Raw genomic sequence first — 442,722 nt, 5'->3', positions numbered from 1 at the left:
GTGCTTAGGAATTGTGGGCACGGCCCAACGACTGGTTCCGATCCGAAACAAGCCCTCCGGTTGAGCGGTGTGGAAGGTCAGAAATTGGCGCATCCACGTCTGTCAGCGGTCGCCGGGAAGGTCGGCTTTCAGGCAGCGATCAAACCACTCTGAGCGGCCGACTTGGGTGCGCGAAGCTGTCATTCCGCAAGGATTGCAAAGGTCTTTCGGGTCATTCCAAGGAAGACCTTGGAAGTCGCGTTCTCAGACGTGCTTCCTCAAGAAATCAAGGATTCGAAATAAAGCGGATTGCCATGTTCGATTGCAGTAGCATCGGGGCGCAACACCGCAATTCCCTCGGCCAACGCCATGGCTGAAAGGCTGGGAGATGATCCGCGTCCAAGCATTTCTAGGATTGGCCGCCCCACGTCGTCCGTTCCGATCTGTCTGACAGGGACAAACTCGGTCCGGCCCAGCTTTTTTTCGTAGTCGAATCCTGCAACGCCAGGCAGCCAGGTCGGTCCTACATCCGACAACCCTGCAGTTTTCCGGATTGCAGGTAGCGCGATCTGGAGGAAGGTAACCAAAGCCGCATTCGGATTGCCCGGCAACCCAGCGAAGAGCATTTTGTCGATCAAGCCGATTTTTACTGGCTTCCCGGGTCTCATGGCGACCTTCATCACATCCAGCGCGCCGCGATGGTGATTGAGAGCCGACACAACGTGGTCCTCCTCACCTGCCGAGACACCGCCTGTGGTTACAAGCACATCGCAACTCCGAGAGGCCTCCCCAAGTATTTCGACGAGTGCTGCGCGGCTATCAGGCACAATTCCCAAGTCCACAACCTGGGCCCAAGCGAACGTAGCCATCGTGGAGTGGATCATCACGCGATTGGAGTTGTAGATTTGCCCAAAAGAAAGAAATCCACCTGGCTCCTGCAATTCCGAGCCGGTGGAAATCAGGCCAATGCGAACTTTTCGCAAGACCTCGACTTCCGCGAAACCCTGGCCAGCAAGAAGGGCCATCCTTTGCGGGGTCAATTGCGATCCAGCAGACAGAATTGGCGTTCCCCCACGCACGTCCTCGCCCGCGCGTCGGATGTTAGCACCTGATCTTGGACCTTTCACAATGACGACACGGTCACCATCGCGCTCACAATGTTCCTGCATGACGACAGTATCAAAACCTGTCGGCACAGGCGCACCTGTGAATATCCGGACGGCCACGTTCCCCGTTGTCGCGAAACTACTTCCGGAGCTGCCCGCTGCGACGCGACCCGTCAGCTGAAACTCCCACGGGCCCTCGCCCTTCACCTCGCAAGACCTGATCGCATATCCGTCCATCGCGGAGTTGTCGAAAGGCGGAAGATCGATCCGTGCGTTGATATCCCCGGCCAGTACTCTCCCTGCGGCTGCCAGGAGCGGGAGGTGTTCTGTATCCCTGACGGGCGTTGCAATCGAAACCGCCTTCGCGGCGGCGATGTCGACAGGAATGACACTGCTTTTTGCGCCTGCACTGCAGTTGTTTTCAGTCACGGCAAGGACGGGTTGCATGTCAGCCTCTGTTTGGGAGCACTCTAAAGGTAGGCGACGTGGTCCCGGATTTCATCAGGCGTTCGGTTCCGCAAAAGCCATTTTGGATTCGGGACCTCACTCGAGTTGAGCAGACACACCGCCAAACGGTGTCACCCCAGCCGAAAACGGCCGTTCTTCGTCATCATGCCTTGGAGTAGTTGAGCCAGCGCGCGGCTCCTGCGGCACGCCCAACGGCATAATACGATCCCGCCGCGATGTTTCTCGCGGCGGGATTCGGAATGGGAGGCATTCACGTCGCTTGGTATTCCTGCGACTTGAATGACAGGTGCTTCACGCCTTCGGGCGCATCCGAAATTTTCCGGATGTTCGCCCAGGTTTGCTTGTAATTCGGCAGGATCAGTTCGTTCGTGCCGGCGTTAATTACATTGCCCTGCACTCCGGTCGGGAACCCGAACAGCATGAACGTTTCTCCCTTTCTGGCCGTCGGCGTCGGGTAGACCATCGCCTGCGTGGAGCCGCTCTCGTTGTAGACCTCGACGAGGTCACCGTTCTTGACACCAAGTTCGGACATATCGTCGGGACTCATCTCGATGAACGGATAGGGCCACCGATCCATGACGAACTCGCTTTCCTGATCGAGGAAGGCATTTTGCCAGACCTGGTTCGCGCGGCCGTTGTTGATGAGGTACTTGTTGTTCTTTTTCTGCTCCTCCTTGCCCGGGGCTTGGAGGCCGCGCCACAGGGCCTCCATAAAGGTCGCCTTGCCATCCTTGGTCCCGAACTTGCCGTCGGTATAGAGACGTTTGGTTCCGACGATCTTGCCGTCCTCGAAAGCCGTGGCAGGCTCTTGGAAGCCGTTGTTGCCCATGGCGCGGAGGCGCTCGTATGTCACGAACTCACCGCCACCTGCATTCTTGTTGTAGCCATCCATGAAGGCATCTTCTTCGGTCCTCCAATCGTAACCCTTGAACTGGTCCGCATAGGCATTGTCTCCCATTTCGCGGAGGACCTTCTCCATGTGCTGGGCGAGGCCTGCGGCTATCATACAATCGGGCTTCGCATTTCCGGGCGGGTCCATGTAGCGCTCGACCAGACGCATCCGCCTCTCGCCGTTCATGGAGGTCAGGTTCATTTCGCCGGACTCGGCAGCCGGAAGCCAGACGTGGCTCGCCGCCCCGATCTTCGAAGGAATGATGTCGACGTCGACTGAGAACAAGCCACCGGCCTTGATCGCATCGGTAATGGCCTTCACCATTCCCTCGCGATCGCCATAAGGCACGGCATTCATCGCGTCTTTCACGATGTCCGTGCGCTTCTTGTAGACCATGTTGAACTGGTGGGCGTTCAACGTGGTCTTGTAGTGGTCGCAGGCCCAGATGTGATGAACACCACCCTTCCCCTCGATCAGGAGCTTGTCGACATAGGCTGCAGGACGCCCCACGTGGGCATCCGAGGGTCGTACGTATCCCTCCTGGTGGCCGCCCATGCGGACACAGCCGCCACCCTCGCGGCCAACATTCCCCGTGCCCAGGGCAACGTTTACGAGAGCAGCATTCGTACGATAGTTATCGTTGCCCCAGATCAGGCCTTTTTCGTAGGCGAACATGGTGCGCCGCCGCTTGCCCTCCTTGGGTTCGGCGATCCAGGCTGCTGACTGGCGTATCTGATCGACGGTCAGCCCGGTGATCTCGGCTGCCTGTTCCAGAGTTGTCTTGTTGGCGGCGAGCGCCTTGTCGAAGTCCTTTGTCGAGGCTTCGATGAACTCCTTGTCCATCCACCCCTTGTCGGCAATTTCGGTCAGCCAAGCATTGAACAGCACCATGTCGGTTCCGGAGTTGATGGCAAGGTGCATCACGTTATCCTTGCCGGCTTCCGCCTCGGCGGCATTCACCGAAACCGTCCGGCGCGGATCGACGAAGATGATCCGGCCGTTCGCGTGCGGCTCATCCGGAAGCTGCTCCTGCTTCTTCTGCATGGAGGTGCCGCGAAGGTTCGGTACCCAGTGATTCAGAAAGTAGTTCGTCTGGGTTTCCAGGGGATTGTTTCCGACCGAGACGATCGTGTCGGCCAGTTCCGCATCCTCGTAGCAATTGTTCAGTTCGCCAACGCCCATATCGCGGGTGGCATGAACTTCCGAATTGTAGGCAGGCCGATTGTGGATGCGGATGTTCTTGACCTTCATGGATCCGAAATAAAGCTTTCCGGTACCCCAGGTGTTTTCGTATCCGCCGGCTGATCCGCCGTGGTCGAACACCGACACGAACAGGCCATCCTCCCCCTGCTCTTTGACGACCGCCGCGGTCACGCGGGCAACGAGGTCCAACGCATCGTCCCAGGAGGTCGGCTGCATTTGCCCGTAGCGCCAGACCATGGGATCGGTGAGCCTCTGCAACTGCGAATTCCGGGTCGTCGAGTAACGGAGTTCCCCCATGCGAGCGCCACGGACGGATCCGAGGCCGGAATTCACTTCGCACTCATGGTCGGGCTTGATGACGATATGGACGTCCTGGCCGTCCTGCTTCACGACGTTGTACATCGATGGCGCGTACCAGGCGTCCGTCTCGGCGGCCTGCTGTTGTGACAGGTCGACGCCAAAGACATTCGAAGCGGCTTCGGTACCGCCCTGTTTGTTGGCTGGCCAGGTATAGGCGTGATAGCCGCATCCAACGATGCAGTAGTGGCAGGTGACGTTGTGCTTCTTGGCATCTGCCGGAATGATCGGCAGCCGGTCAACGTGACGTTTGTAGGCCATGATCCGATCCTCCCTCAGAGAACATTGCTCAAGCGGCCGTAGAGGAGCTCGTCGACCCCCTCGGCATAGATGTCGCCTTTGTCGTCTATGCGCAGCGCGTACTGCGGAAGATTGGCAGTCGATTGCCCCCATATCTGTTGGCCGCCGGCATCCGCATCAAACCGGGAATAGTGACCCGGGCAGTTGAAGCTGTGGTCGTCGGCATTGTAGGTCAGGGGAAAACCCTTGTGCGGGCACACGGTCGAGAAGCCGACAATGTCGCCGTCGGGGCCGGCACCCCCCTGGACCCGAGTGCCCAGCTTCAGAAGCACGCCCGGAGCGTCATCGTCAGGATAGCCGACGTCGAAGGGCTCATTCGGCTTCAGGTCCGAAACATTGGCCAGCTTGTTGGAAGGGTATTCGACCAGTGCAAGTGCGGACGCGGCCTTGGCCTGCGTCGGCAGGCTGACCGCCGTTGCCACTCCTGCAGCTGCGAATGCGCTCCCTCTGAGGAATTGACGCCTGCCGATATCGACCAGTTTGCTGCACCGTTCCATACGTTCCTCCCGATGATGGTTTTTGACCTCACCAAGAAGACAGCAACCTTCGTGCCAATTTCGCCAGCCATTGATGTTGCGGCATTATTTAAGGATTCAGAGCAAATCGTTTCTACCGCCCGTTCGGATTTCCGCACTTGGTGCAGTGCCGAAGGTTCAGGAATCCGAACGTTCGCGATCAGCCATTCCGAACCGCGTCATCTTCTCCCATAACGTGGTTCGGGAGACTGCAAGCAATCCTGCAGCCTTAGCGATCTGGCCGCCGGTTTGTTCCAGCGCACGCTCGATCTGGCGTTTTTCCGCCGCGTCGCGCACGACCGACAGAGAAAGAAAATCTTCAGCCGTCGATCTTCCGAACTGCTCCGGAAAAAGGTCCCCGGGCATGATCCACTCAGTGGTCGACAGCGCGGCCGCGCGCTCGATGCGGTTTCGCAATTCGCGAACGTTGCCTTTCCAGCCGTGCGAAAGCGCAGCCTCTTCCGCAAGAGCACTGAGGCCGCGAATGCGGTTGTCGGTCCGGGTGCTCGCATCCGCGAGAAAGCGGTCCATAAGCCAGGCAATGTCGTCGGCGCGCTCCCGGAGCGGGGGTATGTCGACGGGTAGGACCGCCAAGCGAAAATAAAGGTCTTCCCGAAAATTCCCGGAGCCGGCTGCGGGAAGGTTGCGATGCGTCGCCGACACGATACGGGCCTTGAAAGGCACAGGTGCTTCACCGCCTACGCGCAGGAAAGTCCCCTCCTCGACGAGGCGAAGGAGCTTGGCCTGCAAGGCAAGGGGCATGTCGCCGATTTCATCCAGAAACAGGGTGCCCCGGCCTGCCCTCTCGGCGTAGCCAAGATGACGCTGGGAGGCGTTCGTGAACGATCCTTTTTCGTGGCCGAACAGCTCACTCTCGAGAAGCTCATGCGGGATCGCGGCGCAGTTCACCGCGATGAACGGGTCTCCGGAGCGCGGGGAAACCTGGTGGAGATAGCGCGCGGCAACTTCCTTGCCGGATCCAGTCTCGCCCATGATGAGGACAGGCAAATCGTGCGGAGCATAGCGCCGCAACATGTCCTCGACCGAATGCATGGAATCCGAGACACCAAGCACATAGTCGTGGGCACGCGTGCCGGTAGGACGGCGGCCGAGTTCTATGCGGCGAAGGAATTCATCCATGGAAAACGGCTTGGTCATGAAATCGACTGCGCCGGACTTCATCAATCGAACCGCCTGATCGATTTCTCCATACCCCGTAACGAACATAAAGGGCGGCGTATTGGGCAGCTTGGCAAGTTCGTTGAATACGGTCTCGCCCGAAACATCCGGAAGACGAACGTCGCAGATGACCAGATCAAGGGATTGCGGCAGCGTACCGATTTCCGAGATCGCCTCCCTCCCCGTCTCCCACCACGTGACCCGCCATCCTTCCAGTTCGAGCCGCTGGACGATCGAGCCGCCCATGACCGGATCGTCTTCGACAAGACCCACTCTCGCCCGCTCAGGCAGCATTGGCTTTCTGATCCTCCCATTCCAGGGGCAGCAGCAGGGTAATCGCCGTGCCTCCCGTGGATTTTTCGCCTATCTTGATCGTTCCGCCCAAATCGTCAATCACGCGACGGACCATCCAGAGACCCAGACCTCGACCAGCCCGTACGGCAGGTCCGGGATCACGATCGAGCAGGATTCCTGCGATATCCGGCGGCATTCCCGGGCCTTCATCTCCAATATCGATGGTCAACATCCGCTCGGTACTTGTTGCCGAAAAGCTCACCTGGCCGCCTTCCGGTGTCGCTGCCGTTGCGTTCAAAAGCAGGTTGAGCAATGCCTGTCTGACCAAACCGCCCCGGATTGGAAGCTCTTTGGATGACCGCCATACGACATCCCATTCGAGACGCTGCATTTTGCGACGCAACTCCGGCCTGATCAGCAGGCCGACGTCCTCCAAATCTTCGGCTGTCAGCGGGTGCTGTGAACGTTCCGGCCTGTACGTGGCCAAAGCAGCCTCCACGACATCCCGAATGCCTGCCAGTCCGCGTTCAATCAGCCGGATCGAGGTCTCCCTGACTCCAGGGGTCTGACCGTGTTCCTTCAGGGTGTCGATGGCATTGAACAGACCGCCAAGGGGATTGTTGATCTCATGCGCCATTCCTGAAGCCAAGCGACCCAAGCTTGCCAACTTTTCTTCCTCGGCAAGTTGCATGGCGAAATTTGCACGCTCGCGCTCGGCATGCACCAACGCGTTGTAGCCGTGGAAAAGGCTGGCGACTTCGCCATCCCCCCGGGGGATTTCGTTCGCTGAAATTGGCTCGGCAACCCCTTGGGCGGCCGATCGCATATGGTTTTCCAGAACGCGGATCGGACCCACCATGCGCCGAACAAGCAGGAAGCCTCCGAAGGCGAACAAGACAGCAACAATTCCGTTCGTGACCAACAAGGTGATCAGAACCTCGCGCCTCTCCGCAAAAAGATGCGACACGTCGAATGTAGCGTGGATCGTACCGATATGCTGGCCCTGGTAAATCAGCTCGCGGTGGGCAAACCCGGTAAGCCTTTGGCCGTCGATCGTTACGTTGCCAGGTCCGTAACGCGCCGAATACTCTGCAGGCAGTACGGAGTAAGTCTCAATCTTTCCCGGGTCGCTTGCCGCAAGAACACGATCGTCCGATCCCGTGACCACCGTTTCGATTGGGGCTAGAGCTTCATAAACGGTCGAGGATCGATCGAGAGCGTCGAATACTTCCCAGACGTCCCCCCGCAAAACGGCTGGCAATATTGAAGACGAAAGGCCATCAAGATACGTGCCCGCCAAGCCGTTGAGATAGCTTTCCTGGATACGGGACAATCGATCGAGAACTCGTTCGGAAATCGCGGCGGTGATGACGACCATCAGGATGGCGACGATCGCCGGCACGCGAAACGAAACAGGAATCGATTGCCAGCGTCGGAACGGGTTCATCCGAATTGCCTCACCGTCTCGACCTTGGCCGCGATCGTGTCGAATAGCGCGGGTGGCGTGACGAGAAAACCATCGAGACGGAGCATTTCGAGCACTTTTCGGCCCTCTCTGTCTCCCGACATGGACACCAGTGCGTCGCGCAGCGCCGCGATCCTTGAATCGGAAGCCAGGGACTTCGCCGAGGCGATCGGCGGAAAGCCCAGCCATTCGGACTTCCTGACAATCATCGTGCGATTCACCAGGGATGGTTCGATTTCTTTCATCACCTCCCAGACGTAACCATCGACGCTTCCCGACTGTGCCAGTCCGGAAGCGACCGCGCGAATGACGTTGCGGTGGCCGTACGTGAAGAAGTTGCGTGAGAAGAACTGATCGGGGAGCATGCGGTTTTCGGCCAGCAATGCGCGCGTGACAAGGAAACCTGAATTGGAATCCGGATCGGAGAAAGCGTGGATATCGCCGTGGAGGCGAGTCCAATCGCCGACGTCCCTGCCTTGGGTGGTTATCAAGTAAGACTGGTAGAGCGGCTTGCCGTGCCAGGACGGTGTCGCGACAAGGTCGAGGTCGGCCTTGTATTGCACATAAGGATATCCGCAGATCCAGGCGGCATGGATTTGTCCCGATACCAGCAGGGCCGTGATTTCCTGATAGGTTCGACGGGACACCAACTCGACAGCCCCTCCCAATCGGGACTCCAGATACGAACGCAAGTGTCTGAGGAGCTCCAAATCATTGGAGAGAAATACAGGGGTAAGGCCGAATTTGAAGGAAGTTTCACCAGCATGACCCAAAACGGGTGTGGCCATGGCCGCCAAACCCGCCGTCACGAACCACCGCCTGTTCAAGTGCCCCTTCCCGCGCACTCGATCCCGACTTGTCGCTCGCAAATTCACCTCCCGTCAGGGGCAACCCTGATGGGCGACATTAGTCCAGATCGGTTTGGAATGCGACGGACTGACGACCCTAAGGGTGGGGCCCGGCTTGAGATTGTACGCGGAGATCGCTCAATCGTCGTAGCGGGTCGGCTTGCCGTTCTTTCTACCGCCGCATCAGGCTGCCTTTTGAAATGCTGACCGAATAGCGATCTCCATCGAGTCGACCAATTCTCTAGCAGTTCCGGTCCCTTTCGAAAGCACAAGCTCGGAATCTCCCAATGGGGGCAGGAAGCCATCACCATCGACCCGCAGATGGGGAGTCATTGAAATCCGCGGCAGCACGCCGACGGCTGTGCCGGCTGCGATGGCCGATCTCACTCCGGCCACGCTTTCGCTTGTGCAGACCACTTGGAAATTCACGCCCGACGCCTCCAAAAGCTCGAGACAACGGCTTCGCCACCAACATGCTTTGTCGAAGAGCGCAATAGGGAGCGGTTTTCGGTCCAAGACATCCGTGAAAGTTGAAGCTGCCCACACGGCTGGCTCTCGGTGGATCACGACATCGACCGGCGATACGATTTCAGGTGAATGGATGGCAAGATCGAGCTGGCCCCGCGAGATCATGTCGGGGAATTCCACGCTGGATCCGCAACGGACCACCACTTGCGCATTCGCCTGAGTGCTCGAGAACGATGCCAGTATCGAGGCCAAAACCCGTTCGCCATATTCATCCGGGATGCCAATCCGGATCTCGCCGCCGGGTTGATTGCCCCTCATCTCGTTGACCGTCTGATCCAGCGTTGAGACCACTCTCCTGGCGATCGGAAGCAATTTCTCGCCTGCGGGCGTCAGCGTCACCCCGCGACCGTGGCGCTGGAACAGCAAGTGTCCGACGGTTTCCTCGAGTTTTTGGACCTGAAGGCTGATTGCTGACTGGGTGCGAAACAATCTGGACGACGCTCGGCTGACGTTGCCTTCCTGGGCAACGACAAGGAAAGTCCGCAGCAAATCGCTATCGAGCGAAGGAATTGTGCCATCGTTCGTGCTCATGGCTGATATATATACTATTCGTTTTTCTCATAAAAGTCGGTGACCTAAGCTGGGTGGCAACCACGAAGGTCACTATGGCCAGTTCTGCAACTCTTCCCTATCCATCGACCCGCATCATCTGGGCATTGACCGTAGCAATTGCTGCCGGTGCCAGTCTGCAGTGGCCTGAAAAGGCAGTGGAAATCGCGCGTTTCGTTGCAGTGAGCTTCCTGGACGTCGCACTGCTCATCGGTGCTGGACTGCTGTTGTCAGCTTGGGTGGCCGCCAGTGGAGCCGGCACCATTACAGCGGAGATTTTCCGGGGCCGCCCGGTCACCACGATTGTCCTCGCATCTTTCGCAGGCACGATCACGCCCGTGTGTGGAGTAACCGTGCTCCCGCTGATGACCGGTCTCCTGGCTTCGGGAGTTCCCCTTGCCCCGGTGATGGCGTTTTGGCTCTCGTCCCCCGTGACCGACCCCGCGATGTTTGCAGCCACCTGGGCAACACTGGGCCTCTCGTTTGCTGTTGCAAAGACAATCAGCGCTCTGGGACTCGGGATTTTCGCAGGGGGCGTTACGGCAGCCCTGGCAACAACGCAGGCAGTGAAAAGACCGCTGCGCCGATCACGTGCATCGAGTGGGGAAACGTGCGGCCACTGCGTTGCCGGATACCGGGCCTGGGTATGGGGAGACCCGGAAAGAAGCCGGATTTTCTGGCTGGGTCTCCTAAAGACCGCCAGACTTGTAGCGGTTTGCCTGACTTTGGCATTCGCGGCGGAGTACCTGTTGAGGGACGCAATGCCCGACCATCTGCTTGGGACTTATGTCGGCACTGACTCGCCTTATGCAATCCCGCTCGCCGTCTCGGTTGGAGCTCCCATGTACCTGGACGGATATGCGGCGCTCCCCATGGTACGAGCGCTTCTGGACCTCGGCATGTCTCCGGGTGCGGCGCTTGCATTCCTGGTGTCGGGAAGTGCCGTCAGCATATGGGGTGTACTCGCAGTAGTTCCCATCCTGCGGACATCCACCCTCATGCTGTTCGTGACTTTGGCCGTCATCGGCTCCGCGGTCGCCGGATATGTCTTTGACTGGGCTTGGAACGTGATCTGATTCCACATGGGCCAAAGGTGGCCCTCCGTCCACTACGTCATAGGAAGAGCTTGCGTAGTTGCTGCGACAGCAGGTCAATCAGCGACACCGTCACCAGCATGATGATTAGCATTGCCGACGCCTGAGGATAGTAAAAGCCGCGGATCGACTCGAACAGCACCTGGCCGATACCGCCGGCACCGATGACCCCGAGGACCGTGGCGGCGCGCACATTCGACTCAAATCGATAAAGCGCATAGGACATCCAGAGCGGCATCACTTGCGGAACGACGCCGAACACGACCTCCTGCAAGCGCGATGCACCTGTGGCTCTGATGGCCTCGACCGGCCGGAAATCGATCGCTTCCACGGCTTCCGAAAACAGCTTGGCCAGGATGCCGGTGGTGTGCACGAACAGCGCCATCACGCCCGCGAAAGGACCAAGGCCGACGGCAACCACAAAAAGTACGGCGAAAACCAGTTCATGAATGGACCTGCAGGCATCCATCAGCCGGCGCACCGGCTGCACGATGTACCAGGGCGCGATGTTGCGGGCGGACAGGATACCGAATGGGACAGCCAGGACTGCCGCGAGGAATGTTCCCCAGAGTGCGATCTGGATCGTGCCGACCATCTCGGCGAGGTAATAGCGCCACTCCGTAAAGTCGGGGCGAGCGAAGCCGCTGGCATAGGTGGCCATATTGCCCGCATCACTGAACAAATAGGTCCAGCGACTCATTTCAGCGGGAGCCCAGCTCCACACAAGCAGCACAGCCAGGATAATCCAGGTCGTCATGTTCCAGATGCTGCGCGACCAGTCGCGCTCGACCTCGGGAGCGGGATTATCGGATGTGGTGACGTTCGCCATGTCTTTCACCGTCAAACAATGTCGGTCGCGCATCAAAATTGCGCGACCGACCTGGGAGGATAAAACCAGCTTCGCTGGTCCAGCCTTAGCTCTGCTGGTTCTTGATCTGCTCTTCGAATGAGGCCTTCTGTGCCTCGAGCTTCTCGACCTGCGCCTTCTTGTCGGTGTCCGAGAGGCTGGCGTCCGCCTGCACCTTTGCGATCGCCTTCGTCAGCTCCATGACGCGGATCGGCAGAAGCTGGTTGTTGTCCGAAGGCTTGAAACCGGCCCATTTCAGACCCGCGAGGATTTCCTTTTCCTTCGCAGCATCGCCCGTCGCCTTGCCGGAACCGTAGCTGAACATGAAATCCTTGATCTTGCCCTTGGTCTCCTCGGGCAGATCTTTGCGCCACACAATCGGATCGGACGCGATCAGAGGCGATTTCCAGATCACCTTGATCTTCTTGAACGCCTCAGGATTGTTCTGTTCGACCAGCGTCATGTTTTCGGTGTTGTTCGCTGCGGCGTCGACCTGACCGTTGGCAACAGCCATCGAGTTGGCTTCATGGTTTGCATTGGTCACGTTCTTGAAGCATGTCTTCGGGTCGACGTTGTTGGCCGCGAACACGAATGTGGATGGCACGAGGAAGCCCGAAGTCGAGTTGGGATCACCGAGGCCGAAGTTCAGCGTCCCGTCGCACTTCAGGAGGTCCTCCACCGACGTCAGCTTGCTGTCGGCGGGCGCGATGATCAATGAATAATAACCGGGCTCGCCGTTGGCGTTGGTCTGCTGTGCAAAGACTTCGCCCTCAGCGCGGTCGACAGCTTCCATGGCCGACTTGTTGCCATACCAAGCCATCTGAACCTTGCCGAAGCGCATGCCCTCGATCACGCCCGAATAGTCGGATGCGAAGAACGGATTTATGGTGAGGCCGGTGGCTTTCTCCATATCTGCCAGAAGCGGCTCCCACTTGGGTTTCAGCTGCTGTTGAGACTCAGTCGAAATGATGCCGAAATTGATCTCCTCGGCGTAGGCCGCACCCGAGAGCAGGACGGAAAAAGCGACCGCAGTCGCTCCCTTGATAAATGCGTTCATGACAAGCTTCCCTTTGGTTGGTTATGCGAAGGCTGGCGCGAGATCCTGCGCCGGCAGCTGCTTCGGTTTCACCGGTTGCGATGGGGCGTCCGGCAAAATGAGTTCCTCGGAATTCGATCCATAGAGTTCGACCAGCATCCGATTGGTCAGTTCCGTGGACGGGCCGTCGAAAACGATCCTTCCGTCCCGCAAGGCAACCGTGCGCGGGCAATAGCGGCGGGCGTACTCAACCTGATGAAGCGAGACCACGCAGGTTATCCCCTCGTCGCGGTTGACTGCCGCAAGTATCTCCATGACGCGTCGCGCCGACGAAGGATCGAGAGAAGCAATTGGCTCGTCAGCCAGCAATATGCTCGATCGTTGAACCAGGGTGCGGGCAATTGCGGCTCGCTGCTGCTGGCCACCGGAAAGCGTCGAAGCGCGCTGCCAAGCTACTTCGGGAATACCGACCCGGGCCAATGCGGCCCGCGCCGCCTTCTTTTCTTCGGCGGAGAAGAGGCCAAGCGTTCCGCGCCAGACCGGGATATGCCCAAGGTTGCCGAGCAGGACATTGGACAGAACGGACAGGCGACCCACGAGATTAAACTGCTGGAAGACCACGCCTATTCCCCGGCGCATTTCACGTGCCTTGGTATCAAGCCGGCCGCCATTCTGGATGGAGCGTCCAAAGATCTCGATGTTGCTGTGCCCGCCCTGTCCGACCTCGAGGCCGCAGATATGCCTCAGCAGTGTGCTTTTGCCCGACCCGGACGCGCCGATCAGCGCAACCATTTCGCTCCGCTGAATATCCAGGCTGATATTGTCCAGCGCCCGCTTCTTGCCGAAGCTTTTCGACAGGTTCCGAACCGAAATTGCAGTCATGACGCCTCGCCGTGATGGCCCTGCACAGCTGATGAAGCGGATCAATAACCAGACCGGCACGATGGCGGCCCGCCTGAATTGAGGAACCACTTGAGAAGGCAGGGTTTCGCGGTACGCCTATCCCCACCACATGACGGCCAGCTGACGGTGGCGTGACAGTTACATGACGATCCACAGCGGCACGCACATATCGGCCAAGAAATACCGTTGCCGAAGGAATGGTTGCCCTTCCAATCCCCTCGCTGCCCATCGTCTGCCTCCAGTCCCGGCCTGGAAGATCGGAACCGACGGGATAGCCATGACTTATCTTATAGAATTCGAAAGGAGCGCTAAAGCTATGAGCGAGTTTGCACGAAGCCTACCAGCAGGACTGACACCCCTATGGATGGCGCATCAGGAGCCGCAGCCAGGCGACGATACCCCATTGCCCACGCCTGGTCGTGAGCCATCTCCAGAGGATGACCCCGAGAAGGTTCTTCCTGCGCCAACGCCAGTACCTCCAACTGATCCCGAACAGGATGAAGGGCCGATTGTGCCGGGTTCCGTGCCTCGAGCACTTCGCCATGTTTAAGAAAATCGGCAACACATCACCAAGGAAAACGCCGAAGAAGGAGACACTTGTTCGCGACAAGAAGCCGCCATTCGAACCCAAGCACGTGGATCCACCACCGCGAGACGTACGAGAGGCACCGACTCCAAATCCAAACGGTGATAAGAAAGCTTCCAATGGTTCGTAACTTTCGACCCACACCGGCCTGAGGCCTCAGTTCTGCCTTGGGGAGAGACAGCACGACGCGCCAGGTCCGCAATACCCTGTCCAGCGCCAGCTATTTTGGAGGCAGCATTTCAATCCAGGAACGGACCGGGAGGACAACAGCACGCCGGGCCTGGGTTCGAGAGGGAGAAATGGAAGTAGATCGAGTGCGGCGGCCGGCTGGAAATACCGGGTTCTGCGAGAGCCCCCCTAGATAGAGCAGGTTGTTTCCACATCCCTCGCATCCGCGACTTCAGGTCGACGCGAACTTCACGCTGAGAGGCTGAGTTTTGAGCTGTCGAAGGGGGTGACCACGAAGTCTGCTCGAAATGAGGAGAATGTGTGCGGGGATTAATCGTATCCTCGATGCATTGACATGCTGATCGCCGCGGCTCGTTTGCCCATGAGTGTAGAAGCGTTGTGGGGTGATCAGATGAAGACCGTCCTTGGCGCGAGTCATGGCCACATAGAGAAGCCGACGTTCTTCATCGATTTCGTTCTTTTCGCCAACGGCAAGGTCGATTGGAATGCATCCGTCGACTGAGTTCAGGACAAATACGTTCTTCCATTCCTGGCCCTTCGCCGAATGGATGGTGGAGAGGATAACATAATCCTCGTCGAGATGTGGTGGACCGGCCTCATCACTTGTTGCACTTGGTGGTGCCAGGGTCAGGTCCGTCAATAAGCGCTCCCGGGAGAGATACGCAGCCGCAATCTGCTCGAGTTGCAGCAAATCGGCGCGCCGGACTGTGGCGTCTTCGTGGAGGCGATCGAGATGTGGCTCGTACCAAATGCGGACTTGCTCCAGGTCGCTTGGCCACTTGCCGGATCCTATTCGCAAGCCGGAAAACATGGCGATGAAGCCCGGCCAGTCGAACCGTCACGACGGCACATTTGCATGTGCAACTTCAGCAGGGAAAATCCCGCCTCTACATCATTGAGAGCAGAACTGCTTGCATATGCTCCCTGAGGTCGAGTTCTCCACGCGCCTCGAGCTGGAGAAGGTATGTCGCCTTGACGCGACGATCGGCATCCCCGACGGCGGGAAACCCGCAAACGGCGAGCAGCGCCTTCTCTTCGGCCTGGTTGCTTGCAGTATGGTTATTCCGAAGGCCATGTGGCTTTCGCATCATCTCCATGAACGTCGCGTAAGAAGCCCTGTGCGCTTCGATTATCATCGCCAGATCGACGGAGGCTTCCTGCTGCCTTGCCATACCTGAACGGACAAGCTTCGTGCCGAGAACGACGCTTCCGATTAACATCTTGCGGCGGCTGATCTGAGACATCATGACCTCCTGGAAGTGTGCCTGAGGCAACGCTACCACCCGTCATGGCCCATTCCTGTCAGGATGGTTCAACCGCATGTCCGGGACCGCAGCAGCCTCGTCGGGGCAACGAAGACGACAGGCGTCAGGTCGATTGTCGACTGCCGAGGCCGGCAGCCCCACCCATCGCCCGTCAGGCGCACCTATGCGGTCAGCATATTCTCGATTTGGATCGGCAATTTCCGCACACGCTTGCCCGTCGCATGAAACACTGCGTTGGCAATTGCAGGAGCAGTCCCCACCAGGGCGATCTCCCCCAGCCCTTTCACACCAAGCGGATTCACATGCGGATCGACCTCGTCAACGAAAAGCGCCTCCAATTCCGGCATGTCGAGATTCACCGGCATGAGGTAGTCGGCCATATGGGCATTAACCGGGCGGCCGTCACGAGCATCCAGAACCGTGCGTTCCATCAACGCCATCCCCATGCCGCCGATCATCCCGCCTGTGCATTGGCTTTTGGCGAGCAGCGGGTTCACCACCCGCCCTATGCCATACGCGCCGACAACACGGCGTACCCTGATCGTGCCGACATCAGGATCGATGGCAACTTCAGCAAAAACCGCGCCGAAGGAATGCATTGAATATTTTTCGGCAATTTCCGGATCGCGCCGGGCGAAACCATCAGCCTCAATCGGATTGCCCGCGCTCGCCAGAATGTCCCGGTAGGAGAGCCCTGGCAAGGTATCTCCTCGCCGACGCAGCCGTCCTTCCGTCCATTCAACACCTTCCCTCGACACTCCAAAGACCGGTGAATTCTGATCGGCTATCGCGCGTTGGGCTGCCTGAGACTGCGCCTCCAGACATGCCGCGCGAATCGCGGATCCGACAGATGCCATAGTCCAGGAGCCGCCGTGAGACGGCGTTGGCGGATAGTCCGTCGTGCCAAGCCTGAACCGTACCTGCTCCAGCTGTAGTCCCAGGTATTCGGCAGCAACCTGTGTCATTGATGTGTAGGTGCCCGGTCCCATGTCGCTGGCGGCCGCTTCGATCTCGGCCGTTCCGTCTGCCAGGAGCCGCACCCTGGCGCTCGAAGGCGCATGGAATGCGGGATATGTGGCGGTCGCAGCACCCATGCCGATCAACAAGCGCCCATCGCGCATGGAATGCGGTTCGGGACTCCTTCGGGCCCAGCCGAAGCGTTCAGCGCCAAGCTCGTAGCACCGCATCAGTGAGCGGCTGGAGAACGGCTTGCCTTCTGCTTCATCGATCTGTGGCTCGTTCCGGCGTCTCAACTCGATCGGATCGATCCCAAGTTTGTAGGACAGCTCGTCCATTGCACTTTCGAGCGCAAAGATGCCGCTTGCCTCACCTGGGCCGCGCATATGGTTGGGCGTGCCTGTGTCGAGTTGCGCCAGGCGATACTGGGTGCGCACGTTCGGGCAGGAGTACAGGTAATCGGTGACGGCGGTCAGGGCCTCCGTGAACTGCTCATAGCGACTTGTCTCTCCCGTGCCTTCATGGACAACGCCTGTAAGCTTGCCATCAGGGGTGGCACCGAGCGCAACCCTCTGGAGCGAGCGCGGCCGATGGCCCGTGGTGAAGAACATCTGTTTGCGGGTGAGTACGAGTTTGACGGGCCGCTGGACGTGCCGCGCAGCAAGTGCAGACAGCGTCACATGTGGCCATGTCCTCAGGCTCGTCCCGAAGGCTCCGCCGATGAAGGGGCAGATGACCTCGACGTTCTCGGTGGGCAGGCCGAACACAGCCGCGATCTCCGCCTGCTCATTCATAAGGAACTGGCTCTTGCTCCATAGCGTCAGCCGATCACCGCTCCAGGCAGCGATCGTCGCGTGCGGCTCCATGGGGTTATGGTTTTCGCGGGCCATGTCGTAGTACTCGTCGACCTTGACGGCCGCCTCTGCAACGGCGGCATCGGCATCGCCCCGCGACCTGTCCGCGCCGCCCGCTTCCGGAACGATTCTGGCGACCTGCTGGTCGGCGTGGTCGACCATCGGCCGCTGAGCGTCATAGCGGATGCGAAGAGCTGCTGCAGCGTGCTCGGCATGGTCGAGCGAGTCCGCCACGACGATAGCGACAGGCTGCCCGTAGAAGCGGACAGTGTCGTCCTGAAGGACATGGAGGCGCTCGCCAACTGCCGGATCGATGACACCCTTGTGCGGCAGGTAGGTCAGCTTTGGAGCGTTCCGATATGTAATCAACGAAACGACACCAGGCATCTCTTCCACTTCGGCGGTTTCTATTTCCCTCACCCGGCCAAGACCGACGGTTGCGCTGACCAGGACAGCATAGAGCTGGTCTGGCTGGTTGAAATCAGCGGCGTAGCGCGCCTTGCCCGCAACCTTGGTGCGCCCGTCGACCCGGGTCAAAGGCTTACCAATGATGTTCATGTTCATGCGACCTCTCCTGCCAATTCCAGAGCGCGGACAATCGTCCTGGGCAGGAGCACGACCTTGAAGGCGTTATGGTGCAATGGCCGGACACCCTCAGTCGCCAGTTCCGCGGCTTCCTCGAACGCCTGTCTGTCCGGCTTTTTTCCAGCGAGCGCGGCCTCACAGGCGCGTAGCCGCCAAGGACGCGTGCCAACTCCGCCGACTGCTAGGCGTGCCTCGCGGATCACCCCATTCTCGATAGCGAGGGCGGCTGCGGCTGATACCAAGGCGAACTCGTAGGAAGCGCGATCTCGAACCTTCAGGTAGCGCGCGTTGCGCGCATATGGTCCGCCTGGCACGCGCAGTTCTACGATTAGCTCGCCCGGCAGCAGTGTGTGTTCGAGGTGCGGTGTGTCGCCTGGGATCCGGAAAAGATCCTCGACCGGGAAGCTGCGCTCGCCTTGCGGACCATGGACCCGCATGGTCGCATCAAGTGCAACCAGCGCTACCGCAACGTCCGACGGATGCGTCGCAACGCAATAATCGCTCGTACCAAGTATCGCATGACCCGCGTTGATCCCCTCGATTGCCGCACAGCCCGACCCGGGAGTGCGCTTGTTGCAGCCGACATCAAGCATGCGGAAGTATGGACACCGCACTCGCTGCAACATGTTTCCGCCCATGGAAGCCATGTTCCGCAATTGTGGTGACGCGCCTTCGATCAGGCTCTCCGCGATCAGCGGCTGCAGGCGCTGGACATTGTTATCCGCGGCGACGTCGGCCATCCGCGCGAGCGCGCCGATCAGCAGATCATCGCCTTCCACACGTATGCCACCTAACGGGAGCCCGTTGATGTCGATGAGCCGTTCCGGGCGTTCCACCTCCTCCCGCATGAGATCAATGAGTGTGGTGCCACCAGCGATGTAACGCGCGCCCGTCGCGGCGGCGGCGATTGCTGCCTCAGCGCTACCTGCTTTTTCCAGCGTGAAGGGAAACATGGGTCAACTCCTTTTCGCCGCATCGGCGACTGCCGCAACGATCCCTGGATAGGCACCGCAACGGCAGATGTTGCCGCTCATCCAGAACTGGATTTCCTCAGGCGATCCGGAATGACCTTCCGCTATGCAGCCTAATCCGGACATGATCTGGCCGGACGTGCAGAAACCGCACTGCAAGCCCTCGTGTGCGACGAAGGCTTCCTGAAGAGGATGAAGCTCACCATCCTTTTCAAGGCCTTCGATCGTTTCGATTTGTGCGTCGTCGTGCATGGATGCCAAGGTCAGGCAAGACACGATACGCCTGCCGTCGACGAGAACCGTGCAGGCCCCACAGGCTCCTTGATTGCAGCCCTTCTTGGTCCCGGGGAGATCAAGTGTTTCGCGCAGGACGTCGAGGAGTGACTGCCTGGGATCGATGTTCAGCTGCTGGCGCTGATCGTTGACGGTGAAACTCACCAGCACGGTGATCGACGCCACAGCGGTCTCGGCCATCGCCGTGCTGTCTAACAGCGTCGGGATGACTGAGACTGAGGCCGTGGCACCTGCGAGAGCAAGAACGTCGCGCCGAGACATGTCGGTTGAAGCAACTGGTCGGGCCGCATGGGCCATATCTGACTTGTCATTCATAGGCGCTCCCTGGGCTGGCTTTACTCGAGGCGGGTAACCCTGCAGCCGATTTTCGTGCTGGTCACATTCACGACGTATCGCGGGCCCAAGCGGTATGTCCGGTTCGGCGTCAACGCCCCGATCCGTTCAGTTGATGGAAATCCGCATGGCAAGCCTCCGAGCTGATGATCCTGATGATCATCGCCGATCGATTGACGAATTTACTTGGCCGGGCCAAGCTTAGTTGTATCCCGTGGGAAATCAAATTCAGAATTCACGCACCCCTATTACCAAACCTTATAGAGAGACCATGAACATCCGTCAGATCGAAGCGCTTAGAGCCATCATGAAATCCGGCTCTGCCTCCCGCGCGGCCGATGCCCTGGGAATTACGCAGCCTGCTGTAAGTCGGTTGGTTTCGGAGCTTGAGAAAACGATTGGTTTTTCTCTCTTCGACAGAACGCATGGGCGGTTGGAACCGACGCCGCAGTGCCATCTGTTTTACACTGATGTTGAGCGCACCTTTGTCGGCCTGGAAGTATTAAAGCACACAGCTTCACAAATCCGTGAACGCGGGCCAGGAATTGTCCGGATCGCAAATATGCCAGGCATCGGTTTGCCTATTGTGTCGCGGGCGATCATTGCGTTCCGTCAGATACATCCTGGTGTCGCCGTCGCTGCTCAGTTGATGTCCACCGCGGAGGTCTGGACGGCTGTGGCAACCTGCCAAGTCGACATTGGCGTAGCTCCCAAGGAAACAGATATTTCAGGGGTCGAGTACCAACCCTTTTCAGGCGACGCCGCGGTGTGCGCAATGTCACCGACACATAGGTTGGCGACCAAGGACGTCATCACTCCTGCCGACCTTCACAACGTCGAGTATATCGCTCATACGCCGGCCGCTCGGATGCGGCGGGCATTGGCAGATCTTATGGAAGCGGGCGGTTACAAATTCAACGTTGTCGCTGAAACGCCAATGTGCATGACCCTCCTGTCCATAATCAGCGCAGGCGCTGGGGTTGGTCTTGTAAATCCAGCGTCCATCGAGGGGTTAGGGAACATTGACCTGGTGCTTCGCCCGTTCACACCAATCATGCCGTGCAATTTCTACCTTGGTTATCGCACCGATGCCCAACGATCGCGATTTGTGCGTACAATGGCGAAGTGCTTGCTGGATGCCAGGTCCCCGACTGACCTCGATTCACCGAGCGATCAATCCGGCGGAGGAGCAATGAGCGCGCGCGTGGCAGCTGCCGCAGCAACTTGAAGTGACACCGGCAATAACTCGCGAAGACGTGACTTGTCTTGGGCGGCCCTGAGCCAACGAGCACGCTGCCCGCGGCATCAATACACATTCGGCGTTGGGGAGTCGAACTCCAACCCGCATCTTCGCGAAAGCGGCTCAAATCACGACATTCGAACCAGACGCGCATGACCGCTCCTGGCGCAGCTGCGATGTCCGGCGTGGTCGCCGGCCAACGTCTGGGCTGGTTCCTGCCCATCCTCATCGGCTTCTACACGACAAGTATCCCTTGCGGGTATACTGGGACGTCATTAGGATTTGGCATTCCGGCACCTGCCATTGATCGCCACGGCGAATGTCAGAACCCTGGTGGCAGCGGCAGGTCGATACTTGTCGCCATTGCTATGGGCGGCCGGGAGCCACGATCCATCATGCGTCTGCTGCCAAATTTGCTTTCCCGTTTTGTAAAGAACGGGCGCTTGACTGTCGTCTTCGAGAACGGTTTTAGGCAAACCTTCGGCAGCGGACAAAATGGACCCGACGTGACGATCCGCCTGACCGACAAGGCGGTGGAACGCGAGATTTTCTTCAATCCGGAGCTAAAGGCGGCCGAGGCCTACATGGATGGCCGTCTGGTGATCGAGAACGGCGGCAAGGTATTTGACCTTTTGTCGCTTTTTTCCGTCAACCGCACCGGGCTCGGCGCGCACCCAGTTCAGAAGACGTTGCGGAAGATCTGGCGCGTGTTGCGGCGACGCCAGCAGAACAACAAGCTCGGCCTCGCCGCCAAGAACGTTCAGCATCACTACGACATTCCGACGAAATTTTATGAGCTTTGGCTCGACGAGACGATGACGTATTCCTGCGCCTATTACAGGTCACCGGAAAATAGTCTGGACCAAGCGCAGATGGACAAGCTTCGCCACATCGCCGCCAAGCTCAAGCTGGAACCGGGCATGCATGTGGCAGAGATCGGCTCGGGCTGGGGCTCGCTCGCCATTTATCTCGCAAAATATTGCGGCGTGAAGGTCACGGCCATTAACGTTTCGACCGAGCAGTTGGCCGCGTCGCGCCTTCAAGCGATCGAGGCCGGGGTGGCCGACCAGATCGACTTTCGCGACGTCGACTATCGCGAGGTCACCGGTCAGTTCGACCGTGTCGTCTCAATCGGCATGATGGAGCACGTCGGCGTGGGACATTTCGACGGGTATTTCACGACCATTCGCGGGTTGCTGAAGGAGGGAGGCTTTGCATTGGTGCATGCGATCGGACGTATGTCACCTCCCGGCACGACGGCACCGTTCATCCGCAAGTATATCTTTCCTGGTGGTTATGCGCCGGCTCTATCCGAGGTGTTTGCATCGCTGGAACGCACAGGCATCTGGTGCGCCGACTGCGAGAATCTGCGGCTGCATTATTACTGGACGATCCGCGATTGGCGACACGGATATGAGGCGAAGCGCGACGAGGCAGTCGCCATGATGGGTGATCGCTTCTGCCGGATGTGGGATTTCTATTTGGCGTCGGCCGAACTCGGCTTCCTGAACGGTTCGAACTTCGTCTTCCAGATGCTGATCTCGACCCGCCGTGACGATGTCCCGGTCATACGAGATTATGTTGCCGATGAAGAGAGGCGCTTGCAGGGCTCAGGTGGGTCAGAGACGTGAATTACCCTTCTCGAACAGACTTGCTGATGCCGGGTCGATTCCGGGCTCCGCGATTAAGCTTTGGGAAAGTGGGACAGCAAATGCATCCGTGAGCCAAGCGACCGGGCAAACGGCATCGGACCAACCTGCGTTGCCATCGGAAGATCAAAGCCGACCTCGCTCAAGGGGACGACATTCGTATCCTTGTCTTCACGCCGATCTCCCGGCTGCACTCCGCTGACTTCGAGATCACCCTGGCCGGAAGCGAACAGGTTATTTCTCGGATCAACCGAACAGCCAACCGTACGGGTGCGGTCCGAGTCGTCGGACGGAACCGCAGATCGCCGCGTGGTTTCAAAGACGCTTTGGGGAAGGCAACACTGCTCAAGGCCGCGTGCTCGACCCTTACAGCATCTTGCTCCTCGCCCCGCAAGTTGCTGCTGGTCATTGTTGACACGGAGGATGCGACCCGATTCCGTGACTTTGGTCGCTTGGATTCCCACATACGCCAAACGGCCGACATCACTCGGTCACGGTTCTCGGCTATGATTCGGAACAATCAGAAAATTTGGAGGCGACCCATGCTGGACGAGCGCGAACCGACGCTTGAGGAAATCCTATCCGAACCGATCATCCGCCACGTCATGCAAGCAGACGGTGTTGTCGCTGCCGATATCCGTCGCCTGTATCGCTCCCTGGAACGCGATGGGGAGAGCCCGCCAGCCTTCATGTGCGCTCGGCTCCTTGAGGCCTGTCGCGCGCAGGCATAGTTCCCCGGTTGGTTTGCAGTTGTCGTTCCGGCCAGAAGCTGGCCCGTTCAATGGGCGGTCTACCACGCCGCCGCCATTAACCGCCGTTCCTTGCCGATGATGATGGCCGACCTCCATTCGTCCATCGGCAGTTTGGCGGTTTAGTTTGCCGTCATTTTTTTGGGCTCATCGTTACTGTTTCTCGTCTTCCGGTGGCGAGCGCACAGACAAGGATCGGTCGGATCGAAGTTGTTGCATCGGATCCACGCGATGCTTGCACGCAGCCTCTCTCTGCGCAACATTGGCTTGCCGTCAGCCCGAACAGCGTCGGCAGGCCGCCTCGTCCACAACTCTCCTCACGAAGAGACGAGGCGGCTAGTGTGCCGTCGCAACAATTCGTCGTTGTTGCCAGCGAACGAGCTGCCCATATGGCACCCGGGCACGGGGCGGCGAACCTTCTTGGGAATCAAGCGGAGTTTAGGCAATGACTGGCGCGCCAGCTACGGACGGACCAGCAACCGTCGTGCCCATGTCGACCGCGATCCTCATTCCTCCGTCAGGTGATCGAAAAGGGCCTTCATGTGCCGCCCAAACTCGGACGCCCGCCCAGGAACAATTCGTGGTTCGCATACAGGTGCTCACCCTGTACGACGTCTTCCGACATCCATCCGCGATCTCTGAGAACTTGCTACCAGCCGACGGCCTGACGGAAGCTAGTTCTGGTTTGCCTTAGCCGTCGCCGCATTTTCACGCAAATCGCGGACTAGCCGATTGTCGGGATCGAGTCGAAGGGCTTCATCGAAATCGGAGATCGCGCGTTCAAAATCACCATTGCTCCCATAAGCGAAGCCGCGGTTTGCGAATGCGTCTGCGAAATTGGGATCAACCTGGAATGTTCCGTCCGACGATTCCCAGTGAAGGTCTTTCCTGAATACGGAATCCGATCCACTCGCGCGGGCTTCCTTGTGAAGCCGGATGGCCTCGCTCATGTCAGCAATGACGCGGTCGAAATCCTTCAACAGGAAATAGGCGTAGCCTCGGTTGTAGTAGGCGGTTGGGTCCGACGGGTTGCGCCGGATGGCTTCAGCGGCATCGTCAACCGCGAGCTGCGCGTCGCCCAACACGCTGTAGGCGAAGCTGCGGTCCTTGTAGCCCCTTGGATTTTCCGGATCGAGGCGGATTGTTTCGTTGAAATCGCGGATTGCACTGTCCCAGTTGTCTTTTTGGGCATGGGCGAGACCGCGAGTATTTAAGGCATCGACCTGGATTGGATCGAGCCGGATCGCCGCGCTACATTCCACGATGGCGCGGTCGGCTTGACCGATCATGAGATAGGCCAGCCCACGATTTGCGAATGCCCTGGCGAAATTCGGGTTATGCGAAACCGCTCTGTCGAAATCAGCGATTGCCATGTTTGCCCTGCCCTCGTGCATATAGGTGAGGCCGCGGACGTCGTAAGCCACGGCGCTCGTGGGGTCGAGCCGGATGGCCTTGTTAACGTCGGACATCGCCCGTTCCAGGTCGCCTTGTGCGATAGGCCTCACCACGGACCGTGTAGGAAAAGGAATCCTTCGGATCGCTTTGGATCACCTCGTCATAGTCGGAGATCGCGCCGTCGAAGTTGCCCTGTCTGTAATAAAGGAATGCCCGCTTCCGGAAGGCTTCTGTTCGCTGGTGCGGGGTGATCTGGTGATTTTTCTCCAGAAGCTGCGAACAGACCTCGATTGTCCGGTCCGTGACGGGTGATTCCGTGCACAACGCAAGCAGCGATTCCTGACCTTGTGCCTGCGCTAATGCGGCGAACATGGCGAGGGCAACTGTCGTGAGGCTAGCTGTTCTCTTCATGAATGGCCGTCATTCACGCAAGGTCGACTATTGCGCGCGCGACACCGATGATGAAGTAACTTTTGACGACAGTGGTTGGGCGACGGACGCCGGAGGCCTCAATATCACTGCCTCGATGTCCTTTCGACACGATGCGACAGGCCGGGAATATCCGCACACTCGGTCAGGGTCAAATCTTGAAGGATGCGCACGGGCCGCCCCGGAAACCGTTTCGACGGGGGCTCGATTTTAAGGGCTCTCCGGACACTCACGTGCCATTGAACATCGCCAACAGCGCCAGCAACAACATGCCATTGCAGAGCACGACGATGCCGTCAAAAATCCTAAGCTGCGGAACGCCGATCAACGCCAGCCCCGTACCGAGCAGCCCGCCGATCAATGCCATGTATGTCAGCTCAATCATGCCGCCTCCTACGCGCAGATCATAGCACGCAGCGCGCCAGCCAAGCAAAGCCTGTCCGCAATGGGACTTGGTTGTGTAAGAACGTTTTCACAGAGCCAGGGTCGCGAGCCGTCGTTGCGGCTACTGGATTGCATGGTCCGCTGCGCGCAACCTTCAGCGCGATCAAGTGCACGAGGTCCCGTCAGTTCTCAAAGTAGATATTCTGGACGAAAGCGATCAGTGCATAATCGTGTCCGGACAACGCGTCGCGAAGCGCCGGGTATGCTCCCATCTTCGGCGCTTGAACCGGTGCTTTCCCCTCTTTGACGGCGATGTTAGCGTCGCGCCGTAGGTCAGCCCGACGCAGCAACAGGATCAACAATGACCAGACGCAGGATCGCCGTCATCGGCATCGGCAAGATTGCCCAGGACCAGCATTTGCCGGTGATCGACAAGGGCAGCGATTTCGAACTGGCCGCAACCGTTTCGACCCGTGGCTTGGCGTATGGCAAGATACCGGCTTTCCGCAGCCCGGCCGACCTCTACCAGGCACTGCCAGAGATCGGCATCGTCGCCATCTGCACACCGCCCGGCGTTCGCCATCGCCTGGTGCGCGAGGCGCTGGATGCCGGCAAGGACGTGCTGATGGAAAAGCCGCCGACGACGACCATTTCGGAATTCGATGACCTCGTCGTCCATGCGCGGGCTAGGAAGCGGGTGCTCTTCCAGACCTGGCACTCGCGCTACAACGATGCCGTCGCCCGTGCCAAGGCGATCCTCAAGCGCGAGGGCGTCGCCTCACTGCGCATCGACTGGCGCGAGAGCGTGCGCAAATGGCATCCCGGCCAGGATTGGGTATGGGAGCCCGGTGGCTTCGGCGTGTTCGACCCCGGCATCAACGCACTTTCGATCTTCACTGAGATCCTGCCCTTTCAGGCCTTCGTTGAAAGTGCCCGCATAGCCTTCCCTTCAAACCGCCAGGCACCGGTGGATGCAGAGCTGACCTTCAGGACGGCGGGCGCGGGCGGACCAAAGATGAGTGCCGGCTTCAATTGGCTCGAGGAGAGTGGCGAGATATGGACCATCGCAATCGAGACGGCGAAAGGCACGCGCCTCAAACTGGAAAAGGGCGGCACGGTTCTGACCGTGAATGGTCTCCTCACGGTCGAGGCACCGTCGGAAGAGTATGAGCGAATCTACGAACACTTCGCCCGACTGCTCGACAAGCGCCGCAGCGAAACCGACGGTTCGCCGCTCAGGCTCGCGGCCGACGCCTTTCTGCTCGGCGCACGCGAAAACGCTGCGCCCTTCGAGTGGTAGCGCGGCGTTACCGGTGAAGCGGATCGGCGAACCGATTATAGCCTGTCGTCTGCTAGCGTTTCTCAGCCAACATCGAGCCAACTCGATTGTTGTGATGGATGTCTCGAACGACGGCAAGGCGCGCACCAATTCCGCTCCCACGCGTCGTGATAAGCCTGCCTGGCACGCGCCCCATCAGGATTCCCCGCGACATGTATGGCTGCGCAGAACGATCGTCGCCGCCGTTGCTGACGTTGGGCGGCATTGATGCCGCCGCCATCCCAGCCCAGCAGCGCGAGAGCTTCGATATGTTTGAAAAATATTGGCGGCCTCGCCGACAGGGGGGGCGCAACCCGACCGTCCACTATCGAGAAGGCATTTGGCAAAACCAGCGTTCCCGGTCCTTGGCGTCCAACGCGATGCGCGTTGGTATGGGCGGTCCGCTGCTCATCGTCATCTAAGGGTAAGGAATGCCCGCGACTTAGAAGATCAATGACGGCGGATGGGCTGGCGCTCGTGGTCTTGAGGCCGGACCGGGTTAAACAATCGATTCGCCTTCGCCCGTGCGTGACTATAGTTTGGGCGTGCTTGGGGGATTCCGCGTTTGAAGATTACCCGTGTCCAAATCGCAAACTGGCGGTCGATCAAATACGTCGACTTCTATCCGGAGGACATTTGTATCCTTGTCGGGGCTAACAACGCTGGCAAAACGAACATCCTATCGGCGATAAATTTTATTCTGGGGGAGCGGTGGCCTATGCCCGCGAACCTCGATGACTCCGACTTCTATGGGCGTATTCGCGACAACAGCGTCTACATTCGGCTCTGCCTAGATCATCCATACGTTTCCGAGATCGAGTTTGACACGTCTAAACCACAATATTCGCTAAACGCTCTCGACAACCAAGGAAGGCCCGTCCGACCCTTCACGAATGCCCACCGGGAGGAGCTGGCCTTCGCCTATGTTGATGCCAGCCGCAACTACGAGCGTCAGTTCTCTACCTCTCGTTGGTCGATCTTTGGTCAGGCGTTGCGCCACCTGCATCAGACTCTGAAGGACAGCGGCGAGCAGCTGACGCAGCTCCGCGAGGCGCTGAACACCGCGCATGGACTGCTGCAGACGGAGCAGTACAAAGCTTTTGAGCAGGAACTAAAAAATGCCTTCGCGGCTCAGCTGAAGACAGCCCGCTACGACGTCTCATTCGAATTCCGCACGCTCGAGGAGACGAACCTCTATCGTAGCCTTTATCCGACGCTGGTTGAACACGGTGTGCCTCGGAGCCCGCTCGAGGTCGGCTCGGGCGTTCGGAACGTGCTAGTGCTTGCGCTCTTCCAAGCATTCGCGAAGTCTTTTCGGGGAGACGCGGTGCTCGGCATCGAGGAGCCCGAGTTGTATTTGCACCCTCATGCGCAGCGCAGCCTGATGAAACAATTCGAGGGGCTGGCAATGGCAGGCAACCAGATCTTCATTTCCACTCATAGCGCGCATTTCCTGGATGTGGCCCGCAGCGACCGCATCGTGCTTGTGGATAGGTGCAAGGACGAAGATGACGAGGTCTGCACACAAGTGCAGATGGCCTCCAGCGAAGACCTGCTGGCAGCGCGAAAGAAGCTGCATCCCTATCGCGACCAGATGACGGTCGACTCGGTACGAGCCTTCATCCGGAACGTCCGCACGGCCGAAATGACGGAGGTGTTCTTTGCGAGCGTTGCTATAGTAGTCGAAGGTCCGTCCGAGCGCGAGGCGATGCCAGTGTTCGCCCGTTCCTGCGGCCTGGACTTCGACGAGTATGGTATTTCCGTTGTGTCCGCGGGCGGCAAGGCCACTATCGATACGCTGGCGCAGCTGTATGAGGTGCATGGCATCCGGACCTACATCGTCTTCGACAATGACGGCGGAAAGCCTTCCGAGAAAGCCGCCAACCGGACGCTGTGTCGCCTACTTGGGCTCCACGAAGCGGACGAGCCTGCCGCCTGCGTAAATGACAACTATGCGATCCTGCAGGGCAACTGGGAACTGCAATGTCGCGCGCATGTGGAGGCGATCCAAGCGGGCCTGTACGACGAGTTGGAGATAAAAGCGCGGATCGAACTCGGCATCTCCAGCGATCGCAACAAGCCCTTGGTAGCCCGGTTCGTCGCCGAGGCCCTAGTCCAGCAGGGCTACATCCCCCAATTTGTGAAAGATATCCTCGCTGCGGTGAAGAAGAAGCTGCCCGAGGTGCCCGGTTCCGAGGGTGTATTCGGCTAAATCACGCGGTCCGCCCTCGTGTGGTCTCCATTCCAAGTCTGTGTGCGTCATGCCCTCAGGAAAGGCCTGCAGCGCGTGTGTAAGCAAGCATATGCTGCCACGATCCGCCGCTGCCTCGGCGGTCGACGCAGCGTTTAGCTAAAATGTGCGGTCTAGGTCCCTCCTATTTCGCCATTGCCTTCGTGAGCAACTCATTCAACGGACCGAGAGCGCCCCACTGCGCTCTCGCGTTGCTGCGTTCGTTCCTCGGCCAGTATCGAGACGAAAAATAGATGGCAGATTGCACGTATGGGGAGAGCGACCCGTAAACAGCGATCAATGCGCGCCGTCTCGCCGCGTCGCCATATCGGCCAACGTAGATCGCTGCCGTCGCCCTCGTCGCGTCGTGCACCGAGCCATCCTTCAGGATTTGGAGTGCCGTCTTAACCGGAGCATCGTCAGGCGGCTCCTTGGTGATCAGTGCGGCCAGAATCCACATTACCTGCCAGTCCACCAGTGACCGGTCTTCAATGCTTCGGCAGAGAAACTGATAGATGGTAATCTGGGGCAGAAATTTCGCCAGATAGGAAACGTAAATCTGAGACATTGACGGCCGTTTCTTGAATGCGTCGAGAACATGATCAACCGCGTAATCGGATGAGGCTTTTGCGAATAGGGGGAGACAGAAGCGCTCGATGGTTTCCTCATGTCCAGGATGGTCGGCGATGGCATCAAATAGTACTTTCGTGGCCTTGAGCTCAAGGTCTTCATCATCGTCTTCACCGTCGTGCTCGGTTTCCGGCTCGTCCTCGTCTTCCCATTCTGACTGGAATCCATAGTCAGCGTCGAAGTCCTCTTCATCGATCTGGTTTGAAATCTCTTCCACAGCCTGTTCAAACAAGGCTTCAAGGTCCGGCTCCTCCGTGTTCAATGCAGTCTTCGGCATGATCGCGGACTTGGCCTCGTTAAGCACCAAATCGTAGCTGCGGAGTTCGGGAATCAATTGCCTCATCAACTGTTCGGACGCGTCGACACTGCTGAGGAATATGTACATGTCGTCGACATACCGCGCGGACGGGATGTCTTGATCAGCAAGGAAGCGGTCGATAGGTTCCATATAGAAATTCCCGAGCAGGTCGGAAGGATAAATACCTTGGATAATGCCCCTCGAACTCCTCTCGCCCGTGTAGGCCGTGAGCAGTGCTTCTAATCGTGTCAGAAACTTAGTGGGATAACCGGCGTCAGCGAGGACGTTGATCAGCGTGTGTTGATTCAGTGATCCGAAGAAGTTCGCGACATCTATCTTCACAACGTACTTGTTTTTCTTGCCGGACGAGTGCCGGCTCAGCGCCTTCTGAAGTTCTGCCCAACACGCCCGCGTCGACTTAAACATGCTGGGTGAACCGCCGTCTTCAAGCTGATGGCTGAACGATCGCGATTGATCAGTTTTCGCTTCGATGATCGGAGCTGCCTTGTCGGCCAAGAGTTGGTAGAATAACCGGTCTTTCGGCAACAGAATGCTGCCGGGCCGGGAATAGGCTGGACCTGGCCTCGGCGGACGAACTCTTACTCGCATGCGGTGCGATTTGGGGACTTCGATCGTAAGCGGCAGGCCTGGCTTGTATTGGCCGTCTTTCAGCTCCCGCTTGACGATCTCGACGAGATCCTGACCGACTTTCCGATAGATGAAGCCGATATGCGGCGCGTAGATGAAGTCCGAACGCAGATCATGGATGACGCGCTGGAGCGACAAGGTCCAGTCCGCGTCGGAAAGCCCAGCGAGGTCCATTCCAAAGGGCTCTCCGAGTTTGATATCTCCCAAGTCGCCCCTCCCAAAGTCTCTGCGCAACACAGCACAGGCACGGCTAAAAACGCAATAAATAAACTCCTAGCTCGGCTGCCACCCGATTCTTCGCCAAAGTGGGCCGCCAACGCGCTCCCCGGCAAGCGTCGAGCCCCCCAACAAACTGCGCACCACGCTCATTTGCCTAGCACCCCAGCACTTTCCAAAATCCGATTGCGTGCTGCCTCGTTTAGTTTGCTCCAGCGAATGGCGACCGCGGGGAAAAAGAGCATCATGATCATCTCCTCGAGCCAGCCGACCGCGGCCTGCTCGTCGGCGAAGTCGACGTAGACCTTCATCGATGACGTAGCGATGCGATTGCCCGGCGGTCGTGCGAAGATAAAACGGCCGCTCTGGTGTTCGGCATACCGCTTCAGTTCGTCATAAAACAGCCGCACCACCTGCTCGCCGTTGGGCTCGACGATCCTGTCGAGCAATGTGGGCTTGAACTCGACATCGATTCCGCTCCCTCGGAAGACGTCTTCTGCGAACATGTACGCGAGACTAAACGTATACGGGTGGAACTTTACTCCAACACGAACACGGTCTTCCGTGGAGCCAATATCGAACTGTCCGCCATGGCCGAAGGCGTAAAGCTTCAGCTTCCTGCGGATTTCGTCGGGCACGTTCACGGCAGACGCTCCGTTTTCGCTCATAGGCCTACGACCTCGCTCCTCTCCAAGAGGCATTGCCGATCTCTTTCGTTGAGGAGCCGCCACGGTAGTGCAGTCGCCTTCAGCCCAAACATCCAGATCGTTTCGGCCAGCCAGTCTCTCGCTGCTTCTTCGCCCACTTCGAAATCGGCGAAGATTTCCAGGCTCGACAGAACCGTCGTCCTATCGAGCCGCGGGCTTACATGAAAACGCCCCCTGTGCTCGCAAGCGTATCGATAGAACTCCAGGAAGACTGAGGCGGCCAGCATTGCCCCGTCTATGGGACGGGCTGGCCCAAGGACAACTGTGACGTTGTTTCGAATGCCCGAAGCCTTGAACAGCCGATCGACGAACCGCATTGCGCCGCAGATCTCGTGGACATGGAAATCAACAGTGACACGCAGAACTTTGCCAGCCTTCGCGACCTCAAAATGGCCGCCGTGTCCGAGCGCGTAGTTGCCAAGCTTCCTCCGGATTCCAACCAGACCGTTCACTGTAACTCTTCCGTGTCGATGACGAGATCCCAGCGAAAGCCGTTGTTGCGCTCGTTGGCGAAAGCCAGGTAGCCGCGCGGGTTGCAGACGATTCTGGTCCTACCGACAGTGACATCGGCGGGATGGTGCGTGTGACCGCACACCCAAAGAGCCGGAGCGGCTTCGGAGTTCAGGATGTCACCGAATAGATGCTCGCTGCAGGCGAACAGGTAATTGGCATCGCCGCGATGACCGCCACGATAGAATTCCGGGGTGCAGTCGGGGTGCGGCAGGTGATGGGTGACGACCACCTTCTTGCCATTAAACGGGATCGACAACTCCCGTTCGATGAAGCCGTAGGTCAAGATGTTGAGGCCCAGCATCACCTGCGGCGACAGCCGCTCCCCGTTACCCTGCCGGATCTGCGAGAAATCGGCGAGTTGGTTCGGTGCAGCTGTCATCCGCCACCGCAGATCAGCCTCTTTCTCGAGACCCATTTTGAAATCCGTCCACAGCGTGCCGCCGATGAAAAGAACACCGTCAATCTCTGCGATGTCGTCATCCAGCAGAATGAGTGGTTGCCGCCAGGATTTTGACGCCTCGGCTGCCTCCTTCATTGCGCGATGATCGGAGGGCTTCGACCGGGCGCTTGAGCCGCCCCAGTAATATTCGTGGTTTCCCGGCACAAAGATCAGAGGCAGATCGTAACGACGCACAATGTCGAAGGCCCGGCGCTCGAGATCGGGCGCATAGCAGAGATCGCCGGCGCAGACGATGACATCCACCCCGTCGGGAGCCTGGGACGGCAGTGGAATGTCTTGCATTTCGAGGTGCAAATCCGACCAGATCCAAAGCCTCATATCGGCCCTCGCAAATTACATCTTGCCTGCATGTCGGACTTCCGATCGGCCCGGTTGCGCAGGCTCTTCCCGTTGGTGCCGCCGCGTTTCGCCGTGGCGTTCCAAATCATGGCGGGTCGGCCACCATCTTCCTGACCTGGGTGACAACCGCATCGAGTTGGGAGCCTTCCAGGGTGTCGTGTATCAACAGCTCGCCCGCCACGAATTCGATGGCTGGCCGACGCCGCACGACCAACTCGCGAGCAGCGTCGCAGGCATTGTCCAGCCGTGCATTCACCCGCGCTGCCAGTTCCCGGTTCTGGAGAAGGATCGTCGTTCGATCTTCGGTGCTGCGATAAAGCAACGGCCAGTCCCGTGCGAAGCCAAGCCTGGTCTCCATGTCGAAGGCAAGTCGGGTCGCGACAGCGAGATCGCTGGTGTCGTCGTCACCGGCACACGCCACGATCGGCCCGAGCAATTCCTGTTCGGCGGCACGTCCGGCCAGTGTGCAAACCAGGATCCCAGTGAGCAGCTCTTCCGTCGGCTCATACGCACTATCGCGGGATCCTGCGACAAAACCACCCTCCGGGGCATCGATCGTGATCATCGTCACCTCACCGAGCTCCAGCCGGATGCGCGCCACGGCGTGCCCAGCCTCGTGGATCGCCATGCGGAAACGCAGATGATCGGGCCTGGCAATTTTTGAGGAGGCAAGGATTGCTTCGATGTCGGCAAAGGTGAGCGGGTGCTTCTCGCTGCGAGCCTTGCGGCGGGCCTCGCGCATCACGCGCTCGATATCCGCCCCGGTCATGCCGTTGGCTCTACGCGCCAGGTAGCGAAGCACGCGGTTGGCGGCAGCGGGGTCAGTTGCGGGAGCGTTCATGATCAGCTCCTCGCCTTCACGGGCGCACTGGCGACAACCACGTCGAGATCATCCTTCAAATGATGACGTATGATGCCTGCCAGCGCATCGGTATCTGGCCGCGGGATTTCAAAGTGGGGCTCCAGCCGCCCTGAACGCAGCAGCGCCTTGTCGATGGCCCCGGGGTTGTTGGCAGCCCCGACAATGATCACGCCAGAGGATTTTACTGCACCGTCGAGCAGTTCCAGCCCCTTGTTGACGAAAGCGTTCCAGTAATCATCGTGGGTCCTGGATCGCCCGCGGCTGCCGAAACCGTCGACCTCGTCGATGAACAGGATCGCCGGACTATGATCCTGCGCCTCGGCAAAGGCTTTCGACATGCGTCTCAGGACGTCGCCGAGATAGCTTGGCTCCAGCCAGGTCGCCACCGATGTGGCGATCAGCGGAATGCCCAGCGTGTTGCACAAGGCCCTGGCGAACTGCGATTTGCCCGTGCCCGGAGGGCCGGAGAGCAACAGCTTCGAGACCATGTCGCTCCACGCAAGGCCACCCGACCGCCATAACTCCAGGTCCTGTTTTAACGCCAACGCCCATTCGGTGACTTCTTCGCCATAACCCGACAGCGTCTCGACACGCAGGATGGACCAGTCCTTGGTCTCGTCTCCCGTCGGCCGCACAGGCTGAATGATTTCGCTGCCTGAGGTACCCTTGCCGCGATCATTCTTTGCCGTGGAATTATGTGCGGGCTTTTTTCCGTCCCACATTTTTCTAGGGGACGTTTCGTCCTCGGCTTTGCCGTCGTCACCAGCCTTCGCTTTTGCCGCAACGATCTCCCGAAGAATAACAATTGCCCGCGACGGCGAGACGCCGGGCCGGATGGCGATCGCCAGATCCGAAAGCCCAAGTCGCGGATAATCGCCGGGCTGCAAGGATTCGCTTGGGGTACCGCCGAGGACGGCTTCTATTGTACCGTTGACGATCTCGGCGCTCAGAGCACCGCAATTCAGATCAAGCATTGCCGCAGCCGCCAGTCCTTTTGGCAGGACGTCGCGCTTTTCGGTGACGCCCACGATAGGAAACCCCATCAGCGCGGCATCACCAATCTCCCAATCCTCATCGGGACGCTGCTTGCCAGCGAAGCAAAAAACTTCCCATTGCGGCTCACCGGTTGTCGAAAAGCCCAATCCTCGCTTCCGGGAAATGTCGTATCCGTTCGCACGTGCGATTTTTCCGGGCAGCACGAGCCCACGCTCAAGCAGGTCAACAAAACTGTCTTCAAAGCCCAGCACATCACAAGAGACCGCGACGATCGGTTGGGGAACGCTCAGTATGCGGAGCGCCTCTTCGAGCGAAATCCGACTTCGAACAAGTCCCTGGGCCACCAGCAGAAGGGTTGCGACGTCCTGCGGGCGCGAGGATTCAGCGGAATGCCGCACCATGCGCAACAGCTCTGCAATCGGTCGAGCGGGCAAGGCTTCACCGACTTGCTCAATCCTTGTCTCAGCCGCGTCACCGTCGTCCCGCTCGGCAGAAAATTCCGCCCCATTGTCCGTTGCGCTTCCCGGAGCAGGCGGCTCCTGGCCAAAAGTGGGCAGGTTGAAGCCATTCTCATCGGAGCCGAATTGCCATTTTTGACGCACGGCCCGGCGGCGGCTTTTTTGCAGAATTCGTTCGATTTCGGATTCGCTCTTGCCCCGAAGCACCACACCGGGTCGGAAGGTTTTGACGCGACGGCCATCGATCAGCGCATATCCGGGTTCAAGGATTCCCGTTTTAATCGCCAGTTTAAGCGCGGCATCCCCGGCGGCATGACTGAGCCTGCGCAGGAAGTGGCGTGCAAGACGGGAATCAAATGTTGACATATCGGCGTTTGAGGTCGGGGACATGTCAATAATCTCCCGCCGCATCATCGAACCGCCGCCCGAGGCGGTACCAGCGCGAAAACGAGCGCGCCCAACCGATTTCCTCCGAGATCAGGAAAATTTCCGAGGTGACAATCGAGCGTCTATCGCCAGGCAATCGCGGATGTCCGGTCGATAGCGCGACCAGGCACGGCGCAGGGCTGAATGCAAATCGCCAGTCATCAAGGATCGGCGCGGTCGGATGGGCTCTCGCAAGCATTTGGTCGAGCGGAAATGGGAGGGTGCCGCTGACGATCTCAAGATCTGCCACAAGCTTTTCCAGGCGGGCGATTTCGGCGCGAATGGCGCAGTAGTCGGTCTCGGCACGTCGGTTCCCAAAACAATACACGGTCCCTCCTCCCTCTACCTGAGCGACGCCCTTGAGCGCCCGATGTTCAAGTCATTGCATGCCGCGACAGCCATCAAGCTCAAGGACGCGTCGACGAATCATTCACTGCCTCCCGTCAACCCATCATCGGCACACGCGGATAATGTGAGAATTATTCCCACGATTCGCTTTTAATGTAAACAATATGGGCAGGGTGCCAAATTGTTGACATTTCGCAGTCCGCTCGTTCGAGATGACGGAATGGAACCCTTTCCGCCGTTGCCGGAGATTGTTGGAGTGCTTAGGGCCGGTAGGGCGCTGCTGGGCTTTCGCCAGGAAGAACTAGCTGCCCGAGCCGGAGTTAGCCGCCAAACCATCGCCCGCATCGAAGCTAGCGGTAAGGGGGTACCCTATGAAACGTTCGAGAAGGTCAAACGGGCGTTGGAGAAAGAAGGGGTTGTTTTCATCGACAGTGAGGCCGAACGAGGTCCTGGCGTTGCGATTCGGCGACCGAGAAAGTCGCAGGCGAAAGTCCAGGGTTTGACTCGAGAATGATGCAGCGGCGCGCGCTCCTTATTTTCGCTTATGGCAGTCCACATTCTGAACGGCAGAATCCGGCATAGCGGCGCTCACACGAGTAGCGAATTTGCGGGCACAGGTTGACGTGACTCGCAGGATGAAGGGTTGTTGGCTCGTCGGAAGTTGAAAAATGATGGCCCTGCCTTGCGCCGCTCCAACCAAAGGGGGCAAAGGTTAGGCTGCTTCCGATCCAATTTGCTTCAGCCAGCGGGGCTTCCGGGCGTAGGTCCACACGACGCCCGCGCGGAACGAGAGGCCAAGTTCACGAAGGTGGGCATCCCAACGGTTGAGAGCATTCCGTTTCTCGGCCAGATATTCATAGATGTCATAGACAGATTGGATCCCGGTCTTTTTGTGCGCAAGAATTAGCTCCGCAACGTCCCTGTCAACGCCCAGCCTTGGGAGATGGGTGCGGATGGTCCTCCTGAAATCATGGAGGACGAAATGATCCATTTCGGTGATGCTGGGCGAAAGGCAGGCAGAGCGCGCTACCGGGATCGCATGGCTGGTCGCTGTGTGTTCCTGCCCAACCACCCTTGCTGTGTCGGAAAGCATGCGCCGAACGATTTCATCAAGACGAACTTTGATCTTGCCAAATCCATTGACCGGCTTCTTCCCGAACGTGGTCGAGAAGATGAAGTCTCCCGTATTCTCTCCACTGAATCGTGGCAGGCTCTGGAGGATGGATATTGCGGTATCGGTCAACGGGACAACGTCGGGTATTTGTCCCTTCATTCTCTTGCCGGGTACGTGCCAAAGTTTGTTTTCGAGGTCAAATTCGCGCCATCTCGCGTTGGCAACCTCGGCCCGCCGCCTTCCCAACAATATAAGCAATAGGAGCAATGGGCCGTACGGATATCCAAGCAGTTGCACTGCCTCCCAAATCACCTTGATCTCTTCATCGGAGTGAAACCTGCTTCTCTTCAGCTTGGGACCGATTATGCGTTTGGGTTTCATCCTGTCGCACGGCGAGCTTTCGATGCCGTATTTGCCTTGGTCAATCGCCCAGTTGATCATCGCTCTCACCATCCCAAGAATCTGGTGCGCAGCGCCCGCAGAGCCTCTCGCGATCGCGTCATCAATGACAGTTTGGATGTCCTTCCTTGAAACGTCGCTTATCGGCTTTGGACCCAAGCCCTTACGCGTCGTTTTGCCTACGACTCTGTCGTTGCAGTATTCGGAATACAGGATTCGCTTCACCTCCTTTGCCGTCCTCAGTTTCGGTTCGAGCTTGTTGGGGCCCTCCACAGCTTTTTCTATGTAATCCTCTAGGACAAGCTCGAACGTATTCTCGCGACGATGTGAATCTTTCCGCTGATCCGCTTCATTTTTTTCATTAGGGTCAACACCTTGTTGGACAAGCTGGGCCCAGTTCCGGGCTGTGTCGCGGGCTTGATCGAGCGTCATTTTTCCGTATACGCCGATTTCGCGCCTCGAAGGATGTTTCCTGGGCGGGTAGCGTGCGATCAAAATGAATGTGCGCTTACCCTTGGCGGACACCCGCACCCCGAAGCCCGGTACCACCGAATCCATCACCTCATACCTCCTTCCGTCGGCGGGAGGTTTGAGGGCTTTCAACAGTCTGTCCGTAACGTTCCGCCTCGGCATGCTCGTCTCTCAATCAGGAAATCAGGGCGTCAATAGGCCGTGGGTCGAATGGCCCAAGGAACATGGATTGTATAGGGAAACGCGATTTGTGTAAAGATATCAATAACTTGCGACGCCATTGGACGTCATTGGTCACGATGCTACCTGATGCGACACCCTTGACGCTCGTCTTCCTGTCGGTGTGGAACCGGAGTAGGAGTGGACCGGCGGTGATGAGGGCGAACCGTCAAAAAGTTGATGAGATTTGCACTGTCGAGCAACCGTCCTCTTTTGAATTGCCGCTGCTCCGGTATTCTTGTGGTGAGTCCTCCTGACCGGACAGTCGAAATCTCGCCGGTTCGATCGTCTTTCTGGGCAACGGTGGGGCAACACGCCTTGTGCGCTTCGGCGCGGCCCGGCGCGACACGATTGCACGGTTGTCCGAGCGCTTTATGAGCAATAACAACCAATTATGGGACGCCGCGTGATGCGATGACGCTCAATGAGACGCTTGAGCAGCTTTCTGTTAACCGGTTGGTCGCTGGTTCGAATCCGGCCCGGGGAGCCACTTCTCGCCGAAAACCCCTTAGAACTCAAGGATTGCAAGGGTTTGAGCTTCCCCGAGGTACCTCATGCGGTACACCGGAAGGTAACACTTGATCCTATGAGAATTGAAGTGCAGCACATCCGGAAGCACGGCACGCCCCTCGGGGCCGGCCAGCACAGTAACTCGGCTGGAGACCCCGCCACGGTCTGGTGCGCTACTGGCAAAGTGCTATAATCCGCTCCTCGGAGGCAGCATGGTTGAGATGATACTGCTGGGATTGATGGGCGGGCTCTTTGGTTCCGGGCTGGCGCTGATCGGCGTTCCTCAGGTAAGGATTTTCGACTGTGTCATAGCTTTCGGCATGCTGCTGTTGCTGTTGGTGTGGGTCGCGAGTTCCTGAATGTGCGATATCTTCCGCGTTGATCTCAGTGTTCACTTAAGCCGCTGAAGCGACCACACCGTAGGCTGGTTCCTGCCCACCTTTATCGGCCTCCACACGCCAACCGTTGGCGGCCGGTCAACGTCCGTCTCCAGCAACTGAACCTTCGCCCCGTAATCGAGGCGTCCGCGAACAGCCCTCTTGCTCATGTCGATGGCCGCAAGGCTGCTGGGCAGGAAGCTGAGGGTGGCCGGCTTTTCCTTTGTTACTCAATGAGATATGCACCTCGCGACTAATCATCGTGCAGACGGGAGAACAATTGGCGCAAACTCATCGAAATCAATCGCTGGATGGCCTTCGCGGAATCGCTTTGCTGATAGTTCTCTTTGCCCACACAAAGCCCCAAGTCTTTCCTGGCGGGAATATCGGCGTGGACCTTTTCTTCGTCCTAAGCGGCTTTCTTATCACCTCGATACTGCTCGCAGAACATGGAAAAACAGGATATATCAGTGTTGGAAATTTCTACGCGCGACGTGCCCTAAGGCTTCTTCCGGCATTGCTACTCGTTGTGAGTGGGGTAATCATCTATACTTGGCTGGTTCAGCCAACGCGGCTCGCGATGACCTTGGATAATGCAAAATGGGTTATCTTTTACTTTTGGAATTGGAAGCTCGCATTTAACTATGAGGCAGGCACCTGGCTCCATCAATGGGGTTTCAGTCACCTCTGGTCGTTGTCGGTCGAAGAACAGTTTTATATAATCTGGCCCTTCGTCCTGATTGTTGCGCTTCCCAAACCCCGACTGCTGATGGGCACTCTGATCGTGGGAATTTGCGCTCCGGCTATTTGTCGGATCCTGGTCTGGGAAAGCGGCCCATCCCTTCACCTCTATTTCCGAACGGACTTGCGCTTTGACAACCTTATGTGGGGGGCTGCCACCGCGTGGCTGTTCTTCAAGCAGAGATCCGTTCGTGTCCCCCCGGCGGTAGGGTGGGGCTCCCTGATTGTGTTCCTCGTACTCGCCCGCTTTAACCTCTTATCCAACGGCTTTTTATATCTCGGTGGCTACACCCTTATCGGCATCCTTGCATCGTTGATCATAGGCGCAGCAGCAAATCCCGGCTCCAACTGGTTCAAGTCGGCCTTGCGATTTGAGCCACTGCGTTGGACAGGGGAAATCTCCTACGGCCTTTACCTTTGGCACGTCCCGATGTTTCTGGCGTGTCACCGACTTCCCTTCGACGATCTGACCCGAAACCTGATTGCCATCGCTGCAACATATGCAATCGCGTCGCTTTCATATTATGGAGTGGAGCGATATTTCCTTAGGCTGAAGGACCGGTTTCCAACCACCCAGCCCGCTCGCCCAATTGAGCTTAGTGGCCTGCCGATCTAGGCAATCGGGAGCCACTACGATTGCCACGCTACCCGGAGAGATAGAGTGGGGGCCTTGGAGAGCTTTGCGTCCGAAACCAGCCCTTGAGCCACGATCAGCCCGTGAGACGCGCACGAAACAACGTGCCGCCGTCCGCCATGCGCGACCTGGAGATGTCCCGGAATCCAGCCTCGGTCATCCACGCGCGATACTGACCTTCAGTGTACGATTCGCCGTGGCGATAAAGGTTCAGGAAGGTGAGATTCAGGAAGACACCCTCGGGCGGGCCGAGGCGGTCGTCATCGACGACGCCCCACCCCGCAATTGCGATCTCGCCTCCGGGTGCGAGGCAACGCGCTGCGTTCAGGATCGAACTGCGCGCCTTGTCCAGCGGGAGGACCTGAACGACGGCCTTCAGAATTGCCAGATCGTGCCGGCCGATCGACGGCGCGACGGTTATGTCGCCTTCCTCGACAACCACGTCGTCGGCGCCGTATTCCGACAGGATCGCCGGCGCGACCGCCGCGACCGTCGGGAGTTCCATCAGCGTCGCCGCAATGTGCGGCCATCGCTCGCGAAGTCCGACGAGAATGGTCCCTGCGCCCCCGCCGATGTCGATCACCGAACCGATCGCAGAGAGGTCGATCTCCCGGGCCAGATTTCGGCCGAAAATCACCCCGCCCGGCGCGAGCATGCGGCTGAAGGCGGCCGCGGATTCCGGCTCCGCTTCGGAAAAGTCGTGCAGCGCGGCCGGCCGCTTCTGTCGCAGCGACTCCGCGGTCAAAAGGTCGGCTCCCCAGAGCTCGCGCAGGAGCGCATGATCGCCGCCGCGATAGGTCGGCTTGGACGCATCGAGGAAGGCCGAGGCTTCGGCACCGTTACGGAATAGACCATCCTCGACTTCGAGAAGGCCGATGCTGGCCAGCGCATAGAGGAGCCGCGACAGACGATCGGGCTCGACTTCGAGCGCGGCCCCAAGGCTGTCGGCAGTCGCCGCGCCGCCACCGAGCCGGGTGAAGATGCCAAGGTCCAGCCCGGCGCGAAGCGCCAGAGCCGGGGGCACGGCTGCGATCAGTTTGTCGATCCGATCAGAATCCACCATGTCACTTCCCCCTTCGCGATCCAGGACCGACTTTGAAGCAGCTAGGAAGATCGGATTCAACGGGGGCGGCACTTTCCTCACCTATCGCAGCGAGGAGCGACCACAGGTTTGTCGTTTGTCACGGAACCGAAGAGCGTTTCAAGTAGCGTGGCCGGACCGGAGTTTAATATCGCTCATCTTCTACGCGAGCGCTGCATTTCGTTCATTGGCCTCCCATGGCGAGAGCGACCGTCGCGACCGCTGGGCTCACGTGTAATCTCATGAGCCCCTCCAACGACCTGGCGGAGGTAACTCAACCTCATCCTCGCCGTACGGTCAATCGGCCCGGCGCCAACTCTTCACGAACACGTAGCGCTGGTCTTCATACGTGACGGAGCGAATCCAAGTTTCGCCGATTTCAAGCGGCTGATAGCGACAAACTGAACCAAAGGAGTTTCAGCCAGTGACCGCTTGTAGATTTGATCAGCCCGTTTCCGTCATCTTGGGCCTCGGCTTTCCGCACACGGTAGAGACGGTCCTAGACGCCTACCATGTGCTACTCGAATGGAACGGCATTCCTGACCTGGACTATCACGCCGCCATCGACCTTTGCGTAAAGGCGCTCCGCGGGGAGGCAACGGCTAGCGAAACGCAGGAGGCATTCAAACGGTTTGCCGACAATCGCGGGATTCTATCCGAGGAAGCCATCGAACGAGCCGCTGAGAAATTTGCTCGGGAATGGGTCGGCATGCAATAGGATACTTTCGCGGCGATTGTAGTGGTTTCGCAGCCAGACTTCCGGCTCGCAGCCGCGAAAGGCAACGCCGCCAACGCACTCCGTTCGTCCGATGAAAGCAGACTTAGCTTGAGAAAACCAAGCACAATCGCCGCTGCATTTCTGCTCTCGGGCTGTACGACGCAGCCGGCGGGCACGACGATCGATTTCGGTGCTCAGGCGCTCACGCAAATCAATTCCTACAGGGCGAGTCGTGGTCTTTCTCCATTGGCCTCCAATGGCACTTTGAAGGCCTTGGCGAGGCAGCACAGCCAATATCAAGCTGCCCGAGGGGCCATCAGCCACAGCGGTTTCCGTGAGAGATCGGCCCAGGCCAAGGCTGCCGGATTGAGCGGCATATGCACCGAAAATGTCGGCTACAACTATCGAAGCGCGCAGCATCTTGTGTCTGGATGGAAGAATTCCGCCGGCCACAATACGAACCTGCTTCGACCCAACATTCGCTATGCAGGAGTTTCGGTGGTCGGGGATTACGCGACGTTCTTCGCTTGCGGGTGACGCCTGCCGCTTTTTCTCGTAGACGAACGGGCCTTCGGCTTGGCGCCCGGGTTCGGTGACGAGAAGCCGGGCGGAAAGCGCAAAGCCCGCCAACCGATGGTGGGCTTTTACCGTTTGCAAGAATGTTTGAACCGCCAGCGGTTGACCTGTCAGCCACGGTCCCGATGATGCTCCCCGAGCGGGCGGCCTCCACAAAGGGACTATAAATGATCCGCAAACTTCCGATTTTCGGTGCGCTCACTCTGATGCTAGCTGCCTTGGCTGCATGCAACCAAACTCAATCAGGAGCATCGCAGACTACGACATCTGCGGAATTGCCGCCCCCGTCCTCCGGCACTACAGCGCCTACAACACCGCCTCCGGCTGGTACTGTCGCGCCCGGCGGTACGCAAACCGCACCAGTTCAATAGCAGCAAAATGGAAGCCCGCATGCCGACCGATTCGGGTCCGATTTGTTGAGCCTTCGCCGGCGCAGCCGCCCGCGCCAGTGTGGCGCGGGTTGGGGCCTCCGCGCGACCTCATGCGCCGCGCCTCAGCGCCGCGACATGAAAGCGACGACCAGCCCGACGACGACCAGCCCGACCACCGCGGCGGTTGCCGGATGATCGCGTGCCGACCTCTCGACGGTGCGGGCGCCCTTTCTGATATGCGGCATGGCGTCGGCAAGTCGGTCGCGGAAGTCATCATAAAGATCCGCGGTCGTGTCCCACGCACCGTCCACTGCGTGGCCGCCGCGGCTGGAGACTGCGCCCTGCAGCGCCGAAACCTGCTTTGCCAGTGCTGCGATCTGCCTGTGCAGGTCGTGATCGAGGTTGCCGCGAAGTTGTGAGAGGGTCGAGAGCATCGGCCGTGTCCTTCCATTCAAGCTTGAGAGGACTGAACGGGATCGATCCGGATTTGTTCCGGATGCCGGGGCAAACCTACGCGGCTCCATTTTGCTTGCCGGCACGGGTATGTTCGTCCGCCGTGCCCGCGGGCTCGATGTCGTTCATGACATTCAGCAGAGAAGCGAGTTTCCTGGCGTCTTCAGCCTCCAAACCTTCCAGAACCTGGCCTTGGTAGATCGCGGGCAGATCGAGGGACCGGTCCCATATCATCCAATTGCCGCACGGATCCAGAAGGCTTTCGAAGCGTCTGGTCATGAATTTCCTCGCATCATTCGCAGGCAGAACGACGCGGGAAAGCGAGGCGACGATCTGTTGCCGGGCACAAAGCACGGAAGCCTCTAACGAAAAGTTTCACGGAAAGGTTGCAGCGAGACGAGTTGTCGGCCGGGATGGCGTCTTGCCGGCATGCAAACGCACTGATACTTTGAGATCAACAAAAAATGATCGGATGAGCACTCGTGGTAATGATCACATCCGCACAGATTCGAGCCGCGCGCAGCCTTGTCGGCCTGTCGCAGAGTCAGGTCGCCGATGCGACGGGACTATCGATTCCTACCATCAAGCGGGCCGAATCGGAAAGCGGACTTCGCGCTTCCGCCGCGGCGGTCGAGGCAATCCGGGCGGCGCTGCAGACGGCCGGCGTCATTTTCCTCGCCGAAGATGGCGAAGGGGTTGGCGTTCGGCTGCGAAAATCCACCGTGGCGGAAGGATTGCGCCCCGATCAACTCAATGCGGCGAACGACGATTGAGACGCAACTCGCGCCGCCTGCTCGTTCAGCGCGAAACGATATCGGCCGAGTAGCGCATTTCACGCAATGGCCTCACCTTCCGGGTCGCTTCGGCGTAAATCGGATGGGATTTGTAGGCGGCGAGCGCTGCCTGGTCAGCGAATTCCGCGTAAACGACCACGTCCACGGCATCGCAAAGCGGGTCTACCTTGGTGTTGAGGGAAACCTCGAAGACGCTGGAATGAGGGATGCTGCCGAGCAGTTGAAGCCCCGATCTGACGGCATCGACATCCTCGTCCGCACGGGCACTGAAAAACACGATGTGGCGGATCAATGCGGCTTCCTTCCATAACGCCATGGCTTCGGTGCGCGAGGACGCGGCGGATATCTGACACCGCGCATCGTGGCTTGCCAAAGCATTGCGATCCGACCCGATGCGCGAGATGAACGACGCGAGTTTTCGATGAGCAGGCAGGCGAGGTCAATGCGTCGAGAAGGCGCGGCCTATTGCGCGGATGCCGCCCCGCCCGGTTTCAGATACCCACCAACCGTGCCAGATTCCGGAGTTCCCGCACCAGCATGTCGAGGTAGTGGCCGTTATTGTAGGCACCATCCCAGATCAGGAAGCCGGTGACGATGCAGACCGCGATGACATAGCGCATCCGCGCCTCCATTTTCGTTGCGGACAGCCGCCCCCAGGTTGGGCCGGCGCTAGACCGCGAACCCTTCACCTATTTCCACCGGGGCCGAATTGAAAGACCCGCCCTGCCCCGCGACTTCCCCGGAACCCTAACAGATTCCGTCGTTAGCCGGAGCAATTTCGAAACATGGCGTTTCAGCATCGAGGCCCCTAACACGCGCCATTGAATGCCGGAATGAAACTTGGTGCGACCTGTCCCGTACCTGTCATCGACAACACGTGCCGCCTCGCGCTCGAAGCATACGACAGGATCAAGGGGAACTCGATGAACATTGCGCCTATCAGCCGAGGCAACATCGGCGGACGGAAAAAGATCGCCGTCGTCGGCGCCGGCATATCGGGAGCCTCCGCCGCCTGGGCGCTCAACCCGACGGCGGACGTGACGCTCTACGAAGCCTCGCCCAGGCCGGGCGGCCACACCGCCACCGTCGACGTCGACTACGACGGCCGAGATGTCGCCGTCGACACCGGCTTCATTGTCTACAACGAACCCAATTATCCCGATCTCACCGCCCTTTTTGCGCATGTCGGCATTGCCACCCATGAGAGCAATATGGGCTTCTCGCTGTCGCTCGACGGCGGACGGCTGGAATGGTGCGGCACGAGCTATCGGTCGATCTTTGCCCAGAAGCGCAATTTCTTCTCGCCCTCGTTCCTTTGGATGCTGCGCGAGATCCTGCGCTTCAACCGGCAGTGCGTCGCCGACCGCGACGCCGGCCTGCTGGGCCACGCCACGATCGGCGAATACCTGCAGGAGCGGCGGTTCTCCGCCGGCTTCCGCGACAATTACCTGATCCCGATGGCAGCCGCGATCTGGTCAACACCACGCGCCAGGATGCTCGACTATCCGGCCGAGACCTTCATCGGCTTCTTCGAGAATCACCGCCTCGTGCATGATGAACGGCCGTGCTGGCGCACAGTCACCGGCGGCGCGAAAAACTATCTGGAGCGGCTGCTTGCACCGCTCAGCGACAGGCTACGCCTGTCCTCGCCGGTGAAAACGATCGTCCGCGATGCGTTCGGCGTCACCGTCTGGGCCGGCGACCGGCCGCCGGAGCGCTTCGACCACATCATCATCGCCGCCCATTCCGACCAGGCGCTGACGATGCTCGGCGACGCGTCGTCGGTGGAAAAGAAAATCCTGTCGGCGATCCATTACCGGCCGAACCGGGTGATCCTGCATCGCGACCCGCGCCTGATGCCGAAACGGCGCGCCGCCTGGTCGGCCTGGAACTATCTGCGCTCGGCCGAGAATGGCGGCGAGGCCGAGGTCTGCGTCACCTACTGGATGAACCGGCTGCAGGGCATCGACGAAAACATGCCGCTTTTCGTCTCGCTCAATCCAACGATCGAGCCGCGCGACGAACTCGTCTTCGGCGAATGGAGTTTTGAACATCCGCAGTTCGATGTCCGCGCGCTTTCCGCGCAGACCCGCCTCGACGAGATCCAGGGCGTGCGACTGACGCACTTTGCCGGCGCGTGGACCGGCCACGGTTTTCACGAGGACGGACTTCGCTCCGGCCTCGATGCTGCGGCAGCGCTCGGCGCGACGGTGCCGTGGCGTGCCGCGAAAGAGGATGAGCCGAAATACGCTCTGGCCGCTGAATAGGATTTCGCCGGAATGGCCCGCGTCGACCGCATAACCACCATGGCCGAGAATGGCCCGCCACCCAAGGCGGCGGCCGTGCTCTATCCCGGCGAGGTCATGCACCACCGGCTGAAGCCGTTCGGCCATCGCTTTGTCTATACTGTGTTTTCGCTGCTGGTCGACATCGACAGGCTGACGGAAGCCGGCTGCATGTCGAGGCTGCTGTCGGTGAACGGCGCCAACCTCGCCTCGTTCTGGGAGAAGGACCATGTCGAGCGCGACGGCGAGACCCTGCGTGCCCATGCCGATCGCTTGCTGGCCGGTGCAGGATTGGAAAAGCCGGCGGCGCGAATCCTGCTGCTCGCCTACCCGCGCATCTTCGGCTACGTCTTCAATCCGATCTCGGTCTACTTCGCCTATGATGAGAACGATGCGCTGATTGCGCTCGTTTACGCCGTGCGCAACACGTTCGGCGAACGTCACACCTATGTGGCGCCAATCTTGGCCGGCGATCTCAGCGATGCCGGCATCCGGCAGGAGCGGACGAAAATCTTCCACGTCTCACCCTTCGTCGAAATGGGGACACGCTATCATTTTCGCATCCTGCCGCCTGGCAGGACTGTCAGGCTGCGTATCCATGAGACCGAAAACGGTGAGCCGCTGCTCGCCGCCACCTTCTGCGGCAACGCCGAAAAGCTTGGCACAGCCGCCCTTTCAGCTTGCCTCTTGAAGTTTCCGTTGATGACGTGGAAAATCATGGTGGGAATTCACTGGGAAGCGTTGAAGCTCTGGTTGAAGGGCGCCCGGTTCCATCGGAGCCCGCCGCCGCCGAAACCGGTCAGCTACCGCGACGAGGGTGCGGTCGAAGCCGATGAATGACCTTGCAAACCTTTCCCGAGGGCAGATGCTTCGGGAGGGGTATTTGCTGTTGAGAGGGGCAAGATCGGGCGGCTTTGCGCCCACAGGGTTGGACGATGGAAAAGGATCGGACTGACGGAATCGCGTGGAGCGCGCCGGTGCGGCTCACCGCGGAAAATCTGGCGGAAATATCGAGGGGACTTCCCGCCAAGGCCAGGATGGTGCTTTCCGCGGGCATGGGCCTGCCGCGCGGCTCGCTCACCATCCGCATGCCGGACGGGCGGTCGGTCATCGTCGGCGGCAATGCCCCCGGCCCCGAAGCCGAACTCATCCTCAACAACTGGAACCTGCCCGGCCGGGCCTTTGCCGGCGGCACGATCGGGGTTGCCGAATCCTACATGGACGGCGACTGGGAAAGCCCGGACGTCACCAGCTTCCTCGAACTCTTCGTCGTCAACAACGAAGCCGGCGAAAGGGTCGCTGGCGGCGCCAACTGGCTGCTGATCACTGTGCAGCGCATCCGCCACTGGCTGAACGAGAACACCAGGCACGGCTCGAAGCGCAACATTTCCGCGCACTACGATCTCGGCAACCAGTTCTACAAACAGTGGCTGGACCCGACGATGACCTATTCGTCGGCGCTGTTTTCGGCGGGCGCCAACGATCTGGAAAGCGCGCAGAACGCCAAGTACCGGGCGTTGGCGCGCGACGTCGGCATCGGGTCCGGCGACCATGTGCTCGAGATCGGCTGCGGCTGGGGCGGTTTCGCCGAATTCGTCGCCCGCGAGATCGGCTGCAAGGTGACCGGGCTCACCATCAGCCGCGAGCAGCACGATTTCGCCCGCGAGCGCATCGCCAAGGCCGGGCTGAACGACAAGGTCGAGATCAAGCTGCAGGATTATCGCGACGAGACAGGCAAATACGACCGCATCGCCTCGATCGAGATGTTCGAGGCGGTCGGCGAAAAATACTGGCCGGTGTTCTTCGGCAAGGTGAAGGAGTGCCTGAGAGCGGGCGGCATGGCCGGGCTGCAGATCATCACCATCAACGAGGCCGCCTACCCGACCTACCGCAAGCGGCCGGACTTCATCCAGCGCTACGTGTTTCCGGGCGGCATGCTACCGACGCCGGCGATCCTGAAATCGCTTGGCGCCGAGCAAGGGCTGTCGTTCCTGCGCGAACGCGCCTTCCCGCAGGATTATGCCCGCACGCTGGCCGAATGGCGCACCCGCTTCTGGGCGTCGTGGGAAAAGATCGTGCCGCTCGGCTTCGACGACCGCTTCAAGAAGCTGTGGGAGTTCTACCTCCACTACTGCGAAGCCGGCTTCCGCGCCGAATACATCGACGTTCGCCAGGTGATCTACAAGGCGTGAGCCGTTTGGCGGTCACCGCGGCAACGCTTCTCCGGTCGGGCGGATGAAATCCTCGGCAGCCAGGCCGTGGCTGGCGCGATACCGCTCCCATGCCTTCCTGACGGCCAGCGAGTAGAGGGCGAGGACGAGAAAAGCCGCCATTGCCAGGAATGCGAACACGAACAGATATTGCACGGCGCCGTGCGAGAGCAGCAATGCGGTCAGCGTGAAAATGCAGGCGAAGCTCAGGGCGAAAAAACCGCCATACGAGAACGTCCTGACGGAAGAATTGTATCCGAAAAATTTTCTTCGGAATTCCGTGTAGGTGATTCTCCTGAAGGTCCTCCCTTCCGACATATCGGCGGCCTGCTCTTTTCTGGACCGGAAAAATGCAAAGAGGAGCAGCGATATGACGCCAGCAAAAACAACCACGGCCCAGGCGATCGAATTCGGCGACCTGTTTATCAGAAGGACGATCGGGACCAGCATTGCCACCAGCAGCATAGCGAAGATGCTCCTCTTGAACTTTTCCGACTGATGCGCCGCGCCGACATACCACAAGGCGCCGTCGCGATAGAAAAGAGGCTTGCCGGTTTCGTCCACCGCATTGCCGTGGCTATCCGAAAAGAACACGGCTTCGCCGGGCGAGCGGTAGAAGTGCCGGCGAACCAGCCTATCCTGGATATCCTCGATCAGTTTCACGACAATATGGACCCGTCCCGCGCCATATCCATCAGCGGCGGTTATGTCCGTCGCGGTCGTCGAACTCCGACATCCCGGTAGTCGGTTCAGTATCCTTTCCAGCCAGCCATTCGCCAAACCGATAGCCAAGCCCATAGCTGAACCCCGGTGATGTCTGCATTTGCGCATAGGGCGCAAAGGCCTCTTCCGCCGCGGTCCAGGAAAATCCGTTCAGCAACGATTCCGTCCCCGTTTTGATCGACTTCTTTGCATCCTGATACCAATCGGACTGGGAAGCCGCCAGATACGTGCCGGCGCCGATCAACCCGCCGATCACACCGCCCGGAAGCGCTCCCACACCGGCGGCCGGTGCCCCTACCGCCGCACCCCACGCCGCACCGGCCGTCACCAGGGCGCCAATGCCCGCGTCGACCGTTTCGGCCGTGAGTGTGCCCGTGGCTTTCAGCGTGCTGCCGGTGGACTGGTATTCGAGCGCCGCCGCGAGGCCGACCAGGGAAATGCTCAAACCGGTCGATATTTTTCCCACCCTTTCGGCAAATTCGGATGCGGTTTGCATCGCGGTTTTGGCCTGCCCGGTCTTGAGGAAGCCCTGGGCCTGATCCACCGTGCTTGCGTTCCAGATCGACCTTATGGTCGCTGAATGAAGGGGCTTGGCCCTGTTCAGAACGGAACTCGCATAGGCAAGCCCGCTCAGTTTGGTGATGTCCGGCACCATGGACAGTCCCGATATCGCGTATGAGATAGGCCCCAATGCTTTCGTCACCGGTTCAACCGCTTCGTTGATGAAATCGGACACCGAATTCGTCACGGTATCGAGCAGACCTTCATTGGTGACCCCGATGGGTTTTCCCGACAGGGTCACCCCGGCCTGGAGCATGGACCTCGCGTATTCCGCGTAGGCGTCGGTTACGCGCGCCCTTTCGACGGATGAAACTGACGGCCTGGAATCGGCGGAATACCCCGGAACCGATCTTCTGTCGGCAGCGCGGGCGGCGGCCATCGAATTGACCGTTGCGTCAAACGACGCCCGATCCCGGCTAGCCTTGCTGTCGCCCGAATAGCCGGCGACCGAAGCGCGGTCCGCGGCACGGCCAGCGGCGATCGAGCCTTCCCCGAACGACCCCGAATCGGAGCGGGAGCTGGAACCGCTGCCCTGCCGGCTGTCGCCAGAATAACCAGCGACCGAGCCGCGATCCGCCGCGCGGCCGGCAGCCATCGAACCTTCCCCGAACGACCCCGAATCGGAGCGGGAGCTGGAACTTTTGGATGAACCGGATGTGCTCGAGGAGGATGTTGACGAGGACCTGGAGGATCCCATGCTCTCGCCTGAATAACCCGCTACCGAGCCACGATCCGCGGCACGACCTGCCGCCATGGAGCCGACTTCCGTCATGTGCACAGTCCTCGTGCATGCCCCAACCCAAGGCAGATCATCGCCAAGTAGCGACGTTCCGTCAACTGCAACCGGTTGGCGAAACAATCCGGCCGGTTTCGATTGCCCCTGGACAACCGTGTCACAGCCGCGAAATCGCCGCATCGATATTTAGGCTGGCGCCCAGATTCCCGTGAGAGGCATTTCATGCGCAAGCGCACCGTCGCACTCCTATCGCTGCTGGCGATCGCCGGTGCCGTCTATCTGAACAACACGTCGCTGCTTTCCAGCCGTCCCGCCGGCAAGCCTGTCATCCTTGCGCATCGCGGCCTGGCGCAGGAATACAGCCGCGAGGGGCTGACCGGCGACACCTGCACCGCCGAACGCATGCTGCCGCCGCGGCACGACTATCTGGAAAACACGATTCGTTCGATGGAAGCGGCGTTCGCCGCGGGCGCCGACGTGCTGGAACTCGATGTGCACCCGACCACCGACGGGAAGTTCGCCGTGTTCCACGACTGGACGCTCGACTGCCGTACCGAAGGCAGCGGCGTCACCCGCGAGCATTCCATGGCCGAGTTGAAGAAGCTGGATGTCGGTTACGGCTACACCGCGGACAGCGGCAAGACATTTCCGTTCCGGGGCAAGGGCGTCGGTCTGATGCCCTCGCTCGACGAGGTTTTTTCGCAATTTCCCGGCCGCGCCTTCCATATCAACGTTAAGAGCAATGATGCCTCCGAGGGCGAGAAGCTTGCCGCCTACCTGACGACGCTGCCACCCGATGAACGCAGGCTGCACACCGTCTATGGCGGCAACACCCCCGTCGACACCGTCAAGGCGGCCCTGCCCGACCAGCGCGTGCTGTCGCGAAAGACGCTGATGCACTGCGTCCTACGTTATGCAGGGCTCGGCTGGAGCGGCTACGTGCCGGAATCCTGCCGGGGAACGTCATTGCTCATCCCGATAAACATCGCGCCGTGGCTGTGGGGCTGGCCGGACCGCTTCCTCGACCGCATGGAGGCAGCGGGCACGCGCGTCTATCTGCTCGGCCCCTATCATGGCGGTGGCTTTTCCGACGGGCTGAACGATCCGGAAACGGTCAGGCAGCTTCCGGCCGGCTATTCTGGCGGCATCTCCACCGACCGGCTGGATCTGATCATGCCGATCATTCGCGGCACCCCGTAGGAGACCAGTTCGCGCCGGACAATGCCTGCCTCAGCCCTCCATGGGCGGTGGCGTGTTGTCGGCAGATCCCCGCAGCGGCTTCTCCGGCATCAGGACCAGCGACACCAGCCCGAGGACCAGCATCAGCGCACAGACGAAATAGATCATCGCAAAACCGTCGCCGGAACCGGCGGCCGCGTGATGGCGCATCGCTTCGCCGGCGAGCGGAATGCCGTAGCCGAGGGCGACCGCGCCCAGCACCGCGACGCCGAGCGCGCTGCCGAGCGAACGCAGGAAGGTGAGCACGCCGGTGGCGACGCCAAGATGGGCGCGGTCGACGGCGTTCTGCACCGAGACGGTGGTGACGGGAAATACCGTGCCCGAACCGATGCCGACGATGGCGAGCAGGACTTCGATCTGCCAGAGCGGCGCACTCGCCGCCACGACAGCGAGCACGATCACCGCGGCGACGCTGATGCAGATGCCGAAGAGAGCGATGCGCTTGTAGTGGACGAGCTTCGCCGTCAGGCGGCCGCTCATAGACGCACCGGCCACGGTGCCGAGCAGCAGCGACAGCAGCCCCAGTCCGGACTCGCCCGCCGTCAATCCTTGCACCGATTCCAGATAGACGGGCAGGTAGACCGCAAGGCCGATGTTGGCGCCCTGAAGCATGAAGACGCCAAGCGTGCCGAACAGCACCACCCGGTTGCCGAGGATTTCGAGCGAGATCAGCGGCTCGGATGCCTTCACAAGGCGGATGCCGAGTGCGGCGAAACCCAGCACGGAGCCGCCAAGCAACCCGAGAATTTCCGGCGATCTCCACGGATAGGTGCTGCCGCCCCAGTTGAGGGCGAGCAGCAGAAGCGAGGTGGCGACGATCAGCAGCGCCGCGCTCCAGCCGTCTATGCTGTGGCGACGGCCGGCGACAGGCAGGCGCTTCAGCGGCCCGTTGATGGTCAGGACCGCGACGACGCCGAGCGGCAGGTTGATCCAGAAGATCAGAGACCAGTGCAGATGCTCGGCGAAAGCGCCGCCAAGCAGCGGCCCGGCGATGCTGGCGACCGCCCACATGCCGGAGATCCAGCCCGCGTAGAGCGCCCGCTCGCGCGGCGGCACCAGATCGCCGATGATCGTCTGCGACATGGTGAAGAGCCCGCCGCCGCCGATGCCCTGAACGGCGCGGCCGATGATCAGCGTCAGCATGTCCGGCGCAATCGCGCTGATGACGGAGCCGGCAAGGAATATCGCGATCGCCACCATGATGGTCGGGCGGCGGCCGTAAATGTCCGAAATCCTCCCATAGAGCGGCGCCAGCGCGGTAGCCGCCAGCAGATAGGCCGTCACGATCCACGGCAGGTACTGGGCATGGCCGAGCGCGCTGCCGATCGTCGGCATGGCGGGAGCCACGATCGTCTGGTCGAGCGCGGCGAGCAGCATGGCAAGAAGCACGCCGCCGATCACGACATTCTTCTGCTGCTGAGACAGAACCAGCTCGGATGCCGGAGGCTTGGTGTTGTCGACCTGCTGATCCATGCTCGTTCCGCCTTCGCGCCCGGCATCTGGCGATCCAGCGGCGGGCACGCGACCGCCGGATGCTTCGGAACGGTTGTGTGTGAAGTCGGCTCGGAGCCTTGCGTGTGACGCGATCACCCGGATGCAGGCCGCTTTCACGGAGATTGCACGGTGTCGTCCCGCAGCGCTTCGAAGCCGCCTTCAGCCAAGCGCTTGCAACCGCCCGTTAGCTCGGCCAGGCGACGACGCTTGTGATGCGTTCAATTACAACTTCTCCCGGCCGCCCTGGTTGGCCGTACCAGTCTCGACCGTTTGGTCGTTGCCTTACGTGGCCCTTGAGGTGCGGGTGGTAGGGCGCACCACAAACCATCAGTTGGCCCTTGCTGCCGTAAGCGGGCTTGCCGGGCATACCGCCGCTTGTAAGGGGGTCTTTGATTGAACCCAGATCAGTTCCGGTTCCCGTCTTTACATAGCGTATTGTCAGCATACCGCCGTCGCCCCCGTCGGTGCCGGGAGTCGCGTCGACGCCTTCCTCGCTCTTGTTCTCCGTGTTCACGGCCAGCCACCAATTCCAGCACGCCGCTCTATGGTCCTCTGGTGGACCGCTGAGCCACCCTGGCCGATCCGGACTACCATTGATCCCGTCCACGCCGTTCTCGCCGCGAACATCCAGGGTAAGGCTCCCATCGAGCGTAAGCACCTGGCACTCGATGTACACTTGGCAACCATGCCTCACCTGCCATGTAGAGTTCGCCAACACCCGGAGTCTGCCAGTTTGGATACGCTCATTGTTTAAAAATTCATGGTCACCGATTGTGAGTTCCGCAAGTAGCTCTTCTGGCATCTTCCCCTCCCTAAAGGTTACCCCAAATGGTCCGCGCCTCTCGAAAGCGACCGGTTTCTAGCAGAGACCGGCCGCCGATGTCGAGCAGATGCAGGCAGCTTCACGCGTTACAAGGTGATCCTGTACTTCGCAAACCCCTCTGCGCCCTCGCCCGCCGCCTCGATCTTCACGCCCTTCACGTCGGCGATGAAATCCTTCGCCTTCGGGCCGGTCTCGAAGATGACACTGGTGCCTTCCAGCGGCACGAACGACCAGTTGGCGTCGGCGGACGGGTTGATGGTGCCCTGGTCGACGATGTAGCGCACGATGACGTCGCGGTTGGTGTCCGGCGCCTCGAAGATGATCTTCGAGCTGTTGATCTCCGGAAAATTGCCGCCGCCGCCGGCACGGTAGTTGTTGGACGCAACGACGAATTTTTGCGCCGGATCGATCGGCTTGCCGTCGAACATCAGGTCGACGATGCGGTTCGACGAAGCGTCGAGCACGACGCCCTTCGAATCGTATTTCGGCGGCTGCGAAAGATCGATCCTGTAGGTCACACCGTCGATGACGTCGAAATTGTAGGACGGGAAATCCGCATTGATGAGCGGCTGGTCGGCCTTGCCCTTCTCGACCTGCCTGAAGATGCCGGCCGACATCTCCAGCCATTCCTTGACCTGGGCGCCGGTGATCTCCACGGCGCGCACGGTGTTCGGATAGAGATAGAGGTCGGCGACGTTCTTGATGGCGATGTCGCCGGCCGGCACGTCGGTGTAATAATCGGCGCCGCCGCGGCCACCCGATTTGAAGGGTGCCGCCGCCGACAACACCGGCAAGTCCTTCCACTCAGTCGCCTTCAGCAGGTCCTTGATGTACCAGGTCTGCGCCTGGGAAACGATCTGCACCGATGGATCGTCGGCGACCAGCGCGAAATAGGAATAGAGCGGCGCCGAGGTTTTTCCCACCGGCCGGCGCACATAAGCGAGCGTCGCCTCGTGATCCTCCTTCAGCGCCTCGACGATCTTCTTGTAGTCCTCGACGGTGGCCTTGTTCTTGTTGTCCACCCGCTCGTAGATCGGCCGCGCCTCCGAGGTGGCCGAGACGACGCGCCATTTGGAGCCGTCGCGCTCCAGCATCAGGTCGACCAGGCCCATATGCGAGCCCCAGAAGCCGCCCATCACCGCGGGCTTGCCCTGCAGCGTGCCTTTTTCCGCATCGACGCCTTCGAGTTCCTGGAAATCCTTCTTGCCCGGGAAGACCAGGTGCTGGTGGCCGGTGAACACCGCGTCGATGCCCTCCACGCCGGCGACGAAGAAGGAGGCGTTCTCCATCATGTCGCCCTGCTTGGTATCGATGCCGGAATGCGAGAGCGCGATCACGATGTCGGCGCCCTCCTCCTTCATCTGCGGCACCCAGGCCTTCGCCGCCTCGACGATGTCGCGGGTCTTAACGTTGCCTTCGAGGTTCTTGGCGTCCCAGATCATGATCTGCGGCGGCACGAAGCCGATGACGCCGACCTTGATCGGATGCTCGGCCCCGGCGCCGTCCTTGATCTTCTTTTCCAGGATCAGGTACGGCTTGAGGTAGAGCTTGTCGTCGCGCGGGTTGGACGCCAGTTCGGTGCCGCGGATCAGGTTGGCGCAGACGAACGGGAAGCTGGCGCCGGCCAGCACCTTGTCGAGGAACGACAGGCCGTAGTTGAACTCGTGGTTGCCGAGCGTCGAAACCTCGTAGCCGAGCAGGTTCATGCCCTTCATCACCGGGTGGACGTCGCCGTCCTTCATGCCCTTCTCGTAGGCGATATAGTCGCCCATCGGATTGCCTTGCAGGAGGTCGCCATTGTCGATCAGCATCGAGTTGGTGGCTTCCTTGCGCACCGCGTCGATCAGCGAAGCCGTGCGCGACAGGCCCATCGTGTCGTTCGGCTTGTCGGCGTAATAATCATAAGGCAGCACGTTCACGTGGATGTCCGTCGTCTCCATGATCCTGAGATGCGCCTGGTTGGCCTGGGCACGCGCCGAAAACGGATGCAGCATCACCAGGGCACCGGCAGCGGCCGTTCCTGCCAGGAAGGAGCGGCGCGAAAGCGGGGTAAGCACTTGGGACATGGTTTTCTCCTGGTTGCCTGAGTTGGAAATCGACGTCGAAACGACAAGTTTCGCGCCGAAATTTTCCCGAGTCCAGCAGGAGTGCGTGACGGCAGCGTGAATGTTCGCCGGCGAACGGATCAGGCCGCGGCGGTCCTGCCGCGCTGGATGAGCGCTTCCTCGAACGGCTGGTTGCCACGAGCGGTTTCGGCCAGCAGATAGGCGGGCACGTCGCCTTCTGGCATCGGCGGGCTGAAGACGTATCCCTGCAGGCTGTTGCAGCCGAGTTCGCGCAGGAACACCGCCTGCTCCACCGTCTCGACGCCTTCCGCTGTCACCTGCAGATCGAGCGCCTTGCCGATGGCGACGATCGAGCGAAGGATGCTCAAGGTGCGCTTCTCCTTGGGACCGCGTCCGATCAGCGACTGATCGATCTTGAGCTTGTCAAACGGCACGTCCTGGAGCGACGAAAGGCTCGAATAACCGGTGCCGAAATCGTCCATCGCGATGGTGATGCCGCGCCCCTGCAGGTCGGCGACGATTTCCCGCACCTGGTCGATGCCGCCGAGATACGCACTTTCGGTGATCTCGAGCTCAAGCCTGTCGGCGGCAAGGCCGTTCTTGTTCAGCGCAGCGGCCACGACTTGCGGCAACTCGTCGAGGTTGAACTGGCGCGGCGAGATGTTGACCGCCACGCGGATCGTTTCCGGCCAGGTAGCGGCATGCCGGCAGGCTTCGTTCAGTGCCCATGCGCCGATTTCCTGAATGCTGCCGGTTTGTTCGGCGATGCCGATGAACTCGCCCGGCGGAATGATGCCGAACTCGCGGTGGTTCCACCGCGCCAGCGCCTCGAACAGGATCGTCTTTCCAGTCCTGGCGTCGACGACCGGCTGAAAGAACAGCGTCAGCGCATCCTCGTCGACGGCCTTGCGCAGATCGATCTCGAGCTGCTTGCGATAGGCATAGGCGGCGGCGTCTTCCGCGCTGGCCAGGCAGACCCTTTCCTTGCCGTCGACCTTGGCATTGTACAGCGCGATATCGGCGAGCTGCATGACCGCGCCGACATCGTCGCCGTCGTCCGGCAGCAATGCGATGCCGGCGCTGGCGCCTACCTTGAACCTGCCTTCGGCAAGCCGCATCGGACGGCTCACGCTGGCAACGACGCGGACTGCGAGATTGCAGACCTCGGCTACATCCTTGTCCCTGGAGAGTTCGATCACCGCGGCGAATTCGTCGCCGCCGATCCGTGCCAGAAAGGCGTTGCGCGGCAGCGTCTTTTCGATGCGCTTGCAGACAGCGCGCAGCACCGCGTCGCCGACAGCGTGGCCGGCGGTGTCGTTGACGGCCTTGAAATCGTCGAGGTCGAACATGATCAGCGCAAAGCGACTGCCCTTCAGCGAACTTGCCTGTTGTATGCGCTCGATCTCGGCGTTGAAGCTCGCCCGGTTGGCGAGGCCCGTCAGCGTGTCGTGGTGGGCGAGAAATTTCATCGCCAGCTGCTGGCTCTTCTGCTCGGTGATCTCGCGGCCGATGCCGCGGTAGCCGATGAACGAGCCGTGGCGGTCGTAACTCGGCGTCCCCGTCACCGACCACCATTGGTACTTGTCGCCGAATTTCAGTTGTATCGAGAGATCGCGAAACGGTTCGCGCGCCTGCATGAGTTCGCGCGAACGCGCCGTCTCACTCTCCCAGTCCGGATTTTCCGGCGAATGGGCTGCGATGAAGCTGTCGAGTTCCATGCCGGACAGTTCCTCGACGCTCACGCCCGATTGCTTGGCAAAGGCGTCCGAAACGCGCGAAATCCGCATTGTGGCGTCGGTCTGCCACAGCCAGTCATCCGAATGCGCCTCGAAGTCGTTGAGCAGCAGTTTCAGGAGATGGTTCTGCTCGTCGACCTTGACCAGCGCCATCGACCGTTCGGCGAACGATGTCGTGTAGCGGTAGAGCGTGAACGGAAAGGCGATGAAGAAGATGCCGATCAGCACGAATTCGAAACGATGCCCTCCCACGTCGTCCATGGCGAAAGCGAGCGCCGAGAGGGCCAGGATCGGCATGGTGAAGGCGTACACCGCCGTCGGTATGTAGGCGAGAACGAACACCGACGAGCAGAGGAAGACAGAGACCAGGACCGTCAGCGCCAGGCGCGCGTCAGGGCCGGATCCGGCATAAAAAAGCGCCATGGCGCAACCCCAGCCGAGACCGTAGAAAAGGCGCATCAGGACGCAGTGCCAATAAAATCCCGGCGCGTTCTCGGCGGTCGGGTGAAAGCCGAAGAAGCGCGGCCCGGTCATCACGTCGATGAGGACGAGAGCGACCATCACCGCGTACCAGGCCGTCAGCAGAGCGCTGCCGGATAAATTGCCGAGGCTGCTCCAGGCGACGAAGGTGCCGAGCAGGTTGGAGGCCACGAGCGTCGGCCGCACCGTGCTGAAGGCTTCGATCTGGCTGATCCTGAAGGTGTTTAGGTCTTCGGGCGTGGTGACGATGTCCGACGCGGTCCCCAGCACGGCATCCGATACCGCCCGGGCAAACCGGCGTATCGAACCTTCCGCTACGGACATGCAACCTCTCCTCCTGACAGGTTGCAGAGAATGGCCAAAATGATGAAACGAAATGCTTCCCGTTTCGCTCAAATTTGAAGCGATATGCCTCGTCAGGCCATTTCGGGCTTCATGCCCATGGCGGTCCGGTCGATCACTTCGCGCAGCGCGAAGGACGAATTGATCTTGGTTACATGCGGCATCGCCGACAGCCATTCCTTGTGGATACGCTCGTAGTCGGCGAGGTCGCGCGCCGCGATGCGCAGGATGTAGTCGTATTCGCCCGACATCAGATGGCACGAGAGGATGTTAGGGCAGCGCTTCACCGCCGCCTCGAAATCCGAAAGGGTCTTTTCGAATTGCCCCGACAGGGATATGTGCACGATCGCCGTCATCTGGTGGCCGAGTGCCGCGTTCGACAGTCGGGCATGGTAGCCGCGCACGACACCGGTCTTCTCCAGATTGTCGAGCCGGCGCGAACACGCTGATTGCGACAGGCCGACCTTCTCGGCAAGTGCGGCGTTGGAGATGCGCCCGTCTTTCTGCAAGGCGTCGAGAATCGCGATATCGATCCTGTCCAGGGACATTCTTCGAACTTCCTTCGAATTTTTTGTTTGTTTGCGCAAGGAATAACGATTCCGGCGGGCAACTTCAACCGCCTTCGCAAACACATGCGAACTCATCCGTGGTTCAATCGTTATCTCAGGGAAATTGGCGGAAAGCCGGAGGAGATCACAATGCGCGTCGGATGCCCGAAAGAAATCAAAAACCATGAATATCGCGTCGGGCTCACCCCGGGTTCGGCGCGTGAATATGTGGCCCATGGCCATGAGGTGCTGATCGAAACCGGCGCCGGCGCCGGCATCGGCGCCGACGACAATGCCTACCGCTCGGCCGGCGCTGCGATCGCCAGGACCGCCGAGGAGGTTTTCGAGAAGTCCGACATGATCGTGAAGGTCAAGGAGCCGCAGCCCAACGAATGGGTGCAACTGCGCTCCGGCCAGATCCTCTACACCTATCTTCACCTGGCGCCGGATCCGGAACAGACCAAGGGCCTGCTTGCCTCGGGCGTCACCGCGGTCGCCTACGAAACCGTCACCGACGACCGCGGCGGGCTGCCGCTTTTGGCGCCGATGTCGGAAGTCGCCGGCCGCCTGTCGATCCAGGCCGGCGCCACCGCGCTGCAGAAGGCCAATGGCGGCCGCGGCGTGCTGCTCGGCGGCGTGCCCGGCGTGCTGCCAGGCAAGGTTACGGTGCTCGGCGGCGGCGTCGTCGGCCTGCATGCGGCCAGGATGGCTGTCGGCCTCGGCGCCGACGTCACCATCATCGACCGCTCGATCCCGCGCCTGCGCCAGCTCGACGACATCTTCAACGGCCGCGTCCATACCCGCTATTCGACGGTCGAAGCGCTGGAGGACGAGTGCTTCTCGGCCGACATCGTGGTCGGCGCCGTGCTCATCCCCGGCGCCGCGGCACCGAAGCTCGTTTCCCGCGAGATGCTGTCGGGCATGAAGAAGGGCTCGGTGCTGGTCGACGTCGCCATCGACCAGGGCGGCTGCTTCGAGACATCGCACGCCACCACCCATGCCGACCCGACCTACGAGGTCGACGGCGTCATCCACTATTGCGTCGCCAACATGCCGGGCGCCGTGCCCGTCACCTCGGCGCACGCGCTCAACAACGCGACGCTGCATTACGGCCTTCAGCTGGCGAACAAGGGCCTGAAGGCGCTGGTCGACGACCACCACCTGCGCAACGGCCTCAACGTCCACAAGGGGCGTATCACCAACAGCGCGGTCGCCGAAGCGCTCGGCTACGAGATGGCGGAGCCGAAGGCGGTTCTCGCCGCCTGATTTTCGTCAAGCGAAACAACCTCCTTCCCTTGGCCCGCCGGATCATTTCGGCGGGCTTTTTGCTGGACCAGAGGCAAATCAGGGCAACAAAAAAGCGGGGTTTTGCCCCGCTTCCTCGTCTGTCGAGATTTTCCGCCGGTTCATCCGCGGTCGGCCAAATCGATCGACACCTGCCTTCTACCGGGTTGATGTAACGGCAGTGCGACAGTTCATGCGATTCTGATTCCCGCTGGTTAAGAAATCGTTAACGCGCGTTCCAGATCAGGCGCGCTCGATGCGGCAGGCGTAGCAGTTGTTCCTGGCCGAGCGCATGTGCAGGTAGGCGATGTCGTCACGTTGCAAGAGTTCGTGCGCCCTTTCGCAGATCTTGTCGGTGGCGACCACCGCGCCGGTGCCATAAACGATGCGGTCGTCATGGCCGTAGCCGCGCACGATGTGGTCGGCGGTCGGCCGGTACATGTCCGGCATGACATCCGATTCCGGCGCCCGCTCGCAGGGTTCGGCATGCAGGAAGATCGGTCCCGTCTCGGCATAAGGCTGCAGTTCGGGAAACGGCCGGTAGGCCAGGATCAGATAATCCTCGCCGGCGCGGATATTGCGCAGGCAGTGGCGGCAAGGCACCCCGTCCCCGTCGGAAACGCGGCGCTCCGGCGTCATCCCATAGGCGTCCTGGCCGCCGGCCTGCAAGGCACGGACGCGGTCGGTCGGCAAGGCGATATAGCGGATCAGCATGGTGAAATCTCCTCGGGTTTCGATGATCCTGAGATACGTCCGCCGCATCGCCGCATCCACCCGATTCCTGCCTTGACCGGCCATGTGCCGGGCACCGCCTCTCGACAGCCACAAAGCTTTGACGTTATGTCGCCGAAATCGCGCCGGAAACCCCATGATCATCCCCAAAATCATCCACCAGACCTGGAAGTCGCGCGATGTCCCGCAGCGCTGGCAAGCCGCGGTCGACAGCGTGCGCCGCTACCATCCCGGCTGGGACTACCGGCTGTGGACCGACACGGAAATGGACGCCCATGTCGAGGCGACGCAGACGCTGCTGTGGCCGGTCTACAAGGGTTTCGAGAAGAACATCATGCGAGCCGACGTGTTCCGCTACGTGGCTATGCACGATTTCGGCGGCCTCTATGCCGATCTCGACTACGAATTCCTGCGGCCCTACGACTATGGAAACGCCGAACTCGTACTTTCCGATGAATTCGCCGTGAGTTACGGCGACAGCCTCGACCAGGTCGCGAACTACATATTCGCGTCGCGGCCCGGCCATCCCTTCTGGGCGGACGTCATTGCCGACCTGGTGAAGAACCCGCCGCGCGTCGGCGTCTACAAGGATGTCATCGACGCCACCGGCCCCGGCTTCCTGAGCCGTGTCTTCTTCGCCAACCGCAGCCGCTATCAAGGCGTCGTCGTCACCGAGAAGCCGGTGTTCAGCCCGACCCGGCTGCACGGACCGCTGGAACGCAAGATCCTGCGCAATTCGGGCGTGAGCCATGGCCTGCATCTCGGCTCGGGCTCATGGAAGGAGCGCTGGACCGCCACCTATCTCAAGACCAAGATCGCCAAGGCGCTTCGGCTCTGAGGCCGTCAGTCGATCAGCGAATCCAGGCCCCGCACCAGCCCCTTTATGTTGACGACATGGCGGATCGCCAGCAGCGTGCCGGCGACATAGGGCGCGGCCGACGAGCCTGCGTCGTGGCGGATGGTCAGGCGCTCGTCCGGCAGTCCGAACAGCGCTTCGCAGGAGAGGATATAGGACGGCAGCCGCAGCGCATGCACCTGCACGCCGGGTGCCGCGCCGACAGCGCCACCGCGCGTTTCCGGAACGCCGGACACCTCGGATTGCAGTTTCGCCGTCGAGGCGCCGCGAATGTCGGCCAGCGCCTCCGCCAGTTCGCGTGCGGTGCCTGACGGCGCATCGGGCTTCTTGGCGCTGGCGTAGTCGATCACCTCGACATCCGGCACATATTTCGCCGCCATCAGCGCGAAGCGCTTCATCAGCGTGGCGGTGATGGAAAAATTGCCGGCGGCAATGACGCCGACGCCATTGGCGCGCGCCGCCGCGTCGATCTCGGCATAGTCGGCAGCACCAAGGCCCGACGTTCCGATCACCACATGACGCCCATTCGACACCGCCGTCAGCGCATGGTCCTTCACGGCGACCGGCTTGGTATAGTCGACGACGACATCGGATTCGGCTTTTTTCAGCGCCTCCTCGAGGGTCGCCCTTACCTCGACGCCGATCGGCGCCGCGCCGATGGCCGAACCGGCATCCCAGCCGGCGGCGCCACGCGCCACCGCACCTGCCAGTTTCAGGTCCGCTTCGGCGACGATCGCCGGGATCAGCGCCTTGCCCACCCAGCCCGTCGCGCCGCTCATCACCACCCGTATCGTCATCTCACGCTCCTCATGTCTCCCGTCATGCGATAAAGCGCGCATGGCAGGAAGACAATGCCGTGAAAGGATGAGAAGGTTGCTTCAGACGGGAGCGCCGCCCGAATGGGTGATGGAGACATGCCGCGCAATCGGGCCATGCACCTCCGGTCGCGCTTATTTCTCTTCTCTGCACTGTGCAATTAAATTTGACGTAGGCGAGCCCATAAACCGCGGTTCGCCCATCACGTTTGCTTGTTGGAACAAGACCGCCGCGAACAGATTGGTCCACAGCCGCCTCGAGCGGTCGTAAACAAAAGGAAACGTCCGATGAACCTCAAGATCCTAGCAGTATCCGCTATCGCGCTCAGCCTGGCCGGTGGCGTAGCGTTGGGTCAATCCAACAACAGTTCTTCTTCGACGGGCGGAGCGAATTCAGATCCGGCTCCCAGCATGATGAACGATTCCGCGAAGATGGCACCGTTCTTCACTGACAGCGGCATGATGAAGATGCGTAGCGACGACGAGATTTCCGCGTCCTTCAAGGCCATGTCGGCAGAGGACCAGGCTGCCATGAAAAAGGAATGCCAGATGGCCGAGAATGGTGCCAAGAACAAGGGATTGTGTGATAAGATCGGCGCCATGTAGTCAATCAAGTCTTTGGGGAGGCGCACCCTTTGCCTCCCCAAAAGTTCGGGTCAGTCATGAACGGCGGCGAAGTCACGGAAGACAAGACACAGCCGTTTGAGATGGGCGTGGCGGCCGCACGCTCCAAGATGAGTCGGGACTCGAACCCGTTCGAGCCGAAAACAGACGCCTACAGCGACTGGAATGCCGGCTACGAAGCCTACAAGGACGCCGATGAGGATGTCCGACCCGGCTCGGGTTGACTGCGCTGCATCGAATAGGCCTGACAGATCCGGCGTCTTTCGAACTTTTGACTTTTCAGAACGGCTCGATGACATCGGTGACGCGGCGCAGCGTCACGCGGCGGTTGCGCCAGTTCTCGTTCTGTGTCGGCACCAGCAGGAACTCCTCGCCGTAGCCGACAGTTTCCAGCGCGCGGCGCGGAATGCCGAACTCGCTCACCAGCACGCGCCGCAGCGACGCCGCACGATTTTCTGAAAGAACCTGGTTCGAGGCGAACGATCCGACCGCGTCGGTGTGGCCCTCGATCAGGAAGACCTCGCGGCGGTTGCGGCGCAGGATGCGTTCCATGGCGGTGGCGATGTTCTCGACCTTGTCGTACTGCGATGACGCCACCTCGGCCGAGCCGAAGGCGAAGTTGATCGACTGGATGTCGATCGACGGCGCGATGCGGCGCATCTCGGGCCGCCGCTTCAGTTCGCGCACGGTCACCCGCTTGTTGCGGGGGACGACGACCCGCGGTGCCGCCTCCAGCTTGCGCTCGATCTGCGCGGCGGACGGCGTCGTCGCCTGCGCGGCGGCAAGGCCCGGAAAGGCGATCGCCGCGACGAGGGCGGCGGCAAAGGTGCGGCGGTTCAGCATGGTGTTGTCTCCCTTCGAGGCCCGGCCGGTCCGGCCGCGATTGATGTGGCTCGAAGATGGCAAATCCAAGCTGAAGCGCCGATGAACGCCCGGTTCAGCAGATGTTGCCGTCGCTATCCACGCATGACGACTGCCGAGCGGTCGGCAAGCGTCATCGGCAGAACCGCTTCCTTCTTCTGGCCGACCGGCGAGAAGCCGAGCCGCTGATAGAGCGGCAGCGCGGCTGGATGGTCGAGCGTGCAGGTCTGGACGGTGACGACATTCGGCCCGTACGACCACGCCGCCTCGATCGCCGCCCCAAGAAACCAGCGGCCGATCCCTTGCCCGATCGCGTGTTCCATCATGCCGAAATAAGCGAGTTCCGCCTCGCCCGGCAGATGCGGCTTGACGTCGAAGAAACCGGCCGGGGCGCCGTCGAGATAAAGCACGCGGATATCGCGCTCCGGAGCATGGATGCTTTGGGCGAGTTCTTCGTCGCTCATGCGCAGGACGTTGACCCAGTGCCATTTGCGGCCGACCCGGTCGATCAGGTAGCGATAGAAATGCAGCTGCATGTTGCGCGTACGCATCAACGCGACCTGCCGGTTATAAGGCAATGGCGGATAGTGAGACGGCGGCGCGCTCATCTCCAGGAACGTCACCGTGACCGGGATCGCCTCGATCTTCTTCTCGGCGCTCATGGTCAGTCCTTGCCTGTCACCACCGGCGTATCCGAGCGCCTGCCCCACTCGCTCCACGAGCCGTCATAAAGTCTGTTGGCGGTGTGGCCGATCGAGCGCAGCGCCAGCGTGATGATCGCGGCGGTGACGCCGGAGCCGCACGAGGTGACGATCGGCTTCGACAGGTCGAGGCCGGCATCTTCCAGTACTTCCTTCAGCCGTTCGGGCGGTAACAGGCTACCGTTCTCCGAGAGGGTCGGCGACGGTACGCTTCTCGCGCCGGGCATGTGGCCGGAGCGCAGTCCCGGCCGCGGCTCGGGATCGGTTCCGGCAAACCTTCCCGCGGGACGCGCATCAGCGATCTGCACGTCGCCGGCGCCGACCAGTTCCTGCATATCGGACAGGGTGGCAAGCTGGGTGGCATCGAAATCGGCGTGGAAGACGTTCGGGGCGACCTTCGTCACCTCCGCCGTCACCGGCCTCCCTGCCGCTTTCCAGCGGTCGAAGCCGCCATCGAGCAGATAGACCTGATAGACGCCCATGACGCGGAACATCCACCAGACGCGCGGCGCCGAATGCACGCCCGGCCCGTCATAGACAATGATGGTGTCGTCGGCGGAAATCCCCATCGAACCGACATGCTGGGCAAAAAGTTCCGGGCTCGGCAAGGTGTGCGGCAGATCCGAATCCGGATCGACGACAAGATCCTGGTCGAAGAAGATGGCGCCAGGAATATGCGCCGCCTTGTATTCGGCGCGCGCATCGCGCTTCTGCGCCGGCAGGTACCAGGACGCATCGACGATCGAGATACCGGGCTCCGTCAAACGTTCCTGCAGCCAGTCGGCATCGACCGTGAAAGGACTTTGATCCGGCATCTTGTCACCACTCCTGGAATGAACGCTCGCGATCATGTTGCATATTCGCAGCCGCTACAAAACAGCAAGCAGCCAACGATGCGCAACTACAATGGCAGCGGCGCAGCGGTCTTGATCGTGCGCAACGCGAAATTGGAGCGGATGCCGGCGACCATCGGCAGCGTCAGCAGCCGGTCGGACAGCAGGCGCTCGTAGGCGGCGAGATCCTTCACCACCACTTCGGCCATGAAATCATCCTCGCCGGACACCATGAAGCAGGACACCACTTCCGGGATCCCGTCGAGCGCCGCTCCCAGCCGGTCGGCGTTTTCGCGCGTGTGCTGATGCACCTTGAAGCCGACAAAGACGGTCAGGCCGAGGTCGACGGCGCGGCGGTCGATCTCCACCCGATAGCCGCGAATGATCCCCTCCTCCTGCATGCGCTTGGTCCGCCGAAGGCATGGCGACGGCGACAGGTTTACCGCCTCGGCGAGTTCGACGTTGGTCAGCCGTCCGTCTTTTTGCAAGGCCTTCAGGATGCGCAGATCGGTCTCGTCTATCGAGTTTTCAGCCATTTTCTGCCCTAAAATCTAAACTGATTGGCATATCATAGCTGAAACCTGATCTCTCCAGCAACAGATAGCAAGGACATGCCTTGCCGGTTCATGCGAGAATCGCGCATGCACTGCGACAAGGACAACACAATGATCAAGCGAATCTGGCACGGCTACACGACACCCGAGAATGCCGAAGCTTATGAACGGCTGCTAGAGACGGAGGTCTTTCCCGGCATCGAGGCCAAGAAGATACCCGGCTACCGCGGCATCGAGCTTTACCGCCGCAAGCTCGGGCAGGAGATCCAGTTCACCACCGTGATGAGCTTCGATTCCCTCGACAACGTCATCGCCTTCCAGGGGGAGGATTACTCCACAGCCTACGTTCCCGCCGCGGCCCAGAAAATCCTCCAGCGATGGGACGTACGGTCGTCACATCACGATGTGAGGATCACCAGGGATTACCATTGACAGTCGCCGGCTCACGGATTTTTAACGCGGTACATCTTGCGCCGGCTGATCTCAGTTACCACCTCGGGGTTGCCTTGCGGGAGGCAGCGAACGAGGGATACTTCGATGATCAGACGGATCTGGCGCGGCTACACCAGGCCGGAGAACGCCGACGCCTACGAACATCTGCTGGATACGCTGATGTTTCCGGCGTTCGAAGGCATGCGCATGCCAGGCTACCGCGGCATGGAATTGCTGCGGCGGCAGACCAATGACGAGGAGATCGAGTTCATCTGGGTGATGAACTTCGATTCGAAAAAGGATTTGAGCCCCTTGCGGGCGGAAGCGAACGATCCGGTATCGGTACCGCATGCGGCGCAGAAGCTGCTGATCCGCTGGGACGAACGCGCCAGTTTCTACGAGATGCGCCAGAGCCGTCCGCGGAACTGAACCGCCGGCGCAGCCTTCACTGCGCCGGCATCGGTCCGAACCGCAGCCGGAAGCGGCGGTTCTCGCGGCCCTTCTTCTCGATCTTGCCGACATGGATTTCGCCGACCTCGCCGGAGGCCTTCACATGGGTGCCGCCGCAAGGCTGGCTGTCGATGGAAGCATCGTCGCCGATGCAGACGAGCCGGATCTTTCCGGTGCCGGCGGGCGGGCGCACGTTCTTCGACTTCACCAGACCGGGATTGGCCGCGAGATCGGCATCGGTGATCAGCCGCGTGAAGACCGGATGATTTGCCGCGACAAGCTGCATCAGCTTCGCCGTCGCGTCCTCCTTGGAAAATCCGGCATCGGGAATGTCGAAATCGATGCGGGATTCGTCCTCGCCGACCGAGGCGCCGGTGATCGGGTACGGGCACACCACGGTCAGCAGGTGGCAGGCCGTGTGCATGCGCATCAGCCGGTAGCGGCGGTCCCAGTCGATGACCAGCTTGAGGCGATCGCCGACCGCCAGCGCCGGCTGTCCTGGCGCGGGCAGATGCAGGATCTCGTCCTTGGTCTCGCCGGTGATGGTGCCAGCAATGACGACCTTCGAGCCATCCGGCTTGACGAAATGGCCGATATCGCCGGGCTGGCCGCCGGACGTGGCATAAAAGATAGTGCCGTCGAGTATGACGCCGCCACGCTCGTTGATGGCGATGATTTCGGCGTCGGTTTCGCTGAGATACGCGTCGTCCCGGAAAATCGCTCGGGTGCCTGCCATCAGGCCACCTGCTCGTAGGGCACGGAGATCTGCGGATCGCTCTCCATCCAGCCCGGTACCGGCAGGTTCTTGGTGCGCAGGAATGCCGGATTGAACAGCTTCGACTGATAGCGCGTGCCGCTGTCGGCGAGAATGGTCACGATGGTGTGGCCCGGGCCGAGGTCGCGCGCCAGCCGGATGGCGCCGGCGATGTTGATGCCGGAGGAGCCGCCGAGGCAGATGCCCTCCTCCTGGATCAGGTCGAAGACGTAGGGCAACGCCTCCTCGTCCGGTATCTGGTAGGAGAAGTCGGGAGCGAAATCCTCCAAGTTGGCGGTGATCCGGCCCTGGCCGATACCTTCGGTGATCGACGAGCCGTCGGCCTTCAGCACGCCTTCGGTGTAGAAGCTGTAGAGCGCCGCGCCCAGCGGGTCGGCCAGCGCGATCTTGACGTCCTTGCTTTTCGCCTTCAGCCCGAAGGCGATGCCGGCCAGCGTACCGCCGCTGCCGACCGCGGAGACGAAGCCGTCGACCTTGCCGCCGGTCTGCGCCCATATCTCCTCCGCCGTCGTGCGGGTATGGCCGTCGCGGTTGGCGACATTGTCGAACTGATTGGCCCAGACGGCCCCGTTCGGATCGCTTTTCGCCAGTTGTTCGGCGAGCCGCCCCGACACTTTGACGTAATTGTTCGGGTTCTTGTAGGCGACCGCCGGAACCTCGATCAGCTCGGCGCCCATAACCCGGAGCGTGTCCTTCTTCTCCTGGCTCTGGGTGTCGGGAATGACGATGACGGTGCGGTAGCCGAGCGCCTTGGCGACCAGCGTAAGCCCGATGCCGGTGTTTCCGGCGGTGCCCTCGACGATGACGCCGCCCGGCCGCAGCAGGCCTTTCTGCTCGGCGTCGCGGATGATGAACAGACCGGCGCGATCCTTCACCGACTGGCCAGGATTCATGAATTCGGCCTTGCCGAGGATTTCGCAGCCGGTTTCTTCCGAAGCGCGCTTCAGCCGAATCAGCGGCGTGTTGCCGATAACGTCGATCACCGAACGGTGCATGGGATATCCTTCATTGAATGCGGACCGACCCTAAAAACCACGACGCGCGCTTTCAAGGCAGGATTTTGCGTGGTCCAGCCGCATTTGTCGAATTGGCCGCACCGGAACATCGGATAGAGGTACGCCCTTTTCATCCGTCGACGTCGCCGCTAGGTATCCATCAACCGGTGCCACCGATAGAAGCAGTCACAATAACGGACGGATACGCAATCAAAATGAGTCTTTATCGAGCGCAGCCCGGGGATGGCGTGGCGTGGGTCACAGGGGCGAGTACGGGCATCGGCCGCTCGCTGGCGCGCGATCTCGTGGCTGAAGGCTACACGGTCGCCGTCACTGCACGCGACGAAGAAAGGCTTGCGACCCTTGTCGACGAGATCGCCGGCTTGCCCGGCCGGATCCTTCTCTTTCCATGCGACGTCACCGACGAAGACGGGATGCTGAAGACCGTCGCCGCCATCGAAGCTGAGGCCGGCCCGATCGTGCTAGCGATCTTCAACGCCGGTGCTTATTTCCCGACGCGCGGCGAGCGGATGGATGTGCAGAACTTCGCCAGAACCTACGAACTGAATATCCTGGGCGCTCTTTACGGTCTCATACCCTTGGTTGCGCGGATGCAGCCACGCGGGCGGGGCCATATCGCACTCATGGGATCGGTCACGGCATATTTCGGCCTCCCTTCCGCCGCCGCCTACGGATCATCGAAGGCTGCCCTCAACAATCTCGCGGAATCCCTGAAGTTCGATTTCGACAAGATGAATATCCGCCTCCAGATCATCAACCCGGGCTTCGTGGAAACGCCGCTCACCGAGAAGAAATCTTTCCCGATGCCCGGAATCATGCCGGCCGACAGGGCGTCGGCACGCATTGCTCGAGGGCTGAGAACAGGCGGTTTCGAGGTCGCATTCCCGCGGCGCTTCACCTTGTTCCTGAAGGTGCTCAAGCTTTTCCCGCATGCTGTCTATTTCTGGTTCATGAACTGGGCGACGGGCTGGCGCAAGCGGCCGCTCGGTCCGATGCGCAAGCTCAGGAAAGATTAAGCACTTCAGCAGCCACCCGTCGTCGCCGTTGCAAGGCTTTTGCCGCGGCGCTACTGCTTGGCGCGCGGTTTTCGCGGGAGACTGGCGATGGGGCGGAAGATGGTGACCGGGATAGTGATCGTCGCCGCTCTTGTCGCCATCGCATTCTTGCTCGGGCCGCGCGTCGCCGTCGACACCACGCTTCGGTTCGATCCGGCCGCGATCGGCAGCGACCCGGAGGCCTATCTCGCCAAGGTCGAGGCCGGCGTTCCCGGCATACGCGACGGGCTGCAGAAAGAAATCATCTGGGCCGACTCGGCGACCAGGGCGAAAACGCCGCTGGCAATCGTCTATATCCACGGCTTTTCCGCTTCGAAAGGCGAAATCCGCCCCCTGCCCGACAAAGTCGCGGCGGCACTCGGCGCCAATCTTTTCTACACGCGCCTGACCGGCCACGGGCAGCCCGGCGCGGCGATGGCCGACGGCTCGATCAACGCCTGGGTCAACGACTATGCAGAGGCCATCGCCATCGGCCGCGCCATCGGAGAGCGCGTCGTGGTAATCGCGACTTCCACCGGTGCGGCGCTCGCCACCTGGGGCGCCACGCAGCCCGAGCTGAGCGACGGCATCGCGACGATGGCGTTCATTTCGCCCAACTACGGCGTTCAGGCTTCCGGCGCCTTCATCCTGACCATGCCGTGGGGCAAGCAGATCGCCGAGCTGATCATCGGCAAGGAGCGGAGCTTTCCCGTCGCCAACGAGTTGCACGCGAAATGGTGGACCAGCCGCTATCCAAGCAGCACGACGGTGCCGATGGCAGCGTTGACTGAGCTGGCCCGCAACGCGGCGGTCGACACGATCGCCATTCCAATGCTGTTCATCTTCTCGGACGGCGACAAGGTGGTGCGGCCCGAACTCACCCGCGACATCGCGGCACGCTGGGGCGCAAAGCATGAGATCCTTGTTGTCGAGCACAATGACGATCCGTCGAGCCACGTCATCGCAGGCGATGCGCTGTCGCCTTCGACGACGGATGCGCTGGCGCGACGAATCATCGATTGGGTGAAGGCGACGGCGCTCTAGGCCTCGCCACGAGACGTCCTAAGACTGGACAGGTCCTGGCGGTTTTCGCTTAATCTTCGAAGCGGAACGAGAGGAGCAGCAGATGCCCAAGATCGACATGGCCAAGGTGCCCGCGCGTAAATGTTCAGGCTATCCGCCGCCGTTCGATGCGCCCTGTGCCGCCCGGACGCGGCGGCGGCTCGGCGACGCCGGCGGGCTTCGCGATTTCGGCGTCAACCTGATGACACTGCCGGCCGGTGGCTGGTCCAGCCAGCGCCACTGGCACAGCCATGAGGACGAGCTCGTCTATGTGCTGGAAGGCGAATTGACGCTCGTCGAGGACGGCGGCGAAACGATCCTGCGCGCCGGCGACTGCGCGACCTTTGCCAAAAACACCGGCAACGGCCATCACATGATCAACCGGTCTTCCGCCACGGCGGTCTATCTGGAAGTGGGCTCGCGCAATCCGGACGACCTCACCACCTGCTCCGATATCGACATGATGAGTGCCAATGCCGACGGCCGGTTCGTGCACAAGGACGGCACGCCCTATCCGACGTCATAGCCGCGCAACCTGTTCGACCGAACTCAATGCCTTTCGGGTTTCGCGTCGCGCGAGAACAGATAGATCGCCAACGTGAAGGCAAGTATCGCGGCATAGAAGGCGAACAGCGCGCTGTAGGCGGCGGCCGGTTCGCCGGGCACCGCGTTCGCCGTCACCACCGCGCCGGTGGCGAATTGCATCGCACCGGTGCCGCCGATCGAGAAGAAGTTCATCAGGGTGACGCCGCGGCCGACAAGATGCGGCGGCATGAAGGCGCGTGCATGCGCCATCAGGAGGCCGTAGCTCATGCCGCAAAGGCCGATCACGACCAACGCCGCGGTAGTCGTCGGGATGCTGGAAACGGTGAACAGCGCGAGGAAGCAGATCGCCAGCAGGTTGAGCGAGACGCCGCTGACGGCAACCCATTTCCTGGTCCGGAGCAAGGTATCGAGCGGCCCATAGACGAACGACCCGACGATCATCGCCAGCGCCATGAACAGCGTGACCTCGCCGATGACGATCGCCGTCGCGGCATGGACCTCGGCGAGATAAGGCCCGGCCCAGAGACCGCGGATACCGGCGGACGGCGCGTAGTTGATCGCGGTCAGCGGAATGATCGGCCACAAAATCCGGATGCGCAAAAGCTCGGCAAATCCAGCGAAGCCGGAGGCGCCGGCGGGCACGCCTTCCGGCCGCGCCGGATCGCGCACCAATGCCAGGACGGCGGCCGCCACGCCCAAGGTGACGAGGCCGAGGCCGATCATCACCGGCCGCCAGCCGAAAGCTTCCGCGGCGCCGGCGAGCGGCGCCGCGCCGATCACGTTGCCCGCCGCGCCGAAGGCGATCAGCCATGACGTTAGCATCGCAAAGCGCGCCGTCGAATAGATGCGCGCGAAAATGAAGAGCGATGCCATCAGCACCGGCGCGCAGCCGATGCCGATCAGCACCATCGCGGCGGTAATCATCCAGGGCTGCTCAGCCGCGGCGAACAGGAAGGCGCCGCCGCCACCACCCACGGCAAGCAGGATCGCCGCCGTGAGTTTCGGGCCATAGCGATCGAGCGAGACGCCGATGGCGAACTGCGACAGAGCGAAGGCGATGAAGAAGGCGCCGGATGCAAGGGAAAGATCGGCTTTGGTCGCGCCGAGTTCGGCGGTCAGCGCGGGTGTGAGCACCGCCATGAAGGAGCGGTAGAACTGCGAAAGCACGTAAGCGACGGCAAGTGCGGCGATACCGGCCATGTCTCTCTCCCGCGAAAACAAGGCGGCCGAAGCATCGCCTCGACCGCCCTAGATATCTTCACCGGAGAAAGCAATGGACCAAGCCCCTGAAGGCTCGGCCCACAGCGTCAGGCGGCGCGTGCCGCCGGACGGCGTCCGCCAAAGCGGCGCTTGTTGCCGCCCTTGAACGGCTTCTGGCCCTGCGGCTTGCCGCCTTCCGGCTTGGCGCCGAAGGCCGGCTTGCCGAAGCCGTTGCCGCCGCGCGGCTTCTGCCCCTGCGGACGGCGCGTTTCGCGTGCACGGTCATTGGCCGCCTCGCGAGCCTGCTCGGCACGCTCGCGCGGATCGCGCTGCGGGTCCGGCTGGCCGGTATGGTCGGCGGCGACCGGCAGCTTCATGCGGATGATGCGCTCAACCTGGCGCAGCTTGCTCGCCTCCGTCGGATCGCACAGCGTGATGGCAATGCCCTCGGCGCCGTTGCGGCCGGTGCGGCCGACCCGGTGGACGTAGCTTTCGGCTTCATCCGGCAGGTCGAAATTCACCACATGGCTGATGCCGGGCACGTCGATGCCGCGCGCCGCGATGTCGGTCGCGACAAGGATGCGGACGGAACCGTCACGGAACCCGTTGAGCGCCTTCTGGCGGGCGTTCTGCGACTTGTTGCCGTGGATGACGGCGGCGTTGAAGCCGTCGCGCTCGAGATCGCGCACGACACGATCGGCGCCATGTTTGGTGCGGGCAAAGACCAGCACCGAGCTCATCGCCTCGTCGGCAAGCATGGTCGACAGGATCTGCCGCTTCTGCTTGGTGCGGGCCATGACCAGGCTCTGCGTGATCTCGGCAGCGGTGGTGCCCTGCGGCGAGACTTCGGCGCGGACCGGGTTCTTCAGCAGGCTCTGCGCCAGCTGTTCGATTTCCTGCGGCATCGTCGCCGAGAAAAGCGCGGTCTGGCGGTCGCGGTGCGTCGCCTTGGCGATGCGCCGTACATCGTTGATGAAGCCCATGTCGAGCATGCGGTCGGCTTCGTCGAGCACCAGCCAGCGGGTTTCGGCAAGGCTGACATCGCCTTCGCGCACCAGATCGGTGAGACGGCCGGGGGTGGCGACAAGAATGTCGACGCCCTGCTGGAGCCTCTTGACCTGGCTGAAGCGGGAGACGCCGCCAAGCACAAGCGCGGTCGAGACATGCAGGCCCTTGGCCAGCACGCGGATGGTGTCCTCGATCTGCACTGCCAGTTCACGGGTCGGCGCCAGGATCAGCGCCCGCGCCGTCTTGGGCAGGCGCTTGGTGCCGAGGCCGACGATCTTGGTCAGGATCGGCAGGCTGAAAGCCGCCGTCTTGCCGGAGCCGGTCTGGGCGACGCCGAGAATATCGCGGCCTTCGAGCTGCGCGGGAATTGCCTGCACCTGGATCGGCTTGGGGTCGACGAAGCCGGCGGCGATCGTCGTCTTCAGCAGCGGGCCGGTAATGCCGAGTTTCGCGAAGCCGTTCTGCTCCGCATTGATTTCATTATTCAATTTGTTCTTCTTTCAAGCGGCCTCTGGCCGCACGCAGTGTCGCGGCAGGGCGCAACCTGCCACCGTTGATGTTTTATGAAACGACAAGGCGGCGGGCTTCTTTTGCCCGCGCGGCTGCGCTGTCGTGCCCGCAAGCTTCATGCCCGCGGGACTATTCCGCCACTTGCCGAAACCGGAAAGGGGAGAAACCAGACGCAACCAGTCCTATTGATCAGGAAGGCCGGTCAAAAACCCGGCCCAAGCGCCTATGCCGCCGCATATGGGGGAATTCGCCCGGAAAAGCAAGGAATTAATGCTGCGCTGCAAAATGGCAATTTGTTTGCGCTGTGCCGATCGTCGCCGAACGTCACGCTGCCGACGCGCTGCGTGGTGGGAGACCTCATCTGCCGGCCGCCTTCGCCAGTTCCAGCAGCTTCAGCACCGTGTTCCAGTTGCGGGCGGTGTTTGGCACGCCGAGGCCTTTATCGAATTTCGCCCCGAGCTTCGACGAACTCAGCCCGCCCGGCGTGTTGAGATAGGCGACGTTGCCGACGACCTCGATCCCCTCGCCCTTCACGGCGAGCGCCCGCAGCGCGTCGAGATTTTCTTTCGCCGGCGCTCTCTCCAGCCATGACGCGTGGAGAAACCGCCCTTCCTCGAACTTGCCCTCGAACGGGTTCTGCTTGATCACCTTCTTCCAGTCGGCGAGCGTTGGCGCGTAGATCGCCTTGGTGAAGCCGAACTGCTTCTCGCAAATCTCAGCCACCGTCTTCAACATCTCGCCGCGGTGCATGTCCGTCTTCAGGTAGGCGTTGCCGCTGTTGATGTAGGTGCCGGCATTTTCGAAGCCGGCCTTGGTCAGCGCCTCGCGCAGCGGCTTGGTCGGCAGCTGCGTGGCGCCACCAACGCCGCGGAACAGAAGAATATAAACAGTCATCGCGCCGGTCCCTTCCGCATCAAATCCGGTTGCTCACTTCGACAAGATTGCCATCCGGATCGTTGAAATAGATCGACAGGATCGGCCCGACGGCCCCTGCCCGCTCGCCCGGTCCGTCGACGATCGCGACCCCCTCGCGCCCGAGCCAGGCGACGATTTCGGCCATCGGCGTCTGTGACAGCAAGCAGAAATTGCCGCTGCCGGGCACCGTATCCCTGGCAATGCTGGGCGCCGCCGCGGCATCCTGCAGGCTGATCTTGTTGGCACCGAAATGCAGCGACCACTTTCCCGGCCGCTCCTGGCGCGCCTCCATGCCGAGCACGCGCCCGTAAAACGCGAGCGTCGCCGTCACATCGCGGACGCAGAGCACTATATGGTCGAGCGCGTCGATCCGGATCATATCACCAGCCCGGCCAGGATCTCGTTGTCGGTGATGTCCTCATAGGCCCAGCCGGCTTCGTGGAAGCGTTTTGCCAGCACGTCGAAATTCTTCCGGTCCTTTGTCTCGATGCCGATCAGCACCGAGCCGAAATTGCGCGCCGACTTCTTCAGATATTCGAAGCGGCTGATGTCGTCGTCGGGACCGAGCAATTGCAGGAAGTCGCGCAGCGCGCCCGGCCGCTGCGGGAAGCGGAAGATGAAGTATTTTTTCAGTCCCTCGAAGCGCAGCGCCCGCTCCTTGACGTCGGGCAGCCGCTCGAAGTCGAAATTGCCGCCGGAAACGACCAGCACGATGGTCTTGCCGCGGATGTCCTTCTTCGGAAAATCCTTGAGCGCGTCGATCGCCAGCGCACCGGCCGGCTCCAGCACGACGCCTTCGACATTCAGCATCTCCACCATCGTGGCGCAGAGCCGGTTTTCCGGGACCAGCCGCACCGCATCGGCCGGAAAATCCTTGAGGTGGCGGAAATTCTCGCGGCCGATCTCGGCGACCGCGGCGCCATCGACGAAGTTGTCGACTCTGGGCAGCTTCACCCGCCTGCCTGCGGCAAGGCTTTCCCTGAGGCTCGGAGCGCCGGCCGGTTCGCAGAAGACGAAGCGCGGCTGCCTGCCCTGCTCGGTGAAATAGCGTGTGACGCCGGCCGACAGGCCGCCGCCGCCGACCGGCAGCACGACGATATCGGGAGTACGGCCGCCCGGCATCTGGTCGGCGATCTCATAGCCGACAGTCGCCTGTCCCTCGATGATGTCCTTGTGGTCGAAGGGCGGCACCATATGGCCGCCGCTCGCCTCGCAGAAATCCAGCGCGGCGCGGTAGCAATCGTCGAAGAAGTCGCCGGTGAGCCGGATCTCGACGAACTCGCCGCCGAACAGCTTCGTCTTGTCGATCTTCTGCTGCGGCGTCGTCACCGGCATGAAGACAACGCCTTTCCTGCCGAAATGCCGGCAGACGAAGGCAAAACCCTGCGCATGGTTGCCGGCCGAGGCGCAGACGAACAGCGACGGCGCCTCGCCGTCGGCGAGTTCCTTGCGGAAGAAGTTGAAGGCGCCGCGGATCTTGTAGGAGCGCACCGGCGTCAGGTCCTCGCGCTTCAACAGGACATGCGCGCCGGTTTTCTTCGACAGGTAATCGTTCTGCTGCAGCGGCGTTTCCGGGAAGAGCGTGCGAATGGCGCTGGCCGCCGACGAAACCCGTTCCGCAAAACCCGTCATCGCGTGCGTCCCTCACTGCATCCCGGCACGGCCAAGACCGACGCCAATTGCGCTATTGCATATCCGGACCGGCGAAACCATTGCAATCGCGGCGCCACGCCATACGTCAAGGTCGAAGCTCCGGAGGTTGTCATGCTGGCTGGCCAACTCGCGCTCACGATAGCGGCGTTCTTCAGCGGCGCCGCGGTCTATGTCCTGGCAGCCGAGCAGCCGGCCCGGCTGGCGCTCGACAACAAGGCGCTGCTCACCCAATGGAAACCGGCCTACAAGCGTGGCGCCGCGATGCAGGCCTCGCTGGCGCTGATCGGCGGCGTTCTGGGCATAGCCGCCTGGTGGCTGAGCGGCGACTGGCGCTGGCTCGCAGGCGCCGTCGCGCTGCTTCTGCCTTGGCCCTACACGCTGCTGGTGATCAAGCCGACCAACGACGCGCTGCTGGCCACCGACACCGCCAACGCAGGCCCGGAAAGCCGTCGCCTGGTCGAAAAATGGGGACAGTTGCACGTCGCCCGCGCCGGCCTTGGCGTTATAGCGACATTGCTGTTCCTGTGGGCGGTAGCCATAGCCTAGGCGTTTCCCCAGTGATGTTTGTCGCATGCGACGTCACGGGTGGACCGGTCATCGCTTTGGCTGTATCTAGCCATCAGTTGGGAAACGCAGGTCAGTCACAATCGTGTCGGTGTCCGGTTCAGTTACTTGCGGTTTCCGCGGGCTTTTCGTTGCAGCCGCCATGGTGCTTGCCGGCTGTGCCGGCCAGCCGTCGCACGAACTGATCGGTGCCACGACCGTCACCGTCCCCGCATCGGCGCTTGCCGGCAGCCACCAGATCTTCGTCGCCACCACCCGCGCGAAATCCAAGGATGCGCGCCAGGTGTTTTCCGGCGAACGCTCCGACCACGTCGCCTACGCCACAGTCGAGATGACGGTGCCCGCCGTTCACAAGATCGGCCAGATCGAGCGCGCCAATCGCGGCGTCGTCGACCCGGCCAAGTATTTCACCGCGACCAGCGTTTCCGGCTATCGCGATGACGCGACCTTTTCCAACGCGCTGCGCGCCGACATCGCAAGGCGTGGCGGGCGAGCGCTGGTCTTCATCCACGGCTACAACACCCAGTTCGACGATGCCGTCTATCGCATTACCCAGATCGCCCATGACGCAAACTACAAGGGCACTCCGGTCCTGTTCACCTGGGCGTCCGCCGGCCGAACCGTCGACTACGTCTACGACAACAACAGCGCCACCGAGGCGCGCGACGCGCTGGAAGAGACGTTGCGGCTCATCGCGGACTCCGGGGCGAAGCGTGTCGATATCGTCGCCCACTCGATGGGCAACTGGGTGACGATGGAGGCGCTGCGCCAGCTCGCCATCACCCACGACCGCGATCTCGACGGCAAGCTCGGCGACGTGGTTCTCGCCTCGCCGGACATCGACGTCGACGTGTTCAAGAGCCAGATGCGGCGCTACGGCAAGCCCGACCGGCCGTTCGTCGTCTTCGCTTCGGCTAATGACCGGGCACTGCAGATTTCCGGCCTCATCGCCGGCCGGCGGCCGCGCCTCGGCGACTACGCCGACAGCCAGGAGATCGCCGACCTCGGCATCGTCGTCGCCGACATTTCGGCGGTCAAGGTGGAGGACCGGCTGAACCACACCAAATTCGCCGACAACCCCTTGCTGGTGCAGATGCTCGGCGAGCGGCTGAACAGTGACGGGACGGCCAACCCCGCTGGCGACGAGATCACCCAGCGGGTCAACACTCTGGCGCAAGGGCTTGGCCAGACCTTCGCTTCGGCCGCCGAGATCATCATCACCACCCCGATCAACGTGGTGAAGGTGGCAGTGGGGCAGTAGCCGGCCTCAGGGTCGCCGCGAGCGTTGCGGCGGCTCGGGTTAACGCGCTTCGGCTCGGACGAAAACTGCCCTCGCCTTGGACGTTCCTTGCGCGTCCGATCGCGCGGCGCTCTATTCGCTGTCGGCTTCGAGGCTTTCGCGGACCTCGTCGATCTTGCCGAAATCGCCTCCGACTCCGAGCACATCCTTCGCCCAGTCCATCATCTCGTCGTCGACGTAGTCGTCGCCATACTGTTCGACGCGGTTCTCGTTGGCAGCGTCGAGCAGCGCCTGCTTCAGCGCTTCGTCATCGGTGCCCACCGCTGCATCATCCGCCGCCTGTTGCGCATCCGCGGCCGCCTCCTCCGCATCGGCCAGAGCGGTGGCCTCGGTGCTTTCAAGCAGGCCTTCCAGCGCATCCACTTCGGCCGCCCAGGCTGCCTCATCCTCCGGCGCGACGGTAACCGAATTCAGATGCTCCAGCCTGTCCTCGAGTTCGGCCAGGGTCGGATCGTCGTAAATTCCGACGGCATCGTCGTAAGGCGTGATTTCGGTGTTCGACAGCAGTGAATCGAACTCCACCTGCGCGGCCGCAACCGTGCTGTTCGCCGCTGCCAGCTCCGCCGTGGCGATGTCCAGTTGCGCCGAATCCATCACAAAGGCGCGGATGCTCGCCATCCGGGGCGCCTGCGAATTCAGATAGGCGTGGTAGTTGCGATTGAGCGAATTGAGACCGGCCAGCTTGGCGCGGAAGTTCTTCTCCTTGACGGGCTTGGCCTCCGGGAGTTCCACTGCGGCTGGAAGTGCTGCGACCTGGGCGCCACGAACACGCTCGGCCTTTGCCGTCTTCACCTTGGAAGAGCTCTTCCTTTCCCTGGATGCAGTGGCACGCGAGCTTGAGCCGGAACGATCTTTCGCGGACGCAGACTTTCCCCGCTCGCCTTTTTCCGCCTTGCCGCCGTTGCCATTACCGCCGCCGTTGCCGCCGCCATTTCCGTTGCCGCCGCCATTGCCATTTCCCCTGGCGTGGGCGGACGACAGATCGAAAGAGCCGAGATTCCCGAAATCGAACTGCATCGGGAGCGCCGTGAGGGCGAATAACGACACCGTTCCGACGAAAAGATTCCTGATGCGCTTCATGGAAGTTTCCTCCACTTCGTTGTGCAGTCAGAAATAGCGGCGCTCATGCCCCTCGCATATGGCGGCGCGGTAAATTTGCGTCTCCAACGAATAACGTCACGTGAACTAATTAAGGCAACGCTAAACGAATAGGTCGACTTTTTTGAATGTCGTCACGTCGATGATACCGACGTCGGAGATCCTGAGTTCGGGGATCACCACCAGCGCCAGCAGCGAGTGCTGCATGTAGGCGTTGTTGAGCGAGCAGCCCATCGCCCGCATCGCCTCCACCAGCTTTTCGGCCTTGGCCGCCACCGTCTCGGCGCGCTCGTCCGACATCAGCCCGGCGATCGGCATTTCGACCAGCGCCAGTTCCTTGCCCTTCGAGACCAGCACGACGCCACCGCCGACCTCGCCAAGCCGGTTGGCGGCCAGCGCCATGTCCTGCTTGTTGGTGCCGACGACGATGATGTGGTGGCTGTCATGCGCAACCGTCGAGGCCATCGCGCAGTCCTGCATGTAGCCGAAACCGGAGACGAAGCCGTTGACCACGCCGCCGGTGCCGCGATGGCGCTCGACCAGCGCGATCTGGCAGACATCGTTGCGGCGGTCCATGGCGACGACGCCGTCCTCGACACCGAGATCGGCCTCGAGCGCGCGCGTCGGCGCCTGATTCTCGATGACGCCGATCACCCGCACGCGCACCTCGTTGGCGCCATGCGGTGCCGCGATGTCGAAATCCGCCGCCGCCAGCTTCTTGCCGAGCTTGACCGTGTTCTTGGCCCGCGCCGGATAGTCGTAGGCCGGAATGTCGATCTCCAGCCTGCCGCCCTTGGCCAGCCGCACGCCGCGCGCGAAAACCTCGTCGATGACAAGCTCGGCGAGGTTGGAGACGATCAGGAAGTCGGCCAGCCGACCCGGAGCGATGGAGCCGATCTCGCGCTCCAGCCGGAAATGCTGGGCGGTGTTGATGGTCGCCATCTGGATCGCCGTTACCGGCTTCAGGCCCTGCGCGATCGCATGACGGACGACGCGGTCCATGTGGCCGTCATTGACCAGCGTGCCGGAATGGCTGTCGTCGGTGCACAGGATGAAATTGCGGGGGTCGATGCCCTGCTCCGTCACCGCCTTGATCTGCGCCGCCACGTCGTACCAGGCCGAGCCGAGCCGCAGCATCGCCTTCATGCCCTGCCGCACCCGCGCTATCGCGTCCTCGGCGCGCGTGCCCTCGTGGTCGTCCTCCGGGCCGCCGGCGACATAGCCGTGGAACGGCAGGCCGAGGTCCGGCGAGGCATAGTGGCCGCCGATGGTCTTGCCCGCCCGCACCGTCGCGGCGATCTCGCCGGCCATCACCGGATCGTTGGCGGCGACGCCGGGAAAATTCATCACCTCGCCGAGGCCGATGATGTTTTCCCACGTCATCGCTTCCTCGACATCGGCGACCGTCAGCGCAGCACCGGCATTCTCCAGCCCCGGCGCCGAGGGCACGCAGGACGGCATCTGCACATGCACGCTGACCGGCATGGCCAGCGCCTCATCATGCATCAGGCGAACGCCATCGAGGCCGAGCACGTTGGCGATCTCGTGCGGGTCGATGAACATGGAGGTGGTGCCGTGCGGAATGACGGCGCGGCAGAACTCGGTCACTGTCACCATGCCGCTTTCGACATGCATGTGCGCGTCGCAAAGGCCCGGAACCAGATAGCGCCCGCCGGCATCGACCACCTTGGTATTCTCGCCGATGGCATGGCTGGCGTCCGGCCCGCAATAGGCGAAGCGTCCGGCGACGATGGCGAGATCGGTTCCGGAAATGATCTCGCCGGAATGCACGTTCACCCAGCGGCCGTTGCGAATGACGAGGTCGGCCGGCTTGCGGCCGGTCGCCACATCGACCAGCAGCGTGGCGCTGTCGGTCCAGGCGGCCGGCTTCTTGAATGGGTTGCGGGCGCTGTTCGGCATCAAAAATCTCCGGTTTCGGGCACTCTGCCAAGCCGCGTTCGATTTGACCAGTTGGCGGATGCCGCTCGAATGAAACTTTCATCGCCTCGGTTTGTCCGCGGCGTTTGATTTGCCTGTCGGCAGTCCCTCATTGTAGTGAGATTGCAGGAGGACGGCGCCATGTGCCCCGTAAGGATTTGACGAAACTGCTGTTCAAACGCCGGCTGGTATGGGCGGTGCTGCTGGTACTCGCGGCGGCAGCGGCGATCGCTGTCTATGGCACCGCCTTCGCCACGCGCGCCTACCTCGACCAGGCCTCGTCGCGCGGGCAGACGACGCTCCGCCTCGCGGTGGCTGTCCTACGCGGCCAGATGAGCCGCTACCAGTCGCTGCCGGCGCTGATCGCCGACCACGACGACATCAAGGAACTGCTCGCCAACCCTGCGGACGAAGGGCTGCGCACCCGCGCCAATGTCTACCTCAAGGAGATCAACGGGCTGCTTGCCTCGTCCGACATCTATGTCATCATGCCGGGCGGCGAGACCATCGCGGCCAGCAACTATGACGGCCCGGCGAGCTTCGTCGGCGAGAACTTCAACTACCGGCCTTATTACCAGGACGCCATCAAGGGTGAGCAAGGCCGCTTCTTCGCGCTCGGCACGACATCGCTGAAGCGCGGCTATTATTTCTCCGCGCCGGTCACCGTGGGCGGCAGAATCAGCGGCGTCGTCGTCTTCAAGGTCGACATCGACGCCATCGAGGCATCGTGGAAAGGCGGCGATTACGAGATCCTGGTGTCCGACCCGGAAGGCATCATCTTCATGACCGGGCGGCCCGAATGGCTCTATGCCGGGCTTTTGCCGCTCACCGCCGACCGCCTTGCCCGCACTGAGACCTCGCGCCGCTACGCCAACGCGACGCTGCGCGAGCTACCGGTGACGCGCAGCAGCTTCGGCGACACGCACCAGCTTATGACGATCGCGTCGCCGGGCGCCGCGCGCGAATATCTGGTGCTGGACGAGCCCATGCCTGAAGCCGGCTGGACGGTGAGCGTGCTGCTCGACACCGGCTCGGCGCATGCGCAGGCGCTGACCAGCGTGGCCGCGGCACTCCTGCTACTCGGCCTGGCTACGCTCGCCGGCGCCATCTTCCTGCAGCGGCGGGCGCGGCTTGCCGAGCGCATGGAGATGCAGGCGAGCGCGCGGGCGGAACTGGAGCACCGGGTCGAGGAGCGCACCGCCGACCTGGCGCTGGTCAACCGGCAGCTGGAAACCGAGGTGACGGAGCGCCGCGCCACTGAAAAACAGCTGCGGCAGACGCAGTCCGACCTGATCCAGGCCGGCAAGCTGGCGGCGCTCGGGCAGATGTCAGCGGCGCTGTCGCATGAATTCAACCAGCCGCTGACGGCGGTGAAAACCTATGCCGACAATGCCGCGATCCTGATCGAACGCAACCGCATCGAGGAAGCCAAGGACAATGTCTCGCGCATTTCCAGCCTCGCCGACCGCATGGCCTCGATCAGCCGGCATCTCCGCAACTTCGCCCGCAAGCCGAACGAAAAGCTCGGTGCCGTGGCGCTCGCCGGCGTCGTCAAGGACACGCTGGAGATCGTCGCGTGGCGGCTGAAGGCGGCCAAGGCGACGGTCGCCGTCGATCTCGGGCCGACGCCGCCCATCGTACGAGGCGGCTCGATCCGCCTGCAGCAGGTGCTGGTCAATCTGATCTCCAATGCCGCCGACGCAATCGAAGGCCTGGCGGACCGCAGCATCGAACTTTCAGCGCGCCGCAAGGGCGGCAAGATCGCGATCACCGTCCGGGACCATGGTCCCGGCATCCCCGCAGCGATCGCCGAGCGTATCTTCGACCCGTTCTTCACCACCAAGGGCGTCGGCAAGGGGTTAGGCCTCGGCCTGTCGATTTCCTACAACATCATCAAGGACTTCGGTGGCGATCTTGCGGTTTCGAATCATCCCGATGGCGGCGCCGAATTCACCATCACGCTCGATGCGGCACGCGTGCCGGTACGCGAGGCCGCCGAATGAAGCAGGCCGTCATCCTGCTTATCGACGACGAGGATGAATTGCGCCGCTCGACGGCGCAGTCGCTCGACCTTGCCGGCTTTACGGTGCGTGATTTTTCCGGCGCGGAGGACGCGCTGGACTTCATTACGCAAGGCTTCAACGGCGTCGTTATCACCGATATCCGCATGCCGGGCATGGACGGTATGACGCTGATGGGCCGGGTGCGCGACATCGATGCCGACATCCCGGTCATCCTCGCCACCGGCCATGGCGACGTGCAGCTTGCCGTCAAGGCGATGCGTGAAGGCGCTTACGATTTCGTCGAAAAGCCGTTCAACGGCCAGACGCTTGCAGATATCGCGGCGCGCGCGATCGACCGCCGCCGGCTGGTGCTGGAAAACCGGCAATTGCGCGCCGTCGCCGGCAAGCGCGACGACATCGAGGCCCGCCTGCCCGGCCGCACCCAGGCGATGATCGACCTGCGTTACCAGTTGCGCGCCGTGGCACCGACCGACGCCGACGTGCTGATCATCGGCGACACCGGCACCGGCAAGGAGGTTGCTGCCCGCGCCCTGCACGACATCAGCGGTCGCGCAACCAAGTCATTCGTGGCGATCAACTGCGCGGCATTGCCGGCGGACCTCATCGAAAGCGAGCTGTTCGGCCACGAAGCCGGCGCCTTTCCTGGCGCCATGCGGGCGCGCTACGGCAAGTTCGAACATGCGCGCGGCGGCACCGTGCTGCTCGACGAGATCGGCTCGATGCCGCTCGACCTCCAGGCAAAGTTTCTGCGGGTCATCCAGGAGCGCGTCATCACCCGGCTTGGCTCCAACGAGGCGGTGCCTCTCGACGTGCGGTTCATCGCGACCAGCAAGGCGGACCTGGAAGCCGAAGTCGCCGCCGGCCGCTTTCGCGCCGACCTGCTCTACCGGCTGAACGTCGTCACGCTCAGGCTGCCAGCGCTTGCGGCGCGGCGCGAGGACGTGCCGCTGCTCTTCCTGCAACTGGTCAACGAAGCCGCCGCGCGTTACCGCCGCGACGATGTCGCGGTGCCGCCGCAGGTCGTCGCCGGCATCGCCCACCGCGACTGGCCGGGCAATGTGCGCGAACTGCGCAATGCCGCCGACCGGTTCGTACTCGGCCTCGGCCTTTCGCCGGCCGAGGCAAGCGAAGACGCCGTACCGGCGCGCCTGGCCGACCGTGTTGCCGAGTTCGAGCGCGGCGTCATCGCCGGTGCGCTGGCCGCCAGTGGCGGCAGCCTGAAACCGGTCTACGAATCGCTCGGCATCTCGCGCAAGACGCTCTACGAAAAGATGCAGAAATACGGCCTCGACCGGCGCGACCTCGGCGATAGCGAGCCTGCCGCCGCGGAAGGGTGATGCCAGACACCCGGCATGTGGGTGGAATGGCACACATGCCTTTTGCCTAATGTTACCGAATCCACCCATTGGACCGCATGAATCCGCCGCGGGGGCAGGAAGACGCGTTCCGGCAATTGCAATCGGCACCTGCGGCTCGTTTAATGCCTCATCCATATCGGCGCGGGGAGGAGCCGCGCGCCGACGGATCCATTTTGCATCCCCGGGAGGAAAACCATGAAAAAGCTTCTTGCAACATTTGCCGCGGCCGCCGCGACCTTTGCCATGGCGACGGTCGCCAGCGCGCAGGGCTATCCCGAACGCACCATCACGGTGGTCGTGCCTTTCGCCGCCGGCGGCCCGACCGACACGGTGACCCGGCTTGTCGCTGAAGCCATGTCGAAGGATCTCGGCCAGCAGGTGATCGTCGAAAACGTCGGCGGCGCCGGCGGCACGCTGGGCGCGGGCCGCGTCGCACAGGCCGATCCGGACGGCTATACGCTGCTCCTCCACCACATCGGCATGGCGACCAGCGCGACGCTCTACCGCAAGCTTGCCTACGACACGCTGAACGCCTTCGAATATGTCGGCCTCGTCACCGAAGTGCCGATGACCATCGTCGGCAAGAAGGATCTCGAAGCGACCGATCTCAAGGGCCTGGTCGAATACGCCAAGGCCAACAAGGACACCGTTACCGTCGCCAACGCCGGCATAGGCGCGGCCTCGCATCTCTGCGGCATGCTGTTCATGACCGCCATCGGCACGCCGCTGGTCACCGTACCCTACAAGGGCACCGGACCGGCGATGACCGACCTGCTCGGCGGCCAGGTCGACATCATGTGCGACCAGACCACCAACACCACCAAGCAGATCCAGGCCGGCACCATCAAGGGCTATGCGGTAACCTCGGCCGCCCGGCTCGACGTGCTGCCCGACCTGCCGACCACCGAAGAGGGCGGCCTGCCCGGCATGCAGGTCGGCATCTGGCACGGCATCTACGCCCCGAAGGGCACGCCAGCGGAGATCACCGAGCGGCTGTCGAAGTCGCTGCAGCTGGCGCTGAAGGACGAAAACGTCGTTGCCCGCTTCGCCGAACTCGGCACCTTGCCGTCGTCGGAAGCCGATGCGACGCCGGCCGCGCTCAAGGCCAAGCTTGAAAGCGAGATCGCGCGCTGGAAGCCGATCATCGAAGCCGCCGGCCAGTACGCCGACTGATCGAAACTGCCGGGCGGGGGCGTTGAGAGGCGCCCTCGCCCCAATGCCCAGCGCGGATTGCCGTATCGGCCGTCCGTGGAACTCCGGCCACCGGCGGTCCCCATGAAAAACCAGTCCTTCGACCCGACCAATGTCATCTGCGGTGCGTTCTTCATCCTGGCGGGCGCGATCTTCGCCTGGCAGTCGCTCTCCGTCGATCTGGGCAGCTGGCTGAAAATTGGCCCTGGCGGCATGCCGCTTGTGCTCTCGATGCTTCTGATCCTGCTCGGCGCCGTCATCCTCATTGGCGCGTTGCGCGAGGTCGGCGAGTCGGTCGGCACGATCGCCTGGCGCGGGATATTCTTCATCACGCTGGCGCCGATCATCTTCGGCCTGACGGTGCGCGGCCTCGGTTTTGTGGGAGCGGTGTTCGTCACCGCGCTGTTCGCCTGCTTCGCCTCGTTCAAGATGAAGCCGCTTTCGGCTCTGGCGCTGGCCGCCGCGCTGACAGCCTTTTCCACGGTCGTGTTCAGCTACGGGCTCAACCTGCCGTTCGAACGTTTCGGCCCCTGGCTGCGCTGAGAGGAACGCGAGATGGATCTCCTCGACAATCTGGCGCTCGGCTTTGCCACCGCCTCCACCCTCACCAATATCGGCTTCTGCCTGATCGGCGTGCTGCTCGGAACGCTGATCGGTGTCCTGCCGGGGATCGGTGCCACCGCGACCATCGCCATGCTCTTGCCGATCACCTTCCAGGTCGGCGACCCGGTCTCGTCACTGATCATGCTGGCCGGCATCTATTACGGCGCCCAGTATGGCGGCTCGACCACCGCCATCCTCATCAACATGCCGGGCGAATCCTCGTCGGCGGTGACCGCCATCGACGGCTACCAGATGGCCCGCAACGGCCGTGCCGGCGTGGCGCTCGCCACCGCGGCGATCGGCTCGTTCGTCGCCGGCACCATCGCCACGGTGCTGATCGCGCTGTTCGCGCCGCCGCTGACGTCAATCGCGCTGAAGTTCGGATCGGCGGAATATTGCTCGCTGATGATCGTCGGCCTCGTCATGTCGGTGGCACTGGCGCACGGCTCGGTGGTCAAGGCGATTGCCATGGTGGTACTCGGCCTGCTTCTCGGCCTGGTCGGACAGGATGTCATTTCCGGCGCGTCGCGCCTCAATTTCGGCTTCACCCAACTTGGCGACCAGCTCAATTTCGTCGCCATCGCGGTGGGCCTGTTCGGCATCGCCGAGATCCTGCGCAACCTTGAGGACGAGCGGACGCGCCAGGTGCTGATGACCAAGGTGACGGGACTGATGCCGACGCGCGACGACTTCCGCCGCATGGCGGCGCCGATCCTACGCGGCACCGCCCTCGGTTCCGCGCTCGGCATCCTGCCCGGCAACGGCGCTGTGCTCGCCGCCTTCGCTTCCTATTCCATCGAAAAGCGCGTCTCCGACAAACCTGAAGAGTTCGGCAAAGGCGCGCTGGCCGGTGTGGCAGGACCGGAATCGGCCAACAATGCCGGTGCCCAGACCTCGTTCATTCCAATGCTGACGCTCGGCATCCCGGCGAACCCGGTGATGGCGCTGATGATCGGCGCGATGATCATCCAGGGCATCGTTCCCGGTCCCAACGTCGCCAGCGAGCAGCCGGCGCTGTTCTGGGGGCTGATCGCCTCGATGTGGATCGGCAACCTTCTGCTGATCGTGCTCAACCTGCCTCTGATCGGACTGTGGGTGAGGCTCTTGAGGGTGCCCTATTACATGCTGTTCCCGACGATCATGGCGTTCTGCTCGATCGGCGTCTACAGCGTCAACTCCAACGTCTGGGACCTCTACGTCGTCGCCTTCTTCGGCGTGCTCGGCTATTTCCTGTTGAAACTGCGCTGCGAACCGGCGCCGCTGCTGCTCGGCTTCGTGCTCGGGCCGCTGCTGGAGGAAAACCTGCGCCGCGCCATGATCCTGGCGCGCGGCGATCCGACGACCTTCGTGACGCGGCCGATCAGCGCCGTGCTGCTTCTGCTCGCCGCCGCGGTGCTGGTGGTGGTCTTCCTGCCGAGCGTCCGCAAGAAGCGCGAAGAGGTGTTCGTCGAGGAGGACTAATGCATGTCGCCCGAAAGTGTCCTCGGTTTCGGGATAACGACATGCATCAAATCAAAGAATCTGAAGCGCGGCCGCCGAATCCTATTCGGCGCGACGCGCTTTAGGCAGAAGAGCCTACTGCACGGCCGCCACGTCCACCTGCACCTTGACGTCGCCATCGAGGATTTTACGCGCGATCCGCTCGACCTCGCCGCCGCCGAAATTGCCGCTCACCAGCAGTTTGCCGCCGGTGATCGGCTCCATGATGCGCGGCGCCATCATCACTGTTCCGTCGATGCTGAGGTTGACCGTCTTGCCGACATTCGCGGTGGTGAATTCGGCAAACGCCTGCCGGCTCTCCGGCGTGAGGTCGAGGCTGAGCGCCATCTGCCCCTCCGGGACGCTGGGGGTCACGTTCACCTGCGCGATACCCAGCACCAGCGGTTCTGCCCTTGCCACCGCAATGGACATGAGGATCGACAGGAGGCCGGCGAAAAGGCCGAATTGAACACGCATGACGAATGCCCTCTCCATGTTCTGCCGGCTCGCTCCGCTCGGAGGCTAAGGCGGCTGGTGCGGACGCCGGGAATCGAACCCGGATAGCCGAAGCTGAGGGATTTTAAGTCCCTTGCGTCTACCAATTCCGCCACGTCCGCGTGCCGCCACTGGTAATGCAGGCGCAAGCCGTTGCAAAGCCCGATCTGCCCGAGACTTTTTCGTTTATCGGTCGGGCGACACCATCCAGGCGCGAAGAAATTTCGCCGTAACCCATTGCATATGCGAATATATCCCATCGATGGGACTATTGACGGCAAGGGCAAGGTAGAGTGAATGTCATGTACCGGGGCCGTGGGGCGACCCTTTACAGGCAGAGAATGGCAAAAGCGAAGATCAATCCGCCCGAAAATTCCCTCACGGACCTCAATTACCAGCGCGATTGCCAGCTGGCCCTGGAACCTTCACTGACAAAATTGCTGGATATGGCAAGAGACGCTGGCTGGGACCTTCATCAGGCCACCTATGCGGTGATGATTCTCGCAGCAGCCAATCTGAGAAATCAGGCTTTGCCAGAGGAAGCTTCCGAAGAACAGGATTCGACGCAGGGCAACTGAGTTCCGGGCAAATAATCCGGGCTTATCGCCGGATCTTTTCACGCGAAACCTTTTTCAAGCCCTGGTCTTTCCCATCCGATTTGCGCGTCCCGTGACTGGTTTCGGTGACCGGTTCGGTCAATCCGTAGCCGCGTTCCGGCGGATGGTCCTTCTGGTCGCCGGTCTCGGTTCCGCCGAGGCTTATGCCGTCCTGCACATTGCCCGCGCCCGGCCGCGCGGGATATTTGCGGGCGCCGGTCTCGCCGTGGTGGATGCTGTCATACGGGATCTTTTCCGGGTTCACGCCTGGCATGGCTTTTCTCCTTCATCGAAGGATAATCGGGCCGCCGTCGATAAGTTCCCGGACGAAGCTATGCCGGCTTGCCGGCGAAGGCGCGGTTGGCGATTCTCTTGACGAAGGCAGCGACCCTGTCGGTCGCCGCGTAATGCGGCATGTGGCCGATGCCATCGAGTATCTCGATCTCGAGACCGGGTATCGCGCCGTCCATCTCGAGCCCGTGGCGGGCGTAATCCAGCACGCGGTCCTCGGTGCCGAACAGGATGCCGGCCGGCATTTTTATCTCACTGTAACGCTTCTCCAGCGCCGGCATATCCTGTTCGATCGCGGTGAAGTCGCTGACGGCGCCGTAAAAGTGGGCTGGCCTCAAGCCCACCCAGCCGCCGCCCTCGATCGGATAGTCCTCGTGCGGCTCCTGCGGCCCGAAGATGAAGGCCAGCGTCTGCGGCGCGTATTTCATCGAGGTGGGGATCGCCAGCGTGTTGGCCATCAGCCAGCGTTTCAGCGGCGAGCGGATGTAGAGCGCCCTGAATTCCGGCGGCACGGTGTCCTGGTAGCGGGTCAGCGGCGCCAGCAATGCAATGCCGGAGATCGCCCGTGGATGGTCGAGTGCCGTCGCCAGCGCGACCATGCCGCCCAGCGAATGGCCGACCAGCAGGGGTTTTTCCAGCCCGAGCGTCTCGATGAAGCGGCGGATCACCCGCGCCTGCTCGGTCAGCCGGGCGCTGGCGCCCCTGGCGCGGACGGAATAGCCCGAACCCGGCCGGTCGAGCGCGATCAGCCGGTAGCCGCCCAGCCTGTCGAACAACGGGTGCCTGAACTGCAGCAATTGCGCGCCGAGCCCATGCACGAAGACGATCGGTGGCCCCTCGCCTTCGTCGACATAGTGGATGCGGTTGCCGTCGATATCGATGAATTTTCCCGCGGCAGGCACCAGCCGTTCCGCCTCGGTCGCGATCCGCCGCGTCGCGTAGGCGAAGTAACCGACGACAAGCGCCGCCGCGACCGCCAATGCGGCCAGCGCCCAGAGAAGAATCGAAAAGACTGTCATTGCCGCTCCGCCGTGCTTCCGGCGCACTCTAGCGGCCTTTGGCATGGCGGCAAGCGGCGGAAGGCTTAGCCCGCCTTACGCCAGGAGCCGGTGCGCTGGGTGAATGGCGAATAGTCGACGAACGTCCAGCGCAATGGGGAAGCCTGGCGGCGGCGCCAGCCGCGCACCGCATGGAACTGCCACGACCGCTCGGCGCCGTCGATCAGTCGGCCGGCGCCGCCGCTCCAGTCGATTTCGGTGGTGCCTTGCAGCTGCAACAAGTCGCCGCGCTCGAAATCGATGAACAGCAGGCCGGCGCGCGGTTCGCCGAGCAGATTGCCCAGCGTGTTGAAGTAGCGGTTGCCGCGAAAGTCGGGGATGGTCAGCGTGTCGCCTTCGACGGCGACGAAGCCGGGCCGGCCGCCGCGATGCGAAATATCCGGACCGCCGGCCTCGCCGCTTTGCGGGCGCGAGCGCGAGGCGACCAAAAACGTGTCGGCGCGGGCGATCATGTTTCGCGCTTCGTCGTCCAGCCCGGCGAGCGGCTCGGCATCGGCAGATATGGATTTGCCCGTATGGGCGATGCGGCCCTGGATGTATTGCGGGCAATTGCCGAAACTCTGGCTTACGGCAACGCTGAAGCCGCTTGCGTCCACCCCTGCGATGCGGCCATTGGCGCGGTTGCGCCGGCGTGTCGAAAAATCGATGCCGAGGATGCCGATTTCCCTGCCTGCGGCGAAGTTTTCCGCCGCGGGGTCGTTTGCGTCCGGCGACACCTCGATGCGCAATGTCACAGGGTCCGGAGAATGGGTAAAACCCGGCGCGCCAGTCAGCATCGTCGCCTGCGGCCAGCCGTCCGGATCAGATGTACCGGCGAACAGGTACGGCAGCAATTCGAAGAAGCCGCGGTGCTGGTCCGGCATGAAATCGCGGATGCCGCCGCCGCCCGAGCCGCCGCCGGCAAGCAGCTGCGCCGCCAGTTCGTCCGGATGGAAGGGCGTATCCCGCTCCATGACGGCCTCACGCGACCTGCGGAATCGGCGAGGCCGGCATCGGCTTGAAATGCGGCAAAGCCTCGACCCTGGCCAGCCAGGCACGCAGCGTCGGGTACGACTCCAACCTGACACCACCTTCCGGCGCATGGGCGACGTAGGAATAACAGGCGAGATCGGCAATCGTCGGATTTTCGGCGGCAAGCCAGTTGCGGCCGGAGAGATGCCCGTCCATGAATTTCAGGACGCGACCAGCGATCGCAGCGCAGGCAGTTGCATCGCCAGGCACTTTGAACTGGGCGATCAGACGGGCATTGCCCGGACCGAAGCGGATTTCTCCGGCGGCGATCGACAACCAGCGCTGCACACGCGCCGCCCCGACGGCGTCCTCGGGAAGCCAGGTACTGCCCGGCGCATACCGCTTCGCCAGATAGACCAGGATCGCGTTGCTGTCGGCAAGCACCAGATCGCCGTCCTCGATCACCGGAATCTGTCCGATCGGATTGAGCTTGCGGAATTCCTCGCTTTGCCGCACGCCGGCGGGAGCGTCGACAAAACGATAGGCAAGGCCAAGCATGCGCAGCAGAAGTTCCACCCGATGCGCGTGACCGGACAGCGCGGTTCCATGAAGCACGATTTCGGTTTTGGCCATGGCGGTTCTCCTTCGACACCGGCCAAGTCTACCCTTGCCGGTTTCCGTGCCAATCTTGTATTCTTGAAAATCATAATTCCGGATTTTGGAATAATCCCGTGGACCGGCTCGACGAACTGACGACCTTCGTGGCGATCATCGACAGCGGCAGCCTGATCGGCGCCGCGCGCAAGCTGCGCCGGTCGCCGCCGCAGGTGACGCGCGCGCTCACCGAGCTCGAAAACCGTGCCGGCGCGCGTCTCGTCGAGCGCACCACCCGCCGCCTGTCGCCGACGGAGGCCGGCAGCGTGCTCGCCGAAAAGGCGCGCACGCTGCTGGGCGATTACGAGCGCATGCTGTCGGGCATTTCGGCCGCACCTTTGCGCGGGCTTCTCAGGGTGACCGCGCCGGTGCAGTTCGGCCGGCGCCACGTCGCGCCCGTGGTCACCAGCTTTCTCGACGCCTTCCCGGAGCTTCAGGTCGAGTTGATCGTTCACGACCGCAATCTCGATCTTCTGGAGGAAGGCATCGATGTCGCGGTGCGCATTGGCCCGCTGTCGGATTCGACGCTTTTGGTGCGCCGGGTTGGCGAGGTGCGGCGGCAGATCGTCGCCAGCCCTTCCTATCTCGAACGGCACGGCATCCCGCAGCGGCCGGCAGACCTTGCAAAACACGACACGATCTTCAATTCGCTGTGGCCCGGGCCGAACGAATGGCGTTTCGGCGGTCGCACGGCGGTGCGTATCTCACCGCGGCTTCTCGTCAACGACGTCGAATCGCAATTGCTGGCCGCGCGTGCCGGGCGCGGCATTGCGCGCGTGCTTTCCTATCAGGTCGCCGAGGATCTCGAGGCCGGCTCGCTGGTCCGCCTGTTGGCGCCGTTCGAACCGCCGCCGCTGCCTGTGCAACTGGTGGCGCGGAGCGGTCCGCACATGCAGCCCAAGGTGCGGGCATTCCTCAACCACGCCGTCGAGGCGTTTCGCGATCTGGACGTCATCCACCAGTAAACAAAACGGGCGGCCGATCGGCCACCCGCTCGCACCCCGCCAGGTCTTCTCGGGTCAGCCGTGCAGTTTCGCGGCGATCTCGGCGACGCGCTTGCCCTGGAATTTCGCACCGTCCAGTTCCTGCGGAGACGGCTGGCGCGAGCCGTCGCCATTGGTGGTCGTGGTCATGCCGTAGGGCGAACCGCCGCGCACCACGTCGTTGCCCATCTGCTCCTGGTAGGCGTAGGACAAGGGCACGATGATCATGCCGTGATGCTGGAGCGAGGCCTGGGTGGAAATGATCGCCAGTTCGGCGCCGCCGTGCTGGGTCGCGGTCGACGACATCACCGACGCCACCTTGTTGACCAGGGCACCCTTGGCCCACAGCGGGCCGGTCTGGTCGAGGAAGTTCTTCAACTGCGCCGCCATGGCGCCGTAGCGCGTCGAGGCGCCGACGATGATGGCGTCGTAATTTTCGAGTTCGAGCGGATCTGCAACTGGCGCCGCCTGGTCGAGCTTGTAGTGCGCTGCCTTGGCGACGGCCTCCGGCACCAGTTCCGGCACCCGCTTGACGGTCACCTCGGCGCCGGCGGAGCGCGCACCTTCGGCGGCGGCGTTCGCCATCTGCTCCATGTGACCCCAGCTCGAATAATAAAGCACCAGTACTTTCGCCATGCCTGTCTCCTTTGGATTTACACGCGGCACCCTGCCACGCGATCTACCGCCGGTTGATCTAGTGGTTCCTTCGTCCAATCAAAGTCGACCAATCGGGGACGCATTGTTCACCAGATCGTCGCTATTGTCGGCTTGACGCGTCCGCGATAGAGCAGGCAGTCACTTTCCGGAGAGTCCCAATGGCCGAAATCGTCACCGCCGCCATGCTCGTCATCGGCGACGAAATCCTGTCCGGCCGCACCAAGGACAAGAACATCGGCCATCTCGCCGACGTCATGACGGCGATCGGCATCGACCTTAAGGAAGTCCGCATCGTACCGGACGAGGAGGACGAGATCGTCGCCGCGGTCAACGCGGTACGCGCCCGCTACACCTATGTGTTCACCACCGGCGGCATCGGTCCGACGCACGACGACATCACCGCCGATTCCATTTCCAGGGCTTTCGGCGTGCCGTGCGAATACGACGCCAGGGCGTATCAAATGCTGGAGGCGAGCTACATCAAGCGCGAGATGGAATTCACCGAAGCGCGCAAGCGCATGGCGCGGATGCCGCGCGGCGCCGAACATATCGACAACCCGGTCTCGCTGGCGCCCGGCTTCCGCATCGGCAACGTGCATGTCATGGCCGGCGTGCCGGCGATCTTCCAGGCGATGCTCGACAATGTCGTGCCAACGCTGAAGACCGGCACGAAGCTCCTCTCCGCCACCGTTCATTGCCCGTTCGGCGAAGGCGTCATCGGCGGGCCGCTGGCGGACATCCAGAAGGCCCATCCCGACACCATCATCGGGTCCTATCCGAAATATCTCGACGGCAAGTTCTGGACCGAACTCGTCGTGCGCGCCCGCACGCAGGAAGCTCTCGATGCGGCGCATGCCGAGGTCGAAGCCATGGTGCTCAGGCTTTCTCCGGGTAACTGACTGCGCTGACGGTAAGCATTATCGCCTACCCCGCCGAACTCCTATATGCTCGGTGGAAGCGTGGGAGGTTTGATGTCCAAGACGGCCAAATTTGACGTGTCTATTTGGTATAATGAAAAGAGCCGCCACATTCACATTGCAGGAGGCGGCTTTCGTTCCACGGTGAACGCCGATCCGGAGAGCAAGCGCTACCACCCCAATTTGTTCAAGAAGCTTGCCCGGGTTCTCCGCGAACAGGGCAAACCAGCGCCAACCGAGAATTAGACGGCCAAAAGCGTTCAGCAAGCTGAGACGCGGTGCGCTGACAAACTCCAGCGCGGAACAATGCCCGATATGATATAGTTTCTCCATCGAAGGCACCGCAGATCGGCGCCGTTCTAGGAGGCTGTCATGACGTTCAAAACGATAGTTGCTGTGGTCCAGGGCGAGAAGGACGAGGACCGGCTGCTCGATTGCGTATTGCCGCTGGCCAACCATTTCAAAAGCCATGTGATCGGCGTCCATGCCGAGGTGATGCCGGTTTCCTACACGACGCCGATGGGCTTTCCCGACGCCGAATTCATCCAGATCAGCAGCGAGCGCAACGTGAAGCGCGCAGCCGAACTCGGCCAGCGCTATTCGGCCCGCTGCCTTGCTGAGGGCGTCTCCGCCGAATGGCGCAGCATGGAGAGCTTTTCGGGCGACAGCGCCCTCTCCTCGCTGTCGAGCGCGCGCAGTGCCGACCTGATCGTGGCCGTCCAATCCAACCCGGACGGCGATTCCATCTCCGGCGCCAACCTCGAAGGCCTGCTTTTCGAGGCCGGCCGGCCAGTTCTCTTCATTCCCTATGCCGCGCCGGTCACCGCGACGTTCCGCAAGGTGCTGATCGCCTGGAACGGCTCGAAGGAGGCCGCGCGCGCCGTCTTCGACGCGCTGCCCTTCATCATGGACGCCGACGAGACGGAAATCCTCGTCGTCGACGCCGAGGAGGACGCCGACGCGGAGAGCGAGGCAGTCGGCACGGAGATCGCCGCAAGCCTTGGCCGCCATGGCGTGCACGCCACCGTCGTCAACGAAAAATCCGCCGGGCTCTCGGTCGGTACCGTGATCGAGAACCATGCCGCGGAAGCGAAACCCGACCTCATCGTGATGGGAGCCTACAGCCATTCCTGGCTGCGCGAATTCCTGTTCGGCGGCACCACCCGCACATTGCTGCAGTCGATGCCGGTGCCGACCTTCATGTCGCGTTGAACAGCTCCGTGCAGCCGCCCGGCGACAAGCGGCGGCGGCACTTGCCAAGTCACCGGCTTTCCGGTTAATTCCGCCCGCATTCCCCGACCTTTCCCGCGCCGCAGGGCGCGCTTCCGGAGTGCGCTGCAATGTCCCTTCCCGAAAAGGCTTTTCCCGTCTCGTGGGACCAGTTCCATCGCGACGCCCGCGCGCTCGCCTGGCGGCTCGCCGGCGTCAACGGCAACTGGAAGGCGATCGTCTGCATCACCCGCGGCGGATTGGTGCCGGCGGCGATCATTTCGCGCGAACTCGGCATCCGCATGATCGAGACGGTGTGCGTGGCCTCCTACCACGAATATGTCGAACAGGGGCAGCTGGAGGTGCTGAAGGAAGTCTCGCCGTCGCTGCTGGTCGACGAAGGCAAGGAAGTGCTGATCGTCGACGACCTCACCGATACCGGCAAGACGGCGGCGATCGTGCGGGCAATGATGCCGCAGGCGCATTTCGCCACCGTCTACGCCAAGCCCAAGGGCCGGCCGCTGGTCGACACCTTCGTAACCGAGGTCAGCCAGGACACCTGGATCTATTTCCCCTGGGACATGGGCTTCACCTACCAGAAGCCGATCGCCGAACATCACGGCGGCTGAACGCGGCTCAAGCACCGAAAGGCAGGTTCAAAGCCAGTGCGACGGCGCTGGTGCGCACCATCAATGTCGAACGTGAATCCGCATTCTCGCCATCGTCGATCCCCTCAAAATGCAGCACAAACGGCTAGTTGTCCTGCCTAAACTTCCCTAGAGGGAAGATGCACCGACGATTTGTTGCGCTCGCGTCAATCAAGCTCTGGATGCGCTTTGTCCACGAAACCTGGCTAGTTGACGGCATCGATCAGAGTGACTGGGTCGATCTGGGCGTTGTCGCCCTGGCCGGCGGTGTTGGCGGCGTCGTCTATTGGATGTTCGCCGGTCGGAATGCCGGTTTCCGGCGTGCCTGACACGGGGTTTGGATCGAGCGTGCCGGCCGGGAGGCGCAGGGTGTCGGTCTTTTCGATCGCCTGCTTCAGCCGTGCGTCGCGGTCGTAGACATCAGGGAAATATTCGACCTTGCCGGACGCATTCGGCCAGGCGGTGAAATAGGCGACATAGACCGGGATCTTGCGGGTAACCTTTTCCGACGAATGGCCCTGGCTGATTTTTTGGGCGACGTAGTCCACGGGCTTGCCGAGAACAGCGGCCGCCATCTCGCGCGGCTGCTGTAGCCGCACGCAGCCATGGCTGAACGCGCGCGAATCGCGATCGAACAGCGCTTTCTGCGGCGTGTCGTGCATGTAGATGGCGTGCTTGTTGGGGAACAGGATCTTCAGTTCGCCGAGTGCGTTGGCTTCGCTCGGCGTCTGCCGCACGCTGTAGGGAACTTTCGATCCGTACTGGCCCCAGGCGATGGCCGATGACGGAATCCGCCTGCCCCTGGAATCGGTCACCTCGTAGCCAGCCCGGTCGAGATAGCCCGGATCGCGGCGCAGCCTCGGCAGCATCTCGTTGACGATGATCGACTGCGGCACGCCCCAATAGGGATTGTAGTCGACCTGCTCGATCTCGTCGTAGAAGAAGCTGGTCTGGTTGGACGGCTTGCCGATGACGGTGCGCATCTTCAGCTTCTCGATGCCGTTCTCGAAATAGGACGCCGTGTAGGCAGGCTGGTTGATGAATACCCGCGTACCGCCAAGATCGTGCGGCAGCCAGCGCATCTGCTCCAGCGCAAACTTCACCTTGTCGAGCCGATCAGCTTTTGAATTGCCGGCAATCGCCGCGACGGTGCGCGGGCCGATGACGCCGTCGCCCTTGAGGCCGGCCTTTTCCTGCGCCGCCTTGATGACCGGAACCAGCTCCGGCATGTAGAGTTCGCTGTTGCCGAGGCGCGCCAGCACCTCGCCATATTCGCCGCCGAACTCGTCATCGACGTTGCGGGCGATGAGCTGCAGTATCTTCGGCAGTTCGGGACTGATTCCGCCGGGTTTCAGCAGTAGCTTGGGATCGACGACGATGTCGTTCTCGGCACTGGCCTCCAGCGCCTCGAGTTCGACGCGCAGCGCCTGGTACTCGGGGCTCTGCGGCTGGCGCGATTCCAGATAGGTGCGGACTTCCTGCGTATGGGCGAGGGTCTTCAGGACAGCGACGAGATCGAGCGGTTTCAGCGGCAGGTCGTGATAACCCGAAAGCCGGTTGGCATCGACGCGGCCGTTCTGCGCGTCGCGCACATAGCGCAGCACACGCGCCGACAGCGTCATCTCGAAGCGGATCAGCTCGCCAAGACGCCCAGCGGTGTCGTCCATCGAGAAGGACGCCTGCGGAATGGCGACGCCATACTCCGCAGGATCGAGCCCATGGCTGCCGGCCTCACCGAGCACGCGCACGGCCTCCTGGGCGCGGCCGTTGGCGGAAAGGCCGGAAACCCAGATGAAATCGGGATTGGCCGCATAGTAGTCGGAGAGCGCCTTGGCGATGTCCTTTTCGGCGAGAAGCTCGAAGTCCTGCAAGCCGGCCAGCGCCTCGCGGAACGTAGCGCCCGTCAACGCGGGTTCGAAGCTGACGGGCTTGGCGGCCGCGGCAAGCGCGGTGAAGCTGGCGGGAACGAGCGCATCGGCCTTGTAGGTGTAGTAGGAAGGGCTGCTGATCTTCGGGGCGGCGCGCTGTTTGGGCCTCCTCGGCGCCGGCGGAAACTCACCGCGCGGCCGGCGGAAATCGCGGCGCTCCCTGGGATACTCATCGCGCGGCGCATATCTGACGCCGCCACCGAACAACCGGTCGAACAGGCCTTGCGCAGACGCCTGGGGTACGCCCAGCCCGAGTGTCATCGCCACGGCGAACACTAAGGAAACTTTTTTGCCCGGATGCATCATGATGACCCTCCGGCTTGTAACCGCCGGTCTCCCCGTTCCACGCCAATCGTGTCGACTTCACCCCGTAGGCCATCCGTTTGCCGCATGGCGGATATGAGGCACCGACTATAGTGATTCATACCCATTTCGTTAAGCTTTTATAAATTTCCGGAACCGGAGGCGAAACCGCGTCACACGCTTTCGTGAGTTATGTGCCTTGCACCGCGAAACGCGGACTGGCCGCCCGGCAACGGAACCGGACGGCCAGGGCTTCGCGCATTCAGGCTGCTCAGCTACTAGCGCCCGGTGCGGTCGCCATCCGGATCGTAGTCGCGGTCGCGGTCCATTGGTGGCTTGCGGCCCGGCTCGTGTTTCATACCGTCTTCATCCCGGCTCCACCCGCCCTGCTGGCGCTTGGGGTCGGTTTCGGCCTGCTGCTGTCCGTCGTCACTGCGCCGGCGGTCCTGATCGCCTTCATCGCCGGCCCAACCGCCCTGCTGGCGGCGCGGATCGGTCTGCGGATCGCTGTCCTGATGCTGCTGGCCGCCGCGGTTGCGGTCGTTCTGCGACCCCTGGTCCCGCCAGGTTTTCTGCTCGTCCGGGCGCTTGTTCTTGTTGGTCATCGTTCTGCTCCTCGTCGTGAGTGCCGATCGAATCCAACGCCGCGCAAGCAGATTTGTTTCAAAAAAATCGGCTATCCGCGCCTCGAGTTTCGGGATGGGCGGTGGCGCACTTATCCGAAACTCGAGGCACCTCGAAGCCTCAGGCGTTGGCGCCGCCATCGATGGTCAACGCCGCGCCGGTGACGAAACGCGATTCCGGGCCGGCCAGCCAGGCGACAAGCCCGGCGATTTCTTCGGCGTCGCCGAAACGCGGCATCGCCATCTTCTGGCGCTGATTTTCGGCGTACGGCCCATCCGCGGGATTCATGTCGGTGTTCGTCGAGCCCGGATGCACGACATTGGCGGTGATGCCGCGGCCGCCGAGGTCGCGCGCCAGCGCCCTGGTCAGGCCGACAAGGGCTGCTTTGCTGGTCGAGTAGGCCGTAAGGCCCTCGTCGGTGACGCGCTCGGCGAGATTGCTGCCGATCGAGATGATGCGGCCGCCCTCGCCCATATGAACCGCCGCCGCCTTGGACGCCACGAACGGCGCGCGCAGATTGACCTCCATGGACTCGTCGAAATCGGCCAGCGACAGACTGTCGATCGGTTCGGCACGCCAGATGCCGGCGCTGTTGACAAGGATGTCGAGCCTGCCAAGCGAAGAAACTGTTTCGGCTACGGATTTTTCGATCGCTACCGCGTCGCGGTTGTCGGCCTGGATGGCGACGGCGCGACCGCCCGCCGCTTCGATCCCGGCGACGATCTGCCGTGCCTTGTCGGGAGAATTCACATAGGTCAGCGCAACGGCAGCACCGTCGGCCGCGAGCTTGCGTGCGATTGCGGCGCCGATGCCACGGCTGCCGCCGGTGACGAGTGCGACTTTGCCGTTCAAACGTGTGTTGGTCATTTCGATTTCCTTTTTTGTAATGATCGATACACAATTCTCTGCCAGCCTTGCGAAAAGACGTCAAGTGAAATATGTATCGATCAATACAGAAAGGTTTTCCATGTCAGCCAGGGGCCGGCCCCGTGCTTTCGACCGCGATGCTGCCCTACGCAGTGCGATGGAGGTTTTCTGGGCCAGGGGATACGAGGGAACATCGCTCACGGATCTGATATCGGCCATGGGCATCAACGCGCCCAGCCTGTACGCCGCCTTCGGCAGCAAGGAGGCGTTGTTTCTCGAAGCGACCGAACTTTACACGCGGGTGGAAGGCACCGGCATCTGGACAGTGCTGGAAACCGCGCCGACGACGCATGCGGCGATCGCAGGTTTCCTCAAGGCGACCGCGGAAGCCTACTCTCAGGACGGCAAGCCGCAAGGCTGCCTGATCGCGCTCGGTGCCCTGCACCATGATACATCGAGCGACATCATCTGCACCGACTTGCGGCGCCGGCGCGCCGAAAATCTCGCCGCCCTGCAACGGAGGTTCGAACGCGGCGTCGCCGAAGGCGAACTGGCGGAAAATTTCGACACGGCAGCGGCCGCGATCTTCTACTCAACCGTGCAGCACGGCATGTCGATCCAGGCACGCGACGGCGCGACCTATGAAGCGCTGATGGATGTGGCGGACGGCGCCATGGCCGCATGGCAGCCATTGATGGCGAAAGCCGGAGCGTGACATACCCTGCCCGCTTTGCTTCAATCCGCAGATTCAAGACGCGAAGGAATGACGATGAAGAAAGGCTACAAGGCGCTGCTTGCTGAAGCGAATACCGAGATCGAAGCGATTTCGCCGGCTGACGCCGCGGCATTGCTTGGCGACGACAGCGTCGTCTTCGTCGATATCCGCGAAGCGGCTGAACTGGAAAACGAAGGGCGGATCGCCGGCGCGAAAAACATGCCGCGCGGCGTGCTGGAATTCTGGATCGATCCGGAAAGCCCTTATCACAAGCCGGTCTTCGCTTCGGGCAAGACCTTCGTGTTCTTCTGCGCCGCCGGCTGGCGCTCGGCGCTGACGACCAAGATGGCGCAGGACATGGGGCTGGCGCCCGTCAAGCACATTGACGGCGGCTTTGCCGCCTGGAAGGCAGCCGGCCTGCCTGTGGAAACGGGGCCGAAGCCGCAACGGACCTGATTGGCGCCAGCTACGCGGAAGCGGCGTGGAAGCGTCGGTGCAGTTCGCGTATTTCGTCCTCGAATTCCGCCACAGGCCCTTCGACGATCACGCCCGGCGCGACCTCCTGTACCGGCAGCGGCCGCACCGGCCCCGGCGGCACGCCGAGTTCGGCCAGCCAGCCGACAAGCTGCTTCGACGACGCCACGTAAACAATGCGGCCGAGCCCGACCCAGGCATGGGCAGCCGAGCACATCGGACAATGTTCTCCGGACGTATAGACCGTCGCCCTGGCCCGCTCCTCAGGAGCCATGTTCATGCCCGCCCAGCGGGCCAGTTCGAACTCGGGATGGCGCGTGCCGTCGCCGCTGGCGACGTGATTGTGATCCTCAGCGAGCACCGTGCCATCACCGGAGACCAGCACCGAGCCGAAGGGCTCGTCACCGACCTCGAGCGCCTTCGCCGCCAGGTCGACACAGCGGCGCAGATGTTTCAGTTCGGTGTCTTGCAGCATGGTCTTCCGCCTTTCGAGTATTCGCAAGGATATGCATCTTACCCCAGGCGATTTCGATATGCCGAATGGAATGCCACAGAAGCCGGCCCGAGCGCGCGGCGAGAATATCCATATTTACGGCGAAAGCGGCCCGGTCTAAGCTGCAAGGATGCCCAAGATCCCTACCGACGTAAGGAAACATCTGGCATCCCGGCGCGCGGTGAAGCATGCGCTCGACCGGCAGAAGGTCGTGATCGTCTCCAAGCGGTTCGGCGAAGGGCACGTGACGACGCGCGTCCTGGTGAGCGGCGAGTACTATGAGGTCGACAACCGTCAGCTCGACCTCCTCGAAATGGGACGCTCGCCGGCGCAACTCGGCATCGAGCCTGTTGCGCATCATTGAGTGGGCGGTGCCAACGCCGCCGTCGCCCTTACAATTCCTCGGCAAGCGCGATCCAAAAATCATTTGGCGGGACGATCTGCAACTCCACGCGCCTGGAGGGCAAGTTCCTCGAAAACTGATGGCGACCGCCGTGCAGTCCAGGCCGACAGCAACCGGGCCGCATAATCCGCAGTCGTCTGCCCTGCAGGAAGCTCAAGATCGTATCGTTGACCCTGATGAACTCGACGAAAATCATCGGCGGCGCTGCCTGTCCGCCGGTCTCCACGAAGTGTTTCCCTTTTGACGAGATCATCAAGGTCGCAGTGTAGCCCCACGAAGAACACGTCAAAGGGTTCGAGCAACAAGGCCAGGTTGGATGTCCATTGCGGTTCCTCAAGGATGTGTTCCAGCAGGAGATTATTGCCAGCCGAGGCATAGGCGACGAGAGAGCGATGGAACCCTTCGAAAAAGCTATCGCGGTATTCCGTCCACTCGAAGTCGCCTTGCCGGAACCTGCCCATCGGCAGCACTCCCGAATCGCGAATATGATCAATGGAAACGTGCCAGAACGGCTCGGTGATTTGTGCTTGAACCGCACGCGCCAAAGTGGTTTTGCCGCTGCTGGACGCACCATGAATGAAGATTATTTTGGCTCGTTCTTTCATCTCTGACTTCAATCTCGCAACGGCTCCTTGCGGTACTGTGTTGCGTCCATTGAAGCAAAACGAGCAGCCAAGTGGCTCCTCATTCCGAGCACATGCGTAGCGGCAACTGTCAGCCTATGGCTTTGAAAATGCTGCCTGAACCTAATGCACCAGTTCCGGCTGCTTTTGCTCGGCGACGAAGCGCACCGATTCGTCGACGACCTCGGGGTCAGCGAGGATGCGCCGGTGGCCGAGGCCGCGCGCCCAGTAAAGGTGCACATGGTCGCCGGCGGCGGCGAACATGCGGGCGCTGTCGGGCGACACTTCGCGATCGTCGGGCGCATGGATAACCAACGTCGGGATCGGCGTCAGCGCCAGTTGCTCCGAGCCGACGAACTGCGACAGCGGCCGGCCGGCGATGCGCTCGACCTGGTCGTTGACGGCAATCTGCGAACGCGGCCCGAGATTGAGGAAGCGGCCGAAGTCCTCGAAGATCGCCGGCATCGAACTGGGCGCCGCGATCAGCACCAGCCGCTCAGCGGCGAGCGGGGGGATGCCTTCCACCGAGCCGACGGCGGCATTGACCGCCACGGCGCCGCCGAAGGAATGGCCGACAACCGCCTTGAACGGGCCGAACCACTCGCCGACGGCGCGCACCGCATCGACGGCCAGCACCATGTTCAGCCGGCGGCCGCTCGAATGACCATGGCCCGGCAGATCGAGCGAAATCACGCGGTGGCCGGCGTCGCGAAACCCTTCGACGACGGTTTTCATGTATTCGGTGCGCGAATGCCAGCCGTGGATGACGAGGACGGTTCCGGCAGTCGGGGCACTGTCCAGCGGACGGAAGTCGAACACCGTCACGGAGCCGGATTTGATCGGCAGGCAGTGGCGGCGCCCCTCGGCCATGAAGCGGGCCGCCTGGTCGATCGCCTTCTGCTCGCGCGGCGACGGCGCGTTGGGATTGGCGGTGCGGCAGAAGATTTCGAACGCCGCGCGCCCGGTGAGGCGTGGCGCCACATGTTCGGCGGCGCCAAATACGCTACGGATGACCTTGCGAGCAAACGATGCCATAGTGGTGATCCTGGAAAAATGGTTCAATCATGAACATATTAGTTCAAGCATGAACAAAAAACAAGACCTGCCCTGGGACAATCCGCGATTCCGCAACTGGATCGCGCTCGTACGCGCCGAGAAGGCCGTCGTCGCCGCGCTGACCAAGGCGCTGCAGCCGCTCGACCTGAAGCTGGCGCAACTCGACATGCTGATGAACCTCTACCGGCACCCCGGAATGTCGCAGCACGACCTGGCGCGTAAGCTTTTGGTCGGCCGCTCGAACATCACGATGCTCTTGCCGCAGATGGAGGCGCGCGGCCTGCTGCGGCGCGAGAGCGACGCGAAGGACAAGCGGGTGATGCGACTGGCTCTCACCGAAGATGGAGAGACGCTGCTGATGGAGGCGCTGCACGTCTACACCGGCCTGATCGAGCGGGTGATGGCGCAGTCGACGCCTTCCGAATGCGACAAGATGGGCGGCATGATGCAGCGCATTTCGGATATGCTGAAGGCAGAGTGAGCGGCCAGTCCGTCCTTCGAGGCTCGCCCGGTAATGTTTAAATCCGGCCCGAAAGCATGCCGCGGGCTCGCACCTCAGGATGAGGAATGTCGGCGCCACGACGCCGGTTCTGCGACGCTCCGGAACCTGGCCAAAACCCTTGTGACGTGGAGAAAGCTTACGCAAGGTGCAGCGTTGGCACCACGGTCCTCATCCTGAGGTGCGAGCCCGCGGGGCCGTTCCCTAGCTGGACATGAACCTCAGCTGGCGAGCCTCGAAGGACGCACCAAAGCCTACCACATCGATTTTTTTGCCCGCTCCGGCCATTCCCTGTCGTAGGTCTCGCCATCGATCGACTGCCGGCTGGTGACGGCAAGGATCCGGCCGGGCGTCGGCAGGCTCTTCGGGTCGACGTGTCTTGCCGGATTCCACAATTCCGAACGGTGGATGGCACGAGCGCACTGGAAATAGACCGAATCGACGGCAACCACCGTCACCGACCGGGCCGGCTTGCCCTCGACCGCGAACGACGCGCAAAGCTCGGGATCGATCGAGATCCGCGCGCGGCCGTTGACCCGCAAGGTGGTGCCGGAACCCGGCACCAGGAACAGCAGCCCGACACGCGGGTCGCGGATGATGTTCTTCAGCGAATCGGCGCGGTTGTTGCCGCGCCGGTCGGGCATCATCAGCGTCCTGTCGTCATGGACGCGCACGAAGCCGGCAAGGTCGCCGCGTGGCGAACAGTCGAGCCCTTCCGGGCCGGCGGTCGCCAGCCCGACGAACGGCGAGGCCTCGATGAAAGCGGCGTATTCCGGAATGATGCGGTCGAGTTCCTTGACCAGCGAGGCTTCGCCGGGAAGGCCGTAAAGCGCTTCGAGCTGTTCGATCGTGGAAATCACATGCATCGGAAACCTCTTATGCCGTGCGCCCGCTCGAAGCAGTCGTTAAAGGCAGAATATCTCAATTTCAAGAAACGGGTGTCGGCAGCCGGGCTGCGATCCTAGTTCCATCGGCCTCAACGCATCGATGGAGCATCGCAATGACCGAAATAATCCGCAGGCGGCGTCCGGCACTCGAACTGCTGAAACACACATGTTCGAAGTGGAGATGCGGCTCATCCAGTCGGATTCCGGTGATGTTGAGCAACTCGCCGAAGCCTTTCATCGCGACGTCGTCATACACGAACCGGCGTCGCTGCCCTACGCCGGAGATTGGAGGGGGCTGGAACAACTCGCGGCACTGTTTCGAAAGATGCGGGAGGTGTGGAGCGACATGAGTTTCGACCAACTGGAGGCGGCGCGCGATGGCGACACCGTATTCATGCGCTGCACCCTTTCAATGACCTGTCGCGCCAACGGCGCCAGGATCGTGCAGCCCTTTGCCGAAGTGCTTCACTTTGACAACGACCTGCTGGTCGACGGCACGCCGTTCTATTTCGATACTGCCGAGATCGTGGCGGCGCTTGAACGTTGAACTTCAGCGGTCCCGGCTGAGCTTCTTCTCAGCAAGTTCATCGAGATAGGCCTGCCAGCGCACGTCCTTTTCGTGGCCGAGCGTATGCAGATAGGTCCAGGTGTAGATGCCGGTGTCGTGGAAATCGTCGAAGACGATGCGCACCGCGTAATTGCCGACCGGCTCGATTTTCGTGATCGTCACGTCCTTCTTGCCGGGCACGGTGACGCGCTGCTCCGGCGAATGGCCCTGCACTTCGGCAGAGGGAGAGACGACGCGCAGGAATTCCGCGGGCAATTCGAGCGGCGCGTGGTTGGGGAACGTCACGGTGAGCAGCTTGCGGTCCTTCGAGACGCGGAGTTCCTTCGGCGCGGTCATTTTTCTTCCCGTTGTTCGACGGCCACCGGTTACGCCGGTTTTGGTTGGAGCGGAAGCGGGAAACGCGATCGTTTGACAACCCCGGCGCTTCCAACCGCATCAAGTAACGACGAAACAAGCCGCTACCTGGTCGCTCATGCCTATCCGTTACAGCGAAATGCACGACTTGAGATGGAGATCGGATTGCCGCACGGGTCATGGGCGTTGGCGAAGACGTAGCCGTTGGCCCGATGCAACGCCCCGAATTTCAACCCGTGGCTTGCGCATTTTGCGGAAAAGACCTCGACATTTTCGATGTCGAAGACCAGTTTTACCGTCGATTGGCCGCCCTTCTGTCCCTTGGCGGCCTGGTGAACCATGATGCAGGCGCCTTCGTCGCCAACCAGTTCAACAATCCGGTCGCCTTCCTGCCTGAAAGCTTTGAAACCAAAATGCTTTTCGTAAAAGCTTACGGTTTCCTCCACATCGCGTGCGTAAAGAAGAATTCTACCCAGCCGCAAACAACCAATCCTTCCCACAGCACATGATACGTCCGGATTATCGAGCCACCCGTCGCCAGGAGCCAGCACTAAATTCGCAAGACGCGAGCCGGCTGCTGGACACCGCGGCCCTCTGTCGGCATAATCCGACCATCCGCAACGCGAGCCGCAAAGGAGACGTTGAATGATTGCCGTCATCTCCCGACCGGCTGGCGAAGCCGGATAGCGGTGGTGTGTTCCTGCCTCAGATCCTGTGGCAGGTTCCTTCCAATTCCCTACCCTTTCTCGACCAGCTGAATTCCCGACGCCTTTGCCGCTTGCGGCGAGGGTTTTCCCGATCGTGTCCGCCTGCGGGCGGCACAAACTGGTACGAGAACAATGACATCCCAGATTTCCCTGCTGGCCGACTTCGGCTGGAACAATTTTTTCGCATCCCAACTCGACCTCGGCGACCCCGGCGTACCGGTGCGCGTGATGGCGGTGCATCGCGACCGCCTGCATGTTGCCGGTCCGGCCATCGATACGTTCACGCCGCCGTTCACCGACACGCCCGGCGACGATGGATCCGCCGCCACGGTCGGCGACTGGCTGCTTCTCGACTTCGAGACGCTGCGGCCGCGCAAGCTTCTGCAGCGCCGGAGCCTGTTCAAGCGCCGCGCCGCCGGCACCGGCCGGAAACTGCAGCTCATCGCCGCCAACGTCGACACGTTGTTCATCGTGTCATCGTGCAACCAGGATTTCAGCCCGGCGCGGCTGGAGCGCTACCTGGCACTGGCACGCGAGGCGGAGGTGACGCCGGTGGTTGTGCTGACCAAGGCCGACCTCGCCGACAATCCGGGCGACTTTGCCCGTGAAGCGGCGAAGCTGCTGCCGGGGCTGCTGGTCGAGGTTCTCGATGCCCGGGAAGCCGACAACGCGGCCTGCCTGCTTCCATGGTGCGGGCGCGGCCAGACGGTCGCGCTGGTCGGCTCCTCCGGCGTCGGCAAGTCGACGCTGGTCAACACGCTGATCGGGATGGATCAGGCCGCCACGCAAGGCATCCGCGCCGACGACGACAAGGGAAGGCACACGACGACCGGCCGCGAACTGCACAGGCTGCCCGCCGGCGGCTGGCTGATGGACACGCCGGGAATGCGCGAGTTGCAGCTCACCGACGCCGGTTCGGGGCTGGACGAGCTGTTTGCCGATGTCATTGCCGCCGCGCGGAATTGCCGTTTCAGCGACTGCCGGCACGAGACCGAGCCCGGCTGCGCCATACAGGCAGCGATCGCAAGCGGAGAGATCGAGGCGGACCGGATCAGGCGCTGGCGCAAGCTCGCCGCCGAAGAGGTCTACAATACCGAGACACTGGCGGAGCGGCATGCACGCAGCCGCGTCTTCGGCAAGATGGCCAGGAACGCGATGGCCGATAAAAGATTCCGCCGGGGAGAATGACGGCGGCCGCGACCTCTCCCGGTTCTCCCCGCATCCGGCAATTCCGGCCAAGTCGGTCAAATCCTGATGCGGGGATCGCCAACTCGGCCAATTCGTGGCCCAAAACGCCGCCATTGCGGCGCCCGCATGCCCAATGTTACCAAAGGACGAGGCGGCAGGCCTTGAATGGCGCGCCGAGTTAAACGACATGAGAGAAGCCGGCTTCGTGACGAACGCCGGACAACGGGACCGAAGCACAGCATGGCATTTCATGATACCAGCATGATCGACCCGTTCGGACGCGCGATCTCCTATCTGCGGGTCTCGGTGACCGATCGTTGCGATTTCCGCTGCACCTACTGCATGGCGGAAGACATGGCGTTCCTGCCGAAGCGGGACCTCTTGTCGCTCGAGGAACTCGACCGGCTGTGCACGGTGTTCATCGAGAAAGGCGTCAGGAAGCTGAGGCTGACCGGCGGCGAGCCGCTGGTGCGCAAGAACATCATGCACCTGGTGCGCGAACTGTCGCGGCACCTGAAAAGCGGCGCGCTGGAAGAACTGACGCTGACCACCAACGGCTCGCAGCTCTCGCGTTTCGCGCAGGAACTCGCCGATTGCGGCGTCAAACGCATCAATGTGTCGCTCGACACGCTGGATGCCGACAAGTTCCACGCGATCACCCGCTGGGGCAATCTTTCCAAGGTCATGGAAGGCATCGATGCGGCACAGGCCGCCGGCCTCAAGATCAAGCTGAACGCGGTTGCGCTCAAGGGCTTCAACGACGCCGAACTGCCGGAAATGCTGCGCTGGGCGCATGGCCGCGGCATGGACCTGACCGTTATCGAGACCATGCCGCTTGGCGAAATCGACGTCGACCGCACCGACCAGTATTTGCCGCTGTCGCTGCTGCGCGCCGATCTCGAGCGGCAGTTCACACTGACCGACATCCCTTACAAGACCGGCGGACCGGCGCGCTATGTCGAGGTTGCCGAGACCGGCGGCCGGCTGGGCTTCATCACGCCGATGACGCATAATTTCTGCGAGAGCTGCAACCGGGTGCGGCTGACCTGCACCGGCACGCTCTACATGTGCCTGGGCCAGGAGGACGCGGCCGATTTGCGCGCACCGCTGCGTGCCTCCGAAGGCAACGAGCTTCTATCCGGCGCCATCGACGAGGCCATCGGTCGCAAGCCGAAAGGCCACGATTTCATCATCGACCGCCGCACCAAGCGCCCGGCGGTCTCGCGCCACATGAGCGTGACTGGTGGCTGACGTCGGGGGCCAAAGGCCTTAAGAAACCGCGCCAAAGCACATGAAAACAATGGTTTTGCCGATTTACCGGCCCAGCGTACCAGAATAATGTCCCACTCGGCGCGAATGACGCGCCGTGGGGGAAAATCATGAAGAAACTTCTGACGTCCGCATTGTTCGGACTGTGCATCGCCGCGCCGGCTTCGGCGCAATCCATCGGTGGCACCTACACGGTCGAGGGTACCAACCTCGACGGTTCGTCTTACAGCGGCACCGCCGAGATCACGCTCACCAGCGACACCACCTGCACCATCCACTGGGTGACCGGCGGCACGACCTCTGACGGCATCTGCTCACGTAACGGCGACGCATTCGCGGCAGCCTATGTGCTCGGCGATGTGTTCGGCCTCGTCGTCTACAAGGCCGACGGCGACGGCACGCTCGACGGCCTATGGACCATCGCCGGGAAAGACGGCAACGGCACCGAGGTGTTGAGCCCCGAATAACTTGACGCGGGGACAGGCGGCGCGCTGACGCGTCACCGTCTGTTCCCTGCGCAACCCGGATCGCGGCTGGCCTGGCCCAGCCGAATAGCATTGCGGTTTCACGACCGGATGCTACATGGCGAAGATTCTCCAAACCCGGAAATGTTCTTTGCCCCTCTCCCCGAACCTGCGCGGCGCCTTGTTCATGGCGGTCTCGATGGCCGCTTTCACGGCCAACGATGCAATCAGCAAGATGATGTCGCTTTCCATGAACATGGGGCAGGTCATGCTGGTGCGCGGACTGTTCGCGACCGCGATGGTCATACTGCTTGCCTGGCATCGGGGGGCATTGAAGCGGCCCTCGCATATCCTGCATCCGTTGATGGCCGTCCGCGTTGCCGGCGAGGTCGGCGCAACCGTGGCTTTCCTGGTCGCGCTCGCCCACCTGCCGCTCGCCAATGTATCGGCGGTGATGCAGGCGCTGCCTCTGGCCGTCACAATGGGCGCGGCGCTGGTATTCGGCGAAAGCGTCGGCTGGCGCCGCTGGGTGGCCATCGCGGTCGGATTCACCGGCGTAATGATTATCATCAGGCCGGGCTTCGAGGGTTTCAGCGCCTATTCGCTGCTGGCGCTTGCCAGCGTCGGCTGCTGCGCCGTACGCGACCTCGCCACCAAGCGAATCCCGTCGCATATCCCGACGCTGCTGGTGTCGACCGTAACGGCATTGTCGGTGACCCTTTGCGGAGCGTTGCTGATCGGGCCGATGGGCGGCTGGACACCGCTCAGCACCGGCGAGACCGGGGCTTTCGCCGTGGCGGCCGCACTGCTGCTTGTCGGCTACCAGTTCATCATCATGGCGATGCGCGAAGGCGAAATTTCCTTCATCGCGCCATTCCGCTACACCGCGCTGCTGTGGGCGCTCCTGCTTGGCTACCTGGTGTTCGGCGACAGACCGGACCAGGCAATGATTATCGGTGCGGTCATCGTCGTCGCCTCCGGCCTCTATGCACTCTACCGCGAGCGCATCCTGGGACGGCGCAAGCCGGCGGCGGAAAGCACCGGGCCGGCGATGGCGCCGGACGGTATGTGATTGCAGCGCTGCAGCCACTGCGCCGGCCGGGCACGGCGCTCAGGTGACACGCGGTAGAAGCTGGCTTAGACCAGCCATGGGATTCGGCGGCGCGAGGAGGTTTGATGGCCGGGACATTTTTCGACCGCAGGAGCGAACCGCACATCCTGACGCTGGTGCTCGCGACAGCCGTCGGCGCGCTGTCGATCAACATATTCCTGCCGTCGATGCCGAACATGGCCCGCTATTTCGACACGGAGTACGCGCTCGTCCAACTGGCCGTTTCACTCTATCTCGCGGCCACCGCCCTGCTCCAGCTCTTCATCGGCCCGGCTTCCGACCGCTTCGGGAGACGGCCGGTTATGCTCGCCTGCATGACGGTCTTTTTGGTCGGTACCCTCGGGGCTATCTATGCGCCGACGATCGAGGCTCTTTTGGCCTGCCGCCTGCTGCAGGCGTTTTCGGCGGCCGGCATCGTGCTCGGGCGGGCCGTCGTGCGCGATACGGTCGACGCCGCCCATGCCGCGAGCAAGATCGGCTACGTCACCATGGGCACGGCGTTGGTGCCCATGATCGGCCCGATGATCGGAGGCTTTCTCGACGAAACCTACGGGTGGCAGTCGACATTCGTGCTGACGCTCGTCTTCGGGCTCGTCGCGATAGCGATCATCTATCTCGACCTGGGTGAAACCAACCACAGCCGTTCGGCAAGCCTCGCATCGCAGTTTCGCACCTATCCGGAACTGCTGCGCTCGCACCGTTTCTGGGGCTATGTGTTCACCGCGGCCTTCACCTCGGGCGCGTTCTTCGCCTTCCTCGGTGGCGGCCCTTACGTCTCATCCGAAATCCTGAAACTGTCACCGTCGCAATACGGCTTCTATTTCGGCATCCTCTCGGTCGGTTACATGCTCGGCAATTTCTGTTCGGGCAGGCTGTCCAGCCGCATCGGCATCAACCGCATGATGCTGACGGGCAACATCATCGCCGCGGCCGGCATGCTCTTGTCCATCGGCCTGTTCACGCTCGGGTACAACCACCCGCTTTGCCTGTTCGGTCCGGCCTGTTTCGTCGGTGTCGGCAACGGCATTACCTTGCCCAACTCCAATGCCGGCATCGTCAGCGTCAAGCCGCATCTTGCCGGTTCCGCCTCCGGCCTTGGCGGCGCCATGCAGATCGGCGGCGGGGCGGCACTTTCCGTCGTCGCGGCGGCGTTGCTTTCGCCCGAAACCGGCCCCTTCCCGCTGCTTTGGGTGATGTTCCTCTCGTCAAGTGCTGCCGTGGTCGCCACATGCTACGTCATGTATATCTCGCGACAGGCGGGTGAGGTGCGATGACCGGCAGGATTCCCGCGGTCATCCTTGCCGGCGGCCGTTCGACCCGGATGGGCGGCGGCGACAAGGTGCTGAAACCACTCACGGGGAAGCCGGTGCTGGCGCATGTAATCGAACGCCTCAGGCCGCAGGCCGGTCCGATCGCCCTCAACGCCAACGGCGATCCTACGCGCTTCGAAAGTTTCGGGCTGCCGGTGATCAGCGACACGGTTGCCGGCTTCGCCGGACCGCTGGCCGGCATCCTGGCCGGAATGGAATGGGCTTCGCAGGCAACCGGCAGCCGGCATTTGCTAAGCGTTGCCGGCGACACGCCGTTCTTTCCGGCCGACCTGGCGGAACGGCTCCTGAATGCCGCCGGCACGCACCAAAAGCTCGTGCTGGCGCATTCCGGCGGCGGGGCGCATCCGGTTTTCGGACTGTGGCCGCTCGATCTTCGCGGCGACCTGCTACGCTTCCTGACTGATGCCAAAACCTTCAAGGTGATGGCGTTTGCCGAGACCAGCGGGTACATGCTCGCGGATTTCCCGATGGCGACGGCGGGCGGCCGCGAAGTCGACCCGTTCTTCAACGTCAATACCGCCGATGAGCTTGCAGCCGCGGAAGCCATCCGCGCGGAATGGGCACCATGACACCGCGCGTCTTCGGCATCACCGGCTGGAAGAATTCCGGCAAGACCACGCTCACAGAGCGCCTGGTCACCGAACTGACGCGGCGCGGCTGGAAGGTTTCGACAGTCAAGCATGCGCACCACGATTTCGATATCGACCAGCAAGGCACCGACAGTTTCCGCCATCGTGCCGCCGGCGCCTCGGAGGTCGCCATCGTGTCCGGCCGGCGCTGGGCGCTGATGCATGAACTGCAAGGCGACACCGAACCGTCGCTCGATGCGATCCTGGCACGGATATCACCTTGCGACATCGTGCTGGTCGAAGGTTACAAGCGCGAAACCCACCAGAAGATCGAGACGCGGCGGCTCGACGCGAAGGATCGCGCGCCGCTTTCGGCAAGCGATCCGCACATCGTCGCCATCGCGGCTGATCATCCGGTCGAGGACGAATCCGTGCCGGTTTTTCCGATCGACGACATCGCTCCCATTGCCGATTTCATCGAGAAGGCGACCGGGCTGACGCCAGCCAAAGCCTAGCCGGCACCTTCCTCTACGTCGCTGTAACGCTGGGGATTTCTTGGCGCAAACGCATGGTTTTGCGATTGCTTTTTACTGAAAAACAGTGGGAATATCGAAATCAGCGGGTGACCGAGGCAAGCGTCATCCCAAGGTTGCGGCTGAACGAGCCGCAGCCGGCACCATAAAAGAGAGGAACATTATGCGTATTACCAAGCGTATCGCTCTGGCCGCTTCGGCTGCCGCGTTCGCCTTGTCGCTGGGTGCTGCCCAAGCGCAGGAGCTGACCCTGAAGATCGGCACGGAAGGCGCCTACCCGCCCTTCAACAATCTGACCCCGGACGGCAAGCTGGAAGGCTTCGACATCGACATCGCCAAGGCGCTCTGCGACGAGATGAAGGCCAAGTGCGAATTCGTCACCCAGGATTGGGACGGCATCATCCCTGCCCTCCAGGCCGGCAAGTTCGACGCCATCATCGCTTCGATGTCGATCACCGACGAGCGCAAGCAGAAGGTGGACTTCACCGACAAGTACTACAACACCCCGTCGGCGATCGTCGCCCCCAAGGACAGCGACCTTAAGGGTGTCACCAAGGAGGATCTCGCCGGCAAGACGATCGGCGTCGCCACCTCGACAACCCACTACAACTACGCCGAAAAGACCTTCACCGACAGCGAGTTGAAGGGCTATCCGTCGAGCCAGGAATACATGCTCGACCTGGCCAATGGCCGTCTCGATGCGGCCGAAGATGACGTTGTGGTGCTCCAGCAATTCCTCGATTCCCCGGAGGGCGCTTGCTGCAAGATGGTCGGCATGCCGTCGCCACAACCTGTTGAAATCTTCGGCCCGGGTGCCGGCGTCGCCGTGCGCAAGGGCGAGACGGACCTCGTCAAAAAATTCAATGCCGCCATCGAGGCGATCCGCGCCAACGGGAAGTACAAGGAAATCAACGACAAGTACTTCAAGTTCGACGTCTACGGCGCCGAGTCCTGAACAATCCGGTCGGCGGTCTACAAGCCGCCGACCGATTTCCCGGGATAGGCAACATGGACGGGTGATTGACGCGTGCAGACACTCTTGAGCTGGGGGGACCAGGGCTGGCTTGACGACATTTTCCGCGGTGTCCTCGTCACCGTTCAATTGGCCCTTGCCACACTGCCGGTCGGTCTTCTCCTGGGCTTTCTTGTCGCGCTGGCAAAACAATCGGCCGAGCCGACATTGCGTATCGCCGGCAGCGTCTACACGACGATTTTCCGTGGACTTCCCGAACTGCTCACGCTTTTTCTCATTTATTTCGGCGTTGCCCTTCCGATCTTCACCTATCTCTTTCCCGGCGCCAGCGACCAGGTGACGAGCTTCATCGCGGGAATGATCGCGCTTAGTCTCGTCTTCTCATCCTATGCAAGCGAGGTCTTTCTCTCCGCATTCCGTGCGATCCCGCGCGGCCAATATGAAGGCGGCTATTCGGTCGGGCTGTCCAATGGCCAGACGATGCGTCTGGTGGTCCTGCCGCAGCTTGTCCGCATCGCCCTTCCCGGCTTGAGCAATCTGTGGCTGATCCTCCTCAAGGATACCGCGCTGGTGTCGGCAATCGGTCTCGCGGACATCCTGCGCCAGACCCAGATCGCCGCCCGCGTCACCAAGGAAGCTTTCCTGTTCTTCGGCTTCGCCTGCCTCGTCTATCTCGTGCTGGCCATCATTTCGTCCTACGGTATCGGACAGATCGAGAAGGCCGTCGGACGCCAGGATATGGCGAAATGAGCACGGTGAGCGAAATCGACGTCGATCGCCCGCCTGTCATCGCGCGACCCTGGACCGGTGCGCGTATAGCCGGCACGATTGCGGTCGGTTGCTGGATCCTGATCGGGATCGGGTTGATCGCGTACCTGGTCAACGCGTGGAACCCGGAGCTCTTCAACCGCTATGCCCCGCTCTACATGAGGGGCCTGTGGGTCACCATTCGTCTGGTCTTTATCTCGATCGTCCTCGGTGCGCTGCTTTCAATACCGATCGCTTATGCGCGCATGTCGGACAATCGTTTACTCGGCGCGATTGCCTACGGCTATGTCTACTTCTTCCGCGGCACGCCGCTTTTGGCGCAGACATTTCTTGTCTACTACGGCCTGGGATCGTTCCGGCCCGAACTCGAGGCTGTCGGGTTGTGGTGGTTCTTCCGAGACGAGTGGTACTGCGCCATTTTTGCTTTTGCACTCAATACCGCGGCTTACCAGGCCGAGATTTTGCGTGGCGCGATCGAAAGCGTGCCGCGCGGCCAGTGGGAGGGCGCGGCCTCGCTTGGGCTGCACAAGTTCCAGACATTGCGCAAGATCATTTTGCCGCAAGCCTTGATCGTGGCGCTCAGACCGTACGGCAACGAGATCATCCTGATGATCAAGGGCTCCGCGATCGTCGCGTTGATCACGGTCTTCGACCTGATGGGCGAAACACGCCGCGCCTATTCACGCAGCTTCGATTTCCAGACCTATATCTGGGCGGCACTGATCTATCTTACCATCGTCGAGGTCCTACGGAATATCGTGGACTGGATCGAGCGCATCATCACCCGGCACCTTATTCGCTGACACAAGCGAAAAACCTGTCAGCGGACGCGCACATCGTCCGCTGCTCCGCTTTGAAAGGAAAAAACCATGGCAACTGTCGCGTTTCTGGGGCTCGGCGTTATGGGCTATCCGATGGCCGGCCACCTGAAGAACAAGGGTGGACACGACGTCACCGTCTATAACCGTACCCAGGCCAAGGCCGAGAAATGGGTCGCCGAACATGGTGGCACCTCTGCAAGGACTCCGGCGGAAGCGGCGAAGGACAAGGATTTCGTGTTTTCGTGCGTCGGCAACGACGACGACCTGCGGCAAGTGACGACCGGCAAGGACGGCGCCTTTGCCGCGATGAAGAAGGGCGCCATCTTCATCGACAACACCACCGCTTCCGCCGAAGTGGCGCGGGAGCTTGCCGCAGCAGCAGCCGAGCGCGGCATCGGCTTTCTCGACGCGCCGGTCTCGGGTGGCCAGGCGGGCGCCGAAAACGGCATCCTGACCGTGATGGTTGGCGGCGACGAGGTAACATTCGACACGGCGAGACCGGTGATCGATGCCTATGCCCGCATGGTCGGATTGATGGGATCGGCGGGTGCGGGCCAGCTCACCAAGATGATCAACCAGATCTGCATCGCCGGCCTGGTGCAGGGCCTCGCCGAGGGTATTCATTTCGGCAAGAAGGCCGGGCTCGACATCGAAAAGGTCATCGAGGTGATCTCCAAGGGCGCAGCCGGTTCATGGCAGATGGAAAACCGCCACAAGACCATGAACGCCGGCAAGTACGATTTCGGCTTTGCCGTCGACTGGATGCGCAAGGACCTCGGCATCTGCCTCGACGAAGCCGACCGCAACGGCGCCAGGCTGCCGGTGACGGCGCTGGTCGACCAGTTCTACAAGGATGTACAGGCCTTGGGCGGCAAGCGCTGGGACACCTCCTCCTTGCTGGCGCGGCTGGAGAAGTAGAACTTTCCATGGCCGAGCTGTCGCCCTCCTCCACCTCCACCGAAATCGTCGCGCATCTGCGCTCGATCGGCTCGGAGGAGAACCGGCAAGGCATGCTCCGCTACGGAATCAAGATCGATCGCGCGCTCGGCATCCCGCACGGCGTGCAGCGCCAGATCGCCAAGCGCATCAAGCGCAACCATGAGCGCGCCTTCGAGCTTTGGGACAGCGGCATCATGGAAGCGCAATTCATCGCTTCGGTGACCGCCGATCCCAAGCGCTTCACCGCGGGGGATGCCTGGCGCTGGGCGGCGAGCTTCGATTCCTGGGATATCGTCGACGGCGTCTCCGACCTGTTCGTCGACACGGATGGCTGGCGCGTACTGATCGAAGAATTTGCCGATGACGAGCGCGAGTTCGTGCGGCGCACCGCTTTCGCGATGATGGCCTGGTCGGTCGTGCACCGGAAGAAGGAGCCGGAGACCACCTTCCACGGCTTCATGCCGCTGATCGAGGCGCATGCCACCGATGAGCGCAATTTCGTGAAGAAGGCCGTCAACTGGGCCTTGCGCTCGATCGGCAAACGCTCAGCGACGCTGCATGCCAGTGCGCTGGCCAGCGCCGAACGGCTGGCTGCGTCCCAGGACAAGACGGCGCGCTGGATCGGCAGGAACGCGGCGAAAGAATTGACCGATCCCAAGCAGCTTGCGCGCCTGGCGAACAAAGCCAAATGAGTGTCTCAGGACAATAACGCGGAAGGCATTCGACGCTCCCGCGCCGATCCGCTCAGGCTGCGCTGGAGGCGCTTTCCTTGTCGAGCACCATATAATCGAGCGGCAGCTCGGTGGTGTATTTGATCTGCTCCATCGCGAAAGCCGAGGACACGTCACGGATCTCGATCTTGGCGATCAGCCGCTTGTAGAAGGCGTCATAGGCCGCGATGTCCGGCACCACGACCCGCAACAGGTAATCGACATCGCCACTCATCCGATAGAATTCAATGACTTCCGGGAATTCCTGAATGACTTCCGAGAAGCGCCGCAGCCATTCGAGGCTATGCGAATTGGTGCGGATCGAGACGAAGACGGTGACGCGGGTGTTTATCCGCACAGGATCGAGGATAGCCACGCGACGCTTGATGACGCCCTCCTCCTCGAGCTTCTGGATGCGCCGCCAGCAGGGCGTGGTCGAAAGACCGACTTTCTTGGCGATGTCGGCCACGGCGAGCGTCGCGTCCTCCTGCAGAAGGCGCAAAATTTTTCGGTCGAGGCGATCCATGGGAAGCTCCAGTAGAATGAAATACTATTCTGACTGGCGTTCCCCTATGCTGCAAGAAAGAAATTCTCTTCGAGCACCCTCATATGGGCATGGTCTTGTCCGCCACGCCCTTCAGGCGATCGCGAATTTCTGTTTTCAGGAAAGGCAGCAATTCCATTTCAAACCAAGGATTGCGCTTGAGCCAGCCGGTGTTGCGCCATGACGGATGCGGCAGCGCGATGACTTTCGGCGCCGACGTCGCGGCATGGACCTGACGCCAGTTCTTCACCGTTTCCGTCAGCGAGGCGCTGCGGGCGGCGCCAATATGCCAAGCCTGCGCATAGAGGCCGATGGTCAGCACCAGGTCGATCTGCGGCATCAGTTTCATCATCGGTTCGCGCCATGCCGGGGCGCATTCGCGGCGGGGCGGCAGATCGCCGCCCTTCGTATCCTGACCCGGAAAACAGAACCCCATCGGGACGATGGCAAAAAAATCCGGATTGTAGAACTCGTCGTTGGTCACGCCCAGCCAATCGCGCAGCCGATCGCCGGACGCATCGGTAAACGGCATGCCGGTGACGTGCACCTTGGTTCCCGGCGCCTGGCTGGCGATCAGGATGCGCGCAGTCGAGGACGGCACCAGGACCGGCCGCGGTTCATGCGGCAAGGGCTTGCCAAGCGGACTGTCACGACAGATGCGGCAGGCGCGTATCCGTGCCGTCAGACGCTCGAGTTGTGGATCCAACGATCCTGCCTCAGGCGTCGGCGCTCGGACGCGCCCGCAGCGCGGCGTGCCAGCGCCTGACATTGGCCAGTTCCTCCGGCACTTGGACACGCGCCGGCTTCATGAAATCGATAGCGATCATGCCGGTGATGTCGGCAATCGAATAGGCATCGCCGGCGGCGAATTCCCTGTCCGCCAGTTCATTGTCGAGCAGATGGAGAAACTCGATCGCCTTCGGCTTGTTCGCCTCGCCCCATTCGGGAATCTGCGGAACCTCCCACTCCTTCATCGCCGGATGAATGTGGCGGAACGCCTGGGCGACGGGAGACATCAGGTTGAGTTCCATGCGGCGCTGCCACATCTCGACCAGAGCCTTGCCCAGAGCGCCGGTGCCGAACAATGCCGGCGCCGGCTGGAGCTCTTCGAAGTAGCGGCAGATGGCGACCGATTCCGTGATGACCGTGCCGTCGTCGAGCTCGAGTAGCGGCAGCCGGCGCAGCGGATTGCGCGACGCGACCTGCTCCTCCCGATGGCCGAACGCGCCCATGTCGACCGGCACCAACGGCACCTCGATGCCTTTTTCTGCAAGGAAGACGCGCACGCGGCGCGGGTTGGGCGCCTTGCCGCCGTCGAAAAGCTTCATCCTTCTCTCTCCCGTTTCAGGCCTGCTCACAGATACCGCACGTCACGAAAAGTGGAAGATCTGTCGCAGCCAGTTCAGCACCTTGCCCTTCAGATCGTGCTCGACCTCCATCATCTCGCCATGGCTGTCGCGCCAGTCGCGCGGACGCTCGAAGGAGCCCGCCCACAGGCCAAGTTTCTTGGCGCGCGCCGCCTCTTCCTCGTCGAGATAATCTCCGTAAGCGATGGCCCAACCGGCCTCCACCTGCGTCCGGTTGAGATCGATACCGGCAGCCATGCAGCTGCCGAGCAGCCGTCCATACCGGTCGCGCTCCCATCCGGTGCAGGAAACGGCCTTGCCGCCGACAAGCCGGACCAATGCCTCGCGCGAGCGCCGGCCGCAAGGATAGGTTGCGTCGCCTTTTCGGCATATCTGGTTGAACTCGGGCGCATCTATGCCGCGCAGACGCACCCGCTCGGCACCCAGCGTCAGCGAGTCGCCGTCGTTCACCACCGCGGCGCCGGTGGTGTGGCGCGTATTCACACGATCAAGCCGCGCCGAAATCAGCACCAGCAGGCCGAGAATCACGATGGTCAAAGCATAGTCGAGAAGTTTGCGGAAAAGGCTGCGTGGCCGCGGCGTATAGCGGCGGCCATATCTTCGCGGCGACGATCGGCTCATCCGCTGAAGGGTCTCTTAATCATTCGCAACTAGCCTGCAAAGCGTATCGATACGCGTGAAAATAGAAAAATCCGGATGCCGTTCCAACGTTCGAACACGGCTGACAAATTCATTGTGGACCGCAGGAAAACGCGTCGCAACAGCGATGTGTCCCGCGCGGTGCGCAAGACGCGCGACCGTCTTTCGCAGCAAGCCGGCAATCCGGCCTTCGAACGCGAATTGTTGAAGCTGCATGCCCGAGCCATCATCAGAAGCGCCATGGCGATCCCGCTGCTGATTTTGCTGATATCGGCCATCGGACTTTACTTCGGCATGAGCGGCGACATCCTGATCTGGGCACTGATCACGGTCGCCTGCTACGCCTGCCTCGCCTTCGTCGCGCAGCGCGTCGACCGTTCGGACGCCTCCACCATCGATCCGGATACGACGCGCAATCACTTCCTGGCCGCTCACTTCCTCAGCGGCATCGGCTGGGCCTATTTCGCCTCGCTCGGCTGCGATGCCTGCGGCGTCGATCAGTTTCCCGTTTTCAAGGCAGTGATCCTGCTGCTTGCGATCGCGGCGACGGCGCTGATCAGCTCGTCGCTCAGAGGCGCGCTGATCGTCACATTCGCCGTTCCGGTCGCAATCTACACGATTGTCGGCGCCCGCTTCTGGATGCCGGTCGAAGCCGTCATGGCCGGTCTGCTGATCCTCGCCTTGCCCTTCTTTGCCCATGTCGCGAGCAACATGAACACCTCGGCGGTCATGCTTTTGTCGTTCCGGCGCGAGGTCGACGGGCTGATCGCCGAACTCGACACGGCGAAATCGATGTCGGACGAGGCGCGCCGGCGTGCCGAGGAGGCGAACCTCGCCAAATCGCGCTTCCTCGCCTCGATGAGTCATGAATTGCGGACACCGCTCAACGCCATCCTTGGCTTTTCCGAAGTGATGGCGAGCGAAGTGCTGGGTTCGATGCATAACCAGACCTATCGCGATTACGCGCGCGACATTCACGGATCCGGTCAGCATCTGCTCGACGTCATCAACGAAATCCTTGACCTGTCGCGTATCGAAGCAGGACGCTACCAGCTCAACGAGGAACCCGTGACGATCCTGCATGTCGTCGAGGAATGCTGCCGCCTGATGGAACTGAAGGCACGCAACAAGGATATCAACATCGTTCAGCAATTCGAAAGCGTGCTGCCCCGGCTCTTTGGCGACGAACGCGCGGTTCGGCAGGTCACGCTCAACCTGTTGTCGAACGCGGTGAAGTTCACCGGCAGCGGCGGCGAAATCCTGGTACGCGTCGGCTGGACCGCCGGCGGCGGCCAGTACATCTCGATCAAGGACAACGGGCCAGGCATCCCGGACGACGAAATCCCGGTGGTGCTGTCGGCTTTCGGCCAGGGGTCGATCGCCATCAAGAGCGCCGAACAGGGAACCGGACTGGGCTTGCCGATCGTCCAGGGCCTGCTTGCCATGCATGGCGGCGAGTTCCAGCTGCATTCGAAACTGCGCGAGGGAACCGAGGCAATCGCCATCTTCCCCCCGTCGCGGGTCATGGAACCGCTGCCGGCAATACCGACAAGGACGGCAGCGCGCGGCGGCCGCAGGTAGGCGGTTATGTGACCGCGGCGGCCATGCCGGACAGCGACAATGCCGCCGCCTTGACGATGCCTGCGGCAAGTGCAGCACCAGTGCCTTCGCCGTGATGCAGCTGGAGATCGAGGATTGGGCGAAGGCCGAGCCTCTCGGCGGCGCGGGCATGGCCGGGCTCGGCCGAAAGATGCGCCAAAACGCAATGGTCGAGCGCCGACGGGTTGGCCGCATGCAGCACGGCCGCGGCGGCGGTTGTGGCAAAACCATCGAGCACCACCGGCAGTTTCTGCATGCGCGCCGCCAGGATGGCCCCGGCAATCGCCGCGAATTCGCGGCCGCCGACGCGGCGCAAGGCTTCGAGTGGATCCTTCAGGTGAGCGCCGTGCAGCGCCAGTGCACGGTCGACCACCTCGGCCTTGCGGTTCATCATCGCATCGCCCGCGCCGGAGCCCGAACCGATCCAATCGGCGCCGTTGCCGCCGAGCAAGGCCGCGAACAGCGCCGCAGCAACCGTCGTGTTGCCGACGCCGAGATCGCCGATGCACAAGAGGTCGATGTTGCCAGCAACCGCCTCCATGCCGAACGCCATCGTCGCTGCACAATTGCGCTCGTCGAGCCCGGCTTCCTCGGTGATGTCGGCGGTGGGCAGGTCGAGCGCCAGGTCGAACACCTTGAGGCCGAGGTCCGAGGCGATGCAGAACTGATTGATCGCCGCTCCGCCGGCTGCCATCAGTTCGACCATCTGCGCGGTCGTCCTGACCGATCTGGGCGAGATGTCGTGCCGGGCTATGCCGTGATTGCCGGCAAAAATCGCCACCAGCGGCCGGCTAACCACCGGGGGCACCCGGCCGCTCCAAGCCGCCAGCCATTCGGAGATATCTTCCAGCCGACCGAGCGAGCCTTTCGGTTTGCCGGTGAGGGCATAGAGCGCGCGTACGCCGGCAGCGGCTTTTTCGTCCGGCCCGTCGAGCCGGGCAAGCAGGTTGCGAAAATCGTCGAATGGGAGGCCGCTTGTCATCTTGCTGTCCACCAGTCCCGGCCCGTCGGTCCGGGAAACTCGAAAAATCGTATTATTGCGCATAGAGCCGCTTGCCGCAGCACACAATCACATAGCGTTGAAAATCGTATGGCGCAGGTGGGGCTTTTCAGGGCGGATTTGAAAGGGCTTGCATTGGCTTTGCCACTGCACCATGTGGGATGAGCGAAACGGGATCGCCATGACGGCCATCGAATCACCCTGCATTCTTGTCTGCTCGATCGACCTGAAAACCGGCTATTGCTTCGGCTGCGGGCGCACGCGCGACGAGATCTCCGGCTGGATCGGCATGACGCCGGAAAAGCGCCGCGAGGTGATGGCGATCCTCCCCGCCCGGCTTGAAACAGTCGAGCGGCGGCCTCGCCGGGAAACGCGCCGTACCCGCATGGCGCGCGAACGCGGTGCGGTTGGCTAGGAGATGAGCCGCTTTTTGTGGATCATTCTTGCGGTCATTGGCGGCGGGCTGATCCTGCTGGTGCTCAACGATTCCAGCGGCGAGACGTTCGGCATCACCAACGACGCATTCGGCCAGACGCTCTATCTCGGCATATGGGGAACCGTGGTCGCTGCCGGCATCCTGGGTTCCGGCATGCGGCTGGGTTATGTCGCCCGAACCCTGGCATTGTGGATGCTGGTCATCCTCGTCCTCATTGCCGGCTACCAGTATCGCTACGAATTGCAGGATTTCGCCAGCCGCGTTACCGCCGGTCTGGTGCCGGGCAGCCCGCTATCGATCACCGACAGCGAAGGCAACCATACCGTCATGCTGGAAAAGCTGGCGAACGGCCATTTCGGCACGACCGCCCTCGTCAACGGCGCCGCCATCAACGTCATGGTCGACACCGGCGCAACCAGCACCGTACTGACCGTCGCCGACGCAGAACGCGCCGGTTTCGACACATCCCGATTGAACTACACCATTACCGTCTCGACGGCGAACGGAATGGCGCGCGCCGCCAGCGTCGTCGCCGAGGAAATCTCCATCGGCGCCATCACCCGTCGCAGGGTGCCTATGCTGGTCGCGGAGGGCAATGGACTCGACCAGACGCTGCTCGGCATGAATTTCATCGGAACGCTGTCGGGTTTCGACGTACGCGGCGACCGGATGATTCTGCGCGACTAGTTTCCGACCTTATCCTGCGCACCCGGGGCCAGCAGGCCCGGCATTCCGCCGGCCGGCAGTGCAAGCGGCGCGTTGATGTCTCTCCGCTCGTAAATATGGTCGACGATGCCCCAGTCGCGCGCCTCCTCGGCGCTCATGAAGTAGTCGCGGTCGAGCACACGCTCGACCTCGGCAAGCGTCTGGCCGCAATGTTTGGCATAAAGCTCGATCATCCGGCGCTTGGTCCTGGCGACGTTGTCGGCATGGCGCGTGATGTCCGATGCCTGGCCCTGAAAGCCGCCTGAGGGCTGGTGCAGCACGACATCCGAGTTCGGCAGGGCAATCCTGAGTCCCGGCGTGCCGGCCATCAGCAAGAATGAACCCATCGAGCGCGCCGTGCCCATGCAGACCGTCGAGATCGGGCTCGAAATGTACTGCATCGTATCATAGATGGCGAAACCGCTAGTCACCACGCCGCCCGGTGAGTTGATATAAAGCGCGATCTCCTTCTTCGGATTGTCCGATTCCAGCGACAGCAACTGGGCGCAGACAAGCGCGGAGACATTGTCGTCGATCGGTCCGTTGACGAAGATGATACGCTCGCGCAGCAGCCGCGAAAAAATGTCGAAGGATCGTTCGCCAAGGCTCGACTGTTCGATCACCATCGGAACCAGATTGTTCATCGGAAAATCTCCTTGCCGGGACCGGTCAGGCGGCGCGCAGCATCATTCGGGGTTGGTTCGCGTTCGCGGCCGACATGACGGTCGACACACGGCTTCCGGCGCGCTGCAAGCCGCTGTGGACGATGCGCAGATGCGTGCCCCCGACCGCGCTGCGCGCCAGTTCGAAGGTCACGGTGGAATCGAGATCGAGGCGACGGGCTTCCTCGTCACGCCAGGAATAGCGGATCAGCCGTTCCGGTTCGATGTCGAGAACTTCGCAGGCGACATCCCCACCCTCTTCCGGCGGACCGTTCAGGGTGAAACGCGCGCCCTGCTCCGGCACGAGGTCGTTGGGCATCAGCCATGCTGCGACCAGTTCCGGCACCGTCAGTGCCCGCCAGACTTTCTCGGGAGCCTGCGGAAGATCGCATTCGAAAGCGATGGTCTCCTCCGTCTCGTCGGCCATCTCCATGACTTTCACCTCGCTCATTGATCCATCCCCTTCAGCACATCCTTCAGTTTCTCGATCTTCGCCGGCCAGAAGGTGCGGTAGCGGTCGATCCAGCCGGCCAAAGGCTGCAGGCCGCTAGGATCGATGGAATAAAACGCGTTGCGCCCCTGGCGCCTTTCGGCCACCAGCCCGGCCTTCTTCAGGGCCGCGAGATGCTGCGACACCGCCGGCTGCGAAATGTCGAAGCCCGACTTGAGTTCGCCGACGCTTTTTTCGCCGCCGGCAAGGCTTTCAAAGACCGCACGGCGCGTCGGATCGGCCAGCGCCCGAAAGATTTCCGATTCCATCATGACCAACATATAAGTGGGTACTTATCGGAATGGCAAGCGCCAATCTCGGGCTGGCCTAATTGGCACAGCTTGCAAAGCCCGATAGTCGGAGAAAGGTCAGGCCGCGGCGGCGACAGTCGGCAATTCGACCGCCGCAAAGGCGGCGTGCATCACGTCCGGCCCGGCGCCCGGCCGCGTCGCATCGGTTGAAAGTATCTGGCGGTAGCGGCGGGCACCCGGCAGGCCGTGGAACAGGCCAACCATATGGCGGGTCACATGGACGAGCCGCCCGCCCTGTTCGATATGACGGGCCGCATAGACAGCCATGGCGTCGATCACGGCGGCAAAATCCACGGCTTCGACAGCTTCGCCGTAAATCCGGGAATCCACCTCGGCCAGGATTGCAGGCGTGTGATAGGCGGCGCGGCCGAACATCGCCCCGTCGGTCGATTGCAGATGCCGTTCGGCTTCATCCAGCGTCTGAATACCGCCGTTGATGCCGATGAATCGATTTTGGTTTTTTGCCTTAAGCCGATAGACGCGGTCATAGTCGAGTGGCGGGATGTCGCGGTTTTCCTTTGGCGACAGCCCCTCCAGCCAGGCCTTGCGGGCATGCACCCAGAGCGCGTCCGCGCCGGCCGCGAAAACCGCGTCGGACAGCACATCGAGCGCAACCTCCGGATCCTGGTCGTCGACGCCGATGCGGCACTTGACGGTGACGGGTATCTTCACGGCCGATTTCATGGCAGCGACGCCGTCGGCGACCAGAGCCGGCGTCTTCATCAGGCAGGCACCAAAGGTGCCGGACTGAACGCGGTCCGACGGGCAGCCGACATTCAGATTGATCTCGTCATAGCCGAACGCCTCGCCGATCCGTGCGGCTTCGGCGAGTTTTGCCGGTTCCGAACCACCGAGTTGCAGCGCCACCGGATGCTCGCAGGCATCGAAACCGAGCAGCCGCTCGCGGGCGCCCTGGATGACGGCGTCGGCCACCACCATCTCCGTGTAGAGCAGCGCGCGACGCGTCAGTTGGCGATGGAGGAACCGGCAATGCCGGTCCGTCCAATCCATCATAGGTGCTATGGCAAATTTCATATATCTTTCAATCGTTTATCAATAATCTTTAAACCACGTCGAGATTGGACAGACTGCCGGCCTCCATGATATGTGACTTATTACATTCTATTTTCAATGGGTAATCCGGTGTCACTCATGGCACATACAATGGTAAGGCCATCATTCCGCTCGATGAGGTCGGTCGCGATTTCTTTTCGCACCTGACGCTTCCGAAGTTTCTTCGCAAGCTCAGTTCAGGCGACATTGCCCTGTCGCTCATGCGAATAGAAACACGTCAGAAATATGCCAAGGATGTCCACTTGCAGAATTTGGCAGACTACCTTGATAGGCACAGACAGGTGCCCACAGGGAGTTTTCCAGATGGGCGGTTGGAACTGAGTGCAGCTGTCGGGCTCAGCATTGTGCAAACGAACAGACGAAACGGCACGTTTGCGTCATCGCTGCGCGCCAAAAGCTGCCGGAGGCTTCGCGAATGGCGGGGTATGTCCCTCTATTTCATCGCAATAGATCGCGCGTGTACTACTCAGCTTGTTTCGCGCGTCGATAAGGTTAGAGGGAGTCCACCATCAAGCTGGCGAACATCTCCGACTGCAGGTAAGTTATACTGCAATGCGCCGAGCTTCCAGCCGCCGGCGTTACTGTCGAAAGCACTGTGATAAATGCCTGGGGCACGGGGTTGACATGGTTCGCACCGACACGGGAGGAGAGAACTCTACGCCGCGCCGTGTTCTCGCACGCTCGAGCATAGTGTCGTCGGGGCTGCGCATGTCGTCCGTTCGCACGCCCCTCATCCGGAACGGTTATGCGCTGATCACCAGTGCCGGCCTGACGTCGGTCCTCGGTCTCGTCTTCTGGTTGCTGGCCGCGCGCCTTCACACCGCCGCGGAACTCGGACGCGGAGCTGCGTTGATCACCACGCTGGTCACGTTGGCAAATCTGGCACAGCTCGGCTTCGGCAATATGCTCAACAAATTTCTGCCGGCGGCGCGTGCAAATGAAGGCAGGCTTGTCTTGACAGCCTACGCGACTGCAGCGGGCGCAGCCGTTCTCATCTCCGTGTGTTTTCTCTGGTATGTGCAACGCTTTTATCCCCCGCTTGCCTTCCTAGTCGGCGATTTGTGGATGGCAGCGTGGTTCGTGTTGTCTACCGCGGCTTGGGCCTTGTTCCTTCTTGAGGACAGCATGCTTTCCGGGATGCGCCGCTCGCTATGGGTGCCGGTCGCCAACACCGTTTACGCTCTGGCGAAAATCGTTGCCCTCATCCTCTTGGCTGGAACAGCTCTAACCAGGCTTGGTCCATACGCGGCGTGGACGCTGCCAGTCTTCGGTATCGTTGCCGGTGTCAATTTCCTGGCCTTCCGCTATCTCCTCGGGAGACGTGGCCAAAATCGCGAGCCACGCACCGCCGTTGATCTCGGCAAATTTCTGGAATTCCTTGGCTGGGATTATGCCGGAACCTTGGCAATGATGGCGGTCCTCGGAATTGTACCGCTCCTCATATTGAACGTGGCAGGCCCAGCGGCGAACGCCAGCTACCATCTCGCATGGACGATCGCCTATTCTCTTTATCTGGTCGGGCGATCGATGAGCATTTCGTTGCTGGCGGAGGGTTCCGCCGACCAACAGCGGCTGTCCGTGCTGGCTGCGGATGCATTTCTGCACACGATGCTGCTCATGGGGGCCGGCGTGGTACTAGTCGTTATTTGCGCCCCCATTATCATGGGACTATTTGGACCGTCCTACGCCGTCGAAGCAACACCCTTGCTGCGGCTGCTCGCGCTCTCCTGCCTTCCATGGGGATGCACGACGATCTATCTCGCAATGGCACGCGCACGCGGGAACATGCGCTCCGTCGCAACGATCCAAACGGCAACGATGTTCACTGTGCTCGGGCTTGGATGGCCGTTACTTGGTCACTTCGGCTCGATCGGAATGGGCATTGCATGGCTTGGGTCGCACACTCTGGTCGCCGCAGGTATCGCAGTTTTCGAGCTCGCCAAGGGTGGGCGAGACGGCCTCATAGGCTGGCTTCTCGAGATTGCGGCTGCCGGCGCGCGCCTCGCCGCGGCGGTTGGCCGGTCCTTCAACAAGCCACATACAGAAACCGACGGCGCCTTTCTGCAGGAATTGCTTGGGAGATCGGGAGAGCAAAAAGCATCGTCTTGGCGTGTGCTAGGGGGCTTACCATCCCGGGGTAGCGTTTCGATCGAGTTTGTCGGGCACGCGACGGGACAGGAGGGCCTGGGTGGAAGTTTCGACACCCCCGAAGGAACATGCGCGGTGTTGAAGATAGGCTTGACCGCGCGAGGCAGCGCTTCGCTTGTGCGGCAGCGCAATGCGTTGGAACAGTTGAAAGTTAGCCCGCAGATAGAGGACTGTTTGTTCAAGTTACCGGAAATATTGGTTTTCAAGCAAGCGCAAGACACGGTCTGGTCAATCGAGCGGAGGGTCCCGGGCAAGGACGGTCGTCAGGTCGTTCAACATCATCCGTCGCGTTCCGCTGCGCTCGCGGCTGCATCCGATGCAATCAATTCTCTCCACCTGCTGTCTGGGCGTTTAGCTACGATCGACGAAACTTGGGTCGACCGCTGGATCGAAGGACCGGCATCGCTGCTGTGCGAACCTGTCCACACGTTGATGTCGCGTGAGCAGAGGCGGCGGGCAATTGACGCATTCACGCAGCGCCAGCGCGAATATTGGCTCGGCCGCGACGCTCGACTCGGCTGGTATCATGGGGATTTCAGTCCTGGAAACGTTCTGTTCAGGACTGATGATGGTCTTTTGCCCCATTCATTCGGGGCCGGCCCGAATCTGGTCGTGGAAGGGATCATTGATTGGGACAGAGCAGGACAGGACGGGCCGACTGGCTTCGACATCTGCCAGCTCGCGCTCACATCGCGACGCGTGTCGACCGGCCAGCAGATTGGTGAAATCGTGCGAAACCTGCATTTGAAGCCTAACTGGAGCGACGAGGAAAAGGCGTGGTTTGGCCGCTGCAAGCAGCCTTTTGGTCCATCGGGGGACTGGACGCGAGAGGCGGAAGCTCTGCGGGCCATGGTAGCGCTGGTTTGGCTGTGGCAGATAATCGCCAACATTGAAAAATCTGAAGACTATCTACGAAACCGCCTTTGGGCCGCAACCAATGTAGAACGTGTCCTGCAGCTCTTCCCGGACAATGCCTCGTAAACGAAGTGATGTTTGTCCACCTGTTTCATCGCACCTACGAGACTTCAGCCAACCAAAGTCAAACTTTAGACGGTCACTAGCCGATGCGATCAAACGTCGGTGTGGCTTTCTCGTGCTCGCCAAGGCCGGTTCAGAACGGAAGATACCAGCGTCTTCACGCGGGCGACGATGGTTTGTATCGCTCGCGATAGAACGAGAGTGCCAAAACGCAGCAACATGACAAGAAAAGGGACTGGATCATCGATCGCAAACCAAGCAAATTCCATGACCTTGCCGAGTTCCTCTGGCTCCCGCAGGGGAGTTGAGAACTGCAAAAGTCGTGATGCCAAGTCGAGATTCTCCACCGTGAATCTGCGGCCGAAGACCTGGGGAGATGCGCTGACAGGCCGTCCAGTCAGGTCGAGATGCTGTGCCCGTACGACATCGATGTCGTTCTCGGTGACAAAAAGCCGAAAATTGGCGCCCAGGCGGGGATTGAAGTCGACCAGTTTATAGCGCCCGTCTCGCCTGTCGAAGCGCCAGTCCATATCGGCAATACCCCGGTAGCCGATGTTCCTGCAAAAACCCGTCGCCAATGCCAGCAACTCTTCGTTGGGAAGCGCCGTGGCCGCGGTTGTGACGCCGGCCTCTGGCGGCCACGACCTGTGCTTGCGTCCGGTGAATGCCGCAAGCGGGATCCCCTCCCGGCCGCAATAAATATGAACAATCCAGTCCTCGGCGACGTCACGTGGCACATATTCCTGAACAACAATTTGTGGCTGGCCCGTCCATTGCTCAATCAGCCGCAAGAGTTCCGCGTGAGTTCTGATGATCGTGGTACTCGTCACAGAAGGTCTTGAAAGGCACGAAAATGGCTCGCTGTTCTTGATGACAATGGGGAACGAAGCGTTCGCCGCGAGGGCCAATGTCTCGCCTATGGAACCTGCGAAAGCCGTCCAAGGTGCAGGAACGTTATGTGCCGTGCACATTTCGTAAAGGTCGCGTTTATTGGCCAGCGCCTGCGGCAATTCGGGCGCCACGGATGGGAGGATGAAGAATGGCTTGATCTCCTGAGCATGCCTGGCGGCGTAAACCGCCGCCGCGTCGTCGGTGGGCATCAGGATTGCAGGTCGCCCGAGTTGCCGCGCGATCCGCTGCAATTGCTCCAGGGCATCGTCCTGATCGAGGTCGACCGGGAAGCTGCGATCCAGATATCTCGAAAATTGGTGAGGGGCCAAACTACTGGTAATCATCGCGTGCGTAGGCACCCCGACGCGCCCCAGCGAACGGATTGCACCAAGGGACCCATACAAAAAAGAGTATCTGCTTACCTGAAACAGCAGAACAGGTACTGAAACGTCTAACGAAGGCCCCCGTACCATGACGCCCGCCCGCAGACCCGATTTCGCCCACTCGAGTAGACCTGAAAAATCTTCTGAAAGCAATCGTCGCGCTTATACCATGATCATAATTCCTTTCCTATACCCCGGGTAATACGCCAAAAATTCTCGGTCAGATTTATAGAGATAATCTATTATATCTTCTTCAGATTAATCTCGACAACATGCGATTTTTAGTGACAAATTCCTGAAAACGTGGCTGAATCCAATTGTGGGAAGTGAGGGATTAACTAGTACTGGGGTAATAGTCATGTCGACGACAGGGGCTCGGAAAACTGAAGTAGTTGTTGTGGGAGCGGGACCATACGGCCTGGCAGCAGCCGCCCATCTCACTAGGGCAGGGATCGACTTCCGGATATTCGGCATTCCGATGGGCGCATGGCGCCACCACATGCCCAAAGGGATGTTCTTGAAGTCTGCACTGACCGCGACATCCATTTCCGCGCCTGCACCAAGCATGTCGCTTATCGATTACTGCACGGCAAACGGAGTCACCGGTGTCGATGACCACAATCCAATACCGATCGATCTGTTCGTGAACTACGGGCTCGAGTTCAAGAACCGCTACGTGCAAAACGTCGAGCAAGACGTGGTGAAACAGGTTGCCGATATGGGAAATGGCTTTCAGGTTTCCCTGGCCAACGGCGAAACTTTTCTCACAAAGAATGTCGTTGTCGCGTCCGGCCACATGCATTTTTCCTACATACCCGAGGCATTGCGTATTCCAGCCGGCCAGGATGGCGCGTCATTGGTTTCGCACACCGGCGCGCATCCGGAGTTTTCCAATTTCGCCGGTCGATCTGTGGCCATTGTTGGTGCTGGTCAGTCTGCACTTGAAAGCGCGGCCCTTCTTCGGGAAGCGGGCGCCGAAGTACACCTTATCGTGCGCGGCCCTCAACTTGCTTGGGGAAAGCCGCCGACAGGAGAACATAGCGGGCTTTTGTTGCGGGCTCTCAAGCCGATGACCCCACTTGGGCCCGGGTGGTCTCACCTGGTGATCACGCGAGCGCCTGAACTGATCTCGCATCTGCCTCCCGCAGCGCGGCTTCGTCTCGTGCGTTTGACATACGGACCGTCTGGGGCATGGTGGCTTCGCCCGCGGGTGGAGGGAAGCATCGAGACGTTGCTCGGTACCGAAGTCGAAGAGGCGCGGGAGGCGAACGGGAGAATCCTGCTCCGGCTTCGTCATGAAAGCGGCAAATCCTCGTCGCTGGCAGCCGACCACGTCCTTGCCGCGACAGGGTACAGGGTCGATGTCAATGCCATTGACTATCTCAGCCCAACGATCAGAACGCGGCTTGCGCGCGTGCCCGGATCGGGATCCCCCGCTTTGTCGGGGTCATGCCAGTCATCCGTTCCCGGCCTCTATTTTGTTGGTCTTTCCTCCGCTGCAACGTTCGGACCTCTCTTGAGGTTCGTCCACGGCACCGACTTCGCGGCCCAAACGGTTTGCCGATCTCTGGTGTCGGCTGCAACGAGGCGTTCGGACTTCAGACAGGCCGCCTAGGATCGTGGCTATGGCCACATTGCGCGAATTGAATATCCTCTTCGAACGGGTTCGCCGCGAAGGCGCAGGCAAGGCGTTGCGATTGACCAGCGGACATGTGGGCTCCCTCGCCCGCTCGCTGATCGAGGACATCAGGCGGGGCGTATCGACCACCCGGGAAGTCAGGGACGAGGAGCTCGGTTTTCGCGACCGGCAAAACCATGCCTATGTCGCTACCGACTACGAGATATTCAGAAAAGCTATCCGCAGCATCGATATTCGTGCGGGGGAGGACGTCTTCGTCGATTTCGGATCGGGTAAGGGCCGACCGGTGTTGCTGGCGGCGGAATATCCATTCCGGCGCGTTATCGGTGTCGAGTACTCAAAACAGCTGCACGATGCCGCTTGCCAAAATTTGCGGCTATCCAAACGGCTTGTTTGCCAGGACGTTGAACTGGTCCATGCCGACGCCGGAGAGTGGGCGATACCCCCCGACGCCACGGTGCTCTTCTTCTTCAACCCCTTTGAAGGCCAAGTACTGGCAAAGGTGTGCGACAATATCCGCGCTTCAATCGCCGCCGCACCGCGCCGCATCACGATCATCTACGTCCGAGCGGACAAATTTTTCGAGCGAGAAATCGATTGGGCCGAATGGCTTGTCAAGGCGCATGATTTTCCCTGCAGCGACGGTCTTGTCGCCATTTATCACAACCGGCCACTCGCTTAGGCGGCTAGTGAAACCAGCGTGGTTGCGACGCAAACGCTCAAGTCTCAAAAAGCGTAGGAAAGGATTTCCGTGCTGTTGCCGCTCATCGGGCCAAGGCTGCAAAAATAGGGGACAGCTGTCTTGCGGCAATGTTGGCGAAGGGCTCGCGACGTTCTACCGTTCAGCTGACCAGTGGGTTTGCCTTGATAGACATCAAGCTCCTTCAGCCGAACCTGGGCGGCAAAAACGAGTAAATTCGGATTGGTCCGCCGGAGATCCCGCACCAAGCGTTGCCGATCAGGTTCGGAGAAGGCGCCCAGCCGCGCATAAAGATCGCCCAGTTTTTGGGTCCGCGTGATGGAAGCATCCATGAGGAACTGCTGGTAGGCCATTTCGGCCTCCGACAACCGGGCCGATAGACCATCGAGGAGTTTACGGGCCTTTACGGAACTCCGCTTGACGAGACGCGATCGACCGTTCGCCTTTCCGTCACGGTATGCCGCGACCATCCTGAGCGCCGCATCGATGTTTCCACGCGCCATCGCCTGGTCGAGGATGCCAACGGCATGAGCCGTGTTCTGGCGGACGCCATACCCGTAAAAATAGCTCTCTGCGATGGCTCCGGCCGCACTGTCCATACCTGCCTTCTCAGCCGCGGCCAGTAGAGTCATCCCTTCGGTGGGAGTGCCGGCCTTGCCTACCCTGCCCTCCACGAGCAGCCTGCCCAAAGCGAGCGTCCCGAAGGGATTTCCGGCCTCCGACGCCATCCGGTAATAGACGGCCGCCTGCTTGCGCTCAGGTCGCGAGAATCGCCCGGCGCGATAGATGTCTCCGAGCCTGATCATCGCGACCGTGTTACCGAGCTTGGCTGCAGCAAGATAAGAACTGATCGCGGCTTCCGGCCTCATCGGGCTCGCCGAGCCCTCCGAATAGAGATCGCCGAGCGCCAGCAATGCCCTTGCGTCTCCGGCTTCGGCTATATCCTGGATGACCTTCAAACCCCGTTCAAGATCCTTCGGAACGCCCTGCCCGCGGGCCAGCATGTCGCCAACCTGCAGTGCCGCCGTATGGCTTCCGGAAAGGGCCGCCTGATTGTACAGGGTGAACGCCCGACCGGGATCGCGAGGGACGGTCCTTCCATTCAAATACATATCCGCAAGACGCATCATTGCTTCGGCTTTGCCGCCCTGAGCCGCCGGCAAAGCCTGGACTGGTATCTCTGTTGCGGGGATGGACTCCTCTGCCGCGTTTGCTGAAGGTCCAAGCAGGATCGCCAAGCTCGACATCGCCCACGCCACCGCAACGGCGATCCATTTGGGGGAATTGTCGCTCATCCAGATCATGGCTTCGACGGCGTGATGTCGGTTCCGGCAGCCATCGAATAGTAGTGAACGGCCCGCTCTCCATCCAACGGCACCGCACGTCCATCCCTAAAAAGGTCACCCAGTGAAAGGAGTGCTTCCGCATTGCCGGCTTTGACAGCCTTTTCATAGGCGGCGACCGCAGCAGCTCCATCTGTCGGCCCGGCATCGCCGCCGCTCAAAAGCTCACCCAGCACCATAAGCGCGGCGACATTGCCGGTTTCTGCGACTTCGGCGACAATGGCGCGACCGCGTGTTGGATCAGGCGCCGTGCCCCTGCCCTGGGCGATCATGCTGCCCATGCTCATCTTGGCCGTTTGGCTGCCAGCGTCGGCGGCTGCGCGGTACAGAGCGAAGGCCCGCGGAAGATCGCGTATCTTCGCGTCGCCATCGGCATACAACGACGCGAGCCGGGTCATACCGTCGACGCTGCCGGCACCAGTCGCCTTTTCATAGTAGCCGATCGCTGCAGCGAGGTCGGGCGTCTGTACGATGCCGTCCCTAGCGATATCGCCGAGCAGAACCAATGCGGCTGGGTCACCGCTGTCGGCTATAGGCCGGAGAAGTGCAACACCTTCGGCCGGATCTCGCGACGGAATCTGCCGGCGGATAATCATCTCAGCCATCCGGAGCGTTCCGGCCAGATTGCCAGCTCGAGCCGCTCGCTCGTAATAAACAAATGCTTTCGCCGGATCGACCGATGTGAGGGTGCCCTGCGAATAGATGTCGCCCAGCCTCAACAGCGAATGGGTGCTGCCGCGCTTGACGGCCTCCTCGAAGCTGGAAATTGCAAGCCCCGGCTGGACGGTCCCTGCCTCGCCACTGGCATAGGTCTCGGCGAGAGCGGAGAAGGCGCTCGGGACGCCGGCGGCCATCGCCTCGCGAATGAGCGCACGGCCCTGCTCGATATTCTGATCTGTCCCTTGGCCGCGGGCGATCATCTCGCCGAGCCGTATTTTTGCGTAGTCGTCTCCTGCCGAGGCCGCCTGTTCGTAGTAGCGAAGCGAGCGGGCGAGTTCCGTCGGCTGCCCAGTGCGAAAGTAAAAATCACCGAGATGCATGAAGGCGGCAGTTGCTCCAAGCTTGGCGGCCCTTTCAAAGGATGCGACGGCAACAGCATTGTCGAGCGTTACCCCCGTTCCGGTCGCGTAAAGCTCCCCGAGTACGAGCAGAGCGTTGGGATTTTCGGCGTCAGCCATTGAGCGGATTATCGCAAGTCCGGCTTCAACGTCGCGATCGGTCCCTTCGCCACGGACCGTCATCTCCCCTACCCTCAGCTTGCCCGTCGCGCTGCCGCCCGCGGCCGCCATACGGTAGTAAGAAATCGCCTTGGACAGATCCTTCTTCACGAGGGCGCCGCTGAAAAAAAGGTCTCCCAAACGCAGCAGGGCGTCGGGGTTCCCGTAGGACGCAGACAACGTGTAAAGTTTGCGCGCACTTGTGCCGTCGACCGCAGCCCCCGGTGAGGTCGGAATCAGGTCGGACGGGTTGATCACTCCGATCACCGATCCGGTCTTGGCTCTTTTTGCGGCGCGTTCATAATATTCGAGCGCTCGCAGACCGTCGTTGGGTTCAACCTGACCGTCCCGATAGAGATCACCAAGCGTCATCAATGCGCGAGCGACAGATGGTTGGGTTCCTTTTGGCTCGGGCGAGGCCTGATCCGTACTTGCGGTACCATCCGCTGCAAGATTTTCGGCCGCGGGCGCGACAAGGCTGCTCAGCATGAGAGAAACTCCAATGCAGACTGTCCTTAGGGCTCGCATCGTCCTGCTCCGTTCACATATTTCCTGTTTCCGCGGCTTCCGCCGTTGGCTCGGCGGTGACGCTGAAATGGCGGCTGATACGCCGCACCACACGCCAGCCCCTTTCGATGGCACGCCCAGCCCGCGGTGCCACAGGCAGCGCCACGCCCGATATCAATCTATGCAAATCTCCAGCACTGATCGCGCTGGTCATCACGATGCGTGAAAGCGCAAACAGGTCTTCCGTATCCGACGCCAATGCGTGTCGAACACGGCATGCCGAACTGAAGCCGGCGCCGCGCACGATGTCCTGGGTTTTGCGATTGAAGTAGCCGTGAGGGTACGCGAACGATGGGACCTCGCAGCCGAGCCCATCCTCCAGTACGCGTTTGCTGCCCGCTATCTCCTGCGAGGCTCTTGCGATCGTCAAGATGTCGAGTTGCGGATGACAGACGGAGTGAGCGCCAATCTCAATGCCGACCTCGGAAATGTTGCGAAGCTCCTGCCAATTCAGCATTGCGCGAGCGCCCTCACCAAGCGGCGTCAGCCAGCGGCTGGTCTTGCCCACGTATCCGGAAACTACATAAAGTGTCGCGGGGAAACCGTAACGCCGAAGCACCGGCAGCGCGCCTGTCCTGAAGTCCGCGAGCCCGTCGTCGAACGTGATTGCGATCGCACGCGGAGGCAGCGGCGCACCCTGCCGCAATCTGGTAGCCAGGTTCGATATGGTCATCGATTGGTAACCGTTGTCCGCCAGCACACCCATATGCGCGTCGAATTCGCTGGGCAGCACCATCCAGCGCCGATACGCGCTGGAACATTCAGTGTCGACGCTATGGTAGACCAGGATCGGAATTGCCTGCTTCATCCGGCCAACTCCTCTCGCGATGCCGCAGGCGCTGTCACCAAACCGGCGTGCCGGCCTCGGCTGCGGAAATAACCTACCGTGCCTGCCAGGATGCCCAGTCTTTCAAGCCATATCAGCGCCGTCGGATAGTCTGCCGGCAGCCGCATGTTCTTCTGCGCCGAAGGACCCACCATATGGGCGAATCCAGCAGGCAACGCGCGCAACAGCCGCACTATCGACCGAGGCTCATCCCTGACGACTTTCGTGAGATAAGCACCCAGCCCCATGCCATATCCAAATGCCTGTCGCCTCATTCCTTCCTCGGAGCGGCGATGATGGTGCCAGATAATTGCCCCTGGCTCGTAGACGAGCTGGAATCCATCGTTCAGCACGGCATAAAAGGAGGCAAGATCATCCCCGCCACGGGCAAGCGTGCCTGCACCCAAGGCCGAATCGAACCCGCCGATGTAACGCAGAGCCGTTTTGCTGAAGGCCATGTTGGCGCCCGATCCGAATTGACCGGCGGCGTAAGGGAACAACGGATCTGGGGGCCGATACTCGGCCAGGTCGTATATCTTGCGGACGAAGCCCTTGCCGAAGCCGCCATGGCGTTCGGTCCAGACCTGCGCACGCGTTTCAAGTTCAGCCGGCAGGATGAGACCGGTAACGCACCCAACTTTGCCGGCGTCGTCAAAGTTCTGCGCGATCGCCTCGACCCAATGGCGGTCTACGATGACGTCGTCATCCGTAAACAGCACGATTTCGCTCGACACCAACCGAAGACCGGCGTTGTGAGCGCGGCCGAGACCGGGAACGTCCTCGCGCAAATATCTGACCCGACCGGTCGCGTGATAACGTCCAGCAATCAAATCAGCCGTTTGCGATGATGAAGGCGCGTTATCGACGACCACGATTTCCCGTGGCTGCAAGGTCTGGTCGAGCAGGGAATCCAGACACCGTGAAAGGCTATGGACACGATCCCTTGTCGCCACGACGACGCTGACAGGCCTGTCGTTGATCGGTCCGTGCGCCGCTGGCTTTGTATCAGGGCTTTCGTCCGCTCCGATCCTCGCAAGGAGTTCCTCGCCCGACAGCGTTTCGCCCCTGAACGGGAACTCGACCACCCTCAAAGGGCGAGCACCGGAACGGACAAGGCAGAACACGCCGCCGTACGCGCCGCTACCCTGATCAGACATCGAAACATCGGGAATGCCGCGCGAAATGTCGACGCTGATGACCTTGATGGGATGGAAGAGGCCGCCTGTCATGCCGGCTTCCACACTTTTGCAACGCGGGCTGCTACATAACCCGCCGTCGTGAAGCCCAGGCCACCGATGATGCTGCCAACTCTGGCGAGACCCCACGCATCGCGCCTGAGCAGCGCGTCCCCGAGATGACGGACCACGCCGCGAGGCAGAGTTCGGGTTACATAGAACTGCTCGCTCGCCAACCCATCAGCGACGCCGACTTCATCCACGACCCTGGTCTTCGAGCGCCCTTCGGCAAGGCAACGCACACGAAAATAGCGCCAGCGCGATCGATCCGGCGTGACCTGGTGGCGCACAACCATGAAGGGGTCGTACAGTATCCTGGAGCCGGGGATGCCCTGTTTTGCGCGTATGCACAATTCCGTCTCCTCGCAGCCGGCGGCATCCGCACCAGTCCGCCCGATACCTTCCCGGAAACCGCCGACGCGATCGAACACCGAGCGCCTGAACGACATGTTGCAGCCGATGGGGTTTCGGACCTGCCGCACGGCGTCCGGCTGTCCACGATAACTGCACCCAACTACCCACAGAAATTCCTCGGGAAACCATCGTGGTCTGCCGCCCTGCCACATCGGAACAACACGGCCTCCCACGCCCACCACAAGTTGATCCGCATAATGCGGCACCATGCTTGTCAGCCAGTCGGGTTCTGCGATGGCGTCATCGTCCAGAAAGGCGATGATATCGTGACGGGCGGTGCGAATGCCCGAATTTCGTGCACCGGACAGGCCGCGAGCGCCACTGTTGGGAACCGTCTTGATCTGCGGGAACGATGCTTCGACGTGCTGAAGCAATGACGGGTTGTGATCGATCACGACGATGATTTCGGCCGGCGACGTCTCCTGCCGCAGAAGCGAAACGACCGCCTGATGAAGGTGTTCTCGCCGCGCGTCGGAATACGCGCAAATAATGACCGATACCGGGGCCAGGGTCGGCATTGGGATCTCTTACGCCCCGTGTTGCCGCATCTTCAAAATCGGGCGATTGACGGGAGCGGCCCTCGTCCTGACCCAGCCAAGGCGGACAATCGATTTCAGCACACGCCAGCCATCCGGGAACGTACGCAGGTTGCTGGTGCCGTGAATGCGTCGCTTTTCCTTGCTCGCGACTTCATTTACGGAAAGATTGGCACGCAACGCTTGAACGTTCATCTCGGTTTCGATCTCGAAACCGGTAGCGTCTTCGATATCGAGGTAGGGCAACACGTCCCGCCAGAATGCATTGTAGCCGTAACAGAGGTCGGTGTACTTGCCGCCAAACCGCAGGCGGACGAGCTGGAGCAATCCCCAATTTCCGAGCTTGCGATACCATTCCATGTCGACGGTTTCGCCACCCTGAAGGAAACGCGACCCCTTGACGAAATCAGCGCCGGCGAGCAGTGCGCCCACGAATGCGGAAATTTCGCCAGGGTCGGCAGAACCATCGGCATCGAGCGTGAGAATTATATCTCCGTGCGACGCATTGAAACCGGTCCGCAATGCCGCCCCCTTGCCCCGGCCCTCCTGTTGCACCACCACAATGCTGGGCAACAGGGCTTTGGCGACAGCAATTGTATCGTCGGTTGAATTGCCATCCACGAGCACAACCTCGTCGACCCAAGCCGGGATTCTCGGCAACACATGCGGAAGATTCTCAGCTTCGTTCATCGCCGGCACGATGACGCTTATACGTGGCACTGCCATCGCAATTTGCGCGTGCACAAATGCTTCTGTTTCTTGATAGGGCGGGAAAGCGGTTCGCGTCATCATACACTCCAAGTCATCACACACACCAAATGGGCCTCAAGTCCCGGCAACTGGCAGTGATCGCTTAGTCTTGGAATTATGCGACAGGCACAGTGTTCACCCCTCCGAGGTAAACACTCGATGACCGTTTCCAGGTCTCCGAACCTAGAATAGCATAACATATACAGCTGTTTCGTAGCCCACTGCCTATTCCAATTTTTACCACTATGTTAACGATTTGTAAATATTCCTGATTCGCTAATGTAACAATTTGATGTCCAAGCTATCTGGTGTTAGTCGGGCCTTTGGAACCTCGAATAGTGCAATATGATAAGTACAGATAGTATCAGCCGGGCTGCTCATTCCCTGACTTGAAAAATCTGTAACTGGCTGTAAACGCTACGGAATGTTCGACGGCGAGTTTTGATACCCGCTTTTGGTATTTTAGAAGCCCGTTTGCGTTTCGGGTTCGATGTTAACAATCTGTCGAGTTTTTGTGAAAGCATCTCTCTCACTGCTGGTTGCATTATCATTCAGAACACGGCGCATTGAAACGAGTTAGCCGGCTATCCAAGGAGATCGAGTAGAGGGGCCTACCGAAGCCGGATAGAGGGACAATCAGCTCTCCCCGCGGCAACGCCGTCCACAGTTTAACTGGTGAAGCCGGCATGCTCCGCAATGACGGACTTTCATACTTGTGCTATCTACAAACGATAAGACAGCAGCAATTGAATAAACGCTCAACAAGCTGCTTCGAAAATGCCGAAATTGAAGCCGTTGGAGGTCGAGGTTGCGAGACCCAGAAAAGGCTGAAACGCAGGATCCTGTAGAAAGCTGGATCCAACTGACGACCGAATGGGACGCAGCCTACGCTCGTTTTGTATTGGCTCGGGACTCCCGTTTGATGGGCGAGAGCCTGATCGATGGGCCTCGCGACGATCTCAGAGCAGCGGAAGGGAACGCCCTGGAGGAGTTGCATTCGCTCAAGGCCCGGATGAATGAATTGATCACGGGGGTGGGTCGAGGCCGCGAGGTCGTCAAGGAAACGATCATCATCGGTTCGTTGCAGACCAGATCCGGTGAGATGCCTGAAAGGCGTGAGCCACCTGCGGTCGTAGATAAGGCCACCAAGCGAAACAAATTTTAGCGGGCAGCTAGATCAGAAGGATTGGCAATCTTTGTACAGCAAGCACCGCGAATGCAAGGATCGTCAACAAACTGACGAGTGATGCCGTCCGAACAACGAACGACGACGCCCCGCCGGCCATAGCAGTCTGGCGCAGTGCCAAGGCAAATAGCGTCAACACGGCAACGGCCAATCCATTTGCTCCCGAATGCGCTAGTTGAGCGATGTCGACGGGTTTTTCGGTCACCTGCACGCGTACAGGCAGAAGCCCCTTTTCATCGAGAGCCTGGTCGGCGCTAACGCGAACGCGAGAGAACAAGCCAAGCTCTTCAAGATTCTGGCGGAGCACGTCAAGTTTTCCACGGTCGTAGGGATCGCGTGGCCCAAACGGAATGAACTGCTGCAAGGTTTGGGTCTTGGTGCGCCTTAGGCCGCTTGTGATGACATTCCCGAACCGGGCCGCAGGACCGCTTTCGATCCTTACAGTGATGTCAGCAAGACCTGTTGACGGTTCCCCCACCACCTGCCGGTCCGCGATCCTTGCGAGCGGGTGTTTCGCGGCGATGCGAAAGATGACGCTTTCCTCAAGCCGCGATAACAAGTCTGTCGTCGCAAACTGGCCAGCAAACGAGGGAACGATTGAACCGATATCGGCAATCATCTCCCGTCCTAACTCTGCTTCGTGGAGACCGACAACTTCGATCGTGCCAACGCGATAGCGCTGGTGCGTAACCGGCAACAGTGTGAGGCGCACCGGTGATTGCTTGCTGTCCACCAAGACTTCGGCGTCGAGATATCCAAGCCCGGTCATAAGCTCGGTCAGGCGAGCCTTCTCGATCTCGATCATCGCCGCCATATCTTCCGCCGGTATCCGTTCTGGGGCGCCCTCCCCTTCGATCCACGCCGGAAGATTGTATGCCGATCTCACAGCCATCGCGACGTCCGCATCGGCGAAATGGCCAACATCGAGACTTGGAACGCGCTCGAAAGCGGAACTCCCAATTGTGGCTATTTGCAAGGCGATGATCGCGACAATGAGTATCGCACCTGGCCGCCGTGTGCGCCAACAAATCCTGACCAACATTGCAGAAGTAGCGAACACAGCATCATCCGATCAGACCGGTGTTACAGTCGCAAAGTTATTCCCGTTGAGCTTAATTATGCAATAGCAATAATCTGCTGCGGATAAGCAATTATCCAATCTCATGTTCTCATCGAAGATGAGTTCGAGGAATCCTAGAGTAGCGTTGGCCGTTAGCTATTTGACGTTGTCGATCCCGCGGGAATGCTTGTCACCATGTTGGTCAGTTGCCAATGACGACGAAACGGATAGCGCGCTGGATGTCGAAGAAATCCTTCGCCGTGAAGCGCAGCGTGCGCGCCGCGGGATGCTCCATCCCCGGGTACCAGCTGCCGCGATAGGCTTCGGTCGGCGTGGTGAATTCGATGACCAGTTCGTATCGGTCGGCCAGCTTGGGCAGGCAGGCCTTCAGATCGCGCGACAGCGCTGCCTCCACGCCTTTGCGGATCGCAGTCACGGCCGCCTGCGGCGATAGCGAGGACGTCGCGGGGCCAAAACCTTCGCTGGTGGCCACCGTGCCAATACCCGGCACCAATGCTTTCGCTTCGGCGCACATGCCGGCGTCGCCGGCCAGAAAAACGGACGGCACGCCATAGCGCGCAGCGCACAGTGCGTTCAGCGTATATTCGGAAGCGACCTCGCCATTGATCAGCAGCCGCGAAACGGTGCCGGTCAGCGTGTGTGCGAGCGGGTTCGTGTCGGTGCCGGCCTTGTTGTGGTAGCCCGTGTAGAGCGCCGCAGCGAAGCTCGAATCGATGCCGAACATCATAAGGTCCGGATGGCCGCTCCAGGCCCGGATGATGCGCACGTAGCTCGGCAGTTTTGCCAGGTTCAGGTTGCGCGCGGAAGCATGTGCATCCTTGACGACGATTTCGGTCGCGCCTGCCGCCTTGGCGCCCTCACAGGCGGCGACCAGCTCGTCGGTCATATATTCGCGGAACTCCGCATAGTCGCGATGCTCCCTGCGGGCCTCGTCCCAATTGGTGATGCCGGCGGTGCCTTCGATATCGGCGCTGATGAAGACCTTCATGATGATCGTTTCCTTGGTTTCACAACAGCTCCGCCATCGACGACAGAAGCCGGTCGATCTGCTCGGGGGAATGTTCGGAAAACACCGCCAGCCGCATCGTCGGCACGTCGGGCGCGTCGGAATAGCCCGATGCCTTGGTCACCTTGACGACGATGTCCCTGGCGTCGAGTCGTTGCCGCAAGCCGTCAAAGTCGACGTCACCGCGCACACTGACGATAGGCACCGGCGTGTCGGCCAGCACAAAACCCAGCTTGCGCAAACCGGCTCGCATATGGCTGACATTGCGGACAAGGTTGGCGCGCATCGCTGGCGTCTCTTTCAGCACACGCAACGAAGCGATGGCGGCGGCCGCGGCCGCCGGCGGCACCGGCGACGCGCCGCGCATGATCATGGCGTTGGCGGCGATCTTGTCGGCAAGCGCCCGGCTCCCCGGAATAATGCCGCCAAGCGCGCCGAAAGCCTTGCTCAAGGTGCCGGCGAGGTAGTTGCCTTCGGCTTCAAGGCCAAAATGCTGCAGCGCGCCGCGACCGCTCGATCCTAGCGCGCCGACCCCGTGCGAATCGTCGATGGCGAGTATGGCGCCGTCATAAGGCGCCATGGCCTGGCGGTAGTCGGCCAGCGGTGCAAGCGCGCCCGAAGATGGGAAGACGCCGTCGGTCACGATGACGGGACGCTTGCCCGGTTTGACATAGCGGGCCAGTTCCTCAGCCAGGCTGCCGGCGTCCAGATGGCGGAAGCTGTGCACGGGCTTGTCAAGCGTCGGTATGGCATCGCGGGCGCTGTAGTGGGTGGCGGCGTCGATCAGGATCAGGTCGAAATCGTCGCGCAGCCCCTGCAACATCGCCATCGGGCTGGAATAGCCAGAGATCAGGCTGACGACATGCTCCGCGCCGAACCACGCCCGCAACTCATCCTGGAGATCGACGTACACCTGCATCTGCGCCAGCGTGCCAGGTCCCATACCGAACTGTCGGGTGGCGGCGCAGGCTGCTTCAATGACTTGAGGATGGCCGTGCAGGCAGAAGTAGCTGGTGCCACAGAAGTAATCGACGTCGCGGCCGTTGATGCGCATGCGCGCACCGAGCGGCGACTGCATGACAGTCGGCGCTGGCATCGGCTTCGCTGGCTGATGCTGGTTCAAGCTGCTGCCTCGGCGGCCGGCTTGCGGCGCTCAAGGAACATCGGCCCGACGCGGATGCCGCGCCGCCCCTGGTCGTCCACGGCATCGAGTTCGAGGATTTCCTCCTCATAGAGCAGGCCGCGCATCCGGAAGCGTCCTGCGTCCACCGGCTCGCACGTATGCGTGCAGAAATACTCGATCAGGCACTTCAATTCGCCGTGGCTGTAAGACAGGTAGGTAATGTTGAAGTCGGGGCCGTATTCGCCGAGATGCGGGGCGATCTCCGGCGGCACCTTTTCGGTCGGCAGCTTGTCTATGCGTGACCAGGTAGCGCCCTTCCAGACAAGACGGTCGGCTTCCGGGAATGAAACATTCATGTGGGCATAGTCGGCGCCGCGCCCGTAGATGCGTCCGTCGATGACGAAATCCGTGCCGGCGACCGGCCTGATCTGCAAAGGCACCCCCTCCCCCATCAGATAGAGTTTGCCGCTCTTGGCCTTGATCTCGACCACTTCGCCCGTGGTTTCATGACGGTAATGGCCGGGCAGCGTATTGAACTGCTCCTCCTGGATGGGCGGCGGGCTTTGCAGCCGCTCCAGCGGCTTGCCCATGCGCCGCTCGGCAAGAGCGATACGCAGCCCGTCGCCGCCGAGCCGAGAAGCGATCTGGTTGGCGAAATCCAGCGTCGCAAACATCAGCACGCCAAGACCTGCCGCCGGTAGCAGGATCATTTGCGAGGCGTAACCGTAGACCGCGCCGCCATGGCCGACCGAGGTCCAGCCATCCACGTCGCCGATACCGAAGCACAGGCCGTAACCGTTCAGGGTCTTGTCATGGCCGGCCGGGCGCTTGCCGATCGGCGTCCACATTTCTCGCAGAGAAGCCGGCGAGACTATGGATTGGCCGTCGGGCGCGAAGCCGCCGCGCAGCAGGCAGCGGGCGTAGCTGGCCATATCGCCGGTGGTCGAAAAGATGTTGCCGGCGGGCGATCCGCCAAGGCTGAACACGGGCGCCGGACTGTCGCCCTCCAGGGTCCACATGTCCGCCGGCGCCAGCCTCTCGCGCACGCCCGGCGCCATGCCTGCCGATGTCTGACCCATGCCCAATGGTTTCAGGATGTTTTCCGAGATGTAGTCGCCATAGCTCTTTTTCGCCATCTTCTCGATGACCATTCCGACGACCGCGATGCCGGCATTGGAATAGTGCATCAGGCCGGCGCTCGGATCCTGTTTCAGCGTCGATGTCGCCAGTTCGGCGACCGTGTCGGCGAGCGGCGGTCGGGTAGCGTCGAGATAATGGCCGCTCTTCGGTTCGCGTACGATGCCAGCGGTGTGGCTCATCAACTTGCGCAGGCTGACATGCGAGCCGTATGGCCCGCTTTCGCGTCCGGCAAAGGGGTTGAGCGGCTGGAAGCCCGGGATGTATTCGGAAACATCCACGTCGAGATCGACGATGCCCTTCTCGACCAGCTGCATGATCGCCATCGAGGTGAATGTCTTGGTGATCGAGCCGATGCGAAAACACGTGTCCTCGAGCATGTCGAAGCCGCGGTCATGGCGTTGGATGTGCCCCTCGCCCAACAGACCGTCACGGTCGACAAGCGCGTAGGAGATGGAGGGGATTTCCTTGTCCTCCACTTCGTGGCGGATCAGGTCCTCAAATTGTTCGAGTGCAGCGGTGGATAGCGAAGTCACGGACGTTACCTCCGGATTGATCAGTGGGCTTGGTGGCGCGGGTCCAACATGTCCCGCAGCGCATCGCCGACGAGGTTCCATGACAGGACGAACAGGAAGATTGCGGCGCCAGGGAACGCCAGCGTGTACCAGTACTGGAAGGGATTGCCTGACTGGCCGATGATCCAGTTGCGCGAATAGGCGATGAACTGGCCCCAGTCGGCATAGCCTTCCTCCGCGCCGACGCCGAGGAAGCTGAGCGCGGAGGCGGTGAGGACCATGGAGCCCGTCGCCATAGTGGCCAGCACCAGCACCGGAAAGATGGCGTTCGGCAAGATATGCAGCACGATCAGCCGGATGTCGCTGGCGCCATAGGCGCGCGCCGCATGGATGTAATCCATCTCGCGCAAACGCAGGATTTCGCTGCGGATGACGCGGGCGTAGGGCATCCAGCCGAATGTGGTCAGCGCAATGAAAACGGGGATGACCCCCTTCCCCATCAGGGCGACCAGCATCATCGCGGCGATGAAGAACGGCACCGCCATGAACACGTCGACGACGCGCATCAGGAACTCGTCGAGCAGCCCGCCGTAGAAGGCGGCGACAGCGCCGATGATCGTGCCGATCAGCAGCGAGATCGAGACGACGCCGAGGCCGATCTTGAACGCCGTGCGTGTGCCCCAGATCACCCCGTAGTAGATATCGTACTGGCCTTCGGTCGTGCCGAAGATCGCTTCCGCCGATGGCGGTTGCGGAGTTGCCAGGAAGCCGGCACGCGGCGTGTCGTAGACCGACATCTGGAATTCCTGCGGCGGCGCCAGGAGCGGCGCAAAGATCGCGATCAGCACGAAGGCCAGCAGAAGCAGGACGCCAAACAGCGAAACAGGGTTTTTCAGGAGGTAGCGAAGCGCCTTCATTTGGTCTTCACCCTCGGATCGAGCAGCGGATAGATCAGGTCGACGATCAGGTTCATCACCACCAGAACCACGACGAAATACAGGCCAAACCCGAGGATGGCCGGGAAATCCAGATTGGCCGCTGCCTTGGCCGAAAACTGCCCCAGCCCCGCATAGTCGAAGATCGTTTCAGTGATGACGACGCCGCCCATCATGGTGGCGAGTTCCATGCCGGCGATGGTAGCGACCGGCAGCAAAGCATTGCGTCGCGCATGGTGCAGTTCGACCACGCGGCGCGGCATGCCCTTGGCGCGCGCGGTGCGCACATAGTCCTGGCGCAGGGTCTCAAGCATCGAGGTGCGCATGATGCGCGTCATGCTGGCGAGGTTGACGTAGATCAGCGAGATGGCCGGCGCGGCCAGGTGGCGAAGCGAATCGAAGAAGACCGGCAGATTGCCGTTCAGCAGCGCGTCGACCGTGTTGGCGCCGGTGTAGCGGACGAACTGGTTCGAGGTGACGACGTCCTGCGCCCACTGGCTCAGGCGTCCCGGCGGAAACCAGTCGAGCACGGAATAGAAGATCAGCAGCATCAATAGGCCGAAGACGTAGACGGGAAAGGACCAGCCTATGATGGTGAAGAAGCGGATCAGGTGGTCGGGCCACTTGTTCAGGTAGATGCCGGCGCGCGAACCCAGATAGATCGACAGAAGCAGGCCCGGTATGAAGGCAAGCAGAACCAGTTCCATCGTCGCGGGAAAGAGCGAGGACAGCGCCGTCGCCACCGGCTGTCGCGCGGTCTCGGACCAGCCGAGATTGCCGTTCAGGATGTTGCCGATCCAGCGCCCGTACTGGACATAGAACGGGTCGTTGAGCCCATACTGCTCGATCATGCGCCGGATGCTTTCCTGGCCGCCCTTCAGATAGTCCGGCGAAGGGGCATAGGCCGCCAGGCGCTGCGTCGGCGTCAACGACATCTGCAAGGCAAATATCATCAGCGACAGGGCAAACATGACGACCGGCAACATCAGCAGCCGTCGCAGGGCATAGTTCAGCACATGAAAATATCCGGTTGAAAAGAATAGCCGGGCGGCAATGCCGCCCGGCTGGAAGCGAGGCGGATCAGTTCGCCTTCTTGATCGGATAGAAGTCCCATGCCCCGTAGAGGATCATGTTGTTGACGAAGCCATCGATATTGTCGCGGGTGACGATGTAGCCGAAATCTTCCCACAGGAACTGTGTGGTGGCGTATTCGTGAGACATCTCCTGCAGCTTGGCGTAGATCGGCTCGCGCACGGCCGGATCGCTCGACGCCCATGCCTCGTCCAGCAGCGGCTTGAACTTCTCCGCCATCAGGTCACGATAGCCTTGTCCGACCATGCCACCGACAAGACCGGTCGGCGACAGATAGTAGGAAGCGGCACCCAGCGGACCGCCCGGATCGGAATAGTCCGGACCCCAGCCCATATAGGTCAGCGGCGAGGCAGGCTTTTCGCGATTGTTCAGCTTGTCCGAGATCGAAGCCCATGGCAGCGACTGGATCTGCATCCTGAACTTGGGATTGATCCGCTGGAGCCCCTGCTGCAGGGCCGAAAGTGCTGCGGACCCCTGCGGCGTGCCTTCCTGGACATAGGCCGTGAAGGTGAAGCCGGTTTCCCACAGCTTGCCGCCGAAGGCTTTCTTGAAATGCTCCGCGGCCTTGGCCGGATCGTAGGTGTAGATCGGTGAATCCGGACGATAGCCCATGATGCCGCGCACGGTCGGTCCGTGCGATTGCACCGTCTTGTCCAGCAGGACCTGCTTCAGCAACGCATCGTAGTTCTGCGCATAGTTGAAGCCCTTGCGTACATCGATATCGGAAAAGAAATCCGCCGGGATGCCCTTGCCGTCCAACTGGCCGCTGCCGAGGGCCGGATTGTCGGCCTCATCGAGCGGCCAGGCGAAAAACAGCCCACGCCCGAAGACCTTCGGCAACCCATCCGTGACCTTGACGCCGGGGGTCTTGCTCAGCTCGTCGAGGAACTCGACCGGCGCGGTGACAAAATCCGCATCGCCCGACAGCAGCTGCAATCGGCGCGTCGTCCATTCCGGAACGGTGCGCATGACCACCCGCTCAAGCGATGCTGGCCCCATGAAGTAGTTTTCGAAACGCTTCATGGTGATGCGGCGATCGGTGCGATCCCACTCTTCCAGCATGAACGGTCCGGTGCCGTTCTCCTTGTCGAACAGTGGGTCGGCGGCGAGTTCCGGCTTGTAGTGCTTGATCCAGTCGTCGCCGGATCCGCCCCATCCGCCGACATCCGTCACCCATTCCTTGTCGACGATCGAAGTGCCGAACGGCAGCGCAATGACGCCCAGCGTCGCCGGGAAGGATTTGGGCAGCGTCAACGTGACCTTGTCGCCATCGATGGTGAACTGCGACGCAAGCTGGTCATAGACCTTGCGCAGGACTTCCGGGCTGGCGTCGGCGATCTTTTCGACCTTGCCCTCGGTTTCAACCCATTTGGCGATGTCGGTATATTTGCCGGCGGTGACCACTTCGGTGATCGCGTTGGACATCCAGGACTGGCCCTGCAGGATGGCGCGCATCAACGAGTAGCGCACATCCTCGGCGGTGATTTCGCCATAGCCCGGCTCGATGGCGGCCTTCTGCTCCTCGGTCAGCTTGTCCAGATATTCCCAGGTGATCTTGCCGTCGGCACCCTTGATGCCGACCTGATGGGCGCGCACGCCCTTGCGGATCGGGAAAGTGTAGCTGACGGAACCGTCGGCACCCTCCTTGATCAAGCCGTTTTCCAGTGACGGCACTTCGGCCGAAATCGCAGGCACGAATTCGGAGATTTCGGAGCCTTTGTAGTTGAGCAGGCGGCTGTAGACGTTCAACACGCCGTATGAGCTCGGCGTGTTGGCGATGTAGGCTGGGTCGAACGACAGGATGTCGTCCGTCCAGAGGAACACGAAGGTTCCAGGGTTCTTGGTTTCGGCGATGGCCGGCGATACAGCGGCGCTGAGGCCGAGGCACAAGGCAAGGGCTAGAATTCGCTTCATTGTTGGTTCCCGGTTGGCGGAGGTTTCTTGCTTTTTGCCGGCAGGCTAGGAGTACACTTGCGCTGCTGTCCAATGTGTAGATAGGATCGGTTATGCAAAATACGCATGAGGCCGATTTGTGGAACTGGCGTGGCTCGAGGACTTTCTGGAAATCGTCGCGACGCGGAACTTCTCGACCGCCGCTTCAGCGCGGAACATCTCCCAGCCGGCATTCAGCCGGCGGATAAAATCGCTCGAAACCTGGGTCGGCGCCAGCCTGGTCGATCGCAGCACATACCCCGTGCGCCTGACCAGCGCGGGCAATATGTTCCTGCCACGCTGCCAGGAGATGGTGCGGGAAATGTACCGGTTGCGAACGGACTGCCGCAATGTCGCCGGTGCCAGCTCGCAGCTCATCACATTCGCTTCGCTGCACACCCTGGCGATCTACTTCTTTCCGACCTGGGTCCACTCGCCCGACATGCCGAACGCGCCGATGCGCACCAGCATGCACACGGCCGACTTCCTGGAATGCATCGAGCATCTGACCTCGGGCCGGTGCGATTTCGTCATCACCTACGATCACCCGGACGGACCGCCCGTGCTGGAGGCCGGGCCCTTCGAATCGCTGCAAATCGGCAAGGACCGGCTGGTCCTCGTCTCCGGTGTCGATTCCTCCGGCCAGCCCCTGTTTACGCTCGACCCGGCCGAAGGCGACGAAGTTCCCTACCTCGCCTATTCCTGGAACGACGGCTACCTCGGCAAGCTGATCTCGTTGATCCGATCGCGTTCGCGCCGACCACTCAATCTGAGCATCGTTTACCAGTCCTCACTCGCCGAGGGACTCAAACACATGGCCGTCGCCGGCCATGGGGTCGCCTGGCTGCCGCAAATCTGTGTCCGCAAGTCCATCGCCCAGGGCGAGCTTGTCCAGATCGGCGGCCAGCAGCTTTCACTCGAAATGGAAATCCGCATCTTTCGCCGCACCGGTTCGGGCAGCCGCGACGCGGAGGCGCTGTGGAAATTTCTTGCCCAGACTTCCGAGCGACGGCTCGACGGCGCGATATCAATCGCCCGCTAAGCCCCGATTTGCATTTCGTATGCCAAAACCGATACGCCAATGCAAAACGCGCATAGTTAGCTCCATGAGCACACCAAATGCCCGCATTTCCGACTGTTTCGTAAAAGGATAGCCGCGACGGGGTGTGCATCATGCGTAATCGTTCGGCTTGATCGTCGCCGCTGAAGGGTGCCTCAGCCACAGCGGCTATTGACAGTTGGGTCGTCGATTGCCTTCGATGCCAGTCAGCAAAGCCAAGCCGCGTGTCATCGAAGGACTTCATTTGTCGACGATCAAAGTTGCCGATCCAACATTGCCGGACGACGTCATTCTGGCGGTCGAGAAACTAGAAGTCGGCTTTGCGTCGCAAGGGCGCCGACCGATCAAGGCGGTGAACGGCATCTCCTTCACGATAGCGCGCGGAGAGACGCTGGTGCTGGTTGGCGAGTCCGGCTCCGGCAAATCGGTCACAGCGATGACCATCATGCGGCTGACTGAACACGACGGCGCCAGGATTACCGGCGGCCGCATCCTGATGCGCCTGAAGGATGGCAAGGTATCGGACCTCACGAAGCTTTCCCTTAAGGGTATCGAGCTGCTGCGCGGCTATGAGATGTCGATCGTCTTCCAGGATCCGATGTCGAGCCTGAACCCGGTTTTCACCATTGGCGACCAAATCGCCGAGGCGATCATCCGCCATCAGGGCAAGACGAAGCGCGAAGCGCGCGACATTGCGCTGGGCGTGTTGAAACTTGTGCGCGTGCCTGACGCGGCGCGGCGGCTCGATCAGTACGCGCATCAGCTGTCCGGCGGCATGCGCCAACGCGTCATGATCGCCATGGCGCTGGCGTGCAGGCCGTCGCTCATGATCCTCGACGAGCCGACGACAGCGCTCGACGTGACGATACAGGCGCAGATCCTCGACCTCGTGCGCGCGCTGCAGCGCGAGATCGGCATGTCGGTGCTTTTCATCACCCACGACATGGGGGTCGTCGCCGAGATCGCGGATCGCGTCTGCGTGATGCTGAAGGGCGATATCGTCGAAACCGGCTCCGTCTACGAGGTCTTCGCAGCGCCCCAGCATCCATACACCCAGGCGCTGATTTCAGCCGTGCCGCGCCTCGGCAGCATGGCCGAGACGGACACGCCGGAGAAATTTCCGCTGGTCGTCTACGAACCCGCGCAAAAGCTCGCGGAGACGATCCCATGACCACCCCCACGCCACGCGATAAAGATGCGCCGCTGATCGAGGTTCGTAACCTGGTGACCCGCTTCGATCTGCGCGGCGGCGTGCTGGGACGCATATCCGGACGCGTCCATGCGGTCGAGAATGTGTCGTTCGATATCTTTCCCGGCGAGACGCTGGCACTGGTCGGCGAGTCCGGCTGCGGCAAGTCGACAGTTGCGCGCAGCCTGATCCAACTCGAGAAACCGCTGTCCGGCTCCATCCGCTATGACGGGATGGAAATGATCGGCGCGCCGCGTCGGGACCTGGCGCGCTTCCGCCGCGACGTTCAGATGATCTTTCAGGATCCGTTCTCGTCGCTCAATCCGCGCATGACGATTGAACAGGCGTTGATGGATCCGATGCGCGTACACCGCATGGGCACGACAAAGACGCGGCGGGACAGCGCAGCCCGGTTGCTCGCCAAGGTCGAACTCCCCGCCGAGCATCTCGAACGCTATCCGCATGCCTTTTCCGGCGGGCAGCGCCAACGCATCTGCATCGCGCGAGCCCTGGCCCTGGACCCGCGGTTGATAATCGCCGACGAAGCCGTCGCGTCGCTCGACGTGACGATCCAGGCGCAGGTCATCAACCTCCTGATGGACCTGCAACACGAAATGCGTATCGCCCTTCTGTTCATCAGCCACGACATGGCTGTGGTCGAGCGCATCGCCCACCGTGTCGCGGTGATGTATCTCGGCGAGATCGTCGAGATCGGCGACCGGCGCTCCGTCTTCGGTAACCCGCAGCATCCCTACACCCGCAAGCTGCTTTCAACCGTGCCCGTGGCCGACCCGACCCAGCGCCCCGAAGGACGTGAACCCATGGCGGACGAAATTCCCAGCGCGGTACGCGACGTCGATTTCGTGCCGGTGGAACGGCCCATGCGAGAGGTGTCGTCGACCCATTTCGTGCGCGAAGCCGCCTGATCCAGTTCAAATCCGCCTGCTCCCTCCGCAGGTCGCCAGGTGCTCTTTGAGTGCGTGCCGGCGACCCGCATATCCCGACATCCGAGTTCCCAATGACCTTTCTTCCCCGCCTGAACCTCGCCCTGCTCGACGGCCTTATTCTCGATCGCTCGACGAAGGGCCTGCCTTTCGACGTGCCGGCGCTGCGCCTCGGCGATGTCGGCGATCAGGGCTGGAACGTGCTGAATGGCGACCTGCCGATGCCGGTCGCCATCATCCGCAGTGATCTCGTCACCGCCAACAGCGCCTGGATGAGCGCCTTCACCAAGGCCAACAACCTGCTGATCGCGCCGCACGGCAAGACGACGATGTCGCCACATCTGTTTGACCTGCAGATTGCGGACGGCGCCTGGGCCATCACCGTCGCGACGATCCAGCAGTTGGAAGTGTGCCGGCGGTTTGGCGTCGCGCGTGTCGTGCTGGCCAACCAGCCGGTCGGCACAATGGCCATCGACGCCTGTTTCAGGGCCTTGCAGGGGGACAGCCGCATCGAGCTCTATTGCCTGGCCGACAGCACCGAAGGCCTTGCGCTGCTTGCGGATGGCGCGCGCCGCACCCCGCCCCCGAAAGGCAACCCCTTGCGGGTGCTGGTGGAGATCGGCTTCGTCGGTGGGCGCACTGGTGTCCGTTCGCCGGAGGAGGCCCTGGATATCGCGCGCGCAGTCGTCGCCACCCCCGGACTTGCGCTTGCCGGGTTTGAATGTTTCGAGGGTCTGCTCCCGACCCCGCTGGAAGCCGACGCATTGATCGACGCCGTCGCCGCCACCGCCGGCATCGCTCTGGCGGAAGGCCTGTTCGATACGGCGGATCAGCCAGCGGATCAAATCGTCATCAGCGCGGGAGGCTCGAGTTTCTTCGACCGCGTCGGCGAGCGATTCGACCGCGCGGCGTTTTCGCGGCCGGTTCTGCGCGTTTTGCGATCCGGCTGCTACCTGACCCACGATTCGATCGGCTACGCCTCGGCATTCAAACGCATCGTGAGCCAAACCACGCTCCAGCTCCCGCCCGGCGGTCTTGCAGCCGCGCTCGAGGTCTGGGCTTACGTGCAATCACGACCGGAGAGCGGCCGCGCCATTCTGACGATGGGGAAACGCGATGTCGGCATCGACACCGGCATGCCCGTGCCGTTGCGCTGGTATCGGCCGGGCGGCGGGATGCCTAACCCGCAGGACATGCCGGCTGGCCACGTTGTCCGGGCGCTAAGCGACCAACATTGTCACCTGGACATACCGTCGGATAGCCCCCTGCAGGTGGGCGACATGGTCGGCTTTGGCAACGGCCATCCCTGCACGACCTTCGACAAATGGTCGATGCTTCTTCTGGTCAACGAAAAGTACCAAGTGTTACAAGCACTTAAGACATTCTTCTGAGATCAGAGAATTCTTCGCGCCGTTCCATCCCGGCACAGTGACCGTGAGGACACGCGGATCGGACGTCAGCGTCTAATTCGCGAACGCTGAATAGCGATACGCTTTTCGGGCGATGCGCTGGCTTCCGGTCCGGCAGTGGTGGAGGGGGTTGGATTCGAACCAACGTAAGCTGAGCTAACGGATTTACAGTCCGTCCCCTTTAACCACTCGGGCACCCCTCCAATCTGCCGACGGAGCCACGCAACGAGGCATTCCCGCGTAACGGGCCAAGCCAGAAAGCCCGCCCTAAATCCGCGAAGCGCCTTATGGCGGCAAGGTCCTGTGGTGTCAACCACAAGTCCCGCCATTTTCGCGCCATATCGACAGCACCATCGACAGGTCGGGCATATCCAACCTGCGATCACACGGCTATAGAAGCTGCCATGAGCGACGACAAAAAATCCGGAAGCCCGAAAGACACCCACTACGCCAAGCTGCGGCGCGCGCACCGCGACCAGAAGGCTGGCGGCCCGGGCCCGCAGTTCCGTCCGAAGAAACCGCTGCCGCCTGGCGAAAATCCACCCGACGGCCAGGTGCGGCTCTACGGCATCCATACGGTGCGCGCGGCGCTCGACAATCCGCGCCGCAAGATCAAGCGGATGCTTGCCACCCGCAACGCACTGGAAAGGCTGGAAATCACCGAGATCGCCGCCCTGCCCTTCGCTGCCGAGATCGTCGAACCGCGCGACATCGACAAATTGACCGGCACCGATGCCGTGCATCAGGGTGTACTTGTCGAGGCGCTGCCGCTGAAGCCCAAGGCGCTCGACGCGCTTGGCGATACCCCTCTGGTGCTGGTGCTCGACCAGGTCACCGATCCGCACAACGTCGGGGCCATCATGCGTTCGGCGGTTGTCTTCGGCGCCGGCGCGCTGATCACCACGCAGCGTCACAGCCCCCATGAATCGGGCGTGCTGGCGAAATCCGCCTCCGGCGCGCTGGAGCACATCGACTTGATCGAGGTGAAGAACCTCGCCGATGCGCTTAACCAGTTGCACGACGCCGGCTTCCAGACGATCGGCCTCGATTCGGATGGGCAGGCGGAACTGGAGAAAACTTTCGCCGGCAAGAAAATCGCGCTCGTGCTGGGTGCCGAGGGAAAAGGCCTCCGCCAGAAAACGCGCGAGACCGTCACCGCGCTTGCCCGGCTCGACATGCCGGGCGCGATCCGCTCGCTCAATGTTTCCAATGCCGCGGCGGTGGCGCTTTATGCGGCGAAGAGTTATCTTTCGCAACCTTGAGTGGCAGTCGAGGAACCGCGCGATGTATTACGCATATCTCCTGCTCGCCCTTATGGCTGCTTTTGCCGTGGGGTTGATCACTGGCACCGCGCGCCATCACGGCGCGAAATGGACGGCGGTGGAGTCGCTAGCTTCCGGCTTCGCGGGAATCGCATCGCTGATCGTCGCCATCGGCCTGGGGCTCTTGTTTCCGAACCTGGGGCGGGCCGTGGAGCGGATTGCCGACAACCGGCAGGGCGAAGATGCAATTATCGCCTCCCTGCTCGTGATCACGATTCTCGGCGCTATCGTTGGCCTGCAGCCGGTGCTACGCCTACGTCGCCGGCGGATGGTTCGTTCCTCCGCTTGAGTTCAGGCCGCCCGCGGCACCCGCGGCTTTGGCCACCTCGTGCCCCGCCATGCGCTCCAGCGCCCGCACCAGCGCCGAGTGATCCTCCTTGGCGCCGCCATTGGCCGCGCAGGAGTTGAAAAGCTGCTGCGTGGTCGAGGTGTTCGGTAGCGCGACGCCAAGCGCTTTTGCCCCCTCCAGCGCGAGATTGAGATCCTTCTGGTGCAGTTCGATGCGGAAGCCGGGAGCAAAGGTGCGCTTGACCATGCGCTCGCCATGCACTTCAAGAATGCGCGAAGCAGCCAGCCCGCCCATCAGCGCCTGCCGGACTTTCGCGGGATCGGCACCGGCCTTCGACGCAAAAACCAGCGCCTCGGCAACCGCTTCGATGGTCAGGGCGACAACGATCTGGTTGGCGACCTTGGTCGTCTGCCCGACGCCGTTGCCGCCGACCAGCGTGATGTTCTTACCCATCTTTTCGAACACAGGTCTGGCGCGTTCGAAGGCTTTCTCCTCGCCGCCGACCATGATGGTCAAGGACGCAGCCTTTGCGCCAACCTCGCCGCCGGATACCGGCGCATCGAGATAATCGCAACCCAAGTCGTTGATCCTCTTGGCAAACTCCTTGGTTTCAATCGGCGAGATCGAGCTCATGTCGATGACCAGCTTGCCTTTTGAAAGGCCGGAAGCGACGCCCTTTTCGCCAAACAGCACCTCCGCCACCTGCGGCGTGTCCGGCACCATGGTGATGATAACGTCGGCCGCCCGCGCCACCGCGTCACTGCCTTTGACGGTTTTCAGGCCCTTGGCGATTAGGTCTTTCGACGGCGCGCTGCGATGATCGCTGGCAATCACTTCGTAGCCGGCATCCAGCAGATGCCCCGCCATCGGCGCGCCCATGATACCCAGTCCAATGAAGCCTATCTTTTCCATTTTATTGTCCCAAGCCATTCAGGCAGCTGCGTTTTTCGTGGTTTTCGAGGCCTCGCGGAACCAGCCCAGGCCGGCTTCGGTCGCAGCCTTTGGCTTGTATTCGGCGCCAACCCAGCCGGTGTAGCCAACACTGTCGAGATGCTCGTAGAGAAACGGATAGTTGATCTCGCCCGTCCCCGGTTCATGACGACCGGGATTGTCCGCGAGCTGGATATGAGCGATGCGGCCGAGATTTGCCTCGATGGTACGGGCGAGATCCCCCTCCATGACCTGCATGTGATAGATGTCGTATTGCAAAAAGAGATTGTTCGAACCGACGCGGTCGATGATTGCCAGCGCCTGTTTCGAATTTGTCAGGAAGAACCCCGGAATATCGCGCGTGTTGATCGGCTCGATCAGCAGGCGGATGCCGGATTCTGCAAGCTTTGCAGCGGCATAACGGAGATTCTCGACAAAAACGCCTTCAAGTTCGTCTGCACCGATACCTTGAGGTGCGATGCCGGCCAGGCAGTTCACCTGGGTGCAGCCCAGCGCCTTTGCGTAGACGATCGCAGTGTCGATGCCGCGCCTGAATTCATCGACGCGGTCCGGCAGCACGGCGATGCCGCGCTCGCCCTTGCCCCAGTCGCCCGGCGGCAGGTTGAACAATGCCTGGGCAAGCCCATTCTTCTTCAAGCGGGCAGCAACGACCTCCGGCGCGTGGTCATACGGACCGACATACTCGACCGCCTTGAACCCGGCGCGGGCAGCCGCATCGAAACGATCAAGGAAGTCGTATTCGGTGAAAAGCATCGACAGATTAGCTGAAAAGCGCGGCATTTCCCTTCCCTTCATTCCGTGCGGTGGCCAGAGGACAGATAACCTGCCTCCGCCGTCTTGTATACACCTACATACAGCCGGTTCACTCAGTCGAGCAGCGCGATTGCCGTCGGTGCGTCCTCATTCTTTTCGGCGAGTTCCTCGAACTCGACGATGGCGTCGATCTCGGTGCCCATCGATATGTTGGTCACCCGTTCCAGGATGAACTCAAGCACGACCGGAACCTGGTGTTCCTTCATCAGCCGCTTCGCTTCGGCAAAACCCTTGGCGAATTCTTCGGGCCGGCGGACACGCACCGCCTTGCAGCCCATGGCTTCGGCAACCGCGACATGGTCGACGCCGTAGCCGACCTCGGCATGGCCAACGGTATTGATGTTCTCGAAGGCGAGACTGACCTCGAAATCCATCGAAAAGCCGCGCTGCGCCTGGCGGATCAGCCCGAGATAGGCGTTGTTCACCACGACGTGGATGTAGGGCAGCTTGTGCTGAGCACCGGCGGCCAGTTCCTCGATCATGAACTGGAAGTCGTAATCGCCTGAAAGTGCTACGATATCGCGGTTCGGATCAGCAGCGCGAACACCGAGGGCGGCCGGCAAGGTCCAACCAAGCGGGCCGGCCTGGCCGCAATTGATCCAGTTGCGCGGCTTGTAGACGTGCAGGAATTGCGCGCCGGCAATCTGGCTGAGGCCGATGGTGGAGACGTAGCAGGTGTCGCGACCGAACGCCTTGTTCATCTCCTCGTAGACGCGCTGCGGCTTCAGCGGCACCTGGTCGAAATGCGTCTTGCGCTTCATTGTCTTCTTGCGCGCCTGGCACTCCTTCGCCCAGCCCGACCAGTCGCGCAGCTTGCCTGCGGTCTTCCACTCGGTGGCGACGTCGAGCAGCATCTTGAGCGCCGCCCCCGCATCCGAAACGATGCCGAAATCCGGTGCGAAGACGCGGCCGATCTGTGTCGGCTCGATGTCGACATGAATGAACTTCTTGCCGGCCATGTATTTTTCGACGGTACCAGTATGGCGGTTGGCCCAACGGTTGCCGATGCCGAAGACGAAGTCCGAGGCAAGCATCGTCGCATTGCCGTAGAGGTGCGAGGTCTGCAACCCGCACATACCGGCCATCAGCCGGTGATCGTCGGGGATCGTGCCCCAACCCATCAACGTCGGGACGACGGGAACGCCGGTGATCTCGGCGAATTCGATCAGCAGATCCGACGCGTCGGCATTGATGATGCCGCCGCCGGCAACGATCAGCGGACGCTCGGCCTCGTTCAGCATGCGGACCGCCTTTTCCGCCTGCGCCCGGGTGATCGCGGGTTTGTAGGCCGGCAGCGGCGCAAAGGTGTCGATGTCGAACTCGATTTCGGCAAGTTGCACATCCACCGGCAGGTCGATGAGCACCGGCCCAGGCCGGCCGGAGCGCATCAAGTGAAACGCCTGCTGGAATGCCATCGGCACCTGATAGGGTTCCATCACGGTGACCGCCCATTTGGTGACCGGCTTGGCGATAGCGGAGATGTCGACCGCCTGGAAATCTTCCTTGGTGAGCCGGGCGCGCGGCGCCTGGCCGGTGACGCAGAGGATCGGGATCGAATCGGCCGAGGCCGAATAAAGCCCGGTGATCATGTCGGTGCCGGCCGGCCCCGATGTGCCGATGCAAAGCCCGATATTGCCTGCCTTGGCACGGGTATAGCCCTCCGCCATATGCGAGGCGGCTTCGACATGGCGCGCCAGGATATGGCGGACGGTGCCGCGCGCCTTCAGCGCCGAATAGAACGGATTGATCGCCGCGCCAGGCACACCGAACGCGCAATCGATCCCTTCCTTCTCGAGAACAAGAACCGCCGCATCAACGGCACGCATCCTGGCCATCTCTTTGTCCTTCCAACGATGAAGTCTGATTGGGCTTGAGAATGCACCCGGCTGACGTATTTTTCAATTTTTCCAGAATTTTTTTTCATTATGATCCAAAAATCGCTAACCATTGATTCTAAAATGTTTTCAGTTTTTCAAATTCGAGGGTATTTCAAATTGCGGAAATATTTTTTATTATTCTGGGCGACACAGTTGAAGGATTCAGCATGGAGACCATCGAGAAGCGGCAGCGCGGACGCCCGCGCTCCTTTCACGGACCGGCGGAAAACAGCTCCGTACAGTCTCTGGACAGGGCGCTGCGCATCCTGGCCATCATCGCCGATGGCGACGGTCTCTCTCTGAGCGAAGTGGCGGCGGCCTCCGGGCTCGCCGCCTCCACCGCCTACCGCATGCTGACGACCATGGAAGGGCATGGCATGGTCGAGTTCGATCGTACCGACCAACTCTGGTCGATCGGCGTCGAGACATACCGCATGGGTTCCGCCTTCCTGCGCCGCCGCAAGCTGGTCGACCGCGCACGCATCGTCATGCAGGACCTGATGGAAAAAACCGGCGAGACCGCCAATCTCGGCGTCGCCGAAGACGATTGCGTGGTGTTCGTCAGCCAGGTCGAGACTCATCAGGCAATCCGCGCCTTCTTCCGTCCGGGCACGCGCAGTTCCTTCCATGCGTCCGGTATCGGCAAGGCCATCCTCGCGCATCTGCCGGGCGAGCGTGTGACAGCGATCGTGCGCAAGGAAGGGCTGGAGACCTACACGCCGAAGACCATCACCGACGCCCCTGCCCTGGCGCGCGACCTGCTGCAGATACGCGAGCGCGGTTTTTCCATCGATGACGAGGAACGGCATCCCGGTATGCGCTGCATCGCCGCTCCCGTGTTCAACGAATTCGGCGAACCGGTTGCCGGAGTTTCGATTTCCGGACCGACGGTGCGCGTCACCCTGGAGCGTGTCGCCGACATCGGACCGCTGGTGCGCGACGCGGCAGCCGAGGTGACGCGGATGATCGGTGGCAAATTTTCACGTGCGGGATGACGCAGCAAACAGAAGGAGCGGCAGCGCCGCTCCTTCCGTCCTTTCTTCGTTGCGTTTCAGTCCACTAGAGCCGACAGCGGTGTTCGTAGCCGTCATAACCGACATAGGTATCGGTACGGTGGTCATAGCTGCGATAACGCGCATAGCAGCGCTGGACATGGCGCTCCCAGGAGTTCCCACCATAATAATCGTGATGGACCGGGCTTCCGCCGCCGGCGATGGCGGCGCCGATGATCAGGCCGGTGATGCCCAAAAGAGCAGCCTTCTCGTTGTGGGAGAGCTTTCCGGCGGCCGATTGCTCGACCGATCCGAGAACGGCGCTTGCAGCAACCGCGGCCGCGACGAGACCCGAGACAAATGTGCGCTTGATCGACATGATGAACTCCTTTGATCGCTGGGCGGTTCCTCCGCTCCATGCCCATCAGTCGCAGGCGCGCGCAAAAAGGTTCATCAGTTTTGCTCGCTGCGGGAGGTGTCATGCATCCGTCTTGACAATCCGTCACGTTTGTTCTATTTTTGTTCTTGCTGACCCGTAGGGCTATTTTTCAGGATATCGCAGGGCGAAACGGTCGGATGGAAACGACAGCCACCATCCTCCATGCCGACCTGGATGCCTTCTATGCCTCGGTTGAGCAGTTGCTCGATCCGTCGCTGCGCGGCAAACCGATCGCAGTCGGTGGTGGCGTGGTGCTTGCCGCGTCGTATGAAGCCAAGGCTTTCGGGGTGCGTGGCGGCATGCCGGGAAGGCGGGCGCGCGAACTTTGTCCGCAACTCATCTTTGTCGGCGGCAATTTCAAGGACTACCAGCGGCTGGGCGACGCGGCCATCGCCGTGCTCAACGATTTCACGCCACTCGTCGAACGGATTTCGATCGACGAAGCTTTTGCAGATGTCGCAGGATGCACACGGCTGTTTGGACCGCCTGCGGAGATCGCCATGGCAATCCGGCACCGAGTGCGGACCGAGCTTGGATTGCCGATTTCGGTCGGCGTGGCGCGTACCAAACATCTGGCGAAAATCGCTTCGCAGGCGGCAAAACCCGACGGATTGGCGGTGGTCGATCCCGAGACCGAGCTGGATTTCCTTCACAACCTGCCCGTTGAACTGATGTGGGGAGTTGGCCCGGTAACCAAAGCGCGGCTCGCCGAAATCGGTGTCGTCACCATCGGGCAATTGGCGCAAACACCGGGCTGGTCGCTCGAAAAACTGCTTGGTCCCGCCGCGGGAGAAAAGCTGGCGGATCTGGCGTGGAACCGCGATCCTCGCGAAATCAGGACGCACCGACGCGCGCAATCGGCGGGGGCACAGTCGGCGCTTGGCAAAAGGCCGGCGCAAGAGCACGTGTTCCGGCCGACGCTGCTGCATCTTGCCGACCGGGTTGCCACCCGGCTGCGGGCCAAATCCAGGCCTGGTCGGACCGTGACCGTTCGCGTCCGCTTCGCCGATCTGCGTGCGGTCACGCGGTCCATAACACTCGACGCACCGATCTCGGCCACCGCAATGCTTGCGGAGATCGCCGAGGAACTGGTGCGCGCCGTGCTTGCCGATCATCCTGACGAGCACACGATCTCGCTGCTGGCAATCTCGGTGTCACATCTCGAGGAACGATCGGGATTGCAGTTGGAGTTGCCGCTCGGACTGAGAGACGAAAAGCGCCGCCCCGGCACCAGGAAAGGCATGACCCGCTGGGTAGCCGACTGCGCCGTCGACGCGATACGCAATCGCTTCGGATGGGATGCGGTCGGCTACGCATCGGTTGCGCTGGGAGTTTCCCGTTCGGTGCCGGATGCATTTCGCGAACTGGCCGAAAAAGAGCTTTGATCGCGAGATGGCCGGCGCAAAATCAGCGCCGAGGTCTCAGCCCATGCCGGTGACGTGACGGAAATAGAACGCCAGCGCCACGAAACCGGCGGCGAAAGCGACACCATTCCAGTCGAGGTCGGCAGCCTTCAAGCGGCGCCAGACGGCACCCAGCACAAGCCAGGCGACAAGGATGAAGATAGCGATAAGGACAAAGCGGATCATCGGCCACCCCAACAGCCCATCAACAGCGGGCTATCCGGTTCGTTTAGCTCAAAGCTTTGGCAGGATTTTGACGACCTTTATTGGCGGTGCCCGTCTACCCGAGAAGATTACGGGCGGTGCGCATGAAGATGCGCGAGCCAACGGCGATCAGATGATCGGGGAAATCATAGTCCGGATTGTGCAGCGAAGGACTGTCGACGCCCGCCCCGAGGAAGAACATCGCCGATTTGGAGGTGTGGCCGAAGAGGCCGAAATCCTCCGAGGCGCGCATCGGCAATTCCTCCTCGTCGTGGGAGATTCCTTCCGCTTCGAGCGCCGTACGCAGGTGCTCCACTGCCTCCGGTGCATTGAGACTGGCGACGAAGATCTCGTGATAATCGATCGTGTGGCGCAAGCCGTCCTTTTCGGCGGCTTCGCGCACCAGTGTCTCGGCCGACGCGCAGAGATCGGCCATGCGCTCGTCGAGCCTGGTACGGAGCGTGGCGAGGATCGTGGCCTGCCCCGGCGCGACGCCGAAAACCGGCTCGCCCATCGATGCATGGGTGACGGTCACCATGGCGAAGTCGTCATCCTGGAAGCTGCCGCCGCCGAGCTTCGCCAGTGCCGGCATCAGCCTGCTGACGGCGAGCATCGGCGAGGTGCCGGTCTCGGGCATCGACGAATGGGCCGTCTTGCCGTCGAGCACGATCCGCATGCCACGCGAGGCGCAGTTGACGACGCCTGGCTTGAGCCGCACATGGCCGAGCGGCGTCCCAGGCAGGTTGTGCAGCGAGAACGCGTAATCCGGGCGGATTTGCTCGTAACGCGGATCGGCCACCACGCCGGCGGCTCCATCGCCCGTTTCCTCCGCCGGCTGGAACATCAGCACGACGCGTCCGCGCATTGGCGGACGACGGCCGAACTGGCGGGCGAGCGCGGCGAGAATGGTAGTGTGGCCGTCGTGGCCGCACATATGCGACTTACCGGGAACGGAGGAGCGGTGGGGGATATCCGGCAGTTCCTCGATCGGCAGCGCATCGAGTTCGCTGCGAAAGAGCACGGTCGGTCCCGGCTCGGCGCCGTCGTAAACCATCGCCACTCCATGGCCGCCGAGACCGGTGAGCACCATGCTCGGACTGGTTTCGCCGAGGAAATTGGTCACGCGCTTTGCCGTCGCCTCCTCTTCGTTGGAAATTTCTGGAAAGCGATGCAATTCGCGTCGGAACGAGATGAGATCGACGATATCCTGATTGGTGAGGCTCATGATATCTCCGATATCGAGATTTTCAGATCGTGGCGACCGAAATTCGGGCCGGATAGAGGAATGGAGAGCGCTCTGAGAATACTCTTCACAGCGTCAATCGCTTCTAAGAGACCTAGGCGTGGAAGTGGTGCCCCCGGCAGGAATCGAACCCGCGACCTTCGGTTTACAAAACCGCTGCTCTACCAGCTGAGCTACAAGGGCACTTTCGGCGCTCCGGTTAGCGAGAATTGGCGTGTCAGTAAAGCGGAATATGGTTTGGGCAACGCGACACGATTATCCTTGCCGGCCATCGAGAACTGACTGAAGTGACGGAGCACTTACCGCTAACGCGCTTCAGCTCTGCCGTTCGATCGTTGTTTCAATGCATTGCATCTCCGGCAACCAGGGCAGCGCCGAAGCGTGCCAGACCTCGGTTCTGGGCACCAATTGGTCCCGCTGGCGCGCCGTGCCGGTGCGCAGCCCATAGATCTTCGGCCCGTCGCCGACTGAAGTGGCATAGAATTGCGTCCCGCAGTCGCCGCAGAAGGCCTGAGCCCGTTTGTTGCCGCTCTCGGCGGTCTTCACGTAGATTTTCGGCTCACCCGAAAGCAGCCGGAAATTTGCCTCGGCGACGGGAATGGTGACCCGGAACGCCGTACCGGTCAGCGTCTGGCAGTCGTGGCAATGGCAGATCGAGACCTGGGCCTGGTCGACCTCCGCCTCGTAAGTAATCTTCCCGCAATGGCAGGCACCGTCGATCTTCATGGCTTCTCCTCCGAGCATTTTCTTGCGGCGGCTTTGGCTTCCAAAGCCGCTTCGCATCCCTTTGCAGCCAGAGTGCCGCGTGCTAACCCGGCATCCATTGTCCGACAATCTCATGCAGCCGGAAAAATGAACAAGACAAAAAGCACCTTCGCGTTCGTTTCTTCCGACGCCGACGACGCCAGGAAGGCGACGGAGCAGCTTTCGGCACGCTACGGCCAAGTCGCCGTCGCCGACGCCGATATCGTTGTGGCGCTCGGCGGCGATGGATTTCTGCTGCAGACCTTGCGCGAGACTATGGGCAGCGGCAAAAAAGTCTACGGGATGAACCGGGGCACGGTCGGCTTTCTGATGAACCAGTACCGCGAGGACGGCCTGGCCGAACGTATCGCGGCCGCTTCGGCGGAGACCATCCGGCCGCTGGAAATGGAAACCCTCACCGCCGACGGGAATACGAACAAGGCATTGGCGATCAACGAGGTCGCATTGTGGCGGCAGTCCTACCAGACAGCGAAGATCCGCATCTCGATCGATGACAAGGTCAGGCTCGAGGAACTCTCCTGCGATGGAGTGATGGTGGCCACGCCGGCCGGCTCAACGGCCTACAACCTGTCTGCGCACGGGCCGATCCTGCCGCTTGATGCGCCTCTGCTGGCACTGACGCCGGTCAGTCCCTTTCGGCCGCGACGCTGGCGCGGCGCGCTCATTCCGGAAAAGGCGACGGTGCGTTTCGATATCCTCGAATGCGAGAAGCGGCCGGTCAACGTCGCTGCCGACCACACCGAATTCAAGTCGGTGGTCTCGGTGACCGTCACCCAGTCGAAGCGCCAGACAGCGACGCTTTTGTTCGACGCCAGCCACTCGTGGAACGAACGCACACTGACCGAGCAGTTTCGCTACTGAGCCGCTTGAAGCCAATACCGGCGCCAATTAAGTATAGGATAATCCTCGACGGTGCATTCACACCGGTTTGTGTTGACAAATCGAAGACTTGCCCGTAACGCGGTGCTCAATATCGCAGGCGCGAGGCGTCTGCCACGGCAAAAATGCGCCGCGCCCCCGAACCAGCCAAAGCAGCCAAGACACTTGTCCTCAGACGAACAGACCGCTCAAGAAGCGTTGACCTTTGCAGACCTCGGCCTTTCGCCCAAGGTCCTCTCCGCAGTCACCGATGCCGGCTACACCGTGCCGACGCCGATCCAGGCCGGCGCCATTCCGCACGCCTTGCAGGGCAAGGACGTGCTCGGCATCGCCCAGACCGGCACGGGCAAGACGGCGGCATTCGTGCTGCCGATGATTACGCGCCTTGAAAAGGGCCGTGCCCGCGCCCGCATGCCGCGCACGCTGATCCTCGAGCCGACGCGCGAACTCGCAGCGCAGGTCGAAGAGAATTTCATCAAATACGGCAAGAACCACAAGCTCAACATCGCGCTTCTGATCGGCGGCGTCTCCTTCGACGAGCAGGACAGGAAGCTGGAGCGCGGCGCCGATGTGCTGATCGCCACGCCCGGTCGATTGCTCGACCATCGCGAGCGCGGCAAACTTCTCCTGAACGGTGTCGAGATCCTCGTCATCGATGAAGCCGACCGCATGCTCGACATGGGCTTCATCCCTGACATTGAGCGCATCTGCGAGATGATCCCGTCATTGACGCGGCAGACCTTGTTCTTCTCGGCAACGATGCCGCCGGAAATCACCAAGCTGACCGAAAAGTTCCTGCACGCGCCGGTGCGCGTGGAGGTCTCCAAGGCGGCGAGCACGGCGACCAACATCGTCCAGCGCCTGGTAAAATCCGGTCCGAAGCCATGGGACAAACGCGCCGCCCTGCGCGACCTGATCAAGGCCGAAGAGGAAGGGCTGAAGAACGCCATCATCTTCTGCAATCGCAAGGTCGAAGTGGCGGAACTGTTCCGCTCACTGGTCAAGTACGATTTCGATGCCGGCGCTCTCCACGGCGACATGGACCAGCGCGCGCGTATGCAGATGCTGGCCAGTTTCCGTGACGGCAAGCTGAAATTGCTGGTGGCTTCCGATGTCGCCGCCCGCGGTCTCGATATCCCCGATGTCAGCCACGTCTTCAACTACGACGTGCCTATCCATGCCGAGGACTACGTCCATCGCATCGGCCGCACCGGCCGCGCGGGGCGCTCCGGCAAATCCTTCACCATCGTCACCAAGTCCGATGCGAAATATCTGGCCGCGATCGAAAAGCTCATCGGCCAGCTGATCGAATGGCACGACGGCGATCTTTCAACGGTTGTCGCCAGCGAAGGCGAGGACGAAGCCCCGCGGCGTGGCCGTGGTGCACCGCGCCGTGCCGGACGCAAGGACGAAGGCGAACGCAAGCGGGGCGGCCGCGACCGCCACGCCGAAAAGCCTGCGCGCGAACCGGAAGCGGCCCAATCCAATGTCGATGCTGCGGATGCGCCGAACGACCGTCGCGACCGCAAGGACGCAATCCGTTCAGACAATGCCGAGCGCAAAGCCAGGCCCGACCGCGCGGAGCAGCCGCGCCGGGACGAACGTCCGCGCCGCGAGGATCGCAACGGCCGCCCGGATCGCACCGAGCAGAACCGACGGCAACGCGAACAGGACGACGACGGCACAGTCGGCTTCGGCGAGGACATGCCCGCATTCATGCGCGTCAGCGCCAAGGTCTAGATTCTTCGCACCGGTGCTTCATCCATCTCGGCAGGGGCAGTAAATCTACTTCCCTGCCCGCAGCCCGGCTTCGTAGGACTTGCGCGCCCAGACGGCCATTTCGTCGGGGTCGTCCATCGCGCTGTCCGGCACCGTCCAGTATGGCATTGCCACCAGCTTGCCATGACGCGAGCCGGTATACGTCCACTGTCTGCAGCCTGCCGCCGCCAGTTCCGGCGCATTTTCGGCATCAGCCTTCAGCATGAGTTCGCCACGGATCTCGATGGCGATAATGACATTGTCGAAGTAAATACCCTTGCCGCCGAACATCCGCCGGATACTGACAGGTCCAAGGCCGGCAAACAGGTCGCCTATCGCCTCATTGTCCATGCTTCCACCCTGCCCTAGGTTCAGGTGCGTCACCGATAAGGCCGTCGCGGCCCGCGGTCTACTGACAAGGTTCGCGGCACCTTCGGGATAATATCGCAGCGCCGAAGGAGAACACCATGCCATTGCTGCTCAAGGGGTCATGTCGCTGCGGTGCGGTCAATTTCGAAATGCAGAGCCACACACCGGTGCCCTTCATGCTGTGCTACTGCTCGATCTGCCGCAAACAGCAGGGCGGAGGCGGTTACGCCATCAACCTCGGTGCCGATTCAGCAACGTTGAAGGTCAAGGGCAAGCGCCATCTGGGCGTCTATCGTGCCGAGATCGAGGACGAGGAGCGCACAGCCTGCGAAGTTTCGACCGGCGAACGCAACTTCTGCAAGGAATGCGGTTCGGCGATGTGGCTCTATGATCCGACCTGGCCGGAACTTATCCATCCCTTCGCGTCAGCGATCGACAGTGAACTGCCGACGGCACCCGAGCGCGTCCACATAATGCTGAAATACAAGGCTTCGTGGGTCGAGCCCAATATCCGCAAGGGCGACGACAAGTTCGATCTCTACCCGCAGGAATCGATCGCCGATTGGCATAAAAAGCGGGGGCTGTGGATGGATTAAGCTTCTGCCCGCGCCTCGGCCAATGCCTTGAGGTCGGCGGGCTTCAATTCCACTGATTCACCGCAGCCGCAGGCTGAACTCTGGTTGGGATTGCGGAAGGTAAAGCCGGTACGCAACGTGGTGCGCTCGAAATCCATCTCAGTGCCGAACAGGAACAATGCCGCTTCCGGTGCCACGTAGACGTGGGCACCGTCGCGCTCGATATGATCGTCCTTCGAATTGGGCTCGGTGACCAGATCGACGGTGTATTCCATGCCGGCACAGCCGCCCTTCTTGATACCCAGGCGGATACCATGAGCATTCTCGCGGGTTGCAACAATCTCGTGCACCCGTTCGGCTGCCTTTTCGGTCATTGTGATGACGGCGAAGCGTCCCATTGTCATTCCTGCTCCATTCCATGCAGGTTCAAGGCCTGCCGGATGCGTTCTCTTAGCCTAAGATGGTGAAGATTCCCACCCCATGCAAGCTCGCGATCAGTCCCACATTCTTCACTTCTGCGGAACCGTTCCGACGGATAGCGGTTATTGCACAGAAGGTGACACATCAAACTCAGGAGGTTGAGATGACTTTACGAAGCACCATTACCGCCTTTGCCCTACTTGCCGGAACCGCTCTCGCAACGGCGCAAACCGTTGTCGTCACACCCGAACAGGAAGTAGTTGTCCGCGAATATGTGAAAACCAACCCGGTCGTTGTCGAGCGTCCGTCCAACTTTGAACTGGTCGTCGGCGCGATCATACCGGACATCCTCAAGCCGGGCGAACTTGCCGACAACACACTGGAGACCAAATATCAATATGTCGTCATCGACGGTCGCACCGCGTTGATCGACCCCGAAACCCGCGCAATCGTACACATCATGGACTGACCTATCAGGGTCTGTTGGGGGCGTCCCGAACCTCGGGGCGCCTCAATACCACCCAACCGCCACCTGCGCCTCTTCCGACATACGGTCGGGAGTCCAGGGCGGGTCGAAAGTCATGTTGACCTCGACGCCGGAAACGCCTTCAACCGCACCGACCGCGTTCTGGACCCAACCCGGCATCTCGCCCGCGACCGGACAGCCGGGCGCCGTCAACGTCATGTCGATCTTGACGGCACGGTCGTCCTCGATGTCGATCTTGTAGATCAGCCCGAGTTCATAGATGTCGGCTGGAATTTCGGGGTCGTAAACGGTCTTCAGGGCCGAAACGATATCGTCGGTGATGCGCGCCAATTCATCCACCGGGATAGTCGATGCAGACACCACGCTGTTGGCAGGCGCTTGGGTCACGGTATCTGTTGTGCTTGCGTCATCCATCATCGTCACCCGAAGAATTTCCGCGCCTTTTCCAGCGCCTCGACCAGGACATCGACTTCGGCGCGCGTGTTGTACATGCCGAAGGATGCCCTGCATGTGGAGGTAACGCCGAACCGTTTCAACAGCGGCTGCGCACAATGGGTGCCGGCACGAACAGCCACGCCCTGCCGGTCTATCACCATCGACACATCATGCGCATGTATCCCCTGCAGCTCGAAGGAGATGATGGCGCCCTTACCCGGCGCATCGCCAAAGATACGCAGCGAGTTGATGGAACGCAGTCGCTCGTGGGCATAGGCTTTGAGATCGGCTTCGTGGGCGGCGATGCGCTCGCGCCCAACCGAGTCCATGTAGTCAAGCGCGGCACCCAGCCCGATCGCCTGGACGATCGGCGGCGTGCCGGCCTCGAAGCGGTGCGGCGGGTCGTTGTAGGTAACGCTGTCCTCGGTCACCTCGAGGATCATTTCGCCGCCACCCTGGAAGGGCCGCATGCGCTCCAGCATCTCTTTCTTGCCATAGAGGACGCCGATTCCGCTTGGCCCATAGACCTTGTGGCCTGTGAAGACGAAGAAATCGCAGTCGAGATCCTGCACGTCTACGGGCATATGGACCGCGCTCTGGCTGCCGTCGACGAGAACAGCAATGCCGCGCTCGTGGGCGATGCGGACGATTTCCTTGATCGGCGTGACGGTGCCCAGCGCGTTGGACATATGTGTGATGGCGACGAGTTTCGTTTTCGGCGTCAGCCGTTTCTCGAATTCCTCGACATGCAGAACGCCGAGGTCGTCGACCGGCACCCAGACGAGCTTGGCGCCTTGCCGCTCGCGGATGAAATGCCACGGCACGATGTTGGAATGATGCTCCATGATGGAGAGCACGATCTCGTCGCCGTCGCCGATATTCGGCATGCCGAAGCCGTAGGCGACGGTGTTGATCGCCGCGGTGGTGTTGGAGGTGAAGACGATCTCGTCGACGCTGCCCGCATTGAGGAACCGCCGCACGGTTTCGCGCGCCTTTTCGTATGCATCGGTCGCGGCGTTCGACAGGAAATGCAGGCCGCGGTGAACGTTGGCGTATTCGCTGCGATAGGCGTAATCAATCGCGTCGAGCACGGCCTGCGGCTTTTGCGCCGAAGCCCCGTTGTCGAGGTAGACGAGCGGCTTGCCGTAGACCTCGCGCGCAAGAATCGGGAAGTCACGGCGGATCGCCTCGACGTCGTAGGGCTGCACGATGCTTGCGGGCGCGTTCATGCTTCTATCCGTGTGTAGCGAACCAGTCTTCGAGCCGCGCTTCCAGCGCCTCGACGATAGGTTCGACTTCCAGTTCCTCGATAACTTCCGCCAAAAAGGCCTTCACAAGAAGGCCGCGTGCGGTCTTTTCGTCGATGCCGCGCGCCATCAGGTAAAACAGATGATTGTGGTCGATTTCCTTCACCGTAGCGCCATGGCCGCATGCCACGTCGTCGGCGAAGATTTCCAGTTCCGGCTTGGTGGAGAACTCGCCGTCATCCGACAAAAGCAGCGTGTTGCAGGCCATCTTGGCGTCGGTCTTCTGGGCGATCTGATGCACATTGATGCGGCCCTGGAAAACGCCCCGGGCCTTGCCGGTCACCACGTTGCGGACCAATTCGCGCGAGCCGGTATTGGGTACCTTGTGGTCGAGCACCATGGTGACATCGGTATGGGTGTCGCCCGACAGGAGATTGATGCCGCGCATCTGGAAATCGGAGCCCTCGCCGGTCGTTGCGACGCGCACTTCCTGACGCACCAGCTTGCAGCCGGCATTCATGAAGAACAGTGTCAGCCGCGAATCCGCGCCGAGTTCAGCGTTGAACTGGCCGAGATAGGTGGCGCTGTCCGGCTGATCCTGGACGATCAGCCAAAGCACCTCGGCGCCCTTGCCTAGCAGAAGATGGCTGATCGAGGTGGACAAGCCCGCGCCCTCCCCGGCCTGGCGTTCGACGATGGTGACCTTGGCGCCGTCGCCGACCCTTACCGGAAACCGGCTGTGAGTCTGGCCGCCGGCCTGGATGTTCTGCAGTTCGATCGGCGCTTCTATCTCGGCACCTGCTGCGATATCGACGAAATAGCCGTCGGCAACGAAAGCAGCATTCAAGGCACCGATCGCGTCGTCGGAACCTTTTACCTCAAGCGCCGGCGCGAAGCTGCCGTCACGCAGCTTTTCATCGAGCCGCTGGAAGGTCACGCCGTCGACGGTCGGCATCTTGTCGGACGACACGCCGTTGAGCACTGGCAGCACCGTCGAACCTTCGAGCAGCGCATCCAGCTTCCTGGCCGATGCAGCGTCATCGTACTGCGGCACTGCCGTCAGCAGCCGGCGCAGGTCTGTATAGTGCCATGCCTCGATGCGCTTGGTCGGCAGCCCGGCCTTCAATACTTCCAGCGCGTCATCGCGCTTGATCGTCACCGTGCCGTCGCCGGGCAGCACCGAAAGCCGGCTGTCGTAGGCCTCCAGCAGCGCCGTTTCGGCACTGGTGCGCTGCGGTTGTGCGTGCATGTTCATCATCGCACCTACGCAGCCTCGCCGATGACGCCGGCATATCCGTTGGCCTCGAGATCGAGCGCGAGCGACTTGTCGCCCGACTTGATGACCTGGCCCCTGTAGAGCACGTGCACGCTGTCGGGCACAATGTATTCGAGCAGCCGCTGGTAGTGGGTGATGACCACGATGGCGCGATCCGGCGAACGCAGCGCATTGACACCGTCGGCGACGATCTTCAGCGCGTCGATGTCGAGGCCGGAATCGGTCTCGTCGAGCACGCAGAGTTTCGGCTCGAGCAGTTTCATCTGCAGGATCTCGGCACGCTTCTTCTCACCGCCGGAGAAACCGACGTTGAGCGGCCGCTTCAGCATCGCCATGTCCATGTTGAGCGTACCCGCCGCTTCCTTCACGCGCTTCAGCAGTTCCGGGATTTTCAACGGCTCCTCACCGCGCGCCTTGCGCTGCGCGTTCATCGCGACCTTGAGGAATTCCATGGTAGCAACCCCCGGTATCTCCATCGGATACTGGAAGGCAAGGAAGATGCCCGCGGCGGCACGCTCGGCCGGGTCCATCTCCAGGATAGACTCGCCGTTGTAGAGGATGTCACCTTCGGTGACTTCGTAATCCTCGCGCCCGGCCAGCACATAGGACAGCGTCGATTTGCCGGAGCCGTTCGGCCCCATGATCGCCGCGACTTCGCCGGCTTTCACCGTGAGGTTCAAGCCGCGAATGATCTCGGTGCCGTCGTCGGCGATACGGGCATGCAGGTTCTTGATCTCAAGCATTCGTCTTATTCCTTTTAGCGTCCGGTCACGGCCATCAGGCCGAAAAAGAGAAGTGGCGGGATCACGCCCAAAGCCATCATCGGAGTTGCGATGCTTACTCCGAATCCAAACAGCACCAGGCAAATGAGCAGGTAAAGGACCCAGGCAATTGCAAGCGTTGCCTTTGCCTTATTGCTCACCCCACGCTCCCCTCGAGGCTGATACCGATCAGCTTCTGCGCCTCGACGGCGAATTCCATCGGCAGTTCCTGGATGACTTCCTTGACGAAGCCGTTGACGATCAGCGCGATCGCCTCTTCCTCGGGGATACCGCGCTGCATGACGTAAAACTTCTGGTCGTCGGAAATCTTCGACGTCGTCGCCTCGTGCTCGAACTGTGCGGAAGAATTCTTCGCCTCGATGTAGGGCACGGTGTGAGCGCCGCAATTGTTGCCGATCAAAAGCGAGTCGCAATTGGTGAAGTTGCGGGCATTCGTCGCCTTGCGGTGCGCCGAGACCTGGCCGCGATAGGTATTTTGGCTGAAGCCGGCGGCGATGCCTTTGGAGATGATGCGGCTCTTCGTGTTCTTGCCGAGATGGATCATCTTGGTGCCGCTGTCGACCTGCTGGTAGCCGTTCGACACGGCGATCGAATAGAACTCGCCTTGGCTGTCGTCGCCGCGCAGGATGCAGGACGGGTATTTCCAGGTGATCGCCGAACCGGTCTCGACCTGCGTCCATGAAATCTTCGAACGGTCGCCACGGCAATCGCCACGCTTGGTCACGAAATTGTAGATGCCGCCCTTGCCCTGCGCGTCGCCGGGATACCAGTTCTGCACCGTCGAATATTTGATCTCGGCATCATCGAGCGCGATCAGTTCGACAACGGCCGCATGAAGCTGGTTCTCGTCGCGCTGCGGCGCCGTACAGCCTTCCAGGTAAGAGACGTAGGCACCCTCTTCAGCGATGATCAATGTGCGTTCGAACTGGCCGGTGTTCTTCTCGTTGATGCGGAAATAGGTCGACAATTCCATCGGGCAACGCACGCCCTTCGGCACGAACACGAACGATCCGTCGGTGAACACGGCGGAATTCAGCGTCGCGTAAAAATTGTCGGTCGTCGGCACCACGGAGCCGAGATACTTCTTCACCAGTTCCGGATGCTCGCGAATTGCTTCCGAGATCGAACAGAAGATGACGCCGGCCTGCGCCAGCTCCTTCTTGAACGTGGTGACGACCGAGACGCTGTCGAAAACCGCGTCGACCGCGACGCGGCCGGACTTGTAGACGTTGTCGTTGGCTTCATCGAGTTCGTCGGCCGGCTGCTTTTGAACACCGGCGAGGATCTCCTGCTCCTTGAGCGGGATGCCGAGCTTTTCGTAGACCCTCAGCAGCTCCGGATCGACCTCATCGAGGGATCGCGGGCCGGACTGGTTTTTCGGCGCTGCGTAGTAATGAATGTCCTGGAAATCGATCTTCGGATAGTCGACGCGCGCCCAGGTCGGCTCCTCGAGCGTCAGCCAGCGGCGGAAGGCGCCCAGCCGCCATTCGAGCATCCATTCGGGCTCGTTCTTCTTGGCCGAGATGAAACGGATGGTGTCTTCGGACAGACCCTTGGGGGCCTTGTCCATCTCGATGATCGTCTCAAAACCGTATTTATACTGGTCCACATCGATCTTGCGGACCTGTTCGATCGTCTCCTGCACAGCAGGCATCAGCGCTCTCCATCCACGCCGGGTTCAAGGCCCGGCAGTTTTCGAACTATGGCACCGCGGTGCGGCGTAAGTTCCATATAGTGTGCTTCGCTCCGGAATTCACCGGTCAGACTGGTAAAACACACTGCTCCACGAGCCTTTCGGCCCAAACTCTCCGGCCAATCAGGCGGCCTGCGACTTTCCGGCACGCCGCTCCATGATCGAGGCAAGCGCCGCAGCAAAAAGCGCGACATCTTCATTCGTCGTGGCACGGCCGATCGAAACCCGCAGCGCGCCTTCATTGTCGCCACGCCCCATCGCCTTCAAGACATGGCTGGGCCCGACCTTGCCCGACGAGCAGGCAGATCCCGCCGAAAGGGCAATGCCCGCGAGATCGAAGGCAATCTGCATCGTCTCGGCCTTCAGACCAGGGATACCGAAAAAGGTCGTGTTCGGGAGACGCTCGGCGCCAACGCCGAAGATTTCCGCATCCGGCGTGCGGGCAAGGATCATTTCTTCAATCCCGTCACGCATACGGCGCACCGCATCCATATCGGCCAGCGCTGTTGATGCCTCGCGCGCGGCGGCACCAAAACCGGCAATGGCAGCAAGGTTTTCGGTACCGGCACGATGGCCCTTTTCCTGACCGCCGCCGTTGACCAGCGGCTTCGGCATCAGGAGGTCGGCCGCGCCAATGATGGCGCCGGCACCCTTTGGCCCGCCGATCTTGTGCGAGGAAACGATCAGAAAGTCGGCGTAACCTTCTGCAATATCGAGCGGAATGCGCCCTGCGGCCTGAACTGCGTCAAGCACCAGTACACCGCCCGCTGCCTTGACTAAGGCGCCGATCTCGCGCACCGGCTGAATGACGCCGGTCTCGTTGTTGGCGAAGTGGACCGCGACCAGCGGCAAACCTTCGCCGCCCTCATGACGCTGCAGGGAGTCACGCAGCGCGGCGAGGTCAACCACGCCATGTCGGTCAACGCCGATCGCTTCGACCTGCTCGGGCCGGAAACGTCCTCCGCCCAGGACACAGGGATGGTCAGCTGCCGAAACGTAGAGCCGCCCCATGCGAACCGCGCTACGACCCATCTGCCAATCCGGCGTCAGCAGCATCGATGCCGCTTCGGTGGCGCCCGAGGTAAAGACCACATGCTCGGGCTTGGCGTTGACGAGTGCGGCGACGCTGCGGCGCGCTTCCTCGATCAGTCGACGGGCAGAACGGCCTTCGCTATGCACCGAAGAGGGATTGGCGTCGGCATCGAGCGCGGCAAGCATCGCCGTACGCGCCACCGGCAACAATGGAGCGCTTGCATTGTAGTCAAGATAGGCGCGACGCCCGGCCATTTCTTCGCGATTTGCCCTGTCAGTTCTCATTTGCGAGCGATCTGGCGTTATTTCCTTGAAATTACAAGGTCAGCCGTCCTATTTACCCGCTTCATCAAAAGGGTGGTCAAACCACTCAGTTTTGAACAATTCTAAAGTAGCTTCTATGGAGCCGACTGCGGCGCGTCAAGGCCGGGGAGACGATTTCCGACACTGGCGATATCGAGCTTCATAGCAACCGGAGTATTTCATGCCAGAGGTCATTTTTGCCGGTCCAGCCGGTCGTCTTGAGGGCCGTTACCAGCCCTCCAAGGAAAAGAACGCACCGATCGCCATCGTGCTTCATCCGCACCCCCAGTTCGGCGGGACGATGAACAACAAGATCGTCTACGACCTGTTCTATATGTTTCAGAAGCGCAATTTTACGACGTTGCGTTTCAACTTTCGCTCGATCGGCCGCAGCCAGGGCGAATTCGACCATGGAACCGGAGAACTGTCGGACGCTGCCGCCGCGCTCGACTGGATCCAGTCGCTGCACCCGGATTCCAAGAGCTGCTGGGTTGCCGGCTACTCGTTCGGCGCCTGGATCGGCATGCAGCTTCTGATGCGCCGCCCCGAGATCGAAGGTTTCATTTCGATCGCGCCGCAGCCCAACACCTATGACTTCTCGTTCCTTGCCCCCTGCCCGTCATCGGGCCTGATCATCCATGGCGACGCCGACAAGGTGGCGCCACCGAAGGATGTGCAGGGATTGGTCGATAAGCTGCACACGCAGAAGGGCATCACGATCACCCAGAAGACCCTGCCTGGCGCCAACCATTTCTTTGCCAACGATTCGGAACTGCTGATCGAGGAATGCTCGGATTATCTCGACCGCAGGCTGGCCGGCGAGTTGTCGGACCCACGACCGAAGCGACTGAGATAAAATCGTAACAGGAACCCGTCAGCGATGTACCAGCCTCCGCATTTCGTCGAGACCCGGCTGGATGTGTTGCACGCACTGATCCGCGCCCACCCGCTCGGGTTGCTGGTTTCGAACGGGACGGATGGTCCGATCGCCAACCCGCTGCCGTTCCTGCTCGATGCCGACGCAGGGCCGCATGGCCGGCTGCGTGCGCATCTCGCCAAGGCTAATCCGCAGTGGCGGACGATCTCGGAAAACACGGAAATACCCGTGCTGGTGGTCTTCCAGGGTGCCGAAAGTTACGTCACGCCGTCGTGGTATCAGACCAAGCGCGAAACCGGTAAAGTTGTGCCCACCTGGAACTATGCGGTTGTGCAGGTGCGCGGCCGCGCCAGGATCGTCGACGACAAGGAATGGCTTGCCGGGCAAATCACTGAATTGACCGCGACGCATGAGGCGCCGCGGGCCGAGCCATGGCAAGTGACCGATGCGCCGGCACCGTTCATCGAGGCACAGATCAAGGGCATCATCGGCCTGGAGATTGAGATCATCGAGATTTCCGGAAAATGGAAGGTCAGCCAGAACCGTCCAATCGCGGACCGTGTCGGCGTCGCAAACGGGCTCCAAGCAGGTGGCGACACACCCGCAGCCGAGATGGCGCATCTCGTGCGACAGTTTGGTAATGTGACCGACGGCTAACCGGATTGCATGAGAGTCAACAAAACGGGCCCCGATCGATGATCGGAGCCCGTTCTTGTTGCGTGCGAATTCAAGCGGCGGAAAGAAGCTTCCGGCTATTTGGCCTGGAGGAACTCGCCGACTTCCAGCATCACGAACTCGTTGTCGTCCGCCTTGTCGAGCGCCCGGCCTGCCGAGAACGGCAGGTTGTTGTCGTCGCCGACGACGATATGGGTCGCGTCCACCACATCGACGTTTTCGATCGTGTTGAACGGCATATCGTAGAACCCTTCCCCGCCGCCCTGGCGCTTCTTGTTGTCCGGGTCGGCGATCTTCATCAGGTCGATGTAGCCGATCTTGCGAGCCGCGTGGCCGGCATTGGCATCGTTCATTTCGATCTTGTAGATGCGCTTGAACTTCGCAGGCGTGGCGAAGCAATCCGGCGTCGGGTTCTTCGCATCGGCGCATGCCTTGTCGACAGTGCCGGCACCTTGATCACGCTCGATGACCAGTGCGGTGGTTGCATCGATCATGTTGAAATCGCCAATTGCGTCGCCGCCTTCGGGCGACAGCGGATAAAGCCAGCTGCGGCCGGACCATTCCTTCTTGGCCACATCGAACTCGATGATGCGGAGCGAACGTTCGCCGTCCTTCTGTTCGGCAGAACGCTCCATGCTGCCATCTTCCTTGAACAACGCACCTTCAAGCAAGCCATAGAGCTTGGTGCCGTCCTTCGACTGGGCAAGCCCCTCATAGCCGCCCGAACGCTTGACGTTAAAGGAAGGCATCGGCAGCGATGGGTTGGCCTGCAAGGTAAGCGTCGGATGATCCGGCGATTTCACTGGCTTTCCATCGACCACGGTGTCGACGACATCGGTCAACCGGCCCTCCAGGTCGAACTTGAGTAGATAGGGCCCGAATTCATCGCCAATCCAGAAGCCGTCGGAAACCGGCTGGATGGCTTCCACGTCGAAATCGCCGCCGGTGAGGAAGCGGGTTTCGCTGCCTTCGAGCACTATTGGAAACGGCGCTTTCTTGTTTGGGTCGGTCAGGAACAATGTCTGCATGCGATCGACCGTGCCTGCATCCCAGTCGAACTTGATATGGTGCAGCATCAACGCCGCGTCGGTCGAGTTCATCTTGTTGCCGAAGCCATTGTCGGAAAGCGACCAGAAGGCGCCGTCACCGACCGACTTGATGCCGGAAAACCCCTGTACGGGCTGGCCGTCGAAAGGCAGCGAAAGGCCGGTGGGCCTGACACCATCCTTGCCGGGCACAGTGCCCAGGCCTCCGGCGCGAAGGCGGTCCGCGGTCGAAAACTTGCCGGATGTCTGAAGATGTTCGGGCGCGTTTTCGGGCGCCCTGATGATCGTGTTCGCGGGCAGGATCGCATGGCCCACAAGCGTGGCCGCAAATTCCTTGTCTTCGGCAAAGCTGGAAGTGGTGGTCAGTGCGATGACGGCAGCAGCCGCAAGAAGGGAGCGTCTCATGACGAGGCAACCGGTTTTGAGGGATCGGACAATCCCGATTAGGGCCGCCAGGTGTCGGTCAGTTGAAGTTTCGGTGAAACTTTGATGAAGCTCACAGGATAGAGGCACCGCGAGGCAAAGCGAGCACCCCGCCGGTCACCGCCTCGCGGCAACCGGTCGTCGTCGGGAAGGTCAGCGGAAGTCCCTTCATCGAGCGGACCGCCAGATAAGCCCAGGCTTCAGCTTCCATGGAATCGCCGTTGAAACCGACGTCTTCGGCGAGGATGACTTCCGCACCGGCTTTTGCCGCCCCGTCGCGAAGGTCGCCGACGATATGCGGGTTCTTGCGGCCACCGCCGCAGACGACCCAGAGCTTCGGCGGCTCGGGCATGTGCTCGGCCGCCTTCAGGATCGCCGCGGCGGAAACTGCGGCAAGCGTGCGGGCGCCGTCGGCCAATTCCATCGCACCGGCGGTTTCCAGGGTGAAGTCGTTGCGGTCCAGAGACTTCGGGCCGGATTTCTCGAAGAACGGCGCGGCGAGATAACGCTCGACGATGGCCTGAACTGTTCCGCCCTCGCTGGCGATGGCGCCGTCTGCATCGTAAGGCACGCCACCTTCCCGCGACACCCATTGGTCGATCAAGGCGTTGCCGGGGCCGCTGTCGAAGGCGATGGGACCGCCCGCGTTCGGCACATATGTAATGTTCGAGATGCCGCCGATGTTGACGAAAACGACCGGAAGCTTTCCTGCATAGGCTGGCGGCAACGAGCGGGCGAGCGCAGCGTGATAGGCAGGCACCAGCGGCGCCCCCTGCCCGCCGTGCAGCATGTCGTTGGCCCGCATGTCATAGACAACGGGCACGCCGGTGAGCTCGGCAAGCAGCGCTCCACCGCCCAGTTGCACGGTTACTGCCTGCTGCGGCCGATGCAGGACCGTCTGGCCATGAAAACCGACAACGCCGGCACTCCCCCAGCTTCCTGCACCGTCTCTAAGAAAAGTCCCGACGGCTTCGGCATGGCGGGTGGTGATATCTCGTTCGAGTGCGCCAAGATCGCCGGGCCTTTCATCGCGGCGGGTGATCGCCTTGGCGGTTTCGAGCCCGGCCTCGATCCGCCTCCGGAAGGCCGCGTCATAAGGCACGAAGAAGGACGGGCCACGCTCGATGAAATCCTCGCCATCCGTGCGCAGCATCGCCAGGTCGATGCCGTCCATCGACGTGCCGCTCATCAGTCCGATCGCGCAAATCGTGGTCATTTTGCCTGCCGTTCTTGTGATTCCATGTTGGCGGATGCTAAAGGCGCGCCTTCACACTTGCCATGGCGGTGATGCAGTCGTCACCAGCCCACCGGGAACTGAAAAATGTCTGCCTTCAAGTCCGATTTCCTGCGCACCCTTTCAGAGCGCGGTTTCATCCACCAGATTTCCGATGAATCCGGTCTGGATGCTCTTTTTGCCAAGGAAATCGTGACGGCCTATATCGGCTTCGACGCCACCGCCAAGAGCCTGCACGCGGGCTCGCTGATCCAGATCATGATGCTGCACTGGATGCAGCAGACCGGCCACAAGCCGGTCGCGCTGATGGGCGGCGGCACCTCGATGATCGGGGACCCGTCCTTCAAGGACGAGGCGCGCAAATTGCTGACGCCCGCCGACATCGAAGACAATCTCGTCGGCATCCGAAAGAATTTCGCGCCATTTCTCAAATTTGGCGATGGAGCGACCGACGCCATCATGGTGAACAACGCCGATTGGCTGATGGAGATCAACTACGTCAATTTCCTTCGCGATGTCGGCCGGCATTTTTCGGTCAATCGCATGCTGGCTTTCGATTCCGTCAAATTGCGGCTCGACCGCGAGCAGTCACTGTCATTCCTCGAATTCAACTACATGATCCTGCAGGCTTACGACTTTGTCGAACTGAGCAAACGTCATGGCGTGCGGCTGCAAATGGGCGGCTCCGACCAATGGGGCAACATCGTCAATGGCATCGATCTTGGCCACCGCATGGGAACGCCGCAGCTTTACGCGCTGACCTCGCCGCTGCTCACCACATCATCGGGGGCGAAGATGGGCAAAAGCGCGTCCGGCGCCATCTGGCTCGATCCAGAAATGCTGAGCCCGTATGATTTCTGGCAATACTGGCGCAACACGGAAGACGCGGATGTCGGGCGCTTCCTGAGGCTCTATACGGCGTTGCCCATGGACGAAGTTGGCCGGCTCGCCGCGCTTGGCGGTGCCGAGATCAACGACGCCAAGAAGATGCTCGCTACCGAGATCACCGCGATGCTGCATGGCCGCGATGCGGCAGAGGCAGCTGCCGAAACCGCGCGCAAAACCTTCGAGGAAGGCGCGCTGGCCGACAGCTTGCCCACCATCGAGGTCGGCAAGGAAGAGTTCGACGCGGGAATTGGGCTTCTGACGTTACTCGTTCGTGCCGGTCTTGCTGCATCAAATGGTGAAGCGCGGCGGCATGTGCAGGGCGGGGCGGTGCGTATCAACGACACGCCGGTCTCGGATGAACGCCTGCTAGTGACACTCACTGACGTAACGCCGGAGGGCGTCGTGAAACTGTCGCTCGGCAAGAAGAAGCACATCCTCGTCCGACCGGTCTGAGCCGCAGGCCTAGCGGTACTCGAAGATCGAGCGGAAGATACCGGGGGCGATCACCGAAAGCGGATTGATCTGCAGGTCCGGCGACTTGGCGTTGCCGGAAAGCTTGTACGTCACACCGATGAGGCCGCGGTCACGACCGTTGCCGAGGATCATCCCGACGAAAGGCAGCTCGCCGAACAGGCGGTTGAGGCCGTAGGCCGGCATGAAGGTGCCGGTCATCGCCATCTTGCCGGAGGTGTCGTAGAGGGCGCCCTGGAAGGTCGTCCCGATGAGCGGCCCGCGCAGAACCCCACGTTCGAGATTGAGGTAGCCATCGCCTTTCTCGATTACGGCAAAGCCGCGCTCGAACTGGACGCGTGACGTGTCGATATCCCGCTTGACCGCCTCGTTGAGACTGCGGTTGTCGCCCTGCGGCGCGGTCGAAACGATCGACGCCAGCTTCGGTTCATTGACAACCCAGAAGTTCGTCGCGTCCACCTGCCCTTTCAACGCTCCATTCGTGCTTCCCGCCAACGACAGCTTGATGGCGCCGCCTTCCATATGCTCGTAGATATCGAGGAAACGCAGGATCGAGCCGGCATCCGCCGACTGCATGGCCATGGAGCGCTGTTTGCCTTCAGTGGCATTCTTCACGCTGACTGCCGCGCCAGACTTCGTCGTGCCGGAGACGGTGAGGCCGAGCACCCTGCTGCCGACGCCGCTGTAGTCGAGCTTGACGTTCGAAAGCCGCTCTCCATGAAAACCGATGAGCGTGCCTATGTCGGCGTCAAGCGACACCGGAACTGCACCGGTCGACCCGGTTGCTTCTTCGACATCGGCTGTAAACTGCTTGACGATGGATCGGGCATCCAACGCATTTCCCTTTATGTCGACCGCATACCCCTTGCCGGATCGCTTGATGGTAAGGCTGACGTCGTCATCGCGGTTCAATTTGACGTCGTCGAACCGGGCGCTTGAAAGCGCACCCTTGGCGAGCTTCACATCGCCTTCGATGGCAAAACTCTTGCCGGATAATCTGAAATCCGAGAGGTCGATCGTATCGCCGGACTTGTCGATGGTGAACTCCACCTTCGCTGCAACACCCGGTCCCTTGCTCCAGCCGGCCCAGGGAATGCTCAACCTGGCGTCAGTCAGATCGGCGACGATGTTCTGCGTATCTCCGGTGCCTGAATTGAAGGAAATCTTCGATGGCCCGGACAACATCGTGCCAAGGCCGGGAATCATTGCATCACGCGCCTTGTCGTCCAACACGATAGCGATGTTGCGTTCGCGCTCCGGCCCGCTTTCTGTAAGCGGTTCAATCAGTGCGATCTCGGCCGGCGCGCCGTTCAACTTGGCCTTGGCTTCGATCACCGCCTTGGCCGGGTCGATGACGATTGTGCCATCGGCTTCGGTGACCAGCTGACCGTCGAACGGTTTCGTCACCGAGAGGTCCTGATAGTTCAGAGACACCAGCCACCCGAGCTTGCTGGCGTCGATGCCGTTCTGAAGCGGGATGTCGGCTTTCACATGGCCCTTGACCCTGCCGGCGGTAAATTCTTCAGGCAACAGGCCTACGCGCCGCATGGCGTTGATCGGCTCGTAGGACGCAAGCTCCGCAATGGCGGCCGCGTCACCCTCCACATCCATGTCGAGATCGCCGATAACCGGTGGGCGATTGGCATTGCGGATCAGCAGCCTGCCATTGCTCGCAGCGACGGTACGGCCGCTTGCCGTGAAAACGCTGCCAGATGACAGGGCGATGTCGAGATCATTGCCGCGGAAATCGATGGTGCCGTCGGCATCGCGCACTGGAGGAATACGGCCCGTTACGTCGAAGCGGGTGTCGTGCACGTTGAATTTGCCGAACACCTCGTCATGGTTGAGGGGAATGCCGTTGCCGATCCGGCCAACGGCGACGCGGTACTGGAAATTGCTGTCGACGACGCGGCCCCCGTAAAGGTTGTTCAGCACCCAGTTCCTGGCGCCGCCGGCCGCAAACCAGGGCCATAATTGCTTGACATGGCTGACCGGCATATCGGGGACTGTCATTGCTAGGAAAATGCCGGGCGCCTTTCCGCCGGCGAATTCGAGGGAGGCTGTGCCGAGCAGTTCTCCCGGTCCAGTTCGAATGCCAAGCTGGTCGGCACTGAGGCGCATCTTGAGGGGATCGTAATTGCCGGAAATTCTTGCCACGAACTCAAGTGCGGGTTCCGGCGAGTCGCCGGGAGAAAGCGTCGAGCCATCGCTTACCAGTTCGTAGCGATAGGTTCCGCCGCCGCGTCCATCCTCCGTTTTCGGTGCCGGACCGATGGCGCCATGAAAATTGAAGCGTGAGCGACCGGTAGCGAAATGCAGCCTCTCGATCTCGACCTTGGCTGAGCCCTTCTGAAGGAGCGCAGCGATGTCGAGATCACCTGCGATCTCGCCGCGCGGATCGAGATCGAGAACCGCCTGGGCCAACCTGATTTTTGCCGACAATCGTGAAACCTCGTCTCCGAGGCCTTCAGCGCCGGTCACCGAGGCTTCGACCGGACCGACCCTGTGCCCGGTCGCTTGCGTCTGCGCGGCCGGCTGCGTCTCGTTCCCGTCGGAAACAGCCGGCGCCGTGATCCGCAAATCGACATTGGAGATTCGTCTCGATACGGTATCCCGCGAGGCAGTGCCCTCGACGGAAACCGCGCGTCCGTCAATCGCGGCATCCACCGTGATTGAAAGCTCGCCATTCGTCTCCTGGTCGAGTTCGGCGCTGGAAATCAGCACGCTGCGCATCCGGCCGCCTTCCGGAAGCAGTATCTCTACGTTTTCGAGTTCGATATGGCGGGTCGATCCGAGTTCCATCGTGTCGAACGCACGATGGAGGCTGCCAAACAGGAGTTCGACCACGCGATCCGGGTCGATCAACCCCTGGTCGTTGGCCAGTGCCGCCTTCCAGTTCGGTCCGTCGCGCGATGGCAAGGCACCGGTAATGATCCGCGCATCGCTGACAGTCGCGCTGCCAAGCCGCACCTGACCCGACATCAACGGCCAGAACCGTACCCCGAAGCGTACCAACCCGGCGTCAAGCATGCTTTTATTGTCAGTCGCCGTTGCGAATTTCACATCGCGCACTTCGAGCGCGATAAATCGGGAAGGATCGAGCGAGAGATTCGCCGGACCAATGCTTGCCGTCACGTCGACGCCGGCAAACCGTTGGATCGCAACCTCCGCCTCCTGGCGCAGCTGGCCACTGCCAAGCCCCGTGATGGCGACAAAAAGAATCCCACAAACGATCAGAAGCAGCAAACCGCCGACAGCGGTCGCGCCGACAACACAGCCACGTAGGACGCGCGACGGTATGGAGCGCCTACCCAGAAGATGGTCCTGGCCTTCCGCCGAAGGAAATTTGGTCAGAGACGTGATATCTTCCCGCCGGAACCGAATTTTCTCGTGCTTATGAACCTCTTGGTTCAACCGGGTTCCCACCGCTCAAATCGTTTCTGGACGAATCCGGGGACAGCATATATCCCGGTCCTGGCTTGCGTAACCATAAACAAGGCATCGACATGGCCGAGATTCAGGTAGGGCAAATTGCGCCCAACGTCGAACTTCCCACCGACAATGGCAGCCATTTGAACCTCAGGGAACTCGCGGGCAAACCCGTCGTCCTCTACTTCTATCCTCAGGACGACACCGAGACCTGCACAGCCGAGGCCATCGAATTCTCCCGGCTGAAGCCGGACTTCAGCAAAGCTGGAGCAGTCGTCATCGGCATTTCGCCTGATAGCATCAAGAAGCATGGCAAATTCAGGGCCAAATACAAACTTACCGTCGATCTGGCTGCCGACGAGGAACGTGCGGCGATCGAAGCCTATGGAGTCTGGACGGAGAAACTCATGTTCGGTCGCAAATATATGGGCGTTGAACGATCGACATTCCTGATCGGACCGGATGGCAAGATAGCGAAAATCTGGCGAAAGGTGCGGATCAAAGGGCACGCCGACGCCGTGCTGGCGGCTGTACTGGCCCTTTGACGACCCTGATCAAAGGGCTGGAACTCTTTTTGACAGGCTGCGTTTCCTCCTCACAACAAATAGAGGAGAAATCGAATGCTTCGCGGAGTTCTGCTTTGGCTGCTGGGTATTCCCATCCCAATCATCATTTTGCTTTGGCTTTTTCTTGATTGATTTTGACCGGCTGTAATCCGAAATCATGACCGCTGTTGTGCCCGCCTTCCGGCGGGCATTTTTGCAGGTCGTGATGCTCTGATGCCTTCCCGCAATTTATGTGCCAACTCAAGCCTTTGTTAACCCTAACAATGTGTAATCAGCCATGTCGGTATCCTGCATGGAAGCATTCGTCCCGTGGCACATTCCAGTCGCTCAACAGTATTTGGCAGACGCAAGGAGCCTCATACCGTCATCATCGCCCGAGGCGACCAGATACGGCACTTCACCGTTCGCCCCTGGATTGCCACGTTCGCGGGATCGGCTCTGGCGGCCGTCGCAGTAGGTTATCTTTTGGCGACATCGTACCTAGTCCTGCGCGACGACCTGCTCGGCGCCACGGCAGCCCGTCAGGCGCGGATGCAGCAGGCCTATGAAGATCGCATTTCCTCCCTGCGCGCACAGGTCGACCGCATCACCAGCCGTCAGTTGCTCGACCAGCAGCTTATGGAAAGCAAGGTGAGCGAATTGCTCGCGCGGCAATCCCAACTCTCGCAGCGGCATGGCCGTATCGGACCGATGCTCGATCGAGCCGAAGCGGCCGGCAAGACGCTGCCCGCCGCTGCTCCGGTGCCGGAAGAGAAGCCGGCGGACGTGCGCGCGATGTTGCCGGCTGCTGGTACACTGACTGCGGCCTACTCCTCAGCCTCCAGCATCAGGACAACGGACGCCGCTCCTTTCTCGTTCTGGTCGCCTCGCGCGGCGATCTCCAGCGAATCGACGGCGGACCATGCCGACAAGCTTTTTGTTGCCATCAATCAGTCGCTGCGAACCATCGAGAATGAACAGCTCGTACGCATCAACTCGCTCGCCGAAAACGCATATCAGACCGCCGATACCATCAAGGAAGCGCTTGAGTCCGCCGGGCTCTCTGTCGATCTCGACTACGGCAAGGACGCAACCGGCGGTCCTCTGATCGCCGTCGACAACGCGACGATGTTCGAAACCAAGGTCAAGGAACTCGACGAAGCTCTCGACGCATTAGACGCAGTAAAAAGCAGAGCCCGCACGCTGCCGATCGCCAATCCTGCCCCAGGGCTCGCTATCACGAGCACGTTCGGCGTCCGCCGCGACCCTATCCTGGGTACGCCTGCGCTTCACAGCGGCATGGATTTCCGTGCCCCTACCGGAACAAAAGTGCATGCAACGGCACCTGGAGTCGTGACAAGAGCCGGCCGTAATGGCGGCTATGGACGAATGGTCGAGGTCGACCATGGTAACGGATTGTCGACGCGCTATGCGCATATGAGCCGCATCCGCGTGAAGGTGGGCCAGGAAATCCGCACAGGCGATGTCGTCGGCGAATCTGGCAGCACAGGACGGTCTACCGGCCCTCACCTTCATTACGAAGTGCGCCGCAATGGCGACGCGATCGATCCTCTTCGGTTCATCAAGGCGGGTAAGGAAGTCGCGCAGTTCCTGTAGTGAAACCAAAATTCTTCACTCGACCGTCCCGGAACCGAATCCGCCATCGCGAACACCCTGCCGCGAAAGCGACGTAGCGGTTTTCCACGCAAGCAGCGCCACGATGACGCCTCCGAGTGAATCGGCAAGATGATGGCCGCCGTCGATCGGCGTGGCCAGGATCACCGCGGTATTGAGCAGCAGAACAGGCCAGAACCATCGCCCCATTCCGTAGAATGCGATCACGATTAGCGCCGACAACGTGCAGTGATATGACGGAAAGGCAATCAATCCACGCAACGATTCCAACGATATGAAGCGCTCTGCACCGCTGCGCAGATCGAAGAATGTCTGCTTGTAGTCGAGATCGACAACCGGTTGGTTAGCCGCGGCAAACTCCGCCGAAGGTCGTAGTGTAGCAAGGGCGCCCGCCGAGGGCAGCACTGCCGAAATAAAGATACACAGCAACGCACCAAGCATCACCGCCGTTACGAACCGTCGTGCCCGATCGACATCGCCAAGCACGCCGAAGAGAACCACCACGAGTGCCACTTGGGCGAGCGTCGTCACGTAGACAGCCGATGAAACGGTACCAAGCCAGGGCCTTTCATTGACGAAGTCCACATAGGCGATCCAGTCGAATCCCAACGCGGCATCGACTGCCAGCAATTGAGTGTCGATCAGCGGCATATCCAGTGATGCCACCAGGTAGCTGAGGACAGCAGCGGCGGCGGAAAAGGCAAGGAGCAGTGCCGTCTCCGTGCAGAGTATCTCGAATTTTCGTATCGGTCGCCGCACACGGTAGAACCAGGCAGTCATCATGAGAAACGCAACGATCGCAGCCGGCTTGCCGATGCTCATGATGTCGAAACGGAAATCCGTAGCGATAATCCAAAGCCAATCCACGGCAATAATCGCGGCCACCACAAAAACCTTGGCGATCGTCTGGCGTTCAGTCGCGCCGCCAATCGAGGAAAAGGCCGTTCCCGCCGAATGAACTTCCGTCATGATATGCACCCCAGCCCGACACACTGTAAGGCATTCGCCGTTAAGCGGCCATGAATCAGCTTGTTCGAATGCCTCCAGAGTTCAGAAACCCAGAAGAATCCCCATGATAAGCAAGAGTTCCGCGACCACTATGCCGACGATGACCTTCTTGCCCAATCCGAGATACGCAAGAAAGCCTACTCCGGCCGCGGCCAACCTGAGGACGAGAGAGGTGTCGGCAAGCGCTCCGCTCGGAAAGACGATAAGATTGCCGATGACGGCAGCGACAAGTGCGGTTGCGATTGTACGCACCAGGACGAGAATATCGGAATTTTCCGAGATGCGGCCGCCGAGATAGACGCCAAGGAACCGCCAGGCGTCCGTCGCCAGCCACCCGGCGACGAGGATGAACAGGAATGGCCACCACCAGGTGTCGATCGCATCGAAGGTCATCTAAGCCCTTCCCCGCCGTAACCGGTGGAAGCCATAGGCGGCAAAACCGCCGACAAGGCCGGCAGCAAGCAGGTCGAATCCCGGAATGATTGCATGGAATGCCGGGCCGAGAACGATGCCGATAAGCATGGCCACGTGCCCTGCCTGTTCGCGTGCAGATCCCCAGAGCGAGGTAAGGAAATACATCGGGGTGAGCAGCAGCAAAGCCGCCGAAGCGGCAGGCGGCAAGCTGCCGGCGATGAGGAATACGATGGCGACGACCACCATGTTGGTCAGAACCAGGGTCGAACCCAGCCCCGCATAGTAGCTGGTGCGCATCTCGCGCGGCACATGGCGGAGGTTCTCCATGGCGAGCACCCATGAGGTGACAGCCACGAAATGCGACAACGCATAGAGCACCCATCGCGGCGTGCGCGATCCGCGCATCTCCGGTACGAGCGCCACGACCATCGGCATCAGCCGCACCGACGAAAGCGCGACGGCGAAGGCGGCGGCAGCCAGCGAGCTTCCAGACAGAATGGCGCCGACCAGCACGACGTTTGCTGGCAGTGCCCAGACAACGCCGGTCATGAACACGGCTTCGGCAAGGGTCAGCCCAGCTTCCCGGGCGAGACCGGCGAAGCCGACAAAGGCGCTGGTCAGGATGAAACCGGGAATCGAAAATGTGGCGCGCACGCCGCGCAGATACCAGGCGCGGCGGCTGGCGGGCTCCGGATCAGTATCGGCGGCATCGTCAGTCATGCGACTTGCCGCCTAGCATAGGCCCCCTGGCGAAGCGACCCCGAACACAACGTTCTTCGACCATTGGACCAAACAAAAAAAGGCGCGCCGCTTTGGAGCCGCGCGCCTCGATAAACGCCTGTGGTTCCGTCAGTTCTTGCGCGGCAGCTGCGGCACCAGACTGCGTTTGCCACCGTCCTTTCCGGACGAGGTATTCTTCGGCTTCGCGGCAGTCACCTTTTTCGCAACCACTTTCTTCGCCGAGGGTTTCCTGGGAGCCGGATCCTTTTTCGGCTCCTCCTTCTTGGGCTTCACCGGCACCTCGTCGGCGAGCGATTCGAGCTTCAGGCCGGTCTCGCCGGTTTCCTTCTTCTCGACCGTCACACGAACGGTGCCGCCCTTCTTAAGCTTGCCGAACAGGACTTCCTCGGCCAGCGGCTTCTTGATGTGCTCCTGGATAACGCGACCGAGCGGACGCGCACCCATGCGTTCGTCATAGCCCTTGTCGGCGAGCCACGCGATCGCTTCCGGCGACAGGTCGAAGGTCACGCCACGCTCGGAAAGCTGAGCCTCCAGCTGCATGACGAACTTCTGCACCACCTGATGCACCACCGGAACCGGCAGCGAGCCGAACGGGATGATCGCATCGAGACGGTTGCGGAATTCCGGCGTGAACAAGCGATTGATCGCTTCGACATCGTCGCCTTCGCGCTTGGTCGAGCCGAAGCCGATCGCCGCACGCTGTGCATCCGAAGCGCCAGCGTTGGTGGTCATGATCAGGATCACGTTGCGGAAGTCGATCTGCTTGCCGTTGTGATCGGTCAGCTTGCCGTGATCCATGACCTGCAACAGGATATTGAACAGGTCGGGATGTGCCTTTTCCACCTCATCGAGCAGCAGCACGCAATGCGGGTGCTGGTCGACGCCGTCGGTCAGCAGTCCGCCCTGGTCGAAGCCGACATAACCCGGAGGCGCACCGATCAGGCGGCTGACGGTGTGGCGTTCCATGTATTCCGACATATCGAAGCGCAGCAGTTCGACGCCGAGCGAAGCGGCGAGTTGCTTTGCAACTTCGGTCTTGCCGACACCGGTAGGCCCGGAGAACAGGTAGGAGCCGATCGGCTTTTCCGGTTCGCGCAAGCCGGCACGCGCCAGCTTAATCGCCGAGGACAGAGCGGTGATCGCCGTATCCTGGCCGTAGACGACACGCTTCAGTTCGACTTCGAGACCGGCAAGCACCTTCTCGTCATCGGCGGAGACCGTCTTCGGCGGGATGCGCGCCATGGTGGCGACCGTCGCTTCGATCTCCTTGACGCTGATCGTCTTCTTGCGCTTCGGCTCGGGCAACAGCATCTGTGAGGCGCCGGTCTCGTCGATCACGTCGATCGCCTTGTCCGGCAGCTTGCGATCATTGATGTAGCGGGCCGAGAGCTCCACCGCCGCCTTGATGGCGTCGTTGGTGTAGCGCACCTTGTGGAACTCCTCGAAGTAGGGCTTCAGCCCCTTCATGATGGCGATCGCGTCATCCACCGTCGGTTCGTTCACGTCGATCTTCTGGAACCGGCGGACAAGCGCGCGATCCTTCTCGAAGAACTGGCGGAACTCCTTGTAAGTGGTTGATCCTATGCAGCGGATCAAACCTGACGACAGCGCCGGCTTGAGCAGGTTCGATGCGTCCATGGCGCCGCCGGAGGTTGCACCGGCGCCAATGACGGTATGGATCTCGTCAATGAAGAGGATGGCGCCCGGATAATCCTCGAGTTCCTTGACGACCTGCTTCAGCCGCTCCTCGAAATCGCCGCGGTAGCGCGTGCCGGCGAGCAACGTGCCCATGTCGAGCGCAAAAATGGTGGCGTTCGCCAGCACTTCCGGCACCTCGCCGTCTACGATGCGCTTGGCGAGACCCTCTGCAATCGCAGTCTTGCCGACGCCGGGGTCGCCGACATAGAGGGGGTTGTTCTTGGAACGGCGGCAGAGAACCTGGATGGTCCTGTTGATCTCGGGCTCGCGGCCGATCAGCGGATCGATGCGGCCTGCCTTCGCCTTCTTGTTGAGATCGACGCAATAGGCCGTCAGCGCATCCTGCTGCTGCTTCTTCTTGCCGCCCCCCTCTTCGGAAGAGTCGCCACCGGGCGCACCGGGCTGGTCATCTTCGGCCCCGCGAGGCGCGCGCGCCTCGCTGGCGCCAGGACGCTTGGCGATGCCATGCGATATGTAATTGACCGCGTCGTAACGCGTCATCTGCTGTTCCTGCAGGAAATAGGCGGCATGGCTCTCGCGCTCGGCGAAGATCGCCACAAGCACGTTGGCGCCGGACACTTCCTCGCGGCCGGAAGACTGGACATGGATCACCGCACGCTGGATGACGCGCTGGAAACCGGCGGTCGGCTTGGAATCCTCGTCATAACCAGTGACCAGATTGTCGAGTTCGGTGTCGATATAGGTGAGCACAGTCTGCTTCAGATCATCGAGATCGACATTGCAGGCACGCATGACGGCAGCGGCGTCGCTGTCGTCTATCAGCGCCAAAAGCAGATGTTCAAGCGTCGCGTATTCATGGTGACGCTCATTGGCAAGAGTCAGCGCCTGATGAAGCGCCTTTTCAAGACCTTGCGAGAAAGCCGGCATTTTACCTCACTTCTTCTCCATCACGCATTGCAGCGGATGCTGGTGCTGACGGGCGAAATCCATGACCTGGGACACCTTGGTCTCGGCCACTTCGAATGTATAGACCCCGCATTCGCCCACACCGTGATTGTGGACATGAAGCATGATGCGGGTCGCCGCCTCGCGGTCCTTCTGGAAAAACCGTTCCAGTACGTGAACCACGAACTCCATCGGCGTGTAGTCGTCGTTGAGGATGAGAACGCGATAAAGGCTTGGTTTCTTGGTCTTCGGTTTGGTGCGTGTGATGACAGCCGTGCCACGGCCGGGACCGTTGCCGCCTTCATCACCATTCTGCATTCGTGCCGCGCGCCTGCGCATGGCATCCCCACCGATGGTCAAGCGTTTCCTTCCTCTCGTCACAACCTCATGAGGTGCGACATGTAGGTACTTACCGGGAGATTTTAAGGCCATTCTTTGCGCTGACAATATGGCCTGAGGTGCAAAGCCTTGTGTTTTGGCGCAATCGTGAACAAGACCCCGTTTCTGGATACAAAAAACCCGGCTGCGAGACGCAGCCGGGCTCGACCGCGGGTCAAACGACCCGCTCCTCGCCAATTTCAGGCAGATTATTTCGCCTTGGCCACAATCGATTCGTAAGGCTTGTAGGCATCCTTGGCGACTTCCGCATACAGCTCGCCGAGCTTAGTCGCCTGGGCAACGAAGCCCTCATACGCCTGCTTGGCATAATCGGTCTGGATCTCGATCGCCTTTTCGAGCGATTTCGCGGCGACCAGTTTCTCGATAGCGGCGCTGCCGGTCTCGAACGACTTCTTCGAATATTCGGTCGCCTCAGTGGCGATAGCCTGGAAGCCCTTCGAGAGGGAGGCGAAGCTCTTCAGGCCGGTGTCCATGAATTCCTTGCCGAACTTGCCGGCATCTTCGAACGTCTGTGTCATGTGCATGTCCCTTTCAAGATGGGATGGTCAGCACGTCATTGTGCGATGCAAATCGTGTATTGTGCAACGCACAAAAAGTCAATGCCGGAAGACCGGCCCTCTCCCAACGGAAACCCAGGCCCCGCGCATGCGGTCTGGCCAGATTTGAATCAACTGAAAATCAAGCCCGACTGAAATTATGAACGTCGCAGTTACCATAAACGGATTGGTAACGCTGATCGCCTAGGGTCATTCGATGCGAGGCAGGAAACCTTTGCCGCCTCTTGGGTGCAGTACCTTCAAAGGAAATAACAGTGCGTCAGGCGTGGGCTAGATTTTCATCCGTTTCGGTCTCTCCCTTCAGAACCGTTTTTGTCGGCATCGTCGCGATGGCCATGACGCTTGGCGCGGTTGGGGGCACTTCGGCGGCTTCGTCGAAATATGCAGCGATCGTCGTCGATGCGAACACCGGCAAGACACTGTTTTCGGCAAACGCCGACGCGCCGCGCTACCCGGCTTCGCTGACCAAGATGATGACCCTCTACATGCTGTTCGAGGCCCTCGACGGCGGCAGGCTCTCATTGTCGAGCCGCGTTCCGTTCTCCGCCCAGGCCGCGGCTGAACCGCCGACGAAGCTTGGTGTCAAGGCCGGCAACTCGATCACCGTCGAAACCGCGATTTATTCGATGGTGACGAAGTCGGCCAATGACTCGGCAACCGCCGTCGCCGAGTTGCTCGGCGGCTCCCAGCAGAAATTCGCGCGCATGATGACCGCCAAGGCACGCCGCCTCGGCATGAGCGGCACAACGTTCCAGAATGCGCACGGCCTGCCGGACAGTGCTCAAAAGACGACCGCGCGCGACATGGCGGTGCTTGGCATTGCTCTCAGGGAACACTTTCCGCGCTACTACAAATATTTTTCGGCGCGTTCATTCCAGTATGGACGCCAGCGCATCAACGGCCACAACCGCCTGCTCGGACGCATCAAGGGCGTCGACGGCATCAAGACCGGTTACACAAGGGCATCCGGCTTCAATCTGGCTTCGTCCGTGTCGGATGGAAATCGCAGCATCGTCGCGGTCGTGATGGGCGGCCAATCCGGCCGGTCGCGCGATGCGCAAATGGCGGAACTGATCAAGAAATACCTGCCGAAGGCTTCGACCCGCGACAGCGGCCCGTTGATCGCCATGCGCGGAGAGTCGCCGATCGCGGCGATTGCGTCGGCCATCCTGCCCAAGCGCAAGGCGCCGACGCCTGATCCACGTCCCGACGTGATCGTCGCGCTCAGCGAGGAAGAAGTTCTCGAAGCGGAAAGGCAGCAGATGGCCGAGCAGGAAACAGTGGTGGAAGAGACCACTGCGCCGATCGTGCAGGCCTATGCGGAGCCTGCGCCACGGCCGAAATCTGCGCCGCGTCCCAAGGCAGATGTCGACCCGATCCGTACCTCGTCCACCGCACCCGAAGGTTGGGCCGTTCAGGTCGCTTCCTCGCCGAGCGCGGCCGAAGCGGAAGGTTTCCTTGCCAAGACAACGAAGCGGGCTCCCAAAGCCGTCGCCTCGGCCTCGCCTTTCACGGTGCCTTTCGTGAAGGACGGCACCACCTATTACCGCGCCCGCTTCGGCGGTTTTGGATCGAAGACCGCTGCGTGGGACGCATGCGCCGCGCTGAAGAAAAAGAAGATCTCGTGCTACGCGGTCCAGCAATAAGCCAGGCCGTCCCGATCAATCTCCCGGAAATGTGACTGTGTCGAAGGAGAGCTAGTGGTGTTTGGAGAGAAGGACGTCCTTGGCTTCGTTGATACGCGTCGCCAGGAAAGAGGAGCCGCCGAGATCGGGGTGCAGGCGCTGCATCAGGCGGCGGTGCGCCTTGCGGACCTCCGCCGCAGTGGCACCCGCTTCAAGACCAAGGACCTTGTAGGCCTCCTCCTTAGTCATGGCGCCCGTACCTGGCGCAACACCTTGCCGGTCGCCGTCATCCGCCTTCGCGTTTTCTCGCCAGACGGGAAACCGGCCGTCAAGATAGGTCTCAAGTAGGCGCAGGCTCTCGGGATCCGAGGACAACTCGCCCAGCAATTCCAGCAATTCGTCCTGGGACATCGTGCTCAGCGCGCGACCCTCATGACTGCCGGCCAACACCAGGCCTTCCAACCCGCCGCTGTCGTGATCGAGCTCCATTTCAAGCGCCGCCGTCCTGACTGTCGAGCGCTTGCCGGGCGTCTTTCGAGCACGGCGCGTCGCCCTGCCCGACGCATACCACGCTAATGCACCCGACAGCAGCATGCCGCCAACCCCTGCCCGGCCTGTGATAACCAGCAAACCGCCGACAATCGCCAGAATTATCGGCCCACTGATGCGCAACGCTTCGGCAAGACGCGCGGGATTGGTGCGCAGAAAGCCCATGGCAATCAGCGTGATCGCGAGAAGGCTGATCAGGCTGTAGAAGACAACCGTCATCCTGCCTTGCCGCTCTTCAAGTGCTCGATCATCAATTGGTCTTCGGGGCGGCCCCGGGCTTCGAGCGCCTTGAGCCCACCGGTGGCGAACACAGCGACAGCGGAGAGCAGCTTTGCAAGCGCGGCGGCTGAATTGCGGTCGAAGCGGAACCAGGCGCCTTTCGACAGGCGTGCAAATTCCTTGAACGCGTGTTCGACGAGCGCATCGCGGCCTTCCTGGAAGAGGAAGACGGGAACCCCATGCAGCCCGAGACTGCCGGCTTTTTCCGCCAGATCGTCGATAGCTTCCTCCATTGCGTCGCCGATGAAGACGACTGCATCGACCTTTTCCCGCTCCGTCTCCCGGAGAGCATGGGAAAATACCTTGCCGATCTGGGTGTTGCCGCCGCGGCAGTCGATGCCGACCATCAGATTTTTCAGCGTCGTGGTGTCGCCGACAAATTTCGAACTGCGGCACTCGCCGAGTCCGCGAAAGTAAACGAGTTGAACCTTCAACGCCGAGGCCTTGGCGACCGCGTCGAACATCTCAGCCTGCAGCCTGCAGGCCAGATCCCAGGTTGGTTGCCGGCTCATCGTTGCATCGAGTGCGAGTATCAGCCGGCCCGAGCCGGTTGGCCGCGAAGCAGCCAGTGCTCGGGCTTGGCGCACAAACGCGTCGATTTCACTGGCGCCTGACCGAAGCTCGGCAGGCGGCTTGTCGGTGTGGAGGGGCACGGGCGGCTTTTTGTCGCTCATCGGGATCAACATGTGGCGTCTTATGGATGCTTGCAAGGCCGCCGACGCCGCAAGCCGAATTCAGCCAGCCTGCTTTTGGCTACAAAAGCCCGAGTTCCGAGAGTTCCTGACGCAACTTCGGCGGCATCTCGGCCCAGCCGGTCCTGCCGGCGCCGAGATCGGACGGCGCTTCGTTCGGCTTCAGGTAACGCCAGCCCTGAAAGGCACGACGCGGCTGCCATTCGGTGCGGACAACTGTGGGGTCGAGCATCAGGTAGCAGCGGCCGATGCCGTCCTTGTCGGTGAATGGCCGGATCTCTGTAATCAACTGGCGGCATTGCACGCTGCCCTTGATCACCCAGTAGAGCGAGCCGCCATCGGTCACCTCGCTGCCGCGCGTCGGAACCATGCGCGTCGTGTGGAAATGCTCGACCGGCTCGCCGGCGCGCCGACGTTCGTCCAGGCGGAAAGCAATCCACTCTTCCAGATCCTCGACGCTATCGCAGCCGACGCAGAGCTTTATCAGGTTCAGTGACATGGCAAGAGCATTAGCGCGGCAAACGCCGGGGTCAACCGCGAACCGGCTTCTCCACAGGCGCGGATCAAATCCGGATCAACATTCGACGACATTCACCGCAAGGCCGCCCTGGCTGGTTTCCTTGTATTTTTCGCTCATGTCGAGGCCGGTCTGGCGCATCGTCTCGATCGCCGCGTCGAGCGGCACGAAATGAACGCCGTCTCCCTTGATGGCGAGCGAAGCGGCCGTCACCGCCTTCACGGCGCCCAATGCGTTGCGCTCGATGCAGGGCACCTGCACCAGGCCGCCTACGGGATCGCAGGTCATGCCGAGATGATGTTCGAGCGCGATCTCGGCGGCGTTTTCCACCTGCTCGGGGGTGCCACCCATGACGGCGCAAAGTCCTGCCGCCGCCATCGCCGACGCCGAGCCGACCTCGCCCTGGCAGCCGACCTCCGCGCCGGAAATCGATGCGTTGGACTTGATGATGCCGCCGACCGCAGCCGCCGTCAGCAGGAAGTCGCGTATGCTGGCCTGGTCGGCCTCGGGATGAAAATGCAGCCAGTAGCGCAGCACCGCGGGCAGCGTGCCGGCGGCGCCATTGGTCGGCGCGGTGACGACGCGGCCGCCGGCGGCGTTTTCTTCGTTCACCGCCATCGCATAGATCGACAGCCAGTCATTGGCGAGCAGCGGGTTCGGCCGGTTCTGGCGCCACTCCTCCTGCAGTTTGTCGTGCAACTGGCGTGCGCGGCGGCGAACCTTCAATCCGCCCGGCATGATGCCGTCCTGCGACAGGCCGCGCTCGATGCAGCCCCGCATGGCGGTCCAGATGTTGTCGAGACCTTCATCGAGCTCTTCGCGCGACATGTGGGTTTCTTCGTTGACGCGCTTCATCTCCGCGATGGACAGGCCGCTTTTGCCAGCCATTCCAAGCATCTCGACGGCGTTCTTGAATGGATAAGGCACTTTGCTGCCTTCGGTCGTCACCGACCCGCGCGATTTCATGCGCTGCAGTTCCTCATCGGAAACGACGAAGCCGCCGCCAATCGAATAATAGATGCGCTTCAGGAGCAATCGGCCAGCGGCATCGTAAGCATAGAACGCCATGCCATTGGCGTGTCCGAGCAGCGGTGTCTTCCTGTCGAGAACAAGGTCGGTGGCCGGATCGAAATTGTAGCCTGGATGACCGGGTGGCGAGACGCGCTTTTCGGTCTTGACCTTCTCGACCTGGGCGTCCGCCGTGTCCGGATCGACGGTCAGCGGCGTTTCGCCCGTCAGGCCGAGGATCACGGCCCGATCGGTTCCATGGCCGACACCCGTATAGGCAAGCGACCCGTGCAGGCTGGCGCCAAGCCGGTCCACGACCGCGCCAGCCGGCCGCGGCCAGTCGTCGCCGGCGACTTCGGCGAGAAACCGCACAGCCGCCGTCATCGGTCCCATCGTGTGGGAACTCGACGGCCCGATGCCGATTTTGAACAGATCGAAGACCGAGAGGAACACGCGCCAGAAACTCCAGACCGTGGGTTCGCGCACGGCATCGCGTTGCAAACGATATTTCCGCCTTTTCCAGGCCGTCGGCTTCGCGGGCGCCGACTTCCGGTGCGCTGCAAACGACATGACCGCAGTGGGAAGTCAAAGGAAATCCGACCGGGTGAAAGTCATTATATGGGAGCGAACGGCATGGACTGCATTTTCTGGTGAGGCCCCAGGACCGGCGCGACCATCAACTCACCACGTATGTTAGAATCGGCGCATGGGCGATTCTTTCATTCTTTCCGGCAATGATTTCGCGGCGCTCGCTTTGTACCTGCTGGTCTGGACGTTCTTCGCACTCGCCGCCGACGGGAAGCTGTTCAGCCGCATATCCCTCTCCACCGCCATGAACGCACAGCGGGAAGCCTGGATGCGGACGATGGCGCGGCGCGAACTCAGGATGATCGACACCTCCATCATGATCGGCCTGCAGCAAGGCACCGCGTTTTTCGCTTCCAGCTCGATCTTCGCGATCGGCGGTTGCTTTGCACTGCTCGGCGCTACCGAACAGGTGCTCTCGGTGCTTTCCGACCTGCCCTATGTCGCCTCGCCCTCGCGCGGCCTGTTCGAAACGAAGGTGTTCGGCCTCGTCATCCTCCTCGCCTACGCATTCTTCAAGTTCGGCTGGTCCTACAGGCTCTTCAATTACTGCTCGATCCTGATCGGAGCAGTTCCTGTGATGCGCGACGAAGCGGCATACAGCGCCGAGACGGAAGCGGCGGTCATCCGTGCAGCCAAGATGAACATACTGGCCGGCAAGCATTTCAATGCCGGCCTGCGCGGCATCTTCTTTTCGATCGGTTATCTCGGCTGGTTCGTGAACGCCGGGGTGTTCGCGATGACCACGCTGCTTCTGCTTGCAGTGCTGATCCGCCGCCAGTTCTTCTCAGCGGCCCGCGCCGCGGTGCTGGCCGAAGCGCCCGTTCAGGGCGGACCGGGCAGCACCGTATCAATGCGGCCCGACAGCCAGTAGGCCAAAAGCCCGATCCACTCGCGCACCGCCACGGTGGTGTTCTGTAAGGCATCTATCTCGTTGTCGGCGAAGAGGCTGACGCCTTCTCGGCCCGATGTGCGATAATCGGCCGGCCAAGGTACAACCGCGAAATCGACCTTGCGGAACAACCCCACCGAGCGCGGCATATGGAATGCCGAGGTGACCAGCAGCCATGTCTCACCGGGTTGCGGATTGACGAGTTCCTTCGAGAACTCTGCGTTCTCGGCGGTGTTGCGGGACTTGTTCTCCAGAATGAGCCGTTCGGGCGCTACTCCAAGCGCAACGAGCAGCCGAGGCGCTGTATCGGCATCCCCTTCTCCGTCGAGCAGGATCGCCCCGGTACCGCCTGAGACCAGGACCCTAGCATTCGGGAAGCGCCTCGCCAGCACCGCCGTCTCGACAAAGCGGTCACCGCCGCTGTTCAGTTCGTAGCCGCCACGGGCAAGGTTGATGGCCCCCTCGAAACCGCCGCCGAGCACGACAATACCGTCGACCTTTTCCGGCAAGCTGGCCGGCCGCTGGAAGCGCTCTTCCAAAGGATTGAGCATCAGCGCACCAAGCGATGTCCAAGCCGAAAGGGCCAGGACCAAGAATGCCGCCGATGCACCACCGACCGCCAGGCGGCGACGGCCAAGGAATATCGCCAGCAGGCCAGCAAAGGCCAGGAAAATCGACAGGTTCAGCGGCTGGATGAAAAACCAGAATATCTTTGAGAGGTAGAAGAACACGGCCTGCCCCTCAAAATTCTAGTGCGGCACTACCACCACTTCTGCGGCTCGAAACGGCCGGCGGCCTGTTCGATGACGTGGCCGGCCCGGTACAGGGTTTCCTCGTCGAACGGCCGTCCGATGAGCTGAAGCCCGAGCGGCAGCCCATTTTCGTCAAGACCGGCCGGCACTGCGATGCCAGGCAGGCCGGCCATGTTCACCGTCACCGTAAAGATGTCGTTGAGGTACATCTTAACCGGGTCGGCTGCCATGTCCTCGTCGGCAACACCGAAGGCGGCGGAAGGCGTGGCCGGCGTCAGGATCGTGTCTATGCCGTCGGCAAAGACCTTTTCGAAATCGCGCTTGATCAAGGTGCGTACCTTCTGCGCCTGCAGGTAATAGGCATCGTAATAGCCGGCCGAGAGCACATAAGTGCCGATCATGATGCGGCGCTTGACCTCGCGGCCGAAACCGGCGGCGCGCGTCTTTTCATACATGTCAACGATATCCTTGCCCGGCACCCGCAAGCCGTAGCGGACCCCGTCGTAGCGGGCGAGATTGGACGAGGCCTCGGCCGGCGCCACGATGTAATAGGCCGGCAAAGCGTATTTGGTGTGCGGCAGCGAGATGTCGACGATTTCGGCCCCGGCATCCTTCAGCCAGTCTATGCCCTTCTGCCAAAGCGCCTCGATGTCCTGCGGCATGCCATCGACGCGGTATTCCTTCGGAATGCCGATCTTCATGCCTCGGATCGACTGGCCGAGTGCGGCTTCATAGTCCGGGACCGGCCGGTCGACGGAGGTGGTGTCCTTGGTATCGACCGAAGCCATCGATTTCAGCATGATGGCGGAGTCGCGCACGTCGCGGGTGATCGGTCCCGCCTGGTCGAGCGACGAGGCGAACGCGACGACACCCCAGCGCGAACAACGGCCGTAGGTGGGCTTGATACCAACCGTGCCGGTAAAGGCAGCCGGCTGGCGGATCGAACCACCAGTATCGGTGGCGGTGGCACCGGCGCACAGGAAAGCCGAGACCGCCGAAGCCGAGCCACCGGACGACCCACCGGGTACGAGCTGCATATTGTCCAACGAACGCTCGGTACGAACTCCGCCATCCGAAACGAAACCGCCGTCGCCCATATGGGTTGTAGGGCGGACGACTGTAGAGGCGCGAGACCGGCGCCAGGGGTTGATGACGGGACCGTAGTAGGAGGTTTCGTTGGATGAGCCCATGGCGAACTCGTCCATATTGAGCTTGCCCAGCATGACGGCGCCGTCCGCCCACAGATTGGCCGTCACGGTTGACTCATAGCGCGGCTTGAAACCGTCCAGGACATGGCTGCAGGCCTGCGTGTGCACGCCCTCGGTGCCGAACAGATCCTTGATGCCGAGCGGAATGCCTTCCAGCGCCCCGCCGGAATTGTTGGCGAGACGCTCGTCGGAAGCCTTGGCCATGGCACGGGCCTTGTCGTGCGTCACCGCGACATAGGCGTTCAGTGTCTCGTTGGCGCTATCAATTGCACCGAGGTAGGCGTCGGTGATTTCCGTCGCGGTGATTTCCCGCGCCCGCAGTTTCTTGCGGGCTTCGGAGATCGTCAATTTGGTGAGGTCGGTCATCAGGCGAGTTTCTTTTCGTAAAAACGGGAATGGCCGGAATCGGGGTAGTCGAGCACCGCGCCGCAAACCTGGAACCCGCCGCGCTCATAGACACGGTAGGCGGGCTCGAAGCCCGGCGCCTCACCCGTTTCCAGAACCAGCCGCGTGACGCCCGTGCCGCGCGCGAGCGTCTCGATCGACTGCAAGAGCTGGGACCCGACGCGCTGGCCGCGCACCTCGGGCAAGGTGAACATGCGCTTGACCTCGCCAAGACCGCCGCCGTGATCCTTCAGCGCGCCCATGCCGACAGGACGCCGATCCGGATCACGCGCCACGAACAAGGTCACCGCAGGCTCGGCCATCTGCTCGACGGTGAGCTGGAACTGGAACTCGCGCGGTGTCAACGGGATCATATGCGCATTCAACGCCGCGACCATCAGGCGCACGTCGTCCTGCAAGGGATTTTCAATTGCGATCTCGATAGCCACCGCGCCCTACTCCACGACTTTCGGCACGAGGAAGAAGTTTTCCTGTGTTGCCGGCGCATTGGCGACGATATCCGTTGCCTTGTCGCCATCGGTCACGGCGTCCTGGCGCTTCTTCATCTCCATGGGGATCACCGACGTCATCGGCTCGACGCCGGAAACGTCGACTTCGTTCAACTGCTCCACGAACCCCAGGATGACGTTCAGCTCGCCGGTCATGCGCTCCGCGTCCTCATCGGAGACCGCGATGCGGGCAAGGTGCGCGACGCGCTTGACGGTGGCGATATCGACGGACATGGAATTGCTCCGGAATGAAGACCTCGCGCTATACCGGCGCGACAGCCGCAGTGCAACATGGATGACGGTGGCGCCGGGTCAGGGCAGTTCGACGCCTTCGCAAAAATAATAGCTGCCGGCGTTGCCGCCCACTTCACCCTCTGCCGGCGCCGGCTTGACCGAAACCAGATCGATTTGCGTCGGCGACATTTGCGTCACCGAAAGCACGTCGGGAAACAGATAGCCCGGTTCCTGGCAAATGGCTGTGACCGCCCAGGCCGGCGAACGTTCCGCCTTGATGACCTGCACGAACTCGCAATTGTATTCGACGCTTTCCAGCCCGCGCGCCGAAAGCATCGTATTGCCGGCGTCGGTAACGGTTTCGATGCCGTCCTTCCTGGCCTGCGCGCAAAGTTCCTCCGTCTCGAGATAGACGCCCTTGATGAAATCGTCGGCAGCCACTGCCGGAACTGCCGAGAAAATCGTCGAAACCGCGACAAAAAACCGCTTCAAGTCCATGAAACCTCCCATTTTTCCGCCGTTATAGAGTGACGCTGTCTCCGATTTGAGGCACTTTGACATCGACGCCGGAACCTTCCATGCCGGTGATGAACTTGTCCGGCGTCTGGTCGAGCAGGCCGAAGGTCTTGTAGTGGCACGGTATGACCGTCTCGAAATTGAAGAAGCGCCGGCATGCAAGCGCAGCAACAGCGCCGCCCATGGTGAAACGGTCGCCGATTGGCACCAGGCCGATCTTCGGCTCGTGAAGTTCGTTGATCAGCGCCATGTCGGAGAAGATGTCGGTGTCGCCCATATGGTAGAGCGTCTTGTCGTCGGGGAAATGCAGCACCAGCCCCAACGGGTTTCCCATGTAGATACCGTCGGCATAGGACGATGAATGCAGGGCCTGCACGAAAGTGGTGGTGAAACCGCCACAATCGACGGTTCCACCGGTATTGCCCTGGTTGATTTTAGCCTGGTCGACGCCCTTGCCGCCGAAATAACCGCAAATCTCGGGGTTGGCGACCAGCATGGCGCCGGTTTTCTTCAGGATGTCCAGCGAATCGCCGACATGGTCGCCGTGGCCATGGGTGAGCAGCACATGGGTCACGCCTTCGGCCGGCCCTTCCCAGCCCTTCTTCCAGAGTGGATTGTGGCTGAGAAACGGGTCGATCAGGATGCTTGCGCCCGCTGCCTCGATCTTGAAGGCGGACTGTCCGTACCAGGTGAGCTTCATTTCAGGCTGTCTCCTCGATTTTCGCTTTGCGGGAGGATAGAACGCCAGCAGCCTTAGTCAAAGGAAAGCCTCAGCATTTTGGCAGTCATCTCAATCCAGGAGCTTCCGGATCATTTGCGTGGCGGCAAGACGCTGGCCGGGCTCGATCTCGGCGACAAGACGATCGGCGTGGCGGTTTCCGACCGTGGCCTGTCCTTCGCGCATCCGCGGCCAGTGATCATCCGCAGGAAGTTCTCGCTCGACGCGGCCGCGCTGCTCTCGCTGCTGGCGAAGGACAACGCCGGTGCGGTGGCGATCGGCCTGCCGATCAACATGGACGGTAGTGAAGGCCCACGCGCTCAGGCTTCGCGTGCCTTTGTCCGCAACATCGCCAGGATGAGCGATCTGCCGTTCCTGTTCTGGGACGAACGTTTATCGACGGTGGCCGCCGAGCGCACGCTGATCGAAATGGATTTCTCCCGCAGGAAGCGCGCCGGAAAGATCGATTCCGCCGCGGCTGCGTTCATCCTGCAAGGGGTGCTGGACCGGCTTCAGATACTTGGTGCCGAGCGTTCTCCGAAATAGCGGCCGTGCCGCGCACGGTACCAGGCGACGATCGCCTTGCGCTTTCGGAAGGCGATCAGGCCCGCGACCAGGAAGCTGTCGAAGACGCAAGCTCGCGCCAGCAACCCCGGTATCGTGGTGGGATCGATGCCGAGCATTTCGCCATAAAGCTGGAAAAGCAGGTCATGCAGGCGACGGCTGAGTATCACGTAGCCGAAATTGATGTCGTTGAGCGACAGAAAGTACCAGCCCCAGAACAGCACCAGCGGCGAAACCCACAAAGCGATCAGGTAACGCATCAGCGGTCCTCACCGAAATTGCCGCCCGGACGGCCGGAAAAGCGCGACAACATGGAATTGTAAGCTGCTCCAGCGGCCATCAGCTTGGCGGCGTCACGGATATCGTCACGACTGGGTAGGGTCGAGATGAGGCCGGACCAGCGCTCTGCGAAAACGGCGAGGTAGGAAGCCAGAAGTGCTGCGACAAGCGCTGCTATTTCCGTGAAGAACGGGGCAGCCGGTTCGGCCGCCCGCATGAGAAGCAAAAGCGTCAACGAGCCGATCGCCGCGCCAAAGGCAAATCGTGCGATCTCCTCGGTGTCTTCCGAGACGGTGCCATCGCCAAATGACGCGGTGATGAAAACCCACAGGAAAAGCACCGCCACGACGCAGAAGCCGATCGAAAAGATCGCGGACGTCCACATTGCCGGGAAAAAGGTTTCCCCGGTCGCGGGATTGCCGGCGAGGTCGAAAAATATCGCGGGCATGCTACCCTCGACGCCAAATGCGGATACCCCCGCCAGAAGCGCGAAAATCGCCATCCAGTGAAAAGCCAGGAAAGACGTGAGGATGTGGCGCATGGAATCCCTTGTCGCGAGAAAAGACATTGGGGCGTTGGCATCGTTCCGGCAAATGAAACCATTTGTTAAGGTTAATTTTCCCGGCCGCTAATGTGGAAAACCGCCCGCTGGGTCGACCGATCAGGATTTGTGGCGGTTTACAGCCACGGATCGGCGCACTACCGGTCGCGCACCATCGAAACGGTCCGAGAACCGATGCTCGCCATCTTCGAAAGCATACTGCCCGTGTTCCTGCTGATCCTGGCGGGCAATCTTCTGCGCCGGACGCCGCTGATCAACCAGACCGCGTGGCCCGGTCTCGACCAGTTGGGCTACTGGGTCCTTTATCCGGCGCTGCTGTTCATCACCATCGTCAATGCCGATTTTACCGGGCTCCAGCTCGACGCGATGATGGCGGCGCTACTGGTCTCCATCGCTGTGATATGCAGCTTCACCTACGCATCGTGGCCAGTTCTGGCGCGGACAGGCCTTGTGCTGGAAAGCGAATTCTCCTCGGTTTTCCAGACCACGGCGCGCTGGAATAGCTTTATCGCGCTGGCAGTGGCGCAGAAAATCTTCCTGCCGGCGGGAATGGCCGTGGTTGCGCTGGTGATGCTTGTGATCATCATCCCGCTCAACATCGCCTCGACGTTCGTCGTCACCCGCTTTGCCGACCGCACCGCAAACTGGCGAAGGGTGGCCTGGAACATCGCGACCAACCCGCTGATCCTGGCGATGCTCGCGGGTATCGTGATGCGGGCGATGCCGTTTCGCCTCTACGCGCCGCTCGATGAAACGATCGACCTTGCCGGCCGGGCGGCACTCGGCATGGGATTGATTGCCATCGGCGCCAGCCTCAGGCCCGGCGACCTGATGCAACTGCGCTTTGCTATGTGGCTGCCGACCGTTCTCAAGCTGGTGCTGTTTCCGGCGCTGCTTGTCGCCACTGCCATGGCTTTCGGCGTCAGCGGGGTGCAATTGAGCTACCTCGCGCTGTGCGGCGCCGTGCCGACAGCCTTGAACGGTTATCTTCTGGCGCGGCAACTCGGCGGTGACGCCGAACTCTACGCGGCGATTGCCACGCTTCAGACCGGCATTTCCTTTCTCACAATCCCGGCGGTGCTCGCCGTCACGGCTCAGTTGAGCGCGGGATAGAGCGTATCGACGATCAGCCGCGCGTCGTGGCGCGCGTCGAGCATGCCATAGGTGCCGCGCCACTGTCCGGCGAGACGGGTCTCGATGAAGGCGTCTGCGATGCGCCCTGCCCCGAGCCGCCGCAGTTCGGCCGCGGCCGCCGACAGCGCCAGTTGCTCGGTCAGGATGCGGGCGGAACCCTCGTCGGACGATGCCACCTGCATGGCGGCACGCAGGACGCTGATCGTGCCGTGTCCCGCCGGGCCGAGATCGCGCTCGATGCCAGCCAGCACCTCGTCGAAAAGGGCCGGCGCGCGGCCGAGCACACGCAGCACGTCGAGCGCCATCACGTTGCCGGAACCTTCCCAGATCGCATTGACAGGCGCCTCGCGATAGTAGCGGGCGAGAGGCCCCTCTTCGACATAGCCATTGCCGCCCAGGCACTCCATCGCCTCGTAGAGCAGCGGTGGGGCGATCTTGCAGACCCAGTATTTCACCACCGCCGTCATGGCACGGGCAAAGGCCGCTTCGCCGCGGCTGACGGCCGCTTCATCGAAGGATCGGGCCAGCCGAAAGGACAAGGCCGTTGCCGCAGCCACGTCCAGCGCCATGTCGGCCAGCACGCGCTGCATGAGCGGCTGCTCGATCAGCGGAGAACCAAATACCTGGCGATAGCGCGCGTGGTTGACCGCTTCGGCAAGGCCGGCGCGCATGATGCCCGAGGAAGCGACCGCGCAATCGAGTCGGGTCAGCGTAACCATATCCATGATGGTCTTCACGCCAGCGCCAGGTTCGCCGACCATTTCGCCGATCGCGTTTACGAATTCGACTTCCGACGACGCGTTGGAACGGTTGCCGAGCTTATCCTTCAGGCGCTGGAAACGGAAACCGTTGACGGAACTGTCGCCGAGGATGCGCGGGACGAGAAAGCACGAAAGGCCTTCCGGTGTTTGCGCAAGCACCAGAAAGGCGTCCGACATCGGCGCCGACATGAACCATTTGTGGCCCGTCAGGCGATGGAAGCCATTGCCGGCGCGCTCGGCACGCGTCGAATTGGCACGAACGTCGGTGCCGCCCTGCTTCTCGGTCATTCCCATGCCGAGCGTCAGACCGGCCTTCTCCACCGGAGGCTTCTGCGACTGGTCGTACTTTCGGGTCGTGACACGCGGCGCCCATTCACGGAAAAGTTTCGGGCTCGCCATCAGCGCGGCAAGCGAAGCGCTGGTCATCGTGATCGGGCAGAGATGCCCGCATTCGAGCTCGGCGGTCAGGTAGAAGCGCGCGGCACGTGCCTGGTGGCGGCGATTGGTTTCGGCGGCGCCATTCTCCCACACGGAAGAATGCAGGCCGTTGGCGACAGAGCGGCGCAACAAGGCGTGATAGGCAGGATGAAACTCGACGAGATCGATGCGGCGACCCTGCCTGTCGTGTGTCTTGAGTTTAGGTGTGTCGGTGTTGGCTAGGCGCGCCAGTTCCTGGGCTTCATTGCTCATCACGAAGCGGCCGAGCGCATCCAGTTCCTTGCGGACCGGCTCGGAAAAGTCTTCGGCGAGCTGGATCAGCAACGGGTCGCCGCGCCAGGCATTGGTGCCGACAAGCAGCGGCGGCTGATTGGTAACCTCGTGCGTCACGCCTATTCCTTGTTGTCTACCGAAGGCGCGATTCCGAACGCCACGGCGGGCTTTATAGCGCAGGGCACGCAAAAAGCGCGACGAAAGAATTGTGGCTTTCCAAAGCCGCTGCTTGCCGTGGCATGACGTGCAGCCTATAGCAGCGCCTTGAGATGACAGACGCCGCATCCCTGCCGCTTTTCCCCCACCGCCACCTGCTTGGCATCGGGGAGCTTTTCCCCGTCGACATCGAACTGCTTCTGGACCGCGCCGACGCCGCGGTGTCGATCTCGCGCCAGCCCGAGAAGAAAACCTCGGCACTGCGCGGCCGCACGCAGATCAACCTTTTCTATGAAGCGTCGACCAGGACGCAATCGTCGTTCGAGCTCGCCGGAAAAAGGCTCGGCGCCGATGTGATGAACATGTCAGTGGCGAGTTCGTCCGTGAAGAAGGGCGAAACGCTGATCGACACCGCGATGACGCTGAATGCCATGCGGCCGGATATCCTGATCATCCGCCACCAATCTGCGGGAGCCGCGGCACTGCTCGCCCAAAAAGTCGGCTGTTCCGTGGTCAATGCAGGCGATGGAGCCCATGAGCACCCGACCCAGGCGCTGCTCGATGCGCTGACCATCCGCCGAGCCAAAGGCCCCCTGTCGAAGCTGATCGTGGCGATCTGCGGCGATATCCTGCATTCGCGCGTCGCGCGCTCCAACATCCTGTTGCTCAATGCGCTCGGCGCCCAGGTCCGGGTGGTCGCGCCCTCGACTTTGCTGCCTGCCGGCATCGAGAAGATGGGCGTGATCGTTGCACGATCGATGGCCGAAGGGCTCAAAGACGCCGATGTGGTGATGATGCTGCGGCTCCAGCGGGAGCGCATGGCCGGCGCGTTCGTGCCGTCGGTCCGCGAATACTTCCGCTATTTCGGCCTCGACGCGGAAAAACTGAAGGCCGCCAAGGACGACGCGCTGGTCATGCATCCCGGACCGATGAACCGCGGCGTGGAGATCGCCTCGGAGATCGCCGACGGACCACAAAGCGTTATCCAGGAACAGGTCGAGATGGGCGTCGCCGTACGCATGGCGGTGATGGAGGCGCTGCTCGATCCGCGCCGCAATGCGGGCAGTAGGCCATGAGCGTAACGGTTTTCCAGAACGCCCGCATTGTCGACCCCTCGCGCGGCATCGACGAAACAGGCGCCGTCATCGTCGACGGCAAGAAGATTCTCGCCTCTGGCGCCGCAGCGCAAAATCAGGGCAAGCCCGAAGGCGCAACAGTTATCGATTGCGCCGGCAAGGCGATCATTCCAGGCTTGGTCGATGGCCGCGTCTTCATCGGCGAACCTGGTGCGGAACATCGCGAGACGATCGCTTCGGCAAGCCTTGCCGCGGCGGCCGGCGGCGTCACCTCGATTGTCATGATGCCCGACACGGATCCGGTGATCGATGACATCGCTCTCGTCGAATTCGTGATGCGCACAGCGCGCGAGACTGCCTCGGTCCATGTCTTTCCGGCCGCGGCCATCACAAGGCGGCTGGGCGGTCAGGAGATGACGGAGTTCGGCCTCTTGCGCCAGGCCGGTGCTGTTGCCTTCACCGACGGCCGCCACACCATCGGCAACGCATTGGTGATGCGCCGGGCGCTGACATATGCGCGCGATTTCGGCGCGTTGATCGTCCATGAGACGGAGGACGCCGACCTCGCGTCCTCCGGTGTCATGAACGAAGGGCTCTATGCGAGCTGGCTGGGCCTGCCGGGCATCCCGCGCGAGGCTGAGACGATCCCGCTCGAGCGCGACCTGATGCTGGCGCGGCTGACCGGCGGCAACTATCACGCGGCCAAAATCTCGACGGCTCTGTCCGCGTCTGCAATCTCCCGAGCCAAGGATGACAAAGCCAACGTCACTGCCGGCGTTTCGATCAACAACCTGTCGCTCAACGAAAACGATGTCGGCGAATACCGTACCTTCTTCCGGCTTACCCCGCCGTTGCGGACCGAGGACGACCGCCTGGCGATGATCGAGGCGCTGCGGGACGGCACCATCGACATCATCGTGTCGTCGCACGATCCGCAGGACGTCGACACCAAGCGGCTGCCCTTCGCCGACGCCGCCGCCGGCGCCATCGGGCTCGAAACGTTGCTCGGGGCTGCCCTGCGGCTTTACCACAATGGCGACCTGCCGTTGCTACGTGTGATCGAAGTTCTTTCGACGGCACCGGCAAGATTGTTTGGCCTGTCCGGCGGAACGCTGAAGCCCGGGGCACCCGCGGATCTTGTTCTGGTCGATCTCGACGAGCCATGGGTGGTGGAGGAGAAGACGATCCGCTCGCGCTCCAAGAATACCTGCTTCGAAAGCGCGAAGCTGCAAGGCAAGGTCTTGCAAACAATGGTTGCGGGCCGCACAGTATTCTCCACTTGAGGGGGGAATGATGAACTACCTGTTGGCCGCGCTGTTCGGCTATCTGCTCGGATCGATCCCGTTCGGCCTGCTGATAACGCGCGCAGCCGGTCTTGGCGACGTGCGCAAGATCGGCTCCGGCAACATCGGCGCCACCAACGTGCTCAGGACCGGCAACAAGGGCCTTGCCGCGTTGACGCTGCTGCTCGACGGGCTGAAAGGAACGATCGCCGTTCTGATTGCCGGCCTTTACGGCGCGGACTTTGCGATCATCGCGGGCTTCTTTGCTTTCATCGGTCACCTCTTCCCGGTCTGGCTCGGCTTCAAGGGCGGCAAAGGCGTCGCCACCTATATTGGCGTGCTGGCCGGCCTGATGTGGAAAGTGGCGCTTGTCTTCGCCGCGGTCTGGATCGCGGTAGCGCTGCTTCTGCGCTATTCATCGCTCGCAGCACTCATCGCGGCCGTCGTCGTGCCGCTGACCCTGCTCATCATGGGCTACCAGGATTTCGCCGTCGTCTTCGCGCTGATGAGCGTGATCGTATTCATAAAGCATCGGGCGAATATCTCCCGCCTGATGGCCGGTACCGAATCGCGGATCGGTTCAAAGGGATGAACGACAGCCCGGCCGCAGGCGCGCCCCGCCTCAGCGACCGGCAACGGATCAACTGGCTGCGGCTGATCCGGACGGAAAATGTCGGGCCGGCGACATTTCGCGACCTGATCAACCGCTTCGGTTCCGCCGAAATCGCGATCGAGATGCTGCCTGAGCTTATGATGTCGGGCGGCGCATCGCGGGTGATCCGGATTCCGACAGTCGCGCAGGCGGAAGCTGAACTGGAAGCGGCCCGCAAGCACGGCTCGCGCTTTATAGCGATCGGTGAGGCCGATTATCCGCAGTATTTGCGGCGCATGGATCACCCGCCACCGCTGGTCGCAGTGAAGGGCACCCCCGCAGTGTTCCTGTTGCCGCCGATCGCGATTGTCGGAGCACGCAACGCTTCGCTGGCCGGCATCAAGATGGCAAGGACCCTCGCCGCTGACCTCGGGCGCGACGGCTACTCCATTGTCTCGGGCCTGGCGCGCGGCATAGACACCGCTGCCCACCAGGGCGCGATCGCCACCGGCACGGTCGCCGTCCTTGCAGGTGGCCTCGATCAGCCCTACCCGCCGGAAAACATAGAGCTGTGCAACGAAATCGCCGGGCGTGGTGGCGCGGTGATTTCGGAAATGCCGTTCGGCTGGGAGCCCCGCGCCAAGGATTTTCCACGCCGCAACCGGATCGTCGCCGGTCTGGCGCTCGGGCTCGTCGTGGTCGAGGCTGCTCAGCGCTCCGGGTCGTTGATCAGCGCCAGGCTCGCCGGCGAGATGGGACGGCTGGTGTTTGCCGTTCCTGGCTCGCCGCTCGATCCCCGCGCGGCAGGCACCAACGGCCTGCTGAAGGACGGCGCCATCCTGGTGACGGAAGCGCGCGACGTCGCCGAGCAGATCGCCCCGCTGATCGGCCAGCCGCTGCCACCGCCCGTTTCGCTTGAGGAACCACCGGACTTCTCGGCAACACCGCCGCCGGCGGACGACGACCGCTCCCGTGTGATCGAGGCGCTAGGCCCGGTTCCGGTCGGTATCGACGAGATTATCCGCCACACCGGTCTTCACCCGGCGCAAGTGTTCATGATCCTTCTGGAACTAGACCTTGCGGGTCGCCTGGAGCGGCACTCGGGCGGCTCGGTCTCGCTGCTCACCGTGGACCCGTGACGGTCGCTGGCCGCGAATGATGTCGCTGGCCTCGATGTACGCCATCTCGATCAGATAGGCGAGCATGTCGCAGCGCTCGGCCTCGGCCATCGCGCGCAGTTCGCCGAGCATCTGCTGGAGATATTCCAGCGTATCGGTACGCCGCTTCACTATTTCTGGGCGCATGGGTAATTTCTCCTCGACGCAGCGCCGTCTGGCACTGTCGGGCATCTCAACTTGGTGCGCTTGAATCAATCGGTGGTAGAGTCAGTATATGTATTTAATTTAAAGTTGCAAGGAATTTTTACCTATCCCGTAGGTTGCAATGAGTGGCAAGAAAGCTGATTTACGGTCTTGCCCTTGACCGGAAGGAAAACGACAGCCATGTCACGGGCGAATTGCTGAACGTCGTTGCGCGGTATTGCCTTCCACGCGCGTCACAACAAAATGAGTACTCATGGACGTCGTCGTCGTCGAATCGCCGGCAAAAGCGAAAACCATCAACAAATATCTGGGCAAGAACTACAAGGTTCTGGCGTCGTTCGGCCATGTCCGCGATCTGCCGGCCAAGGATGGTTCGGTCAAGCCGGATGATGATTTCGCGATGTCCTGGACCGTGGACACGGCTTCGGCGAAACGGCTCACCGAAATCGCCAAGTCGGTCAAGGACGCCGACGGGCTCATCCTGGCGACCGACCCGGATCGCGAGGGAGAAGCGATCTCCTGGCACGTGCTGGAGATCCTGAAGCAGAAGCGTGTCCTGAAGGACAAGAAGATCAGCCGCGTCGTCTTCAACGCCATCACCAAGCAATCGGTGCTGGAAGCGATGGCGAATCCGCGCGAGATCGACGGACCGCTGGTCGACGCCTACCTCGCCCGCCGGGCGCTGGACTATTTGGTCGGCTTCACGCTGTCGCCGGTACTCTGGCGCAAACTGCCGGGCGCCCGTTCCGCCGGCCGGGTCCAGTCGGTGGCGCTGCGGCTGGTTTGCGACCGCGAGTCCGAGATCGAGCGTTTCATCCGCGAGGACTACTGGCTGATCGCAGCCATTCTCGATACGCCGCGCCATGAGAAGTTCGAAGCAAGGCTGACCGGCTTCGAGGGAAAGCGGCTGCAAAAGCTCGACATTTCGAGCCAGGCGCAGGCCGACGACATCAAGGCAATGCTCGATGGCGCCAGCTTCAAGGCACTGTCGGTGGAAGCCAAGCCCACCAAGCGCAATCCAGGCCCTCCCTTTACCACCTCGACGTTGCAGCAGGCGGCATCGTCGCGGCTCGGCTTTGCCGCCGTACGCACCATGCAGGTTGCCCAGCGGCTTTATGAAGGCATCGAAATCGGCGGCGAAACGGCCGGCCTGATCACCTACATGCGTACCGACGGCGTGCAGATGGCACCGGAAGCGATTGAAGCCGCCCGCGCTTCGATCGCCCACGAATTCGGTGAAAAATACGTTCCGGAAAAGCCGCGCTACTATTCGACGAAGGCGAAAAACGCCCAGGAAGCGCACGAGGCGATCCGCCCGACGGACTTTTCGCGCACCCCGACCGAAATGCGCAAATATCTCGATGCCGACCAGGCGCGGCTCTACGAGATGATCTGGAAACGCGCCATCGCCAGCCAGATGCAGCCGGCCGAGATCGAGCGCACCACGGTTGAGATCGAAGCGGTAAATGGCGGTCGCACCGCGGCGTTGCGCGCCGTCGGCTCTGTGATCCGCTTCGACGGCTTCCTGGCCGCCTATGCCGAGCAGAAGGACGAGGATTCCGAAGACGAGGAAGACAAGCGCCTGCCGGAAATCCGCGCCGGCGAACAGGTCGACCGCGACAAGATCAACGTCACCGCTCATACGACCGAGCCGCCTCCCCGCTATTCGGAAGCGACGTTGATCAAGAAGATGGAAGAGTTGGGCATCGGCCGACCGTCCACCTACACCGCTACGCTGAAAACACTCGAAGACCGAGAGTACGTCACGGTCGACAAACGCAAGCTGATCCCCGAAGCAAAGGGCCGGCTGCTCTCGGCGTTCCTCGAAAGCTTCTTCGAGCGTTATGTCGAATATGACTTCACCGCCGACCTGGAAGAGAAGCTCGACCAGATCTCCGACGGCAAGCTTTCCTGGAAAGAGGTGCTGCGCGATTTCTGGAGGGATTTTTCCGGCGCCGTCGATGACATCAAGGAACTGCGCGTCACTGACGTGCTCGACGCGCTCAACGAAGAATTGGCGCCGCTTGTTTTCCCGCCGCGCGAGGACGGCTCCAATCCGCGCATCTGCCCGAAATGCGGTTCAGGCAACCTGTCGCTGAAACTCGGCAAGTTCGGCGCCTTCGTCGGCTGCTCGAACTATCCCGAATGCAGCTTCACCCGCCAGTTGGGTGATGCTGCCAACCCGAACGGCGAAGCGGGCGAAGGCGAAAACGGCGACAAGGTGCTCGGCAAGGACCCCTACACGGCCGAGGAGATCGTTCTGAAGAGCGGCCGCTTCGGCCCGTATGTCCAGCGCGGCGACGGCAAGGAAGCCAAACGCGCCAGCCTGCCGAAAGGCTGGGCCGCCGATGCGATGGATCACGAAAAGGCGCTGGCGCTGCTTTCGCTGCCGCGCGATGTCGGCCAGCACCCCGAAAGCGGCAAGATGATCTCGGCCGGCATCGGCCGTTATGGTCCGTTCGTGCTGCATGACGGCACCTACGCCAATCTGGAAAGCGTCGAGGACGTCTTCACCATCGGCCTCAACCGTGCCGTTTCGGTGATCGCCGAGAAGCAGTCGAAGGGCAAGGGTGGCCGCAACGGCGGCACCCCTGCCGCGTTGAAAGACCTCGGTGCTCACCCGGACGGCGGTTCGGTGACCGTGCGCGACGGCAAGTACGGGCCTTACGTCAACTGGGGTAAAGTCAATGCGACGTTGCCGAAAGGCAAGGACCCGATGGCGGTAAGCCTTGAAGAGGCGCTGACGCTGGTCGCCGAAAAGGCGGCGAAGGGCGGTGGCGGCAAAAAACCGTTCCGCGGCAAGAAAAAAGGTTAGGACAACTTGGCACGGCGCATTTCCGGACGGAACACCAAAGGTGGCGAACGATCCGGCGACACGCGCCATCTGCCTGAACTTGCCGAGGGCCAAAAACCGTCGCGTGACGACATCCTGCGTTTTGTTTCGGAAAATCCTGACCGCTCGGGCAAGCGCGATATCGCGCGTGCCTTCTCGCTGAAGGGCGACGACCGCGTCTGGCTCAAGGATACGCTGCGCGAACTGGAGGATGAAGGCCTGCTGGAAAAGAGCCGCAAGCGGCTGATCCGGCCCGGCGCCCTGCCCCATGTCGTCGTGCTCGACATTTTCTCCCGCGATCCCGACGGCGGCTTGCTGGCACGCCCTTCGGAACGGTCGAGCGACAATAGCGAGCAGAATCCGCTTGTTGCGGTGAAACTTTCACGCGGCACGAAAGGGCCGACGCCAGGTGTCGGCGACCGCGTGCTGGCCAAGGTGTTTCCGACCAACCAACCGACCGGCCCCGCCTACACCGCGCGCGTGATGAAGATCTTCGACAAGCGCAGCGAAGCCGTTCTCGGCGTGTTTCGCGTCGCCCACGATGGAACCTTCCGCATCGAACCGGTCGAACGGCGGCAGCCGGAACTGGTCATCGACACGGAGTTCCGCAATGGCGCCGAGCCTGGCGACCTGGTTGAGGTCGAGCCATCGCGTCATGGGCGTTACGGGTTGCCGAAGGGCAAGGTGCTCAACGTTGTCGGCTCGCTGACCAGCGAAAAGGCGGTCTCGATGATCGCCATCCATGCACATGACATCCCGCACATCTTTCCGCGCGACGTCATCGATGAAGCCGAGGCTGCCAAGCCGGCGACGATGGCGGGACGGGAGGACTGGCGTTCCCTGCCGCTTGTCACCATCGACCCCGCCGATGCAAAAGACCATGACGACGCGGTGCACGCCGAACCCGATGCCGACGAGAAGAACCCGGGCGGCGTGATTGTCACCGTCGCCATCGCGGATGTTGCCGCCTATATCCGTCCGGGATCGGCGCTCGACCGCGAAGCGCTGCGCCGCGGCAATTCCGTCTATTTCCCGGATCGCGTCGTACCGATGCTGCCAGAGCGCATCTCCAACGATCTCTGCTCGCTGAAGGAAAAAGTCGAACGCCCGGCCCTCGCCGTGCGGATGACTTTTTCGGCGGAAGGCCGGAAAATCCGCCACAGTTTTCATCGCGTCATGATGCGTTCGGCGGCACGCCTCGCCTATCCACAGGCGCAGGCGGCAATCGACGGTTCTCCAGACGATGCCACGGGGCCGATTCTCGACGGCGTGCTGAAGCCGCTGTGGGCGGCCTACGAAGTGTTGAAGCGCGGACGCAATGCGCGCGAACCGCTGGAACTGGACCTGCCCGAGCGCAAAATCCTGCTGAAGCCGGATGGAACGGTCGACCGGGTCATTGTTCCCGACCGCCTCGACGCCCACAAGCTCATCGAAGAATTCATGATACAGGCGAATGTCGCTGCCGCGGAGACGCTGGAGGCAAAACGCCAGAAGCTGGTCTATCGCATTCATGACGGACCGTCGCTCGCCAAGCAGGAATCGCTGAGGGAATTCCTGGCAACGCTAGGCCTGTCGCTTGCGCGTGGCGCGCAGATGCGGCCGAGCCAATTCAACGCCATCCTGGACAGGGTGCGCGGCGCCGAGCAGGAGCAACTGGTCAACGAAGTGGTGCTGCGCTCGCAGAGCCAGGCCGAGTATTCGCCGGACAATATCGGCCATTTCGGCCTCAATCTTCGCCGCTACGCGCACTTTACCTCGCCGATTCGGCGCTATGCGGATCTGATCGTCCACCGGGCGCTGGTCAGCGCACTCGGGTTGGGGTCGGACGGGCTGACGCGTGGCGAGGAAGACCGGCTCGAGGAAACCTCGGCGCTCATCTCCGCGTCCGAACGTCGCGCCATGGCGGCGGAACGCGACACGGTCGACCGGCTGATTGCCGGCTATCTAGCTGAACGCATTGAAGAAACTTTCGATGCGCGCATCTCTGGTGTCGTCAAGGCAGGACTATTTGTCCAGTTGCCACAATATGGCGCGGACGGCTTCATACCGGTGTCATCCTTGGATGGCGATTACTATATCTACGATGAAACCGCCCGCGCGCTTTTTGGAGAACGTACCGGCAAGGGTTATCAACTCGCCGACCGTGTCGAGGTCCGCCTGATCGAGGTCGCACCGCTCGCTGGTGCCATGCGCTTCGAGATGCTGACCGAGCCACGGCCACTGCCGGGCTCGAAACGGTCATTCCATAAGGCGAAAGGGCAAAAATCGCGAGCTCGCGCGGCGCAACCGCGCCGCAGCAGCAGGAGACGGTGATGGAACAACAGGTTTTCGGCGGTGAGAATCACTCCCGCCGGCCGGCACGCCCATTGATGAACGCCATGTTGCGCGGCTTCCTCGGCCGATGCCCGCACTGCGGTGAAGGCAAGCTTTTTGCCTCTTTCGTAAAAACCGTCGACCGCTGCGGACACTGCGGCGAGGAAATGCACCATCACCGCGCCGACGACCTGCCAGCCTACCTGGTGGTGGTTATCGTCGGGCATATCGTCGTCGGTGCCTTCATGAGCGTCGAGGCGACCAGCACGCTGTCGACCTGGCAGCACCTGGCGATCTGGATACCGCTGACGATCGGCTCGGCGCTGGCTCTGCTGCGTCCGATCAAAGGTGCGGTTGTCGGGTTGCAATGGGCGCTTTACATGCACGGCTTCAGCGGCGAAGACGATTTGATCGAGGCACATCCGGAGGCCTGAGCGCCACCTGGGGGTATTGATGGACGGGATGACGAGAGCGCAGGTCGACAAGGCTGAATCCAAGGATTTCGCGCTAGGCGGCAAACCCATGCGTCCACGCGATGCCGCGACCCTCATCCTGCTTGACCGGCAAGGCCGCGACATCCGCGTACTGATGGGCCGTCGTCATGCCAAACACGCTTTCATGCCCGGAAAATTCGTGTTTCCCGGCGGTCGCACCGATCCAGCCGACAGCCGCATTCCGGTTATCGCGAACCTGCATCCCGACGAGGAAGCAAAACTCGTCGGCAGCAATGCGCGCGCTTCGAAGGCGCGGGCTCGGGCTATCGCCCTGTCGGCGATCCGCGAAACCTATGAAGAGGCCGGACTGCTGATCGGCCACAAGGGTTCCTTCTCGACCAACAAGGCCGATTGGCAAGGCTTCGTAGAACATGGCGTGCATCCTTCGCTGGAAACGCTGCGCTTCATCGCGCGCGCCATCACGCCGCCCGGACGCGTCCGCCGTTTCGACACGCGCTTCCTGGCCGCCTGGCGAAGCGACGTTGCCGTTGCCCTGGAAGGCGGGGGCCCCACCAACGAGTTGGAAGAACTGGTCTGGTTGCCGCTCGGAGAGGCCAAAAAAGCCGACATTCCGGCCATTACCAAGACGGTCCTCGAGCAGCTCGAGAAGCGGATCGAAAGTGATCCGCAGCTAACGCCGGGCGGCGACGTGCCCTTCTATCGCATGATCCGCAATCGCTTCATCCGCGAACTCCTCTAGGCATCCCATGAACGGCAGTTTTGCACCTGACGGCACAGCGCCGACCGAGATGCGCTGGCTGTCGATCTCGGCCGCCATCGCCTCGATCAGCGTCGTCGGCATCGCCATCGGCCTCGGCGTGCCGCTGCTCAGCATCATTCTGGAATCGCGCGGCCATTCGGCATCGATGATCGGGTTGAACACGGCCGTGGCCGGCCTCGCGTCGATCGCCGCGGCGCCGATAGCGACACCGCTGGCGGCGCGTTTCGGCGTTGTCTGGACGATGCTCGTGATGATCTTCGCCGGCGCGCTCGCCTTTGTCGGCTTCTATTTCGCGCCGTCCTTCTGGATGTGGTTTCCGCTGCGCATCGTGCTGCACATCGCGCTGACCGTGCTTTTCATCCTCTCCGAATTCTGGATCAGCGCATCGGCGCCGCCTCATCGCCGCGGCTTCGTGCTGGGTATCTACGCGACGGTGCTGTCATTGGGTTTCGCGTTCGGACCCTGGCTGTTCGCGCAGATGGGCAGCGCGGGGTTCCTGCCGTTCGGCGTGACCTTCGTGCTCGTCATCCTGGCTGCCCTGCCGGTGCTCGCCGCACGCAACGAAAGCCCGGCGATCCACAGCGAAGAGGGCGAAGCGGGCAGCTTCGTCAGCTACATCTGGCTGGTGCCGACCGCCACCGCCGCCGTCCTGGTCTTCGGCGCCGTCGAAACCGGGGGGTTTGCGCTGTTCCCGATCTATGGCAACCGGATCGGCTATAGCGAGGCCGATACGGCACTGCTGTTGACCATGATCGGCCTCGGCAACGTCATCCTGCAAATTCCGCTCGGTATCATCAGCGACAGGATCAGCGACCGGCGGATTTTGCTGGCCATTTGTGCGGCGATCGGTCTTGCCGGCATGATCGCACTGCCCTTCCTCGCCGACAACTGGCATCTGACCGCGGCCATGCTTTTCCTCTGGGGGGGCGTGGTCGCCGGGCTCTACACGATCGGGCTTGCGCATCTCGGTTCTCGCTTGACCGGGCGCGACCTGGCATCGGCCAACGCCGCGTTCGTGTTCTGCTACGGGTTTGGCATGCTGGTCGGGCCGCAGGCGATCGGCATTGGCATGGATCTATTCGGACCACCCGGATTCAGCTACGCGCTCGCGCTCTTTTTCATCGCATACCTCGTTCTCGTGGCGTTGCGTGTCAGCGCAAAACGGTTGCGGACTTGACTTTCAGCGCGCGATCTTTATGTGTCGCGCCAAGTTTTCCGCGCCCGGGCATTCACCCCGTGATCCTGCGGGTTGAAACCAGCCAACATACGGACGAGAACAATGGCCAAAGCCGCAAACATCAAGATCAAGCTTCTGTCGACCGCCGACACCGGCTTCTTCTACGTGACCAGCAAGAACAGCCGTACGAAGACCGACAAGCTGTCGTTCCGCAAGTACGACCCGGTTGCGAAGAAGCATGTCGAGTTCAAGGAAACCAAGATCAAGTAAGATCTTTTCGGGGTTTCCTGAAATACCAACGCCGCCTCCAGGGCGGCGTTTTTTATTGGGCGTGAAAACGGAAGCGAATCCAGCGCTTTCGCGCGGCAACATGAACGTATGCGGGAAGAATTGGGGGCCGGTCGGCGGATGGCAGCGGTACGAGGAGGCCACTATGTGCCAGCGCCGGCCGGCCGACCCCACGGACCCAGGAGATGCGGCGGACCTGAGCATCATGGGGTATCATACAGACGGCTGCGGCTGTTTCCCTCGTCTCCGCACCCGTCTTTGTTCTGTAAATCGACAGTCGCGCAAGAGCACTTGAAAATCAATAGTTTCTTAACCAACGCTCCCGAATCGCTCGGAACAAGGTAAATTTCCGGGGAATACATCCGGCGCCCGGATTGACAGACAACGCGTGGGTTTCCGCCTCAGGCGGCCTTGGCGACAACCCGGTTGCGTCCGCCGGACTTGGCTTCATAGAGCGCCACGTCGGCCCGTTTCATCAGCGCCTCGACCGTATCGGTCCCGCGACGCAGCGACGACACGCCGACGCTCACCGTGACCTCGACGGTTTGCCCGTCATGGCCGACGGCGAACGGCGCCCGGGCGATTTCGGCGCGAATGCGCTCGGCGACCTTTTCGGCGACCTGCGCTTCGGTATCCGGCATGACCACGACAAACTCCTCGCCGCCGAAACGGCAGGCGAGATCGATGCCGCGCACGTTCTTCCTCAGTCGCTGGGCGAACTCACGCAGCACGTCGTCGCCGCCGTCGTGGCCGAACGTGTCGTTGATCGACTTGAAACGGTCGAGGTCGGTGATCATGACCGACAACGGACGGCGGCGGCCAACGGCACGGTCGAACAACGTCTGCAGGTGGCTGTCGAGATAACGCCGGTTGTGCAGGCCGGTGAGGCCGTCGGTCACCGCCATCTCGATGGTCTGGGTGACACTGGCGCGAAGCTGGTCGTTGTAGCGCTTGCGCTTGACCTGGGTGCGTAGCCGCGCGGTCAGCTCATGCGGGTCGATCGGCCGGGTCAGATAGTCGTTGATGCCCAGTTCGAGGCCGCGGATGACGCGCTCTTCCTCGCCTATCTCCGCCAGAAGGATGATCGGCAGGAAGCGCGTGCGGTCGAGCGAACGCAACTGCGAGCAGAGCCGCAGCGGATCGTAGTCGGCAAAGCCCGTCGACACGATGACGCATTCGTACGGCGCTTCGGCGGCCTGGAAGAACCCGGCATGCGGGTCCGCGGCGACATCGAGGTCTGCGGCGTGGCGCAGCATCTTGCGTATGCGTTCGGAGGATTGCGTGCGTTCGTCGATCAGCAGCACCTTCGGCGTCGGCTCCTCGGCCGGCTGACGGCGGCTCAAAAGTTCCTCGATGCCGATGTTGCGCGTCGTCGACGCGCGAAGCCGCAATTCGTCGGTGAGCATCTTCAACCGGACCAGGCTCTTCACCCGGGTCATCAGTTGCAGGTCATTGACCGGTTTGGTCAGGAAATCGTCGGCGCCGGCCTCGAGGCCGCGCACCCGGTCGGATACCTGGTCGAGCGCGGTGATCATGACGACCGGAATGTGCGAGGTCGCCGGATCGCTCTTCAACCGCCTGCAAACCTCGAACCCGTCCATGTCCGGCATCATGACGTCGAGAAGCACCACGTCGACTTTGCCATTTTCGCATGTCTCGATGGCGTCCGGCCCATTCGTTGCGGTCAGCACATCGAAATACTCGGCAAGCAGCCTCACCTCGAGCAGCTTGACGTTGGCCGGGACGTCGTCGACGACGAGAATGCGCGCGGTCATTGTTGGCTTAACTCCAGGCGGGATGCGGGCATCAGGCATCCCCCAGATAGGATTTGATCGTCTCGATGAAGCGTGGAACCGAAATGGGTTTCGAAATATAGGCCTCGCAGCCGCCCTGGCGGATGCGCTCCTCGTCGCCCTTCATGGCAAAGGCTGTTACGGCGATGACCGGGATGACATGAAGATCGTCGTCCTCCTTCAGCCACTTCGTCACTTCGAGCCCGGAAACCTCCGGCAACTGGATGTCCATGAGGATGAGGTCCGGACGGTGCAGCCGGGCGAGATCCAGCGCCTCGAGCCCATTGCGGGTGCGCACGGTCTCATAGCCGCTCGCCTCGATAAGGTCGCGAAAGAGCTTCATGTTGAGCTCGTTGTCTTCGACGATCATCACTTTCTTAGGCATCAGTTCCCGTCCCGGCCGAGCATGGCGTCAGATGAAAGCGCCATGCGCGCCTGCCCCAAGCGCGAATCCCGACGCAAAGGATAAGGATAGATGATTGATGAAATGGAAATCGAGCCCGTCATTTTGGGAATATACCCTTGTTTTCAAATCGGAATGCGAAATAACCCGGACTTGTGGAGCAGCAGCATAGCGGATAACCCGGACCGGAAGGTCAAGGAAGGGCGCGGATGGTAAAGGAAACGACAGGGCGCAGCGACGCCGAGGCGATCGCGATTTCCGCGCTCGGCTTCGTCGCTTCGGAACCGGAACTGCTGCAGCGCTTCCTGGCGATCACCGGCATCGAGGCCTCCGCGATCCGCCGCGCCGCGAGCGAGCCCGGCTTTCTGGCCGGGGTACTGCAATTCATCGTGGCGCATGAGCCGACGCTGCTGCGATTTGCCGAGGCAACCGGCACACCGCCGGGCGCGGTGTTGTCGGCGCAACGCGCGCTGCCGCAAGGCGACGACAACTACGAAGGGTCGACGTGAGTCGGCTGAAACATCCTTGCAGAAAGCATCCCTTGCATGAGTGACGATCCCGAAACAGCGCGTCAGATCGCCGAACTGGCGGCCGACGACCGCCCGCTCCTGGTGCTCGATGTCGACGATGTCGTGCTCGAATTCATCCGGCCGTTCCCGCGCTTCCTGGAGAAACGCGGCTTCAACCTGACATTCAATTCGTTCCGCCTCACCGGAAACATCGCCGAGCGAGCCAGCGGCCGGCTGGTCGAGCAGCCGGAGGTGACGGCGCTGCTTGACGAATTCTTCCACGGCCAGGCGGACTGGCAGACCATCACCGACGGCGCGTCGGAAGCCCTGGCGATGCTGGGCGACCGCGTCGAGATCGTCATGTTGACGGCGATGCCGCACCGGCACCGCGCCACCCGCCGCGCACATCTCGACGCGCTTGGGCTGCGCTACCCGTTGCTGACGACGGAAATGCACAAAGGCCCCGCATTGGCCAGGCTTCGCGGCAAGAAACGGCGCCCGGTCGCCTTTGTCGACGACCAGCCGCGCAACCTCATGTCGGCGCGGGAAGCGGTCGCCGACACGCATCTCTTCCACTTGATGGCCGACAATTCGCTGCGTGAATTCCTGCCGCCGATCGAAGACGGCATCGTCGTGGTCGAGGATTGGCGGGAGGCCGCGCCGAAGATCGCAGCGGCACTTGGCGTCGCGGCCGAGGCGGCTCACAACACGTAGCGCATCAGCGGCCGGCCGGGCTTGCGGGTCGCGACGGCGGAGAAGCCGGCCCTCTCGAACACCCGGGTCGAGCCGACGAACAGCCCGAGCGACCATGAATCGTTCGATTGGTCGATCGGGCATGCCTCGATTTGCCTGGCGCCGCTTTCGCGGGCGAAATCGATGCCGCCGGCGACCAGGCGATGCGTCACGCCCCTGCCCCGCGCCGCTTTCCGCACAAAGAAACAGGAAATCGCCCAGACCGCCGGATCCCTGGCATCCTGCGGCTCGACCGGCGCCGACACCCTGCGCCTGTTGTTCCACTCGGGCACGTCGCCGCGCGGTCCGATCTGCATCCAGCCGATCGCCCGTTCGTGCTCGAAGGCGAGCAGGCCGGGAGGCGGTCCAGCATCGATATGCGCCTTGATCTGGTCCTTGTTGCGCTGGCGGTCGTTTTCGCGCCGCACCGCCGGCGGGTTGCGGAAATGCATGCACCAGCAGCCGTAGCAAGCGCCCTGCTTGCCGAACAGATCCTCGAAGGCCGGCCACAGGTCCGGCGTCAAGCGTGCGATCGTGATGGCCATGGCCCTCTCCCCGGGTCGCCTTGTTCGACTCGGCCGCGTAGAATATCATTCTGATGTTCTCATTATGTTCGCAGCGATGCCCGCTCCTGTCAACGATCCGAACCATGGTTTCTGCCGCGACTGCCTGACCCAGCAGCGTGACCTGGCGAAGCGTTGCATCCAGTGCGGCAGCCCGCGGCTGGCGCGCCACCCGGAACTCTACCGCCTGCACCTTGCCCACATCGACTGCGATGCCTTCTATGCGGCGGTCGAGAAGCGCGACAATCCGGAACTGAAGGACAAGCCGCTGATCATCGGCGGTGGCAAGCGCGGCGTCGTCTCGACCGCCTGCTACATCGCCCGCATCAACGGCGTGCGCTCGGCGATGCCGATGTTCAAGGCGCTGGAAGCCTGTCCGGACGCGGTCGTCATTTCGCCGAACATGGAAAAATACGTTAAGGTCGGGCGCGAGGTGCGCGCCATGATGCAGGCGCTGACGCCGCTAGTCGAGCCGCTCTCCATCGACGAGGCATTTCTGGACCTCTCCGGCACCGAGCGGCTGCATGGCCTGCCGCCAGCACTGGTGCTGGCGCGCTTCGCGCTGGCTGTCGAGAAGGAGATCGGCATTACCGTGTCGGCCGGGCTTTCCTATTGCAAATTCCTCGCCAAGGTGGCGTCCGATTTCCGCAAGCCGCGCGGCTTCTCGGTGATCGGCGAGGCGGAAGCTGTCGGTTTCCTCGCCGAGCAGCCGGTGACGTTGATCTGGGGGGTCGGCAAAGCCTTCGCCGCGGTGCTGGAGCGCGACGGCATCCGCATGATCGGCCAGTTGCAGACGCTGGAGCGCAATGAACTTATGCGGCGCTATGGCACCATGGGCGACCGGCTTTTTCATCTGTCGCGCGGCATGGACCAGCGCGTCGTCCTTCCCGACCAGGATGCGAAAAGCGTCTCGGCCGAAACGACCTTCGATACCGACCTCGCTTCCGCCGCCGACCTCGTGCCGATCCTGCGAGCGCTGTCGGAAAAGGTCTCGGCGCGGCTGAAGAAAGCCGGCATCGCCGGCCGCACGGTGGTGTTGAAGCTGAAGACGCAGGACTTCAAGATCCGCACCCGCAACCGGCAGCTCGGCGATCCGACAAGGCTCGCCGACCGCATCTTCCAGACCGGCCTGCAACTCCTGAGCAAGGAAACCGACGGCACCAAGTTCCGCCTGCTCGGCATCGGGGTGAGCGACCTCTCCGACGACGCAAGGGCCGATCCGCCCGACCTCGTCGACGTGCAGGCGCGCAAACGCGCCATGGCAGAGGGTGCGATTGACACGCTGCGCGATAAATTCGGCCGCCACGCCGTCGAGACGGGATACACGTTCGGCAAGGGCCGCAGCGTGCATCCGCCGGAGCCGCTGGACGATTGAGGCACAAGCCTCCGTCGCCACGCCCTGCAAAAGCAGTCTGGCCATTGGGAGGCTGTGTGCCTCCCAATGAAAGATGTGGGGGAGGCGGTGCGCGCCTGCCGGACGGACCGACAGCGCTGTTTTAGTCTAACGATGCCCGAAAGGCGCGCACCGCCGGCGTTGCTGCTCCGTCCGGCTCGCCCTGTGCCCGAAGGCCGTAGGCTCACCGTACCACGTGAGCCGGAACCGTGGAGCCCGATCCGGCAACACCTTCGTGCCGCCTGACCGTCCCCGACCTCGCACCCGGAGCGAGGCCAGTCCCGACGCCGCTGTTCTCCCTGGTCAACCCGGTGGCCACCCAAGCCCCCACAAAGAACAACACGCTCATTATGCGGGAGGCGCGAGGGGATGTGGATGGACGAATTTTGCACAAATCGTATAAGCCATTGAAATTGCACGAAAGAATCTTCTATTCGGAGCCAAAAAGGCCCGAAATTGGGAAATTCTTTCCACGCCCCGCGCTTTGCCGGCGCTCCGCCAGCAAGGCATCGAACAGCGCTTGCTCGGCATCGCTGAGCACGACGGAACGCGGATAGGCAGGTGCCGACCGATCGGCGTGGACCGGCGTCTCGAAACCATGCGTCTCGGCGAGGAAGCGGCGGACGCCAGCTTCGCCGTGAATGGCGAGAAATCCCTGCAGGACGGCATCGAGATAGGACTGCAGGATTTTCGGCGGCTCCGGATGCGGCGGCACCGTGGTCTCGGCCTCATACACATAGACCGGACAGCCGGCTGGCAGCGCCGACGAAATTTCGAGTTCGTGCGTGGCGACCGGCAACCGCCGGTAGCGCGCCTCACGCAGATCGACGGCCGCAAGGTTTTCCAGCCTGTCGACGACCACGAGGCCGTCGCAGACGGCACCTTCCTCGCGCCGAACGGTCAGAAGCGCGGCCGGGAAGCCTGGCATGTCCGGACGCGGCCGCCAGCAACGCCGCCAACCGAGAAGCCTTGCCGGAAAAGCATCAACGATTTCCGTGCGATGCGTGGCCTTGTTCACAAGCGAGCCATAGCCGAAATAGGCGACCAGGCCGGAACCAGCAGTGGATCGGACGTTTTCCGGTATTGCCGTCAAGACATGGTCCCTTATGTTAATGGCGATACCTAGCTCAAGAGGGGTCGAAGGAAAACCTGCTGGTGTAGCGTTGATTGCCGCGGGAACGCCCTGGACACGCTTTTGCGTTCACTCCAACGGGATGGCCGCTATCGGCGCGCCGATCCGCAAGGGCACCAAAGCATGGCGAAGGTCGTAAGCATCAAACCGGAACTTTTGGCAGCGGACGCCGACACACGGCTCGCCGCCATTGTCGATTCTTCATTCGACGCAATCATCAGCAAGGACCTCAACAGCATTGTCACCAGTTGGAACAAGGCGGCGGAGGGATTGTTCGGTTACACTGCCGACGAAATGGTGGGGCAGTCGATCGTGCGGCTGATACCGGACCATCTGCATAATGAAGAGACCGAAATCATCGAGAGAGTGGGCAGCGGCGAGCGGCTGGCCAGCTACGAAACGATACGCCGCCGCAAGGATGGTATGCTCGTTTCCGTGTCGCTGACGATATCGCCGATCCGCAACCCCAACGGTGAAATCGTCGGCGCATCCAAGATTGCCCGCGACATCACCGCCGCGAAAGAAAGCGAGCGCAAGATCAAGTTGCTGATGCGGGAGGTCAACCACCGCGTCAAGAACCAGTTCGCCGTGATCCTGTCGATTATCCGCGAAACAAGCAAACGTTCGACGGATCCGCAGGAATTCGAGGAACGGGTCCGCGACCGGATCATGGCGCTTTCCCGTTCCCACGATCTGCTGGTCACCTCCGACTGGTCGGGGGCAAGCCTTTTCGAACTGATCCAGGAGCATCTCATGCCCTTCGGGCACGAGCAGCAGATCACGCTCTCTGGCCCGCTCATCACGCTGCAGGCCAACGCGGTTCAGCATCTGGGCATGGCGTTTCACGAGCTTGGGACAAACTCGTCCAAGTATGGCGCGCTGGCGAGCGATGTCGGCAAGGTGGTGGTCACCTGGCAGGTGACGACCACGGTGGCGGGCAAGCGCGAGATCGAACTTATTTGGGATGAAACGTCGGTGCCTTACGTTGCGGAGCAAGACGATGATTCCCGCCGCGGCTTCGGCAGTGTGGTGCTCAAGCGTGTGACACCGCTGGCGCTCGGCGGATCGGCAGTCCTGGAACGGTCGCCGGGACATGTCAGGTGGGCGCTCTCGGCGCCGCTGGAAGCAATCGTGGTGCCTCATATCGCCGAGGAAGAGCAGGTCAGCCCGATCGGCGATCCCAGTTTCGGGCTGTAGGTTCGCGGCGGCACAGTCGGCACCGCGAAATCCACAGACGACCACCGCAGCGGGAACACTCATGCGTCACCCTCCGTTGTGATGGATCAAAGGAGTAACGCTGATGAAAACCGCGAAAAAGTCCGAGAACCGAAAGTCTTCGACCGGCGACAAGGACCGCAAGGCGCTGCGGCTGGCGGAGACTACCGATTTGTCGCCCAAGCAGGCAAAGGACCTGATTGACAAGCACGGCAAGGACAGCGCGAAGATCGAAAAGGAAGCGCGAAACTTCAAGGCGGAAGGCTAGAGCGCCGTGCGTCCAATCGGACGCACAAAGGACGCTCTAAAACATTGAATCTGCTGCATCGTGCTTTCCGAAAACCGATTCCGGTTTTCGGGCCGATGCAGGAGGCGTCGAGCTTCAACGATACCAGTCTGACAGGTCCTCAAGCACATCCATAGACAGGCTGGTTCATCGCATATGCGCGCGGGCCGTCTTGGCCACGTCGAGCAGCGTTGCCGCAACCGAGCGGCCGTCATGCTGGCCGCGGTTCCAGGCATCCTCGAAATCGCTGGAGATACGCGTGATGGCATTTGCCTCGCACAGCCGGTCCAGGGCGCCGCTGCGCAGATAGCGGAATTTCCCGACAGTCTTTTCGAATGGAAAAAGCTCGCGGTTGTCGACAACGTGGGTGAGCGGCGCAGCATCGCCGACTTTCTGTTTCCAGACGGCCAGGAAGACGTCCACCAGGCCGGCCAGGTCGGCACCGATTGTCTCGGTGCATTCGAGGATGTTGCCGACGAAGGTTTTGGGCGCATCGCGGTTTTGCGCGATCGCCTCGCCAACCCCTTCGACCAGCAGGTGCGGCAGGATGCTGGTGTAGAAGCTGCCGGGGCCGAAGACGATGGCATCGGCGCCGGCGATGGCCGGAATGATCGCGTCGTTGGCAAGAACCGCGCCGCCGCCGGTGGCGGAGAGTTCGATCCGGCCGATGCCGGCGGCCGCATCCTCGTCGGACAGCGACGTCACCAGATGCTGGCCGGCGATCTCGCGGCCGTTTCGCAAGGCGGCGCCGAGCTGGATATCGTTGCCGACCGACACCGGCCAGACGAAACCGTCGATCGAGCAGAGCTCGCGGAACACGAACACCGCGTTGTTGATGTCGGATTGGTGGGCGATGAAGGCGCCGGCGAGGATGAAATTGCCGATGGAGCCGTTGCGGAAGTCGAAATCCTCCGGGATATGGCGCCTGAACAGCTCCAGATAATCGAGGATCGCGCCGCGCAGGCCGGCTTCCATCCGCTGCAGCAGCGGGTGCTCGCCGCGCACATAGTAGTCGAATTCCGACCGGGCATCGGCATTGCGGAGCGTACTCGATAGCCGGGCGTTGCAGATCTTCACGACATCGCCGGCCCTGCCCTCGCCATGCGCCATGGTCATCAGGGCCTGGCGGATATCGCCGACCGGCAGCATGCCGAAGGCTTCGCGGATGACCTTCGAACTGCCGCCGCTGTCCCAGGCGGGAACGATGCGGGTGATCTCGACCGGGGACTTGCAGAGCGCGATGTTTATGTTGCGGCAGGCAGTGCCGCCGGAAAAGAGCACGATGCGGAGCGGGCCTTTTTCCACGTCAGCCGATTGAAGCATGTTTCACCCTGGAGACACCGCGCATTGGGCGGCCGTTTCGCCTTGCATGTCCCGCGGGAGACGCCGCTGTCAACCGGCCAACGAACCGACGCTAGTTTCTGGCCACTCGAGCATTACGAGCTTCCAGCCGAGATAGGTCCCATACAGCCCACAACCCAAGATAAAGGAACCGAGAATAGTGAAGGCGTGAGCATCCATGCCTTGCTTCACCCGGTCTGCTGATGTCGGCCAGCCCGCATAGATGAGCCAACAACCCAAAACCACAACACCGACCGCAAGAGCAAGGAGGAACGAGGCTACAATATGAGGGTGCGTCTGATGAAGGAGCACCCCGCCAAACACCATGATGGGTGGCATGATCCAACGCATGAAAAAGTAAAACTTGCCCTGCCCCATCAACTACTCCGCAAACTACCAACCCTCACAATAGCTGCATAAAATAAACGATGGGCCGCTTGAAATCGTTCAAGTCTAAACGATAACCCTTGACTTTGACGTTAACGTCAATGGTAACCTCTGCTCCAGACCGGAGGAGAAGATGCCTAGCCGAGACAACGCCGCCGTTGAGGACGCGCAATCCAGCGACCAAGAAAGCCTGGTCTCGCCAGCTTTCGCCGTCGTCCAGCGCGATATCTCCATCCCGACCCCGGACGGCTTTCCGTTGGCCGGCACGCTGTTTGAGGGTACCGGCGACAAGCCCCTGGTGCTGATTTCGTCGGCCACCGCGGTGCCGCGCGGCCTCTACGCCGCCTTCGCCAGGGCTTCGGTAGAGAAAGGCGCACGCGCAGCACTTATCTACGATTATCGCGGAACCGGAGGCTCGGCACGGCCGAACGGCTGGAAGAAGCGCATCAGCATGAAGGACTGGGCGCTGTTCGACCTGCCTGCGGCGGTCGCCACCCTCGACGCAGTGGCACCCGGCCATGAAATGGTGGGCGTCGGCCAGTCCTTCGGCGGCCAGGCGCTTGGCCTGTGCGGCATTGCCGGCCGCTTCAAGCGCTACGGCATGGTGGCGACGATGTCCGGCTATCTGAAGGATTTGAACGATCCGTGGGCTGGACCGCGCATGACGCTGGTCGGCGTGCCTGTATCCTTTCTCTTCACCGACATGCCGCGCTGGATGGGGCTGGGCGAGCCGATCCCGGCGAGCGTCTTCCGCGACTGGGCACGCTGGTGCCGGCACCCGGACTATTTCTTCGGCGATGCGTCGCTTGCCGAGACGGCCCGCTACAGGGACGTGAAAACGCCGATCCTGGCGCTCGGCCTGACCGACGACATCTGGGGCACGCCGAAAGCCGTGGCGGCGCTGATGAAACGCTACGAGAATGCGCCGGTCGAGGAACGCTGGATTTCGCCCGACGACGCGGGCGGCCGGAAGATCGGCCACCTCGGTTTCTTCCGCTCGCGCTTCGCCGATGTGTTGTGGCCGGAATTGATCGGCTGGCTGTTTGACGGAACGGCGGTTACGCTCGGCGAGCGACGGGTCGGCTAGGTATTGAGCGCTGAAGTGCCTAGCCCCCTCCACCGCCTTCGGCGGTCCCCCTCCCCCGTAAACGGGGGAGGATCCAGGTCAATCTAGATATCGCGCGCACCGTTCCTGACACGGTAGCTCGGCGTATACATGGTGACCAGTTCTTCCGCCGCGGTCGGATGCACCGCCATGGTGTGGTCGAAATCGTCCTTGGTGAGGCCGGCCTTGAGCGAGATGCCGAGCAACTGCGCCATCTCGCCGGCGTCGGGGCCGAGAATGTGGGCGCCAAGCACGAGACGGGTGTCGGTGTCGACGATCAGCTTCACCAGCATCTTTTCCTCACGCCCCGACAGCGTGTGCCGCATCGGCCGGAACACGGCCCGGTATACTTCGATGTCGTCGAAACGGCTCGATGCCTCGTCTTCGGAGAGGCCGACAGTGCCGATCTCCGGCTGCGAGAACACCGCCGTCGGCACCGTCTTGTGATCGGGCTTGGTCGGGTTGTCGCGGAACGCCGTATCGACGAAGCACATCGCCTCGTGAATCGCGACCGGAGTGAGTTGGACCCGGTTGGTGACATCGCCGATCGCCCAGATGTTCTTCACACTGGTGCGCGAGAATTTGTCGACATTGATCTCGCCGACCTTGCCGAGTTCGACGCCCGCAGCCTCGAGCCCGAGATTTTCCGTATTGGGAATGCGGCCAAGCGCCAGCATGACCTGGTCGGCGGTGATCACCTCGCCGCCGGAGAGATGTGCGTCGAGGCGGCCGTCCGGGCGCTTGTCGATCGCCGTGAAGATTTCCTGGCAGAGGATGCGGATGCCCTTCTTCTCCATGGTCTCGTGCAGCATGCGCCGCAAATCCATGTCGAATCGCTGCAGGATCTCCATGCCGCGATAGACCAGGGTCGTCTCGACGCCGAGACCGTGGAAGATGTTGGCGAACTCGACGGCGATGTAGCCGCCGCCAGCAATGACGATCGCCTTCGGCAGTTCGGGCAGGTCGAACGCCTCGTTGGAGAAGATGCAGTGTTCGTGGCCGGGAAGCGCTGCGTGCGGGTTGGGCCGGCCTCCGGTGGCGATCAGGATCTGGTCGGCGGTGACCGTGCGGTCCTCGCTTTCGATGCGCACCGTGTGGGCATCGACCAGCACGGCGCGCGAATGAAAGGCCTCGCCACCGGCCTTTTCGACGCCATTTTGGTACAGGCCCTCGAGGCGCGAGATTTCGCGCTCCTTGTTGGCGACAAGGGTGCGCCAGTCGAACTTCGCCTTCGGCACGCTCCAGCCGTAACCCGCGGCATCGGCGAAATGCTCGGGAAACTGCGAGGCGTAGACATAGAGCTTCTTCGGCACGCAACCGCGAATGACGCAGGTGCCGCCGTAGCGGAACTCCTCGGCGATGGCGACCCGCTTGCCGAGCCCAGCCGTCACGCGCGCGGCGCGAACGCCGCCCGAGCCGCCGCCGATGACGAAAAGATCGTAGTCATAGCTGGCCATGCCCTGCCCTTCCAATTCATGCTGCAGCGCCACAGGTAGAGGTCCGCCGCGAAAAAGAAAAGCCCGGCGCGGCGGCCGGGCTTTGCGTTTCATCGAAGTCGAAATCAGCCGAATTGATCGATCAATTCGCCGCCGGCGCGGCAGGGGCCTCAGGGACCGGCACCTGCGTGCCCGGAGCAGCGCCATCGACAGGCGGCACTGCCTGGCTGCCATCCTGGGCCGGAAGTTCGAGCGGCGGCATATCCTTCAGCGTCGTGGCAAGCGCCTGGCCAACCGCCTGTGCGAGATCGCGGGCGACGCCGTTCTGCCAGATATTTGCCGCTTTCATCAGTTCGCGGGTGACGATCGGGCCGTCGGCAAGCAGCTTGAGACCGGTTTCCGACTGGTAGAATGCGGCGATCTCGCTGCACTGCTTCTCGTTGAAGACGCGCGCATAGGCCGTCCCGGCTTCGCGCTCGAGGTCGCCGCGCCGCGAAACCATCTTGATGGTCTCCTCGTCCACCGTCTTGATGACCACTTCCTGCAGGTCGGGATTCTTCTGGATGAGCTGGGTCTTCAGCGCCTGCGCGGCGGTCGGCAGGATGCCGTCGTAAGAATCGGTCGCGTTGATCGCATCAACGGCCGCACGGCACGCCTTGAGATGGCTTTCGGAAATGTCCTGGGCGAATGCCGCGCCGGAAAGACTCGCGACTGCCGCAAGGCCGAGGGTGATGCGGCGGGCGCGTTTGGCAAAAGTCATGGCAGATCGAACTCCTGTTTAGCGGGTCGCTTGCAAGGTCTGGATGCCGGCGGGGTCCGCAAGAATGACCGCGGTCGCCAGCCCCAGAAACAGACCATGCTCGACGACGCCGGGAATGGCGTGCAGAGCCTCGGACAGCGCTCTTGTATCCGGAATGCGGCCAAAAGATGCATCGAGGATCAAATGTCCGCCGTCTGTAACAAAAGCTTCGCCGTTCGTCATCCTCAATGTCAGGGGGCCGTCCAGGCCGAGTTTTCCAGCCGCGCGCGCGATCGCCAGTTCGGTTGCCCGGAGGCCGAAACGGTTGACCTCGATCGGCAGCGGAAACCGGCCGAGCGTTTCGACCAGCTTGGATTGGTCGGCAATGACGATCATGCGGGTGGACGCGGCCGCGACGATCTTTTCGCGCAGCAGCGCGCCGCCGCCGCCCTTGATCAGCGCAAGCCGGGGATCGACCTCGTCGGCGCCGTCGACGGTCAGGTCGAGTTCGGGCATCTCGTCCAGCGTGGCGAGCGGGACACCGAGTTCCCGGCAAAGCGCGGCGGTGCGCTCGGACGTGGGGACGCCGGTGACCGCCATGCCGGCCGAGACCTTTTCAGCAAGCAGGCGGACGAATTCCTCCGCCGTCGAGCCGGTGCCGATGCCGAGCCGCATGCCGCTTTCGACGTGGGTGAGTGCTGCCCGCGCGGCTTCGATCTTCAGCGCTTTTGCATCCATGAGAGAACTATCCGCCCCCTTCCAAACGTGGCCGCTCCTAGCATCTTTGCGAGGCGTGGCAAAGGTTTTCACGGCATTTCGTGCCATGCAAACGCTTGCCTATCGAGATTGCGCGGGCTATCCGGCGAACCCGGCCAGCACAGTCGGGCGGAGCGATAAACAATGAACAAGCCAATCGTGGTGTTCGATCTCGACGGGACGCTGGTCGATACCGCGCCCGACCTGCTCGACAGCCTCAACCACAGCCTCGGCACCGCCAGCATGACGCCGACCGAAGCAGCCTGGTTCCGCACCTACGCCGGGCATGGCGCGCGGGTCATGATCGAGCGGGCGTTCGCGGCACAGCAGAAAGCCCTCGCGGTCGAGGAACACGACCGGCTCTACACGCTGTTCCTGGACCACTATGGCGCCAACATGCCCGGCAAATCGCTGCCCTACCCCGGCGTGATCGACGCCATCCGGCGCTTCGAGAAAGCCGGTTTCCTGATGGCGATCTGCACCAACAAGACCGAGGGTTTTGCCAGGAAGCTGGTCGAGGCGCTCGGCATGAGCGGCCATTTCGCTGCGATCTGCGGCCAGGACACGTTCGCCTTCCGCAAGCCCGATCCGCGTCATCTGACCGAAACCATCGCAATGGCCAGCGGCGATCCGGAGCAGGCCTTGATGGTGGGCGATTCGCGGACCGACATCGATACGGCAAAGGCAGCCGGAATCCCGGTCGTTGCCGTGGATTTCGGCTACACCGACCGCCATGTGCGCGAATTCGAGCCGTCGCGCGTCATCTCGCATTTCGATGAACTGACCGTGCCGCTGGCCAAAGACTTGATCGCGGCCGCGCGGGCCTAGCCTCGAACCTCGAAACGCGGCGACGACCGCTCCAATATTCCCGTCTTCGCCGTCACCGACCAGATCGCGCCGAGTTCGCCGGCGAGCGCCGCCACGAGCTTGCGGACATCGGCCGCCGCCGATGCATGCATGGCCTCGGCGACGATCAGCACGCTACTGGTACTGGCATTGACGGCCGAATGGCCGCTCTGCCGGTTCGTCCACCGCCGCGCGTGAGCCCGGCTCTCGGCATCGGCGAAAATCACCTCGCGGGCGCCGGGGTTTTCGATCTCGCCCGAAAAGGTCTGGTAGGTTTCGGCGCCGGTTGCGTAGCGCACCTGCAGGTCGCCGGCGATTTTCGCAACGTCGAATATCGCGACCGGGATGGCGAAGGCGAGCGACACCGCGTTGCAGAGATCGACCAGCGGATGCAAACGAGGCAGTGATCCTTCCTGCCGGAAACGGCGCAGCAGCGCTTCCGACGCGCAGCGGTATTGCGTCGGCTTGAGACCCATGTGCGAAAAGGTTCGACGCCATGCCTGGATCTCCGGCAGTTCGCCTTCCGGGCCTGCCGCAAGCCTGGTTGCGGCGATCGCGTTGAATTTTACGACCGCCGCGTCGATGGACGCGTTGCCACCGATCCCCTCGGCAAACAGCACGCCGGCAACGAGCTCGGGAAAATCCTGCCAGATTTCCGTCGAATGGCTGAACTGCATGGGGCTACCTTTCCGGGACGAGATTTGCAGAAGCGATCGCGGAATCGGATTTGCGCGTCAAACCGAGGCCGACCACCGCGACGAGAACGCAGCCTATCCCGAATATCTGGGCGGCACTTACCGGTTCACCCAGCAGGACAACCGCGAAAAATACCGCCGAAACCGGGGCAAGTGCTGTAAACAGCGACGCCTCCGCGCCGCTGACCCGCGCCGACCCTGCATACCAGAGCACGAAACCGCCGACCGTCGGCACCAGCGCGTAGTAGCCGACGGCTGCCAGCGCCGCACCGCCGGCCTCGATTGTCCACGGTGCTTCGAAGAGAAGCGCAGGCATTATGGAGACCGTCAAGCCCAGGCCGGTCATCAGCGCCGACAGGGCGAGCGGCGCGACATCGACATGCAGGCGCTTGTTGAGCAGGATGAACAGGCCTTCGCAGACGACCGCCGCGAAGATCAGGGCATTGCCGAGCAACGAGTGGCCGCCGCCGGACTGGAAGGTGATGGACAGCACGCCGACGGTGGCGAGCGCAATCGCCATCAGCAGGAACCGGTGCGGCCGCTCGCCAAGAACAAGGATGGCGATCGCGGCGGAAACCACCGGCAGGGTGCCGATGATGAGGCCGGCACTGGCCGCCGATGTCAGCCGCAGCCCGGAAATCAGCAGTGTCGTGTAGCCGACGCTGCCCGCACCCGCCTGCAGGATGAGCAAAACCCAATCCCGGCGACCGGGCTTCGGCCATGGAGTTCCCGCCAGCCGCATCAGGGCGAGAAAGAACGGCAGCGCGATCGCAAACCGCAGTGCAGTGGCCGTGAACGGCGGCAGGCCGGACGCGATCAGCTTGCTGGCAATCACCGTGCTGCCGACCATCACCATGGCGGCCGCCAGATAAAGATATCCCTGAACCTGTCTCGACATTCCTTGCTCTTCCGTCCCGTTGCAGGGCGGAAGAAGAGCCGAGCGGCTGAAAATGATCTTGAACGAAATTGCAGGCGCCGCGAAAAACCGTCAAGCCATCGCGCCGGCGTAGACGCCGGGAGAGACGCCGTATTTGCGCACGAAGGTGCGCGTCATGTGGCTCTGGTCAGCGAAGCCGCTGGCAAGCGCGGCTTCCGCCAGCGTCGCGCCGCCGGCGATCAGCCGGCGCGCCGTGTCGATGCGGCGCTGCACGAGATAGGCGTGCGGCGTGAGGCCGGTGGCCTTTGCGAACGCCCGCACCATCTGGAAGCGGCTGAGGCCGCTTTCGCGCGCCAGGTCGGCCAGCGTGAGGGGTGCAGCCGGGTCGTCGTCGATGAGCATCCTGGCGCGCGAAACCGCCTGCGGCACGGCACGGCCGCCGCCGCCCTGTCCGCCGACAACCCTGGCAAGCAGCAGCAATAGCGCTTCCTCTTGGCCGGCCTCGGTGGCGCGATCGGCCGTGAGAGCACCGAAAAGCCTTGCGAAACCGGCGGCCACGCCGGCATCGCGGATGACCGGCAGGGAGAACTCGAATTCCGCCGTTTTGCCGTCGCTGATGTCCAGGCTCGCCGCGGCGATCAGCGCGGGGTCGAGATAGAGCATGCGCCACGCGCGGCCCGCGTTGCCGATCGGCGCACCGTCATGCACCTCGCCGGGATTGACGGTGATGACGTCGCCGGCCCCGGCCTCCACCATGCCACGCCCGCTCAGCGATTTCTGCGCGCCGCGGTGGATGACACCGATGCCGAAATTTTCGTGCGTGTGGCGCTGGAAGACGTGGCGCGTCTCGGCCTCCACCGCGTCGATGCCGGCAATTGCGCACCGTAAAATCCTGAACTGGCGTTTTTGCATCCTGAGCTTGGCCGGGCTTTGTGAACTGTGGCTAACCACCATGTAGCCCAGCTGGCCCCTCAAGGGAATTCGGCCCGAGGTGCGGCCGGATACCCCTCGTTGACGGGCGCATCGCGCACGTTGCATGTGTGCAACTGACAGGGATCATCCTGTCAGTACTGGTTGAGGGGCGGGATGATCGCAGAAGACGAAATCGACTTTTCAAGTGGCATGTACGGTCTGCCGCCTGGCGGCCTGAGGCTCGACGGCAAAACAGCTGTCGTCACCGGTGCCAGCAGCAATATCGGCCTGTCGATCGCGCTCGGCATGGCGCAGGCGGGCGCCGACGTCATCATGGTTGCGCGCGGCGCCGAGCGTCTTGCCAAAGCGGCCGAGGCGGTGCGTGGAGCCGAACCGAAGCGGAGGATTGTCGCCTGTCCGGCCGACGTCAGCACTGTCGAGGGCGTCACGGCAGTGGCCGGTGCGGTTGAGGCCGAGTTCGGCATGGCCGATGCTCTGGTCAATTGTGCTTTCGCCAGCGGCAAGGCCGGCATTCCGGCGGACCTGAAGATCCTCGAAATTCCGGACGAGATGTTCAATGAAACCTATCAGACCAACGTGCTCGGCACCTACCGGCTGATCAAGGCACTGTTCCACGGCCATGTCGACGCGGAGCGGCCGGCCTCGATCGTCAACGTCGTCTCAGGCTCCGGCCTCCTGCCGGTGCCGGTGATCCACAACACCGCCTACGGCGCCAGCAAGGCGGCGTTGTGGATGATGACGCGCTACCTCGCCGTGAACCTCGCACCGCTTATCCGCGTCAACGCACTCTGTCCCGGCAACGTCAGCGCGACCGGTCAGCCGCACACCGAAACGGCGCGCAAGATGATGTCGCAAATTCCAATGGGCCGGGTCGGCAAGCCGGGTGAGATGGCGGGAGCCGCCGTCTACCTGGCGTCCGATGCATCGTCCTTTACCACGGGTGCGATGCTGGTCTGCAATGGTGGGCGTGACTGGTAGCCATTCGATGTCAGGGAGAATGGTGGGCGATGCAGGGATTGAACCTGCGACCCCACCCGTGTGAAGGGTGTGCTCTCCCGCTGAGCTAATCGCCCGTCCGGCACCAATAGGCCAGAACAGGCGGCGATATAGGGGACGCATTGTACCGAAGTCAAGGACGGTTCTCGGACATTCGCCCGGAGTGCTGATCGACGACCACCTCACCGATACCGGCAAGACGGCGGCGATCGTGCGGGCAATGATGCCGCAGGCGCATTTCGCCACCGCCTACGCCAAGCCAAAGGGCCGTCCGCTGGTCGACACCTTCGTCACCGAGGTCAGCCAGGACACCTGGATCTATTTCCCCTGGGACATGGGCTTCACCTACCAGAAGCCGATCGCCGAACATCACGGCGGCTGAACGCGGCTCAAGCGCGAAAATGCGAAACCCCTTCGCCCTTGTGGGAGAAGGTGGATTGGCGCGAAGCGCCAAGACGGATGAGGGGGTGCTGGACGACGCGCGATGGACGCGTAATCTGGCGCCATGCCGCACCAGCCCGTGCTCCCAGCCAAGCGCCAGTTTGCCCGCCAGCTTCGCCGTGACATGACGGAGGCCGAGGACAGGCTGTGGCGCGAACTGCGCAGCCGCCGGCTCGACAAGATAAAATTCCGCCGGCAGGTACCGATCGGGCGCTACGTGGCCGATTTCGCCTGTCTCGAAGCGAAGCTGATCGTCGAGATCGACGGCAGCCAGCACGCGGAGTCGGTGCGAGATGCTGTTCGCGATGCGGAACTGAAGGTACGTGGCTTCCGCGTGCTGCGTTTCTGGAACGACGATGTGCTGAAAGACATCGACGGCGTCTGCGACACGATCATTGCTTATGTGCGGGATGCGAGGCTCGAGCCGTGGCGGTGACGTCTTCCCTTCTCCCCTTGTGGGAGAAGGTGGCCGAGCGTAGCGAGGTCGGATGAGGGGTGTTCCAGCCTGGCGCTCCGTCCAACACCCCTCATCCGTCGCCTTTTCGCCCGCTCACTGCGTTCGCTGGCGGGCGACACCTTCTCCCACAAGGGGAGAAGGGGAGATTTCGCGCCTGCGCCTCTCCAATCTCCGACGTTGGGCATTTGGCGATGCCGTGATGGTCGCCCCCTTCTCCCCTTGTGGGAGAAGGTGTCGCCGAAGGCGACGGATGAGGGGTATTTCTGAGACGTCGGCGCGTGCTCGCTCGCGGCATCGAGCCGCTTCGCTCGCCACCCCTCATCCGACCTCACCTGCCGGCTCGGCCACCTTCTCCCACAAGGGGAGAAGGTGAGCTTGGCAGTTGCGTATTGGCGGCGAGGCGGATGCTATCTCTTCATCCAAACTGAAAGCGAGGAAAATCCTTCCAATGCGGCTTTTCGCGGATTGCTTGCTTTGCGAAGGCAAAGTCTTTTCTACGAGCGCCGACGAAACGATAGGCAGATTGGAGTTGCAGTGAATTTAAGAACAGTAGGTTTTCCTTTGAAATAGGAACGAGTCTTTTCTCAAAAAGCATCGAATAATAGTGGCGCGCCCGTTGGAGGTCTTCCTCAACCTCTTTGAGATGATCAAGTTGGGCCTGAATTGAGCCTTGCGGGTTTCGAAACGCTGCAAGGTGGAGATCATTGAGACTCTTTGATGCCTCTGCCTGTGCTTTCTTCAAGCGAAGACCGATTGTTGGGCAAAGGAGACCCAGCACCAAATCTGGGGAAATCGGATGATAAATTTCGATCCCTGGTACGCCGAGGCCGATATTGCCGTACGGGCCGAATTCCTGTTGGTTGTGCAGCAGCAGCGGGTTGTCGGATATATAGATTTGTCCGGCGCAATTGAGCTTTAAGAGAACCATGACCTTCGAAACAAGTGGAGCTGCGAGATCGGCTAGTTTCTCGGTCGCAAACTTCAGAAATATGAACTTGTCGTACTCTTGATCGCTGAAAAATTCCGGCAAATCATTCGTTTTCACATCTGGGAAGCGCCTGCGTAATTCATTTCCTAAGTCCGACATTCGCTCCCGCGAGGCCTTGGAACGCGCATGTTGGATGGCGAAGAAACAGCAGATCGTGGCGGTAGTTTCCGGAGTCAAAATGGAAAGGTTTTGAGCTTTTATGATATCTTCAAATACCGGCTTTGCTAAATTCTCAATATGTGTGAAACGCAATTCAAAATCGATGTAGTAGCTGTCTTTTAAAGCGACTACATTGTAGTCCGATTCACCCATGACATTTCTTGGGTTACTGTAGAACTCGCGACCGGTCTTCTTGTCGAAAATATGCAATTTTCCTTCTGCGCAAAAATTGCGCAGAAGGAACTGTGGTACATAATGTTGATTTTCGCGAGGCACCGCCGCTCAGCTACACCCTGACGTCGCCCCGCACGTATCGCACTTCTCGCACGTGCCGTTCCGCACCATCGTAAAATTCTGGCACTCCGAGCACATGTTGCCGGTGTAGCCCTGCATCACCGCCTTGGCGCGGCGTTCGGCGGCCAGCGCCTTGGCGGCGGAGGCGTCGGCCTGGGCCTTGTCGGAGAACAGCGCGGTGGTGGGCGATTCTTCCTCCTCCTCGAAGAGGTCCGGATGGTTGTCCTCGGCGATTTCCTCCGCCAGTTCCTTCGCCCGCTCTTCGTAGTCGCGCTTGTAGGCGGTGGCGTCCTCGCGGTGCTCCGCGGTCAGCGGCTTCAGCGCCGTCACCGTGGCACCCGTCGAAATGGCGCGCACATTGGAGCCGCCGGCGGCGGTAGGCGCGGCGCGGGAGGCGGAACCGCCGGCCTGGCCTTTCGGCTCTCCGCCCGAGGCGTTGGACACCAGTTTCACCGGCGAGGCGCCGCGTGTCAGGCCCTTGGAGAAGGGCGTGGCCTTGCCTTCGTTGATGCCCTTGCCGAGCGCGGTCTTGTCGAAGTCCGATGTGTCGACATGGGCAAGATCGTTGCGGCCGGCGTAGGAAATGGCCAGTTCGCGGAACACATAGTCGAGGATCGACGTGGCGCTCTTGATCGCGTCATTGCCGACGACCATGCCGGCCGGCTCGAATTTTACGAAGGTGAAGGCGTCGACATATTCCTCCAGCGGCACGCCGTATTGCAGGCCGATCGAGATCGCGATGGCGAAGTTGTTCATCATGGCGCCGAAGGCCGCACCTTCCTTGTGCATGTCGATGAATATCTCGCCGAGGCGGCCGTCGTCGAACTCGCCGGTGCGCAGATAGACCTTGTGCCCGCCGACGATCGCCTTCTGGGTGTAGCCCTTACGGCGGTTCGGCAGCTTTTCGCGGTCGCGGTAGAGCCGCTCGATCACGCGCTCGACGATCTTCTCGGTGACGATCGCCGCCTTGGCGGCGGTAGGGGCGGCCGCGATCTCGTCGATGATGTCGTCCTCGTCGTCGTCATCGGCGAGCAGCGAGGCATTGAGCGGCTGCGAGAGCTTGGAGCCGTCGCGGTAGAGCGCGTTGGCCTTCAGCGCCAGCTTCCACGACAGCATGTAGGCTTCCTTGCAATCCTCGACCGTCGCCTCGTTGGGCATGTTGATTGTCTTGGAGATGGCGCCCGAGATGAAGGGCTGCGCGGCGGCCATCATGCGGATGTGGCTTTCCGCCGAGAGATAGCGCTTGCCGATCTTGCCGCACGGCGTGGCGCAGTCGAACACGGGCAGGTGCTCGTCCTTCAGGAAGGGCGCGCCTTCCAGCGTCATCGCACCGCAGACATGGATGTTGGCGGCCTCGATGTCCTTCCTGGAAAAGCCGAGCGCCGGCAGGATCTCGAACGAGAAGTCGGAAAGCTGCTCGTCGGTGAAGCCGAACGTCTCCTTCACCCAGTCGGCGCCGAGCGTCCACTGGTTGAACACGAACTTGATGTCGAAGGCGCTCTTGAGCGCCGCGTTGACGGCGGCGATCTTCTCGTCGGTAAAACCCTTGGCCTTCAGCGAGCCGGGGTTGATGCCGGGCGCCTGGTTGAGGTTGCCGTGGCCGACCGCGTAGGCGTCGATCTCGGCGATCTGCGATTCCGAGTAGCCGAGCGAGCGCAGCGCCTCGGGAACCGCCGCGTTGATGATCTTGAAGTAGCCGCCGCCGGCGAGCTTCTTGAACTTCACCAGCGCGAAGTCTGGCTCGATGCCGGTGGTGTCGCAGTCCATGACTAGGCCGATGGTACCGGTCGGCGCGATCACGGTTGCCTGTGCATTGCGGTAGCCGTGCTCCTCGCCAAGTTCGATGGCGCGGTCCCAGGCGGCCCTGGCATGGTCGCCCAGTGCGGCCTGCCTGAGGTCGGAGGCGACCAGCGGCACCGGGTTGACGGCAAGCTTCTCGTAGCCGTCGCGGTCGCCATAGGCGGCGCGGCGGTGGTTGCGCATGACGCGCAGCATGTTCACGGCATTGCGGTCGTAATCCGGGAAGGCGCCGAGCTCGCCGGCCATCTCGGCTGACGTGGCGTAGGCGATGCCGGTCATGATCGAGGTGAGTGCGGCGCAGATGGCGCGGCCTTCGGCGCTATCGTAGGGAATGCCGGAGGTCATCAGGAGGCCGCCGATGTTGGCGTAGCCGAGGCCCAGCGTGCGGTATTCGTAGGAAAGCTTGGCGATCTCCTTCGACGGGAACTGCGCCATCATCACCGAAATCTCGAGCACGATCGTCCACAGGCGAACCGTGTGCTCGTAGCGCTCGATGTCGATGGCGCCGTCGGCGTTGCGGTAGGTCAGAAGGTTGATCGAGGCGAGGTTGCAGGCCGTGTCGTCGAGGAACATGTATTCCGAGCACGGGTTCGACGCGCGGATCGGGCCTGCGGCCGGCGAGGTGTGCCAGTCGTTCATCGTGGTGTTGAAGTGCAGGCCGGGATCGGCCGAGGCCCAGGCCGCGTACCCGATCTTCTCCCACAGGTCGCGGGCCTTCAGCGTCTTCAGCGTCCTGCCGTCCTTGCGGGCGGTCAGGTGCCAGTCGGCGTCCTGCTCGACGGCGCGCAGGAAGTCGTCCTTCAGCGAGACCGAGTTGTTGGAGTTCTGGCCGGAAACGGTGAGGTAGGCCTCGGAATCCCAGTCGGTGTCGTAAGTCTTGAACTCGATGTCCTTGTAGCCCTGCCGGGCGAACTGGATGATGCGGTAGATGTAGTTCTCCGGCACCGAATTCTTCTTCGCCGCCTTGATCTCGCGCTTCAGCGCCGGGTTCTTCAGCGGGTCGTAGCAATCGCCTTCCGGCCCGTCGCAATTGACGCAGGCCTTCAGGATGGCGGTCAGGTGCTGGCGCACGATCTTCGAGCCGGTGACCAGCGAGGCCACCTTCTGCTCTTCCTTCACCTTCCAGTCGATATAGGCCTCGATGTCGGGATGGTCGGCGTCGACCACCACCATCTTGGCGGCGCGGCGCGTCGTGCCGCCCGACTTGATGGCGCCCGCCGCGCGGTCGCCGATCTTCAGGAAGCTCATCAGGCCGGACGAGCGGCCGCCGCCGGACAGTTTTTCGCCTTCGCCGCGCAGCATGGAGAAGTTGGAGCCGGTGCCGGAGCCGTATTTGAACAGGCGCGCCTCGCGCACCCACAGGTCCATGATGCCGCCCTCGTTGACGAGGTCGTCCTGCACGCCCTGGATGAAGCAGGCATGCGGCTGCGGATGCTCATAGGCCGACTTCGACTTGGTCAGCTTGCCGGTGAAGGGGTCGACGTAGAAATGGCCCTGGCCGGGACCGTCGATGCCGTAGGCCCAGTGCAGGCCGGTGTTGAACCATTGCGGCGAGTTCGGCGCGACGCGCTGTGTGGCCAGCATGTAGCAAAGCTCGTCCATGAAGGCGCGGGCGTCGTCCTCCGACTTGAAGTAGCCGCCCTTCCAGCCCCAGTAGGTCCAGGTGCCGGCAAGGCGCGTGAACACCTGGCGGGCGTCGGTCTCGGAGCCGTAGCGCTCGCTCTCGGGCAGCTTGGCGAGTTCGGCCTCGTCGGCGACGGAGCGCCACAGGAAGGACGGAACCGAGGTTTCCTCGATTTTCTTCAGCCGCACCGGCACGCCGGCCTTGCGGAAATATTTCTGGGCAAGCACGTCGGTGGCGACCTGGGAGAACTGCGCCGGCACGTCGATGCCGTCGAGGCGGAACACCACGGACCCATCCGGGTTCTTGATCTCGGAAAGCGCCTTGCGGAATTCGATCTCCGCATAGGCCGATTGACCGTCCTTGGTGAAACGCCGTTCGATGCGCATTTTCTTGGTCCTCAGTCCCTATATATAGCACCTTTCCACAAGAAACCGCAGTCTCCCCGGAAGGCACAAATGTCCACCGCATCCGGTCCGCCCTCGAAGACGGCCGGCTCTCCTCTTGCAGTTTCCCGCGGAAACGCCGGACGCCCCGCATTTCGGGGCCGTTTGCTGGCATTTCGCGGGACCCTGCGGTCCCTTGTCTGACGCCTGATTGTGATTCCCCTCGTCGAGGGAGGTTCACATTATCTGGTGTCACATGTTGCCTGCAAACACTAAATATAGTGTTAACAACATATTTATTCCAGACCGAAACCCCGCTTTTCGACCCCCAATCGGCACGCGAAAACCCACCGTTTCCGCCTGCCTCGCAACCCGGGCGGAAAGCTGGAACTTCACACAAAATCTGGAAAAAGACCGGCCCGAGAACCTCTCCGGCCACGCTCTCAACAGGAGCGCATGACCAATAAAAGGCGACTCGTTTCCGCGCGTCAAGGATTCGTTTTTGTAAGAATTGTGACCCCAATATCTTGTGTGTCACTAATGTGGATAACGGGGAGAAGAAAGCCCGGAAAATCCCGCCTTCGAGACGAGTGCGGTGGGAGCGCGGGAGAAATTGTCTTTCCCATGCGGCTTCACCGGTGCCGGGAATCAGGCCGCCGGCCAGCGAATCGCCATCGCTCCCGCATTGCTCGCGGCGGCTACGAAACCTTAACGCAGCACCTCTTATATTAAAGAAGGCTGATGGGACTGGGTTGATGCCGCTGGGAAGCGCACGTTTCGGCACGTTCATGAAGGTGATGCTGATCTTCGCCATCGTCCTGGCGGGTGTCGAAGGTATTGTCGTGGCCTACTATTGGCAGTTCGGCGTCGAGCGGCTGACGTTCGAACTGCTGATATCGGGGGCGATTGCGACCGCGGTCGGCATTCCGGCGACCGCGCATGTCGTCTTGCAGTATGAAAAGCTGGAGCGGTTGACCAAACAGCTCCAGTATCTGGCGACCATCGACCAGATGACGGGCCTGCTCAACCGGCAGAGTTTCCTGGCACGGCTCGACGCCCTGCTTTCCGCCACGTCGAAGACCGCAAGCGCCGGCGTCTTCGCCTACATCGACGCCGACCATTTCAAGGCGCTGAACGACCGTTTCGGACACGCCACCGGCGACCGGGTGATCGTGCTTCTGGCCCGTCACATAAGGGAAGCCACGCGAGACGGCGATCTCTGCGCCCGTCTCGGCGGCGAGGAGTTCGCGCTGTTCCTGCGCGGCGCCAATGTGACCCGCGCCACCATCGTGGCCGACCGGCTGAGGCGCGATATCGAACTTTCCGGAATCAGGCTTGGCGTGCCCGGCATGGCGCTCTCGGTTTCCATCGGGCTTGCGGCACACAAACCGGGTGCCGGCGCGCTCGCCACCATGCAGGAAGCGGATCGCTCCATGTATGCGGCAAAGGATGGCGGCCGCAATGTCGTGGTCACCGAATTGAAACGCAACCGAGTGGCGTAACTCCAGCCGCGGCGACGCTCTTCAAACCGTCTTCGTCGCCACCCAACCCAAATACCGCTTGCCATCAGCGATCCGTCTCCCTTACCAACGGTGCGGCTGGGACTGACGAACGATGGCGGGATAACGCAAAAAATGATTGCAAGGCTGCGCAAGGCAATGCGCATGCAGCTTATGCCGCTGCTGCTCGGCTTTTTGGTGCTGGCGGCCATCGTCGGCACGCGGTCGTGGATGATCGAAAGCCAGCGGGAAGACAATCGCGAGGCGCGGCAGAGCTTCGATATCGAAAGTCGGCTGCTTGTCATGCTGTCGACGGTGCAGGACGCGGAAACGGGTCAGCGCGGGTTTCTGCTGACCGGCGAAGACGCGTATCTGCAACCATACAGTTCGGCGCTCAAATCGCTCCCGACCGAGGTCAATCTCTTGCGTGACGCTTTCGGTGCCGAGTCCGAAAGCCTCGCGCAGATCGAACAGCTTCAAGTCGCGATAAGCGACAAGTTCTCCGAACTCGGGGAAGTCATCGAACTCTACCGAAACGGCAAACTGGACGAGGTACGCGCGGCGATCCAGACGAACCGCGGCAAGATCGCCATGGATCGCATTCGGGAAATCATCGCCGACGTGCGTCAGACCGAAAATGTCAAGCTGCAGCAGAGTCTCGCCGATGCCGCCGCAATCGACGGGAAGTTGCGGTTGGCATCCATCGTCACGCTTCTTGGCGTGCTGCTGCTCGGCATCTACGGCATCTTCGATGCCCGTCGGCGCATGCAGGCCATCGAGGAAGCGCACAGCAACCTTGTCGAGACGAACAAGATGCTCGAGGACGAGATCGAGACCCGGCAAAAGGCCGAGGATCAGGTCCGCCAGATGCAGAAGCTCGAGGCGATCGGCCAGTTGACCGGCGGCATCGCCCACGACTTCAACAACATGCTTGCCGTCATCATGAGTGCGATGAACCTTATCCAGCGCAAGCTGGCGCGCGGCGAGACCGACATCGGCAAGCTGGTCGATGGAGCGGCCGATGCGGCCAGCCGGGCCGCCAGCCTCACGCAGCGTCTCCTGGCATTTGCCCGCCAGCAGCCGCTGGCGCCGCAACTGGTCGACGCCAACCGCATGGTCTCGGGCATGTCCGACATGCTGCGGCGGACGCTCGGCGAAACCATCCAGATCGAAACGGTGCTTGCCGGCGGCCTTTGGCGCTGCCACGCCGATTCCAGCCAGCTCGAAAATTCCATCATCAATCTGGCCGTCAACGCCCGCGACGCGATGCCCGAAGGCGGCAAGCTCACCATCGAAACGGCGAATTGTCATCTCGACGACAGCTATGCCGCTTCCCACGCCGAAGTCCCGGCGGGCCAGTATGTGCTGATCGCCGTTACCGATACCGGCACCGGCATGCCGCGCGAGGTGATCGCCAAGGCGTTCGAGCCGTTCTTCACCACCAAGCCGGTAAGCAAGGGCACGGGGCTCGGCCTGAGCCAGGTCTTCGGTTTCGTCAAGCAGTCCAACGGTCACGTGAAGATCTATTCCGAGCCGGATGAGGGTACGACGGTCAAGATCTACCTGCCGCGCTATTTCGGCGACGAGCAGGCCGATGCCGTGACCGCGACGCGGCCGGCGTCGGTTGCGCCGACCGAACTGGTGCTGGTGGTCGAGGACGACGAGCGGGTGCGCGTCGGCAGCGTCGAATCGCTGCGCGAGCTGGGCTACCGGGTGATCCACGCGGATGGCGGCGAGGCGGCACTCGCCTTGCTCGAAAAGCATGGAGACGTATCCTTGCTTTTCACCGACATCGTCATGCCGGGCATGAGCGGCCGCAAGCTGGCCGAGGAAGCGGCGGCGCGCCGTCCGCAGCTCAAGGTTCTCTACACGACCGGGTTCACCCGCAACGCGGTGGTGCACAACGGCAAGCTCGATCCGGGCGTGAACTTCCTCGCCAAGCCGTTCACGCTCGATCAGCTTGCGGCGAAGGTGCGCGATGTCCTGGACCAGGAGGACGCAGCCCCAACGGAAAAGGCCTGACGCAGGCAATCCGGATCAGGTGCCGCCAGGGCGCGTCGGGCTCCGGCGTGTCTGGCGGTCGGCCTGCCACTGGTCCTCCCACAACTTCATCAGCGCGACGCGGCGCTTGCCGAAGCGTTCGTCGCCCGGCCGCGCCGAGCGGACGCGGTCGATGCGGAAATTGCGAAGCGCCTGGCGCATGACGCACCACGCCGCGATGATGTGCTTTTCCTCGTAATAGGCGATCGCGATCGGCCAGATCGGCCGCTCGGTGACGCTGCCGTTCTCGTCGGCGTAAGAAATGTGCAGCGTCTTTTCCAGCCGCATCGCCTCGCGCACGACGCCGAGCAGCGGCTCGTTTGTCGGGCGCGCGGCGGCACGCGCCGGCCACAGGCCGGTGGCGCCGATCTTGTCGCGCAGGTCTTCGGGCGTGGCGGTGGCGATCTTGCCGATCGCTCGCGCCGCGGCCGTGGCCAGGCTCTCGTCCGGGCGTCCCTCGACCCAGCGGGCGCCCAGCACCAGCGCTTCCAGTTCCTCCGGGGAAAACATCAGCGGCGGCAGGAAGAAGCCCGGCCGCAGGAGGTAGCCGACGCCGGCCTCGCCGTCGATCGGCGCACCGAGGCCGATCAGCGTCTGCACGTCGCGGTAGAGCGTGCGCACCGATACGGAAAACTCGTCCGCCAGCCGCTCGGCGGTGACCGGATGGCGATGGCGGCGCAGCGAATCCATGATGGCGAAAAGCCGCTGTGTCTTGTCCATGAACCTGCTGCCTTGGATTTCGGGGCCTGGCGGCGCGATCAGAGCATGCCCGCGCGAACGGAGGCAAGCCGCGCCGGCATCACGAGGCGCTGCGCAGCAGGTAGAAAAACAGCGCCGCGAGCACGGCGGAAGCAGGCACGGTGGTCACCCAGGCGGCGACGATCGTCCTGACATGAGCGCGGCGCACCAGCCGCCGGCGGATGATTTCCTGCTGCGAGCCTTTCTTGCCGCCGGCGAGCAGGTTCGTGGTCGGTGGAGGCGCCACCGGCTCGGCCTCGATCGTTGCCGGTGACAGGATTTCCTGCTTCCGCTGTAGATAGGCGCGCCGCCGGATGGAGCGTATGGCCGCCCATTCGCGATAGAAGCCGACGCCGAACACGGAACCGACGGCGATGTGGGTGGTGCTGACCGGCATTCCGAGCCAGGAAGCGACGATGACGGTAAGCGCGGTCGACAGCGCGATGCAGAAGGCGCGCACCGGGTTGAGCTTGGTGATCTCGGCGCCGACGATGCGGATGAGCCGCGGCCCGAACAGCAGCAGGCCGACCGAGATGCCGAGCGCTCCGATCAGCATGACCCAGAACGGCACCGCGGCCTCCGCGGCGACTTCGCCCGTGCCGGCCGCATAAACGATCGCCGCCAGCGGCCCGACGGCATTGGCGACATCGTTGGCGCCGTGCGCGAAGGAGAGCAGCCCAGCGGAAATGATGAGCGGGATGACGAACAGGTGGCGCAGCGACTGGTTGCGGTTTTCCAGGCCTCGCGACTGCCGCCCGACGATGCGGTGGAACGCCACCCAGGCCGCAAGGAAGCAGCCTATGCCGATGGCCGCGACCGTGGAGTTTGCCAGCGTCACCACCTTGCCGATGCCAAGGGTGGCAAGATAGGCGGCGAACGCGCCCGCCATCGTTGCGATCAGCAACGGCACCCAGCGCCGCGCCGCGGCGATCTTGTCGTCCTGGTAGATGACCATGCTCTCGACGAAGGCAAGGAGAGCAGCGGCTATGGCGCCGCCGAGCAATGGCGACAGCATCCAGCTCGCGGTGATCGCGCCCATCGACAGCCAGTTGACGGCCGACAGCCCGGCCGCCGCCGCCCCGGCGCCGACCACGGCGCCGACGATCGCGTGAGTGGTCGAGACAGGCGCGCGCAACCAGGTCGACAGATGGATCCACAAGGCCGAAGCAATCAGCGCCGCCACCATCAGCCGGATGAAGACATTCGGGTCGGCGACGGCATCGGGAAAAATGATGCCGTTGGCGATCGTTTCGACGACCTCTCCGCCGGCAAGCAGGGCGCCGGCTGTTTCGGCGACCGCCGCCATGACCAGCGCGCCGCCCATTGTGATCGCCCGTGCGCCGACGGCCGGCCCGACATTGTTGGCGACGTCGTTGGCGCCGATGTTGAGGGCCATGTAGCCGGCGATCGCAGCGGCGGCGATGACGATCGTCGCGCGCGGCTCGCCGAAGACGTAAAGCGAGGCAAAAATGCCAGCGGAAGCCAGAAACAGCAGCGCCAGCCCCGGCGCGATCAGGCTGCGCGACAGGAATCCCGCCGCTTCCTCGACATTGGCGAACTTGTCGAGATCCTTGTCGAGTATGCGTTTGGGGATCTTGGCGTCGCTCATGTCCGAATCCGCAGCCCCCTGCGCAGATTACGGACGCGGTGCTGCAGTTTCATGTCGTTGGGGGGAAGCGGGCCGGCACGGCGAGGTTTCGCTGTGCTCAGGCGTAAAGCCGTGGTTTCTCCGCAAAGCGCGCGATCAGTTCACCAAGGTCCGATTCCTTGACAAGCTTGGCCGCTTCGGCGGGCGAGAACCATTTGCGGTTGCGTTCCTTCTTCTCGGGCCAGGCGGTTGCAATCTGGTCGACCTCCAGCGGAAAGACCAGAACTTCGCAGCGCCGCTCCATGCCCGAAGGAAGCACCTTGCCGTAGAAATAGCTGCCGATCTCGAGATGCGCGATGGCGCCGCCGAGGCCGGCCTCTTCCGCGGCTTCGCGCGCGGCGGTGTCGAACAGCTGCTCGCGGCCTTCCGGCCAGCCCTTGGGCAGTACCCAGCGGCCGGAGTCACGGCTGGTGATCAGCATCACTTCCACGCCCTTCCCGGTCTTGCGCCACGGCAAGGCAGCAACCTGCAGCCGGCACGGCTTGCCTCCGAAGAGACGCCGGACCCGCTCGGTAATGCGGTTGCGTGCGGTGTGACTGACCATGGCCTGAGAGTGGCTTTCGTTGTCCTGATTCGTTTGCCGTCTCATGATTATCGATGTTAATTATGTGTTTTAAAAGTAAAAACAACATGTAGAACGCTCAAAAAAGAGCCTGCCCGACCCCGGTGCTCTTCAACGCGGAATAACAGCCAAGGTGATCTTGCGGCCTCGCGCCGCCGGCACAGTGTCAGGGCTGTCAGCTCCGCAATTTCCCTCGCCAGGACGCCACAACGCGATGAATGCACCGCCACACCGTGCCGGCCCATCCATCGCGTTTCGTTCAGGCGTCTTATACCACATTTGCCGCAAGCGGTTGTGGTTCATCTCGCGGCGTGCCTGCAATTATTCGGCGCAGGCGTCGTCCTCGGCGGTCGCCGCGGCGGTCTTGTCGCCCTTCTGCTGCGCCTCGATATCCTGCTGCGAAGTGGCGAGATCCTTGTTGCCGCCGCCTTCCTGGGTTGCCAGCGGCATGCTCTTGCCGTCCTTCATGGCAGGATCGCTTTTCGCGGCATCCGATTCCATCGGCGCATGCGTGCCGTCCTTGGCCATGCCGGTGCTGGCCTTGTCATTGATCGAGGCCGTCGTGTCGGTGTCGGGGCAAGCGGCAAAGGCCGGCGCGGCGGCGAAACCAACGACTGCGGCGAATGCGAAGAGTGTCGAGCGGATATGCTTCATTTTATCCTCCGATTGTTGGCGATGTAGAAGGCCAACAGCCGGAGGCGGCAAAGGTTCCCGCAAAAAGCCGATTCCTCGTAGCGCCGCCACCCTCTCCTCGTTGTCGAGAGCGAGGTCGAATGAGGAGCGCGCTGGACGGAGCGCCCCTTCCCTTTCGTCATCCTCGGGCGGAGCAGGCCGAAGGCCGTCGCGAAAACCTAGGGTCCATTCCGGCAACGCGTAAACGGCAGGCGAAGGGTGCGTCTTTCTGCACCGTCAGCGTCGTCCTCAACCTCGCGGCATGGATCCTCGGCTCAAGGCCGAGGATGACGAAGGTGGAGGCGCGCCTACCCCTCCTCCGCCAGGCACGGATCGAGCATCACCTGTTTCTCGCCGACGCGCGCGTAGCCGCCGGCGAACAGCACCTCGTCGCCGGCTTTCATGCCGTTGGTCTGGTAGGTCACGCACATCACCTGCATGCCGCCTTCCTCGCACATGATGAGATAGGCCAGCGCGCCGTCGCTCTGCACATGCACGAGTTTGCCGCGGACGGTCAGCGTGATGCGGGCGTCGACTGCCGGCGCGCGTTCCACCCAGTTCCCGATCGTCGCGCAGGTCGCCGGCGTCTCGGCATAGCCTTCCCCCGGCCGGAACGGCCCGGCGGGATCGCAGCATTCTTGCGCGCCCGCCGCGCCTGCGGCTGCAAACAACAGTGAAAGCGCAAGCGCCAGCACATGGCGGGCGTGGAAAAATGGGAACACCAACAAAACTCCTCGCGCGAAACAGGCCGCCCCACCGGACGGGCCGGCACTGTCTGCATGCGCGGCATGGCAATCGCAAGGCAGATTCCCTCGCGAATGATTGCCGTGGCGAGCTTCGAAGGGGGCTGGATAAGACGTGTTGCCACGCTTCAGGTTGGAGCCCTTCACTAGCGGAAACACAGCCGTCCCCGGTCCCGCTGCCCCCGGCCTACTCCCATCCCGGCAGCCGGCCCAGCCGCGCCACATGCCTCAATTCATTGCGAGTAATGCCGATATCGGCGAGCAATCGGTCGTCGAGTGCAGAAAGGCAGCGGACATTATGCCGGGTTAGCCGCATGCGGCGAAGCCAGGCGAGAAAACTGTCGGCATTGCTGCCGCCCTTCGCCGGCACCTTGGCCGGCGCGAAAAATTGCCGGGGGAAAACCGCGGTAATCATGCTTGGTCTCCTTTCCATCGCAAGGTGGTCGGTCGACCGGCAAGCTTCAGATGCTGCCTGTACGAGCGGCCAAATGGTTGCGCATTGATCGAGGCAAAGGTCGATATCGGGTTGAGAGTACCCCGTGATGGCGGTATCGTGTTATCGCCATATCGCCTAATTATGTTTGCGAGACGCCAAATGGTTCATCCGGACAATCTGATCCATCCCGATCTCAGCCTCGGCGAAGCGGAGGACTATCCGGCCGCCATTGTCGCCTATGCAGGCGACGTGGAGAAAGACCAACATTACGGCGTGCACAGTCATCGGCGGGCGCAGTTGTTCCACATCGTCTCGGGCGCGGTGACGGTGGAGACTGGGCGCGGCACCTTCGTGGTGCCGCCAGAACGAGCCGTCTGGATCCCACCAGGCGTCACCCATGCGGTTACCTACCTGCAGGACACCGCGCAGCGCTTCCTCTTCTTCCGGCCGGAGGCGGTGCGGCACCTGCCGCGCGGACCAGCGGTTATCCGGCTGTCACCGCTGCTGCGCGAACTGGCGCTTACCTTCATGGGCTATGCGCGCGACGAGCAGATCGATGGCCCGGCAGGGCGGATCGCTCACGTCATACTCGATCAGTTGGCAACCGTCCCTATCGCGCCGCTGCATCTGCCGATGCCTGGCTCGGAGCGCCTGCGGGGCGCGGTGAGCGAGCTTGCGGCAGATCCCGGACGGCCCGACAGTCTCGCCGCGGTGGCGCGGCGGGCGGCATTTTCGGAGCGCTCCTTCGAGCGGCATTTCCGCACCGAGACCGGCCTCAGCTTCCGCGCCTGGCGGCGGCAGGCGCGGCTGATGAAAGCAGTGGAATGGCTATCGCTCGGTGTGCCGATCGGCCAGATTTCTGATCGGCTCGGCTACGAGCAGCCCAGCGCCTTCGTCGCCGGCTTTCGCAGGGCGTTCGGCGTGACGCCCGGACACTACTTCGACGACAGTCGTTGAGCGACGGGAAGCGTCAATTCACGGTTGCAATTGCTGGCCGTCTGTTCGAAAAAAGCGATGGCGGGTGGCGTTCGAAGCGAGGTTCAGGATGAAGCTCAGAACGCTTTCGATGGCAGCGACGGCTCTTCTGGCGGTGGGGAGCCTGCAGATATCCGATCTCGGCGTCAGGCCTGCCGTCGCCATGGACTGGCTGACGCCAAATCTCGAATCGCAGCGCCACAACAACATCAGGCGGCATCAGCAGCGCCAGCGGGCGCAGCACCGGACGGCGCAGCCGCGCTACGCCGCCCCCCGGCAGTCCGCGCCCGGCATCTCGGCGGCGCGGCGCCAGCAGCTCATGCGGCAGATCGAGCCGGAATATTACCGGCGGGTGCGGGCGCACGGCAAAGCCAGCGCGGACCGCTGGCTGAAAAAGACTGCCTGGGAGATGGGTGTGGCCGAGGGCCGCAAGGCGCGCCGGCAGCAGAAAAGCAACTGACTTTCGGGTTTATCTTCCGGCATGCGCGATCCGCGCTGGGCAAAGGCCCGGCGCGGCGCGCTTTTTAGCGATGCCTAGAGGCACAGCTTCTGCGTCCAGCAGCTCTTGTCGACGACATGCGCCGGCGGCAGCAGCGGCTGCCTGGAACGGTCGCGCGCACGCTTGAAATGCAGCCGCACCTCGTCGGGTTTCACGCGGTCGCGCGCCATCACCAGCTGAACCATGGGATCGTTCAGAAGCTCGTCCAGTGTGTTGATGCGTTCGTTCATCATGCGACCTCCTCGAAACCCCGCCCAACCCCATACATAGTGATCAATCATGACCTGCCAATGATGGTTCAGCGGCTAAGTCGTGGCGCGGATGACATAATTTCGTCCCACCCGTCTCTGGCATGACGGTTCCGGCGGGACCGGAACCCGTCATGCAAGGTGTCAGAGCGTCTTGGCGAGTTGCTCGAGCTGGTTCGCGCAGATGCCCCAGCCTTCGTGAAAGCCCATCTTCTCGTGCGCTTCGCGATCCTCGACGCTCCAATGTTTCGCCACGGCGGTGTATTTGGTCTTGCCGTCGCCGGCGTCCTCGAAGGTCAGCACGACCGTCATGAACGGTTTTCCGGAAGGCTCCCAGGCGCTGGTGTAGGCATCGGTGAAGACGAGCTTCTCGTTGGGCACGACTTCCAGGTAGATGCCGGGGTTCGGGTACTCATTGCCGTCCTCGTCGGCCATGACGACCATGCTGGAGCCGCCCGCACGCACGTCGAGTTCGGCGCGCGGCGTGCTCCACGGCTTCGGGGCAAACCAGTGCGGCAGCAAGGCGGCGTCCGTCCAGCAGCGGTAGACCTTCTCGCGCGGCGCATCGATGATGCGGGTCAGGACGAGATCGCGGCTGGCGGCGGTGTCGGTCTTGGTCATTGTGGTGTCCATCTCTTTTATCCTCGATTTGGCAGTTCCGACCCTAGAACGAACGGGCGCTGCGCCATCCGACATTTTTCTCACAAATTTTTTTCGGATCTGGAATCAGCCGCCGGCAGTCTCCACGTCGCGCGGAAACAGCCAAGCGGAAAATGCGGCGATTTCAAAAGATGGCAATCCGGGTCCGGGCTCACCACAAGTTCTTGCCGTCGATCTCGAAAACCGGAATGCCGCCGACATCGAAATCATCGAAAAGGCGCGCGTTGAGGACGATCTGCGGATTGTCGAAATTCGGCTCGCCGGTGGAGAAGTCCGGCGTCTCATTGTAGGTGGAGCAGCCGCAGACCCGGCAGAAGTTGAGCTTGCAGATCTTCGAGCTCCACTGGTATGTCTCCTTGGCGTCGTCCGAGATGAAGCGCACATCGGCCGGCTTGTAATAGGCCCAGAGCCCGCCGCGCTTCGAACAGATCGAACAGGTGCACCTGGTCACCGTCTCCGGCACGTATGCCGCCTCGAACTGTGTCGCCTTGCAGTGGCAGCTTCCCTTGATGATCATCTTTTTCTCCTGGCATTTGTCGATGCCGGAGAGAAGCACGGTCCTGCTGACAGCCTGCGTCAGCAGGGTTTGCTCAGGGGCAAGGATTGCCGGTGCGCTGGTGGATCGCGTCGACCGCCTGCTGCATCTCGTCGGTCCATGTCACGTCGGCCGAATCGAGCGCCATGGCAAGCTGCGCCAGTGTGGTCGCGCCGATGATGTTGGAAGCCACGAACGGGCGGCTGACGACGAAGGCATTGGCAAACAGCGCCGGCTCCATGCCGAAGCCGCGCGCAAGCTCATTGTATTCGAGCTGCACCTCCGCAGCGTTCGGCGTCTCGTAGCGCTGGCCGCGGCCGAAGAGCTGCGAGCGCGAACCCTGCGGCCGCGCGCCGTGGTCGTACTTGCCGGTGAGGTAGCCTTGCGCCAACGGCGAATAGGGCAGCAGGCTCACCCCTTCACGGTCGCAGACCTCGGCAAGGTTCACCTCGAAGGCGCGGTTGACCAGATTGTAGGCGTTCTGCACCGACACGGCCCTCGGTCCCGTCCCCTTCTCGCTCTCGAACAGGAAGCGCATGACGCCCCACGAGCTTTCGTTCGACAGACCGAAATGGCGGATCTTTCCCGCCTTCACCAGTTCGTCGAACACGGCGATCGTCTCGGCGATCGGCGTCTCGTCGGCATCGCGGGGCGCCGGCCAGTTGCCGACGCGGTTCGGATTCGAACCCCACGGCACCTGCCGTTCCGGGAAATGGATCTGGTAGAGGTCGATATAGTCGGTCCGCAGCCGCTTCAGCGACTTTTCCATCGCGTCGAAGATGTCCGTGCGTGCCAGCCTGGAGGGACGCCCGTCGCGAAACCAGTCATTGGCCGTGCGGCCGACCACTTTCGAGGCGACGATGACCTTGTCGCGGTTTTTCCGCGCCTGCATCCAGTTGCCGATGTAGGCTTCCGTTCGCCCTTGCGTATCGGGCTTCGGCGGGATGGGATACAGTTCCGCCGTATCGAGGAAATTCACGCCGCGTGCAAAGGCGCTGTCGAGCTGCTGATGCGCATCTTCCTCGGTATTCTGCTGGCCCCATGTCATCGTGCCCAGGCAGATTGCCGAGACAGACAGGTCGGTGCGGCCAAGGCGGCGCTGCTGCATGGCGGAACTCTCCGGAACGGGAAAAGGTTGGGAATCTGGGCGGCCGGGAGCCGCCGGATGCTCAGGTTACCAGGGCAACGATCGAGGCGATGGCAAAGACCGCGGCGACCATGATCAGGCCGCCATAGACGCGGGGGCGGTCGAACAGCACCGCATGGCCGCCAATCCAGGCGAAGAATGCGCCGCCAAGCGCCCACAAAAAGGCTGGACGGTCGTCCATCGACAACCCCGCCGCCATCAAGCCGCCGATAATCATCGCGCCGAAGACAATGATTACCGCGACGGCGTATTTTTCGTAATTGTCTTCCATGTCTTCCTTCTCACGGCAGAGCCGCCCCGCCGACACTGCGCGCGCCTCCGCCACGACGGCGACATGCAATGCCCGTTCTCAGCGCGAATAGAAAGAGGTTTGCCGCCAGAGTCAATTTTATGCCGGCCGAACTGGCATCGTTTCAGCACAATCGGCGGCATCGTTGCGCGGAACACACACTCGCCAAACTCCGCTCGCCGCTCCGCTGCCCACGGCTACGATTGCCCGGGCGGGCTCGCTATGCCGGCATTGAAACGACGGCTTCAGTACGAGCGCGGCGGCACAAACAGGCAGATGGTCTTGCCGTCGTTTTTCCCTTCCACCGAACACCAGTGATACTCGCCATCAGGGGAATCGCGCAGCCGCCTGTCCTGATAGCCGACGACCTCGCCGGTGCCCGCGATGACAAAGCCTTCCGGCCTCTCGCTGATCGATGTCGCCTTCACTGCGCGACAGTCATAGCCGGAACAGCAGGCATAGGGGTAAGACCATCCCTTCGGCGCGTCGTGCGCGCGGGAAGGCATTGTACCTAAAACGACAAGTAAGGCTGCTGATGCCAGGGCCGCTGCTCGGCCGGGGGAAAAGATTCCTGCGCAGAACATGGTGTGTTCTCCAAGGTTTCCTCCCTGACGTTCAAATCTGCTCCCGCGTGGTTAACGAAAGGTAAAATTCTCCCGCGGAGCTCCACCAGCGATAAACGATTCTCCGGCTTTTTTGCTCCGTACTTTGGTGCAAATGCCCGTTCGACTTTGGATCAATCCGGACGGGACACGGTCTTCGCCACGGATTGACAGCGTGCCGCCGCGGGTGTCCGCTGGACAAATCCGGAGATGGCAATGAGTACAGAAGCCGCAGCCAGCGATCCTTACAACGGTTTGCTTCAGGTCGAGCCCACGCTGCCTTCGCATGTCTATTGGTCAGCAGACGATTATCAGCGGGATCTCGCTGCAATCTGGTACCGAAACTGGGTGCTGGCCTGCCGCGCCGCCGACGTCGCACAACCGCTTGCCTGGCGCACCGTTCGCATCGGCACACAGGACATCGTCGTGCTGCGGGACGAGACCGGCGCGCTGCAAGCGTTCCACAACACCTGCCGTCACCGCGGCTCGCAGCTCTGCCAGGGAGAGGCAGGACGGCTGAAGGCCCGGCTGATCACCTGCCCCTATCACTCATGGTCCTATTCGCTGCGCGGCGATCTTGTCCGCGTGCCGTCGAAAAGCCTGCCGGAAGGTTTCTCGAAGGCAGACTATCCGCTCTACCGCGTGGCAATCGCCGAATGGCGCGGCTTCATCTTCGTCAACCTTGCCGACGCGCCCGCGCCGATCGAGGAGGCTTTCGACCCAGCTTCCAGCGACCTCTCCAACTGGCCGCTCGAGAGCCTGGTCAGCGGTCATGTGTTCAGGAAAACCATGGCCTGCAACTGGAAGATCTTCTGGGAGAACTTCAACGAATGCCTGCATTGCCCGAACGTACATCCGCATCTGTCGAAGCTGGTGCCTATCTACGGGCGCGGCCTGATGGCGCGGCATGACGATCCGGACTGGGCGCGCCACGCCGACAATGACGCACCGGAGTTTTCGGGAAAGCTGCGCGACGGCGCCGAGACCTGGTCGGAAGACGGCCGCGCCCATGGGCCGGTGTTCGAAGGCCTGACCGAGCGGGAACGCGCCGCCGGCCAGACCTACGCCGTCAGCCTGCCGTCGATGTTCGTCGTCGGCCATGTCGACTATGTCCGTGTCGTGCGGCTCGTCCCGCTCGGGCCGGAAGAGACCGAGCTGACCGCCGAATGGCTGTTCCCGCCGCAAGCGCTGCAGGAGGACAATACCGATATCGGCAACATCGTCGCCTTCGGCGTTCGCGTCATGGAGGAGGACGCCGCAGTGTGCGAGATCAACCAGCGCGGGCTGAAATCAATCCGCCACGAGGCCGGCGTGCTGATGCCGGAAGAGTACGACCTTCACCGGTTCCACAACTGGGTGCGCGCGCAGCACGGGAATTCGCCTGCGCCACGGTGAGCTTCGATCGCTCACATGGATTTCGGGAGATAGCGCCAGGTGAAGAAGCCGCAGATGCAACAGAAGACGCCAAGCGTGGCGAACACCGAACCCAATCCGAAGAATGCCAGCACGACCGAATAGACCAGCGGCGGCAACAGTTCGGAAAGATCGAGATAGGTGCGATAGACGGCGGTCATCTGTGGCCGCTCGAAGGCCCTGACGGCGCGCATGAAGGCGGTGGAGCCCAGCGCGTCGAGCCCGATGCAGAAAAACGCGCAGACCAGCAGGAATCCCGCGGTGACCAGCGGCATCGCCTCGCCCGCGAAGCCTGCCACGAAAAGCGCCGCCGTCATCGCAAAGAAGCAGATCGCCATGGTGTTGCGCGCGCCGAAGCGCTTGCCGGCCCAGCCCCAGATGAGCGCGGAAAACAGAAGGGCGTTTCCCGCCGAAACAAGCAGGCCGCCGGCCAGCTTGCCCTGCCCGGTCGCCACCATGAGGATCGGCCCGTAGACAAAGAAGGTGGTCCAGAAGCACGATCGTCCGAAGGCGATCACCCAGGCGAGCCGCAGCCTTGGCTGCTTGACGAAGCGCCCGACGCTGGCGATCGGGTTGGTTGCGCGGGTTTTGCCCGGGCGGATCAGCTGGTTGTCGCTCAGCCGGAAATACCAGAACAGCGCCAGCAGCAGCAGCGAGAAAAGCGCGACCACGCCATGCGCGGCGGCGATGCCGAATTCCGTATAGAGAAACACGCCAAGCGTCGGGCCGCCGGTCCAGGCGAGTGTCGACCAGGCCATGCGCAGCGATTCCGACTGGATGAAATCCGCCTTCCTGATGTGATCCATGATGTAGAGGTTGAGGGTGATCGACAGCGCGCTGGCGCCCATGACGCGGGCGAGCATGCCAGCCATCTGTCCCGGCAGCGATTGCGTCAGGAAGCAGGCCGAGCCGATGACCAGCCCGCAGACGCCCATCGTGTAGATCCAGCGCCGCGAGAACCGCTCGATCAACAGCGGCATGAACAGCGTTGCCGAAAGCCCGATCAGCGCCACGATCGTATAAAGCAGCGATACGGCCTGCTCGCTTTGCAGGATTTCGTAGGCCTGGATCGGAATGACGCTGGCCACCGAAGCCCGCGCGAACGATTCCAGGGCATAGAGGCTGGCGAAGGTGCGCGCTCCCGCCGGCCGCACGGCCGGTAGCCATATTGGATGCCGGACCTGCGTTGCCACTGCCACCCCGAAGTTCGAGTCGGACGCCAGCCTGGCCCGGCAAGTAGCAGTGCGTTAACAGGAAACCGACGCTGTCAGGCCGAAATGCGAAGCGTCAACCTATCGCCGATGCGTGGCCTAATCCCATCCCTCGCCCGGCGAGAAATCGTGCTCGCAGATGCGGCTGTTGGCTTTCGTCAGCGCGTTGATTTCCGTCATCTCGGCATCGGATAGCTGGAAATCGAAGATCGCGGCGTTTTCGACGAGGCGCTCCTTCCTGGTGGTGCGCGGTATGGCAACGACGCCTTCCTGCTGCACATGCCAGCGCAACACGACCTGTCCCGGCGTCTTGCCGAGGCGGGATGCCGCCGAACGGATCGCCTCTTCCTCCAGCAACCCGCCGCCGCGATAGAGCGGGCAATAAGAAACCATGGCCATTCCGGCTGCGCGGCATGCGGCATGGACCTTGGTCTGGTCGAGATAGGGGTGGTATTCGACCTGGTTGGCGACCAGCGGCGCATCCGAGAGCGCGATCGCCTCGCCGAGCAGCCTGGTCGGGAAGTTCGCGACACCGATGTGCCGGGTGAGGCCCCTCTCCCGCATCCTGTTCAGCGCCTTGATGGTGCCTTCGAGCGGTATGCGCGCATTCGGCCAGTGGATCAGCAACAGATCGACATGGTCGAGCCCTAGCCGTTTCAGGCTGCCTTCGGTGGATCGCTCCAGATCGGCCGGCGCTAGATCGGTCCACCACACCTTGGTGGTCAGGAAGATATCGTCGCGCGGCACCGAGGAAGCCTTGATGCCGGCGCCGACGGCAGCCTCGTTGTCATACATCTTCGCGGTATCGACATGCCGGTATCCGACTGCCAGCGCGTGGCTTACGAGGTCGCTGCACTGGTCGTCTTTCAATGTCCAGGTGCCAAGCCCGATCGCCGGAATCCTGGCGCCGTTCGCCGCTACTTCATGCATGCCAGTCTCCAGTCTCGGATATTCCGTTCACCGCGGGATTTCGTGCGGCGCTTGCGCTTGGCGGCAAACCGCTGCAACAGGAAGGCATGGATTCCAAACCAGCGTCAATGCCGCCCAGGGGGCGTATTCCGATAATCGACCTCGCCCGCGGCGCCGCGCTGGTGGCGATGGCGATCTATCATTTCACCTGGGACCTCGAGTTTTTCGGCTACGCCGATCCAGGCTACACCGCAGTCGGCGGCTGGCGACTGTTCGCCCGCTGCATCGCCTCCAGCTTCCTGTTCCTGGTCGGCGTCAGCCTGTTCCTCGGGCACGCCAGGGGCATCCGCTGGCCAGGTTTCCTGCGCCGCCTCGCCATGGTCGGCGGGGCCGCGCTCGCCATCTCGCTGGTCACCTGGCTGGCAGTGCCGGGCGGCTTCATCTTTTTCGGCATTCTCCACCAGATCGCCCTGGCAAGCCTGCTCGGGCTGCTGTTCCTGCGTCTGCCGGCAATCGCCACGTTTGCGGTGGCCGTTGCGGTCATCATCGCGCCCAATTACCTGCGCTCGCCCTTTTTCGATCATCCGGCCTGGTGGTGGGTCGGGCTGTCGAGCAGCAACCCGCGCTCGAACGACTACGTGCCGTTGTTTCCATGGTTCGGCGCCGTGCTTCTGGGCATCGCCGCGGCCAGGATTGCCGAAACCACCGGGCTGTTTGCCCGGCTGGCCGGCATTGTTCCCGGCCGATGGTCCTGGCCCCTCGCCTTTGCCGGCCGCCACAGCCTTGCCTTCTACCTTGTCCACCAGCCGGTGCTGATCGGCTGCGTCTGGCTGTTCTCGCAAATTTCGCCGCCGCAGAGCGTCACGCCGCAGGTGGAGTTCCGCAATGCTTGCGAAAGAACCTGCAGCGCGGATCGCGACGAAGAGTTCTGTGCCTTCTATTGCGTCTGCATGCTCGACGGGCTGGAACGCGAAAAGGCGCTCGACAGCCTGTTCGCCGGCGAGCAAAGTGATGCGCTGACGAGCCAGGTCCAGGGCTTGGCCGCGGCGTGCACGGCCGAAACGGACGAGAAGATGTCACGGGGGGCGATCCAATGACCGAGATTCAGGCGCGGCCCAACCGCTTGCCCTGGCCGCCATTGATCTACCTCGCGGCAATCGCGGCGAGCATCGTGCTCCACTTGGCCTATCCGCTGCCGTTCATCGGGCCGCCGCTCTCCGACATCCTGTTTGCCGGCGGCGGGCTGCTGATCATCGGCGTGGTCGCCATCGATGTTTCGGCGATCCGCACCTTGCAGCGGGCGAAAACCACGGTGATGCCGCACCGCGGCTCGGAACATCTGGTGACGAACGGAGCGTTCTCCTTCAGCCGCAACCCCATCTATCTCGCCAACACGATGCTGATGTTCGGCGCAGGGCTGATGTCGCAGATCGTCTGGTTCTTTCCGCTGGGCCTCATCGCCGCGTTCCTGACGCAAAAGCTGGCGATCGAACGCGAGGAACGGCATCTCGAAATACGATTCGGGAAAAGGTACCGCGACTACGCCAAGCGCGTGCGCCGCTGGATCTAGCGGTCAGGTGTTGACGCCCAATTCCACCAGCCGTTCGACGCAGGATTCCTCGGCCTGATCGAGTTCGGCCAGCGTCTCCTCGAGATCGCGGCGCTTCTGCCGAAGATCCTCGCGCTTCTCCTCGATGCGCTTGATCATCAGCTTGAGCTGGCCGACCTCGCCGGGAGGCTCACGATACATCTGGATGATTTCGCGGATCTCGTTGATCGAGAAGCCGAGCCGCTTGCCGCGCATGATCTGCTTGACCAGATGGCGGTCTGAAGGCCGGAACAGGCGGGTGCGGCCGCGCCGCACCGGTTGCACCAGCCCCTCGTCTTCATAGAAGCGGAGCGTGCGCGTCGAAATGTCGAATTCGCGGGTCAGCTCGGTGATCGAATAGTATTCCCGCATCGCCTGCCTTGCCGTTCGAGTCGCGAAAAGCTTCGCACGGCATTTACGTAAAAGTCAATTGTTGGGCGGACGGCCTAGCTTTGGCTGAGACTGGGGTTCAATCCGAAGCGGCCTCGGTCGAGCGTCTTCCTCAGCGAATCCGCAAATTCCGGTTTCGGTGATTCCGGAACGCATAAGTCACATCGTCGCGCAGGATACCCACGTCGTCGAGCATCGCATCTGGCGATTTGCTCATCTCTTCGGTTGCTATCAGCATCGCCTTGCGCCTGGCACGAAGACGATACCAACCGCGAATGTAGTCTGGCACTGCCGGAAAAAACTTCGCTGACATCGAGATGACCCTTTCATCCTTTGCATGCGAATTGGTGCAGACAAACTACGAGAGGGCGAAACCGCGGTCTGTGTGTTTTGTCACAACAGCGGGATTTCCGCTTCAGCCAAGCCGCAGCCACCAGGTGGCGAGGCCGAGAAAGACGACAAACCCGGTGACGTCCGTCACCATGGTGGTGAAGATCGACGACGAAATCGCCGGGTCGGCGCCGTAGCGGTCGAGCACCAGCGGGATCAGGATGCCAGCAAGTGCTGCGGCCAGCATGTTGATGACCATCGCCGAGGCGATGACGATGCCGAGATCGGTGTTGTGGAACCATGCCCCGGCGATCAGGCCGAGAATCACGGCAATGACGACCCCGTTGAGCAGCCCGACCATCACCTCGCGTCTGATGACGCGGCCGGCATTGTAGATGTCGAGGTCCTTGGTCGCCAGCGCACGCACGGTGACCGTCATCGTCTGGGTGCCGGCATTGCCGCCGAGCGAGGCGACGATGGGCATCAGCGCGGCCAGCGCCACCATCTGCTCGATGGTTGCGCCGAACAGGCTGATCACGGTTGCCGACAGAAACGCCGTTGCGAGGTTGACGAGCAGCCACGGCACTCGCGAACGCGACGTGTCGAGCACCGTGTCGGAAAGCTCTTCATCGCCGACGCCGCCCATGCGCAGCAGATCCTCTTCAGCTTCCTGCTGGATGACGTCGACGACGTCGTCGATGGTCAAAACGCCGACCAGCCGCTCGTTCTCGTCGACGACGGCGGCGGACAGGAGGTCGTACTGTTCGAACTCGCGCGCTGCCTCCTCCTGGTCCATGGTGGCCGGTATGGCGTGGCGGGTCTCATGCATGACCTCCTCGATCTTGATCGTCCGCTTGGTGCGCAGAATCTGGTCGAGGTCGACGGCGCCGAGGAGCTTGAAGGTCGGATCGATGACGAAGATCTGGCTGAAATGATCAGGCAGATTCTGATCCTCGCGCATATAGTCGATGGTCTGGCCGACGGTCCAGAACGGCGGCACCGCGACGAACTCGGTCTGCATCCGTCGACCGGCCGTCTCCTCCGGATAGTCGAGCGCACGACGCAGCCTGACCCGCTCGGTGAACGGGAGTTGGGCGAGGATTTCTTCCTGGTCCTCCTCGTCGAGGTCCTCGAGGATGTAGACAGCATCGTCGGAATCGAGGTCCTGGACAGCCTGGGCGATCTGGTCGTTGGGCAGGCTGTCGACGATGTCGAGACGGATCGCGTCGTCGACTTCCGTCAGCGAGGAAAAGTCGAAATCCGAGCCCATCAGTTCGACCAGCGCGCGCCGCTGCTCCGGCAGCAAGGCTTCGAGCAGGTCGCCAAGCTCGGACTGGTGCAGGTCGATGACGTCCCGTTTCAGGGTGAGCGTGTCGCGGTCGGCGATCGCGGCGCCGATATGGGCGAGGAACGAAGCGCGGATCGCCCCGTCTTCGCCGTAGATGTCGGCGGGGATAGCGTCGGGTGCTTCGGCGCCTAGCGCCTGCTCTTCCTGGCCTTTCAACGGCTTCTCCCGTCCGGTTCCAGTGCGTGCCCCAGGATCACGCAGATTCAAAGTGTTAGAGCAGCTTCTGCAAGTCGGCTCGGACGCGCGGCGTTGCCCGACGAATCCACACCACTCCTATCGCGCGGCGTCGCGGAATACAAAAGCAAATGCGTCCGCCGCACGGTGAAGGCGACCGTCGCAAAATCCTGGCTGTTGAGGAAGGTGATGGTGCGGTCGAGAAGACTCGAACTTCCACGGGTTGCCCCACAGCGACCTCAACGCTGCGCGTCTACCAATTCCGCCACGACCGCACGTCACGAAAGAACCGGCTCGCACCGGCCCGCGGCATGTAGCAAATCGTTTCCAGCGAAACAAGTGCGCCGCACGCATTAATTCCCGCGGGTTTGCCGGGAAAAGGCCGGGGCATGAGGCGGTGGCCCGAAACCTCAAACTGGACGTTTGCGCGCTTTGCCGCCATATGTGGGAAAAGCGGAAATCAGCATGCCCGGACGCGACCAGATCACCGCATCATTCCTGCCCCTGCCCGGCTCGGCGCCCGTCGAATGGCGGATCGAAGACGGGCTCGTTCCCTATCCGCGCGCACTTGCCGTGATGGAGGCGCGCGCCGCGGCCATCCGCGACGGAACAGCGCCGGAAATGGTCTGGCTGATCGAGCATCCGCCGCTTTATACCGCCGGAACCAGCGCCCGCCCCGCCGACCTGATCGATCCGGACCGGTTTCCCGTCTTCGACGCCGGACGCGGCGGCGAATACACCTATCATGGCCCCGGCCAGCGCGTGGCCTACGTGATGCTCGACCTCAAGCGGAGGCGCGAAGACGTGCGCGCCTTCGTCGCCGCGCTGGAAGGCTGGATCATCCGCACGCTCGAAAGCTTCAACGTGAAGGGCGAGCGGCGCGAGGACCGGGTCGGCGTCTGGGTGGTCAGGCCCGACCGGCCGCCGCTGCCGGATGGGTCGCCGGCCGAGGACAAGATCGCCGCCATAGGCATTCGTCTGCGGCGTTGGGTGTCTTTCCACGGCATCGCCATCAATGTCGAACCGGACCTGTCGCATTTCGGCGGCATCGTGCCGTGCGGCGTCGCCGACCATGGGGTGACGAGCCTGGTCGATCTCGGTCTGCCCGTAACGCTGGCCGATGTCGATATGGCCTTGAAGTCGTCGTTCGAGGAGATCTTCGGGCCGGCGGAACAAATTCTGGAACTGGGGGGCACAACCTTACCCGAGCGGAGGAGTGCCTGAAATGATATCACCGACAAGATGGGCCGCGGCTTTGTCGATCGCCGCGGCGGCGGCGCTATGGACAAATGCCTCGTTTGCCCAGCAGGCGACCGACACCGTTGCGCCGGAAGCCGCCAGCGGCGTCGCCGCCAAACAGTTGGTGCACGCCAAGCGCCAGATGGTGGTCAGCGCCAACCCGATCGCGACGCAGGCCGGGCTCGATGTTTTGCGGGCAGGTGGAAATGCGGCGGACGCCCTTATCGCGGTGCAGACGATGCTCGGGCTTGTCGAGCCGCAATCCTCGGGCATGGGCGGCGGCGCCTTCCTCGTCTGGTATGACGCCGACAGCCAGAAGATCACCACCTTCGACGGACGCGAAGCCGCTCCGGCCACGGCGACCCCCGCGCTCTTCCTCGGCAAGGACGGCAAACCGCTCGAATTCTTCGACGCAGTTGTCGGTGGTCGCTCCGTCGGCGTGCCCGGCGTGCCGCGGCTCCTCGAAACCGTTCACCGGCGCTACGGCACACGGCCATGGCAGTCGCTTTTCGAGCCGGCGATCAGCCTCGCCGACGCGGGTTTTGCCGTCTCCCCTCGCCTGGCGGCGCTGCTTGCCGATGAAGGCGAAAGGCTCAACGAGGATCCCGGCGCCCGCGCCTATTTCTTCGCGCCGGACGGCTCGCCCTTGCCCGCCGGGCATAATCTACGCAATCCGGACTACGCCGCGACGCTGAGGACCGTCGCGTCGGAAGGAGCCGATGCATTTTATGAAGGCCCTATCGCGGCAAAAATCGTCGAGACGGTGCGTTCTCACCCGACCAATCCCGGCTTGCTGACTCTCGACGACATGGCTGTCTACAAGGTCAAGGAGCGCCCGGCCGTCTGCGCGCCCTATCGCGGCTACGAGGTCTGCGGCATGGGGCCGCCGTCTTCCGGAGCCGTGGCCATCGGGCAGATTCTCGGCCTGCTCGAACCTTTCGACATCGCACCTCTCGGTCCGGACGATCCGGAGGCCTGGCGGCTGATCGGTGATGCCACCCGCCTCGCCTTCGCCGACCGGGGGCGCTACGTCGCCGACAGCGATTTCGTCTCCCTGCCGGAGGGGCTGCTCGACGCCGAGTACCTGAAGGCGCGCTCCGCCCTGCTTCGCCGCCCGACGGCGCTCGGTGAGGATGATGCGAGCGCAGGCGACCCACCCTGGCAAAAAGCCGAACTGCGCATCGACAGCGCCGCGTTCGAAATGCCTTCGACATCGCATTTCGTGATCGTCGATGAGAAAGGCAACATCGCCTCGATGACCACGACGATCGAGAATGGATTCGGCTCGCGGTTGATGACAGGCGGCTTCCTGCTCAACAACGAACTCACCGACTTCTCCTTCTCGCCAGTCGAGGATGGCGAGGCTGTCGCCAACCGGGTGGAGCCCGGCAAAAGGCCGCGCTCATCGATGGCGCCGACCATCGTGCTCAAGGATGGCAAGGCGGTCTTCGCGCTCGGCTCGCCGGGCGGCAGCAACATCATCTCCTACGTCGCGAACACGCTGATCGGCCTGATCGACTGGAAGATGGACATGCAGGCCGCGATCTCGATGCCGCATTTCGTCAACAGGTTCGGTCCCTACGACCTCGAAAAGGGGACGAGCGCCGAAAAACTCGCCAAGGACCTCGAGGCTCTGGGCTTCAAAGTCGCGGTGAAGGACCTGAATTCCGGCCTGCACGGCGTGGCGATCACCCCGGAGGGGCTGGAAGGTGGCGCCGATCCGCGCCGGGAGGGAGTAGCTCTCGGCGATTGAGCCCCGCTGCGCTGTGGTGGTCAAGCGGCGCGACAGACCCGCTCGGATGACGGAAGGGGCGGCGGCTGTGCCGCCCACTTCTCCGCGGCCCATAAAAGGCCGGAACCGTGGACGACAAAAACCGCCACCAGTGCGGCGGCGATGCCCGCCTTCTCGGCCGTCCGGATCGGCTTCAGCGCGCGGCGCGGCTTGACGCCGCTGCCGGTGGTTATCAGGCTCAGGACCACGAAAATGGCTGCGCCGGCGACGAGCATGCCACCGGAAAAGCCCGCGGCGAAGGCAACGCCAAGGAAAGCCGCCAGCATAACGAAGGACGCGACCGCGAGACCGATCTGGCTGGAGAAAAGCTGCCGCAGCACCTGTCCGCCATCGAATTTCCACACCGGCACGAGATTGGCGATGTTGAACAGCGCGGCGCAGCCGGCGAATACCGCGAGAAGTGTGGCAGCCGGGCGATAATCGGCGGCGGCCGCGTAATCACTCAGCATGATGGCGAGTGGCACCAGGAAAGCGGAAAAGCCTGCCCCCATCAGCGCCACGAAAGCCACTTCGAAACGGCTGTCATAAGGGCGTCCGCCGATTGCGATACCGCCGAGAAGCGGGATGAAGATCATGCGAACGTTGCGGTGGCCCATCAGGCGGAACGCCGCCAGATGTCCCAGTTCATGCAATGCAACGACCGCGGTCAGGCATGCCGCTATCGCAAATCCACCGGCGGTGAGCCCGAACAGCGGCCAGATCAGGAATGTCGACAGCGCCGCCAGCGCGATCTGGGTTGTCGGGCGTTCGAACGCGCCGCCCTTGCGGTATTCTCCGGTTTCCATCCAGATCTTGAGCTTCGCCGCCTTGCGACGGAGCGCGAAGAACCTGAAGACCAGAAACGCCAGGCCGCGATAATGGTCGGTCTGCGTCAGCGTGATTTCCGTCCCGCCGTCGCGGTCCACCAGCGTCGCGCTTTCGCGATAGTGCCGCCAGAATGCCGGGTCGAGCGAACTGTCATCGACGATGCGCATCGAAAAACGCTCGCCCTCGACGATGTCTTCCAGCTCTACCAGTCGTTCGATCGGCAGGCCTTCCCGGTCATCCCAACCGATCTTCAGCCGGGCCTGGGAAGGCTCACGGTCCACCGGCTCAGCCGCAACCACCTCGGCTGACCAGCCTGCATCCCGCCCGAATGGCCAAAGCGCCTGCCAGGCGCGTTCGCGCGGTGCATTGGCAACGACCGCGCTGCGAACCGTGCGGATGCCAAGCGGCGCCGCGAGGGCCAGAAAGATCAGGCCGAGATTGACGGCGATCAGCGCTGCGATCGCAATCTGAGACATCCGCTCGGTTCCTCCATGACGGAGGAACCGTAACAAAACTGTCGAAAGAAGCCCTTAACGGGAGAACCTGAAATCGGTGGCGCTCAGCCTCCGGCGATCATTGCCGGAGCGTTTCGTCCCTCAGAGTGCGCCAATCCACAAGGCGGTGGAAATGAGGAATGCGCTCATGCAAACCATCGAAACAACGTCCTGAACCAGATCGGTCATTTGTCTCTCCTGTACCTTTAATGTTTATATTTTGTTCTAATTTTGTTCACGCGTCAAGCTGCAAAGCCGCAGCTTGATCCAGTAGGCCCGGAGGCTGGCGCGAGGGTTAAGAAGAGGTTAGCGGAGCCACCACGATAGGGCGGGCATCAACGCGGTCGACCCGGCGCCGGGCGACCGTGCCCCAGTCCGTTGCTGCCGGGGTCAGCCCGAACGTCGGCTACAGCGTAATGACTTTTCCTTCGCCCAGCGTGACGCGGCGGTCCATGCGGCTGGCAAGGTCATGATTGTGGGTGGCAATCAGCGCTGAAAGGCCGGACTGGCGCACCAGCGCCTCCAGCGCCTCGAAGACGTAGGACGCGGTCACCGGGTCAAGGTTGCCGGTCGGCTCGTCGGCAAGAAGCACCAGCGGCGCGTTGGCGACGGCGCGCGCGATGGCAACCCGCTGCTGTTCGCCTCCGGACAATTCGGACGGCCGATGCTGCGCCCGCTTGCCGATCTTCATGTAGTCGAGGAGTTGGGCTGCCCGTCCCTGCGCCTCGGCGACGCTGAGGCCGCGCACCAGCTGCGGCATCATGATGTTTTCGAGCGCGGTAAATTCGGGCAGCAGGTGGTGGAACTGATAGACGAAGCCGATGTCGTTGCGGCGGATCGCGGTGCGTTCGTCGTCGGAGAGCCGGCCGCAGGCCCTGCCCGCCAGGATGACATCACCCGCATCGGGCTTTTCCAGCAGGCCAGCGGTGTGCAGCAGCGTCGACTTGCCGACACCCGACGGCGCCACCAGCGCCACCATCTCGCCGCGCTTCAGCGAGAAGTCGGCGCCGTTCAGGATCGTCAGCTTGCGCGCGCCCTGAACGTAATGGCGTTCGACGCTTTTCAGTTCGATGATCACGTCGGTCACGTCACTCGTACCTCAGTGCTTCGACCGGATCGAGCTTGGCGGCACGCCAGGCAGGGAAAAGAGTGGCGAGGAACGACAGCACCAGTGCCATCAGGATCACTGAAAACGTCTCGCGGAAATCCATGATCGCCGGCAGCTGGCTGAGGAAATAGAGCTCCGGATTGAAGATCGTCGTGCCAGACAGCCACGAGAAGAACTGCCGGATCGATTCGACGTTGAGGCAGATGACCACACCGAGCAGCACGCCCGCCAATGTGCCGGTGACGCCGATGGCGGCGCCCGTCATCAGGAATATCCGCATCACCGCGCCGCTCGACGCACCCATCGTGCGCAGGATCGCGATGTCGCCGCCCTTGTCCTTCACCAGCATGATCAGGCCGGAAATGATATTGAGCGACGCGACCAGGACGATCAGCGTGAGGATCATGAACATGACGTTGCGCTCGACCTGCAGCGCCGAGAAGAAGGTCTGGTTGCGCTGGCGCCAATCGGCCAGATAGAGCTGGCGCTGCGCCGCCGCCTCGACCGCCGGCTTGAGCGCGTCGATGTTGTCGGGGTTTTGCGCGTAGATCTCGATGGTCTGCGCGCGGCCTTCCATGTTGAAGAAAAGCTGCGCCTCGGCGAGCGGCATGAAGATGATCGAAGCGTCATATTCCGACATGCCGATCTCGAAGATCGCCACCACCGGATAGGCTTTCACCCGCGGCGTGGTGCCGAGCGGCGTGATGTCGCCATCCGGCGAGATGAGCGAGATGGAATCGCCGAGCGACAGGCCGAGATTTTCGGCCATGCGGGTGCCGATCGCCACGCCCTCGCTGGTGTCGAAGCCGACGATCGACCCCTGCTTCACGTTCTTGGCGACCAGTTCGATCTTGCCGAGATCGTCGCCGCGGATGCCCTTGACCAGCGCACCAGTGCCGGGGCCGATCTGCCCGCTGGCGAAAATCTGGCCCTCGATCAGCGGCATGGCGAGTTTCACGCCGGGAACGCCGGCGATACGCGTCGCCACTGCGTCATAATCGTCGAGCGGCGTGTCGATCGGCTGCATGATCAGATGGCCGTTGATGCCGAGGATGCGGGTCAGAAGTTCGGCCCGGAACCCGTTCATCACGGCCATCACGATGATCAGCGTGGCGACGCCAAGCATGATGCCGATGAAGGAGATCGAGGCGATGACGGAGATCACCGTCTCCTTGCGCTTGGAACGCAAATAGCGCCAGGCGACCATGCGCTCGAAATACGAAAACGGTCCCGCTCCCTTGGCGCTTTTGGCCTGCGCCACCGCGGTTCCTGCGGACGCCGCGCTCATGGCTTCGGGCCGAGCGACGCCAGCAGCGTCTCGATTTTCTTGGTGTCGCGCTCCCCGGTTGCGCGGCGCTTGACCTCGATCTCGCCAGCCGCGACACCACGCGGTCCGACGATCACCTGCCACGGAATGCCGATCAGGTCGGCCCTGGCGAATTTTGCGCCGGCGCGCTCGTCGGTGTCGTCCAGGAGCACGTCCAGCCCCGCGGCCTGATGCGCGGCATAAAGATGCTCGCTGACGCGGTCGCAATCGGCATCGCCCGGCTTCATGTTGATGATGACGACGTCGAATGGCGCCACCGATTCCGGCCAGATGATGCCGTTGTCGTCATGGCTCGCCTCAATGATCGCCGCGATGAGGCGGGTCGGGCCAATGCCGTAAGAGCCCATCGAAACAAAATGTTCCTTGCCGTCCGGTCCCTGCACCTTGGCGCCCATCGGCTTGGAATACTTCTCGCCGAAGTGGAAAATATGTCCGACCTCGATGCCGCGCGCCGAGAGCTTCTCGTCGTCTGATATCTGCGTCCAGGCCGCCTCGTCGTGCATCTCGTCGGTCGCCGCGTAAGGCGTCGTCCATTGCTTGACGATGCCGGCGATCTGGCCGTCGTCCTCGAAGTCGGTCGCCTCGCCCGGCACCGGCAGTTCCAGATAGTCCTTGTGGCAATAGACCTGGCTTTCACCGGTATCCGCCAGGATGATGAACTCGTGGGAAAGATCGCCGCCGATCGGGCCGGTGTCGGCGCGCATCGGTATCGCCTTGAGACCCATGCGGGTGAAGGTGCGCAGATAGGAGACGAACATGCGGTTGTAGGCCGCCTTGGCGCCCTCGAAATTCAGATCGAAGGAATACGCATCCTTCATCAGGAATTCACGGCCGCGCATGACGCCGAAGCGCGGGCGCACCTCGTCGCGGAACTTCCACTGGATGTGGTAGAGGTTGAGCGGCAAATCCTTGTAGGACTTCACGTAGGAGCGGAAGATTTCCGTCACCATCTCCTCGTTGGTCGGGCCGTAGAGCAATGCGCGATCCTGGCGGTCCTTGATGCGCAGCATCTCCTTGCCATAGTCGTTGTAGCGGCCGCTTTCGATCCACAGTTCGGCCGACTGGATCGTCGGCATCAGGATTTCCAGCGCCCCGGCGCGGTTCTGTTCCTCGCGAATGATCTGGCAGACCTTGTCGAGGACGCGCTTGCCGAGCGGCAGCATCGAGAAGGAGCCCTGCCCTTGCTGGCGGATCATGCCGGCGCGCAACATCAGCCGATGCGAGACGATCTCCGCCTCGCGCGGGTTCTCTTTCAGAATAGGCAGGAAATAGCGCGAAAGCCGCATGAGGAATTCCGTCGAAAGTGGGATAAAACCGCCGGAATCGGCGGTATCATGTCAGAACATGAATGCAAGCGCTTCATAGCCATTTCGTGGCGGAATTGAAACCCGATCGCTCGAATTGCGCCCGCGGCCCAAAGCGCAAGCAATATCTGCCAATCCATTGTGCATTGCAGCACATGATTGCCCGTTTCGAAGCAAAATTCTGCGTGACATTTCGTTTCACGTTAGGCTAATGTGCCCCGATAACTGAGAGGGCAGGAATAAATCTGCTCTCCTGCGCGGTCAAAGTCTTGGGAGGATGCGATCCTGGCGCGGTCACTCGCAGCCGCCGGGTAAACTGGAAATCGGATCGGACGCGTTTAATTGCAAGGCCTTGTGCCTTGCATTTTTTTTTGCGCAATTCATCGAGTTGCCGGGTTTTATTCATGTTCCGGCTTAGAAAGCTGCGGAATACTGACGCAGCCGGCTAATCGAATTTCGGCACAAATCTCGGGATGTCGTCGAAGCTGTAGCCCAGCCCTTTGGTGATCCCGTAGAAGATCGCGACGATCAGCACCGAAACGACCGTCGTGCGGATCACCGTCTTGAGCATGTGCGCGCCGCGCGGCGCACTCGAAACGGTGCCGAGCGTCACGTCCTTGTCATCGTCCTGCGTGCGCAAGCCGAACGGCAGCATCGCGAACAGCACCGTCCACCAGATGATGAAGAAGACCGCGAAAAGCGATATCCAGGTCATGAGCCGGCCCTTATCCGTTGCGCGCCGTTCATCGTCATGCCTGCTCCAGCTCGACGAGCGTTCCCATGAAGTCCTTGGGGTGCAGGAAGAGCACCGGTTTGCCATGCGCGCCGGTCTTAGGGGTACCATCGCCGAGAACGCGTGCGCCCGACGCCTTCAGATGGTCGCGGGCGGCGAGGATGTCGTCGACCTCGTAGCAGACATGGTGCATGCCGCCCGACGGATTCTTCTCCAGGAACGCGGCGATCGGCGATCCTTCGCCGAGCGGTTCCAGCAGTTCGATCTTGGTGTTGCCCACATCGATGAAGACGATGGTCACGCCGTGCTCGGGCAATGCCTGCGGCGCCGTCACCCTGGCGCCCAGAGTCTCGCGATAAACCGCGCTGGCGGCCGCAAGGTCGGGCACCGCGATGGCGACATGATTGAGGCGTCCGAGCATTGTTGGTCCTGACTTCGCCATTTGATTCAGTGCGTCCTTCGAGGCTCGCTTCGTTCGCACCTCAGGATGAGGAGGTTGGCACAACCCCGTCGCCTCCGAAAGCAGCATGCCGGTACGGTCCTCATCCTGAGGTGCGAGCACCACTGGCGACGGAAAGCTTGGCGCCGCGTTCGCCTGCGAGCCTCGAAGGACGCGAAATCACCTCGTCACGAACACCGTCACCACCGGCTTCTTGCCCCAGGCTTCGTTGGCGGCACCGCGCACCGCGCGCCGCACCGCTTCCGAAACAAGGTCCAGGTCTTTTCGGCGCTGGCGCGGGATCGAGTCCACCGCGCCGATTGCCGCATCGAGCATCAAATCCTCCATGTCGTCGCCACGGGCATCGACCTGCGCGACACCGATGGCAACCAGATCCGGGTCGCCGGCGAGTTCGTATTTCTCGTCGAGCACGACATTGACCGCGACATGTCCGGCAAATGACAGCTTGCGGCGGTCGCGAATGCCGACCGCCTCGTCACTGCCGATCAGCTTGCCATCCTTGTAGATGCGCCCGAACGGCACCTGGTCGATGATCTCGGCCGGTCCGGGCGCCAGCCGCAGCATGTCGCCATTGCGCACCTGCGCGACCTCCGGAATGCCCGACATCGACATCAGCGACCCCTGCGCCACCAGATGGGCTGCTTCGCCATGCACCGGCACGCCGATCTTCGGCCGCGTCCATTCATACATGCGCTTCAGTTCGTTGCGGCGCGGATGGCCCGACACATGCACCAGCGCGTCGCTGTCCTCGATGATCTTGACGCCCTGGTCGATCAGGCCGTTCTTGATCTCCAGGATCGCCTTCTCGTTGCCCGGAATGGTTCGCGACGAAAACACAACCGTATCGCCGGGCGCCAGCGCCACGGTCTTCATCTCGTCACGCGCCAGCTTGGCAAGTGCCGCGCGCGGCTCGCCCTGGCTGCCGGTGCAGATGATGACCAGGTTTTCACGAGGAATGAAACCGTAGTCCTCCTCGGCGATGAATTCCGGCAGCCCATCCATGTAGCCGAGCTCGTCGGACACGCTGATCACGCGCTTCAGCGAACGGCCAAGTATCAGAACTTGCCGCCCACAATCACGCGCTGCTTCGGCGATCGACCGGATGCGCCCGACATTGGACGAGAAGGTGGTGACGGCGACGCGGCCCTTGGCTTCCTCGATGACCTTGCGCAGGCCTTTGCCGACCTCCTGCTCCGCCGGTGAATCGCCTTCGCGCATGGCGTTGGTGGAATCGCAGATCAGAGCCAGCACGCCCTTGTCGCCGAGCGCGCGGAAGCGCGCCTCGTCTGTCATCGGGCCGATCTCGGGACCCGGATCGATCTTCCAGTCGCCCGTGTGGATAACGGTGCCGGCCGGCGTGGTGATGGCCAGCGACACCGGCTCGGGGATCGAATGGGTGACGGCGACTGCTTCGATCTGGAACGGGCCGACGGTGAACGTTTCACCGGCCCGATAGATGTTCACCGGTATTTTCGGCGCACCGCTTTCAGACTGCCGCTTGGCCTCGAGCAGCCCGGCCGTGAACGGCGTCATCCAGCACTGAGCCTTCAACTTGGGCCACAGATCGAGCAGCGCGCCGTAATGGTCCTCGTGCGCATGGGTGATGACGATGCCCTTGAGACTACCGAGTTGCTCTTCGATGTAGCGGATATCGGGCAGCACCAAGTCGACGCCCGGCAGTTCCGGCCCAGGGAAGGTCACGCCGACATCGACGATGATCCATTCGCGTTTCGATGCCGGCCCGTAGCCGTAAAGCGCGAAATTCATGCCGATCTCGCCGACGCCGCCCAGCGGGACAAAGACCAGTTCGTTGTTGTTGCCGTTCGCCATATCTTTCAGCCTTTCAATCCGCACGCGCGGAGGCGACTGCTCCGAAATGGACGTCGCCAGCGGCAATCCTGAATTCGGCGCCCTGCCCGTCGCGGATCACGAAACGGCAGTCGCCATCGATCGTTTCGAAAATGCCGCGGACAACCTTGCCGTCGAGTTTCACCGCCACTTCGCTGCCGAGCCCGGCCGCCTGTGCCAGCCAGCGCCGCCTGATCTCGTCGAGCCCGCGGCCATCCGCCCAGCGCGCGCTGTTGTCCACCCAGGCATCCGACAGAGCCAGGAACAATGTTTCGGCGTCGCAATCCGATCCCAGCGCCCGAAGCGAGGTCGCCGGGTACGGCACATCCTCGGGATAGCCGACGACATTGACCCCGATGCCAACCGCCACCGCAAAACGGCCGTCGGCCAGCACCACCGATTCCAGCAGGATGCCCGAGAGCTTGGCGCCATGCGCCAGAACGTCGTTCGGCCATTTCAGCTCGAAACGATTCCTGCCGGCACGATCGCCGCCGCCATCGACGCCGACCGACAGTTTCACATCGGGCACCACTGCGTTGAGTGCGTCGGCAAGCGCCAGGCCGGCGACAAAGCCGAGCGTCGCCGCCACTTTCGGGTCAAAGCGCGCCACCAGCAGAAGCGTCGCGGCGAGATTGCCTTCCGGCGTCTGCCAGGGACGGCCGCGCCGGCCCCTGCCGGCTTCCTGCTTTTTCGAGACGATCCACAGCCTGCCGGCATCACCCGCCTGTGCGCGCTGCAGGGCGACCGCGTTGGTGGAACCGATGGTGTCGAACGCTTCGAGGCGGAAGCCGAGTGTAGTCGCCGAGGGCGCCAGCGAAAATGCCATCGCCTCAGAAGAACGTCTTGGCAGCTGCTGCCGCCATGGTGCCGATGGGACCGCCGATCAGCACGTAGAAAAGAACGAAGGCGCCGGAAAGACCGAGCACCAGCCGCAATTCGCCCGCCATCGGCTGGAACGCGCCCTTCGGCTCGTCGAACCACATGATCTTGATGATGCGCAGATAATAATAGGCGCCCACCACCGAGGTCAGCACGCCGATCACCGCCAGGGCGTAGAGATTGGCGTTGATGGCGGCGAGGAACACGTACCATTTCGCCCAGAAACCGGCGAGCGGCGGGATGCCGGCAAGCGAGAACATCAGGATGGTGAGGATCGTTGCCATGACCGGATTGGTCGCCGAAAGGCCGGCCAGTTCGTCGATCTGTTCGACATTCCTGTCGTTGCGGCGCATGGCGAGGATGAAGGCGAAGGTACCGAGCGTCATCGCCAGGTAGATCAGCATGTAGATGGCGACGCCGCGCACACCGGCCTCGGAGTTCGAAGCGAGGCCAACCAGCGCGAAGCCGATATGTCCGATCGACGAATAGGCCATCAGCCGCTTGATGTTGGTCTGGCCGATCGCGGCGAAGGAGCCGAGCGCCATCGAGGCGATCGAAATGAAGACGATGATCTGCTGCCAGTCGGCGGCGATCGGCTCGAAGGCGCCCATTGTGGCGCGCACCGTCAGGGCCATCGCCGCCATCTTGGGTGCTGCCGCCATGAAGGCGGTTACCGGCGTCGGTGCGCCCTCATAGACGTCGGGCGTCCACATGTGGAACGGCACCGCGGAAATCTTGAAGGCCAGGCCGGCAAGCACGAACACCAGGCCGAAGACCAGGCCGAGCTGCCGCTCGGCGCCGGTCAGCGCGGTCGCGATCGCATCGAAGCCCGTGTTGCCGGTGTAGCCGTAGACGAGGCTGATGCCGTAGAGCAGCATGCCCGAGGACAGGGCACCGAGGACGAAATACTTCAGGCCCGCCTCGGTCGAGCGCAGGCTGTCGCGATTGATGGCGGCAAGCACGTAGATCGCCAGCGACTGCAATTCGAGGCCGAGATAGAGCGTCAGCATGTCGTTCGCCGAAATCATCAGCATCATACCGAGCGTCGACAGAAGGATGAGCACCGGGAACTCGAACTTGTCGAATTTTTCCTGCTTGGCGAAGGAGAGCGACATGATCAGCGTCACCGCCGAGCCGATCAGCGCCAGCAGCTTCATGAAACGCGAGAACGGATCGCTGACAAAAGCTTTGCCAAAGGCTTCTCCGTCAGCCGGATAGACAAGAATCCAGCCGGCGGCGACCAGCAGCAGCACCGCCGCGAGCACGCTGATCGTCCTGTTGAGGCGTTCGCTTGAATAGACGCCCACCATCAGCAGCACCATCGCGCCGATTGCGATGATCAGTTCCGGTGTCGCCAGCGAAAGGCTCGTCGAGAGGTCCATGGTTCCGCCTTGTCAGTGCGCCGTCGCGGTCTGCGCGCCGAGCGATACGGTTACGTTGTTGACCAGCGACTTGACCGATTCCGCAGTCGCGTCGAACACCGGCGCCGGATAGACGCCGAAGAAGATGACCAGGATCGCCAGCGGATAGATGATCGTCTTTTCGCGCGGCGACAGGTCGAGCAGGCCCTTGAGGCTTTCCTTCGTCAGCGCGCCGAAGATCACCTTGCGGTAGAGCCAGAGCGCGTAGGCCGCCGACAGGATGACGCCGGTGGTGGCGAACAGCGCTACCCAGGTGTTGACCTTGAAGACGCCGAGCAGCGTCAGGAATTCGCCGATGAAGCCGCTGGTGCCCGGCAGACCGACATTGGCCATGGTGAAGATCAGGAACACCACCGCGTATTTCGGCATGTTGTTGACCAGCCCGCCATAGGCGGCGATCTCGCGGGTGTGCATGCGGTCGTAAACGACGCCGACGCAGAGGAACAGCGCGCCCGAGACGAGGCCGTGCGACAGCATCTGGAAGATCGACCCCTGGATGCCCTCCTGGTTCATCGCGAAGATGCCCATCGTCACGTAGCCCATGTGGGCGACCGAGGAATAGGCGATCAGCTTCTTCATGTCCTCCTGCATCAGCGCCACCAGCGAGGTGTAGATGATGGCGACGACCGAGAGCGTGAACACGAAGGGCGCGAAATATTCAGAGGCGAGCGGGAACATCGGCAGCGAGAAGCGGAGGAAGCCGTAGCCGCCCATCTTCAGCAGGATCGCGGCCAGGATGACGGAGCCCGCCGTCGGCGCCTCGACGTGCGCGTCCGGCAGCCAGGTGTGCACCGGCCACATCGGCATCTTCACCGCGAAGGACGCGAAGAAGGCCAGCCATAGCCACGTCTGCATGTTGGCCGGGAAATCGTGCGCCAAGAGCGTCGGGATGTCGGTGGTGCCGGCCTGCCAGAACATCGCCATGATGGCGAGCAACATCAGCACCGAACCGAGCAGCGTGTAGAGGAAGAATTTGAAGCTGGCATAGACGCGCCGCTTGCCGCCCCAGACACCGATGATGATGAACATCGGGATGAGGCCGGCCTCGAAGAACACGTAGAACAGCACGATATCCAGCGCGCAGAACACGCCGATCATCAGCGTTTCCAGGATCAGGAAGGCGATCATGTATTCCTTGACGCGCTTCTCCACCGATTCCCAGCTGGCCAGGATGCAGAACGGCATCAGGAACGTCGTCAGGATGACGAACAGCATCGAAATGCCGTCGACGCCCATGTGATAGGAAATGCCCGAATCCAGCCATCCCGTCTTCTCGACGAACTGGAAACCGGGATCGGAATTGTCGAAGCCCGTCCAGATGAAGACCGACAGCACGAACGTGATGACGGTCGTCCACAGCGCGATCATGCGCACGTTGCGGCGCGCGCTTTCGTTGTCGTCGCGCACGAACAGGATCAGGAGCACGCCGACCAGCGGCAGGAAGGTGACCGCGGAAAGAATGGGCCAGTCGGTCATGATCTAGAACGAGCTCCCGAGCATCATCCAGGTGACCAGCGCCGCGACCCCGATCAGCATTGCGAAGGCGTAGTGGTAGAGATAGCCGCTCTGCAGCTTCACCACCCGGTTGGTGACGTCGACGACCCGCGCGGAAATGCCGTCAGGACCGAGGCCGTCGATGACCGCACCGTCACCCTTCTTCCACAGGAAAGTGCCGAGGCGCTTGGCCGGATTGACGAACAGGAAATCGTAGAGTTCGTCGAAATACCACTTGTTGAGCAGGAAGGCGTAGAGCCCGCGATGCTGTGCGGCCAGTTGCTTCGGCGTTTCCGGCGAGCGGATGTAGAACTGGTAGGCGACGAAGAAGCCGGCGAGCATGGCGACGAACGGCGCCAGCTTCACCCAGAACGGCACATCGTGGAAATCGTGCAGGATGTGGTTGTCCGGCAGCGTGAACAGCGCGGTCCGCCAGAAATCCTCGTAACCTTCGCCGATGAACGGCCCGTGGAAGATGACGCCGGCAAACAGAGCGCCGGCGGCGAGGATGACCAGCGGCACCAGCATCACCGGCGGCGATTCATGCACATGGTGCATGACGTCGTGGCTGGCCCGCGGCTCACCATGGAAGGTCATGAAAATCAGGCGCCAAGAATAGAAGCTGGTGAAGCAGGCGGCGATCGTCAGCATGATGAAGGCGAAGCCGGCCATCGGATTGTGGGCGATGAAGGACGATTCGATGATGGCGTCCTTGGAGAAGAAGCCGGCGGTGCCGATGATGGTGAACGGGATGCCGACGCCGGTCAGCGCCAGCGTGCCGATGATCATCATCCAGTAGGTGTACGGGATGAGCTTCCGCAGGCCGCCCATATTACGCATGTCCTGCTCGTCTGAAACCGCGTGGATGACGGAACCGGAGCCGAGGAACAGCAGCGCCTTGAAGAAGGCGTGGGTGAACAGGTGAAAGATCGCCGCCGAATAGAAGCCGAGGCCGAGCGCCACGAACATGTAACCGAGCTGCGAGCAGGTCGAATAGGCGATGACGCGCTTGATGTCGTTCTGCACCAGGCCGACGGTCGCCGCGAAGAAGGCGGTAAAGGCACCGACGAAGGTGACCACGATCAGCGCCGTGTGCGACAGTTCGAACAGCGGCGACAGGCGGGCCAGCATGAAGACGCCGGCGGTGACCATGGTGGCGGCATGGATCAGCGCCGACACCGGCGTCGGGCCTTCCATGGCGTCGGGCAGCCAGGTGTGGAGCGGCACCTGCGCCGACTTGCCCATGGCGCCCATGAACAGCAGCAGGCAGACGACGGTGAGGGCTGCCTGCTTGTCGAGCGCGTAGCCGAGGAAATTGAGTACCGTCTCGCCATGCTCGGCGGTTGCCGCAGCACCAGCCTCGGCGCCGTGTGCCGCAGCCGGAATGAACGACGCCGCATTGGCGAAGATGGTGTCGAGATTGACCGAGCCGAACAGCACGAACACGCCGAAGATGCCGAGCGCGAAGCCGAAATCGCCAACGCGATTGACGACGAAAGCCTTGATCGCCGCGGCGTTGGCCGATGGCTTCTTGTACCAGAAGCCGATCAGCAGATAGGAGGCGAGACCGACGCCTTCCCAGCCGAAGAACATCTGCACCAGGTTGCCGGAGGTCACCAGCATCAGCATGGCAAAGGTGAACAGCGACAGATAGGCGAAGAAGCGCGGCCGGTGCGGATCGTGGTGCATGTAGCCGATGGAGTAGATGTGCACCAACGCCGAGACGGTGTTGACCACCACCAGCATGACGACGGTCAGCGTGTCGATCCTCAGCGCCCAGTCGGCCTCGAGCGAGCCCGACTGGATGAAGCGCAGCACCGGCACGGTGAACGTCTCCGTCTCGGAGAAGCCGACCGAGAAGAAGGCGACCCATGACAACACCGCCGACACCACCAGGAAACCCGAGGTGATGTATTCGGACGCCTTGGCGCCGATCTGATTGCCGAGCAGGCCGGCGATCAGAAAACCGAGAAGCGGCAGGAAGACGATGACGTTGTAAAGCATCTTGGTCCCGTCAGCCCTTCATCATGTTGACGTCTTCGACCGCGATCGAGCCGCGGTTGCGGAAGAAGACGACGAGAATGGCAAGCCCGATCGCCGCTTCGGCGGCGGCCACCGTCAGCACGAACAGCGCGAAAACCTGGCCGACGAGATCGCCGAGCGCTGCCGAAAACGCCACGAAGTTGATGTTGACGGCAAGCAGGATGAGTTCGATCGACATCAGGATGATGATGATGTTCTTGCGGTTCAGGAAAATGCCGAACACGCCAAGCGTGAACAGGATCGCCGAGAGGGTCAGATAGTGTGAGATGCCGACTACCATCGTCAAAGCCCCTTGCCCGTCTCGACTTTTTTGATCTCGATCGCCGTGGCCGGCGTGCGCGCCACCTGCGCCGGGATCGACTGCCGCTTGACCCCTTCCTTGTGGCGCAGCGTCAGCACGATGGCGCCGATCATGGCGACCAGGAGAACGAGGCCGGCGATCTGGAAGAAGAAGATGTAGTCTGTGTAGAGCACGTCGCCGAGTGCCGCCGTGTTGTGCGTCGTGGCGATATCCGGGATCGGCTTGGCGATGCCGCCGGCAAGCTGCGGCGTAAAGGCATAGCCGCCGAGCACAGCGATCAGTTCGGCCGCGAGGATCAGCCCGACCAGCGCCCCGACCGGCGCATATTGCAGGGCGCCGCTCTTCAGTTCGGCAAAGTCGACGTCGAGCATCATGACGACGAACAGGAACAGGACGGCGACGGCGCCGACATAGACGACGAGCAGGATCATCGCCAGGAATTCGGCGCCGGTTAGCAGGAACAGCCCAGCCGCGTTGAAGAAGGTCAGGATCAGGTAGAGCACCGAGTGCACGGGATTGCGCGCGGAGATGACCATGAAGGCCGCTCCGATCGCAATAAAGGCGAAGAGGTAGAAAAATGCCGCCTCTAATCCGTTAAGCATGGGTATCCCGATCTTCCTGGCAAGAATGCCGAAGCACCCTGCCCCTCTCTGGCCAGCGCCCGCCTCCGGTCCGCAAGCCGCGTGTTCCTTAGACGACCGGCACGCGGTCGTCCATCATTCAAACCTCACCGATACGGCGCATCCAAAGCGATGTTGCGCGCGATCTCGCGCTCCCACCGGTCGCCGTTGGCCAGGAGCTTGTCCTTGTCGTAATAAAGCTCCTCGCGCGTCTCGGTCGCGAACTCGAAATTCGGCCCCTCCACGATGGCGTCGACCGGGCAGGCCTCCTGGCAGAAGCCGCAATAGATGCACTTCACCATGTCGATGTCGTAGCGCACGGTACGCCGCGTGCCATCGTTGCGGCGCGGGCCGGCCTCGATGGTGATCGCCTGCGCCGGGCAGATCGCCTCGCAGAGCTTGCAGGCGATGCAGCGTTCCTCGCCATTGGGATAGCGGCGCAGCGCGTGCTCACCGCGGAAGCGCGGCGAGATCGGCCCCTTTTCGTGCGGATAGTTCAGCGTCGCCTTGGGCGCGAAGAACTGCCGCATCGACAGGAAGAAGGCGCCGACGAAATCCTTCAGAAGCAGCGACTTGGCGGCTTGGGCTAGCGCTGACATGAACTTAATCTCCAGTGATCAGCCCGCCGGCGAAAGCGCCGAGGACTGGAAGCAGTGCGAGGTCGACGATGGACGCCAGCTTGAGGACTGTTTTGGTCTCGGGCAGTTCGACGCGACTCGCGAGCGCCCGCATTGCGACGAACCCGACAATGCCCAGGGCCAGGCCGATCAGTGCGCCGCTCCACATGCCTGACATCACGCCATCCCCGTCAGTTTGAGGACGGCCGCGGTGATCACCACCATTGCCAGCGAGATCGGCAGGAACACCTTCCAGCCCAGCCGCATCAGCTGGTCGTAGCGGTAGCGCGGCACGAACGCCTTCACCATGGCGAACATGAAGAACACCATGCACACCTTCAGCACGAACCAGATGACGCCCGGCACCCAGGTGAACGGCGCGAAGTCGAAGGGTGGCAGCCAGCCGCCGAGGAACAGGATCGTGGTGAGCGCGCACATCAGCACGATCGCGACGTATTCGCCGAGGAAGAACAGCAGGAACGGCGTCGACGAGTATTCGATCATGTGGCCGGCGACGAGTTCCGATTCGGCCTCGACCAGGTCGAAGGGCGGCCGGTTCGTCTCGGCGAGCGCCGAGATGAAGAACACGATGAACATCGGGAACAGCGCCAGCCAGTGCCAGTCGAGGAAGCTGTTGGGCAAGCCGAGGCGGGTGCCGATGCCGTCGCCCTGCGACATCACGATGTCGGTGAGGTTCAGGGAACCGACGCAGAGCAGCACCGTGATGATGACGAAGCCGATCGACACTTCGTACGACACCATCTGCGCTGCCGAGCGCAGCGCGCCGAGGAACGGATATTTCGAGTTCGACGCCCAGCCACCCATGATGACGCCGTAGACTTCCAGCGACGAGATGGCGAAGACGTAGAGGATGCCGACATTGACGTTGGCGATCGCCCAGCCGTCGGCGACGGGAATGACCGCCCAGGCGGCAAGCGCCAGCACCGCCGACACCAGCGGCGCGAGAAGAAAAACGCCCTTGTTGGCGCCGGAGGGGATGACCGGCTCCTTGAATACGAACTTCAAGAGATCGGCAAAAGCTTGCAGCAGCCCCCACGGCCCGACCACGTTTGGCCCGCGGCGAAGCTGCACGGCAGCCCAGATCTTGCGGTCGGCATAAAGGATGTAGGCGACGAAAATCAGAAGCACGACGATCAGCACGACCGACTTCAGAAGCACGATCAGCGCCGGCAGCACGTAGAAGGAGAAAAATGTGTCTTCCATGCCCCGCCCTTACTCGGCTGCCTGCTTGAAGCCGCCCTTCGCCAGGGCCGAACATTCGGCCATGACGGCGGAGGCCCGCGCGATCGGGTTCGTCAGATAGAAGTCTTTGACCGGCGAGGCAAATGCAGCCTTGCCGAGGCGTCCGCCGAGCTTGGCCGCGGCCGAGATCGCACCAGCATCCGCCGGGCCCACATGGTCGATCGCGGCGAAATGCGGGAATTCGGCGTGCAGCCTGGCGCGCAGTTGCGGAAGCGAATCGAACGGCAGTTTTTTGCCGAGCACGTCGGACAGCGCACGCAGGATCGCCCAATCTTCCTTTGCTTCGCCCGGCGCGAAGCCGGCACGATTGGTCTGCTGCACGCGGCCTTCGGTGTTGACGTAGGTGCCCGACTTCTCGGTATAGGCAGCACCCGGCAGCACCACATCCGCACGGTGTGCGCCGGCATCGCCATGGCTGCCGATATAGACGACAAAAGCCTCACCGGCGCTCTTCAGGTCGAGTTCGTCGGCACCGAGCAGGAACAGCACGTCGGACGAGCCGAGCATTTCGGCGACGTCCTTGCCGCCCTTGCCCGGCACGAAGCCGACATCGAGGCCGCCGACGCGCGCGGCAGCCGTGTGCAGCACCGCAAAGCCGTTCCATTCCGGCGTCACCGCACCGACCGCTCCGGCGAGTTTCGCCGCAAGACCGAGCACCGGCTTGCCGTCGGCACGCGCCAACGCGCCCTGCCCGACGATGATCAGCGGGCGCGATGCTTTCTTGAGTACCTGGAAGAATTTGCCGTTGCCGTCCGCCAGTTCCTTCAGCGTGTCCGGACCCGCGCCCAGCATCTCGTAGTCGTATCTGAGGTCGCCGACATCGCCGATGACGCCGACCGGCAGGTTGCCGGCGCGCCAGCGCTTGCGGATGCGCGCATTGAGGACGGAAGCCTCCCAACGCGGATTGGCGCCGATGATCAGCACGGCATCGGCCTTCTCGATGCCTTCGATGGTGGGGTTGAACAGATAGCTGGCACGGCCGAGTGCCGGATCGAGCGCCGTGCCGTCCTGGCGGCAATCGGTATTCGCCGAGCCGAGCGACAGCATCAAAAGCTTCAGCGCATACATCTCCTCGACGGTTGCGAGATCGCCGGCAATCGCGCCGATTTTCTCGCCGCTGGTCTTGTCGACGGCCTTCTTCACCGCCGCAAAGGCTTCCGGCCAGGTCGCCGGCTTCAGCTTGCCGCCCGAGCGCACATACGGCCTGTCGAGGCGCTGGGTGCGCAAGCCGTCCCAGATGAAGCGGGTCTTGTCCGAGATCCACTCCTCGTTCACCTCTTCGTTGACGCGCGGCATGATGCGCATCACTTCACGGCCTCTGGAATCGACGCGGATCGCAGAGCCGACCGCGTCCATCACGTCGATCGATTCGGTCTTGGTCAGTTCCCACGGCCGCGCCTGGAAAGCGTAGGGCTTCGAGGTCAGCGCGCCGACCGGGCAGAGGTCGATGACGTTGCCCTGCAGTTCCGAGGTCATGGCGCTTTCGAGATAGGTGGTGATCTCGGCGTCCTCGCCGCGGCCGATCAGGCCGAGCTCGGAAATGCCCGCCACCTCGGTAGTGAAGCGGACGCACCGCGTGCAATGGATGCAGCGGTTCATGATCGTCTTGACCAGCGGGCCGATGTACTTGTCTTCGACGGCGCGCTTGTTCTCGTGATAGCGCGAGGCATCGACGCCGAACGCCATCGCCTGGTCCTGCAGGTCGCATTCGCCGCCCTGGTCGCAGATCGGGCAGTCGAGCGGATGGTTGATCAGCAGGAATTCCATGACGCCCTCGCGGGCCTTCTTCACCATCGGCGTATTGGTGAAGATCTCCGGCGCTTCGCCATTCGGTCCGGGGCGCAGATCGCGCACGCCCATGGCGCAGGAGGCCGCCGGCTTCGGCGGTCCGCCCTTCACCTCGACCAGGCACATGCGGCAATTGCCGGCGATCGACAGCCGCTCATGGAAGCAGAAACGCGGCACTTCCGCGCCGGCCTCTTCCGCCGCCTGCAGCAGCGTGTAGTGGTCGGGTACCTCGATCTCTTTGCCGTCGACCTTGAGCTTAGCCATGCTGGACGTTCCGTAGATTTGGATTGAGCCGACCGATCAGCTCGCTGATTTCAGGCGTCACGTTCCGGTAGTATCCGGAACTTTCATAGTGCTTCGATGCGAAATATTGCTGGTGGTAGCGCAGTTGCTCTTGCAGTGTGTGGCCCCAGTCGCTCCGTTTCGACAGCGCGAAGATCTCTTCCGCCATGGTTTCCATGTAGCTGACGAACCACTCGTATTTCTCGAATTTCAGCCGGTCGCCGTCGAAGGTGAGCGCATCGTAGTCGACGTTCGCCAGCGACGGATTGGCCATCTCGGGATTTTCGAAGGCGAGTGTCTGGTATTCCGCATAGAGCTGTTTGGCGGATGACTCGTGGTCTATCTGGATGGATTTGAAATACTGCCAGATGCCCAGAACGACCACAAAGATGGTCAGCATGAAACCGCTGGCGGTTCCCAACTCCGAAAGCTTCTGAGAGTTTTCCCACGCCCACATCGCTAGCTTTCGCGTCCCTCGGCCAGCTTCAACGCCTGCCCGATCCAGCCGTCACGGCCGATACGGCCCTTGAAGCCGAAATAATCCTCAAGCCAGGCGATCTCCTCGCGGCCGAGTTCGGCGATCTGCGCGTAGGTCCAGACGCCCAGACCATTCAGAACCGTCTCCAGTTTCGGGCCGACACCGGAAATCAGCTTCAGGTCATCAGGTTTCTTCGGCTTCGCAATCGCCTTCGGCTGGCGGAAATCCTCCGGCATCAGGTCGGCGGCGGTTTCGACGGCCGCAGGCGTGACAAGTTTTTCGTTCGCTTTTTCAAAAGCTTCCGGAACCTGGTTCACGGCCTTTTTGACAATTTCGGCTTTAGGTTTCTCGACCGGCGCCGGCTTGGCCTTGATGACAGGCTCGACGGCTTTCGCAACGACCTTCGCGGTCTCGCGCGCCACAGTCTGCGCGTCGGCAATCAGCGTATCTGCCGCAGCCCGGGCGCGTTTGACCGGCGTGTTCGTCCTGTCGCGGAAATCGTCGAGCTTCGCTTCGTCGAAGAATGGCGTGAACATGCGCTGCGACATCTCGGCCGCACCGGCGACGGCGCCCATCCAGATGCCGAAGGCATGGCTGGCGGCGCCAAGCCCGAGCGCGGAAACAGCAGCGACGCCGGCCACCGGATGCACCATCAGATTGACGGCGCCGGTAAACTCCTTCGGCATCAGTGCGGACAGTTCCTTGCTCATCTCTTCCAGTTTCTTCGCGTCAGGCAACAATTCATCGGGGATTGGAAACATCGACATTGGCAGATCTCCTTGCCGTTCTTCCTAGTACCCTCTTTCCTGCCGTTTCCTTCGGACCTTGTGGCCCGCACTTTCGAAAGTTCGTCCTATTCCGCCGCCACCAGCACCGGCTCCGCGCGGTGCGCGTTGCGCGAAAACTCGTCGATGCGCCGCTCCACTTCGCCGCGGAAATGCCGCATCAGGCCCTGGATCGGCCACGCGGCCGCGTCGCCCAGCGCGCAGATCGTGTGGCCTTCCACCTGCTTGGTCACGTCGAGCAGCATGTCGATCTCACGCTTCTGCGCTTCGCCGCGCACCAGGCGCTCCATGACCCGCCACATCCAACCGGTGCCTTCGCGGCACGGCGTGCACTGGCCGCAGCTCTCATGCTTGTAGAAATAGCTGAGCCGGGCAATCGCCTTCACGATGTCGGTCGACTTGTCCATGACGATCACCGCCGCCGTGCCGAGGCCCGACTTAAGATCGCGCAGCGCGTCGAAATCCATCGGCACGTCGATGATCTGCTCGGCCGGCACCAGCGGCACCGAGGCGCCGCCCGGAATGACCGCCAGAAGATTGTCCCAGCCCCCGCGAATGCCGCCACAATGCGTCTCGATCAGTTCGCGGAACGGGATCGACATGGCTTCTTCGACCGTGCACGGATTGTTCACGTGCCCGGAGATGCAGAACAGCTTGGTGCCGACATTGTTCGGCCGGCCGAAGGACGAGAACCATGAAGCGCCGCGGCGCAGGATGGTCGGCGCAACAGCGATCGACTCGACATTGTTGACCGTGGTCGGGCAGCCGTAGAGGCCGACATTGGCCGGGAAAGGCGGCTTCAGGCGCGGCTGGCCCTTCTTGCCTTCCAGGCTTTCAAGCAGCGCGGTTTCCTCGCCGCAGATATAAGCGCCGGCGCCGTGATGGACGTAGATGTCGAAATCGTAGCCCGAGGTGTTGCCCTTGCCGATCAGCTTGGCGGCATAAGCCTCGTCGATGGCGCGCTGCAGCGCCTCGCGCTCGCGGATGAACTCGCCGCGCACATAGATATAAGCGGCAATCGCACCCATGGCGAAGCCGGCGACCAGGCAGCCCTCGACCAGCGTATGCGGGTCATGGCGCAAGATATCGCGGTCCTTGCAGGTGCCCGGCTCGGACTCGTCGGCGTTGACGACGAGATAGCTCGGACGCCCGTCGCTCTGCTTGGGCATGAACGACCATTTCAGGCCGGTCGGGAAGCCGGCGCCGCCACGGCCGCGCAGGCCCGACGCCTTCATCTCGTTGACGATCCATTCGCGGCCCTTGGCGATCAGCCCCGGGGTATTGTCCCAGTGGCCGCGCGCCTGCGCGCCGGCCAGCGACTTGTCGAACTGGCCGTAGATGTTGTTGAAGATGCGGTCCTTGTCCTGAAGCATGTTTCGTCCCTCAGACCGGCTTCTTGCCGAAGACGCGGATGTATTCGGCGACCCCGCCCTTGGCGAGCGCCTTGGCCTGTTTCACCCAGTCGTCGCGCTCGATGCGGCCCTTGAAGTTCAGATAACCGTCAACCCAGTCGCGCTCGGCCTTCTTCCACGAAGCGACCTGCGCGAAGGTGAAGATGCCGAGATCATGCAGGACGACCTCGATCTTCGGGCCGACGCCGGAGATCAGCTTGAGATCATCGACGGCGGCAGGCTTCTTGACGGCAGCCGGGCGGTTCTTGTCGGTCAGCGACGGTTTTGACTGCTTGGCCGCCACCTTCTTGCCACCCGCGCCGATCGGCTCGCCCTTGAGCATTTCCGGCGCCTGGTAGGCGCCTTCGGCGGGCTTGAGCGGGATCGGCCGGGTGCGCTTCTTGTCCTTCACCGCTTCGACGGCAGGTTCGGCCTTGTCAGCCTGCGCAGCGCTGAATTTCGGCGCCGGCGACGGTGTTTCGGCTGCCGGTGCGGGTTTCTTGGCGGCCTTTGCAGGCGCCTTCAGCGTCGGGTTCGTCTCCGATGCTTCCGTCTTGGGCTTGGCTGCATTCGACGGTGGCACGACGGCGGCGGCCTTGGCTGCCTCCTTGGCTTCCTCGGCACGCGCCGCCTTGAGGATCGGCTTTTCGCTCCGCAGCGAGGTCAGGCCGGATTCCGGCGCCGAGTAGATCCGCTTGACCTGCGGTCCCACCGGTACCTTGGCACCCTTGCCCGCCTCGAACTCGTCGATGATCTCGCCAAGCCGCTCCGGCGTCAGGTCCTCGAAAGTATCCTTGAAAATCATCACCATCGGCGCGTTCACGCAGGCGCCGAGGCATTCGACCTCCTCCCACGAGAGCGTGCCGGCGTCGTTGGTGTGGAACTGCTCGTGATGGATTTTCGAGCGGCAGACATCCATCAGCGCTTCCGAGCCGCGCAGCATGCACGGGGTCGTGCCGCACACCTGAACGTGGGCACGCGTGCCGACCGGCTTCAACTGGAACTGCGTGTAGAACGTCGCCACTTCCAGCGCGCGGATGTAGGGCATTTCCAGCAAATCGGCGATCGATTCGATTGCCGATTTGGTGACCCAGCCTTCCTGCTCCTGCGCCAGCATCAAAAGCGGAATGACCGCCGATTGCTCACGCCCCTTCGGATATTTGTTGATCCACTGTTTTGCCGATGCCGCATTCGCCTTGTTGAAGGCGAAGCTGGCTGGCTGGACGGCTGGCTCTGCAAGTCTGCGGACGGACATTTTACACTTCTTCTTCGCTGCGGCTGTCTTTGGCGAGCAAATCTTCAACTCGAACCTCCAAGCCTGGAGGATCGAGAGTGATGGAACCCGAGCGATGGATATTCGTCACAATGCTGGATGAGCCCACGGTCCGGCTATGCTGGATGACTGCCCGGCTGGCCGGGTCAATGATCAAGTAGTGCAGGATGCTCGGCACCCGGAAATATTCCGCAACCTTGGCGCCGGTATCGCTTCGTGAACTTGACGGTGAAACCACTTCAACGACAACAATGGGCTGATCGAGCAGCAAGGAATCCGGATCGGCTGGTGCACATTGAACGGACACGTCAGGTTCGCGCACCGTCGTTTCGTTGATCTTCACCCCCGCCCCATCACCGTAGGCAGTGCAGCCAATACCCGCTTTCGAGATGGCGTTCCTTAGAGCCAGCCAAGCCTCATTCTTGATTTGAACATGGCGCACCGTTTCCGGGGACATCATAACGACCTCACCGCCAACCAGCTCAAAACGACCGTCGTCCTGCGCTTGCGACCAACGCAGATACTCACTCGCATTCATTTTCGCTTTCGGCAGTGCCACCATCATCGGTCGACCTCGCCAAACACGATGTCGAGGGAGCCGAGAACGGCTGAGATGTCAGCCAGCATGTGGCCCCGGCACAGGAAATCCATCGCCTGCAGGTGCGCAAAGCCCGGCGCCCGCAACTTGCAGCGGTAAGGCTTGTTGGTACCGTCGGAAACCAGATAGACGCCGAACTCGCCCTTCGGCGCCTCGACGGCAGCATAGACCTCGCCGGCTGGCACGCGATAGCCTTCGGTGTAGAGCTTGAAGTGATGGATCAGCGCCTCCATCGAGCGCTTCATCGCCGGACGCTTCGGCGGCACCACCTTGCCATCCATGTTCGAAACCGGCCCGACCTTTTCCTTGCCGAGCAGCAAGTCAACGCACTGGCGCATGATTTTCGCCGACTGGCGCATTTCCTCCATGCGGATCAGGTAGCGGTCGTAGCAATCGCCGTTCTTGCCGATCGGGATGTCGAATTCCATTTCCGGGTAGCATTCATAGGGCTGCGACTTGCGCAGGTCCCATGCAGCACCGGAACCGCGTACCATGACGCCGGAAAAGCCCCACGCCCAGGCATCGTCGAGTGACACCACACCGATATCGACGTTGCGCTGCTTGAAGATGCGGTTGGGCGTCAGCAGATCGTCGAGGTTCTTCACCGTCTGCAGGAACGGATCGATCCACTTGCCGATGTCCTCGACCAGTTTCTCGGGCAGATCCTGGTGCACACCGCCCGGCCGAAAATAGGCCGCATGCATGCGCGCGCCGCAGGCCCGCTCGTAGAACACCATCAGCTTCTCGCGTTCCTCGAAGCCCCACAGCGGCGGCGTCAGCGCACCGACGTCCATCGCCTGCGTGGTGACGTTGAGGAGATGCGAGAGGATGCGGCCTATCTCGGAATAGAGCACGCGGATGATCTGGCCGCGTTTTGGCACGTCGATGCCGAGCAACCGTTCGACGGCCAGCGAAAAGGCGTGCTCCTGGTTCATCGGCGCGACATAGTCGAGGCGGTCGAAATACGGAATCGCCTGCAGATAGGTCTTCGCCTCGATCAGCTTTTCGGTGCCGCGGTGCAGGAGGCCGATATGCGGATCGACACGGTCGACGACCTCGCCGTCAAGCTCGAGCACGAGACGCAGGACGCCGTGCGCGGCCGGGTGCTGAGGGCCGAAATTGATGTTGAAGTTGCGGACCTGCGTCTCAGCCATGACCGGCTTCCTGTTTGGCCGCGTAGGCCGCAATGACCTCCGCTCCCGTCATCTTGCGTGTCTGGTTCGCGAACGAATAGGTCGCGGGTTTCTCGTCGATGAATATCTCTTCCGCGAAGCTGAACCGGCTGGCGTCGTCGAACGCCTGCATGGAGACGGCAACATGGCCATCGGCAATGCCGCGCCAGAACAGCGACGACCCGCAGTTGCGGCAGAAACCGCGCTCAGCCCATTCCGACGACCGGTAGAGGCCGAGCTGATCCTGACCCTTGACGATTTCCAGAGTGCCGCCGCAGCTGGTGGACATGAACACGCCACCCGACCACTGCTGGCACATGCTGCAATGGCAGACATCCATCTCGGCCTTCAACGGCGTCGCGGCAAAACGCACCGCGCCGCACAGGCACCCACCAGTCAATTTACCGCCTTCTTCCATGTCGGCGCCTCAATTGGCCTTGGCTTTTTCGTCGCCCGGCAGGACGTAGTCCGTCCCTTCCCAGGGCGACAGAAAATCGAAATTGCGGAATTCCTGCTTCAACTCCACCGGCTCGTAGACCACGCGCTTCATCTCGTCGTCGTAACGCACCTCGACGAAGCCGGTCAGCGGAAAATCCTTGCGCAGGGGATGCCCTTCGAAGCCGTAGTCAGTGAGCAGCCGCCGCAGATCCGGATGGCCCGAGAACAGGATGCCGTAAAGATCGTAAGCCTCGCGCTCGAACCAGTCGGCGCCCGGATAGACGCCGGTGACCGAAGGAACCATCGTTACCTCGTCGGTCGTCACCTTGACGCGGATGCGCAGGTTCTGTTTCGGCGACAGCAGGTGGTAGACGACGTCGAAGCGGTTCGGCCGCGACGGATAGTCGGCACCGCTGATGTCGATGAACGAAACGAATTGGCATTGCCGGTCGTCGCGCAGGAAAGTCAGCACGCCGGCGATTTCGGCCGCCTCAACCGAGAGCGTCAGTTCGCCATAGGCCATCACCGCATCGCGGATCTTGCCGTCCAGCTTTGCCTTGAGGTGCGTCGCAAGGGTTTCGAGGGCTTCGCTCATGATGAAGTTCTACCGCTCGATCGTGCCGGTGCGGCGGATCTTCTTCTGCAGCATCAGGATGCCGTAGAGCAGCGCCTCCGCGGTGGGCGGGCAGCCGGGCACGTAGATGTCGACCGGAACGACCCGGTCGCAGCCGCGCACCACCGAATAGGAATAGTGATAGTAGCCGCCGCCATTGGCGCAGGAGCCCATGGAAATGACATAGCGCGGCTCGGGCATCTGGTCGTAGACCTTGCGCAGCGCCGGCGCCATCTTGTTGGTCAACGTGCCGGCGACGATCATCACGTCCGACTGGCGCGGAGAGGCGCGCGGCGCGATGCCGAATCGCTCGGCGTCGTAGCGCGGCATCGAGATGTGCATCATCTCCACCGCACAGCAGGCCAGCCCGAAGGTCATCCACATCAGCGAACCGGTGCGCGCCCAGGTGATCAGCGCCTCGGACGAGGTGACGATGAAACCCTTGTCGGAAAGCTCATTGTTCAGTTCGCCGAAAAAGCGATCATCCGAACCGACCGGCTTGCCGGTGTTCGGATCGATGATGCCTTTCGGCTTCGGTGCGACAAGCGTGCCGGAAGCGTCGTTCAATCCCATTCCAACGCTCCCTTTTTCCACTCGTAGATGAATCCGATGGTCAGCACGCCGAGGAAGACCATCATCGACCAGAAACCGAGCATGCCGATCTTGCCGAACGATACCGCCCACGGAAACAGGAAGGCCACTTCGAGGTCGAAGATGATGAAGAGAATCGACACCAGGTAGAAGCGGATGTCGAATTTCATGCGCGCGTCGTCGAAGGCGTTGAAGCCGCATTCATAAGCCGAAAGCTTCTCCGGATCCGGATTGCGGTAGGCGACCAGGAAGGGAGCCACGATCAGCGCCAAGCCCACCGCGAGGGCCACGCCGATGAAGATCACAATGGGCAGATATGAACTCAGGAGAGCGTTCATGGTCCGACTTTCCGTTGGCGGGCGATCCACCTTAACTATAGCATTGAACCGGAATGTGAAACCGCGACAGTTTGGCTGTTCGAGCCTCGCGCAACGGTCATGCTGCAGCGCGGCGAGGGTTAGCGCAGGCCGCATGGTAGCGCAAGTCCAACCAGCGCAAAACCATGGTCCACGCGGCCTGAAAATTGGATAGCCGCCGATGCGCCATCGCGGTCTACAAAGAGACCGGCGGTGCCGAGACGCTAAGCGACCCTGCGGGTCTAAAGGCTATTGGTGGCATCGCGATAGGGCCGGCTTGACCTGGGGATGGCGCACTGCCTCCCCCGCGGAACTGACACAGGAAAAGCCGGCTTGAGGGGGAGCCGGCCTTTCCAACGTCGTCAGGGTACTAGCCGGCGAATGGAGAGGGTTGGGGCTGGTCGATGCCGGCAATGAAATCAACGCCGTCGTCCGCTAACCAGTACCATCACGCCGCTGGATCAAAGACGCTCCGGTCGGACCAAGTACTCTCACGACCGGAGCATCTTGGTGCCTACGGGGGTGGCGGGATGAAGGCACTGCCTACCATGACGCCTGCGACGAAGTGCTTGCAATACGACCGGAGACATAGATGGCCGAGCGCCGCGAGATCGCGCGAACCTGCATCATCTGCGCGAGATCGTTTGCTGCTGTCGTGCATGGCGGCAGGACGCCCGGCAGCGTGTGTTCCGAACAGGAGCTTCGCGGCGCTGAATGAAAACCTATGCCCGCAGGTGTATTGCCAAGCACGTGCCATGGCCCCAAGGGTAAGGCTGTGCCTCGACCCCCGAAGTCCGTAGGCAACAAAAGATGCTCTGGTCGGACAGCACCGGCCGGAGCATCCCGTCAGCCACATGGCAAGCCCGACTGCGACACCGGCGCGGTCGAGGCGAACGACAGCGTCGAGGCGATTTTAGCCAAGATGGGCAATTCGATAGACCAGAACGAAACGCTTCAGCGGACATACGTGCCGGCCGTGCGTGAAGCCGATGCTGCGCGCCTCCGGAGGCGAAAACCTCTCGGCGAGGAACGCAACAAGCACGAAAAGTTGAAACTCGGCGGAGGCGGAAGTTGAAACCGCAAAATCCAGACACAGCTAAGCTATTGAAAGGAAATGGCGCGAGTGACGGGGCTCGAACCCGCGACCTCCGGCGTGACAGGCCGGCACTCTAACCGACTGAGCTACACCCGCGCACTAACGCCGACAACAAGGCGTTGCGTCGTTGCGCGGTGGATTAAGGGGTTCAGCGGGGAGTGTCAAGCAGGCCCGACACGCTTTCCGGTATCTCTCGCGTGCTTTTTCGATAAGTCGGCAAAGCCTGCCCCAATGGCCGCTGCGGCAAGGCGATTTGGCCTTGCGGTCACGGTCGGAACCGCTTAAACGTCCGCCCGGATCGGGCGATTAGCTCAGTTGGTAGAGCGCTTCGTTTACACCGAAGATGTCGGCAGTTCGAGCCTGTCATCGCCCACCATCGCCACCGACCGGCCTTCTCCAACGCCGAAGACATATCCGAAGCCGACCGGTTCGAGCGGCACCCAACATACTGGAGGGTGCCCGGCGGAAATTCCCAGCGCCTGCTCGCCGGTCATAACCGGCTGCGATGGTCATCGATTCCCGGACAGGCAGCACCCGTGTCGGGAATAAAACGCAACGCAATGCCGTTTTTAGAGGCAGGCCAGCCGTCACCGTGTCATGATGTGCCGGTCACGCAGTGCATTTCTCAACCCGCAGGGAGGACCATGATGTTACGCTCCATTTCACTTGCACTCCTGCTGACCCTCGCCCCCGCAACCGCATTCGCCAATTCCTGCCCGACCCAAATGGCCGCAATCGACGCGGCTCTGCCGACCGCTTCGCTTTCGGAGGCCGACATGACCAAGGTCAAGGAATTGCGCAAGCAGGGCGAAGACCTTCACGCGGCCGGCGATCACGCCGGCTCCGAAGCGGCTCTCGGCGAAGCAAAGAAAATGCTCGGAATCTAGCCGACAACGCCCGCTGAAAACTGAAGACGGCAGGCCCGGAACTATTCAGTTGCGTTCCCGCCGGCGGAGAATTCCGCCGCGGGGGTGCATGATTTGGTGTCGTCCCGGAACAATTCATCCCCTCCGCGTGTTCTTCGCAAGAGACACGGAGACGCCAAATCATGTTCACAAGGATTTTATCCGCCCTCACCTGGTTCCTGGCGGCCTGTCCGGCCGAGACGGCGGACTTCCGGCCGATAGTCCGGAGGAGGAAGTCATGATCAGACTGCTCATCGGCGCGGCCCTCGGATACGCCGCCTACCGCATCGTCCGGGAAACAGTTGCCAGCGTTCCGGCCGAATTCGAGCCGATGCCCGAACCGCCCAGCGAACCGCAACGCGGCGCAGTGGATCGGCCCTCCGTAGAGCCCGTCTATTCGACACGCCGGTAAACCCGGGCGGCACCCCAAAAAAAAGCCGGGTTTTTGGCCCGGCCTTTCACAATAACAAATTCCGCGGAGCTTAGTTGACAGCGTCCTTGAGGCCCTTGCCGGCCGAGAACTTCGGTACGGTACGGGCCGGGATCTTTACTTCGGCGCCGGTCTGCGGATTGCGGCCGGTCGTGGCCGCCCGCTTCGACACCGAGAAATTGCCGAAGCCAACGAGCCGGACATCCCCACCCTTCTTCAACTCTCCGGTGATGGCGGAAAACACCGCATCGACCGCAGCCTGCGCGTCGCCCTTGGAAATTTTCGCCGTTTCGGCGACGGCGGATGCAAGTTCGTTCTTGTTCATAAAAAAATCCTTCCATGTGAAGACCGGACTAAACGACTCGACCGGCAGGAAACGAACTCTAGAAAGAGTTGTTCCGCGAACCAAGATGGAAATGTCGGAAAAATCGTAAAATTGCCCGGAATTCCGGGCTTTTTTCACAGAAAAGCCGGGCTGAGAGCCCGGCTTCGCTTCTGTGGTCGGTAGAAGGGCGATCAGTGCGCGAAAGTTCCGGCGCCCGTGTCGTCCGCAATATCGGCCTTGGTGCCCGGCGTCACCACCGGCTCGACCCATTCGATCGGCTCCGGCATCCGCACCAGCGCATGCCGCAAGACCTCGCCGACCCGCGATACCGGGATGATTTCCATCCCGCTTTTCACGTTGTCCGGTATCTCGGCCAGATCCTTGGCGTTGTCTTCCGGGATCAGCACCTTCTTGATGCCGCCGCGCAGTGCGGCAAGCAGCTTCTCCTTGAGACCGCCGATCGGCAGCACCCTGCCGCGCAGCGTGATCTCGCCGGTCATCGCGACATCTGCCCTGACCGGGATGCCGGTCAGCACGGAGACGATCGCCGTTGCCATGCCGACGCCGGCCGACGGGCCATCCTTGGGCGTAGCACCCTCCGGCACGTGGACGTGGATGTCACGCTTGTCGAACAGCGGCGGCTCGACGCCGAAATCGATGGCCCTGGAGCGGACATAGGATGCCGCCGCCGAGATCGATTCCTTCATCACCTCTTTCAGGTTGCCGGTCACCGTCATGCGGCCCTTGCCGGGCATCATCACGCCTTCGATCGTCAGCAGTTCGCCGCCGACCTCGGTCCACGCCAACCCGGTCACCACGCCGACCTGATCCTCTGCCTCGACCTCGCCGAAGCGGAAGCGCGGCACGCCGAGGTAGTCGGACAGGTTTTCCGCCGAAATCGTCACCGACTTCTTCTTCGTCTTGATGATCTCGGTCACCGCCTTGCGCCCGAGCTTCATCAGCTCGCGCTCCAGGCTGCGTACGCCGGCTTCCCGCGTGTAGGTCTGGATGATGCCGCGGATCGCGTCCTCGCCGACGGAAAACTCCTTCGGCTGCAGGGCGTGATCTCGCACCACCTTGGGCATCAGGTGCCGCTTGGCAATCTCGACCTTCTCGTCCTCGGTGTAACCGGCGATACGGATGATCTCCATGCGATCCATCAGGGGCGCCGGGATGTTCAGCGTATTGGCGGTCGTCACGAACATCACGCTCGACAGGTCGTATTCGACCTCGAGATAATGGTCCATGAACGTCGAGTTCTGTTCCGGATCGAGCACCTCGAGCAGCGCCGACGACGGATCGCCACGGAAATCCTGGCCCATCTTGTCGATCTCGTCGAGCAGGAAGAGCGGGTTGGACTTCTTCGCCTTCTTCATCGACTGGATGACCTTGCCGGGCATCGAGCCGATGTAGGTGCGGCGGTGACCGCGGATCTCGGCCTCGTCACGCACGCCGCCGAGCGCCATGCGGATGAATTCGCGGCCGGTCGCCTTGGCGATCGACTTGCCGAGCGAGGTCTTGCCGACGCCGGGAGGGCCAACGAGGCACAGGATCGGGCCTTTCAGCTTCTTCTGGCGGCTCTGCACAGCGAGGTATTCGACGATGCGGTCCTTGACCTTGTCGAGGCCGAAATGGTCGGTATCGAGCACGTCCTGGGCGAAGTTCAGGTCCTGCTTGACCTTGGAGTTCTTGCCCCACGGGATCGACAGCAGCCAGTCGAGGTAGTTGCGCACAACCGTCGATTCGGCCGACATCGGCGACATCGTACGAAGCTTCTTCAGCTCGGCCTCGGCCTTTTCGCGGGCTTCCTTGGAAAGCTTGGTCTTCTTGATGCGCTCTTCGAGCTCGGCTGCCTCGTCGCGGCCGTCCTCGCCCTCGCCGAGTTCCTTCTGGATCGCCTTCATCTGCTCGTTGAGGTAGTATTCGCGCTGCGTCTTCTCCATCTGGCGCTTGACGCGCGAGCGGATGCGCTTCTCGACCTGCAGGACGGAGATTTCGGCTTCCATGAAGCCCATCGCCTTCTCGAGACGCTCCTTGACGGACAGCGTGCCGAGCATTTCCTGCTTCTCGGGAATCTTGATCGCCAGATGCGATGCAACGGTATCGGCGAGCTTGGAATAATCGTCGATCTGGCTGGCGGCGCCAACCACTTCCGGCGAGATCTTCTTGTTCAGCTTGACGTAGTTCTCGAAATCCGAGACCACCGAACGTGCCAGCGCCTCGACCTCGACCTCTTCCTCCTCGGGCTCGGCGAGAACAACCGCCTTTGCCTCATGGAAATCGGCCCGGTCGGTGAACGACGCGATCCTGGCGCGCGAAGACCCTTCGACCAGCACCTTCACGGTGCCGTCCGGGAGCTTCAGCAACTGCAATACGTTGGCGAGCGTGCCGATGTCGTAGATGGCGTCGGACGCCGGATCGTCATCGGCAGCGTTCATCTGGGTGGCGAGCAGGATCTGCTTCTCCTGACCCATGACTTCTTCCAGCGCCTTGATTGACTTCTCGCGCCCTACGAAGAGCGGCACGATCATGTGCGGGAATACGACGATGTCACGCAGTGGGAGGACTGCAAAGACGCCGTCACTGGGCGACCTGGATATCTTGGCCATTGCCTTACCTTTCATTTCGCGGCCGCGCACGGCCAACCGCGAATCTCATCTTAACGGCCGCGAGCCGTTCCGCCTACTAACCGTTCGAACAACGGGGAGTTTTAGCACGGAGTTCAGCCCCAACCTCATGATGTTAGTTGGCGTCGGAGTTGAGAAAGATCAAGGGCAAACACAAAACCGTGCAGCCTGATCGCATCCCGTGCTTTCGCAGCCCGTTCGGGAACGAAAACGGCGCCCGTGGGCGCCGTATCGACAAATCGCGCCGGTTTCACGCTCACGCGCTGACCGAGCCCTTTTCCTTCTCGGAATAGATGTAAAGCGGCCGGGCGCTGCCCGAGACCACCTCTTCCGAGATAACCACTTCCTGGACCCCGTCGAGCGCCGGAAGTTCGAACATCGTGTCGAGCAGGATCGCTTCCATGATCGACCGCAGGCCGCGCGCGCCGGTCTTCCTCTCGATAGCGCGCTTGGCGATCGCCGACAGCGCGTTCTCGTGGAAGGTCAGCTCGACGTTCTCCATCTCGAACAGCCGCTGATACTGCTTGACCAGCGCGTTCTTCGGCTCGGTCAGGATCGAGATCAGCGCCGGCTCGTCGAGATCCTCCAGCGTCGCCAGCACCGGCAGGCGGCCGACGAATTCCGGGATCAGGCCGAACTTGAGCAAATCCTCCGGCTCGACCAGGCGGAAAACCTCGCCACTGCGCCGATCCTCGGGCGAAGCAACGGTTGCGCCGAAGCCGATCGAGGTTTTTCTGCCGCGATCCGAGATGATCTTGTCGAGGCCGGCAAAGGCGCCGCCGCAGATGAACAGGATGTTGGCGGTGTCGACCTGCAGGAATTCCTGCTGCGGGTGCTTCCTGCCGCCCTGCGGCGGCACCGAGGCGACCGTGCCTTCCATGATCTTCAGCAGCGCCTGCTGGACGCCCTCGCCCGACACGTCGCGGGTGATCGAGGGATTGTCGGACTTGCGCGAAATCTTGTCGATCTCGTCGATATAGACGATGCCGCGCTGCGCCCGCTCGACATTGTAGTCGGCGGACTGCAAGAGCTTCAGGATGATGTTCTCGACGTCCTCGCCGACATAGCCGGCCTCGGTCAGCGTCGTCGCATCGGCCATTGTGAACGGCACGTCGATGATGCGGGCCAGCGTCTGCGCCAGCAGCGTCTTGCCGCAGCCGGTCGGGCCGATCAGCAAGATGTTCGACTTCGCCAGTTCGACATCGTTGTTCTTGCCGGCGTGCGCCAGGCGCTTGTAGTGGTTGTGGACGGCGACCGACAGCACGCGCTTGGCGTAGGGCTGGCCGATCACGTAATCGTCGAGAACCTTCAGGATCTCTTGCGGTGTCGGCACGCCCTCGCGCGACTTCACCATCGAGGTCTTGTTCTCCTCGCGGATGATGTCCATGCACAGTTCGACGCATTCGTCGCAGATGAACACCGTCGGGCCGGCGATCAGCTTGCGCACCTCGTGCTGGCTCTTGCCGCAGAACGAGCAGTAAAGCGTGTTCTTGGAGTCACCGCCGCTGTTGCTGACCTTGCTCATTTTCCCAGTCCTTTCAGTGCCGCGGTCCGATCGACTGGCTGCGGCTTGAAGTGCAATCTATGGCGGGAATCCGCCGCCGCCAACCCAAAGTTGGCCTCATGCAGCGCATTTCCGTACCAAACACAATTCAGAAAACGCGGCAATGATTCGCGGCTGCCCCGTTTGAAAGCTAAGCCGTCGAAGCTCAACATAGGCTTAACGTAGGATGCCGCTTGCGTCGAGGGAACAGCCTTTTGTGACAGAAATGACGCATATACGTCAAAAATGCGTCATCTCTACCGGGACCGCCCGCATTTCCGAGCCTATTTGGCCGCCGCGGCCTCCATCGTTTCGCGCGACGTGATCACCTTGTCGATCAGCCCGAAGTCCTTGGCCTCGTCGGCGGTCATGAAGTGGTCGCGGTCGAGCGTTTTCTCGATCTCTTCGTAGCTCTTGCCGGTATGCTTGACGTAGACCTCGTTGAGGCGGCGCTTCAGCTTGATGATGTCCTGGGCATGCCGCTCGATGTCGGATGCCTGGCCCTGGAAGCCGCCGGAGGGCTGATGCACCATGATGCGCGCATTCGGCGTGGCGAAGCGCATGTCCTTGGCCCCGGCGCACAGCAGCAGCGACCCCATCGAGGCGGCCTGACCGACGCAAAGCGTCGCCACAGGCGGCTTGATGAACTGCATGGTGTCGTAGATGGCCATGCCCGAGGTCACCACACCGCCCGGCGAGTTGATGTAGAGATTGATCTCTTTCTTCGGATTCTCGGCCTCAAGGAACAGCAACTGGGCGCAGACCAGCGTTGCCATGCCGTCCTCGACCGGACCGGTGATGAAGATGATGCGTTCCTTCAGCAGCCGCGAAAAGATGTCGAAAGCCCGCTCGCCGCGATTGGTCTGCTCGACGACCATCGGCACGAGATTCATGTAGGTGTCGGCGGGGTGCTTCATAAAGACTGCCTTTTCAGGAGGAGAGTTCAGCGCCAGGCGGGCTGAATCGGTTGTTCCGGATTTCTTTCTAAATAGGACGCCCGCACCCTTTCGCGCAAGGCCAGCCATTTTGGCAGGTCGCGTTAGCGTTACCGCCATTCCTGGGGTTGTGGAGAACAGGCGGTTGCCCTGCACTGCCGCCGAACAGGCGCGACGGGCTTTTTCTTTTGTTAACCTCGTTGCTTAACGAATTTTCATCATTTCGTTTCCACCGCGCATCCAGTTCTTTATTGTACGCATAAGTTGCGGTGCTGTGTTCTCTTGGGGTGCGTCATGAAATTCAGATTTGTTTCTACAGTAACGGCGGGTGTCGTACTTCTGGGTACTGTCGCCGAAACGGTCGCCGGAGGCCGGCCGGTCGAATGTTTCGAGCCGTACCGCACCGCACCGGTCTACGACACCGTCTACGAAAACGTGCTGGTCAACCCGGGCAGCCGGCGCGTCGGGTACGTTCCACCGATCTACGGAACCCGCAAGCGCGCCGTCGTGGTCTCACCGGCACGCGAGAGTTATGAAATCATCCCGGCCGTTACCCGCACCGAATATCGAACGGTGAAGGTCAGCGAAGGGGGCTACTCCTGGGAACGGCGCTGGATCAACGGGCGCAAGGTTCTGTGCAAGATCAAGCACAAGGCGCGCTACGAGCAGATCGCCAAGACCGTGGTGGTGCAGCCGGCGTACAAGAGGCGCGTCGTCATTCCCGCCGAATACGGCTACGAACAGGAACAGGTTCTGATCCAGCCGGAGCAGCAGCGGGTCATCGAGACGCCGCCGTCGTACGAGACGGTGGCGCGCCAGGTCATGGTCAGCGAAGGCTCGTCCGGCTGGAAGCGGGTCCGGATCCGCAATCACTGCGCCAATTGAAACCTCACAGCGTTTCCGCCCGCAGCCAGCGTTTGAGGCCGCCAACATCGCCGTCGCCAATGGCCTGCGCCACGCGCCGCCCGACCGCCGCGCCGAATTTGTAGCCATGGCCGGAGCAGGCCGAGACGATCAGGCACTTTCCGGTTTCGTGCGCCAGGAATTTCTCGTCGGCGGTGAACGTGTAGGCGCAGGTCACCACTTCGGTGACCTTGTATTCCTCGATCCGCGCGATCGGCGGCGAGAACAGGTTGCGGATCGCCTCGCCCTCGCCTTCCACCGGCTGTCGGTTCCAGTCGGCGTCGCTCGTCGGCACCTTGTGCAGGCCGGAGCCGAATTTCATGCCGGCGCCGCCACTTGGCGGGATCATGTAGCCGTCGGTCTTGCCGCCTACGTCGAGGATGACCGGTGCTGCCTCCCACACCGCCTTCAGGTCGGCCGGCGGCTCGACGTAGGCGAGCGCCGTGCGGTAGGTCTTCAACTCGCCACCGAGTTCCGGGAACAGTTTTAGCACCCAGGCGCCGGCGGTCACCACGACGCGGTCGGCCTGCATCGTCTCGCCGTTTGCCAGCGTGACGACGCCTGCCTCGGCGTCGACCGCGACGACCTTGCTGTCTTCGTAGACGTTGGCGCCATTATCCCGCAGCCATTTAGCCAGTCCCGTCGCTATCTTGCGGCAATGCAGCGCGCCGCCGTCCGGCGAAAAATAGGCATAGCGGAAGCTACCGGTCTCGAGGAAAGGCCAGCGGGCGACGGCAGCCTCCGGTTCCAGCAACTCGATCGGCCAGCCGCCCTCCTCCATGCCCGCGCGATATTCCTCAGCCTCGTCGCCTTCCTCGCGCGAAACGCAGAGAAAACCACGCGGGTCGAGATGGCTCTCGCCAAGATCGGTCCACATCTCGTCCCAAGCTTCGTAGGCCTCGGTGATCAAACGGCCATACCCCGCCGCCTTGCCGTAGGCGCGGCGGATGATGCGGTGATGGTCGCCAGAGGCTGCCAGCGGGTTGGGGATCGGTCCCTGCTCGACGATGCTGACGCTGTGGCCACGCTTGACCAGCGACCAGGCTGTCGAGAGACCGGCAATGCCGGCGCCGACGACGATAATGTTCATGCACATCCTTTCAAGCGTCCGGTTGAGACACGGTTTGAGAGGTAATGCTCGATCTTTGCCCATCGTGGCAAGCTGAACACCCTCTTGGGCCAGACGATTGCCCCGCACACCCTCCCACCGGGGAACTTCGCGAAAAGCTCTCCGTTGCGCGATCCGTCGCGAAATACTTTTATTCACCCCCTCCGAACCGGCCCCATACTAGCGTTCGAACTCGCAGGGAGCGGCATGGACCGGAACAGAACCACCGACAGGGAAGCCCTCCGCCGCGTCGTGGCGGTGCTGCTTGCGCTCGCCGATCTCGCGGAACGCGCAGGCGGCCGGTCGCTCGCCGTGCGCAGCCTGGTGCTGCGGCTCCTGCGTCCCGGCGAGGTTCTGGCGTGGGACTATCTTGCGAGGCTGACGCGGCATGCGGCTGTGTCGAGTGAATCGCTCCCGTTCACCCACGACAGCGTCACCGAGGCCATCCGCCTCGCGACCAGCTTTCGTACCCTTGCCGCGGCCCTCACGGCTCTCGCGGCTGAATTTACATCGTCGCAGCAACCCATCGCAGCTCGGTACGTCAATCCGGTCGCGGTTGGCCTGCTTGCCGTGCTCCGTTATCCGGTACCGGCAGTCGGACGCCGCGACAGTTCCTAGACGCCGTGGCGATGGAGAAAACTTGATCTTTTATCCCCGCGCAACCCTGCACGGGCACGTCTTGCTACGCGAAAAAGCAAGCGATCCCGGCACTTATGCCGTCGCCCACGAAGATGACGTTCATGGACTCTCCCACTGGCACAAAGGACGACGCGAGCGAGCGCGCGTTGCGGACTGGCCTCGCCTTGGCAAGACGGGCTAATGAACCAGCATGACCGAAACCATACTGCCACCCTATCTGACATTCGAAGCCAGCTCCCGCCGGCTGCGTCTCGACCCGCACGAGCCGGAGTTTTACCAGAACCCTTACGAAGCCTATGCCTGCCTGCATGCGCAGGGTGGCGTCTTTTTCTGGAAAGAGTTCGGCCGCTGGTGTTTCGGCAACTACGACGACGTCAGCCGCCTGTTGCGCGACCGGCGCTTCGGTCGGCAGAACCCGGCCGGCATTCCCGACAGCCTCGGTGTCGGACAGGACCGGTCGCATCTCGCCGCCTTCGACGCGGTCGAGGCGAATTCGATGCTGGAACTCGAACCGCCGGTCCACACGCGGCTGCGCACTCTGGTCAACCGCGCTTTCGTCTCACGCCAGGTGGAAAAGCTGAGGCCACGCGTCGAGGCGCTCGCCAACGAACTGATCGACCGCTTCGAGCCGGGCCGGCCGATTGATCTGCTGCCGGCCTTTGCCGCGCCGCTGCCGATCACAATCATCGCCGAGATGCTCGGCGTACCGGTGGACATGGGACCGCAACTGCTCGACTGGTCGCATCGGATGGTCGCGATGTATACGCTCGGCCGCAGCCGCGAGACCGAGGAGACCGCCAACCGGGCCGCGCGGGAGTTTTCCGATTTCCTGCGCGCCTACGCTGCCGAGCGCCGAAAAAATCCCGGCGACGATCTTCTGTCCCTGCTGCTCTCCGCCCAGGAAGACGGCCAGAAACTCAACGAAGACGAACTCGTCTCCTCGACCATTCTGCTACTCAACGCCGGCCATGAGGCGACGGTTCACCAGACCGGCAACGCGGTGCGCTCCCTGCTTGCCCAGGGCGGCGATCCGCGCCGTTTCTTTGCGACGCCCGACGCCATCCCGGCAACCGTTGAGGAATGCCTGCGCTTCGACGCGCCGCTGCACATGTTCATGCGCTATGCCTACGAGGAGATAGAGCTTGCCGACGGCGTCATTGTGAAGCCCGGCGAGCAGGTCGGGCTCCTGCTCGGCATGGCCAACCACGACCCGGCGGCCTTTACCGAACCGGGCAAATTCATGCCGGAGCGACCCGACCAGAAGAACGTCTCCTTCGGTGCCGGCATCCATTTCTGCATCGGTGCGCCGCTGGCCAGGCTCGAACTTCAGGTGGCGCTGAAGGTGTTGTTCGACCGTCTGCCCGACCTGGTACTCGCCGAAGAACCGCGCGTCCGCGACACTTGGCATTTCCATGGGCTGGAAGAACTAAAGGTGAGGTTCTGACGCCAGCGTTACAATGGACGCGGTCGGCGCGGCTCGCCCGGAGCGCATTCGAGCGACTGCCGGTCCCAGCCGCCAAGATCGGCCGCGGCCCGGTAGGTCGATTCCAGGAAAGCCATTAGCGTCGCTTCGGGATCGCTCGCGTCCCGCACGGCATCATAGGGAAGCAGAAACTCCCCAAGGGTCTTGTCGAAATAGGCGGCTTCCGGTTCGACATGCGCATCGGCAAATCCATCCGGCGCCGGATAGGCATAAGAATAGAATGCCGGGAAGTCGATCGGCCCGCCGCCCGGCCAGAAGCCGGCGGAAGAGACCTCGTGGCTGTAGGCTTCCCGCGTCACGTTGTCCGGCAGGGCAGGAATGCCGCCGGGATGCACAGGGGCCGGCCGCCCCGAAAAGCGGGTTACCGCGATATCAAAACTTCCCCAGAACAGATGCACCGGGCTGACTTTTCCGAGAAAGGCAGTGCGAAACCGCTTCAGCACCCGATCGACAGCGACGCTCGCCTGGAAGAAACGCGTCACGGCGTCTGAATCGTAGGGGCGTTCCGCACGATCATCCTCGAACCGTACCGGATTTGGTATCTCGTTTGGAGAGCCATCAAATTCGGCCACACCGCCCAATTTTTCTATCATGTCGGCGAACCGAGCGTGAAAGGTCGCGACCGACATTGGACCGAGGGCAAATTGCGCGGTCCGGCCGTCGGTCGCGGTCCCAACGACCACATGCTCGATAAGATCGAAAGCGATCTCGATGCCGCCCGGCCCATCGGGAACAATCGATGTCGTGAAGCCCCGAGCATCGAGGTAGAAGGTGGCATGCCAGGAATGGTTGACCCACGGCGTGCGGGCAAGCCGGTATTTCCCGACAATCTGCGTGTAGAGATGCAGCGCCGAACAGGTTTCGCGCCAAGGTTCGTAGGGAATGTCCGGCCACTGAATCTTCAAACTTCCCTCCGGCCTACAGCCTGATCACATATTCCTTGCGCGTGGTTTCGAGCACTTCCCAGCTTCCCTTGAAGCCGGGCCTCAACACGAAACTGTCGCCGGCCTTCACCGTGTGCGCCTCGCCACCCTCCTCGGTTATCACCGAGACGCCGGCGAGGATGTGACAAAACTCCCACTCGTCATATTCGATGCGCCATTTGCCGGGCGTGGCCTCCCAGATGCCGGCGTATAGGCCGCCCTCGGCTTCCTCGGCATTCCAGGTGCGGAACTTCGGCGCACCGGAAATCACCCGGTCAGGCGCCGGAGCGCCCTCCTCCGGCTCGACACGGGTCTCGATGCTGACGAAATGCGCCGGCATAGCTCAGGCTCCGGAGAGAGCCTGTTCGAGGTCGGCGATGATGTCCTCGAAGTTCTCGATGCCCACCGAAATACGCACCACGTCGGGGCCGGCTCCCGCCGCGATCTTCTGTTCGTCGGAAAGCTGGCGGTGCGTGGTCGACGCAGGATGGATGATCAGCGATTTGGTATCGCCCAGATTGGCCAGGTGCGAAAAAAGCTCGACCCCTTCGACCAGTTTGACGCCGGCGTCGTAACCGCCCTTGAGGCCGAAGGTGAACACCGAACCGGCGCCGAGCGGCGAATACTTCTTCTGCAGGGCGTGGTTCTTGTCGGTGGGCAGGCCCGGGTATGAAACCCAGGCAATCTTGTCATTGCCGGAGAGCCATTCGGCGACTTTCAGCGCGTTGTCCGAATGGCGCTGCATGCGAAGCGGAAGCGTCTCCAGCCCGGTCAGGATCAGGAAGGCGTTGAACGGCGAGATGGCCGGGCCGAAATCGCGCAGGCCGAGCACACGGCAGGCGATGGCGAAGGCGAAATTGCCGAAGGTCTCGTGCAGCACCACGCCGCCATACTCGGGACGCGGCTCGGACAGCATCGGATAGTTGCCGGATTTCGACCAGTCGAAGGTGCCGCCGTCGACGATGGCGCCGCCCATCGAGTTGCCGTGGCCGCCGATGAACTTGGTCAGCGAATGCACGACGATGTCGGCGCCGTGCTCGAACGGCCGCAGCAGGTAGGGGCTGGCCAGCGTGTTGTCGACGATCAGCGGCAGGCCGTGCTTGCGGGCGACATTGCCGATCGCCTCGATATCGACGAATTCGCCGCCGGGGTTGGCCAGGCTTTCGATGAAGATACCGCGCGTCTTGTCGTCGATCTGCTTTTCGAAGCTCGACGGATCGGCGACATCAGCCCAGCGCACTTCCCAACCGAAATTCTTGAAAGCGTGGCCGAACTGGTTGATCGAACCGCCGTAAAGCTTTCTGGCGGCTATGAAATTTTCACCAGGCCGCAGGATGGTGTGGAAGATCAGCAACTGCGCGCCGTGACCGGACGAGGTCGCCAACGCAGCGGTGCCGCCCTCGAGCGCGGCCAGCCGTTCCTCCAGCACCGCCTGGGTCGGGTTCATGATGCGCGTGTAGATATTGCCGAAAGCCTTCAGCCCGAACAGCGAGGCAGCGTGGTCGACATCGTCGAAAACGTAGGCCGTGGTCTGGTAGATCGGCGTCGCCCGCGCGCCGGTTGCCGGATCGGGCTTGGCTCCTGCATGAACGGCAAGCGTGTTGAAGCCCGGTGTGCGCTGAGACATTCTTTTCTCCCGATAACCCTGACAGAACGGTCGCGCATTCTTGGCGAAGCTTGGCGCCGATTGCAAAGAAGAAAATACTCCGCCGACGGCTTTCTTGGCCGTGCCGCCGCCTCGATCGAGGCCTCTCAGGGAACAAAATTACTTTTGGCGGATGCCGAAACTCTGGAAACCTTGCCGCATGGTCGGCTTTTTCGACGAAATCACGCCGGAATTGACGCCATTCCAGCCGATTTCGCCGGACAGCCGGCCATATTCGATCTTCGGGCAGCGGTTCATCACCACCTTGACCCCGGCGGCTTCGGCCTTGGCCGCCGCTTCATCATGGCGCACGGTCAATTGCATCCAGATCACCTTGGGCAGCGGGCGAAGCGCCAGCGCCTCGTCGACAATCGGCAGCACCGCGCTCGACGCCCGGAAGATGTCGACCATGTCGATCGGCTCCGGCACGTCCGCCAGCCTGGCGTAGACGGGGCGCCCCAACAGATCCTTGCCGGCCTGTCCGGGATTGATCGGAAAAACGGTAAAACCCTTGTCGATCAGGTATTTGGTGACGAAGAAACTCGGCCGCACATCATTGGCCGACGCGCCGACGATGGCGATCGTCTTCACCGAGTTGAGGATGCCGGAGATGTAGGCGTTGTCGTAGGAATCGTGGTTCATGCCTCGCCCTCATACAGCGCTTCGGCAAGAAAACCATCCGGATCGTCGCAGAAATCGCGGATCATGCGGAAATGATCGGTATCGCGAAAATCGGTGGGGTCGAGGCCGAAGCGGCTGATGCGCAGGAGCCGCGCATCCGGGCAAGCCATCAGCAATGGCGAATGCGTCGCCATGATCACCTGCGCGATGCCGGACCGGTCCATCCGCCTCAGAAGCTTCAGCAATTCGATCTGCCGCGACGGCGACAGCGCACTTTCGGGCTCGTCGAGTATGTATAAGCCTTGGCGGCCACAGCGCTCCTCAAAAAAGCGCATGAAACCTTCGCCGTGCGACCAGGACAGGAAGTCGGGCGGAGGCCCGCCCAAGGGTTCCTGCGCCGCTTCGTCGAGATAGCGCGCCACCGAATAGAAGGACTCGGCTCGAAAGAACCAGCCGGCAGTGACTTTTGGCAACCAGTGCGCCCGCAGCGCTCTGGCCAGCGCCGCGCCGCTCTTGTCGATGGCGCGCGAGTGATCGACCGGCATGTAGCCCTTGCCGCCACCGGCCTCGTCATAGCCGGCGAGCGCACCGATCGCCTCCAGAAGCGTGGATTTGCCGGTGCCGTTCTCGCCTACGATGATGGTTATCGGGGTGGTGAATTCGAGTTCGAAATCGTCTTTCTGGAAAAGCGGCATGTTCCAGGGATAATTATCCCGATTAGCCACCTTTTCGGGTTCAAGCAGGATGCGCCTGAGATATGGCGCCTTCAGCCGCGTCAGTTGCTTGCGCCGCGCCATTGGAAAATTTTAGCCCGGCAGCGCAATCGTGCCGTCTTCCGCGATCGGGAAGTCCGGATTGTGAGCGACTTCCCATAAATTGGCCTCGGGGTCGGAGAAATAGCCGTACCAGCCGCCCCAGAAGGCGCGCTGCGCCGGCTTGACGATTTTCCCGCCGGCCTTTTCGGCAGTAGCCAGCACCTCGCCGACCTCAGCCTCGCTACGCGTATTGTAGGCGAGATAGACCCGCGAAACTCCTTCGCCAAAACGGAGACCGGAATCTTCCTCGGCGCTGGGCCGGTTGAAAAGACCCAGGATCGCGCCGCCCATCTGGAAAAACGCCACGCTGTCGGTGATGCCTTGGTGCCGTTTCAGGCCCATGGCCCGGTAGAAACCGGTCATCCGATCGAGATCTTCGACGGCGATGGTGATGATGGAGATCCGGGGTTCCAACGCTACTCCCCCGACCATTCCGGCTTACGCTTGGCGATGAAGGCGCCGATGCCCTCCTCGGCGTCGCGCGCCAGCATGTTCTCCACCATCACGCGGGAGGCGTATTCGTAGGCCTCGGCCAGCCCCATCTCGGCCTGCCTGTAAAACGCCTCCTTGCCGATCTTGAGGGTGGAAGGTGATTTGGAAGCAATGATTTGCGCGTACTTCATCACAACCTGATTCAGGTATTCGCGCGGCACCACGCGATTGACCAGGCCGAACTCGCGCGCCGTCGTGGCGTCGACCATCTCGCCGGTCAGCAGCATCTCCATCGCATGCTTCGGCTTCAGGCCGCGTGCCAGCGCCACGCCCGGCGTGGTGCAGAAAAGGCCGACATCGATGCCATTGACACCGAACGTCGCCTGGTCCGAGGCGATCGCCAGGTCGCAGCTCGCGACAAGCTGGCAGCCAGCGGCCGTTGCTATTCCGTCGACCTCGGCGATGACAGGTTTGGGATGCCGGACGATCGACTGCATGAGCCCGGCGCAGATGGCGAAGGTCTGCTCGAAGAACGCCTTGCCGCCGTCGGAATCAGTACGGTGCGCGTTCATCTGCTTGAGATCATGTCCGCCGCTGAACAGCTTGCCGGTCGCCGCGAGCACGATCACGCGCACCGACTTGTCGTCGCGGGCTCGGTTCAATTCGGCCTGCATCCCCTCCATGACGGCGATCGACAAGGCGTTCGCCGGAGGATTTGCCAAGGCGAGACGAAGCACCGCGCCATGCTGTTCCACATGCAACGGACCGGGTGTCTCGACGCGCTTCAGAGCCAGAACCTCAGCCATCAGTGCCTCCTGCAGAGCTTCGCATGGATCGGCAGCGACCTGCCGGTACCTCAGGGAAGAAGTAGCACGCAGAGGCTTGAAGAACAGCCTCGAAATGTGGCTTGTTGCCTTCCGTTTACGCAAACGGAAACGCTGCGGCGCCAGCAACGGGACGCCAGATCCCGGCACAGAGACAGGAAACGACAGGATGCCAGCACAGGCCGGACTGACACCGCTGATGAATACGAGCGAGGTCAATCAACTCTTGAAGAAGGTCTACCCCCAGCTCAACGACCAGTTCGACTTCTACCACGCGGTCGATGTTTTTGCGGGCGGCTGCACGGTGCGGCTCAACGCCGACGAGAGGCATCTGCGGCCCGGCGGCACGGTTTCTGGCCCTTCCCTCTTCACGCTGGCCGACATCGGCGGCTATGTCTGCGTGCTGACCCATGCCGGACCGGACGCGCTGTCGGTCACCACCAACCTCAACATCAACTTCGTGCGCAAGGCCGAAGCCGGGCCGATCGACGGCCATTGCCGCATCCTGAAGCTCGGAAAGAGCCTGATGGTGTTCGACATCGACATCGTCGCCGGACCGGACGGGCAGACGGTTGCGCACGCGACGGGAACGTATTCGATCCCGCCAAAGCGCCCAATCGATACGGTAAAATAATACCTCTTTCTTACCTGATTGTTTTTGTTTAATTTTCTACCTTATCATAGATTTTCCGTCGCTTGACGCATCACCTGCCCTCCCCTATAAGCCCGATCCAGACAGCGGCCCGCAAAGGCCGCCGTTTTATTTTGGTCGTTGGTGCGAACCGCCGGCCAAATGCAAGCAACAAGAAACGCCTTTCCCTTTCATGTGGGCTGGGAAGGTCCGAACAGAAAGCCTGAAACCATGACAACCTTTTCGCAGAAGCCTGCGGACGTGGTGAAGAAGTGGGTGCTGATCGACGCCGAAGGTCTCGTCGTCGGTCGTCTCGCCACCGTCGTCGCCAACCGTCTCCGCGGCAAGCACAAAGCCACCTTCACCCCGCATGTCGATGATGGCGACAACGTCATCGTGATCAACGCCGACAAGGTGGTGTTCACCGGCAAGAAATTCACCGACAAGGTCTACTACTGGCACACCGGCCATCCGGGCGGCGTCAAGGAACGCACCGCGCGCCAGTTGCTCGAAGGCCGCTTTCCCGAGCGTGTCGTCGAAAAGGCCGTCGAACGCATGATCCCGCGCGGCCCGCTCGGCCGTCGCCAGATGAAGAACCTGCGCGTCTATGCAGGCACCGACCATCCGCACGTCGCCCAGCAGCCGGAGACGCTCGACGTCGGCGCGCTGAACGCCAAGAACAAGAGGGCTTGAAAAAATGGCTGAGCTGAATTCGCTCGCAGAACTCGGTACCGCTGCCGCCGTCGCGCAGCCCGCCGCTCCCGTGCACGTCCAGAAGCTCGACAAGTCGGGCCGCGCCTATGCCACCGGCAAGCGCAAGGACGCCATCGCGCGCGTCTGGGTCAAGCCCGGCTCCGGCAAGATCATCGTCAACGACAAGGAATTCGCGGCTTATTTCGCGCGTCCGGTTCTGCAGATGATCCTGAAGCAGCCGATCGTCGCGACCAACCGCGACGGCCAGTTCGACATCATCGCGACTGTCATCGGCGGCGGGCTTTCCGGCCAGGCCGGTGCCGTGCGTCACGGTATCTCTAAGGCGCTGACCTATTACGAGCCCGGCCTGCGCGCCGTGCTCAAGAAGGGCGGCTTCCTCACCCGCGACAGCCGTACCGTCGAGCGCAAGAAGTACGGCAAGGCGAAGGCCCGCCGTTCGTTCCAGTTCTCCAAGCGCTAAGGCGTTTCGGGAATACGTTTCGAAAGGCCGCCTTCGGGCGGCCTTTTTCATGCCCGCTCGCCGCTGCGGCGCCGGGGTAATTCTCAGGCTGGCACCCGGCGATCGCGTCGGACGAAGACAAGGTCCGACCAGTGGCGGAACAGAGCCTGCCCCGGCTTCTCGACAAACCGCCAGGTCAGATAGCTGAAGGCGATGGTCAAGCCGAGCATCACCACCATCAGCAGATCGCCGACGAACAGATTGCCCGGATCGATGCCGATGCCATAGCGTTCGGTCGGACCGACCTGGCTCAGAAAGCCGGTGTCGAAGGCGCTGTCGGACAGCCGGGCGATGTTGGTCATCCTCAACTGTATGAAAATGTGCGTCATGTAGATGGAGTAGGACAGTGTGCCGATGAACAGCGGCAGCGGCTTTTTCAGGAGATCGCTGACGATGCCTCGCTCGATGGCGAATATCGGAACCATCGCCGCGAAGGCGAGCGGCGCAGCGTAAGCAAGCGGCGTGCCCTTGGCATGAATGATCAGCCCGAATGCCAGCATTACGGCGGCGATCTCTATGACGCTCCACCCCAGCCAGCCACGACCGGATCGCAGCGCCCTGGTAGCGTGTATCCATTTGCCCAGCACGATATAAGCGAGCGCGCCGGCGGCAAAACCGTAGATCGCCCGCATCGCACCCACCCGGTAGGTGGCGTTCATTCCGCTTTCGGAGAAGAAATGGATCGCGAGCGGTGCCAGCACCAGCGCGACCGCCAGCAGATACGGCAATTGTCGGCGAGCCAGGAGCACGGCAAGCGCAAACAGCACATAGGCGATGAATTCGGCCGATATGCTCCAGGACGGCGTATTCCAGCTCAGCGTGTCGAACGGCCAGACCGCATGGGCGAGAAACAGGTTGCTGATCAGGAACTGCGGCTCGTTGGTGCCGGAAAATGCCGGGTCGACAGGGTTGGTTGGAAACGGCAGCGAGGATTTGGCGATCTCGAACAGCAGGAACAATCCGAGCATGAAAAGATGCAGCGGATAGAGACGGCCAAGCCGCAGGAAAAGGAATTTTGTCACGCTGCCGCCGTCGGTGAGACGCGGAAGATAGGCGTGCACGATTACGAAACCCGACAGCACGAAAAAGAAGTCGACGGCGATCTCCGCCAGCCGGATGATTTCCAACTGGTGGATGTTGCTGACGATCTGGGCGTGGAAAAGCACGATCAGAATGGCCGCGATGCCGCGCCAGCTGTCGAGCGCTGCAAACCGCACGGGTGCCGGTCGCGACATGACCTGACGCGACGGCGTTCCCCTGGTGTGGTCGTGCATGTTCATCAACGGGGCGCCTTCCTGCCGGCAGTGCACCGGAATCGAACATCCCGTTTCTCGCACCGGCCTTACGCAGGATAGAGAGCAAGAAGCATGCCGAGGCGGGTATTTCGGTTCGCCTGGACACGGAGTCTGTCGCGCATGGTTTCCGGTTCCTTACCGGCGAACGCCTAGTATGAGCAGTTGGATCCGCGCCTGCGGTCAGTTGGTCAGGTCGTAGGGGATGCGATAGCCGTTGGCCGTGAGCCATTCGATCGCCGCCCTGGGTTCGTCGGTCTGGATAATTGTCGCGCCGCGGTCGACCCAGAAGCCGAATGCCTCGCCGGGCACGTCGGCCAGCACCGCCAGCTTGTCGCCGCGACCGCCGGAAAGATAGCCGCCGGCCTTGTTGACGATCGAATAGGTGTTAACCCACAGGTGCCAGTCGCCCCTGGCCGCAACCGCCCGGGCCCGCGTGCTGAACAACGCGCCGCCGGTATCCGTCATCGCCTCGCCGGCCTTGTGCCAGTTGATCATTTCGACTGCATCGGCCGAAAAGCTCTTGCTCGCCGTTTCCAGGAAACGCGTATCGGTTACGGCGTCGTCGGCAATGATCGGCATGAATTTCACGCCGTCGCCGATGGTCGCAACGGTGCCCTTCATCTCGGCGATCTTTTCGGCGTTCCAGAGGTTATGCTTGATCACCACCTGGCCTTCCATGCCCATGTCGCGCGCCACCGCGACCATGCCGGCGAGGTCTTCGACATCCAGCTTGTTATCGATGTTGACCAGCACCTTGTCCCTGGTGAAAGCGAGCATCTCGGCGAGTGTCGGCACCGTTTCTTCGGTCACCCGGCCGGTCCCCTCGACGACGAGCCGGCATTGCTTCAGTTCGGCTACGGTGCGCAGTTCCACCTCGCCCTTGCAGTTCGTCGTGCGGTCGAGCCAGGAGTCGTGCATCACGACATATTCGCCGTCCTTCGATTTGCGGACGTCGATCTCCACCATCTCGACGCCAAGCTCGACGGCGCTTGTTATGCCTTCGAACGAATTTTCGGGATGGACGATCGCCCCGCGTTCCATCCAGCCGCCCCGGTGCGCGACAATCATCACATGGTCACGCCACTGATTGGCATGTTCGAAGCGCGCCAGTATCTGGTCGACGCGCGTGGTCTCGGCAAAAGCGGGCATCGTCGCAAGGCCGATCGCGACCGCAAGGATTACACCCAGACGATTCATCCGCATACGAATCGCTCCGTCGAAAATTTTCGGACGCGAGAGGCGGTAGACGCCGCCGATGACAGGGGGATGAATCAACGTGACAGGATGATGAATGGCGAGGTCGCCAAACCCTGACAAAAAAGGTCGCATTTCGCCACGGAATGTCCAATAAGGGCCGTTCCGAAGATGTCAGAAGGGACCCCATATGCCATCGACTTCGATCGACCACGCCTTCACGGCACGCAAGACTACGGGCGCGGCAAGCGATCCGACCTATGCCGGCGCGCTGTCTTTCATGCGGCGGAAATTCACCAAGGACGTGAAGGGCGCCGATGCGGTGGTCTGGGGCATTCCGTTCGACGCAGCCGTTTCCAACCGGCCAGGCGCGCGATTCGGACCGCAGGCGATCCGTCGCGCTTCGGCGCTTTTCGACAATGACCCGCAATATCCGTTCAGCCGCGACCTGTTCGAGGCAATGAGCGTTGTCGACTACGGCGACTGTCTGCTCGACTATGGCAACCACCAGAAGACCCCGGCAACGATCGAGCGCGAGGCCTCCAAGATCCTCAAGGCCGGCGGGTTCCTGCTGTCGCTCGGCGGCGACCATTTCGTGACCTGGCCGCTGTTGAAGGCGCATGCGGCTATCCACGGGCCGCTCGCGCTCGTTCATTTCGACGCTCACCAGGACACATGGTTCGACGACAACAAGCGCATCGACCATGGCTCGTTCGTTGCCCGTGCCGTGCGCGACGGCATCATCGACCCAGACCGCTCCATCCAGATCGGCATTCGCACCCATGCGCCGGAGGATTTCGGCATAAAAATCCTCTACGGCTACGAGGTCGAAGACATGCGGCCAGCCGACATAGCCTATGCGATCGCCGAGCGGACAGGCGGCAGGAAGACCTATCTCTCCTTCGACATCGACTGCCTCGACCCGGCATTTGCGCCAGGAACCGGCACGCCGGTGTCGGGTGGACCTTCGCCGGCAAAAATCCTGTCGGTGCTGCGCCAGCTAGGCCATGTCGACATTGTCGGCGCCGATGTCGTCGAGGTTGCACCGGCGTATGACCATGCCGATATTACGGCGATAGCCGGCGCCACCGTCGCGATGCATTTTCTCGGTCTGCTTGCCGAGCAGAAGGCACGCAGCGCGGCGTTGACGGATTGAATCAGCAAGCTACGGGATTGAATCCGGAAACGGAACCATCCCATTGAAATCGAACGGAATGCGGGCAATGAAACCGAAAGTCTTCATCGACGGCGAACATGGCACCACCGGCCTGCAGATCCGCTCGCGCCTGGCCAACCGCAACGATCTCGCCGTGCTGTCGATCCCCGAAGCCGAACGCCGCAACACGAATATGCGCGCCGACCTGCTGAAGGAGGCCGACATCGCGATCCTCTGCCTGCCGGATGAAGCTTCCCGGGAAGCGGTCGCCATCCTCGACGGCCACAATTCGACGCGGGTGATCGACACCTCGACGGCCTACCGTGTTCATTCCGACTGGGCCTATGGCTTTGCCGAAATGGACAAGGCGCAAGGCGGTAAGATCGCCGAAGCACGGTTGGTGGCCAATCCCGGCTGCTATCCGACCGGAGCGATCTCGCTGATCCGGCCTCTTGTGGAGGCCGGCATCCTGCCGGCCGACTACCCCGTGACGATCAACGCCGTTTCCGGATACACAGGCGGCGGCAAGCAGATGATCGCGCAGATGGAAGACGAGGCGCGCGAGGACCATATCCAGGCGCCGCATTTTCTCTACGGCCTCACGCTGGCGCACAAGCACGTTCCCGAGATGAAACAGCACGGTCTGCTGGAGCGTCGGCCGATCTTTTCGCCGAGCGTCGGGCGGTTTCCGCAAGGCATGCTGGTCCAGGTGCCGCTTTACCTCGCCGACCTCGACGGCGCGCCTTCACTCGCCGATATCCAGGCCGCGCTTGCCGCACATTATGATGGACAGGAGATCGTCCAGGTTGTTCCGCTCGCCGAAAGCGCCAAAATCGCGCGCGTCGATCCGACGGAACTCGCGGGAACCGACCTGATGAAGCTCTACGTGTTCGGAACAGACGGCCAGGGCCAGGTCAACCTGGTGGCTTCGCTCGACAATCTGGGAAAAGGCGCATCCGGCGCCGCAGTCCAGAACATGGACCTGATGCTTGGGCTGAAGCACTAACGCAATTTTCAGCACATGGATCTGCCAGTCTTCCCAAGCCGCTGGAACGTCAGCGACCCGGTTCTCGTCGCGGAAACCTTTTCGAGCCGCATCTGGAAGGTACGGCTTGAAGACGGCGGCATTGCCGTGGTCAAGGACCTCAAGGTCTTCGACGACGTTTGGGATGAATTGCGCGGTGCCTACTATCTGTCCTGGCGCGACGGCGCAGGGTCGGTTCGGCTGCTCGGTCTCGAGGGGCAGCGCATGCTGCTCGAATATGCCGGCGAAAGGATGCTCGCGCACGATCTTGCCCAGCACGGCGACCGGCAGGCGACCGAAATCGCCGCGGAGGTGATGGCGGAACTGCTTTCGTCCTCGAAGCGCCCTCTCCCGCCCGAATTGCAGCCGCTGCGGGAGCGCTTCACCAGCCTATTCAAGAAAGCCAAAACCGATCGCGACGCCGGCCAACCGAGCCTTTACGTCGAGGCCGCCGGGCTCGCGCAGCATCTGCTCGACAATCCGCATGAGGTGCGCGCGCTGCATGGCGACCTGCATCACGACAACATCATGCGTGGACCGCGCGGTTGGCTGGCGATCGATCCCAAGGGCATTTTGGGAGATCCCGGCTTCGACGCGGCCAACTTTTTCTACAATCCGCTGGAGCGCGACGACCTGTGCCTCGACCCGGAACGGATCGCCGACATGGCGACGGTATTCGCCAGGACAGTGGGTCAGAACCCGCGCGCCATCCTCGACCATGGCGTTGCCTGGGGCTGCCTGTCGGCCTCCTGGCACGCGGAAGACGGGAACGACAAGGACGAAAACCGCGAACTGGCGGTTGCCGCCGCTATCCGCGCGGTTCGGACTAAATTCTGACGGCTGCCTCGTCCGGCAGCGGATAAGCACCCTTGGTGCCGCGCCAGTGGGCCGTGGCAAAGATCAGCACGACAATGGCGAATGCCTGGTGCAGCAGCGCCCAGTGCATGTGCGCCTGCGCGAGCAAGGTGCCGACCCCGATCGCCGCCTGCCCCAGCACCAGAAGCGCCAGAACCCAGGCACGGCGTGCATGCGTGCTGCCGGGAAGCGCGCGCGCCATGGCAAAAGCATGCCAGAGCGCGGCCGCAAGCACCGTATAGGCGGCCATCCGGTGCACGAACTGCACCGTCTTGGGATTCTCGAAGAAATTGCGCCAGGCCGGCTCGATGATCAGCAGATCACCGGGCACGATCGCGCCATCCATCAAGGGCCAGGTGTTGTAGCTGAGGCCGGCATGCAGCCCGGCAACCAATCCGCCGAGATAGATCTGCACCAGCACCAGCAGCACCAGGATGCCGGCGAAGCGCTGGACGCCGCGCAGTGCCGGCGCTTGCGAATAGATCGCCAGCCCACGCGCGATATAGGTCGTCGCGGCGATGATGATACATGCCAGCGTCAGATGGGTCGCCAGCCGGTACTGGCTGACGGAAACACGTTCGGCGAGCCCGGAAGCGACCATCCACCAGCCAATAAACCCTTGCAGGCCACCGAGCGCCAGCAGCCCGACCAGCGGCCACCTCAGGCTGCGTTCGAGGCGCCCTGTCCACCAGAAAAAGACAAGCGGCAAGGCCACCAGAAACCCGACACCGCGGGCCAGGATGCGATGCGCCCATTCCCACCAGAAGATGCCCTTGAACTCGTCGAGCGTCATGCCCTTGTTGAGCTGCTCGTATTGCGGGATCTGCTGGTATTTTTCGAACTCTTCCTGCCATTCGGCCTGGTTGAGCGGCGGAATGACGCCGTGGATCGGCTTCCATTCGGTGATCGACAGGCCGGAACCGGTCATGCGCGTGGCGCCACCGACCATGACGATCGCGACCAGCACGACAAGCACGGCATAGAGCCAGACGCGCACCATCCTGCGATTGCGTTGAATGTGCCCCGGCGTTGCCGGCGCGCCTATGTCGGTGGTCGAGGCCATGTCGTCTTTTCGGCTCCCTATGCGGCGGATAGGTGAACCATCGGTGCGCTACTGGCAAGGGAAACGGTCACGCGACATGCCGTCGCGCCGCCGGTCATGCCGGCGACCGGTGTTGCCTTAAACCGCCCGACGCCTTACGACGCCTGCATGCCCATTCGCCTCAGAAAGCTCATCGGAACGATCCTGCTTGTCGCGCTGGTGATCATTTATGCGCTGGTCGCGACGATCATTGCGGTCGCGCAGCTTTCCGAATCCGGCCCGCTGGTTCATCTGGCCTTCTTTCTGCTCAGCGGCCTGCTCTGGATCCTGCCGGCGATGCTCATCATCAAGTGGATGCTCAAGGCGCCCAAGCCGAGTTCCTGACAGGCCGAATGCCGTTCAGACGGTGACGACAACCTTGCCGCTGTTGGCGAGCGGCGTCGTGATGCCGGAAAGCATGGTGCGCAGATGCCCGATGTGCTGGTAGCGGCCGTTCAGTGAAATTCGCGGCAGCGCATGCAGGTGACCGGCATGTTCCGGGCGCAGTATGCCGTGACGCGTGGTGACAGCTGAAGTATAGCCGGCCTCCCTGGCGATGCCGACCTCGCGCGGACCGACCGCCGCGGTGTAGCCGTAGGGATAGGCAAAGTGCCGCGGCGCCGTGCCAAGCTCGTCCTTCAGCATCCGAGCGCCATCCACCATCTCCTGGCGCACCTTGTCGGCCGGTAGGCGCCGCTGGTTGTAATGATGCACCGTATGCGCGCCAATCGTCGCCAGCGGATGGCCGGCAATGGTCCGGATCTCGTTCCAGTCCATCAGCGTCTCGCGTCGCGGCAGATCGAAATCGACGCCCGCCTGCCGCGCCAGGTCGCGAAGAACCACGCGTTGTTCTTCTTCGGGAACTTCACCCGTCAGATAGTTTTCCAGCCGCTGGTTTGCTTCGATTTTCCTTGCCGGAGTGGAAGCATCGATGACGGTTTTCCCGTTCGGCGTCAGCAGGTCGATCCGGTCGCGGGCACCGACAACATCTTCGAGCACGTCCCACCACAGGTCCGTGGCGCCATCGATCAGTCCCGGCGCGACGTAGATGGTGAACGGCGCGCCGTGCTTTTCGAAGACCGGCAAAGCCTCCGTCAGATTGTCCCGGTAGGCATCGTCCGCGGTGATGGTGGCAAATTGTTCGTCCGCGTGGCCCGAACGAATTCGATCTATCGTTTCGTCCATCGAAACAAACTGATAGCCCCGGCTTTTCATGTCCTCGATCGCCTGGTCGAGAAACTCCGGCGTGATGCTCAGGTGCCGGTTGATACCAAGCGGCTTGGCCGGTGCGGCGGTGACCCGATGCAGCATCAGAATGGCGCCGATACCGCCGACCAGGGGTTTTGCGAGCGCAGCCAGCCCGGAATATCTGGACACGTTGAGCGCCAGTTTCCGGAAGACCTCGCCCCTGTCGAACATTCATTCACCTTTTGCGGCTAAAGTCTTTCGGCATGAAATGCGAAGAGACCATACCGCCTGCGTCGGATGATTACGCATGAAGGATTGAAGTATGGTTGACGCGGCCGCATCGCCTGAAGCCGGGAGCCGAACGGCCGCTTCGGTGCGCGCCGAGTCTGGAAGCACTGCCCTGAAAGCCGCCGTCTATCTCGATACCGATGAAGCCATGCGCGTCTACGAAGCTGCATGCAACGGCGCAACGGTCTCGCCGGCGCAAAGCTTCGCCTGGGTCAGCGCCTGGATCGCCCATACGCGGCCGGATTTCCTGGTCGCCACGCTGGCGTCGGACCACCGGCCGCTATTTGCGATCGCGCTGGAGGTCACGCGATCCGGGTCTTGCCTGGTGGCCCGCTTCATGAGCGGACGGCACGCGAACGGCAATTTCCCGCCGCTGACGGGACAAGGGCACCCTCCCTTGACGAGAGATGATCTCCAGGAAATCGCGGCGGCAATCAGAAAGGCCAGGCCCGACATCGATATTCTGGCGTTCGAACGGATGGCCGATCGAATGGACGGCGTGGAAAACCCGCTGCTCGCCCTGCCCCATTCGCCGAGCGCCAACCTGTCGCTCGCCGCCGATCTGACCGGTGGCTTCGAGGTGCTGCTCGACCGCGTCAGCGGCAAGCGCAAACGCAAGAAACATCGTTCGCAGGCACGGAAGTTCGAAGCGGCCGGCGGATTTCGGCGGATCGAAGCAAAGACCGCGGCCGAAACGAACGCACTGCTCGACGCGTTCTTCGTCATGAAGGAAGAACGCTTCCGCAAAATGGGCATTGCCAATGTGTTCGGTGAGCCGAACGTGCAGTCGTTCTTCCGCGCGTTGTTCGCCGACGCGCTGAAGGCGAAGCAGCCTCGTTTCGTCCTTCATGGCCTGGAAGTCGGTGGCAAGATACGCGCGGTGACCGGCTCCAGCCGGGCGGGGCACCGCCTCGTCTGCGAATTCGGATCGATCGCCGAGGACGATCTCAGCCACACCAGCCCGGGCGATTTCCTGTTCTTCGAAAACATCCGGGAGGCCTGTGAAAATGGCTTCGAGGTTTATGATTTCAGCGTCGGCGACGAACCCTACAAGCGGCTCTGGTGCGATCTGGAAATCACGCAGTTCGACGTCCTGGTGCCGCTAACCTTCAAGGGCCGGGTGCTGGCCAGCGGCATGCGCACGGCCAGCCGACTGAAATCGATGGTCAAGAACAGCCCGGCGGTCTGGCGTATCGCCAAGGCCTTGCGCCGGCGCGGCGGCGCACCGATTTCCCCGCAGGATTAAGCTGCCGACCGGTCGGGCATCGGCGAAACCGGTGGTTCGTGACCCGACGGCGACACCAGGGTCAGTTTTTTGTAACCACCCGCCGCAAGATCGGCAGCCGTCTCGGCAACCGCCACGTCGCTGGTCTCGATCACGCTCACCAGTATTTCGGTTCCATCGGAAACCAGCCGGCGAATTCCCTCCGCATCCGCCGGTCCGCACTCAACGACGACGACATCATAGGCAGTGGTCAGGGAATTCATGATGATCGGCAGGCGATCGGCGGCCCGCATGGCCCGCTCGGGATCGGCGGTGCCGAGCGGAATGACGTGGCAGTCCGAATAGAGGTCGGCATGGATCACGTCCGAGAACTGCGCTTCGGAAGCCAAGAGGTTGGTAATGCCTGGATAGACCGCGCTCTCCAGCATCGGCAGCGAGGCGGCGCCATTGGAGGTCAGGTCGAGCAGGAGCACACGCAGGCCGGCATCGGCGACTTCACGTGCCACCATCACCGCCGCCGCCGCCGCCTCGTCACCCTCGGGCGAAACGAAGATGGCCCGCGCCGCGCCACCGGCGATCAGCTTTTCGGCAGCCGTCTCGACTGTCACTTCACCGAGGCTCGACGCCTTGGAATCCTCTTTGGCAACCGCCCGCTGTTGCGCGGCGGCAACCGCAACCGCCTCACGCGTCGGGGAAGCCTTTTCGGCAATCACCGGCTCAACAATCGGTTCGGGCATTGAAACCTGTTCGATAGGCTGCGGGCGGCTGCCGGCGGCGGGCCGCATCGCACGCCCGCTGAAGAGTTCCTGCAACAGCGTCACGATTGCCATGATGAGCAGCGAAGCGGCAAATGCCGCGCCGACGATCGGCACCGTCTTGGGGAAATACGGTTCGGAGGGAACGATGGCGCGCGAGAATACCCGCGCATCGACCGGCAGGTAGTTGCGCTCCTTGCGCGATGACGCCTCGCGGTAACGCGTCAGGTAGGATTCGAGCAATTCGCGCTGCGCGGCGGCCTCGCGCTCGAGCGCCCGCAATTCGACTTCCTCTTCGCCGGCCCGCGACGATTCGGCCTTGAGAGTGTTGAGGCTGGCGATCAACTGGTTCTCGCGCAGCAAGGCCGTCTTGGCTTCCGTCTCGAGTCCTTTCAGCACCTTCTCGGCCTCGTTGCGGATCTGGCTGTCGAGATCCGCCAGTTGCGAGTTCAGCGCGCGGATGCGCGGATGCCCGTCAAGCAGGGTCGTGGAAAGATCGGCGATATCAGCCTTCAGCTGCACCTGACGCTCGCGCAGCCGCTGGATCAGGCCCGACGACAGCACCTCCGGCAGGGCATCGAGCGAAGCTCCGCTTTCCAGCGTGGCGCGCACGCCCTGCGCATTGGCCTGGGCGGCGGCGCGGTTCGCACGGACGCGCGAGAGTTCGGTCGACAGTTCGGACAGTTGCTGGGTCGCCAGCACCGAATTGTTCTGCCCGACCAGCAGGTCGGATTTCGAGCGGAATGCCGCCACTTTCGATTCGGCTTCCTTCACCCGTTCCCGCAGATCGGCGATCTCGGGTTCCAGCCATTCGGTGGCGTCGGAATTCGACTGCAATTTGGCATCCCGCTGTACGGCGAGATAGGTGTCTGCCAGCACATTCGGGACTTCCGCGGCGAGCTTCGGATCCTCGGACGAGAATTCGATGACGATGACACGCGATTTCTCCACCCGGTAGACGCTTAGTCTTTCGCGGAACGCCTTCAGCACACGTTCTTCCGGCGGTATTTCATTCGGATCGGACTTCAGTCCGGCCATGATGAGCAACCGGCCAAGCATCGACATGTCGGCGGTTTCGTCGAACTCCGGCAGGCTGGAAAGATTGAGCTTCTCGGCGACCCGCTTGAGGATATCCGTCGAGCCGATCACTTCCACCTGGCTGATCACCCCCTCCTCGTCGAAGGCCGGGCTGTTGTCGCTGGAATTGTTGGTGTCGGGACGGGTGAAGACCGATTCCCGCGTCTCGATCAGGAGCCGCGTCTCGCCCATATAGCGCGGCGTGGCGATCCAGGCGAAAACCAGCGCCAGCCCGGTGATCACCAGGGAAACGACAAGAATGCGAAACCAATGCTTGGCGAGGCTCGAGAAGAGCCTGCCGAGATCGACGTCGACATCATTGGCCGTATTATGAACGCCTGACATGCATTCCGACTCCGGTACCGGGAGCCTGCAACGTAAACAACTATGGTAACTCAGGAGTTAAGGACCCGGTAACCTGCCGTTCGCATTGCTTGACAAGGCGTAAACATCGCCCGCCTTCAATACCGGTGCAGGACCTCAAATGCCGGGTCATCGCCTCGCGGCTTTACCGACCATTAACCCTAACAGGACGATAACAGGCCGGTCCGAAGTGCGCCGGTGGGTATCCGGCAGCCGCTCAAAGGTAAATGCCCAGTCATGAGATGTGTTCGTTTCCTTGTTCATGCCACGCTGGCGATGCTGGTGCTGACTGGCTGCTCCAGCTACCGTCCCGCGCCTGCCGCGTTTCATGAGGTCCTCGAACAGCCCTACCGCCTGGGCGCCGGCGACCGGATTCGGGTCACCGTATTCGAACAGGAAGGTCTCACCAACACCTACAGCGTCGATCAATCCGGCTATATCGCCTTTCCCCTGGTCGGCGCGGTTGCCGCCCGCGGGCATTCCGCACAGGAAATCGAAGGACAACTCGCCGCCAAATTGCGCCAGGGCTACCTGCGCGATCCGGATGTCTCCGTCGAGATCGACCGCTACCGCCCGATCTTCGTCATGGGCGAAGTCGGATCGGCGGGCCAATATTCCTATGTCCCCGGCATGACCGTGCAGAAGGCAATCGCGGTAGCCGGAGGTTTTTCGGCACGCGCCAACCAGGCAAATGTCGATATTACGCGCAACATCAACGGAAAGGTCATGACTGGCCGGGTATTTACTTCCGATCCGCTCCTACCCGGCGACACGATCTATGTCCGCGAACGATTGTTCTGACACTGCCCGCCACATTCAGGTTCCGCGCCCGTGATGTCGAAGCTGCGCATCGTGCATTGCTTCCGGTCGCCAGTGGGAGGCATTTTCCGGCATGTGCGCGATCTGACCGAAGCGCAGGTCGCGGCCGGTCACGCGGTCGGCATCGTCTGCGACTCCACGACCGGCGGCGAATTCGAGGAACGTCTTTTCCGCGACATGGAAGGCATGCTGGCGCTCGGCGTTCACCGCACGCCGATGCAACGGCATGTCGGGCCGGGCGATATCGCCTCGGCGTGGAGAACATACAAGCTTATCAAAGGATTGCAGCCGGATGTTCTACACGGGCATGGCGCCAAGGGTGGCGTCTACGCGCGTGTCTTCGGCTCGCTTCTGCGGGTTTCAAGGTCACGCGTCGCCCGCCTTTATTCGCCGCACGGCGGCAGCCTCCACTACGACGAGACAACCACGACGGGGAAGTTCTTCTTCGGACTCGAGCGCCTGATGGAACGGTTCACCGACCACCTGCTTCTGGTCTCCGACTACGAACGCCGTGCCTTCCAGCGCAAGATCGGCGGCCCGCACGCGCCCAACAGTCTCGTTTACAACGGCCTGCGCGAAGCGGAATTCGAACCGGTTCCGGCCGCGCCCGACGCCGCCGACCTCCTCTATATCGGCATGATGCGCGACCTCAAGGGTCCGGACATCTTCATCGATGCACTCGCGCTGGCTGAACAACAGCTTGGGCGGCCGGTCGCCGCCGTGATGGTGGGCGATGGCGACGACCTGCCGCGCTACCGGGCGCAGGTCGAACGCCTCGGGCTTTCCGACCGCGTGCGCTTCCTGCCGCCGATGCCTGCCCGCGATGCATTCGCACTGGCCCGCATCGTCGTGGTGCCGTCGCGAGCCGAGGCGATGCCCTACATCGTGCTCGAGGCGCTCGGCGCCGGAAAGCCGATGATCGCCAGCGCCGTTGGCGGCATTCCGGAAATCTTCGGTGAGGGGTCGGCCGCCCTTGTGCTGCCGGTGCAGACGGAACTCGCCTCGCGCATGGCGGCGGCATTGGAGAACGTCGCAGCCTATTCGGCGTTGATGCCGCCACTGCCCGAACTCAAGGCGCGATTCGGTGCCGGCGTGATGGCAGAGCAGATCGAGCAGATCTATTTCTCGTCGCTCGGCCGGCGCTGATCTTCCCCAGGGCAAGCCGCTAAAATGCAATGCAACCTGCAAGGGTTTCTTAGCCCCTTTTTGATATTCACGCGAATATCCCTGCGGGACCGGCGATGAACGAAATTGATCCCTCCAAGCGCTTTTCGCTGAACGCCGTGCGTCAGTTCGACGACGGCACCGATTACAAGAACGTGCCGAACCATCTTAACGACGTCGCGCGCCAGGTGGCCTCGCAATACCGGCGCGATACGATGTCGCCGGTGATGGTGAGCGGTGTCCTGCGGCTAATCGAATTCGCCGTGCTCGTCCTTTCGGGTATTCTGCTCTACGCATACTATATCGGCTTCGCGACGCATCTGTTCTGGCACTACCTCGCCATCATCTTCGGAACCTCCCTGCTGACGGTCGTCATGCTCGACGTCACCGATTGCTATCAGGTGCAGGCGCTTTTTCGCCCATGGGCGAATTTCGGACGCATCCTGCTGGTCTGGTCGGGCACGTTCGCGCTTCTGGCGCTCGCCGGCTTCTTCCTGAAAGTGTCGGCGGATTTCTCGCGGTTCTGGTTCGGGACGTGGTTCGCAACCGGATTCGTGCTGCTCTTCGTCCTGAGGCTGGTTCTGTCCGGCATGATCAGGCGCTGGGCACGCAACGGGATGATGGAGCGCCGCGCCGTCATCGTTGGCGGCGGCAAGGCGGCGGAGTCGCTGATCCGCTCGGTCGAGCAGCAACCTTACAACGACATCCGCATCTGCGGCATCTTTGACGACCGCGACGACCGCCGGTCGCCCCCCATGGTCGCCGGTTATCCCAAGCTCGGCAATGTCACCGAGCTGATCGAATTCGCCCGCATCGCGCGCATCGACATGCTGATCGTATCGCTGCCGCTGACCGCCGAGTCGCGCGTCCTGTCGCTTCTGAAGAAACTCTGGGTACTGCCGGTCGATATCCGGCTGTCGGCGCATTCGAACCAGCTGCGGTTCCGGCCGCGTTCCTATTCCTTCATCGGCTCGGTGCCGATGCTCGATATCTTCGACAAGCCGATCAACGACTGGGATTCGGTCGCCAAGCGCGCCTTCGATATCGTCTTTTCCCTGCTCGGCATCATCGTGTTCTCGCCGATCATGCTGGTCACGGCCATCGCCATCAAGCTCGACAGCAAAGGCCCGGTGATCTTCCGGCAGAAACGGCACGGCTTCAACAACGAGATCATCGACGTCTATAAATTCCGCTCGATGTTCACCGACCAGTCCGATCCGACCGCGAGGAAGGCGGTCACCAAGAAGGATCCGCGGGTCACCCGCGTCGGCCGCTTCATCCGCAAGACCTCGATCGACGAACTACCGCAATTCTTCAACGCATTGCTCGGCAGCCTTTCGCTGGTCGGTCCGCGTCCGCACGCCATCTCGGCGCAGTCGCACAACAAGCTCTACCACGAGGTGGTCGACGGTTACTTCGCCCGCCACCGCGTCAAGCCGGGCGTCACCGGCTGGGCACAGATCAACGGCTGGCGCGGCGAGATCGACAATGACGAGAAGATCAAGATGCGGACGGAGTACGACCTCTACTACATCGAGAACTGGTCGCTCTGGTTCGATCTCAAGATCCTGTTTTTGACGCCGATCCGGCTGCTCAATACGGAAAACGCCTATTGAGCGCGATCAGCCATGAACTGTCGCCGCAGGCGATCAACGCCAAGCTGATTTCGTTGATTTCCGCTGGCGCCGTGTCGCTTGGCGTCTTGCTTTCGGGCTTCGTCATCAACGAGCCGGCCCCATACGAACTCTACATGGCCGGTCTGATCGCCGTCTGGGCGCTGTTCGGCCTGCGCATTTCGAAGCCGATCGTGCCGCTGATCGTGCTTCTCGTCCTTTTCAATATAGGCGGCATGATCTCGATGACGCAGATGGCAGAACTGAAGAACACGCCGCTCTACCTTGCCGTCTCGCTGTTCCTCGCCCTCACTGCCATCTTCTTTGCCGCCGTCACCGAGGCGCAGCCCGGCCTGTTCCGGCTGATCTTCGGCGCCTGGCTGGCGACAGCCCTCGTCACCGCGGCGCTCGGCATTCTCGGTTATTTCCACGCCTTTCCGGGCGCCGAGATCTTCACCCGCTTCGAACGCGCATCCGGCGCATTCGAGGACCCGAACGTCTTCGGCCCGTTCCTCACGCTGCCCGGCATCTATCTCCTGCAACGGCTGTTGACCGGCAGCCCGCTGAAGATGCCGCTTTACGCGATCCCGCTGCTTGTCATCGTCGGCGGCATCTTCCTGTCGTTTTCGCGCGGCGCCTGGGGATTGTTCGGAGCGTCCGCCATCCTTTTGATCGCCGGGCTGTTCCTGCAAAGCGCCAGCGGCGCCTTCCGCCTGCGAATCGCCGTGATGACCATAGTCGCGGTGCTGTTGCTCGCCGTCGCCGTCATGGTTGCGCTGCAGATCCCTGCGGTCGCCGAACTCTTTTCCACCCGCGCCCAGCTGGCGCAGGACTATGACAGCGCCCGCTTCGGCCGCTTCGCCCGCTACGGCATCGGCTTCCTGATGGCGATGGAGCATCCGCTCGGCATCGGTCCCCTGGTGTTCGGCCAGATCTACGGCGAGGACACCCACGACATCTGGCTGAAGGCGCTGCTCGACTATGGCTGGCTCGGCTTCGCGTCCTACGCGATCCTCATCGGCTGGACGCTGGCAGCCGGCTTCCGCATCCTGTTCCGCGACCGGCCGTGGCAACCTTACCTGCTGTGCGCCTATGTCGTCTTCATCGGCCATATCGCGCTCGGCACCGTCATCGACACCGATCACTGGCGGCATTTCTACTTGCTGCTCGGCCTGATCTGGGGCGCGATCGCACTCGAATACCGCCACCAGCGCCGGCACCGTCCCGGTTATGCGGCGACGGCGTCGGCCTAGCTCTGGTTCCCACCAACGGCCAGCCGTTTTTCCAGCTGCGCCAGCTTCAGCCGCACTGGTTCGCCGCTCTCCGCCAAACACAAACTGGTGCGCTCGGCAGGACTCGAACCTGCATTGCCTGAGATTTACTGGCTACTCTGTCCAGTTGAGCTACGAGCGCGTTCGGATGGAGTGTAAGGGAAAAAATGGCCGGGACACAGGGGGCTTGGACCCTCCGCATGTTCCAGGAAGGCCCGGCGCCATTGCGGGCCTTTATTCTTCAAGCAGCATCGCGCCGGCGCTTGCGCCGAGCGCCACGCCGATCGCGATCCCTGGCGCAATTCCGCCAACCAGCAATTGGCCTATGGCCGCGCCGATTGCGACGCCAATGGCCATACCGATTGCTATGCGGAAGTATGGATCGTGAGACATGCATCTATAGCGCGCAACAACCCGAAAGGTTCCCGGCTATCCCACTTTCCCGGTTTTCACTGACCCTGCTGCTGGGGCACCTGCTGCGGTTCTGCGGGAGGTGGGCTCGGAGCCTGCGGCGCGGGTTCCGTCGGCGTGGGTTCCGTCGGAGGTGCAGGTTCCGCAGGAGGGCTTTCAGGTGGAGGCTGGGCTGGTTCCTCGTTGGTCAAGACTTCCTCTGTCTTGGCCTTTATTTCCTCAGCCGTCTGCGGGCTGATAAGCCCATAACTGACGGCGAACCCAACAACCAGGGCGATAGCGGCTGCGACGATTGCAGCTTTCAATTTCTTCGACATCCGTAGGGGCCTTGTTCATGACGCCCCTCCAGCCCTCGATCAAAGGGTGCCGCAACGCTGGCGAACGGTCAATCCTCTGGATGGAAGCTCTTTGTCGTGCACAGATTTCGGTGGGCTTTTTCGTAGCCAACCTTGCAGGTGCCTAGTTGCATTCGACGGTGCTGTTCGGCGTCACGACACACCTTTGCGCTGCCTGGCAACCTGTGAGGACGGCCAATAGGAGAAATGCGGTTAGGGTTTTCTGCATCGCCTTCAACATGCAGCCTGCTTCGGCGAGCCTTATGCAGCAGGCTGCATGTGGCAATTTCTGCGTAAGGAGCTTCCGGTTTTGGCTAAGTCTTCAGATTGATTGGTCGGAGCGGCGGGATTCGAACCCACGACCCCTTGACCCCCAGTCAAGTGCGCTACCGGGCTGCGCTACGCTCCGAACCGGAAAGAGCCCTATATTCTCAGGGTTTGCGACGCAAGGGCTAAAAGCCGGCGGGGCTCGGAAAAGGAAAGAAACGTATCCGGTGTGGCTTTTGTGGCTGAAATCCACACCCGACGATCTTGTTTGTTCCGCGATACACAGGCGATCGCTACCACGGCTTGGACGGCTGCTTTGCGCCCATCCTCGAACGTGCCACCGCCGATCAGGGACGCAAGCGAATGAAGCGCTCGAAATCCTTGTCGAGCGGCCAGAGCGGGCGCGGCGCGCGAATGTAGCGCCGCCGCTCCGCCCGCGGTGTCGCCAGCGCGCCCGCATCGCAGACGATGACCTTGCCCGCTATCGGCTCGAAGGCGGCGCGGAAATGCTGCATCGACTTCAGGACCAAGACGCGACGAGCCGTCGGTTCTATCCCGAAGGCGCGCAACTGCTGCAGGTCGACCATCTGCTGCGCCTCCGAAACGACCATGACTTCGATCCCGTCGACATCGATGACGGCGGTGGATCCGAAACTATGGGCGAGCCCACCCTGAATCGGCCCATCGCCCACATAGGTTCCATCCGATAGCTTGCGGAGCACGCCCGTCACCGTCAACGGACCGCCGCCGAAACGCGCGTCGCCCTTGCCACCGATGGTCACTGTGACGGTTTCGCCTTCCTTGTGCTGGTGTAGTTCCGCTGACGCCTCGGGATCGACCATCGGCGCGAATACAGCGCCTTCGGCGCCCACATCGAGCAGGCCCTTCAGTAGCGCGGTCGAGTCGCCGTAGGAGCCGGCACCGGGATTGTCGGCATAATCGGCGATGACAAGCGGCTTGTCGCCGCGCCAGGCAAGCGCCTCGGCGGCAGCCTCATCGACCTCGATGAACACATTGCGCTTGCTTGTCCGCCCCTGCCAGATACTGTCAGCGAGTTCCTCGGTTACATGCCTGGCGGCGGCTTCGGCGTTGGGATCGCGGCTGTCGTACGTCGCGAGCACCGTAGGGCCGACACAGGACACATCGGCTCCCGTGAAGGCCGCATTGACGGAAACCGCAAGCAATCCCGCAGCCTCCGCTTCGCGGGCACGATCGTAAAGCGCCAGTGTCTCGGGGATGTCGGTGCGGCCTGAGTTCGCCTCGTCCAGCATCGGCACATGCGCCCTCACGGTACGCGGCGCGATTTCGCCCCTCATCGCACGATCAAGGATGCGGGCGGCATGCGCGCCGATCTCCCGCATGTCCACATGCGGATAGGTCTTGTAGGAAACGAAGATCTGCGCATGCCGGACCATGTCCTCGGACACCATAGCATGGAGGTCTAGCGTCACCGCAACAGGAATGTCCGCCCCCAGTTCGGCCCGCAGAAGGCCGAGCAGATAGCCTTCCCCGTCCTGGCAGAACTCAGGCACCATCGAGCCGTGAAGACCGAGAAGCACTCCGTCGAGCCGGCTCCTGTTCGAACGCGCCGCCTGCAGAATAATACCGGCGATGTGATCGTAGGCCGCCTTCGTCACCTGCCCGCCGGGCACGGCATGAGCCGAAATCGCGTGGATTACGCTCCAGCCCGCCGGTTCCGCTACATCCATGAATCCGGCAAGCTCGGTATTCGCATTGCGCCGGGCACGCATAGCCTCGTCGCCATAGAGCAATGTATCCACCTGAAACTGCGGCAAGTCGGTGCGGAAGCGCGAGAACGTGTTGCTCTCGTGCATGAATTCGGCGGTAAGGACAGTGAACGTCATTGGCGTTCTCTATTGTGCGAGGCGGACGCGGTGGCTACGACCGATCTCGACGAGTTCGCTTGGCTCGGGTTCTTCGTCAGGCTTCGGACGGCGCGATATGTCGGGCGAGAAGCGCGCGGTTTCGGGAACGGGGGCGGCATTCGGCAATGTGCGTGTGCCGCTCAGGATTACGTCGGGATCAGGAACCGAACCGATCAGACGACGTGTATAGGGGTGCGTCGGACGGCTGAAAATCGAATGCCAGTCGCCCTCCTCGACCACACGACCGAAATACATGACGGCGACCTTGTCGCTGACATGCTCGACCACGCTCAGATCGTGGGAGATCATGATGTAGCTCAGGCCGAGCGTCTCCTGCAGGTCCATCAAGAGGTTGATGATCTGCGCCTGGATGGACACGTCCAACGCCGACACCGGCTCGTCGAGCACCAGGATCTTCGGGTCAAGCATCAACGCCCGCGCGATGCCGATCCGCTGGCGCTGCCCGCCCGAGAATTCATGCGGGTAACGGTCGGCGTGATCCGCTGTCAGGCCAACGCGGACCAGCATGTCGGCAACGCGGTGGCTGGCCTCGCTTCCCTTGGCGATTCCATGCAGAGAAAGCTGCGAGGACAGCATGCGGCCGATGGTCTGGCGCGGATTCAGCGACGCGTATGGGTCCTGGAACACCATCTGGGCGATGCGCGCGCGATCCTTGCGGGCGGGAGCGCCGGGGCCTGTCAACGGCTTGCCCTGAAACAGGACCTCTCCTGAGGTCGGCCCCTGCAGGCCCATCACGGTCAGCGCGGTGGTGGATTTTCCGCAGCCGGACTCACCGACAATGGACAGGCACTCCCCTTCGTTCAGGGTCAGGCTCACGCCCTGAACGGCGCGGAGCGTCCGCTTCGGCCCCAATAGCGATTGGCGCGGCAGCGGGAAATGGACGTTGAGATCGCGGATTTCCAGAAGCGGCGTGCTCATGCGCTCGCCTCCAGACCAAAGCCGCGCGGCGTGGTCAGCGTCGGCGCGTCGCGCCCGCGTTCCTCGGCGGTCACGACCTGGTCGAGTTCGGTCAGACGGCCGCGTCTGGCGAGCGTTCGCGAACCCAGGCGCGGGCGCGCAGCGAGAAGGCCTCTTGTATAGGGATGCAGCGGATTTTCGAAGAGAGCCCTGGTGTCCTGCTCCTCGACGAGCCGCCCCCGGTCCATGACCCCGACGCGCCGGCACATATTGGCGATGACGCCCAGGTCGTGGCTGACGAGCAGCACGGCTGTTCCTTCAGCCGTGCAAAGCTCGGCAATCAATTCCAGGACGCCCGCCTGAACCGTCACATCGAGTGCGGTGGTCGGCTCGTCCGCAATCAGCAGGTCGGGACGGCAGGCCAGCGCAATGGCAACCATAACGCGCTGGCGCATCCCGCCGGAAAGCTGATGCGGATAGGACCGCACGCGTTCCTCTGGCGACGGCACGCGAACGCTTTCCAGCGCCTCGACGGCCTTCCTGCGCGCATCCGACCACCCCATGCCCCTGTGGATGACGAACATTTCCGCGATCTGCCGGCCAATTGTCGCCAGCGGGTTGAGGGCTGTCATCGGCTCCTGGAACACCATGGCCATGCGGTCGCCGCGCAGACGGCGCCTGGCGCGGCTGCCGAGCTTCAACACGTCTTGGCCGCGAAAAAAGACAGAGCCGCCGGTCACTTCCAGCGGGCGTTTCAGCAGCCCCATCACCGACAGGCCGGTGATGCTTTTGCCCGAGCCGGATTCCCCGACAAGCCCGTAGGTTTCCCCGGGCAGGATGTCGAAAGACACGTCATGAAGGATTTCGTTCTGCTTGCCGAGGCCGATGCGCAGGTCGCGGACGGACAGGACAGGATCGGGAAGGATGTCGCTCATGCCCTCCGGGTCCTCATATGCGGATCCAGCATATCGCGCAGCCCGTCACCCAGCAGATTGAAGCCAAGGACAGTGGTGAAAATTGCGAGACCGGGGAACACCGAGGCCCAGGGGGCGGTACGGATCAGTTCGCGCGCATCGGTCAACATGTTGCCCCAGCTCGGCTGCGGCGGTCGGATGCCGACGCCGAGGAAAGACAGTGCAGCTTCCGCCAGAACCGCGCCGCCGATGCCAAGCGTGGCGATGACCAGGACCGGACCAAGGATATTCGGCAATATCTGGGTGCGCATGATGTTGGCGTCGCTGAAGCCCGCCGCCCTGGCGGCCTGCACGAACCCCTGGTTCTTGAGCGACAAGGTGGAACTGCGGGCGATGCGGCAGGTCCAGGACCAGTTGGTCAGGCCGAGCGCGATCAGGAGACTTGGCAGGCCAGGCCCCAGCACGGCCATGATGGCGAGCGCGAAAACCAGGGACGGGATCGCCAGCATGACGTTCGTCAGCCCATTCACCAGATCATCCCACCAGCCACCGAAATAGCCGGCCGAAACGCCGAGCGCCGTGCCGATGAGCGAGTTAATCAACTGCGAGACAAGCCCCACTGTCAGGGACACCCTCGCGCCGTAAAGGACGCGGGAAAGGACGTCGCGGCCCTGCCCGTCCGTGCCCAGAAGATGCTCCCAGCTCGGGGGCATTTCAGAATTCATCAGGTCCGCGTCGAATATCGGATCATACGGCGCAATCCAGGCAGCGCTGACCGCCGCGACGACCACGACCAGCACCAGCGTCAACCCAAAGGCAAGATTGAAGCGCAGCCGCATGAATCAATTCACCTTGATGCGCGGGTCGATTGCGGCATATGCGACATCGACCAACATGTTGATGATAAGGAACCACAACACGATCACGATAACCGTGCCTTGAACCACGGGTATGTCGCGCACCGACACGCTGTCGACCAGCAGCGATCCGATCCCCGGCCACGAAAAAAGCTTCTCGATCACGATCGCCTGCCCCATGAGCGAGCCGATCTGAAGACCAAGCGTGGTCAGGATCAGCACCAACACGTTTCTGGTGATGTGACTGCGTACCAGACGCGGCTCAGTCAGCCCTTTGGCGCGCGCCGTACGCACGAAATCGGCATTCATCACGTCCAGGACACCTGCGCGAGTCGTTCGCGCCAGCAGCGCCATCGGAGATACCCCGAGCGCAATCGCAGGCAAGATGATGTGCTGGATGCTGTCGGCCTGGTACCCGAAGCTGGGCAGCCAGCCAAGCTGCAGAGCAAAGAAATACATCAGGAGCAGGCCCAGCCAGAATTCAGGAACCGACAGGCCGGAGATCGCCAGTACCATCGTGCTGGTATCGAACAAGCTGCCCGGCTTCAGTGCCGCGATGAATCCGAGGGGAATGCCGACCACTGCGGCAAAACCCATGGCTGCCAGCGCGAGCTTGATCGACGGCCACAGCCGCGGCTCGATCACGTCCCACACCGGCGAGCGGGTCCGGTACGAAATTCCAAGGTCGAAATGCAACAGTCCCCACAGATAGTCCCACAAGCGGACCGGCAGGGGTTTGTCCAGTCCGAACTGTGCATTCAGGTGCGCCATGACATCTGCGTTCGTGGCGTTGCGCCCCTCCGCCATCAGGCTTGATATGAAGCTGCCTGGAACGACGCTGAATATCACGAAGATGATCAGGACGACCGCCAGCAAGGTCGGAATCATCTGCAGCGTGCGGCGAAAGATGAAGCGCAACATCCGCGGGTTCTGCCTTTCAATGGGCGGTCGCTATGGCTGGCGGGACCGCATATGTGGTTCCGCCAGCCACTCAAGACCCGCTATTTGCGCGATGCGGGCGCGCTGTCGTCGACCCAGATATCCTCGTAGTCCTGGATCGCCAGTTCCATGGCGTTCGGCTTCAGCCCATGAACCCAAGGCTGGTAGGCCATGACAGCCTTGTTGTAGTTGAAGAACCAGACCGGCGCCTCTTCCTGCAGCAGGTTGTTCGCCTGCCTGAGAAGATCGTTCTGCTTGGCCGGATCAGTTTCGTTGCCAGCCTGATCGATCAACTTGTCGAACTCGGCATTGGAGAACTTGACGTAGTTGCAGGCGGTCTGAGAGGTCTTCGAATAGAAGCAGGTCAGATATTTCAGCGGATCCGGGCCGGACGAGTTCGACCAGATATAGGCGTCGAAATTGTCCGACAGGATCTTGTCCGACAGGACCGAGCCTTCCACCGGATCGGTCGTGACTTCGACGCCCACCTTGGCCAGCATCGGAATGACCGCCTCGACGATCGGCACGCCCCAGCTTTCGTTCGGGGTGGCGGTAACCGAGAACTTCAGGCCGGTTTCATACCCCGCCTCCTTCAGCAGTTCCTTGGCCTTTTCCGGATCATAGGGATAGGGCTTGGCGTCCTTGTCGAAGGCCGGAGACGAAATCGGCAGCCAGGAAACCGCGGGATAGGCCTTGTTCTTCAGCAGCTTCTCGACGATCAGGTCCTTGTTGATCGCATAGTTGATCGCCTGCCGGACGCGCTTGTCCTTGAACGCCTCGATCTTCGTGTTGAAGCCGATATTGCGGGTGTAGACTTCAGCCACCTCGAGGATGTGGTCCTTCAGCGCCGGATCCTGGCCGTAGGCTTCGTATTGCACGGGACCGAGGACGTTGGCGTCGATTTCACCGTTGCGGAAGGCGACGTCGCGGGCCGCGGCTTCGCCCATCAGCATGATGTCGAGCTTGTCGAGATGCGGCTTGCCCTCCTCATAGTAGTCGTCGAACTTCACCAATTCGACCTTCGAGCCCGGTACATAGTTCGCCAGCTTGAACGGGCCGAGGCCGTTCGGCTTGGAGGCGAGCTGATCTTCCGGATAGTCCTTGGAATAGATCGGTGCATAGTTCGACATCAGGTTCCAGCCTGGATCGGCCAGGTTGATGAGGGTGATCTGGACAGTCCTGTCGTCGATCTTCTTCAGCCCGGAGATGTGGTCGGCCTTGCCTGCCTGGAATTCGGCCACGCCGGCGATCTGCAGCATCTGCTCGGCGCCCGGCAAAGCCTTCTTGGGATCGGCCAATCGGTTGTAGGACCAGATCAAGTCATCGGCGTCGAGCTTGTCGCCATTGTGAAAGGTCGCCTCCCTGAGCTTGTAGGTATAGGTTTTGCCGTCGTCCGACGTCTCGACCGATTCCGCGAGATCGAGTTCGGGTTTGCCGCTCTCCGAATTCCATTTGTAGAGCGAGCGGTTGATCGCCTTGGCGACGATCTCGTCCTGGGTGTGCGGCGTCGCCGTGATGTCGAGCGACGTGATGGAGCCGCCGTAGGGCGCGGTGAACACAAATTTCCCGCCATCCTTTGGAGTCGCGTCCTGCGCGAGCGCGGCAGTCGCCGTGCCAAGCGCAAGCGCCGCCATCAGGCCAAGTCTGGTCAACATGTTAATTTTCCTCCCTGTGTGGTTCGTTGCTCATTCCTATGGAGTCGGGCCAGCCCAGGTGCCCGCCTCAACTTCTGTCATGGACGATGCGCCCATCCAGAATCGTCATCTCACAGTGCGTTTCATGCAGAATTTTCTCGGGCTCGGCAGTCAGGAGATCGTTCGAGAACACGGCGATGTCCGCCAGCATCCCAGGCTCCAGCCGGCCTTTCACCTTCTCCGCGCCCTGGGAATAGGCGCCATGTTCGGTATAGGTGCGCAAGGCCTGTTGTGGCGTCAATATCTCGGAAGCGTCCATCACCGTGCCCTTGTGCGTCTTGCGCGTCAGCATGGCGTAAAGATCCGGGAACGGATTGGGCGAACAGACCGGCGAGTCGCTGCCGGTCGACGGCTTCATCCCCAAACGGTCCCAGGTGGCGATCGGATAGGAAGAGAGCCCGCGCTCGGGCCCTAGAACCGAGACATAGGCATCGCCGAAATCGTAGATGAACGCCTGCTGCGGCGCAGGCAGGATACCCGCCTTGAGCATCCGCTGGTTGATTGTATCGTCGACATAACCGCAATGCTCGATCCGGTGACGGTGCTGGTGTTCCGGATTGGCGGCGCGCACCCGTTCATAGGCGCGGACGAGTTGGTCGATTGCGGCGTCGCCTATGCCGTGGCAGACCATGGTGTAGCCCATTGTCGTGTAGCGATCGACCAACTCGAACAACTGAGCGTCTGGCAGCATTCGGACACCGAAATTGTCAGGCTGGCCGATATACGGCCGGCTCATCCAGGCCGTGCGGCCGCCGGCCGAGCCGTCAGTGAATACCTTGACGCCGCCGATGCGGAACATGTCGCTGCCGACGCCGGTGACGAGGCCCGCGGCATGGCAGGGCTCGACGATGGACGACCCGGGATCGCCCAGAAGTGTTGCCCAGACCCGTACCGGCAGCCGGCCGCTGCGCTCGGCCTGCTGGTAAGCCTCGATTTCGCTCATTCCGTCGACCTGGCCAGTGGCCGCATCCATGCAGGAGGTTATGCCGAACTGCAGCAGGTGCCGGCCGCCCGCCTCGATGGCGTCGATGATCTCTGCGAGAGAGGGTGTCGGCTGGACATCATAGACAAGGTTCTGGGCGTTCTCCGCCAGCATTCCGGTCAGTTGTCCGTTCTCCCGCCCGATAAGGCCGCCATCCGGATCGGGCGTGTCGATGTCGATCCCCGCCAGCGCCAGCGCCAGCGAATTCACGACCGTGACATGGCCGCAGGCGCGCGTGACCGAGACCGGGTGATCGGGCAAGGCAGCATCCAATTCCCTTGCCGTGGGCATCAATCCGTCGGGATAGCGGGTCTGGTCGAATCCGCGCGCCGTTATCCATCCGCCTTTTGGCGTTGCGGCGGCGCGCGCCTGCAATGCGGCAAGCAGGGCTGCGCGTGTCGGCGCGGAATTTGGCGTTGCATCAACCTTGCCGCGCAGGAGCCCTGTCGAGATCAGATGCAAATGCGCATCGTTCAGGCCAGGCATTGCAAAACGCCCCGCCAGGTCGACAACCTTGGTCTTCGACCCGATCAGCGCTTTCATGTCGGTGTTTGAACCGCTGGCCAGCACCTTGTTACCAAGAATCGCAATCGCCTCTGCGGCCGGATTTCCGTAGCCGGTCCAGATTTTGCCGCCGTGCAGAACGAAATCGGCCTGGTTCGTGGAGTTCATGTGCCTTTTCTTATCCCCCAGCGTTCCAAGCGTCGCCAAATGCCGCTCTGCCGTATTCGATAGGCTGCGCAGCAGTTCCTTTGCGTCTGCGACTAATCCGGCGGATCGACGCAAGAATTCGAGATTGTTGCCCTCCGAACGCCGGCTTCGGCTGCCGGCTTGTTCGTTTTGCCTAGGTTGCGGTGTCCGTCGCCGCATGGCCAATTCGGTTTTGGCAATCGCGCATGCAAAATTTGCATAGCTTTGCAACCACAATGAAATATGTTGCCAATCGTGGCTTCGATCGACGGTCGACCGCATCGGAGAGAGGCCGCGTGGAAATCAAATGGCTTGAGGATTTTGTGACGCTTGCGGAAACGTCGAGCTTTTCGCGGGCAGCCGAAATCCGCAACGTGACGCAACCCGCCTTCAGCCGGCGCATCAAGCAGCTTGAAGCATGGATCGGGGCAACGCTCATCGACCGCGCCACCCTGCCGGCCGAACTGACGCCGGCCGGCCGCAATTTTCTTCCGATGGCGCAGGATTCGATCAGGATGTTCTATTCTGTGCGCGAATCGCTGCGCCCGCCTGCGGAGCAGGGACTCGTACGCTTTGCCGCCCTCCACACATTGACCATCACATTCTTTCCGGTCTGGCTGCGGGAGTTGCAGCGGAATACCCGCAAGTTCGGCACATCCTTCATAGCCGACAGGGGCGGCATCGAGGCGAATCTGGCCGCACTGACCGACGGCGAAGCCGACTTTTTCCTGACCTATGCGCATCGTGAGGTGCCGTTTCACCTCGACCGCGACAAATTCCCCTATCTGGCGATCGGGTCGGACCGGCTCATCCCCGTCGCTGCGCCCGAATTGCGCCTCGACCAGTTGCCTGTGCCTGCTGCGGACATCCTGGACAATCCGGGCACGGCGGATCTCGCCCTTCCCTATCTGAGCTACGGTTACAGCTCTTTCTTTGGCGTTGCCCTCGGAAGCCTTTTCTCGAAGCACTCGCCATTCCGACGCCAGACGGTGCATGAAAGCACAATCAGTGCAGGCCTCAAGGAATTGGCGCTGACAGGCGCGGGCATCTGCTGGCTACCGGAAAGTCTGGTCGAGCAAGACATTTCCAATGGCAGTCTTGTAGCCTGCTCAAATGACCGCACCTGGACGCTTGATCTCGAGATCCGGTTGTACCGCAGCTCGGAAAAGACGAGCAGCGCCATGGTGGAAGCGCTCTGGCAGTCCTCCAGGGCACTGTCGGCGACCTAGCCTTTCCACCGTCTCCCGCGGGCCTACGCGTAGCGGTCGTGGCGGCGCACCCACTCCATTCCCTCGGCTTCGTTACGCCCCTTCGGCATGAGGTCGAGCATGGCGTAGGTGCCCATCATCACCTCTACACCGCGGCCGAAGGTGGAATAGGTGTGAAAGACATCACCAGCTTCATCCTTGCAGAAGGCGCTCAGGCCAGGCCATTCCTCGCCGGTTTCCCGCCATTCGCCAAAGTTGTAGTCGATGTGGCCGGAGGCGACCTCCTCGGGCGTGAAACTGACCCGGAAATCGTAGTTGAATGGATTGCCGTTCGAGGACACCCATCTGAACTGCCAGCCCATACGTCTGCGATAGCGCTCAATCTCGGCGAGCGGCGCGCGCGAGATGGCGATCATGGTAACGTCGTGATGCGCCAGATGCTTGTTCATACCGTCGGTGTGATCGGCCATAAAAGAGCAACTCGGGCAGCCTTCCTTCCATCCCGGCGCCAACATGAAGTGTTGCACGAGAAGTTGCGAGCGGCCGTCGAAGAGATCGGCCAGAGCGCGTGGACCATCCGGCGTATCAAACAAATATTCCTTGTCGATACGCACCCATGGCAGGGCGAGCCGGTCGCGCGTGACCTTGTCGCGAAGACGGGTGAGTTCCTTCTCCGCTTGCAGGAAGTCCCGGCGGACGGTCAGCCAGTCATCGCGTGAAACAACAGCGTGTTGCATCGTCAGTCTCCTTCGGTTTGGGTGACGGAAGTGTTGCGGTGCTGCGAACGGGCGGAAAAGAGCTTCAGCCACGGCGATGCGTGAAAGAGGCTCATCAGCAGGTACATCAGGGCCATGTCGTTGATCGGCATGAAAGCCGGGGCGGCGGAGCACATGGCCATGTCCGCCGAGCCGACGGCAGAAATCCAGGCCATCAGTGCAAAGGTCGGGGCGGCGGCGAGCCCGAGCAACGAAGCGGCTTTTTCTTTTCCTGCAAACATCGTCATTTCCAGTCCTGCGGTCGAATTCGCCGTTCCCACGGTTTCGATACGAAGACGCTATCTCGGGCAGAGAGGGAGATGAGAGTTACAAATGTGACGGGATTCAATCGGTGGACCGCAGGCGAACCTGCGGCAATAGCAAGTACTTATCGGTAAGCAGCAGCCATTCGCGGCCGCCCCGTGCGGTCGAAAGGCTTCCTCTGGACTTCGGCATTTCGGCGATCTACAGTCGCGCCTCTGCGAGCCTGAAATTTTCTTCAGGTCTCAGCCCTTCGCACCGCCTGCCGCAACTGTTGCGGTTCGGGCCTGCGCCTCAGCCCTCAATCCAACGCAATCTCACCCCGCAGCGGGAGGAGTTTCCATGGCCAATGCCCGATGCGCCTGTGGCGCGCTTAGCCTGACACTTAACGAACCACCACAATTGACTGCGCTGTGTCACTGTCTCGCCTGCCAGCTGAGAACTGGTGCGCCGTTCAGCGCCAATGCGTTCTACTCGATTGACTGTGTCGAAATTTCCGGAACGTCGACAGAATTCATTCGTACTGCCGAGAGCGGTCGCAAGGTCCGAATGCATTTTTGTCCAACTTGCGGCTCGACCGTCTATTGGAAGGCCGATGCTTCGCCGTCCTGGATCGGGGTGGCGGTGGGTTCATTTGCCGACCCGGCCTTCGGGCCACCGGCCATATCGGTATTCGAGCAATCGAAACACAGGTGGGTGCAGCGTGACGAAACGGTAGAACATTTCCAGGGCCTTCCGGCCGCTGAACCCACGTCACATGCTTAGCTCATACCGCAGGTTCCAATCGCTGCTGGGAGAAAACAGAGGGCAGTCATAGCGTGACATCACACACCGCGTCTTAATAAGCTAGACAAGGCGAAGATTCCGATATCATTATTGGCGAAGGTGAAGGGGTCGGCAGGCACGCGCGAGCGATGCCTGTTGGTAGTTGGCAAAAGCAACCGTACAGCCGTGATTACCCACGGTTGTAAGACAGGGAACCCCAACGATGCCCAATCCAAGCCAGACTAGCAACCAATGGTGGGTCAACGACCAGACCCCGGACAACCCTTACGGCAAGAGCGACGACTACGAGGGCTTTCTCGATTACCTTGGTGCGCTGGGTCGCAGCATCACGCCCGAGATCGCGGCGGGAACGCTGAGGATCAATGTCTCTGAGCTCAATGACCATCCCGATTACAAGGCTGCCGCGATCGGCGCCCTGCAGATGTGGGCATCCGTCACCCCACTGCAATTTGAAATTGTCGACGACGCGCCATTCGATCCCGCAACGGACTGGATGGAGGTTGTCAGCCCTGAGCTGGGCGAGCAGGACGATGGCAGCGCCTATTCAGCCAACCGCTACGTCAGCATCGGTCAGCGTTTCCACGACACGGAGCCCAACAAGACGGATATCGGCGGCTATGTCTTCGATTCCTTCATCCATGAATTCGGCCATGAGTTCGGCCTGAACCATCCCGGCCTCTACAATTACAGCGGTCCCGGCGGCGTGCAGATCAACTATCTGAACAATGCGACCTGGATCTATGATCGTCAGCAATACAGCGTCATGTCCTATTTCGATGGGATCGATGTCGGCGAAGCCAGCCGCTGGTCGGCGTCAACGCCGCTCATGGCCGATATTGAAGCCGTCATCCGCCGCTTCTTCTCGACCGTCGACGAGAACGGGGTGCGCACCTATCAGCATATCGACCTAAACACGGGCGACAACGTCTACGGCTTCGGCAGCACTCAGTATGGCTACCAGCTCACCGCCTCGGGAATGCAGCACGACATCGGTTTTGTGATCCATGACACCGGTGGAACCGACACGGTGGACTTCTCAGGCTCCACGGCGGGCACGATCCTTGACTTGCGCGCCGGACAGTTCTCCAGCGTCAACGGCCATAGCAACAATGTGTCGATCTTTGACGGGCATAACGCCGATGGAACCGACTATTACATCGAGAATGGCATCGGTAGCCGGTTTGATGACGTCCTGATCGGCAATGACGGAGCCAACACTCTGGACGGCCGCGGCGGCGGCGACCAAATGGCTGGTTATGGCGGCGACGATATCTACTTCGTCGATTCCCTCGATGATCTCGTGCGCGAGGAAGCAAATGGCGGGAACGACACCGTCATCCTGCTGTCCAGGGACTTGAGAATCGGGAGAATCGCCAACGTCGAAAACATCATCTACGCTGATGGGTCGACGCCCCAACCGGGAGATGGCGGAGGCGAAACCGCGCCCAGCATCGGCGACAACACGCTGACCTCGATCATCTTCGGCGACAACGGAAACAACACGCTTGACGGCGAAGGCGGCGACGACACGATCTTCGGTCAGGGTGGCGATGACCTCATCATCGGCGGCCGCGACTCGCTCGCCAGCCGCGATATCAACAATACGATCGATGTCGAGGACCTTGAAGACCAGACCGAGAGCGACGACGGCAACGACACGCTCTATGGCGGTGGCGGCAACGACACCATCCTCGGCGGTCAGGGTAACGATATTCTCGATGGCGGCGACGGCGACGATACGCTGAGTGGCCAGGACGGTATCGATATATTCAGGGGTGGTGCCGGCGTCGACACGGTCGACTACAGCAGGGAGAGCCCCTTCCAGCTGCTCGTCAACCTCGCCACGAACGTTGCCAGCGGCGGTACCGCCTCGGGCGACACCTTCTACAGCATCGAGAACCTGATCGGGTCCGATGACCGCATCGACCGTTTCATCGGCACGTCCGCGGCCAATCATTTCTGGGGCCAGGGCGGCGGCGATTATTTCAACGGCGGCGGCGGCAACGACATACTGGATGGCGGCAATGACGGTGACATCATCTACGGTGAAGCCGGCAACGACACCATCATCGGCGGCGCCGGCCAGGACTATCTGGATGGCGGCGCCGGCATCGATACGGTCGTCTACGAGGGCAGCTCCGCGGGTGTGACGATCGATCTCGCCAATGGCACGGCCAACGGCGGCGACGGTGACGGCCCGGTGCAGATCGTCGGGCGCGGCACCACTATCCGCCACGACATCCTGGTTGGCTTCGAAAACGCCGTCGGTTCATTTTTCGATGACCATCTTATCGGCGACGCCCGGGCCAACGAACTGTCCGGCGGCGCGGGCGACGACACGCTGACTGGCGGAGGCGGCGCCGACATATTGAAAGGCGGCGCCGGCAGCGACACGGCGGACTACGCTGATGCAACGAGCGGCGTGAGGCTTTCACTCGCTGGAGGCAGATCCGGCGGAGATCGATACGTCTCCATCGAAAATCTCGCCGGTTCGGGCTTCAACGATCGGCTGACCGGTGACGGCTCGGTCAATGTGCTGACCGGCCAGGGCGGCGCGGACAGGATCGACGGCGGCGGCGGCGATGACACCCTGCTCGGCGATTTCGCCTATCAGGGCGACGCTCCACCCCGCCCGGGCATGGGCACCGGCTACGCCACGCTCGGGCCGGATGCGACGAACAACTCGGTCGCAACCGCCTTCGACATCTCCAACAACTTCTCGCTGGCCGAGGATCCGGACATCTTCGATTCGACGACCGTCCTTCACACCACCGTCAACGCCACCGGAAATGGCCAAGGCGGATATTACAAGGTCAACCTGGCGGCCGGCACGATCATCACGATCGACATCGATGGAATTGCCGATCCCGATGTCCATGACAGCTGGGTCAGGCTGCTGGACAGCGATGGCAATATCGTCGCCCAGAACGATGATGGCGGCGGCGACCCCGGCTCCACCAGCAACCGGGATTCGAGCACGGTCTTCGTCGTTCAGGAAACCGGAACCTATTATATTCTGGAAGGCAGCTGGTCGCCTGATACGCCGGGCGATGGCTGGACGGAAGCCGTGCCGGAAGGCTCGGAATATGAGGTGAACGTATCGGTCGAATTCCCGCCGGCACCGGCTCAGCCGGGCGTTTCGGGTGCCGACACGCTCAACGGCGGAGCCGGCAGCGATCTCCTGGATGGCGGGCTGGCGGCCGACACACTGACCGGAGGCGCGGGTGAGGATTCCTTCCGCTTCTCGACAGAGCTTGGGAGTGGCAACGTCGACTGGATCAAGGACTTCAATGTCCTCGAAGACTTGATCCTGCTGGACAGCCTCATCTTCGAGGACGCGGGCGGTGACGGCGCTCTCGCCTTGGGCGCGTTCCACAAGAGTGCATCGGGTGTTGCTCATGATGCCGACGACCGCATGATCTACGACACCGACGATGGAACGTTGTCTTACGACGCCGATGGCTCCGGAGACGGTGTGGCCATTCAGATTGCGCAACTGAGCACAAATCTGAATCTTTCGGCAGCAGACTTCATTATCACCTAGCTCGTTACCAGGAGGGGCGCTTAGAGTGCCCCTCCTGTCCGGCGCTGGTCACTTGAGCATCGGCGTAGGCACCAAACGACAAGGGAGAGTGTGCGATGAAGCGCCCCACCGACCGCCGTACCATATTAATGGCCGCCGGAGCGGCGGCTGTCGCTGCGGCCGCCGGCACAGTCGCGGCTGCGCAATCGACGGATATTCGCGGCGCAGTCACGTTCGAGGGTGGCGCGGTTGTCCCGAAGGGGCATCTTGAGATTTATCTCGAGGACCCGGCCATTCAGGATAGTGCGCGGCGTCGGGCCGCGAAGACGCGCATCGAAAGCGCCGGCAAGTCGGAAGCGATAGAATTTTCGCTGTCCCCGCCCGCAAGCTCGGCTGCTTCGCCGACACTGCGGATCGTCGCGCGCCTTGAGCGCGCGGATGGCTGGCTGCTCGCACGTGGCAGCGCACAGGTCGAAACGGGTTCGCCCGTTTCGGTCACACTCAACACGGTCATGTATTGAAGAGGCTAAGGCCAATGGCCGAGGCTGTTCAAAATTGAGGCGAAATAGGTAGTGAAGGCAGCAATTCGACTTCCGGGGAGAGGCGATATCCTGGCGAAACCCTTCAAGACCGACAGTCGAAAGCTGTTTAACCTTTGCTCTGTTGAGCATATTCTATCAAAATCAAGTTTTCACGAATCTACGGCTTCCCGCCGGCAGCCTTTTTCGGATATGACTTCGCAGGGTGGCAGCGGATTTCTGCCCAATGGAGCCGCGTCGGACATAACTGCTTCCGGTATCAAGACGCCCTATCCTGATTGCGAGCTTGCATGAAGTCGAAGCCATCGCCGCAGATTACGCTGGCCGGAATTCTGTCGTCGTTCCGACGTGCTTTTTCGGGCATTGTCTTGATGAGCGGGGTCGTGAACGTGCTGGCCCTGACCGGTTCGCTCTTCATGCTGCTGGTCTATGACCGGGTCGTCCCGGGCCGCAGCGTGCCGACGCTGGTCGGCTTGGCGGTGTTTGCCGCGATGCTGTTTACCTTTCAGGGCGTGCTGGAGTTGATCCGCTCTCGCCTCATGGTGCGGCTGGGTCAGGGGCTGGATGCAAAGCTGAGCCCGTCGGTCTATTCCGCGCTCATGCGCTTGCCGCTGCGCGCCAAACTTCCCGGCGACGGACTGCAACCCTTGCGGGATCTGGACCAAGTCCGCTCCTTCATCGGCAGTGCCGGACCGACCGCGCTGTTCGACCTACCATGGGTGCCGCTCTATATCGGCATCTGTTTCATTTTTCATTTCTGGATTGGCGTTACCGCGCTTGCCGGCGCCGTTGTGCTGTTCGCACTGACGCTCCTGGCCGAATTCCGGACCAGCGGTCCGACAAAGATCGCCGGACAGCATGCGGCCGTCCGCAGCACGATGGCGGAAGCGACAAGGCGCAATGCCGAAGTCATGCAGGCCATGGGTTTTGGCGGGCGTATCGCCGAGCGGTGGTATACCGTCAACGCCGACTACCTGAACGCCCATGCGGCAGCGAGCGACGTTGCGGGAACGCTTGGCACTATTTCCAAGATACTGCGGCTGATGCTGCAATCAGGAATCCTGGCGATCGGCGCTTATCTGGTCATCCAGCAGGAGGCGACCGGGGGCATCATGATCGCAAGCTCGATCATGATGGGCAGGGCGCTGGCTCCGATCGAACTGGCGATAGCGCATTGGAAGGGTTTTATCTCGGCGCGGCAAAGCTGGGCGCGCCTGAAGCAACTGTTGTCTGCGCTGCCGGAAGAGGTAACCAGCGTAACCCTGCCCGCGCCTGTCAGCGCATTGGCGGTAGAGACTATCAGTGTCGCGCCGCCGGGCGAACGGACGCCGGTGGTTTGGGATGCAAATTTTACGCTGGCCAAGGGATCGGGCCTGGGGGTCATCGGCCCGAGCGCTTCCGGCAAATCGTCACTGGCGCGCGCGCTTGCGGGTGTCTGGCTGCCGGCGCGGGGCGCCGTACGGCTCGACGGCGCGACGCTTGACCAATGGCCGACCGACGAGTTGGGCAAACATATCGGCTATCTGCCGCAGGATGTGCAGCTGTTTGACGGAACGATTGCGCAGAACATCGCCCGCTTCGATCCGGATGCGTCATCCGATATGGTTCTGGCGGCATCCAAGGCCGCCGGCGTGCATGATCTCGTCGTGCATCTGGCCGACGGGTACGACACAAGGATTGGCGAGGCTGGCGCCACACTGTCGGCGGGGCAACGGCAGCGTATAGCCCTTGCGCGCGCGCTCTATGGTGATCCGTTCCTGGTTATCCTCGACGAGCCCAATTCCAATCTCGACGCCGAGGGTGAAACGGCCCTCTCCGCCGCCATCCAGGGCGTCAGAGACCGCGGCGGCATCGTCGTCGTCGTCGCACATCGACCCAGTGCCCTGGCCAATGTTGATACGGTGTTGATGATGGCCAATGGGCGCGTGCAGGCCTTCGGTCCGAAGGATGAGGTGCTGAACAAGGTTCTCCGGGCAGCAGCACCGCTGAAGGTCGTTGCCGCCACGGATAGAGCTGGCCCGGCATGAGCAGCAAGGACAAAACCACCTCGCATTATAGGCAGGTCCGCCGCTATCTAGTGGCCGGGGTTGCTACCTGTCTGCTGCTTGTCGGAGGTGTTGGCGGCCTGGCGGCAATGACCAAGATGTCGGGTGCCGTGATCGCTTCCGGCCGGCTGGTGGTCGATTCCAATGTGAAGAAGGTTCAGCATCCGACAGGCGGCGTGGTCGGCGAGATCAGGGTGCGTGAAGGCGACCGGGTCAAGGCGGGTGATATTCTGGTGCGCCTGGATGAGACGACAACGCGCGCCAGCTTGGCGATCGTCTCAAAAGGTCTTGATCAGTTCTATGCACGGCTGGCGCGCCTGGAGGCGGAGCGCGACGGCAAGGACAAGATCAGCTTTCCGGACGTTTTGACAACGCGACGCGGCGAAGCCGGTGTCGCCGCATCGATGGCAGGAGAACAGTCGCTGTTCGATTTCCGGCACCAGGCGCGATCTGGCCAGCGATCGCAATTGCGCGAACGGATCGCCCAGTTGACGGAGGAGACTGCCGGACTGACAGAGCAGCGGCAGGCGAAACGCCGCGAGATCGAGCTGATCCAGGTCGAGCTGGAAGGCGTGCGGGACTTGTGGAATCGCAAGCTGGTGTCGATCGACCGCATGACGGAGCTGGAACGGGACGCGGTGCGGCTTGAAGGCGAGCACGGGCAGTTGACGGCAGGAATTGCGCAGGTGAAAGGCCGTGCGGCGGAGATAGAGCTGCAGATTATCCAGATCGACCAGGATCTTCGCAGCGAGGTTGCGACCGAGTTGCGCGAAACGCAGGCAAAGATCTCCGAGTTCGTCGAACGCGAGGTTGCTGCGAAGGACCAGTTGAAGCGCATCGACCTGCGCAGTCCGCAGGATGGCGTGGTGCTTCAGCTGGCCGTGCATACGGTCGGCGGGGTAATCACGCCCGGCGAGCAGGTGATGCTGATCGTACCGATAACAGACGACCTGACCGTCGAGGCGCATGTCGCACCGCAAGATATCGACCAGGTGACGGTGGGCCAGAATGCGATTTTACGCCTGTCGGCGTTCAATCAGCAAACCACGCCGGAACTGACCGGGACGCTGTCGCGGATCTCGGCGGACCTCACGACCGACGAGCGCACCGGAACAAGCTTCTATATTGCGAGGGTGAAGCTGCCGAAAACGGAGGTCGCCAAGCTGCGCGGGCTGGCGCTGGCGCCAGGCATGCCGGCTGAGGTGTTCTTTCCGACGGGCGACCGAACGATGCTTTCCTACCTGGTGAAGCCGCTGTCGGATCAGATCCAGAAAGCATTCCGGGAAGAATGAAGCCTGGCCCTGCGAGCGAGCCGCAGGGGTTTTGCCATTCCGCTGATGTACTCCAAGCACCGCATCGTCATTCAGCCGCAACAGTAGCGGGATATCGTCAGCAAGGCCCCACACTTGGATTCGCTTTGTGAACCCCACCGCGACAAGGCTCATTGACGCCTGCGAGCAGCTTCTGTGCAAGATCGGCAGCATCGAGGAATTGACGGCGCGGCGCGTCGCCATGGTCGCCGGCACGACCCCGTCGTCGGTGAGCTATCATTTCGGCTCTCAGGAGCAACTCGTCATCGCCGCCGCCGAGCGCGTCTACAAGCGGCTCAACGCGGAGCGGCTGTCGCTGCTGAACTCGGCTGCCCAGCGCGCATCGCCCAATCCGCCGGCGTTGGAAGATATCATCGCCGCGCTGATCGGCCCCTCGGTACGCTGGAGCTTGGAACCCGGCTCGAAATATCCGGTGCTCTCGCATTTCACCTCGATGGCACAGCGCAGCCGCGATCCCGAGCTTTACCGCTCGATCATCGAGGGCATCGAGCACCATCGCGTCTTTATTCCCTATTTCCGCCTGCTGGCGCCTTGGCTGAATGAGGCGGAGATCGGCTGGCGCATAAGCTGTGCGCTAGGCATCAGGTCTCAAGTCACGCGCAGCCGGCTGCGCAACGAGGTCTTGGCCAACCACGCGATCGATTTTTCCGACGCCGAGGAGGTGATCGCGCATATCGTCGATGTCGTCGCGCCGATGTTCCGCAAGGCTTCGTGACCGTCAGATGCTTGGACACCTGATGAATATCCACAGGTTCGAACACCGTTCGACTACCGTCATCCAAACGATATAGCCGGTAGATATTCAACCGCCATCGCTGAACCGAAACGGGATCAGGCAATGGCATCGATCGAGATCCGCTCCGTTCGCAAACTCTACGGCAAGACCCCCGCCGTGCGTGGCGTGGACCTTTCCGTGGAAGACGGCGAATTCGTTGTCGTCCTGGGTCCCTCCGGCTGCGGGAAGTCGACCCTGCTGCGCATGATCGCGGGACTCGAAGATGTCAGCGCCGGCGAGATCGCCATCGACGGGCGCATCGTCAACGACGTTGAGCCGGCCCATCGGGGCTGCGCCATGGTGTTTCAGAACTATGCTCTCTATCCGCATATGACAGTCGCGCAGAATATCGGTTATGCGCTCAAGGTTTCGGGCGTCTCGCGCCAACAGCGCGAGCAGCGGGTGGAACGCATCGCCGCCACGCTCGGCCTTGAAAATCTCCTGGCCCGCAAGCCGTCGGAACTGTCGGGCGGGCAGCGGCAGCGTGTCGCCATGGGTCGCGCCATGGTCCGATCGCCGGGTATCTTCCTGTTCGACGAGCCGCTCTCCAACCTCGACGCCAAGCTGCGTATCCAGATGCGCATCGAGATCAAGCGGCTGCATCGCGAGCTGCGCACCACCAGCGTTTTCGTCACGCATGACCAGGTGGAGGCGATGACGCTCGCCGACAAACTCATTGTCATGAACGACGGGCTGATCGAGCAGGCCGGTAGCCCCTCTCAGGTCTTCCGGCAGCCCCAGAGCCGCTTTGTCGCCAATTTCCTGGGTTCGCCGCCGATGAACTTCCTCCCCGCCATCGTCGATGGCAACGGCCGTGCGCGGGTCGCGGGCGATCTGGTACCCTGGTCGCGCCTCGTCTGGGATTTGCCGGCCGGCACAAAGCTCGACCTCGCCTTCCGTCCTGCGGCAGCCCAATTGGCGTCCGGGCCGATACAGCCGGGCATGCTGCCGTTCGCCGTCGAGATGGTCGAGGACCTCGGCAGCGAGTTCCACTTCCATGGAACGACCGCCGGCACTTCGATCGCGGTCGCAACGCCTGTAACCACCGAACTGCCGCCCGAGCCCTTCGCCATCACAGTTCCAGGTGAAGCCGTGCATGCCTTCCTCGCCAGTGATGGCAGCCGGGTGGAGCCCCGACCGATCAGCATCAAAGTCACTGAAACCTCCGGAGCAGACGCATGTCCCGAGAAGTCACTTTCGTTCATCTGACCGATCTTCACATTGGCGATCCGGCCGTCGACGACCATCTGTTCAGCAATACGCAGGAGACGCTGAAGCAGGTTCTGGCGCTCGTCGCCACGATAGAACCCAGGCCGAGTTTCCTTGTCGCAAGCGGCGATCTCGCCAATCGCGGCGATGCTGAAAGTTATGCGATCCTCAGGCAGATCATGCAGGCGACCGACCTGCCGGTCGTCTACGCGATCGGCAACCACGACACCCGCGAAGGCTTTTATGCCGGCATGGGTATCGAGACCATGGCGACCGATGCGCCCTATTTCCACGACCGGGTCATAGACGGCATCCACATCGTCACGCTGGACTCCAGCACGCCGGGTTACATCGGCGGCACGATCGAAGAGGAGCAATTCGACTGGCTGGCCGGCGTGCTCGACACGCATCCCGACCTGCCGAAGCTGATCGTCTCGCACCATCCGCCGGCACTTGACGAGGAACCGGACGTCGCCCACTGGCGCCACATCGCCTGCGAGCATTCCGTCCGCCTCGGAGAATTGCTTGAAGGCCGCGATATCGTCGGCATCCTGAGCGGCCACATCCACCACGACCGGGTCTCGGTCTGGAACGGTGTGCCGGTGGTCGTGGGCATGGGCCAGCACGTTGCGACCGACATCCTGCGCAACGACGTACTGCGCATGGTGCGCGGTTCCTCCTTCGCGATCGGCACCATTCGCAAGAGCGGTTTGTCGGTAGCCTTCGTGCCGCTGCCGACCGACCGTGCCGAACTCAACGTCTATCCACTGGAACTGCTGCGCCAGCGCGCGGCGGCGGTTCCCGTCGCCGCCGAATAAGCCCATCCACTCCTGAGAGGACACTTTCCCATGATCCGCAGACAATTCGTCGCGCTCGCCGTCTCGACCTGCCTGTTCGTGGCCGGCAACATCGGCATCGTCCGCGCGCAGATGGCAGACAGCGTCACCGAGCCCGTGACCATCTCGTTCTACAACTACAATCTCGCCAGCGCCGGCCTCGGTCGCGACGCGACGCTCGAACTCATCGCCGCCTTCGAGAAGGCCAATCCGATGATCAAGGTCGAGCCGATCGGCGTCCCGTCGAACGAGGTGCTGAGCCGCGTTCAGGCCGATATGGTCGCCGGTCAGGAGGTCGACGTCGCGCAGCTTGTCTTCCGCGACCTGATCTATGCGGCCGAGCAGCTCGGCGCTCAACCGCTTGAGGATATCGCCGGCGGGGAACTGGCCGCCCATGCCGAAGGTTTCATTCCTTCCGGCCTCGCGCTTGGCGAAGTCGACGGCAAGACCTACGGCCTGGCCTACGTCTTCTCGACCCCGATCATGTTCATCAATCGCAACCTTTTCCAGCAGGCCGGCCTCGATCCGGACCAGCCGCCGCGCACGTGGGAAGAGGTCAAGGCCGCAGGCAAGGCGATTGCCGAGAAGACCGGCAAGCACGGGTTCTTCCCCGGCGCCTACGGCCCGGCCGACGGCACCTTCGTCTACCAGTCGATCGTGATGTCCAACGGCGGCAAGGTCCGCGAGGGCGACACGCTCACCTTCGCCGAGAAGAACCAGGCCGATGCCGTGGCCATGCTGCGCGACCTGGTCGATTCCGGCGCTCACGCACGCATCGACGCCGCCGCACCCGTCGACACGTTCCAGTCCGGTAATCTCGGCATGCTCCTCTACACCACCGCCGTGCTCAGCAGGCTTGAAACCGCGGCGGCGGGTAATTTCGAGCTCGGCCTTTCCCCGATGCCGGCCTTCGGCGAAAAACCAACGGCGCCGACCAATTCGGGATCGGCGGTCTTCATGTTCTCGCAGGATCCGGTGAAGCAGCGCGCGGCCTGGGAACTGATGAAGTTCCTGACCTCCGACGAGGCCTACACGGTGATTACCAGCAAGATCGGCTATCTGCCGTTGCGTCCGGGCATCGTCGACGACGAGCGCTACCTCAAGGGCTGGATCGAGGCCAACCCGAAGTACCGCGCCAATCTGGAGCAGCTTGGCCGATTGACGCCCAACGTCGCCTTCGGCGGACCCAACTACCGCCAGGTCGAGAACATGATGAAGGACGCAGTTACCGAGGCCGTGTTCGGCAGCGGCGACCCGCGCGAGGTGCTGCGTGCCGCCCAGCAGCAGGCGCAGCCGCTGATGACCACCAACTGATCGTCCGAGGCCCGTGCCGGGGCAGCATGTCCCGGCACCAACCTTGCTGATTGCAATGACCGACGCAGCCCTCTCCGCCAGCTCCATTTCCGCTCGAAGCCTGCCACGGGTCAGGCTCCGCGTTGCCGAGCCATGGCTCTATCTCGCGCCGGCGCTCGCGGTTCTCGTCATATGGACCTATGTGCCGCTGCTGCAGGCTTTCGAGCTGTCCTTCTACCAGTGGAACATGCTGCCGCGGTCGCAGCCGCGTTATGTCGGGCTCGACAATTACATCAACCTTCTAACGCTGCCGGACATGCAGCAGGCCGCGATCAACACGGTTCTCTACACGATCGGCCTGCTGCCGCTGTCGGTCGGCCTGCCGCTTGTGGTCGCCCTGCTCACTGCCCGGCTGCGCGGCCCGCTGCGCAATCTCTACCGCGCGCTGATCTTCGTGCCGATGATCGTCGCGCCCATTGTGGCGGCTATCGTCTGGCGCTGGCTCCTCAACGAGGACCACGGCCTTGTGAACGCCTGGCTCGACGGGATGGGTATCGGCACGGTCGGTTTCCTGCGTGACCCCGACGTGGCATTGTGGACGCTGGTCTGGATCACGGGCTGGAAACTGCTCGGCTTCTCGACACTGCTGTTTGCGGCAGCCGACAGCGCCATCAATCCCAGCTACATCGAGGCGGCACGCATGGATGGCGCAAGCCCCTGGCAGATCGTCCGCGACATCCGCCTCCCCTTGCTTTCGCCCACGATTTTGCTTCTGACCATGATGACGATCCTGTTCGGCGCCCAATGGAGCTTCGTCTACATCAACGCGTTGACCGGCGGCGGACCGCTGCGCTCCACCTCCAATGTCTATTTCGTGATGTGGGAATATGGCTTCAAGACCATGGCGGCCGGCTGGAGCACCGCTGCCGGCGTGCTGGTGTTTGCCGTCTTCGGGCTCATTGCGATCGCCTGTCTGGCGCTGATGAAGAGGCTCGCCGTCTATGACGAATAATGCGCGCATCGGGCGCGCCGGTGCCCACGCTGTGATGATCGGCCTGTCGGTTCTCGCCATCTTCCCGGTCTACTGGATGTTCCAGACGTCGTTTCGCCCGCAGAACGAGATCTTCTCCACCAGCCTTTGGCCCGCGGCACCGACGCTCGACAACTATCGTGACGTGATGACGGCGATGCCGATCTTCGCGATCCTCTGGAACACTTTCAAGATGGCCGCCGCCACCACCGTCGCGCAGATCGCCACCGGCCTGCTCGCGGCATGGGCGCTGGTGCGGTGGCGCTTTCCTGGTGGTCGGCTCGCCCATTCGCTCATCGCGCTTTCCTGGCTGGTGCCGTTCCAGGTGGTGATGATCCCGAACTATGTGCTCGCCACTAGGCTCGGGCTGCTCGACAGCATCACAGGGCTTGTCATCCCGAATGCGGCGGCGGCGTTTGCGGTGATCGTCCTCTACAATGCGATGCGCGGATTTCCGCGCGAAGTGATGGAGGCCGCGCGCATGGATGGAGCCGGCAGCTTCCGTACTTTGATCGAGGTGGTTATCCCAAACCTGCGCGCGCCGATCGCGTCGATCTCGATCCTCTGCTTCATCTCGGCCTGGAACGACTATTTCTGGCCGCTGCTGCTCATCCGCAAGATCGAGAACTCCGTGGTCCAGATCGGGCTGCAGTTCTTCATGACGCAGGAGGGCAACGACTGGGGCCTCCTCATGGCTGCCGCAACGCTGGCCTCGCTGCCGATCCTTCTCATCTATCTTGTCCTGCAAAGACAGGTCGTCGACTCCTTCATGAAATCCGGTATCCGCTGATGACTTCCCCGTACGAGCGCCACATCCGCCTGACCGGCGCCCACAACGTCCGCGACCTTGGCGGCTATGCCACAGTTACGGGGGGCACGACCCGCTGGCGATCCTTCCTTCGGGCCGATGCTCTGCACGATCTCACCGCCGACGACGTGGAGGCGTTGCTGACGCTCGGCCTGCGCACCGTCATCGACCTGCGCAGCGACGCAGAGATCGCGCGCCAACCCAGTGCCTTCGCCGGCCATGAGACGGTGCGCTATCACCACATCCCGTTGTTTGATGATCTCGCTCCCGTCGACGCCATGATGCTCGAAAAGGATTCGTTCGACCTCTCCTCCCGCTATGTCGACGCAGCCGACCGTTGCCGGCCGGCAATCGCAAGAGTGGCAGCCACCATCGCCACGGCAGGGACAGGCGTGGTGCTTTTCAACTGCACGGCGGGCAAGGATCGCACCGGCATCGTCGCCGCGATGCTCCTGTCACTGGCCGGCGTCGACAGTGAGAAGATTGCGGCCGACTACGCGTTGACGGCGAGCATTGCCGGCACACTGATGGAGAAGCTCAAGACGCATGCCATGGCGCGAGGTCTCGATGAGTTTGTGTCGAGCCGGCTTCTTTCCAGCGAGCCTGCGGCGATGCTGACCTTCCTGCGTCACATGGAAGACCACTATGGCGGCTTCCAGAATTATCTGGCCGATGGAACTGCCGAGACGGACATCGTCCATTTGATCGAAAAACGGATACTGGCAGAGCAGCTTATGTCCCAACCGGTCGTCAACAATTCCTGAGATGGCCCGCGTTCTTTATCGTCGATGGTTCTGTAGTGGCTTTCTCGCCTACTCGATCACGCCAGATACGACCGCAGGGAGCCAAAGGCTGGCGGACGTGGAAAGGATGCCCGACTGTGACGCCGGGCATCCCTCACTGTTTATGCGGTCTTACTTTTCGAAATACGTTGGCTTTCCGTCTTCGCCCTTCTTCCATTCATAGATGACGTAGTCAGGGCGAGTGATATCGCCCTTGGCGTCGTAGCTGATGTCCCCGATCGCAGTATTCCAGGGGCCGCCCGCCTTGATGGTTTCCGCGACCTTCTGTGCATCGTCGGCGGAACCGGCTTTGTTGATGGCTGCCGCGACCACCTGAACTGCTGCGTAGGAGTAGAGCGTATAAGCTTCGGGCTCGAAGCCCGACGCGCGGAACTTCTCGACGAGTTCCTTGGCTGCCGGGTTCTTGCGCGGGTCAGGAGAGAACGTGTTCAGGGTGCCGACCACCGCGTCGCCGGCAATGGAGGCCAACTCGTTCGATACCATGCCGTCGCCCGAGAAAAGGATCGCTTTCAGGCCCTGATCGGCCGACTGGCGCATGATCAGACCGGCCTCGGTGTGGAGGCCGCCGAAATAGATCAGCGAAACGCCGCCCGCCTTCATCTTTGCGATCAACGCCGAGAAGTCCTTGTCACCGACATTGATGCCTTCGTACATGGCCTCGGTGATACCTGCGCCGTTAAGCACCTTCTTCGTCTCGTCGGCAAGGCCCACGCCATAAGGGGTCTTGTCATGGATGACGGCGATCTTTGCGTCCTTGAAGTTCGCAACCAGATAGTCGCCGGCAACCTTGCCCTGCTGGTCGTCGCGACCGCAGGTTCGGAAGGTATTCCACATGCCGCGTTCGGTGAATTGCGGGTTCGTCGACGCCGGCGTCATTTCGAGCACGCCATTTTCGGCATAAACTTCCGATGCCGGAATCGAGACGCCGGAGTTGAAGTGGCCGACCACGTATTTGACACCGTCGGCGACGAACTTGTTGGCGACGGAGATGCCCTGTTTCGGGTCGGAAACGTCGTCTCCGATCTCGATCTTGATTTTCTGCCCGAGAACGCCGCCAGCGGCATTGATGTCCTCGGCCGCCTGTTCAGCCCCCTTCTGGAACTGAGCCCCGAAGGCGGCGTTTGGACCGGTTATCGGGCCGGCAACACCGATCAGGATGTCCGCCCATGCACCGCCGCCGAACGCAAGCAACGCGGTCACGGCAACCGCGGAAAAAAGTGACTTCTTCATATAACGACTCCCATTGTTGCGGGCCTTGGTTAATGCCTGGTGCGACGCCCACCCTTGGCGCACGAGGCCGACCTGTTGAGATCAGGTCCTAGTGAGCTTGCCTGCCGAAGCCCTGGGCCTTCTCAGTCCAGGATCGCGTGGATGGCCTTGTCGACGACGGGGTGGAGGCCGCTCGCCTGGAAGGACAGGCGGTTGCCGGAGCCGACATTGCTGGTCATGGCAATCGTCAGCCCGCTTTCCGGGTCGTGTTGTATGACGCAGACGTAGCCCGGAATGCTGCCCTGGTGCCCGTAGAACGCGCGGTCGCCGTAGCTGCTCTGAAACAGGCCGGCGCCGGTCTCGCGCATGCGGGTGCCGGGGAAGGAAGCCGGCGCCCGCGCGCCGAACATCTCCTCGAACCAGCGCGGCGAAATCACCTCGCCTGCAAACAGGTTGCGCATGAACGCAACGAGATCGCTGGGCGTCGAGACCATGTCGCCGCAGGCATAAGCCGCCGAATAGGGAAAGGCGTCGGACGAATCCTGCAACGCGTCGGAATAAGGCAGCACTCCATCCATCCGCCACATCTCTCCGCCCGAAGCGATGTCGGTGGGCGCGCCGGCAGCGGGCGGCGGGCGGTGAAAGTAGCCGCGCACCAGCTGCCCGGCTGGAAATGCCTCGGTGGCGGGAGACCACGTGTCGCGCAGCCCGAGCGGTTCGAGGACCACCTGCCGGACATAGCCGCCCAGCGGCTGGCCGGTGACCTCCTCGATCAGCATTCCGGCAAGCACGTAACCGGTGTTGTTGTAGACGGCGGGGCCGCCCGAACGCTTCTGCCCGCCGGCCTTGAAGGCGACGTCGACCAGCTCCAAGGGTTTCCACACCCGGCTCGGGTCCATCGGAATATAATATTCGAACTCCGGCAGGCCGTTGCGGTGATTGACCAGTTGCCGGACGGATATCCCTTCTGCTCCGGGCAGATCCGGAAACCAGTGCGAGACGGGTGCACCGAGATCGATCGTTCCGTCCTGCGCGAGGCGGACGAGAGCGGCGACGACGAAAGTCTTGGTGCAACTCCCGATCTTGAAGAGCCTGTCGGGCGTGACGGGGGTGCCGTCGCTCCGATCCGCCAGGCCGGCGGTTATGGCTTCCGCCGGCGCTCCCGCCAAGGCGAAGGTGAGCGATGCGCCCACCGCGCCCTGGTCGATATAGTCCGCCAGCAAGCCGCTGATCGCATTTGTTGTGCTTGTCATCCCGGCGGCCCCTACTCGGCTATGTCGACGCGAGCGAAATTCTGACGGGCAAGCGGATCGAGCACATAGTTCAGCACGTTCTTGCGCACGGGGATCGAGACGACCGAATGCGCGATCGGTGCGCCGGGCGCCTCGGTCTTCACGATCGCCTGGGCCTGGCGGTAAATCTCCGCGCGCTTGTCCGGATCGGAGGTTTCGCGACCTTCCTTCAGAAGCTTGTCGAAGTCCTGGTCGCACCATCGCGAGCGGTTGGAGCCGCCGGCCACGCCTTCGCACGACAGCATGTAGCTGAGCAGGTTGTCGGGGTCGCCATTGTCGCTGCTGCCGCCGAGCAGGAAGACGTCGTGCTCGCCTGCGGCCGTGCGCTGGAGATATTCGGCCCATTCATAGACAACGGTCTCGGATTTTACGCCGATCGCCGCCCAGTCGGACTGGATAAGCTCCGCCATGCGGCGTGCGTTCGGATTGTAGGGTCGCGAGACTGGCATCGCCCACAGCTTGAGCGACAGGTCGTCGGCATGGCCGGCTTCCGCCAGCAGCTTCTTCGCCCCCTCCGGATCGTAGTCGATGCCGGCATCTTTGACCGCGCCGAGCTGCGTCGGAGGCACCACGCTGCCCGCCAGCCTCCCGGCGCCCTGGTAGACGGCTTCGACGATCGCCTGCCGGTTGATCGCCTTGGCAAGGGCGACGCGCACCCTCACGTCATCCAGCGGCTTGTGCTCCACGTTGAAGCCGAGGAAGCCGATGTTTTGCCCCTCGAGCTGGAGGACGTTGATGTCGGGATGACTTTTCAGGTCTTCCACGGCGGATGGCGGCGGCAGCGCGGCGACCTGGCATTCGTTGGCTTTGATCCGTTCGACCCTGATCATCGGCTCGGGCGTGATGGCGAAGACGAGCGTGTCGATCTTTGGCGCACCGCCCCAATAGTCCTTGTTGGCCGTGTAGCGGATCTGGCTGTCCATCATATATGCCTGGAGCACGAAGGGACCTGTGCCGACCGGCTCGCTGTCGATCAGCTGCGGCGTGCCCGCGGCGACCATCTGTTCGGTCTGCTCCAGCGACATGATCGACATGTAGTCGAGCGCGATGCCGGACAGGAATGTCACGTTGGCGGCCTTCAAGGTGAAGCGCACGGTGTGGTCGTCCACCTTCTCGATCTTGTCGATCATCGAGCCGAGGCCGAGCGCGGCGAACATCTCGTAGGAACCGCTGCCGAGCTTGTGGTAGGGATTGTTCGCGTCCCACTGGCGGTTGAAGGTGTGGAGAACGTCGTCCGCGTTGAATTCCCGCGTCGGGGTGAAATGGGCGCTGGTATGAAACTTGACGCCGTGGCGCAGGTGAAAGGTGTAGACCTTGCCGTCCGGCGACACGTCCCAGCTTTCCGCCAGCGCGGGCCCGACCTCGGTGGAGCCCGGCTTGAACTCGACCAGCCGGTTGAAGATCGTCTTGGCGGCTGCGTCCATGGTGGAATCGGACGTGCTCAGCATCGGCGTGAAGACTTCGGGGCTGGCCTCCGAGCAGTAGACCAGGGTCTTGGCCGACGCCTGTCCTGCCATGAGGACGGAGGACGCGAGGATGGCGGCACGCAAGAGGAGCAGGGACTTCATCTCGGAAACTCTCCTTATTTGGGTACGGGTTACTGTTGGGACGGCACGGCCTGTCGCTAGCGCTGCCCCCGGTCAAAGGTGGCTTCGCTTACGCCTCTTTGCCTCAAGGCGTTTCTGGCGACTTTTTCTGTTGGAGTTCTTGGGAGCGGCGCATCGGTGATCTCGATGTAGCGCGGCACCATGTGGCGAGGTGCGCACTGCCTGAAATGATCGATCAGGTCCGCTGGCCCTATCGACGACCCGGCCCTGCGCATGGCGACGACCATGATGTCTTCTTCGGTGAACTCCGATGGAACGCCGAATGCGGCGCTTTCAACGATGTCGGGATGTTTCTCGGCGACGGTTTCCACCTCGAAGGCGGAAATGTTCTCGCCCCGGCGCCGGATTGCTTCGTTCAGCCGATGCTTGAAATACAGCCAGCCATCTTCATCCATGAAGCCGGCGTCGCCGGAATGGTACCAAAGGTTCCTGAGCGTCTTCACCGTCTTTGCATCGGCGCGGTAGTAGCCGGAAAACATGCTCCAGCTTCTATTTGGACGCGACACGATCTCGCCCACGGCGCCGGGCGGGAGAGGCTGGTCCCTTTCATCCACGATCGCCACGTCCCAGTCCGGATGGGGACGGCCGCAGGAACCGGGTCTCGTCTCGCCGACCGTATCCAAGGTCACGAAGCCGGTCTCTGTCTGTCCGTATCCCGTTACGAGCTGCATACCGAAACGGCGTTCGAATTCCTCCTTGTCGGGAACCATGGGAATGCACTGGCATATCCTGACGGGATTTTCGGCGTCGTTCTCCGACGGTGGCGCGCGCGTGAGGATGACGGCCATGGCGCCTAGCAGGTTCGTCGCCGTAGCGCCGCTCGCCCGCAACTGGTCCCAGAACCTTGATGCGCTGAAGCCGTCGACCAGCGTTGTCTGGGTGCCGTAGATCAGCGGCAGGTAGACGCCGAACATCTGGGCGTCGGTGTGAAAGAGCGGCAGGGCCGAAAAATAACTGTCGCGCGCCGTGTACCCCAGGTTGAGCGCCATCGCCCTTGCCCAGGAATGGCAATGGTGATGCGACATCAACACGCCCTTGGCAGGACCGGTCGTCCCGGACGTGTAGAGGATCGCCATCGGGTCGGAATAGTGGATGTCCGCCAGATCGAAATCCGGCCGCGGCGCCATGCACTCCTCGAAACCGACGATCCGGCCGATCCTGATGCCAGCCGCCCGCGCCTCTTTCGGGTCGGCCCCTACGAGGATCAGTGTGCGAAGGTTGGGCAGGTTGTCCTGGACCTTCGCGAGCTCCGCAAGCGCATTTGCATCCGCGACAAGCACCTCCGCTCCACAATTGTTGAGGTTATGGCAGAGGAGATCTCCTTTCAGGCCGGGATTGTTCGGCACCTCGATCGCGCCGAGGTTCGAGATCGCGAACCACATCGCGACGAGTTCGAAGCAATTGGGCAGCAGCATCGCCACGCGATCGGACTTGTTCACGCCGAGCTTGCGCAGGCCGCCCGCCAGCCGGTTGGAAATATGCAGCATTTCCTCGAAACTCGCGGAGCGCCCGCACACCTCGATGAATTTCCTGCTGCCGAGCTGTTCGGCCTGCCTCAGCAGGATCCTCGGCAATACCCTGTTTTCAGAGTCACCCTCTTGTTCCGGGATGTGAAAGGGGGTTGAGGCTTCGAGCATTGTCATCGACGCGATCAAAACTCTTTTGCTCGGGCCTGTGCCTCCGGAGACAGGAAGCCGCTTACGGTGGCCTTGGTCTCGAGCGCCATTGCGCCTTCAAGTGATGAGTGGAAACCCTCATTGATGGCGTGCTTGATATCGGACACGGCGCCGGCCGGACGCTCTGCGATCGCGAGAGCCAGCTTCCTTGCTTCGTCGAGCAATTCGGCTTCCGCAAAGAGTTTCCACGCGATCCCGACTTCGATCGCCTTTCTGGCGTCGTGCCGCTCGCCGAGGATCATCAGTTCCTTGGCAACCTGCGGCCCGACCTGCTTTGTCAACAGCGCCGTCACGCCGCCGGTCACGAAAAGCCCGTAACTGACTTCAGGAAAGAACCAGCGGGTGTTGTCGGCAAACAGCCGGAAATCGCAGTTGATCGCCCATTCGAGGGCACCGCCCACGCACCAGCCGTGCACCGCCGCGATCACGATCTTCTTCGATCGCATGATCTGCAGGGTTATGCCTTGAATGGCCTCCACCCAGTCTTGCGTCGCGGCCTCCGATACGGTTTGCGCGTCGAGATCCTTGAGATCGTCGCCGGAACAGAAAGCCCGCCCTCCGCCGTGGAGGATGATGACACGGGTCGCTTCATCCGCTTCGGCCTTGGCAAGCGCCTCGGCCAGCTCATCGACGAGCTGCCGGTTCATGGCGTTCAGCCGCTCCGGCCGGTTCAGCTTGACCCAGGCGATCACCCCGTCCTGTCTGGAAATGACTGCAGCCGTCATTGTATCCCCCTCAGACGATCATCGGTTCGGTGTAAGAGCCCCAGACATCCCGCAGCGCACCGCAGATTTCGCCCAGCGTGGCCCTGGCCTTCACCAGCTCCATGGTTTTCGGCAAAAGGTTGATGTCGTCGGACCGCGCTTGCTGGACGAGTTCTTCCATCAGACGGCGAACGCGCTCGTTGTCCCGGTTCGCCCGCACCGCGTTCAGGCGATCTATCTGCAGCTGGGTGCAGTCGTCGTCATACGGATGGATGTGCACCTCAGCGGAACCGCTCGTCTCATCCACATACCGATTGACGCCGACGGAAACTTTCTCACCGGTATCGATCTTCTTGAAGGTCGCATATGCCGAGTCGGCGAGCTTCTGCTGGAACCACCCCTCCTCGACCAGCTTGATCGCACCGCCGCGCTCATCCACTTCGTCGAGCATCTTCCAGATTTCGTTTTCCATGTCCCGGGTCAGGCTCTCCACGAAGTAAGAACCGCCGAGGGGATCGATCACCGAGGTGACGTTGATTTCCTCGCGGATGATCTGCTGGGTCCGGATGGCGAGTTTCATTGCCTCTTCGGTCGGGATGGCGAAGGCTTCATCGAGGCCGTTCGTATGCATGCTCTGGCAGCCGCCAAGCACCGCACCGAGTGCCTGGATCGCCGTCCGCATGAGATTGTTGTGGTGCTCGACCTTCGTCAGGCTCATCGCGGCGGTCTGCACATGCACCCGCAGCCGCATCGATTCCGCCTTTTTGGCACTGAACCGCTCGGACATGATCTTGGCGTAGACGCGTCGGGCCGCCCTGAACTTGCAGATCTGTTCGAAGAAGTCCTGGTGGCTGATAAAGAAGAACGACAGCCTGGGCGCGAAGTCGTCGATGTCCATGCCGGCATCGATCACCTCCTCGCAATAGGCGATCGTGAAGGCCATGATGAACGCGATCTCCTGCAGCGCGTTCCCGCCGACATCCGACAGGTGATAGCCGCTGAGGCTGATCGGGTTGATCTTTGGCGTCGCCTTGGAGCTGTGCATGATCAGGTCGCGCAACAGCCGGACGGCGGGCCGGACCGGGTAGATCCATTCCTTCTGGGCGACGTATTCCTTCAGCGGATCGGCCTGCAGCGTCCCGGTCAACTTGCCGAGGTCGCAACCGCGCTGTTCGGCGACCGCGACGAACATCGCGTAGATCACCCAGGCCGACGGGTTGATGGTCAGCGAAACCGAAATCTTCTCGAGGTCGATGCCATCGAACAGCCGGTCCACATCATCCACCGTGTCGATGGCGACGCCAACGCGCCCCACTTCGCCGAATGCCATGGGATCGTCCGAATCGAGGCCAAGCAGCGTTGGAAGATCGAAATCGGTGGAGAGCCCTGTCTGCCCGGTCTGGATCATGTATTTGTAACGCTGGTTCGTGGCTTCGGGATTGCCGAAGCCTGCAACCTGCCGGATCGTCCAGGGCCGGCCACGATACATGGTGGGATAGGCGCCCCGCGTGAACGGGTAGGCTCCCGGAAAACCCAGTTCGCTTGCCGGGATGTCGGCGACGTCGGCGGCGGTGTAGATCCGCTTCAGCGGGATTCCGCTTTCCGTCTCATATGCCGGTTTTTCCTCGGGCCTGCTGTTCAAGGCGGCCGCAAGTTCCTTTTGTTCCCACTCGGCCTGCTTTTCCCGGATCTCTTCGATCGCCCGCCCCGAGAACAGATTCATGTGATCCGCCCTTCATGGTCCCAGCCCAGCAACATGTGAGCGGCGACTAAAGGATCGATGTCCCTGTTCACCACCGCCTGGATGTATTTTTCGAGCCCGCCGGCCTTCTCATCGAACTTCTGCTGGAAGAGGTGCCTGGCTGTTCCGAGGATCCGCGTCCTGCAAATGCTGCGCTGACGGGTGGCCAGTTCGCCGCTTTCCCGCAAATGCACCCAGTGCCGGCCGATCGCGTCTTTCAGTTCGCCGATGCGCTCGCCCGAAACCGAACTGACCGGAAGAACCGGAGGGCTCCAGTTTGAGCCTGTCCTGTAGGTTCCCAGGGCCATCATGCCTTTCAGAGCCGAGACGGTCGCTGGCGCCTCCGGTTTGTCGCTTTTGCTCACCGCGTGTATGTCGGCGATTTCCAGGATTCCCGCCTTGATCGCCTGTATGTCGTCGCCGAGGCCCGGAGCCGAGAGAACCACGATGGTGTGAGCCGCCGTCACGACCTCCACCTCGTCCTGGCCGACGCCGACGGTCTCTATGATGATCGGCGAATATCCGGCCGCATCGAGAATATCGACAGCCTGAAGGGTTGAACGGGCCAGGCCGCCAAGATGGCCGCGTGTCGCCATGCTGCGGACGAAGGCGCGGCACGACTCGGCCGCATCGCTCATCCGCACCCGGTCGCCCAGAATCGCGCCGCCGGAAAAAGGGCTGCTCGGGTCGACGGCAATCACCCCCACCTTGTATCCGTCCGAGGCGAGCGCCCTGATAAGCGACGACACAAGGGTGGATTTGCCCGCCCCCGGCACGCCGGTGATGCCGACGATATGCGCCTTTCCGGTGTGCTTGTAGATCTCCGCCAGGGCTGCGGACGCTTCTGGATACCCGGCCTCGGCGCGGGTAATCATCCGGGCAATGCCTGGAACGCTCCCTGCAATGACGCCGGGCACAAGCTCCATCGAGGGTATGTAGGTCGTACGCTTTACCGGTCTCGACGGGGCAAACGTGGTCATATGCGGCCACGGGCGGCAATAAGATTTCTGATCGTCGTGACGATCAGATCGGCTCGAGCCTCCTGCGGAACGATCGCATCGACACCGCTATCCAGCAAGGCGGCATAGTCTTGCTCGGGTATCACACCGCCCGCGACAACGAAAATGTGCTCGGCCTTTAGCTGCCGCTGGCAGCGTCCCAGTTCGCGGAACAGCGGAACGTGAGACCCGGATAGTAGACTCACTCCGATGACATCCACGTCTTCCTGTATCGCTGCGTTCACGACCTCGTTCGGCGACTTGTAGAGGCCCGTATAGATAACCTCCATGCCGGCATCCCGCAGGATGCGGGCGACGATCTTGGCGCCCCGGTCGTGGCCGTCGAGCCCGAGCTTGGCGACCAGCACCCGAATGGTGCCGGGCGATTGAACCTCGCTATCGGCCGTGGCACCGGAGTCTTGGCCTGTTATGGTCGTGTCGGTCATCGGTTCGATGCGCCCTTCACTCCGCGGCCAGGCCGGGAAGGTCCGCCGTCGCGGCAAGCGCGGATTCGATCGAGTCGGAGATTATCTTCAGGCCAAGGTCGATCTCCTCTTCGGAAATCGTCAGTGGCGGAGCTATGCGGAACACGCCGCCCATTCCGGGAAGCTTGACGATGTTCATGCTCAGGCCGCGCCCGAACGCTTCCGCGGCAATTCTTGCACCGAACTCGTGGTCGGGCTCTTTTCCCTGACCGCCCTTTACGATCTCGACCCCAAGCATCAGCCCGCGGCCGCGCACGTCGCCGACGCATTCGAAGCGCTGCTTCAGTCTCGACAGTCCGTCGAACAGCTTTTCACCGAGGTGCCGTGCCCGTTCGACGAGATTTTCTTCCTCGACGACATCCAGCACCGCGATGCCCACGGCCGCAGGCAGCGGATCGGAAACGTGCGTGGTGTAGAACAGGAAGCCCTTGTCATGCGCCGCCTCTTCTATTTCGGCCGTCGTCATCACGGCCGCCAGGGGCAGCCCTGCGCCGATGGTCTTGGAGAGGGTAAGGATGTCCGGTGTGACGCCGTCCCGCTGGAAGGCGAACATGGTGCCCGTGCGGCCGATGCCGGTCTGCGCCTCGTCGAGGATCAGCAGCATCCCGCGTTCGCGGCATTTCTGTTTCAGCGCCGCGAGATATCCGAGCGGCAGTTCGAGCATGCCGCCGCTGGACAGGATCGGCTCGGCGATGAAGGCGGCCAGGCTTCCCGTCGACTGGCTGTCGACCAGCGCGAACGCATCGTCCAGTTCGGTAAGCCAATCCAGCGATCCATCAGGATTCTTGAAGCGTGGACGGAAGGTATTGGGCGCCGGAATTGCAAGGGATCCGACCGCTGCCGGTCCATACCCCTTGCGGCCGGCGCTATAGGTCGCGGACGCCGCAACCCCGGTCATTCCATGCCAGCTTTTCGAAAAAGCAACGATCTCGTGCCTGCCCGTCACCAGCTTCGCCATCCGGATGGCCGCTTCGTTCGACTCCGCGCCGGTCGAGAGCAAAAGCGCCTTGTCGAGGCCAGGCGCCAATCCCGCCAGGCGCTCCGCAAGTTCCACCACGGGACGGGAGAGCATGCCGCTGAAGAGGTGCGCGACTTCTTCGACTTGCCTGCTGACTGTCGAAACGATCTTGGGGTGGCCGTGTCCGAGCAGCGCGCTCATCTGCCCCGAGGTGAAGTCGAGGATCGGCCTGGAGTCCGCATCGTAGACGAATGAGCCTGCGGCGTGCTCGATGATGGCGGGTTCGAATGTGCCGCCATACCGTATGAGGTGCTTCTCGGCCGTGGCCCAGAACCCGCGATCCAAGTTTTTTGACATCTTCACAGCCTCGCCAGAGCACCGGCGGAAAATTAGCGGCTGGCATGGATCCAGTAAAATTGATAATTGTCGGATTCAGCTATCAACGGAATTGATATGCACGGACCACTTGATCTCAGGCTACTGGCAACGTTCGTCCGTGCTTCCCACGCGGGAACCCTTAGTGCGACCGCCATACAGGTCGGACGCACGCAATCGGCGGTGACGATGCAGATACAGCGGCTCGAGGAGGCTCTCGGCCAAAGTCTGTTTCATAGAAACGGCAGCGGGGTCCGTCTCACCGGAAGTGGAGAGCGCTTCCTGGCTTATGCCGAGCGCATTCTCAGAATCCACGACGAAGCGGTTCTAGCACTCTCGGCGAAGGGCTTGCACGGTTCGATAATCTTCGGCTCTCCCGAAGATTATCTGATCGCCTTCTTCCCGACGCTCCTGAAAAGCTTCGGAACCCTGTACCCCGATGTCGAGATCAAGGTCGTTTCCGCACCGACGGTTGAACTGCGGACACTCCTGAATTCGCGCCAGATAGATCTGGCGCTTGTTTCAACTCCGGATGCGACCGATGAGTCGATGGATATCGTGCGGACGGAGCCGCTCGTATGGGTGGGCAGCAGGCCGACCCTGGACCTCCACGATTTTGGCGACACCGTGCCACTGGCTCTGCCGGCGTCGAACGCCATGGATCATAGAGCCGCCTGTGATGCCATGGCCCGTGCCGGGCTGCGCTATAAGATATCCTATGCCAGCAACAGCATTGCCGGATTGATTGCCGTTGCCCGGTCCGGCCTGGCGATAAGTGTGATGACCAAGGAGGCGGTTCCATCCGACCTCTTTGTTCTCAACACGCCCCTGCCCCAGCTATCCCGCCTTGGGGTTCTGATCGCTTTTGCCGAATCCGAACGATCGCCGGCGATCGAGGCATTTGCCGATCACATCCGCAGCGTCCTTCCGACACTCTAGAGTCTGCTTCATTTAGTTTGAAGCGTATCCGGCATTGCGGATGTAGTTTGCGCATTCACCCGAAGCAGCGTTACCGCACCTGATCAAGCAGACGCTTGCACTCCAGAAGGTCGAACAATGCCTCCTGCAGCAGCGCGCGGTTGTCGCGTGACAGCTTTCCCGATCCCGGCGGCACCGGCCCCTCGTCATCGGCCTTGCCGAGACCGAAGAAGCGGCGGTTGGGCTTGGCCTTTGCCTCGCCGACCAGCATCTCGTCGTCAGGACCGCGCGGGTGGGCGGGGCTTGCGGGCGCCGGAGCGGCCTCGGCCTGCTTGCGCTGCGTGATCGCCTCGATCGCCGTCACGTCGCCGCTGCCGATCGCCACCAGGAAATGGTTACCGTTTTCGCGCAGCAGCTTCTGCACGCCCTTGATGGTGTAGCCCTGGTCATAGAGCATGTGGCGGATGCCCTTGATCAGTTCGACGTCCTGCGGCCGGTAATAGCGCCGCCCGCCGCCGCGTTTCATCGGTTTGATCTGGTTGAACCGCGTTTCCCAGAAGCGCAGCACATGCTGCGGCAGGTCGAGATCTTCGGCGACTTCGCTGATCGTGCGGAATGCGTCGGGGCTCTTGTCCATGGAAATCACCCGCTGGCTTGACCGATTCGCCGGTATTTCAGCGGTTTGTGCGCCAACATTCAAGCCCGGCGTCAGTCTCGCCGGGTCCACAAACGCCAGATTTGCCGAGAGATGCGGCGTACGGCCTATTTGCCGGACTTGCCCTTGTTCGACTGGTGCGACCGAAGAATACGGTTTTTCAAGACGTTAGACGCCTTGAAGGTCATCACCCTGCGCGGCAGGATCGGCACTTCCTCGCCGGTTTTCGGATTGCGGCCGACCCGTTCATTCTTGCCGCGAACATGGAAGGTGGCAAACGAAGACAGCTTCACCGTCTCGCCGCGCACGATTGCTTCGCAGATTTCATCGAGAACCGTTTCGACCAGTTCGGCGGATTCCGTGCGGGAAAGCCCGACCTTGCGGTAAACCGCTTCAGCGAGGTCGGCGCGCGTAAGTGTCTTTGCCCCCATGCGACCGTCTCACCATCCTAAAAAAACACAATTGAAACAAGCGGCGACGTTAGAAAATTGGCTCGGCAAGGTCAAGGACCGAGCCTGAAACAAGTCCCGAATAGCGAATCACCAGCGCAGCAGCACCGCGCCCCAGGTGAAACCGCCGCCCATCGCCTCCAGAAGCACCAGGTCGCCCTTCTTGATGCGGCCGTCCTTGACCGCCACGGCCAGTGCCAGCGGCACCGAAGCGGCCGATGTGTTGCCGTGCTTGTCGACGGTGATGACGACCTTCTGCTCAGCGATGCCGAGCTTCTTGGCCGAAGCGTCGATGATGCGCTTGTTGGCCTGATGCGGCACGAACCAGTCGAGATCCTCGGCGGTGATGCCGGCCTGCGAGAAGGTCGCCTCGATCACGTCGGTGATCATGCCGACGGCGTGTTTGAAGACTTCGCGGCCTTCCATGCGCAGATGCCCCACGGTGCCTGTCGTCGACGGGCCGCCGTCGACGTAAAGCTTGTCCTTGTGGGTGCCGTCGGAACGCAGGCTGGTGGCGAGAACGCCATGGTCGGCGATGTTCCCCTCGCCCTGCCCCGCCTCCAGTATCAGCGCGCCGGCGCCGTCACCGAACAGAACGCACGTGGAACGGTCGCTCCAGTCGAGAATGCGCGAGAAGGTCTCCGAACCGATCACCAGGACACGCTTGGCAAGCCCGCCTCGGATATAGAGATCGGCCGTGGTCACCGCATAGACGAAACCCGAACACACCGCCTGCATGTCGAAGGCGAAACCGTGGCGCATGCCGAGACGGTTCTGGATCTCGACGGCGGTGGCGGGAAAGGTGTTGTTGGGTGTGGAGGTGGCCAGCACGATCAGGTCGAGATCGTCCGGCGTCAGCCCGGCATTCGCCAGGGCCTCGCGCGCCGCGGCCTCGCCCAGCGACGCGGTCGTCTCGTCGTCCGCCGCGATATGCCGCTGGCGGATGCCGGTCCGCTGGGCGATCCATTCGTCCGACGTCTCGACCATGCCCTCGAAATCGGCGTTCTTCATGATGCGGCGGGGCAGCGCCGAGCCGATGCCGCGCACGACTGATCTGATCATTGCAAGTCCTATTCGTCGCCGTCGCCGGCTGTGGCGGGCTTGCCCACCTGCAGCTGCGGCTGACGTGTATGAAACGTGTCGAGATCGCTCTTGATCCGTTCGATCAGGCGATTGCGCACCATGTCGTAACCGAGTTCGATTGCGGCGGCGAAGCCTTCCTCGTCGGCGCCGCCGTGGCTCTTCACCACGATGCCGTTCAGGCCGAGAAAGACGCCGCCATTGACCTTGCGGACATCCATCTTTTCGCGGAGACGATCGAACGCGCCCTTGGCGAAAATATAGCCGATCCGCGCCATCAGCGTCCGGCTCATGGCGGCACGCAGATATTCGCCGATCTGCTTTGCGGTGCCTTCGGCGGTCTTCAGCGCGATGTTGCCGGCAAAACCTTCCGTCACCACCACGTCGACGGTGCCCCTGCCGATATCGTCGCCCTCGACGAAACCGTGATAGTCCATCGATTTGAGGTTGGCCTCGCGCAGCAGCAGTCCGGCCTCCTTGACCTCCTCCTGGCCCTTGATTTCCTCGACGCCGACATTGAGCAGGCCGACGGTCGGTCGGTCGACGGCAAGCAGGGCGCGCGCCATCGCCGCTCCCAGGATGGCGAAATCGATCAGCTGGTGCGCGTCGGCGCCGATGGTGGCGCCGACGTCGAGCACGATGCTTTCGCCGCGCACCGTCGGCCAGAGTGCCGCTATCGCCGGCCGGTCGATATTGGCCATGGTGCGCAGGCAGAATTTCGACATCGCCATCAGCGCGCCGGTGTTGCCGGCGGAAATGCAGACGTCTGCATGGCCGTTCTTGACTGCCTCGACGGCCTTCCACATCGATGATTTCCAGCGGCCGTGGCGCAAGGCCTGGCTTGGCTTGTCGTCCATCCGCACAGCCACCTCGCAGTGGACGAACTCGCTGACGCCGGCAAGCCGCGGCAACTGATCGAGGACGGGCCGCACGGCATCGTCGCGGCCGAAGATCAGGAACCTCACGTCAGGGCGGCGCTCGATCACCTTCACGAGGGCCGGCAGGATCACGGTAGGGCCGTGATCACCGCCCATGGCGTCAATGGAGATACGTATCACGCGGCAATCATCTCACAGGTTCCCGGCAATCGGGGTTTCGAAAGCTGGGCGAAAATAGCGGTTTTGAGCCACGGCACAACATTCATTTCGCGTTGCGGCGGCGGAATTCAAGCGAATCGTGTTCCCATTCTTCCCGTCCGCCCGTCAAGCTAGCATGTTTTTCCATGCGTGCGCCGAGCCGGCTGTTTCTGCGCACGCGACTGCATGGCGCATGTGCGAATATTCACCGCCGCCGAACAGCGGTGAATACGCTGATTACTGCGGTTTCTTCAGCGCCGCCAGCCTTGCAAACGGCGAATCGGACCGGTCCTCGTCTTCTATCGTTTCAATGTCCGCGCCCTGTTTGCGTGGATAAGGGTCAATCGCCAGTTCGAAAAACTCTTCGGCCAGCGCGCCGACGTCGATCGTCTCGCCGGAGAAGGTCTCCGGAGCGTCCGGACCGTCCGCGTCGAGCAGGATCTCGCCGCCGGCATGGAAGCCTTCCCGGCCGAGTTTCGAATCTTCCGGCAGAAACAGCCCCGACACCTCCGCGGAGATGCTGCTTTCGATCGGCTCGAGCGTGACGACACATTCCTGGACGATATCCGCCTCGACGGTGCCGCTGACTTTCACGCCATGGCGCTTCCACGACGTGACCAGAAGTTCGGCCCGGTAGCGGCCGACGGAAACGAGCCCATGCTGCTTGGCGAGTTCGGCACGCTGCTTGGTATCCGCCTCGATCCTGACCGGCAGGCCCTTTTGCGGCAGCCGCGCCACATTGGCCAGGAAGGAGACCGGAGTTTCGGTGTTTTCCTTCATATCGAGCCTCCTGTTGATGTCCCGGGTTCCGGATAGCGAAGCACTCCCCCGAGAATGCCGTCGGTTGCCTGCCCTGCGAGTTGCCGGTCGGCGGCAACCACGTAGCCTGCCAGCGCGTCCGCCTGCGGCCATTCGGCGGTGTCCGGGCGGATGTTCCTGGCAAGTGCCGCCGCCAGCGCCGGCTGGTCGCCGCGTTCCAGCGCGTCGGCATAGGCCGTGGTGCGGCCATAAAACATGCGGGCGAGCTTCTTCATGCGCTTCGGTACGCCCATGTCGCCGATGCCGAGTTCGCGCAGCGAATGCTCGACGTCGCTGAAGAACTGGTCGGTCAGTATCTGCGCCACCTCACGCGCCGGGCCGGTCTCGCCGCGCATCCGGTGCAAGAACAAGAAAACATGCAGCGACAGCATCTCGAAGCGGCCGAGCGGCGTATCGGGCACGTTCCAGTCGGAATAAAACGCAGGTTGCCGCGCCGCTGCCACGATTTCGTTGTAGAGCGCGTCCGTGATCGTCTGGTTGGCGTGGCGCTGACGGCCGAACAGGCGTTTGAACATGAGGCGGCCTCCGGGCCTGTTTCATTTTGTGGCCTTGTTGCATCGGCGCGCAAGCTGGTTTACCGGTTTTGCGGCCTCGCGCAAGCGGGCTGGGACACGCATTATGGAGTTGTTGTTGGGCTCGCCAAAATTCAAGACGGGATCTTTATCGAACCCTGCAATCGCCGTTTCGCTTGCTGCCGCGGTCGCCGCGCTGGCCGGCTGCAATTCCCCTACCACCCAATCGCTGGGGTTGAACCCGAGTGAGACCCTCACCCAGGGCTACGTGATCGACCAGCAGCAGATCGACCTGGTTCCGGTCGGCTCAAGCCGCGAGCAGGTCATTCTGGCGCTGGGCAGCCCGTCGACCACGGCGACCTTCGACAACGAGGTGTTTTATTACATCTCGCAGACCCGCAAGCGCCCCGTCGCCTTCATGAACCCCCACATCGTCGACCAGCGGGTGCTCGCCGTCTATTTCGGCGAGGACGGCCGCGTCACCAACATCGCCAACTACGGCAAGAAGGACGGCAAGGTGTTCGACTTTATCTCGCGCACGACGCCGACCGGCGGCAAGGACCAGAACTTCATCGGCCAGCTCATCGCCGGCGCCAGCGCCATGCCGCAGAGCCTGCCGGGCATGCCGCAACAGTAAAGACCGCCGGCCCGCTCCGCGCGGAGCCTGCATCCAAACAAAAACCCGCGGGATCGCTCCCGCGGGTTTTTGTTGAGCAGCCGATGCCGCGGATCAGGCGCTGTGCGCCAGAACCGCCAGCAGCAGCAGCGCCACTATGTTGGTGATCTTGATCGCCGGGTTGACGGCCGGACCGGCGGTGTCCTTGTAGGGATCGCCGACCGTGTCGCCGGTCACCGAGGCCTTGTGCGCCTCGGAGCCCTTGAGGTGCTTGACGCCGTCCTTGTCGGTGAAGCCGTCTTCGAACGACTTCTTGGCGTTGTCCCAGGCGCCGCCGCCGGAGGTCATCGAGATGGCGACGAAGAGACCGTTGACGATGACGCCGAGCAGCGAGGCACCCAGTGCGGCAAAGGCCGAAGCCTTGGAGCCGGAGATCAACAGCACGCCGAAGTAGACGACCAGCGGCGCGAGCACCGGCAGCAGTGACGGGATGATCATCTCCTTGATCGCGGCCTTGGTCAGAAGATCGACGGCGCGGGCGTAGTTGGGCTTCGACGTGCCCTTCATGATGCCCGGATCCTCGCGGAACTGACGGCGTACCTCCTCGACGATCGAGCCCGCCGCGCGGCCGACGGCCGTCATGGCGATGCCGCCGAACAGGTACGGGATGAGGCCGCCGAAGATCAGGCCGGCGACGACATACGGGTTCGACAGGTCGAAGGAGACCGTGCCTAGGTCAGCGAAGTACGGGTACTGCGCGGCATTGGCTGCGAAGTACTGCAAATCGTAGCTGTAGGCCGCGAACAGCACCAGCGCGCCGAGGCCGGCCGAGCCGATCGCGTAGCCCTTGGTCACCGCCTTGGTGGTGTTGCCGACCGCGTCGAGCGCGTCGGTCGACTGACGCACTTCCTTGGGCAGGCCTGCCATTTCGGCAATGCCGCCGGCATTGTCGGTAACCGGACCGAAGGCGTCGAGCGCCACGATCATGCCAGCCAGGCCGAGCATGGTGGTCACCGCGATCGCGGTCCCGAACAGGCCGGCGAGTTGGAAGGTCGCGATGATGCCGCCAACGATGACGATGGCAGGCAACGCCGTCGATTCCAGCGACACCGCAAGGCCCTGGATGACGTTGGTGCCGTGGCCGGTCACCGAAGCCTGCGCGATCGAGTTGACCGGGCGCTTGTTGGTGCCGGTGTAGTACTCGGTGATGACGACGATCAGCCCCGTCACCACGAGGCCGAGCAGGCCGCAGATGAACAGGTTCCGGCCGGTGATCACGACACCGCCGCCGGTGCCGATTTCGCCCCAGCCGACGGTCATCGACGTCGCCGCCCACAGGCCGACGATCGACAGCAGGCCGGTGACGATCAAGCCCTTGTAGAGAGCGCCCATGATCGAGCCGTTGGAGCCGAGCTTGACGAAGAAGGTGCCGATGATCGAGGTGATGATGCAGGCGCCGCAGATGGCGAGCGGATAGAGCATGACGGAGCCGAGCACCGCCGTGCCGCCGAAGAAGATCGCGCCGAGCACCATGGTGGCGACCACGGTCACCGCATAGGTCTCGAACAGGTCGGCCGCCATGCCGGCGCAGTCGCCGACATTGTCGCCCACGTTGTCGGCGATCGTCGCCGGATTGCGCGGATCGTCTTCCGGGATACCGGCTTCAACCTTGCCGACCAGATCGCCGCCGACGTCCGCACCCTTGGTGAAGATGCCGCCGCCGAGACGCGCGAAGATCGAGATCAGGGAAGCGCCGAAGCCGAGCGAAACCAACGCGTCGATGACGGTGCGGTTGTCGGGCGCGAGGCCCATCGGACCGGTCAGTATCCAGTAGTAGACGGAGACGCCGAGCAGCGCCAGACCGGCGACCAGCATGCCGGTGATGGCGCCCGACTTGAAGGCGATGTCGAGGCCGGCCGCCAGGCTGTTGGAAGCGGCCTGCGCGGTGCGCACATTGGCGCGGACCGACACATGCATGCCGATGAAGCCCGCGGCGCCCGACAGGACGGCGCCGATCAGGAAGCCGATCGCGGCCGTTGCCGAGAGCAACCACCAGGCGAGCAGCAGGACTACGACGCCGACAATGGCGATGGTGGTGTACTGGCGGGCGAGATAGGCCTGCGCACCCTCGCGGATGGCGCCGGCGATTTCCTGCATGCGTGCATTACCCTGATCGGAAGCCAGGACCGAGCGCGTCGCCCAGATGGCATAGACGACTGACAGCACGCCGCACAGAATGACAACGGAAAGCATGGTCATTTGCGGATTGTTCCTCGATTGATCGCCCGGAAAAACCCCTCCCCGGGCCGTTGAGCGAGACCGGGTTTCTGCGCGCAGAATCCGGCCTATCGCAGCGGCTTATGCGAAACAGGTTGTCGAACGTCAAGATATTGTTCGGTTTTTGCCCTGATTTCGCCGCTAATCGATTTTTAGCGACTGGAGAGCCTGCCCGCGTGTTCAGGCGGAAGCCGGACTTTTCCTTTTGATCATGAAAAGAGCGCCAAGCGCGCCGAGGCAGACCAGCGTTACCGGGAACACGACCCAGTTCAGCATTTCCCAGCCCCAGGCATTGTAGACGGCGCCCGAGGTCAACGAACCAAACGCCACGCTGCCGAACAGGATGAAATCGTGCACGCCCTGGACCTTGCCCTTCTCGGAATTCCGGTAGCTGCCGGCGACCATGGCGGTGGCGCCGATGAAGGCGAAGTTCCAGCCGAGCCCAAGCAGGATCAGCGCCGTCCAGAACTGCCAGAGCTGGATTCCTGAAAGCGCGACGATCGCACAGGCGATCAGCAGGACCAGCCCGGTCGCGACAATCGTCTCCTTGCCGAAGCGCGTGATCAGCGCGCCGGTGAAGAAGCTCGGCCCGAACATCGCCATCACATGCCACGAAATGCCTATCGCCGCCTCGTCGGGCGAGAAGCCGCAGCCGACCATGGCAAGCGGCGCGCCTGTCATCACGAAACTCATCAGCGCATAGGATCCGACCGCGCAGAGCAACCCGACGGCGAACTGCGGCTGCAGGACGATTTCCGAAAGCCCGCGTGCCGGCTCGTCCACATGCTCGTCGTGGGCGGGAACGCGGTCCCGCACGCGCAGGAACGAGAGAAATACGGCGCCAGCCGCCGCCAAACCGAGGATCGCGGCGAACGCTCCCGCGAACATCACCGGCGCAAGCAGGTCGCGCGTGAAGATGACGATCTGCGGACCGATGATGGCGGTGAAGACGCCGCCCGCGAGCACGAAGGATATGGCGCGCGCCTTGAACTCCGGCGGCGCGTTGTCCGCGGCCGCGAAACGGAACTGCTGCACGAACGCGCCACCGACACCAAGCACCAGGAGGCCTGCGACAAACAGCCAGAAACTCGCCTGCATGAGCGCCAATGTCGCGATCAATCCGCCAAGCGCGGTAATGGCGGTTCCCATCTGGAACCCGTTGCGCTGGCCGAGCATGCGAAGGAGCGCGGCGGCGGGGATGGCCCCGATAGCCACGCCGACGTTGAAACCGGTGACCGGCGCGGTCGCCAGCGATTTGTCGGCGCCGAGCAGATAATGGCCGGCCAGCCCGCCAAGCGAAATCGCAACCACGGCGGCGGAACCAACGATCGCCTGCGCGGCGGCGAGGATGACCGCGGTGCGTCGCGCCTCTTGCTCGGCAGGCGTCGCTGTCACAAAGCGTCCTTGCCGCGCCCTTCGCCGCGCACGCGGCGGGAGACGCGGTCGAGTACGGCATTCACCAGCTTGGGTTCGTCCTCTTCGTAGAACGCCTTGGCGATGTCGACATATTCCGAAACGATCACCGCGACCGGCACGTCGGCGCGTTCGCTGAGTTCGTAGACTCCGGCGCGCAGGATGGCGCGCAGTGTCGAATCGAGCCGCGACAGCGGCCAGTCTTCGGTCAGCGATTGGCGGATCACCGGATCGATCGTCTTCTGGTTCTCGACGACACCGGCGAGGATAGCGCGGAACCATTGTGCGTCGGCCTCGCGATAGACCGCGCCGTCGACTTCCTTGCCGAGGCGGAAAGCCTCGTATTCGGCGGTGATTTCGAGAAGTCCGGCGCCGGCGACATCCATCTGGTAAAGCGCCTGCACGGCGGCAAGCCTTGCCGCGCCTCGCTTGTTGGCTTGGCGCACGGGCGGCGATCCGTCCTTGCCGGCTGGCTGCGTCACGGCGTCAGGCTCCCAGCCGCTCGCGGACGGCGATCATGGTGAGCGCTGCGCGCGCCGCGAAGCCACCCTTGTCGCCCTCGCTCTTCCTGGCACGGACCCAGGCCTGGGCGTCGTTCTCGACGGTCAGGATTCCGTTGCCGATCGCCAGCGATTCCTCGACCGCCAGATCCATCAGCGCCCGGCTCGATTCGTTCGCCACAATGTCGAAATGATAGGTATCGCCGCGGATGATCGTTCCCAGCGCGACGAACCCGTCATAGTCGGTTCCATTGTCATCCGCCGCGTCCAGCGCAAACGAAATCACCGCAGGAATTTCCAGTGCGCCGGGAACCGTCACCACGTCATAGGTGGCGCCGGCGTCGTCGAGAGCCGCCTTCGCGCCATCGAGCAATGCATCGGCAAGATCGTCGTGGAAACGCGCCTCGACGATCAGCACATGCGCCTTGTCGGGGCGAATGAACGCTTTGCCGTGTTGTGAAGTGCCTGCCATTCTCGGTCTCTCCGGGTCGCCGGTGACTTAGGCCGAACCGGGCGGCTTCGCAAGCGAAGTGTGATTGTCAGGGCGACTATTTGGGGCGCCAGACGAGAACTACCGCCGGGCGGAATGAACCGTCATCTCGACGGACACTAGATCGTCGGCCGTCACGCTGATCTTCCGCCTGACATTCACCTTCAGCGGCAAAAGATAAGTCCCGTCCTTGGGAAAGAGCGATGTGGAGAAGGCGACGCCCCCGATCACCGCTTCCACGGGTATCATTCCCCATCCATAGGTTACGAATTTCGATATCTGCCTGATTTCTTCACTATGCTGCAAAGGTATCGGCACGAAGAAGAACGGGGATGGGCCTCTCCAATAGATTACCCTCGCCTCGAATCGGAACTGGGTCACACGGGTCGCTCCTGGCGTGTACGTTTCGTCCTCCAGAGGCGGCTGATCCACCGTCAAAGATCCGAGATTGCATGCCCAGGCCCGCACTGTCTCATGATCAACTACTCGAACGGCACGCACATCCGCCAACGCTTCGAGCGTCAACTTGTGCCTTTCCGCCTCGGTCGGAAAATTCTCGTCGTCCCGGCTCAAAGCCCCTCCTTCGCCGCCTCCGCCAGCCGCGCCGCATAGCGTGCCATCGTATCGATCTCCAGGTTGACGCGGTCACCGACCTGCCGGTCGCCCCAGGTCGTCACTTCCAGCGAATGATGGATCAAGAGCACGTCGAAACGCGTGCCTTCGACCCTGTTCACCGTCAGCGAGGTGCCGTCGAGCGCCACCGAACCCTTCGGCGCGATGAATTTTGCCAGGTCGCGCGGCGCCTCGAGCGTGAAGCGCACCGCTCCGCCCTCCTCTTCGCGCGCGACGATCTCGGCCATGCCATCGACATGGCCGGAGACGATATGGCCGCCGAGTTCGTCGCCGATCTTCAGCGCGCGCTCCAGGTTGATCGGCGTGCCGGCAACCCATTTCGAAGCGGTCGTCAGCCGCAGTGCTTCCTCCCAGGCCTCCACCTCGAACCAGCGCCGGTTCGAGCCTTCGTTCGGCAGGCTGGTCACCGTCAGGCAGACGCCGGCGCAGGCGATCGAGGCGCCGATGGGAATGGTCGCCGGGTCGTATTTCGTCTCGATGCGCAAACGGATGCCTTCTTCCAGTTCGGAAACTTCGGCGACCTTCCCCACATCGGTGACAATTCCGGTAAACATCAGAGCGCCTTCGTCCATTCCGCGTAGGTGTCGTCGCCGAACCGTGCTTCGCGGATAAGCCGGAAGCCGTCCGGTATATGATCGTGGTCGACCGGCGAAACAATGCCGCCCTCCCCGATGCTGGCCGGGCCACAGAAAAGCACGATGCGGTCGACCAGATCCTCGTCGAGAAACGCCTTGGCCGTGTTGGCGCCCCCCTCGACCATCAGGCTCGACATGCCTTGCGCGGCGAGATCCTCCAGCAATTCCGGTAGCGCGACGCGGCCGTCATATGTTTCCGTGGCGAGAAAGCGCACGCCCAAGGCTTCAAGCGCGGCTTTCTTCGCCGCGGCAACGTCGGCGCCGGCGGCGATGAGCACCGGGGTTTCGCGCGCGGTAAAGGCGAGCTTGGACAGTGGCGGCAGCCGCGCCTGCCTGTCGAGCACGATGCGCGCCGGCGAACGGCCTTCCAGCCCAGGCAGACGTACTGTCAATTCCGGATCGTCGGCCTGCGCGGTGCCGACACCGACGAGGATCGCATCGCAGGCCGCGCGCATCATATGCACCTGGCGGCGGGCAACCGGACCGGTGATCGCCACCTGGCCTTCACCCTGGCGGCCGATCATGCCATCGCGCGAAACCGCAATTTTCAGAGTCACTTCCGGACGTTTCTTCAGGGATCGAATCAGGTAGCCGGCCATCCTGTCGGCCGCTTCTTCGGCGAGCACCCGCTCGATCACCTCGACGCCCGCCGCGCGAAGGATCTCGTAACCCTTTCCTGAGACCCGCGGATCCGGATCGCTGGCCGCGCCGACCACCCGCCTGATCCCGGCGGCAGCCAACGCATTGGCGCAAGGCGGGGTACGGCCGTGGTGCGCGCAAGGCTCCAGCGTGACATAGGCGGTAGCGCCCCGCGCCAGTTCGCCGGCCTCGGCAAGCGCTTCGGTCTCGGCATGCGGCCTGCCGCCGATGGCGGTAACCCCGCTGCCGACGATCATCGGACCAGGACCTTCGTCGCGGACGATCAGCGTTGCGACCGAGGGATTCGTCGAGGTGCGGCCCGAATGTCTCTGCGACAGCCGGATGGCGGCTGCCATGAACTGGCGGTCGAGCGCGTTCTGTTCGGCGCTGGCCTTCTTCCTGGCCATCGCCTACTCGGCGTCCTCGTCGCCCTTGAGCTCGCCCAGGACGTCATGAAAATCCTTGGCCTCGCGGAAATTGCGGTACACCGAGGCGAAGCGTACGTAGGCGACGTCGTCGAGCGCCTTCAGTGCCTCCATGACCAGCCGGCCGACCTCTCCGGTGGTGACTTCGGTCTCGCCCGAGCTTTCGAGCTGGCGCACGATACCGGTCACGGCGCGGTCGATGCGCTCGGGATCGACGTTGCGCTTGCGCACCGCGATTTCCATCGAGCGCAGCAGCTTGTCGCGGCTGAACGGTACCTTGCGGCCGGACTTCTTGACCACCACCAGATCACGCAATTGCACCCGCTCGAAGGTGGTGAAGCGGCCGCCGCAGTCCGGGCAGACGCGCCGCCTGCGGATCGCCGCCCCGTCTTCGGCGGGGCGCGAATCCTTCACCTGTGTGTCTTCGGACTGGCAGTAAGGACAGCGCATGGATTGGCCCTGGTTCGCGATTCCGTTTCGCGAAAGGCTTAGAACCTTTCTGCGCGTTGTAAAGCCGATTTCAAGTTGCGGCGACACAAGCACTTGTGTGGCCGCAGACCGACCTACCCCAGATACGGATACAGCGGGAAACGGTCCGTCAGCGTGACGACCTTCTGCTTCACGGCGGCTTCCACCGAGGCGTTGCCCTCATCGGAGTTGGCGACCTTCAGCCCGTCGAGCACTTCGGTGATCAGGTTGCCGATCTCACGGAATTCCGCCTGGCCGAAACCGCGCGTCGTGCCGGCCGGGGTGCCGAGACGCACGCCCGAGGTGACGAACGGCTTCTCGGGATCGAACGGGATGCCGTTCTTGTTGCAGGTGATGTTGGCGCGGCCCAGGGCAGCTTCCGCCCGTTTTCCCGTGGCGTTCTTCGGGCGCAGGTCGACCAGCATCAAATGGTTGTCGGTGCCGCCCGAAACGATGTCGAGGCCTGCTTCCTTTAGGCTGGACGCCAGCGCCTTGGCGTTGGCGACGACATCATGCGCATAGGCCTTGAATTCGGGGCGCAGCGCCTCGCCGAAGGCAACCGCCTTGGCGGCGATGACATGCATCAGCGGACCGCCCTGCAGGCCCGGAAACACCGCGGAATTCATTTTCTTGGCGATGTCCTCGTCATTGGTGAGGATCATGCCGCCGCGTGGGCCGCGCAGCGATTTGTGGGTGGTCGTGGTCACCACATGCGCATGCGGCAGCGGCGAGGGATGCACGCCGCCGGCGACGAGACCGGCGATATGCGCCATGTCGACCATCAGGTAGGCGCCGACCGCGTCGGCGATCTCGCGAAAACGCTTCCAGTCCCAGATGCGCGAATAGGCGGTGCCGCCGGCGAGGATCAGCTTCGGCTTGGTTTCATGCGCCTGCTTTTCGATCGCATCCATGTCGAGCAGGTGGTCATCCTTGCGCACGCCGTACGAGACGACCTTGAACCATTTGCCGCTCATGTTGACCGGCGAGCCATGGGTCAGGTGCCCGCCGGAATTCAGGTCGAGCCCCATGAAGGTGTCACCCGGCTGCAGCAGGGCCAGGAACACCGCCTGGTTCATCTGGCTGCCGGAGTTCGGCTGGACGTTGGCGAAATTGCATGAAAACAGCTTCTTGGCGCGCTCGATCGCCAGTTCCTCGGCGATGTCGACGAACTGGCAGCCGCCGTAATAACGCTTGCCCGGATAACCTTCCGCGTATTTGTTGGTCATGATAGAGCCCTGCGCCTCGAGCACGGCCCTGCTGACGATGTTTTCCGAGGCGATCAGTTCGATTTCGTGCCGCTGGCGACCGAGTTCTGAGCGTATGGCGCCGAAAATCTCGGGATCCACTTCCGAAAGCGGCGTGTTGAAGAAGGACTCGAAATCTTTCGAGGCGGCCGTTGCAATTGCCATGGCGATGATCCTTTTCCGGGGAGCGGCTTGTGGCGCCATTAACACAATTGATCCGCACCCGCCACGTTTGCCCGACGAAATTTGATAGTCGCTTTGCGCCGCGGACATGAAAAAAGCCGCCCTTACGGGGCGGCTTTTTTATGAAGCGGAAATGCTTTCCGAAAATCAGAGCGTCGTCGACGAAATCTGCAGTTCGTCCACCCCGTCGCGGCCATAGATGTCGTCGCGGAAATGGACGACACGGTCGCCGGTCGACCAGGCGGAGATGTAGGTGAAATACACCGGCACCGGATTGGTGACGGCCACCGGAATGTTCTCGCCGCTCTTGATCGCCTGCTCGAAGTGCTGGCGGTCCCAGCCGGGGGTGTCGCGCAGGATCCAGGTGACCAGGTCGCGCACGTTCTGCACGCGCACGCAGCCCGACGAATCGAAGCGCATCAGCTTCGAGAACAGGCTCTGCTGCGGGGTGTCGTGCATGTAGACACCGTCCGGGCTCGGGAAGTTGATCTTGACCGACGACATGGCGTTGCCGGCACCCGGATCCTGACGCAGGCGGAATTTCGCCGCGTCCTCGGTGTTCCAGTCGATCGTGGTCGGATCGATTTCGCCTTCCGGTCCGAGGATGCGGATGTTGTTCTTGGCAAGGTATGTCGGATCCTTGCGCATCAGCGGAATGATGTCCTTGCGGACGATGGATTCCGGCGCGTTCCAGTAAGGATTGACGATGATCTCGTTGATCTTCGAGTTGAGGATCGGCGTCTGGCGGTCGATCTTGCCGACGATCGCGGTATGGCGCAGCACGACGCGATCGTTCTCGACGGCTTCGATCTGCGCGGCTGGGACATTGACCATAACATAACGCTGGCCTAGCTCTCCCGACATCGAGCGCAGGCGCACCAGATTGGTTTCGAGCTGGCCGAGGCGGACCGGCGCCGAGACGTTCATCGCGGCAAACGTGTATTTGCCGAGCACGCCGTCCGAAGGCAGGCCGTGACGGGACTGAAAGCGCTTCACCGCGCCATCGACATAGGTGTCGAAAGACTCGGAGATGCCGGCGCTCTGCGACAGGTCTCCCGAAATCATCAGCCGCTTGCGCAGCGGCACCACGTCCGGGTCGACGACCCCGAGCTTGAGCTTCTTGGTTGCCGGCACGGTCTCCCAGCCGCCCTGCGCGACGATGTTCGAATACTGCCCGATCGCCTGCTCGACATAACCGACGGTCTGCTGGCTGAAGATCGGCAGGTTGGAGGCAACCTTGCCGCCCTGACTGGCGCGGGCATCGAACTGATCGTCCCAATTGCCGCGGCGTGGCGAATTCAGGATATCCCCGATCACGTCCTGGGCGCTGGCTGCGCCGGAAAACGCGGCGGCGGCGATTGCGCCTGCACCGGTGATGAAAAGGCGGCGGTTTGTTTTCATGGACATTCCAGACATCTACACTCTACCATTGCCGACAGGAATTGACACTTCGTCCAAACTAGTTGGCCACTCTTAACAATTCGCCAACCATAAGGAAGAGCACTCACCCGTCGCTGCAACGCGAGAATGTGGGCTTAGTTCCTCCACCGTCGCTGAACCAGCAAACGGCAACGTTATCCAGCATCGGGTAAGTCACTGGAAATATGGCGGCAACGTGACCATTGCGGACACGAGCTTGTGAAAGTGTCGAAAAGCACGGCTCCCGTCGGAAGTGTGGCACCGGTTTGCAACATATACGCAGTCGGCGCGGCCATCGGATGGCTGAACGGTTGCGGGCCGTCGTCGACGTCCTGCCGACCTTCGGCTTGCTGGTGAAGGGATGCTTGTCTAGTTTCGGCACCCGGAAAATGCAGGTGGCGTCGTGATTTATATCGTCTTGAGCGCAGTGTGCGGTGTCGTTGGCGTGTTCGTCGCCAGGAGCAAAAACCTGAATCCGGTGCTATGGGGAGCCATCTGCTTTTTCACCGGGATCATCGGTTTGCTGATCCTCACATTCTGGCGTTCAAAAGCCTCCCCAATTGCATTGGACGATGCAAGGGCAGGAGATGCCGATGAATTGCTCCCGGATCAGGGAAAATCCACGACAGCGAATTCGCCCGACAAGACGACGGACCTATAAACGCGGCCCGTCAAAAGGCCGGCGCATTTCTGCACCGGCCTGGCTAGGAGTTTGACCCCACAGGTTCTTTTGCGGTGCCGCGTCCCCTGGATTGGGGACGTTCCGCTTACATGCGGTAGGCGATGGTGTCGTTCCAGAAGCGGTCCAGGCGCTGCAGGGCGCGGTTCATCTGGCGAAATTCTTCCGGATTGATGCCGCCGACCTGCTCGATGGAGCCGATGTGCCGCTCGTAGAGCCCGCCGACGACTTCAGCGACTTCATTGCCCTTTTCCGTCAGGCTGACGCGGACCGAACGGCGGTCGATGCGCGACCGCTGATGATTGATGAAGCCGAGATCGACCAGCTTCTTCAGGTTGTAGGAAACGTTCGAGCCGAGATAATAGCCACGCGAGCGCAGCTCGCCGGCGGTCAGTTCGGCATTGCCGATATTGAAGAGCAGCAAGGCCTGGATAGCATTGATGTCGCTACGGCCGTTGCGGTCGAATTCATCCTTGATGACGTCGAGCAGACGGCGGTGCAGACGCTCCACGAGCTGCAGCGATTCCATGTAAAGGGAGCGGATCGCTTCACGGCGATCGTCGGATACATTGGCGGGCTTCGCCGCCTGACGCGAATTGATCATTTTCTTTGCCTCTCGTTTGTCGCCCGGTGATTGTTTTGTTTTTTCTCACCTTGCCGCGACCCTATCGAATACCTCTAAAATTCGACTTAAAGGCCAAGGCTAACAAGAGCTTACCGTATAGAGGTTTCGAAAGAGGCTTAACAAAGTCTTGCACGAGGCCAATTTGTTAACCAATTGGCTTAGCCATCGGACGGAAACCGACCGAATCGGCTCGAACGTTCAGTCCGGCTAGCGGGCGTCGGCGCGCTTCTGGAAAAAGATCACCAGGCGGAATGCCGCGTAGAGCAGCGCCACGCAGACATGCGAGATGACGATCAGCAGCTTGTCGCCGAAAAGTTCGGGATAGCCGGCATACATGACGGCTTCGATCGCCGCGCAGATGAACCAGATCACCGGCCCCCACGACGCCATCATCCACAGGCCGATCGCGGCGAAGGGGAAAAACACCGCCAGCGTCACGCTGGTGACCTGCCAGTGCACCGGCATCAGGTCGAACCGCCACGTCGGGCCATCGTAGATGCCGATCAGCCGCACCCAGTAAAGCACGCCGAACATCAGGCAATAGGCTGCGATCACCCGGTGGAACCAGTAGAACGACAGTTCCGCCGCCGACGGCTCGAGACTGCGCTGCCTGGTCGCGTCGTCGTTCAAAGCACCAGTTCCTTCCCCAGCGGCGCGAAATAGGCGTCGACGACGGCCGGATCGACCTCGTCGAGCGTCGCCGGCCGCCAGACAGGCTTCGAACCCTTGTCGATGATCGCGGCGCGGATGCCCTCGTAAAAATCGTGGCCGACAAGCATCCGGTTGAGAATGCGGAATTCCATGCGCATGCAATCGTCCATGGACAGCGTCAGCCCAGCGGAAATCGCGCGGAAGGCCACGGCAAGACTGGTGGGCGACTTGGACCGCATCGTCGAAAGCGTGGCGGCGGCGAATTCGTCCGCCTTCGCGGCCTGTTCGAGACTTGCAAGAATGTCGTCCAGCGAACCCAGCGAAAAATGTCGCGCGATCGCAGCCAGGGTCGCGCCATCCGTCTTGCGCGGCGCTGCCCTGAACACCTCCCGCAATTCGGATCCGGGATCGCCGCCTTCCGCAAGCCCGTCGAGCAGACCCGGCAGGTAGGACGCCTCCACCGTATGGGTTGCCAGCCCCGACCACAGCGCGTCGCCGTTGCCGATCCGGTTGCCCGTCAGGCCGAGATACATGCCGAAGCTGCCGCCGAGATCGGGCAGCAGGTGGCTGCCGCCGACGTCGGGAAAAAATCCGATCCCCACTTCGGGCATCGCGAACTGGGCGTTCTCGGTCATCACCCGGTGCGAACCGTGGAAGGAGACACCGACGCCGCCGCCCATAACGATGCCGTCGATCAGCGCCACATAGGGTTTCTTGAATCGCGCGATCTGGGCATTCAGTCGGTATTCGTCGGCGAAGAACGCGATGGCGCTCTCGCCGCCCCGCTCGCCTTCATAGATGTCGAGGATATCGCCGCCGGCCGAAAACGCCCTTCCCTCGGCCTTGATGACGACCGTCGCGATGTCGCGGTCGCGCTCCCAGGCCGTCAACGCGCGCGACAGCGCCTTGACCATGCGGTGGGTAACGGCATTCAGCGCTTTCGGACGGGTGAGCGTGACGACGCCCGCGCTGCCCTTCCGTTCGAACCGGATTTCGTCACCGCCGCCAAAATCCACATGCACATCCTTCTGTCCGGCCCCGCAGGAGAGTGCAGTGCTAATGGACGCCGCACGCCTGCGTCAATGCCGCCGCCGCGGTGTGTCCTGGTTGAGTTTTGGCTGCGGGTGGAGTGCTGTCGTTCGTCTCGTCCATCGGAACGTACCCGTTTTGCACGTTCGGCCGAGCCTTAATCCGGGTTTCCCGTGCCCAGGCTGTCGAGCGCCTTTTTTGCTTCTTCATTGCCTGGTTCGAGTTCGAGCGTCTTTTGCAGGTCTTCGCGTGCCCTGCCTTGGTCGCCGGCTTGCAGATGGAGCAAACCCCGGCCGAGGTAATATTCGCCATTCTGCGGGCTGAGCTGAATCAAGACGTTCATGTCCCGTATGGCTTGGTTGAACTGTCCCGCTTTCTCGAAGGCCTTGCTGCGCCAGAGATACGCGTCGGCCGTGAGGTGGTTCCGGCGTATCGCCTCGCCGAAATCGGCAATCGCCATCTGCGTGTTGCCGATTTCGAGATAGGTGACGCCGCGATGGAGCAAGGCATCGAGATAATCCCGTTTCACCGCCTCGTCGAAATCCCTGATGGCCAGCCGCTGCTCGCCGAGTTGGCTGTAAACGTAGCCGCGGTTGCTGTAGGCCTGACCGTTCTCCGGATTTTGACCCAGGGCTTTGTCAAACGCGGCCAGGGCTTTCCCGTAATCCTCTTTCTGCGTGAAAACGACGCCCCGGTTGTTGTGCGCCATCAGGTGATTTGGATTGAGCTCGAGGGCCCTGTCGAAATCGGCGAGCGCCTTGTCGGGATCGCCCTTGAGCATGTAGGCATATCCGCGCTCGCCATATCCCGAGGCGTCGTCGGGTTGCCTGGTGATGACCATGTCGAAAATCGCTATCGCCGGGTCGAGTTCGCCCTTCGCCAACAGCACGACGCCCCTGTTGTAGATGGTGTCGGTGTCCTGCGGATTTATCGCCAGCGCCGCGTCGAAGTCCGCCATCGCCGCATCGGGCTGATTCTTCAGGAGCCATGCCTTGCCGCGGTCCTTCAAGGCCTCGATGTCCTTCGGGTTGCCGCGTATCGCCTTGTTCAGGTCGGTTATCGCCAGTTCAGGCTCGCTCTTCCGGAGATAAGCCGAGCCGCGGCCTGCATAGGCCCGGAGGTTGTCGGGGTCGGCCTTTACCGCCTGGTCGAAGAGTTCGAAAGCCTCGCTGTGGTCGGCAGGCGAGCGGGATTTCAGCAGCGTGAATCCCTGCTCCAACCGGGCGTCGGGCGACGTTTCGCCGGCTTGTATCAACAGGACTGGTGGCAGATGCGGTGCGGTGCCCGCCGGCAAACCGGCCGAACCGCCGTGCAGGACTGCCAGGATTCCGGCAAGGGGTGCGAGAACTTGCAACGATCGTTCCTCCGCGCATGTGGCCGAACGACCCCCCGCGCGGAACCTATCAAGACCGGGTGTTCCCGGTCAAACCGCCGCCGGACCGAAACGCTGGCAAGGGCCGGCCTGCACTGCTAGGTTGTCCCGCAATGCGTCGGCACACAGGAGGACGCCAATGGGCATCGTCACGCTTCCATGCGACGTCGGGCGGCATCGTGCCGTTTCCTTCGATGTGATCGAAGTTGACAGCGACCGGGTTTTTCTCGTCGATCTGTGCGCCGACTGGAACGGCTACGCATCGGTGATCGACGCTGCCCGGGAAGTTTTCCAGTACTGCAACGCCACCTACGGGACCCGGCGCATCATCTGCGACGATGCGAAGCTGGAATGGCAGGAAATCACACGCGAAAACGACGCGATGTCGAATGAACCCTACCCCGAGAGCGTCCCGTTCAAGGTCGTCTGCAAGCTTTTCGTGGCGCAGGGGCAAAGGAACTTCCCCGTCGGGGGCATCTGATTCAGCCCAACGCGGGACGATCCCGGTGGAATATCCTGGGGCGCCGGCCGTTCATCGTCGGTTCAGGCCGAATGGCTCATGATCCAAGTCGCAAAGGAGAAAGCGATGCGAATCGAATTCATCCTGTTTGCCGCCGCGGCCCTGTTTGCCGGTTCCGCCCTGGCAGGGAACCAATCGTCGAATACGAGCACGAACAGATCGTCCGACAACGGCGTGGTGCGTGAGCAGACCGTCGAGACTTACTGCGAGGACGGCTATTGCCAGCGCTACGTCAAGCGCCGGGTCTATATCGAGGATTGGAACGACGATTATAAGCGCGAGCGCAGGCGGGATCGCTACCGTGACCGCTCCGACGATGATGACGATGACAATGATTGATGCCGTTGCTCAACTCACTCCGAGATACGAACGAGTTGGATGCTAGCTGACGGACTGCAACGGTCGTAAGCGGGGAATCAACTGCGACATCGCCGCCGCCGGCCCGGGGTTGGTCTCGAAACCGGCTGCGTGTTAAAAAGCCGCCGGTCCGGAGTAGCGCCATGAACAAGATCAGCCGCCTGAAAGCCGCGGGAAGCCGCAGCGTCGACGAAATCACCGGCGGCCGCCGGCTGCGGCGCATGCGCAAGGCCGACTGGTCGCGCCGTCTGGTGCAGGAAAACCACCTGACCGTCGACGACCTGATCTGGCCGATCTTCATCATCGAGGGCAGGAACACCCGCGAGCCGATCGCCGCGATGCCCGGCGTGTTCCGGCTGACGCCGGACCTCGCCGTCAAGGAGGCCGAGCGCGCAGCCAGGCTGGGCATTCCGGCGATAGCGACCTTCCCGAATGTCGACATGAAATTCCGCGACCAGACCGGGTCGCACATTCTCGACGCCGACAACATCATCAACCGGGTCACCCGCGCCATCAAGGACGCCGTGCCCGAGATCGGCATCATCACGGATGCGGCGCTCGACCCGTTCACCAGCCACGGCCATGACGGCATCTTGCGCGACGGCATCATCGTCAACGACGAGACGGTCGAGCAGGTCGCGGCGGCGGCCGTGCTGCAGGCGGCCGCCGGCGCCGACATCATCGCGCCGTCGGACATGATGGACGGCCGCATCGGCGCCATCCGCGACGCGCTCGACGCCAACGGGTTTTCGGACGTGGCGATCATGTCCTACGCGACGAAATTCGCCTCCGCCTTCTATGGCCCCTATCGCGAGGCGATCGGCACCAGCGGGCTCCTGAAGGGTGACAAGAAGACCTATTACATCGACCATGCCAATTCGGACGAGGCGGTGCGGGAGGCCGAGCAGGACCTTGCCGAGGGCACCGACATGCTGATGGTGAAGCCCGGCCTGCCCTATCTCGACATCATCCGGCGGCTGAAGGACGAGTTCCAGATGCCGACCTTCGCCTACCAGGTGTCGGGCGAATATTCGATGATCAAGGCAGCCAGCGCCAATGGCTGGATCGATGGTGACAAGGTCATGATGGAAAGCCTGCTCGCCTTCAAGCGCGCCGGCTGCGACGGCATCCTCACCTATTTCGCGCCGCAGGTGGCCGAGATGCTGAAGGGCCGGTGAGCCAACCGCCGGGATCCGACATGAACAGCGATCGCATCTTTGTCGCGGCGGGCGGACTTTGCGGTGCCGCCGGAGTTGCGCTCTCCGCGGCGGCTGCGCATGCCGGCGGCGGCAATGTCGGAACGGCCGCGTCGTTCCTGCTCATGCACGCGCCAGTGTTCCTCGCCGCGGGGCTGGTCGGCGGCAACCGGCTGCTTCACGGCGGCTGCGGCATATTGCTGGCCGGGCTGCTTGTTTTCGCCGGCGATCTGTTGATGCGCGACTATGCCGGAACACGGCTCTTCCCGATGGCGGCACCGGCCGGCGGCATCTTGCTGATCGGCGGCTGGCTGGTCGTCGCCGCCTCCGCCTTCGGCCGCGTGACCAGGGCGAAATAGCCGCCTGCGTCGGCAAATGATCGGCGATCTTCTGGATACAGCCGCCGCAAACACTGTTGTCTTTGCCGCGCAATAGCCCTACGCAGGCACAAGCCCAACAGAGAAAGGGAGCGGCCATGGCGCGAACACCGAACTACAATTACGAGCGCCAGGAGCGTGACCGCCAGAAGGCGGCAAAGAAAGCCGAGAAGCTGGCGGCCAAGGCTGCGGCAAAGGAAGAGCGGACGAAATCCGAGACGGATACCGAAACGGAAACCGAGGAGTAGCGTCCGGTCCGCGCACTGCGCGCCAGCCCGGCTACAGGGCGATGGCGCCTTACGCCGGTGCCTTGTCGCTGATGAAGACGTTGACCTCGCGCGCCGCGGCGATGAAGGCGCGGCGCGCGTTCATCGCAGGCTTGTCGCCGGCGATCGCGTCGTGGCAGGCCTGCAGCGCCGCGCGATGCTTGGGGCTCTTCTTGCCCGGCCAGCTGTTCATCAGATAATCCGAGGTTTCGCGGACGGTGCGCAGCAGCTGGCTGTCGCCGGTGTCGCCGGCCTTGACGGTGACGGGTGTGTCGAAACGGTTGTTTTCCATCGCCGCTCTTACGCCAACGGCGCTGGCGAAGCGAGCCGGAAAAGCGCCGGCTGCCCCAGAATCGGCAGAAAGCGGGCCTCGCGCCCGCCCGGAAAGCCGATGATCCCGGCGAATCGTCGAAAACTAGCTCTGCCCCATGCGGTTCCAGGCGTCGAGCCCGGCGATCTTGTAGGCTTCGGCCAGCGTCGGATAATTGAATGTGTTGTTGACGAAGAAGTCGACGGTGCCGCCGAGGTTGATCACCGCCTGGCCGATGTGGATCAGTTCGGTGGCGCCCTCGCCGACGATGTGGGCGCCGAGCAGCCGCCGCGTATCGAGCGCGAAGATCAGCTTCAGGAAGCCGGTGTTGACGCCCATGATGTGGCCGCGCGACGTCTCCCGGAACCGCGCCACGCCGACCTCGTAGGCGACGCCGCTCTCGCGCACCTGCTCCTCCGACTGGCCGACGGTGGAAATCTCCGGCACGGCGTAGATGCCGTATGGAAACGTCTCGGGCGGCGGCGGCAGGGTTACGCCGAAGGCATGGCAGGCGGCGACGCGCCCCTGCTCCATCGACGTGGAGGCAAGGCTCGGGAAGCCGATGACGTCGCCGGCGGCATAGATGTTCGGCACGCTGGTCTGGAACGTCTGCGGATCGACGCTGATGCGGCCGCGCGCGTCGGCCTCGATGCCGACCGTATCGAGGCCGAGGCTGGCGACATTGCCCGTGCGGCCGGCCGCATAAAGCACGATTTCGGAGCGGATCGAGCGGCCGTCGGCCAGCGTCACCTCGGCCCAGTCTGGCTTCGAGGCGATCTCCTTCACCGCGCTGCCCAGCCTGATGATCATGCCGCGGTCGCGCATCTGATGGATGAAATCGTCGACGATCTCGCGGTCGACGAAGTCGAGGATCGAGTTGCGCGGCTCGATCAGCGTCACCGGCACGTCGAGCGCCGAGAAGATCGTCGCATATTCGACGCCGATGACCCCGCCGCCGATCACCGTCAGCGTGCGCGGCAGATGATCGAGTTCGAGCATCTCGTCACTGTCGAAGACACGTCTTTTGTCGAAAGGAACGTTCTCTGGCCGATGTGGCCTCGTGCCGACCGAGATCAGCGCGTTGGCGAAACGCACCTCGGAACGCTCGCCGCTCTCGGCCAGCAGGCTGACGGCGTTCGGGCTGATGAAGCGTGCTTCGGCCTGCAGGCTCTTCACCGTGTTGCGCATGAACTGGTGCTGCAGAACCTCGACCTCGTGGTCGAGCGTCTTGTGCAGCCGCTGCACCAGGTCGCCGATCGAGATATCCTGCTTCACCCGGTAGCCGCGGCCATAGAAGCCGCGCTCGCGCCAGCCGGACAGGTTCAGCACGGTTTCGCGCAGCGTCTTCGAAGGGATAGTGCCGGTGTGGACGGAAACGCCGCCAAGCCGCCTGCCCTTGTCGATCACCAGCACGGTCTTGCCGAGCTTGGCCGACTGCACCGCGGCGCGGCGGCCGGAAGGTCCGCTGCCGATGACGACCATGTCGAATTCTTGCATCAGCCGCCCCGTCCCCACGCGCCTGCTTGTTGCAGCGCACACAGACTAGCGCGTTCCGGCCGTCACATTCAACCGATTGAAGCAGCGCCGGCCCGGATTCGGATTTCATGGCCGGTGGCACGTCCATCTTGAATCGGTGGCGCAATTTCACCATCTGCGGCATGCAAGGTGATGTCCGGCATTTCCGGTCCCATCACGAGGAAGGAACGATGAACAGCACCATTCTCGAAGGCGAGATCATGAACAGCAGGCTCGACGACGCCCGCGCCTATGACGGCGTCAGGACGCGGCGCATCCTCGCCTTCTGCATCGACTACCTGATCGTCGGGCTGCTTCTGATCCCGTTCGCCATCCTGGTTTTCCTGATCGGAATCCTGACGCTTGGCCTCGGCTGGATGCTGTTCGGTATTCTCGGGCCGGCGGTGGCGCTCGCCTATATCTGGAACACGCTCGGCGGGCCGAAGCAGGCCACGACCGGCATGCAGATCATGGGCATCCGCCTCGACCGTCTCGACGGCAAACCCGTCGACGGAATGCTGGCGGTGGTGCATTCGGTGCTGTTCTGGGCGGGCAATGTGGTGCTGACGCCGCTGATCCTGCTCGCCACGCTGTTCCTCGACCGCAAGCGCACCCTGCACGATTTGCTGCTTGGCACCGTGGTGACACGCAGCGACACGGCGATGTCCGATCGCTAGGGACGATCGCCTCAGGCGCGCTGAAAGCGGAGCGGTTTTCACCGGGTCCGGCGCTGATTTTGGTAAACTGTCGCGGGATGCTGACGGCGGCATGCAATATTTTTGAACGCCGCACAGCCGCGAGGCTTCATTCTTCTGTTGAATTTTTCGCAACTGCCGCCAAGGTATTGTGATTCGAGGACTTCAACCATCGATCGATGACGCAGCACCCGACCCAGTCGCCCCAGTTCTTCCTGACCGCACCCTCGCCGTGCCCTTACATCGAAGGTCAGTTCGAGCGGAAGGTGTTCACCCATCTGGTCGGCGACAAGGCTCCCGAGCTCAACGATCTCCTCACCCAGGGCGGCTTCCGCCGCTCGCAGAACATCGCCTACCGGCCGGCTTGCGAAAATTGCCGGGCCTGCATCTCGGTGCGCATACTGGCGGGCGAATTCAAGCCGACCCGGAATATGAAGCGCGTCATGCAGCGCAATTCCGATCTCGTCGGCGCCATGCATGACGCCGAGCCGACCACCGAGCAATATTCGCTGTTCCGTTCCTATCTCGACTCGCGCCACCGCAAGGGCGGCATGTCGGACATGACCGTGCTCGACTATGCGATGATGGTCGAGGACACCCATGTGACGACCAAAATCGTCGAATACCGCCGGCGCGGACCCGACACCTTCATCACCGGCAAGGGCGTCGGCGAACTGATCGCCGTGGCGCTGACCGACCAGATGTCGGACGGGCTGTCGATGGTCTATTCCTATTTCAGCCCCGAACTGGAAGACCGCTCGCTCGGAACCTTCATGATCCTCGATCACATCGCGCGCGCCCGCGCCGCCGGCCTGCCCCACGTCTATCTGGGCTACTGGGTCAACGGCTCGCGCAAGATGAACTATAAGGTCCGCTTCACGCCACAGGAACATCTCGGTCCGAAAGGCTGGGAACGCTACGCACACGAGGCCGTCTGACCGGCGCAGGCTCTCGTGTTCGACCGCTTCCCGTTTCCGCAATTCGGAGCATTCCCGTGTCCGCCTCTCCTTCCAATCACGCGAAAGGTCTCGCGCTGACCGCGTTCGGCGGTCTGACGCTGACAGTCGATATTCCGCTGATCCGGCTTGCCGACGGCGATCACTGGACCATCCTTTTGCTGCGCAGTTCGACCACCCTAGTCGCCACGCTGCTCATCTGGCTCGCCTGGCGCTGGCTTCGCGGCGACGCGCCGAGGCTGGTGCCCGGTCGCAGCGGCGTCGTGGTCGCCGCGCTCTATGGTCTGGCCTCCATCACCTTCATCTCGGCGGTATACAACACCTCCACCGCCAATCTGGTGTTCATCCTCGCGTTCAACACCATGTTCGCCGCGCTGCTGTCCTGGATTTTCCTGAAGGAACGGCCGCGGCCGGTGACGCTCGTCGCCATGGCTGCAATGCTTGTCGGGGTGCTGGTCATCGTTTTCGACGGCATCGGCACCGGCAATTTTGTCGGCGACATGCTGGCGGTGAGCTCGGCATTCCTGCTCGCCTGCGCCATCACCATCACGCGCGCAAGCGGCAAGGACATGGGCTTCACGGCGCTGGTGGCGGTGGTCCTGCCGCTCATCGTTGCCGTCGTCATGGTCCAGAAGACCGGCTTCCAGGTCGCGGCGCCATGGTGGATCATCTTCAACGGCGCCGTCATCATGCCGATCTCGTTCTTCTGCCTCGCCACCGGACCGCGCTACATTTCGGGACCCGAGGTGGCGATGTTCTATCTGCTCGAAACCATCCTGGCGCCGGTCTGGATCTGGATGATCTTCACGGAAACGCCCTCCCGCAACAGCATGATCGGCGGCGTCATCCTGATCGCGACGCTGGTCCTGCATTCCCTGTGGCAGTTGAACGAGGGCCGCAGGCGCCGCGCCGCGGCGGCAGTCCGCCACCCGGCCTGAACGGCGGCGTGTTCGACAAGAAAAAGGCGCCGGGCTGAGCCTGGCGCCTGCTTTCATCGATCCATCCGGATCAGTGCGGCCGGTCGGACTCGTTCGTCGGCCTCGGCCCGTTGCTGCGGGATTGGGGGTTCGAAATCGCCGCGCTGCCGGTATAGTCGGTGGATGGGGCCTTTACCACGACGTTCGGCGGAGCCGCATCGCCATAGCGATCATTGTAAAACGGGTGCGCGTTTGCCCTCGTGTCGTACTGCAGATTTCCGCTGTAGTCGTTGGCAAGGGCGACGCCGGAGGTCATCAAAACGGCGGCAACGGCAAGTATCGTCTTTTTCATTTCAGTCTCCATTCGGAAAATTCAGCCTTCAAGCCTGAATTCCCTTTCAATTCTCGATCACGAAGATCCGGAAATGTCGCCGTTTGCTTCCCGCTTTCATTCAAAACACGGGAATTCCGCGGCGCAGCCGGTTGCCTTCCTGATTTTCTCCATCGGAATATTATGCTTCCGATGCGTCTCAGGTAGGAGCGGCGCCGAGGGCGTTCAAATCAACTGCACGCGACAGACGGGCGGTCCGATTCACATATTCGTGTGAGGCCTTGAACGCCGTAGGCCGGTCGGCATCAGCCGTCGAACCAGGCGATTGGGCTCGGGTTGCGCTATGCTGCTGGCCGCCTGCCGTGCGCGGCGCGTTCGGTCAGTCTCTGCAGCGCGGTCATGACGGTTGCGGTTTCGTCGTCGGTCAGCACGCGCATGTCGAGCAGTTTCATGCTCTGCAGCCCTTCGAGCACCAGATAGACGATCAGCATCGCGGTATCGTCCTCGGCATCGGCTTTCAGCCGGTCGAGCAAGCGCCGGTGAAAAGCCTTGATCGGTTTCAGGAAATCGGGATCCTCGGCGATTGCCGCCAGCAGCCCGACCCCTTCAGACTCGGTCTCGTCGTATTTGGCTGAAAAAAGGCGAACATACGCCGAGACGAGTTCGCCTCGGTCGCCATGCGAATGTTCATCGAGTTCGGTTTCGAAGTCCGCGATGAAATCCTCGACGAGTGCGCGCATGAGCGCCGCCTTGGTCGGAAAATTGTAAAGCAATCCCCCCTTGGAGACGCCTGCCCGCGCGGCGATCGCGTCCAGGGAGAGATTGCCGAAGCCGGAATCGCGAGCCACGGCCTTGACGGCATGGAGAATCTTCTCCCGCGAGTTCTGCTTCTTTGCGGCCATCGTCACTCCTTGCTGTCCTGTAGCTTAAAGGAGATTGACATTACCGTCCAGACGGTACAGTTATCTCGAAAATCCGGTTGCCGACACCTATATAGGGCCATTGCAAAATTTTGGCCCGTCGCCGTTGGGCGTGGTTGGCGACGATCAACATCGACGAGGTCACTTTGATCAAGCGCTTCATCATCGCCGCGATCCTGCTCATTATTGTGGTCGGGGTCATCGTCGGTCGGCAATTGTTCGTCGACTATATGACGGCCCAGTATTTTGCCACCATGCAGCCTCCGGCCGCCACGGTGTCGACCGTCGTCGTCAAGCCGACGAGCTGGACGCCCGGCATCGAGGCGATCGGCACCGTGCGGGCGGTGCGCGGCGTCAACCTGAACGTCGAAATCGCCGGTATCGTCAAGGATATCCTGTTTCAGGCCAACCAGAAGGTGAAGGCGGGTGACGTGCTCGTCCAGCTCGACGACGCGATCCAGCGGGCGGATCTTGCGGCGGCAACGGCACAGGCTGCACTGGACAAGACGACGCTCGACCGCGCGGTCGAGCTGCAGCGGCGCCGCGTCGGCTCGGACGTCAACGTGGATTCGGCCCGCGCGGCGGCCGAGGCGTCCCAGTCGCGGGTCGCCAGCCTGCAGGCCGCGGTCAACCAGAAGCAGCTGACGGCGCCGTTCGACGGAACCGTCGGTATTTCCAGGATCGATCTCGGGCAGTATCTCGCGCCCGGCACCACCGTCGTCACGCTGCAGGATCTCGACACGATGCGTGTCGACTTCACGGTTCCCGAACAGCAATTCGCCGATCTGAAGATCGGCCAGTCGGTGCGGCTCGGCACCGGTGGTGTGGGCGGCGAGATGCCGTTCACCGGTACGATCCGGGGCATCGACCCCAAGATCGATTCGGCGTCGCGGCTGGCGGCGGTGCGCGCAGAAGTCGCCAACCCGGAAGGCAGGCTCACACCCGGCCAGTTCGTTCAGGTGCGTGTCGAACTGCCCAAGGAGGACGATGTCATCGCGCTGCCGCAGACGGCGCTGACCACCAGCCTCTACGGCGACTACGTTTTCGTGGTGCGCCCGGCCAAGGCCGCCGAGGGCGGCGCGGCCCCGGCGACAAAACCGGAAGAAAAGCCTGCTGCCGGGGAAGCCGCGACGCCCGCCGAGCAGAAAGCCGCCGCGGAGCAATCCAGCCCTGCTGAGGCGGAAAAGCCGGCCGATTCAGCCAAGCCGGCCGATCCCGCCAAGTCGGCCGAAACGGCCGCGCCAACCGGCCAGGCAGCGCCTGCTGCCGAAGGGGAGAAGCCGCAGCTGCAGCTCGCCCAGGTTTTCGTCAAGGTCGGCCGCCGTTATGGCGGCGTGGTGGAAATAACTGAAGGGGTGTCGGCCGGCGACGAAGTCGTCACCGCCGGCCAGAACCGGCTCTTCAACGGCATGTCCGTCGTCGTCGACAACACGATCGACCCGTCGAAGCCGGTTGACCAGCAGGCGGCACAGCAATGAGTTTCTCCGACATCTTCATCCGTCGCCCGGTCCTTTCGACCGTCCTCGGTGCCCTGATCCTGCTGCTCGGCTTCCAGGGCATCTTCAACCTGCAGATCCGCCAGTATCCGGAGGTCGAGGAGACGGCGATCACCGTCACCACCGCCTATCCGGGCGCCAGCGCCGACCTGATCCAGGGGTTCATCTCGGCGCCGATTGCGCGCGCCGTCGCCTCGACCGAGAACATCGACTACGTCACCTCGTCCAGCCGGCCGTCGTCGAGCACGGTGACGGTGCAGATGAAACTCGGCTCCAACCCCGACGTGGCGCTGACCGAGGTGCTGTCCAAGGTGCAGGGCGTGCGGGGGCTGCTGCCCCAGGAGGCCAAGGACCCGGTCATCGTCAAGGGCACCGGCCAGGATTTCGCGATGATGTACATCGCGATGCAGAACCCGAACATGACGAACGAACAGCTCACCGAATACATCGAGCGCGTCATTCGTCCACGCATGTCGACGGTCGAGGGCGTCGCCGACGTGCAGATCTTCGGCGCCGCCGAATATTCGATGCGCGTCTGGATCGATCCGATCAAGCTCGCGGCGCGCGGCGTCACCGCCGCCGAGGTGCTGGCCGCGATCAACAACTCGAACTTCCTGTCCGCGCCGGGCAAGACCGAGAACGAATATGTCGTCTCCTCGATCACCGTGCGTTCGACGCTGCAGACGCCGGAAGCCTTCGCGGCGTTGCCGCTGAGGTCGGAAAACGGTGATGTCGTGCGATTGCGCGACGTTGCCCACGTCGAACTTGCCGCCGAGAGCACCGACGCCCGCATCACCTTCAACGGCAAGTCGGGCACCTTCCTGGCCGTGTTCCCCACCCCGGCCGCCAACCCGCTGACCACGGCGGAAGCACTCCAGAAACTCGTCCCGGTGATCCAGGACACGCTGCCTGTCGGCATGACGATCGAGGTGGTCTACGATTCGACGGAGCAGATCAGCGCCTCGATCGAGGAGGTGTTCAAGACCATCGCTGAAGCGGTCGCCATCGTCGTCGTCGTCATCCTTCTGTTCCTCGGCTCGTTCCGTTCGGTGCTGATGCCGATCATGACCATTCCGCTGTCGCTGATCGGCGTCTGCTTCGTGCTCTTCCTCATGGGCTATTCGATCAACCTCCTGTCGCTGCTGGCGATGGTGCTGGCGATCGGCCTCGTCGTCGACGACGCCATCGTGGTGGTGGAGAACATCCACCGCCACATGGAGGAGGACCACATGTCGCCGATGCAGGCGGCGTTCAACTCGATGCGCGAAATCTCCTCGGCCGTCGTCGCCATGACGATCACGCTGGCCGCCGTGTTCGCGCCGCTCGCCTTCACCGGCGGCCTCACCGGCGCGCTGTTCCGCGAATTCGCGGTGACGCTTGCCGCGTCGGTCGTCATTTCCGGCATCGTCGCGCTGACCATCACCCCGATGATGTCGGCGCGCCTCCTGAAGGCCGGCCAGCACAGCCGCTTCCAGCGCATTGTCGACGGCACCTTCGAGCGGGTCGAGCGCGTCTACGAGCGGTGGGTTTCCGGTTCGCTGAAGTACCGGCCGGTGACGCTGATGGTCGTCATCGCTCTCGTCGCGGTGACCGGCTTCATGTTCATGAAGACTTCGAGCGAACTCGCGCCCGAAGAGGACCAGGGCTTCCTGATGGCGCTGGTGACGGCGCCCCGCTACGCCACCTCGGACTATACCAGCCGTTACGTCGACCAGTTGCTCGGGGCGGTGCAGGACCTGCCTGAAACGCGGGCGGTGTTCTCGGCCGTCGCATTCGGCGGGGCGACCAATTCCGCCTTCGTCGGCTTCGCCTTCAAGGACTGGGCGGAGCGCGACCGTAGTTCCAAGCAGATCCAGGAGGACATCCAGGGCCGCATCGGCAAGCTGACCGGCGTCGAGGCGTTCGTCTTCGCGCCGCCGACGCTGCCGGGCTCCGGCGGCGGCCTGCCGATCTCGATGGTGATACGTTCCATCGGCGAAGCCTCGCAGGTCTACGAAGTGGCGGAGGAGATCAAGAACAAGGCGCAGGCATCCGGCCGCTTCATCGTGGTGCAGAACTCGATGTCGTACGACGCGCCGCAGGTGACGGTGACGATCGACCGCGACCGCGCAGCCTCGCTCAACATCCCGGTCGCCGACATCGGGCGGACGCTGACCCTTTTGGTCGGCGGCGGCGAGGTCGCACAATTCGACCGCGATTCCAACAGCTACGACATCATCATGCAGGTGCCGAGGGAGTACCGCGACAACCCGCAGAGACTCGGCGAGTTCTTCGTGCGCAGCGCCACCGGCGAGATGGTGCCGCTGTCATCGGTGGTGTCGATCTCGACCAACGCGTCGCCCGCCGCGATCGAACAGTTCAACCAGCTGAACTCGGCGACCATCTCCGCCCTGCCGCTGCCCGGCGTCACCACCGGCGACGGCCTCGCCGAAATCGAGAGCATCGCCAGGCAGGTGCTGCCCGACACCTTCTTCATCGACTATTCCGGCCAGTCGCGCCAAGAGAAGGAACAGGGCAACACCATCCTGATCGCCTTCGTGCTTGCCGTGATCGTCATCTACCTCGTGCTGGCGGCGCAGTTCGAAAGCTTCCGCGACCCGCTCATCATCATGATGTCGGTGCCGCTGTCGATCTTCGGCGCCATGTTGCCGCTGAATCTCGGGCTCGGCACGCTCAACATCTACACCCAGGTCGGGCTGATCACGCTGATAGGGTTGATCACCAAGCACGGCATCCTTCTGGTCGAGTTCGCCAACCAGCAGCGCGAAGTCCACGGCATGCGGCGGCGCGACGCCATCATCGCTTCGGCCAAGGTGCGCCTGCGGCCGATCCTGATGACGACGGCTGCGATGGCGCTCGGCGTCGTGCCGCTGATCGTCGCGCAGGGTGCTGGTGCGGCCGCGCGCTACTCGATGGGCCTGGTCATCTTCACCGGCATCCTGGTCGGAACCATGTTCACGCTGTTCGTCGTGCCGATGTTCTATTCCTACATCGCCAGCAAGGATTTGCCGCACCATGCCGAGAAGCCGGACCCGAACCTGATGCCGGTGCCGCACGACTGACGCAACGGGTCCTTGGTGGAGCACCAAATTCAGCATTCGTGGACGCTGCATTGCCGTCCGCGATACGCTATCTAGGTCAGGAACACGCCCGGCGGAGTTTCCTCACCGATGCCCCTTCTTTGTCTCAATCCCGAGGGGATCGCCGCCCCCGAGACTTATTCGCACGTCGTGGTGGCCAGGGGCACGAAGCTTGTCTTCGTCTCCGGCCAGGTTGCCGAGGATCGCGGCGAACTGGTCGGCCCCGGCGACATGATGCTGCAGGCACGCCAGGCGTTCGACAATCTGGGGAGAGCGCTTGCCGCAGCCGGCGCTCGTCCGGATCAAGTCACCAAGCTTGGAATTTTCGTTGCCGGCTTCAAGCGCGAGCATCTCGACATGATCGAACAGGGGCGCGTCGCACTGTTCGGCACACACAAGCCCGCCGATACGCTGGTCGGCGTGGCGACGCTCACCCGGCCTGAATACATGATCGAGGTCGACGCCATCGCCGTCATCGACGACGCATAAGCGATTTCAGGAGGCCGCGTGACACGCTTGGCAAGGATCGCACTCGGGATCGGCGGCATCGCTGTGCTGGGTATCGCTGCGGCCGCCGCCTTCATCGCTGTCAACCAGTTCTCGCCGCCGCAGGATTCGCGCGACTGGCCGGACATCAGGCCGGTTCCAGCCGCCGACGACCTCTCCTGGACCGCCTATGGCGGCGATCCCGGCCAGACGCGCCACTCCACCATCGGCCAGATCAGCCGAGACAATGTCGGCCGTCTCGCTGTCGCGTGGACCTACAAGACGGGCGAACTCGAGCGCCGGGGACAGCGCGCCCGCTTCGGCAAATTCCAGGCAACCCCCATCCTGGCCGCCGGCAATCTCGTCTTCTGCACCCCGTTCAGCCGGGTGATCGCGCTCGATCCGGTCACCGGAGCGGAGCGCTGGGCTTACGAGCCGGACACCCCGCTCGAAGGCAGGGTGCCCGGCGAAAAGTACAATTGCCGCGGCGTCGTGCAATGGCGCGACAACCAAGCCGTCGCCGGCGCGCCGTGCGCGGAGCGGCTGTTCGTGCCGACCACCGACCGCCGGCTGATCGCCATCGATGCCCGCGACGGCAAGGCCTGCGCCGGCTTCGGCGCCAACGGCACGGTGCGGACCGAGCTTGAGCGGCCTGAGCTTCGCGACGAGGAGTTGCAGTTCACCTCCGCGCCGGCGGTGGTGGGCGATGTAGTCGTCATCGGCTCGGCCAGCGGCGACAACGGCCGCGCCTTCGCGCCGGCCGGCACCGTGCATGCCTACGACGCCCGCAGCGGCGCCGAGCGCTGGCGGTTCGATCCGATCCCGCGCACCGCCGATCCCATCGCCAGCCCGACCTGGGAAGGCGGCAGCGCCCAGACGACCGGCCAGGCCAATGTCTGGGGTTCGATCACCGTCGACCCGGAGCGCGACCTGGTCTTCCTGCCGACCTCCAGCCCGAGCCCCGACTTCTTCGGCGGCCAGCGCAAGGGCGCCAATCTCTATGCCAACAGCATGGTGGCGCTGCGCGGCGGCACCGGCGAGGTGGCCTGGCATTTCCAGACCGTGCATCACGATCTGTGGGACTACGACGTGCCCGCAGGCCCGAGCCTAGTCGACTTCAGGCGCGACGGCGGCGCGGTCCCTGCCCTGGTGTTCGCCACCAAGAGCGGCTTCCTGTTCGTGCTGCACCGCGAAACCGGCGAGCCTTTGACCAGGGTCGAGGAGCGCCCGGTGCCGGCCAGCGACGTGCCGGGCGAATGGACATCGCCGACGCAACCCTTCTCGACCGGGCAGCCGATCCTGGCGCCGCAGAAGGTGACCGGGGACGATGCCTTCGGCCTGCTCGTCTTCGACAGGATGGCCTGCCGCGACGCCATTGCCTCGGCCGGGCGCAATGAAGGCCTGTTCACGCCGCCCAGCACCGCCGGCACGCTGATCGTGCCGTTCAGCGGCGGCGGCGCCAACTGGGGTGGCGTTTCGGTCGACCCGGCGCGCAACCGCGTCTTCGTCAACACCAGCCGCGCCATCAGCCATGTGACGCTGCTGTCGCCGGAAGAGACGGTGCGCCGCGACGCCGCCGAACCGGACAAGGAAATCACGCTGATGCGCGGCTCGCCCTACGGCATCATCCGCGAGACGATGTTCTCGCCGCTCGGCATGCCGTGCAACCGGCCGCCATGGGGCGCGCTTGCGGCAGTCGACATCGAGACCGGCGAGATGGCGTGGGAAGTTACCCTCGGCAACACCAGGAAACTGGCGCCGCTCGGCATGGCGTTCGAGTTCGGCACGCCGAATTTCGGCGGCTCGCTGGCCACCGCCGGCGGCCTCGTCTTCATCGCAGCTACCATGGACAACCTGATCCGCGCCTTCGACGCCGACACCGGCGAGGAATTGTGGGCCGGCGACCTGCCCCATGGCGGTCAGGCAACCCCGATGACCTATGCGGTCGGCGGCAGGCAATACATCGTCATCGCCGCCGGCGGACACCCGAACCTCGGCAACGAGATCGGCGAAACCCTGGTGGCATTCGCGCTACCGGAGTGAGGCTTGTGGCTCCAGGCCCGTGCTCCACGGCGCCCCCCTCTGGCCTGCCGGCCATCTCCCCCACAGGTGGGGAGATTAGTAGCGTCGCCGGGTTCGCTCAAATTCCAAACGTTTAAGGGCGGGCGCCGCCGTCTATGGCAGCCAATCTCCCCACCTGTGGGGGAGATGGCCGGCGGGCCAGAGGGGGGCGCGAAGGAATGCGGGCTCTCCGCAGACTGCTTCGCCTTCGCGATTAGCAGCGCTGTCACCATCTGTCAGGATTTTTTCTCTCCTTTTATCCACCCCCCTCCAGCCGCCCCGCATAATCCTTCTCGCAATCTGGAAGGAACGGCGATGGACTGGAACCTGGCAATCGAGCGGAACACGGAGGCGCTGAAGCGCATCCTGGCCGCGCTCGTCGCCATGGCGGAACTCGGGGGACAGTTTACTTTCTTTCCGCAGAAAAGCGCGCTGCCTCACGGTTCGGCGCTGGCGGAAAAAAGTAAACTGTCCCCGGCATCCACCCTTCCGCGCCATCTCCACACCGCCGTGCTCCGCCTGCTGCGGCCGGCTGAGGCCGCCGTACGGCGGCTGATCATCGTGGCGGCGCGTAGCGTTGTCGTCCCGCCCCCTCCACCACGCTCCGCGTGGTCCCCCTCCCCCGCTTCGCAGGGGAGGATCAGCGGCACCGCCGGCACGACCTGGATCCTCCCCCGTTCACGGGGGAGGGGGACCGCCGCAGGCGGTGGAGGGGGCATCGCGGAACCGCACGCCACCACCCGCCCGCTCACCCTGCCGCTTTTCGACCGGCTTCCGCGCTGGGAAAGCCGCCCCCGCCGTCCCATCCCCAACAGCGTGCCGCGCATCTCGGTGCCCGGCTACACCACACTGTCTCGCATCGTGCCCCGCCGCCTGCCATCGCCCGACGATCCGGTCGACGCCACCCGCCTTGGCCGCCGGTTCGCAACCCTCGCCGCGGCCCTCGACGACCTGCCGCGCCAGGCAAAACGCTTCGCCCGCTGGCGGGCGCGCCGCGATGCGATCAACGCTCAGGACAGAAACCCCGATGCCGCCGCGCCAACCGGAGAAACCCGCCGCAGCCGCCCACACCGCATCTGGCCGCTGCACCCCGGCAGGCCGCCCGGCCAGCACCCGAGGCAGGGTCGGAAAAAATCCCGGCACGAGGTCCACGAAATCCTGAAAGACCTGCACGGCCTCGCCTTCGACGTCCTGGAGGAGCGCCGCGACACGTCCTGACCGGTGGTCACGCGGCGAAATAAGGCGCTCCTGATCTCCCCTCTTGTGGGGGAGAAAGCGTTTTCCTTGCGCTTGCGAGCGGGCTTGTCCCCGAGCAAGTGCTTGCAAAACGCAAGAGAGGGGCTTTGAAGCGCTGTGATTGAACGGCAAACTCGCCGCCTCCAGCGGCTGCCTACCCCCTCCCCTCAAGGGGGAGGGAAAAGCCCTACCCGAACTTGCCGCTGCGCGGAAAGCCTTTCGGCACCATGCGGCCGGCCGAGGCGCGGGCGCCGGTCCATTCGGCAAGCTCGTCGCGGCCGCGGGTGAACACACGCTCGGCCGAATCCTGCCAGGAAAGCCCGCTTTCCATGGCGAAGGTCTTTAGGTCGAGCACGCCGCCATCCTTGTACTTCTGCAGGCGCACGCCCTTGCCGCGGCCCATTTCCGGGATTTCGGCGAGCGGGAATACCAGCATCTTGCGGTTCTCGCCGACGATCGCCAAATGATCCCCCGCCACAGCCACGCAGCGCGTCGCCTCGTCCGGCGCCTTGACGTTCATCACCTGCTTGCCCTTGCGGGTGTTGGCGACGACTTCGGCCTCGGGCACGACGAAGCCGTTGCCCTGATGCGAAACCAGCAGCAATCGGCGCGCCGCGTTGTGGACAAAGGCGGTGACGATGTCCTGGTCGTTGTCCATGTCGACGATGATACGGATCGGCTCGCCATGACCGCGCCCGCCCGGCAGCCGGTCGGCGCCGATGGTGTAGAATTTTCCCCCGGTAGTGAAGACGAGGATCTTGTCGGTCGTCTGCGCCGGGAAGGCGAGCTTCAGCGAATCGCCTTCCTTGAAGGCCAGCGTCGAGAAATCCGACATGTGGCCCTTCATGGCGCGCAGCCAGCCCTTTTCGGAGACGACGACGGTCACCGGCTCCTTCTCGATCATCGCGTGATGGATGTCGGCGACATCGTGCTCGGGCGCGTCGGCAAACGTGGTGCGGCGCTTGCCGAGCTCGGTATCCGCGCCGAATTTGTCGCGGATCTGTTTTACCTGCCACTTGATCAGGTGCCATTGCTTGGCATCCGAGCCGAGCAGCGCCTCGATCTGTTTCTTCTCCTCGGACAGCGCATCGAATTCCTTGCGGATCTCGATCTCCTCGAGCTTGCGCAACTGGCGCAGCCTGAGGTTCAGCACCGCTTCGGCCTGGACGTCCGTCAGCGCCCATTTCGCCATCATCACCTGCTTGGGCTCATCCTCCTCGCGGATGATGCGGATGACCTCGTCGATGTTCAAATAGGCGATCAGGTAGCCGCCGAGCACTTCCAGCCGCCGCTCGATCTCGGCCAGCCGATGCTTCGACCGGCGCACCAGCACGTCCTTGCGGTGCTCCAGCCATTCCTTGAGCACGTCCTTCAGCGACAGGACGTTGGGCACCTTGCCGCGCGACAGCACGTTCATGTTGAGGGGAAAGCGCGTTTCGAGCTCGGTCAGCTTGAACAGCGATTCCATCAGCAGCCCGGGATCGACGGTGCGGCTCTTCGGCACCAGCACGAGGCGGATGTCTTCCGCGCTTTCGTCGCGCACGTCCTCCAGCAGCGGCAACCGGCGGGCCATGAGAAGCTCGGCCATCTTCTCGATCAGCCGCGCCTTCTGCACCTGGTAGGGGATCTCGGTGACGACGATGTTCCAGGTGCCCCTGCCCTGGTCTTCCTGATGCCAGCGCGAGCGGACACGGAAACCGCCGCGGCCGGTCTCGTAAGCCTCCATGATCGAGGCGTGGTCGTCGACGACGATGCCGCCTGTCGGGAAGTCCGGACCTTGCACCAGCCCGTCCTCGGGCCCCTTGCTCATCAGGGCCTCGACCGATGCCGACGGATTCTCGATCAGGTGAAGGGCGGCCGTGCAAAGCTCGGCTGCGTTGTGCGGGGGGATGGAGGTCGCCATGCCGACGGCGATACCGGAGGAGCCATTGGCGAGGATGTTCGGGAAGGCGCCGGGCAGCACCACCGGCTCCTCGTCCTCCTCGTTGTAGGTCGGGCGGAAATCGACCGCATCCTCGGTGATGCCCGAAAGCAGCTCGGTCGCTACCTCGGTCATGCGGGCTTCGGTGTAGCGCATGGCGGCGGCGTTATCGCCGTCGATGTTGCCGAAGTTGCCCTGCCCGTCGACCAGCGGGTAGCGCACCGCGAAGTCCTGGGCGAGGCGCACCAGCGCATCGTAGATTGACTGGTCGCCATGCGGATGGAACTTGCCCATCACCTCGCCGACGATGCGCGCGCATTTGGCAAAACCCTGGTCGGGATTGAGGCGCAGCAGCCGCATGGCGTGCATGATGCGGCGGTGCACCGGCTTCAGGCCGTCGCGCACGTCCGGCAACGCCCGGTGCATGATGGTCGACAGCGCGTAAGCGAGATAGCGCTCTTCCAGCGCCTTCTTCAGGTCAACCGGCTCGACATGATCGCCGCCGTCGGAACCCGGCGGAATAAGGCTTTTTCCCATGGTTTTGAACTATCCGAGCCACTGATTCGCGGCAAGGGTCGTCGCATCGATAAGACCGGCTTCAACGCCCGCTCGAGGTTCGCTATCTTTTCGATTTGCCTTTTTTCGAAAATTTCGACCAATGTCTTCGACGCGCCATTTTCCAGTCCAGTTCTTCCGCGACAGGTTAGCGCGCTACAGTTTCATTATGTCTCAGGGACCGTGTCATGACTATTCATCATCCTTTGCTAAAAAAGCTTGCGCTGACCACTATTCTTTTCACATTGCCGCTGTCGGCTGCCGATGCATTGGAAGCCAGCAAGGTCGGCGACCGCCTCAAGGCCGCTATGGCCGGACAAGGCATGGAGATCAGTTGGACCAATCTCTCCGAAAACGGATCGCAGATCGTGCTCGAGGGCGCGACGGTGAAAGTTCCCAGCGCGCCGGCGGCGGCGACCATCGGCAACGTCACGCTCGACGAGGTCACCGAGGTCAACGGCGGCTACCGGATCGGCAAGGTCACCTTCCCGACCTACGCGCTCGCCCAGGACGGCCTGAACGTCGATATTTCCGGTGCCGAGTTGACGGGCTTGGCACTGCCGCCGGAAGGTTCGACCGACCCGCTCGCTTCCATCATGATGTACGAGACTGCGGATCTGGCGACCGTTTCGGTAAAGCGAGCCGACAAGCAGCTGTTTTCGATGGACAATCTGCATGTCGAGGCCACCCCGCCCAAGGATGGTGCCGCGCTGGAGTTTTCGGGCGCCGCCGAAAAGTTCACGGCCGACCTCACCGGCGTCGAGGACCCGGAGGCAAAGAAGGTCATCGAGGCGCTCGGCTACAACACCATCAACGGCGATTTCGCGATGGAGGGATCGTGGCAGCCCAGCGACGGCCGCATGGGGCTTACCCAGTATGACATTTCGGTCGAAAACGCCGGTACGCTGGGCATGACCTTCGATCTCGGCGGCTATACGCCGGACTTCCTCAAGGCCATCCAGGACCTGCAGAAGAAGATGGCCGAGCAGCCCGCGGGCAGCGACAATTCGGCCCAGGGCCTTGCCATGCTCGGCTTGCTTCAGCAGCTTACCTTCCACGGCGCCACCATCCGCTTCGACGACGATTCGCTGACCGGCAAGGTGCTCGAATATGTCGCCAAGCAGCAGGGCCAGAAGCCGGAAGACATCGCCAACCAAGCGAAGGCGATCGTGCCGTTCCTGATGGCGCAGCTCAACAACCCCGACCTGACCAAGAACGTCACCGAAGCGCTCAACGCCTATCTCGACGACCCGCAGTCGCTGGAAATCGAGGCCGCGCCCGCTTCTCCGGTGCCGTTCGCGCTGGTCATGGCCGGCGCCATGTCGACGCCACAGGAACTGCCGAAGACGCTCGGCGTCACGGTCACGGCAAACGAAGAGTCCGAATAAGCGGCTCCTATCACTGAAACAAAAAAGCCCGGCAGCGATGCCGGGCTTTTTTTGGACATAACGCGAGGATCGCCGCGCCGGATGTGTCCGCCTGCGTCAGGCGTCCTTCTTTTGCTGCACCACCCGCAACGACAGCTCGCGCAACTGCGTCGGCGTCACTTCCGACGGCGCGTTCATCAAAAGGTCCAGCGCCTGCTGGTTCATCGGGAACATGGTGATCTCGCGCAAATTCTTGGCTCCGACCAGAAGCATCACGATGCGGTCGATGCCGGCCGCCATGCCGCCATGCGGCGGCGCGCCATACTGGAATGCCCGGTAGAGGCCGCCGAAATTCTCTTCGACCGTCTCGCGGCTGAGCCCGACGATCTCGAATGCCTTGACCATCGTCTCCGGCAGGTGGTTGCGGATGCCGCCGGAGGCAAGTTCGAAGCCGTTGCAGACAAGGTCGTACTGGAACGCCTTGATGGTTAGCGGGTCCTGGCCGGCCAGCGCGTCGATGCCACCTTGCGGCATCGAGAACGGGTTGTGGCCGAAATCAACGCGCTTCTCGTCTTCGTTCCACTCGTAGAATGGAAAATCGATGATCCAGGCAAGTTCGAAACGGTCGCGGTCGACAAGGTTCAATTCCTCGCCCGCCCGGGTACGCGCCGCGCCGGCGAACGAGACGAACTTCTTCGGATCGCCGGCGACGAAGAACGCCGCGTCGCCGTCGGCAAGGCCAAGCTGCTGGCGGACCGCCTCTGTACGCTCCTCGCCGATGTTCTTGGCGATTGGGCCGGCGCCTTCGAGCTTATCGCCCTCCTTGCGCCAGAAGATGTAGCCGAGACCCGGCTGCCCTTCGCCCTGTGCCCATGAATTCATGCGGTCGCAGAAGGCCCTGCTGCCGCCGGTCTTGGCGGGAATCGCCCAGACCTCGGCCTTCGGATCGTTGGCGAGAATGTTGGTGAACACCTTGAAGCCGGAATCGCGGAAATGTTCCGAGACATCCTGCATCTCGATCGGGTTGCGCAAGTCCGGCTTATCGGAGCCATATTTGCGCATCGCCTCGTCATGCGGGATACGCCGGAATTTCTGCGTCACCGGCTTGCCGTTGGCGAAGGCCTCGAATACGCCGCGCATCACCGGTTCCATGGTCTGGAACACGTCCTCCTGCTCGACAAAGCTCATTTCAAGGTCGATCTGGTAGAATTCCCCGGGCAGACGGTCGGCGCGCGGATCTTCGTCGCGGAAGCAGGGCGCGATCTGGAAATAGCGGTCGAAGCCCGACACCATGATCAACTGCTTGTAAACCTGCGGCGCCTGCGGCAGCGCGTAGAACTTTCCCGAATGGATGCGCGACGGCACCAGGAAGTCGCGCGCCCCTTCGGGCGAGGAAGCTGTCAAGATAGGCGTCGAGAACTCGGTGAAGCCGATTTCCGTCATCCGCCTGCGTATCTCGGCGATGATCTTGGTGCGCGCGACGATGTTCTTGTGCAGCGTGTCGCGGCGCAGGTCGAGGAACCGGTACTTCAGCCGGATATCCTCCGGATAATCCGGTTCGCCGAACACCGGCAGCGGCAATTCCTTCGCCGCCGACAACACTTCGATCTCGCCCGCGAAAACCTCGATCTCGCCGGTCGGCAGGTTGGGGTTGACCGCATCGGCCAGTCGCGCCTTGACCTCGCCGTCGACGCGTATCACCCATTCGCCGCGTACCGTCTCGGCCGCCTTGAAGGCCGGCGAATCCGGATCGGCGACGATCTGGGTCAGGCCGTAATGGTCGCGCAAATCGATGAACAGCAGGCCGCCGTGATCGCGCACGCGATGCACCCAGCCGGAGAGGCGGACGGTCGAGCCGACATCGGATTTTTTCAGTTCGGCGCAGGTATGGCTGCGATAACGGTGCATGGGACTGGTATTCCGGTTTTTAAGGATTGAAATTCGACCGGGCGGCGCAGCCTGCGCCAGGCCCGAAAATTGGCGGGAAAAGCGCATGGGTGCCGGCTTTTGTCAAGGTAACGGTCGCGAAGCGGTTCACAGCACCTTTTTCAGCCAGACCATGGCATGGCCTGGCGGGAAATCCTCGATCCGCCCGACCTCCTGATAACCAAGCCGCTTGTAGAAGCCGGGCGCCTGGAAGGTAGCGGTTTCAAGGTAAACGCCAAGACAACCGCGCTCGCGGGCTATTTCCTCAGCCTTGCCCAGCAATTCAGTGCCGAGGCCCGTGCCGCGGCGTCCCGGATCGACCCACAGCCAGTCGACGAACAGCCAGGAATATTCGCTTTTTGCCTTCAGCCCCGCCTCGACCGCGCCGACATCATCGCGGGCGACGATCCACAGATCCTCGGTGTTGTAGGGACCGGCCTTGCCGACATTGTATTCGTCCAGCCCGTTGCCGATCACATCCTGGATTTCGTTCTCGATGTCGGTGCTGACAGTCAACGTTGCCATTCTTGCCTCGCAAGGTCGCTTCCGCCTTCAAACACTGTGACGGTCGCGAGCACAATGCCGATTGGCGCAGCATCGCCAAATGCATCGCTCCAGCCGAACCAAGGTCGCATTGCCGGCCTGTTGGGACTATAGAGAAACATGCCCGCTTGCCATTTCGCCTGAATGTCCTCCATCCGCCCGCTGATTCCGCTCCTGATAGCCGCCGGCATCCTGCTCGGCGGCAACGGGATGCAAGGCACGCTGATTGCGTTGCGCGGCGCGCAAGAGGGCTTTTCACCGGCGGTCATCGGCTTCATGGGAACGTCCTATTTCGGCGGCTTCCTGCTTGGCTGCCTTGCGATTTCGCGCATCATGAAGTCGGTCGGCCATGTACGCTCGTTCTCGGCCCTTGCCGCGATCGCCTCCGCCGGCACCTTGCTGCTGGTGCTGCTCATCGATCCGATCGCCTGGTCGCTGATCCGCTTCGCCAGCGGCTTCTGTTTCGCCGGATTGTTCACGATCATGGAAAGCTGGCTGAACTCAGGCGTATCCAACAACGACCGTGCACGAGTGCTGGCGCTCTACCGCATCGTCGACATCGGCTCGGTCACCGGAGCGCAATTCGTCATCCCGATCTTCGGCTCCGAGGGTTTCACCATCTTCGCGATCATGTCGATCATGATCACGCTGTCGCTGGTGCCGGTTTCGCTGGGGGATCGCTCCAACCCGACGGCGCCGGAGGACGTCAAGCTGGACCTCGGGCGCGTCTGGCGCATCTCGCCGCTCGGCTGTATCGGCTGCATCGCGGTCGGCGTCACCAACAGCGCCTTCCGCACCCTATCGCCGGTCTATGCCGAGGAAATCGGCATGTCGGTGGCCGATATCGTGACCTTCGTCGCGGTCGGCATCATCGGCGGCGCGATCATCCAGTATCCGCTCGGCTACCTGTCCGACCTGTGGGACAGGCGCATGGTCCTACTGCTCAGCACCGTCGGCGCCCTGCTTTCGGCCCTTGCGATCGTCTTTCTCGCCGGAACGGACCCCTTGGCGAACCTGGTTCTCGTCTTCATCTTCGGCTCCTTCGCCATGCCGCTGTTCTCGCTGTCGGCAGCGCACGCCAACGACCGCGCCGGCAAGGGCGAGTTCGTGCTCGTCAACGCGGCACTGATGCTGTTCTACTCCTTCGGCGCGATCGGTGGGCCATTCGCGGCGTCCTGGTTCATGGAGCAATTCGGCCCGCAATCGCTGTTCAGCTTCACGGCAACGGTCTATGCGATCTTCATTCTCATCATCTTCTATCGCATGGGGGCCCGTGGCGGCGTACCGGCGGGCCAGCGCGGCCGGTTTATGAGCCTGCTGAGGACATCGACGGTGTTTTCCCGGCTGGCCAAACGAAACGGCGACAGCGACAAGCGACCGAAGGAAAATCGAACAGAATAGTGGATGGCTTGACGAAATTGCCGGTCAGGCAAGACAAAACCGCTTTCGTCGCCTAAAGAGACCTCGATGAATCTGATAAAAACGCAAAATGAGCTGGATTCGGTGATCCGCGAACTCGCGAAATCCGAATTTGTTACAGTCGACACCGAATTCATCCGCGAGACGACGTTCTGGCCGGAACTCTGCCTGATCCAGATGGCGGCGCCCGGCGTAACGGCGCTGGTCGACCCGTTGGCGGCGGGTATCGACCTGAAGTCGTTCTTCGAACTGATGGCCAACGAGGCGGTGACAAAAGTCTTCCACGCCGCCCGCCAGGACATCGAAATCATCTTCCACCTCGGCGGGCTGATCCCGCACCCGGTCTTCGACACCCAGGTCGCCGCCATGGTGTGCGGCTTCGGCGACAGCGTTTCCTACGACCAACTCGTGCAGAAGATCACCGGCGTGCGCCTCGACAAATCGTCGCGTTTCACCGATTGGCGCCACCGGCCGCTTTCGGACAAGCAGCTCGAATATGCGATCGCCGACGTCACGCACCTGATCGACGTCTACAACCATCTGAAGGCCGAACTGGAACGCGAGAACCGCGCCCATTGGCTGAACGAGGAAATGGAAGTCCTGACCTCGCGCCAGACCTACGATCCGCACCCCGAAGACGCCTGGAAGCGCCTCAAGATGCGGCTGCGCAAGCCGCAGGAACTGGCCGTGGTCCAGGCGGTGGCGGCGTGGCGCGAACGCGAGGCGCGCGAACGCAATGTTCCGCGCGGACGGGTGCTGAAGGACGACGCGATCTACGAGGTCGCGCAGCAGGCGCCGCGCGATGCGACGGCGCTCGGTCGGCTGCGCACCACGCCGAAAGGCTGGGAGCGCTCCTCCACCGCGACAGCGTTGCTGGCGGTGGTGAACGCGGCGCTCGGCATGTCCAAGGACGAGATGCCCCGGTTGCCGAAGCTCCCGCAATCGCAGGAAGGCTCGAGTGCCGCCGCCGAACTGCTGAAGGTATTGCTGCGCATGGTCGCTGAAGCCGAAGGCGTCGCCGCAAAGGTGCTTGCCTCAAGCGACGACATTGACCGCCTGGCCGCCGAGGGCGAGGATGCCGACGTCGCTGCCCTGCATGGCTGGCGGCGGGAAGTGTTCGGCGAGAAGGCGCTGCAATTGGTTCGCGGCGAGATCGCGTTGAAGTTCGAGCGGCGCAAGATCGCCGTGTTCGAAACGCAAAAGCAGCGCGTCGACGCCTGAGGCGATTCACCGAGGCAGCTACTCTGCCTCTTACGAACCAACCACCAGTTCGAGGCTGCGGCCGGTGACCCTGGCAAGCTGAGCCAGGCGGCCGGTCGGCCGTTCGCCGTCGAGTCCGGCATGCGAGGCCGGAATGACCAGCGCCAGGCCGCCATTCGGCTGCGGCTGCCACCTGAGCTTCGGGATAACGCCCGGCATTGAGGCCGAGAGCAGATAGACGACGCGCAGCAGCGCGCCGAGCAGGCGTGCGCGTTCCAGATAGCGCGGCGTCGCCAGCGTCCGCATTTCCGGCGCGACGGAATCGTCGAAGACGCCCTCGTGGCGGAACAGGTTTGCCAGCGCGATGAAGGCCCGGCCCGGATGGTCGACACCGATGAACGAAGCATGCGCGATGATGTTCAGCGACTGCATGCCGCGATATTCCGGATGGGCGCGCCAGCCGATGTCGGCGAGCAGACAGGCGGCTTCGCGATAGCGCGCCTCGTCCTCGGTCTCGTCGATGTTGAAGGCGGCGAGCGATTCGCCTGTCCATTTGGCAAGCTCATGGGCGTGGGCAACGGAGCGCGCCCGCAAAACAGCCAGTTCCTCGGCCGCCGAAATCAACGGGTCGGCGCCACGCTCCTCCGGCGGCAGCAGGGAGTATAGAAAACCTTCGCGCACGCCGAGTGCCGAAACAACGATCTTCGACGGCTTCATCACCGCTATGATCTCCTGCAGCACGACCGCACCGTAGGGCAGCAGCGCACGACGGCTTTTGGAGATCCGCTCGATGCCCTTGATCTTGTCGATCTCGCCCCTGGCGACCTGACGCAGGAACGCCGCCGAGCTTTCGACGCCGAACTCGTAGTGGTGCATGACGCTGAGCGGATAGCCGATCGCGTTCATGTGCAGCCGGGCAAGGTTTCGCCAGGTACCGCCGACGCAATAGAACACCCTGCCCTCTCCGCCTTTCAGCAGTTTTGCGCGGGCGAGTTCCCTCTTCGCGATTTTTGCTGCTTCGACCGGCGAACCCTTGGCCATGTCCTGCAGGCGCAGGCCGCCGAGCGGCAAGGTGATGCCGTCGCCGATGTGCTCACCGTCGACATCGACCAGTTCCAGGCTGCCGCCGCCAAGGTCTCCTGCGATTCCGTTGGCCGGGTGGAACCCGGAAATCACGCCAAGCGCCGAATAATGCGCTTCCTCGCGCCCGGAAAGCACGCGGATCTTGGTGCCCAGTATCTCCTCCGCCCGATGGATGAAATCCGGTCCGTTCTCCGCCTCGCGCGCGGCAGCGGTGGCTATGACGTATAGCTCCTGCGCACCGGCCTGGTCCGACAGGGCCCGGAAACGCCGGAACTCATCGACCGCCCGCTTTACGGCGTCGGGATCGAGCCTGCCTGTCGAAACAATGCCGCGGCCAAGGCCGGCCAGCATCTTTTCGTTGAACAGAACCGTCGGCGAACGCGCTATGCCCTCATAGACGACAAGGCGGATCGAGTTGGACCCGATGTCGATGATGGACAGTGGCCGGCGATCCTGTAGCCGGCCCTGCGAATTTGCAATCATGCGCCCTGCGCTGCGTTGGCTTTTCGCTGGCGCTTGAACTGCGCGATGCGTTTCGGCGCGTGCGATTTGAGTGCGTCGCCCCGTCCGGACAGGCTCGGATTGGTCATGAAGTATTCCTGCGCGTTGAACGGTTCCTCTCCCTCGTCCGGCGCCATGCGCCTCGAGGTACCGTCAGCCAATACTTCGAAACTTTGCTGGTTGTCCATTATGTTTCCGAGCATGATCTGGCCGAGCACCTGTTCATGCACAGTCGGGTTGGTGATCGGCACCATCGTCTCTACGCGGCGATCGAGATTGCGCGGCATCATGTCGGCGGAGCTGATGTAGACCAGCGCCCCGTCGGACGGCAGGCCGTGGCCATTGCCGAAGCAGAAGATGCGGCTGTGCTCGAGAAAGCGTCCGATGATCGACTTGACGCGGATATTCTCGGAAAGCCCCGGCACCTGCGGCCTCAGGCAGCAGATGCCGCGGATGACGAGGTCGATCTCGACGCCGGCCCGGCTTGCATCGTAAAGCGCATCGATGATGATCGGATCGACCAGCGCGTTCATCTTCATCCAGATTCGGGCCGGACGACCGGCCCGGAAATGCGCGATTTCAGCGGCGATGTGGTCGAGGATGCGGTTCCTCAGCGTGAATGGCGAGATGGCAAGCCGCATCTCCTGGGCAGGCTCGGCATAACCGGTGATGAAATTGAACACCTGCGCGACATCGCGTGCGATGCCCGGATCCGTGGTGAAGTAAGACAGATCGGTATAGATGCGCGCGGTGATCGGATGATAGTTGCCGGTGCCGAGGTGGACGTAATTGCGCAGCTTGCCGTCTTCCCGGCGCACCACCAGCGACATCTTGGAGTGCGTCTTCAGCTCGATGAAGCCGAACACCACCTGAACGCCGGCGCGTTCGAGATCGCGGGCCCAGCGGATGTTGGCCTCCTCGTCGAAGCGCGCCTTCAGTTCGACCAGCGCGGTAACCGACTTGCCGGCTTCGGCGGCATCGATCAAGGCACGCACGATCGGGCTGTCGTTGGAGGTGCGGTAAAGCGTCTGCTTGATCGCCACGACTTCCGGATCGGCCGCCGCCTGGCGCAGGAACTGGACGACCACGTCGAACGATTCATAAGGGTGGTGAACGACGATATCCTTTTCGCGCACCGCCGCGAAACAGTCGCCGCCATGATCCCGGATTCGCTCGGGAAAGCGCGGGTTGTAAGGCGGGAATTTCAGGTCGTCGCGGGCTATCGCCACGATCTCCGAAATCTGGTTGACCGCGAGCGGTCCCTTCAGAACGCTGATGCGGGACGAGGAAACTCCGAGTTCACCCGATACGAAATCGCGCAGTGCCTCGGGAATCTCACTGTCGAATTCGATACGAATCACCGATCCGCGGCGGCGGCGCTTCAACGCGGTCTCGAACAGGCGCACCAGGTCCTCGGCCTCTTCCTCGACCTCGATATCGCTGTCGCGGATGATGCGGAACGTGCCCGAACCGTTGACCTCGTAGCCGGGGAAGAGCTTTCCTATGAACAGCCCGACCGTATCCTCCAGCCTGATGAAGCGGATGCTGGTTTTCCGGTCGGGCAGCCGGATGAAACGGCGCAGCGCCACCGGCAAACGGAGCAGCGCCGTCATTTCCTCGCCATTCTTCAGATGGCGAAGCTGCAGCGCCATCGAGAAGCCGAGGTTGGGGATGAACGGGAACGGGTGCGCCGGGTCGATTGAAAGCGGCGTGAGCACCGGGAATACCGATTCCAGGAAATGCTCTTCCAGCCAGGCTTTTTCGTCGCGGTTCAGCGCGTCGGGGCGGACATTTTCTATGCCTTCCTTCTTCAGAAGATCGGCCAGGCCCGACAGGCTGTTCTGCTGGTCCGCCTGCAGGCGCTCGACTTCGACCAGCAACTGCTCGAGCTGCTGTTCGGGTGTGCGGCCGTCCGGGCTCTTGATGGCGATGCCTTCGCGAACCTGGCCGGCGAGGCCGGCAACACGGACCATGAAAAACTCGTCGAGATTGCCTGCCGAGATCGACAGGAACCGGACCCGCTCAAGCAGAGGGTGACGCGAGTTCTGCGATTCTTCGAGGACGCGGCGATTGAACTGGAGCCAGGAGAACTCCCGGTTGACGAAACGGTCCGGGTTGCCTGCCGCGGCTTCCGCCACGGACTTGCCGACAAATTCGCTTTTCACCGGCTTCAATTCGTTCATTTCTCGCTCTTTCGTGACGACGGCATGACATTAAGCGGGAATTCCCCGTCATTTTATCTCCTGACAGGGTTTTGCGACAGTTTGATATCACACAGCTTGCAAACACGTCCTTTATGTTACAAACGCTTGCGCAGAACTCGGCTCCGCTACGGCGCCCTATCGACGGGAGAATAAAATGGCGGGCAGCTCCATTCCGCATTTCCAGAACGACGCCGGGCACGCGGCGATCGAGATCGGCGTCAGGGAGTTCATGTGCGTGGGCGCCAATGCGCCTTTCGACCATCCGCATGTCTTCCTCGACATGGGCAGCGACAGTGAAAAGGTCTGCCCCTATTGCTCGACGCTCTACCGCTACAATGCGGCGCTGAAAGCCAGCGAAACCCGGCCGGACGGCTGCCTCTATCTCGACCGCGCCGCCTGATCCTTTCGGTCCGGACGGACCATGACGCAAAAAGACATCATCGTCGCCGGTGCCGGCATCGCCGGCCTGACCGCAGCGATTGCGTTTGCCGCGAGAGGTTTCTCCTGCAGCATCTTCGAGCGAAGCGAAAAGCTCGAGGAAGTCGGTGCCGGGCTGCAGCTTTCGCCCAATGCGACGCGCCTGCTCGATCGCCTCGGCGTACTCGACTTGCTCAGGCCTCATGCGGTGCAGCCGGAAGCCGTGCTTCTTCGCAAGGCCGGCACGCTCGGGCGGCTTGCCCGCGTGCCGCTTGGAGAGAATGCCGAGCGCCGCTGGAGCGCGCCCTATCTGGTCATCCACCGTGCGGACCTTCAGAGCGCGCTGCTCGAAAAGGTGGCGCGGGAGCCAAACATCCGGCTCACCACCGGCGCGGAAATTCGGGCTGCCACCCCGATCGAGACGGGTGTGCAGGTTTCGATCGACGTGGGCGGTGCTTCGAGGACGCTGGACGGCCTGCTGCTGATCGGCGCCGACGGCGTCTGGTCGAAAACCAGGGCGCTTGTCGCGCCGTCCGCAAAGAGCCGCTTCGCCGGCGAGGTTGCCTGGCGCACGACGATAGCGAGCGACAGCCCGGGCGGCAGGATGCTTTGCGAAATTGGTGCCAACGCGGTCGTCACCGCGTTCCTGCATCCCGGCGCGCATCTGATCGTCTACCCCGTGCGCGCCGGAACGGCGTTCAATCTGGTCGCGTTCACCCCCGGCGAACGCATCGCGGACGGCTGGTCCGGCAACGCCGATATCGCAATTCTTCTCAAGGCCTTGCGCGGTGTCGCTGCGGAATTGAATCAACTCGTTCCGGCTGCCGGACCTTGGACAGTGTGGCCCATTCATACCATCGATCCCGCTAGCCAATGGACCCGCGACGGAGCTGTCGCGCTGATCGGCGATGCCGCCCATGCAATGACACCGTTTGCCGCGCAAGGCGCCGCGATGGCGATCGAGGATTCGGTGACGCTCGCCGCCCTCGTGGCGGAAACGCCCGCGAACATGGCGGCAGCGCTGGCGCAATGGGAGGCAAAGCGTCGCCCGCGCGTGCAGCGCGTGGCGCGGCGCGGTGCGCTCAACCGCTTTGCCTGGCATGCCGGCGGCCCGGCCGCGCTGGCCCGCGACCTGTTCCTGAAAACCCGTTCGCCGGAGGGGCTCGCCGCGGACATGGACTGGCTGTACGGTTGGCAGCCTGGAGCCTAGTTCCTCAATTGTGAAGCGCCAGCGACCACGCCAGCGTCGCCGGCAATGGGTTCCACCAGCCGGTCTGCAGTCCGGCTTCGCGCAATCCCCTCGCGGTCCAGGTGTTGCAGCCAAGCAGGGCGGTGAACCAGCCGTTGGCTTCGAAAAACCCGTCATCGGGACCGTAAGCGGTTCCGGGAATGAAGACCGGGCCATCCGGCCCTTGCTGGAAACCCGCCTCGATGAAATCGATCAGCCTGCCGAATTCCGTCTCGCCGATCTCATAGGTGGTGACCGACGGATGCGACGGATCGAGATCGCCGGCGATCGAAACGTGCATGACCGAGCGGTCGACTGTCATTGCCGCCAGCGCCGGACCGGGCTTCAGCTGGTCCCAAGTCGGCGTCTTGATGTAAAAGGCGCGGCTGCCCCAGCCGAAAACCAGCCAACGTGCTTGCGGATGTTTCGCCGGCAGTCCGGCCTCGGCCAGAAATCCAAAACGCTGCAGCGTCCCGGCATCGACCGGAATGGCGATGTCGGTGTGGATCGGGTTGGTGAGCACGAGGATTCTTCGCGTCGACTCACCGGTGCTGGCCGGTGCGTCAAACAGCGGGCGCGGCACGGTGGTTCCGAGAACCAATGCCAGGACGATGGCAAGCACGGCCGCCGCGCACCATCGCAAGAGGCGCTTCATGTGCGGCAACCATGCTGCGACCGGCTCATGGCTTCAGGCAGATCTTTGGCGCCTGACATGCAAGCGGCGCCGCTTTTGTTCGCGACGCCGTTTTCCATCACCGGGCCAAGTGCCTAGTGCAATATCTGGCTGAGGAACAGCTTGGTGCGCTCGTGCTGAGGATGGTCGAAGAACTCGCTCGGCGTGTTCTGCTCGACGATCTGGCCCTGGTCCATGAAGATGACCCGGTTGGCCACCTTGCGCGCAAAGCCCATTTCGTGGGTCACGCAGAGCATTGTCATGCCTTCCTCGGCCAGGCCGACCATGGTTTCCAGCACTTCCTTGATCATTTCCGGATCGAGCGCCGAGGTCGGCTCGTCGAACAGCATGATGCGCGGGTTCATGCAGAGCGAGCGGGCGATCGCCACGCGCTGCTGCTGGCCGCCCGAAAGCTGACCCGGATATTTGAGGGCCTGCTCGGGGATCTTCACCCGCGTCAGGAAATGCATGGCGATTTCCTCGGCCTGCTTCTTCGGCGTCTTGCGCACCCAGATCGGCGCCAGCGTGCAGTTTTCGAGGATGGTCAGATGCGGGAACAGGTTGAAGTGCTGGAACACCATGCCGACTTCGCGGCGCACTTCGTCGATCTTCTTCAAATCGTTGGTCAGTTCCTTGCCGTCGACGACGATCCTGCCCTTCTGGTGCTCCTCGAGCCGGTTGATGCAGCGGATCATGGTCGACTTGCCGGAGCCTGATGGTCCGCAAATCACGATGCGCTCGCCGCGCATGACGCGCAGGTTGATGTCCTTCAGCACATGGAAATCGCCATACCATTTGTGCATGGCGACGATATCGATCGCGACGTCGGTGTCGGAGACGTGCATCTTCTTGACATCGACCTTGATCTCTTCGGCGCTGACTGCGTTTTCAATAGCCATCGAGTATTCCCCTTTTCGTGGCCTTATTTTCGGTGCCCGGTGTCGAGCCTGCGTTCCATGTAGATGGAATAGCGCGACATGCTGAAGCAGAATATCCAGAACACGGCGGCGGCGAACACATAGCCGGTCTTGGCCGTCTGTGGCGTTGCCCATGTGGGATCGCCCGAAATCGACTGCTTCACCGTGCCCAGCAGGTCGAACAGCGAGATGATCAACACCAGCGTCGTATCCTTGAACAGACCGATGAAGGTGTTGACGATACCGGGAATCACCAGCTTCAGCGCCTGGGGCATGACGATCAACCCCATCTTCTGCCAGTAGCCCAGACCGAGCGAATCGGCGCCCTCGTACTGGCCCTTGGGAATCGCCTGCAGGCCGCCGCGTATCACCTCCGCCATATAGGCCGACGAGAACAGCGCCACGCCGATCAGCGCCCGCAGCAGCTTGTCGAAGGTCATGCCCGGCGGCACGAACAGCGGCAGCATGAAGCTCGCCATGAACAGCACAGCGACCAGCGGCACGCCGCGCACCGTCTCGATGAATATCACCGAGAGCAGCTTGACGATCGGCATTTTGGAGCGCCGCCCGAGCGCCAGAAGAATGCCGAGCGGCAGCGAGGTGACGATGCCGACGTAGGAGATCACCAGCGTGACCATCAGGCCGCCCCATAGCGGCGTCTCGACATAGGGCAGGCCGAAATAGCCGCCGAGCAGCAGGAAGAAGGCAATGAACGGGAACACCGCGAAGAACAGGATGGCGTTCAGCCTCTTGAACGGCGCGCGCGGGGTGAGCAGCGGAACCAGCAGCGCCAGGAAGATGGCGCCGCACAGAATGACGCGCCAACGTTCGTCCACGGGATAGCGGCCGAATGTGAAGTAGCCGAGGCGCGCGTCGATGAAAGGCCAGCATGCGCCTGTCCACCCGGCCGGCAAGAACCCGCCCTGTTCCGTCGTCAGGCAGGCGGTGCGGTCGGCGCCGCTCCACACCGCGTTGAAGAACGCCCAGTTCAGCATCTGCGGCAGCGCCCAGGCGAGCGCCAGCGCCGCGATTATCGTCAGTGCCGAATCGACGGGCGTTGCGAAGAGGCTCTTGCGGGCCCACGCCAGCGGTCCGACCTCCGATCGGGGCGCCGCTTGTGCGAGCGCCATTTCGGTACGCACCCAGGAGAGATCATGTTCCTGCATGGATCATCTCTCCTTCAGCGCCATCTTGTTGTTGAACCAGTTCATGAAACCGGACGTCACGAGGCTGATCGACAGGTAAACAACCATGAAAATCACCACCACCTCGATCGCCTGGCCGGTCTGGTTCAGGGTCGTGCCGCCGACAGAATAGAGTTCAGGGTAGCCGATCGCCACGCCGAGCGTCGAGTTCTTGGTCAGGTTGAGATACTGGCTGGTCAGCGGCGGAATGATGATGCGCAGCGCCTGCGGAACAACCACCAGCCGCAGCCCCGTGCCGGGTCGCAGCCCCAGCGCCGAATAGGCCTCGGTCTGCCCTTTCGGCACGCCCAGGATTCCGGCGCGCACGATTTCGGCGATGAACGAGGCCGTATAGAAGGACAGCGCCAGGAACAGCGAGAGGAATTCCGGCTTGATGTTGAAGCCGCCGGTCAGGTTGAAATTGCCCTTCTGCGGATAGTCGACGGTGGCCGGCATGCCGCTCAGCAAATAGGCGAGCAGAGGCATGCCAACGATCAGCGCGAGGCTCACCCACAACACCGGAAAAGAATGGCCCGTGGCCATCTGGCGCGCATAGGCCCGGCGGGCCACATACCAGCTCAAGAGCACGCCAATCGCCAATCCGCCCAGCACCATCAAACCACTGCCGTTCCATACGACCGCCGGCAGGTAGAAGCCGCGCACGTTGAGGAACGAGGTGAACGGCAGTGCTATGCTCTCGCGCACCTGTGGCAACACCGCCAGCACGCCTTGGTACCAGAACAGGATGACCAGCAGCGGCGGGATGTTGCGGAAGACCTCGACATAGACCGTGCAAATCTTGCGGATCAGCCAGTTGTTGGAGAGGCGGCCGATGCCGACCATAAAGCCGACGATCGTCGCGAGAACGATGCCGGCGATCGCGACCTTGAGGGTGTTGAGCACGCCGACGACAAGCGCGCGGAAGAAGGTCGAGTCGGACGAATAATCGATCAACCTGTCGGAGATGTCGAAGCCGGCGCGGCCCCGCAGGAAAGCCCAGCCGGTCGTGATGTTGGAGCGACGCAGGTTCTCGATCGTGTTGTCGACGATCCACCAGCCGCCCAGGATCAACAAAAAAATGAGCACCGCCTGGAACACCAGGCTACGGACTTTTGGATCGTAGAGGAGCGAAGCCTTGGCGGGCTCGCTCGCGCGGATCGCTTCTTGTGACGCCATGGGGCTCCCCTTCCCTGACTGAAACGGCCGGAGGACATTTCGCCCTCCGGCCGTCTATCGATCAGCGGATCGGCATGCCGTATTGCAGGCCGCCCTTGGTCCACAGCGCGTTGATGCCGCGCGCGATCTTCAGCGGGCTGCCCGAGCCCACGTTGCGTTCGAAGATCTCGCCATAGTTACCGGTCGCCTTGATGATGTTGACGACCCAGGCGTTGTCGAGGCCAAGGTCAGTACCGATCTTGGTTTCCGCCTCGACGCCTAGAATGCGCTTGATGTCGGGGTTTTCGGAATTCTTCATTTCCTCGACATTGGCCTGCGTGATGCCGGCCTCCTCCGCATTGAGAAGCGCGTAATAGGTCCACTTGGCGATATCGAGCCACTTGTCGTCGCCCTGGCGCACGGCCGGTCCAAGCGGTTCCTTGGAGATGATCTCGGGCAGAACGACATGATCGTCCGGCGCGCTCATCTGCAGGCGAACGGCATAGAGGCCGGACTGGTCGGTGGTGTAGGCATCGCAACGGCCGGCGTCGTAGGCGGCGTTGGCCTCCTCGAACTTCTCGAAGACCACCGGATTGTATTCCATCTTGTTGGCCTTGAAGTAGTCGGCGAGGTTCAGTTCGGTCGTGGTGCCGGCCTGTACGCAGACCGCCGCGCCCGAAAGCTGCAGCGCCGAGTTCACGCCGGGCAGCTTCTTGGCATTGATCATGAAGCCCTGGCCGTCGAAATAGGTGACGCCGGCGAAGTTCAGGCCGAGCGCGGTGTCGCGGTTGACGGTCCATGTCGTATTGCGCGACAGGACGTCGATTTCACCGGACTGCAGCGCCGTGAAGCGGTCCTTGGCGCTCAGGCCGGTAAACTTGACCTTGGTGCCATCGCCGAAGATGGCGGCAGCCATGGCGCGACAGAAGTCGACGTCGAGACCCGTCCACTCGCCCTTGTCGTTTGGCGCCGAGAACCCGGCCAGGCCGGTGTTGACGCCACACTGGATAAAGCCCTTCGCCTTCACGTCGCTCAACGTGTCGGCCGACGCTACCGACGCCGTAAACGCCAGCGCGGTCACGCCCAGAGCAACTGTCAGAACGTTTTTCATACCCACAAACCCTTTTCTGTTATTCAGGAACCATCCCTGAGTGATCCCGTGCGGAAGCCAGTTTCCCGTTCCGGCCCGTGCCCGGAACGCCGCATCTTATACGACGCGTGTGCTCCGTCTCCCATTCACGTGCCCCATCGAAGGCGATTATTGGGTGGCGGTCAAGGGCGAATGACCTAAACCGACCCGGTTTGGAAAGTACTTCCATCAATTTGCCGCGCAAGGAAGCGGAAGCCGGCGAAACAGGCAGGTCAAGCCGAATTGTCGGGCACACAGGCGAATCGAGCGACCAGCGCATTTTGGTCCAATCGGTCTCCGGCCCGTGCAGTTGCACCGCCCCTTCCGACACCTTATGCGTAGCCAACCTCACCCAACCACGACAGGATCCCCATGGCCAAGCGCGATTATTCGAACACCGGCGTCAACACGCGGCTTGCTCATATCGGCAATGATCCCCATGACTTCCACGGTTTCGTTAATCCGCCGGTCGTCCACGCCTCCACGGTTCTCTTTCCCAATGCCGAAACCGCTCTGGGACGTGTCGTGAAGGCCAAATATGTCTACGGCACCCACGGGACGCCGACAACAGAGGCGCTGGGTAATGCGATCGACGCATTGGAAGGCTCGGCGGGAACCATCTTGGTGCCATCCGGGCTTGCCGCGGTCACCGTGCCGCTGCTCGGCTTCCTGTCGGCTGGGGATCACATTCTGATCGTCGATTCCGTCTACGGCCCGACGCGGCGCTTCGCCGATACGATGCTGACCCGCCTCGGCATCGAGGTTCAATATTACGACCCGCTAGTCGGCGGCGGCATCGCTAAACTGATGAAGCCCAACACCAAGGTGGTATTCACCGAATCGCCAGGCTCCGTCACTTTCGAAATTCAGGATATCCCGGCCATCGTCGAGGCGGCGCATGCAGGCGGCGCCATTGTGATGATGGACAACACCTGGGCGACACCGCTCTATTTCAAGGCCCTCGACCATGGCGTCGACGTCACCATCCACGCAGCCACCAAATATCCGGGGGGCCATTCCGATGTATTGCTCGGCACGGTCTCGGCCAATGCGGCCTGCTGGGAACGGCTGCACCAGGCCTATCTTACGCTCGGCGTTTGCGCCGGCCCGGAACAGGTCTACCAGGTGTTGCGCGGGCTGCGCACCATGGGCGTCAGGCTGGAGCGTCATCAAAAAAGCGCGCTCGACATCGCGCGCTGGCTGGAAAAGCAGCCCGGCGTGGCACGCGTCCTGCATCCCGGCCTCGAGAGCCATCCGGGACACGCGATCTTCAAGCGCGACTTTTCAGGTTCCAGCGGTATCTTTTCGATCGTGCTCGCCGGCGGTGGTCAGACCCAAGCGAATGCATTTCTGAACGCATTGGAGATTTTTGGTATCGGTTACTCGTGGGGCGGCTTCGAAAGCCTCGCAGTGCCCGTCGTCCTCACCGACCGTACGGTCGCCAAGGGCCCCTACGAAGGTGCGGTTATCCGCCTCCAGATCGGGCTGGAAGATGTCGAGGACCTCAAGGCGGACATCTCCAGAGGGCTGGCCGCGGCACGCGGCTGAGCCGTAGCACCCGCGAGCGGGCGTACGCGAGCAAGCGGACGAGGTTGGGTGGGATACCGGAAAAGCCTACAAAAAGCCCCGCCGTCCTGGGCCTTGTCGGACGGCGGGAGAGTTTGTGAGGCTGGACTTCTGCCAAGCTGACCGGACTTCTGATAGTCGGCATATGCCGACTGTCCGGTGCATTTTGCCGTTTATGCCTTCCTGGCCTTCGACGCACGGAGCCGATCCGGCATTCCGTCATGGCCGCCAACGGGCTGATCCATGCAGCGGCGAAAAATCAACGCCGGCGAAACCCGCCGGAATTGACGCTGTCGCCGCAAAGACCGGCGTTTTCCGCCCGCCACTTGCAATAACCCACATATTCCGGCGGCCTCGACTGGCAGCCGGCAAGAATTGCGGAAGCAGAAAGGATGGCAACTACAAGCAGTTGCCGCATCGGTGTACTCCGTTTCGGGAATCGCAGGCCGTTTTCAAACTTGGCGATCCCGACAGGATTCGAACCTGTGACCATCGGCTTAGAAGGCCGGTGCTCTATCCAGCTGAGCTACGGGACCGTCGGTGCCGGAACGGCTCCGGCAATGCCTGACCGCTCAATGCGTCCAGGGTATCTTGCGGTCATAGCGGAAATTTTCCGCATAGGAAATCTGCCGGCGCTTGGCTTCCTTGGGCTCCTCGACACGGAACACGATGCCGTGCTTCTCGGCATAAGCGACCGCTTCTTCCCTGGTGGGAAAGGCCAGCCGGATCTGGCTCTTCATGTCGCCGGATGTCGTATAGCCCATCAGCGGATCGATCTTGCGCGGCTGTTCCGGATCGAACTCGAGCAGCCAGTGGCCGGTCTTGGCCTTGCCGGACTGCATCGCTGTCTTGGCGGGGCTGAAAATACGGGCGGACATGCACATCACCTCAATTCTGATGCCTGGGCAAACAGGCTCCCCGAGCCAAGGCTCGACGGGCGAAAGCAGTTGGTCGGAGCGGCAGGATTCGAACCTGCGACCCTCTGGTCCCAAACCAGATGCGCTACCAGACTGCGCTACGCTCCGTGCCTTACTTCGGCGTTGCAGTGCCTAGTGTTTTCGGCTTGGCCGCGCAAGCCCTCATTTTTCGGGAAGGCCTCGATGGTCTCTATAATTCCGCGGTCGGGCGGAAAACGAGGCGAAAACCAAGATGCGAGACAGAGGTATCGACCGGCTGCGCCATTCGCGCCGCCGGTCGATACCTCTGGCAATAATTCGACGCGCACAGGTGCGAGCCCCCCTTGGTTACCTTGCGGGGAATTCCGGTGGGATCGCCCGGATCACGGCTCGTCTCACGATCGCCACCCCGCGGATTGGAGACAGTGCAGCACGGGCTGTCGATTGCGCCATGTTCCTGATACCAGTCTGCGGTCCATTGCCAGACATTGCCTGCCATGTCGTGGAGGCCGTAGCCGTTTGCAGGAAAGGAGCCGACGGGTGCGGTGTATTCGAAGCCGTCGTCGAGCGTGTTGCGATAGGGGAATTCACCCTGCCAGGTATTGGCCATGTGGGCGCCGCCCGGTGTCAATTCGTCGCCCCAGACAAAGTCCGCACCTTCCAGCCCGCCGCGGGCTGCAAACTCCCACTCCGCTTCGGTCGGCAGTTGCATGCCGACCCATAGCGCGTAGGCCTCCGCGTCCTGATAGGCAATGTGCACCACCGGATGATCCTTGAGCTTGGCGATCGAACTGGCCGGCCCACGCGGATGACGCCAGTTCGCGCCGGGCACGTAAGTCCACCAATTGTATGGATTGCGGATATCGACCGGACCGGCAGGCTTGCGGAAGACGGTCGAGGATGGCGAGAGCATTTCCGGAAGCGCGCCCGGATAGTCTTCTGGATCGACCGGCTTCTCGGCCAAGGTGACATATCCGGTTTCCGACACGAACTTCTCGAAATCCCGGTTGGTTACCGTGAAGCGGTCGATCCAGAAGCCATCGACTTTCACGCGGTGCGCTGGTGCCTCCTCCGGATAGTGGCGGTTGGAGCCAATCAAAAACTCTCCGCCCGGCAGCCACACCATGTCCCTTCCCGGCGGTGCGTCACCGGAAGTCCGGGGATTGGTCGCTATGTTCATTTGGCACCTGCGCGGATCTGCTGGCTTGGTTCGATGGCAGCGACTCTGTCGAGGCCTTTGGCCCGGCTCCCCACATGGCCGGCGGCGACGGCGACGAATAGATGAGGACACGATAACGCCGTTGCCGACATGGGTCCAGAATGTCGCGCTCGTGCTTTCAGCCTTGCCGCGCAAGCCCTCATTTTCGGTGAATATCAAACGGGTCGTGGCGCCTGGCCACTGAAGGCTGCTGTTACCCGAGAGAGTCGCCGCCGGCCCGGACAGGTGCCGGATTCGAACCAGATTGGCCGAGGATGACCGGCCGAAGCCCCTCGAGGGTCGTCCGGTAATGCTCCGCCAGCAACTGGCAGGCACGGCTGGTATCGTGTTCAAGCACGGCATCGAGGATCGCCTGGTGCTCGGCCGCGGCACCTTCGCGTCGAAGCCGGCTCGGGTTGGTGTTCATCGACAGGTTCCGGTAACGGACCGCCTGGTCCATCAGCGTGGAACAGAACCCGAGCAACCAGCTCGATCCGCAACGGTCGAGCAGGAGCAAGTGAAACGCCTTGTGCCGGACCTCCCATTCCTCGGAAATCTCGCGCCCGGCATCGGCGGGCAGCAGGCGGTGCGTGCGCGCGAGGCGATGGTAGCTGACCACGAGCGCCTCCTCCCATGCCTCGTCCACATTCTGCATGGAATGCGTGAGTGCGAGCGTCTCCAGCCAGATGCGCGTCTTCACCAGTTCCTCCAGGTCCGCCATCGAGATGGTGGCGACGAAGAAACCACGGTGGCTCTTCCTTTCGACAAGCCCCTCGGAGGAAAGACGGTTCAGCGCCTCGCGCACCGGCACGGCGCCAATCCCGTAGCGTTCGGAGATCGCGTCTATCTGGAGCTTTTCGTCAGGAAACAATTCGCCATACAGAATGTCGTGGCGAATCCGGTCGTAGGCCTGCTCCGACAGGTTCCTGACTTCCGCCACGCCAACGCCGACACCGCTCATCAGCCAATCGCCCCCAACCGGTCCGACTTGTTCCAGAAAACAAGTCTACGCTGCATCCAGGCGATACTGAAATAGAGCGCCAGACCGAGAAGGCTGAGATAAAGAATGAGCGCAAACACGCGCGGCGTGTTCATCTGGCTGGCCGACTGCCGTATCAGCGCCCCGAATCCCTTGCCGCCGCCCAGGAACTCTCCCGTGATCGCGCCGGCCATCACACCGACGGACGCAATCTTGAGGCCGGTGAAGATGTAAGGCAATCCGGTCGGCAGCTTGAGCCGGATCAGCGTCTGCATTCGCGACGCGCCCATCGACTTGAACAGCATCCGTTCGTTTTCGCTCGCGGCATACAATCCCGCCGCCGTCGCCACCACGATCGCGAATGTGGCGATGAAAGCGGCAAGCGCCACCTTCGAGGAGATATCGAAGCCGAGCCACGCAATGAAGAGCGGCGCGAAGGCGATTTTCGGCATCGTGTCGATCGCAACCAGGTAAGGCATCACCGCGCGTTCGCCGAACTTCGTCTCGCCGACCAGCACGCCAAGCGAGAACCCGATCACGGTGGCGATCAGGAACCCATAGATGACGGTCAGCGTCGTCGTCCATAGGGCTCCCAGCATGTAGTCGCCGGTGACCAGATTGCGCCCGACGAAGATCAGGTCGTCCAGCGTCTCCTTCGGACTGGGCAGTATGATCGGAGACACCCATCCCATCCGCGTGACGAAGTCCCAGACTCCGACCGCGATGACGAACAGGATCGTCATGGCCAGCCAACGCGGGATCCTGTCGATCAGTGCGTCCCGTTCGACCCAGACAGTATCCGCACCTGCCGTGTTCGAAGCCTTGGTCATGCGAAAGCCTCCCGCCCCAAGAGGTTGCGAATATACGCCACGATCTCGCCGAAGCGCGGCGTGTTGATCATTTCCAGTGTGCGCGGACGCGAAAGATCGATGGGCACATCTTCAACGATCCGGCCCGGACGCGGCTGCATGACGAGTATCCGATCGGACAGGATCACCGCCTCCGCGATTGAATGGGTGACGAGGAACGCCGTCGCCTGGCGCTCCATGCAGATGCGCTGCAGCTCCATGTTCATGAAGTCCCGCGTCAGTTCGTCGAGCGCGGAAAACGGTTCGTCGAGCAGCAGCACTGCTGGATCGGCGATCAGCATGCGGCAGATGGCGGCGCGCTGCGCCATGCCGCCCGAAAGTTCGCCCGGGTAGACGTTGCCGAACTCGCCCAGTCCGACGAGCTGCAGCAATTCCCGCGCGCGGCCCGCAGCAGCCTTCGCGGCGGCGCGGCCGCTGTGGATCTCGATCGGCAGCAGGATGTTCTCGACCGTCGTCTTCCACGGCAGCAGCGTCGCCTGCTGGAACATCATGCCGATATCGGGCCGAGGCCCCATCACCGGCTGCCCTTCGAGCACGACCCGTCCCTTGGTCGGCGGCAGGAGCCCCGCCATGATCTTCAGCAGCGTCGACTTCCCGCAACCCGACGAACCGATCACCGACACGAACTCGCCCTTGCGAAGGGTCAGGTTCACGTCCGTCAGCGCGGTCAGGCTGTTGCGGGCATAGGTCTTCGTCAGCCGCTCGATCTCATAGACCGGCCGCACCGGAGGTGCAGCCGGCTCGGAGCGCAACGGGCGAGGCTCCACCATCGTCATCAGGCGTTCCAGCCTGCCACGAACTCGTTCGTGTAAACCGCCGCCAGATCGTCGAGCGGCTTTTCGAGCGCCCCCGATGCTACGGCGGAGTCGTGGATCTCCTGCCAATGCTCGGCCGGCTGGAAGCCATAGCCCTGAGCGATGAAGGCGTCGGTCGGGGTCATCCGATGGATCACGCCCGTCAGCAGCGATGCGGCGAAATCCTTGTCTTCGCCTTCCTGCGGGTTGCCGACGGCGCAATGCGCGAGCGCCTTGTCCTTGTTGGCGGGATCGATCGAGAACTTGGTGCCACGCACGAGCGCCTTGCCGAACTTCGGCGCCAGGTCCGGCGTCGCTGCCATCTGGCTTTCCAGCATCGCTATCCCGTTGCCGAAAAACCCCAGATAGGCCTCCGGCGTGATCTCGCGCAGCTTCAAGCCACGTGCTCCAAGGATTGCGGCATCCGACACCGCCCCGGCGTAACATGAGACTTCATCGCGCAGGAAGGCCACTGCCGCCGTCCCGCCGTCGCCCACTGGAAGGAAGGTATAGTCCGTGCCTTCCTTCATGCCGAGATCGGTCATGATGGCGCGGGTGAACGAGACTTCGGCACCGTCCGCGGTGCCGACGCCGATCACCTTTCCCTTCAGGTCCGCGGGCTGCTTGAACTCGCTCTCTTCCTTCACCAGGAGACCGAACACCGATTTCGGGTAGAGGTTGTAGATGAATTTGACGTCGACGCCACGGGCGCGGGCGCCGAGCACCGGGCCGGGTCCGGGCGCGCCGATCTGGGCCTGGCCGGCTGACATGGCCTGCAGCACGGCGGAAGAACCGTCGATCGCCTCCAGCGTTGGTTTCAGTCCTTCCTCCTCAAAGTAACCTTCGCCAACGGCGACCCAATAGGGCAGCCAGGTCAGGGCCGAAGGGTTCGGCACGGCGAAGGTGATTGCGGTCTGCGCGCGCACAATCGCCGGCGCTCCCACGAATGCGGCGGTCACGCCGGCGGCCGCCAGCTTTCCGAAGGTTCGGCGCGATATCTGGGTGTCAAGCGTCATGAGTTTGTTCCTCCCACTCATCGTTGTTGGAACGCCGCCAGACCACTGCCGTCGCCCCACAATCAAGGTATACGAACTGCCGTGTTTTGCAAAATAATATATGAAACGTTCGAAAAATGCATTTCATATCTTGAATTGGCTGCTGATCTGGGAAATCCTGTTGTGGGCCCGCGCCGCGGAGACGGCTGTCCGGAGACGCCACAATCACTGATTAAAGGAGTACGTCCGTTGGTTTCTTACGCCGTTTTGGCACCGCCCCAGGCTCAACTGGATATCACCGGCTCGGACGAGAAGTTCCCGGTCCGGCGCATCTATTGCATCGGCAAGAACTACGTCGCCCACATCCGCGAGATGAATGCCGACGAGCGTGATCCACCGGTCATCTTCATGAAGCCGGCGGATGCCGTCGTGAAGAATGGCGGCGAAATCCCCTATCCGGTGTTCACCAACAACTTCCACTACGAGTGCGAGTTGATCGTCGCCTTGAAGTCGGGCGGCTACAACATTTCCGAGGCGGACGCGTCGAAGCACATTTTCGGTTATGCTGTCGGGCTCGACATGACCCGGCGCGACCACCAGGCCGAGGCTCTCGCCAAGGGGCTGCCGTGGGAAGTGACCAAAGCTTTCGACCTTTCCGCCCCGGTCGGCCCGATCACGCGCGTGGAGGACAGCGGCGTGCTCGCTACCGGCCATGTGCGTCTCAAGGTCAACGGCGACGTGCGCCAGGATGCCGACATCTCGCTGATGATCTGGAAGATCGACGAGATCATCGCGAAGCTTTCCGAGCAGCACCGCCTGATGCCCGGCGACATCATCATGACCGGCACGCCGGCGGGTGTCGGTGCCGTCGTCACTGGAGACGTGCTCGATTGTTCCGTCGACGGACTGGCGCCCATGCAGGTGCGCATTGGAGCTTCTGTCGGGTGAGCCTCGCCGCGCCGGGGAAACGACGTCGCAGATCCTCGGACTGACCGAGGGAGAATGGCCATGAGTATGATCGGAATCGCCGGGACCGGCCGCATGGGCACCGCTTTCGCGCGCCGCCTTATCGAGACGGGGCACCAGGTGACGGTCTGGAACCGGACTCCCGAACGCACCGCCCAGGCCGCCGATGCCGGCGCGGGAACTGCGACCGATCTCGCCGCGCTTGCGTCGTGCGACGTCATCCTGATCTCGCTGACCGATGCTGCGGCTGTCGAGGCCCTGGCGGAAGGGCTCGTCGCCGCCGGAATCGACGGACGCCTCGTGGTCGACATGTCGACCATCCTGCCCGACGAGAGCCGTGCCGTTGCAGCCCGGATAGCGGCGGCCGGCGGCGACTTTGTCGATTGTCCGGTCGGCGGCACGGTTGCGCCCGCCCTGAAGGGACAACTTCTCGGGATGGCAGGCGGTACCGACGCCGCCTTCGCGCGGGCCAAACCGATCCTCGAGCAGCTCTGCCGCCGGGTCGAGCATCTCGGCCCCGCAGGCAGCGGCGCGCAGATGAAGCTCGCCATCAACCTGCCGCTTGCGATCTACTGGCAGACGCTGGCGGAGGCGATGACACTCCTCCAAGGAACTGGAATCCCGACCGAGAAGGCGGTCAGCCTGATCGCCGACAGCTCGGCCGGGCCGACCGTTCTCAAGAACCGCGCGCAGGTCTTGGTGGATACGCTCACAGGCACCGATCAACCGGGCACCTTCGATATAGCGGGGCTCGCCAAGGACCTCGATCTGGCACTTCGGTTCGCAGCCACGGGCGGCAACCGGCTGCCACTGTCCGAGGCTGCCAAGACCAGCTACGACCGCGCGCGCGCCGAAGGACTTGGGCGCTTCGACGGTGCCACCCTCACGCGCATGCTGCTGGGCTAGCGCCTTGGAGGCACTTGCCGACCCCCAGACGCTCCTGACACTGGTCGCAGCACTCCTGGTGGCCGGGGCGGCGACCGGCTTCCTCGCCGGCCTGTTCGGCGTCGGCGGCGGCGCCATCTCGGTGCCTGTCTTCTACGAGATATTCGGCGTTCTTGGATACAAGCCCGAGGTCGCGATGCCGCTCGCGGTCGGAACGTCGCTCGCAGTCATCGTACCCACCTCGATCATGTCAGCGCGGGCTCATTATGCCAAGGGCACGGTGGATCTGGCGCTCCTGCATCTTTGGGCGCTGCCGATCCTGGCGGGCGTGATGATCGGCGCGGTCATTGCGCGCTATGCCGATCCAGTCGTGTTCCAAGTGGTCTTCATCGGCGTCGCGACGGTGAACGCGGCAAAACTGATCACCGGCGGAAAGGGCTGGCGGGTGCGAGAGGAACCCTCGTCAAAAGGCATCATGCGCCTCTATGGCGCCGCGATCGGCCTTGCCTCCTCGCTGATGGGAATCGGCGGCGGGGCCTTGACGAACCTCGTGATGACATTGCACGGCGAGCCGATCCATCGCGCGGTGTCTACCGCCGCTGGCGTCGGCGTCCTTATCGCCATCCCGGGGACACTGGGCTACATGGCCGCCGGCTACGGTCGCCCAGACCTGCCTCCGGATGCGATCGGCTTCGTATCGCTGGCCGCCTTTGCCCTGACGATCCCGACATCGCTTCTGACCGCCCGCCTCGGCGTCGCGCTTGCGCATGCGCTGCCGCGCCGGACGCTCGAAACGTCATTCGGGATATTTCTGCTTCTGGTGTGCGCCCGGTTCATATGGGACATCGTGAGCTAGCCTCGACCGCCTGATGCGTCCCATCGAACATCAGGTCCAGAGATAGCGGACCAGATGGAAAAACACCGGCGCCGCGAAGATCAGGCTGTCGGCCCGGTCGAGCATGCCGCCATGGCCCTCGATCATGTTGCCCCAATCCTTGACGCCGCGATCCCGCTTTATCGCCGAGGCGACGAGCCCGCCGAAAAAACCCATCAGGCAGCTGAGCGCGGCGATGGCCGCCGCCTCCAGCGCGGAAAACGGCGTCAGCCAATGCAGCATGCCGCCAAGCAGGGTGGCGCTGGCCATGCCCCCGACCAGGCCTTCCCAGGTCTTCGACGGCGACACGCTCGCCGATATCACATGCCTGCCCATCAACTTGCCGAAGATGTACTGCAGCACGTCGCTGCCCTGCACGGTAATGATGAGGAAGGCGATGAGCAGCAGGCCGCGGCCTTCGAAGCCGGGGATCGGCAGCGTCATCAGCGCCGGCACGTGGCTGATGCAATAGACCGCAAGCATGATGCCCCATTGCTGTTCGGCGACGCGATCGAGAAAGCGCTCGGTGTCGCCGCGCAGCGCTGTCAGCGCCGGCATCACCAGAAAGCAGTAGACCGGGATGAACACCGAAAACAGCCCGTACCATTCGCTCCAGACGAGCAAATACTGCACGGGAATGACGATGCCGAACATGCCGAGCAGCACCCGGTGATCGCTTCGTCGCGAATAGGTCAGCGTCACATATTCGCGCAGCGCCGCGAACGAGACGAAGGCGAAGAGAACGATCACGCCGGCCTTGCCGCAGATGAATGCGCCGGAGATCAGCAGCACCATCAGCCACCACGCCTTGATGCGCTGGTTGAGGTTCTGAAGCGCCGGGCTGAGCGTCGCGCCGGCGCGGAAAGACAGAATGGCGGCCACCGCGCTCGCCGACGACAGAACGCCGATCAGGCCGCCCATCAGCAGTGCCGTTTCGCGGATCAAGATTTCTCTCCCTTGGATTTCGGATCGAGCGCAAGCAGTGCGCCACGGGCGCGGGCAAGGAATGCATATTTCTCCTCGCCAGGGCTGGGGATGACGGGCGCGCCGAAGATGGCGCGGCAAAGCAGCGGCACGGGCAGGAACTCGCCCTTCGGCAGGACACGCGACATGTTCTCCAGCCAGCAAGGGATCAGTTCGACATCCGGTCTTGCGGTGGCGAGGCTATAAAGCCCGCTGCGGAAGCGCAGCAGCGGTTCCTCGCCCATATTGCGGGTGCCTTCGGGAAACATGATCAGCGTATCGCCCCGGTCCAGCGCCTCGATCAGCACGGCAAGAGGATCGGCCTTTCGCTCGACCCAGTTGCGCTCGACGAGAACGGCGCCGAGCAGCACCTCGGAGATCAGCCGGCGAAATCGCGTCCTGCCCCAATAATCGGCCGCCGCGACCCCGCGCGTTTTCGCGCGCTGGTCGGGCGGCAGGCATGACGACAGGAGGATGAAATCGACATGGCTGCCATGGTTGGCGAAATAGATGCGCTGCTTCCGCGAGGGCTGGCAGCCTTGCCAGATCGGACGCACACCGGTGATCAGCCGCGCCAGCATGGCAAGTGCCGAAGCGGTCAGTGAACGCAGGACGGGCTTGAGATCGATCGATAGCCACCATGCCTGGCTGCGCGTGTCTTCCCTGACGATTGCCACTGTCAGACCCTCTCCGCCAGCGAGACGGTGAAGATGCCCCACTCGTCGATCCGCTGGTCGATCTTGCGAAAGCCTGCAGCCTCGACGAGCTGGTCCATCTCGCCCTGCGTCCGCCGCCGCATCACCCAGGCATTGCCGCCCCGATGCGAGGTCAGGCTGCGGGCGATCATTTCGAGTTGCGGATGCCAGGGCTGGTTCGTGTAGATCAGCAGCCCTCCGCGCGGCATGGCGCGCGCAAGCCCGTCGAGCGAACGCGCGACCAATGTGTTGTCGGAGAAGAGTTCGTAGAGCCCCGAAACGATCGCCAGGTTGGGCCTTGGCTCGATCGCCGCAATCGCATCGCCATCGAAGGCATCGCCAAGATGGAACGAGGCAAGGCCTTCAAGACCGCGCTCGCGGATTGCCTTGCGGCCAGCCTCGACATTCGCCGTCGAATAATCCTGCAGCCGGATGCTGGCGGGTTTTCCGGCAGCCGCCACCGCATCCAGCACATAGCGGCCATGGCCGGCGGCAATGTCGAGGACGGCGGCCGGCTGCTTTTCAGCGGCCAAACGGGATAGCGCATCGGCTATGGAAGCTTCGATATGCTGCTTCCGGCAGCGGATCCCGCGCCAGCCGATGGCCTCCAGGAACATCCGGTCGATCAGCCGCCCGAGGGGGCCGAAACCCTTTTCCTCGTTCCTGTAGACATAGTCCAGCGTCGAGCCGGAATCGAAACCGGTCGCAACGCCGGTGGCTATGCCATCCGAAAACCGCGCGGCGATCCTGATCGAAAGGCGGTTCATCGCCCAATAAAGGCCTGCCGGGGAAAACCGCGCCAACGGCGTCGCCAGATGGTCGCTCTCGTCACGCGTATGGCCCGCCTTGTCGGCCTGCAGCAGATCGACGGGCGCGGCAGGCCGTGCGAAGCGGGCATCAAGGAAGCCGCGTATCAGCCCGAACGCCTGGGCGCGGTCCTTTTCGCCCAGCGTGTCGTGATAAAAACCCGGCAGCACACGGCGTTCCTTGATCGCACTGCCGAGATTGACGAAGAACGCGTGCTGCGGTTCCTGGCGGACGACGAAATCGCTGCCGGAGATCAGCAACTGGGTCGGAACGGTGATGGCGCGCGCATCCTTCACGACACGCGACGCCTGCTCGTAAAGCTCGAGCAGGATGTTGGAAGCGATCGGCCTCGTGATCAGCGGATCGGCTTCGAAGGAAGCGATGCGCCTCGCATCGTGCGTCAGGAAGCGTGCCTTGACGTAGGAATTGACGAAGAACGTTCCCTTGAGCTTTTGCCACAGACTAATGCCCGCCCTGGCGAAAGGCACATAGAGCCGCACGTCGAATGCCGGCGCGGCAAGCACGAGCGCGCGGATTTTGGGCGCATAGTCATGGACCCATGTCGCGGCCAGTACCGCGCCCACCGACTGGGCGACGACCGCGATGTCTTCGATGGCAAAGCCGTCGATTTCCTGCACATGTTTGACGAAACGGTCGACGTCACGCACCGACGCAGAGAAGGAAGCAGAATAGCCTCTCAGCCCCGGCGACCGGCCGTGGCTGCGCGCATCCCAGGCATAAAAGGCGAAGCCGTCGAGCCCAAGTTCGTCCGGAATGTGCGCCATGCGGCCGCCATGTTCGTGGCCGCGGTGGAAGAGGAGAATGGCACCCTTGGCTTTCCCGGTGAGGGCCGGCCACTTGCGATAGAAAAGTTCGGTCCCGTCATGGCTGGCGAATGTGTGTTCCTCGACCGGGCGCGCCTTCAGCGGCATCTCGCTTCGAACAATGAGCGTTTCAGGAGCGACGTTGAGCATTTTTTTGTTCCCTGGTTTCGGTGCAATGCAGCGATGCTGACTGGCGTTGACTGACGGTTACGGGTTGGTCGCCGAGGGGCGCAGGCCGGAACGCACCCGGTTCACCATGGTGACAAGCGCAAGCAGCGCCATGGCTGGGAAAAGCCACTCCGGCGCCACTGGAAGAGAGATACCCGACGCGACGATGGCCGCGAGAAGCGCCAATGCGAGTGCCCGGTCGCTCTTGCCGAACGGTCCGTCATAAGCCCGGATGCCACCGGTCGCCTGCCCCAGCACGCCGGCGAGTTCGGCAAGGATCGCGGTAATCGCGAAGGCCATCACGCCCCAGATGCCGAAAGGAGCGACAAAAACGAAAGGCAGGATCAGCGCGGTATCGGAAACCACATCGGCAAGCTCGTTCAGATAGGCGCCGAGCTTGGAGGCCTGCCCGAACTCGCGCGCCAGCATTCCGTCAAGTGCGTTCAGCGCCATGCGGACGAGAAGAACCAGCGGCAACAGCCAGAAGATCGCGGGATGTGCCGACCACCATGAAAGCGTTATGCCGGTTGAGACCGAGATGACGGCGCCTGCGATGGTCACCTGGTTTGCCGTCACGCCGGATGCCGCAAGTCCCCTGCAAATAGGACGCAGCCTCCTCTGGAATCCTGGTTTGAGCGCGTAAAGCGTTGTCATGCCATCCCCCATTCGTCCATTCGCCCCTTGACATCGGACGACTGCGCGCCACATCGTGCCTAAGTTCGTGAACGCTGTTCAATAATTTCCGTGAACAATGTTCAAATTGTGGCATAGAAAGCTGGAATCCCTGCCTTGGCATCAAAAACAGAAGAGCGGCGGGCCGCACTGCGTGTCACGCTCGTGGAGATCGCCGAGCGATCAATCGCGGCAAACGGCTATCCCGCACTGACGGCACGCGAACTCGCGCGTGAAGCAGGTTGCGCGCTGGGCGCGATCTACACGATCTTTCCGGACATGGATGCGCTCGTTGCCGAAGTGAATTCGCGAACGGTCGCAAGGCTGGAGGCAGCCGTTGCCACGGCATTCGCCGCAGCGAAAGCCAACGATCCCAAGGCCGCATTATCGCTGCTCGGGCAGACCTATTTCCAATTCGTTCTCGCCAACCAGAAACTCTGGTCGGCGATCTTCGAAGTCGGTCTCGGCTCGACGAAGGAATTGCCGCAATGGCAGATCAACGAACATGTCCGCCTGATCGGCCACATCGTGAAGCCGCTGAGGCTGCTGTTCCCCAACGAGAGCGACGAGCGCCGCGTCCTTCTGGCGAAGTCGCTGTTCTCGGCGGTTCACGGGATCGTCGGCCTCGGGCTGCAGCGCCGTTTCGTCGCCGTCCCACCGGAAGAGATTTCAGGGCAGATCAAATTCATCGTCGAAGCGTTCTGCGATGGGATCAGGTCGCGCGAAGCGCCAACGGCAAAGATTTCCGAGGAGCCGCCAGGCCCCGATCGCTAAGCCATTCGAGGGCGGCTTTCGTTCACCGCGCTCTCGACAGGTGGCGTCGGACCTGCACAATGCGGAACCGCTTTGGGGGAGCAAGCCTTGTCTTTTGTCGATATCTATCTCGCGCAGTTGGTCGACCCGTTTCGCGTCGGACTGCTGGTCGCGCTTCTGTTTACCGCCGCCAACACCCAGGCAACGCTGAACCGGTGGATACCGATCGCGCTCGGCCTGGTGTTCGTCGCGGTGCTCATCCCGACCACCATTGGCAGCAGCGCGGGTGCCGATGTTTTCCAGCACATTCTGGTCGGCCTGTTCTCCAACCTCACCATACTGGCAGTGCTTCTCGCAGCAAAAGCCGCCTACCTGCGGCTATCGTCGTAACTCTGGACGGGCCGCGCGATTGAGATTGCAGATTACAGGTCGAATTCGCGCTGCCCCTCGTCCAGCGCGCTGACGGCTTCGATCGCCAGCGCCCGCGTGATGCGCGATTTTTGCTCGAGCCCCGCGCGATCAAGCCTGTCGACGACGCGGATGGCGGTCGACAGTGACCGTTCGATGCGGCGCACCAGATATTGCACGACATGCGGTTCGACCTCGACCTGCCGGTCGGCGAAGAGTTTGGTGATGACGCCGGCCAGCAGCAGGTCATCCGGCTCGCCGATCTCGACCGTGGTCGCCGCCTTGAGCCGCGAGGCTAGGTCCGGAAGTCTTACGCCCCAGGCGGCCGGGAAACGGCGTGCCGTCAATAGAAGGTGCGTGCCGGCGCCGCGCACCGCGTTGATCAGGTGAAACAGGCCCTGTTCGTCGAGCCCGGCCACGTCCGCGTCGTCGATGAGCACCGGCCCGGCTTCCGCCGCCTTCAGCGTGCTTTCGCCGATGGCGCCCGCATTATGCGCCGTGGCTGACGATATCTCCTGCCAGATGGCGCCGAGATGGGTTTTACCCGATCCCGCCGGACCGGCAAGGACAACGACAGGTGCCGGCCAGTCCGGCCAGCGATCGATCAGCGCAGCGGCATCGGCATTGGCCGGCGAAACGACCAGGTCGTCACGCGAGAAGCCGGCGGAATGCCGCAAGTCGAGCGGCAATTGACGCGGCTTTTGCAATTCGGCCATCGGATCAGACGCCCGCCTTGCCGCTCCGCGCCGCCTTCACCGCAGGCTCTTCCTTGTGGCCCTTGTAAAGCGGCGATTCCAGATAACGCGAGATGGCGAAACGCACGAGTACGGCGACGGCCGCCGCCGCTGGTACCGCGATCAGCAGACCGACGAAGCCGAACAGCGCGCCGAAAGCAAACAGCGCGAACATCAGCCAGACCGGATGCAGGCCGACGCTCTTGCCGACCAGCCGTGGCTGCAGGATGTTGCCTTCGATGAACTGACCGATGAAGAACACACCCGCCACGGCGGCGATCCATGGCCAATCCGGCCAGAACTGGACGAACGCCACTCCAATCGACAGCACCAGGCCGACGAGCGAGCCGACATATGGAATGAAGCTGATCAGCCCGGCGAACATGCCGATCAGGATGCCGAAATTCAGCCCGACGACGGTCAGGCCTACCGCGTAAAGGAAGCCCAGCACCAGACACAGCGTACCCTGCCCGCGCACGAAGCCCGCGGTCGCCTTGTTGATGTCCACGGCGATCTGGCGCACCGTTTCGACGTAATCGCGCGGCACCCAGCTGTCGACCGTGGCGATCATGCGATCCCAATCGAGCAGCATGTAGAAGGCGACGACAGGGGTTACGACGAACAGGCCGGCAATGTTGAAAATTGCCACGCCGGATGCCCAGATCGACTCGAACACCGTCGATATGAAGCTGACCCCGGAGGTCAGCAGGGAATTCAGGCCTTCCTT

Annotated in this window: 442 protein-coding genes, 10 tRNA genes and 5 pseudogenes (1 of these 457 cut by a window edge); 175 read left to right on the top strand and 282 right to left on the bottom strand. The window is 62.1% G+C overall.

Features of this window, described 5'->3' with window-relative positions; genetic code table 11:
- Nucleotides 1-257: 257 nt before the first annotated feature.
- The 7 genes from glp to OHD58_RS12175 form a co-directional block, all read right to left on the bottom strand.
- Nucleotides 258-1,532 (bottom strand): gephyrin-like molybdotransferase Glp, encoded by a 1,275-nt coding sequence (gene glp / locus OHD58_RS12205; protein ID WP_263803569.1) that lies wholly within the window; start codon nucleotides 1,530-1,532, stop codon nucleotides 258-260.
- A 271-nt stretch (nucleotides 1,533-1,803) separates the two neighbouring features.
- On the bottom strand, nucleotides 1,804-4,266 hold the full coding sequence (locus tag OHD58_RS12200; RefSeq protein ID WP_263803568.1) for an arsenate reductase (azurin) large subunit: 2,463 nt from the start codon (nucleotides 4,264-4,266) through the stop codon (nucleotides 1,804-1,806).
- 14 nt (nucleotides 4,267-4,280) lie between these two features.
- Complete coding sequence (locus OHD58_RS12195; RefSeq protein WP_263803567.1) at nucleotides 4,281-4,802, bottom strand: arsenate reductase (azurin) small subunit; 522 nt, start codon at nucleotides 4,800-4,802, stop codon at nucleotides 4,281-4,283.
- 156 nt (nucleotides 4,803-4,958) lie between these two features.
- Nucleotides 4,959-6,293: a sigma-54-dependent transcriptional regulator gene (locus OHD58_RS12190; protein WP_263803566.1), complete on the bottom strand. Its 1,335-nt coding sequence runs from the start codon at nucleotides 6,291-6,293 to the stop codon at nucleotides 4,959-4,961.
- On the bottom strand, nucleotides 6,283-7,740 hold the full coding sequence (locus tag OHD58_RS12185) for a sensor histidine kinase (protein ID WP_263803565.1): 1,458 nt from the start codon (nucleotides 7,738-7,740) through the stop codon (nucleotides 6,283-6,285). Before OHD58_RS12185 ends, OHD58_RS12190 begins: the two co-directional genes overlap by 11 nt.
- Nucleotides 7,737-8,585 carry a PhnD/SsuA/transferrin family substrate-binding protein gene (locus tag OHD58_RS12180; RefSeq protein WP_412177199.1) on the bottom strand — a complete coding sequence of 283 codons (849 nt, stop codon included), beginning with the start codon at nucleotides 8,583-8,585 and terminating at the stop codon, nucleotides 7,737-7,739. Before OHD58_RS12180 ends, OHD58_RS12185 begins: the two co-directional genes overlap by 4 nt.
- A gap of 204 nt (nucleotides 8,586-8,789) precedes the next feature.
- Nucleotides 8,790-9,665 carry a LysR substrate-binding domain-containing protein gene (locus OHD58_RS12175; RefSeq protein ID WP_263803564.1) on the bottom strand — a complete coding sequence of 292 codons (876 nt, stop codon included), beginning with the start codon at nucleotides 9,663-9,665 and terminating at the stop codon, nucleotides 8,790-8,792.
- 74 nt (nucleotides 9,666-9,739) lie between these two features.
- On the opposite strand from OHD58_RS12175, the gene OHD58_RS12170 reads away from it, so the two are divergent.
- Complete coding sequence (locus OHD58_RS12170) at nucleotides 9,740-10,759, top strand: permease (protein ID WP_263803562.1); 1,020 nt, start codon at nucleotides 9,740-9,742, stop codon at nucleotides 10,757-10,759.
- Between the two features lie 37 nt (nucleotides 10,760-10,796).
- Here OHD58_RS12170 and phnE read toward each other — a convergent pair whose 3' ends face one another.
- From phnE to OHD58_RS12130, 8 genes and pseudogenes are all read right to left on the bottom strand, one after another.
- Nucleotides 10,797-11,606 carry a phosphonate ABC transporter, permease protein PhnE gene (phnE, locus tag OHD58_RS12165; RefSeq protein ID WP_263803560.1) on the bottom strand — a complete coding sequence of 270 codons (810 nt, stop codon included), beginning with the start codon at nucleotides 11,604-11,606 and terminating at the stop codon, nucleotides 10,797-10,799.
- 85 nt (nucleotides 11,607-11,691) lie between these two features.
- A complete protein-coding gene (phnD, locus tag OHD58_RS12160; RefSeq protein WP_263803559.1) occupies nucleotides 11,692-12,681 on the bottom strand; it encodes a phosphonate ABC transporter substrate-binding protein in 990 nt (329 codons plus the stop codon).
- A gap of 21 nt (nucleotides 12,682-12,702) precedes the next feature.
- The gene (gene phnC / locus OHD58_RS12155) at nucleotides 12,703-13,602 is read right to left on the bottom strand and encodes a phosphonate ABC transporter ATP-binding protein (protein WP_263803558.1); all 900 of its coding nucleotides are present in this window, start codon (nucleotides 13,600-13,602) and stop codon (nucleotides 12,703-12,705) included.
- Between the two features lie 921 nt (nucleotides 13,603-14,523).
- Nucleotides 14,524-15,170 (bottom strand): annotated as a pseudogene (locus tag OHD58_RS12150) (3'-5' exonuclease); the annotation flags it as partial.
- 55 nt (nucleotides 15,171-15,225) lie between these two features.
- Nucleotides 15,226-15,582: a hypothetical protein gene (locus OHD58_RS12145; RefSeq protein WP_263803556.1), complete on the bottom strand. Its 357-nt coding sequence runs from the start codon at nucleotides 15,580-15,582 to the stop codon at nucleotides 15,226-15,228.
- 182 nt (nucleotides 15,583-15,764) lie between these two features.
- The gene (locus OHD58_RS12140) at nucleotides 15,765-17,978 is read right to left on the bottom strand and encodes a xanthine dehydrogenase family protein molybdopterin-binding subunit (RefSeq protein ID WP_263803555.1); all 2,214 of its coding nucleotides are present in this window, start codon (nucleotides 17,976-17,978) and stop codon (nucleotides 15,765-15,767) included.
- Nucleotides 17,975-18,952 carry an FAD binding domain-containing protein gene (locus OHD58_RS12135; RefSeq protein WP_263803554.1) on the bottom strand — a complete coding sequence of 326 codons (978 nt, stop codon included), beginning with the start codon at nucleotides 18,950-18,952 and terminating at the stop codon, nucleotides 17,975-17,977. The genes OHD58_RS12140 and OHD58_RS12135 overlap by 4 nt, the downstream gene beginning before the upstream one ends.
- Nucleotides 18,953-18,955: 3 nt before the next feature.
- Nucleotides 18,956-19,444: a (2Fe-2S)-binding protein gene (locus OHD58_RS12130; protein ID WP_412177206.1), complete on the bottom strand. Its 489-nt coding sequence runs from the start codon at nucleotides 19,442-19,444 to the stop codon at nucleotides 18,956-18,958.
- Between the two features lie 424 nt (nucleotides 19,445-19,868).
- On the opposite strand from OHD58_RS12130, the gene OHD58_RS12125 reads away from it, so the two are divergent.
- The 3 genes from OHD58_RS12125 to OHD58_RS12115 all read left to right on the top strand — a co-directional run bounded on the left by OHD58_RS12125 (nucleotide 19,869) and on the right by OHD58_RS12115 (nucleotide 23,217).
- On the top strand, nucleotides 19,869-20,825 hold the full coding sequence (locus OHD58_RS12125) for a LysR family transcriptional regulator (protein ID WP_263803552.1): 957 nt from the start codon (nucleotides 19,869-19,871) through the stop codon (nucleotides 20,823-20,825).
- 407 nt (nucleotides 20,826-21,232) lie between these two features.
- A complete protein-coding gene (locus OHD58_RS12120; RefSeq protein ID WP_263803611.1) occupies nucleotides 21,233-22,468 on the top strand; it encodes an SAM-dependent methyltransferase in 1,236 nt (411 codons plus the stop codon).
- A 560-nt stretch (nucleotides 22,469-23,028) separates the two neighbouring features.
- Nucleotides 23,029-23,217, top strand: a complete 189-nt coding sequence (locus OHD58_RS12115) for a hypothetical protein (protein ID WP_263803549.1) — start codon at nucleotides 23,029-23,031, stop codon at nucleotides 23,215-23,217.
- Between the two features lie 692 nt (nucleotides 23,218-23,909).
- Here the strand turns inward: OHD58_RS12115 and OHD58_RS12110 are convergent.
- From OHD58_RS12110 to OHD58_RS12100, 3 genes are all read right to left on the bottom strand, one after another.
- Complete coding sequence (locus OHD58_RS12110; RefSeq protein ID WP_263803547.1) at nucleotides 23,910-24,704, bottom strand: tetratricopeptide repeat protein; 795 nt, start codon at nucleotides 24,702-24,704, stop codon at nucleotides 23,910-23,912.
- Nucleotides 24,691-25,041 carry a tetratricopeptide repeat protein gene (locus OHD58_RS12105; RefSeq protein ID WP_263803546.1) on the bottom strand — a complete coding sequence of 117 codons (351 nt, stop codon included), beginning with the start codon at nucleotides 25,039-25,041 and terminating at the stop codon, nucleotides 24,691-24,693. Before OHD58_RS12105 ends, OHD58_RS12110 begins: the two co-directional genes overlap by 14 nt.
- A gap of 247 nt (nucleotides 25,042-25,288) precedes the next feature.
- Entirely contained in the window at nucleotides 25,289-25,444 is a 156-nt protein-coding gene (locus tag OHD58_RS12100; RefSeq protein ID WP_263803545.1) for a hypothetical protein, read from the bottom strand.
- Between the two features lie 360 nt (nucleotides 25,445-25,804).
- Here OHD58_RS12100 and OHD58_RS12095 point away from each other — a divergent pair, with 360 nt between their 5' ends.
- The 4 genes and pseudogenes from OHD58_RS12095 (at nucleotide 25,805) to OHD58_RS12085 (ending at nucleotide 28,973) form a co-directional block, all read left to right on the top strand.
- Nucleotides 25,805-26,743, top strand: coding sequence for a Gfo/Idh/MocA family protein (locus OHD58_RS12095; protein WP_263803543.1), 939 nt, complete (start codon nucleotides 25,805-25,807; stop codon nucleotides 26,741-26,743).
- 134 nt (nucleotides 26,744-26,877) lie between these two features.
- Nucleotides 26,878-26,990 (top strand): annotated as a pseudogene (locus tag OHD58_RS30580) (LysR family transcriptional regulator); the annotation flags it as partial.
- Nucleotides 26,935-27,183 (top strand): hypothetical protein, encoded by a 249-nt coding sequence (locus tag OHD58_RS12090; protein ID WP_263803542.1) that lies wholly within the window; start codon nucleotides 26,935-26,937, stop codon nucleotides 27,181-27,183. The pseudogene OHD58_RS30580 and the gene OHD58_RS12090, both read left to right, overlap by 56 nt.
- Before the next feature lie 143 nt (nucleotides 27,184-27,326).
- On the top strand, nucleotides 27,327-28,973 hold the full coding sequence (locus tag OHD58_RS12085; protein ID WP_263803541.1) for an ATP-dependent nuclease: 1,647 nt from the start codon (nucleotides 27,327-27,329) through the stop codon (nucleotides 28,971-28,973).
- Nucleotides 28,974-29,136: 163 nt separating this feature from the next.
- On the opposite strand, the gene OHD58_RS12080 is transcribed toward OHD58_RS12085, so the two are convergent.
- The 7 genes from OHD58_RS12080 to OHD58_RS30705 all read right to left on the bottom strand — a co-directional run bounded on the left by OHD58_RS12080 (nucleotide 29,137) and on the right by OHD58_RS30705 (nucleotide 35,743).
- Entirely contained in the window at nucleotides 29,137-30,774 is a 1,638-nt protein-coding gene (locus OHD58_RS12080) for an RNA-directed DNA polymerase (RefSeq protein WP_263803540.1), read from the bottom strand.
- 158 nt (nucleotides 30,775-30,932) lie between these two features.
- Nucleotides 30,933-31,427, bottom strand: coding sequence for a hypothetical protein (locus OHD58_RS12075; protein ID WP_263803539.1), 495 nt, complete (start codon nucleotides 31,425-31,427; stop codon nucleotides 30,933-30,935).
- Nucleotides 31,428-31,447: 20 nt separating this feature from the next.
- The gene (locus OHD58_RS12070; protein WP_263803537.1) at nucleotides 31,448-31,942 is read right to left on the bottom strand and encodes a hypothetical protein; all 495 of its coding nucleotides are present in this window, start codon (nucleotides 31,940-31,942) and stop codon (nucleotides 31,448-31,450) included.
- A complete protein-coding gene (locus OHD58_RS12065) occupies nucleotides 31,939-32,781 on the bottom strand; it encodes a metallophosphoesterase (protein WP_263803536.1) in 843 nt (280 codons plus the stop codon). Before OHD58_RS12065 ends, OHD58_RS12070 begins: the two co-directional genes overlap by 4 nt.
- 106 nt (nucleotides 32,782-32,887) lie before the next feature.
- Nucleotides 32,888-33,643: an ATP-dependent Zn protease gene (locus OHD58_RS12060; protein ID WP_263803534.1), complete on the bottom strand. Its 756-nt coding sequence runs from the start codon at nucleotides 33,641-33,643 to the stop codon at nucleotides 32,888-32,890.
- 2 nt (nucleotides 33,644-33,645) lie between these two features.
- On the bottom strand, nucleotides 33,646-35,508 hold the full coding sequence (locus tag OHD58_RS12055; protein ID WP_263803532.1) for an ATP-binding protein: 1,863 nt from the start codon (nucleotides 35,506-35,508) through the stop codon (nucleotides 33,646-33,648).
- Nucleotide 35,509: 1 nt separating this feature from the next.
- On the bottom strand, nucleotides 35,510-35,743 hold the full coding sequence (locus OHD58_RS30705) for a DUF6634 family protein (RefSeq protein WP_412177205.1): 234 nt from the start codon (nucleotides 35,741-35,743) through the stop codon (nucleotides 35,510-35,512).
- Here OHD58_RS30705 and OHD58_RS12050 point away from each other — a divergent pair.
- Together OHD58_RS12050 and OHD58_RS12045 are read left to right on the top strand one after the other, a co-directional pair.
- Nucleotides 35,726-36,046 carry a hypothetical protein gene (locus OHD58_RS12050; protein WP_263803531.1) on the top strand — a complete coding sequence of 107 codons (321 nt, stop codon included), beginning with the start codon at nucleotides 35,726-35,728 and terminating at the stop codon, nucleotides 36,044-36,046. The two genes, OHD58_RS30705 and OHD58_RS12050, sit on opposite strands and share 18 nt — an antisense overlap.
- A 66-nt stretch (nucleotides 36,047-36,112) precedes the next feature.
- Nucleotides 36,113-36,406 carry a helix-turn-helix transcriptional regulator gene (locus OHD58_RS12045; protein ID WP_263803529.1) on the top strand — a complete coding sequence of 98 codons (294 nt, stop codon included), beginning with the start codon at nucleotides 36,113-36,115 and terminating at the stop codon, nucleotides 36,404-36,406.
- A 198-nt stretch (nucleotides 36,407-36,604) separates the two neighbouring features.
- On the opposite strand, the gene OHD58_RS12040 is transcribed toward OHD58_RS12045, so the two are convergent.
- Nucleotides 36,605-38,008, bottom strand: coding sequence for a tyrosine-type recombinase/integrase (locus tag OHD58_RS12040; RefSeq protein WP_263803528.1), 1,404 nt, complete (start codon nucleotides 38,006-38,008; stop codon nucleotides 36,605-36,607).
- Nucleotides 38,009-38,817: 809 nt separating this feature from the next.
- On the opposite strand from OHD58_RS12040, the gene OHD58_RS12035 reads away from it, so the two are divergent.
- Nucleotides 38,818-38,964 (top strand): hypothetical protein, encoded by a 147-nt coding sequence (locus tag OHD58_RS12035; RefSeq protein ID WP_263803527.1) that lies wholly within the window; start codon nucleotides 38,818-38,820, stop codon nucleotides 38,962-38,964.
- Between the two features lie 298 nt (nucleotides 38,965-39,262).
- Nucleotides 39,263-40,339, top strand: coding sequence for an acyltransferase family protein (locus tag OHD58_RS12030; RefSeq protein WP_263803525.1), 1,077 nt, complete (start codon nucleotides 39,263-39,265; stop codon nucleotides 40,337-40,339).
- A gap of 94 nt (nucleotides 40,340-40,433) precedes the next feature.
- Here OHD58_RS12030 and OHD58_RS12025 read toward each other — a convergent pair whose 3' ends face one another.
- Nucleotides 40,434-41,480 (bottom strand): acetylserotonin O-methyltransferase, encoded by a 1,047-nt coding sequence (locus OHD58_RS12025; RefSeq protein ID WP_263803524.1) that lies wholly within the window; start codon nucleotides 41,478-41,480, stop codon nucleotides 40,434-40,436.
- Nucleotides 41,481-41,862: 382 nt separating this feature from the next.
- On the opposite strand from OHD58_RS12025, the gene OHD58_RS30700 reads away from it, so the two are divergent.
- Together OHD58_RS30700 and OHD58_RS12020 are read left to right on the top strand one after the other, a co-directional pair.
- Nucleotides 41,863-42,156 (top strand): DUF982 domain-containing protein, encoded by a 294-nt coding sequence (locus OHD58_RS30700; RefSeq protein ID WP_412177198.1) that lies wholly within the window; start codon nucleotides 41,863-41,865, stop codon nucleotides 42,154-42,156.
- A 21-nt stretch (nucleotides 42,157-42,177) separates the two neighbouring features.
- Complete coding sequence (locus OHD58_RS12020; RefSeq protein ID WP_263803523.1) at nucleotides 42,178-42,693, top strand: CAP domain-containing protein; 516 nt, start codon at nucleotides 42,178-42,180, stop codon at nucleotides 42,691-42,693.
- Between the two features lie 532 nt (nucleotides 42,694-43,225).
- On the opposite strand, the gene OHD58_RS12015 is transcribed toward OHD58_RS12020, so the two are convergent.
- Both OHD58_RS12015 and OHD58_RS12010 read right to left on the bottom strand, forming a co-directional pair.
- The gene (locus OHD58_RS12015) at nucleotides 43,226-43,537 is read right to left on the bottom strand and encodes a hypothetical protein (RefSeq protein ID WP_263803522.1); all 312 of its coding nucleotides are present in this window, start codon (nucleotides 43,535-43,537) and stop codon (nucleotides 43,226-43,228) included.
- A 76-nt stretch (nucleotides 43,538-43,613) separates the two neighbouring features.
- Entirely contained in the window at nucleotides 43,614-43,835 is a 222-nt protein-coding gene (locus tag OHD58_RS12010) for a hypothetical protein (protein WP_263803521.1), read from the bottom strand.
- A 209-nt stretch (nucleotides 43,836-44,044) separates the two neighbouring features.
- On the opposite strand from OHD58_RS12010, the gene OHD58_RS12005 reads away from it, so the two are divergent.
- Nucleotides 44,045-44,329: a helix-turn-helix domain-containing protein gene (locus OHD58_RS12005; protein ID WP_263803520.1), complete on the top strand. Its 285-nt coding sequence runs from the start codon at nucleotides 44,045-44,047 to the stop codon at nucleotides 44,327-44,329.
- A 25-nt stretch (nucleotides 44,330-44,354) separates the two neighbouring features.
- Here OHD58_RS12005 and OHD58_RS12000 read toward each other — a convergent pair whose 3' ends face one another.
- Complete coding sequence (locus tag OHD58_RS12000) at nucleotides 44,355-44,642, bottom strand: Dabb family protein (RefSeq protein WP_263803519.1); 288 nt, start codon at nucleotides 44,640-44,642, stop codon at nucleotides 44,355-44,357.
- A 199-nt stretch (nucleotides 44,643-44,841) separates the two neighbouring features.
- Nucleotides 44,842-44,970: a hypothetical protein gene (locus OHD58_RS11995; RefSeq protein WP_263803518.1), complete on the bottom strand. Its 129-nt coding sequence runs from the start codon at nucleotides 44,968-44,970 to the stop codon at nucleotides 44,842-44,844.
- A 303-nt stretch (nucleotides 44,971-45,273) separates the two neighbouring features.
- Here OHD58_RS11995 and OHD58_RS11990 point away from each other — a divergent pair, with 303 nt between their 5' ends.
- From OHD58_RS11990 to OHD58_RS11980, 3 genes are all read left to right on the top strand, one after another.
- Nucleotides 45,274-46,617, top strand: a complete 1,344-nt coding sequence (locus OHD58_RS11990; RefSeq protein WP_263803517.1) for an NAD(P)/FAD-dependent oxidoreductase — start codon at nucleotides 45,274-45,276, stop codon at nucleotides 46,615-46,617.
- A gap of 12 nt (nucleotides 46,618-46,629) precedes the next feature.
- On the top strand, nucleotides 46,630-47,475 hold the full coding sequence (locus OHD58_RS11985) for a DUF1365 domain-containing protein (protein ID WP_263803515.1): 846 nt from the start codon (nucleotides 46,630-46,632) through the stop codon (nucleotides 47,473-47,475).
- Nucleotides 47,476-47,570: 95 nt separating this feature from the next.
- Nucleotides 47,571-48,827 (top strand): SAM-dependent methyltransferase, encoded by a 1,257-nt coding sequence (locus OHD58_RS11980; protein ID WP_263803513.1) that lies wholly within the window; start codon nucleotides 47,571-47,573, stop codon nucleotides 48,825-48,827.
- Nucleotides 48,828-48,839: 12 nt separating this feature from the next.
- Here OHD58_RS11980 and OHD58_RS11975 read toward each other — a convergent pair whose 3' ends face one another.
- Nucleotides 48,840-49,508, bottom strand: coding sequence for a hypothetical protein (locus OHD58_RS11975; protein WP_263803512.1), 669 nt, complete (start codon nucleotides 49,506-49,508; stop codon nucleotides 48,840-48,842).
- A gap of 31 nt (nucleotides 49,509-49,539) precedes the next feature.
- On the bottom strand, nucleotides 49,540-50,385 hold the full coding sequence (locus OHD58_RS11970; RefSeq protein WP_263803511.1) for a hypothetical protein: 846 nt from the start codon (nucleotides 50,383-50,385) through the stop codon (nucleotides 49,540-49,542).
- 702 nt (nucleotides 50,386-51,087) lie between these two features.
- Here OHD58_RS11970 and OHD58_RS11965 point away from each other — a divergent pair.
- Complete coding sequence (locus tag OHD58_RS11965) at nucleotides 51,088-52,065, top strand: glycerophosphodiester phosphodiesterase family protein (protein WP_263803510.1); 978 nt, start codon at nucleotides 51,088-51,090, stop codon at nucleotides 52,063-52,065.
- A gap of 30 nt (nucleotides 52,066-52,095) precedes the next feature.
- On the opposite strand, the gene OHD58_RS11960 is transcribed toward OHD58_RS11965, so the two are convergent.
- The 4 genes from OHD58_RS11960 to OHD58_RS11945 all read right to left on the bottom strand — a co-directional run bounded on the left by OHD58_RS11960 (nucleotide 52,096) and on the right by OHD58_RS11945 (nucleotide 59,593).
- Nucleotides 52,096-53,577, bottom strand: coding sequence for an MDR family MFS transporter (locus OHD58_RS11960; protein ID WP_263803508.1), 1,482 nt, complete (start codon nucleotides 53,575-53,577; stop codon nucleotides 52,096-52,098).
- A 930-nt stretch (nucleotides 53,578-54,507) separates the two neighbouring features.
- Nucleotides 54,508-56,487, bottom strand: coding sequence for a bifunctional 2',3'-cyclic-nucleotide 2'-phosphodiesterase/3'-nucleotidase (locus tag OHD58_RS11955; RefSeq protein ID WP_263803507.1), 1,980 nt, complete (start codon nucleotides 56,485-56,487; stop codon nucleotides 54,508-54,510).
- Nucleotides 56,488-56,606: 119 nt separating this feature from the next.
- Nucleotides 56,607-59,027 (bottom strand): putative bifunctional diguanylate cyclase/phosphodiesterase, encoded by a 2,421-nt coding sequence (locus OHD58_RS11950; protein WP_263803506.1) that lies wholly within the window; start codon nucleotides 59,025-59,027, stop codon nucleotides 56,607-56,609.
- Nucleotides 59,028-59,119: 92 nt separating this feature from the next.
- On the bottom strand, nucleotides 59,120-59,593 hold the full coding sequence (locus OHD58_RS11945; RefSeq protein WP_263803505.1) for an Lrp/AsnC family transcriptional regulator: 474 nt from the start codon (nucleotides 59,591-59,593) through the stop codon (nucleotides 59,120-59,122).
- A 150-nt stretch (nucleotides 59,594-59,743) separates the two neighbouring features.
- On the opposite strand from OHD58_RS11945, the gene ald reads away from it, so the two are divergent.
- A complete protein-coding gene (ald, locus tag OHD58_RS11940) occupies nucleotides 59,744-60,859 on the top strand; it encodes an alanine dehydrogenase (RefSeq protein WP_263803504.1) in 1,116 nt (371 codons plus the stop codon).
- A 261-nt stretch (nucleotides 60,860-61,120) separates the two neighbouring features.
- On the opposite strand, the gene OHD58_RS11935 is transcribed toward ald, so the two are convergent.
- Complete coding sequence (locus OHD58_RS11935; protein WP_263803502.1) at nucleotides 61,121-61,591, bottom strand: DUF1203 domain-containing protein; 471 nt, start codon at nucleotides 61,589-61,591, stop codon at nucleotides 61,121-61,123.
- A gap of 154 nt (nucleotides 61,592-61,745) precedes the next feature.
- Here OHD58_RS11935 and OHD58_RS11930 point away from each other — a divergent pair, with 154 nt between their 5' ends.
- Nucleotides 61,746-62,447: a glycosyltransferase family 32 protein gene (locus OHD58_RS11930; RefSeq protein WP_263803501.1), complete on the top strand. Its 702-nt coding sequence runs from the start codon at nucleotides 61,746-61,748 to the stop codon at nucleotides 62,445-62,447.
- A 5-nt stretch (nucleotides 62,448-62,452) separates the two neighbouring features.
- On the opposite strand, the gene dapB is transcribed toward OHD58_RS11930, so the two are convergent.
- The gene (gene dapB, locus OHD58_RS11925) at nucleotides 62,453-63,262 is read right to left on the bottom strand and encodes a 4-hydroxy-tetrahydrodipicolinate reductase (protein WP_263803500.1); all 810 of its coding nucleotides are present in this window, start codon (nucleotides 63,260-63,262) and stop codon (nucleotides 62,453-62,455) included.
- Between the two features lie 306 nt (nucleotides 63,263-63,568).
- Between dapB and OHD58_RS11920 the strand changes: the two genes are divergently transcribed.
- Both OHD58_RS11920 and OHD58_RS11915 read left to right on the top strand, forming a co-directional pair.
- The gene (locus OHD58_RS11920; RefSeq protein WP_263803499.1) at nucleotides 63,569-63,886 is read left to right on the top strand and encodes a hypothetical protein; all 318 of its coding nucleotides are present in this window, start codon (nucleotides 63,569-63,571) and stop codon (nucleotides 63,884-63,886) included.
- A 56-nt stretch (nucleotides 63,887-63,942) separates the two neighbouring features.
- Nucleotides 63,943-64,128: a hypothetical protein gene (locus tag OHD58_RS11915; RefSeq protein ID WP_263803498.1), complete on the top strand. Its 186-nt coding sequence runs from the start codon at nucleotides 63,943-63,945 to the stop codon at nucleotides 64,126-64,128.
- A gap of 55 nt (nucleotides 64,129-64,183) precedes the next feature.
- Here the strand turns inward: OHD58_RS11915 and OHD58_RS11910 are convergent, their stop codons facing one another.
- The 4 genes from OHD58_RS11910 to OHD58_RS11895 form a co-directional block, all read right to left on the bottom strand.
- Complete coding sequence (locus OHD58_RS11910) at nucleotides 64,184-64,747, bottom strand: OmpA family protein (protein ID WP_263803497.1); 564 nt, start codon at nucleotides 64,745-64,747, stop codon at nucleotides 64,184-64,186.
- Nucleotides 64,748-64,860: 113 nt separating this feature from the next.
- Nucleotides 64,861-65,427 carry a GNAT family N-acetyltransferase gene (locus OHD58_RS11905; protein WP_263803495.1) on the bottom strand — a complete coding sequence of 189 codons (567 nt, stop codon included), beginning with the start codon at nucleotides 65,425-65,427 and terminating at the stop codon, nucleotides 64,861-64,863.
- Nucleotides 65,428-65,429: 2 nt separating this feature from the next.
- Complete coding sequence (gene sseA, locus OHD58_RS11900; RefSeq protein WP_263803494.1) at nucleotides 65,430-66,281, bottom strand: 3-mercaptopyruvate sulfurtransferase; 852 nt, start codon at nucleotides 66,279-66,281, stop codon at nucleotides 65,430-65,432.
- Between the two features lie 86 nt (nucleotides 66,282-66,367).
- The gene (locus OHD58_RS11895) at nucleotides 66,368-66,835 is read right to left on the bottom strand and encodes an Lrp/AsnC family transcriptional regulator (RefSeq protein WP_263803493.1); all 468 of its coding nucleotides are present in this window, start codon (nucleotides 66,833-66,835) and stop codon (nucleotides 66,368-66,370) included.
- 129 nt (nucleotides 66,836-66,964) lie between these two features.
- On the opposite strand from OHD58_RS11895, the gene OHD58_RS11890 reads away from it, so the two are divergent.
- Both OHD58_RS11890 and OHD58_RS11885 read left to right on the top strand, forming a co-directional pair.
- The gene (locus tag OHD58_RS11890; protein WP_263803491.1) at nucleotides 66,965-67,285 is read left to right on the top strand and encodes an antibiotic biosynthesis monooxygenase; all 321 of its coding nucleotides are present in this window, start codon (nucleotides 66,965-66,967) and stop codon (nucleotides 67,283-67,285) included.
- 105 nt (nucleotides 67,286-67,390) lie between these two features.
- Complete coding sequence (locus tag OHD58_RS11885) at nucleotides 67,391-67,714, top strand: antibiotic biosynthesis monooxygenase family protein (protein ID WP_263803490.1); 324 nt, start codon at nucleotides 67,391-67,393, stop codon at nucleotides 67,712-67,714.
- 16 nt (nucleotides 67,715-67,730) lie between these two features.
- Here the strand turns inward: OHD58_RS11885 and OHD58_RS11880 are convergent, their stop codons facing one another.
- Nucleotides 67,731-68,471 (bottom strand): alanyl-tRNA editing protein, encoded by a 741-nt coding sequence (locus tag OHD58_RS11880; RefSeq protein ID WP_412177197.1) that lies wholly within the window; start codon nucleotides 68,469-68,471, stop codon nucleotides 67,731-67,733.
- Complete coding sequence (locus OHD58_RS11875; RefSeq protein WP_263803489.1) at nucleotides 68,471-69,505, bottom strand: cysteine synthase A; 1,035 nt, start codon at nucleotides 69,503-69,505, stop codon at nucleotides 68,471-68,473. The genes OHD58_RS11880 and OHD58_RS11875 overlap by 1 nt, the downstream gene beginning before the upstream one ends.
- A gap of 215 nt (nucleotides 69,506-69,720) precedes the next feature.
- Between OHD58_RS11875 and OHD58_RS11870 the strand changes: the two genes are divergently transcribed.
- The 3 genes from OHD58_RS11870 to OHD58_RS11860 all read left to right on the top strand — a co-directional run bounded on the left by OHD58_RS11870 (nucleotide 69,721) and on the right by OHD58_RS11860 (nucleotide 72,148).
- The gene (locus tag OHD58_RS11870; protein ID WP_263803488.1) at nucleotides 69,721-70,542 is read left to right on the top strand and encodes an SDR family NAD(P)-dependent oxidoreductase; all 822 of its coding nucleotides are present in this window, start codon (nucleotides 69,721-69,723) and stop codon (nucleotides 70,540-70,542) included.
- An 87-nt stretch (nucleotides 70,543-70,629) separates the two neighbouring features.
- A complete protein-coding gene (locus tag OHD58_RS11865) occupies nucleotides 70,630-71,604 on the top strand; it encodes an alpha/beta hydrolase (RefSeq protein WP_263803487.1) in 975 nt (324 codons plus the stop codon).
- 82 nt (nucleotides 71,605-71,686) lie between these two features.
- The gene (locus OHD58_RS11860) at nucleotides 71,687-72,148 is read left to right on the top strand and encodes a cupin domain-containing protein (RefSeq protein ID WP_263803486.1); all 462 of its coding nucleotides are present in this window, start codon (nucleotides 71,687-71,689) and stop codon (nucleotides 72,146-72,148) included.
- Between the two features lie 23 nt (nucleotides 72,149-72,171).
- On the opposite strand, the gene OHD58_RS11855 is transcribed toward OHD58_RS11860, so the two are convergent.
- The 5 genes from OHD58_RS11855 to ilvA form a co-directional block, all read right to left on the bottom strand.
- Nucleotides 72,172-73,368 carry an MFS transporter gene (locus OHD58_RS11855; RefSeq protein WP_263803485.1) on the bottom strand — a complete coding sequence of 399 codons (1,197 nt, stop codon included), beginning with the start codon at nucleotides 73,366-73,368 and terminating at the stop codon, nucleotides 72,172-72,174.
- A 107-nt stretch (nucleotides 73,369-73,475) separates the two neighbouring features.
- Nucleotides 73,476-74,864 (bottom strand): DEAD/DEAH box helicase, encoded by a 1,389-nt coding sequence (locus OHD58_RS11850; RefSeq protein ID WP_263803484.1) that lies wholly within the window; start codon nucleotides 74,862-74,864, stop codon nucleotides 73,476-73,478.
- A 379-nt stretch (nucleotides 74,865-75,243) separates the two neighbouring features.
- Nucleotides 75,244-75,780 carry a DUF1697 domain-containing protein gene (locus tag OHD58_RS11845; RefSeq protein WP_263803483.1) on the bottom strand — a complete coding sequence of 179 codons (537 nt, stop codon included), beginning with the start codon at nucleotides 75,778-75,780 and terminating at the stop codon, nucleotides 75,244-75,246.
- Nucleotides 75,781-75,799: 19 nt separating this feature from the next.
- Complete coding sequence (locus tag OHD58_RS11840) at nucleotides 75,800-76,180, bottom strand: VOC family protein (protein WP_263803482.1); 381 nt, start codon at nucleotides 76,178-76,180, stop codon at nucleotides 75,800-75,802.
- The gene (ilvA, locus tag OHD58_RS11835) at nucleotides 76,177-77,433 is read right to left on the bottom strand and encodes a threonine ammonia-lyase IlvA (RefSeq protein WP_263803481.1); all 1,257 of its coding nucleotides are present in this window, start codon (nucleotides 77,431-77,433) and stop codon (nucleotides 76,177-76,179) included. The genes OHD58_RS11840 and ilvA overlap by 4 nt, the downstream gene beginning before the upstream one ends.
- A gap of 132 nt (nucleotides 77,434-77,565) precedes the next feature.
- Here ilvA and OHD58_RS11830 point away from each other — a divergent pair, with 132 nt between their 5' ends.
- Together OHD58_RS11830 and OHD58_RS11825 are read left to right on the top strand one after the other, a co-directional pair.
- Nucleotides 77,566-78,000, top strand: coding sequence for a DUF1772 domain-containing protein (locus OHD58_RS11830; protein ID WP_263803480.1), 435 nt, complete (start codon nucleotides 77,566-77,568; stop codon nucleotides 77,998-78,000).
- 160 nt (nucleotides 78,001-78,160) lie between these two features.
- On the top strand, nucleotides 78,161-79,279 hold the full coding sequence (locus OHD58_RS11825; RefSeq protein ID WP_263803609.1) for an alpha/beta hydrolase: 1,119 nt from the start codon (nucleotides 78,161-78,163) through the stop codon (nucleotides 79,277-79,279).
- Nucleotides 79,280-79,390: 111 nt separating this feature from the next.
- Here OHD58_RS11825 and OHD58_RS11820 read toward each other — a convergent pair whose 3' ends face one another.
- Nucleotides 79,391-80,398 (bottom strand): hypothetical protein, encoded by a 1,008-nt coding sequence (locus tag OHD58_RS11820; protein ID WP_263803479.1) that lies wholly within the window; start codon nucleotides 80,396-80,398, stop codon nucleotides 79,391-79,393.
- 120 nt (nucleotides 80,399-80,518) lie between these two features.
- On the bottom strand, nucleotides 80,519-82,336 hold the full coding sequence (ade, locus tag OHD58_RS11815) for an adenine deaminase (RefSeq protein WP_263803478.1): 1,818 nt from the start codon (nucleotides 82,334-82,336) through the stop codon (nucleotides 80,519-80,521).
- Nucleotides 82,337-82,497: 161 nt separating this feature from the next.
- On the opposite strand from ade, the gene OHD58_RS11810 reads away from it, so the two are divergent.
- From OHD58_RS11810 to OHD58_RS11790, 5 genes are all read left to right on the top strand, one after another.
- Complete coding sequence (locus OHD58_RS11810; protein WP_412177196.1) at nucleotides 82,498-84,357, top strand: sensor histidine kinase; 1,860 nt, start codon at nucleotides 82,498-82,500, stop codon at nucleotides 84,355-84,357.
- Complete coding sequence (locus tag OHD58_RS11805) at nucleotides 84,354-85,715, top strand: sigma-54-dependent transcriptional regulator (protein ID WP_263803476.1); 1,362 nt, start codon at nucleotides 84,354-84,356, stop codon at nucleotides 85,713-85,715. The genes OHD58_RS11810 and OHD58_RS11805 overlap by 4 nt, the downstream gene beginning before the upstream one ends.
- 216 nt (nucleotides 85,716-85,931) lie before the next feature.
- The gene (locus OHD58_RS11800; protein ID WP_263803475.1) at nucleotides 85,932-86,909 is read left to right on the top strand and encodes a tripartite tricarboxylate transporter substrate-binding protein; all 978 of its coding nucleotides are present in this window, start codon (nucleotides 85,932-85,934) and stop codon (nucleotides 86,907-86,909) included.
- Between the two features lie 102 nt (nucleotides 86,910-87,011).
- Nucleotides 87,012-87,470, top strand: a complete 459-nt coding sequence (locus OHD58_RS11795) for a tripartite tricarboxylate transporter TctB family protein (RefSeq protein WP_263803474.1) — start codon at nucleotides 87,012-87,014, stop codon at nucleotides 87,468-87,470.
- Between the two features lie 12 nt (nucleotides 87,471-87,482).
- Complete coding sequence (locus OHD58_RS11790) at nucleotides 87,483-88,991, top strand: tripartite tricarboxylate transporter permease (protein ID WP_263803472.1); 1,509 nt, start codon at nucleotides 87,483-87,485, stop codon at nucleotides 88,989-88,991.
- A 114-nt stretch (nucleotides 88,992-89,105) separates the two neighbouring features.
- Here the strand turns inward: OHD58_RS11790 and OHD58_RS11785 are convergent, their stop codons facing one another.
- The gene (locus OHD58_RS11785; RefSeq protein ID WP_263803471.1) at nucleotides 89,106-89,486 is read right to left on the bottom strand and encodes a SecDF P1 head subdomain-containing protein; all 381 of its coding nucleotides are present in this window, start codon (nucleotides 89,484-89,486) and stop codon (nucleotides 89,106-89,108) included.
- A gap of 55 nt (nucleotides 89,487-89,541) precedes the next feature.
- A tRNA-Leu gene (locus OHD58_RS11780) sits at nucleotides 89,542-89,626 on the bottom strand.
- A gap of 219 nt (nucleotides 89,627-89,845) precedes the next feature.
- Here OHD58_RS11780 and OHD58_RS11775 point away from each other — a divergent pair.
- Complete coding sequence (locus tag OHD58_RS11775; protein WP_263803469.1) at nucleotides 89,846-90,082, top strand: hypothetical protein; 237 nt, start codon at nucleotides 89,846-89,848, stop codon at nucleotides 90,080-90,082.
- Nucleotides 90,083-90,104: 22 nt separating this feature from the next.
- Here OHD58_RS11775 and OHD58_RS11770 read toward each other — a convergent pair whose 3' ends face one another.
- The 4 genes from OHD58_RS11770 to OHD58_RS11755 form a co-directional block, all read right to left on the bottom strand.
- Nucleotides 90,105-90,374 (bottom strand): hypothetical protein, encoded by a 270-nt coding sequence (locus OHD58_RS11770; protein WP_263803468.1) that lies wholly within the window; start codon nucleotides 90,372-90,374, stop codon nucleotides 90,105-90,107.
- Between the two features lie 58 nt (nucleotides 90,375-90,432).
- Complete coding sequence (locus OHD58_RS11765) at nucleotides 90,433-91,410, bottom strand: alpha/beta fold hydrolase (RefSeq protein ID WP_263803467.1); 978 nt, start codon at nucleotides 91,408-91,410, stop codon at nucleotides 90,433-90,435.
- Between the two features lie 65 nt (nucleotides 91,411-91,475).
- Nucleotides 91,476-92,402, bottom strand: coding sequence for a pyridoxamine 5'-phosphate oxidase family protein (locus tag OHD58_RS11760; protein WP_263803466.1), 927 nt, complete (start codon nucleotides 92,400-92,402; stop codon nucleotides 91,476-91,478).
- A gap of 7 nt (nucleotides 92,403-92,409) precedes the next feature.
- Nucleotides 92,410-93,033: a glutathione S-transferase family protein gene (locus OHD58_RS11755; protein ID WP_263803465.1), complete on the bottom strand. Its 624-nt coding sequence runs from the start codon at nucleotides 93,031-93,033 to the stop codon at nucleotides 92,410-92,412.
- Between the two features lie 98 nt (nucleotides 93,034-93,131).
- Here OHD58_RS11755 and OHD58_RS11750 point away from each other — a divergent pair, with 98 nt between their 5' ends.
- A complete protein-coding gene (locus OHD58_RS11750; RefSeq protein ID WP_263803464.1) occupies nucleotides 93,132-94,019 on the top strand; it encodes a LysR family transcriptional regulator in 888 nt (295 codons plus the stop codon).
- Between the two features lie 54 nt (nucleotides 94,020-94,073).
- Here OHD58_RS11750 and wrbA read toward each other — a convergent pair whose 3' ends face one another.
- Entirely contained in the window at nucleotides 94,074-94,673 is a 600-nt protein-coding gene (wrbA, locus tag OHD58_RS11745) for an NAD(P)H:quinone oxidoreductase type IV (RefSeq protein ID WP_263803463.1), read from the bottom strand.
- A gap of 179 nt (nucleotides 94,674-94,852) precedes the next feature.
- Here wrbA and OHD58_RS11740 point away from each other — a divergent pair, with 179 nt between their 5' ends.
- The 4 genes from OHD58_RS11740 to gpt all read left to right on the top strand — a co-directional run bounded on the left by OHD58_RS11740 (nucleotide 94,853) and on the right by gpt (nucleotide 97,449).
- Nucleotides 94,853-95,593, top strand: a complete 741-nt coding sequence (locus tag OHD58_RS11740) for a competence/damage-inducible protein A (RefSeq protein ID WP_263803462.1) — start codon at nucleotides 94,853-94,855, stop codon at nucleotides 95,591-95,593.
- A gap of 72 nt (nucleotides 95,594-95,665) precedes the next feature.
- On the top strand, nucleotides 95,666-95,857 hold the full coding sequence (locus tag OHD58_RS11735; protein ID WP_263803461.1) for a hypothetical protein: 192 nt from the start codon (nucleotides 95,666-95,668) through the stop codon (nucleotides 95,855-95,857).
- A gap of 126 nt (nucleotides 95,858-95,983) precedes the next feature.
- Nucleotides 95,984-96,823, top strand: coding sequence for a universal stress protein (locus OHD58_RS11730; RefSeq protein WP_263803460.1), 840 nt, complete (start codon nucleotides 95,984-95,986; stop codon nucleotides 96,821-96,823).
- Between the two features lie 128 nt (nucleotides 96,824-96,951).
- The gene (gene gpt, locus OHD58_RS11725) at nucleotides 96,952-97,449 is read left to right on the top strand and encodes a xanthine phosphoribosyltransferase (RefSeq protein WP_263803459.1); all 498 of its coding nucleotides are present in this window, start codon (nucleotides 96,952-96,954) and stop codon (nucleotides 97,447-97,449) included.
- Nucleotides 97,450-97,673: 224 nt separating this feature from the next.
- On the opposite strand, the gene OHD58_RS11720 is transcribed toward gpt, so the two are convergent.
- The 3 genes from OHD58_RS11720 to OHD58_RS11710 all read right to left on the bottom strand — a co-directional run bounded on the left by OHD58_RS11720 (nucleotide 97,674) and on the right by OHD58_RS11710 (nucleotide 101,189).
- A complete protein-coding gene (locus OHD58_RS11720) occupies nucleotides 97,674-99,701 on the bottom strand; it encodes a L,D-transpeptidase family protein (RefSeq protein WP_263803458.1) in 2,028 nt (675 codons plus the stop codon).
- A 275-nt stretch (nucleotides 99,702-99,976) separates the two neighbouring features.
- Nucleotides 99,977-100,303 carry a hypothetical protein gene (locus tag OHD58_RS11715; protein WP_263803456.1) on the bottom strand — a complete coding sequence of 109 codons (327 nt, stop codon included), beginning with the start codon at nucleotides 100,301-100,303 and terminating at the stop codon, nucleotides 99,977-99,979.
- A gap of 139 nt (nucleotides 100,304-100,442) precedes the next feature.
- Nucleotides 100,443-101,189, bottom strand: coding sequence for a 3-oxoacyl-ACP reductase family protein (locus OHD58_RS11710; RefSeq protein WP_263803455.1), 747 nt, complete (start codon nucleotides 101,187-101,189; stop codon nucleotides 100,443-100,445).
- 100 nt (nucleotides 101,190-101,289) lie between these two features.
- Here OHD58_RS11710 and OHD58_RS11705 point away from each other — a divergent pair, with 100 nt between their 5' ends.
- Together OHD58_RS11705 and OHD58_RS11700 are read left to right on the top strand one after the other, a co-directional pair.
- Nucleotides 101,290-101,904, top strand: coding sequence for a TetR/AcrR family transcriptional regulator (locus tag OHD58_RS11705; RefSeq protein WP_263803453.1), 615 nt, complete (start codon nucleotides 101,290-101,292; stop codon nucleotides 101,902-101,904).
- A gap of 54 nt (nucleotides 101,905-101,958) precedes the next feature.
- A complete protein-coding gene (locus OHD58_RS11700) occupies nucleotides 101,959-102,360 on the top strand; it encodes a rhodanese-like domain-containing protein (protein WP_263803451.1) in 402 nt (133 codons plus the stop codon).
- 10 nt (nucleotides 102,361-102,370) lie between these two features.
- Here the strand turns inward: OHD58_RS11700 and OHD58_RS11695 are convergent, their stop codons facing one another.
- Nucleotides 102,371-102,853, bottom strand: a complete 483-nt coding sequence (locus tag OHD58_RS11695) for a nucleoside deaminase (RefSeq protein ID WP_263803450.1) — start codon at nucleotides 102,851-102,853, stop codon at nucleotides 102,371-102,373.
- A gap of 148 nt (nucleotides 102,854-103,001) precedes the next feature.
- On the opposite strand from OHD58_RS11695, the gene OHD58_RS11690 reads away from it, so the two are divergent.
- On the top strand, nucleotides 103,002-103,235 hold the full coding sequence (locus OHD58_RS11690; protein ID WP_263803449.1) for a hypothetical protein: 234 nt from the start codon (nucleotides 103,002-103,004) through the stop codon (nucleotides 103,233-103,235).
- A 59-nt stretch (nucleotides 103,236-103,294) separates the two neighbouring features.
- Here OHD58_RS11690 and OHD58_RS11685 read toward each other — a convergent pair whose 3' ends face one another.
- Nucleotides 103,295-103,879 carry a chloramphenicol phosphotransferase CPT family protein gene (locus OHD58_RS11685; RefSeq protein WP_263803448.1) on the bottom strand — a complete coding sequence of 195 codons (585 nt, stop codon included), beginning with the start codon at nucleotides 103,877-103,879 and terminating at the stop codon, nucleotides 103,295-103,297.
- 141 nt (nucleotides 103,880-104,020) lie between these two features.
- Nucleotides 104,021-104,932: an alpha/beta hydrolase gene (locus tag OHD58_RS11680; protein ID WP_263803447.1), complete on the bottom strand. Its 912-nt coding sequence runs from the start codon at nucleotides 104,930-104,932 to the stop codon at nucleotides 104,021-104,023.
- A 49-nt stretch (nucleotides 104,933-104,981) separates the two neighbouring features.
- Here OHD58_RS11680 and OHD58_RS11675 point away from each other — a divergent pair, with 49 nt between their 5' ends.
- Nucleotides 104,982-105,434, top strand: a complete 453-nt coding sequence (locus OHD58_RS11675) for a MarR family winged helix-turn-helix transcriptional regulator (RefSeq protein WP_263803445.1) — start codon at nucleotides 104,982-104,984, stop codon at nucleotides 105,432-105,434.
- 272 nt (nucleotides 105,435-105,706) lie between these two features.
- On the opposite strand, the gene OHD58_RS11670 is transcribed toward OHD58_RS11675, so the two are convergent.
- The gene (locus OHD58_RS11670; RefSeq protein ID WP_263803444.1) at nucleotides 105,707-106,318 is read right to left on the bottom strand and encodes a pyridoxamine 5'-phosphate oxidase family protein; all 612 of its coding nucleotides are present in this window, start codon (nucleotides 106,316-106,318) and stop codon (nucleotides 105,707-105,709) included.
- Nucleotides 106,319-106,505: 187 nt separating this feature from the next.
- Between OHD58_RS11670 and OHD58_RS11665 the strand changes: the two genes are divergently transcribed.
- Complete coding sequence (locus OHD58_RS11665) at nucleotides 106,506-106,886, top strand: nuclear transport factor 2 family protein (protein ID WP_263803443.1); 381 nt, start codon at nucleotides 106,506-106,508, stop codon at nucleotides 106,884-106,886.
- Between the two features lie 3 nt (nucleotides 106,887-106,889).
- On the opposite strand, the gene OHD58_RS11660 is transcribed toward OHD58_RS11665, so the two are convergent.
- Nucleotides 106,890-107,243, bottom strand: coding sequence for a DUF971 domain-containing protein (locus OHD58_RS11660; RefSeq protein WP_263803442.1), 354 nt, complete (start codon nucleotides 107,241-107,243; stop codon nucleotides 106,890-106,892).
- 140 nt (nucleotides 107,244-107,383) lie between these two features.
- Nucleotides 107,384-107,743, bottom strand: coding sequence for a VOC family protein (locus tag OHD58_RS11655; RefSeq protein ID WP_263803607.1), 360 nt, complete (start codon nucleotides 107,741-107,743; stop codon nucleotides 107,384-107,386).
- Nucleotides 107,744-108,100: 357 nt separating this feature from the next.
- Between OHD58_RS11655 and rsgA the strand changes: the two genes are divergently transcribed.
- The 12 genes from rsgA to OHD58_RS11595 all read left to right on the top strand — a co-directional run bounded on the left by rsgA (nucleotide 108,101) and on the right by OHD58_RS11595 (nucleotide 118,626).
- Complete coding sequence (gene rsgA, locus OHD58_RS11650; RefSeq protein ID WP_263803441.1) at nucleotides 108,101-109,156, top strand: ribosome small subunit-dependent GTPase A; 1,056 nt, start codon at nucleotides 108,101-108,103, stop codon at nucleotides 109,154-109,156.
- 240 nt (nucleotides 109,157-109,396) lie between these two features.
- Nucleotides 109,397-110,407, top strand: coding sequence for a GTP 3',8-cyclase MoaA (gene moaA, locus OHD58_RS11645; RefSeq protein ID WP_263803440.1), 1,011 nt, complete (start codon nucleotides 109,397-109,399; stop codon nucleotides 110,405-110,407).
- Nucleotides 110,408-110,535: 128 nt separating this feature from the next.
- Nucleotides 110,536-110,892 carry a hypothetical protein gene (locus OHD58_RS11640; RefSeq protein WP_263803438.1) on the top strand — a complete coding sequence of 119 codons (357 nt, stop codon included), beginning with the start codon at nucleotides 110,536-110,538 and terminating at the stop codon, nucleotides 110,890-110,892.
- Nucleotides 110,893-111,040: 148 nt separating this feature from the next.
- Entirely contained in the window at nucleotides 111,041-111,961 is a 921-nt protein-coding gene (locus tag OHD58_RS11635; RefSeq protein ID WP_263803437.1) for a DMT family transporter, read from the top strand.
- Nucleotides 111,962-112,065: 104 nt separating this feature from the next.
- Nucleotides 112,066-113,274 (top strand): multidrug effflux MFS transporter, encoded by a 1,209-nt coding sequence (locus OHD58_RS11630; RefSeq protein ID WP_263803436.1) that lies wholly within the window; start codon nucleotides 112,066-112,068, stop codon nucleotides 113,272-113,274.
- Entirely contained in the window at nucleotides 113,271-113,900 is a 630-nt protein-coding gene (gene mobA, locus OHD58_RS11625; RefSeq protein WP_263803434.1) for a molybdenum cofactor guanylyltransferase MobA, read from the top strand. The genes OHD58_RS11630 and mobA overlap by 4 nt, the downstream gene beginning before the upstream one ends.
- On the top strand, nucleotides 113,897-114,415 hold the full coding sequence (mobB, locus tag OHD58_RS11620) for a molybdopterin-guanine dinucleotide biosynthesis protein B (RefSeq protein WP_263803432.1): 519 nt from the start codon (nucleotides 113,897-113,899) through the stop codon (nucleotides 114,413-114,415). Before mobA ends, mobB begins: the two co-directional genes overlap by 4 nt.
- Nucleotides 114,416-114,596: 181 nt before the next feature.
- Complete coding sequence (locus OHD58_RS11615; protein ID WP_263803430.1) at nucleotides 114,597-115,388, top strand: ABC transporter substrate-binding protein; 792 nt, start codon at nucleotides 114,597-114,599, stop codon at nucleotides 115,386-115,388.
- A 72-nt stretch (nucleotides 115,389-115,460) separates the two neighbouring features.
- Nucleotides 115,461-116,156 carry an ABC transporter permease gene (locus OHD58_RS11610; RefSeq protein ID WP_263803429.1) on the top strand — a complete coding sequence of 232 codons (696 nt, stop codon included), beginning with the start codon at nucleotides 115,461-115,463 and terminating at the stop codon, nucleotides 116,154-116,156.
- Nucleotides 116,153-116,977 (top strand): ABC transporter permease, encoded by an 825-nt coding sequence (locus tag OHD58_RS11605; protein WP_263803428.1) that lies wholly within the window; start codon nucleotides 116,153-116,155, stop codon nucleotides 116,975-116,977. The genes OHD58_RS11610 and OHD58_RS11605 overlap by 4 nt, the downstream gene beginning before the upstream one ends.
- Before the next feature lie 66 nt (nucleotides 116,978-117,043).
- The gene (locus OHD58_RS11600) at nucleotides 117,044-117,913 is read left to right on the top strand and encodes an NAD(P)-dependent oxidoreductase (RefSeq protein WP_263803426.1); all 870 of its coding nucleotides are present in this window, start codon (nucleotides 117,044-117,046) and stop codon (nucleotides 117,911-117,913) included.
- Between the two features lie 8 nt (nucleotides 117,914-117,921).
- A complete protein-coding gene (locus tag OHD58_RS11595) occupies nucleotides 117,922-118,626 on the top strand; it encodes a DNA alkylation repair protein (protein ID WP_263803425.1) in 705 nt (234 codons plus the stop codon).
- Between the two features lie 52 nt (nucleotides 118,627-118,678).
- Here OHD58_RS11595 and OHD58_RS11590 read toward each other — a convergent pair whose 3' ends face one another.
- The 4 genes from OHD58_RS11590 to OHD58_RS11575 form a co-directional block, all read right to left on the bottom strand.
- The gene (locus OHD58_RS11590; protein ID WP_263803424.1) at nucleotides 118,679-119,170 is read right to left on the bottom strand and encodes an Lrp/AsnC family transcriptional regulator; all 492 of its coding nucleotides are present in this window, start codon (nucleotides 119,168-119,170) and stop codon (nucleotides 118,679-118,681) included.
- Nucleotides 119,171-119,249: 79 nt separating this feature from the next.
- Complete coding sequence (locus tag OHD58_RS11585; protein ID WP_263803422.1) at nucleotides 119,250-119,894, bottom strand: uracil-DNA glycosylase family protein; 645 nt, start codon at nucleotides 119,892-119,894, stop codon at nucleotides 119,250-119,252.
- Between the two features lie 10 nt (nucleotides 119,895-119,904).
- The gene (locus OHD58_RS11580) at nucleotides 119,905-120,516 is read right to left on the bottom strand and encodes a glutathione S-transferase (protein WP_263803421.1); all 612 of its coding nucleotides are present in this window, start codon (nucleotides 120,514-120,516) and stop codon (nucleotides 119,905-119,907) included.
- A 42-nt stretch (nucleotides 120,517-120,558) separates the two neighbouring features.
- Nucleotides 120,559-121,176, bottom strand: a complete 618-nt coding sequence (locus OHD58_RS11575) for a thermonuclease family protein (RefSeq protein ID WP_263803420.1) — start codon at nucleotides 121,174-121,176, stop codon at nucleotides 120,559-120,561.
- A gap of 75 nt (nucleotides 121,177-121,251) precedes the next feature.
- On the opposite strand from OHD58_RS11575, the gene OHD58_RS11570 reads away from it, so the two are divergent.
- Nucleotides 121,252-122,775, top strand: coding sequence for a sensor histidine kinase (locus OHD58_RS11570; RefSeq protein WP_263803418.1), 1,524 nt, complete (start codon nucleotides 121,252-121,254; stop codon nucleotides 122,773-122,775).
- 4 nt (nucleotides 122,776-122,779) lie between these two features.
- On the opposite strand, the gene OHD58_RS11565 is transcribed toward OHD58_RS11570, so the two are convergent.
- On the bottom strand, nucleotides 122,780-123,775 hold the full coding sequence (locus tag OHD58_RS11565; RefSeq protein ID WP_263803416.1) for a nicotinate-nucleotide--dimethylbenzimidazole phosphoribosyltransferase: 996 nt from the start codon (nucleotides 123,773-123,775) through the stop codon (nucleotides 122,780-122,782).
- Nucleotides 123,776-123,974: 199 nt separating this feature from the next.
- Between OHD58_RS11565 and OHD58_RS11560 the strand changes: the two genes are divergently transcribed.
- Together OHD58_RS11560 and OHD58_RS11555 are read left to right on the top strand one after the other, a co-directional pair.
- On the top strand, nucleotides 123,975-124,208 hold the full coding sequence (locus OHD58_RS11560; protein ID WP_263803415.1) for a DUF1289 domain-containing protein: 234 nt from the start codon (nucleotides 123,975-123,977) through the stop codon (nucleotides 124,206-124,208).
- A gap of 3 nt (nucleotides 124,209-124,211) precedes the next feature.
- A complete protein-coding gene (locus OHD58_RS11555) occupies nucleotides 124,212-124,916 on the top strand; it encodes a TIGR02281 family clan AA aspartic protease (RefSeq protein ID WP_263803414.1) in 705 nt (234 codons plus the stop codon).
- Here OHD58_RS11555 and OHD58_RS11550 read toward each other — a convergent pair.
- From OHD58_RS11550 to dusA, 4 genes are all read right to left on the bottom strand, one after another.
- Nucleotides 124,913-125,578 carry an ATP-dependent Clp protease proteolytic subunit gene (locus OHD58_RS11550; protein ID WP_263803412.1) on the bottom strand — a complete coding sequence of 222 codons (666 nt, stop codon included), beginning with the start codon at nucleotides 125,576-125,578 and terminating at the stop codon, nucleotides 124,913-124,915. The two genes, OHD58_RS11555 and OHD58_RS11550, sit on opposite strands and share 4 nt — an antisense overlap.
- Before the next feature lie 25 nt (nucleotides 125,579-125,603).
- A complete protein-coding gene (locus OHD58_RS11545; RefSeq protein WP_263803411.1) occupies nucleotides 125,604-126,047 on the bottom strand; it encodes an SRPBCC family protein in 444 nt (147 codons plus the stop codon).
- Nucleotides 126,044-126,358, bottom strand: a complete 315-nt coding sequence (locus tag OHD58_RS11540) for an ArsR/SmtB family transcription factor (protein ID WP_263803606.1) — start codon at nucleotides 126,356-126,358, stop codon at nucleotides 126,044-126,046. The genes OHD58_RS11545 and OHD58_RS11540 overlap by 4 nt, the downstream gene beginning before the upstream one ends.
- Before the next feature lie 96 nt (nucleotides 126,359-126,454).
- On the bottom strand, nucleotides 126,455-127,432 hold the full coding sequence (gene dusA, locus OHD58_RS11535) for a tRNA dihydrouridine(20/20a) synthase DusA (protein ID WP_263803410.1): 978 nt from the start codon (nucleotides 127,430-127,432) through the stop codon (nucleotides 126,455-126,457).
- A 140-nt stretch (nucleotides 127,433-127,572) separates the two neighbouring features.
- Between dusA and OHD58_RS11530 the strand changes: the two genes are divergently transcribed.
- A complete protein-coding gene (locus OHD58_RS11530; RefSeq protein WP_318528252.1) occupies nucleotides 127,573-128,070 on the top strand; it encodes a pyocin activator PrtN family protein in 498 nt (165 codons plus the stop codon).
- Between the two features lie 25 nt (nucleotides 128,071-128,095).
- Nucleotides 128,096-130,600: a phosphotransferase gene (locus OHD58_RS11525; protein ID WP_263803409.1), complete on the top strand. Its 2,505-nt coding sequence runs from the start codon at nucleotides 128,096-128,098 to the stop codon at nucleotides 130,598-130,600.
- A gap of 89 nt (nucleotides 130,601-130,689) precedes the next feature.
- Here the strand turns inward: OHD58_RS11525 and OHD58_RS11520 are convergent, their stop codons facing one another.
- A complete protein-coding gene (locus OHD58_RS11520) occupies nucleotides 130,690-131,832 on the bottom strand; it encodes a hypothetical protein (protein WP_263803408.1) in 1,143 nt (380 codons plus the stop codon).
- 397 nt (nucleotides 131,833-132,229) lie between these two features.
- On the opposite strand from OHD58_RS11520, the gene OHD58_RS11515 reads away from it, so the two are divergent.
- Nucleotides 132,230-133,486, top strand: coding sequence for an NAD(P)-binding domain-containing protein (locus OHD58_RS11515; protein ID WP_263803407.1), 1,257 nt, complete (start codon nucleotides 132,230-132,232; stop codon nucleotides 133,484-133,486).
- A 10-nt stretch (nucleotides 133,487-133,496) separates the two neighbouring features.
- On the top strand, nucleotides 133,497-134,192 hold the full coding sequence (locus OHD58_RS11510; RefSeq protein ID WP_263803405.1) for a class I SAM-dependent methyltransferase: 696 nt from the start codon (nucleotides 133,497-133,499) through the stop codon (nucleotides 134,190-134,192).
- A gap of 44 nt (nucleotides 134,193-134,236) precedes the next feature.
- On the opposite strand, the gene OHD58_RS11505 is transcribed toward OHD58_RS11510, so the two are convergent.
- The 6 genes from OHD58_RS11505 to OHD58_RS11480 all read right to left on the bottom strand — a co-directional run bounded on the left by OHD58_RS11505 (nucleotide 134,237) and on the right by OHD58_RS11480 (nucleotide 141,137).
- Entirely contained in the window at nucleotides 134,237-135,505 is a 1,269-nt protein-coding gene (locus tag OHD58_RS11505; protein ID WP_263803404.1) for a tetratricopeptide repeat protein, read from the bottom strand.
- 5 nt (nucleotides 135,506-135,510) lie between these two features.
- Nucleotides 135,511-137,142, bottom strand: a complete 1,632-nt coding sequence (locus OHD58_RS11500) for a tetratricopeptide repeat protein (RefSeq protein ID WP_263803403.1) — start codon at nucleotides 137,140-137,142, stop codon at nucleotides 135,511-135,513.
- Nucleotides 137,143-137,311: 169 nt separating this feature from the next.
- A complete protein-coding gene (locus tag OHD58_RS11495; RefSeq protein WP_263803402.1) occupies nucleotides 137,312-138,145 on the bottom strand; it encodes a polysaccharide deacetylase family protein in 834 nt (277 codons plus the stop codon).
- Nucleotides 138,142-139,404, bottom strand: a complete 1,263-nt coding sequence (locus tag OHD58_RS11490; protein WP_263803401.1) for a glycosyltransferase family 2 protein — start codon at nucleotides 139,402-139,404, stop codon at nucleotides 138,142-138,144. The genes OHD58_RS11495 and OHD58_RS11490 overlap by 4 nt, the downstream gene beginning before the upstream one ends.
- Nucleotides 139,389-140,330, bottom strand: a complete 942-nt coding sequence (locus OHD58_RS11485) for a glycosyltransferase family 2 protein (protein WP_263803400.1) — start codon at nucleotides 140,328-140,330, stop codon at nucleotides 139,389-139,391. Before OHD58_RS11485 ends, OHD58_RS11490 begins: the two co-directional genes overlap by 16 nt.
- Before the next feature lie 9 nt (nucleotides 140,331-140,339).
- The gene (locus OHD58_RS11480) at nucleotides 140,340-141,137 is read right to left on the bottom strand and encodes a glycosyltransferase family 2 protein (protein WP_263803399.1); all 798 of its coding nucleotides are present in this window, start codon (nucleotides 141,135-141,137) and stop codon (nucleotides 140,340-140,342) included.
- A 769-nt stretch (nucleotides 141,138-141,906) separates the two neighbouring features.
- On the opposite strand from OHD58_RS11480, the gene OHD58_RS11475 reads away from it, so the two are divergent.
- Nucleotides 141,907-142,263, top strand: coding sequence for a hypothetical protein (locus OHD58_RS11475; RefSeq protein WP_263803398.1), 357 nt, complete (start codon nucleotides 141,907-141,909; stop codon nucleotides 142,261-142,263).
- Nucleotides 142,264-142,270: 7 nt separating this feature from the next.
- On the opposite strand, the gene OHD58_RS11470 is transcribed toward OHD58_RS11475, so the two are convergent.
- The 7 genes from OHD58_RS11470 to OHD58_RS11440 form a co-directional block, all read right to left on the bottom strand.
- Nucleotides 142,271-143,344 carry a POTRA domain-containing protein gene (locus OHD58_RS11470; RefSeq protein ID WP_263803397.1) on the bottom strand — a complete coding sequence of 358 codons (1,074 nt, stop codon included), beginning with the start codon at nucleotides 143,342-143,344 and terminating at the stop codon, nucleotides 142,271-142,273.
- 202 nt (nucleotides 143,345-143,546) lie between these two features.
- Entirely contained in the window at nucleotides 143,547-144,353 is an 807-nt protein-coding gene (locus OHD58_RS11465; RefSeq protein WP_263803396.1) for a M55 family metallopeptidase, read from the bottom strand.
- A 19-nt stretch (nucleotides 144,354-144,372) separates the two neighbouring features.
- The gene (locus OHD58_RS11460; protein WP_263803395.1) at nucleotides 144,373-145,467 is read right to left on the bottom strand and encodes an aminotransferase class I/II-fold pyridoxal phosphate-dependent enzyme; all 1,095 of its coding nucleotides are present in this window, start codon (nucleotides 145,465-145,467) and stop codon (nucleotides 144,373-144,375) included.
- Between the two features lie 23 nt (nucleotides 145,468-145,490).
- Nucleotides 145,491-147,167, bottom strand: a complete 1,677-nt coding sequence (locus OHD58_RS11455; protein WP_263803392.1) for a serine hydrolase domain-containing protein — start codon at nucleotides 147,165-147,167, stop codon at nucleotides 145,491-145,493.
- A gap of 20 nt (nucleotides 147,168-147,187) precedes the next feature.
- Nucleotides 147,188-148,063, bottom strand: a complete 876-nt coding sequence (locus OHD58_RS11450) for an ABC transporter permease (RefSeq protein ID WP_263803391.1) — start codon at nucleotides 148,061-148,063, stop codon at nucleotides 147,188-147,190.
- Nucleotides 148,060-149,097 carry an ABC transporter permease gene (locus tag OHD58_RS11445; RefSeq protein ID WP_263803390.1) on the bottom strand — a complete coding sequence of 346 codons (1,038 nt, stop codon included), beginning with the start codon at nucleotides 149,095-149,097 and terminating at the stop codon, nucleotides 148,060-148,062. Before OHD58_RS11445 ends, OHD58_RS11450 begins: the two co-directional genes overlap by 4 nt.
- 64 nt (nucleotides 149,098-149,161) lie before the next feature.
- Nucleotides 149,162-151,087 (bottom strand): ABC transporter substrate-binding protein, encoded by a 1,926-nt coding sequence (locus OHD58_RS11440; RefSeq protein WP_263803389.1) that lies wholly within the window; start codon nucleotides 151,085-151,087, stop codon nucleotides 149,162-149,164.
- A gap of 118 nt (nucleotides 151,088-151,205) precedes the next feature.
- Between OHD58_RS11440 and OHD58_RS11435 the strand changes: the two genes are divergently transcribed.
- The 4 genes from OHD58_RS11435 to OHD58_RS11420 all read left to right on the top strand — a co-directional run bounded on the left by OHD58_RS11435 (nucleotide 151,206) and on the right by OHD58_RS11420 (nucleotide 155,689).
- A complete protein-coding gene (locus tag OHD58_RS11435) occupies nucleotides 151,206-152,147 on the top strand; it encodes a LysR substrate-binding domain-containing protein (protein ID WP_263803388.1) in 942 nt (313 codons plus the stop codon).
- A 217-nt stretch (nucleotides 152,148-152,364) separates the two neighbouring features.
- The gene (locus tag OHD58_RS11430; protein WP_263803387.1) at nucleotides 152,365-153,336 is read left to right on the top strand and encodes an ABC transporter ATP-binding protein; all 972 of its coding nucleotides are present in this window, start codon (nucleotides 152,365-152,367) and stop codon (nucleotides 153,334-153,336) included.
- Entirely contained in the window at nucleotides 153,333-154,280 is a 948-nt protein-coding gene (locus OHD58_RS11425; RefSeq protein ID WP_263803386.1) for an ABC transporter ATP-binding protein, read from the top strand. The genes OHD58_RS11430 and OHD58_RS11425 overlap by 4 nt, the downstream gene beginning before the upstream one ends.
- 92 nt (nucleotides 154,281-154,372) lie before the next feature.
- Nucleotides 154,373-155,689, top strand: coding sequence for an alanine racemase (locus OHD58_RS11420; protein ID WP_263803385.1), 1,317 nt, complete (start codon nucleotides 154,373-154,375; stop codon nucleotides 155,687-155,689).
- A gap of 136 nt (nucleotides 155,690-155,825) precedes the next feature.
- On the opposite strand, the gene OHD58_RS11415 is transcribed toward OHD58_RS11420, so the two are convergent.
- A tRNA-Tyr gene (locus tag OHD58_RS11415) sits at nucleotides 155,826-155,910 on the bottom strand.
- A gap of 201 nt (nucleotides 155,911-156,111) precedes the next feature.
- Between OHD58_RS11415 and rlmB the strand changes: the two genes are divergently transcribed.
- The gene (rlmB, locus tag OHD58_RS11410) at nucleotides 156,112-156,969 is read left to right on the top strand and encodes a 23S rRNA (guanosine(2251)-2'-O)-methyltransferase RlmB (protein WP_263803384.1); all 858 of its coding nucleotides are present in this window, start codon (nucleotides 156,112-156,114) and stop codon (nucleotides 156,967-156,969) included.
- Between the two features lie 22 nt (nucleotides 156,970-156,991).
- Nucleotides 156,992-157,318 (top strand): hypothetical protein, encoded by a 327-nt coding sequence (locus OHD58_RS11405; RefSeq protein ID WP_263803383.1) that lies wholly within the window; start codon nucleotides 156,992-156,994, stop codon nucleotides 157,316-157,318.
- Here OHD58_RS11405 and OHD58_RS11400 read toward each other — a convergent pair.
- The 3 genes from OHD58_RS11400 to gcl all read right to left on the bottom strand — a co-directional run bounded on the left by OHD58_RS11400 (nucleotide 157,283) and on the right by gcl (nucleotide 160,917).
- Nucleotides 157,283-158,230, bottom strand: a complete 948-nt coding sequence (locus OHD58_RS11400) for a 2-hydroxy-3-oxopropionate reductase (protein WP_263803382.1) — start codon at nucleotides 158,228-158,230, stop codon at nucleotides 157,283-157,285. The genes OHD58_RS11405 and OHD58_RS11400 overlap by 36 nt on opposite strands.
- Before the next feature lie 18 nt (nucleotides 158,231-158,248).
- Complete coding sequence (gene otnI / locus OHD58_RS11395; protein WP_263803381.1) at nucleotides 158,249-159,049, bottom strand: 2-oxo-tetronate isomerase; 801 nt, start codon at nucleotides 159,047-159,049, stop codon at nucleotides 158,249-158,251.
- 86 nt (nucleotides 159,050-159,135) lie between these two features.
- Nucleotides 159,136-160,917, bottom strand: a complete 1,782-nt coding sequence (gene gcl / locus OHD58_RS11390; protein ID WP_263803380.1) for a glyoxylate carboligase — start codon at nucleotides 160,915-160,917, stop codon at nucleotides 159,136-159,138.
- Nucleotides 160,918-161,126: 209 nt separating this feature from the next.
- Between gcl and bhcR the strand changes: the two genes are divergently transcribed.
- Nucleotides 161,127-161,954: an HTH-type transcriptional regulator BhcR gene (bhcR, locus tag OHD58_RS11385; RefSeq protein ID WP_263803379.1), complete on the top strand. Its 828-nt coding sequence runs from the start codon at nucleotides 161,127-161,129 to the stop codon at nucleotides 161,952-161,954.
- Between the two features lie 64 nt (nucleotides 161,955-162,018).
- Here bhcR and OHD58_RS11380 read toward each other — a convergent pair whose 3' ends face one another.
- Complete coding sequence (locus OHD58_RS11380) at nucleotides 162,019-162,330, bottom strand: BA14K family protein (protein WP_263803377.1); 312 nt, start codon at nucleotides 162,328-162,330, stop codon at nucleotides 162,019-162,021.
- 197 nt (nucleotides 162,331-162,527) lie between these two features.
- On the opposite strand from OHD58_RS11380, the gene dinB reads away from it, so the two are divergent.
- Nucleotides 162,528-163,775, top strand: a complete 1,248-nt coding sequence (gene dinB, locus OHD58_RS11375) for a DNA polymerase IV (protein WP_263803376.1) — start codon at nucleotides 162,528-162,530, stop codon at nucleotides 163,773-163,775.
- Nucleotides 163,776-163,811: 36 nt separating this feature from the next.
- On the opposite strand, the gene OHD58_RS11370 is transcribed toward dinB, so the two are convergent.
- The 4 genes from OHD58_RS11370 to OHD58_RS11355 form a co-directional block, all read right to left on the bottom strand.
- Nucleotides 163,812-163,979 (bottom strand): hypothetical protein, encoded by a 168-nt coding sequence (locus OHD58_RS11370; RefSeq protein WP_263803374.1) that lies wholly within the window; start codon nucleotides 163,977-163,979, stop codon nucleotides 163,812-163,814.
- A gap of 94 nt (nucleotides 163,980-164,073) precedes the next feature.
- Nucleotides 164,074-165,222 carry an amidohydrolase gene (locus OHD58_RS11365; protein ID WP_263803373.1) on the bottom strand — a complete coding sequence of 383 codons (1,149 nt, stop codon included), beginning with the start codon at nucleotides 165,220-165,222 and terminating at the stop codon, nucleotides 164,074-164,076.
- A gap of 125 nt (nucleotides 165,223-165,347) precedes the next feature.
- Nucleotides 165,348-165,423, bottom strand: a tRNA-Thr gene (locus OHD58_RS11360).
- Nucleotides 165,424-165,555: 132 nt separating this feature from the next.
- Entirely contained in the window at nucleotides 165,556-165,966 is a 411-nt protein-coding gene (locus OHD58_RS11355; protein WP_263803372.1) for a GFA family protein, read from the bottom strand.
- A gap of 126 nt (nucleotides 165,967-166,092) precedes the next feature.
- Here OHD58_RS11355 and OHD58_RS11350 point away from each other — a divergent pair, with 126 nt between their 5' ends.
- Together OHD58_RS11350 and OHD58_RS11345 are read left to right on the top strand one after the other, a co-directional pair.
- Entirely contained in the window at nucleotides 166,093-166,866 is a 774-nt protein-coding gene (locus OHD58_RS11350) for an NAD kinase (RefSeq protein WP_412177195.1), read from the top strand.
- A 183-nt stretch (nucleotides 166,867-167,049) separates the two neighbouring features.
- Nucleotides 167,050-168,624 carry a DEAD/DEAH box helicase gene (locus tag OHD58_RS11345; protein WP_263803370.1) on the top strand — a complete coding sequence of 525 codons (1,575 nt, stop codon included), beginning with the start codon at nucleotides 167,050-167,052 and terminating at the stop codon, nucleotides 168,622-168,624.
- A 45-nt stretch (nucleotides 168,625-168,669) separates the two neighbouring features.
- On the opposite strand, the gene OHD58_RS11340 is transcribed toward OHD58_RS11345, so the two are convergent.
- A complete protein-coding gene (locus OHD58_RS11340; protein ID WP_263803369.1) occupies nucleotides 168,670-168,993 on the bottom strand; it encodes a TfoX/Sxy family protein in 324 nt (107 codons plus the stop codon).
- Between the two features lie 116 nt (nucleotides 168,994-169,109).
- Here OHD58_RS11340 and OHD58_RS11335 point away from each other — a divergent pair, with 116 nt between their 5' ends.
- Entirely contained in the window at nucleotides 169,110-169,607 is a 498-nt protein-coding gene (locus OHD58_RS11335) for a GFA family protein (RefSeq protein ID WP_263803368.1), read from the top strand.
- Here the strand turns inward: OHD58_RS11335 and sufA are convergent.
- Complete coding sequence (sufA, locus tag OHD58_RS11330) at nucleotides 169,604-169,984, bottom strand: Fe-S cluster assembly scaffold SufA (RefSeq protein ID WP_263803603.1); 381 nt, start codon at nucleotides 169,982-169,984, stop codon at nucleotides 169,604-169,606. The two genes, OHD58_RS11335 and sufA, sit on opposite strands and share 4 nt — an antisense overlap.
- A 185-nt stretch (nucleotides 169,985-170,169) precedes the next feature.
- Between sufA and OHD58_RS11325 the strand changes: the two genes are divergently transcribed.
- Nucleotides 170,170-170,475, top strand: coding sequence for a DUF1236 domain-containing protein (locus OHD58_RS11325; protein WP_263803367.1), 306 nt, complete (start codon nucleotides 170,170-170,172; stop codon nucleotides 170,473-170,475).
- 42 nt (nucleotides 170,476-170,517) lie between these two features.
- On the opposite strand, the gene OHD58_RS11320 is transcribed toward OHD58_RS11325, so the two are convergent.
- The 7 genes from OHD58_RS11320 to OHD58_RS11290 form a co-directional block, all read right to left on the bottom strand.
- A complete protein-coding gene (locus OHD58_RS11320; RefSeq protein WP_263803366.1) occupies nucleotides 170,518-170,907 on the bottom strand; it encodes an SUF system Fe-S cluster assembly protein in 390 nt (129 codons plus the stop codon).
- 5 nt (nucleotides 170,908-170,912) lie between these two features.
- Nucleotides 170,913-172,157: a cysteine desulfurase gene (locus tag OHD58_RS11315; protein ID WP_263803364.1), complete on the bottom strand. Its 1,245-nt coding sequence runs from the start codon at nucleotides 172,155-172,157 to the stop codon at nucleotides 170,913-170,915.
- Nucleotides 172,158-172,161: 4 nt separating this feature from the next.
- Nucleotides 172,162-173,430: a Fe-S cluster assembly protein SufD gene (gene sufD / locus OHD58_RS11310; RefSeq protein ID WP_263803363.1), complete on the bottom strand. Its 1,269-nt coding sequence runs from the start codon at nucleotides 173,428-173,430 to the stop codon at nucleotides 172,162-172,164.
- An 8-nt stretch (nucleotides 173,431-173,438) separates the two neighbouring features.
- Entirely contained in the window at nucleotides 173,439-174,194 is a 756-nt protein-coding gene (gene sufC, locus OHD58_RS11305) for a Fe-S cluster assembly ATPase SufC (RefSeq protein WP_263803361.1), read from the bottom strand.
- A gap of 14 nt (nucleotides 174,195-174,208) precedes the next feature.
- Nucleotides 174,209-174,373, bottom strand: a complete 165-nt coding sequence (locus OHD58_RS11300) for a hypothetical protein (RefSeq protein ID WP_263803360.1) — start codon at nucleotides 174,371-174,373, stop codon at nucleotides 174,209-174,211.
- Nucleotides 174,370-175,887 (bottom strand): Fe-S cluster assembly protein SufB, encoded by a 1,518-nt coding sequence (gene sufB, locus OHD58_RS11295; RefSeq protein ID WP_263803359.1) that lies wholly within the window; start codon nucleotides 175,885-175,887, stop codon nucleotides 174,370-174,372. Before sufB ends, OHD58_RS11300 begins: the two co-directional genes overlap by 4 nt.
- A 162-nt stretch (nucleotides 175,888-176,049) precedes the next feature.
- Nucleotides 176,050-177,213 (bottom strand): cysteine desulfurase family protein, encoded by a 1,164-nt coding sequence (locus OHD58_RS11290; RefSeq protein ID WP_263803601.1) that lies wholly within the window; start codon nucleotides 177,211-177,213, stop codon nucleotides 176,050-176,052.
- Between the two features lie 229 nt (nucleotides 177,214-177,442).
- Between OHD58_RS11290 and OHD58_RS11285 the strand changes: the two genes are divergently transcribed.
- Together OHD58_RS11285 and OHD58_RS11280 are read left to right on the top strand one after the other, a co-directional pair.
- On the top strand, nucleotides 177,443-178,117 hold the full coding sequence (locus OHD58_RS11285; RefSeq protein WP_263803358.1) for an alpha/beta hydrolase: 675 nt from the start codon (nucleotides 177,443-177,445) through the stop codon (nucleotides 178,115-178,117).
- A gap of 24 nt (nucleotides 178,118-178,141) precedes the next feature.
- Nucleotides 178,142-178,795, top strand: a complete 654-nt coding sequence (locus OHD58_RS11280; RefSeq protein ID WP_263803357.1) for an FMN-binding negative transcriptional regulator — start codon at nucleotides 178,142-178,144, stop codon at nucleotides 178,793-178,795.
- Between the two features lie 95 nt (nucleotides 178,796-178,890).
- Here the strand turns inward: OHD58_RS11280 and OHD58_RS11275 are convergent, their stop codons facing one another.
- Together OHD58_RS11275 and OHD58_RS11270 are read right to left on the bottom strand one after the other, a co-directional pair.
- Complete coding sequence (locus OHD58_RS11275) at nucleotides 178,891-180,264, bottom strand: esterase-like activity of phytase family protein (protein WP_263803355.1); 1,374 nt, start codon at nucleotides 180,262-180,264, stop codon at nucleotides 178,891-178,893.
- 91 nt (nucleotides 180,265-180,355) lie between these two features.
- The gene (locus tag OHD58_RS11270) at nucleotides 180,356-181,498 is read right to left on the bottom strand and encodes an anhydro-N-acetylmuramic acid kinase (protein WP_263803354.1); all 1,143 of its coding nucleotides are present in this window, start codon (nucleotides 181,496-181,498) and stop codon (nucleotides 180,356-180,358) included.
- Between the two features lie 105 nt (nucleotides 181,499-181,603).
- On the opposite strand from OHD58_RS11270, the gene tyrS reads away from it, so the two are divergent.
- Nucleotides 181,604-182,857, top strand: coding sequence for a tyrosine--tRNA ligase (gene tyrS / locus OHD58_RS11265; protein ID WP_263803353.1), 1,254 nt, complete (start codon nucleotides 181,604-181,606; stop codon nucleotides 182,855-182,857).
- 9 nt (nucleotides 182,858-182,866) lie between these two features.
- On the opposite strand, the gene OHD58_RS11260 is transcribed toward tyrS, so the two are convergent.
- Complete coding sequence (locus OHD58_RS11260; protein WP_263803352.1) at nucleotides 182,867-186,289, bottom strand: DUF3971 domain-containing protein; 3,423 nt, start codon at nucleotides 186,287-186,289, stop codon at nucleotides 182,867-182,869.
- Nucleotides 186,290-186,381: 92 nt separating this feature from the next.
- On the opposite strand from OHD58_RS11260, the gene OHD58_RS11255 reads away from it, so the two are divergent.
- On the top strand, nucleotides 186,382-186,849 hold the full coding sequence (locus OHD58_RS11255) for a peroxiredoxin (RefSeq protein ID WP_263803350.1): 468 nt from the start codon (nucleotides 186,382-186,384) through the stop codon (nucleotides 186,847-186,849).
- A 330-nt stretch (nucleotides 186,850-187,179) separates the two neighbouring features.
- On the top strand, nucleotides 187,180-188,466 hold the full coding sequence (locus OHD58_RS11250; RefSeq protein WP_263803349.1) for a M23 family metallopeptidase: 1,287 nt from the start codon (nucleotides 187,180-187,182) through the stop codon (nucleotides 188,464-188,466).
- A gap of 15 nt (nucleotides 188,467-188,481) precedes the next feature.
- Here the strand turns inward: OHD58_RS11250 and OHD58_RS11245 are convergent, their stop codons facing one another.
- The 6 genes from OHD58_RS11245 to OHD58_RS11220 form a co-directional block, all read right to left on the bottom strand.
- A complete protein-coding gene (locus tag OHD58_RS11245) occupies nucleotides 188,482-189,453 on the bottom strand; it encodes a phosphatase PAP2 family protein (protein WP_263803600.1) in 972 nt (323 codons plus the stop codon).
- An 81-nt stretch (nucleotides 189,454-189,534) separates the two neighbouring features.
- Nucleotides 189,535-189,885, bottom strand: coding sequence for an AzlD domain-containing protein (locus tag OHD58_RS11240; RefSeq protein ID WP_263803348.1), 351 nt, complete (start codon nucleotides 189,883-189,885; stop codon nucleotides 189,535-189,537).
- Nucleotides 189,886-190,626: an AzlC family ABC transporter permease gene (locus OHD58_RS11235; RefSeq protein ID WP_263803347.1), complete on the bottom strand. Its 741-nt coding sequence runs from the start codon at nucleotides 190,624-190,626 to the stop codon at nucleotides 189,886-189,888. It lies immediately after the preceding gene.
- A 129-nt stretch (nucleotides 190,627-190,755) separates the two neighbouring features.
- Complete coding sequence (gene clpA, locus OHD58_RS11230; RefSeq protein ID WP_263803346.1) at nucleotides 190,756-193,233, bottom strand: ATP-dependent Clp protease ATP-binding subunit ClpA; 2,478 nt, start codon at nucleotides 193,231-193,233, stop codon at nucleotides 190,756-190,758.
- A 6-nt stretch (nucleotides 193,234-193,239) separates the two neighbouring features.
- On the bottom strand, nucleotides 193,240-193,590 hold the full coding sequence (gene clpS / locus OHD58_RS11225) for an ATP-dependent Clp protease adapter ClpS (RefSeq protein ID WP_318528251.1): 351 nt from the start codon (nucleotides 193,588-193,590) through the stop codon (nucleotides 193,240-193,242).
- 248 nt (nucleotides 193,591-193,838) lie between these two features.
- Nucleotides 193,839-194,168 carry a phasin family protein gene (locus OHD58_RS11220; RefSeq protein ID WP_263803345.1) on the bottom strand — a complete coding sequence of 110 codons (330 nt, stop codon included), beginning with the start codon at nucleotides 194,166-194,168 and terminating at the stop codon, nucleotides 193,839-193,841.
- Nucleotides 194,169-194,461: 293 nt separating this feature from the next.
- Here OHD58_RS11220 and OHD58_RS11215 point away from each other — a divergent pair, with 293 nt between their 5' ends.
- A complete protein-coding gene (locus tag OHD58_RS11215) occupies nucleotides 194,462-195,853 on the top strand; it encodes an SPOR domain-containing protein (protein ID WP_412177194.1) in 1,392 nt (463 codons plus the stop codon).
- 51 nt (nucleotides 195,854-195,904) lie between these two features.
- Here OHD58_RS11215 and OHD58_RS11210 read toward each other — a convergent pair whose 3' ends face one another.
- The 4 genes from OHD58_RS11210 to OHD58_RS11195 all read right to left on the bottom strand — a co-directional run bounded on the left by OHD58_RS11210 (nucleotide 195,905) and on the right by OHD58_RS11195 (nucleotide 199,330).
- Nucleotides 195,905-196,600, bottom strand: coding sequence for a DnaJ domain-containing protein (locus OHD58_RS11210; RefSeq protein WP_263803343.1), 696 nt, complete (start codon nucleotides 196,598-196,600; stop codon nucleotides 195,905-195,907).
- Entirely contained in the window at nucleotides 196,597-197,334 is a 738-nt protein-coding gene (locus tag OHD58_RS11205) for a VWA domain-containing protein (protein ID WP_263803342.1), read from the bottom strand. Before OHD58_RS11205 ends, OHD58_RS11210 begins: the two co-directional genes overlap by 4 nt.
- 79 nt (nucleotides 197,335-197,413) lie before the next feature.
- On the bottom strand, nucleotides 197,414-197,851 hold the full coding sequence (locus tag OHD58_RS11200) for a DUF1489 family protein (protein WP_263803341.1): 438 nt from the start codon (nucleotides 197,849-197,851) through the stop codon (nucleotides 197,414-197,416).
- 75 nt (nucleotides 197,852-197,926) lie between these two features.
- Entirely contained in the window at nucleotides 197,927-199,330 is a 1,404-nt protein-coding gene (locus OHD58_RS11195; RefSeq protein ID WP_263803597.1) for an L-serine ammonia-lyase, read from the bottom strand.
- A gap of 253 nt (nucleotides 199,331-199,583) precedes the next feature.
- On the opposite strand from OHD58_RS11195, the gene OHD58_RS11190 reads away from it, so the two are divergent.
- The gene (locus OHD58_RS11190) at nucleotides 199,584-200,336 is read left to right on the top strand and encodes a DUF599 domain-containing protein (protein WP_263803340.1); all 753 of its coding nucleotides are present in this window, start codon (nucleotides 199,584-199,586) and stop codon (nucleotides 200,334-200,336) included.
- Here OHD58_RS11190 and OHD58_RS11185 read toward each other — a convergent pair.
- The 6 genes from OHD58_RS11185 to OHD58_RS11160 all read right to left on the bottom strand — a co-directional run bounded on the left by OHD58_RS11185 (nucleotide 200,288) and on the right by OHD58_RS11160 (nucleotide 204,657).
- The gene (locus tag OHD58_RS11185) at nucleotides 200,288-201,085 is read right to left on the bottom strand and encodes a YdcF family protein (RefSeq protein WP_263803339.1); all 798 of its coding nucleotides are present in this window, start codon (nucleotides 201,083-201,085) and stop codon (nucleotides 200,288-200,290) included. The genes OHD58_RS11190 and OHD58_RS11185 overlap by 49 nt on opposite strands.
- 29 nt (nucleotides 201,086-201,114) lie before the next feature.
- On the bottom strand, nucleotides 201,115-202,680 hold the full coding sequence (locus tag OHD58_RS11180) for an amidase (protein ID WP_263803337.1): 1,566 nt from the start codon (nucleotides 202,678-202,680) through the stop codon (nucleotides 201,115-201,117).
- Complete coding sequence (locus OHD58_RS11175) at nucleotides 202,680-203,147, bottom strand: GNAT family N-acetyltransferase (protein ID WP_263803336.1); 468 nt, start codon at nucleotides 203,145-203,147, stop codon at nucleotides 202,680-202,682. The genes OHD58_RS11180 and OHD58_RS11175 overlap by 1 nt, the downstream gene beginning before the upstream one ends.
- A 6-nt stretch (nucleotides 203,148-203,153) precedes the next feature.
- Complete coding sequence (gene gatC, locus OHD58_RS11170) at nucleotides 203,154-203,441, bottom strand: Asp-tRNA(Asn)/Glu-tRNA(Gln) amidotransferase subunit GatC (RefSeq protein WP_263803335.1); 288 nt, start codon at nucleotides 203,439-203,441, stop codon at nucleotides 203,154-203,156.
- A 78-nt stretch (nucleotides 203,442-203,519) separates the two neighbouring features.
- A complete protein-coding gene (locus OHD58_RS11165; RefSeq protein WP_263803334.1) occupies nucleotides 203,520-203,939 on the bottom strand; it encodes a hypothetical protein in 420 nt (139 codons plus the stop codon).
- 22 nt (nucleotides 203,940-203,961) lie between these two features.
- Nucleotides 203,962-204,657, bottom strand: a complete 696-nt coding sequence (locus OHD58_RS11160; RefSeq protein ID WP_263803333.1) for a metal-dependent hydrolase — start codon at nucleotides 204,655-204,657, stop codon at nucleotides 203,962-203,964.
- A gap of 78 nt (nucleotides 204,658-204,735) precedes the next feature.
- Here OHD58_RS11160 and ruvX point away from each other — a divergent pair, with 78 nt between their 5' ends.
- The gene (gene ruvX / locus OHD58_RS11155; protein WP_263803332.1) at nucleotides 204,736-205,221 is read left to right on the top strand and encodes a Holliday junction resolvase RuvX; all 486 of its coding nucleotides are present in this window, start codon (nucleotides 204,736-204,738) and stop codon (nucleotides 205,219-205,221) included.
- Here ruvX and OHD58_RS11150 read toward each other — a convergent pair.
- Nucleotides 205,188-205,499, bottom strand: a complete 312-nt coding sequence (locus tag OHD58_RS11150; protein ID WP_263803331.1) for a DUF6105 family protein — start codon at nucleotides 205,497-205,499, stop codon at nucleotides 205,188-205,190. The genes ruvX and OHD58_RS11150 overlap by 34 nt on opposite strands.
- On the bottom strand, nucleotides 205,499-205,966 hold the full coding sequence (locus tag OHD58_RS11145; protein WP_263803330.1) for a hypothetical protein: 468 nt from the start codon (nucleotides 205,964-205,966) through the stop codon (nucleotides 205,499-205,501). Before OHD58_RS11145 ends, OHD58_RS11150 begins: the two co-directional genes overlap by 1 nt.
- A gap of 288 nt (nucleotides 205,967-206,254) precedes the next feature.
- Between OHD58_RS11145 and OHD58_RS11140 the strand changes: the two genes are divergently transcribed.
- Complete coding sequence (locus OHD58_RS11140; RefSeq protein ID WP_263803329.1) at nucleotides 206,255-207,193, top strand: AEC family transporter; 939 nt, start codon at nucleotides 206,255-206,257, stop codon at nucleotides 207,191-207,193.
- On the opposite strand, the gene OHD58_RS11135 is transcribed toward OHD58_RS11140, so the two are convergent.
- On the bottom strand, nucleotides 207,175-208,803 hold the full coding sequence (locus OHD58_RS11135) for an acyl-CoA dehydrogenase family protein (RefSeq protein WP_263803327.1): 1,629 nt from the start codon (nucleotides 208,801-208,803) through the stop codon (nucleotides 207,175-207,177). The genes OHD58_RS11140 and OHD58_RS11135 overlap by 19 nt on opposite strands.
- A 152-nt stretch (nucleotides 208,804-208,955) precedes the next feature.
- On the opposite strand from OHD58_RS11135, the gene OHD58_RS11130 reads away from it, so the two are divergent.
- The 4 genes from OHD58_RS11130 to dprA are packed head-to-tail and all read left to right on the top strand — an operon-like array spanning nucleotide 208,956 to nucleotide 212,932.
- Nucleotides 208,956-209,918 (top strand): aspartate carbamoyltransferase catalytic subunit, encoded by a 963-nt coding sequence (locus OHD58_RS11130; RefSeq protein ID WP_263803325.1) that lies wholly within the window; start codon nucleotides 208,956-208,958, stop codon nucleotides 209,916-209,918.
- Complete coding sequence (locus OHD58_RS11125; protein WP_263803324.1) at nucleotides 209,915-211,201, top strand: dihydroorotase; 1,287 nt, start codon at nucleotides 209,915-209,917, stop codon at nucleotides 211,199-211,201. The genes OHD58_RS11130 and OHD58_RS11125 overlap by 4 nt, the downstream gene beginning before the upstream one ends.
- Nucleotides 211,202-211,211: 10 nt before the next feature.
- A complete protein-coding gene (gene plsY, locus OHD58_RS11120) occupies nucleotides 211,212-211,793 on the top strand; it encodes a glycerol-3-phosphate 1-O-acyltransferase PlsY (RefSeq protein WP_263803322.1) in 582 nt (193 codons plus the stop codon).
- A complete protein-coding gene (gene dprA, locus OHD58_RS11115) occupies nucleotides 211,790-212,932 on the top strand; it encodes a DNA-processing protein DprA (protein WP_263803321.1) in 1,143 nt (380 codons plus the stop codon). Before plsY ends, dprA begins: the two co-directional genes overlap by 4 nt.
- Here the strand turns inward: dprA and OHD58_RS11110 are convergent.
- Entirely contained in the window at nucleotides 212,864-213,097 is a 234-nt protein-coding gene (locus tag OHD58_RS11110; RefSeq protein WP_263803319.1) for a hypothetical protein, read from the bottom strand. The genes dprA and OHD58_RS11110 overlap by 69 nt on opposite strands.
- 271 nt (nucleotides 213,098-213,368) lie before the next feature.
- On the opposite strand from OHD58_RS11110, the gene topA reads away from it, so the two are divergent.
- The 6 genes from topA to rpmG all read left to right on the top strand — a co-directional run bounded on the left by topA (nucleotide 213,369) and on the right by rpmG (nucleotide 220,923).
- On the top strand, nucleotides 213,369-215,930 hold the full coding sequence (topA, locus tag OHD58_RS11105; protein ID WP_263803318.1) for a type I DNA topoisomerase: 2,562 nt from the start codon (nucleotides 213,369-213,371) through the stop codon (nucleotides 215,928-215,930).
- 6 nt (nucleotides 215,931-215,936) lie between these two features.
- Nucleotides 215,937-218,261 carry a ribonuclease R gene (gene rnr, locus OHD58_RS11100; protein ID WP_412177193.1) on the top strand — a complete coding sequence of 775 codons (2,325 nt, stop codon included), beginning with the start codon at nucleotides 215,937-215,939 and terminating at the stop codon, nucleotides 218,259-218,261.
- Nucleotides 218,261-218,695: a DUF983 domain-containing protein gene (locus OHD58_RS11095; protein WP_263803316.1), complete on the top strand. Its 435-nt coding sequence runs from the start codon at nucleotides 218,261-218,263 to the stop codon at nucleotides 218,693-218,695. The genes rnr and OHD58_RS11095 overlap by 1 nt, the downstream gene beginning before the upstream one ends.
- Nucleotides 218,696-218,714: 19 nt before the next feature.
- Complete coding sequence (locus OHD58_RS11090) at nucleotides 218,715-219,455, top strand: NUDIX hydrolase (RefSeq protein WP_263803314.1); 741 nt, start codon at nucleotides 218,715-218,717, stop codon at nucleotides 219,453-219,455.
- A 7-nt stretch (nucleotides 219,456-219,462) separates the two neighbouring features.
- Complete coding sequence (locus tag OHD58_RS11085; RefSeq protein ID WP_412177192.1) at nucleotides 219,463-220,653, top strand: MFS transporter; 1,191 nt, start codon at nucleotides 219,463-219,465, stop codon at nucleotides 220,651-220,653.
- 102 nt (nucleotides 220,654-220,755) lie between these two features.
- Complete coding sequence (gene rpmG / locus OHD58_RS11080; RefSeq protein WP_006201775.1) at nucleotides 220,756-220,923, top strand: 50S ribosomal protein L33; 168 nt, start codon at nucleotides 220,756-220,758, stop codon at nucleotides 220,921-220,923.
- Nucleotides 220,924-221,342: 419 nt separating this feature from the next.
- Here the strand turns inward: rpmG and OHD58_RS11075 are convergent, their stop codons facing one another.
- Together OHD58_RS11075 and OHD58_RS11070 are read right to left on the bottom strand one after the other, a co-directional pair.
- Entirely contained in the window at nucleotides 221,343-222,716 is a 1,374-nt protein-coding gene (locus OHD58_RS11075) for a PleD family two-component system response regulator (RefSeq protein WP_263803312.1), read from the bottom strand.
- A 31-nt stretch (nucleotides 222,717-222,747) separates the two neighbouring features.
- On the bottom strand, nucleotides 222,748-223,104 hold the full coding sequence (locus OHD58_RS11070; protein ID WP_281035461.1) for a response regulator: 357 nt from the start codon (nucleotides 223,102-223,104) through the stop codon (nucleotides 222,748-222,750).
- Between the two features lie 242 nt (nucleotides 223,105-223,346).
- Here OHD58_RS11070 and OHD58_RS11065 point away from each other — a divergent pair, with 242 nt between their 5' ends.
- A complete protein-coding gene (locus OHD58_RS11065) occupies nucleotides 223,347-223,646 on the top strand; it encodes a DUF3572 domain-containing protein (RefSeq protein WP_263803308.1) in 300 nt (99 codons plus the stop codon).
- 36 nt (nucleotides 223,647-223,682) lie between these two features.
- A complete protein-coding gene (locus tag OHD58_RS11060) occupies nucleotides 223,683-224,360 on the top strand; it encodes a DUF2608 domain-containing protein (protein ID WP_263803307.1) in 678 nt (225 codons plus the stop codon).
- Here the strand turns inward: OHD58_RS11060 and OHD58_RS11055 are convergent.
- The gene (locus OHD58_RS11055) at nucleotides 224,348-224,923 is read right to left on the bottom strand and encodes a GNAT family N-acetyltransferase (protein ID WP_263803306.1); all 576 of its coding nucleotides are present in this window, start codon (nucleotides 224,921-224,923) and stop codon (nucleotides 224,348-224,350) included. The two genes, OHD58_RS11060 and OHD58_RS11055, sit on opposite strands and share 13 nt — an antisense overlap.
- Before the next feature lie 64 nt (nucleotides 224,924-224,987).
- Here OHD58_RS11055 and OHD58_RS11050 point away from each other — a divergent pair, with 64 nt between their 5' ends.
- Complete coding sequence (locus OHD58_RS11050; protein ID WP_263803305.1) at nucleotides 224,988-226,316, top strand: DNA polymerase IV; 1,329 nt, start codon at nucleotides 224,988-224,990, stop codon at nucleotides 226,314-226,316.
- A gap of 448 nt (nucleotides 226,317-226,764) precedes the next feature.
- Here the strand turns inward: OHD58_RS11050 and OHD58_RS11045 are convergent, their stop codons facing one another.
- Nucleotides 226,765-227,427 carry a gamma-glutamylcyclotransferase family protein gene (locus OHD58_RS11045; RefSeq protein WP_263803304.1) on the bottom strand — a complete coding sequence of 221 codons (663 nt, stop codon included), beginning with the start codon at nucleotides 227,425-227,427 and terminating at the stop codon, nucleotides 226,765-226,767.
- A gap of 162 nt (nucleotides 227,428-227,589) precedes the next feature.
- Here OHD58_RS11045 and OHD58_RS11040 point away from each other — a divergent pair, with 162 nt between their 5' ends.
- Nucleotides 227,590-228,663, top strand: coding sequence for a sensor histidine kinase (locus OHD58_RS11040; protein ID WP_263803302.1), 1,074 nt, complete (start codon nucleotides 227,590-227,592; stop codon nucleotides 228,661-228,663).
- A gap of 103 nt (nucleotides 228,664-228,766) precedes the next feature.
- Complete coding sequence (locus OHD58_RS11035; protein ID WP_263803300.1) at nucleotides 228,767-228,949, top strand: hypothetical protein; 183 nt, start codon at nucleotides 228,767-228,769, stop codon at nucleotides 228,947-228,949.
- 165 nt (nucleotides 228,950-229,114) lie between these two features.
- On the opposite strand, the gene OHD58_RS11030 is transcribed toward OHD58_RS11035, so the two are convergent.
- Both OHD58_RS11030 and OHD58_RS11025 read right to left on the bottom strand, forming a co-directional pair.
- Entirely contained in the window at nucleotides 229,115-230,290 is a 1,176-nt protein-coding gene (locus OHD58_RS11030) for a gluconeogenesis factor YvcK family protein (RefSeq protein WP_263803299.1), read from the bottom strand.
- A 69-nt stretch (nucleotides 230,291-230,359) separates the two neighbouring features.
- Nucleotides 230,360-230,686 (bottom strand): hypothetical protein, encoded by a 327-nt coding sequence (locus OHD58_RS11025; RefSeq protein WP_263803298.1) that lies wholly within the window; start codon nucleotides 230,684-230,686, stop codon nucleotides 230,360-230,362.
- A 235-nt stretch (nucleotides 230,687-230,921) separates the two neighbouring features.
- Between OHD58_RS11025 and OHD58_RS11020 the strand changes: the two genes are divergently transcribed.
- A complete protein-coding gene (locus OHD58_RS11020; protein ID WP_412177204.1) occupies nucleotides 230,922-231,782 on the top strand; it encodes an alpha/beta fold hydrolase in 861 nt (286 codons plus the stop codon).
- A gap of 83 nt (nucleotides 231,783-231,865) precedes the next feature.
- Here OHD58_RS11020 and gor read toward each other — a convergent pair whose 3' ends face one another.
- The 3 genes from gor to rpiA form a co-directional block, all read right to left on the bottom strand.
- Nucleotides 231,866-233,257: a glutathione-disulfide reductase gene (gene gor, locus OHD58_RS11015; RefSeq protein WP_263803296.1), complete on the bottom strand. Its 1,392-nt coding sequence runs from the start codon at nucleotides 233,255-233,257 to the stop codon at nucleotides 231,866-231,868.
- 121 nt (nucleotides 233,258-233,378) lie between these two features.
- On the bottom strand, nucleotides 233,379-233,996 hold the full coding sequence (locus OHD58_RS11010) for a DUF2059 domain-containing protein (protein ID WP_263803295.1): 618 nt from the start codon (nucleotides 233,994-233,996) through the stop codon (nucleotides 233,379-233,381).
- An 18-nt stretch (nucleotides 233,997-234,014) separates the two neighbouring features.
- Entirely contained in the window at nucleotides 234,015-234,713 is a 699-nt protein-coding gene (gene rpiA, locus OHD58_RS11005; RefSeq protein ID WP_263803294.1) for a ribose-5-phosphate isomerase RpiA, read from the bottom strand.
- Between the two features lie 162 nt (nucleotides 234,714-234,875).
- Here rpiA and OHD58_RS11000 point away from each other — a divergent pair, with 162 nt between their 5' ends.
- Complete coding sequence (locus OHD58_RS11000; RefSeq protein ID WP_263803293.1) at nucleotides 234,876-235,559, top strand: HAD family hydrolase; 684 nt, start codon at nucleotides 234,876-234,878, stop codon at nucleotides 235,557-235,559.
- On the opposite strand, the gene OHD58_RS10995 is transcribed toward OHD58_RS11000, so the two are convergent.
- The 3 genes from OHD58_RS10995 to OHD58_RS10985 all read right to left on the bottom strand — a co-directional run bounded on the left by OHD58_RS10995 (nucleotide 235,556) and on the right by OHD58_RS10985 (nucleotide 238,061).
- On the bottom strand, nucleotides 235,556-236,254 hold the full coding sequence (locus OHD58_RS10995) for a B3/4 domain-containing protein (protein WP_263803292.1): 699 nt from the start codon (nucleotides 236,252-236,254) through the stop codon (nucleotides 235,556-235,558). The genes OHD58_RS11000 and OHD58_RS10995 overlap by 4 nt on opposite strands.
- A gap of 4 nt (nucleotides 236,255-236,258) precedes the next feature.
- Entirely contained in the window at nucleotides 236,259-237,170 is a 912-nt protein-coding gene (locus OHD58_RS10990; protein WP_263803290.1) for a DMT family transporter, read from the bottom strand.
- Nucleotides 237,171-237,260: 90 nt separating this feature from the next.
- Nucleotides 237,261-238,061 carry an AraC family transcriptional regulator gene (locus tag OHD58_RS10985; protein ID WP_263803289.1) on the bottom strand — a complete coding sequence of 267 codons (801 nt, stop codon included), beginning with the start codon at nucleotides 238,059-238,061 and terminating at the stop codon, nucleotides 237,261-237,263.
- A gap of 174 nt (nucleotides 238,062-238,235) precedes the next feature.
- On the opposite strand from OHD58_RS10985, the gene OHD58_RS10980 reads away from it, so the two are divergent.
- Entirely contained in the window at nucleotides 238,236-239,060 is an 825-nt protein-coding gene (locus OHD58_RS10980; RefSeq protein WP_263803288.1) for an SDR family NAD(P)-dependent oxidoreductase, read from the top strand.
- Between the two features lie 20 nt (nucleotides 239,061-239,080).
- On the opposite strand, the gene OHD58_RS10975 is transcribed toward OHD58_RS10980, so the two are convergent.
- Nucleotides 239,081-239,155 (bottom strand) — tRNA-Val (locus OHD58_RS10975).
- Between the two features lie 83 nt (nucleotides 239,156-239,238).
- Here OHD58_RS10975 and OHD58_RS10970 point away from each other — a divergent pair.
- Together OHD58_RS10970 and OHD58_RS10965 are read left to right on the top strand one after the other, a co-directional pair.
- Nucleotides 239,239-239,460, top strand: a pseudogene (locus OHD58_RS10970) (xanthine phosphoribosyltransferase); the annotation flags it as partial.
- A gap of 123 nt (nucleotides 239,461-239,583) precedes the next feature.
- Nucleotides 239,584-239,955: an endonuclease domain-containing protein gene (locus OHD58_RS10965; protein ID WP_263803287.1), complete on the top strand. Its 372-nt coding sequence runs from the start codon at nucleotides 239,584-239,586 to the stop codon at nucleotides 239,953-239,955.
- Between the two features lie 436 nt (nucleotides 239,956-240,391).
- Here the strand turns inward: OHD58_RS10965 and OHD58_RS10960 are convergent, their stop codons facing one another.
- Both OHD58_RS10960 and OHD58_RS10955 read right to left on the bottom strand, forming a co-directional pair.
- Nucleotides 240,392-241,399, bottom strand: a complete 1,008-nt coding sequence (locus tag OHD58_RS10960) for a DUF4238 domain-containing protein (RefSeq protein WP_263803286.1) — start codon at nucleotides 241,397-241,399, stop codon at nucleotides 240,392-240,394.
- Between the two features lie 6 nt (nucleotides 241,400-241,405).
- Nucleotides 241,406-245,227 (bottom strand): vitamin B12-dependent ribonucleotide reductase, encoded by a 3,822-nt coding sequence (locus OHD58_RS10955; protein WP_263803284.1) that lies wholly within the window; start codon nucleotides 245,225-245,227, stop codon nucleotides 241,406-241,408.
- Between the two features lie 752 nt (nucleotides 245,228-245,979).
- On the opposite strand from OHD58_RS10955, the gene OHD58_RS10950 reads away from it, so the two are divergent.
- Together OHD58_RS10950 and OHD58_RS10945 are read left to right on the top strand one after the other, a co-directional pair.
- Nucleotides 245,980-246,726 carry a GGDEF domain-containing protein gene (locus OHD58_RS10950; RefSeq protein ID WP_263803282.1) on the top strand — a complete coding sequence of 249 codons (747 nt, stop codon included), beginning with the start codon at nucleotides 245,980-245,982 and terminating at the stop codon, nucleotides 246,724-246,726.
- Between the two features lie 132 nt (nucleotides 246,727-246,858).
- Nucleotides 246,859-248,745, top strand: coding sequence for a CHASE3 domain-containing protein (locus OHD58_RS10945; RefSeq protein ID WP_263803280.1), 1,887 nt, complete (start codon nucleotides 246,859-246,861; stop codon nucleotides 248,743-248,745).
- 15 nt (nucleotides 248,746-248,760) lie between these two features.
- On the opposite strand, the gene OHD58_RS10940 is transcribed toward OHD58_RS10945, so the two are convergent.
- The 6 genes from OHD58_RS10940 to OHD58_RS10915 form a co-directional block, all read right to left on the bottom strand.
- On the bottom strand, nucleotides 248,761-249,483 hold the full coding sequence (locus OHD58_RS10940; RefSeq protein ID WP_263803279.1) for a helix-turn-helix transcriptional regulator: 723 nt from the start codon (nucleotides 249,481-249,483) through the stop codon (nucleotides 248,761-248,763).
- Between the two features lie 79 nt (nucleotides 249,484-249,562).
- Nucleotides 249,563-251,110: an inorganic phosphate transporter gene (locus OHD58_RS10935; RefSeq protein ID WP_263803278.1), complete on the bottom strand. Its 1,548-nt coding sequence runs from the start codon at nucleotides 251,108-251,110 to the stop codon at nucleotides 249,563-249,565.
- 97 nt (nucleotides 251,111-251,207) lie between these two features.
- Nucleotides 251,208-251,693 (bottom strand): NUDIX hydrolase, encoded by a 486-nt coding sequence (locus tag OHD58_RS10930; RefSeq protein WP_263803276.1) that lies wholly within the window; start codon nucleotides 251,691-251,693, stop codon nucleotides 251,208-251,210.
- 339 nt (nucleotides 251,694-252,032) lie between these two features.
- The gene (locus OHD58_RS10925; RefSeq protein ID WP_263803275.1) at nucleotides 252,033-252,365 is read right to left on the bottom strand and encodes a hypothetical protein; all 333 of its coding nucleotides are present in this window, start codon (nucleotides 252,363-252,365) and stop codon (nucleotides 252,033-252,035) included.
- 326 nt (nucleotides 252,366-252,691) lie between these two features.
- Nucleotides 252,692-253,105 (bottom strand): hypothetical protein, encoded by a 414-nt coding sequence (locus OHD58_RS10920; RefSeq protein WP_263803274.1) that lies wholly within the window; start codon nucleotides 253,103-253,105, stop codon nucleotides 252,692-252,694.
- 208 nt (nucleotides 253,106-253,313) lie between these two features.
- Nucleotides 253,314-253,541, bottom strand: a complete 228-nt coding sequence (locus OHD58_RS10915) for a DUF1127 domain-containing protein (RefSeq protein WP_263803273.1) — start codon at nucleotides 253,539-253,541, stop codon at nucleotides 253,314-253,316.
- A gap of 180 nt (nucleotides 253,542-253,721) precedes the next feature.
- On the opposite strand from OHD58_RS10915, the gene OHD58_RS10910 reads away from it, so the two are divergent.
- Together OHD58_RS10910 and OHD58_RS10905 are read left to right on the top strand one after the other, a co-directional pair.
- Nucleotides 253,722-254,519, top strand: a complete 798-nt coding sequence (locus OHD58_RS10910; protein WP_263803272.1) for an AraC family transcriptional regulator — start codon at nucleotides 253,722-253,724, stop codon at nucleotides 254,517-254,519.
- An 88-nt stretch (nucleotides 254,520-254,607) separates the two neighbouring features.
- Nucleotides 254,608-254,997 carry a hypothetical protein gene (locus OHD58_RS10905; RefSeq protein WP_263803271.1) on the top strand — a complete coding sequence of 130 codons (390 nt, stop codon included), beginning with the start codon at nucleotides 254,608-254,610 and terminating at the stop codon, nucleotides 254,995-254,997.
- 74 nt (nucleotides 254,998-255,071) lie between these two features.
- Here the strand turns inward: OHD58_RS10905 and OHD58_RS10900 are convergent, their stop codons facing one another.
- From OHD58_RS10900 to OHD58_RS10875, 6 genes are all read right to left on the bottom strand, one after another.
- Complete coding sequence (locus OHD58_RS10900) at nucleotides 255,072-255,266, bottom strand: hypothetical protein (RefSeq protein ID WP_263803270.1); 195 nt, start codon at nucleotides 255,264-255,266, stop codon at nucleotides 255,072-255,074.
- 162 nt (nucleotides 255,267-255,428) lie between these two features.
- The gene (locus tag OHD58_RS10895; RefSeq protein WP_263803269.1) at nucleotides 255,429-255,917 is read right to left on the bottom strand and encodes an SRPBCC family protein; all 489 of its coding nucleotides are present in this window, start codon (nucleotides 255,915-255,917) and stop codon (nucleotides 255,429-255,431) included.
- Nucleotides 255,918-256,095: 178 nt separating this feature from the next.
- On the bottom strand, nucleotides 256,096-256,461 hold the full coding sequence (locus OHD58_RS10890; protein WP_263803268.1) for a GFA family protein: 366 nt from the start codon (nucleotides 256,459-256,461) through the stop codon (nucleotides 256,096-256,098).
- Nucleotides 256,462-256,534: 73 nt separating this feature from the next.
- Complete coding sequence (locus OHD58_RS10885) at nucleotides 256,535-257,587, bottom strand: aldo/keto reductase (protein WP_263803267.1); 1,053 nt, start codon at nucleotides 257,585-257,587, stop codon at nucleotides 256,535-256,537.
- A 61-nt stretch (nucleotides 257,588-257,648) separates the two neighbouring features.
- Complete coding sequence (locus OHD58_RS10880; protein ID WP_263803594.1) at nucleotides 257,649-257,897, bottom strand: hypothetical protein; 249 nt, start codon at nucleotides 257,895-257,897, stop codon at nucleotides 257,649-257,651.
- Between the two features lie 263 nt (nucleotides 257,898-258,160).
- Entirely contained in the window at nucleotides 258,161-258,499 is a 339-nt protein-coding gene (locus OHD58_RS10875) for a hypothetical protein (protein WP_412177191.1), read from the bottom strand.
- A gap of 234 nt (nucleotides 258,500-258,733) precedes the next feature.
- Here OHD58_RS10875 and OHD58_RS10870 point away from each other — a divergent pair, with 234 nt between their 5' ends.
- Nucleotides 258,734-259,912 carry an aromatic ring-hydroxylating oxygenase subunit alpha gene (locus OHD58_RS10870; RefSeq protein ID WP_263803265.1) on the top strand — a complete coding sequence of 393 codons (1,179 nt, stop codon included), beginning with the start codon at nucleotides 258,734-258,736 and terminating at the stop codon, nucleotides 259,910-259,912.
- Nucleotides 259,913-259,923: 11 nt separating this feature from the next.
- Here OHD58_RS10870 and OHD58_RS10865 read toward each other — a convergent pair whose 3' ends face one another.
- Nucleotides 259,924-261,123, bottom strand: a complete 1,200-nt coding sequence (locus OHD58_RS10865) for an MFS transporter (protein WP_412177190.1) — start codon at nucleotides 261,121-261,123, stop codon at nucleotides 259,924-259,926.
- Nucleotides 261,124-261,240: 117 nt separating this feature from the next.
- Entirely contained in the window at nucleotides 261,241-262,071 is an 831-nt protein-coding gene (locus tag OHD58_RS10860; RefSeq protein WP_263803263.1) for an aldo/keto reductase, read from the bottom strand.
- Nucleotides 262,072-262,157: 86 nt separating this feature from the next.
- Between OHD58_RS10860 and OHD58_RS10855 the strand changes: the two genes are divergently transcribed.
- Both OHD58_RS10855 and OHD58_RS10850 read left to right on the top strand, forming a co-directional pair.
- Nucleotides 262,158-263,147 (top strand): DUF1624 domain-containing protein, encoded by a 990-nt coding sequence (locus OHD58_RS10855; RefSeq protein WP_263803262.1) that lies wholly within the window; start codon nucleotides 262,158-262,160, stop codon nucleotides 263,145-263,147.
- Complete coding sequence (locus OHD58_RS10850) at nucleotides 263,144-263,620, top strand: methyltransferase family protein (RefSeq protein WP_263803261.1); 477 nt, start codon at nucleotides 263,144-263,146, stop codon at nucleotides 263,618-263,620. Before OHD58_RS10855 ends, OHD58_RS10850 begins: the two co-directional genes overlap by 4 nt.
- Nucleotides 263,621-263,623: 3 nt before the next feature.
- Here the strand turns inward: OHD58_RS10850 and OHD58_RS10845 are convergent, their stop codons facing one another.
- The 4 genes from OHD58_RS10845 to OHD58_RS10830 all read right to left on the bottom strand — a co-directional run bounded on the left by OHD58_RS10845 (nucleotide 263,624) and on the right by OHD58_RS10830 (nucleotide 266,155).
- Nucleotides 263,624-264,010, bottom strand: coding sequence for a MerR family transcriptional regulator (locus OHD58_RS10845; RefSeq protein WP_263803260.1), 387 nt, complete (start codon nucleotides 264,008-264,010; stop codon nucleotides 263,624-263,626).
- Nucleotides 264,011-264,140: 130 nt separating this feature from the next.
- Complete coding sequence (locus tag OHD58_RS10840; protein WP_263803259.1) at nucleotides 264,141-264,341, bottom strand: hypothetical protein; 201 nt, start codon at nucleotides 264,339-264,341, stop codon at nucleotides 264,141-264,143.
- A gap of 102 nt (nucleotides 264,342-264,443) precedes the next feature.
- Nucleotides 264,444-265,862 (bottom strand): magnesium transporter, encoded by a 1,419-nt coding sequence (gene mgtE, locus OHD58_RS10835; RefSeq protein WP_263803258.1) that lies wholly within the window; start codon nucleotides 265,860-265,862, stop codon nucleotides 264,444-264,446.
- 208 nt (nucleotides 265,863-266,070) lie between these two features.
- Nucleotides 266,071-266,155: transfer RNA gene (locus OHD58_RS10830), tRNA-Leu, on the bottom strand.
- 190 nt (nucleotides 266,156-266,345) lie between these two features.
- On the opposite strand from OHD58_RS10830, the gene lipB reads away from it, so the two are divergent.
- The gene (lipB, locus tag OHD58_RS10825) at nucleotides 266,346-267,104 is read left to right on the top strand and encodes a lipoyl(octanoyl) transferase LipB (protein ID WP_263803257.1); all 759 of its coding nucleotides are present in this window, start codon (nucleotides 266,346-266,348) and stop codon (nucleotides 267,102-267,104) included.
- Between the two features lies 1 nt (nucleotide 267,105).
- Entirely contained in the window at nucleotides 267,106-268,872 is a 1,767-nt protein-coding gene (gene ggt, locus OHD58_RS10820; RefSeq protein ID WP_263803256.1) for a gamma-glutamyltransferase, read from the top strand.
- Between the two features lie 20 nt (nucleotides 268,873-268,892).
- Here ggt and OHD58_RS10815 read toward each other — a convergent pair whose 3' ends face one another.
- From OHD58_RS10815 to OHD58_RS10685, 27 genes are all read right to left on the bottom strand, one after another.
- Nucleotides 268,893-270,194, bottom strand: a complete 1,302-nt coding sequence (locus OHD58_RS10815; RefSeq protein WP_263803255.1) for a site-2 protease family protein — start codon at nucleotides 270,192-270,194, stop codon at nucleotides 268,893-268,895.
- Between the two features lie 424 nt (nucleotides 270,195-270,618).
- Nucleotides 270,619-271,299 carry an ABC transporter ATP-binding protein gene (locus OHD58_RS10810; RefSeq protein ID WP_263803254.1) on the bottom strand — a complete coding sequence of 227 codons (681 nt, stop codon included), beginning with the start codon at nucleotides 271,297-271,299 and terminating at the stop codon, nucleotides 270,619-270,621.
- Nucleotide 271,300: 1 nt separating this feature from the next.
- Nucleotides 271,301-272,608 carry a lipoprotein-releasing ABC transporter permease subunit gene (locus OHD58_RS10805; protein WP_263803252.1) on the bottom strand — a complete coding sequence of 436 codons (1,308 nt, stop codon included), beginning with the start codon at nucleotides 272,606-272,608 and terminating at the stop codon, nucleotides 271,301-271,303.
- Nucleotides 272,605-273,933, bottom strand: a complete 1,329-nt coding sequence (gene proS, locus OHD58_RS10800; RefSeq protein ID WP_263803251.1) for a proline--tRNA ligase — start codon at nucleotides 273,931-273,933, stop codon at nucleotides 272,605-272,607. The genes OHD58_RS10805 and proS overlap by 4 nt, the downstream gene beginning before the upstream one ends.
- A 463-nt stretch (nucleotides 273,934-274,396) precedes the next feature.
- Nucleotides 274,397-274,666 (bottom strand): DUF1467 family protein, encoded by a 270-nt coding sequence (locus OHD58_RS10795; RefSeq protein WP_263803250.1) that lies wholly within the window; start codon nucleotides 274,664-274,666, stop codon nucleotides 274,397-274,399.
- 34 nt (nucleotides 274,667-274,700) lie between these two features.
- Nucleotides 274,701-275,105, bottom strand: coding sequence for a methylmalonyl-CoA epimerase (gene mce, locus OHD58_RS10790; protein ID WP_263803249.1), 405 nt, complete (start codon nucleotides 275,103-275,105; stop codon nucleotides 274,701-274,703).
- Between the two features lie 198 nt (nucleotides 275,106-275,303).
- Nucleotides 275,304-276,974, bottom strand: a complete 1,671-nt coding sequence (locus OHD58_RS10785) for a ribonuclease J (RefSeq protein WP_263803248.1) — start codon at nucleotides 276,972-276,974, stop codon at nucleotides 275,304-275,306.
- A gap of 13 nt (nucleotides 276,975-276,987) precedes the next feature.
- Nucleotides 276,988-277,818: a biotin--[acetyl-CoA-carboxylase] ligase gene (locus tag OHD58_RS10780; protein ID WP_263803246.1), complete on the bottom strand. Its 831-nt coding sequence runs from the start codon at nucleotides 277,816-277,818 to the stop codon at nucleotides 276,988-276,990.
- Nucleotides 277,819-277,822: 4 nt separating this feature from the next.
- Complete coding sequence (gene nuoN, locus OHD58_RS10775; protein WP_263803245.1) at nucleotides 277,823-279,253, bottom strand: NADH-quinone oxidoreductase subunit NuoN; 1,431 nt, start codon at nucleotides 279,251-279,253, stop codon at nucleotides 277,823-277,825.
- A 12-nt stretch (nucleotides 279,254-279,265) separates the two neighbouring features.
- Complete coding sequence (locus OHD58_RS10770) at nucleotides 279,266-280,768, bottom strand: NADH-quinone oxidoreductase subunit M (protein ID WP_263803244.1); 1,503 nt, start codon at nucleotides 280,766-280,768, stop codon at nucleotides 279,266-279,268.
- Nucleotides 280,769-280,771: 3 nt separating this feature from the next.
- On the bottom strand, nucleotides 280,772-282,790 hold the full coding sequence (gene nuoL / locus OHD58_RS10765) for an NADH-quinone oxidoreductase subunit L (RefSeq protein WP_263803243.1): 2,019 nt from the start codon (nucleotides 282,788-282,790) through the stop codon (nucleotides 280,772-280,774).
- Between the two features lie 10 nt (nucleotides 282,791-282,800).
- Nucleotides 282,801-283,109, bottom strand: coding sequence for an NADH-quinone oxidoreductase subunit NuoK (nuoK, locus tag OHD58_RS10760; protein WP_263803242.1), 309 nt, complete (start codon nucleotides 283,107-283,109; stop codon nucleotides 282,801-282,803).
- Nucleotides 283,110-283,111: 2 nt separating this feature from the next.
- A complete protein-coding gene (locus OHD58_RS10755; protein WP_263803241.1) occupies nucleotides 283,112-283,732 on the bottom strand; it encodes an NADH-quinone oxidoreductase subunit J in 621 nt (206 codons plus the stop codon).
- 125 nt (nucleotides 283,733-283,857) lie between these two features.
- Nucleotides 283,858-284,349: an NADH-quinone oxidoreductase subunit NuoI gene (nuoI, locus tag OHD58_RS10750; RefSeq protein ID WP_149757084.1), complete on the bottom strand. Its 492-nt coding sequence runs from the start codon at nucleotides 284,347-284,349 to the stop codon at nucleotides 283,858-283,860.
- A 4-nt stretch (nucleotides 284,350-284,353) separates the two neighbouring features.
- The gene (locus tag OHD58_RS10745) at nucleotides 284,354-284,545 is read right to left on the bottom strand and encodes a hypothetical protein (protein ID WP_263803239.1); all 192 of its coding nucleotides are present in this window, start codon (nucleotides 284,543-284,545) and stop codon (nucleotides 284,354-284,356) included.
- Nucleotides 284,545-285,591: an NADH-quinone oxidoreductase subunit NuoH gene (gene nuoH / locus OHD58_RS10740; RefSeq protein WP_263803238.1), complete on the bottom strand. Its 1,047-nt coding sequence runs from the start codon at nucleotides 285,589-285,591 to the stop codon at nucleotides 284,545-284,547. Before nuoH ends, OHD58_RS10745 begins: the two co-directional genes overlap by 1 nt.
- Nucleotides 285,592-285,600: 9 nt before the next feature.
- Nucleotides 285,601-287,682 (bottom strand): NADH-quinone oxidoreductase subunit NuoG, encoded by a 2,082-nt coding sequence (gene nuoG, locus OHD58_RS10735; protein ID WP_263803237.1) that lies wholly within the window; start codon nucleotides 287,680-287,682, stop codon nucleotides 285,601-285,603.
- Nucleotides 287,675-288,100, bottom strand: a complete 426-nt coding sequence (locus OHD58_RS10730; protein ID WP_263803236.1) for a hypothetical protein — start codon at nucleotides 288,098-288,100, stop codon at nucleotides 287,675-287,677. Before OHD58_RS10730 ends, nuoG begins: the two co-directional genes overlap by 8 nt.
- Nucleotides 288,101-288,159: 59 nt before the next feature.
- A complete protein-coding gene (locus OHD58_RS10725) occupies nucleotides 288,160-288,945 on the bottom strand; it encodes an NADH-ubiquinone dehydrogenase (protein WP_263803235.1) in 786 nt (261 codons plus the stop codon).
- An 86-nt stretch (nucleotides 288,946-289,031) separates the two neighbouring features.
- Nucleotides 289,032-290,336 carry an NADH-quinone oxidoreductase subunit NuoF gene (gene nuoF, locus OHD58_RS10720; RefSeq protein WP_263803234.1) on the bottom strand — a complete coding sequence of 435 codons (1,305 nt, stop codon included), beginning with the start codon at nucleotides 290,334-290,336 and terminating at the stop codon, nucleotides 289,032-289,034.
- Nucleotides 290,337-290,346: 10 nt separating this feature from the next.
- Nucleotides 290,347-291,609, bottom strand: coding sequence for an NADH-quinone oxidoreductase subunit E (locus OHD58_RS10715; RefSeq protein ID WP_263803233.1), 1,263 nt, complete (start codon nucleotides 291,607-291,609; stop codon nucleotides 290,347-290,349).
- A 1-nt stretch (nucleotide 291,610) separates the two neighbouring features.
- Nucleotides 291,611-292,192 (bottom strand): Uma2 family endonuclease, encoded by a 582-nt coding sequence (locus tag OHD58_RS10710; protein WP_263803232.1) that lies wholly within the window; start codon nucleotides 292,190-292,192, stop codon nucleotides 291,611-291,613.
- Entirely contained in the window at nucleotides 292,189-293,379 is a 1,191-nt protein-coding gene (locus OHD58_RS10705) for an NADH-quinone oxidoreductase subunit D (RefSeq protein WP_263803231.1), read from the bottom strand. The genes OHD58_RS10710 and OHD58_RS10705 overlap by 4 nt, the downstream gene beginning before the upstream one ends.
- A complete protein-coding gene (locus OHD58_RS10700; RefSeq protein WP_263803230.1) occupies nucleotides 293,372-293,815 on the bottom strand; it encodes a GFA family protein in 444 nt (147 codons plus the stop codon). Before OHD58_RS10700 ends, OHD58_RS10705 begins: the two co-directional genes overlap by 8 nt.
- A 9-nt stretch (nucleotides 293,816-293,824) precedes the next feature.
- Nucleotides 293,825-294,430, bottom strand: a complete 606-nt coding sequence (locus tag OHD58_RS10695) for an NADH-quinone oxidoreductase subunit C (protein ID WP_263803229.1) — start codon at nucleotides 294,428-294,430, stop codon at nucleotides 293,825-293,827.
- Nucleotides 294,431-294,439: 9 nt separating this feature from the next.
- On the bottom strand, nucleotides 294,440-295,021 hold the full coding sequence (locus OHD58_RS10690; protein WP_263803228.1) for a NuoB/complex I 20 kDa subunit family protein: 582 nt from the start codon (nucleotides 295,019-295,021) through the stop codon (nucleotides 294,440-294,442).
- Nucleotides 295,012-295,377 carry an NADH-quinone oxidoreductase subunit A gene (locus tag OHD58_RS10685; RefSeq protein WP_263803226.1) on the bottom strand — a complete coding sequence of 122 codons (366 nt, stop codon included), beginning with the start codon at nucleotides 295,375-295,377 and terminating at the stop codon, nucleotides 295,012-295,014. The genes OHD58_RS10690 and OHD58_RS10685 overlap by 10 nt, the downstream gene beginning before the upstream one ends.
- Nucleotides 295,378-295,987: 610 nt before the next feature.
- On the opposite strand from OHD58_RS10685, the gene OHD58_RS10680 reads away from it, so the two are divergent.
- A complete protein-coding gene (locus OHD58_RS10680; protein WP_263803224.1) occupies nucleotides 295,988-296,113 on the top strand; it encodes a hypothetical protein in 126 nt (41 codons plus the stop codon).
- Between the two features lie 397 nt (nucleotides 296,114-296,510).
- Here OHD58_RS10680 and OHD58_RS10675 read toward each other — a convergent pair.
- Nucleotides 296,511-296,587: transfer RNA gene (locus tag OHD58_RS10675), tRNA-Asp, on the bottom strand.
- Nucleotides 296,588-296,791: 204 nt separating this feature from the next.
- On the opposite strand from OHD58_RS10675, the gene OHD58_RS10670 reads away from it, so the two are divergent.
- From OHD58_RS10670 to OHD58_RS10660, 3 genes are all read left to right on the top strand, one after another.
- A tRNA-Val gene (locus tag OHD58_RS10670) sits at nucleotides 296,792-296,867 on the top strand.
- 271 nt (nucleotides 296,868-297,138) lie between these two features.
- On the top strand, nucleotides 297,139-297,378 hold the full coding sequence (locus OHD58_RS10665; RefSeq protein ID WP_263803223.1) for a hypothetical protein: 240 nt from the start codon (nucleotides 297,139-297,141) through the stop codon (nucleotides 297,376-297,378).
- A 256-nt stretch (nucleotides 297,379-297,634) separates the two neighbouring features.
- Entirely contained in the window at nucleotides 297,635-297,808 is a 174-nt protein-coding gene (locus tag OHD58_RS10660; protein WP_263803222.1) for a hypothetical protein, read from the top strand.
- Nucleotides 297,809-297,878: 70 nt separating this feature from the next.
- Here OHD58_RS10660 and OHD58_RS10655 read toward each other — a convergent pair whose 3' ends face one another.
- The 4 genes from OHD58_RS10655 to clpP all read right to left on the bottom strand — a co-directional run bounded on the left by OHD58_RS10655 (nucleotide 297,879) and on the right by clpP (nucleotide 303,238).
- Complete coding sequence (locus tag OHD58_RS10655; RefSeq protein ID WP_263803220.1) at nucleotides 297,879-298,151, bottom strand: HU family DNA-binding protein; 273 nt, start codon at nucleotides 298,149-298,151, stop codon at nucleotides 297,879-297,881.
- A 191-nt stretch (nucleotides 298,152-298,342) separates the two neighbouring features.
- Nucleotides 298,343-300,760, bottom strand: coding sequence for an endopeptidase La (gene lon, locus OHD58_RS10650; RefSeq protein WP_263803219.1), 2,418 nt, complete (start codon nucleotides 300,758-300,760; stop codon nucleotides 298,343-298,345).
- A 274-nt stretch (nucleotides 300,761-301,034) separates the two neighbouring features.
- Complete coding sequence (clpX, locus tag OHD58_RS10645; RefSeq protein ID WP_263803218.1) at nucleotides 301,035-302,303, bottom strand: ATP-dependent Clp protease ATP-binding subunit ClpX; 1,269 nt, start codon at nucleotides 302,301-302,303, stop codon at nucleotides 301,035-301,037.
- Nucleotides 302,304-302,605: 302 nt separating this feature from the next.
- Nucleotides 302,606-303,238 carry an ATP-dependent Clp endopeptidase proteolytic subunit ClpP gene (gene clpP / locus OHD58_RS10640; RefSeq protein ID WP_263803217.1) on the bottom strand — a complete coding sequence of 211 codons (633 nt, stop codon included), beginning with the start codon at nucleotides 303,236-303,238 and terminating at the stop codon, nucleotides 302,606-302,608.
- Between the two features lie 312 nt (nucleotides 303,239-303,550).
- Here clpP and OHD58_RS10635 point away from each other — a divergent pair, with 312 nt between their 5' ends.
- On the top strand, nucleotides 303,551-304,141 hold the full coding sequence (locus OHD58_RS10635; protein ID WP_263803216.1) for a hypothetical protein: 591 nt from the start codon (nucleotides 303,551-303,553) through the stop codon (nucleotides 304,139-304,141).
- A 4-nt stretch (nucleotides 304,142-304,145) separates the two neighbouring features.
- On the opposite strand, the gene OHD58_RS10630 is transcribed toward OHD58_RS10635, so the two are convergent.
- Entirely contained in the window at nucleotides 304,146-305,249 is a 1,104-nt protein-coding gene (locus OHD58_RS10630) for an NAD(P)/FAD-dependent oxidoreductase (RefSeq protein ID WP_263803215.1), read from the bottom strand.
- 225 nt (nucleotides 305,250-305,474) lie between these two features.
- On the opposite strand from OHD58_RS10630, the gene OHD58_RS10625 reads away from it, so the two are divergent.
- Nucleotides 305,475-305,885 carry a hypothetical protein gene (locus tag OHD58_RS10625; protein ID WP_263803214.1) on the top strand — a complete coding sequence of 137 codons (411 nt, stop codon included), beginning with the start codon at nucleotides 305,475-305,477 and terminating at the stop codon, nucleotides 305,883-305,885.
- A gap of 211 nt (nucleotides 305,886-306,096) precedes the next feature.
- Complete coding sequence (locus tag OHD58_RS10620; RefSeq protein ID WP_263803213.1) at nucleotides 306,097-307,350, top strand: cytochrome P450; 1,254 nt, start codon at nucleotides 306,097-306,099, stop codon at nucleotides 307,348-307,350.
- 8 nt (nucleotides 307,351-307,358) lie between these two features.
- Here the strand turns inward: OHD58_RS10620 and OHD58_RS10615 are convergent, their stop codons facing one another.
- The 7 genes from OHD58_RS10615 to OHD58_RS10585 form a co-directional block, all read right to left on the bottom strand.
- Nucleotides 307,359-308,294, bottom strand: a complete 936-nt coding sequence (locus OHD58_RS10615; RefSeq protein WP_263803212.1) for a DUF5996 family protein — start codon at nucleotides 308,292-308,294, stop codon at nucleotides 307,359-307,361.
- A 13-nt stretch (nucleotides 308,295-308,307) separates the two neighbouring features.
- Complete coding sequence (locus OHD58_RS10610) at nucleotides 308,308-308,652, bottom strand: cupin domain-containing protein (RefSeq protein ID WP_263803211.1); 345 nt, start codon at nucleotides 308,650-308,652, stop codon at nucleotides 308,308-308,310.
- A 3-nt stretch (nucleotides 308,653-308,655) separates the two neighbouring features.
- A complete protein-coding gene (locus OHD58_RS10605; RefSeq protein ID WP_263803209.1) occupies nucleotides 308,656-309,939 on the bottom strand; it encodes an O-acetylhomoserine aminocarboxypropyltransferase in 1,284 nt (427 codons plus the stop codon).
- Between the two features lie 138 nt (nucleotides 309,940-310,077).
- Entirely contained in the window at nucleotides 310,078-310,599 is a 522-nt protein-coding gene (locus OHD58_RS10600; RefSeq protein ID WP_263803208.1) for a CoA-binding protein, read from the bottom strand.
- A complete protein-coding gene (locus OHD58_RS10595; RefSeq protein ID WP_263803207.1) occupies nucleotides 310,596-311,375 on the bottom strand; it encodes an AAA family ATPase in 780 nt (259 codons plus the stop codon). Before OHD58_RS10595 ends, OHD58_RS10600 begins: the two co-directional genes overlap by 4 nt.
- 9 nt (nucleotides 311,376-311,384) lie before the next feature.
- Nucleotides 311,385-311,807: a VOC family protein gene (locus tag OHD58_RS10590; RefSeq protein WP_263803206.1), complete on the bottom strand. Its 423-nt coding sequence runs from the start codon at nucleotides 311,805-311,807 to the stop codon at nucleotides 311,385-311,387.
- A 2-nt stretch (nucleotides 311,808-311,809) separates the two neighbouring features.
- The gene (locus OHD58_RS10585; RefSeq protein WP_263803205.1) at nucleotides 311,810-312,631 is read right to left on the bottom strand and encodes an enoyl-CoA hydratase; all 822 of its coding nucleotides are present in this window, start codon (nucleotides 312,629-312,631) and stop codon (nucleotides 311,810-311,812) included.
- 187 nt (nucleotides 312,632-312,818) lie between these two features.
- On the opposite strand from OHD58_RS10585, the gene OHD58_RS10580 reads away from it, so the two are divergent.
- The 3 genes from OHD58_RS10580 (at nucleotide 312,819) to rpsI (ending at nucleotide 314,454) form a co-directional block, all read left to right on the top strand.
- Nucleotides 312,819-313,283, top strand: a complete 465-nt coding sequence (locus OHD58_RS10580; protein WP_263803204.1) for a PaaI family thioesterase — start codon at nucleotides 312,819-312,821, stop codon at nucleotides 313,281-313,283.
- Between the two features lie 228 nt (nucleotides 313,284-313,511).
- A complete protein-coding gene (rplM, locus tag OHD58_RS10575) occupies nucleotides 313,512-313,973 on the top strand; it encodes a 50S ribosomal protein L13 (RefSeq protein ID WP_263803203.1) in 462 nt (153 codons plus the stop codon).
- A gap of 4 nt (nucleotides 313,974-313,977) precedes the next feature.
- Nucleotides 313,978-314,454 (top strand): 30S ribosomal protein S9, encoded by a 477-nt coding sequence (gene rpsI / locus OHD58_RS10570; RefSeq protein ID WP_263803202.1) that lies wholly within the window; start codon nucleotides 313,978-313,980, stop codon nucleotides 314,452-314,454.
- Nucleotides 314,455-314,537: 83 nt separating this feature from the next.
- On the opposite strand, the gene OHD58_RS10565 is transcribed toward rpsI, so the two are convergent.
- Nucleotides 314,538-315,773: an acyltransferase family protein gene (locus OHD58_RS10565; protein WP_263803201.1), complete on the bottom strand. Its 1,236-nt coding sequence runs from the start codon at nucleotides 315,771-315,773 to the stop codon at nucleotides 314,538-314,540.
- Between the two features lie 195 nt (nucleotides 315,774-315,968).
- The gene (locus OHD58_RS10560; protein ID WP_263803200.1) at nucleotides 315,969-316,991 is read right to left on the bottom strand and encodes a glycerophosphodiester phosphodiesterase family protein; all 1,023 of its coding nucleotides are present in this window, start codon (nucleotides 316,989-316,991) and stop codon (nucleotides 315,969-315,971) included.
- Between the two features lie 181 nt (nucleotides 316,992-317,172).
- Between OHD58_RS10560 and speB the strand changes: the two genes are divergently transcribed.
- From speB to OHD58_RS10545, 3 genes are all read left to right on the top strand, one after another.
- Nucleotides 317,173-318,138 (top strand): agmatinase, encoded by a 966-nt coding sequence (speB, locus tag OHD58_RS10555; protein WP_263803199.1) that lies wholly within the window; start codon nucleotides 317,173-317,175, stop codon nucleotides 318,136-318,138.
- A 67-nt stretch (nucleotides 318,139-318,205) separates the two neighbouring features.
- On the top strand, nucleotides 318,206-319,144 hold the full coding sequence (gene argC / locus OHD58_RS10550; RefSeq protein ID WP_263803198.1) for an N-acetyl-gamma-glutamyl-phosphate reductase: 939 nt from the start codon (nucleotides 318,206-318,208) through the stop codon (nucleotides 319,142-319,144).
- A gap of 15 nt (nucleotides 319,145-319,159) precedes the next feature.
- Nucleotides 319,160-319,999: an aminoglycoside phosphotransferase family protein gene (locus OHD58_RS10545; protein WP_263803197.1), complete on the top strand. Its 840-nt coding sequence runs from the start codon at nucleotides 319,160-319,162 to the stop codon at nucleotides 319,997-319,999.
- On the opposite strand, the gene OHD58_RS10540 is transcribed toward OHD58_RS10545, so the two are convergent.
- Nucleotides 319,989-321,080: a COX15/CtaA family protein gene (locus OHD58_RS10540; RefSeq protein WP_263803196.1), complete on the bottom strand. Its 1,092-nt coding sequence runs from the start codon at nucleotides 321,078-321,080 to the stop codon at nucleotides 319,989-319,991. The genes OHD58_RS10545 and OHD58_RS10540 overlap by 11 nt on opposite strands.
- Before the next feature lie 147 nt (nucleotides 321,081-321,227).
- Here OHD58_RS10540 and OHD58_RS10535 point away from each other — a divergent pair, with 147 nt between their 5' ends.
- Nucleotides 321,228-321,443, top strand: coding sequence for a DUF2842 domain-containing protein (locus tag OHD58_RS10535; RefSeq protein WP_263803195.1), 216 nt, complete (start codon nucleotides 321,228-321,230; stop codon nucleotides 321,441-321,443).
- A gap of 15 nt (nucleotides 321,444-321,458) precedes the next feature.
- Here the strand turns inward: OHD58_RS10535 and OHD58_RS10530 are convergent, their stop codons facing one another.
- The gene (locus OHD58_RS10530; protein ID WP_263803194.1) at nucleotides 321,459-322,517 is read right to left on the bottom strand and encodes a polysaccharide deacetylase family protein; all 1,059 of its coding nucleotides are present in this window, start codon (nucleotides 322,515-322,517) and stop codon (nucleotides 321,459-321,461) included.
- 91 nt (nucleotides 322,518-322,608) lie between these two features.
- Here OHD58_RS10530 and OHD58_RS10525 point away from each other — a divergent pair, with 91 nt between their 5' ends.
- Entirely contained in the window at nucleotides 322,609-323,820 is a 1,212-nt protein-coding gene (locus OHD58_RS10525) for a GNAT family N-acetyltransferase (protein WP_263803193.1), read from the top strand.
- On the opposite strand, the gene OHD58_RS10520 is transcribed toward OHD58_RS10525, so the two are convergent.
- Nucleotides 323,817-325,976, bottom strand: coding sequence for a GumC family protein (locus OHD58_RS10520; RefSeq protein ID WP_263803192.1), 2,160 nt, complete (start codon nucleotides 325,974-325,976; stop codon nucleotides 323,817-323,819). The genes OHD58_RS10525 and OHD58_RS10520 overlap by 4 nt on opposite strands.
- A 255-nt stretch (nucleotides 325,977-326,231) precedes the next feature.
- On the opposite strand from OHD58_RS10520, the gene OHD58_RS10515 reads away from it, so the two are divergent.
- The 4 genes from OHD58_RS10515 to OHD58_RS10500 all read left to right on the top strand — a co-directional run bounded on the left by OHD58_RS10515 (nucleotide 326,232) and on the right by OHD58_RS10500 (nucleotide 330,843).
- Nucleotides 326,232-326,795: a polysaccharide biosynthesis/export family protein gene (locus OHD58_RS10515; protein WP_263803191.1), complete on the top strand. Its 564-nt coding sequence runs from the start codon at nucleotides 326,232-326,234 to the stop codon at nucleotides 326,793-326,795.
- Between the two features lie 30 nt (nucleotides 326,796-326,825).
- Nucleotides 326,826-327,959: a glycosyltransferase family 4 protein gene (locus OHD58_RS10510; RefSeq protein ID WP_318528248.1), complete on the top strand. Its 1,134-nt coding sequence runs from the start codon at nucleotides 326,826-326,828 to the stop codon at nucleotides 327,957-327,959.
- Nucleotides 327,960-328,054: 95 nt separating this feature from the next.
- On the top strand, nucleotides 328,055-329,593 hold the full coding sequence (locus OHD58_RS10505; protein ID WP_263803189.1) for an undecaprenyl-phosphate glucose phosphotransferase: 1,539 nt from the start codon (nucleotides 328,055-328,057) through the stop codon (nucleotides 329,591-329,593).
- Entirely contained in the window at nucleotides 329,590-330,843 is a 1,254-nt protein-coding gene (locus tag OHD58_RS10500) for an O-antigen ligase family protein (protein WP_263803187.1), read from the top strand. The genes OHD58_RS10505 and OHD58_RS10500 overlap by 4 nt, the downstream gene beginning before the upstream one ends.
- Nucleotides 330,844-330,928: 85 nt before the next feature.
- On the opposite strand, the pseudogene OHD58_RS10495 reads toward OHD58_RS10500, so the two are convergent.
- The 11 genes and pseudogenes from OHD58_RS10495 to OHD58_RS10450 all read right to left on the bottom strand — a co-directional run bounded on the left by OHD58_RS10495 (nucleotide 330,929) and on the right by OHD58_RS10450 (nucleotide 340,736).
- Nucleotides 330,929-331,003 (bottom strand): annotated as a pseudogene (locus OHD58_RS10495).
- Between the two features lie 92 nt (nucleotides 331,004-331,095).
- Nucleotides 331,096-331,218: a hypothetical protein gene (locus OHD58_RS10490; RefSeq protein ID WP_263803186.1), complete on the bottom strand. Its 123-nt coding sequence runs from the start codon at nucleotides 331,216-331,218 to the stop codon at nucleotides 331,096-331,098.
- 513 nt (nucleotides 331,219-331,731) lie between these two features.
- Complete coding sequence (locus OHD58_RS30695) at nucleotides 331,732-331,836, bottom strand: lipoprotein (protein ID WP_412177203.1); 105 nt, start codon at nucleotides 331,834-331,836, stop codon at nucleotides 331,732-331,734.
- A 103-nt stretch (nucleotides 331,837-331,939) separates the two neighbouring features.
- Nucleotides 331,940-332,016: transfer RNA gene (locus OHD58_RS10485), tRNA-Pro, on the bottom strand.
- A gap of 205 nt (nucleotides 332,017-332,221) precedes the next feature.
- A complete protein-coding gene (locus OHD58_RS10480; protein WP_263803185.1) occupies nucleotides 332,222-333,739 on the bottom strand; it encodes a M81 family metallopeptidase in 1,518 nt (505 codons plus the stop codon).
- A 9-nt stretch (nucleotides 333,740-333,748) separates the two neighbouring features.
- A complete protein-coding gene (locus OHD58_RS10475; RefSeq protein ID WP_263803184.1) occupies nucleotides 333,749-334,699 on the bottom strand; it encodes an ABC transporter ATP-binding protein in 951 nt (316 codons plus the stop codon).
- Nucleotides 334,696-335,604, bottom strand: a complete 909-nt coding sequence (locus tag OHD58_RS10470) for an ABC transporter ATP-binding protein (protein WP_412177202.1) — start codon at nucleotides 335,602-335,604, stop codon at nucleotides 334,696-334,698. The genes OHD58_RS10475 and OHD58_RS10470 overlap by 4 nt, the downstream gene beginning before the upstream one ends.
- Nucleotides 335,605-335,609: 5 nt before the next feature.
- Entirely contained in the window at nucleotides 335,610-336,431 is an 822-nt protein-coding gene (locus OHD58_RS10465; RefSeq protein WP_263803182.1) for an ABC transporter permease, read from the bottom strand.
- Between the two features lie 3 nt (nucleotides 336,432-336,434).
- Nucleotides 336,435-337,370, bottom strand: a complete 936-nt coding sequence (locus OHD58_RS10460) for an ABC transporter permease (RefSeq protein ID WP_263803181.1) — start codon at nucleotides 337,368-337,370, stop codon at nucleotides 336,435-336,437.
- Nucleotides 337,371-337,450: 80 nt separating this feature from the next.
- The gene (locus OHD58_RS10455) at nucleotides 337,451-339,043 is read right to left on the bottom strand and encodes an ABC transporter substrate-binding protein (RefSeq protein WP_263803180.1); all 1,593 of its coding nucleotides are present in this window, start codon (nucleotides 339,041-339,043) and stop codon (nucleotides 337,451-337,453) included.
- 67 nt (nucleotides 339,044-339,110) lie between these two features.
- On the bottom strand, nucleotides 339,111-340,736 hold the full coding sequence (locus tag OHD58_RS10450; protein WP_263803178.1) for an amidohydrolase: 1,626 nt from the start codon (nucleotides 340,734-340,736) through the stop codon (nucleotides 339,111-339,113).
- A 314-nt stretch (nucleotides 340,737-341,050) separates the two neighbouring features.
- Between OHD58_RS10450 and OHD58_RS10445 the strand changes: the two genes are divergently transcribed.
- Nucleotides 341,051-341,983 (top strand): LysR family transcriptional regulator, encoded by a 933-nt coding sequence (locus OHD58_RS10445; RefSeq protein WP_263803177.1) that lies wholly within the window; start codon nucleotides 341,051-341,053, stop codon nucleotides 341,981-341,983.
- A gap of 23 nt (nucleotides 341,984-342,006) precedes the next feature.
- On the opposite strand, the gene OHD58_RS10440 is transcribed toward OHD58_RS10445, so the two are convergent.
- Nucleotides 342,007-342,699 carry a DUF899 domain-containing protein gene (locus OHD58_RS10440; protein ID WP_263803176.1) on the bottom strand — a complete coding sequence of 231 codons (693 nt, stop codon included), beginning with the start codon at nucleotides 342,697-342,699 and terminating at the stop codon, nucleotides 342,007-342,009.
- Nucleotides 342,700-342,701: 2 nt separating this feature from the next.
- Complete coding sequence (locus OHD58_RS10435; RefSeq protein ID WP_263803175.1) at nucleotides 342,702-342,965, bottom strand: hypothetical protein; 264 nt, start codon at nucleotides 342,963-342,965, stop codon at nucleotides 342,702-342,704.
- Nucleotides 342,966-343,320: 355 nt separating this feature from the next.
- On the opposite strand from OHD58_RS10435, the gene OHD58_RS10430 reads away from it, so the two are divergent.
- The 12 genes from OHD58_RS10430 (at nucleotide 343,321) to OHD58_RS10375 (ending at nucleotide 357,917) form a co-directional block, all read left to right on the top strand.
- The gene (locus OHD58_RS10430; RefSeq protein ID WP_263803174.1) at nucleotides 343,321-343,743 is read left to right on the top strand and encodes a GFA family protein; all 423 of its coding nucleotides are present in this window, start codon (nucleotides 343,321-343,323) and stop codon (nucleotides 343,741-343,743) included.
- A 223-nt stretch (nucleotides 343,744-343,966) separates the two neighbouring features.
- Entirely contained in the window at nucleotides 343,967-347,308 is a 3,342-nt protein-coding gene (locus tag OHD58_RS10425; protein ID WP_263803172.1) for a M10 family metallopeptidase C-terminal domain-containing protein, read from the top strand.
- 95 nt (nucleotides 347,309-347,403) lie between these two features.
- Nucleotides 347,404-347,808: a hypothetical protein gene (locus OHD58_RS10420; protein WP_263803171.1), complete on the top strand. Its 405-nt coding sequence runs from the start codon at nucleotides 347,404-347,406 to the stop codon at nucleotides 347,806-347,808.
- 308 nt (nucleotides 347,809-348,116) lie between these two features.
- Entirely contained in the window at nucleotides 348,117-349,853 is a 1,737-nt protein-coding gene (locus tag OHD58_RS10415; protein WP_263803170.1) for a type I secretion system permease/ATPase, read from the top strand.
- Nucleotides 349,850-351,163: an HlyD family type I secretion periplasmic adaptor subunit gene (locus tag OHD58_RS10410; protein ID WP_263803168.1), complete on the top strand. Its 1,314-nt coding sequence runs from the start codon at nucleotides 349,850-349,852 to the stop codon at nucleotides 351,161-351,163. The genes OHD58_RS10415 and OHD58_RS10410 overlap by 4 nt, the downstream gene beginning before the upstream one ends.
- A 127-nt stretch (nucleotides 351,164-351,290) precedes the next feature.
- Nucleotides 351,291-351,917 (top strand): TetR family transcriptional regulator, encoded by a 627-nt coding sequence (locus OHD58_RS10405; RefSeq protein ID WP_263803167.1) that lies wholly within the window; start codon nucleotides 351,291-351,293, stop codon nucleotides 351,915-351,917.
- Nucleotides 351,918-352,040: 123 nt separating this feature from the next.
- Entirely contained in the window at nucleotides 352,041-353,186 is a 1,146-nt protein-coding gene (locus OHD58_RS10400) for an ABC transporter ATP-binding protein (RefSeq protein WP_263803166.1), read from the top strand.
- A complete protein-coding gene (locus tag OHD58_RS10395) occupies nucleotides 353,156-354,004 on the top strand; it encodes a metallophosphoesterase (RefSeq protein WP_263803165.1) in 849 nt (282 codons plus the stop codon). Before OHD58_RS10400 ends, OHD58_RS10395 begins: the two co-directional genes overlap by 31 nt.
- A gap of 30 nt (nucleotides 354,005-354,034) precedes the next feature.
- Nucleotides 354,035-355,336, top strand: coding sequence for an ABC transporter substrate-binding protein (locus OHD58_RS10390; RefSeq protein ID WP_263803164.1), 1,302 nt, complete (start codon nucleotides 354,035-354,037; stop codon nucleotides 355,334-355,336).
- A 55-nt stretch (nucleotides 355,337-355,391) separates the two neighbouring features.
- Entirely contained in the window at nucleotides 355,392-356,327 is a 936-nt protein-coding gene (locus tag OHD58_RS10385) for a carbohydrate ABC transporter permease (protein WP_263803162.1), read from the top strand.
- Nucleotides 356,317-357,135 (top strand): carbohydrate ABC transporter permease, encoded by an 819-nt coding sequence (locus OHD58_RS10380; RefSeq protein ID WP_263803160.1) that lies wholly within the window; start codon nucleotides 356,317-356,319, stop codon nucleotides 357,133-357,135. Before OHD58_RS10385 ends, OHD58_RS10380 begins: the two co-directional genes overlap by 11 nt.
- Nucleotides 357,135-357,917 carry a tyrosine-protein phosphatase gene (locus OHD58_RS10375; RefSeq protein ID WP_263803159.1) on the top strand — a complete coding sequence of 261 codons (783 nt, stop codon included), beginning with the start codon at nucleotides 357,135-357,137 and terminating at the stop codon, nucleotides 357,915-357,917. Before OHD58_RS10380 ends, OHD58_RS10375 begins: the two co-directional genes overlap by 1 nt.
- Nucleotides 357,918-358,067: 150 nt before the next feature.
- Here the strand turns inward: OHD58_RS10375 and OHD58_RS10370 are convergent, their stop codons facing one another.
- From OHD58_RS10370 to OHD58_RS10330, 9 genes are all read right to left on the bottom strand, one after another.
- A complete protein-coding gene (locus OHD58_RS10370; protein ID WP_263803158.1) occupies nucleotides 358,068-359,186 on the bottom strand; it encodes a branched-chain amino acid ABC transporter substrate-binding protein in 1,119 nt (372 codons plus the stop codon).
- Between the two features lie 122 nt (nucleotides 359,187-359,308).
- Nucleotides 359,309-360,418, bottom strand: a complete 1,110-nt coding sequence (locus OHD58_RS10365) for a serine hydrolase domain-containing protein (protein ID WP_263803157.1) — start codon at nucleotides 360,416-360,418, stop codon at nucleotides 359,309-359,311.
- Nucleotides 360,419-360,429: 11 nt separating this feature from the next.
- Nucleotides 360,430-362,025 carry an ABC transporter substrate-binding protein gene (locus tag OHD58_RS10360; protein WP_263803156.1) on the bottom strand — a complete coding sequence of 532 codons (1,596 nt, stop codon included), beginning with the start codon at nucleotides 362,023-362,025 and terminating at the stop codon, nucleotides 360,430-360,432.
- 56 nt (nucleotides 362,026-362,081) lie between these two features.
- On the bottom strand, nucleotides 362,082-363,638 hold the full coding sequence (locus OHD58_RS10355) for an AMP-binding protein (protein WP_263803155.1): 1,557 nt from the start codon (nucleotides 363,636-363,638) through the stop codon (nucleotides 362,082-362,084).
- 77 nt (nucleotides 363,639-363,715) lie between these two features.
- Nucleotides 363,716-364,465 (bottom strand): enoyl-CoA hydratase/isomerase family protein, encoded by a 750-nt coding sequence (locus tag OHD58_RS10350; RefSeq protein ID WP_263803154.1) that lies wholly within the window; start codon nucleotides 364,463-364,465, stop codon nucleotides 363,716-363,718.
- 10 nt (nucleotides 364,466-364,475) lie between these two features.
- Nucleotides 364,476-366,167 (bottom strand): methylmalonyl-CoA mutase family protein, encoded by a 1,692-nt coding sequence (locus OHD58_RS10345; RefSeq protein WP_263803153.1) that lies wholly within the window; start codon nucleotides 366,165-366,167, stop codon nucleotides 364,476-364,478.
- A complete protein-coding gene (meaB, locus tag OHD58_RS10340) occupies nucleotides 366,164-367,060 on the bottom strand; it encodes a methylmalonyl Co-A mutase-associated GTPase MeaB (RefSeq protein ID WP_263803152.1) in 897 nt (298 codons plus the stop codon). The genes OHD58_RS10345 and meaB overlap by 4 nt, the downstream gene beginning before the upstream one ends.
- A 101-nt stretch (nucleotides 367,061-367,161) precedes the next feature.
- Nucleotides 367,162-367,629, bottom strand: a complete 468-nt coding sequence (locus tag OHD58_RS10335; protein WP_263803151.1) for a cobalamin B12-binding domain-containing protein — start codon at nucleotides 367,627-367,629, stop codon at nucleotides 367,162-367,164.
- Nucleotides 367,630-367,645: 16 nt separating this feature from the next.
- Nucleotides 367,646-368,983, bottom strand: a complete 1,338-nt coding sequence (locus OHD58_RS10330) for an aspartate aminotransferase family protein (protein WP_263803150.1) — start codon at nucleotides 368,981-368,983, stop codon at nucleotides 367,646-367,648.
- A gap of 96 nt (nucleotides 368,984-369,079) precedes the next feature.
- Between OHD58_RS10330 and OHD58_RS10325 the strand changes: the two genes are divergently transcribed.
- Complete coding sequence (locus OHD58_RS10325; protein WP_263803149.1) at nucleotides 369,080-369,940, top strand: LysR family transcriptional regulator; 861 nt, start codon at nucleotides 369,080-369,082, stop codon at nucleotides 369,938-369,940.
- A gap of 70 nt (nucleotides 369,941-370,010) precedes the next feature.
- Here OHD58_RS10325 and OHD58_RS10320 read toward each other — a convergent pair whose 3' ends face one another.
- The 6 genes from OHD58_RS10320 to OHD58_RS10295 form a co-directional block, all read right to left on the bottom strand.
- Entirely contained in the window at nucleotides 370,011-370,556 is a 546-nt protein-coding gene (locus tag OHD58_RS10320; protein ID WP_263803148.1) for a MerR family transcriptional regulator, read from the bottom strand.
- A gap of 125 nt (nucleotides 370,557-370,681) precedes the next feature.
- Nucleotides 370,682-371,005, bottom strand: a complete 324-nt coding sequence (locus OHD58_RS10315; protein WP_263803146.1) for an integration host factor subunit alpha — start codon at nucleotides 371,003-371,005, stop codon at nucleotides 370,682-370,684.
- A 108-nt stretch (nucleotides 371,006-371,113) separates the two neighbouring features.
- On the bottom strand, nucleotides 371,114-372,085 hold the full coding sequence (locus OHD58_RS10310; RefSeq protein ID WP_263803145.1) for a beta-ketoacyl-ACP synthase III: 972 nt from the start codon (nucleotides 372,083-372,085) through the stop codon (nucleotides 371,114-371,116).
- Between the two features lie 8 nt (nucleotides 372,086-372,093).
- Nucleotides 372,094-373,161: a phosphate acyltransferase PlsX gene (gene plsX, locus OHD58_RS10305; protein WP_263803144.1), complete on the bottom strand. Its 1,068-nt coding sequence runs from the start codon at nucleotides 373,159-373,161 to the stop codon at nucleotides 372,094-372,096.
- 255 nt (nucleotides 373,162-373,416) lie between these two features.
- Nucleotides 373,417-373,959, bottom strand: a complete 543-nt coding sequence (locus tag OHD58_RS10300) for a YceD family protein (protein WP_263803142.1) — start codon at nucleotides 373,957-373,959, stop codon at nucleotides 373,417-373,419.
- The gene (locus tag OHD58_RS10295) at nucleotides 373,956-374,513 is read right to left on the bottom strand and encodes a ubiquinol-cytochrome C chaperone family protein (protein WP_263803141.1); all 558 of its coding nucleotides are present in this window, start codon (nucleotides 374,511-374,513) and stop codon (nucleotides 373,956-373,958) included. Before OHD58_RS10295 ends, OHD58_RS10300 begins: the two co-directional genes overlap by 4 nt.
- 115 nt (nucleotides 374,514-374,628) lie before the next feature.
- Between OHD58_RS10295 and OHD58_RS10290 the strand changes: the two genes are divergently transcribed.
- Nucleotides 374,629-375,147 carry an outer membrane protein assembly factor BamE gene (locus OHD58_RS10290; protein ID WP_263803140.1) on the top strand — a complete coding sequence of 173 codons (519 nt, stop codon included), beginning with the start codon at nucleotides 374,629-374,631 and terminating at the stop codon, nucleotides 375,145-375,147.
- A gap of 93 nt (nucleotides 375,148-375,240) precedes the next feature.
- Here the strand turns inward: OHD58_RS10290 and OHD58_RS10285 are convergent, their stop codons facing one another.
- From OHD58_RS10285 to OHD58_RS10235, 11 genes and pseudogenes are all read right to left on the bottom strand, one after another.
- On the bottom strand, nucleotides 375,241-377,385 hold the full coding sequence (locus OHD58_RS10285) for a sodium-translocating pyrophosphatase (RefSeq protein WP_263803139.1): 2,145 nt from the start codon (nucleotides 377,383-377,385) through the stop codon (nucleotides 375,241-375,243).
- Between the two features lie 198 nt (nucleotides 377,386-377,583).
- Entirely contained in the window at nucleotides 377,584-378,798 is a 1,215-nt protein-coding gene (locus tag OHD58_RS10280; RefSeq protein ID WP_263803138.1) for an MFS transporter, read from the bottom strand.
- Nucleotides 378,795-379,298 (bottom strand): transcription antitermination factor NusB, encoded by a 504-nt coding sequence (gene nusB / locus OHD58_RS10275; protein WP_263803137.1) that lies wholly within the window; start codon nucleotides 379,296-379,298, stop codon nucleotides 378,795-378,797. Before nusB ends, OHD58_RS10280 begins: the two co-directional genes overlap by 4 nt.
- Nucleotides 379,299-379,302: 4 nt before the next feature.
- Complete coding sequence (gene ribH / locus OHD58_RS10270) at nucleotides 379,303-379,788, bottom strand: 6,7-dimethyl-8-ribityllumazine synthase (protein ID WP_263803136.1); 486 nt, start codon at nucleotides 379,786-379,788, stop codon at nucleotides 379,303-379,305.
- A 99-nt stretch (nucleotides 379,789-379,887) separates the two neighbouring features.
- A complete protein-coding gene (locus tag OHD58_RS10265; protein ID WP_263803592.1) occupies nucleotides 379,888-380,187 on the bottom strand; it encodes a DUF1905 domain-containing protein in 300 nt (99 codons plus the stop codon).
- A gap of 57 nt (nucleotides 380,188-380,244) precedes the next feature.
- Nucleotides 380,245-380,349, bottom strand: a pseudogene (locus OHD58_RS10260) (CopG family transcriptional regulator); the annotation flags it as partial.
- Between the two features lie 26 nt (nucleotides 380,350-380,375).
- The gene (locus OHD58_RS10255) at nucleotides 380,376-380,993 is read right to left on the bottom strand and encodes a riboflavin synthase (RefSeq protein WP_263803135.1); all 618 of its coding nucleotides are present in this window, start codon (nucleotides 380,991-380,993) and stop codon (nucleotides 380,376-380,378) included.
- Nucleotides 380,993-382,120 (bottom strand): bifunctional diaminohydroxyphosphoribosylaminopyrimidine deaminase/5-amino-6-(5-phosphoribosylamino)uracil reductase RibD, encoded by a 1,128-nt coding sequence (ribD, locus tag OHD58_RS10250; RefSeq protein WP_263803134.1) that lies wholly within the window; start codon nucleotides 382,118-382,120, stop codon nucleotides 380,993-380,995. Before ribD ends, OHD58_RS10255 begins: the two co-directional genes overlap by 1 nt.
- A 3-nt stretch (nucleotides 382,121-382,123) precedes the next feature.
- Nucleotides 382,124-382,588, bottom strand: coding sequence for a transcriptional regulator NrdR (nrdR, locus tag OHD58_RS10245; protein ID WP_263803133.1), 465 nt, complete (start codon nucleotides 382,586-382,588; stop codon nucleotides 382,124-382,126).
- A 113-nt stretch (nucleotides 382,589-382,701) separates the two neighbouring features.
- Nucleotides 382,702-384,015, bottom strand: a complete 1,314-nt coding sequence (gene glyA, locus OHD58_RS10240; RefSeq protein ID WP_263803132.1) for a serine hydroxymethyltransferase — start codon at nucleotides 384,013-384,015, stop codon at nucleotides 382,702-382,704.
- Nucleotides 384,016-384,180: 165 nt separating this feature from the next.
- Nucleotides 384,181-385,434 (bottom strand): L,D-transpeptidase family protein, encoded by a 1,254-nt coding sequence (locus tag OHD58_RS10235; protein WP_263803130.1) that lies wholly within the window; start codon nucleotides 385,432-385,434, stop codon nucleotides 384,181-384,183.
- A 421-nt stretch (nucleotides 385,435-385,855) separates the two neighbouring features.
- Here OHD58_RS10235 and OHD58_RS10230 point away from each other — a divergent pair, with 421 nt between their 5' ends.
- The gene (locus tag OHD58_RS10230; protein ID WP_263803129.1) at nucleotides 385,856-386,113 is read left to right on the top strand and encodes a hypothetical protein; all 258 of its coding nucleotides are present in this window, start codon (nucleotides 385,856-385,858) and stop codon (nucleotides 386,111-386,113) included.
- Nucleotides 386,114-386,219: 106 nt separating this feature from the next.
- On the opposite strand, the gene ldtR is transcribed toward OHD58_RS10230, so the two are convergent.
- From ldtR to OHD58_RS10210, 4 genes are all read right to left on the bottom strand, one after another.
- On the bottom strand, nucleotides 386,220-386,735 hold the full coding sequence (ldtR, locus tag OHD58_RS10225; RefSeq protein ID WP_263803128.1) for a transcriptional regulator LdtR: 516 nt from the start codon (nucleotides 386,733-386,735) through the stop codon (nucleotides 386,220-386,222).
- A 228-nt stretch (nucleotides 386,736-386,963) separates the two neighbouring features.
- Nucleotides 386,964-387,386: a DUF6163 family protein gene (locus tag OHD58_RS10220; RefSeq protein ID WP_263803127.1), complete on the bottom strand. Its 423-nt coding sequence runs from the start codon at nucleotides 387,384-387,386 to the stop codon at nucleotides 386,964-386,966.
- Nucleotides 387,383-388,423, bottom strand: coding sequence for an enoyl-CoA hydratase/isomerase family protein (locus OHD58_RS10215; RefSeq protein ID WP_263803126.1), 1,041 nt, complete (start codon nucleotides 388,421-388,423; stop codon nucleotides 387,383-387,385). The genes OHD58_RS10220 and OHD58_RS10215 overlap by 4 nt, the downstream gene beginning before the upstream one ends.
- 170 nt (nucleotides 388,424-388,593) lie before the next feature.
- Complete coding sequence (locus tag OHD58_RS10210; protein ID WP_263803125.1) at nucleotides 388,594-389,790, bottom strand: tetratricopeptide repeat protein; 1,197 nt, start codon at nucleotides 389,788-389,790, stop codon at nucleotides 388,594-388,596.
- Between the two features lie 157 nt (nucleotides 389,791-389,947).
- On the opposite strand from OHD58_RS10210, the gene OHD58_RS10205 reads away from it, so the two are divergent.
- The 5 genes from OHD58_RS10205 (at nucleotide 389,948) to OHD58_RS10185 (ending at nucleotide 392,506) form a co-directional block, all read left to right on the top strand.
- A complete protein-coding gene (locus OHD58_RS10205; protein WP_263803124.1) occupies nucleotides 389,948-390,289 on the top strand; it encodes a hypothetical protein in 342 nt (113 codons plus the stop codon).
- A gap of 105 nt (nucleotides 390,290-390,394) precedes the next feature.
- Complete coding sequence (locus OHD58_RS10200) at nucleotides 390,395-390,667, top strand: hypothetical protein (RefSeq protein WP_263803123.1); 273 nt, start codon at nucleotides 390,395-390,397, stop codon at nucleotides 390,665-390,667.
- A 161-nt stretch (nucleotides 390,668-390,828) separates the two neighbouring features.
- On the top strand, nucleotides 390,829-391,863 hold the full coding sequence (gene hemB, locus OHD58_RS10195; RefSeq protein WP_263803121.1) for a porphobilinogen synthase: 1,035 nt from the start codon (nucleotides 390,829-390,831) through the stop codon (nucleotides 391,861-391,863).
- Between the two features lie 20 nt (nucleotides 391,864-391,883).
- On the top strand, nucleotides 391,884-392,240 hold the full coding sequence (locus OHD58_RS10190; protein ID WP_263803120.1) for a DUF423 domain-containing protein: 357 nt from the start codon (nucleotides 391,884-391,886) through the stop codon (nucleotides 392,238-392,240).
- 116 nt (nucleotides 392,241-392,356) lie between these two features.
- Nucleotides 392,357-392,506: a hypothetical protein gene (locus OHD58_RS10185; protein ID WP_263803119.1), complete on the top strand. Its 150-nt coding sequence runs from the start codon at nucleotides 392,357-392,359 to the stop codon at nucleotides 392,504-392,506.
- 49 nt (nucleotides 392,507-392,555) lie between these two features.
- Here the strand turns inward: OHD58_RS10185 and OHD58_RS10180 are convergent, their stop codons facing one another.
- Both OHD58_RS10180 and sthA read right to left on the bottom strand, forming a co-directional pair.
- Nucleotides 392,556-392,816: a DUF982 domain-containing protein gene (locus OHD58_RS10180; RefSeq protein WP_263803118.1), complete on the bottom strand. Its 261-nt coding sequence runs from the start codon at nucleotides 392,814-392,816 to the stop codon at nucleotides 392,556-392,558.
- Nucleotides 392,817-392,939: 123 nt separating this feature from the next.
- Entirely contained in the window at nucleotides 392,940-394,331 is a 1,392-nt protein-coding gene (sthA, locus tag OHD58_RS10175) for a Si-specific NAD(P)(+) transhydrogenase (RefSeq protein WP_263803117.1), read from the bottom strand.
- A 209-nt stretch (nucleotides 394,332-394,540) separates the two neighbouring features.
- On the opposite strand from sthA, the gene OHD58_RS10170 reads away from it, so the two are divergent.
- From OHD58_RS10170 to OHD58_RS10160, 3 genes are all read left to right on the top strand, one after another.
- Nucleotides 394,541-395,026 (top strand): RDD family protein, encoded by a 486-nt coding sequence (locus OHD58_RS10170; protein ID WP_263803116.1) that lies wholly within the window; start codon nucleotides 394,541-394,543, stop codon nucleotides 395,024-395,026.
- Between the two features lie 197 nt (nucleotides 395,027-395,223).
- A complete protein-coding gene (locus tag OHD58_RS10165; protein WP_263803115.1) occupies nucleotides 395,224-395,982 on the top strand; it encodes an arginyltransferase in 759 nt (252 codons plus the stop codon).
- 56 nt (nucleotides 395,983-396,038) lie between these two features.
- Nucleotides 396,039-396,938, top strand: a complete 900-nt coding sequence (locus tag OHD58_RS10160) for a DMT family transporter (protein WP_263803114.1) — start codon at nucleotides 396,039-396,041, stop codon at nucleotides 396,936-396,938.
- A 70-nt stretch (nucleotides 396,939-397,008) separates the two neighbouring features.
- Here the strand turns inward: OHD58_RS10160 and OHD58_RS10155 are convergent, their stop codons facing one another.
- Both OHD58_RS10155 and OHD58_RS10150 read right to left on the bottom strand, forming a co-directional pair.
- Nucleotides 397,009-397,269, bottom strand: coding sequence for a hypothetical protein (locus OHD58_RS10155; RefSeq protein WP_263803112.1), 261 nt, complete (start codon nucleotides 397,267-397,269; stop codon nucleotides 397,009-397,011).
- A gap of 320 nt (nucleotides 397,270-397,589) precedes the next feature.
- Complete coding sequence (locus OHD58_RS10150) at nucleotides 397,590-398,150, bottom strand: TetR/AcrR family transcriptional regulator (RefSeq protein WP_263803111.1); 561 nt, start codon at nucleotides 398,148-398,150, stop codon at nucleotides 397,590-397,592.
- Nucleotides 398,151-398,284: 134 nt separating this feature from the next.
- On the opposite strand from OHD58_RS10150, the gene OHD58_RS10145 reads away from it, so the two are divergent.
- The 5 genes from OHD58_RS10145 (at nucleotide 398,285) to OHD58_RS10125 (ending at nucleotide 406,509) form a co-directional block, all read left to right on the top strand.
- Nucleotides 398,285-399,646, top strand: coding sequence for an efflux RND transporter periplasmic adaptor subunit (locus tag OHD58_RS10145; RefSeq protein ID WP_263803109.1), 1,362 nt, complete (start codon nucleotides 398,285-398,287; stop codon nucleotides 399,644-399,646).
- A complete protein-coding gene (locus OHD58_RS10140) occupies nucleotides 399,643-402,726 on the top strand; it encodes an efflux RND transporter permease subunit (protein WP_263803108.1) in 3,084 nt (1,027 codons plus the stop codon). Before OHD58_RS10145 ends, OHD58_RS10140 begins: the two co-directional genes overlap by 4 nt.
- A gap of 108 nt (nucleotides 402,727-402,834) precedes the next feature.
- Nucleotides 402,835-403,233, top strand: coding sequence for a RidA family protein (locus OHD58_RS10135; RefSeq protein ID WP_263803107.1), 399 nt, complete (start codon nucleotides 402,835-402,837; stop codon nucleotides 403,231-403,233).
- Between the two features lie 18 nt (nucleotides 403,234-403,251).
- Nucleotides 403,252-405,273, top strand: coding sequence for a pyrroloquinoline quinone-dependent dehydrogenase (locus tag OHD58_RS10130; RefSeq protein ID WP_263803106.1), 2,022 nt, complete (start codon nucleotides 403,252-403,254; stop codon nucleotides 405,271-405,273).
- 333 nt (nucleotides 405,274-405,606) lie between these two features.
- Entirely contained in the window at nucleotides 405,607-406,509 is a 903-nt protein-coding gene (locus OHD58_RS10125) for a hypothetical protein (protein WP_263803105.1), read from the top strand.
- 205 nt (nucleotides 406,510-406,714) lie between these two features.
- Here the strand turns inward: OHD58_RS10125 and parC are convergent, their stop codons facing one another.
- Entirely contained in the window at nucleotides 406,715-408,985 is a 2,271-nt protein-coding gene (gene parC, locus OHD58_RS10120; RefSeq protein ID WP_263803104.1) for a DNA topoisomerase IV subunit A, read from the bottom strand.
- A gap of 206 nt (nucleotides 408,986-409,191) precedes the next feature.
- Here parC and OHD58_RS10115 point away from each other — a divergent pair, with 206 nt between their 5' ends.
- Complete coding sequence (locus OHD58_RS10115) at nucleotides 409,192-410,391, top strand: hypothetical protein (RefSeq protein WP_263803103.1); 1,200 nt, start codon at nucleotides 409,192-409,194, stop codon at nucleotides 410,389-410,391.
- A gap of 96 nt (nucleotides 410,392-410,487) precedes the next feature.
- On the opposite strand, the gene aspS is transcribed toward OHD58_RS10115, so the two are convergent.
- Both aspS and OHD58_RS10105 read right to left on the bottom strand, forming a co-directional pair.
- A complete protein-coding gene (aspS, locus tag OHD58_RS10110; RefSeq protein ID WP_263803102.1) occupies nucleotides 410,488-412,278 on the bottom strand; it encodes an aspartate--tRNA ligase in 1,791 nt (596 codons plus the stop codon).
- Nucleotides 412,279-412,404: 126 nt separating this feature from the next.
- A complete protein-coding gene (locus tag OHD58_RS10105; RefSeq protein WP_263803100.1) occupies nucleotides 412,405-412,821 on the bottom strand; it encodes a GNAT family N-acetyltransferase in 417 nt (138 codons plus the stop codon).
- A gap of 162 nt (nucleotides 412,822-412,983) precedes the next feature.
- Between OHD58_RS10105 and OHD58_RS10100 the strand changes: the two genes are divergently transcribed.
- Together OHD58_RS10100 and rnd are read left to right on the top strand one after the other, a co-directional pair.
- The gene (locus OHD58_RS10100; RefSeq protein WP_263803098.1) at nucleotides 412,984-414,240 is read left to right on the top strand and encodes an MFS transporter; all 1,257 of its coding nucleotides are present in this window, start codon (nucleotides 412,984-412,986) and stop codon (nucleotides 414,238-414,240) included.
- Between the two features lie 66 nt (nucleotides 414,241-414,306).
- Nucleotides 414,307-415,479, top strand: coding sequence for a ribonuclease D (gene rnd / locus OHD58_RS10095; RefSeq protein ID WP_263803097.1), 1,173 nt, complete (start codon nucleotides 414,307-414,309; stop codon nucleotides 415,477-415,479).
- Nucleotides 415,480-415,509: 30 nt separating this feature from the next.
- Here the strand turns inward: rnd and ppx are convergent, their stop codons facing one another.
- Nucleotides 415,510-417,024: an exopolyphosphatase gene (ppx, locus tag OHD58_RS10090; protein ID WP_263803096.1), complete on the bottom strand. Its 1,515-nt coding sequence runs from the start codon at nucleotides 417,022-417,024 to the stop codon at nucleotides 415,510-415,512.
- Nucleotides 417,021-419,225: an RNA degradosome polyphosphate kinase gene (locus OHD58_RS10085; protein WP_263803095.1), complete on the bottom strand. Its 2,205-nt coding sequence runs from the start codon at nucleotides 419,223-419,225 to the stop codon at nucleotides 417,021-417,023. The genes ppx and OHD58_RS10085 overlap by 4 nt, the downstream gene beginning before the upstream one ends.
- Before the next feature lie 175 nt (nucleotides 419,226-419,400).
- Between OHD58_RS10085 and OHD58_RS10080 the strand changes: the two genes are divergently transcribed.
- Both OHD58_RS10080 and OHD58_RS10075 read left to right on the top strand, forming a co-directional pair.
- A complete protein-coding gene (locus tag OHD58_RS10080) occupies nucleotides 419,401-419,646 on the top strand; it encodes a zinc-finger domain-containing protein (RefSeq protein ID WP_263803094.1) in 246 nt (81 codons plus the stop codon).
- Nucleotides 419,647-419,667: 21 nt separating this feature from the next.
- Nucleotides 419,668-420,873, top strand: a complete 1,206-nt coding sequence (locus OHD58_RS10075) for an FAD-dependent monooxygenase (protein ID WP_263803093.1) — start codon at nucleotides 419,668-419,670, stop codon at nucleotides 420,871-420,873.
- A 4-nt stretch (nucleotides 420,874-420,877) separates the two neighbouring features.
- Here the strand turns inward: OHD58_RS10075 and OHD58_RS10070 are convergent, their stop codons facing one another.
- From OHD58_RS10070 to OHD58_RS10050, 5 genes are all read right to left on the bottom strand, one after another.
- Complete coding sequence (locus OHD58_RS10070) at nucleotides 420,878-421,546, bottom strand: TIGR02117 family protein (RefSeq protein WP_263803092.1); 669 nt, start codon at nucleotides 421,544-421,546, stop codon at nucleotides 420,878-420,880.
- A 113-nt stretch (nucleotides 421,547-421,659) separates the two neighbouring features.
- Complete coding sequence (locus OHD58_RS10065) at nucleotides 421,660-422,463, bottom strand: amino acid ABC transporter ATP-binding protein (RefSeq protein WP_318528247.1); 804 nt, start codon at nucleotides 422,461-422,463, stop codon at nucleotides 421,660-421,662.
- Nucleotides 422,464-422,486: 23 nt separating this feature from the next.
- Nucleotides 422,487-423,647, bottom strand: coding sequence for an amino acid ABC transporter permease (locus OHD58_RS10060; RefSeq protein ID WP_263803091.1), 1,161 nt, complete (start codon nucleotides 423,645-423,647; stop codon nucleotides 422,487-422,489).
- Nucleotides 423,648-423,650: 3 nt separating this feature from the next.
- Nucleotides 423,651-424,841: an amino acid ABC transporter permease gene (locus tag OHD58_RS10055; protein WP_263803090.1), complete on the bottom strand. Its 1,191-nt coding sequence runs from the start codon at nucleotides 424,839-424,841 to the stop codon at nucleotides 423,651-423,653.
- Between the two features lie 61 nt (nucleotides 424,842-424,902).
- Nucleotides 424,903-425,931, bottom strand: a complete 1,029-nt coding sequence (locus OHD58_RS10050) for an amino acid ABC transporter substrate-binding protein (RefSeq protein WP_263803089.1) — start codon at nucleotides 425,929-425,931, stop codon at nucleotides 424,903-424,905.
- Nucleotides 425,932-426,321: 390 nt separating this feature from the next.
- Here OHD58_RS10050 and OHD58_RS10045 point away from each other — a divergent pair, with 390 nt between their 5' ends.
- Nucleotides 426,322-427,497, top strand: a complete 1,176-nt coding sequence (locus tag OHD58_RS10045) for a cystathionine beta-lyase (RefSeq protein ID WP_263803088.1) — start codon at nucleotides 426,322-426,324, stop codon at nucleotides 427,495-427,497.
- Between the two features lie 277 nt (nucleotides 427,498-427,774).
- Here the strand turns inward: OHD58_RS10045 and OHD58_RS10040 are convergent, their stop codons facing one another.
- The 9 genes from OHD58_RS10040 to OHD58_RS10000 all read right to left on the bottom strand — a co-directional run bounded on the left by OHD58_RS10040 (nucleotide 427,775) and on the right by OHD58_RS10000 (nucleotide 433,267).
- Nucleotides 427,775-427,933: a hypothetical protein gene (locus OHD58_RS10040; RefSeq protein WP_263803086.1), complete on the bottom strand. Its 159-nt coding sequence runs from the start codon at nucleotides 427,931-427,933 to the stop codon at nucleotides 427,775-427,777.
- A gap of 41 nt (nucleotides 427,934-427,974) precedes the next feature.
- Nucleotides 427,975-428,051, bottom strand: a tRNA-Arg gene (locus OHD58_RS10035).
- Between the two features lie 36 nt (nucleotides 428,052-428,087).
- Nucleotides 428,088-428,393, bottom strand: a complete 306-nt coding sequence (locus OHD58_RS10030; protein ID WP_263803085.1) for an ETC complex I subunit — start codon at nucleotides 428,391-428,393, stop codon at nucleotides 428,088-428,090.
- A 70-nt stretch (nucleotides 428,394-428,463) separates the two neighbouring features.
- A tRNA-Pro gene (locus OHD58_RS10025) sits at nucleotides 428,464-428,540 on the bottom strand.
- An 82-nt stretch (nucleotides 428,541-428,622) separates the two neighbouring features.
- Nucleotides 428,623-429,591 carry a formylglycine-generating enzyme family protein gene (locus OHD58_RS10020; RefSeq protein WP_263803084.1) on the bottom strand — a complete coding sequence of 323 codons (969 nt, stop codon included), beginning with the start codon at nucleotides 429,589-429,591 and terminating at the stop codon, nucleotides 428,623-428,625.
- A gap of 232 nt (nucleotides 429,592-429,823) precedes the next feature.
- On the bottom strand, nucleotides 429,824-430,570 hold the full coding sequence (locus OHD58_RS10015; RefSeq protein ID WP_263803083.1) for a GntR family transcriptional regulator: 747 nt from the start codon (nucleotides 430,568-430,570) through the stop codon (nucleotides 429,824-429,826).
- Nucleotides 430,570-431,418 carry an ABC transporter permease gene (locus OHD58_RS10010; protein ID WP_263803081.1) on the bottom strand — a complete coding sequence of 283 codons (849 nt, stop codon included), beginning with the start codon at nucleotides 431,416-431,418 and terminating at the stop codon, nucleotides 430,570-430,572. The genes OHD58_RS10015 and OHD58_RS10010 overlap by 1 nt, the downstream gene beginning before the upstream one ends.
- A complete protein-coding gene (locus OHD58_RS10005; protein ID WP_263803080.1) occupies nucleotides 431,415-432,233 on the bottom strand; it encodes an ABC transporter ATP-binding protein in 819 nt (272 codons plus the stop codon). Before OHD58_RS10005 ends, OHD58_RS10010 begins: the two co-directional genes overlap by 4 nt.
- The gene (locus OHD58_RS10000) at nucleotides 432,233-433,267 is read right to left on the bottom strand and encodes an ABC transporter substrate-binding protein (protein WP_263803079.1); all 1,035 of its coding nucleotides are present in this window, start codon (nucleotides 433,265-433,267) and stop codon (nucleotides 432,233-432,235) included. Before OHD58_RS10000 ends, OHD58_RS10005 begins: the two co-directional genes overlap by 1 nt.
- A 228-nt stretch (nucleotides 433,268-433,495) precedes the next feature.
- On the opposite strand from OHD58_RS10000, the gene OHD58_RS09995 reads away from it, so the two are divergent.
- Genes OHD58_RS09995 through OHD58_RS09985 form a run of 3 tightly spaced genes read left to right on the top strand, consistent with a single transcriptional unit; the run spans nucleotide 433,496 to nucleotide 435,953 of the window.
- Nucleotides 433,496-434,194 (top strand): fumarylacetoacetate hydrolase family protein, encoded by a 699-nt coding sequence (locus OHD58_RS09995; protein WP_263803077.1) that lies wholly within the window; start codon nucleotides 433,496-433,498, stop codon nucleotides 434,192-434,194.
- 60 nt (nucleotides 434,195-434,254) lie between these two features.
- Entirely contained in the window at nucleotides 434,255-435,118 is an 864-nt protein-coding gene (locus OHD58_RS09990; RefSeq protein WP_263803076.1) for an NAD(P)-dependent oxidoreductase, read from the top strand.
- Nucleotides 435,119-435,122: 4 nt separating this feature from the next.
- Entirely contained in the window at nucleotides 435,123-435,953 is an 831-nt protein-coding gene (locus OHD58_RS09985; RefSeq protein ID WP_263803075.1) for a sulfite exporter TauE/SafE family protein, read from the top strand.
- A 30-nt stretch (nucleotides 435,954-435,983) separates the two neighbouring features.
- On the opposite strand, the gene OHD58_RS09980 is transcribed toward OHD58_RS09985, so the two are convergent.
- From OHD58_RS09980 to OHD58_RS09965, 4 genes are all read right to left on the bottom strand, one after another.
- A complete protein-coding gene (locus tag OHD58_RS09980; RefSeq protein WP_263803589.1) occupies nucleotides 435,984-436,892 on the bottom strand; it encodes a phosphatidate cytidylyltransferase in 909 nt (302 codons plus the stop codon).
- Between the two features lie 20 nt (nucleotides 436,893-436,912).
- Complete coding sequence (locus tag OHD58_RS09975; protein WP_263803588.1) at nucleotides 436,913-437,515, bottom strand: lysophospholipid acyltransferase family protein; 603 nt, start codon at nucleotides 437,513-437,515, stop codon at nucleotides 436,913-436,915.
- A 98-nt stretch (nucleotides 437,516-437,613) separates the two neighbouring features.
- Complete coding sequence (locus tag OHD58_RS09970; RefSeq protein WP_412177189.1) at nucleotides 437,614-439,410, bottom strand: bifunctional alpha/beta hydrolase/class I SAM-dependent methyltransferase; 1,797 nt, start codon at nucleotides 439,408-439,410, stop codon at nucleotides 437,614-437,616.
- A gap of 57 nt (nucleotides 439,411-439,467) precedes the next feature.
- On the bottom strand, nucleotides 439,468-440,082 hold the full coding sequence (locus OHD58_RS09965; RefSeq protein WP_263803074.1) for a CDP-alcohol phosphatidyltransferase family protein: 615 nt from the start codon (nucleotides 440,080-440,082) through the stop codon (nucleotides 439,468-439,470).
- 135 nt (nucleotides 440,083-440,217) lie between these two features.
- Here OHD58_RS09965 and OHD58_RS09960 point away from each other — a divergent pair, with 135 nt between their 5' ends.
- The gene (locus OHD58_RS09960) at nucleotides 440,218-440,874 is read left to right on the top strand and encodes a TetR/AcrR family transcriptional regulator (RefSeq protein WP_263803073.1); all 657 of its coding nucleotides are present in this window, start codon (nucleotides 440,218-440,220) and stop codon (nucleotides 440,872-440,874) included.
- Between the two features lie 87 nt (nucleotides 440,875-440,961).
- The gene (locus OHD58_RS09955; protein ID WP_263803072.1) at nucleotides 440,962-441,243 is read left to right on the top strand and encodes a hypothetical protein; all 282 of its coding nucleotides are present in this window, start codon (nucleotides 440,962-440,964) and stop codon (nucleotides 441,241-441,243) included.
- Between the two features lie 32 nt (nucleotides 441,244-441,275).
- Here the strand turns inward: OHD58_RS09955 and hdaA are convergent, their stop codons facing one another.
- Together hdaA and OHD58_RS09945 are read right to left on the bottom strand one after the other, a co-directional pair.
- The gene (hdaA, locus tag OHD58_RS09950) at nucleotides 441,276-441,977 is read right to left on the bottom strand and encodes a DnaA regulatory inactivator HdaA (protein ID WP_263803071.1); all 702 of its coding nucleotides are present in this window, start codon (nucleotides 441,975-441,977) and stop codon (nucleotides 441,276-441,278) included.
- A gap of 4 nt (nucleotides 441,978-441,981) precedes the next feature.
- Nucleotides 441,982-442,722 carry the 3' portion of an AI-2E family transporter gene (locus tag OHD58_RS09945; RefSeq protein ID WP_263803069.1) on the bottom strand. 417 nt of this gene lie beyond the right edge of the window, so only the last 741 of its 1,158 coding nucleotides appear in the window; the start codon falls outside the window, past its right edge — the gene reads right to left on this strand; its stop codon occupies nucleotides 441,982-441,984.

Origin of the sequence: Mesorhizobium sp. ZC-5 (assembly GCF_025753855.1) — a bacterium.
Lineage (GTDB): Bacteria > Pseudomonadota > Alphaproteobacteria > Rhizobiales > Rhizobiaceae > Neomesorhizobium.
This window is presented reverse-complemented; position numbering and strand designations above follow the sequence as displayed.

Bases quoted from the DNA above. Each gene is read 5' to 3' on its own strand.
- glp (WP_263803569.1), bottom strand. From the start codon at position 1,532: ATGCAACCCGTCCTTGCCGTGACTGAAAACAACTGCAGTGCAGGCGCA.
- OHD58_RS12200 (WP_263803568.1), bottom strand. From the start codon at position 4,266: ATGGCCTACAAACGTCACGTTGACCGGCTGCCGATCATTCCGGCAGAT.
- OHD58_RS12195 (WP_263803567.1), bottom strand. From the start codon at position 4,802: ATGGAACGGTGCAGCAAACTGGTCGATATCGGCAGGCGTCAATTCCTC.
- OHD58_RS12190 (WP_263803566.1), bottom strand. From the start codon at position 6,293: ATGCTGCCTGAGCGGGCGAGAGTGGGTCTTGTCGAAGACGATCCGGTC.
- OHD58_RS12185 (WP_263803565.1), bottom strand. From the start codon at position 7,740: ATGAACCCGTTCCGACGCTGGCAATCGATTCCTGTTTCGTTTCGCGTG.
- OHD58_RS12175 (WP_263803564.1), bottom strand. From the start codon at position 9,665: ATGAGCACGAACGATGGCACAATTCCTTCGCTCGATAGCGATTTGCTG.
- OHD58_RS12170 (WP_263803562.1), top strand. From the start codon at position 9,740: ATGGCCAGTTCTGCAACTCTTCCCTATCCATCGACCCGCATCATCTGG.
- phnE (WP_263803560.1), bottom strand. From the start codon at position 11,606: ATGGCGAACGTCACCACATCCGATAATCCCGCTCCCGAGGTCGAGCGC.
- phnD (WP_263803559.1), bottom strand. From the start codon at position 12,681: ATGAACGCATTTATCAAGGGAGCGACTGCGGTCGCTTTTTCCGTCCTG.
- OHD58_RS12145 (WP_263803556.1), bottom strand. From the start codon at position 15,582: ATGTCTCAGATCAGCCGCCGCAAGATGTTAATCGGAAGCGTCGTTCTC.
- OHD58_RS12140 (WP_263803555.1), bottom strand. From the start codon at position 17,978: ATGAACATGAACATCATTGGTAAGCCTTTGACCCGGGTCGACGGGCGC.
- OHD58_RS12135 (WP_263803554.1), bottom strand. From the start codon at position 18,952: ATGTTTCCCTTCACGCTGGAAAAAGCAGGTAGCGCTGAGGCAGCAATC.
- OHD58_RS12130 (WP_412177206.1), bottom strand. From the start codon at position 19,444: ATGGCCGAGACCGCTGTGGCGTCGATCACCGTGCTGGTGAGTTTCACC.
- OHD58_RS12125 (WP_263803552.1), top strand. From the start codon at position 19,869: ATGAACATCCGTCAGATCGAAGCGCTTAGAGCCATCATGAAATCCGGC.
- OHD58_RS12120 (WP_263803611.1), top strand. From the start codon at position 21,233: ATGCGTCTGCTGCCAAATTTGCTTTCCCGTTTTGTAAAGAACGGGCGC.
- OHD58_RS12115 (WP_263803549.1), top strand. From the start codon at position 23,029: ATGCTGGACGAGCGCGAACCGACGCTTGAGGAAATCCTATCCGAACCG.
- OHD58_RS12110 (WP_263803547.1), bottom strand. From the start codon at position 24,704: ATGTCCGACGTTAACAAGGCCATCCGGCTCGACCCCACGAGCGCCGTG.
- OHD58_RS12105 (WP_263803546.1), bottom strand. From the start codon at position 25,041: ATGAAGAGAACAGCTAGCCTCACGACAGTTGCCCTCGCCATGTTCGCC.
- OHD58_RS12100 (WP_263803545.1), bottom strand. From the start codon at position 25,444: ATGATTGAGCTGACATACATGGCATTGATCGGCGGGCTGCTCGGTACG.
- OHD58_RS12095 (WP_263803543.1), top strand. From the start codon at position 25,805: ATGACCAGACGCAGGATCGCCGTCATCGGCATCGGCAAGATTGCCCAG.
- OHD58_RS12090 (WP_263803542.1), top strand. From the start codon at position 26,935: ATGTATGGCTGCGCAGAACGATCGTCGCCGCCGTTGCTGACGTTGGGC.
- OHD58_RS12065 (WP_263803536.1), bottom strand. From the start codon at position 32,781: ATGAGGCTTTGGATCTGGTCGGATTTGCACCTCGAAATGCAAGACATT.
- OHD58_RS12060 (WP_263803534.1), bottom strand. From the start codon at position 33,643: ATGAACGCTCCCGCAACTGACCCCGCTGCCGCCAACCGCGTGCTTCGC.
- OHD58_RS12055 (WP_263803532.1), bottom strand. From the start codon at position 35,508: ATGTCCCCGACCTCAAACGCCGATATGTCAACATTTGATTCCCGTCTT.
- OHD58_RS12050 (WP_263803531.1), top strand. From the start codon at position 35,726: ATGGGCTCTCGCAAGCATTTGGTCGAGCGGAAATGGGAGGGTGCCGCT.
- OHD58_RS30705 (WP_412177205.1), bottom strand. From the start codon at position 35,743: ATGCTTGCGAGAGCCCATCCGACCGCGCCGATCCTTGATGACTGGCGA.
- OHD58_RS12045 (WP_263803529.1), top strand. From the start codon at position 36,113: ATGGAACCCTTTCCGCCGTTGCCGGAGATTGTTGGAGTGCTTAGGGCC.
- OHD58_RS12035 (WP_263803527.1), top strand. From the start codon at position 38,818: ATGGTTGAGATGATACTGCTGGGATTGATGGGCGGGCTCTTTGGTTCC.
- OHD58_RS12015 (WP_263803522.1), bottom strand. From the start codon at position 43,537: ATGCTCTCGACCCTCTCACAACTTCGCGGCAACCTCGATCACGACCTG.
- OHD58_RS12010 (WP_263803521.1), bottom strand. From the start codon at position 43,835: ATGACCAGACGCTTCGAAAGCCTTCTGGATCCGTGCGGCAATTGGATG.
- OHD58_RS12005 (WP_263803520.1), top strand. From the start codon at position 44,045: ATGATCACATCCGCACAGATTCGAGCCGCGCGCAGCCTTGTCGGCCTG.
- OHD58_RS11995 (WP_263803518.1), bottom strand. From the start codon at position 44,970: ATGCGCTATGTCATCGCGGTCTGCATCGTCACCGGCTTCCTGATCTGG.
- OHD58_RS11990 (WP_263803517.1), top strand. From the start codon at position 45,274: ATGAACATTGCGCCTATCAGCCGAGGCAACATCGGCGGACGGAAAAAG.
- OHD58_RS11985 (WP_263803515.1), top strand. From the start codon at position 46,630: ATGGCCCGCGTCGACCGCATAACCACCATGGCCGAGAATGGCCCGCCA.
- OHD58_RS11980 (WP_263803513.1), top strand. From the start codon at position 47,571: ATGGAAAAGGATCGGACTGACGGAATCGCGTGGAGCGCGCCGGTGCGG.
- OHD58_RS11970 (WP_263803511.1), bottom strand. From the start codon at position 50,385: ATGCTCCAGGCCGGGGTGACCCTGTCGGGAAAACCCATCGGGGTCACC.
- OHD58_RS11965 (WP_263803510.1), top strand. From the start codon at position 51,088: ATGCGCAAGCGCACCGTCGCACTCCTATCGCTGCTGGCGATCGCCGGT.
- OHD58_RS11960 (WP_263803508.1), bottom strand. From the start codon at position 53,577: ATGGATCAGCAGGTCGACAACACCAAGCCTCCGGCATCCGAGCTGGTT.
- OHD58_RS11955 (WP_263803507.1), bottom strand. From the start codon at position 56,487: ATGTCCCAAGTGCTTACCCCGCTTTCGCGCCGCTCCTTCCTGGCAGGA.
- OHD58_RS11950 (WP_263803506.1), bottom strand. From the start codon at position 59,027: ATGTCCGTAGCGGAAGGTTCGATACGCCGGTTTGCCCGGGCGGTATCG.
- OHD58_RS11945 (WP_263803505.1), bottom strand. From the start codon at position 59,593: ATGTCCCTGGACAGGATCGATATCGCGATTCTCGACGCCTTGCAGAAA.
- ald (WP_263803504.1), top strand. From the start codon at position 59,744: ATGCGCGTCGGATGCCCGAAAGAAATCAAAAACCATGAATATCGCGTC.
- OHD58_RS11935 (WP_263803502.1), bottom strand. From the start codon at position 61,591: ATGCTGATCCGCTATATCGCCTTGCCGACCGACCGCGTCCGTGCCTTG.
- OHD58_RS11930 (WP_263803501.1), top strand. From the start codon at position 61,746: ATGATCATCCCCAAAATCATCCACCAGACCTGGAAGTCGCGCGATGTC.
- dapB (WP_263803500.1), bottom strand. From the start codon at position 63,262: ATGACGATACGGGTGGTGATGAGCGGCGCGACGGGCTGGGTGGGCAAG.
- OHD58_RS11920 (WP_263803499.1), top strand. From the start codon at position 63,569: ATGAACCTCAAGATCCTAGCAGTATCCGCTATCGCGCTCAGCCTGGCC.
- OHD58_RS11915 (WP_263803498.1), top strand. From the start codon at position 63,943: ATGAACGGCGGCGAAGTCACGGAAGACAAGACACAGCCGTTTGAGATG.
- OHD58_RS11910 (WP_263803497.1), bottom strand. From the start codon at position 64,747: ATGCTGAACCGCCGCACCTTTGCCGCCGCCCTCGTCGCGGCGATCGCC.
- OHD58_RS11905 (WP_263803495.1), bottom strand. From the start codon at position 65,427: ATGAGCGCCGAGAAGAAGATCGAGGCGATCCCGGTCACGGTGACGTTC.
- sseA (WP_263803494.1), bottom strand. From the start codon at position 66,281: ATGCCGGATCAAAGTCCTTTCACGGTCGATGCCGACTGGCTGCAGGAA.
- OHD58_RS11895 (WP_263803493.1), bottom strand. From the start codon at position 66,835: ATGGCTGAAAACTCGATAGACGAGACCGATCTGCGCATCCTGAAGGCC.
- OHD58_RS11890 (WP_263803491.1), top strand. From the start codon at position 66,965: ATGATCAAGCGAATCTGGCACGGCTACACGACACCCGAGAATGCCGAA.
- OHD58_RS11885 (WP_263803490.1), top strand. From the start codon at position 67,391: ATGATCAGACGGATCTGGCGCGGCTACACCAGGCCGGAGAACGCCGAC.
- OHD58_RS11880 (WP_412177197.1), bottom strand. From the start codon at position 68,471: ATGGCAGGCACCCGAGCGATTTTCCGGGACGACGCGTATCTCAGCGAA.
- OHD58_RS11875 (WP_263803489.1), bottom strand. From the start codon at position 69,505: ATGCACCGTTCGGTGATCGACGTTATCGGCAACACGCCGCTGATTCGG.
- OHD58_RS11870 (WP_263803488.1), top strand. From the start codon at position 69,721: ATGAGTCTTTATCGAGCGCAGCCCGGGGATGGCGTGGCGTGGGTCACA.
- OHD58_RS11865 (WP_263803487.1), top strand. From the start codon at position 70,630: ATGGGGCGGAAGATGGTGACCGGGATAGTGATCGTCGCCGCTCTTGTC.
- OHD58_RS11860 (WP_263803486.1), top strand. From the start codon at position 71,687: ATGCCCAAGATCGACATGGCCAAGGTGCCCGCGCGTAAATGTTCAGGC.
- OHD58_RS11855 (WP_263803485.1), bottom strand. From the start codon at position 73,368: ATGGCCGGTATCGCCGCACTTGCCGTCGCTTACGTGCTTTCGCAGTTC.
- OHD58_RS11845 (WP_263803483.1), bottom strand. From the start codon at position 75,780: ATGACTGTTTATATTCTTCTGTTCCGCGGCGTTGGTGGCGCCACGCAG.
- OHD58_RS11840 (WP_263803482.1), bottom strand. From the start codon at position 76,180: ATGATCCGGATCGACGCGCTCGACCATATAGTGCTCTGCGTCCGCGAT.
- ilvA (WP_263803481.1), bottom strand. From the start codon at position 77,433: ATGACGGGTTTTGCGGAACGGGTTTCGTCGGCGGCCAGCGCCATTCGC.
- OHD58_RS11830 (WP_263803480.1), top strand. From the start codon at position 77,566: ATGCTGGCTGGCCAACTCGCGCTCACGATAGCGGCGTTCTTCAGCGGC.
- OHD58_RS11825 (WP_263803609.1), top strand. From the start codon at position 78,161: ATGGTGCTTGCCGGCTGTGCCGGCCAGCCGTCGCACGAACTGATCGGT.
- OHD58_RS11820 (WP_263803479.1), bottom strand. From the start codon at position 80,398: ATGAAGCGCATCAGGAATCTTTTCGTCGGAACGGTGTCGTTATTCGCC.
- ade (WP_263803478.1), bottom strand. From the start codon at position 82,336: ATGCCGAACAGCGCCCGCAACCCATTCAAGAAGCCGGCCGCCTGGACC.
- OHD58_RS11805 (WP_263803476.1), top strand. From the start codon at position 84,354: ATGAAGCAGGCCGTCATCCTGCTTATCGACGACGAGGATGAATTGCGC.
- OHD58_RS11800 (WP_263803475.1), top strand. From the start codon at position 85,932: ATGAAAAAGCTTCTTGCAACATTTGCCGCGGCCGCCGCGACCTTTGCC.
- OHD58_RS11795 (WP_263803474.1), top strand. From the start codon at position 87,012: ATGAAAAACCAGTCCTTCGACCCGACCAATGTCATCTGCGGTGCGTTC.
- OHD58_RS11790 (WP_263803472.1), top strand. From the start codon at position 87,483: ATGGATCTCCTCGACAATCTGGCGCTCGGCTTTGCCACCGCCTCCACC.
- OHD58_RS11785 (WP_263803471.1), bottom strand. From the start codon at position 89,486: ATGCGTGTTCAATTCGGCCTTTTCGCCGGCCTCCTGTCGATCCTCATG.
- OHD58_RS11775 (WP_263803469.1), top strand. From the start codon at position 89,846: ATGGCAAAAGCGAAGATCAATCCGCCCGAAAATTCCCTCACGGACCTC.
- OHD58_RS11770 (WP_263803468.1), bottom strand. From the start codon at position 90,374: ATGCCAGGCGTGAACCCGGAAAAGATCCCGTATGACAGCATCCACCAC.
- OHD58_RS11765 (WP_263803467.1), bottom strand. From the start codon at position 91,410: ATGACAGTCTTTTCGATTCTTCTCTGGGCGCTGGCCGCATTGGCGGTC.
- OHD58_RS11760 (WP_263803466.1), bottom strand. From the start codon at position 92,402: ATGGAGCGGGATACGCCCTTCCATCCGGACGAACTGGCGGCGCAGCTG.
- OHD58_RS11755 (WP_263803465.1), bottom strand. From the start codon at position 93,033: ATGGCCAAAACCGAAATCGTGCTTCATGGAACCGCGCTGTCCGGTCAC.
- wrbA (WP_263803463.1), bottom strand. From the start codon at position 94,673: ATGGCGAAAGTACTGGTGCTTTATTATTCGAGCTGGGGTCACATGGAG.
- OHD58_RS11740 (WP_263803462.1), top strand. From the start codon at position 94,853: ATGGCCGAAATCGTCACCGCCGCCATGCTCGTCATCGGCGACGAAATC.
- OHD58_RS11735 (WP_263803461.1), top strand. From the start codon at position 95,666: ATGTCCAAGACGGCCAAATTTGACGTGTCTATTTGGTATAATGAAAAG.
- OHD58_RS11730 (WP_263803460.1), top strand. From the start codon at position 95,984: ATGACGTTCAAAACGATAGTTGCTGTGGTCCAGGGCGAGAAGGACGAG.
- gpt (WP_263803459.1), top strand. From the start codon at position 96,952: ATGTCCCTTCCCGAAAAGGCTTTTCCCGTCTCGTGGGACCAGTTCCAT.
- OHD58_RS11720 (WP_263803458.1), bottom strand. From the start codon at position 99,701: ATGATGCATCCGGGCAAAAAAGTTTCCTTAGTGTTCGCCGTGGCGATG.
- OHD58_RS11715 (WP_263803456.1), bottom strand. From the start codon at position 100,303: ATGACCAACAAGAACAAGCGCCCGGACGAGCAGAAAACCTGGCGGGAC.
- OHD58_RS11710 (WP_263803455.1), bottom strand. From the start codon at position 101,189: ATGACCAACACACGTTTGAACGGCAAAGTCGCACTCGTCACCGGCGGC.
- OHD58_RS11705 (WP_263803453.1), top strand. From the start codon at position 101,290: ATGTCAGCCAGGGGCCGGCCCCGTGCTTTCGACCGCGATGCTGCCCTA.
- OHD58_RS11700 (WP_263803451.1), top strand. From the start codon at position 101,959: ATGAAGAAAGGCTACAAGGCGCTGCTTGCTGAAGCGAATACCGAGATC.
- OHD58_RS11695 (WP_263803450.1), bottom strand. From the start codon at position 102,853: ATGCTGCAAGACACCGAACTGAAACATCTGCGCCGCTGTGTCGACCTG.
- OHD58_RS11690 (WP_263803449.1), top strand. From the start codon at position 103,002: ATGCCCAAGATCCCTACCGACGTAAGGAAACATCTGGCATCCCGGCGC.
- OHD58_RS11685 (WP_263803448.1), bottom strand. From the start codon at position 103,879: ATGAAAGAACGAGCCAAAATAATCTTCATTCATGGTGCGTCCAGCAGC.
- OHD58_RS11680 (WP_263803447.1), bottom strand. From the start codon at position 104,932: ATGGCATCGTTTGCTCGCAAGGTCATCCGTAGCGTATTTGGCGCCGCC.
- OHD58_RS11675 (WP_263803445.1), top strand. From the start codon at position 104,982: ATGAACAAAAAACAAGACCTGCCCTGGGACAATCCGCGATTCCGCAAC.
- OHD58_RS11670 (WP_263803444.1), bottom strand. From the start codon at position 106,318: ATGCATGTGATTTCCACGATCGAACAGCTCGAAGCGCTTTACGGCCTT.
- OHD58_RS11665 (WP_263803443.1), top strand. From the start codon at position 106,506: ATGTTCGAAGTGGAGATGCGGCTCATCCAGTCGGATTCCGGTGATGTT.
- OHD58_RS11660 (WP_263803442.1), bottom strand. From the start codon at position 107,243: ATGACCGCGCCGAAGGAACTCCGCGTCTCGAAGGACCGCAAGCTGCTC.
- rsgA (WP_263803441.1), top strand. From the start codon at position 108,101: ATGACATCCCAGATTTCCCTGCTGGCCGACTTCGGCTGGAACAATTTT.
- moaA (WP_263803440.1), top strand. From the start codon at position 109,397: ATGGCATTTCATGATACCAGCATGATCGACCCGTTCGGACGCGCGATC.
- OHD58_RS11640 (WP_263803438.1), top strand. From the start codon at position 110,536: ATGAAGAAACTTCTGACGTCCGCATTGTTCGGACTGTGCATCGCCGCG.
- OHD58_RS11630 (WP_263803436.1), top strand. From the start codon at position 112,066: ATGGCCGGGACATTTTTCGACCGCAGGAGCGAACCGCACATCCTGACG.
- mobA (WP_263803434.1), top strand. From the start codon at position 113,271: ATGACCGGCAGGATTCCCGCGGTCATCCTTGCCGGCGGCCGTTCGACC.
- mobB (WP_263803432.1), top strand. From the start codon at position 113,897: ATGACACCGCGCGTCTTCGGCATCACCGGCTGGAAGAATTCCGGCAAG.
- OHD58_RS11615 (WP_263803430.1), top strand. From the start codon at position 114,597: ATGCGTATTACCAAGCGTATCGCTCTGGCCGCTTCGGCTGCCGCGTTC.
- OHD58_RS11605 (WP_263803428.1), top strand. From the start codon at position 116,153: ATGAGCACGGTGAGCGAAATCGACGTCGATCGCCCGCCTGTCATCGCG.
- OHD58_RS11600 (WP_263803426.1), top strand. From the start codon at position 117,044: ATGGCAACTGTCGCGTTTCTGGGGCTCGGCGTTATGGGCTATCCGATG.
- OHD58_RS11595 (WP_263803425.1), top strand. From the start codon at position 117,922: ATGGCCGAGCTGTCGCCCTCCTCCACCTCCACCGAAATCGTCGCGCAT.
- OHD58_RS11590 (WP_263803424.1), bottom strand. From the start codon at position 119,170: ATGGATCGCCTCGACCGAAAAATTTTGCGCCTTCTGCAGGAGGACGCG.
- OHD58_RS11580 (WP_263803421.1), bottom strand. From the start codon at position 120,516: ATGAAGCTTTTCGACGGCGGCAAGGCGCCCAACCCGCGCCGCGTGCGC.
- OHD58_RS11575 (WP_263803420.1), bottom strand. From the start codon at position 121,176: ATGAGCCGATCGTCGCCGCGAAGATATGGCCGCCGCTATACGCCGCGG.
- OHD58_RS11570 (WP_263803418.1), top strand. From the start codon at position 121,252: ATGCCGTTCCAACGTTCGAACACGGCTGACAAATTCATTGTGGACCGC.
- OHD58_RS11565 (WP_263803416.1), bottom strand. From the start codon at position 123,775: ATGACAAGCGGCCTCCCATTCGACGATTTTCGCAACCTGCTTGCCCGG.
- OHD58_RS11560 (WP_263803415.1), top strand. From the start codon at position 123,975: ATGACGGCCATCGAATCACCCTGCATTCTTGTCTGCTCGATCGACCTG.
- OHD58_RS11555 (WP_263803414.1), top strand. From the start codon at position 124,212: ATGAGCCGCTTTTTGTGGATCATTCTTGCGGTCATTGGCGGCGGGCTG.
- OHD58_RS11550 (WP_263803412.1), bottom strand. From the start codon at position 125,578: ATGAACAATCTGGTTCCGATGGTGATCGAACAGTCGAGCCTTGGCGAA.
- OHD58_RS11545 (WP_263803411.1), bottom strand. From the start codon at position 126,047: ATGAGCGAGGTGAAAGTCATGGAGATGGCCGACGAGACGGAGGAGACC.
- OHD58_RS11540 (WP_263803606.1), bottom strand. From the start codon at position 126,358: ATGATGGAATCGGAAATCTTTCGGGCGCTGGCCGATCCGACGCGCCGT.
- dusA (WP_263803410.1), bottom strand. From the start codon at position 127,432: ATGAAATTTGCCATAGCACCTATGATGGATTGGACGGACCGGCATTGC.
- OHD58_RS11525 (WP_263803409.1), top strand. From the start codon at position 128,096: ATGGTTCGCACCGACACGGGAGGAGAGAACTCTACGCCGCGCCGTGTT.
- OHD58_RS11520 (WP_263803408.1), bottom strand. From the start codon at position 131,832: ATGATTACCAGTAGTTTGGCCCCTCACCAATTTTCGAGATATCTGGAT.
- OHD58_RS11515 (WP_263803407.1), top strand. From the start codon at position 132,230: ATGTCGACGACAGGGGCTCGGAAAACTGAAGTAGTTGTTGTGGGAGCG.
- OHD58_RS11510 (WP_263803405.1), top strand. From the start codon at position 133,497: ATGGCCACATTGCGCGAATTGAATATCCTCTTCGAACGGGTTCGCCGC.
- OHD58_RS11505 (WP_263803404.1), bottom strand. From the start codon at position 135,505: ATGAGCGACAATTCCCCCAAATGGATCGCCGTTGCGGTGGCGTGGGCG.
- OHD58_RS11500 (WP_263803403.1), bottom strand. From the start codon at position 137,142: ATGACGCTTGGTGATCTCTATCGGGACGGTCAGGTTGAACCCAACGAC.
- OHD58_RS11495 (WP_263803402.1), bottom strand. From the start codon at position 138,145: ATGAAGCAGGCAATTCCGATCCTGGTCTACCATAGCGTCGACACTGAA.
- OHD58_RS11485 (WP_263803400.1), bottom strand. From the start codon at position 140,330: ATGCCGACCCTGGCCCCGGTATCGGTCATTATTTGCGCGTATTCCGAC.
- OHD58_RS11480 (WP_263803399.1), bottom strand. From the start codon at position 141,137: ATGACGCGAACCGCTTTCCCGCCCTATCAAGAAACAGAAGCATTTGTG.
- OHD58_RS11465 (WP_263803396.1), bottom strand. From the start codon at position 144,353: ATGAAGGTCTTCATCAGCGCCGATATCGAAGGCACCGCCGGCATCACC.
- OHD58_RS11460 (WP_263803395.1), bottom strand. From the start codon at position 145,467: ATGCCAGCGCCGACTGTCATGCAGTCGCCGCTCGGTGCGCGCATGCGC.
- OHD58_RS11450 (WP_263803391.1), bottom strand. From the start codon at position 148,063: ATGAAGGCGCTTCGCTACCTCCTGAAAAACCCTGTTTCGCTGTTTGGC.
- OHD58_RS11440 (WP_263803389.1), bottom strand. From the start codon at position 151,087: ATGAAGCGAATTCTAGCCCTTGCCTTGTGCCTCGGCCTCAGCGCCGCT.
- OHD58_RS11430 (WP_263803387.1), top strand. From the start codon at position 152,365: ATGCCAGTCAGCAAAGCCAAGCCGCGTGTCATCGAAGGACTTCATTTG.
- OHD58_RS11425 (WP_263803386.1), top strand. From the start codon at position 153,333: ATGACCACCCCCACGCCACGCGATAAAGATGCGCCGCTGATCGAGGTT.
- OHD58_RS11420 (WP_263803385.1), top strand. From the start codon at position 154,373: ATGACCTTTCTTCCCCGCCTGAACCTCGCCCTGCTCGACGGCCTTATT.
- rlmB (WP_263803384.1), top strand. From the start codon at position 156,112: ATGAGCGACGACAAAAAATCCGGAAGCCCGAAAGACACCCACTACGCC.
- OHD58_RS11405 (WP_263803383.1), top strand. From the start codon at position 156,992: ATGTATTACGCATATCTCCTGCTCGCCCTTATGGCTGCTTTTGCCGTG.
- OHD58_RS11400 (WP_263803382.1), bottom strand. From the start codon at position 158,230: ATGGAAAAGATAGGCTTCATTGGACTGGGTATCATGGGCGCGCCGATG.
- otnI (WP_263803381.1), bottom strand. From the start codon at position 159,049: ATGCCGCGCTTTTCAGCTAATCTGTCGATGCTTTTCACCGAATACGAC.
- gcl (WP_263803380.1), bottom strand. From the start codon at position 160,917: ATGGCCAGGATGCGTGCCGTTGATGCGGCGGTTCTTGTTCTCGAGAAG.
- bhcR (WP_263803379.1), top strand. From the start codon at position 161,127: ATGGAGACCATCGAGAAGCGGCAGCGCGGACGCCCGCGCTCCTTTCAC.
- OHD58_RS11380 (WP_263803377.1), bottom strand. From the start codon at position 162,330: ATGTCGATCAAGCGCACATTTGTCTCGGGTCTCGTCGCGGCCGCGGTT.
- dinB (WP_263803376.1), top strand. From the start codon at position 162,528: ATGGAAACGACAGCCACCATCCTCCATGCCGACCTGGATGCCTTCTAT.
- OHD58_RS11370 (WP_263803374.1), bottom strand. From the start codon at position 163,979: ATGATCCGCTTTGTCCTTATCGCTATCTTCATCCTTGTCGCCTGGCTT.
- OHD58_RS11365 (WP_263803373.1), bottom strand. From the start codon at position 165,222: ATGAGCCTCACCAATCAGGATATCGTCGATCTCATCTCGTTCCGACGC.
- OHD58_RS11355 (WP_263803372.1), bottom strand. From the start codon at position 165,966: ATGAAGATCGACGGTGCCTGCCATTGCGGGAAGATTACTTACGAGGCG.
- OHD58_RS11350 (WP_412177195.1), top strand. From the start codon at position 166,093: ATGAACAAGACAAAAAGCACCTTCGCGTTCGTTTCTTCCGACGCCGAC.
- OHD58_RS11340 (WP_263803369.1), bottom strand. From the start codon at position 168,993: ATGGACAATGAGGCGATAGGCGACCTGTTTGCCGGCCTTGGACCTGTC.
- OHD58_RS11335 (WP_263803368.1), top strand. From the start codon at position 169,110: ATGCCATTGCTGCTCAAGGGGTCATGTCGCTGCGGTGCGGTCAATTTC.
- sufA (WP_263803603.1), bottom strand. From the start codon at position 169,984: ATGGGACGCTTCGCCGTCATCACAATGACCGAAAAGGCAGCCGAACGG.
- OHD58_RS11325 (WP_263803367.1), top strand. From the start codon at position 170,170: ATGACTTTACGAAGCACCATTACCGCCTTTGCCCTACTTGCCGGAACC.
- OHD58_RS11320 (WP_263803366.1), bottom strand. From the start codon at position 170,907: ATGGATGACGCAAGCACAACAGATACCGTGACCCAAGCGCCTGCCAAC.
- OHD58_RS11315 (WP_263803364.1), bottom strand. From the start codon at position 172,157: ATGAACGCGCCCGCAAGCATCGTGCAGCCCTACGACGTCGAGGCGATC.
- sufD (WP_263803363.1), bottom strand. From the start codon at position 173,430: ATGAACATGCACGCACAACCGCAGCGCACCAGTGCCGAAACGGCGCTG.
- sufC (WP_263803361.1), bottom strand. From the start codon at position 174,194: ATGCTTGAGATCAAGAACCTGCATGCCCGTATCGCCGACGACGGCACC.
- sufB (WP_263803359.1), bottom strand. From the start codon at position 175,887: ATGCCTGCTGTGCAGGAGACGATCGAACAGGTCCGCAAGATCGATGTG.
- OHD58_RS11290 (WP_263803601.1), bottom strand. From the start codon at position 177,213: ATGGCCGGGCGTCGCGCCTATCTTGACTACAATGCAAGCGCTCCATTG.
- OHD58_RS11285 (WP_263803358.1), top strand. From the start codon at position 177,443: ATGCCAGAGGTCATTTTTGCCGGTCCAGCCGGTCGTCTTGAGGGCCGT.
- OHD58_RS11280 (WP_263803357.1), top strand. From the start codon at position 178,142: ATGTACCAGCCTCCGCATTTCGTCGAGACCCGGCTGGATGTGTTGCAC.
- OHD58_RS11275 (WP_263803355.1), bottom strand. From the start codon at position 180,264: ATGAGACGCTCCCTTCTTGCGGCTGCTGCCGTCATCGCACTGACCACC.
- OHD58_RS11270 (WP_263803354.1), bottom strand. From the start codon at position 181,498: ATGACCACGATTTGCGCGATCGGACTGATGAGCGGCACGTCGATGGAC.
- tyrS (WP_263803353.1), top strand. From the start codon at position 181,604: ATGTCTGCCTTCAAGTCCGATTTCCTGCGCACCCTTTCAGAGCGCGGT.
- OHD58_RS11255 (WP_263803350.1), top strand. From the start codon at position 186,382: ATGGCCGAGATTCAGGTAGGGCAAATTGCGCCCAACGTCGAACTTCCC.
- OHD58_RS11245 (WP_263803600.1), bottom strand. From the start codon at position 189,453: ATGACGGAAGTTCATTCGGCGGGAACGGCCTTTTCCTCGATTGGCGGC.
- OHD58_RS11240 (WP_263803348.1), bottom strand. From the start codon at position 189,885: ATGACCTTCGATGCGATCGACACCTGGTGGTGGCCATTCCTGTTCATC.
- OHD58_RS11235 (WP_263803347.1), bottom strand. From the start codon at position 190,626: ATGACTGACGATGCCGCCGATACTGATCCGGAGCCCGCCAGCCGCCGC.
- clpA (WP_263803346.1), bottom strand. From the start codon at position 193,233: ATGCCGGCTTTCTCGCAAGGTCTTGAAAAGGCGCTTCATCAGGCGCTG.
- clpS (WP_318528251.1), bottom strand. From the start codon at position 193,590: ATGCGCAGGCGCGCGGCACGAATGCAGAATGGTGATGAAGGCGGCAAC.
- OHD58_RS11220 (WP_263803345.1), bottom strand. From the start codon at position 194,168: ATGACACAGACGTTCGAAGATGCCGGCAAGTTCGGCAAGGAATTCATG.
- OHD58_RS11210 (WP_263803343.1), bottom strand. From the start codon at position 196,600: ATGACGGTTGTCTTCTACAGCCTGATCAGCCTTCTCGCGATCACGCTG.
- OHD58_RS11205 (WP_263803342.1), bottom strand. From the start codon at position 197,334: ATGAGCGACAAAAAGCCGCCCGTGCCCCTCCACACCGACAAGCCGCCT.
- OHD58_RS11200 (WP_263803341.1), bottom strand. From the start codon at position 197,851: ATGTCACTGAACCTGATAAAGCTCTGCGTCGGCTGCGATAGCGTCGAG.
- OHD58_RS11190 (WP_263803340.1), top strand. From the start codon at position 199,584: ATGGGCGATTCTTTCATTCTTTCCGGCAATGATTTCGCGGCGCTCGCT.
- OHD58_RS11180 (WP_263803337.1), bottom strand. From the start codon at position 202,680: ATGACCGACCTCACCAAATTGACGATCTCCGAAGCCCGCAAGAAACTG.
- gatC (WP_263803335.1), bottom strand. From the start codon at position 203,441: ATGTCCGTCGATATCGCCACCGTCAAGCGCGTCGCGCACCTTGCCCGC.
- OHD58_RS11165 (WP_263803334.1), bottom strand. From the start codon at position 203,939: ATGGACTTGAAGCGGTTTTTTGTCGCGGTTTCGACGATTTTCTCGGCA.
- OHD58_RS11160 (WP_263803333.1), bottom strand. From the start codon at position 204,657: ATGAAGCTCACCTGGTACGGACAGTCCGCCTTCAAGATCGAGGCAGCG.
- OHD58_RS11150 (WP_263803331.1), bottom strand. From the start codon at position 205,499: ATGCGTTACCTGATCGCTTTGTGGGTTTCGCCGCTGGTGCTGTTCTGG.
- OHD58_RS11145 (WP_263803330.1), bottom strand. From the start codon at position 205,966: ATGCCCGCGATATTTTTCGACCTCGCCGGCAATCCCGCGACCGGGGAA.
- OHD58_RS11140 (WP_263803329.1), top strand. From the start codon at position 206,255: ATGCTCGCCATCTTCGAAAGCATACTGCCCGTGTTCCTGCTGATCCTG.
- OHD58_RS11130 (WP_263803325.1), top strand. From the start codon at position 208,956: ATGACAGACGCCGCATCCCTGCCGCTTTTCCCCCACCGCCACCTGCTT.
- OHD58_RS11125 (WP_263803324.1), top strand. From the start codon at position 209,915: ATGAGCGTAACGGTTTTCCAGAACGCCCGCATTGTCGACCCCTCGCGC.
- plsY (WP_263803322.1), top strand. From the start codon at position 211,212: ATGAACTACCTGTTGGCCGCGCTGTTCGGCTATCTGCTCGGATCGATC.
- dprA (WP_263803321.1), top strand. From the start codon at position 211,790: ATGAACGACAGCCCGGCCGCAGGCGCGCCCCGCCTCAGCGACCGGCAA.
- OHD58_RS11110 (WP_263803319.1), bottom strand. From the start codon at position 213,097: ATGCGCCCAGAAATAGTGAAGCGGCGTACCGATACGCTGGAATATCTC.
- topA (WP_263803318.1), top strand. From the start codon at position 213,369: ATGGACGTCGTCGTCGTCGAATCGCCGGCAAAAGCGAAAACCATCAAC.
- OHD58_RS11095 (WP_263803316.1), top strand. From the start codon at position 218,261: ATGGAACAACAGGTTTTCGGCGGTGAGAATCACTCCCGCCGGCCGGCA.
- OHD58_RS11090 (WP_263803314.1), top strand. From the start codon at position 218,715: ATGGACGGGATGACGAGAGCGCAGGTCGACAAGGCTGAATCCAAGGAT.
- OHD58_RS11085 (WP_412177192.1), top strand. From the start codon at position 219,463: ATGAACGGCAGTTTTGCACCTGACGGCACAGCGCCGACCGAGATGCGC.
- rpmG (WP_006201775.1), top strand. From the start codon at position 220,756: ATGGCCAAAGCCGCAAACATCAAGATCAAGCTTCTGTCGACCGCCGAC.
- OHD58_RS11075 (WP_263803312.1), bottom strand. From the start codon at position 222,716: ATGACCGCGCGCATTCTCGTCGTCGACGACGTCCCGGCCAACGTCAAG.
- OHD58_RS11070 (WP_281035461.1), bottom strand. From the start codon at position 223,104: ATGATCGTCGAAGACAACGAGCTCAACATGAAGCTCTTTCGCGACCTT.
- OHD58_RS11065 (WP_263803308.1), top strand. From the start codon at position 223,347: ATGGTAAAGGAAACGACAGGGCGCAGCGACGCCGAGGCGATCGCGATT.
- OHD58_RS11060 (WP_263803307.1), top strand. From the start codon at position 223,683: ATGAGTGACGATCCCGAAACAGCGCGTCAGATCGCCGAACTGGCGGCC.
- OHD58_RS11055 (WP_263803306.1), bottom strand. From the start codon at position 224,923: ATGGCCATCACGATCGCACGCTTGACGCCGGACCTGTGGCCGGCCTTC.
- OHD58_RS11050 (WP_263803305.1), top strand. From the start codon at position 224,988: ATGTTCGCAGCGATGCCCGCTCCTGTCAACGATCCGAACCATGGTTTC.
- OHD58_RS11040 (WP_263803302.1), top strand. From the start codon at position 227,590: ATGGCGAAGGTCGTAAGCATCAAACCGGAACTTTTGGCAGCGGACGCC.
- OHD58_RS11035 (WP_263803300.1), top strand. From the start codon at position 228,767: ATGAAAACCGCGAAAAAGTCCGAGAACCGAAAGTCTTCGACCGGCGAC.
- OHD58_RS11030 (WP_263803299.1), bottom strand. From the start codon at position 230,290: ATGCTTCAATCGGCTGACGTGGAAAAAGGCCCGCTCCGCATCGTGCTC.
- OHD58_RS11025 (WP_263803298.1), bottom strand. From the start codon at position 230,686: ATGGGGCAGGGCAAGTTTTACTTTTTCATGCGTTGGATCATGCCACCC.
- gor (WP_263803296.1), bottom strand. From the start codon at position 233,257: ATGGCCAGCTATGACTACGATCTTTTCGTCATCGGCGGCGGCTCGGGC.
- OHD58_RS11010 (WP_263803295.1), bottom strand. From the start codon at position 233,996: ATGACTTTTGCCAAACGCGCCCGCCGCATCACCCTCGGCCTTGCGGCA.
- rpiA (WP_263803294.1), bottom strand. From the start codon at position 234,713: ATGGATGCAAAAGCGCTGAAGATCGAAGCCGCGCGGGCAGCACTCACC.
- OHD58_RS11000 (WP_263803293.1), top strand. From the start codon at position 234,876: ATGAACAAGCCAATCGTGGTGTTCGATCTCGACGGGACGCTGGTCGAT.
- OHD58_RS10995 (WP_263803292.1), bottom strand. From the start codon at position 236,254: ATGCAGTTCAGCCATTCGACGGAAATCTGGCAGGATTTTCCCGAGCTC.
- OHD58_RS10990 (WP_263803290.1), bottom strand. From the start codon at position 237,170: ATGTCGAGACAGGTTCAGGGATATCTTTATCTGGCGGCCGCCATGGTG.
- OHD58_RS10985 (WP_263803289.1), bottom strand. From the start codon at position 238,061: ATGCAAAAACGCCAGTTCAGGATTTTACGGTGCGCAATTGCCGGCATC.
- OHD58_RS10980 (WP_263803288.1), top strand. From the start codon at position 238,236: ATGATCGCAGAAGACGAAATCGACTTTTCAAGTGGCATGTACGGTCTG.
- OHD58_RS10965 (WP_263803287.1), top strand. From the start codon at position 239,584: ATGCCGCACCAGCCCGTGCTCCCAGCCAAGCGCCAGTTTGCCCGCCAG.
- OHD58_RS10955 (WP_263803284.1), bottom strand. From the start codon at position 245,227: ATGCGCATCGAACGGCGTTTCACCAAGGACGGTCAATCGGCCTATGCG.
- OHD58_RS10950 (WP_263803282.1), top strand. From the start codon at position 245,980: ATGCCGCTGGGAAGCGCACGTTTCGGCACGTTCATGAAGGTGATGCTG.
- OHD58_RS10945 (WP_263803280.1), top strand. From the start codon at position 246,859: ATGATTGCAAGGCTGCGCAAGGCAATGCGCATGCAGCTTATGCCGCTG.
- OHD58_RS10940 (WP_263803279.1), bottom strand. From the start codon at position 249,483: ATGGACAAGACACAGCGGCTTTTCGCCATCATGGATTCGCTGCGCCGC.
- OHD58_RS10935 (WP_263803278.1), bottom strand. From the start codon at position 251,110: ATGAGCGACGCCAAGATCCCCAAACGCATACTCGACAAGGATCTCGAC.
- OHD58_RS10930 (WP_263803276.1), bottom strand. From the start codon at position 251,693: ATGGTCAGTCACACCGCACGCAACCGCATTACCGAGCGGGTCCGGCGT.
- OHD58_RS10925 (WP_263803275.1), bottom strand. From the start codon at position 252,365: ATGAAGCATATCCGCTCGACACTCTTCGCATTCGCCGCAGTCGTTGGT.
- OHD58_RS10915 (WP_263803273.1), bottom strand. From the start codon at position 253,541: ATGATTACCGCGGTTTTCCCCCGGCAATTTTTCGCGCCGGCCAAGGTG.
- OHD58_RS10910 (WP_263803272.1), top strand. From the start codon at position 253,722: ATGGTTCATCCGGACAATCTGATCCATCCCGATCTCAGCCTCGGCGAA.
- OHD58_RS10905 (WP_263803271.1), top strand. From the start codon at position 254,608: ATGAAGCTCAGAACGCTTTCGATGGCAGCGACGGCTCTTCTGGCGGTG.
- OHD58_RS10900 (WP_263803270.1), bottom strand. From the start codon at position 255,266: ATGAACGAACGCATCAACACACTGGACGAGCTTCTGAACGATCCCATG.
- OHD58_RS10895 (WP_263803269.1), bottom strand. From the start codon at position 255,917: ATGGACACCACAATGACCAAGACCGACACCGCCGCCAGCCGCGATCTC.
- OHD58_RS10890 (WP_263803268.1), bottom strand. From the start codon at position 256,461: ATGATCATCAAGGGAAGCTGCCACTGCAAGGCGACACAGTTCGAGGCG.
- OHD58_RS10885 (WP_263803267.1), bottom strand. From the start codon at position 257,587: ATGCAGCAGCGCCGCCTTGGCCGCACCGACCTGTCTGTCTCGGCAATC.
- OHD58_RS10880 (WP_263803594.1), bottom strand. From the start codon at position 257,897: ATGGAAGACAATTACGAAAAATACGCCGTCGCGGTAATCATTGTCTTC.
- OHD58_RS10875 (WP_412177191.1), bottom strand. From the start codon at position 258,499: ATGTTCTGCGCAGGAATCTTTTCCCCCGGCCGAGCAGCGGCCCTGGCA.
- OHD58_RS10870 (WP_263803265.1), top strand. From the start codon at position 258,734: ATGAGTACAGAAGCCGCAGCCAGCGATCCTTACAACGGTTTGCTTCAG.
- OHD58_RS10860 (WP_263803263.1), bottom strand. From the start codon at position 262,071: ATGCATGAAGTAGCGGCGAACGGCGCCAGGATTCCGGCGATCGGGCTT.
- OHD58_RS10855 (WP_263803262.1), top strand. From the start codon at position 262,158: ATGGATTCCAAACCAGCGTCAATGCCGCCCAGGGGGCGTATTCCGATA.
- OHD58_RS10850 (WP_263803261.1), top strand. From the start codon at position 263,144: ATGACCGAGATTCAGGCGCGGCCCAACCGCTTGCCCTGGCCGCCATTG.
- OHD58_RS10845 (WP_263803260.1), bottom strand. From the start codon at position 264,010: ATGCGGGAATACTATTCGATCACCGAGCTGACCCGCGAATTCGACATT.
- OHD58_RS10840 (WP_263803259.1), bottom strand. From the start codon at position 264,341: ATGTCAGCGAAGTTTTTTCCGGCAGTGCCAGACTACATTCGCGGTTGG.
- lipB (WP_263803257.1), top strand. From the start codon at position 266,346: ATGCCCGGACGCGACCAGATCACCGCATCATTCCTGCCCCTGCCCGGC.
- ggt (WP_263803256.1), top strand. From the start codon at position 267,106: ATGATATCACCGACAAGATGGGCCGCGGCTTTGTCGATCGCCGCGGCG.
- OHD58_RS10815 (WP_263803255.1), bottom strand. From the start codon at position 270,194: ATGTCTCAGATTGCGATCGCAGCGCTGATCGCCGTCAATCTCGGCCTG.
- OHD58_RS10805 (WP_263803252.1), bottom strand. From the start codon at position 272,608: ATGAGCGCGGCGTCCGCAGGAACCGCGGTGGCGCAGGCCAAAAGCGCC.
- proS (WP_263803251.1), bottom strand. From the start codon at position 273,933: ATGCGGCTTTCGCGCTATTTCCTGCCTATTCTGAAAGAGAACCCGCGC.
- OHD58_RS10795 (WP_263803250.1), bottom strand. From the start codon at position 274,666: ATGACCTGGATATCGCTTTTCGCGGTCTTCTTCATCATCTGGTGGACG.
- mce (WP_263803249.1), bottom strand. From the start codon at position 275,105: ATGCTCGGACGCCTCAATCATGTCGCCATCGCGGTGCCCGACCTTGCG.
- OHD58_RS10785 (WP_263803248.1), bottom strand. From the start codon at position 276,974: ATGGCGAACGGCAACAACAACGAACTGGTCTTTGTCCCGCTGGGCGGC.
- OHD58_RS10780 (WP_263803246.1), bottom strand. From the start codon at position 277,818: ATGGCATTTTCGCTGGCGCCCTCGGCGACTACACTCGGCTTCCGCCTC.
- nuoN (WP_263803245.1), bottom strand. From the start codon at position 279,253: ATGGACCTCTCGACGAGCCTTTCGCTGGCGACACCGGAACTGATCATC.
- OHD58_RS10770 (WP_263803244.1), bottom strand. From the start codon at position 280,768: ATGACCGACTGGCCCATTCTTTCCGCGGTCACCTTCCTGCCGCTGGTC.
- nuoL (WP_263803243.1), bottom strand. From the start codon at position 282,790: ATGCTTTACAACGTCATCGTCTTCCTGCCGCTTCTCGGTTTTCTGATC.
- nuoK (WP_263803242.1), bottom strand. From the start codon at position 283,109: ATGGTAGTCGGCATCTCACACTATCTGACCCTCTCGGCGATCCTGTTC.
- OHD58_RS10755 (WP_263803241.1), bottom strand. From the start codon at position 283,732: ATGCTTAACGGATTAGAGGCGGCATTTTTCTACCTCTTCGCCTTTATT.
- nuoI (WP_149757084.1), bottom strand. From the start codon at position 284,349: ATGTCAGCGCTAGCCCAAGCCGCCAAGTCGCTGCTTCTGAAGGATTTC.
- OHD58_RS10745 (WP_263803239.1), bottom strand. From the start codon at position 284,545: ATGTCAGGCATGTGGAGCGGCGCACTGATCGGCCTGGCCCTGGGCATT.
- nuoH (WP_263803238.1), bottom strand. From the start codon at position 285,591: ATGGAAGACACATTTTTCTCCTTCTACGTGCTGCCGGCGCTGATCGTG.
- nuoG (WP_263803237.1), bottom strand. From the start codon at position 287,682: ATGGCTAAGCTCAAGGTCGACGGCAAAGAGATCGAGGTACCCGACCAC.
- OHD58_RS10730 (WP_263803236.1), bottom strand. From the start codon at position 288,100: ATGCTGACCATCTTTGTGGTCGTTCTGGGCATCTGGCAGTATTTCAAA.
- OHD58_RS10725 (WP_263803235.1), bottom strand. From the start codon at position 288,945: ATGTCGATGTTTCCAATCCCCGATGAATTGTTGCCTGACGCGAAGAAA.
- nuoF (WP_263803234.1), bottom strand. From the start codon at position 290,336: ATGCTTCAGGACAAGGACCGCATCTTCAACAACATCTACGGCCAGTTC.
- OHD58_RS10715 (WP_263803233.1), bottom strand. From the start codon at position 291,609: ATGTCCGTCCGCAGACTTGCAGAGCCAGCCGTCCAGCCAGCCAGCTTC.
- OHD58_RS10710 (WP_263803232.1), bottom strand. From the start codon at position 292,192: ATGATGGTGGCACTGCCGAAAGCGAAAATGAATGCGAGTGAGTATCTG.
- OHD58_RS10705 (WP_263803231.1), bottom strand. From the start codon at position 293,379: ATGGCTGAGACGCAGGTCCGCAACTTCAACATCAATTTCGGCCCTCAG.
- OHD58_RS10700 (WP_263803230.1), bottom strand. From the start codon at position 293,815: ATGGAAGAAGGCGGTAAATTGACTGGTGGGTGCCTGTGCGGCGCGGTG.
- OHD58_RS10695 (WP_263803229.1), bottom strand. From the start codon at position 294,430: ATGAGCGAAGCCCTCGAAACCCTTGCGACGCACCTCAAGGCAAAGCTG.
- OHD58_RS10690 (WP_263803228.1), bottom strand. From the start codon at position 295,021: ATGGGATTGAACGACGCTTCCGGCACGCTTGTCGCACCGAAGCCGAAA.
- OHD58_RS10685 (WP_263803226.1), bottom strand. From the start codon at position 295,377: ATGAACGCTCTCCTGAGTTCATATCTGCCCATTGTGATCTTCATCGGC.
- OHD58_RS10680 (WP_263803224.1), top strand. From the start codon at position 295,988: ATGGCCGAGCGCCGCGAGATCGCGCGAACCTGCATCATCTGCGCGAGA.
- OHD58_RS10665 (WP_263803223.1), top strand. From the start codon at position 297,139: ATGTTACGCTCCATTTCACTTGCACTCCTGCTGACCCTCGCCCCCGCA.
- OHD58_RS10660 (WP_263803222.1), top strand. From the start codon at position 297,635: ATGATCAGACTGCTCATCGGCGCGGCCCTCGGATACGCCGCCTACCGC.
- OHD58_RS10655 (WP_263803220.1), bottom strand. From the start codon at position 298,151: ATGAACAAGAACGAACTTGCATCCGCCGTCGCCGAAACGGCGAAAATT.
- lon (WP_263803219.1), bottom strand. From the start codon at position 300,760: ATGGCCAAGATATCCAGGTCGCCCAGTGACGGCGTCTTTGCAGTCCTC.
- clpX (WP_263803218.1), bottom strand. From the start codon at position 302,303: ATGAGCAAGGTCAGCAACAGCGGCGGTGACTCCAAGAACACGCTTTAC.
- clpP (WP_263803217.1), bottom strand. From the start codon at position 303,238: ATGAAGCACCCCGCCGACACCTACATGAATCTCGTGCCGATGGTCGTC.
- OHD58_RS10635 (WP_263803216.1), top strand. From the start codon at position 303,551: ATGAAATTCAGATTTGTTTCTACAGTAACGGCGGGTGTCGTACTTCTG.
- OHD58_RS10630 (WP_263803215.1), bottom strand. From the start codon at position 305,249: ATGAACATTATCGTCGTCGGCGCCGGCATTGCCGGTCTCTCGACAGCC.
- OHD58_RS10625 (WP_263803214.1), top strand. From the start codon at position 305,475: ATGGACCGGAACAGAACCACCGACAGGGAAGCCCTCCGCCGCGTCGTG.
- OHD58_RS10620 (WP_263803213.1), top strand. From the start codon at position 306,097: ATGACCGAAACCATACTGCCACCCTATCTGACATTCGAAGCCAGCTCC.
- OHD58_RS10610 (WP_263803211.1), bottom strand. From the start codon at position 308,652: ATGCCGGCGCATTTCGTCAGCATCGAGACCCGTGTCGAGCCGGAGGAG.
- OHD58_RS10605 (WP_263803209.1), bottom strand. From the start codon at position 309,939: ATGTCTCAGCGCACACCGGGCTTCAACACGCTTGCCGTTCATGCAGGA.
- OHD58_RS10600 (WP_263803208.1), bottom strand. From the start codon at position 310,599: ATGAACCACGATTCCTACGACAACGCCTACATCTCCGGCATCCTCAAC.
- OHD58_RS10595 (WP_263803207.1), bottom strand. From the start codon at position 311,375: ATGGCGCGGCGCAAGCAACTGACGCGGCTGAAGGCGCCATATCTCAGG.
- OHD58_RS10585 (WP_263803205.1), bottom strand. From the start codon at position 312,631: ATGGCTGAGGTTCTGGCTCTGAAGCGCGTCGAGACACCCGGTCCGTTG.
- OHD58_RS10580 (WP_263803204.1), top strand. From the start codon at position 312,819: ATGCCAGCACAGGCCGGACTGACACCGCTGATGAATACGAGCGAGGTC.
- rplM (WP_263803203.1), top strand. From the start codon at position 313,512: ATGACAACCTTTTCGCAGAAGCCTGCGGACGTGGTGAAGAAGTGGGTG.
- rpsI (WP_263803202.1), top strand. From the start codon at position 313,978: ATGGCTGAGCTGAATTCGCTCGCAGAACTCGGTACCGCTGCCGCCGTC.
- OHD58_RS10565 (WP_263803201.1), bottom strand. From the start codon at position 315,773: ATGAACATGCACGACCACACCAGGGGAACGCCGTCGCGTCAGGTCATG.
- OHD58_RS10560 (WP_263803200.1), bottom strand. From the start codon at position 316,991: ATGCGGATGAATCGTCTGGGTGTAATCCTTGCGGTCGCGATCGGCCTT.
- speB (WP_263803199.1), top strand. From the start codon at position 317,173: ATGCCATCGACTTCGATCGACCACGCCTTCACGGCACGCAAGACTACG.
- argC (WP_263803198.1), top strand. From the start codon at position 318,206: ATGAAACCGAAAGTCTTCATCGACGGCGAACATGGCACCACCGGCCTG.
- OHD58_RS10545 (WP_263803197.1), top strand. From the start codon at position 319,160: ATGGATCTGCCAGTCTTCCCAAGCCGCTGGAACGTCAGCGACCCGGTT.
- OHD58_RS10540 (WP_263803196.1), bottom strand. From the start codon at position 321,080: ATGGCCTCGACCACCGACATAGGCGCGCCGGCAACGCCGGGGCACATT.
- OHD58_RS10535 (WP_263803195.1), top strand. From the start codon at position 321,228: ATGCCCATTCGCCTCAGAAAGCTCATCGGAACGATCCTGCTTGTCGCG.
- OHD58_RS10530 (WP_263803194.1), bottom strand. From the start codon at position 322,517: ATGTTCGACAGGGGCGAGGTCTTCCGGAAACTGGCGCTCAACGTGTCC.
- OHD58_RS10525 (WP_263803193.1), top strand. From the start codon at position 322,609: ATGGTTGACGCGGCCGCATCGCCTGAAGCCGGGAGCCGAACGGCCGCT.
- OHD58_RS10520 (WP_263803192.1), bottom strand. From the start codon at position 325,976: ATGTCAGGCGTTCATAATACGGCCAATGATGTCGACGTCGATCTCGGC.
- OHD58_RS10515 (WP_263803191.1), top strand. From the start codon at position 326,232: ATGAGATGTGTTCGTTTCCTTGTTCATGCCACGCTGGCGATGCTGGTG.
- OHD58_RS10505 (WP_263803189.1), top strand. From the start codon at position 328,055: ATGAACGAAATTGATCCCTCCAAGCGCTTTTCGCTGAACGCCGTGCGT.
- OHD58_RS10490 (WP_263803186.1), bottom strand. From the start codon at position 331,218: ATGGCCATTGGCGTCGCAATCGGCGCGGCCATAGGCCAATTGCTGGTT.
- OHD58_RS30695 (WP_412177203.1), bottom strand. From the start codon at position 331,836: ATGCAGAAAACCCTAACCGCATTTCTCCTATTGGCCGTCCTCACAGGT.
- OHD58_RS10480 (WP_263803185.1), bottom strand. From the start codon at position 333,739: ATGACGTTCACTGTCCTTACCGCCGAATTCATGCACGAGAGCAACACG.
- OHD58_RS10475 (WP_263803184.1), bottom strand. From the start codon at position 334,699: ATGAGCACGCCGCTTCTGGAAATCCGCGATCTCAACGTCCATTTCCCG.
- OHD58_RS10465 (WP_263803182.1), bottom strand. From the start codon at position 336,431: ATGCGGCTGCGCTTCAATCTTGCCTTTGGGTTGACGCTGGTGCTGGTC.
- OHD58_RS10460 (WP_263803181.1), bottom strand. From the start codon at position 337,370: ATGTTGCGCTTCATCTTTCGCCGCACGCTGCAGATGATTCCGACCTTG.
- OHD58_RS10455 (WP_263803180.1), bottom strand. From the start codon at position 339,043: ATGTTGACCAGACTTGGCCTGATGGCGGCGCTTGCGCTTGGCACGGCG.
- OHD58_RS10450 (WP_263803178.1), bottom strand. From the start codon at position 340,736: ATGAACTCCACGAACCAGGCCGATTTCGTTCTGCACGGCGGCAAAATC.
- OHD58_RS10440 (WP_263803176.1), bottom strand. From the start codon at position 342,699: ATGCAACACGCTGTTGTTTCACGCGATGACTGGCTGACCGTCCGCCGG.
- OHD58_RS10435 (WP_263803175.1), bottom strand. From the start codon at position 342,965: ATGACGATGTTTGCAGGAAAAGAAAAAGCCGCTTCGTTGCTCGGGCTC.
- OHD58_RS10430 (WP_263803174.1), top strand. From the start codon at position 343,321: ATGGCCAATGCCCGATGCGCCTGTGGCGCGCTTAGCCTGACACTTAAC.
- OHD58_RS10425 (WP_263803172.1), top strand. From the start codon at position 343,967: ATGCCCAATCCAAGCCAGACTAGCAACCAATGGTGGGTCAACGACCAG.
- OHD58_RS10420 (WP_263803171.1), top strand. From the start codon at position 347,404: ATGAAGCGCCCCACCGACCGCCGTACCATATTAATGGCCGCCGGAGCG.
- OHD58_RS10415 (WP_263803170.1), top strand. From the start codon at position 348,117: ATGAAGTCGAAGCCATCGCCGCAGATTACGCTGGCCGGAATTCTGTCG.
- OHD58_RS10410 (WP_263803168.1), top strand. From the start codon at position 349,850: ATGAGCAGCAAGGACAAAACCACCTCGCATTATAGGCAGGTCCGCCGC.
- OHD58_RS10400 (WP_263803166.1), top strand. From the start codon at position 352,041: ATGGCATCGATCGAGATCCGCTCCGTTCGCAAACTCTACGGCAAGACC.
- OHD58_RS10395 (WP_263803165.1), top strand. From the start codon at position 353,156: ATGTCCCGAGAAGTCACTTTCGTTCATCTGACCGATCTTCACATTGGC.
- OHD58_RS10390 (WP_263803164.1), top strand. From the start codon at position 354,035: ATGATCCGCAGACAATTCGTCGCGCTCGCCGTCTCGACCTGCCTGTTC.
- OHD58_RS10385 (WP_263803162.1), top strand. From the start codon at position 355,392: ATGACCGACGCAGCCCTCTCCGCCAGCTCCATTTCCGCTCGAAGCCTG.
- OHD58_RS10380 (WP_263803160.1), top strand. From the start codon at position 356,317: ATGACGAATAATGCGCGCATCGGGCGCGCCGGTGCCCACGCTGTGATG.
- OHD58_RS10375 (WP_263803159.1), top strand. From the start codon at position 357,135: ATGACTTCCCCGTACGAGCGCCACATCCGCCTGACCGGCGCCCACAAC.
- OHD58_RS10370 (WP_263803158.1), bottom strand. From the start codon at position 359,186: ATGAAGAAGTCACTTTTTTCCGCGGTTGCCGTGACCGCGTTGCTTGCG.
- OHD58_RS10365 (WP_263803157.1), bottom strand. From the start codon at position 360,418: ATGACAAGCACAACAAATGCGATCAGCGGCTTGCTGGCGGACTATATC.
- OHD58_RS10360 (WP_263803156.1), bottom strand. From the start codon at position 362,025: ATGAAGTCCCTGCTCCTCTTGCGTGCCGCCATCCTCGCGTCCTCCGTC.
- OHD58_RS10350 (WP_263803154.1), bottom strand. From the start codon at position 364,465: ATGACGGCTGCAGTCATTTCCAGACAGGACGGGGTGATCGCCTGGGTC.
- OHD58_RS10345 (WP_263803153.1), bottom strand. From the start codon at position 366,167: ATGAATCTGTTCTCGGGGCGGGCGATCGAAGAGATCCGGGAAAAGCAG.
- meaB (WP_263803152.1), bottom strand. From the start codon at position 367,060: ATGATTACCCGCGCCGAGGCCGGGTATCCAGAAGCGTCCGCAGCCCTG.
- OHD58_RS10335 (WP_263803151.1), bottom strand. From the start codon at position 367,629: ATGACCGACACGACCATAACAGGCCAAGACTCCGGTGCCACGGCCGAT.
- OHD58_RS10330 (WP_263803150.1), bottom strand. From the start codon at position 368,983: ATGTCAAAAAACTTGGATCGCGGGTTCTGGGCCACGGCCGAGAAGCAC.
- OHD58_RS10325 (WP_263803149.1), top strand. From the start codon at position 369,080: ATGCACGGACCACTTGATCTCAGGCTACTGGCAACGTTCGTCCGTGCT.
- OHD58_RS10320 (WP_263803148.1), bottom strand. From the start codon at position 370,556: ATGGACAAGAGCCCCGACGCATTCCGCACGATCAGCGAAGTCGCCGAA.
- OHD58_RS10315 (WP_263803146.1), bottom strand. From the start codon at position 371,005: ATGGGGGCAAAGACACTTACGCGCGCCGACCTCGCTGAAGCGGTTTAC.
- OHD58_RS10310 (WP_263803145.1), bottom strand. From the start codon at position 372,085: ATGATCAGATCAGTCGTGCGCGGCATCGGCTCGGCGCTGCCCCGCCGC.
- OHD58_RS10300 (WP_263803142.1), bottom strand. From the start codon at position 373,959: ATGAAGGAAAACACCGAAACTCCGGTCTCCTTCCTGGCCAATGTGGCG.
- OHD58_RS10295 (WP_263803141.1), bottom strand. From the start codon at position 374,513: ATGTTCAAACGCCTGTTCGGCCGTCAGCGCCACGCCAACCAGACGATC.
- OHD58_RS10285 (WP_263803139.1), bottom strand. From the start codon at position 377,385: ATGACCATGCTTTCCGTTGTCATTCTGTGCGGCGTGCTGTCAGTCGTC.
- ribH (WP_263803136.1), bottom strand. From the start codon at position 379,788: ATGGCAGGCACTTCACAACACGGCAAAGCGTTCATTCGCCCCGACAAG.
- OHD58_RS10255 (WP_263803135.1), bottom strand. From the start codon at position 380,993: ATGTTTACCGGAATTGTCACCGATGTGGGGAAGGTCGCCGAAGTTTCC.
- ribD (WP_263803134.1), bottom strand. From the start codon at position 382,120: ATGGCCAGGAAGAAGGCCAGCGCCGAACAGAACGCGCTCGACCGCCAG.
- nrdR (WP_263803133.1), bottom strand. From the start codon at position 382,588: ATGCGCTGTCCTTACTGCCAGTCCGAAGACACACAGGTGAAGGATTCG.
- glyA (WP_263803132.1), bottom strand. From the start codon at position 384,015: ATGGCAATTGCAACGGCCGCCTCGAAAGATTTCGAGTCCTTCTTCAAC.
- OHD58_RS10235 (WP_263803130.1), bottom strand. From the start codon at position 385,434: ATGAAAACAAACCGCCGCCTTTTCATCACCGGTGCAGGCGCAATCGCC.
- ldtR (WP_263803128.1), bottom strand. From the start codon at position 386,735: ATGATCAATTCGCGTCAGGCGGCGAAGCCCGCCAATGTATCCGACGAT.
- OHD58_RS10205 (WP_263803124.1), top strand. From the start codon at position 389,948: ATGGGCATCGTCACGCTTCCATGCGACGTCGGGCGGCATCGTGCCGTT.
- OHD58_RS10200 (WP_263803123.1), top strand. From the start codon at position 390,395: ATGCGAATCGAATTCATCCTGTTTGCCGCCGCGGCCCTGTTTGCCGGT.
- hemB (WP_263803121.1), top strand. From the start codon at position 390,829: ATGAACAAGATCAGCCGCCTGAAAGCCGCGGGAAGCCGCAGCGTCGAC.
- OHD58_RS10190 (WP_263803120.1), top strand. From the start codon at position 391,884: ATGAACAGCGATCGCATCTTTGTCGCGGCGGGCGGACTTTGCGGTGCC.
- OHD58_RS10185 (WP_263803119.1), top strand. From the start codon at position 392,357: ATGGCGCGAACACCGAACTACAATTACGAGCGCCAGGAGCGTGACCGC.
- OHD58_RS10180 (WP_263803118.1), bottom strand. From the start codon at position 392,816: ATGGAAAACAACCGTTTCGACACACCCGTCACCGTCAAGGCCGGCGAC.
- sthA (WP_263803117.1), bottom strand. From the start codon at position 394,331: ATGCAAGAATTCGACATGGTCGTCATCGGCAGCGGACCTTCCGGCCGC.
- OHD58_RS10170 (WP_263803116.1), top strand. From the start codon at position 394,541: ATGAACAGCACCATTCTCGAAGGCGAGATCATGAACAGCAGGCTCGAC.
- OHD58_RS10165 (WP_263803115.1), top strand. From the start codon at position 395,224: ATGACGCAGCACCCGACCCAGTCGCCCCAGTTCTTCCTGACCGCACCC.
- OHD58_RS10155 (WP_263803112.1), bottom strand. From the start codon at position 397,269: ATGAAAAAGACGATACTTGCCGTTGCCGCCGTTTTGATGACCTCCGGC.
- OHD58_RS10150 (WP_263803111.1), bottom strand. From the start codon at position 398,150: ATGGCCGCAAAGAAGCAGAACTCGCGGGAGAAGATTCTCCATGCCGTC.
- OHD58_RS10140 (WP_263803108.1), top strand. From the start codon at position 399,643: ATGAGTTTCTCCGACATCTTCATCCGTCGCCCGGTCCTTTCGACCGTC.
- OHD58_RS10135 (WP_263803107.1), top strand. From the start codon at position 402,835: ATGCCCCTTCTTTGTCTCAATCCCGAGGGGATCGCCGCCCCCGAGACT.
- OHD58_RS10125 (WP_263803105.1), top strand. From the start codon at position 405,607: ATGGACTGGAACCTGGCAATCGAGCGGAACACGGAGGCGCTGAAGCGC.
- parC (WP_263803104.1), bottom strand. From the start codon at position 408,985: ATGGGAAAAAGCCTTATTCCGCCGGGTTCCGACGGCGGCGATCATGTC.
- OHD58_RS10115 (WP_263803103.1), top strand. From the start codon at position 409,192: ATGACTATTCATCATCCTTTGCTAAAAAAGCTTGCGCTGACCACTATT.
- aspS (WP_263803102.1), bottom strand. From the start codon at position 412,278: ATGCACCGTTATCGCAGCCATACCTGCGCCGAACTGAAAAAATCCGAT.
- OHD58_RS10105 (WP_263803100.1), bottom strand. From the start codon at position 412,821: ATGGCAACGTTGACTGTCAGCACCGACATCGAGAACGAAATCCAGGAT.
- OHD58_RS10100 (WP_263803098.1), top strand. From the start codon at position 412,984: ATGTCCTCCATCCGCCCGCTGATTCCGCTCCTGATAGCCGCCGGCATC.
- rnd (WP_263803097.1), top strand. From the start codon at position 414,307: ATGAATCTGATAAAAACGCAAAATGAGCTGGATTCGGTGATCCGCGAA.
- ppx (WP_263803096.1), bottom strand. From the start codon at position 417,024: ATGATTGCAAATTCGCAGGGCCGGCTACAGGATCGCCGGCCACTGTCC.
- OHD58_RS10085 (WP_263803095.1), bottom strand. From the start codon at position 419,225: ATGAACGAATTGAAGCCGGTGAAAAGCGAATTTGTCGGCAAGTCCGTG.
- OHD58_RS10080 (WP_263803094.1), top strand. From the start codon at position 419,401: ATGGCGGGCAGCTCCATTCCGCATTTCCAGAACGACGCCGGGCACGCG.
- OHD58_RS10075 (WP_263803093.1), top strand. From the start codon at position 419,668: ATGACGCAAAAAGACATCATCGTCGCCGGTGCCGGCATCGCCGGCCTG.
- OHD58_RS10070 (WP_263803092.1), bottom strand. From the start codon at position 421,546: ATGAAGCGCCTCTTGCGATGGTGCGCGGCGGCCGTGCTTGCCATCGTC.
- OHD58_RS10065 (WP_318528247.1), bottom strand. From the start codon at position 422,463: ATGGCTATTGAAAACGCAGTCAGCGCCGAAGAGATCAAGGTCGATGTC.
- OHD58_RS10060 (WP_263803091.1), bottom strand. From the start codon at position 423,647: ATGCAGGAACATGATCTCTCCTGGGTGCGTACCGAAATGGCGCTCGCA.
- OHD58_RS10055 (WP_263803090.1), bottom strand. From the start codon at position 424,841: ATGGCGTCACAAGAAGCGATCCGCGCGAGCGAGCCCGCCAAGGCTTCG.
- OHD58_RS10050 (WP_263803089.1), bottom strand. From the start codon at position 425,931: ATGAAAAACGTTCTGACAGTTGCTCTGGGCGTGACCGCGCTGGCGTTT.
- OHD58_RS10045 (WP_263803088.1), top strand. From the start codon at position 426,322: ATGGCCAAGCGCGATTATTCGAACACCGGCGTCAACACGCGGCTTGCT.
- OHD58_RS10040 (WP_263803086.1), bottom strand. From the start codon at position 427,933: ATGCGGCAACTGCTTGTAGTTGCCATCCTTTCTGCTTCCGCAATTCTT.
- OHD58_RS10030 (WP_263803085.1), bottom strand. From the start codon at position 428,393: ATGTCCGCCCGTATTTTCAGCCCCGCCAAGACAGCGATGCAGTCCGGC.
- OHD58_RS10020 (WP_263803084.1), bottom strand. From the start codon at position 429,591: ATGAACATAGCGACCAATCCCCGGACTTCCGGTGACGCACCGCCGGGA.
- OHD58_RS10015 (WP_263803083.1), bottom strand. From the start codon at position 430,570: ATGAGCGGTGTCGGCGTTGGCGTGGCGGAAGTCAGGAACCTGTCGGAG.
- OHD58_RS10010 (WP_263803081.1), bottom strand. From the start codon at position 431,418: ATGACCAAGGCTTCGAACACGGCAGGTGCGGATACTGTCTGGGTCGAA.
- OHD58_RS10005 (WP_263803080.1), bottom strand. From the start codon at position 432,233: ATGACGATGGTGGAGCCTCGCCCGTTGCGCTCCGAGCCGGCTGCACCT.
- OHD58_RS10000 (WP_263803079.1), bottom strand. From the start codon at position 433,267: ATGACGCTTGACACCCAGATATCGCGCCGAACCTTCGGAAAGCTGGCG.
- OHD58_RS09990 (WP_263803076.1), top strand. From the start codon at position 434,255: ATGAGTATGATCGGAATCGCCGGGACCGGCCGCATGGGCACCGCTTTC.
- OHD58_RS09980 (WP_263803589.1), bottom strand. From the start codon at position 436,892: ATGGGCGGCCTGATCGGCGTTCTGTCGTCGGCGAGCGCGGTGGCCGCC.
- OHD58_RS09975 (WP_263803588.1), bottom strand. From the start codon at position 437,515: ATGCTGGCGCGGCTGATCACCGGTGTGCGTCCGATCTGGCAAGGCTGC.
- OHD58_RS09970 (WP_412177189.1), bottom strand. From the start codon at position 439,410: ATGCTCAACGTCGCTCCTGAAACGCTCATTGTTCGAAGCGAGATGCCG.
- OHD58_RS09965 (WP_263803074.1), bottom strand. From the start codon at position 440,082: ATGACAACGCTTTACGCGCTCAAACCAGGATTCCAGAGGAGGCTGCGT.
- hdaA (WP_263803071.1), bottom strand. From the start codon at position 441,977: ATGGCCGAATTGCAAAAGCCGCGTCAATTGCCGCTCGACTTGCGGCAT.